Source organism: Chitinophaga sp. 180180018-3 (genome assembly GCF_037893185.1).
Classification (GTDB): domain Bacteria; phylum Bacteroidota; class Bacteroidia; order Chitinophagales; family Chitinophagaceae; genus Chitinophaga.
Window position 1 is genome coordinate 5,650,866 of the sequence record NZ_CP140772.1, and the last position, 461,373, is coordinate 6,112,238.

General features: G+C 47.1%; 356 protein-coding genes, 3 tRNA genes, 1 pseudogene and 1 CRISPR repeat array (1 of these 361 cut by a window edge). Of the genes and pseudogenes, 152 read left to right on the plus strand and 208 right to left on the minus strand.

Annotated elements, in window-relative coordinates; all coding sequences use genetic code 11:
* Positions 1-1,042, plus strand: the 3' portion of a protein-coding gene (locus UNH61_RS21975) for a serine hydrolase (RefSeq protein WP_326994156.1). It extends 8 nt beyond the left edge of the window; 1,042 of the gene's 1,050 nt are visible here — the last part of the coding sequence; the start codon falls outside the window, past its left edge; its stop codon occupies positions 1,040-1,042.
* Between the two features lie 11 nt (positions 1,043-1,053).
* Here UNH61_RS21975 and UNH61_RS21980 read toward each other — a convergent pair whose 3' ends face one another.
* Complete coding sequence (locus UNH61_RS21980) at positions 1,054-1,629, minus strand: hypothetical protein (protein WP_326994157.1); 576 nt, start codon at positions 1,627-1,629, stop codon at positions 1,054-1,056.
* A gap of 159 nt (positions 1,630-1,788) precedes the next feature.
* On the opposite strand from UNH61_RS21980, the gene UNH61_RS21985 reads away from it, so the two are divergent.
* The 3 genes from UNH61_RS21985 to UNH61_RS21995 are packed head-to-tail and all read left to right on the plus strand — an operon-like array spanning position 1,789 to position 5,148.
* Positions 1,789-1,926, plus strand: coding sequence for a hypothetical protein (locus UNH61_RS21985; RefSeq protein WP_326994158.1), 138 nt, complete (start codon positions 1,789-1,791; stop codon positions 1,924-1,926).
* 34 nt (positions 1,927-1,960) lie between these two features.
* Positions 1,961-3,262 carry a glycosyltransferase family 2 protein gene (locus UNH61_RS21990; RefSeq protein WP_326994159.1) on the plus strand — a complete coding sequence of 434 codons (1,302 nt, stop codon included), beginning with the start codon at positions 1,961-1,963 and terminating at the stop codon, positions 3,260-3,262.
* On the plus strand, positions 3,259-5,148 hold the full coding sequence (locus tag UNH61_RS21995) for a hypothetical protein (protein WP_326994160.1): 1,890 nt from the start codon (positions 3,259-3,261) through the stop codon (positions 5,146-5,148). The genes UNH61_RS21990 and UNH61_RS21995 overlap by 4 nt, the downstream gene beginning before the upstream one ends.
* Positions 5,149-5,154: 6 nt before the next feature.
* On the opposite strand, the gene UNH61_RS22000 is transcribed toward UNH61_RS21995, so the two are convergent.
* The 6 genes from UNH61_RS22000 to UNH61_RS22025 form a co-directional block, all read right to left on the minus strand.
* Positions 5,155-6,312 carry a hypothetical protein gene (locus UNH61_RS22000; protein WP_326994161.1) on the minus strand — a complete coding sequence of 386 codons (1,158 nt, stop codon included), beginning with the start codon at positions 6,310-6,312 and terminating at the stop codon, positions 5,155-5,157.
* A gap of 10 nt (positions 6,313-6,322) precedes the next feature.
* Positions 6,323-7,312 carry a FecR domain-containing protein gene (locus UNH61_RS22005; protein ID WP_326994162.1) on the minus strand — a complete coding sequence of 330 codons (990 nt, stop codon included), beginning with the start codon at positions 7,310-7,312 and terminating at the stop codon, positions 6,323-6,325.
* 28 nt (positions 7,313-7,340) lie between these two features.
* Complete coding sequence (locus UNH61_RS22010; RefSeq protein WP_326994163.1) at positions 7,341-7,895, minus strand: RNA polymerase sigma-70 factor; 555 nt, start codon at positions 7,893-7,895, stop codon at positions 7,341-7,343.
* 84 nt (positions 7,896-7,979) lie between these two features.
* Positions 7,980-8,204, minus strand: a complete 225-nt coding sequence (locus UNH61_RS22015; RefSeq protein WP_326994164.1) for a DUF2158 domain-containing protein — start codon at positions 8,202-8,204, stop codon at positions 7,980-7,982.
* 174 nt (positions 8,205-8,378) lie between these two features.
* The gene (locus tag UNH61_RS22020) at positions 8,379-10,433 is read right to left on the minus strand and encodes a TonB-dependent receptor (RefSeq protein WP_326994165.1); all 2,055 of its coding nucleotides are present in this window, start codon (positions 10,431-10,433) and stop codon (positions 8,379-8,381) included.
* A gap of 219 nt (positions 10,434-10,652) precedes the next feature.
* The gene (locus tag UNH61_RS22025; RefSeq protein WP_326994166.1) at positions 10,653-11,405 is read right to left on the minus strand and encodes an SDR family oxidoreductase; all 753 of its coding nucleotides are present in this window, start codon (positions 11,403-11,405) and stop codon (positions 10,653-10,655) included.
* A gap of 174 nt (positions 11,406-11,579) precedes the next feature.
* On the opposite strand from UNH61_RS22025, the gene UNH61_RS22030 reads away from it, so the two are divergent.
* Positions 11,580-13,028: an amino acid permease gene (locus UNH61_RS22030; protein ID WP_326994167.1), complete on the plus strand. Its 1,449-nt coding sequence runs from the start codon at positions 11,580-11,582 to the stop codon at positions 13,026-13,028.
* A gap of 164 nt (positions 13,029-13,192) precedes the next feature.
* Here UNH61_RS22030 and UNH61_RS22035 read toward each other — a convergent pair whose 3' ends face one another.
* Positions 13,193-13,654, minus strand: a complete 462-nt coding sequence (locus UNH61_RS22035) for a hypothetical protein (protein WP_326994168.1) — start codon at positions 13,652-13,654, stop codon at positions 13,193-13,195.
* Between the two features lie 153 nt (positions 13,655-13,807).
* Positions 13,808-16,981 carry a carboxypeptidase regulatory-like domain-containing protein gene (locus UNH61_RS22040; RefSeq protein ID WP_326994169.1) on the minus strand — a complete coding sequence of 1,058 codons (3,174 nt, stop codon included), beginning with the start codon at positions 16,979-16,981 and terminating at the stop codon, positions 13,808-13,810.
* Between the two features lie 434 nt (positions 16,982-17,415).
* Between UNH61_RS22040 and UNH61_RS22045 the strand changes: the two genes are divergently transcribed.
* The 7 genes from UNH61_RS22045 to UNH61_RS22075 all read left to right on the plus strand — a co-directional run bounded on the left by UNH61_RS22045 (position 17,416) and on the right by UNH61_RS22075 (position 25,453).
* Positions 17,416-18,666, plus strand: a complete 1,251-nt coding sequence (locus UNH61_RS22045; protein ID WP_326994170.1) for a TolC family protein — start codon at positions 17,416-17,418, stop codon at positions 18,664-18,666.
* 8 nt (positions 18,667-18,674) lie between these two features.
* Entirely contained in the window at positions 18,675-19,733 is a 1,059-nt protein-coding gene (locus UNH61_RS22050; protein ID WP_326994171.1) for an efflux RND transporter periplasmic adaptor subunit, read from the plus strand.
* 11 nt (positions 19,734-19,744) lie between these two features.
* Positions 19,745-20,050: a DUF190 domain-containing protein gene (locus UNH61_RS22055; RefSeq protein ID WP_326994172.1), complete on the plus strand. Its 306-nt coding sequence runs from the start codon at positions 19,745-19,747 to the stop codon at positions 20,048-20,050.
* Positions 20,047-23,163, plus strand: a complete 3,117-nt coding sequence (locus tag UNH61_RS22060; RefSeq protein ID WP_326994173.1) for a CusA/CzcA family heavy metal efflux RND transporter — start codon at positions 20,047-20,049, stop codon at positions 23,161-23,163. Before UNH61_RS22055 ends, UNH61_RS22060 begins: the two co-directional genes overlap by 4 nt.
* A 2-nt stretch (positions 23,164-23,165) precedes the next feature.
* Positions 23,166-23,783, plus strand: coding sequence for a 2,3-bisphosphoglycerate-dependent phosphoglycerate mutase (locus tag UNH61_RS22065; RefSeq protein ID WP_326994174.1), 618 nt, complete (start codon positions 23,166-23,168; stop codon positions 23,781-23,783).
* A 110-nt stretch (positions 23,784-23,893) separates the two neighbouring features.
* Positions 23,894-24,550, plus strand: a complete 657-nt coding sequence (locus UNH61_RS22070; RefSeq protein ID WP_326994175.1) for an alpha/beta fold hydrolase — start codon at positions 23,894-23,896, stop codon at positions 24,548-24,550.
* Positions 24,551-24,652: 102 nt separating this feature from the next.
* Positions 24,653-25,453 carry a class I SAM-dependent methyltransferase gene (locus UNH61_RS22075; protein ID WP_326994176.1) on the plus strand — a complete coding sequence of 267 codons (801 nt, stop codon included), beginning with the start codon at positions 24,653-24,655 and terminating at the stop codon, positions 25,451-25,453.
* A gap of 68 nt (positions 25,454-25,521) precedes the next feature.
* Here UNH61_RS22075 and UNH61_RS22080 read toward each other — a convergent pair whose 3' ends face one another.
* The 12 genes and pseudogenes from UNH61_RS22080 to UNH61_RS22135 form a co-directional block, all read right to left on the minus strand.
* On the minus strand, positions 25,522-26,061 hold the full coding sequence (locus tag UNH61_RS22080; RefSeq protein WP_326994177.1) for a CHRD domain-containing protein: 540 nt from the start codon (positions 26,059-26,061) through the stop codon (positions 25,522-25,524).
* 51 nt (positions 26,062-26,112) lie between these two features.
* Positions 26,113-26,577 (minus strand): heme-binding domain-containing protein, encoded by a 465-nt coding sequence (locus UNH61_RS22085; RefSeq protein WP_326994178.1) that lies wholly within the window; start codon positions 26,575-26,577, stop codon positions 26,113-26,115.
* A 52-nt stretch (positions 26,578-26,629) separates the two neighbouring features.
* Entirely contained in the window at positions 26,630-27,247 is a 618-nt protein-coding gene (locus tag UNH61_RS22090) for a DUF3347 domain-containing protein (protein ID WP_326994179.1), read from the minus strand.
* Positions 27,248-27,320: 73 nt separating this feature from the next.
* Positions 27,321-28,535: an efflux RND transporter periplasmic adaptor subunit gene (locus tag UNH61_RS22095; protein WP_326994180.1), complete on the minus strand. Its 1,215-nt coding sequence runs from the start codon at positions 28,533-28,535 to the stop codon at positions 27,321-27,323.
* Position 28,536: 1 nt separating this feature from the next.
* The gene (locus UNH61_RS22100; RefSeq protein ID WP_326994181.1) at positions 28,537-29,751 is read right to left on the minus strand and encodes an efflux RND transporter periplasmic adaptor subunit; all 1,215 of its coding nucleotides are present in this window, start codon (positions 29,749-29,751) and stop codon (positions 28,537-28,539) included.
* Complete coding sequence (locus tag UNH61_RS22105) at positions 29,729-30,976, minus strand: TolC family protein (protein ID WP_326994182.1); 1,248 nt, start codon at positions 30,974-30,976, stop codon at positions 29,729-29,731. The genes UNH61_RS22100 and UNH61_RS22105 overlap by 23 nt, the downstream gene beginning before the upstream one ends.
* A pseudogene (locus UNH61_RS22110) lies at positions 30,960-34,190 on the minus strand (CusA/CzcA family heavy metal efflux RND transporter). The gene UNH61_RS22105 and the pseudogene UNH61_RS22110 overlap by 17 nt, the downstream one beginning before the upstream one ends.
* Before the next feature lie 172 nt (positions 34,191-34,362).
* Entirely contained in the window at positions 34,363-34,782 is a 420-nt protein-coding gene (locus UNH61_RS22115) for a hypothetical protein (RefSeq protein WP_326994183.1), read from the minus strand.
* Between the two features lie 163 nt (positions 34,783-34,945).
* Positions 34,946-35,158, minus strand: coding sequence for a heavy-metal-associated domain-containing protein (locus UNH61_RS22120; protein WP_326994184.1), 213 nt, complete (start codon positions 35,156-35,158; stop codon positions 34,946-34,948).
* 123 nt (positions 35,159-35,281) lie between these two features.
* Entirely contained in the window at positions 35,282-36,337 is a 1,056-nt protein-coding gene (locus UNH61_RS22125) for a ferredoxin--NADP reductase (RefSeq protein WP_326994185.1), read from the minus strand.
* A 19-nt stretch (positions 36,338-36,356) separates the two neighbouring features.
* Positions 36,357-36,938, minus strand: coding sequence for an AraC family transcriptional regulator (locus UNH61_RS22130; RefSeq protein WP_326994186.1), 582 nt, complete (start codon positions 36,936-36,938; stop codon positions 36,357-36,359).
* A 136-nt stretch (positions 36,939-37,074) separates the two neighbouring features.
* Positions 37,075-37,788, minus strand: a complete 714-nt coding sequence (locus tag UNH61_RS22135) for a 2OG-Fe(II) oxygenase (protein WP_326994187.1) — start codon at positions 37,786-37,788, stop codon at positions 37,075-37,077.
* Between the two features lie 182 nt (positions 37,789-37,970).
* Here UNH61_RS22135 and UNH61_RS22140 point away from each other — a divergent pair, with 182 nt between their 5' ends.
* Both UNH61_RS22140 and UNH61_RS22145 read left to right on the plus strand, forming a co-directional pair.
* Complete coding sequence (locus UNH61_RS22140; RefSeq protein ID WP_326994188.1) at positions 37,971-38,753, plus strand: hypothetical protein; 783 nt, start codon at positions 37,971-37,973, stop codon at positions 38,751-38,753.
* Between the two features lie 16 nt (positions 38,754-38,769).
* Positions 38,770-39,363 (plus strand): hypothetical protein, encoded by a 594-nt coding sequence (locus UNH61_RS22145; RefSeq protein WP_326994189.1) that lies wholly within the window; start codon positions 38,770-38,772, stop codon positions 39,361-39,363.
* On the opposite strand, the gene UNH61_RS22150 is transcribed toward UNH61_RS22145, so the two are convergent.
* Both UNH61_RS22150 and UNH61_RS22155 read right to left on the minus strand, forming a co-directional pair.
* Positions 39,358-40,203: a methylated-DNA--[protein]-cysteine S-methyltransferase gene (locus tag UNH61_RS22150; RefSeq protein WP_326994190.1), complete on the minus strand. Its 846-nt coding sequence runs from the start codon at positions 40,201-40,203 to the stop codon at positions 39,358-39,360. The two genes, UNH61_RS22145 and UNH61_RS22150, sit on opposite strands and share 6 nt — an antisense overlap.
* 51 nt (positions 40,204-40,254) lie before the next feature.
* Complete coding sequence (locus UNH61_RS22155) at positions 40,255-40,899, minus strand: methylated-DNA--[protein]-cysteine S-methyltransferase (RefSeq protein WP_326994191.1); 645 nt, start codon at positions 40,897-40,899, stop codon at positions 40,255-40,257.
* 197 nt (positions 40,900-41,096) lie between these two features.
* Here UNH61_RS22155 and UNH61_RS22160 point away from each other — a divergent pair, with 197 nt between their 5' ends.
* The 5 genes from UNH61_RS22160 (at position 41,097) to UNH61_RS22180 (ending at position 49,288) form a co-directional block, all read left to right on the plus strand.
* A complete protein-coding gene (locus UNH61_RS22160; RefSeq protein ID WP_326994192.1) occupies positions 41,097-41,687 on the plus strand; it encodes an RNA polymerase sigma-70 factor in 591 nt (196 codons plus the stop codon).
* A 78-nt stretch (positions 41,688-41,765) separates the two neighbouring features.
* Entirely contained in the window at positions 41,766-42,899 is a 1,134-nt protein-coding gene (locus tag UNH61_RS22165) for a FecR domain-containing protein (protein ID WP_326994193.1), read from the plus strand.
* Between the two features lie 120 nt (positions 42,900-43,019).
* Positions 43,020-46,352, plus strand: a complete 3,333-nt coding sequence (locus tag UNH61_RS22170; RefSeq protein WP_326994194.1) for a TonB-dependent receptor — start codon at positions 43,020-43,022, stop codon at positions 46,350-46,352.
* Between the two features lie 12 nt (positions 46,353-46,364).
* Complete coding sequence (locus UNH61_RS22175; protein WP_326994195.1) at positions 46,365-47,798, plus strand: RagB/SusD family nutrient uptake outer membrane protein; 1,434 nt, start codon at positions 46,365-46,367, stop codon at positions 47,796-47,798.
* A 23-nt stretch (positions 47,799-47,821) separates the two neighbouring features.
* Complete coding sequence (locus tag UNH61_RS22180) at positions 47,822-49,288, plus strand: redoxin domain-containing protein (protein ID WP_326994196.1); 1,467 nt, start codon at positions 47,822-47,824, stop codon at positions 49,286-49,288.
* Between the two features lie 51 nt (positions 49,289-49,339).
* On the opposite strand, the gene UNH61_RS22185 is transcribed toward UNH61_RS22180, so the two are convergent.
* The 8 genes from UNH61_RS22185 to UNH61_RS22220 all read right to left on the minus strand — a co-directional run bounded on the left by UNH61_RS22185 (position 49,340) and on the right by UNH61_RS22220 (position 60,813).
* Complete coding sequence (locus UNH61_RS22185) at positions 49,340-50,098, minus strand: LytTR family DNA-binding domain-containing protein (protein WP_326994197.1); 759 nt, start codon at positions 50,096-50,098, stop codon at positions 49,340-49,342.
* Positions 50,099-50,109: 11 nt separating this feature from the next.
* Positions 50,110-51,228: a histidine kinase gene (locus UNH61_RS22190; protein ID WP_326994198.1), complete on the minus strand. Its 1,119-nt coding sequence runs from the start codon at positions 51,226-51,228 to the stop codon at positions 50,110-50,112.
* 44 nt (positions 51,229-51,272) lie between these two features.
* Positions 51,273-52,694 (minus strand): efflux transporter outer membrane subunit, encoded by a 1,422-nt coding sequence (locus UNH61_RS22195; RefSeq protein WP_326994199.1) that lies wholly within the window; start codon positions 52,692-52,694, stop codon positions 51,273-51,275.
* Between the two features lie 24 nt (positions 52,695-52,718).
* The gene (locus tag UNH61_RS22200) at positions 52,719-55,895 is read right to left on the minus strand and encodes an efflux RND transporter permease subunit (protein WP_326994200.1); all 3,177 of its coding nucleotides are present in this window, start codon (positions 55,893-55,895) and stop codon (positions 52,719-52,721) included.
* A gap of 26 nt (positions 55,896-55,921) precedes the next feature.
* The gene (locus UNH61_RS22205) at positions 55,922-57,097 is read right to left on the minus strand and encodes an efflux RND transporter periplasmic adaptor subunit (RefSeq protein ID WP_326994201.1); all 1,176 of its coding nucleotides are present in this window, start codon (positions 57,095-57,097) and stop codon (positions 55,922-55,924) included.
* A 142-nt stretch (positions 57,098-57,239) separates the two neighbouring features.
* Positions 57,240-59,687: an ABC transporter permease gene (locus tag UNH61_RS22210; protein ID WP_326994202.1), complete on the minus strand. Its 2,448-nt coding sequence runs from the start codon at positions 59,685-59,687 to the stop codon at positions 57,240-57,242.
* 211 nt (positions 59,688-59,898) lie between these two features.
* Positions 59,899-60,300 (minus strand): hypothetical protein, encoded by a 402-nt coding sequence (locus tag UNH61_RS22215; protein ID WP_326994203.1) that lies wholly within the window; start codon positions 60,298-60,300, stop codon positions 59,899-59,901.
* A gap of 96 nt (positions 60,301-60,396) precedes the next feature.
* Positions 60,397-60,813 carry a PepSY-like domain-containing protein gene (locus UNH61_RS22220; RefSeq protein ID WP_326994204.1) on the minus strand — a complete coding sequence of 139 codons (417 nt, stop codon included), beginning with the start codon at positions 60,811-60,813 and terminating at the stop codon, positions 60,397-60,399.
* 168 nt (positions 60,814-60,981) lie between these two features.
* Between UNH61_RS22220 and UNH61_RS22225 the strand changes: the two genes are divergently transcribed.
* Positions 60,982-61,386, plus strand: a complete 405-nt coding sequence (locus tag UNH61_RS22225) for a VOC family protein (RefSeq protein ID WP_326994205.1) — start codon at positions 60,982-60,984, stop codon at positions 61,384-61,386.
* Here the strand turns inward: UNH61_RS22225 and UNH61_RS22230 are convergent, their stop codons facing one another.
* Positions 61,387-62,700, minus strand: a complete 1,314-nt coding sequence (locus tag UNH61_RS22230) for a hypothetical protein (RefSeq protein WP_326994206.1) — start codon at positions 62,698-62,700, stop codon at positions 61,387-61,389.
* A 122-nt stretch (positions 62,701-62,822) separates the two neighbouring features.
* On the opposite strand from UNH61_RS22230, the gene UNH61_RS22235 reads away from it, so the two are divergent.
* The 4 genes from UNH61_RS22235 to UNH61_RS22250 all read left to right on the plus strand — a co-directional run bounded on the left by UNH61_RS22235 (position 62,823) and on the right by UNH61_RS22250 (position 66,309).
* Positions 62,823-63,950: a hypothetical protein gene (locus UNH61_RS22235; protein WP_326994207.1), complete on the plus strand. Its 1,128-nt coding sequence runs from the start codon at positions 62,823-62,825 to the stop codon at positions 63,948-63,950.
* A 183-nt stretch (positions 63,951-64,133) separates the two neighbouring features.
* On the plus strand, positions 64,134-64,934 hold the full coding sequence (locus tag UNH61_RS22240) for a hypothetical protein (RefSeq protein WP_326994208.1): 801 nt from the start codon (positions 64,134-64,136) through the stop codon (positions 64,932-64,934).
* 11 nt (positions 64,935-64,945) lie between these two features.
* Positions 64,946-65,845, plus strand: coding sequence for a LysR substrate-binding domain-containing protein (locus UNH61_RS22245; RefSeq protein WP_326994209.1), 900 nt, complete (start codon positions 64,946-64,948; stop codon positions 65,843-65,845).
* A 194-nt stretch (positions 65,846-66,039) separates the two neighbouring features.
* Positions 66,040-66,309 carry a hypothetical protein gene (locus UNH61_RS22250; protein ID WP_326994210.1) on the plus strand — a complete coding sequence of 90 codons (270 nt, stop codon included), beginning with the start codon at positions 66,040-66,042 and terminating at the stop codon, positions 66,307-66,309.
* Positions 66,310-66,471: 162 nt separating this feature from the next.
* Here the strand turns inward: UNH61_RS22250 and UNH61_RS22255 are convergent, their stop codons facing one another.
* From UNH61_RS22255 to UNH61_RS22305, 11 genes are all read right to left on the minus strand, one after another.
* On the minus strand, positions 66,472-68,049 hold the full coding sequence (locus tag UNH61_RS22255; protein ID WP_326994211.1) for a hypothetical protein: 1,578 nt from the start codon (positions 68,047-68,049) through the stop codon (positions 66,472-66,474).
* A 26-nt stretch (positions 68,050-68,075) separates the two neighbouring features.
* On the minus strand, positions 68,076-69,095 hold the full coding sequence (locus UNH61_RS22260; protein ID WP_326994212.1) for a type IX secretion system membrane protein PorP/SprF: 1,020 nt from the start codon (positions 69,093-69,095) through the stop codon (positions 68,076-68,078).
* Between the two features lie 435 nt (positions 69,096-69,530).
* Entirely contained in the window at positions 69,531-70,235 is a 705-nt protein-coding gene (locus tag UNH61_RS22265) for a DUF92 domain-containing protein (RefSeq protein ID WP_326994213.1), read from the minus strand.
* Positions 70,236-70,271: 36 nt separating this feature from the next.
* Positions 70,272-70,763, minus strand: a complete 492-nt coding sequence (locus UNH61_RS22270; RefSeq protein WP_326994214.1) for a DUF5946 family protein — start codon at positions 70,761-70,763, stop codon at positions 70,272-70,274.
* 26 nt (positions 70,764-70,789) lie between these two features.
* Complete coding sequence (locus tag UNH61_RS22275) at positions 70,790-71,542, minus strand: MBL fold metallo-hydrolase (protein WP_326994215.1); 753 nt, start codon at positions 71,540-71,542, stop codon at positions 70,790-70,792.
* 109 nt (positions 71,543-71,651) lie between these two features.
* Positions 71,652-72,989: a sulfatase gene (locus tag UNH61_RS22280; protein ID WP_326994216.1), complete on the minus strand. Its 1,338-nt coding sequence runs from the start codon at positions 72,987-72,989 to the stop codon at positions 71,652-71,654.
* 9 nt (positions 72,990-72,998) lie between these two features.
* Entirely contained in the window at positions 72,999-74,573 is a 1,575-nt protein-coding gene (locus UNH61_RS22285) for a RagB/SusD family nutrient uptake outer membrane protein (protein WP_326994217.1), read from the minus strand.
* Between the two features lie 20 nt (positions 74,574-74,593).
* A complete protein-coding gene (locus tag UNH61_RS22290; protein ID WP_326994218.1) occupies positions 74,594-77,701 on the minus strand; it encodes a TonB-dependent receptor in 3,108 nt (1,035 codons plus the stop codon).
* A 147-nt stretch (positions 77,702-77,848) separates the two neighbouring features.
* Positions 77,849-78,859 carry a FecR domain-containing protein gene (locus UNH61_RS22295; protein WP_326994219.1) on the minus strand — a complete coding sequence of 337 codons (1,011 nt, stop codon included), beginning with the start codon at positions 78,857-78,859 and terminating at the stop codon, positions 77,849-77,851.
* Positions 78,860-78,914: 55 nt separating this feature from the next.
* Positions 78,915-79,451: a sigma-70 family RNA polymerase sigma factor gene (locus UNH61_RS22300; protein WP_326994220.1), complete on the minus strand. Its 537-nt coding sequence runs from the start codon at positions 79,449-79,451 to the stop codon at positions 78,915-78,917.
* A 98-nt stretch (positions 79,452-79,549) separates the two neighbouring features.
* Positions 79,550-80,125 carry a hypothetical protein gene (locus UNH61_RS22305; RefSeq protein WP_326994221.1) on the minus strand — a complete coding sequence of 192 codons (576 nt, stop codon included), beginning with the start codon at positions 80,123-80,125 and terminating at the stop codon, positions 79,550-79,552.
* A gap of 269 nt (positions 80,126-80,394) precedes the next feature.
* On the opposite strand from UNH61_RS22305, the gene UNH61_RS22310 reads away from it, so the two are divergent.
* The 3 genes from UNH61_RS22310 to UNH61_RS22320 all read left to right on the plus strand — a co-directional run bounded on the left by UNH61_RS22310 (position 80,395) and on the right by UNH61_RS22320 (position 85,170).
* Entirely contained in the window at positions 80,395-81,138 is a 744-nt protein-coding gene (locus UNH61_RS22310) for a hypothetical protein (protein ID WP_326994222.1), read from the plus strand.
* A complete protein-coding gene (locus UNH61_RS22315) occupies positions 81,116-81,940 on the plus strand; it encodes an SUMF1/EgtB/PvdO family nonheme iron enzyme (RefSeq protein ID WP_326994223.1) in 825 nt (274 codons plus the stop codon). The genes UNH61_RS22310 and UNH61_RS22315 overlap by 23 nt, the downstream gene beginning before the upstream one ends.
* A gap of 260 nt (positions 81,941-82,200) precedes the next feature.
* Positions 82,201-85,170 carry a glycoside hydrolase family 2 TIM barrel-domain containing protein gene (locus tag UNH61_RS22320; RefSeq protein WP_326994224.1) on the plus strand — a complete coding sequence of 990 codons (2,970 nt, stop codon included), beginning with the start codon at positions 82,201-82,203 and terminating at the stop codon, positions 85,168-85,170.
* A gap of 258 nt (positions 85,171-85,428) precedes the next feature.
* Here the strand turns inward: UNH61_RS22320 and UNH61_RS22325 are convergent, their stop codons facing one another.
* The 10 genes from UNH61_RS22325 to UNH61_RS22370 all read right to left on the minus strand — a co-directional run bounded on the left by UNH61_RS22325 (position 85,429) and on the right by UNH61_RS22370 (position 101,039).
* Positions 85,429-86,646, minus strand: a complete 1,218-nt coding sequence (locus UNH61_RS22325) for an IS4 family transposase (protein ID WP_326992991.1) — start codon at positions 86,644-86,646, stop codon at positions 85,429-85,431.
* Positions 86,647-86,763: 117 nt separating this feature from the next.
* Positions 86,764-87,696 carry a DUF4434 domain-containing protein gene (locus UNH61_RS22330; protein WP_326994225.1) on the minus strand — a complete coding sequence of 311 codons (933 nt, stop codon included), beginning with the start codon at positions 87,694-87,696 and terminating at the stop codon, positions 86,764-86,766.
* A 5-nt stretch (positions 87,697-87,701) separates the two neighbouring features.
* Positions 87,702-89,621, minus strand: coding sequence for a sodium:solute symporter family protein (locus tag UNH61_RS22335; protein ID WP_326994226.1), 1,920 nt, complete (start codon positions 89,619-89,621; stop codon positions 87,702-87,704).
* A 13-nt stretch (positions 89,622-89,634) separates the two neighbouring features.
* A complete protein-coding gene (locus UNH61_RS22340) occupies positions 89,635-90,294 on the minus strand; it encodes a GDSL-type esterase/lipase family protein (RefSeq protein WP_326994227.1) in 660 nt (219 codons plus the stop codon).
* Positions 90,295-90,300: 6 nt separating this feature from the next.
* A complete protein-coding gene (locus tag UNH61_RS22345) occupies positions 90,301-91,683 on the minus strand; it encodes a DUF5009 domain-containing protein (RefSeq protein WP_326994228.1) in 1,383 nt (460 codons plus the stop codon).
* A gap of 19 nt (positions 91,684-91,702) precedes the next feature.
* Positions 91,703-93,100 (minus strand): family 10 glycosylhydrolase, encoded by a 1,398-nt coding sequence (locus UNH61_RS22350; protein ID WP_326994229.1) that lies wholly within the window; start codon positions 93,098-93,100, stop codon positions 91,703-91,705.
* 47 nt (positions 93,101-93,147) lie between these two features.
* Positions 93,148-94,833, minus strand: a complete 1,686-nt coding sequence (locus tag UNH61_RS22355) for a DUF5018 domain-containing protein (RefSeq protein ID WP_326994230.1) — start codon at positions 94,831-94,833, stop codon at positions 93,148-93,150.
* Positions 94,834-94,864: 31 nt separating this feature from the next.
* Positions 94,865-96,562 (minus strand): RagB/SusD family nutrient uptake outer membrane protein, encoded by a 1,698-nt coding sequence (locus UNH61_RS22360; protein WP_326994231.1) that lies wholly within the window; start codon positions 96,560-96,562, stop codon positions 94,865-94,867.
* A gap of 18 nt (positions 96,563-96,580) precedes the next feature.
* Complete coding sequence (locus tag UNH61_RS22365; RefSeq protein WP_326994232.1) at positions 96,581-99,766, minus strand: TonB-dependent receptor; 3,186 nt, start codon at positions 99,764-99,766, stop codon at positions 96,581-96,583.
* A 52-nt stretch (positions 99,767-99,818) separates the two neighbouring features.
* Positions 99,819-101,039, minus strand: a complete 1,221-nt coding sequence (locus tag UNH61_RS22370; RefSeq protein ID WP_326994233.1) for an AGE family epimerase/isomerase — start codon at positions 101,037-101,039, stop codon at positions 99,819-99,821.
* Between the two features lie 158 nt (positions 101,040-101,197).
* On the opposite strand from UNH61_RS22370, the gene UNH61_RS22375 reads away from it, so the two are divergent.
* Positions 101,198-102,433 (plus strand): ROK family transcriptional regulator, encoded by a 1,236-nt coding sequence (locus tag UNH61_RS22375; RefSeq protein ID WP_326994234.1) that lies wholly within the window; start codon positions 101,198-101,200, stop codon positions 102,431-102,433.
* A 90-nt stretch (positions 102,434-102,523) separates the two neighbouring features.
* Complete coding sequence (locus tag UNH61_RS22380; RefSeq protein WP_326994235.1) at positions 102,524-103,714, plus strand: copper amine oxidase; 1,191 nt, start codon at positions 102,524-102,526, stop codon at positions 103,712-103,714.
* 10 nt (positions 103,715-103,724) lie between these two features.
* Here UNH61_RS22380 and UNH61_RS22385 read toward each other — a convergent pair whose 3' ends face one another.
* Both UNH61_RS22385 and UNH61_RS22390 read right to left on the minus strand, forming a co-directional pair.
* On the minus strand, positions 103,725-104,447 hold the full coding sequence (locus UNH61_RS22385; RefSeq protein ID WP_326994236.1) for a LytTR family DNA-binding domain-containing protein: 723 nt from the start codon (positions 104,445-104,447) through the stop codon (positions 103,725-103,727).
* The gene (locus UNH61_RS22390; protein WP_326994237.1) at positions 104,440-105,525 is read right to left on the minus strand and encodes a histidine kinase; all 1,086 of its coding nucleotides are present in this window, start codon (positions 105,523-105,525) and stop codon (positions 104,440-104,442) included. Before UNH61_RS22390 ends, UNH61_RS22385 begins: the two co-directional genes overlap by 8 nt.
* 213 nt (positions 105,526-105,738) lie before the next feature.
* On the opposite strand from UNH61_RS22390, the gene UNH61_RS22395 reads away from it, so the two are divergent.
* On the plus strand, positions 105,739-107,772 hold the full coding sequence (locus UNH61_RS22395) for an outer membrane beta-barrel protein (protein WP_326994238.1): 2,034 nt from the start codon (positions 105,739-105,741) through the stop codon (positions 107,770-107,772).
* On the opposite strand, the gene UNH61_RS22400 is transcribed toward UNH61_RS22395, so the two are convergent.
* On the minus strand, positions 107,756-109,342 hold the full coding sequence (locus UNH61_RS22400) for a sulfatase (RefSeq protein ID WP_326994239.1): 1,587 nt from the start codon (positions 109,340-109,342) through the stop codon (positions 107,756-107,758). The genes UNH61_RS22395 and UNH61_RS22400 overlap by 17 nt on opposite strands.
* A 77-nt stretch (positions 109,343-109,419) precedes the next feature.
* Between UNH61_RS22400 and UNH61_RS22405 the strand changes: the two genes are divergently transcribed.
* The 6 genes from UNH61_RS22405 to UNH61_RS22430 all read left to right on the plus strand — a co-directional run bounded on the left by UNH61_RS22405 (position 109,420) and on the right by UNH61_RS22430 (position 117,681).
* Positions 109,420-110,607, plus strand: a complete 1,188-nt coding sequence (locus UNH61_RS22405) for an MFS transporter (protein WP_326994240.1) — start codon at positions 109,420-109,422, stop codon at positions 110,605-110,607.
* 608 nt (positions 110,608-111,215) lie between these two features.
* A complete protein-coding gene (locus UNH61_RS22410; RefSeq protein WP_326994241.1) occupies positions 111,216-114,350 on the plus strand; it encodes a TonB-dependent receptor in 3,135 nt (1,044 codons plus the stop codon).
* 25 nt (positions 114,351-114,375) lie between these two features.
* Positions 114,376-115,860 carry a RagB/SusD family nutrient uptake outer membrane protein gene (locus tag UNH61_RS22415; protein ID WP_326994242.1) on the plus strand — a complete coding sequence of 495 codons (1,485 nt, stop codon included), beginning with the start codon at positions 114,376-114,378 and terminating at the stop codon, positions 115,858-115,860.
* A gap of 105 nt (positions 115,861-115,965) precedes the next feature.
* Positions 115,966-116,199 (plus strand): hypothetical protein, encoded by a 234-nt coding sequence (locus UNH61_RS22420; RefSeq protein ID WP_326994243.1) that lies wholly within the window; start codon positions 115,966-115,968, stop codon positions 116,197-116,199.
* Positions 116,200-116,202: 3 nt separating this feature from the next.
* A complete protein-coding gene (locus tag UNH61_RS22425) occupies positions 116,203-116,331 on the plus strand; it encodes a hypothetical protein (RefSeq protein WP_326994244.1) in 129 nt (42 codons plus the stop codon).
* A gap of 81 nt (positions 116,332-116,412) precedes the next feature.
* Positions 116,413-117,681 (plus strand): hypothetical protein, encoded by a 1,269-nt coding sequence (locus tag UNH61_RS22430; RefSeq protein WP_326994245.1) that lies wholly within the window; start codon positions 116,413-116,415, stop codon positions 117,679-117,681.
* Here UNH61_RS22430 and UNH61_RS22435 read toward each other — a convergent pair whose 3' ends face one another.
* On the minus strand, positions 117,682-120,351 hold the full coding sequence (locus UNH61_RS22435; RefSeq protein WP_326994246.1) for a TonB-dependent receptor: 2,670 nt from the start codon (positions 120,349-120,351) through the stop codon (positions 117,682-117,684).
* A 1,456-nt stretch (positions 120,352-121,807) separates the two neighbouring features.
* On the opposite strand from UNH61_RS22435, the gene UNH61_RS22440 reads away from it, so the two are divergent.
* The 4 genes from UNH61_RS22440 to UNH61_RS22455 all read left to right on the plus strand — a co-directional run bounded on the left by UNH61_RS22440 (position 121,808) and on the right by UNH61_RS22455 (position 124,671).
* On the plus strand, positions 121,808-122,776 hold the full coding sequence (locus UNH61_RS22440; protein ID WP_339071568.1) for a hypothetical protein: 969 nt from the start codon (positions 121,808-121,810) through the stop codon (positions 122,774-122,776).
* A 17-nt stretch (positions 122,777-122,793) separates the two neighbouring features.
* Positions 122,794-123,333 (plus strand): redoxin family protein, encoded by a 540-nt coding sequence (locus tag UNH61_RS22445; RefSeq protein WP_326994248.1) that lies wholly within the window; start codon positions 122,794-122,796, stop codon positions 123,331-123,333.
* A gap of 130 nt (positions 123,334-123,463) precedes the next feature.
* Positions 123,464-123,754, plus strand: coding sequence for a hypothetical protein (locus UNH61_RS22450; protein WP_326994249.1), 291 nt, complete (start codon positions 123,464-123,466; stop codon positions 123,752-123,754).
* Between the two features lie 626 nt (positions 123,755-124,380).
* Positions 124,381-124,671, plus strand: a complete 291-nt coding sequence (locus tag UNH61_RS22455) for a hypothetical protein (protein ID WP_326994250.1) — start codon at positions 124,381-124,383, stop codon at positions 124,669-124,671.
* A gap of 347 nt (positions 124,672-125,018) precedes the next feature.
* Here the strand turns inward: UNH61_RS22455 and UNH61_RS22460 are convergent, their stop codons facing one another.
* Complete coding sequence (locus tag UNH61_RS22460; protein WP_326994251.1) at positions 125,019-127,709, minus strand: prolyl oligopeptidase family serine peptidase; 2,691 nt, start codon at positions 127,707-127,709, stop codon at positions 125,019-125,021.
* A gap of 297 nt (positions 127,710-128,006) precedes the next feature.
* On the opposite strand from UNH61_RS22460, the gene UNH61_RS22465 reads away from it, so the two are divergent.
* The 5 genes from UNH61_RS22465 (at position 128,007) to UNH61_RS22485 (ending at position 137,850) form a co-directional block, all read left to right on the plus strand.
* Positions 128,007-131,345 carry a SusC/RagA family TonB-linked outer membrane protein gene (locus tag UNH61_RS22465; RefSeq protein ID WP_326994252.1) on the plus strand — a complete coding sequence of 1,113 codons (3,339 nt, stop codon included), beginning with the start codon at positions 128,007-128,009 and terminating at the stop codon, positions 131,343-131,345.
* Between the two features lie 30 nt (positions 131,346-131,375).
* Positions 131,376-132,815: a RagB/SusD family nutrient uptake outer membrane protein gene (locus UNH61_RS22470; RefSeq protein ID WP_326994253.1), complete on the plus strand. Its 1,440-nt coding sequence runs from the start codon at positions 131,376-131,378 to the stop codon at positions 132,813-132,815.
* 28 nt (positions 132,816-132,843) lie between these two features.
* Complete coding sequence (locus UNH61_RS22475) at positions 132,844-135,552, plus strand: sugar-binding domain-containing protein (protein WP_326994254.1); 2,709 nt, start codon at positions 132,844-132,846, stop codon at positions 135,550-135,552.
* Positions 135,553-135,848: 296 nt separating this feature from the next.
* Positions 135,849-136,865 (plus strand): hypothetical protein, encoded by a 1,017-nt coding sequence (locus UNH61_RS22480; RefSeq protein WP_326994255.1) that lies wholly within the window; start codon positions 135,849-135,851, stop codon positions 136,863-136,865.
* Positions 136,866-137,034: 169 nt separating this feature from the next.
* Positions 137,035-137,850: an NAD(P)-dependent oxidoreductase gene (locus tag UNH61_RS22485; protein ID WP_326994256.1), complete on the plus strand. Its 816-nt coding sequence runs from the start codon at positions 137,035-137,037 to the stop codon at positions 137,848-137,850.
* Here UNH61_RS22485 and UNH61_RS22490 read toward each other — a convergent pair.
* The 7 genes from UNH61_RS22490 to UNH61_RS22520 form a co-directional block, all read right to left on the minus strand.
* Complete coding sequence (locus tag UNH61_RS22490; protein WP_326994257.1) at positions 137,839-140,664, minus strand: family 78 glycoside hydrolase catalytic domain; 2,826 nt, start codon at positions 140,662-140,664, stop codon at positions 137,839-137,841. The two genes, UNH61_RS22485 and UNH61_RS22490, sit on opposite strands and share 12 nt — an antisense overlap.
* A 10-nt stretch (positions 140,665-140,674) precedes the next feature.
* Positions 140,675-141,685, minus strand: a complete 1,011-nt coding sequence (locus tag UNH61_RS22495) for a zinc-binding alcohol dehydrogenase family protein (RefSeq protein WP_326994258.1) — start codon at positions 141,683-141,685, stop codon at positions 140,675-140,677.
* Between the two features lie 144 nt (positions 141,686-141,829).
* Complete coding sequence (locus UNH61_RS22500; RefSeq protein WP_326994259.1) at positions 141,830-144,010, minus strand: hypothetical protein; 2,181 nt, start codon at positions 144,008-144,010, stop codon at positions 141,830-141,832.
* A gap of 70 nt (positions 144,011-144,080) precedes the next feature.
* Entirely contained in the window at positions 144,081-144,845 is a 765-nt protein-coding gene (locus tag UNH61_RS22505; protein ID WP_326994260.1) for a DUF3823 domain-containing protein, read from the minus strand.
* 33 nt (positions 144,846-144,878) lie between these two features.
* Positions 144,879-146,822 carry a RagB/SusD family nutrient uptake outer membrane protein gene (locus UNH61_RS22510; protein WP_326994261.1) on the minus strand — a complete coding sequence of 648 codons (1,944 nt, stop codon included), beginning with the start codon at positions 146,820-146,822 and terminating at the stop codon, positions 144,879-144,881.
* A gap of 38 nt (positions 146,823-146,860) precedes the next feature.
* Entirely contained in the window at positions 146,861-150,043 is a 3,183-nt protein-coding gene (locus tag UNH61_RS22515) for a TonB-dependent receptor (RefSeq protein WP_326994262.1), read from the minus strand.
* A 1,189-nt stretch (positions 150,044-151,232) separates the two neighbouring features.
* On the minus strand, positions 151,233-152,006 hold the full coding sequence (locus UNH61_RS22520; protein WP_326994263.1) for a DUF1080 domain-containing protein: 774 nt from the start codon (positions 152,004-152,006) through the stop codon (positions 151,233-151,235).
* A 170-nt stretch (positions 152,007-152,176) separates the two neighbouring features.
* On the opposite strand from UNH61_RS22520, the gene UNH61_RS22525 reads away from it, so the two are divergent.
* The 6 genes from UNH61_RS22525 to UNH61_RS22550 all read left to right on the plus strand — a co-directional run bounded on the left by UNH61_RS22525 (position 152,177) and on the right by UNH61_RS22550 (position 162,547).
* Complete coding sequence (locus tag UNH61_RS22525; protein ID WP_326994264.1) at positions 152,177-153,745, plus strand: tetratricopeptide repeat protein; 1,569 nt, start codon at positions 152,177-152,179, stop codon at positions 153,743-153,745.
* Positions 153,746-153,982: 237 nt separating this feature from the next.
* Positions 153,983-156,739: a TonB-dependent receptor gene (locus UNH61_RS22530; RefSeq protein WP_326994265.1), complete on the plus strand. Its 2,757-nt coding sequence runs from the start codon at positions 153,983-153,985 to the stop codon at positions 156,737-156,739.
* A gap of 20 nt (positions 156,740-156,759) precedes the next feature.
* Entirely contained in the window at positions 156,760-158,028 is a 1,269-nt protein-coding gene (locus UNH61_RS22535) for a right-handed parallel beta-helix repeat-containing protein (RefSeq protein WP_326994266.1), read from the plus strand.
* 14 nt (positions 158,029-158,042) lie between these two features.
* A complete protein-coding gene (locus UNH61_RS22540; protein WP_326994267.1) occupies positions 158,043-159,161 on the plus strand; it encodes a phytase in 1,119 nt (372 codons plus the stop codon).
* Positions 159,162-159,171: 10 nt separating this feature from the next.
* Positions 159,172-160,737 carry a metallophosphoesterase family protein gene (locus UNH61_RS22545; protein WP_326994268.1) on the plus strand — a complete coding sequence of 522 codons (1,566 nt, stop codon included), beginning with the start codon at positions 159,172-159,174 and terminating at the stop codon, positions 160,735-160,737.
* Positions 160,724-162,547 carry a cytochrome c peroxidase gene (locus tag UNH61_RS22550; RefSeq protein WP_326994269.1) on the plus strand — a complete coding sequence of 608 codons (1,824 nt, stop codon included), beginning with the start codon at positions 160,724-160,726 and terminating at the stop codon, positions 162,545-162,547. Before UNH61_RS22545 ends, UNH61_RS22550 begins: the two co-directional genes overlap by 14 nt.
* A 95-nt stretch (positions 162,548-162,642) precedes the next feature.
* Here the strand turns inward: UNH61_RS22550 and UNH61_RS22555 are convergent, their stop codons facing one another.
* Positions 162,643-163,596 (minus strand): hypothetical protein, encoded by a 954-nt coding sequence (locus UNH61_RS22555; protein WP_326994270.1) that lies wholly within the window; start codon positions 163,594-163,596, stop codon positions 162,643-162,645.
* A gap of 150 nt (positions 163,597-163,746) precedes the next feature.
* On the opposite strand from UNH61_RS22555, the gene UNH61_RS22560 reads away from it, so the two are divergent.
* Together UNH61_RS22560 and UNH61_RS22565 are read left to right on the plus strand one after the other, a co-directional pair.
* Positions 163,747-164,544, plus strand: a complete 798-nt coding sequence (locus UNH61_RS22560; protein WP_326994271.1) for a HipA family kinase — start codon at positions 163,747-163,749, stop codon at positions 164,542-164,544.
* The gene (locus UNH61_RS22565; RefSeq protein WP_326994272.1) at positions 164,522-164,908 is read left to right on the plus strand and encodes a DUF3037 domain-containing protein; all 387 of its coding nucleotides are present in this window, start codon (positions 164,522-164,524) and stop codon (positions 164,906-164,908) included. The genes UNH61_RS22560 and UNH61_RS22565 overlap by 23 nt, the downstream gene beginning before the upstream one ends.
* 4 nt (positions 164,909-164,912) lie before the next feature.
* Here UNH61_RS22565 and UNH61_RS22570 read toward each other — a convergent pair whose 3' ends face one another.
* The 11 genes from UNH61_RS22570 to UNH61_RS22620 form a co-directional block, all read right to left on the minus strand.
* Positions 164,913-165,068, minus strand: a complete 156-nt coding sequence (locus UNH61_RS22570; RefSeq protein ID WP_326994273.1) for a hypothetical protein — start codon at positions 165,066-165,068, stop codon at positions 164,913-164,915.
* A gap of 398 nt (positions 165,069-165,466) precedes the next feature.
* Entirely contained in the window at positions 165,467-166,918 is a 1,452-nt protein-coding gene (locus UNH61_RS22575; RefSeq protein WP_326994274.1) for a glycoside hydrolase family 30 beta sandwich domain-containing protein, read from the minus strand.
* Positions 166,919-166,985: 67 nt separating this feature from the next.
* Entirely contained in the window at positions 166,986-168,383 is a 1,398-nt protein-coding gene (locus UNH61_RS22580) for a RagB/SusD family nutrient uptake outer membrane protein (RefSeq protein WP_326994275.1), read from the minus strand.
* A gap of 24 nt (positions 168,384-168,407) precedes the next feature.
* The gene (locus UNH61_RS22585; protein ID WP_326994276.1) at positions 168,408-171,623 is read right to left on the minus strand and encodes a TonB-dependent receptor; all 3,216 of its coding nucleotides are present in this window, start codon (positions 171,621-171,623) and stop codon (positions 168,408-168,410) included.
* A gap of 120 nt (positions 171,624-171,743) precedes the next feature.
* Positions 171,744-172,769, minus strand: coding sequence for a FecR domain-containing protein (locus UNH61_RS22590; RefSeq protein ID WP_326994277.1), 1,026 nt, complete (start codon positions 172,767-172,769; stop codon positions 171,744-171,746).
* Positions 172,770-173,101: 332 nt separating this feature from the next.
* Positions 173,102-175,249: a TIM-barrel domain-containing protein gene (locus UNH61_RS22595; protein ID WP_326994278.1), complete on the minus strand. Its 2,148-nt coding sequence runs from the start codon at positions 175,247-175,249 to the stop codon at positions 173,102-173,104.
* An 11-nt stretch (positions 175,250-175,260) separates the two neighbouring features.
* Positions 175,261-176,943 (minus strand): RagB/SusD family nutrient uptake outer membrane protein, encoded by a 1,683-nt coding sequence (locus tag UNH61_RS22600; protein ID WP_326994279.1) that lies wholly within the window; start codon positions 176,941-176,943, stop codon positions 175,261-175,263.
* An 18-nt stretch (positions 176,944-176,961) separates the two neighbouring features.
* On the minus strand, positions 176,962-180,450 hold the full coding sequence (locus tag UNH61_RS22605; RefSeq protein ID WP_326994280.1) for a TonB-dependent receptor: 3,489 nt from the start codon (positions 180,448-180,450) through the stop codon (positions 176,962-176,964).
* A gap of 269 nt (positions 180,451-180,719) precedes the next feature.
* Positions 180,720-181,949: a FecR domain-containing protein gene (locus UNH61_RS22610; RefSeq protein WP_326994281.1), complete on the minus strand. Its 1,230-nt coding sequence runs from the start codon at positions 181,947-181,949 to the stop codon at positions 180,720-180,722.
* 125 nt (positions 181,950-182,074) lie between these two features.
* Entirely contained in the window at positions 182,075-182,668 is a 594-nt protein-coding gene (locus UNH61_RS22615; RefSeq protein ID WP_326994282.1) for a sigma-70 family RNA polymerase sigma factor, read from the minus strand.
* Positions 182,669-182,817: 149 nt separating this feature from the next.
* Entirely contained in the window at positions 182,818-183,390 is a 573-nt protein-coding gene (locus UNH61_RS22620; RefSeq protein WP_326994283.1) for a sigma-70 family RNA polymerase sigma factor, read from the minus strand.
* A gap of 168 nt (positions 183,391-183,558) precedes the next feature.
* Between UNH61_RS22620 and UNH61_RS22625 the strand changes: the two genes are divergently transcribed.
* Both UNH61_RS22625 and UNH61_RS22630 read left to right on the plus strand, forming a co-directional pair.
* On the plus strand, positions 183,559-184,518 hold the full coding sequence (locus UNH61_RS22625) for a DUF6268 family outer membrane beta-barrel protein (protein WP_326994284.1): 960 nt from the start codon (positions 183,559-183,561) through the stop codon (positions 184,516-184,518).
* A 113-nt stretch (positions 184,519-184,631) separates the two neighbouring features.
* Complete coding sequence (locus UNH61_RS22630; protein WP_326994285.1) at positions 184,632-185,624, plus strand: AraC family transcriptional regulator; 993 nt, start codon at positions 184,632-184,634, stop codon at positions 185,622-185,624.
* Positions 185,625-185,626: 2 nt separating this feature from the next.
* Here the strand turns inward: UNH61_RS22630 and UNH61_RS22635 are convergent, their stop codons facing one another.
* Positions 185,627-186,205 (minus strand): sigma-70 family RNA polymerase sigma factor, encoded by a 579-nt coding sequence (locus UNH61_RS22635; RefSeq protein ID WP_326994286.1) that lies wholly within the window; start codon positions 186,203-186,205, stop codon positions 185,627-185,629.
* Between the two features lie 360 nt (positions 186,206-186,565).
* Here UNH61_RS22635 and UNH61_RS22640 point away from each other — a divergent pair, with 360 nt between their 5' ends.
* The 5 genes from UNH61_RS22640 to UNH61_RS22660 are packed head-to-tail and all read left to right on the plus strand — an operon-like array spanning position 186,566 to position 194,137.
* Positions 186,566-189,925 (plus strand): SusC/RagA family TonB-linked outer membrane protein, encoded by a 3,360-nt coding sequence (locus tag UNH61_RS22640; RefSeq protein ID WP_326994287.1) that lies wholly within the window; start codon positions 186,566-186,568, stop codon positions 189,923-189,925.
* Positions 189,926-189,941: 16 nt separating this feature from the next.
* Complete coding sequence (locus tag UNH61_RS22645) at positions 189,942-191,369, plus strand: RagB/SusD family nutrient uptake outer membrane protein (protein WP_326994288.1); 1,428 nt, start codon at positions 189,942-189,944, stop codon at positions 191,367-191,369.
* A 27-nt stretch (positions 191,370-191,396) separates the two neighbouring features.
* Entirely contained in the window at positions 191,397-192,290 is an 894-nt protein-coding gene (locus UNH61_RS22650) for a substrate import-associated zinc metallohydrolase lipoprotein (RefSeq protein WP_326994289.1), read from the plus strand.
* Positions 192,291-192,313: 23 nt separating this feature from the next.
* Entirely contained in the window at positions 192,314-193,708 is a 1,395-nt protein-coding gene (locus UNH61_RS22655) for a DUF4302 domain-containing protein (RefSeq protein WP_326994290.1), read from the plus strand.
* 30 nt (positions 193,709-193,738) lie between these two features.
* A complete protein-coding gene (locus UNH61_RS22660; protein ID WP_326994291.1) occupies positions 193,739-194,137 on the plus strand; it encodes a hypothetical protein in 399 nt (132 codons plus the stop codon).
* Between the two features lie 10 nt (positions 194,138-194,147).
* Here the strand turns inward: UNH61_RS22660 and UNH61_RS22665 are convergent, their stop codons facing one another.
* Positions 194,148-195,611, minus strand: coding sequence for a PLP-dependent aminotransferase family protein (locus tag UNH61_RS22665; RefSeq protein ID WP_326994292.1), 1,464 nt, complete (start codon positions 195,609-195,611; stop codon positions 194,148-194,150).
* A gap of 82 nt (positions 195,612-195,693) precedes the next feature.
* Here UNH61_RS22665 and UNH61_RS22670 point away from each other — a divergent pair, with 82 nt between their 5' ends.
* Both UNH61_RS22670 and UNH61_RS22675 read left to right on the plus strand, forming a co-directional pair.
* Complete coding sequence (locus UNH61_RS22670; protein WP_326994293.1) at positions 195,694-196,134, plus strand: carboxymuconolactone decarboxylase family protein; 441 nt, start codon at positions 195,694-195,696, stop codon at positions 196,132-196,134.
* A gap of 10 nt (positions 196,135-196,144) precedes the next feature.
* Positions 196,145-196,585: a GNAT family N-acetyltransferase gene (locus UNH61_RS22675; RefSeq protein WP_326994294.1), complete on the plus strand. Its 441-nt coding sequence runs from the start codon at positions 196,145-196,147 to the stop codon at positions 196,583-196,585.
* A gap of 2 nt (positions 196,586-196,587) precedes the next feature.
* Here UNH61_RS22675 and UNH61_RS22680 read toward each other — a convergent pair whose 3' ends face one another.
* The gene (locus UNH61_RS22680; RefSeq protein ID WP_326994295.1) at positions 196,588-197,154 is read right to left on the minus strand and encodes a YceI family protein; all 567 of its coding nucleotides are present in this window, start codon (positions 197,152-197,154) and stop codon (positions 196,588-196,590) included.
* 302 nt (positions 197,155-197,456) lie between these two features.
* Between UNH61_RS22680 and UNH61_RS22685 the strand changes: the two genes are divergently transcribed.
* Complete coding sequence (locus UNH61_RS22685; protein ID WP_326994296.1) at positions 197,457-198,626, plus strand: hypothetical protein; 1,170 nt, start codon at positions 197,457-197,459, stop codon at positions 198,624-198,626.
* A 66-nt stretch (positions 198,627-198,692) separates the two neighbouring features.
* Here the strand turns inward: UNH61_RS22685 and UNH61_RS22690 are convergent, their stop codons facing one another.
* Positions 198,693-199,118 (minus strand): SRPBCC family protein, encoded by a 426-nt coding sequence (locus UNH61_RS22690; protein WP_326994297.1) that lies wholly within the window; start codon positions 199,116-199,118, stop codon positions 198,693-198,695.
* 59 nt (positions 199,119-199,177) lie between these two features.
* Entirely contained in the window at positions 199,178-200,089 is a 912-nt protein-coding gene (locus UNH61_RS22695; RefSeq protein ID WP_326994298.1) for an AraC family transcriptional regulator, read from the minus strand.
* Positions 200,090-200,228: 139 nt separating this feature from the next.
* Between UNH61_RS22695 and UNH61_RS22700 the strand changes: the two genes are divergently transcribed.
* Complete coding sequence (locus tag UNH61_RS22700; RefSeq protein WP_326994299.1) at positions 200,229-201,212, plus strand: aldo/keto reductase; 984 nt, start codon at positions 200,229-200,231, stop codon at positions 201,210-201,212.
* On the opposite strand, the gene UNH61_RS22705 is transcribed toward UNH61_RS22700, so the two are convergent.
* From UNH61_RS22705 to UNH61_RS22715, 3 genes are all read right to left on the minus strand, one after another.
* Positions 201,209-202,633, minus strand: coding sequence for an arylsulfatase (locus UNH61_RS22705; protein ID WP_326994300.1), 1,425 nt, complete (start codon positions 202,631-202,633; stop codon positions 201,209-201,211). The two genes, UNH61_RS22700 and UNH61_RS22705, sit on opposite strands and share 4 nt — an antisense overlap.
* A gap of 219 nt (positions 202,634-202,852) precedes the next feature.
* A complete protein-coding gene (locus UNH61_RS22710) occupies positions 202,853-204,214 on the minus strand; it encodes a Gfo/Idh/MocA family oxidoreductase (protein WP_326994301.1) in 1,362 nt (453 codons plus the stop codon).
* A gap of 21 nt (positions 204,215-204,235) precedes the next feature.
* A complete protein-coding gene (locus tag UNH61_RS22715; protein WP_326994302.1) occupies positions 204,236-205,105 on the minus strand; it encodes a sugar phosphate isomerase/epimerase family protein in 870 nt (289 codons plus the stop codon).
* Positions 205,106-205,346: 241 nt separating this feature from the next.
* Between UNH61_RS22715 and UNH61_RS22720 the strand changes: the two genes are divergently transcribed.
* Both UNH61_RS22720 and UNH61_RS22725 read left to right on the plus strand, forming a co-directional pair.
* Complete coding sequence (locus UNH61_RS22720; protein ID WP_326994303.1) at positions 205,347-205,670, plus strand: hypothetical protein; 324 nt, start codon at positions 205,347-205,349, stop codon at positions 205,668-205,670.
* A 4-nt stretch (positions 205,671-205,674) separates the two neighbouring features.
* A complete protein-coding gene (locus UNH61_RS22725; protein WP_326994304.1) occupies positions 205,675-208,164 on the plus strand; it encodes an Hsp70 family protein in 2,490 nt (829 codons plus the stop codon).
* On the opposite strand, the gene UNH61_RS22730 is transcribed toward UNH61_RS22725, so the two are convergent.
* The 4 genes from UNH61_RS22730 to UNH61_RS22745 form a co-directional block, all read right to left on the minus strand.
* Positions 208,161-209,801, minus strand: a complete 1,641-nt coding sequence (locus UNH61_RS22730) for a hypothetical protein (RefSeq protein WP_326994305.1) — start codon at positions 209,799-209,801, stop codon at positions 208,161-208,163. The two genes, UNH61_RS22725 and UNH61_RS22730, sit on opposite strands and share 4 nt — an antisense overlap.
* An 87-nt stretch (positions 209,802-209,888) precedes the next feature.
* Positions 209,889-211,139, minus strand: coding sequence for a putative sulfate exporter family transporter (locus UNH61_RS22735; RefSeq protein WP_326994306.1), 1,251 nt, complete (start codon positions 211,137-211,139; stop codon positions 209,889-209,891).
* A 26-nt stretch (positions 211,140-211,165) separates the two neighbouring features.
* On the minus strand, positions 211,166-212,584 hold the full coding sequence (locus UNH61_RS22740; protein ID WP_326994307.1) for an NAD(P)/FAD-dependent oxidoreductase: 1,419 nt from the start codon (positions 212,582-212,584) through the stop codon (positions 211,166-211,168).
* 84 nt (positions 212,585-212,668) lie between these two features.
* A complete protein-coding gene (locus UNH61_RS22745) occupies positions 212,669-213,544 on the minus strand; it encodes a carbohydrate kinase (protein WP_326994308.1) in 876 nt (291 codons plus the stop codon).
* 89 nt (positions 213,545-213,633) lie between these two features.
* Here UNH61_RS22745 and UNH61_RS22750 point away from each other — a divergent pair, with 89 nt between their 5' ends.
* The 3 genes from UNH61_RS22750 (at position 213,634) to UNH61_RS22760 (ending at position 219,261) form a co-directional block, all read left to right on the plus strand.
* Positions 213,634-214,326 (plus strand): VIT1/CCC1 transporter family protein, encoded by a 693-nt coding sequence (locus UNH61_RS22750; protein ID WP_326994309.1) that lies wholly within the window; start codon positions 213,634-213,636, stop codon positions 214,324-214,326.
* 48 nt (positions 214,327-214,374) lie between these two features.
* Entirely contained in the window at positions 214,375-216,495 is a 2,121-nt protein-coding gene (locus UNH61_RS22755; protein ID WP_326994310.1) for a DNA topoisomerase 3, read from the plus strand.
* A 72-nt stretch (positions 216,496-216,567) separates the two neighbouring features.
* Positions 216,568-219,261, plus strand: coding sequence for a family 78 glycoside hydrolase catalytic domain (locus UNH61_RS22760; protein WP_326994311.1), 2,694 nt, complete (start codon positions 216,568-216,570; stop codon positions 219,259-219,261).
* Here the strand turns inward: UNH61_RS22760 and rpiA are convergent.
* The 9 genes from rpiA to UNH61_RS22805 form a co-directional block, all read right to left on the minus strand.
* Positions 219,249-219,941: a ribose 5-phosphate isomerase A gene (gene rpiA, locus UNH61_RS22765; RefSeq protein WP_326994312.1), complete on the minus strand. Its 693-nt coding sequence runs from the start codon at positions 219,939-219,941 to the stop codon at positions 219,249-219,251. The genes UNH61_RS22760 and rpiA overlap by 13 nt on opposite strands.
* Positions 219,942-220,020: 79 nt before the next feature.
* On the minus strand, positions 220,021-222,474 hold the full coding sequence (locus tag UNH61_RS22770) for a glycoside hydrolase family 95 protein (protein ID WP_326994313.1): 2,454 nt from the start codon (positions 222,472-222,474) through the stop codon (positions 220,021-220,023).
* 92 nt (positions 222,475-222,566) lie between these two features.
* Positions 222,567-223,499, minus strand: coding sequence for a YihY/virulence factor BrkB family protein (locus UNH61_RS22775; RefSeq protein WP_326994314.1), 933 nt, complete (start codon positions 223,497-223,499; stop codon positions 222,567-222,569).
* A gap of 118 nt (positions 223,500-223,617) precedes the next feature.
* A complete protein-coding gene (locus tag UNH61_RS22780) occupies positions 223,618-224,316 on the minus strand; it encodes a DUF3823 domain-containing protein (protein ID WP_326994315.1) in 699 nt (232 codons plus the stop codon).
* A 12-nt stretch (positions 224,317-224,328) separates the two neighbouring features.
* Positions 224,329-226,206 (minus strand): RagB/SusD family nutrient uptake outer membrane protein, encoded by a 1,878-nt coding sequence (locus UNH61_RS22785; RefSeq protein WP_326994316.1) that lies wholly within the window; start codon positions 226,204-226,206, stop codon positions 224,329-224,331.
* 17 nt (positions 226,207-226,223) lie between these two features.
* Complete coding sequence (locus UNH61_RS22790; protein ID WP_326994317.1) at positions 226,224-229,385, minus strand: TonB-dependent receptor; 3,162 nt, start codon at positions 229,383-229,385, stop codon at positions 226,224-226,226.
* A 98-nt stretch (positions 229,386-229,483) separates the two neighbouring features.
* Positions 229,484-231,532: a beta-L-arabinofuranosidase domain-containing protein gene (locus UNH61_RS22795; RefSeq protein ID WP_326994318.1), complete on the minus strand. Its 2,049-nt coding sequence runs from the start codon at positions 231,530-231,532 to the stop codon at positions 229,484-229,486.
* Positions 231,529-233,364, minus strand: coding sequence for a sugar-binding domain-containing protein (locus tag UNH61_RS22800; protein ID WP_326994319.1), 1,836 nt, complete (start codon positions 233,362-233,364; stop codon positions 231,529-231,531). The genes UNH61_RS22795 and UNH61_RS22800 overlap by 4 nt, the downstream gene beginning before the upstream one ends.
* 18 nt (positions 233,365-233,382) lie before the next feature.
* Positions 233,383-234,402 carry a glycoside hydrolase family 43 protein gene (locus tag UNH61_RS22805; RefSeq protein ID WP_326994320.1) on the minus strand — a complete coding sequence of 340 codons (1,020 nt, stop codon included), beginning with the start codon at positions 234,400-234,402 and terminating at the stop codon, positions 233,383-233,385.
* Positions 234,403-234,606: 204 nt separating this feature from the next.
* Here UNH61_RS22805 and UNH61_RS22810 point away from each other — a divergent pair, with 204 nt between their 5' ends.
* From UNH61_RS22810 to UNH61_RS22820, 3 genes are read left to right on the plus strand one after another with little or no spacing between them, the layout of a single operon-like run.
* On the plus strand, positions 234,607-237,762 hold the full coding sequence (locus UNH61_RS22810; protein ID WP_326994321.1) for a two-component regulator propeller domain-containing protein: 3,156 nt from the start codon (positions 234,607-234,609) through the stop codon (positions 237,760-237,762).
* Positions 237,744-238,514, plus strand: a complete 771-nt coding sequence (locus UNH61_RS22815) for a response regulator (protein WP_326994322.1) — start codon at positions 237,744-237,746, stop codon at positions 238,512-238,514. Before UNH61_RS22810 ends, UNH61_RS22815 begins: the two co-directional genes overlap by 19 nt.
* Before the next feature lie 15 nt (positions 238,515-238,529).
* Positions 238,530-240,770 carry a cation:proton antiporter gene (locus tag UNH61_RS22820; protein ID WP_326994323.1) on the plus strand — a complete coding sequence of 747 codons (2,241 nt, stop codon included), beginning with the start codon at positions 238,530-238,532 and terminating at the stop codon, positions 240,768-240,770.
* Between the two features lie 110 nt (positions 240,771-240,880).
* Here the strand turns inward: UNH61_RS22820 and acnA are convergent, their stop codons facing one another.
* The gene (gene acnA / locus UNH61_RS22825) at positions 240,881-243,613 is read right to left on the minus strand and encodes an aconitate hydratase AcnA (RefSeq protein WP_326994324.1); all 2,733 of its coding nucleotides are present in this window, start codon (positions 243,611-243,613) and stop codon (positions 240,881-240,883) included.
* A 211-nt stretch (positions 243,614-243,824) separates the two neighbouring features.
* On the opposite strand from acnA, the gene UNH61_RS22830 reads away from it, so the two are divergent.
* Complete coding sequence (locus UNH61_RS22830; protein ID WP_326994325.1) at positions 243,825-243,983, plus strand: hypothetical protein; 159 nt, start codon at positions 243,825-243,827, stop codon at positions 243,981-243,983.
* On the opposite strand, the gene UNH61_RS22835 is transcribed toward UNH61_RS22830, so the two are convergent.
* Both UNH61_RS22835 and UNH61_RS22840 read right to left on the minus strand, forming a co-directional pair.
* Entirely contained in the window at positions 243,980-244,981 is a 1,002-nt protein-coding gene (locus tag UNH61_RS22835; RefSeq protein WP_326994326.1) for an MBL fold metallo-hydrolase, read from the minus strand. The two genes, UNH61_RS22830 and UNH61_RS22835, sit on opposite strands and share 4 nt — an antisense overlap.
* 58 nt (positions 244,982-245,039) lie before the next feature.
* Entirely contained in the window at positions 245,040-246,848 is a 1,809-nt protein-coding gene (locus tag UNH61_RS22840; RefSeq protein WP_326994327.1) for a chloride channel protein, read from the minus strand.
* Positions 246,849-246,959: 111 nt separating this feature from the next.
* Here UNH61_RS22840 and UNH61_RS22845 point away from each other — a divergent pair, with 111 nt between their 5' ends.
* Both UNH61_RS22845 and UNH61_RS22850 read left to right on the plus strand, forming a co-directional pair.
* Entirely contained in the window at positions 246,960-247,628 is a 669-nt protein-coding gene (locus UNH61_RS22845; RefSeq protein ID WP_326994328.1) for a Crp/Fnr family transcriptional regulator, read from the plus strand.
* Between the two features lie 112 nt (positions 247,629-247,740).
* Positions 247,741-248,889 carry an MFS transporter gene (locus UNH61_RS22850; protein WP_326994329.1) on the plus strand — a complete coding sequence of 383 codons (1,149 nt, stop codon included), beginning with the start codon at positions 247,741-247,743 and terminating at the stop codon, positions 248,887-248,889.
* Between the two features lie 103 nt (positions 248,890-248,992).
* On the opposite strand, the gene UNH61_RS22855 is transcribed toward UNH61_RS22850, so the two are convergent.
* Both UNH61_RS22855 and UNH61_RS22860 read right to left on the minus strand, forming a co-directional pair.
* Positions 248,993-249,808 carry a tyrosine-protein phosphatase gene (locus UNH61_RS22855; RefSeq protein WP_326994330.1) on the minus strand — a complete coding sequence of 272 codons (816 nt, stop codon included), beginning with the start codon at positions 249,806-249,808 and terminating at the stop codon, positions 248,993-248,995.
* 49 nt (positions 249,809-249,857) lie between these two features.
* Positions 249,858-252,713: a TonB-dependent receptor gene (locus UNH61_RS22860; RefSeq protein ID WP_326994331.1), complete on the minus strand. Its 2,856-nt coding sequence runs from the start codon at positions 252,711-252,713 to the stop codon at positions 249,858-249,860.
* 15 nt (positions 252,714-252,728) lie between these two features.
* Here UNH61_RS22860 and UNH61_RS22865 point away from each other — a divergent pair, with 15 nt between their 5' ends.
* Together UNH61_RS22865 and UNH61_RS22870 are read left to right on the plus strand one after the other, a co-directional pair.
* On the plus strand, positions 252,729-252,851 hold the full coding sequence (locus UNH61_RS22865) for a hypothetical protein (protein WP_326994332.1): 123 nt from the start codon (positions 252,729-252,731) through the stop codon (positions 252,849-252,851).
* A gap of 107 nt (positions 252,852-252,958) precedes the next feature.
* Complete coding sequence (locus UNH61_RS22870) at positions 252,959-254,107, plus strand: helix-turn-helix transcriptional regulator (protein WP_326994333.1); 1,149 nt, start codon at positions 252,959-252,961, stop codon at positions 254,105-254,107.
* A 51-nt stretch (positions 254,108-254,158) separates the two neighbouring features.
* Here UNH61_RS22870 and UNH61_RS22875 read toward each other — a convergent pair whose 3' ends face one another.
* From UNH61_RS22875 to UNH61_RS22960, 18 genes are all read right to left on the minus strand, one after another.
* On the minus strand, positions 254,159-255,691 hold the full coding sequence (locus UNH61_RS22875; RefSeq protein WP_326994334.1) for a right-handed parallel beta-helix repeat-containing protein: 1,533 nt from the start codon (positions 255,689-255,691) through the stop codon (positions 254,159-254,161).
* 68 nt (positions 255,692-255,759) lie between these two features.
* Positions 255,760-257,064, minus strand: a complete 1,305-nt coding sequence (locus UNH61_RS22880) for an SBBP repeat-containing protein (protein WP_326994335.1) — start codon at positions 257,062-257,064, stop codon at positions 255,760-255,762.
* A gap of 28 nt (positions 257,065-257,092) precedes the next feature.
* Complete coding sequence (locus tag UNH61_RS22885) at positions 257,093-258,946, minus strand: RagB/SusD family nutrient uptake outer membrane protein (protein WP_326994336.1); 1,854 nt, start codon at positions 258,944-258,946, stop codon at positions 257,093-257,095.
* A 20-nt stretch (positions 258,947-258,966) separates the two neighbouring features.
* Complete coding sequence (locus UNH61_RS22890) at positions 258,967-262,404, minus strand: TonB-dependent receptor (RefSeq protein WP_326994337.1); 3,438 nt, start codon at positions 262,402-262,404, stop codon at positions 258,967-258,969.
* Positions 262,405-262,720: 316 nt separating this feature from the next.
* Complete coding sequence (locus UNH61_RS22895) at positions 262,721-263,860, minus strand: FecR domain-containing protein (protein ID WP_326994338.1); 1,140 nt, start codon at positions 263,858-263,860, stop codon at positions 262,721-262,723.
* An 18-nt stretch (positions 263,861-263,878) separates the two neighbouring features.
* Entirely contained in the window at positions 263,879-264,421 is a 543-nt protein-coding gene (locus UNH61_RS22900) for a sigma-70 family RNA polymerase sigma factor (RefSeq protein ID WP_326994339.1), read from the minus strand.
* A gap of 280 nt (positions 264,422-264,701) precedes the next feature.
* Entirely contained in the window at positions 264,702-265,811 is a 1,110-nt protein-coding gene (locus UNH61_RS22905; protein ID WP_326994340.1) for a DUF5009 domain-containing protein, read from the minus strand.
* 30 nt (positions 265,812-265,841) lie between these two features.
* The gene (locus UNH61_RS22910) at positions 265,842-266,714 is read right to left on the minus strand and encodes a PKD domain-containing protein (protein ID WP_326994341.1); all 873 of its coding nucleotides are present in this window, start codon (positions 266,712-266,714) and stop codon (positions 265,842-265,844) included.
* Between the two features lie 11 nt (positions 266,715-266,725).
* A complete protein-coding gene (locus UNH61_RS22915; RefSeq protein WP_326994342.1) occupies positions 266,726-268,243 on the minus strand; it encodes a RagB/SusD family nutrient uptake outer membrane protein in 1,518 nt (505 codons plus the stop codon).
* 10 nt (positions 268,244-268,253) lie between these two features.
* Entirely contained in the window at positions 268,254-271,484 is a 3,231-nt protein-coding gene (locus tag UNH61_RS22920; protein WP_326994343.1) for a TonB-dependent receptor, read from the minus strand.
* 203 nt (positions 271,485-271,687) lie between these two features.
* Positions 271,688-272,812 carry a FecR domain-containing protein gene (locus UNH61_RS22925; protein WP_326994344.1) on the minus strand — a complete coding sequence of 375 codons (1,125 nt, stop codon included), beginning with the start codon at positions 272,810-272,812 and terminating at the stop codon, positions 271,688-271,690.
* 54 nt (positions 272,813-272,866) lie between these two features.
* Complete coding sequence (locus UNH61_RS22930) at positions 272,867-273,427, minus strand: sigma-70 family RNA polymerase sigma factor (protein ID WP_326994345.1); 561 nt, start codon at positions 273,425-273,427, stop codon at positions 272,867-272,869.
* 81 nt (positions 273,428-273,508) lie between these two features.
* Entirely contained in the window at positions 273,509-273,892 is a 384-nt protein-coding gene (locus tag UNH61_RS22935) for a DUF1801 domain-containing protein (RefSeq protein ID WP_326994346.1), read from the minus strand.
* 98 nt (positions 273,893-273,990) lie between these two features.
* Complete coding sequence (locus tag UNH61_RS22940; protein ID WP_326994347.1) at positions 273,991-274,704, minus strand: hypothetical protein; 714 nt, start codon at positions 274,702-274,704, stop codon at positions 273,991-273,993.
* Positions 274,705-274,728: 24 nt separating this feature from the next.
* The gene (locus tag UNH61_RS22945) at positions 274,729-275,118 is read right to left on the minus strand and encodes a DUF2750 domain-containing protein (RefSeq protein ID WP_326994348.1); all 390 of its coding nucleotides are present in this window, start codon (positions 275,116-275,118) and stop codon (positions 274,729-274,731) included.
* Positions 275,119-275,139: 21 nt separating this feature from the next.
* A complete protein-coding gene (locus tag UNH61_RS22950; RefSeq protein WP_326994349.1) occupies positions 275,140-275,532 on the minus strand; it encodes a hypothetical protein in 393 nt (130 codons plus the stop codon).
* 18 nt (positions 275,533-275,550) lie between these two features.
* The gene (locus UNH61_RS22955) at positions 275,551-275,772 is read right to left on the minus strand and encodes a hypothetical protein (RefSeq protein WP_326994350.1); all 222 of its coding nucleotides are present in this window, start codon (positions 275,770-275,772) and stop codon (positions 275,551-275,553) included.
* Between the two features lie 125 nt (positions 275,773-275,897).
* Positions 275,898-276,173 carry a hypothetical protein gene (locus UNH61_RS22960; protein WP_326994351.1) on the minus strand — a complete coding sequence of 92 codons (276 nt, stop codon included), beginning with the start codon at positions 276,171-276,173 and terminating at the stop codon, positions 275,898-275,900.
* A 273-nt stretch (positions 276,174-276,446) separates the two neighbouring features.
* Here UNH61_RS22960 and UNH61_RS22965 point away from each other — a divergent pair, with 273 nt between their 5' ends.
* Positions 276,447-276,809 (plus strand): hypothetical protein, encoded by a 363-nt coding sequence (locus UNH61_RS22965; RefSeq protein WP_326994352.1) that lies wholly within the window; start codon positions 276,447-276,449, stop codon positions 276,807-276,809.
* Between the two features lie 114 nt (positions 276,810-276,923).
* Here the strand turns inward: UNH61_RS22965 and UNH61_RS22970 are convergent, their stop codons facing one another.
* Positions 276,924-278,324, minus strand: coding sequence for an RtcB family protein (locus tag UNH61_RS22970; RefSeq protein ID WP_326994353.1), 1,401 nt, complete (start codon positions 278,322-278,324; stop codon positions 276,924-276,926).
* 502 nt (positions 278,325-278,826) lie between these two features.
* Here UNH61_RS22970 and UNH61_RS22975 point away from each other — a divergent pair.
* The 5 genes from UNH61_RS22975 (at position 278,827) to UNH61_RS22995 (ending at position 285,368) form a co-directional block, all read left to right on the plus strand.
* Positions 278,827-279,453, plus strand: coding sequence for a TetR family transcriptional regulator C-terminal domain-containing protein (locus tag UNH61_RS22975; protein WP_326994354.1), 627 nt, complete (start codon positions 278,827-278,829; stop codon positions 279,451-279,453).
* A 5-nt stretch (positions 279,454-279,458) separates the two neighbouring features.
* Positions 279,459-280,757, plus strand: coding sequence for an AarF/ABC1/UbiB kinase family protein (locus tag UNH61_RS22980; protein ID WP_326994355.1), 1,299 nt, complete (start codon positions 279,459-279,461; stop codon positions 280,755-280,757).
* Between the two features lie 178 nt (positions 280,758-280,935).
* Entirely contained in the window at positions 280,936-281,976 is a 1,041-nt protein-coding gene (locus UNH61_RS22985) for a histidine kinase (protein ID WP_326994356.1), read from the plus strand.
* 2 nt (positions 281,977-281,978) lie between these two features.
* On the plus strand, positions 281,979-282,692 hold the full coding sequence (locus tag UNH61_RS22990; RefSeq protein WP_326994357.1) for a LytTR family DNA-binding domain-containing protein: 714 nt from the start codon (positions 281,979-281,981) through the stop codon (positions 282,690-282,692).
* Positions 282,693-282,821: 129 nt separating this feature from the next.
* Positions 282,822-285,368, plus strand: coding sequence for an outer membrane beta-barrel family protein (locus UNH61_RS22995; RefSeq protein WP_326994358.1), 2,547 nt, complete (start codon positions 282,822-282,824; stop codon positions 285,366-285,368).
* Between the two features lie 117 nt (positions 285,369-285,485).
* Here UNH61_RS22995 and UNH61_RS23000 read toward each other — a convergent pair whose 3' ends face one another.
* From UNH61_RS23000 to UNH61_RS23065, 14 genes are all read right to left on the minus strand, one after another.
* A complete protein-coding gene (locus UNH61_RS23000) occupies positions 285,486-286,214 on the minus strand; it encodes a metallophosphoesterase family protein (RefSeq protein ID WP_326994359.1) in 729 nt (242 codons plus the stop codon).
* Positions 286,196-286,519 carry a hypothetical protein gene (locus UNH61_RS23005; protein WP_326994360.1) on the minus strand — a complete coding sequence of 108 codons (324 nt, stop codon included), beginning with the start codon at positions 286,517-286,519 and terminating at the stop codon, positions 286,196-286,198. The genes UNH61_RS23000 and UNH61_RS23005 overlap by 19 nt, the downstream gene beginning before the upstream one ends.
* Positions 286,520-286,522: 3 nt before the next feature.
* The gene (locus UNH61_RS23010; protein ID WP_326994361.1) at positions 286,523-287,212 is read right to left on the minus strand and encodes an NUDIX domain-containing protein; all 690 of its coding nucleotides are present in this window, start codon (positions 287,210-287,212) and stop codon (positions 286,523-286,525) included.
* Between the two features lie 95 nt (positions 287,213-287,307).
* Positions 287,308-289,347: a TonB-dependent receptor plug domain-containing protein gene (locus tag UNH61_RS23015; RefSeq protein ID WP_326994362.1), complete on the minus strand. Its 2,040-nt coding sequence runs from the start codon at positions 289,345-289,347 to the stop codon at positions 287,308-287,310.
* A gap of 2 nt (positions 289,348-289,349) precedes the next feature.
* On the minus strand, positions 289,350-290,222 hold the full coding sequence (locus UNH61_RS23020; protein ID WP_326994363.1) for an urea transporter: 873 nt from the start codon (positions 290,220-290,222) through the stop codon (positions 289,350-289,352).
* A 22-nt stretch (positions 290,223-290,244) separates the two neighbouring features.
* A complete protein-coding gene (locus UNH61_RS23025; RefSeq protein ID WP_326994364.1) occupies positions 290,245-290,946 on the minus strand; it encodes a hypothetical protein in 702 nt (233 codons plus the stop codon).
* Complete coding sequence (locus tag UNH61_RS23030; RefSeq protein WP_326994365.1) at positions 290,943-291,740, minus strand: urease accessory protein UreD; 798 nt, start codon at positions 291,738-291,740, stop codon at positions 290,943-290,945. Before UNH61_RS23030 ends, UNH61_RS23025 begins: the two co-directional genes overlap by 4 nt.
* Positions 291,741-291,750: 10 nt before the next feature.
* A complete protein-coding gene (ureG, locus tag UNH61_RS23035; RefSeq protein ID WP_326994366.1) occupies positions 291,751-292,389 on the minus strand; it encodes an urease accessory protein UreG in 639 nt (212 codons plus the stop codon).
* Positions 292,390-292,404: 15 nt separating this feature from the next.
* Entirely contained in the window at positions 292,405-293,094 is a 690-nt protein-coding gene (locus tag UNH61_RS23040; protein ID WP_326994367.1) for an urease accessory protein UreF, read from the minus strand.
* Between the two features lie 2 nt (positions 293,095-293,096).
* The gene (gene ureE, locus UNH61_RS23045; protein WP_326994368.1) at positions 293,097-293,603 is read right to left on the minus strand and encodes an urease accessory protein UreE; all 507 of its coding nucleotides are present in this window, start codon (positions 293,601-293,603) and stop codon (positions 293,097-293,099) included.
* A 13-nt stretch (positions 293,604-293,616) separates the two neighbouring features.
* The gene (gene ureC, locus UNH61_RS23050) at positions 293,617-295,338 is read right to left on the minus strand and encodes an urease subunit alpha (protein WP_326994369.1); all 1,722 of its coding nucleotides are present in this window, start codon (positions 295,336-295,338) and stop codon (positions 293,617-293,619) included.
* A complete protein-coding gene (locus UNH61_RS23055) occupies positions 295,335-295,709 on the minus strand; it encodes an urease subunit beta (RefSeq protein WP_326994370.1) in 375 nt (124 codons plus the stop codon). Before UNH61_RS23055 ends, ureC begins: the two co-directional genes overlap by 4 nt.
* Before the next feature lie 18 nt (positions 295,710-295,727).
* Positions 295,728-296,030, minus strand: a complete 303-nt coding sequence (gene ureA, locus UNH61_RS23060; RefSeq protein WP_326994371.1) for an urease subunit gamma — start codon at positions 296,028-296,030, stop codon at positions 295,728-295,730.
* Between the two features lie 139 nt (positions 296,031-296,169).
* A complete protein-coding gene (locus UNH61_RS23065) occupies positions 296,170-296,667 on the minus strand; it encodes a hypothetical protein (RefSeq protein ID WP_326994372.1) in 498 nt (165 codons plus the stop codon).
* Between the two features lie 29 nt (positions 296,668-296,696).
* Between UNH61_RS23065 and UNH61_RS23070 the strand changes: the two genes are divergently transcribed.
* The 4 genes from UNH61_RS23070 (at position 296,697) to UNH61_RS23085 (ending at position 301,466) form a co-directional block, all read left to right on the plus strand.
* Complete coding sequence (locus tag UNH61_RS23070) at positions 296,697-297,593, plus strand: helix-turn-helix domain-containing protein (RefSeq protein WP_326994373.1); 897 nt, start codon at positions 296,697-296,699, stop codon at positions 297,591-297,593.
* A gap of 504 nt (positions 297,594-298,097) precedes the next feature.
* Positions 298,098-298,811, plus strand: coding sequence for a pirin family protein (locus tag UNH61_RS23075; protein WP_326994374.1), 714 nt, complete (start codon positions 298,098-298,100; stop codon positions 298,809-298,811).
* 60 nt (positions 298,812-298,871) lie between these two features.
* Positions 298,872-300,404: a PAS domain S-box protein gene (locus UNH61_RS23080; RefSeq protein WP_326994375.1), complete on the plus strand. Its 1,533-nt coding sequence runs from the start codon at positions 298,872-298,874 to the stop codon at positions 300,402-300,404.
* 6 nt (positions 300,405-300,410) lie between these two features.
* The gene (locus UNH61_RS23085; protein ID WP_326994376.1) at positions 300,411-301,466 is read left to right on the plus strand and encodes a response regulator; all 1,056 of its coding nucleotides are present in this window, start codon (positions 300,411-300,413) and stop codon (positions 301,464-301,466) included.
* Between the two features lie 10 nt (positions 301,467-301,476).
* On the opposite strand, the gene UNH61_RS23090 is transcribed toward UNH61_RS23085, so the two are convergent.
* The 3 genes from UNH61_RS23090 to UNH61_RS23100 form a co-directional block, all read right to left on the minus strand.
* Positions 301,477-301,848, minus strand: coding sequence for a hypothetical protein (locus tag UNH61_RS23090; protein ID WP_326994377.1), 372 nt, complete (start codon positions 301,846-301,848; stop codon positions 301,477-301,479).
* 10 nt (positions 301,849-301,858) lie between these two features.
* Positions 301,859-302,545 carry a hypothetical protein gene (locus tag UNH61_RS23095; protein ID WP_326994378.1) on the minus strand — a complete coding sequence of 229 codons (687 nt, stop codon included), beginning with the start codon at positions 302,543-302,545 and terminating at the stop codon, positions 301,859-301,861.
* Positions 302,546-302,747: 202 nt separating this feature from the next.
* Positions 302,748-304,247 (minus strand): glycosyltransferase family 39 protein, encoded by a 1,500-nt coding sequence (locus UNH61_RS23100; RefSeq protein ID WP_326994379.1) that lies wholly within the window; start codon positions 304,245-304,247, stop codon positions 302,748-302,750.
* Positions 304,248-304,696: 449 nt separating this feature from the next.
* Between UNH61_RS23100 and UNH61_RS23105 the strand changes: the two genes are divergently transcribed.
* The 9 genes from UNH61_RS23105 to UNH61_RS23145 are packed head-to-tail and all read left to right on the plus strand — an operon-like array spanning position 304,697 to position 316,364.
* On the plus strand, positions 304,697-305,998 hold the full coding sequence (locus UNH61_RS23105) for a S8 family serine peptidase (protein ID WP_326994380.1): 1,302 nt from the start codon (positions 304,697-304,699) through the stop codon (positions 305,996-305,998).
* Between the two features lie 20 nt (positions 305,999-306,018).
* Positions 306,019-307,947 (plus strand): hypothetical protein, encoded by a 1,929-nt coding sequence (locus UNH61_RS23110; RefSeq protein WP_339071570.1) that lies wholly within the window; start codon positions 306,019-306,021, stop codon positions 307,945-307,947.
* 50 nt (positions 307,948-307,997) lie between these two features.
* Complete coding sequence (locus UNH61_RS23115) at positions 307,998-309,032, plus strand: hypothetical protein (RefSeq protein WP_326994382.1); 1,035 nt, start codon at positions 307,998-308,000, stop codon at positions 309,030-309,032.
* 12 nt (positions 309,033-309,044) lie between these two features.
* Positions 309,045-311,099, plus strand: a complete 2,055-nt coding sequence (locus UNH61_RS23120; protein WP_326994383.1) for a hypothetical protein — start codon at positions 309,045-309,047, stop codon at positions 311,097-311,099.
* A gap of 4 nt (positions 311,100-311,103) precedes the next feature.
* Positions 311,104-311,256 carry a hypothetical protein gene (locus UNH61_RS23125; RefSeq protein WP_326994384.1) on the plus strand — a complete coding sequence of 51 codons (153 nt, stop codon included), beginning with the start codon at positions 311,104-311,106 and terminating at the stop codon, positions 311,254-311,256.
* On the plus strand, positions 311,253-311,528 hold the full coding sequence (locus tag UNH61_RS23130) for a hypothetical protein (RefSeq protein WP_326994385.1): 276 nt from the start codon (positions 311,253-311,255) through the stop codon (positions 311,526-311,528). The genes UNH61_RS23125 and UNH61_RS23130 overlap by 4 nt, the downstream gene beginning before the upstream one ends.
* On the plus strand, positions 311,518-312,255 hold the full coding sequence (locus UNH61_RS23135) for a hypothetical protein (RefSeq protein ID WP_326994386.1): 738 nt from the start codon (positions 311,518-311,520) through the stop codon (positions 312,253-312,255). Before UNH61_RS23130 ends, UNH61_RS23135 begins: the two co-directional genes overlap by 11 nt.
* Before the next feature lie 14 nt (positions 312,256-312,269).
* A complete protein-coding gene (locus UNH61_RS23140) occupies positions 312,270-313,826 on the plus strand; it encodes a M15 family metallopeptidase (protein ID WP_326994387.1) in 1,557 nt (518 codons plus the stop codon).
* Between the two features lie 27 nt (positions 313,827-313,853).
* Positions 313,854-316,364, plus strand: a complete 2,511-nt coding sequence (locus UNH61_RS23145; protein WP_326994388.1) for a glucosaminidase domain-containing protein — start codon at positions 313,854-313,856, stop codon at positions 316,362-316,364.
* A 21-nt stretch (positions 316,365-316,385) separates the two neighbouring features.
* Here UNH61_RS23145 and UNH61_RS23150 read toward each other — a convergent pair whose 3' ends face one another.
* Positions 316,386-318,773, minus strand: coding sequence for an ABC transporter permease (locus tag UNH61_RS23150; protein WP_326994389.1), 2,388 nt, complete (start codon positions 318,771-318,773; stop codon positions 316,386-316,388).
* A 200-nt stretch (positions 318,774-318,973) separates the two neighbouring features.
* On the opposite strand from UNH61_RS23150, the gene UNH61_RS23155 reads away from it, so the two are divergent.
* On the plus strand, positions 318,974-319,948 hold the full coding sequence (locus UNH61_RS23155; protein WP_326994390.1) for a D-glycerate dehydrogenase: 975 nt from the start codon (positions 318,974-318,976) through the stop codon (positions 319,946-319,948).
* A gap of 5 nt (positions 319,949-319,953) precedes the next feature.
* On the opposite strand, the gene UNH61_RS23160 is transcribed toward UNH61_RS23155, so the two are convergent.
* On the minus strand, positions 319,954-322,332 hold the full coding sequence (locus UNH61_RS23160) for an ABC transporter permease (protein WP_326994391.1): 2,379 nt from the start codon (positions 322,330-322,332) through the stop codon (positions 319,954-319,956).
* Between the two features lie 233 nt (positions 322,333-322,565).
* On the opposite strand from UNH61_RS23160, the gene UNH61_RS23165 reads away from it, so the two are divergent.
* Positions 322,566-323,828, plus strand: coding sequence for an acetyl-CoA C-acetyltransferase (locus UNH61_RS23165; protein WP_326994392.1), 1,263 nt, complete (start codon positions 322,566-322,568; stop codon positions 323,826-323,828).
* A gap of 60 nt (positions 323,829-323,888) precedes the next feature.
* Here UNH61_RS23165 and UNH61_RS23170 read toward each other — a convergent pair whose 3' ends face one another.
* The 4 genes from UNH61_RS23170 to lepB all read right to left on the minus strand — a co-directional run bounded on the left by UNH61_RS23170 (position 323,889) and on the right by lepB (position 329,524).
* Positions 323,889-324,446, minus strand: a complete 558-nt coding sequence (locus UNH61_RS23170) for a DUF1543 domain-containing protein (protein ID WP_326994393.1) — start codon at positions 324,444-324,446, stop codon at positions 323,889-323,891.
* Positions 324,447-324,497: 51 nt separating this feature from the next.
* On the minus strand, positions 324,498-327,140 hold the full coding sequence (locus UNH61_RS23175; RefSeq protein WP_326994394.1) for a GH116 family glycosyl-hydrolase: 2,643 nt from the start codon (positions 327,138-327,140) through the stop codon (positions 324,498-324,500).
* Positions 327,141-327,334: 194 nt separating this feature from the next.
* Positions 327,335-328,306: an alpha/beta fold hydrolase gene (locus UNH61_RS23180; protein WP_326994395.1), complete on the minus strand. Its 972-nt coding sequence runs from the start codon at positions 328,304-328,306 to the stop codon at positions 327,335-327,337.
* 36 nt (positions 328,307-328,342) lie between these two features.
* Positions 328,343-329,524 carry a signal peptidase I gene (lepB, locus tag UNH61_RS23185; protein ID WP_326994396.1) on the minus strand — a complete coding sequence of 394 codons (1,182 nt, stop codon included), beginning with the start codon at positions 329,522-329,524 and terminating at the stop codon, positions 328,343-328,345.
* A 274-nt stretch (positions 329,525-329,798) separates the two neighbouring features.
* Between lepB and UNH61_RS23190 the strand changes: the two genes are divergently transcribed.
* Both UNH61_RS23190 and UNH61_RS23195 read left to right on the plus strand, forming a co-directional pair.
* Entirely contained in the window at positions 329,799-330,773 is a 975-nt protein-coding gene (locus tag UNH61_RS23190) for a sugar phosphate isomerase/epimerase (RefSeq protein WP_326994397.1), read from the plus strand.
* A gap of 12 nt (positions 330,774-330,785) precedes the next feature.
* Positions 330,786-332,000, plus strand: a complete 1,215-nt coding sequence (locus UNH61_RS23195) for a tetratricopeptide repeat protein (protein WP_326994398.1) — start codon at positions 330,786-330,788, stop codon at positions 331,998-332,000.
* A gap of 96 nt (positions 332,001-332,096) precedes the next feature.
* Here the strand turns inward: UNH61_RS23195 and UNH61_RS23200 are convergent, their stop codons facing one another.
* The 4 genes from UNH61_RS23200 to UNH61_RS23215 form a co-directional block, all read right to left on the minus strand.
* Positions 332,097-333,698, minus strand: coding sequence for a SusD/RagB family nutrient-binding outer membrane lipoprotein (locus UNH61_RS23200; protein ID WP_326994399.1), 1,602 nt, complete (start codon positions 333,696-333,698; stop codon positions 332,097-332,099).
* Between the two features lie 46 nt (positions 333,699-333,744).
* The gene (locus tag UNH61_RS23205) at positions 333,745-337,479 is read right to left on the minus strand and encodes a SusC/RagA family TonB-linked outer membrane protein (protein WP_326994400.1); all 3,735 of its coding nucleotides are present in this window, start codon (positions 337,477-337,479) and stop codon (positions 333,745-333,747) included.
* Positions 337,480-337,670: 191 nt separating this feature from the next.
* Entirely contained in the window at positions 337,671-338,750 is a 1,080-nt protein-coding gene (locus UNH61_RS23210; protein ID WP_326994401.1) for a FecR domain-containing protein, read from the minus strand.
* Positions 338,751-338,911: 161 nt separating this feature from the next.
* Complete coding sequence (locus UNH61_RS23215) at positions 338,912-339,526, minus strand: sigma-70 family RNA polymerase sigma factor (protein WP_326994402.1); 615 nt, start codon at positions 339,524-339,526, stop codon at positions 338,912-338,914.
* 415 nt (positions 339,527-339,941) lie between these two features.
* Between UNH61_RS23215 and UNH61_RS23220 the strand changes: the two genes are divergently transcribed.
* Positions 339,942-340,835 carry a phytanoyl-CoA dioxygenase family protein gene (locus UNH61_RS23220; protein ID WP_326994403.1) on the plus strand — a complete coding sequence of 298 codons (894 nt, stop codon included), beginning with the start codon at positions 339,942-339,944 and terminating at the stop codon, positions 340,833-340,835.
* 13 nt (positions 340,836-340,848) lie between these two features.
* Complete coding sequence (locus tag UNH61_RS23225) at positions 340,849-341,661, plus strand: SDR family NAD(P)-dependent oxidoreductase (RefSeq protein WP_326994404.1); 813 nt, start codon at positions 340,849-340,851, stop codon at positions 341,659-341,661.
* A 33-nt stretch (positions 341,662-341,694) separates the two neighbouring features.
* On the opposite strand, the gene UNH61_RS23230 is transcribed toward UNH61_RS23225, so the two are convergent.
* The 3 genes from UNH61_RS23230 to UNH61_RS23240 form a co-directional block, all read right to left on the minus strand.
* Positions 341,695-342,474 (minus strand): DNA-formamidopyrimidine glycosylase family protein, encoded by a 780-nt coding sequence (locus UNH61_RS23230; protein WP_326994405.1) that lies wholly within the window; start codon positions 342,472-342,474, stop codon positions 341,695-341,697.
* Between the two features lie 190 nt (positions 342,475-342,664).
* A complete protein-coding gene (locus tag UNH61_RS23235; protein ID WP_326994406.1) occupies positions 342,665-343,486 on the minus strand; it encodes a hypothetical protein in 822 nt (273 codons plus the stop codon).
* A gap of 154 nt (positions 343,487-343,640) precedes the next feature.
* Entirely contained in the window at positions 343,641-344,498 is an 858-nt protein-coding gene (locus UNH61_RS23240; RefSeq protein WP_326994407.1) for a hypothetical protein, read from the minus strand.
* A gap of 481 nt (positions 344,499-344,979) precedes the next feature.
* Here UNH61_RS23240 and UNH61_RS23245 point away from each other — a divergent pair, with 481 nt between their 5' ends.
* Both UNH61_RS23245 and UNH61_RS23250 read left to right on the plus strand, forming a co-directional pair.
* A complete protein-coding gene (locus UNH61_RS23245; protein WP_326994408.1) occupies positions 344,980-345,615 on the plus strand; it encodes a helix-turn-helix domain-containing protein in 636 nt (211 codons plus the stop codon).
* 149 nt (positions 345,616-345,764) lie between these two features.
* Positions 345,765-346,526, plus strand: a complete 762-nt coding sequence (locus UNH61_RS23250) for a murein L,D-transpeptidase catalytic domain family protein (RefSeq protein WP_326994409.1) — start codon at positions 345,765-345,767, stop codon at positions 346,524-346,526.
* Position 346,527: 1 nt separating this feature from the next.
* Here the strand turns inward: UNH61_RS23250 and UNH61_RS23255 are convergent, their stop codons facing one another.
* From UNH61_RS23255 to UNH61_RS23295, 9 genes are all read right to left on the minus strand, one after another.
* Complete coding sequence (locus UNH61_RS23255) at positions 346,528-348,096, minus strand: L,D-transpeptidase family protein (RefSeq protein ID WP_326994410.1); 1,569 nt, start codon at positions 348,094-348,096, stop codon at positions 346,528-346,530.
* A gap of 185 nt (positions 348,097-348,281) precedes the next feature.
* Positions 348,282-348,866, minus strand: a complete 585-nt coding sequence (locus UNH61_RS23260) for a hypothetical protein (protein ID WP_326994411.1) — start codon at positions 348,864-348,866, stop codon at positions 348,282-348,284.
* Positions 348,867-349,096: 230 nt separating this feature from the next.
* Positions 349,097-351,622 (minus strand): phospholipase C, phosphocholine-specific, encoded by a 2,526-nt coding sequence (locus UNH61_RS23265; protein WP_326994412.1) that lies wholly within the window; start codon positions 351,620-351,622, stop codon positions 349,097-349,099.
* Between the two features lie 79 nt (positions 351,623-351,701).
* On the minus strand, positions 351,702-352,385 hold the full coding sequence (locus UNH61_RS23270) for a TMEM175 family protein (protein ID WP_326994413.1): 684 nt from the start codon (positions 352,383-352,385) through the stop codon (positions 351,702-351,704).
* A gap of 90 nt (positions 352,386-352,475) precedes the next feature.
* On the minus strand, positions 352,476-352,907 hold the full coding sequence (locus tag UNH61_RS23275) for a hypothetical protein (RefSeq protein WP_326994414.1): 432 nt from the start codon (positions 352,905-352,907) through the stop codon (positions 352,476-352,478).
* A gap of 84 nt (positions 352,908-352,991) precedes the next feature.
* Positions 352,992-354,125, minus strand: coding sequence for a hypothetical protein (locus UNH61_RS23280; RefSeq protein ID WP_326994415.1), 1,134 nt, complete (start codon positions 354,123-354,125; stop codon positions 352,992-352,994).
* 64 nt (positions 354,126-354,189) lie between these two features.
* Complete coding sequence (locus tag UNH61_RS23285; protein ID WP_326994416.1) at positions 354,190-355,992, minus strand: STN and carboxypeptidase regulatory-like domain-containing protein; 1,803 nt, start codon at positions 355,990-355,992, stop codon at positions 354,190-354,192.
* Positions 355,993-356,007: 15 nt separating this feature from the next.
* Entirely contained in the window at positions 356,008-356,991 is a 984-nt protein-coding gene (locus UNH61_RS23290) for a FecR domain-containing protein (protein ID WP_326994417.1), read from the minus strand.
* Between the two features lie 10 nt (positions 356,992-357,001).
* On the minus strand, positions 357,002-357,577 hold the full coding sequence (locus tag UNH61_RS23295) for an RNA polymerase sigma-70 factor (RefSeq protein WP_326994418.1): 576 nt from the start codon (positions 357,575-357,577) through the stop codon (positions 357,002-357,004).
* 261 nt (positions 357,578-357,838) lie between these two features.
* Here UNH61_RS23295 and UNH61_RS23300 point away from each other — a divergent pair, with 261 nt between their 5' ends.
* Complete coding sequence (locus UNH61_RS23300) at positions 357,839-358,339, plus strand: OmpH family outer membrane protein (RefSeq protein WP_326994419.1); 501 nt, start codon at positions 357,839-357,841, stop codon at positions 358,337-358,339.
* 137 nt (positions 358,340-358,476) lie between these two features.
* Here UNH61_RS23300 and UNH61_RS23305 read toward each other — a convergent pair whose 3' ends face one another.
* A complete protein-coding gene (locus tag UNH61_RS23305; protein ID WP_326994420.1) occupies positions 358,477-358,770 on the minus strand; it encodes an N-acetyltransferase in 294 nt (97 codons plus the stop codon).
* 182 nt (positions 358,771-358,952) lie between these two features.
* Positions 358,953-359,825, minus strand: coding sequence for an SMP-30/gluconolactonase/LRE family protein (locus UNH61_RS23310; protein WP_326994421.1), 873 nt, complete (start codon positions 359,823-359,825; stop codon positions 358,953-358,955).
* A gap of 117 nt (positions 359,826-359,942) precedes the next feature.
* Between UNH61_RS23310 and UNH61_RS23315 the strand changes: the two genes are divergently transcribed.
* Positions 359,943-360,923 (plus strand): DUF2157 domain-containing protein, encoded by a 981-nt coding sequence (locus UNH61_RS23315; RefSeq protein ID WP_326994422.1) that lies wholly within the window; start codon positions 359,943-359,945, stop codon positions 360,921-360,923.
* The gene (locus UNH61_RS23320; protein ID WP_326994423.1) at positions 360,910-362,079 is read left to right on the plus strand and encodes a hypothetical protein; all 1,170 of its coding nucleotides are present in this window, start codon (positions 360,910-360,912) and stop codon (positions 362,077-362,079) included. Before UNH61_RS23315 ends, UNH61_RS23320 begins: the two co-directional genes overlap by 14 nt.
* 172 nt (positions 362,080-362,251) lie before the next feature.
* Here UNH61_RS23320 and UNH61_RS23325 read toward each other — a convergent pair.
* The 5 genes from UNH61_RS23325 to UNH61_RS23345 all read right to left on the minus strand — a co-directional run bounded on the left by UNH61_RS23325 (position 362,252) and on the right by UNH61_RS23345 (position 365,356).
* A tRNA-Gly gene (locus UNH61_RS23325) sits at positions 362,252-362,324 on the minus strand.
* 28 nt (positions 362,325-362,352) lie between these two features.
* A tRNA-Gly gene (locus UNH61_RS23330) sits at positions 362,353-362,425 on the minus strand.
* Between the two features lie 223 nt (positions 362,426-362,648).
* On the minus strand, positions 362,649-363,878 hold the full coding sequence (locus tag UNH61_RS23335; RefSeq protein ID WP_326994424.1) for a PepSY-associated TM helix domain-containing protein: 1,230 nt from the start codon (positions 363,876-363,878) through the stop codon (positions 362,649-362,651).
* A gap of 169 nt (positions 363,879-364,047) precedes the next feature.
* Complete coding sequence (locus tag UNH61_RS23340; protein ID WP_326994425.1) at positions 364,048-364,248, minus strand: hypothetical protein; 201 nt, start codon at positions 364,246-364,248, stop codon at positions 364,048-364,050.
* 88 nt (positions 364,249-364,336) lie between these two features.
* Positions 364,337-365,356, minus strand: a complete 1,020-nt coding sequence (locus UNH61_RS23345; protein ID WP_326994426.1) for a glycosyltransferase family 2 protein — start codon at positions 365,354-365,356, stop codon at positions 364,337-364,339.
* Between the two features lie 115 nt (positions 365,357-365,471).
* Here UNH61_RS23345 and UNH61_RS23350 point away from each other — a divergent pair, with 115 nt between their 5' ends.
* The 3 genes from UNH61_RS23350 to UNH61_RS23360 all read left to right on the plus strand — a co-directional run bounded on the left by UNH61_RS23350 (position 365,472) and on the right by UNH61_RS23360 (position 367,886).
* Complete coding sequence (locus UNH61_RS23350; RefSeq protein ID WP_326994427.1) at positions 365,472-366,620, plus strand: HAMP domain-containing sensor histidine kinase; 1,149 nt, start codon at positions 365,472-365,474, stop codon at positions 366,618-366,620.
* 71 nt (positions 366,621-366,691) lie between these two features.
* Positions 366,692-366,775 (plus strand) — tRNA-Leu (locus tag UNH61_RS23355).
* 346 nt (positions 366,776-367,121) lie between these two features.
* A complete protein-coding gene (locus UNH61_RS23360) occupies positions 367,122-367,886 on the plus strand; it encodes a hypothetical protein (RefSeq protein WP_326994428.1) in 765 nt (254 codons plus the stop codon).
* A gap of 423 nt (positions 367,887-368,309) precedes the next feature.
* Here the strand turns inward: UNH61_RS23360 and UNH61_RS23365 are convergent, their stop codons facing one another.
* The gene (locus UNH61_RS23365; RefSeq protein WP_326994429.1) at positions 368,310-368,771 is read right to left on the minus strand and encodes a helix-turn-helix domain-containing protein; all 462 of its coding nucleotides are present in this window, start codon (positions 368,769-368,771) and stop codon (positions 368,310-368,312) included.
* 286 nt (positions 368,772-369,057) lie between these two features.
* On the opposite strand from UNH61_RS23365, the gene cas6 reads away from it, so the two are divergent.
* From cas6 to UNH61_RS23425, 12 genes are all read left to right on the plus strand, one after another.
* Complete coding sequence (gene cas6, locus UNH61_RS23370; protein WP_326994430.1) at positions 369,058-369,714, plus strand: CRISPR-associated endoribonuclease Cas6; 657 nt, start codon at positions 369,058-369,060, stop codon at positions 369,712-369,714.
* Positions 369,715-369,830: 116 nt separating this feature from the next.
* Positions 369,831-370,409, plus strand: a complete 579-nt coding sequence (locus UNH61_RS23375; protein ID WP_326994431.1) for a hypothetical protein — start codon at positions 369,831-369,833, stop codon at positions 370,407-370,409.
* Positions 370,406-372,544, plus strand: a complete 2,139-nt coding sequence (cas3, locus tag UNH61_RS23380; protein WP_326994432.1) for a CRISPR-associated helicase Cas3' — start codon at positions 370,406-370,408, stop codon at positions 372,542-372,544. The genes UNH61_RS23375 and cas3 overlap by 4 nt, the downstream gene beginning before the upstream one ends.
* Positions 372,545-372,556: 12 nt before the next feature.
* On the plus strand, positions 372,557-373,840 hold the full coding sequence (locus UNH61_RS23385; protein ID WP_326994433.1) for a hypothetical protein: 1,284 nt from the start codon (positions 372,557-372,559) through the stop codon (positions 373,838-373,840).
* An 18-nt stretch (positions 373,841-373,858) separates the two neighbouring features.
* Positions 373,859-374,923: a hypothetical protein gene (locus tag UNH61_RS23390; protein ID WP_326994434.1), complete on the plus strand. Its 1,065-nt coding sequence runs from the start codon at positions 373,859-373,861 to the stop codon at positions 374,921-374,923.
* A gap of 37 nt (positions 374,924-374,960) precedes the next feature.
* On the plus strand, positions 374,961-375,491 hold the full coding sequence (gene cas4, locus UNH61_RS23395; RefSeq protein WP_326994435.1) for a CRISPR-associated protein Cas4: 531 nt from the start codon (positions 374,961-374,963) through the stop codon (positions 375,489-375,491).
* Positions 375,492-375,626: 135 nt separating this feature from the next.
* A complete protein-coding gene (cas1b, locus tag UNH61_RS23400) occupies positions 375,627-376,631 on the plus strand; it encodes a type I-B CRISPR-associated endonuclease Cas1b (protein WP_326994436.1) in 1,005 nt (334 codons plus the stop codon).
* A gap of 10 nt (positions 376,632-376,641) precedes the next feature.
* A complete protein-coding gene (cas2, locus tag UNH61_RS23405) occupies positions 376,642-376,905 on the plus strand; it encodes a CRISPR-associated endonuclease Cas2 (protein WP_326994437.1) in 264 nt (87 codons plus the stop codon).
* Between the two features lie 206 nt (positions 376,906-377,111).
* Positions 377,112-383,276: direct repeats of the CRISPR family, unit length 30 nt; unit sequence CTTGTAATTGGACTATTATAGAATGGAAAG.
* 397 nt (positions 383,277-383,673) lie between these two features.
* A complete protein-coding gene (locus UNH61_RS23410; protein WP_326994438.1) occupies positions 383,674-384,975 on the plus strand; it encodes a DUF2130 domain-containing protein in 1,302 nt (433 codons plus the stop codon).
* Positions 384,976-384,983: 8 nt separating this feature from the next.
* Positions 384,984-385,598 (plus strand): HAD family phosphatase, encoded by a 615-nt coding sequence (locus tag UNH61_RS23415; RefSeq protein WP_326994439.1) that lies wholly within the window; start codon positions 384,984-384,986, stop codon positions 385,596-385,598.
* A 204-nt stretch (positions 385,599-385,802) separates the two neighbouring features.
* The gene (locus UNH61_RS23420; protein ID WP_326994440.1) at positions 385,803-386,441 is read left to right on the plus strand and encodes a DUF4136 domain-containing protein; all 639 of its coding nucleotides are present in this window, start codon (positions 385,803-385,805) and stop codon (positions 386,439-386,441) included.
* 41 nt (positions 386,442-386,482) lie between these two features.
* Positions 386,483-387,103, plus strand: coding sequence for an outer membrane beta-barrel protein (locus tag UNH61_RS23425; RefSeq protein WP_326994441.1), 621 nt, complete (start codon positions 386,483-386,485; stop codon positions 387,101-387,103).
* A gap of 76 nt (positions 387,104-387,179) precedes the next feature.
* Here UNH61_RS23425 and UNH61_RS23430 read toward each other — a convergent pair whose 3' ends face one another.
* Together UNH61_RS23430 and UNH61_RS23435 are read right to left on the minus strand one after the other, a co-directional pair.
* Positions 387,180-388,196 (minus strand): FAD:protein FMN transferase, encoded by a 1,017-nt coding sequence (locus UNH61_RS23430; RefSeq protein WP_326994442.1) that lies wholly within the window; start codon positions 388,194-388,196, stop codon positions 387,180-387,182.
* A 27-nt stretch (positions 388,197-388,223) separates the two neighbouring features.
* Positions 388,224-389,402 carry an acyl-CoA dehydrogenase family protein gene (locus UNH61_RS23435; RefSeq protein WP_326994443.1) on the minus strand — a complete coding sequence of 393 codons (1,179 nt, stop codon included), beginning with the start codon at positions 389,400-389,402 and terminating at the stop codon, positions 388,224-388,226.
* A 162-nt stretch (positions 389,403-389,564) separates the two neighbouring features.
* Between UNH61_RS23435 and UNH61_RS23440 the strand changes: the two genes are divergently transcribed.
* Positions 389,565-390,020: a YciI family protein gene (locus UNH61_RS23440; RefSeq protein ID WP_326994444.1), complete on the plus strand. Its 456-nt coding sequence runs from the start codon at positions 389,565-389,567 to the stop codon at positions 390,018-390,020.
* A gap of 108 nt (positions 390,021-390,128) precedes the next feature.
* Here the strand turns inward: UNH61_RS23440 and pyrF are convergent, their stop codons facing one another.
* Both pyrF and UNH61_RS23450 read right to left on the minus strand, forming a co-directional pair.
* Positions 390,129-390,950, minus strand: a complete 822-nt coding sequence (pyrF, locus tag UNH61_RS23445; RefSeq protein ID WP_326994445.1) for an orotidine-5'-phosphate decarboxylase — start codon at positions 390,948-390,950, stop codon at positions 390,129-390,131.
* A gap of 185 nt (positions 390,951-391,135) precedes the next feature.
* Positions 391,136-392,233: an Mrp/NBP35 family ATP-binding protein gene (locus UNH61_RS23450; protein WP_326994446.1), complete on the minus strand. Its 1,098-nt coding sequence runs from the start codon at positions 392,231-392,233 to the stop codon at positions 391,136-391,138.
* Between the two features lie 189 nt (positions 392,234-392,422).
* Here UNH61_RS23450 and UNH61_RS23455 point away from each other — a divergent pair, with 189 nt between their 5' ends.
* Together UNH61_RS23455 and UNH61_RS23460 are read left to right on the plus strand one after the other, a co-directional pair.
* The gene (locus UNH61_RS23455; RefSeq protein ID WP_326994447.1) at positions 392,423-393,025 is read left to right on the plus strand and encodes a carboxypeptidase-like regulatory domain-containing protein; all 603 of its coding nucleotides are present in this window, start codon (positions 392,423-392,425) and stop codon (positions 393,023-393,025) included.
* Between the two features lie 59 nt (positions 393,026-393,084).
* Complete coding sequence (locus UNH61_RS23460) at positions 393,085-393,969, plus strand: 3-hydroxybutyryl-CoA dehydrogenase (protein WP_326994448.1); 885 nt, start codon at positions 393,085-393,087, stop codon at positions 393,967-393,969.
* A gap of 137 nt (positions 393,970-394,106) precedes the next feature.
* Here the strand turns inward: UNH61_RS23460 and UNH61_RS23465 are convergent, their stop codons facing one another.
* Together UNH61_RS23465 and ribD are read right to left on the minus strand one after the other, a co-directional pair.
* Entirely contained in the window at positions 394,107-394,709 is a 603-nt protein-coding gene (locus tag UNH61_RS23465) for a YigZ family protein (protein ID WP_326994449.1), read from the minus strand.
* An 18-nt stretch (positions 394,710-394,727) separates the two neighbouring features.
* Positions 394,728-395,771 carry a bifunctional diaminohydroxyphosphoribosylaminopyrimidine deaminase/5-amino-6-(5-phosphoribosylamino)uracil reductase RibD gene (gene ribD / locus UNH61_RS23470; RefSeq protein ID WP_326994450.1) on the minus strand — a complete coding sequence of 348 codons (1,044 nt, stop codon included), beginning with the start codon at positions 395,769-395,771 and terminating at the stop codon, positions 394,728-394,730.
* A gap of 106 nt (positions 395,772-395,877) precedes the next feature.
* Between ribD and prmC the strand changes: the two genes are divergently transcribed.
* Positions 395,878-396,741 carry a peptide chain release factor N(5)-glutamine methyltransferase gene (prmC, locus tag UNH61_RS23475; RefSeq protein ID WP_326994451.1) on the plus strand — a complete coding sequence of 288 codons (864 nt, stop codon included), beginning with the start codon at positions 395,878-395,880 and terminating at the stop codon, positions 396,739-396,741.
* On the opposite strand, the gene UNH61_RS23480 is transcribed toward prmC, so the two are convergent.
* The 3 genes from UNH61_RS23480 to pepT form a co-directional block, all read right to left on the minus strand.
* The gene (locus UNH61_RS23480) at positions 396,725-397,120 is read right to left on the minus strand and encodes a biopolymer transporter ExbD (RefSeq protein ID WP_326994452.1); all 396 of its coding nucleotides are present in this window, start codon (positions 397,118-397,120) and stop codon (positions 396,725-396,727) included. The two genes, prmC and UNH61_RS23480, sit on opposite strands and share 17 nt — an antisense overlap.
* An 11-nt stretch (positions 397,121-397,131) precedes the next feature.
* A complete protein-coding gene (locus tag UNH61_RS23485; RefSeq protein ID WP_326994453.1) occupies positions 397,132-397,848 on the minus strand; it encodes a MotA/TolQ/ExbB proton channel family protein in 717 nt (238 codons plus the stop codon).
* A gap of 75 nt (positions 397,849-397,923) precedes the next feature.
* Positions 397,924-399,171 carry a peptidase T gene (gene pepT, locus UNH61_RS23490; RefSeq protein WP_326994454.1) on the minus strand — a complete coding sequence of 416 codons (1,248 nt, stop codon included), beginning with the start codon at positions 399,169-399,171 and terminating at the stop codon, positions 397,924-397,926.
* Positions 399,172-399,366: 195 nt separating this feature from the next.
* On the opposite strand from pepT, the gene metE reads away from it, so the two are divergent.
* The 3 genes from metE to UNH61_RS23505 are packed head-to-tail and all read left to right on the plus strand — an operon-like array spanning position 399,367 to position 402,256.
* Entirely contained in the window at positions 399,367-401,700 is a 2,334-nt protein-coding gene (gene metE, locus UNH61_RS23495) for a 5-methyltetrahydropteroyltriglutamate--homocysteine S-methyltransferase (RefSeq protein ID WP_326994455.1), read from the plus strand.
* Positions 401,651-401,857, plus strand: a complete 207-nt coding sequence (locus tag UNH61_RS23500; protein WP_326994456.1) for a cysteine-rich CWC family protein — start codon at positions 401,651-401,653, stop codon at positions 401,855-401,857. The genes metE and UNH61_RS23500 overlap by 50 nt, the downstream gene beginning before the upstream one ends.
* A 9-nt stretch (positions 401,858-401,866) precedes the next feature.
* Positions 401,867-402,256 (plus strand): acyl-CoA thioesterase, encoded by a 390-nt coding sequence (locus UNH61_RS23505; protein ID WP_326994457.1) that lies wholly within the window; start codon positions 401,867-401,869, stop codon positions 402,254-402,256.
* Positions 402,257-402,308: 52 nt separating this feature from the next.
* Here UNH61_RS23505 and UNH61_RS23510 read toward each other — a convergent pair whose 3' ends face one another.
* Positions 402,309-402,737, minus strand: a complete 429-nt coding sequence (locus UNH61_RS23510) for a peptidylprolyl isomerase (RefSeq protein WP_326994458.1) — start codon at positions 402,735-402,737, stop codon at positions 402,309-402,311.
* Between the two features lie 103 nt (positions 402,738-402,840).
* On the opposite strand from UNH61_RS23510, the gene UNH61_RS23515 reads away from it, so the two are divergent.
* Together UNH61_RS23515 and fmt are read left to right on the plus strand one after the other, a co-directional pair.
* Positions 402,841-404,007 carry a DUF1343 domain-containing protein gene (locus UNH61_RS23515; RefSeq protein WP_326994459.1) on the plus strand — a complete coding sequence of 389 codons (1,167 nt, stop codon included), beginning with the start codon at positions 402,841-402,843 and terminating at the stop codon, positions 404,005-404,007.
* 129 nt (positions 404,008-404,136) lie between these two features.
* A complete protein-coding gene (gene fmt, locus UNH61_RS23520) occupies positions 404,137-405,060 on the plus strand; it encodes a methionyl-tRNA formyltransferase (RefSeq protein ID WP_326994460.1) in 924 nt (307 codons plus the stop codon).
* A gap of 120 nt (positions 405,061-405,180) precedes the next feature.
* Here fmt and UNH61_RS23525 read toward each other — a convergent pair whose 3' ends face one another.
* The 7 genes from UNH61_RS23525 to hemH all read right to left on the minus strand — a co-directional run bounded on the left by UNH61_RS23525 (position 405,181) and on the right by hemH (position 413,339).
* Positions 405,181-406,161 carry a LysM peptidoglycan-binding domain-containing protein gene (locus UNH61_RS23525; protein ID WP_326994461.1) on the minus strand — a complete coding sequence of 327 codons (981 nt, stop codon included), beginning with the start codon at positions 406,159-406,161 and terminating at the stop codon, positions 405,181-405,183.
* Between the two features lie 303 nt (positions 406,162-406,464).
* The gene (locus UNH61_RS23530; protein WP_326994462.1) at positions 406,465-407,865 is read right to left on the minus strand and encodes an RNA methyltransferase; all 1,401 of its coding nucleotides are present in this window, start codon (positions 407,863-407,865) and stop codon (positions 406,465-406,467) included.
* Between the two features lie 54 nt (positions 407,866-407,919).
* A complete protein-coding gene (locus UNH61_RS23535; RefSeq protein ID WP_326994463.1) occupies positions 407,920-409,386 on the minus strand; it encodes an NAD(P)(+) transhydrogenase (Re/Si-specific) subunit beta in 1,467 nt (488 codons plus the stop codon).
* A gap of 32 nt (positions 409,387-409,418) precedes the next feature.
* Complete coding sequence (locus UNH61_RS23540) at positions 409,419-409,727, minus strand: NAD(P) transhydrogenase subunit alpha (RefSeq protein ID WP_326994464.1); 309 nt, start codon at positions 409,725-409,727, stop codon at positions 409,419-409,421.
* 21 nt (positions 409,728-409,748) lie between these two features.
* On the minus strand, positions 409,749-410,879 hold the full coding sequence (locus tag UNH61_RS23545) for a Re/Si-specific NAD(P)(+) transhydrogenase subunit alpha (RefSeq protein ID WP_326994465.1): 1,131 nt from the start codon (positions 410,877-410,879) through the stop codon (positions 409,749-409,751).
* Positions 410,880-410,939: 60 nt separating this feature from the next.
* Positions 410,940-412,286 carry a protoporphyrinogen oxidase gene (hemG, locus tag UNH61_RS23550; RefSeq protein WP_326994466.1) on the minus strand — a complete coding sequence of 449 codons (1,347 nt, stop codon included), beginning with the start codon at positions 412,284-412,286 and terminating at the stop codon, positions 410,940-410,942.
* A gap of 9 nt (positions 412,287-412,295) precedes the next feature.
* The gene (hemH, locus tag UNH61_RS23555) at positions 412,296-413,339 is read right to left on the minus strand and encodes a ferrochelatase (RefSeq protein ID WP_326994467.1); all 1,044 of its coding nucleotides are present in this window, start codon (positions 413,337-413,339) and stop codon (positions 412,296-412,298) included.
* 297 nt (positions 413,340-413,636) lie between these two features.
* On the opposite strand from hemH, the gene hemA reads away from it, so the two are divergent.
* The 11 genes from hemA (at position 413,637) to UNH61_RS23610 (ending at position 427,328) form a co-directional block, all read left to right on the plus strand.
* Positions 413,637-414,890 (plus strand): glutamyl-tRNA reductase, encoded by a 1,254-nt coding sequence (gene hemA / locus UNH61_RS23560; RefSeq protein ID WP_326994468.1) that lies wholly within the window; start codon positions 413,637-413,639, stop codon positions 414,888-414,890.
* Between the two features lie 3 nt (positions 414,891-414,893).
* Complete coding sequence (gene hemC / locus UNH61_RS23565; RefSeq protein WP_326994469.1) at positions 414,894-415,814, plus strand: hydroxymethylbilane synthase; 921 nt, start codon at positions 414,894-414,896, stop codon at positions 415,812-415,814.
* Complete coding sequence (locus UNH61_RS23570) at positions 415,804-416,631, plus strand: uroporphyrinogen-III synthase (RefSeq protein WP_326994470.1); 828 nt, start codon at positions 415,804-415,806, stop codon at positions 416,629-416,631. The genes hemC and UNH61_RS23570 overlap by 11 nt, the downstream gene beginning before the upstream one ends.
* Complete coding sequence (hemE, locus tag UNH61_RS23575) at positions 416,628-417,659, plus strand: uroporphyrinogen decarboxylase (RefSeq protein WP_326994471.1); 1,032 nt, start codon at positions 416,628-416,630, stop codon at positions 417,657-417,659. Before UNH61_RS23570 ends, hemE begins: the two co-directional genes overlap by 4 nt.
* Positions 417,660-417,676: 17 nt before the next feature.
* On the plus strand, positions 417,677-418,591 hold the full coding sequence (hemF, locus tag UNH61_RS23580) for an oxygen-dependent coproporphyrinogen oxidase (RefSeq protein ID WP_326994472.1): 915 nt from the start codon (positions 417,677-417,679) through the stop codon (positions 418,589-418,591).
* Positions 418,592-418,613: 22 nt separating this feature from the next.
* Positions 418,614-419,585 carry a porphobilinogen synthase gene (gene hemB / locus UNH61_RS23585; RefSeq protein ID WP_326994473.1) on the plus strand — a complete coding sequence of 324 codons (972 nt, stop codon included), beginning with the start codon at positions 418,614-418,616 and terminating at the stop codon, positions 419,583-419,585.
* A gap of 38 nt (positions 419,586-419,623) precedes the next feature.
* The gene (gene hemL, locus UNH61_RS23590) at positions 419,624-420,910 is read left to right on the plus strand and encodes a glutamate-1-semialdehyde 2,1-aminomutase (RefSeq protein WP_326994474.1); all 1,287 of its coding nucleotides are present in this window, start codon (positions 419,624-419,626) and stop codon (positions 420,908-420,910) included.
* Between the two features lie 145 nt (positions 420,911-421,055).
* A complete protein-coding gene (locus UNH61_RS23595) occupies positions 421,056-421,496 on the plus strand; it encodes a hypothetical protein (RefSeq protein WP_326994475.1) in 441 nt (146 codons plus the stop codon).
* Positions 421,497-421,609: 113 nt separating this feature from the next.
* Complete coding sequence (locus tag UNH61_RS23600; RefSeq protein WP_326994476.1) at positions 421,610-422,728, plus strand: efflux RND transporter periplasmic adaptor subunit; 1,119 nt, start codon at positions 421,610-421,612, stop codon at positions 422,726-422,728.
* Between the two features lie 30 nt (positions 422,729-422,758).
* Positions 422,759-425,899, plus strand: a complete 3,141-nt coding sequence (locus UNH61_RS23605) for an efflux RND transporter permease subunit (RefSeq protein ID WP_326994477.1) — start codon at positions 422,759-422,761, stop codon at positions 425,897-425,899.
* Entirely contained in the window at positions 425,892-427,328 is a 1,437-nt protein-coding gene (locus tag UNH61_RS23610; RefSeq protein ID WP_326994478.1) for a TolC family protein, read from the plus strand. The genes UNH61_RS23605 and UNH61_RS23610 overlap by 8 nt, the downstream gene beginning before the upstream one ends.
* Positions 427,329-427,419: 91 nt before the next feature.
* On the opposite strand, the gene UNH61_RS23615 is transcribed toward UNH61_RS23610, so the two are convergent.
* From UNH61_RS23615 to UNH61_RS23625, 3 genes are read right to left on the minus strand one after another with little or no spacing between them, the layout of a single operon-like run.
* Complete coding sequence (locus UNH61_RS23615) at positions 427,420-428,214, minus strand: prolyl oligopeptidase family serine peptidase (protein ID WP_326994479.1); 795 nt, start codon at positions 428,212-428,214, stop codon at positions 427,420-427,422.
* A gap of 35 nt (positions 428,215-428,249) precedes the next feature.
* Positions 428,250-429,047, minus strand: a complete 798-nt coding sequence (locus UNH61_RS23620; protein WP_326994480.1) for a class I SAM-dependent methyltransferase — start codon at positions 429,045-429,047, stop codon at positions 428,250-428,252.
* A gap of 11 nt (positions 429,048-429,058) precedes the next feature.
* Positions 429,059-429,796 carry a glycosyltransferase family 2 protein gene (locus UNH61_RS23625; protein WP_326994481.1) on the minus strand — a complete coding sequence of 246 codons (738 nt, stop codon included), beginning with the start codon at positions 429,794-429,796 and terminating at the stop codon, positions 429,059-429,061.
* Between the two features lie 187 nt (positions 429,797-429,983).
* Here UNH61_RS23625 and UNH61_RS23630 point away from each other — a divergent pair, with 187 nt between their 5' ends.
* Both UNH61_RS23630 and UNH61_RS23635 read left to right on the plus strand, forming a co-directional pair.
* On the plus strand, positions 429,984-431,312 hold the full coding sequence (locus UNH61_RS23630) for a hypothetical protein (RefSeq protein WP_326994482.1): 1,329 nt from the start codon (positions 429,984-429,986) through the stop codon (positions 431,310-431,312).
* A gap of 173 nt (positions 431,313-431,485) precedes the next feature.
* Positions 431,486-432,442, plus strand: a complete 957-nt coding sequence (locus UNH61_RS23635; protein WP_326994483.1) for a LysR substrate-binding domain-containing protein — start codon at positions 431,486-431,488, stop codon at positions 432,440-432,442.
* Between the two features lie 80 nt (positions 432,443-432,522).
* Here UNH61_RS23635 and UNH61_RS23640 read toward each other — a convergent pair whose 3' ends face one another.
* The 3 genes from UNH61_RS23640 to prmA all read right to left on the minus strand — a co-directional run bounded on the left by UNH61_RS23640 (position 432,523) and on the right by prmA (position 435,009).
* The gene (locus UNH61_RS23640) at positions 432,523-433,326 is read right to left on the minus strand and encodes a M48 family metallopeptidase (RefSeq protein WP_326994484.1); all 804 of its coding nucleotides are present in this window, start codon (positions 433,324-433,326) and stop codon (positions 432,523-432,525) included.
* Between the two features lie 99 nt (positions 433,327-433,425).
* Positions 433,426-434,067 carry a glycerol-3-phosphate 1-O-acyltransferase PlsY gene (gene plsY, locus UNH61_RS23645; RefSeq protein WP_326994485.1) on the minus strand — a complete coding sequence of 214 codons (642 nt, stop codon included), beginning with the start codon at positions 434,065-434,067 and terminating at the stop codon, positions 433,426-433,428.
* A gap of 117 nt (positions 434,068-434,184) precedes the next feature.
* Positions 434,185-435,009: a 50S ribosomal protein L11 methyltransferase gene (prmA, locus tag UNH61_RS23650; protein ID WP_326994486.1), complete on the minus strand. Its 825-nt coding sequence runs from the start codon at positions 435,007-435,009 to the stop codon at positions 434,185-434,187.
* 101 nt (positions 435,010-435,110) lie between these two features.
* Between prmA and UNH61_RS23655 the strand changes: the two genes are divergently transcribed.
* Positions 435,111-435,686 (plus strand): hypothetical protein, encoded by a 576-nt coding sequence (locus tag UNH61_RS23655; protein ID WP_326994487.1) that lies wholly within the window; start codon positions 435,111-435,113, stop codon positions 435,684-435,686.
* Positions 435,687-435,767: 81 nt separating this feature from the next.
* On the opposite strand, the gene UNH61_RS23660 is transcribed toward UNH61_RS23655, so the two are convergent.
* The 3 genes from UNH61_RS23660 to UNH61_RS23670 form a co-directional block, all read right to left on the minus strand.
* A complete protein-coding gene (locus UNH61_RS23660; protein ID WP_326994488.1) occupies positions 435,768-438,107 on the minus strand; it encodes a polyribonucleotide nucleotidyltransferase in 2,340 nt (779 codons plus the stop codon).
* A 126-nt stretch (positions 438,108-438,233) separates the two neighbouring features.
* The gene (rpsO, locus tag UNH61_RS23665; protein WP_326994489.1) at positions 438,234-438,506 is read right to left on the minus strand and encodes a 30S ribosomal protein S15; all 273 of its coding nucleotides are present in this window, start codon (positions 438,504-438,506) and stop codon (positions 438,234-438,236) included.
* A gap of 146 nt (positions 438,507-438,652) precedes the next feature.
* Positions 438,653-439,348 (minus strand): ATP-binding cassette domain-containing protein, encoded by a 696-nt coding sequence (locus UNH61_RS23670; protein WP_326994490.1) that lies wholly within the window; start codon positions 439,346-439,348, stop codon positions 438,653-438,655.
* Positions 439,349-439,527: 179 nt separating this feature from the next.
* On the opposite strand from UNH61_RS23670, the gene UNH61_RS23675 reads away from it, so the two are divergent.
* Positions 439,528-439,899, plus strand: coding sequence for a BlaI/MecI/CopY family transcriptional regulator (locus tag UNH61_RS23675; RefSeq protein WP_326994491.1), 372 nt, complete (start codon positions 439,528-439,530; stop codon positions 439,897-439,899).
* A complete protein-coding gene (locus UNH61_RS23680) occupies positions 439,896-441,572 on the plus strand; it encodes a M56 family metallopeptidase (RefSeq protein ID WP_326994492.1) in 1,677 nt (558 codons plus the stop codon). Before UNH61_RS23675 ends, UNH61_RS23680 begins: the two co-directional genes overlap by 4 nt.
* A 107-nt stretch (positions 441,573-441,679) precedes the next feature.
* Here UNH61_RS23680 and UNH61_RS23685 read toward each other — a convergent pair whose 3' ends face one another.
* Positions 441,680-442,858, minus strand: a complete 1,179-nt coding sequence (locus UNH61_RS23685) for an AIR synthase related protein (RefSeq protein WP_326994493.1) — start codon at positions 442,856-442,858, stop codon at positions 441,680-441,682.
* 113 nt (positions 442,859-442,971) lie between these two features.
* Between UNH61_RS23685 and UNH61_RS23690 the strand changes: the two genes are divergently transcribed.
* Positions 442,972-443,910 (plus strand): bifunctional riboflavin kinase/FAD synthetase, encoded by a 939-nt coding sequence (locus UNH61_RS23690; RefSeq protein ID WP_326994494.1) that lies wholly within the window; start codon positions 442,972-442,974, stop codon positions 443,908-443,910.
* Here the strand turns inward: UNH61_RS23690 and UNH61_RS23695 are convergent, their stop codons facing one another.
* From UNH61_RS23695 to UNH61_RS23705, 3 genes are read right to left on the minus strand one after another with little or no spacing between them, the layout of a single operon-like run.
* Complete coding sequence (locus UNH61_RS23695; RefSeq protein ID WP_326994495.1) at positions 443,911-444,192, minus strand: hypothetical protein; 282 nt, start codon at positions 444,190-444,192, stop codon at positions 443,911-443,913.
* A gap of 18 nt (positions 444,193-444,210) precedes the next feature.
* Positions 444,211-445,206, minus strand: coding sequence for a DNA polymerase III subunit delta (gene holA / locus UNH61_RS23700; protein WP_326994496.1), 996 nt, complete (start codon positions 445,204-445,206; stop codon positions 444,211-444,213).
* Positions 445,207-445,214: 8 nt separating this feature from the next.
* On the minus strand, positions 445,215-445,943 hold the full coding sequence (locus tag UNH61_RS23705; protein WP_326994497.1) for a ribonuclease H-like domain-containing protein: 729 nt from the start codon (positions 445,941-445,943) through the stop codon (positions 445,215-445,217).
* 104 nt (positions 445,944-446,047) lie between these two features.
* Here UNH61_RS23705 and UNH61_RS23710 point away from each other — a divergent pair, with 104 nt between their 5' ends.
* On the plus strand, positions 446,048-447,010 hold the full coding sequence (locus UNH61_RS23710; protein ID WP_326994498.1) for a hypothetical protein: 963 nt from the start codon (positions 446,048-446,050) through the stop codon (positions 447,008-447,010).
* 462 nt (positions 447,011-447,472) lie between these two features.
* Positions 447,473-447,868, plus strand: a complete 396-nt coding sequence (locus tag UNH61_RS23715; RefSeq protein ID WP_326994499.1) for a response regulator — start codon at positions 447,473-447,475, stop codon at positions 447,866-447,868.
* Positions 447,869-447,978: 110 nt separating this feature from the next.
* Here UNH61_RS23715 and UNH61_RS23720 read toward each other — a convergent pair whose 3' ends face one another.
* Entirely contained in the window at positions 447,979-449,628 is a 1,650-nt protein-coding gene (locus UNH61_RS23720; protein ID WP_326994500.1) for an ATP-binding cassette domain-containing protein, read from the minus strand.
* A 360-nt stretch (positions 449,629-449,988) separates the two neighbouring features.
* On the opposite strand from UNH61_RS23720, the gene UNH61_RS23725 reads away from it, so the two are divergent.
* Both UNH61_RS23725 and murI read left to right on the plus strand, forming a co-directional pair.
* Positions 449,989-450,654 carry a carbonic anhydrase gene (locus tag UNH61_RS23725; protein ID WP_326994501.1) on the plus strand — a complete coding sequence of 222 codons (666 nt, stop codon included), beginning with the start codon at positions 449,989-449,991 and terminating at the stop codon, positions 450,652-450,654.
* Entirely contained in the window at positions 450,651-451,472 is an 822-nt protein-coding gene (gene murI, locus UNH61_RS23730) for a glutamate racemase (protein ID WP_326994502.1), read from the plus strand. Before UNH61_RS23725 ends, murI begins: the two co-directional genes overlap by 4 nt.
* 30 nt (positions 451,473-451,502) lie before the next feature.
* Here the strand turns inward: murI and UNH61_RS23735 are convergent, their stop codons facing one another.
* The 8 genes from UNH61_RS23735 to UNH61_RS23770 all read right to left on the minus strand — a co-directional run bounded on the left by UNH61_RS23735 (position 451,503) and on the right by UNH61_RS23770 (position 461,211).
* Positions 451,503-453,551, minus strand: coding sequence for a S9 family peptidase (locus UNH61_RS23735; protein ID WP_326994503.1), 2,049 nt, complete (start codon positions 453,549-453,551; stop codon positions 451,503-451,505).
* Positions 453,552-453,677: 126 nt separating this feature from the next.
* Positions 453,678-455,063 carry a Gfo/Idh/MocA family oxidoreductase gene (locus tag UNH61_RS23740; RefSeq protein ID WP_326994504.1) on the minus strand — a complete coding sequence of 462 codons (1,386 nt, stop codon included), beginning with the start codon at positions 455,061-455,063 and terminating at the stop codon, positions 453,678-453,680.
* A 168-nt stretch (positions 455,064-455,231) separates the two neighbouring features.
* Entirely contained in the window at positions 455,232-455,996 is a 765-nt protein-coding gene (locus UNH61_RS23745) for a succinate dehydrogenase/fumarate reductase iron-sulfur subunit (protein WP_326994505.1), read from the minus strand.
* 63 nt (positions 455,997-456,059) lie between these two features.
* Positions 456,060-458,033, minus strand: coding sequence for a fumarate reductase/succinate dehydrogenase flavoprotein subunit (locus tag UNH61_RS23750; RefSeq protein ID WP_326994506.1), 1,974 nt, complete (start codon positions 458,031-458,033; stop codon positions 456,060-456,062).
* A 20-nt stretch (positions 458,034-458,053) separates the two neighbouring features.
* Positions 458,054-458,737 (minus strand): succinate dehydrogenase cytochrome b subunit, encoded by a 684-nt coding sequence (locus tag UNH61_RS23755; RefSeq protein WP_326994507.1) that lies wholly within the window; start codon positions 458,735-458,737, stop codon positions 458,054-458,056.
* Between the two features lie 189 nt (positions 458,738-458,926).
* Complete coding sequence (locus UNH61_RS23760; RefSeq protein WP_326994508.1) at positions 458,927-459,490, minus strand: hypothetical protein; 564 nt, start codon at positions 459,488-459,490, stop codon at positions 458,927-458,929.
* A 29-nt stretch (positions 459,491-459,519) separates the two neighbouring features.
* The gene (gene murQ, locus UNH61_RS23765) at positions 459,520-460,338 is read right to left on the minus strand and encodes an N-acetylmuramic acid 6-phosphate etherase (RefSeq protein WP_326994509.1); all 819 of its coding nucleotides are present in this window, start codon (positions 460,336-460,338) and stop codon (positions 459,520-459,522) included.
* A gap of 27 nt (positions 460,339-460,365) precedes the next feature.
* A complete protein-coding gene (locus UNH61_RS23770; protein ID WP_326994510.1) occupies positions 460,366-461,211 on the minus strand; it encodes a BadF/BadG/BcrA/BcrD ATPase family protein in 846 nt (281 codons plus the stop codon).
* Positions 461,212-461,373: the final 162 nt, after the last annotated feature.

The window sequence follows — 461,373 nt, forward strand, 5'->3', positions numbered from 1 at the left end:
GTATGTTTTATTTCTTGCTTTCGTTTTCTCCTGCTTCAGCTCATATGCTCAGGCGCCATTTGATACCGCCACCACGCTGCGTAACAACCCGGGTATTTTCTCCCTTGTAGTGACAATGGACGATAGTACGGTGTATTCCCGCTACTTTAACGGGAAGGGCTCTACGGAGTTATTCAATAACCAGTCGCTGACTAAAAGCATTGAAGCGGTGCTGATCGGCATTGCTATCGATAAAGGTTTTATTCCGTCTCTCTATACAGGGATCGCCAACTATTTTCCTTTATTAAAAAATGATCCTGATAAGCGGAAAACAACTATTACCATTGCCGATGTGATGAACCAGGCGTCAGGACTGTGGCATGAAAATCTCGCACAGCTCGACGCCTACCTCAGGTTAGAGGATCCCTCAGGATATGTGTTGAAGCAGCCTTTGCTCTCCGCGCCCGGCAGTGAGCTGCACTATAACAATGCTGCCTCTCACCTGCTATCGGTGATACTGTCGAAAGCAACGGGTCTGTCGACCTACGACTTTGCGCGTCGCTACCTGCTTGATCCCCTGGATATCCGGCAATCATCCTGGCCCAAAATGAAAGATGGCTATTACGATGGAAGCGGGCTAATGAGCATACACCTGCGTACCTCCGACATAAATAAAATTGGCCGCCTGCTGCTGAATGAAGGCCGCTATAAGGAGCAACAGATCGTATCTGCCAAATGGACGCAGATGTTATTGAATCCTCCTAAAACGTATCCTGCTCCCTGGCACCTTCGCAATACCGCTTATGGTCTTTGCTACTACCATAAAACCTATCGCGGTGAAAAGATGGTTTATGGCATGGGCTGGGGCGGTCAGTTCCTGATCCTGCTGCCCGGCCTTCACACAGTCATATCAGTTAACCAGGATGTAAACGACCGCACCGCCATACAGCAATCTGATTTATTTATGGACAGTATTCTCCCCATGATTTTCGACTGGATCATATACCGGCGTAATGGTAGCGCTATTCATCCTCCAAACGTGGTTATTTCCGATCAGGATTAATTTAAAATCAATTACCCGCGTTTCTTAGACTTCGGTATCACCCGGCAACATTTCCCATTACTATCCAACGGATCTGCCAGGTAAATACCATTTACCTTTTTGTCCGTTGATTCTGTCAACTCCGCATCATATACAATCTTCCCCTTCCTTATCTCGTAAAAGCGTGATGGCAGGTAGTACATAGAATCCGCAGCCGGATAGGGTTTCGGAGCTTCGCTTCCGCCGAATTCCAAATTGCCGTCGTGGTCCATATCCTTTACGTCCGAACTGATAGCATTGGCCACTGAATCGGCCAGGGAGTGATCGATGTTGAATACATACAACCGGTTTTTATCCGGACTGCCATCTACTTCCAGGAAAAGAAAAACTGACTTGCCGTTTTCTATGAGGCGGTTTCTTCTGCTTTTGTAATTGATAATGTCTTTAGGAAATTGAAACGCTTTATTCCCATTCACGAAAATGGTGCCTTTATACACAGTGATGAGTTGCTGCTGGCTACTGGTAAAATGCAGCTCGTTAGTCGGCTTCTGGGCGCGGGAAGATAAACAGGTAAACAATAGCAGGCATAGTCCGTATAGATAACGCATGATAACAATTTTTAGAGACGTTAAGTTATGGAAATACGCCGGAAGTTACAACTAAAGCAGGAACTACCTGGCTATACAAAATTTTAATGTGCTTCGTAAGGGTATATGTCGTGGCTGGTGTTATTAGGAATATATCATTCTATTTAAATCAACATGATCATGCGATTGGAAAGTATGTTCTGCTATGCCATTAATATATGGAAGGCAGTAGTGACCATCATATGCCTGCTATTATCTCCTTTATTGCTATTGGGGTTCCTCATTCTTAAAATAAGCAACAGGAAGCAGATCAGGTAGTATGTTTTTCATCAAACAGTCAGTTCAATTATCAATGTCAGTCAAACAGGGATACAACTCAAAAAAAGTCAGAGAATACCTGGATTTCTTTCAGCAGCCAGATGGATCCAGGCTATACATCCGGTCTGGCAAAAACGGGATAACAGCAAGCAGTGCCAATGGGAAAACAAAAGAAGGCACTACCTGGCATAACCTGAAAACTATACGGCGTACTTTCGACCAGATTGTGCTGGAAAATATGCTCGGTAAAAGTGAAGATATTCAGCTACTCCTCGAGCAACTCAAACCCCTGATACATCCCCACACCCTTATCATCGTCACAGAATACAACATGGTATGGAATGTGGCGATCAGGCTACGCAGATGGCTGTTCAGAGAAAAAGAAGAAGCAGTATCTAACTGGCTCTCACACAGCGATGTAAAGAACATATTCAGCCTCGAAGGAATGGAAGTTTTCCGGCACACCCGTAAAATATTGCTTCCTTTTAACATTCCATTGCTCAGTGCTTTTTCCAACAGGGTGCTGGCTAATATGCCGCTGTTGAATCATCTCTGCCTCAATCATTTTTATTTCGCACGTTTTCTTTCCAATGAGCTGCCGGAAAAGTCAGCTCAATACTCTACCAGCATCGTCATCCCTGCGCGGAACGAGGCCGGTAATATTGAAAATATTCTCAATCGGATTCCTTTGTTTGGTACGAGGCAGGAGATCATTTTTATTGAAGGCAATTCGTCCGACAATACCTGGGAACAGATGCTGCATGTGCAGCAAAAATACCAGCAACGCAATATCATCACCTTACGGCAAACCGGCAAAGGGAAAGGGAATGCAGTACGGGAAGCTTTCAGCCAGGCCAGCGGAGATATCCTCATGATCCTGGATGCCGACATTTCCGTTGAACCTGAAGATCTTCCAAAATTCTATGATGCATTAGCAAAACGAAGAGGGGATTTCATCAATGGCTGCCGCCTCGTTTATAAAATGGAAGAAAACGCCATGAGAGGTTTCAATTTCATTGGTAATAAGGTTTTTTCCCGTTTGTTTTCCTGGTTGCTACACCAGCCTATCAAAGATACCCTGTGTGGCACCAAAGTATTGCTCAGAACCCATTACCTCGCATTGGAAAAGAACCGGTCCTACTTCGGAAATTTCGATCCCTTCGGAGATTTCGATCTGCTGTTCGGCGCTTATAAACTCGGGTTAAAGATCATTGATCTTCCCGTTAGTTATAAAGCAAGAAGATATGGCAGTACCAATATCTCCCGCTGGAAACATGGATGGATACTCCTGAAGATGTGGGCTTTTGCTGTGGTGAAAATAAAATTCAATCCATGAAAAAACTGACGCTCCGCCACCTGCTGATCATAGCCTGTTTAGCAATCTGTTGCCTGATGCTTGTAATGCTCTTTGATGTTAAAATGACGGAAGGTGGTGACGACAGCACCTACGTTCAGGGAGCTTTTTACTTCCTCAAAGAAGGCCGGCTACCGGGCTATCAGGGACCTTTATACCCTATTATGCTCAGTCCTGTTATCTTATTCGCAGGTATTAATCTGGTTATATTGAAGCTCACCTCCGCCTTGTTCCTGCTGCTTTTTCTTTTCATCTTCTACAAACTATACAACAAAGTAGTGAGTGCTGGCGTACTACTGCTTATTATCATCTGGTGTGCTGTTAATTCGCATCTGTTATACTATGGCTACCAGCTTTATTCCGAAGCATTCTTTCTATTGCTGATGGTATCCACTTTATTTTTCTTCAACCGTGCATTCATTGTACCCAACAAATACCCGCCGGTCCGGAAACACCTGTTGCTGGCCCTACTGCTCCTAAGTTGCTTCCTTACCAGAACTGCGGGGATATTCTGCATACCGGGTATTGTACTTTTTTTTCTTGCCTACAAACAATGGAAGGAGCTTCTCTATAACATCGGTGCTATTGGGGTGGTATTTATTGTATATTTTACCGGTAAGAAGGTAATATGGCCCGCTGCCGAAGGGGTATATTTTAAAACACAGCTGCTGTCGCTGATGCAGAAAGATTTCTATGATCAGTCGAAAGGATACGAAAATCTTACTGGTATGCTACAGCGCCTCATAGACAACAGTCATGAGTATTTCTCTTATCACGGTATGAACATATTGGGTTTTCTGCGCGACACTAATTTCCACACCAATGCAATGATCACCCTGCTATGCTGTATATTACTAGGATGGGCGCTCTGGTTCCACTACGGGCGTAATCAGCTGTTGTTCCTGACAGGTGTGATGATATTTTCCGGCTGCATCGTTTCATTTCTCGCATTGCAGGCCAGCTGGAATCAGGAACGTATTATCCTGATCTATGTACCATTTATCCTTGTTGTGCTGGCCGCAGCACTGGAAAAATGGCGCCCGGCAGGCATCAATGCCGGTATGCCTGTAGCCTGCACTGTACTTGCCTTCTCCGCTGTTGTGAACCTGAAAACAACACTGGTAAAAATAGATGAGCACAACTCTGAAAGGATCGAGAACCTGTCGGGCAACCTGCTGTATGGCTACACACCCGATGTCAGAAATTACATAGAAGCGGCAAGATGGTGTGGAAAAAACATCAGCGGCGATTCAGCATTTGCCTGCCGGAAACCTTCTATTGCTTTTATCTTTTCCGGTGTTCCCAATTTCGGTATCTACAATGTTCCTGCTGTTACTGAAAACGCGTTGGCCGACAGCTGCCAGGATCACCAGAAAACCTCCATACTGGCCGACATTTCAGGGATATTATCTAATGTGGCCGCTTTCAGGGATCTGAGTAGCAGCTTCGGCAGGTATATATACGCCGTTGTACCTTTTCGCATCAACACAACCAGCGACAGAGTTGGTGTAATATACAGGGTTCCCAATGAGTTGAAAAATACGCTGGCTGAAAAATTAAAAACCTATGCAATTCCCGGCCAGTCGGGTATACCGGATATACTCGCCGAATTTAAAAAAGAGCATTATGAATACAATATCTATCCGGTGGATATGTTGAAGCAAAACCTGGTGCAGCGTAAGGTTTCTCATATGATATTGGCCAGCCTCCGCCTGGTACCCGGACAAAACACCGGAAACATCATCAGCACTTTGCATCTGTATGCTTTTTATCTGAGCCTGAAATATCCGAATATGTTCGTGCCTGTTAAAACCATAGGAGATGCAGAGCCGGCGATTGTTTATAAAGTCTGCTATCCGGTGGAATAAGGAGGATCACCGGATACGAAAATACAGTCCGGCCCGGATACCGATCCAGATTTTGTTATTAGATGCCGATTGATCGCTGTAAGTATTGCTGATCGTATACACCGGCTTTATCAGGTAGTAGTTGTTTTCTATCCCCTGCCTGGGAAAAATCATATTATCCGGTGCTGTTTTTATTCCGTTCAGATAATAGGTAGTGTGCAGCAGATTTATTACCGGGCCGAAACGCAGGCTCAGCCGGTTATTCAGTACTTTTTCCACCTGAAGCTCCAAACGCGACAGCTGTCCTTTTACGCCAACTTTAATATTCGTCAGGGAATCAGCCACCGCGGGATAATCTTTCGTCAATGATCCGGTAGTAACGTCAACGTACATACGCCATGAACCGGCTATCCGGAATGAAGTGCCCAATCCGTAAGACCAGCCGTTGACATGGAAGTTTGTATTCCACCTGCCAATAGCATAAAGCCATGGAAAACCGGCGTTAATACCCGGACTGAAATAAAAAGCGTCATCTGCTGCGATGCCTGTTGCCATAAAAAAACTGTTATTGCCTTTCGGTGACCTGCTTTTAGCTACGGATCCCGGCATTGGGGAAGGCAGGGCTGCTATAGGTTTAACAGGAATAACGGCGGGAACAGTTAAAAGTGCAGGAGCCGGCTGCGGTAGAACATAATTTTCGTGTATCCTTATACGTTGTATAACCGATGGTGTTGAATCAGTAATTGCCGGCGCTGGTTGCATCACCTCTTTGGTCCGCGGTGTATTATGCGGCTGGGGCCTGGTGGTAGCAGTATGGCTGGCTTTCACGGCTACACGGGTGGCTGGTGGCTGTTTGCGGGGAATAATCAATTGCCGGGGCGATTCATTGCGCAGGATCACATGGTTCCCGGTTACTGCAAACGACAGCTGATATTTGTTATTGAGATAAGCAAGCAGTTCTCTAACGGTAACGGGCATACGCGGCATGGCAAGCTTCTGCGCGGGGTCTATCTTTGTTGCATTGAAGGAAAAAACAATACCGGCTTCCCGGGAAACGCAGGCCGACAAAGAGTCCAATCGCATTTCATGCAGCGGCAAATGCAACGGCTGGTTAATGTTCTTCACCTGCGCATAGCAGCAATACGGCATATACATGAACAGTACATAAAGCAATAATTTCTGCAAAAATCTGGTATTATCTGCACTCATCTCCGGAAAAATACACAATATTACCTGAAGACCTATATTTTATACCAAGCGAAGCGGCGATGACATTCAGCACCTCCTGCAACGGCTGATGATTAAATTCTGTATTAATCCTGCAATTTGCCAGCAGGCTGTTTTCAAATACAATCCTGATATTGTATGTTTTTTCCAATACCTTCTTCACCTCACTCATCGGGGCATTGTAGAAATACATAGCCCCTGTGGCGTAGGCGTAAACGTTAGGATCTGCGGTTGCCAGGAAGCTCAGCTGATCATTGCGTTTGTCGTAAACAGCAGCCCGGCCTGCCGCTACAATCAGGCTGGCCCCGGCTGCGGTCAGCTTCACAGCCCCACTGTTGACCGTTACGGTTACTGTTCCCGTATCCTGCCATATATTGAAGGAAGTGCCAAGTACTTCTATTCTGAGCTTGTCAACATTCACCACGAAAGGAGTCCCCTGCAGCGGCGTCACGGAAAAATAGCCTTCGCCGTTAAGCGATACATTTCTGCTGTTGGTGGCAAATCCGTTGTGAACAGTCAAGCAGCTGTTTGCCGTTAACGTAATTACCGACTTGTCTGCCAGCGTATCAGTACGCATCCCTCCGACCGCACTCAGTAGCTGGTCGCTACCTGCAGGTGGCTGCCTGAGCATGAACCAGGCAAGCAGGGTGGCGCCCACCATTAGTAATACGCCCGCAGCTATTTTCAGGCTCTGGGGCAACCGGCGTTTGGCTGGCTGATTACTTTCTTCCAGTCCTGTTTTTAGCTGCTCCCATTTACGGTTACGGTCTGGCAGCGAATAAGACTGGCCTTCCGCAGCCCCGGCCCATAAGCGGGAGTACTCGTTAAAGGTGCGCTCGTTTTCCACTGTTTGTTCCCGCCACTTATCCACAGCAATAGCCTCTTCCGGCTGGGCTTCTCCCGCCAGGTACCTGCCAATCAGCAGCAGATCTACTTGTATGTGCTCGTGCTCATTCACTTGGTAAAAATATTACATAGTAACCATTTTATAATCGTATATATATTATTATCAAAACAAATACAAGATAGTCGCTCAGCCTGGCTTTGAAGATCTTCAGCGCTTTACTGATCTGTGCTTCCACCGTTTTAACGGAAATATCCAGGTCTTTTGCTATCTCGGCGTATTTTTTTCCATCCATCCTGCTCTTGATAAAAACAGCCCGGCATTGCGGTGGCAGGTCGTCGAGCACCTCCTGAATGCGACGGGTAAGCTCTCCGGCTATTACTTTATCTCTTGCGTTATCGTCTGTTTTGGTTGTATGGATCGTAGCCAGCCTGCTATGCTGCTGACGGATTTTGTTATTACGGATATCATTGAGACAAAGGCTATAGGTGGTTTTGTAGAGATACCCTGCAATGGCTTCTTCCATCACCACATCGTTCCGCTTCTCCCAGAGCTTTTTAAACACCAGCTGCACAATATCACTGGCCGCTTCACTATCTTTCAGTATAGTAAACGCATAGCGATGCAGCTTATCATGATAAACATGAAAAAGCTTTTCAAATACAGCTAGTTGGTCTGTGTGCCGGGCCCTTTCCAATGATGCAGAATATTCTTACAAAAATTACTCTTTATTATAACACTGGAGAAATCATCTACCCTTACGCGAGCCGGATATTTTTTTCTAGTATCCTCCGCTGTACGCCAAAAATGATCCGTCTTTCCTTTTGGGGATGTTTTTTGTCAATAGTACCTGGGGCAGTTCTACCTGTTCAAATTTGGAAGTGGATGAGTTAAACCAGTAAGACACGATGGTTCCGTTATCAGTATTATTGACAGACAATACTGTCATTACAGGGCCGCCGCTTTTTAATATCACTAAATCGCCCGGGTTAAAAGTTTCTGCCATTTTCTATGGTTTTTCAGATGAATACAGCTGTAGAGGGATTGCTGTTCCTCCTGAGTTAACACAGCTGCCAGTAAATATAAAAATAAACCACATTATAACAAACTTCCCGCATAATAATAAAACAGGCGATACAGGTTTGAACCGGTATCGCCTGTTTTATTTAACGAATATTGTCTAGCGATGAATGCGATAAGATATACCTCCTGTTACCGTTGTTGGAGCCCCCGGGAATATACCACCCCAGAAGTCATACCTGTGCGTAAAATAGCGTTCATTCAACAGGTTGTTCACCGTCAGACTTACGCCCCATTTATTCCAGTTATAGTTAACAGAAAGATTCAGCAGATTGTACGATGGAACGGCTCCATTACTACCATCAGCGCTTGGCGCTTCGGTATTCAGCGCATCGTTGTATTGCTTACCCGTGAAAGTATTGTATACATTGGCGATCAGCTCACCCTTCCCAACACCTGTCTGATATTTTGCCCCTACTGTGAACATTTCCTTAGGAGCATACGGGAGTAAGTTTCCTTTGTTAGGCCCATCGTTGAAAGTAGCTTTCTGAATGGCTGCTGTGGTGTACAGGCGCAACCCTTTGGCAGGCAATACACTCAGTTCAAACTCCACACCTCTGTGCAGGGCTTTGCCTGCATTGGTATAAACACCTCCCTCTTCGGTCAGCTTGTGGTTGAAATCCAGTATGTACCCGCTCAGGCTCATATCCAGCCAGTTCACCGGTGTAGTACGGATACCTATTTCATAGTTATTGGAGGTTTCCGCGCCCAAATTGTTTCCATTCTTCACCGTTCCGGGATCCAGGGCTGCATATAACACCGGGGGATTGTAGCCTTTGGAAACAGTACTGTATATCCTGAAGCGCTCTACCGGCTTGTACAATAACCCGAACGAATATATGAGGATATGACTTTCTGTATTGGTTTTCACACCAGTCATATAGTCGTTTTGTCCATAGTTGATAGCGGTATATCGCAACCCGGGTGTGAAGCTGATCTTATCAGAGAAATGAATTTCATTCTGGATATAGCCTTCCATTACGTTCGTGGGAATGGTAGTAGAGAACGTTGTTTTACCTGTATGCTGCAAGGGATTATCTCCCATCACTTTGATGCTGTTGGTCTGGTCGCCGAGGTATTTCAGGCCCACGATCAGCGAGTTATCGAATCCCAGGAGCTTGTTGGTTCTGTTATACTCCAGCACTGCGCCACCGGTGAAGATATCCCGCAGATCGCCGAGAATGGATTTTTTCTCGCGTTTGGTATCGTACCACCAGTTTCGCTTAAAGTAATTGGCGAAAACAGAAAGAGAGATGTTGTTAGTGGCGTCAATGGTCTTTTTGTAGGTAATGGCGGTAGAATAGCGCTGTGCATAAAACTGATCATAGGGATTTACGCTCTGGCGGTAGTTCTCTTTATATTGCTGCTCAGAAAGCCCTCCTGGCGTTTCTGCATCTTCTGTATAAACATTTCCGGAAACAGAAAGCTCATTGGTGGAATCGAGCTTCGCTCCTACTCTGAAAGTAACATCGTTGGTATTAAATGCGGAGCGGCTGGTACGGAATCCATCGCCCTGGCGGCGGTTGTAGTTCAGATAATAATTGAACTTACCATTATCTCCATAGGCAGATGCATTTCCGTTGAAATAGTTGTAGCTACCGTATTCCAGGCTGGCGGATGCATTGGGCGCTCCCTGTCCTTTTTTGGTGATCAGGTTAATAACGCCTCCTATGGAGCCGGCACCATATAATACGGGTGACGCACCTTTGATCACCTCAATACGTTCCAGGGAAGCAATGGGCAACATGTAATAAGCACCCAGCTGACCGTAGCTTTGCCCCAGGGGGATTTTTCCATCTACCAATACCACTACATATCCATTCCTTCCCGGGTCCAGTCCACGTAATCCAATACCAGGCTTCAGGCCGCGGCCGTCTTCATCCTGGTAATTGGCGCCTGGGATCAGGCGGATAGCATCGCCCACCGATTGAATACCCAGTTCTTTGATTTGTTTACTATTGATAATATTGACAGTGCTTGCCAGATTTTTGATCTTATTATTGAGACCGTTGGAAGTAACGGTCACGTCTTGCAGCGATATATTCCATAAACTATCTTCTGTGGCCTTCTTCCGGTCGGGCGCCTGGGCGGCGGCATTGAAAACAGTGGCAGCGGTAAGGCAAACCGGAAGGATGATGCGGTTGATCTTAGACATAATTTGTGTATTAAAAAACGCTGCAAAATTATGGCTAAGAAAAGGGGGTGACTAATCGAAAACGGAAAAACTCACGGGCGGGCGCCGATGCCGGCCTCACAGCAAAACACAATACAGTTAAGCATTTAACGAAAATCCAGCATTTACGGAAACAGGAATATTTTTCTTTCCGGCATGGAAAGCAGCCAGCGGAGATACGCTGTCTCCGCTGGCTGTCATTTATTTTGCATTCGACAATCCGCCGTCCACAAGGATCTCGGCGCCATGGATATAAGAAGCTTCCGCAGATGCAAGGAAAAGCACGGTGGCGGCTATTTCAGCTGGTTCTCCAAAGCGTTTGAACGGCAGGGTGGGTACCACGCCGGCTACCGTTCCGTTGATCTGTTCAGGTGTCAGTCCGGTATTATTGAAAATATTGGTACTGATATATCCGGGGCTGATACCGTTTACACGGATCCCTCTGGCGGTACATTCCATCGAAAACGTTTTGATAAATGATTGTACAGCTGCCTTCGCCGCCGTATACACGGAGAATTGCTGAATACCGAAAGCCGTCACAAAAGAAGTATTCAGGACAACGGAACCTCCTTCCGGCATCAGTGGCAGTATTTGCTGCACAGTAAAAAATGTACCCTTTACCAACATATTAAACAACTCATCGAAGTGCTGTTCATCCGCCATTTCCAGCGGTGCAAACTTTCCATAACCGGCATTGGCAAACAGCACGTCCACATGATCGGCATGCTTTTTTACCTGCTCCTGCAATAAAAACACGTCCGCCATTTTTCCAGCGTCGGATACAATACCCACAGCATTCTCTCCGAGGGCTTCCACAGCTTTATTTACCGTAGCCTGACTTCTTCCCGTAATAATTACTTTCGCTCCTTCATTGACAAACTGTGTTGCCGTTGCGAATCCCATTCCATTGGTACCTCCTGTAATCAGCACCACTTTGTTGTTAAACCGTTTCATCTTTTATAACATTTTTGAGATGCAAAGATGAAAACAGACAGTGCTTCAGAAAACCCGAAACTTGCGAAGTTCAGCCACCCTGTCGCCCGCTGCATCTTATATTCAAAAATTATTACTAGTTTACAGTTTTACTGAAAATAAACTAATCTTGCACCCTTATCCATTCTAACAGCATTGAAATCAACAAATCAACAACCAGCAGAGCAAAAGCTCAAGAGAGGATTACAAAACAGACATATTCAGTTAATTGCCCTGGGTGGCGCCATTGGTACAGGCCTGTTCCTCGGAATAGGTCCGGCGGTAGTGCAGGCAGGACCCTCTGTAATACTGGGCTATGCCCTTGCCGGCGTGATTGCTTTTTTTATCATGCGTCAGTTAGGAGAAATGGTGGTAGAAGAGCCTGTTTCCGGAAGTTTCAGCCATTTTGCCTATAAATATTGGGGGAATTTCCCGGGATTTGCTTCCGGATGGAACTACTGGCTGCTTTATATTCTGGTGAGTATGTCGGAGTTGACAGCGATCGGGGTGTATGTGCAGTTCTGGTGGCCGGAGGTACCTTTATGGGCATCCAGTCTTTTCTTTTATATAGCTATCAATGCCCTGAACCTCAGTTCTGTAAAGGTTTACGGAGAAGCAGAATTCTGGTTTTCCATCATCAAGGTGATTGCTATTGTATCAATGATCATCTTTGGTACTTACCTGTTATTCAGCGGTACCGGCGGTCCGCAGGCTACTATTCAGAATCTCTGGAACGATGGCGGCTTCTTTCCCAAAGGACTGTTTCATAAAACTGCCAATGGCGGATATGAAGGCTTGTTTGCGGCCCTTGCGCTGATCATGTTCTCTTTCGGCGGGTTGGAGCTCATCGGGATTACTGCTGCGGAAGCAGATCAACCGGAAAAAACAATTCCCAAGGCTACCAACCAGGTGATCTACCGTATTCTTATTTTCTATGTAGGTGCATTAATCATCCTGTTCTCTTTATCGCCCTGGAAAAATATTACTACAGACAGTAGTCCTTTCGTGATGGTATTTGAAAGCCTGAAAGGATTCCAGTTTGTATTCTTCGGTAAAACTGTTTACTTCACCAGTCTGATTGCCAATGTGCTGAACCTGATTGTACTCACGGCAGCGCTCTCCGTTTACAACAGCTGTGTATATAGTAATAGCCGTATGTTATACGGACTGGCAGTACAGGGCAATGCTCCCCGTTTTTTATCAGAGCTGAACAAAAACAAAGTTCCGGTAAAAGCCATCGTCGTTTCCGCTTTGTTTGTGGCTATCTGTATCCTTGTCAACAAGCTGATTCCGAAGAAAGCGCTGGAAGTGTTGATGTCGCTGGTGGTATCCACCCTCATCGTGAACTGGCTTATGATCAGCATTGTACATCTCAAGTTCAAGAAGCATAAAAAAGAAGCCGGTGTCGGCACGAGGTTTCCATCTTTTATCTATCCTGTGTCTAATTATATCTGCCTTATTTTCCTTACAGGTATACTGGTACTGATGTGGATCACGGGTATGAGTTTGCATGTGGAAATGATTCCGGTGTGGCTGCTGTTCTTATACATTTGCCACACCATTGCCAACAGAGTAAAAAGTGCGAAAGCAGTAGAAATTGAATAATTACGGGAGATGGGAATCAGGTTGGATTCCTGATAAAACCGGGCACCTTAAAATCTGCTTAAAATTTCATCCTGTCACTTTTTCAGGTAATTTATTGGCCGGCAGGCATAAAAAAACCGGGGAATTACCCCGGTTTTTTTTAAATCCTTTGTCTCGAAAATTGCTTAGTTGCCTGCATCTGCATCATCACCACCTTTGTGCTTTCCACCCTGCGCATTTATTGCTTGCAGCTTAGTCTGCTGATCCGGTGTGAGGATGGTCTGGAACTGCTGTTTACGGTAAGCAGAGATTTCTTTAAAACCCGCTCCACCTTTCTGTCCACCCGCTTTCAGCGCATCTTTGCGGCGAATACATTCCGTATTCACATCCAGCACTTTCTTGTACTGATCGTCGGTAAGTGACAGTTTTTTCTTCAGTTCATTGGAGTAAGCTACTGCTCTCTGTTCGGGAGGAGGCAATTGCTTTTTGGCCTGAGCTGCCGGGGCTTGCTTGGTTGCAGGAGCAGCGGCAGGGGCTTGCTTTGCAGCGGCAGCAGGGGCTTGTTTAGCAGGTGCGGTAGGGGCAGTTTGAGCGAAAGCTGGTGCAGCGGAGATCATAAGTGCAACAGCTATTACGATGTTTTTCATGAGAGTGAAGTTTAGTGTTCTTTGCTAGGCAATTTCGATGCCAGAAAGTAAGTCTGTAGCCTTTAGCTGGTAGCCTTTAGTAAATGCAGCGGAGATGAATAATGATGATCTCCGCTGCATTTACCAAAGGCTAAAAACTAACAACTAAAGACGCTAAAAGCTATACTTCATTCCAAACTGGATGGAGTAATAATTGCTTCCTGCTGTCTTCACTTTGGCGCCAGCATTGGTATTTACCTTATAAGTATACGACTGGGTAGCCTGGTCGAAGCCAGTTACGTTGTAAAGATTTGTATTGACGATCTGTGAATATCCACCCCACTTGTAGCTGAGCAGGTTCAACACGTTATAGATATCGCAGCGGAAGGTCAGCTTGTTGGTGCCTTTCAGTTTTACTTCCTGAATCAGGCTGAGGTTCCACTGGGTACGCCAGGGTTGTACGCCTCCATTGTAAGGAGCGAACTTTCCGTAGTTGCTTTCCAGGAACTTACGGTATTCCGGACTTGTTTTCTGCAGGAGGGTCTGCATATCTGTACGGATATTGGCTGGTGTTTTAGCATCATTCGGATCGAAGATATAGGCGAGGTTAGTACCATCGTTGCCTTCCCCGATTACATCCTTATTAACGTATACACTATAACGTGAGTTCTGGTAGGCCTGGAAGGAAGAGTTGACAGAGAAGCCATGGAAACTGGGGCTCAGCAGCAGGGCAACGATCTTATGCGGCTGGTCGCCATCGCTGTACCAGTTTTTACCGTAGGAGGCGTAATCCCAATAAGAACCGCCCACTGCAAAATTACCATTGCGCGGGTCTCCGGCATCATACGGAGGTGTTCCGGTAGCTTTACCTCTTGCATAGGAAAGGCTAAACGAACCATCTTTCTTCAGCTGTACGGCAGCCTCCACCATGGCGCCGAAGTATTTAGACGCCCAGCTGGTGTTGGTGAAATAACGTACCTGGTTGAAATTGGCAGATACCCTGGAATTAGCCAGCACCGGAAGGTAGCTCGTAGAAGTATTATTCGACAGCGTACTGGCTGGTACATATACTTCACGGCCCTCATTGGTAACAAACTCCGGTTTGCGTTTCAGGTTAAGATCGTAGAGATAAAAGTTATTCCATGTATTGTTGAAATACAGGTTAGCTCCCATACGGAACCAGCTGTTGAAGTAATGGTAGTAGCTAAGATTGGTTTTGAAGGTCATCGGGATCTTCAGGTTCTTATCCATCACCAGTACGGTGGCAGGCTGTTTAGTAGGTAATGAGTTGTAGTAATCCACACCCGGTACCTTGCTAAAGTCTTGCTGATAGGCCTGCCAATCAGGTACAGGTACGTTGCTGCGGATATCTACCTGTCTGTAATCTACCCCATTATCAATATGTGCAAAAGTCAGCGGCTGTGTTGTCAGCTCGGATGCAAACAAGCCGGCGCCCCATTTCACCACATCACCGCCATCATTATTCACATCCCAGATAATGTTCACGCGGGGCTGGAAGTTTTTCCAATCGAAAGGCACCACGTCAGTTCTTACACCCAGGTCGTTATACAACTGCTGATTGAAGGTAGGCTTGTGTGCAATGATGTTTCCATCCCATCTCAAACCTACAGCCAGACTCAGGTTAGGCCGGAGATTTGTTTCCATCTGCGCAAAGAAACCCAGTTCAATCAAGGGTACATTCACCGGAGGGTTATTGCCGTTCAGGGGTATCTTGCGGTTAAAACGATATGGGTTATTGTTGTTCATATCGTCGATGCTCGCATAATAGAATTGTCCCTGCTGATCGTGAGTCAGACGGTCAGTGATAAAGTTGATGTTGTTATCCGTTCCAAAAAGGAAGTTCAGGTTACCTTTCTTATAATGGAAATAATCTATCAGCTGCACTACGTTCGAGGCATCTGTTTCCGGTACCCAGTTCTGGTTACCAAATGCCACTGTGGTGTTACCGGTAGAACCATCGCTGAAGGTAGACGTCACGTTCACAAAGCCTTCCGGCACGCGATTGTACAGGAAGCTCAGGAACTTGCGGTAAGTGCTGTAGTTAACTTTAAGTTCGTTGTAAGACCTTTCGGAGAACTGCGTTCTCAGGCCGAGCATCAGGGCATGATCTTCTTCCACACCGGTATACTGGGTCGACAATAAGCCGCTGCCTTTCAGTTTATTCGGATCGGTGAAGTGCAGGTAATTGTACTTCAGTTCCAGGCGGTTCCGGCTGTTGATGTTCCAGTCGAGTTTTGCGAAGGCGTTCTTCGTTACCTGTTTGATATTGATAGCCCCGTACTCCTGTCCTACCGGAAACCCGAACTTCTTCTCCATGATGGATACGATTTTGTCGAGGTTATCTTTGGTGATACCCAGGTTCTTTTCTGCCTGTGCCTGGGTAGCAGCGCTAAAATTAAAGTCGTATGCCCGGAAAGGAATAGTATTCTGATACTGATCGTAAGATACCAGGAAGTGCAGTTTGTCTTTAATAATCGGCCCGCTGAACAAGGCACCACCCTGGAACATTTCGTACTTTGTAGTGAGTTTGTTACCGCTTATGTCTTTCTTTGCAGCCAGGCCACTGGCGCCATAATAGCCCCAAACGGAACCGGAGAAATTATTGGTACCCGACTTGGTGATGGCCTTTACCACACCGCCGGAACCACGGCCCGACGCTACGTCATAGGAGTTGGTTGATACTTCAAACTCCCTGATTGTTTCAGATGAAATAGAGAAGGCGGCATCAGTTACGCCACCGAAGGTAGCCCTTCTGTTGCTCACCCCGTCCAGCATATAACCGGTACCACCGCCCTTTGCGCCAGCCAGAGAACTTCCGTTGGCCAGTGGCGATAAGCTGGTCAGATCGGTATAGTTACGGGTGGCGAGCGGAATTTTCTGCATCACCTTACCCGTAATAGCAGTACCAGTACCCAACCTGTCGACGCTATTATTAAAGCTATTGGAATTGATCGCTACTTCTTTGAGTGTCTGCGTATTGGCACTGAGATTTATATGATGCAGCACCAGCCTGTCGCCCAGGTTCAGGACGTTGCTTTTCAGCACAGTAGTTTGCAGTCCTATAAAAGAGATGGTAATATCATAAGTACCTACGGGCAGGTCCCGGAAGGTAAAGTACCCTTTTTTATCTGTAGCCGCAGTAGCGGAAAAGCCGGTACCTGTATTCTTCACAAGTATGCTGGCGCCTTCTACCGGAGCTTTAGCGTCGTCATAAACAAATCCGCTGATACCGGAGCCGGACGACTGTGCCTGGGAGGGCGTAATAAAACTAAAAGAACAAAGCAGGAAAATAAGCAGATGATGGAATATCTGTGTGTATTTCTTCATATTCAGCAGGAATTTAAACCGGTTGCAAAGCTAGGAGGATAGATGATGGTTGTTCCTGTATCATGGAAAGTTTACAAAATGTTAAAATTGAATATCAGCGCAGACCCTGCCAGGTGGAATTCTATAATTCGTATTAGATCAGAATTAAAACAAGATTAAAAGATAACCTATCTTTAATTCATAAAAGATTGCTTTTGAAGTTATATTTGCGGTCTTAATTACTCAACGCACTAAAAAGTCAGCCAGGATTACTGGTTTCCCAGGCAGCTCTGCAGGAAGTACAGGTAGTCAGCCAGATTGGCTGTTATACCTTGTTACAAACGCGGAACAGGGTGGTGTTGCCTTTGTTAATCCCCCAAAACATGGTGCACCCGACACCCGTGTTTATCAACAATTAAGTTAAGTATTACCAAGAATAAACTGAACAAACAGGAATGCGAAAAGTTGTGTATCCGATTATTTTACTCATGCTGGGTGTGCCGACGGTTTTGTGTGCGCAGTCCAATATGACCTTACAGGGGGCGCTTCATTCGGCCCGGAGCAACAGCCCGTTTCTGAAGCCGGCGAGCCTGAATGCTTCCATAGCAAAGGCCGACGTGATAACAGCGGGATTGCGGCCCAACCTGGTGCTGAACAACCAAACCCTGCAGCTGCTGGATGCTTCGAAATTTGCACCAGATACAAAGTCCTACAATCCGCATAACCGCCAGGTGTGGTGGCAGCTGACCAAGCAATTCCAGCCACCCCGTCAGCGCAGGCTGAAACAGGAATATGCCACCGGGAATGTCACCATTGCAGAAAAAGGCTATAGTGATACCGAACGGAACGTGCTGGCCGATGCGGGCAATAAATGGCTGGATGTATGGTATAATAAAGTAAACCTGAACCTGATCGAAGAGGCCACTGCCAATATCGATACGCTGGTGAAGACCCAGGAAATCCGTTTGAAAAACCAGGTGATCAGTTCCAGCGAGCTGGCCAGAACCCAGCTGCTGATGGAACAATACCAACTCCAGTACAAGAGCGCGGAACAGACTTATAAAAATGAGCTGCAAAACCTGCGATTGCTGACCGGTGCGCCGGACAACCTTTCCATCGATGATCAGGATCCGGTTATTAGTCTTCAGATGATCCAGGAGCTGGACAGTATGGTCCACCTATCCCTGTCGCAGCGCCCGGATGTACAACAGGCGCAGGCCAGCATTGCTACTGCGAAAAGCAATATCTCACTGCAACGCTCTCTGGCCCGGCCTTCCACAGAAGCCGGTGTAATCTGGAACCCGCAGAACACCGTACCGTACATGGGATTTTTTGGTACCATTGAATTGCCCATCTTCAGCCGCAACCAGGGTGAAATCAGAAAGTCAAGGATATTGCTGCAGCAATCGGAGCAATCACTGGCGGCCCTGCAACAACAAGTAGTAACTGAAGTACAGGCCACCTGGCGCTCTTACCAGGTGAACAGGGAGAATGTAGACAAATACAACAGTATCCTGAAAAAATCTGAGACGGTATTGCAATCTGTCAGGTACGCCTATACGAAAGGAGGCACTACCATCATCGATTTCCTGGAAGCACAGCGGACGTGGTTCGAGACGCAGAAAATGTACTACGATGCCCTGTATGCCTACCGCAAGAGTTATATACAATTATTACAAGTAACCGGATTGATTAATCAACTATAATTTACCAGATGAGAAAATTCGTCTTTGGCTTATTCATTGCTGGCACAGCCTGTACAGTAATATCCTGTGGTTCCCACGAGGAGAAAAAACCGGCAGCGGCGTCCGGCAAAGTTGTTGTGGAAGACAGCGGCCGGGTGATTAAACTGCCGCCCGACAGTATCACTACGCACTACTTTAAGACAGCGCTTATTTCACAGGGCGACCTGAATGCAGAGCTGACAGCTCCTGCACGTGTAGCCGCTACCGTTGTACGGTCGAAGGAAAACGCGGCGCAAAACATCGTATTATTCGACAATCCGGAACTCACCGCCAACTATACTGAGCTGCTGCAACATATTATCAACATCCGGGAAAAAGGTAATATCATCCGTCAGAAGAAAGCTATCACCAGCCAGAAACAAATAGAGCTGGCCCGTTTCCAGGATCTGGCCGAACATGGTGCAGGTACCGGTAAGGATGTATCCGATGCCAAAACAGATCTTATCAGCGCACAAACGGAAGCGGCCATTGCCGAAACTGACCTGGCCAATGAAAGAACTTCCATCATCGAGCACGAAGCCAAACTGAAACTCGCCGGTTTTGATCCGCAGGCACTCGTAAACGCGCCCATGGAGAAAACCTGGATCATCTGCGAGATGCCGGAAAACCAGATCACCAAAGTAAAAGAAGGCAGCACCTGCAAATTGCAGTTCACCTCCTATCCTGGCGAAACATTTACCGGCACCATCGAAAACATCGGTGATGTGGTAGACAATATCACCCGTATGGTGAAATTACGTATAGGCATTTCCGATACACAGCACAAACTGCGGGCGGGTATGTTCGCTACCGTGAAGTTTGGTGTAAGCGAAGGCAACAGCATCTCTGTGCCAAAGGCCGCGTTGGTGACCGTACAGGGCAAGAGCTTTGTGTTTGTCAGGAAAGATGCACAAACATTCCTGCGTACGCCTGTGCTGACAGGCCTGCAGGTCAACGACCAGGTAATCATTTATAACGGACTGCAGCCGGGCCAGGAAGTAGTGGTAGAAGGCGCCATGCAGTTAAAAGGAATTTCATTCGGATACTAAAAACTACCGTTATGTTGCAAGCACAAATTTTTATCGACAAGGATGATTTGCATGGCACTCAGCCATTGTTTGAGTTCATCATGCAATTCCTGTTACTTAACAATGTCCGTGGAGCAACCGCCTACAAAGGCGTAATGGGGTTTGGTGTGAACCAGCAGATGAAGCGGCCGAACGAAATCTTTTCTTTTGATGATCCTCCCATGATGATCACATTTATTGACGACGACGCTAAAGTTACTGACGTACTCCGGCAGCTGAGAGCGGCTTATAAAGGAGGATTTATTATCACCCATCACGTAGATCAATTTGAAGCATGATCCGTAACATTCTTATATTTTCATTACGCAACCGCTGGGCCGTTATTATCGGGGCCATCGTATTATCTGCGATTGGCTACTGGTGCTTTACGCAGCTGAAGATTGAAGCTTACCCCGACATTGCGGATACCAACGTTATCATTGTTGCTCCTTACGACGGACGTGCAGCAGAAGAAGTAGAACAACAGGTGACCATTCCTATTGAACGGGCCCTGAACAATGTGCCCCGGGTACTCGACAGGAGAAGCCGTACCATATTCGGCTTATCTGTAGTGCAACTGACCTTCCAGGACGGAACAGACGATTACTTTGCCCGCCAGCAGGTGATCGAACGTTTATCGTCTGTACAGCTGCCTCCGGGCGTTGCCCCGGAACTGGCGCCACTCACTACAGCAGTAGGGGAAATTTACCGTTATGTAGTAGAAGGGCCGGCTAATTATACACCCATGCAACTCAGGGATCTGCAGGACTGGGTGATACGCCCCGCCATATTGCAGGTGCCTGGTATCGCCGATGTTACCAACTTCGGCGGCCCCATGAAGCAATTCCACATTCTCACATCTCCCGATAAACTCCGCAAATACAATCTGACACTGCAATCTGTTATGGATGCAGTGCAGAAGAATAATCAGAACACCGGAGGAAACGTGATAGAAAGAGGTGGACAGGGCTTCGCCGTACGTGGACTGGGAGCCGTTAAATCAGAAAAAGACCTGCGTGAAATTGTATTGACCGCCGTTAACGGTGTACCGGTATATGTAAAAGATGTGGCCACCGTGGAAACAGCGCCACCGCCTCCATCAGGCGTGCTGGGCTATTCGATACCGGACGAAAGCATCGACAAAATCGGGTCGCCGGAAGGCATTATTCTGCTGCGTCGTGGAGAAAATCCCAGTGAAGTGCTGAAAGCACTGAAGAAAAAAATGGAACTGATCAGCGACACGGAGCTGCCGGAAGGCGTGAAACTCCGCGTGCTATATGATCGCAGCTTCCTGATCGATCACTCGCTCGAAACGGTATCGCATACACTCTTTATGGGTGTGAGCATTGTAGTTATCATACTCGTGTTCTTCCTCGGCAGTGTGCGTTCTGCCCTCGTGGTAACGGCCACCATTCCGTTTTCGTTGCTGTTTGCATTTATACTGATGAGGCTGACCGGCATTCCGGCTAACCTCTTGTCGCTGGGCGCCATCGACTTCGGTATCATCGTAGACGGCGCCTGCGTAATGGCGGAACATCTGATCAGACGTTACCGCAATGCTACCGATCAGGAAAAACAAAACGGCATAGTAGCCATCACACTGGCCGCAGCGCAGGAAGTAGGCAGGGAGATCTTCTTCTCGGTAACCATTATTATACTCGCTTATACTCCCATCCTCATGATGACAAGGGTTGAAGGAAAGCTCTTCTCCCCTATGGCGCTGACGCTGGCCTTCGCCGTAATTGGCGCGATGATCTGCTCACTCACGCTGATTCCGGTGCTGATTTCTTTTGCGTACAAAAAGGCACTGTCGACCGACAAGCCCATGAAAGCGCATAAAAATGTAGTGTTGGATTTCCTGGAACATACCTACAAACAATCACTCAACTTCTTCCTGCGTTTTCACAAGCAAACCGTTATCGGCGCAGCAGTGATGATAGTTGTGCTGGTTGGGTTAGCCGGAAAATTAGGTACAGAATTCCTTCCCGAGCTGGATGAAGGTTCCATCTTCATGCGCTCCTTCCTCCCGGCAGGTGTTACCATACAGGAGAATGCGAAAATTGCTCCGAAGATCCGCGAAGTGATTGCCAAATATCCGCCTGTCAGATATGTGATCACCCAATCCGGCCGCAACGACGATGGTACGGATCCTTTCCCTGCCAACCGTACGGAAATACTGGTGGGCCTGAAAGACTACAAGCTCTGGAGCGATACGATTTCCAAGAAAGACCTGGTACGCCGGATACAACAGGATCTGGAAAGAAATATACCTGGTGCATCCTTTAACTCCGGCCAGCCTATCATCGACCAGGTGATGGAGATTGTGACAGGAAGTGCGGCGGACCTGGCCATATCTGTGGTAGGCGACGATCTGACGATGATGCGTGCCAAAGCCGACAGCATAGCGCTCATCGTAAAGGCAACACAAGGTTCTGCCTCTGTGAATATTGAACAGGAAGGCACACAGGCGCAGCTGGCCATCAATATCAATCGTGAGAATGCCGCCCGCTTTGGTATCAATGTAAGCGACATACAGGCTATGATAGAAGCGGCTATCGGGGGAAAACCAATAGGCACCCTGTATGATGGCACCAAACGATACGACATCGTCATTCGTTACCTGCCTGAGAACAGGGCAACGGTAGAGGCTATACGTAATCTGCAGATTCCTTCTGCTACCGGGGCGTTGATCCCGATGGAACAGCTGGCAGATATACAGTTCATAGACGGGCAAACGAATATCTATCGTATAGATGGAAAGCGAATGGTTACCGTACGCACCAACGTACGCGGAAGAGACCAGGGATCTTTTGTGGCAGAGCTACAGGAGAAAATCGGCAAGCAGGTACATGTGCCCAAGGGATATGATATTATCTACGGCGGACAGTATGAAAACCTGGAGCGCGCCGGCAAACAGCTGTCGCTCACCATTCCGCTCACGATAGTGATTGTATTTGTATTCCTCTTCATGTTATTCAAAAGCATGAAACATACTTTTGTAACGATGAGCTGTATACTGGTAGCCCTTGCAGGCGGTATTACCGCGCTGTTCCTGAGAGGTTATCACTTCAACGTATCGGCGGGTGTTGGTTTTGTATCTATCTTTGGTATATCTGTAATGGCAGGTGTATTGCTGGTATCGGCATTAAACAGGGAAATGTATAAGTCGCCCCTGACGGTGAGAGCCTCTGTACAAAAAGTGGCGGTAGACCAGTTCAAAGCCATCATGATGATGCTGATGGTAGCCATCATAGGACTGGTACCAGCCGCACTCAGCACCGGTATTGGTTCTGACGTACAAAGGCCACTGGCCACTGTAATCATAGGAGGATTAACCTTTACGCTGTTGTTTACACCGGTAGTAATACCGCCATTATATTACTGGGTAGAGAAGAAAAAACAAAACAATTAACTATGAGCGCCAAACTGATCCTGATCCGACACGGACAATCGCAATGGAACCTGGAGAATCGTTTTACCGGCTGGAAAGACATCGACATTACCGACGCCGGTAAGGAAGAAGCCCGCAAAGCTGGCATAGAGCTGAAAGGTGAAAAAATAGATATTGCGTTTACGTCGACCCTGATAAGGGCTCAGCATACTTTAGACATTGTGCTGGTGGAATCAGGATTGCAGTCGGTTCCTGTGATAAAGGATAAGGCATTGAATGAGCGTTCCTATGGTAATCTGGAAGGATTGAACAAAGCTGATACGGCGGCCAAATATGGAGAAGAACAGGTGCATATCTGGCGCCGGTCCTTTGATGTGGCGCCGCCCGGCGGAGAGAGTCTGAAAGATACCTATAACAGGGTAGTACCTTATTTTATGGATATCATCTATCCCTATCTGATACAGGGAAAAAATGTACTGATAGTTGCCCATGGAAACAGTTTACGGGCGCTTGTTATGTTCCTGGACCAGTTGAGTCCTGAGGAAATACTGAAGAAGGAACTGGCCACAGGGGTACCGATCAGTTATACGCTGGATGATTCAACGCTGGTGGCTTTAAAAACGCGCAATTATCATCTTTAAAACGGTAAAATATAGAAACGCCCGGTGCCGGTCTCACGGTACCGGGCGTTTCCATTAACGATTGCTGCAGATAATTCATAACTTGGCAACAGCATAAATGTTCTTTCATTATGAATACACAAGCGCTCAACATAAAGATATCGCCTGAAATTGGCCTCGTTTCTGCGAAGTACATCACCCCCGATAAACCCAGGTGCATCTTTACGCTTGCTCATGGCGCAGGCGCCGGCATGGATCATATCTTTATGGAAACACTCGCCAATGCCCTTGCCCAGACAGGCATTGCCACACTACGGTTTAATTTTCCTTTTGCAGAATACAAGAAAGGCCGGCCGGATTCGCCCGCAGTGGCGCATGCCACCATTGCCGCGGCCATTGCGAAAGCACAGGAGCTGCAACCCAAACTGCCGCTGTTTGCCTCCGGCAAGTCATTTGGCGGCAGGATGAGCTCTCAATACCTTGCCGCGCACCCCGACAGCCCGGCGAAAGGTATCGTCTTTTACGGCTTTCCACTGCATCCCGCAGGCAAACCTTCTATCGAACGTGCCGAGCATCTGAAAGCACTGAAAATACCCATGCTCTTTTTGCAAGGCAGCAAAGATGCCCTCGCTACCTGGGATCTGATAGAATCCGTTTGTGCCTCCCTGAAGAAGGCCACGCTTGTGAGATTGGAAGGCGCGGATCACTCTTTCAAAGCGGGAAAAAATGATGTGATGTCATTGCTGGTAAAAGAAACAGAAACATGGGTGCAGAAGATAATTAAATAGTCATATTCGAACAGATGAGGACGAGGTAAAATAGGCGCTCCCTTTTTTAATGTGCGGCTATTTCCTTATATTCATTGACTATAAAATCCTAAATTCTGATCCATGGTTCATACTTCCTATGAGGGCAGCATTCCTGCTATTTATAATGAGTACCTCACCCCTGTTCTTTTTGACCATTATGCCCAGCATCTGGCAGCTTATGTGAGTGCAATGCGTCCGGAACGTTTGCTGGAAATAGGCTGTGGCACCGGCATTGCCACGAGGCGTGTAGCAGATGCCATTCCGGAGCATACAGAATATGTGGTAACAGATCTTATCCCGGACATGCTCGAATTTGCGAAGGCACATACCCATACCGCCAGGCCACTCAGCTGGCAGCTGGCGGATGTTACCGCCCTGACGTTTAAAGACGGTCGTTTCGACCTGGTAATTTCACAGTTATCGGTCATGTTCTTCGACCGGCCTAAAGCATTCCGTGAGGTATGCAGGGTATTACAACCGGGCGGTAGTTTCATTTTCAGCGCCTGGGACAAACCTGTGCATATTCCCTTGCTGCAGCTGGTACTGGATGCAGTGGAACAGCACCTGCCCCCGGAAACTACGGCATTCTACCGGTTATTGTTTGCCTATAACGACCTGAATCTGATTGAAAGCGAAACGGAACAGGCAGGTTTTTCCGGCCTGCGAATCGAAAAAGTAAAGCGAACAGGCTATAGTCCTACATCGCGGCATATTGCTAAAGGACTGATCTACGGCGGTCCCATGATTACTACCATCAATGAAATTAATCCGGACCTTGCGGAGCCCATTGTGGCATCCATCGATAAGAATATTGCCGGCACATACGGCGAAAAAGACCTGCATTTCCCTTTGCAGGCATTGGTAGTTACTGCAGTGAAATAATTACGTAAACGGGGCTTTAAACAGCCCCGTTTGTTATATTGCAGCGGGTTGTAACCTCAGCTATATTTTCATGGATAAGGATTACCACCACCGGAGCCTGACGGCATAGTTGCGGATACCTGTCCTCTTATTTCTCCGTTTCCATTAGCAACCGTATGGATATTTACATACCATTTTCCGGACAGCAGATCTCCTGCCTGGGCAGCGGTTAACACGGCTGTGGCGCTAACGCTTCCGCTTGCAGCAGCAGGAAACCCTGTGATAGGTAATACTACTGCGGCAGTAGCTCCTGCCATTGCCGGGCCATGAAAGTGCATACCTGTGGGAGCCCCCGTAAGGCCGTTCCACGTTAATGTGAAAGTGAGTTTATAAGTAGACGGATCATAGCTTCCCGTTAATGATCCGGTTCCGGTAGTACTGTTGGCCGGAACTTCTGAAGCGCCGTTAAGAGTGGCGCTGATCGTATAAGTATTGGAGCCGCCGGGAGGCGGGTTACCTCCGCCATACCCGTTACTTTTACTACATGCCGCAGACAACACAGTTAGTCCCATTAAACTGTATGCCAGCAACTGCTTCCTGTAGAGACGGAAAAAAGGCATTGTGTTCATAACAGTTGTTTTTCCTGTTACGAAAAATGATAACAAATCGTTGCCTTTGGGTTAATTATTAACAGTGGTGCTATCGGTAAGCATACTGATCCATTTTGTCAGCGTATTTTTTTGGGAAGATGTGAGCCTGGCACCGGCATGCATCCAGGTATAGGAACTAAGCGGCATATCTCCTTCTGTCACCTCTTTGCCTGTTTTTTTCAGCTTGTTCAGTCTTCTTTTTGCGGAATAGGTACCAAACTCGCTGAAATTCAGTTCTTCTTTACCCTCGTTCACGTGATTTGCCAGCCACCAGGCTACTGGTTGAATGTTGGCGTACCAGGGATAGATGGTGTTGTTGCTATGGCAATCGTAACAGGCATCTTTCAATATCGTTTGCACATCAGCCGGTACGTTATACAGGCGGGTAATGTCGTTCGGGCCGATGGCATCAGACTGGTTACGGGCGGGCCGGAAGAACTGTATTCCGATGAATACGATCAACAGCGCTAAGAATACGATTCTCCTTGTTTTCATAATAAATGAGACAGGCCCGGGGATGTAAACCGGGCCAGCCTTGGTATAAAGATCATTGAATTTCTTCTTCAACTGAGCCGCAGGTCAGCATCTTTGATCCAAAATAAGGATTTTTCACTTCTTTTTCTTCACTGAGCCAGAGAGCGCCTTTATTATCATTGTACATCGGGCAATGTGCATGATAGAGTGCACGGCCGCCGCCAAAGGCTTTCACGAGAGCATATACATCTTCACTCATCTGGGCAAAATGTTCCCGCTGGTGTTCAATATTTCCTTCGTTTTTACCGATATGTTCCGCATGCTCCTTCAGGTCATCTTCGTTATCGTTGTATATCTTCTGTTGCTCCGGAGTCAGGGCTGCTTTATCTACGGCAGCCAGGGCGGTAACCATTGCTTTGCCGGCACTGGCGGCACTTGCAGCGTTATCGCCCGCGAGCCCGTTTTTGATTTGCAAATATTGATCTACTACCGCTTTGAGTGAAGCAGCCACTTTTGCATCCACATTGTTGAATTGCGGTGCCACTTGTTTTGCTGCAGGTTCACCGGTGGTGGCTGCCTGTTGTGTAACAGTGTCGGCGTCGTGGTTTTCATGAGTAGCATTGCCGGTATTATTACAGGCAGCCAGTGTAAGTGCAGCCAGCGCAATTGCGCAGGGAACGATTTTTTTCATCAGTTGTTTTTTAGTGTTATTGAATAGTAATTATTTCAAGGTTTCCTTTACTTCTCCGCAGGCCGGCATCTGCTCACATAGCCATACCTGCCATGGAGTCCGCCCCTTTTTTAAGAATAAATTCAGAATATAGCAGGTAGGCGCCGGTCACGACCACCTTATCCCCGTTTTTCACGCCTTTCCTGATTTCCACCATGTCGAAATTTTCCATCCCGGTTTCCACCATGCGTGGCTCAAATTTGCCACGGGATTTCTCAATCCACACATGCGCACCTTTCCCGTCTCTGATCACTGCATCTACCGGGAGGCTTAATACATCTCCCTTACTTTTCACCGGCAACAGCACGCTGGCCTGCAACCCGGGCTGCCAACGGTTTCCGGGGTTGGGAAGGGTACCTCTCAGTTGCATCAGCTGGCTGCCGTTCTGTAATGCCGGGTTGATAAACTGTATCGTCATCAGCTGCGGCTCCTGCTCCCAGCCGGCCACCATTACTTTTACCTGCTGGCCAATGCTTACTGTCGCCGCTTCTGCCGGATAGATATCGGCCTCCACCCACAGCTGGTTGTAGCCTTCTATCCGCATCACTGCGCCACCTTCTGATACATATTGTCCTTCGGCAGTCAGCAGTTCCGATACGATCCCGCTTTCCGTAGCAGGATAAGTGATGTAGGGATTCACCCGCTGCGATTGTTGCAGCTGACTGATCTGCATTTCTGACTGGTCGTATAGCTGCAACTTACGGCGAGCGGCCTTCTCTATTTCCCTGAAGCGCTCATCATCGGGGAATTGTTTTACCTGGGCGGTTGCCAGCAGAAACTCCTGCTGCAGCGAAGCCAACTGCTCGGAGTAGATCTTATACAATGGTTGCCCTTTGCTTACTTTCACGCCGGTTTCCTTTATGTACAGCACTTCTATACGCCCGGGCACACGGCTGGAAATAACAGCGGTTTTTTCAGGGTCTATTACCAGTCGCCCGTTCAGCTGTTTATAATTTGTAAGCGCACCCGCACCGATCGTTACCGTAGTGATATTAGCCAGTGTGATCTGGCTTTCTCCCAGGTTGATGGTTGCATCTTTGCTGTTCTTATCGAACGGAACGAGGTCCATTCCGCAAATGGGACAGGTACCGGGTTTATCCTGTACTATCTGCGGATGCATAGAGCAGGTGAACGTCTGCTTTGCAGCGGCGGCATGCCTATGATCCTTTTTTCCCTGACAGGCAGCCAGCAGGAGGGCTGGCGCCAATGACGCTATTATTATTGTTCTGAGAAATTTTTTTCTTTCCATATCACTGTCGTTGTGAAGGTTCGCTTATTTTGATAAAGCTTTCGCTATCCACGAGGTAAGCAGCATTAGCTGCTACTTTCCAGTCGTTGATATTAGTCATTACCTGTACCATCTGGCTTACTTTTGCGCCCACCGTTACTTCCTGCGGTACATATCCTTTGCCTGTATTCCTGAATACCACCGCTTTATTCCCCAGCCAGGCCACTGCTTTCTCCGGCAGCCACCAGCCTTCATTGAAGATCAGCGGAATGCTGGCATTCAGTAACTGTCCGGCGTGGAAATTATCGCGGCCCAGGTATACCCTTGCTATGGCGAAGTTCTGGCCGTTGCGGAACACCGGTTCTACCAGTCCGATCTTACCTGCCAGCATCACCTGCTTATCATCCACCCGATAGAACAACAGTTGTTGTCCCTTGACGATCCTGGGAGCCAGTTGCGGGGGAAAAGAAAATTCTGCAACAAGGTCTTTGTTCTGGTAGATAGTAAACAACAGCTGTCCTGCGCTCACATACTGGCCTTCCCTCAGCATCACCGGAGTAGCTGCCGGCGTAGATGCGGGCGTAGATGCAGCCGGTGCACTGCTTTCCCCCATGCTGCTCATGCCATCGCCGGCAACAGCTGAGGCCGGCGATGCCGGAGCCGCAGCGGTGATGGCCTGTGCGGATTTCTCCAGTATGTAGCCATCGCTATTACTGTATACAGGAACACGGTACAGGATATTTCCTGATTTCAGCACCTGTTCAATTTGGGCAGGTTGCATTCCAAGTAGCTGTAAACGCTGCCTGGCACGGGTAAGCAGCTCATTATTACTCTTTGCTACGTATAGTAGTTCCCGTTGGGCAGCAGCCAGATCCGGTGAGTATACTTCCATGATCAGCTGTCCTTTTCTTACAGGCTGATAATTGTATTTTACCAGCAATCTTTCAATGCGGCCTCCTACCCTGCTGGAAATACTCGTTTGATTGCGGGTATCGTACCCTATGACGCCATTAACAGTAGCTGAATAGGTCCTCGTTCCCTGCTGCGGTGTTACATCCGGTATGGTGGCCACTATGCTGGCATTAACGGGACGGGTGAGCGCCACTACGCTGCTGTCTACCCGTTCTTCATGATACCCATGTTTCGGCGTTTTCACCGGGGCATTTCTGCAGGCGGCCAGCACAGCCAGCACGACGAATACGCCCGGGAGTATATTAACGATATAACTGTTTCTCATAATCCACGATCATTTCATAGAGTTTTAATTTTTCATCCAGCACATTTGATTGCATCATGGTCAATGCTTCCCAGGAATCGATCACATTGCTCAGTGCCAGTTTATTTTCCTGATAGTTCAAAAAATTTGCATCGAGGGTTTGCCGCAGTGCCGGTATGATCTTATCTTCCATGGCCTGTACCCGTTGTTCCATCGTGCGTATCTCGTACTGCATTCCATACAGCATACCCTGTGTTTCCTGCAGCATAGCTGCCTTCTCCTTTTCCATTGACTGTACATTATACTGCATGGCTTTGATGCCTGATTTGTACATCTTCGACGACCAGGGCACAATAGGAATACTGATCATGCCCATAGCGCTGAAAGCCTGTGGCATCATACCTCCTAAGGGATACATATGATCGAAACGGATCCTGAAATCCGGCTTTTTATCACGTTTCATGCTTTCGATATTCAGCTGCATGGAATGAATACTTTCGTTCATCTTCCATACATCCTTTCTCACGGCGGCCAGTGAGGCAGTATCGTAAGAAGAAGCCGGTTGAAAAACGGGATGAAAACTGGTATCTATTCCGAAGGGTTGATTGCCGGGTGCGTTCATCAGGCTGTTCAGCCACGCCATGGCCTTTGCGATGGCGCCCTCCTGCATGCGGATCATGTTACGGTTATCTTCTATTTTTGCATTGGCTTTAAACACGCCACTCAGCTGCGATTGATTATAAGGATATCTTATTTCTTCAATCTTCTTCATCATCAGCATGATCTTCTCATTTTCCTGCAGTACCGCAATCCGTTTGCTGGCGATGATCCATCCGTAGTACAAGCGTTTAGCCTGTGCCGTTAGTTCATTCAGTGTTACGTCGCGGCCGGCCAGTTCCACATTGCCCTGGGAAGCGATATAGCGCTTCTTTGCATTGAGTTTGGCAGGATTAGGAATATCCTGTTCCAGCTGCAGCATCAGACTGCCCTTGTCGCGTTCATCCATTACTTTCTGACCGGGATAAGGCGTCATGAAAGTTCCTGCTCCTACCATTGGTGCCATCCAGGCAGTGGCAGCATCGGCGCTGTAGCGGTAGCTTTCCGCCCTCAGTCCGTATGACTGCAGCAGCACATTATTCCGGCTGATACGTTGCAGGATGCTGTCGAGCGACAATACCTGCGTCTGCGCCAGCAATGGCAGGGGCATCCACAACAGCAGCCATATATATTTAATGATGTACTTCATGTATTTCCAGTTTTTTATGCTTACGCAGTTCATATTCTTTCGTCATCAGGAAAATCAGCGGTGTTACCAGCAGGATATGTGTGGAAGAAGTAAGCACTCCGCCGATCATCGGCAGCACGATGGGTTTCATCACATCTGTGCCCACGCCACTGGCCCACAGCACGGGCACCAGGCCGAATAACGATACACATACCGTCATGAGTTTAGGACGGAGTCTTTTTGCAGCTCCGTAAATCACATATTCGCGGATATCGTCGCGGGTAATTGTTTCAGCTGAATTCCCTTTCAGTTTCACCAGTTGCTGCATCGCATCATTGAGATAGATGACCATCACGATTCCTGTTTCCACGGCAATACCGAACAGGGCGATAAAGCCCACCGCTACGGCCACAGAGAGGTTCACGCCCCAGAACCAGATCATATAGGCGCCACCGATAAGTGCAAATGGTACGGTAATCAGGCTGAGGAATGCTTCGCGTATGGAATGAAAAGCAAAATAGAGAGAGAAGAAAATAATAACCAGCACCACCGGCGCAATCCATATCAGTGTTTGCTGTCCACGGATAAGGTTCTCATATTGTCCGCTCCATTCGAGGTAGTAGCCGGAAGGCAGTATTCCCCGGGCTTCATTCATCTTGCTGATGGCTTCTTTCACGGTGCTGCCCAGATCGCGGCCACGTACATTGAATAGCACGGATCCACGGAGCATAGCATTCTCAGAGGTGATCATCGGTGGCCCATCCGTGAACTTCACATCTGCCACTGACGACAATGGTACTTCGCCAAAAGAAGGCGACATTACCGGGATACGCCGTATACGTTCTATGCTGTTGCGGTATTCCTGCGCCAGTCTGACGCTGATGGAGAAACGCTGCCGGCCTTCGATCGTATTGCCGATAGGAGCGCCACCCAGTGCAGTTTCCACAGTCTGGTTCACATCATCTACGTTGAGGCCATAGCGGGCCAGGTCGGCGCGGCGCACTGAAATATCGAGGTATTTGCCGCCTGTTACCGGCTCCACATAAAGGTCCGCGATACCAGGAGTGCCTTCCAGGGCTTTTCTCACCCGTTCGGATACAACGGCAATAGAATCGAGTCGTTGCCCGTATACCTTCACGCCAACGTCGGTGCGGATGCCCGTGGCCAGCATGTTGATACGGTTAATGATAGGCTGTGTCCAGCCGTTTACCACACCTGGTATCTGCAGCTTAGCATCAAGTTCATTGATGATATCTTTCTTGGTTTTCCCCTTTCTCCATTCCGATTTAGGCTTCAGCATGATGATGGTTTCGATCATGCTGATAGGCGAGTTATCCGTAGCGGTATTTGCGCGGCCGGCCTTGCCCAGTACCTTGTCTACTTCCGGCACCGATTTGATGATTTTATCCTGTACCTGCAGCAAACGCTTAGCTTCTCCATTGGAGATATCGGGCAGTGTCACCGGCATAAATAATATGCTTTGCTCGTCGAGCGGCGGCATAAATTCGCTGCCCAAACTCTTCAGCAATGGAATTGTAATCACGAGTGCGATCACGTTGATGGCGATAGTTGTTTTGCGCCATTTCAGCACACCGCGGATAACAGGCTCGTAGATCTTTTCGAGTACACGATTCACCGGATTAGCATTATCCGGCCGGAATTTTCCTTTCATAAAAAACGAGATCAGCACGGGCGCCAATGTAATCACCAGCAGCGCATCCACCAGCATGATGAATGTTTTCGTATAGGCGAGCGGGTGAAACAGCTTGCCTTCCTGGCCAGTGAGCATAAAAACAGGCAGGAAAGAAGTGATGATAATGATAGTAGCGAAAAACACTCCCCGCGACACCTGTTTACTGGACTGTTCGATCACCTTCAGTCGTTCTTCTTCGCTGATCCAGTCGGGAGATTTTTTGAATATATTCTTTAGCCAACTCATGATGCGTTACTTATTTTTTTGTTGTTGCTGCCATGCACTATATCTTTCAGACAAGTGTTTATAGGCATTTTCACTCATAATGATTCCATTGTCGACAATCACCCCTATAGCGAGTGCAATACCGGTGAGCGACATAATGTTGGATGAGATACCGAAGGCGTTGAGGAGTATAAAACTGGCAGCCAGGGTGATGGGGATCTGGATAATGATACTGAGTGCACTGCGCCAGTGGAACAGGAACACGATCACTACAACGGATACCACAATCATCTCTTCTATGAGTGTATCCTTAATAGAGTCTACTGATTCTTTAATGAGTGTACCTCTATCGTATACAATATCGAACTTTACCCCATCCGGGAAACCTTTCGCGACCTCCTTCATGCGGACTTTTACCCGGTCGATTACTGCATCGGCATTTTCGCCGTAGCGCATTACTACGATGCCGCCTACACGCTCACCTTCTCCGTTCTGATCGAAGATGCCGAGGCGGGTTTCGCCGGTCATTTGTACAGCGGCTACATCGGCCATGCGGATCGGGATACTGTTCTGTGTTTTGACAGGGATATTTTCTATTTCTTCGATGGATTTAAGATAGCCGGATGTTTTGATGATATACCCGATATCGCTGAGCTCAAATTTGCGGCCGCCTGATTCGTTGTTATTAGTGCGTATAGCATTGATTACATCTGCCACCGACAACCTGTAATAGAGCAGTTTGCCTGGATCCACCGTCACCTGGTATTGTTTCTGGAAGCCGCCGAAGGAGGCGATTTCGCTGACGCCTTCTACATTTTGCAGGGCAAACTTAACGTACCAGTCCTGCAATGCACGTTGCTCCCCGAGGTCCATGCCTGGTGCGTCGAGTGTATACCAGAGTATATGCCCAACGCCGGTTCCATCGGGCCCGAGCTGGGGAGTTACGCCGGTCGGAAGCGTACGGGATACGGTGCTGAGGCGTTCGAGTACTCTTTCCCTGGCCCAGTAGATATCCACATCATCATTGAAAATAACGTAGATAAAACTCATCCCGAACATAGAGGAACCTCTCACATACTTGATCCGGGGGAGGCCCTGCAGATTAGTCACCAGCGGGTAAGTAATCTGATCCTCTATCAACTGAGGGCCGCGGCCCATCCATTCCGTAAAAACGATCACCTGGTTTTCCGAGAGATCGGGGATTGCATCGATCGGGTTCTTCTTCACTGCGAAGATGCCCCATACGAACAGGCCTGCGGCTAGTACCAGCACAATAAACCGGTTACGCAACGACCATTCAATAATGCGATGTACCATATTTGTTGTTTTCAGTAGCTGGCGCGTAAAAGCGCCTGATATATCAAAAAGGGAAAATGTTTGAGGAAGTATGCCACTTACCTCAGCCGGCCGGATACGCCGGAAATTATTTCATTTGAAAGATGAGTAACAGCGCGAAAGAAATTTAGCGCTGCAGGGGTTGACGGGGTTATCAGATGCGGAAAATACAGTTCAGAATATAGGTATGCACCTTACTGCCGGGCGGTGGTGCATTACTGGCCGGAAAAGCTTCTGCCAATACTTTTACTGGTACACGGGGTAGCTCCATATATGCTACCGGAAGTGTCATCGCAGCCAGCTGCATAACATGCTTGGTATTCTCTGCTATTTTCTGGTCTTTGGTTAGTTTGATGGTTTTATGTTCATCCTTGCAGCATTGCTTTTTGCAGGGTTTACCACAATTCTTTTTCTGATCATGGGTAGTCCCACACTTACCGCACGCCGGTTTACCCTTATCGTGCCCCCAGTTCACATCTACCAGCCTGCCCATGCAATAATGCATATGAACGGTAGCGCCCGTAGATGAGCTGATATAGAGCAGGGCTAATATGAGTGCAAGTATTTTCTGCATTTACTGCGAAGTTAGGCGGATTTGGGGGGAGGAGTGTTATATAATTTCAGGAAGATTTATATTTTTTTGAGGAAGGAATGAAAAATGCCAGCAAAGACAGTAGCGAATTTGACCTTCGCCTTAACCATCTTCGCTGGCACTCTTAATCCTTCATCGTTAATCCTTAATTCCTTTCTTCCGCTTTATACCCAGCCTTTTCTATCGCCTGTTTGATTTCGTCTTTACCAGCCTTATCTACAGCTACTGTAAGTATTTTATCGGGGCTCTGCAGGTCTACTTCCCAGTTATCCTGTCCGGCCAGATTATCCAGTGCGGGTGTAACGGCTGCAACGCAACCTGAACATTTGATATTGGTCTTGAATTGTACTGTTTCCATTGTTTATTTATTTTAAAGTTTATAATTGCCCGTTTATTTATTTGTTTGTTTGATAATGTAAAATTACTTCGGGTTGGATGCTTTGCTGTTACACAATTGGCGTTGTCTTTTACATAATATTGGTTAGTCGATTTCTATGGTCACATCACCGGTGAGTGGATAGCTCTGGCAAAGTAGGATCAGGCCATTGTCGAGATCCATTTTCCGGAGAGCGTAATTGGTTGCCATCGTTACTTTCCCGGAGGTAAGGCGGGCCACGCACGCGCCGCAGGTACCAGTACGGCAGGAAAAGGGTAATGGTATCCTGTCGTTAAGAGCGGCTGCCAGTATACTTTCACCGGGATCTACTTCCAGCAGGTTAGTTTGTTCGTAGAAATGCAGCAGCACTTCCTGTGGCTTGTCCGGAAGCACCGGAGCCATATCATTGCCGGCCTTGTCGGCTTCGAACCATTCGAGATAGATCTGTTCTTCCGGCACCTGCATGGCCAGGAGCATCTCCTGGTGCATCTTCATCAGTTCGGCCGGGCCGCAAATGAAGTAATGCACGGCAGTCGGGGGATCGGGTACAGCCGCTTTGATCAGCTTACGGGCCACCAGCTTGTTTATCCTGCCACGAATGAAAGAAGGAGGTGCATCACCGGCATGCTGCGAAAGGGCGTGGTGTATATTCACTTTCCCCGGTTTGCGGCTGGCCCAGGCGTTCAGCGAATCCCGGAAAATAATATCGTTGCCGGAGCGGCTGGAGTAAAGCAGGGTAACAGCAGCATCGGGGAACCGATGTTGAAACGACCGGGCAATAGCGTACAACGGGGTAATACCGCTGCCTCCGGCCAATAACACCAGGTGATCGGTTGGCCGGATGTTATCGGGCAGTATAAACCTGCCATGAGGACCACTAACCTGCCATTCGCTGATAGCCGCGCCGTTATCTACAATATGACTGCTCATCAATCCACCGGGTACTTTTTTCACGGTGATAGCCGGGCGCCCGCCCTCTTCCATCACGGAGCTCAGGGAGTAGGAGCGCGTTACCGGCTCTCCATTGATCCGCAGGGTGATGTTAATAAACTGCCCGCTGCTGTATTCAAATGCAGCTCCGTGGGTATCAAAAAACACGGTCACTGCATCCGGAGTTTCCCTGTTGATGGCAGCAGTTGTCCATATGTATGTATCTGTCATGCTACAATTATTTGGGCCTTCACGAAGGTTGGTGGCCGGAGAGAGATTTTCTCGACTGGCGGATCTCTTTAAAATGAGAAGTATTTAACCCTGTCCGGGCTTTGAATTGGCGGGAAAGATGTGCCACGCTGCTGAATCCCAGCCTGAATGCGATATCGGACAGGGTATCATCTGAATAAACCAGCAGTTCCTTTATCTTTTCGATACGGTATTCGATCATATATTTCTCCAGCGTTATGCCTTCTACGGAAGAGAACACATTACTGACTACTTTATAGTCCTTGTTAAACCTGTTGACTACCAGGTCAGAAAAACGAAAATCAGCAGGGAAATCATAATCACCGGAATAAACTTCTTCCACCAGTCCTTTCAGTTCCCGGACCAGGGCGGTTTTCCTGTCTTCCAATAAAGTAAAACCCAGGGGTTCTAATTTTTTCTTCAGTGCCTCCATATCAGGCATTGTCAGGGCAGAAACCGTGGTAACTTCCCCCAGGCTCACATGGGTAATGGGTAAATTCAATTCTTTCATCACTTCCCGAATGCTCAGGATACACCTGTCGCATACCATTCCTTTGATATAGATTTTATATTCACTTAGCATAAATCCAGGCCTATTTTGACTGATGCAAAGTTGGGATTAAAGCCAGGAAAGGGAATTATACAATTATCCGAATTTATTATAAAATATGCAGAAATAGCGGCTGGCTAACAGCTCTTACCGATAAGCTGACCACACATCAGGTGAGTGCATCGTGGAAGATGATGCCCAGGCTATGCCGCTGGCCGCTGTGCAACGGACTTACACCATGTTTCATATTCACGCGGTAATATCCCCTGCTGCCTTTTACCGGGCGGAAATTAGTGGTAAATATCACCATATCTCCCCGGCCGGGTGTGAGTACATTTGCTTTCGACTGGGCACGTGGTATTTGCTCGGTAATCACGAATTCACCACCGGTATAATCATCTCCCGGTTCATTCAACATAAAAACCATCTGCATGGGAAAATATACTTCCCCATAAAGATCCTGGTGCAGGGTATTGAAACCGCCGGCTGCGTATTTCAGGATGAGAACGGTAGGTTTCATCTGCTGATGTTCCTGGCAGCGTTGCTTCATTGCTTCGTGCGTAAGCGGGAAACGTGTATCCATATCGAGCACTTCCATCCATTTATTGGCTACGGGGGCAATGTAGGGATAGACGGTTTCCCGGAGGGAAGTGATCACCGGCGGCAATGGATAGCTGTAATATTTATACTCTCCCGCCCCGAAGCGATATCGCTCCATGCTGATCGTTTTCCGGTAAGTATCACTGGCATTGTAATCATTGATCAGGGCCTGGCATTCCGCGGGTGTCAGCACCTGTTTTACGGTCACAAATCCATTTTCCGAAAGCGTGGCGGTAATGCTGTGCCAGTCTTGTTTTTTCAGTCGTTCTGTAATTGATAACATGATTTATAATTTCTCCATACAAAGATAAATAGCGGGTAAAGGGCCAGCAACCCGGTTCTTGCGCAAATGGTCAGGGGTGGTATTTTTTGAAAATAGTTTTACCTTCGCAAAAATTTTGTTGGTTAACCAATCTAATCAATAACCCGAATTTAAATTTTAACTAATACAATTATCATCTATTTATGGAAAAAGGAAAACTCCTGCAGGAATACAAGGCTAGCAAAGCTATGTGGGGCGCATATGGATTCTTAATAGGCCTTTTTGTGTTGTTAGCTATTTGCGGTATTTTATTAACCTTCCTGTTGCCCGGCGCTGAATTTGCCGGCAAATTCATTTTTGTTTTTTGCGTGGTAATCGCCATTCTCTTTTATGTGAGTGCCAAAAAGAAAATGAATAATCCGGAATACCTGTTGTATGAAAACGGCGTGGAACGCCAATACAAATCCCAGTCTTATTTTATGCCGCTGTCGGGTTTGCAGGATCTCTTCCTGTTCACCACCGGCAAATCGATGGTAGCCAATAACCTGGCCTTTAAAAGCACCGGGAGCGACGTTTGGGAGCTGATCAGCATACATCACGGAGGTGACCTTGGCGCGTTGATTGTTGCCAACGCCGATAAAAGAAGTGAGTATTTATTACAGCAGATCCGCGAAGGGCAAACAGCACATTTCAACTATATCACCACGGCTACAGCATTGAAGAATTCCTTCACAGCACTGTCTGCACAAACCTTTCTGAATTCCAACACCAAACAGCTGGGGCTGAACAGTCAATACCTGCTGTTAGATGGCACACAATACCCGTTATCGGACCTGCAACCTATACAGCATGCTGCTATGAAGGGCTACATCATCAAAACCCGGGAAGGTAGGGAGATATTTACATTCCGGGAAACCACTCTTTGGAGCTATGCCGTTTTTATTACATTATTTTCCGAACTTACGAAAGATAACGTAACCGTATAAACTAAAACAGTTATCCATGTTGTTCAGGCAGGAACATCTTGACGGAATTAAGTCGGGCCACGTGTCGCTGGCTTTCCGCAAATGGAATAAACCTGTGGTAAAAGCTGGCAGCCAGATTAAAACCAGTGTAGGCGTTATAGAGATAACTTCCGTAACGCCTTACAAGTTAAAGCTGCTTTCGATGAACGACGCCGTCCAGGCCGGATTCCCTGACATTACCTCCCTGAAGAAGGAGCTGGAGAAAAACAGTGGTGCGCAGCTTTACAAGCTACAGGTCCGCTACCAGGCTGCTGATCCCAGGATTGCCCTGCGGGAAAATACCGCGCTCCTCCCAGCCGGCTGGGAGGCTATCACACAGCAATTGGAACGGTTGGATAAATACAGTCGCTCAGGGCCCTGGACCCAGGAAGTACTTCAGCTGATCCGGCATTATCCGGAACAACGGGCCGCCGATCTGGCTGAAAAAATAAACAGGGAGAAAGAATGGTTGAAGCTGAACATTCGTAAACTGAAGAATATGGGGCTTACGATCAGCCATGAAACAGGATACAGCCTGTCTCCATTAGGAATTGCATACCTGGAACAACAGATGGCGGCCGGCAAATCATAACTCCGCACGGGCTGCCTCCCAGCCTATGATCGCGTTTTTACGGGTGCTTCCCCAATGATACTCTCCTATCTCACCGCTGGCCCGGATCACTCTGTGACAAGGAATCAGGAACGCCACCGGATTATTCCCCACCGCTGTACCCACTGCTCTCGATGCGCCCTTATGGCCGGCTTTATCCGCAAGTGTGGCATAGGTGGTGAGTCCTCCTGCCGGCACGGAAAGCAGGGTTTCCCAAACTTTGATCTGGAAATCTGTTCCCTTCAAATGCAGCCTGATCTCGTTGAGTTTACTCCAGTCCTGGTTGAATACAAACAAAGCGTTCTGCTGCACCCTGTCTACGATCTGGGTGTATTGTGCATTGGGGAACATCGCCCTCAAATCTGCCAGTGCCGCGTCGTTACCTTTATCAGCAAAGGCCATATGGCAGATCCCTTTTTCAGTGGATGCTACGATCAGCGTTCCGAACGGACTATCCGCGAAAGAGTAATTGATATGCAGCGAAGCGCCGCCATTCTTGTACTCACCGGGCGTCATCCCTTCAATTTTAACAAACAGATCATGCAACCGGCCGGTACCGGATAATCCTGTTTCAAATGCCGTATCGAACAGCGAAGCATGGGTAGTTTTCAGTATTTCCTTGGCATGCTCCAGGCTGATGTATTGCAGGAACTGTTTAGGCGTTACGCCTGCCCATTGCTGGAACATCCGCTGAAAGTGAAAAGGGCTCAGGTGTACATGCCCTGCCACTTCTTCAAGACTGGGCTGTGATTTGAAGTTTTCCCTGAAAAAAGTAATGGCTTCTGCCACCCTCTTATAATCTAATTCATGTTGTGCTTCCATCTTGCTACATTATTTAATTCATCACAAAAATACCCCGGCCCCATTGCCCTGTCAACCCGGTTCTTGCTGGCTTTCCCAGGTAATCAATGCGCGTTTCCATTCCGGCCCCCAGAAATACGGGCCGAAAGTGCCGTTAGTTCTCACCGCACGATGGCAGGGAATCAGGAAAAAAATCGGATTATCGCCCACGGCAGTACCAGCTGCCCGGGCGTTCCGGCTCTCGCCCGTCAGTGCCGCATAAGATAGCAGCCCGCCCATTGGTATCTGCAGCAGGGTTTTCCACACAGCCAGCTGAAAGGCTGTCGCTTTCAGATGAAACGGCACCGGTAATTTGTGCCCGTCCGGTTCTTCCAGTGCACGAAGTGCCAACTGGTGATGCGGATGTTCCGCCGGCTCAGGGAAAGCACCGGGAAAGCGCTGCTTCAACTCGTCTTCACCAGCATCGGGCTCATTGCTTACCGGGGCAATGCAACAGATGCCCTTAGGAGTAGTGGCGATCATCATCCGCCCAAACCGGGTAGGGTAATTTGCATAATAAATCCGGAGGCCTGCCTTTCTGAATTCATCCGGCGTCAGTGATTCGATGATAAATCCGTTGTGGGTTTCTTTACCCGCCTCCAGGAATGTTGAAGTAGCTGTCATCCTTTCAAGGATCTGAGCCGGAAGGATGGGGGTATGGCTGTGGGAAAGAAACATATGTAAAGAATTACGAATTGGGAATGAAGAATGAAGAACAAAGCGAAGATAGTGAACGAGGATAATATAGAGGGCCCGTTTGTTGCGGTTTTTGAAAGATGCTATTCTTTTTAAAATGTCCTGTAAACAATTATTTTAAAGGATTTTTCAATGTTATCCTCCGCTTTATTTATTTTAGCGACAGAAAATGCTAGAATTTGATAAGGGATAACTCTTATAGTGACCTGGAACTGATAAGCATGTTGAAGAAGGGTGATGTGAACGCTTTTGATCTGCTCTACTCCCGCCACTGGTCTGGTATGTACCAGGCGGCTTATTTTCTTTTAAGGGACCAGGACGCCAGCATGGATATTGTACAGGACATTTTTGTATGGCTTTGGGAGAAGCGCCAGCAGCTGGATATACACGCTGTGCCCGCTTATTTACGCAGTGCAGTCAGGTTTAAAGTAGCCAATTATATTCAATCCGGGAAAATCCGGGAAGATTTTTATGCGGAACTTGCGGATATCACTTTACCGGCAGCGCCGGGCCCGCAGGACCTGCTGGAACTGAATGACCTGAAGGTGATTATCCAACAGGTGATCAGCCAATTGCCTGAAAAATGCCGGGAGATTTTTCTCCTCAGCAGGGATAACAGGCTTACTAATCAGCAAATCGCCGACTTACTCAACATCTCCATTAAAACCGTGGAAGCGCAGAAAACCATTGCGCTGAAACGGATACGCGCGGCTGTAGATCCTCATCTGCTGGCCATGTTACTACTTCCTGTTGTTGCCCACTGTCATTGACAGATTTTTTTTAAAAAATTTGGATTCCTTTTAAGGGTATCCTCTTTCAGGATTGCCTATGTATAGGACAGTCGCCATATGACGAGGGAAGAAATAACGATACTAACAGAAAAAGTTGTATCCGGAACCGCCACAGACGCGGAATTGATACAATACAACCAGTTATTCAACGCATTCATGCAACAGAATACCTGGGATGAAACGGTATTCGGGGATAAAGCATCAATAGAGGCTACTATCCGTCAGCGGCTCCAGCCGATGCTGGAACGCGGGAAGGTGCGGCCGATGAGGGTATGGTACAAACGAACCGCTGCCGCTGCTGCGCTGGTGCTGTTAATGAGTATTGGTTATTTCTTTTATAAGCACAGCACTACCGAAAAACTATTACCGCAATCCGAGCGATTCCGCAATGATATCAAAGCGCCCACGGGTAATCATGCCATGCTGACCCTCAGCAACGGCAGGCAAATATTGCTGGACAGCGCCGGCAGCGGCACGCTCGCCGTACAGGGCCAGGTAAGCGTTTCGAAAGGCGCCAACGGGCAGATCGTTTACCACGGCGTTGGTAGTACCAGCAGTCTTAATACCATCCAGCTGCCTGCCGGCAGCCAACCACTGTCGATCGTACTGGCCGATGGTACGAAGGTTTGGCTCGATGCGGGTTCGTCTCTTACCTATCCTACAACGTTCAATGGCAACAACCGCACCGTCACCGTAGCAGGACAGGCATATTTCGAAGTAGCTGCCAACAGCAATCAGCCCTTCAGTGTAAAGGCGGGCAACAGCTCGGTGGATGTATTGGGCACGGCTTTCAACCTGCGGATCTTTCAGGACGAAGGTAAGCTGAAAGTTACCCTGGTAGGCGGTGCGGTGAAAGTTAATACACCGGCTGCATCGCAGTTGCTGCGTCCTGGCGAACAGGCCATACTGGAGCACAACGGTAAATTGCAAATAGATACGAATGCAGATCTGGAAGAAGCACTGGCCTGGAAAGAAGGAATGTTTTATTTCGATGGCGCGGATATCAGCACCATTATGTCGGAGTTGCAACGATACTATAATGTAGAAGTGATCTACCAGGCAGATGTTAAAGACCTGTTTATAGCTAAGATCCCGAGAGATGTACCGGTATCTCAGTTATTGAGTTTGCTGGAGATGACCAATCTCGTACACTTTAAAATTGACGGACGGAGAATTACCGTGATCAAATAATTGTGCACCAGACTATATATACATATGTAAGTGCCACCAGACTTACCGGCAGGGAAAGTATTATCTGAATCTAACCGCAATAGAATAGCGGCATTATTATTAATCAAAAATCAACCAAAGATGCTTGTAAAAAAGCTAATGAGCATGCTATGCCTGCCATCATGGGCCGCTGGAAGATCGGGAACCGCCTATATCCGTATATGCCTGCTTTCCGGATGCCTGTTGATGGCCAGCCAGACTTTTGCACAAAAGGTGACCATGCATATGAGAGCCGGTGCCCTCGTAAATGCTTTCAGGGAAATTGAAAAGCAAACTGGCTGTAGTTTTATCTATGGCAAGAGCCACCTGAACAAGGCGGTTCCTGTGAACATCGCTGTAAAAAATCAGGAACTGGACGAGGTATTGAAAGAACTTTTCAATCATCAGCCGCTTACCTTTTCGCGGTCGGGGAAGTTTATTGCTGTGCGATTTAAAAACGAATCTGATGCCGGTGTGAAACAGGTCAACAATGCGGTCATCGTCAGGGGGCTGGTCACCGATGCCAAAGGTACTCCCCTGCCTTCTGTTTCTGTGGTAATACCAGGCACACCGTTCGGGGCGATGACCAACGAAAAGGGAGAATATATGCTTCCGCGCGCGCCTGTTGATGCGGTGTTGTTATTTTCCTATGTTTCGTACGAACAGCAGCGGATACCACTGAATGGCCGTACTATCGTGAACGTTACACTAAACGAACAAACAAAGTCGCTGGATGAAGCGGTGATCATCGGTTACGGCACTACTACCAAACGTATGAATACCGGCTCTGTGAGCAGCATCACCGCACAGGAAATCGGGAAGCAGCCGGTAGCCAACCCGCTGGCAACATTGCCTGGCCGTATTCCTGGTATGCAAATCACCCAGCAAAACGGACTGCCCGGAAGTGCAGCAGTGGTGCAGATCCGCGGTCAGGGTTCCATGAGCTATGGTACACTGCCTCTTTACGTAATTGATGGTGTGCCATTCAGCGCCTACACCGGCGGCTATCCACCTTCCGATAATCTTAACACTTATGGTGCCAGCGGTGCCAATGGCGGTATCAGTCCTTTCAGTATGATCAACCCGGATGATATTGAGCGTATAGATGTATTGAAAGATGCAGACGCAACGGCTATCTATGGCGCAAGGGGCGCCAACGGCGTAATCCTCATTACCACTAAAAAAGGTAAAACCGGAAAAACAAGGATTAACGCTAACGTATATACGGGAACAGGAAAGGTATCACGGTTTATTCCCATGATGAATACACAGCAATACCTGGATCTGAGAAAAGAAGCGTTCAAAAATGACGGCCTTACTCCTACTACAGCCAATGCACCGGAACTCACCGTCTGGGATCAGACAGCGTATACCGACTGGCAACGTTTCCTCGCAGGAGGTACCGCTCACAGCACAGATGCACAGGCTTCCATATCAGGTGGAGATACCCACACTCACTTCCTGCTCAGTGGCGGATATCATAAGGAAACTACGGTGTATCCCGGTAACTTCAACGATCAGCGAATCACCGGACGTCTCTCCGCCGATCACACATCTTCCAACAATAAATTCTATGCGGCTGTTACTGCTAATTATTCAAACGACAAAACCATACTGCCGGTAGCGGACATGATAGCCATGTACAACCTGCCTCCCAATATGCCTTTGTATGATAAAGATGGTAAACTGGTATGGTCGCAGGGATTCAACAATCCCATAGCGTTGCTGCAACGCAAGTATAACGGCAACACCGGTAACTTCATGGCCAACGGCAATTTGCGTTACACCATCATCAAAAACCTGAACTTCAAAGTAAACCTGGGCTTTACGAACACACAGCTGGATCAGAATGCAGGACTGCCGGCATCTACACAGAATCCGGTCAACAACCCCACTACTTCTGCCACCTTCGCCAATGGCAAAACACAGAACTATATTGTGGAACCTACACTGGATTACAGCTATGGTATGAAGAACGGGCGGCTCAATCTGATGGTAGGTGGTACTTACCAGAGAAGCCTGTCGACCAGCATGAGCATCAGCGGTCAGAACTACAGCAACGAAGCACTGATTGGCTCACTGACCGGCGCCGGATTGATTACGCTTAATTCCAGCAATTACTTCGATTATAAATATGCCTCTTTATTCGGCCGCGTGAATTACAGCTATCTGGAAAAATACCTGCTGAATGTTACCTTTCGCAGGGATGCTTCTTCCAGGTTCGGTCCTGATAATATTTTCGGAAACTTCGGCGCTGTAGGCGCTGCCTGGATCTTCAGCCAGGAGCCGTTTATAGAAAACAATTTTCCATGGCTGAACATGGGTAAGCTAAGAGCCAGTTATGGTACCACCGGTAACGACCAGATATCTAACTATATCTATCTCCCATTGCTTTCATCAGCAGGTACCTATCAGGGGCAATCGGCCCTTTACCGCGCCACACTTCCCAATCCCGGGGTGAAGTGGGAAACCACCCGTAAACTGGAATTTGCGCTGGAACTGGCTATACTGAATGGCCGCTTCCAGTTCACAGGTGATTACTACCGTAACCGTTCCGCTGATCAGCTGCTCTCCGCCGCATTGCCCACCCAATCCGGCTACAACAGCTACACCGTTAACATGCCTGCGCTGGTGCAGAACTCGGGTGTGGAACTGGAATTGACCACGGCTAACATCCGTTCCCGGCACTTCTCCTGGAACACTTCCTTCAACATCACCTTTCCCCGGAATAAACTGGTGGAATTCCCGGGCATCGAAAAATCGTTCTATGCCAGCAGTTATCTCGTAGGGCAACCGATAGACCTGGTGAGAAGGTATGTGTATAACGGCTACGATCCGGCAACAGGTATACCGCAGTATGAGGATCTGAACAAGGATGGCGTGATCGACTTTAACAACGACAGGAAAATCATTTCGCCGGGAACACCTTATTTTGGCGGGCTAAACAACACATTCACCTGGCGGAACTGGGATTTTAGTTTCTTCTTCCAGTTCAATCATCGCAAAGGCGTCACTAATAATTTCAGCATACCAATAGGCAGCAGCAGAAGTAATCAGAATACTTCACTGCTCGACAGATGGAGGCAACCGGGCGATGTAGCTGCCTACCCTGCTGCCACCTCCACCTCTGGCACCCCTATCTACAACGGCTATACGCCGTATTACAGTTCTACTGCAATATGGGGCGACGCCAGTTACCTGAAGCTACGGTCGTTGAGCCTGGCGTATACCCTGCCGGCTTCATGGACGGCTAAAATGAAACTCAGCAACCTGAAGTTGTATGCAGAAGGCCAGAACCTGTTCACCTGGGCGAAGAATAAATATATCTACGACCCTGAAACGAGCACGCCCGGCGGCGCACCCGGATTGGGCACCGGGGCTATAGCCATGCCACCGCTGCGGACAATTGTATTTGGTATCAATTGCTCATTCTAAAAACGGATCCTTATGTTACATCTCTCTATAAATAAAAAAATAATAACGGCTTTACTATTAACAGGAAGCATATTTACTTCCTGCAGGAAACTGGTAGAAATAGGCCCTCCTGTTACCCAGGTAGGACTGGATCAGAGCTTCGCATCAGATGCCACTGCCAGCAGTGCCGTGCTGGGTATCTATAACAACAGTTATACCCGTAGTGGGTTATTTCCCATGAGTGAGCTGCCCGGCATTTCTGCGAACGAATTGCAGAATAATGTGCCCGGTCCTTCATATGATGAGTTTAAAAGTAACAGTATTACCGTTACCAATGGCCTTGTAGCCAATACGCTATGGTATGGTAACTATGCAGTACTCGCGCAGGCCAATGCCATGCTGGCCGGCATCACGAAAAGCAATACCCTGTCGGCTTCCGTCAAAAGCCAGCTGACAGGTGAAATCAAAACATGGCGTGCCTTCATGCTCTTTCAGCTGGTCAACTACTTTGGTGATGTGCCCATGCCACTGACGGACGATCCTATTGCCAACGCAACGCTGGCCAGAACACCGGCGGCGCAGGTGTGGCAACAGATCATCAAAGATCTGACCGATGCACAGGGCCTGCTTACAGACAGCTATCCGGCTACACTGCGAACAAGGATCAACCGCCAGGCGGCGAATGCGCTGCTGGCAAGGGCTTACCTGTATACCCAAAACTGGCAGCAGGCGGAAACAACCGCCGGTGCAGTAATAGGATCGGGTGTATACAGCCTGAACCGGGATCTGAATGCAACCTTCACCAACACCAGCAGCGAAGTAATCTGGCAGCTGGCTACCTTAACCGGTCTTTCTATTTATACCACCAATACCGACCCTAATGGAGGCAGCTACGCTGCCGCTACAGGTACAGTGCCGGCAGTAACGTTAACGGATACACTCTATAACAGTCTTGAAGCAGGCGATCTGCGCAAAACTGCCTGGGTGGCTCCCACAGTAATCGGCGGCACTAACTATAAAGTGATCACCAAATACAAGCTGCGGGTGCTGGCAGCCGGTACCACCAACGGTAATGAATACAACGTAATGCTCCGCCTGGCAGAACAGTACCTCATACGTGCAGAAGCCCGCGCACAGCTGGGGAATCTGGGCGGCGCCGTTGCGGATGTAGACAGTATCCGTAAACGGGCAGGCCTGCCCTTGCTGGATAATAATATATCCAAACCGGATCTGTTGCTGGCCGTTGAAAAAGAAAGAGCGGCAGAGTTGTTTGGAGAATGGGGACACCGGTGGTTCGATCTCAAACGTACACCTGGCATCATCAACGCCGGCAAAACCCGCGCAGATGATGTACTGGGAGGCATGCGCCCTGCAACGTGGAAAAGTACGGCTATCCTTTATCCTATTCCGGATGCACAACGGGTAGCTAATCCTGCATTGACACAAAACCCTGGATATACGAATTAATTACCAACGTTAAAAACCAACAAATGAAAAAACTGATCCCCGTATTTCTCGGTTGCGGCCTGCTTGCCAACACCGGGAAAGTTCAAGCCCAGAAAAATATCTCACAAGACTCGCTGATAAAGTATTACGATCGGCTGGTGAAAGGAGATGAAAAAGACCATAGTTTGCTCGAAACAAAAATGTATTCGTTGCTGAAAAGCAAAAAAGAAACCGACTGGCGCACAGCAGGGAGATATTTTTATCAGCTGAAGAAAGGCAATGTATCTGATTCGGTTTTTGCAGCAGCAGCGAAGAAATTCCCTATAGGCATCACCGTTAGAGATAAGCAGGTAGAGCCGATATACAATGAAAAGGATCCTGTTAAAAAGGAAACAATGTATAAAGAATGGGTAAAAAAATTCCCGCCCCGCAAATTCGGCAACGACAGGATTATATATGATTATGCCAGAAATTCTGTTGGCACTGCCTATGCCCAGGCCGATAATGTGGCTAAAGCTGTTGAATATGCTAACAGCATTGAATCCCCTTTCTGGAAAGGACAGGGATGGGCGGGAACTGCAGGTGTACTGATCAGAAAGGGGCATGTGGCTGAAGCGAAACCATTGCTGAGAAAAGCGATAGAAGATGCGTATGAATTCAGGACCACCCGTAAAAACGAAACGGGCGCCGGATTTGCCGCTATCGGCTACCCCGGCTACCTGAGCACTTATGCCCAATGCCTGTACGACAACAAAGAGTATGACTCTGCATTAGTTTATATCCACCGGGCATTGGCTGCAGAAACCCCACCGAACCCGGTCGTAAGCATGATGTACGCCCGGACGTTGATCGCAAAAGGCGATTACCCGGAAGCATTCAACCGCCTGAGCGATGTGGCTGCCCGCGGCATGCTGAACAACGACAGTAAAGCCTTACTGGCCACCGCTTACAGCAAGGTAAGAGGCAATAACGGATTCGACGCTTACGTTGATTCACTGAAAGGTGGCCTGGATGAAAAGGTGCGCGAGGAAATGGCCAAACAAATCATTAACGTACCAGCCTCAGATTTTGTACTGAAAGATGTGGATGGGAAAAGCGTTTCTCTTTCTTCGCTCAAAGGGAAAACGGTAGTACTGGATTTCTGGGCCACCTGGTGCGGCCCCTGCAAGGCCTCTTTCCCTGCGATGAAGAAGGCGCTCGAAAAATACAAATCAGATCCCAACGTAGTATTTCTCTTCATACATACCTGGGAGAAGGATGCCGATGCCGCAGAAAGTGCAAAAAGTTTTGTGACTAAAAACAATTACCCTTTTGAAGTGCTGATGGACCTGAAAGATCCGGCTACCGGCGTAAACAAAGTAGTAGATAGTTACGGCGTGAAAGGAATACCTACCAAGTTTGTGATCGACAAACGCGGTAATATCCGTTTCCGGTTCACCGGTTTCACCGGGGGCGAAGATGCAGCAGTAGCGGAAGTAGCAGCTATGATATCGCTGGCAGAAAAAAATTGATGATGTCTGATATACAATGGCGTTGTTGCAATAGCAACAGCGCCATTATTGTTATTTATCGAGCCACTGTTTGAACAACGGCACTTTCTCTTTACTCACCAGCACTTCCCTTTCCGGATCCCGTTTCAGCTGAATTTTAAGTTTCCCGTTAAAATAATTGTAAATACTGTCGATACTGTTGACGTTGATAATATGCTGACGGTTGGCACGGAAGAATTGATTAGGATGCAGTTGCTCTTCCAGGTCGTCCATCGTGAGGGTAACAGCTACCTGGCTACTATCTCTCAACACCAGGTAAGTGACATTATTAGCGTAGTAAATAAAATCCACATCATCCGCCAGTACGGTTTTGTAACCGTCGCGGAAAGGCAGCATGAAGCGGGTACGGTAGCTGATTTCTTTCTGCTTCAGCAGTTCCAGCATCTGCTGTACCATATCCAGGTTGTCGGGCTTAGCGGTCAGTTCGCAGACCTTGTCCAGCGCCAGGCGCAGATCGTCTTTCTCTACCGGCTTCAACAGGTAATCCAGGCTGTTCACTTTAAAAGCACGGATGGCATATTCGTCGTAAGCCGTGGTGAAGATAACGGGGCAATCCAGTTTCACCTGCTGAAATATATCGAACGACAATCCATCTGCAAGACGTATATCCATTAACGTTACATCTGGGTGCGGATTGGATTTAAACCAGGCAACACTGGCAGTAACAGTATCCAGCACGGCAGCAATATCTATGTCCGGATGTATATCCAGCAGCAGGTTTTTAAGGCGGTTAGCGTTATGTTTTTCATCTTCAATGATCACTACTCTCATACTGTTCTGTTTTAAATATCAAGTAACGGTAACATTACTATAAAATGGTTGTTTTCTTCTTTCACGATGGTAGTAAGTTCCGATAACAGCAGATAACGGTTGCGGATATTTTCCAGTCCCAGCCTGGAAGAAGGCAGGGTATTGGGGATGCGCTGCAGGTTATTACTTACTACCAGTTGTTTATCGCCATCGCTGCAGATGCGGATGTGCAAAGGTTGTTCACCGGACGCCACGTTATGTTTGATCGCATTTTCTATCAGCAATTGCAGGGTGATGGGTGGAATACCACGGGCGGAAATATCGTCTGTTACGTCTATGCTGATATCCACGTTGTCGCCATGTCTTATTTTAATCAGGTAGATGTAGGCTTGTATAAACTTCAGTTCTTCTTTGAGGCTGATGATATCGTTATTGAGGTTCAGTATCATATAGCGATATACGCGGGCAAGGTTTTCCAGGAAGGACATGGCCAGGTCCTTATCTTCCTCAATCAATGCCGATAGTGTACTGAAATTATTGAACATAAAATGTGGATCCAGTTGCAGTTTCAGTGATTGTAACTGGGCCTGCATGGCTACCTGCTTCAGCTCTGCCGCTTTGAGTTTCAGGTCGGCCGCTTCCAGCATGGAAGTTTTCCATCGCTGCAGGAAGAAGTTCCCGGTATGTACAGCGCTGATGAGGATGGAAAGCATGACGCAAACAAACACGAACTGCCATTGATCGAGCTTTTCCAGTGTAGTAGCCGGTTTGTCGGGCGGCGGCCCAAAGATGAGTGTTAGTATGAGATAAAGAATACCCAATAATATGAATACAGAGATGATTTGATAACAGAGCTGTACAATAAAACGCCTGACGGGCCATTTCTCCCAGGGCATTACCGTATCCAGCCAGCGGGCCGATATAAGGCTTGTTTCGGTGATGGCCCAGCACGTGATCATAATGATCAGGTTTTCTGTAAGAATCTTATCCCAGGTAGCGCTCAGGATTTCATTCCAGTAGGAGCTATAGGGATTAACCACGTAGGATAACAGGTAATACAGGATGAATATCATCGGGATAATAAATATCCTGTAGTACCTGTTAAAGATCTTTTGCTGTGACGTTTTGATATTGCTCTTCAGTATCTGCATTTAAAGGAAATGTATATCTGTCCCTAAAAATAACTAAATCGGGCTTATTTCCATCCTCCGCCGAGGCTCCTGTAGAGGTCTACGGCAGCGCCGAGGCGGTCGCGCTGTAAGGTGGCCAGATCCAGTTCAGCTTGTAATACATTTCCCTGTGCAGTGATCACTTCCAGATAAGTGGCCATACCACTTTGAAACAGCAGGCCGGCATCGCGGGTAGCACTTTGCAGCTGTTGCACCCGCTCCAGTGTCAGATCATGCTGGGCTTTCAGCCTGTCTATTTTCACCAGCGCATCAGACACCTCTCCTACGGCGGTAATCACCTGTTTTCTGAATTCGAGTGTTGATTTATCCCTTTCTATTTTCGCGGTTTCCCAATCTGTTTTGAGTCTTCTGCGCTGAAAGATGGGTTGTGTGATGCTGCCGCCTACTGTTTCAAAGAGGCTGCCAGGTATATTGAACCAATTGCCTGCTTTAAATGCGTTAACACCCGCGGTGGCCGTGATATTCAGGGCCGGATACATGGCTGCCTGTGCGGCGCCGGCTTTGGCATTAGCCACCTTCACTGCCAGTTCCGCGGCATGTACATCCGGGCGCTGTGCCAGGATGGAAGCAGGTACACCGGCTGCCAGGGTGGAATCCGGCTGGGTATCAGTTAACCGGGCGTTGCGGATAATAGCGCCGGGCATCTCGCCGGTGAGCAGCTGCAGGGCGTTTTCCTGGGCGCTGATCATCTGTTCTATCTTCGGCACCAATGCGGCTGCCACCTGTCGCTGGGCACGGGTTTGCTCTATTGCCAGGTTGTTGATCTGACCGGAGGTGAATTGCAGCGACATCATTTGCAGGGTGCTGTCGTTGAGCGCGAGGTTCTTCAACGCGATCTCCTTTTGTGCATCCAGCATCAACAGGCTGTAATACCCTTGTGCCACATCATTAACGATCCTCGTTTGCACTGCTTTTGATGCTTCTGTGCTTTGCAGATAGGTTGCCAACGCTGCTTCTTTAAGCCGGCTGATCTTTCCCCAGGCAATCACCTCCCAGGTCAGTCCCAGGTTGGCGTTATAGTCGTCCATGTATTTAGTGCCCATAAACTGTTGAGACAACGAACCATTCAAACTGTTTTTGGAAGGCCAGTTACGGTTTGCCTGTACCTGTAATTGCAGCTCCGGCAGAGCGCCCAGGCGGGCGGCTTTCGCCGCCTGCTCTGCAACGCTCACATTTTTCACAGCCACCTGCAAATCTAAATTCTTTGCAATGGCACTATCAATCAGGGTGCGTAAAACCGGATCAGTGAAAAATGTTCTTACAGACAACATTCCTACGTTACTTGTATCTGCCGCTGGTGTTTTGTCGCCCCTGTACTTTGCAGGTATCGCCACCGACGGCCGGGTAAAATCTTTTCCTACCCTGCAGGCAGTAAATACGCTGAAAAACAGCGCCACTGTCGGAAGAAAAGAGGATATCTTATTCATAATAATCACTTTTGCCTTAAGCTGTTAGCTATGCACTACAGCTGGTTCTTTTTCTGGTGTTGCTAATACGGATATTTTCTTACCGGATATTTTTTCCTGCAGGTATTGGAAGACGACGAACAATACCGGGATGATGAATACACCCAATATTACTCCCGACAACATACCTCCGGCGGTGCTGATGCTGATAGAGTGGTTACCCTGCGCCGACGGGCCCTTTACGGTCATCAGCGGAATGAGCCCTGCCACGAATGCGAGCGAGGTCATGATGATAGGCCTCAACCTCAGCCGGGCTGCTTCCAGGGCGGACGACAACAGGGTTTTACCTGCGCGGCGCCGTTGCACGGCAAATTCCACAATCAGGATGGCGTTTTTCGCCAGCAAACCTATCAGCATCACCAATCCTACCTGCACGTATATATTATTTTCAATACCGGCCAGCGCGATCGCTCCAAACACGCCGAATATACCCGTGGGAATCGACAACAACACAGCCAGTGGCAGTATATAGCTTTCATACTGTGCGGCCAGCAGGAAGTATACGAAGATCAGGGCCAGCGCAAAAATCAGTACCATCTGGTTGCCGGAATTCTTTTCTTCCCGGCTCAGACCTGTCCACTCGAAGCTATACCCCGCAGGCAGTTTCTCTGCTGCCAGCTTTTCAACAGCCTGTATAGCCTGACCAGTACTGATTCCCGGTTTGGGCATGGCATTTACGGTGATGGAGTTGAACAGGTTGTAACGGTTCATCATTTCCGGGCCATATACTTTCTTCAGTGTTATAATGCTGTTAGCCGGTACCATTTCTCCTTTGTCGTTCTTCACAAATACTCCTTCGAGGCTTGTTGGTGTGTTACGTGCTTCCGGTGTAGCCTGCACCATTACACGGTAGTATTTACCAAAGCGGTTGAAGTCGGACGCCTGATTACTTCCATAATACGTTTGTACCGTCATCATCAGGTCGCTCACGCTCACGCCCAGCTGTTTCGCTTTCACTGCATCCACCACGATCCCATATTGCGGGAAATCGGCTTTAAACATCGTAAATGCCACGCCTATCTCCTTCGTTTGCATCATTTCACCGATGAAGCGGTTGGCCGTTTCGCTGAACTTCTCCACAGGGCCACCAGTGCGGTCCTGCAATACCAGCTCCAGACCGTTGAAGGTACCGAAACCGGGTACGGTCGGGAAGGTGAACACGCTGAAAGTTCCTTCGTTAATAGCGCCCAGTTTGGCCGTCATCATTTCCACTACTTCATTGATATTTTCATGACGTTCTTTGATGGGCTTCAGCTTCATAAATCCCATCGCATATGCAGGGCTTGCCCCATTACTCAGGATATTATAACCAGAAATAGTAGTGGCAGACGATACCATCGGCATGCTTTTCAGCATGCTATCTGCTTTTTTCAGCACGTCCGTAGTACGATCCAAACCGGCTCCCGGCGGGAGCGAGAGGGAAAACGCCACGAAGCTGTCGTCTTCGTTGGGAATAAAACCCTTTGGCGTGGATCTCATCAGCCACATGGTAGCAAATAGCACTACTGCCAGTGCACCGAGGCTCAGCCATTTATGTTTCACCAGGAACTGTACCCCACGGCCGTATTTTGTGGTCATGGCATTAAAGCCAGTGTTGAAAGCGGTAAAAAATCTTTTTCCAAAACCACCTGCTTTTTGCTTGTTCTCTCCTCCTTCTCCGGCGTGCGTATTTTTCAGGAACAGCGCACAAAGAGCAGGACTGAGCGTCAGCGCATTCAATGCCGAGATGAGGATGGCTACGGCCAGGGTAAATGCAAACTGGCGGTAGAATACGCCTGTCGGGCCTTCCATGAAGCCCACCGGCAGAAACACCGCTGTCATCACCAGTGTAATAGATATAATGGCGCCGGTGATCTCACTCATGGCCGACACGGTAGCAACCCTTGCAGGCAGATGCGATCGCTCCATTTTACTATGCACGGCTTCCACTACCACAATAGCATCATCTACCACAATACCAATCGCCAGCACCAGTGCAAACAAAGTGAGCATATTGATGGAGAAGCCCAGCATCTGCAGGAAAAAGAACGTTCCCACGAGCGACACTGGTACGGCAATCGCCGGGATCAGGGTGGAACGGAAGTCCTGCAGAAACAGGAACACGATCACAAACACCAGTATAAATGCTTCCACCAGCGTGTGTTTCACCTGATCAATAGAAGCATCCAGCTGCTCCTTGGTGCTCATGGTAACATGGTATTTCACGCCTTTAGGGAAAGATTTAGACGCATGGTCCATCACCTCTTTGATCGTTGTCTGAATAGCATTGGCATTAGAGCCGTTGGTCTGGAAGATGGCCATTGTAACGGCATCCTTCCCATCCAGGTGGTTATCGGTACTATAGCTGGCAGATCCAAGTTCCACCTTCGCCACATCCTTCAGGTACAACACAGTTCCATCGGGCGCCACACGGATCACGATTTTTTCGAACTGCTCCGGAGTATTAAATTTTCCGCTATAGTTGATAACATACGACAATGGTTCCTTAGATCCTTCTCCGAACTTACCAGGCGCAGCTTCCAGGCTCTGGTCGCGGATAGCGTTCATTACCTCTGCAGGCGTGATGCTGAAGGCCGTTAGTTTAGCGGGTTCCAGCCACACACGCATGGAGTAATCCTTCGCGCCGAAAATCTGGGCCTGACCAACGCCCGGGATACGTTTTATTTCGGGGATCACGTTGATCTTCGCATAGTTCTGCAGGAAGGCCTCATCGTATTTGTTCTTATCCTCGCTATAAACATCGAGGATCATGATCATACCACTCTGCTGCTTAGTGGTGGTGATACCAGCCTGCACTACTTCCGCCGGTAGCTGGCTGGTCACCTGTGCCACCCTGTTCTGAACGTTCACAGCTGCCTGATCAGGATTAGTACCGAGTTTAAAGAAAACGGTGATAGATGCACTACCATCGTTACTGGCGTTGGATTGTATGTAGGTCATGTTCTCCACCCCGTTTACCGCTTCTTCTATGGGCGTTACCACAGAACGGAGTACAGTAGCGGCGTTACCACCGGGAAATGAAGCGGATACCACCACACTTGGCGGAGCGATATCCGGGAACTGGGTGATGGGAAGGCGCGAGAGGCCCACCAATCCCAGGATCACCAGGATAATAGAAATTACGGTGGCCAATACCGGCCTTTGTATAATCTTTTTAAGCATAGCTCAATATCTTTTCGGGGAGATTTTTATTTTCCCTGTGAATACAGCGTGTCTTTGGCAGGTTTTATCACACTCCCTTCCACGAGGGTTTCAATGCCCGCAGTTACCACTTTGTCGCCCCGCTGCAAGCCTCTTTTTACAATGAAATTTGTACCGTCGCTGCCGGCCGTTTGTATGATCTGACGGGCTACCACGTTGCTGTCGCCCACCCGGTATACGTATCTTTTATTTTGCATTTCCAGCGTAGCAGCCTGAGGCACCAATACAGCGTTGGTATTGAGTTGTTCTACCCTCACTTTGCCGGTATTTCCGGATCTGAGTGTAGTGGCCGGGTTGGGGAAAGTAGCGCGCAGACTGATAGCGCCGGTGTTCCTGTTAAATTGTCCATCTACCATTTCTATACGTCCCTTATGTTCGTATAGCTCACCATTTGATAACACCAGTGTAACAGGGCGCATATGCTGCAACTGTTGTTGCAGTGTATTTCCTGAAGCACCCTGACTGAAATTCATGAAATCATTTTCACTCATGGAAAAATAAGCATACACCTGGCTGATATCCGATAAAGTAGTTAACGGAGTGGCATCACTTCTTCCTACAAGATTACCCACCCTTTTGGGAATACGGCCTATATAGCCGCTCACAGGGGCATGCACGGTAGTAAAACCCACATTGATCCGCGCCGCTGCGACTGCTGCTTTTGCCTGTTCCACATTGGCTTTGGCTGTTTGCAGGGCCGCATTGGCTGTTTTCAGTTGCATTTCAGCTACCACTTTATTGGCCACCAGTGGCCTGATCTTTTCTACCTCCAGCTCCGCTGTTGTTACCGCTGATTCTGCAGCATGCAAACTGGCTATATCTTTATTCAGCTGTTCAACATAAGGCCGGTCGTTGATCTTGAACAACGGTTGTCCTGCTTTCACCGCACTTCCTTCGTCCACGAAGATCTTTTCGATATACCCATCTACCTGCGGACGTACATCCACATTCTGACGGCCTTCCAGCTGTGCAGCATAATCGCTGGTAGTGACAGCTGTAGCAGTATCCAGTGTAATTACAGGGAGTTCTTTCGGAGCAACTGCCATAACACCCTCTTCAGTGCTGGCGCCGGCTTTGGACCCACAGCTATACAGGGCCACAACTGATAAGCCCGTCAGTAGTAATACAGACCATCTGTTTCTGTGGATTAAAATATTCATCATTGCCATTGGATATTTAGATGGCAAATGTCTGATGAAGCGGGAAGGGAAAGCGGGAGAAAATGGATGAAACGGAAATAAAGACTGATGAAACGGAAAAAGATCGGAATGAAATAAAGACCAACATTGGATCTTTTTTGGGCAGCTATTCTGTTTTTAAACTTTTCACAGGATTGGCAATGGCTGCTTTTACCACCTGTAAACAAATGGTGGCCATAGCAATGATGACAGCCACGAGGGCAGACCAAACAAAAACCCACCAGCTGATGCTGATCCGGTAAGCAAAATCTTCGAGCCATTTATGCATAAAAAACCAGGCAACCGGCACTGCTATTACAGCCGCGATCAGCACCAGTTTTAAGAAATCTGTTGAAAGCATCCACACGATGCCACTGACACTTGCTCCCAATACCTTGCGTATACCAATTTCTTTCACACGCTGCTCCGCCGCATAAATGGTAAGTCCCAACAATCCTAAAGCAGCGATGAAAATTGCAAGCAATGCAACGATGAGAAAAACGGTTTGCCTTATTTTATCTTCCCGATAAAGTAAATCCCATTGTTTATCAAGAAAACGATACTCGAAAACATTATCCGGGTCTACACTGCGCAGAATAGCACTCATTTTCGTTAGGGTGGCACTAACATCACCGCCTGCGAGCTTCACGGTAAAATAGTCGAAATTGTGAACAGGGTTTTTAGGCGCACCCAGCACCATTGGAGCAATCGACTCGTGTAACGATTGAAAATTAAAATCTTTCACGATGCCCACAACAGTGGCGGTAAAAGGCTTCTCAAGACCGGAACGATAATCACTTCCCGATCTTGCCGAGGGAATTGTTATTGTCTGATCCAGGGCATTAGTAATACCAAGCTGTTTCGCCGCGGTTTCATTAATAAGCACTGCAGCTGAATCTCCATTACCCGATGAATAAAAGTTTCTGCCCTTTAATAATTTGATATTATATGTAGAAAGAAATTGATCATCCACACCCAGGAAAAACATGTCTTTCCCATCTGCGGGGTTGCTGCCGTTGGTATTTACTTTTACAGAAGTAATAGTTTTCCAGTCGCCGGGAACCCTCGACGTGGCAGCAGCTGATTTAACGAGTGCCAGCTTTGTAAATTCATCTTTAATGGTGGCAGCAGCATGACGAATATCGCCGCTGTTGATAGCAACAACCACCGATTTTTCTTTATCAAATCCCATATCTTTATTATTTACATATTGCATTTGCTCGTAAATAATAATAGTGGCAGCAATAAGAACAATTGAAATCATAAACTGGAAAACCACCAGTGAGCGCCGCAAAGAAATGTTTCCCCGTCCTAATTTAACTTTGCTTTTCAATAACGATAAGGGATTAAGACCCGACTGAAATAAAGCAGGATAAAGACCCGCCAGTAAAGTAACAATCATTACAATCAACAAAACGCCGGTCCATATCCGGTAATCGGTATGTAAGTTAATGGTGAGGTGTTTTTCTGTAAATGAATTAAAAGCAGGCAGTAAAAGATTTACCAGCATCAACGAAAGAAGCGCGGAAAGCACTGTTACCAGCAGTGCTTCTGCCAAAAATTGTTTTATAAGCATTGCTCTTGAAGCTCCTGAAACTTTGCGCACGGCAATTTCCTTTCCCCTGTTTGTAAACCGCGCAGTAGAAAGGTTCATGTAATTGATGCAGGCAATGAAAATTATAAAGCAGGCAACGATCAGAAAAACATATATGTAAGAAATATTTCCTTTTTTGCCGGAATCACCTTCAATATCGTTCGAATAAAAATGTACATCTTTCAATGCCTGTAATTGCATATGGCTTTGAACACCGGCATCTGCTTTATGATTTGCAGCGATAAGATGATCCAGTTTGTTATTTAAAGCAGGGATATCGGTATTGTTGCTCACCAGGAAATAAGTCGCAAAAGCGCCGGAGGACCAGTCGTTCGAAAAAAACCCTTCTGCACCGGCATCTTTTTGAAAAGTAGCCTCCGATATCATCAGGTTAAATGAAATACTCGAATTGGCGGGAAAGTTTTTCAACACGCCTGTTACCCTGAAAGGCACACTATCCCACATCAATAACAATTTTCCGACTGCATTTGAGGTGCCAAAAAATTTCTTTGCTGATTCTTCGGTAATGATAACAGTATGCGGCGCTGTTAACGCTGTGCTTCGGTCGCCGTATAACAAAGGGAAACTAAAAACGCTCAGGATACCGGCATTGCCTGCTATCAAATCTTCGTAGAAAATATTTGTTCTGTTATCGCTGGGTTTAACATTAGCACGATTATAGGTGGAAATACGTGCCACATCCTTTATTCCGGGAATATCAGTTTTGGCTCTGGCAGAAACCTGGAGGCCTGCGCCAGCTCTATTGGTAGTATTACCTGCTGCATCTGTTTTTCTTTCAACTACCCGGTAAATGTTATCAACATGTTTATGCAGGCGGTCAAAAGTAAGTTCATCAAAAATGAACAATGCAATCAGTATAAAACTTGTTAAGCCAATGGTTAAACCAATGACGTTTATGAAAGAAAAGGTTTTATGCTTCCACAAATTGCGAACAGCCGTTTTGAAATAATTTCTGAACATAGGATTTGTTTTGTCGCGCTTCCAAATCTACCCATTGCTGCTCACAAGTGATTATCTTCTTTCATCTCTTAGTGGCATTCTCCACACTCGACGGCTAATAGTGAGAAACATGCCATTTAATTTTTATTTTGAGGTTCAATATTTTACAAAGAGAAAATAGATAAAAGTGTTCATTTTCGTACAGTGAAGTGACTCAATTTGATACAATGTCTCATTCCTGATCATTATCGCCTGCTTCCGGCCACTGAAAACGGATACTCCCCGGCCTGCCGCCATCTTCCAGATTGCCTAATGTCCGGTGATCGGTGGCGGTAGTAGTAAGCCACAGTGTATTCACCTGCCGCATCACCTGTACATTCAGGCCAAACTGCTCTGCAAAATCGCGTTCTACTTCTGCTGCGGTACGGTTAGGCCCTATATCTATCCATCCGAAGCTGTGAATCATGCGGATTTTTTCGATGGGCATATCAGGCATCACCCGGTCTTCCTTCGGAGAACAGGCTCCCAGCTTATGAGGCCGGTGAAAGAACTCCAGTCGCAGGTGGGGATATAAACGATGGAACGTTTGCTGGATTTCATTTACCAATGCTTCTTCGCTGATATAGATTTTCATGACCGGGGGTATTTGTTACTACAATATTACCGTAACAACTTCCCCCCGCCCATGAGATCTGTCAGCCCGTTATATGATATTAATCATACCAATGCCTTATCCTTTTTCTTCTTTCAGGAAGGTGCCATCACTGTTGAAGATGACATCTTTCCCGTTTACTTCCACTTCATAATTTACTTCCCCGCCAGCCTTTTGTATTTTTGCCGTTTCTTTTATTTTCCCGTTTTTGTAGTGGGAAGATATGTATTCCGCGGCCTGTTTCGGCAGCTCGGTTTTAGGGATAGCAGATTCGGTTTCAAGCCATTTACCGGATGCGTCGAATACCGCTGATACATGCTGGTTGTTTTCTTTGAATCCGGCTTCGTAATTACCTTTTTCCAGTTCCCATTTTACATTGGCAGCAGTTGGGAATTGCTTGGCTAATGCAGCTTTTACAGCGGCAGGCACATTTACTTTTTGTGCAGATGCTGCTATGCTACATAACAGGGATGCTGCGATTAAATAGTGTTTCATGATATAAATTTTCACCGAATTTAAAATGGGATTCTGTTGGCATTCTGTATAAGGGAAGGCAGGAAGCTCTGGCCCAAAATCTTTTTTTTCCTGCTGACATAGGGCTGTCACTTCCCCTCTCTAGTTTTACACCTGTAAACAAACAACACTACTTTAAATCACTTTACTATGAATACACTACGTGGCTTTGCTACTGTTTCTTTCTTCGCTGCCGACCATGAGGCTGCCAAAAAATGGTATACTTCATTCCTGGGCATTCCTCCTTATTTTGAAGTACCGGGATATGCAGAATTCCGCGTCGGGGACTATCAGCACGAACTGGGCCTGATCGATGCCAGCTATAAACCGGCAGGCGCCTCCGGAAATACCGGTGGAGCCATGATCTACTGGCATGTGGATGATGTGAATGCCACGCTCGATACCCTGCTTGGCATGGGCGCTGCACTATTTGAAAAGGTGACTGACCGCGGCCATGGCTTTGTGACAGCCTCCGTGCTGGATCCTTTCGGAAACATACTGGGTATTATGTATAACCCTCATTACCTGGAAATACTGGAAAACAGGAAACAGTGATCAGAATGTTACGAGCCGGTCGCCCTTTCGCAGCCAGGTATCTTTTACTGCACCGGTACCCTCGAAGCGGTACTGCAGGCCTACAATATCCGTAGGCGGATGGGTGGTGTTCACTTCACAGGCAGTAACACCATTGACAAGGAATCGCACATGGCGGTTGTGTGCTTCTATCCTCAGGGTTACCCATTGGTCCAGGTCGCAGCCAAAGCGGGAGAGATCGCTTTTTTTACTGTTAACATAAGTGCCTGCTACCCACATCGTGATATCACCCACACAGCCTTTTGCACAAAGCGGCACCATGAAAACGTCGTTTTTGCATAGCAACAGTACACTCACATGCTGGCAGGCAGCAGCGCCCTGGTGAAAGCCACTTTTCAGCGTGGTTTCGAATGTGAAATCGTCGTTTTTGAAATCGCCCAGATCCTGTACGTTATAAATCCGCAACGCCGGTGGCGCCGGCAGCAGGGGAATGTTGTAATGCGATAGCAACGCTTCACTAACATCCACGAAGCTGTCTTTCAATACCTCGTCGCTTTTAAAATAAACGGGGCTGGTGTTTTTATTCAGTACCATCGCCAGCCATCCGCCGGAACTGATCATCAGGTCGTGCTCTTTAACGATTTGTTTATTAATGATCAGCTTGGCCCTGAAATAACCAGGCTCATAGTAAATAGAAGAATATGTTTTTTCATCACGGGAGACAGGCATTTTGCGGCTTACGTCCCACGACTGGGATATAAACACAGAGTCGTTGCTGCCGGCCGCAGCTGCATCATAATTAAAGATGACGGAATTAGGCACTCCGTTCGTTTTTATCTTGTTGCTGCTGAATTGGAAGGCAGCGATGTTCAATGGTATGCCTGGTTTACCGTTGGATAGTAATACCAGGTAGAAGATGCCCAGTAGCGGGATTAAAGCCAGCAGCCAGTATTTCCATGAACTACGCTTCAGAAGGGCAGGTACGGTGCCCTGACTTTCCGGGGCCGGTTCATGGAATACCGGCGCCTGTATAGTTGTTGCAGCAACAGCCGATAAGGGAGTCTGCTGCAGCTTAAATGTCCGCCAATCGGTATAGCCGGCGAACTGCGCCAACGCATTCAACGTGGTAGTGGCGGGTATGTTGTTATACTTCACCTTTCCCCAGAGGCGTTTCAGGGTGGTTACGCTCAGGGTCACACCTGTTGCTTCTGCTATGGCATCACTCACTTTTTCGAAATCGTAACTGGTCCATTCACTGCCCGGCCCCCGGTTTAACCGGACTTCAGCCAGCGCGAGGCACGTTTGTATATATTTTATTTCTGAATTGTTATCCATTGAATTACATATAAATAACTCCTTGTACAAATTTGAACAGACTTGACACCCGGATGTTCAGTAATCAATTTAGCGATTATTCAGTTTTGCCGTCAGATCCATTAAAATTAAAAATTCTGGTCATGACAAAAACGATTATCACTATTTTCTGCTGCCTTTTTTCGCTAGTATCGGTGGCGCAGAAAAAGCATTCCTCCAACACCGGAAAAGCAGCCGTTATACGGATACCTATGGAGGCTGCCGCCTGGGATTTTCAACCGAACACGGTCAGCTTCCTGGAGTACAAATCTACGCCGGCCCTTGAAGTAAATGGCCCGCGCGATACGGCCATACTAAAGAATTTCGACTTTGAGGATGGTACAATAGAGTACGACGTAGTACCCCGTGACAGGATGTTCACCTTATTTTTCTTCCGGCGTCAGAACCCGATGGAAACAGAATGTTTCTATTTCCGCAGCGGCGAATCGGGCAATGGAGATGCCGTGCAGTATACGCCCTATATTGGCGGCATTAACCTGTGGGATATGATGTACCAGTACCAGAGTGCCGCCTCTTTGTATATGGACCAATGGAATCATGTGAAGCTGGTGGTTTCCGGCAGGCAGTTACGTGTATACGTGAACGATAGCACGCATCCGGTGTTGCAGGTGCCTTACCTGGAGAGTGACAGTAAACATGGCACCCTGGGGTTCAACGGCAGGGCCATCGTTGCCAACCTCGTGGTAAAGCCCGGGCAAACAGAGGGACTCATTCCGCAGGAAGGCGTTGACATTACGGATAACGATCCCCGTTATCTGCGTAAATGGTTCCTCAGCGAACCGATATCGGTACCCGCCGATGTTGATTTCAGCAAGACATACATCCCTGGCAAAACCACCACCTGGAACACCATACAGGCTGAGCGAATGGGCCTCATTAATCTCACCCGGCGATTTGGTAAGAGTGATACCCGGCGGCTGGTGTGGCTGAAAACCAACATCCAAACGGATACCGCGCAGGTAAGGAAAATCAATATGGGTTTCAGCGACGATGTATGGGTATTACTGAATGGCAAGCTGGTGTATGTAGATAAAAATCAATACGGCTCGCCCATTGCAAAGGTCCCCGACGGACGCTGTACTGTTGATAACGCTACCTTTGAGCTACCGTTGAATAAAGGCGATAATGAGCTCCTGGTGGGCGTAGCCAACAATTTCTACGGATGGGGACTTATTATGCGATTCGATAAGAAGGAAAGGCTGAGCTACTAGCTGATAACAATAATTGGAGCGGAATAAAAATTCCGCTCCATTCTCAGATAACCATTAAGTACATCTGTTCATAATCCTCCCCCTCTAATAAGTTTCGTTATACAAGCTACACCATCTGCCTGCAACAGGTTTGACATTCACATGAATGTGGCCGCAGTGGCACATTATGTTGTATATTGAGATATGAAAAAAAATATCCGCGAGGATGAGCTGTCCGGGCCGGTTTACCGGATGAAATACAGCACTTTTGATGAAAAGGGGACTTGTCTGGGCTCACAACAATCGACTTACAACGCCAGGGGCGATCTTATAAAATGGGAAACATGGCTGAGCGACGGGCAGCCTGAAAAGATATTGCTTTATACTTTCGACAACAACGGCGTATTACGGGAAGAAACGCTTTCTCTTGCAAGCGGCAAGCCGGTTTACCACAACAACTATTATGAGAATGGCGCGCTGAGAGAAAGTATTTCCTATTACGAAAGCGGCACCTGGAAAACGCTGTACGACGAAAACGGAGAGGTGTTACAGGAGCTGGAAAACGACAAGCCGGTTTCCCTGGAAACAACAGATCCCTATAACGAACAATGGGACACCACTACCACCGTTGCAGAAGATGGCAGTAAAACGGAAAAAGTGTACTATTCCGCATATGGAGACCTGATGGATATTACAGTGAGAGCCTACAATCCCCGCCAGCAGCTGTTGGAGGAGACTGTATACAAAGGCACTGTTGCGCTCGGACAGGGCACAGCCGACAGCGTTAAAACATTCCGGTATGACGAACATGGCCAGCTAACGGAACAGATCTCCCGCAGAACCTGGAGTGACGGGACTCCTGCCCAAACCATCTTCCGTTATCATCATCAATATGATGAACGGCACAACTGGATTGAGAAAACTGAGATCATGAACAATCACGTGACGGGCTTTCAGGATAAAATACAGTTTATCCGCAGGCGTGAAATTGAATATCATCCGTAAAACCATGCAGCATGTTATCTAACCGACACCTGATTTTTATGGAAGTAGCCCACCAGAAAAGCTTTTCCAAAGCCAGCCAGGCACTGTTCATTTCCCAACCAGCGGTAAGCATGCACATCAAAGAACTGGAAGAACAATATAAAACCAAACTTTTCGAGCGTAAAGGGTTGCAGATCGAGCTGACCGAGGCCGGCCAGCTGCTTTATAACCGCCTGCTCACGGTCAGGCATATACAACAGGAAACTGAATTCGATATTTCCGTCATACACGACCAGCAACAGGCTACCGGTGTGCTGAACCTCGGCGCCAGCACCACCGCAGCACTGTACATCCTGCCCAAAGTAATGTCGGCATTCCACCGGGAATACCCGCTGGTAGATATCACACTGCTGAACCGGAACAGCGAAATCGTGCTACAGGCCCTGCTCGACAAGGAAATAAATATCGGTGTCACGGAAGAAAAAGGGCAACTCAGCAATATCACCTACCAACCATTCCTGAAAGATCATATAGTGGCCGTTTGCAGTAAGGATAACCCGCTGGCGCGCAAAAAAAACTATTCAGTAAAAGATATCCTGCAGATGCCGGTAGCCATCCGCGAGCGGGGCAGCGGTACCCTGGAAGCATTAAAAAAAGGGTTGCTGAAAAGCAGGATACGCCTGAACGATCTGAATATCAAAGTACGCCTGGGTGGTACAGAAGCGCTCAAGAACTTCCTGCTGGAATCTGCATGTGTAGGCTTTCTTTCCACACGCTCCATTGCAAAAGAGCTGCAACATGGAGAGCTTACGATCCTGCATTTCGACGGGCTGAAGATAGATCGCAGTTTCTATTTCATTCAGCGCAAAGGCGAAACCAGCGATCTGAACAAACGGTTTATCAAAATGGCCAGGGCTATTTATGAAACCTGATCTTTTATATTTTCAACCGGAAGCGTTTTTTCTGCTTCAGGAAGCACCAACACAACGCTCCACTCATGAATCCGCCAGCACGGCGGATTGTCTTCCTACCTCATAAGTATAACTTATGGGTTATAAGATTTTCATATAACGAGGATTATAAGGTAAAACATACTTTTGAGTCGTACTAAAACGCCGGTTTCATTATGAACATGCTTTTTTATTATGACGAATTATACAAGGCAGCTGTAGAACGTATCAACAAGCTGGTAGATGTTTCTGTGAATCAGAAAAACATGTTGATAGAGCGGCTAAAGAATCAGGCCCCATTTTTAAGCACTACTACAGAAGACATTGACCGGGTTGCCCAAAAGATGATGAATTCACTGGGTATGATACTCTGCCCTGATGCTGCTGCCGACCTGGCAGGCGGAAGCAAACTCCTGGAAATGGAGATGCAGCTGAATGGAGAGTAGCGTTGTTATATCTTCTTCCGGTAAATAATGGTAGCTGTAAAACCGCCGTGAGCTGCAATTTCTGTCATCAGCTCGCTCAATACTGCAATGGTGACAGGTTGACGGTTAAGTACGGAAATGTGCCTATGGCTATGTTGTAGATGCCGGCAAAGGTAAGGGTTGCTACCTGCATATCTCCTTCCTTAACACCTCTCCTTCTTTCATACCCCGGGTATTAAACTCAATAGTATTCATTCTCCGATCCCCGGAATAAATGCGGATCTCATAATCAGTATCCTTTTCAAGCGTAAGATTAATCTCTCTTCCCGGTTCCCCAACGAAACACCAGCCAATACCACGTTGCTTGTTATAAATATAAATACAGGCCCCGTTGAGAGATGGGCAAACCGTACCCGTGAACGGGATTACCAGTGCAGGAGTCATCTTCTGCAGCGTGTATGCTTCAGGTGTAGTAATACTGTAAATGTCATCGCTGCCCTTACCACCGGGGCGATTGGAAGCAAAATAGGTTCCACCGGGTGTTGTTACGAAATAGAAGTCATCGCCCGGTGAATTAACCGGGTAACGAAGATTTTCCGGAGTGGCCCATTGGCTGCGGCTACCGGTAGTACGGAAGATATCGAATCCTCCCATACCTATCCAGCCTTTGCTCGAAAAATAAAGCGTGCCATCAGGAGCCATTGTGGGAAACTCTTCTTCTTCGCTGGTATTGATGGATGGCCCGCAGTTCACGGGAGCGCCCCATTTGCCATCGGGTTGTTTTTCGCAATACCAGATATCCGTTGCGCCCTGCCCTCCCGGCATATCGGCCGCGAAATAAAGCACGTTACCATCATTGCTCAATGTGGCATGTCCCAGGGAATATTCATCCGGTTTGTTATAGGGAAATGCTGCCGGCTGACTCCATTTCCCGGAACTGTCTTTTTGCGAGGTATAGAGTTCCAGGCGCCGGTAGCCATATTTCACTTTATTGTCTTTCACTGCAGGGATACGTCGGTTGGGATTGGTCATGGTTACATAGGCAGTGCGATATGCTTTATCGAATGCTGCCGGCCCTACGTGGTAGCGCGACGAGTTAAATGCGGGAGAAAAATCGCTGATGAATACATCTCCATAAGCACTGGTATCACCTGTATAAAGATGCTGAAAGTCGCGGCGGGTGCGGCCATACAGATTTTTGTTATAGCGGCTGCCATCATCCAGCTGATGCCGGTAGAGAGAATCTGATACAAACACGATGGCTCCCGGGTAGGGGGTAGCGCCCCAATCAGCCCCGCCGGTGTTCAGTCTTTCTACATTACGGATAAAAACCGGCGTAGGTTGTTGCATCCACTCGGCAGCCATATCGCAGCCAGCTATTCTGTTAGCGGTTTTGGAGCTGTTGTTATAACGGGCATAGGCCGCTTTGGCGGCGGCATATTTGCCCTGTGATTTTAGCATATCGCCATAGTAAAGACTGGTTTCCGGCGGGGCATCTGTTTTATCGAGCAGGCGGGCATACCAGTTGGCCGCTGCTTCATATTGGTTAATATAGCGGTATGAATCGGCCAGGCGTTGCAGGATCAGCGTGGTGGTTTTGCTTTTCTGCTTCGCTGCTATGCGCTCATAAAGTGACGCGGCCCGTGCATAATCGTATTTATCGAATGCAATAGCAGCCTGTTTATCCAGTGATAACTGTTCCTGGGCGTTTGTGTATGTGAGTATGAAGAAGAATAGAATTACACCTGCATATTTTTTCATAGTATCTGTTTAAAATAACACCGCTGTTAGAAATATCTCGGACTAATCACCCTGTCCCTTCGTGTGGGGAAGAGGAAGCCAACGGATATTTCGTGAGATCCACTTTGGAAAGAAGCCATTTTATTGATGGTCAGATCGTAGGCATATCCTATTCTCAGCTGATTGGTGATATTGAACATGGCGATGATGCTGGCCGCATCCAACTGTTCCAGGGCGGGATCCAGGGCAGGTTTGCTCCAGAGTTTCACACCTGTTCTGTAAGAAGCGCCGGCCCATAGCCGGTCGGCAATAAGGAACATAGCGGTCAGGTCTACGTTGGTAGGCCCTTTAAAATCTTCTTTCACCAGTATGGAAGGTTTGAACTTCAGGTTCTCAGAGAAATTGAACACGGCCCCTGCATTCACATACAGGTGCTGGGTTTTCCGAATGGTCCGATACTGATACCCCTGCCAGTAATACCGGGAGGCATCGGTATACAGGGAGAAGAGGTCCATGACGGAGGCGCCGGCATAAAACCTGGAGGTATAGTAGTAAACACCGAAGCGGGCATCCGGTACCCAGGTTGAGGCCCTTCCGAGAGGAATAGCCGGGTCGTTGGCATCATTGTATTTCATGGCCTGGCCATCGAGGGCATACTGTGTTACGCCGGCCCCTACCCCAAGGCATAAACGCTTGTCGCCGTCGGCATTGAGCGGGATCCGGTAGGAATACATTCCATAAATAGAGGTAGCATCCTGGGGGCCGAGTTTATCGTACATGATCTGCATCCCGAGGCCAACCCGGTTATCTTTTGAGGCATTCAGCGCCCCATCTACAGACACGCCCCCTGTTTGAGGGCCGCCGGGAAAATTAACCCATTGTTTGCGGTAAACAGCATTCAGGAACAGGTCTTCCTTATAACCTGCATAGGCGGGATTTACACTCAGCATATTAAACACATACTGGCTGAATTGTAAATTTTGCTGGGCACTGGAAAGAAGCGGTTGTCCTGTTAACCCTGCCAGTATCAGGTACAGCGCCAATTTTGGTTTAAAATTCAAACCCATAGGAGATCTGTTAAAAATCATGAATATTTTTATCGCAGTGGTCAACACTATTCATACAGCTTTCTTTCACGACGTCTGAATATTGTTCTAATGTGCTATAAATGGCACCTGGGTGAGTAGGCCATTTTCATCCGGGATAATTAAGTTAGGAATACAAATCAACCATTGGATCCGGGTTCACGAACACAGTAAATCTGACAATCTTAATATAATGCTACCCCATCTTCTCTCCGATAAAAGCGGGCAGGGATCACGTAATGGGGCTATTCCCCGCCTTCATCAATATCTCAGGGAGATTATTTCAATCAGTAACAATAAATTTGTCTTTCTTGTTCATTTACAACCATAATTATTTGCTATAATCAGGCATCAGTTGTTGTAAAAACAAAAAAGGCAGCTCCGGATAGAAGCTGCCTTTTTATTTATCTGGTAATATTAAAGCAGGTATAATACCATTGCTACGATGGCGCCAATAAGTGTATTCAGGAAATTCACCGTATTGTTGCCTACAATTTTCTTTCGTTCCAGGGTAGCTCCCAGCAGGGAATCGGCTATATTTCCCAGTACTCCGCCTATGAACACCCAGATTACCAGTTCGTCCATTCCATAACAGATTCCGTATACCAGGGCCACTACGGCCGCAGCGCCGGCGCCCCATAAGGTACCTTCCAGGCTGATCACACCATCCAGCCCGCGGGTATCCGGCTTAAAGGTCAGGATATTGTAAGAACGGCGTCCATACAGGATTCCCATTTCCGACGACACCGTATCTGCGGCTGCCGACGCCAGCGCTGCACCCATCATCATCAGATACATACTTTCCAGATCAGGGTTCACGAAGGCCAGAACAGCCATAATGGTAGCTACGCCGCCATTGGCAAATACCTGTGCAGCATTTCTTTTTTCGGCATGTGGTTCTTTCAGATGTTTTTTGTGGGCGGTGGCACTCACGCCCAGCACAAAGAAGGTGGCCAACAGTACTGGTCCGCCGTAACCGGCGCAAAAACAGGCTATAAAAGCCATGAACACTGCCAGCAATGCGGCTGGTACAGTGAGTTTGCGTGTTTTGATGCAGGCAATCGCTACGACACTAAGCGTTACCAGCAACAGCAGCAATTCATAAAAAGAAGATAATTTCATAACAGGGCGCAAAACTATACAAATATCTTATTTGTTCTATTTAATGTATGGAGCTGCCTGCTCTTTCACCCAGGCATGGTGAGCGGCCCAGCTGTCCCATACCGACTGTCCCCATTTTTTCATGGCCGCATATAATCCGTCTTCTGTTGTGGCTTTCAATACTTCCTGCACCGTCACCGTTCCGGCCTGAACGGGCAAAGCGGGCGCTGTCCATGACTGCTTGGCTATAATGCTGTGAATATGCTGCACCTGCTTTCCGGTGTACCCGCATTCAAGCGTCAGATACAACCCTATCAGGGCATAGGCAGTGGTAATGCCGCGCGAAATGCCCCCTGAATGCTGTGCCCCATAAGCGTCGACCGCCAGCTGATGATGAAAATCGGGATCTCGGAAAGAAAAAGTACGACCGGATAACTCATTAAAAAGCTCCTGACATTCGCCGGAAGCATTGTACCGCTCAGAAGGGGCCAGCTGTTGCTCCGGTAAATGCAGCTTACAGCCTGGACAAATGATTTTATTGTCGCTCATAAAGAAAGATTAAACAAGAACAGCTATCAGTACCAATTCCGCAGTCTTACTTCAATATTTTTCTTACCCGCCTCGACAAGACTTTTAAATTTATTCACATCACTGAGCCCGCCTTTACCGCGGTAATGATAGGGATATACAATTTTCGGCTGGAATGCCAGCACGGCATCTGCCGCCTCGGTAACATCCATTGTATAAGGCAGGTTCATACATACAAACGCCACATCAATATTCTTTAGTGCCCTCATTTCAGGAATACCCTGGGTATCTCCTGAAATGTACAGGGTTTTACCGCCTGTTTTTATCACATAACCATTTCCACGGCCTTTGGTATGCATGGCATTTGCACTTTCCGGAAGGTTATACATGGGAATAGCTGTAAACGAAATACCTGATATTTCTTTGGTATCCCCATTCTTCATGATCACCAGCCTGTCCGCAGGTATATCCTTCAGCTTCTCCGCTACCACCGGAGGCACTATCACTATAGTAGCCGCTGTTTTCAGTGCACTGATCTCGGCCGGATCTGCGTGGTCGCCATGAATGTCGGTCACGACAATTATATCCGGGGCCGCCAGCCCTTTATAGCGCTCTTTACCTTCTGCCGTAGGATCTACATAAATTGTTTTGCCTGCAGTTGTCAGCACTAAAGTGGCATGCTCGATCGGTTGTATATTAAGATTTCCCCGGGAAGTTTTGATCACATCAGGTGCAACCCTTTGGGCTTCAGCACTGAACATGCCGAGGACGAGGGTAAGTACAAGAATAGTGTTTTTCATAAAAAAGGATTGAGAATGGAAAGATAAGGAAATAAAGAATTAGGAATTACAGATCAAAGCGAAGGCCTTCGCTTTGATCCGTAATTCCTAATTCCCCATTCGTAATTCTCTAATCCGCACTATTCCCCGAATACTTATCCAATAACTGCTCCAGCGCAGTCACCTTCTCAGGATACTCCTTTGCCAGGTTGGTACGCTCGCGAACATCCCATTCGAGGTTAAATAACTCAACGGTTTTTTCGCCGGTAGCTTTGTTGGCGATACGACGGAACTTCCAGTCGCCCACCCGGATGGCTTCCGGGATGCCGTTATTTACGTAGTAGATGGGCTGGTGCTGAATATGCTCTTTTTTACCGGTAAGCAGGTCGAGTACGGATTCTCCGTCGAGTGTTCTGCCGGCGGGCAGTGGCGCATTTACCCATTGAGCAATGGTGGGCAATACGTCCATACTGGTAAACGCATCGGGGATGGTTTTACCTCTTGGCACATGATTCTTCCAATACACAATAAAGGGTACACGATGGCCCCCTTCATAGGTTTCCCCTTTCTTACCACGGAAAATACCCGTGCTGCCTACATGCCAGGGTTTGGTAACACTGTCGCCTGCCATACGTGGTGGAAAATCGATCCACGGACCGTTATCGCTGCTGAAGAACAAAATGGTATTATCTGCCAGGCCCTGCTTTTCGAGCGCTTTCCAAAGCTCGGCCAGGTTGGTATCTATCTCCTCAATCACATCCCCATATAAACCACCGGGCGACTGCCCCCTGAATTTTTTAGAAGCAGCTACAGGCAGATGTGGCATATTATGCGCCAGGTACAGGAAAAATGGCTGACCTTTTTTCTGTTGCTGTATATACCTGATCGCTTCTTTCGTGTATAACTGCGTCAGCGAAGTATCAGCCGGATGGAAAATTTCCGGCGTTCTGTCGCGGTATATTTTCAATACGGTATCTGTGACTACATACGGATAACGGTAATCATGGCTGTACAGCAAACCAAAGTAATGATCAAAGCCCTGCGCTGTAGGGAAGTTATAAGGCTTGATATCTCCAAGATGCCATTTACCGATCATGCAGGTGTTGTATCCCACCGTTTTCAGCATTTCAGCAATCGTTACATCCTCATCGGGCAACCCTATTTTATAACCGGGAGGTATCGGGAAATTCAGCTGGGAACGGGTAGGATAACGCCCGGTCAACAGGCTGACCCTGGAAGGTGTGCAGGAAGGAGAAGTGACCATGTAGCCGGTCGACTTCACCCCTTCGCTGGCGATATGATCCAGGAATGGGGTGCGGATCTGCGGATTGCCATAGCAACTCAGATCGCTGTAGCCCATATCATCCGTGAGCACAAAGATGATATTGGGCCTTTGCTGTTGCGCCTGTGCGGCGGGAGCTGCACCAATGGCCAGCCCCGCCAGTAAACCAAAGATATATTGCTTCATAACGAGAAATTACCAGTTAGGATTTTGTGACAGATTCGGGTCCAGATCCCGTTCTTTCTGCGGAACCGGCCAGAGATAATGTCTTGATTTATCAAACGCCCGGTTAAATGATACTACCTGCACGGTTGTCAACTGCCCGTTATTGTTCCAGGTAATGCCATACACCGGTCCGTTCATGACATTCTCTGCGGTTTTCCACCGGCGTATATCATACAAATGCAATCCTTCAAAAGCCAGTTCCACGGTACGTTCATAACGAACCGCATCCCGCAGCTGTGCCTGTGTAAGCCCCGGCTGCAATGCCGGCATATTTACATCCGCTCGTTGCCGCACCGTATTGATGGCAGTATACACACTCTGATCCAACTGGTTCAGCTCTATTTTCGCCTCTGCATACGTAAGCAATACTTCTGCATAACGCAACAAAATCATATTGATACCACAGTTGGTTGGATTGGCATAGTCTTCCGGGTTGATGTATTTTTTCAGATTGTATCCGGTGGTAGATGCAATGTAAGTACTACCGATAGCATCTGCCGTACCGCTGTTGGGAGCCGGACGGAATGCAATGCCGGAAGGAAGTATATCACCCTCCACGAAGAGGCTGTAGCGTAGCCGTGGATCACGGTTATCGTAGGGATGATAAGGATCGAAGCCACTGCCCGGAGAATTGATATCCTTACCGTCTTTCGTCTGATACAGATCTGCCAGCGCCTTCGTGGGCACGTAGGTACTGTTGCCGTTCTTCTGGCTGTAAGGCGCCATCATGCTGAATACGTTGTTAGGCAGATTGTCTTTAATGAACTGCCTGTCGAGGATCACCTCCGGATTTCCTTCTGCTGCGTAGGAGAACAACTTCTGGTAGGTGCTGTACAACGTATAGCCAAGGCCGTTAACCTGGGTAGCCGCATCCACCGCCAGTTGATATCTGCCTGCGTAGAGGTCTGCACGGGCTTTCAGTGCCCAGGCTGCGCCTTTGGTTACGCGCCCCTTATCAGCGGCACTGTAACTGGCCGGCAGCAGCGATGCTGCATCTGTCAGCTCCTTATCAATGAAATCATAAATATCCTTTACCGGCGTGCGGGTCAGGACGCGCGACTGCTCCAGCGTAATGGAAGTTGTGACCAATGGTACATCCCCGAACTGCGCGGCCAGTTTGATGTATTGATAAGCCCGCAGCGTTTTGGCTTCTCCCTTAAACTGGTTAATAAGGGTGGTATTGGAAGATGTTACTTTGTCTACATTCTCCAGAAAATAATTACAGGCATGGATACCTTTGTAGGCATTCTTCCATTCGCCATACACTTTGGCACTCGACTGATCATACGTACCCAGTTCAATGTATGCCTGTACATCGAAATTCTGATTCGTATGACCGATGTCTGTTAACGCATCCATAGAGAGGATGTTCGTGGAATCGAGGTCGAGGTAAAGTGCATTGACAGCCAGCCTTGCATCTGCCTCCGATTTCCAGAACAGGTTCACCGACAAACGGTCTGTAGGTACGGTATCCAGCAGATCTTTACTGCAAGACGCCAGCAGCACTAACAGCAAGAGATAAACACTTATATTAATTGCCTTCATATTCATTCGTTTTTCGCACATTAAAACTGCAGATTAAGTCCAACTGTAAACAGGGAGGTTTGTGGATAATACACCGCTCTGCCCGATTCTGCCTCCGGATCGAGGTTCCACTCATTCAGTTTTGAAATAGTGAACAGGTTTGTAGCCGATACATATATCATTGATCTGCTGATGAGTGCTTTTTTACTGATATGTTCCGGCAGGTGGTATCCCAGCTGCACATTCTTCAGCCTTACATAAGAAGCGTCGATCACCAGTCTGTCGGATGTAGCCACATTGCGCAGATCGTACTTGATAGGACGTGGGAAACGGGCGTTGGTATGCTCAGGTGTCCAATAATTGCCGGCATAGATCTGATGTGTAAATCCTTCCTGGTTTCCCATTTCCGCCAGTGCGCCGGCGAGGCGGGTATCTACTTTGGCAGCCCCCTGTATGAGCAGGTTCAGTTCAAATCCCTTGTACTGGAAACCTGCATTCAGTCCGAAAGTATACTTGGGGAACGATATCCCGATATTGGTCATATCGTTGGCATCTATCTTTCCATCATTATTTCTGTCTACATACTTCACATCCCCGGGCTTGCTATTTGCGGCCAGTGTAGGATATTTACTGATTTCATCCTGGGTCTGAAACAGGCCGGCAGTCTGGTATCCCCAGAGGGTATTGATAGGCAGCCCTACTTTGATAATATAACGGGGATCTATATCCGAACCGGTGATATACGGACCGGTACCTTTGAGATCTGTTACTTTGTTTTCATTATAGCTGAAATTAGCGCCGATATTGTAGCGGAATGCGCCGGTGTTTTTGCTATTGTAGTTGATGTTGATCTCTACCCCTTTGTTCTCTACTGAACCGGCGTTCTGCGGAGGTGCGTTCAAACCCACGGTAGCGGGGATATCGAGGTTGAGCAGAATATCGGAGGTCAGTTTGCGATAGTAATCGGCCGTCACACTCAGGCGATGGTCCAGGAAAGCTGCATCCAGTCCCAGATCCAGCTGGGTAGTGCTTTCCCAGCCCAGGTTCGTATTTGCCAGTGTAGTTTGACGGTACCCCTGCACAGGCGCACCGTTGAAGGTATAGCTGGTAGCGGTGAGTGCATCGTAATAGCTGTAGAGGTCTACCGACTGGTTACCTGTTTTTCCGTAGGAGCCGCGAACCTTCAGATCGTTCACTACCGGCAGCAGCGGGCGGAAGAAACCTTCCTGTGAAACGCGCCATCCTGCGGAGAAGGAAGGAAAGAAGCTATATCGTTTGCTGCCGGCGAAGCGGGAAGATCCGTCGTAGCGCCCATTCACTTCCAGCAGGTATTTTTCAGCAAAGGCGTAGTTGATTCTGCCGAAATAAGAGCGCAGGCCATATTCCACATCACTGCCGGAATTGCTTTTAGTACCGTCGTTAGAGCCCTGTCCGATAGAGGTGATATCGTTGTTATAAAAACGCTCGCGGTAAGCGCTGAGAAAACTCTGGCGGTTGTCGATCTGGGAATAACCTGCCAGTGCTTTCAGGTTATGTTTACCGAAGTCGTGTTCGTAGGTAAGCAGGTTGTTCCAGGTATATTCTTTCAGCGAGTTGCGCACTTCCGTTAAACTATTATTTGCCACCGTTTTGGTGATGTTGGTATTTTTATCGGTGTTGGTGAACGAGTTGGTGAAGTTCTTTTGTTGTGTGAACATCAGACGGGCGCCGAACTGAGAAGAAAAGCGCAGTCCTTTCAGCAGTTCCACATCGCCTTTGACGCTACCGGTGAAGTAATCTATATTCTGCTTAGACAGCCCTCCTATTTCATCGAACATCAGTGGATTGTTGCCTTGGGTACTGAGGCCGTAGGTTCCATCGGGATACTTGGGTACTGCCCAGAGCGAGCCGTGGAGCATGGTATTGAAGGGAGCTACCGTAGGCGCCACGCTGTAGTTATTGCGATAGTTAAGATCGCCACCAAAGTGCAGCGTGGTTTTAGCCGGATTATAATCGGAATTCAGCCGCATTTCATTCAGCCTGCTGCTATAGTTTTCCACGATCCCCTGCTGATCCTGGTATCTTACACTCATTCTCGTTTTGATCACTTCATTACCTCCGGCAAGAGAGATGCTGTGATTTTGCTGCGGAGCTGTTTTGAGCATGGTGCTGAACCAGGTGTTGGGCATCGGGTATTTGTACCGGTCGGTGGCGTTCACGTACTGCTGGATAGATGCCTCTGTAAAGCGCGCCGGCACCGCTACACCAGCGTTGGTATAAGCTACCACCTGTTCGCGCATATACGATTCAATATCCATCATCCTGGGTTTGTTGATACTTTTCTGCCAGGCATAGTAGCCATTGTAGTTGACTGTAAGTTTACCGGCTTTGGCTCTTTTGGTGGTGATAAGTATAACCCCGTTGGTAGCGCGGGAACCATAAATAGCCGTAGAGGCAGCATCTTTCAGCACAGAAAGGGATTCGATATCATCGGGATTGATATCCTGCATGCGTTGTTCGATACCGTCTACAATTACCAGCGCGTCATTTTTGCCGAGGTCGTAGCCGCTGGTACTGCTGTTGTTGATATTGAAAGTGGTGATCCCTCTTACGCGGATGGTAGCAGCAGAGGTGCCCGGAGCGCCTCCCCTGTCGAGCACTGTAACACCCGGGGCGAGGCCCTGCAGCGCCTGTTGTATATTCGATACAGGCCGGCGGGCCATATCGGCGCCTTTGATCTGGGCTACTGCATTGGTGAGGTCACTTTTTTTCTGCGTGCCATATCCTACTACTACAATCTCGCTTAGTGCAGCCGTGCTGCTTTTCAGCCTGACCAGAATAGAGGTGGATTCGCCCGGCTTCAGGGTGTATCCCTGCAAGGTTTCCTGCTCATAACCTATGCAGGTGATCACGAAAGAATAAGTGCCGTTTACCGGTAGCCGGGAGAAAACAAATACGCCGGCGGAATCTGTTTGTGCGCCGCTGCTGAGGTTCGTGAGCGAGTTGCGGGCTACCACATTGACGAAAGGAAGTTTTTCTCCGTTTTCATTCCGGACGATTCCTTTAACGCTGCCTGTTTTCTCTTGTGCATAGAGTGGTGAGTAGCACCACAGTAATAGGGCATACAATACATACCCGATCCTGGTTGATAAACTGAATCTGTTTGCCACTGTTGATATTTTAAGATTTAGAGATTAGGGAGCCGGCATAGCATGTCCGGAATTGCTATGCATGCGTATCAATTATTGCTGCTGGTGGAATTCAACAATTATTGCTGGTGGTTTTTGCTAAGCAGCAACCAACGCCAGAACCATTAATCACCGGGCCTGGCGGCTGGTAGCCGGCTGTTTCTTTATGATATAGTGCTTTCCATTGTTTACGACAATCAGATTGTTCAATAATGCGATATCTTTCAAAACATTCCCCAGAGAATCTGTGCGTTCTATTTTGCCTATAAAATTCAGTCCTTTCAGGTCGGTGGGATTATAATATATCGGAACATTCCAGATGGCAGACAGCTGGTCTAAAACCTGAGCCAGTTCCTGGTTGTCGAACATATACCAGTTAGCCACTCCTGCATCTGTAATTTGTGTATTTTGCCGCTTGTTTGTTTTCGGGAGATGATTAACTACTGCAGCTATTCCTTTGAGCTGGTCGTAGCTGAATACATCGCCGGGAACCAGATAGTAATCCTTGTTTAGCTTCACCCGCAGCGGATCTGCCGATTTCACCATCACCTTGCCTTTATACAGGTAAACAGCGGTACTGTTATTCCCGGCTGCCACCATTTTAAAAACGGTGCCCAACACGGTAGTGGTGATCCCATTTCCTGATACCGTAAAGGGACGGCGTGGATCCTGCTTTACATCGAAAAGCGCGGTGCCCTCCAGCTGTATAGCCCGTTGCTGCTCCGGAAACCCTGGCTGGTAGCGAAGTACTGATGCCGGAAACAGGGTCACTGCGGTACTATCGTCTAACAGCACGGCTATTGCTTCGCTGGTACTATTGCTCACCGTTTTCCATTCCGCTATGGCTACTACCGGCGCTTTATGAACCGTATGGCCAGATTGCCACAATTGCCAGCTGCCCGCCACCATTCCTGCCAGCAAAGCAGCTGCAGCAGCCTGTTTTACCCTCCGCACAATAGCGCTCCGCTTCCGCTGCTGCCGGATATTCTCCCAGGTGTCATTCCAGAAATCCCCGCTCTTTTCTGCTGTATCTTCTATGCTATCCCATTCTTCCTGCTCCTGTTGCCGGCTGGGCAAAGGAGTAGCAGGTTCCTGTGGTTTTCCGAAATGCTTTTTTATAAATTTCCCGGGTAGCTTCATTGTATTAAGTAATACGCAGCTAACGGGTAAATTCCTCAGCTAACAGAAAATTTTTTTAGAACAGGAAAAAAGAACGGAATGCAAAGTACTTTTTGAGGTGTTTCACCGCCCGGGCAATGTGGTTATCCACGGCTTTTACGGAGATAGACAGCTGCAGGGCTACTTCCTTATAAGAATATCCTTCCAGACGGTGCAGCGTAAAAGCCTGTTTTCTTTCAGGAGGTAATTGATCCAGCAGTTGATATAACCGCTGCCGGGTATCTTTTTCCTCCGCAGGGTCTTGCAGTTGTATTTCAAGGGGAACTTTTTCGTTCAGCGTATGCCCAATCCGTGTGGCTTTGCGCTGTTTCTTCCATGCATCCACATAAACGGTGTAGGCAATGTTAAACAGGTGCTGATCGAGGGAATATTGCTCATTGAGCGAACCACGGTATTGCCATAGTTTCAGGAAGGTAGTCTGCAACAGGTCGCGGGCATCTTCCTCAGATCTTGTTTTTTTGAGGAAGTAGTAAAATACCTTATCCCGGCAGGTAATATAAGCCTGCTCATAAGACCACTCGTCCCCCTGTTTTATGGCTGATACTAATTCCAAGATGTTACAAATGTAATATTTTTCGGAAATGGTTGGTTCCCTTGTTTAAATGCAAAAATATAGTTTATAGTCTACAAAACCTATAGGATAATAATATTTTAATTCTTCACCGGCATATCCGTAAAATAACTCACCTCTCCTCCCGGTGTAACCTTCAATACAATGGGCCTGCCTTTCTTATCTGCCAGTTCAATAAAATAATTATCTTCATCCTGAAACTGCAGCCCGTAAAGGATCATATCGGTATCATTGTATTCATTATCATCATAGAAAATAACCGGAGCCTTTTCATAGTTAGTATAGTGCTTTATTATTTCCTGTCGGGCTTTTGCAGGCAGGTCGCTGAATTTCCGCGGCGAAAGCGTACCCACCAGCTGTGCGCCATAATCGTAATAAGCTGAGATTTCGTTGCCCTGTGGATCTGTGAATGTGGCTTTATCGAAATAGAGATCGCGCGACCATTGTACATTGCGCGCATTTCCAAAATCTATGTTGAACTGATTTTTTGCTGCCGTGCTGATATCTTTTCCTTCCAATTTCCTCAGGGTGATCTTTTGCTCATGCCGTTCTTTGCGCGCTTCTTTTTTATTCATGGCAAAAACGGGATTATCGGACTGGGCATGCAGGGAGATGGTCGCGATAATAAAAGCTGACGAAATAATTAACTTTTTCATGATTGCATCATTTAAAATTTCACAATGATCAGTAGTTACAGTGCCGGATAAAATGATACTACAGATCTAACAAGGTTTAACACCAGAAGTTCTTACGGCCGTGTTAAATAAGGTTAACTGGCAGTCTCTTCTGCTGTGCCCTGCGTTCCGTGCGGGCAATTTTCCGCTCTTTTTCCGGCTTTAACATAACTTTCGCACAAGGGAAATGTTTGGCAAATACCACTGCCTGCTTTATCTTTCCGTCGATTTTCAATCACCAATTTTAACATATGAAAAAGATCGCTGCGCTGTTTGCGCTCGTAGCTGTTAACACCGTTTGTTTTGCCCAGGAAGAAACCGAATGGAAAGACGCCAGCAAGGAAAGCCAGGCATATCATGAGTACCGTCTTAAACTGAGCCGTCCACCGGATGGATTGGCCAAAGTAACGGCATTGCTGGAGAAAACCCCTGTAGCCGACGACGGCCAGAATGTACTGCCACAGAAGGAGTACATGGCGCTGAGCCTGCGTGAGAAATTCACCTATCACATGATCCACGCGGAATCTTACAGTCAGAACTGCGATGCACGGCCGCCTATACAGGACGAGCAGAAAAAAATATTCGCGGAACTGCCGGATGCCTTTGGAGAGGCCAACTGGAGCCAGCGCCAGCGGAATTTTCTCAGCTCCAACCGCGACTCTGTTATTGCGTTGCTAAGCGCTTCCATTGCCAGAAGCAGCCGGGTAGGCGTGAATTACAAACTGGCCATCAGTGAAACCAACGGCCGGGAACTGATCCCTTTGCTGATCAGCACTTACAAAAAAGAACGCAAAGACCACGACATACTTACCCTCCTGATGTTGCTCATGGTAAAAGGAGAATACGCACCTTTTATGTCGTCGCCATCCTATAAGAAGTTATACACCAGCGAACAAAGCAGCTACGATGCTTACCTGAATTACAACCAGGCAAACGAAGATCTTATCATTCAACGGGCCACTGCCTATTACGATGGACTTCCAAAGAAAGGCTAGCAGCCTGCTATTGCTGATATTGTGTATACACACCTGCCTGGCGCAATCGCCCTGCGGATATGTACTGGTGCCGAAAGGAACATACCATATCGGTAAAAAGGGGCATTTGCTGAATCCTGCCAGGCAGGTGCAGGTCGATAGCTTCTACATCGCTGCCTGCGAAACCACTAACCGGCAATTTGCCGCATTTGTTGCCGCTACCGGGTATGTCACTGATGCTGAAAAAAAGCATGATGCGCTGGTGTTTGTACCCGGACTGGCAGAATTTGAATGGAACAACGACAGCACCGCGTACTGGCGTTATCCCAACGGCGTAAGCCAGGGTGGCATCGACAATAAAATGAATCACCCGGTCACCTGCATCAGTTACAACGATGCAGTAGCCTACTGTAACTGGGCCGATGTACGGCTGCCTACTCTGGAAGAATGGGAAATAGCCTCCCGGGCTGGTGCGGTTACTGATTATTTTTTTGGAGACAGGAAAGCCAACATTAGCCCCTATGCTAATATCTGGCATGGGCCCGATCACCTGAAAGCCGATAGCACCGATGGATATATGTATACATCGCCTGTAGCCAGTTTCAAGCCCAACCCCTGGGGCTTGTATGACGTATATGGTAATGTGTTTGAATTTTGTTCCGGGAAGATAAAGCCCGATGAGAGTACTACGCTGGCGCATGCCCGGGGCGGATCCTGGTGGTGCAGTAAGCGCTCCTGCTCTTTTTTCAACTCCGTGGATATTGGCCGGGTTAATAAACGCGCATCGTTTAGCAATCAGGGGTTCCGGGTAGTGGAGAATTAGCGGCCGCCGCCACCCATTGTAAGGATCACCACTTACCTGTATTGGAAAGCAGATGCGCTTCTTCCTGTATGTTACCAGGAGGAAAAACCAACCCGGCACTGGAAAACACCCGGCGTGCCATCGCTTCCATTCGGGCATTCCTTTCCTCTGCCTGCCACTTGTTACTATCCTGCAGGATCAGATAAAATCCTGAACAACCCTGTAACCTATGCGTTTAAAAAATTAACACAGGAGCAATAATCAGAAAAATTCAGAATGGCATGAACATGAAAAATTCACGAAAGAAATTAATCGGCTATTTGTTGCAGTATCTTTTTCTGCTGATGTTTATATCCGCCGGAAGTAGTGCACAGTCTCGTATTCCGTTAAGACAAACGCTGGACCTGAACAGCAATTGGGCATTTTGCCAGCAGGATGTCCCGGATGCTGCCGCCACAGATTTCGACGACTCCTCCTGGGAAGGTGTCAGCATTCCTCATGTAATGGGGATTACGCCTAAACATAACGGGGGAGGCAAAGTATATCAGGGAACAGGCTGGTATCGCCGCCATTTCACTGCGCCTGTACGTTGGGATGGCCACCGGCTTTACCTTTCGTTTGAAGGCGTTCAGATGGATTGCGAAATATATCTGAACGGAGAAAAACTGGGCGAGCACCACGGAGGATATATGGGATTTGGTCTGGACATCTCCGGCAAAGTACGCTTCGGCAAATCAAATATACTGGCAGTGAAAGTTTCCAACCTCGACAATCCACATACACCGCCGGGCAAGAAAATGCTGACACTGGATTTTAACTACTATGGGGGCATCTATAGAAATGTATCCCTCTCTATTACTCATCCGTTGCACATCTCTGATGAATTGGAAGCTAACAAAATTGCAGGAGGCGGTATATTTATTTTGAGTAAAAATGTATCCCGCGAAAAAGCAGCACTGCTGGTAAATACACAGGTAGTTAACGCCGGCTCACAGGCAACTAAAACCATGCTGCTTACAAAGTTGATCGACAAAAGCGGCCGGGTAGTAGCTTCCGCACAACAAACCATCATCATAAACGGAAAAGCAAACACCACTTTCAGGCAACAACTTAATATTATAAAACCATTTCTCTGGCATCCGGACCATCCTTATTTGTATCAGTTGGAATCAGTTGTATATGACGGTAAAATGCCGATCGATAAACGCATTACTCCAACCGGTATCCGTACTATTTCATTTACATCGCCGGATGGAAAAGCGGACGGCTTTTATATTAACGGAGAAAAGTTATACCTGAGAGGAGCAAACCGGCACCAGGTATACCCCTACGTAGGAGATGCGGCGCCAGCTTCCATGCAATACAGGGATGCCTTGCAGCTCAAAAAAGGCGGGTTCAATGCAGTGCGCGCAGCGCATTATCCATCGTCGCCGGATTTCCTGCGTGCATGCGACGAACTGGGACTGCTTGTTATCGAATGCCAGCCTGGCTGGCAATATTATAGCAATGACAGTACTTTCAAGACACGAACATTCCGTGATATCAGGCAAATGATTCGTCGCGACCGGAATCATCCTTCCGTATTCCTTTGGGAAACATCGCTGAACGAATCGCCTACACCTGCCAGCTGGATGCAGGAAGCCGTACGGATAGCGCATGAAGAAATGCCAGGCGATCAGATGTTTACTGCTGATGACTATAACCAACGCAGCCGTGATCATTATGACGTTTTCTATAAACTCGTCAATCCGGATATGACAGATCCCGCTCCCGGCAAGCCTTCGCTCACCCGCGAATGGGGTGATACCTGGGTGGCCGATGCGGCAAAAGAAAATGGGCTCCGCGCCTCCAGGAAATATACTGCCCGTGGCCTGATCAATCAATGCATACTCCGTCAGCAGGCACTGAACGGCGAAACCAGCGAAGAACACGGCGGATACTGGGATCATGCCCGGCTGGATGCAAACCCTCGCATCGGCGGATACTTCGTATGGAGCTACAACGACTATACCCGCGGCAGCGATCCGGTAACTGCTTTCAGCGGCGTAGTAGATATGGACCGGTACGAAAAGTTCAGTTATTATCAGCTGCAATCCATGCAATCGGCGCGGAACAAAGCTTACGGCCCCATGATATTCATCGCCAGCTACAATAACCTGCCGGATATGGATTCTACCATCGTTGTTTTTTCCAACTGCGACACCGTGATGTTATATCGCAATAACAAACCTGTTGGTATGAAAACGCGCTCCGCTAATGCGGTTACCGCACCATTTGTTGCGGCCAAAGGAGGAAGTCCCCTATATGCGTTCCCGTTAGGCAGCTACGAGCCGGGCATACTACGTGCGGAAGGATGGCTGGATGGAAAGCTGGTTTGCAAACACACCATCAGTACTCCGAAAACAGCGAGGCAATTAGAAATTTCAATACCCGAACCCACACTACAGCCTGTGGCCGACGGATCAGACATGATCCCCGTATATATCAAAGTATGTGATGAAAATAACACTATTGTCACCAATACCGAAGCAGGACAATCCTATGAAATCAAACTCCATGTTACGGGGGCCGGTTATCTTGCAGGCGGTAATATTCCTTCAGCAGAAATTGCTGTACAACATACCGAAGGGGGCATTGGATATGCCCTGATAAAAACCGCTGATATGCCGGGCGATATCAGGATCTCAGCCGAATGTAAAGGTTTGAAAGGCGCCGTAAAAATCATAAAAACCCGGGCCCGCACTACGCAAATAGTACCAGATGCCCCCCATTCGAAATGGGTGCGTGACTATGAACGTACTTATTCCAAATCTACGGCGAAAACCAGCCAGGACAGTATGCAGCAAGAAATCCTGTTGAAAGATGCAACGATCGTTATTAATGATCTGGTTAATCCGCCGGGCGCCGCCAGTTTAACAGACGGTAATAATTTCAGCGGCTGGACTGCGCCCAGTGACGCATTTCCACTGGCGATCACACTTCACCTCGGCAAAACTTATTCGTTAACAGGAAACCAGGTTTTCTGGGGAAAAGACAGCGACTGGTACACTTACAGGGTAGAAACTTCGGCGGATGGAGTAACGTGGACGGTTGTAAGCGCTGATAAATTGTCAAGCGGACAAGATTACAAGCCAGTACCATTTAATCGTCAGCATGTACAACATGTGCGCTATGTTATTACTGGTATTAAACCCGAAAGTAGTCGTGTAGCAGTAAAGGAAATATTACTATTTGGTACGCCGGAACATTGATAGAAACGCCGTGGCTGATCTGACATTGGTGTCCGGGGAAAATAAGAAGTCAATGAATTAAAACGGGGACAATCGTCCCCGTTTTTCGGTATTTTCAAGTTACCACACTTTAAAAAAGTACCATGAGTAAAGGTATATATTTACCGGACACCAGTAATTAGAAATTACTGGTGTCCGGTAAAACTTAGGCTTGATCAAAAAGCCTAGGTTTTACGGGCATAAAAGGTTCAAAAAAGGGATATTTAAAGTTCCAGGCCCCTATGTGGCAAATAGCAAAAGCGGAGAATCTTTAGCTTTATACTGATTGAACCTGTCTAAAAGGCTTTTTTCGGCCGCCGTGATAAAGGCTTTAAGGTTCATATAAGTCATCATATGTAGCCTGACCATACTAACCAGATTAGAAAAGGACCATTTGCATTTGTAGTTAGAGCTGATTACTTTAAGAATAAGATCAGCAATCATTACACACCAGATTTGTATTTTAATAGCATTGGGGCTATCTCCCAGAAAGTATCTAAGGGGATAATTTTGCTTTAGCCGCTTAAATAATAATTCAATCTGCCACCTTTTATGATAACAATCAGCTATAGTAGCAGGTTTGAGATGAAAATCATTAGTTATAAATTCAAAGATATGGCCGCTTTTTTTGTCCTTATAAGTAATAAGTCGGGCCTTTACCTTAGCATTTTTTTTATTATGATTATGTCCTAACTCAATTTCCCGGTCAGCTAAAACCCCCTTGTTTACCTGCGACTCACTGATGGGACGATCTTCGATAATTGTATGAATGGAACTATCGATGTTACGGGTTATCCATGTAATGGCTCCTTCATCCAAAGTGTTATAAGCACTATAGTCTCTGTATCCTTTATCAAATACCAGGATTGACCCGGCAGGTAACACCACTTTTTTAAGAAAGGAAACATCAGCTTTGGCAGCAGCGCTGAATCTAACCATACAGGGTACATCCTGATCGCTTCTCATTAAAGTGTGTACTTTAATACCGCCTTTGCGTCTTCCATCCATATCAGATTTACCTGCCCCTTTTAATATCTGCTGAAACAGGCTGATAGTGGTAGAATCAAACAGATAAAGTTTTGATGCCAGTTTTGCCGGCCGGCTGTCCGGTAAAAATTGTCCATACCGCTTTAATAGTTCCAGGTAGATGGCTTCAAAAACTTTTGTACCTCTACGTATACTGGCATCAGAAATAGTACTCCTTCTGGGCGGATGGGTGATGCCCAGATGGGCTAGTCGGTGCTCCCAGGCCAGCATGCCTGTAGTAACCTCCCGCAAGGAGCTACACTGATTAATTATACTGTAAAGTAGCGTCACCAGATGATCATAGGTCTTGAATCGCTTACAGCAACGATCTGCCTGATAGTGAATGGCTAATTTGTTCACCAGCGGTCTGGGAATAAAAGAAAGTAACTGACTAAATATCGGCTGTCCGGTAAAATATATACCTTTACTCATGGTACTTTTTTTAAGTGTGGTAACTTGAAAATACCAAAAAACGGGGACGATTGTCCCCGTTTTTATTCATTGACTTCTTTTTTTCCCCGGACACCAATGATTAGAAATTCCTAATTCTTAAAACGTTTCCATGTATTCCCGATACCTGTTATAAAGATGCCCCGCCTGCAAATATGCCGATTGTGGGCTCATAAAATGGGAGAACTCAAACGTAATTGCTTTATCATATCCCGCTTTGCGGGCCGCTTCCAACTTAAGCCGCAGCTTTTCGAATTTGATAGGCAGGAATTTAATGGGCATATCCCGGTCAAAGCTTTCCGCATTTGTCCAGCATTGCAATCCATACTTATCAGCCATCGTCTTGTTCACACGGAAGAAATCTTCCAGCTCACTGTAATCGATATGTCCGTCCTGGAATGCCACTGCATCTACGGCTCCGCGGATGCCATCGAATATTTCGCTCCACTCCTTTTCATGTTCCTTCAGTGATACGGCATCTTCTTTGGTAAGTGCGGATGATGCTGCCATCACGGCTTTCTTTCCGTCTATCCACGGCGATATTAATGTGGGCAGGCCATTGCTCACCTGTTTACATTGCAGGCCCAACGTACGGAAAGCCGCAGCTGCTCCTTTCGTTTTACGACTGATCTCCATGCTCAGGTACCATCCTTTAAAACTGCGGTGGTGGCCATATTTCTGCCAAACTTCATCGATCACAAAACGATTACTGTCTATCTCGTGCTGCATATCGCCTGTATCCCAGTACATGCCGCTGTCGTATAATCCGAAATAGAAGTTCATGCCGAATTCATCGGCCAGCTCCAGGAACAACTGCACCAGGTCTACCGGTGGTTTGTAACAGCCATAAGTTTTCATCAGGTAAGCCGATGGCCAGGTGATAAACCTGCGATAACCGCCACGGATCAGTATTACGGTATCGATACCAATAGCCTTCATGTGCTCAAAATCTTTCCGCCACTCGGCGCGGCCCCAGTTCTGATGAGGAATGTCGTGGCTGATCTCATCCAGGAAAGTTCCGGTAATTTTCATTTATACTAATTTTCTGTGTTTATATTTTCGGCAGCAGCCGCGATATGATGTACGCGTGCAGGCGCCGGGCTCTCCCCTGCTGTGATATGCAGCCGGTCGTACCAGGTGAACTTCAGCGTAATCATGCAAACAATCCATACTCCCATCGACAGGAAGCCTTTCCCGAAATAACCGAATACAAAACATATCGGCATAATCACCATACTCATCTGCCAGCAGATACCTGTCAGTATATTGAAGATATCCCATTTCAGCTGTTGGTTAGGCATAAACCCGGGATCTGTTTTCTTTGCCCAGGCAACTACAGGCTTCCACCAGCCCCAGGGACGGGTATCCATATAAAAGGCAGTCAGCGTGTCGCGGCCCGGAGCCGGGGTCAGCAAACATCCGAGGATGCTGCCCGTCATAGAAAATACGAGAATAACGAAGAAGGAGATCAGCGTGCCGATACCACTGCCAAACAGGCCGGCATATTCCGGGAACCAGTTAGTAGCCAGATACGCCATCAGCTGCGGTACAAATGTAGCAGAGATAAGCCCGGTGAGCATACCTGCAAAATAACCGTATCCATTAAAGCGCCACCATATCCACTTCAGTACGTTGGCTGCGGCATAGCCGCCATATAGCGCTGAAGAAATCCACAAGGTGAGTGAGCTCAATGAATTTGCAAACAGGCCAAAAATGCAGCCGGTAACGATTACCGCCACGGAAGTGAAATAGCTCCATTTCACATAATGTCCGGGTGCTTCATTGGGCCTGAAATATTTTTTGTAGAAATCATTCACCAGGTACGCTGGCGCTGCATTTACAAATGCAGAAAAAGTACTCATGAAAGATGCCAGCAAGCCAGCAAGCACAACGCCTCTCACTCCGGCAGGCAGATAACCGCCTACCACTTTGCTGAGTATCACTTCAAAGTCGGGCTGCTGCTGCGCTTTCAATTCAGCCATAAAATAATTGATCCCGATCAGCGTCAATGCACTTACCATCATAAACAACGGAATATACAGTACCAGGTTGGTGAAGCCGGTAAGCATCGCTGCTTCTTTCGGCTTGCGCGCACTGAGGATACGTTGCATATCAAATCCTGGTACAGGGCCAGCCAAACTGGAAAACACGCCTTTTGCAATCATCATCATCACCAGCGCACCAAACCAGGTAAAGCCATCGGCGTTTATTTTCTGATTGGCCTGTGGGAACGAATCGTTCCAGTTCACATCCAGTTTCCAGGTAGGCCAGAAATGGCTCCAGCCTTCAGGCAGCCGCTGATGCAGCGAAACATAATCCACATCGTGCACCGCATAAGCCACCACCAAAACACAACTCACCAGCAGGATGCCATATTGCAACACCTCTGTTGCCACCACGCTGTACATACCACCTTTCACGGTATACAGGGTTGTCAGCGTTACAATGATCACCGCATAGGTTTGCTGGCTGCTCAGCAGCGGATTACTCAGATCCCAGGGCAATATGCTGCCCGCAAATTTTCCGATCCCAACAAACACATATCCTATAAACCCGATTACACTCACGATCGCAAACAACACTACAATAATATGTGCCAGCCTGCCACCACGCTCATCACCGAAACGTTTGATGATCCAATCGGCTCCGGTCATGGCGTTGCTCCGCCGTATCCAGATGGCCAGAAACACCATTACAAAAATCTGATTCCAGATAGGCCATAGCCAGGGCAGCCACGCCGCCTTGAAACCATACACAAATAATAACGCCACATAGAAAGCCGTACCGCTGACATCAAACATGCCGCTGCTGTTACTGAATCCCAGCCAGTACCACTTTATGTTATTATCTCCCAAAAAATAAGACTGTATATTTTTGGAAGCTTTCTTTGAGATCCAGAATCCCAGCCCTACTATGATGGCGAGGTAAAGGAAGATGATAGAGATATCCAGTGACATAGAGAATTACGAATTAAAAATTAGGAGTTAAAGCTTTCACCCATCTCAAATATCCTTTACCCGATAAATGCAACCCGTCGTAAGTATATCCTGCTTCCAGCTGACCGGAGTTATCCAACAGCTGGTGATAGATATCGAGGTAAGTGACTTTCATATCGGCTGCCAGCTGATGCAGCCCTTCATTGAGGAACTGGATTTGTTCGTTGGTGCCGTTATAGTATTGCCTGCCTATCAGATCGTTGTTGATGGGCAGCACGCTTTGTACATATATCTTTGTTGCAGGAGATGCCTTTTTTACGGCGTCAATGATGCGCCGGTAATTATGTACGATCGCGTCGGCCGGCATTTTTTTATTGATGTCGTTAGTGCCAACAAGAATGAATAATTGCTTTGGCTGATGCCGCGTCACTTCATCCACTCTGGCGAGCAACCCATTGGTATTGTCGCCGGCAATGCCGCGGTTCAGGATGTTAGCCTTCCCGAAGAACTCACACCAGTCGCCCCACTGCGTAATACTGTCTCCAAAAAAAACAATTGGTTTACGCGCCACCGGCAGCTGGCGGAAATATGCTGTACGGCTGTCGTACAGGTAATTGTGATAGGTAGAATCCTGTGCCTGCAGTTGTCCTGCGGCCAGTAGCGTACAATACAATATCAGTAATTTCTTTCGCATATACATTTAAGTTTTCCAGTACCATTGTCTGGCGGCCATCCAGGCCGCCAGGCCGGACACCATCCCTGTAAATAAAAATCCCCTTAACACGCCGCTCCAGGGCTGATGAGCCATCGCTTCAAAGACGGACATAGTGCCTGTCAGGTATAGCAGCGGCAGCAATAACAGGTTGCCGCCAACATAGGCTACCATGGGATTCCGGCCGGCGAGCGACAGATAATGGATGATACCCCTGCCGGCATAGCTATGTTGCAGGGCATAAAAAATGATTAGTACAAGGAATGCCAAACCCGCCGAAACAAAGTAGTAGCTAAACGTGGCAGGATCTTTCTTTATTCCCCCTTCAAAGGCTTCAAAGCATAGTCCCAACAGCACAAGATAAGTACCGGACTGCAGGAAAAGCAGTAATAAACGGGGTACCTGTTGTGTATTTTTTTGTAAGATAATAAAACAGCTTATCAGACCCGCCACTGTCACAAAAAAATTGATGGTAGTATGCCGGCTGAACAGCAGACACACATTTGCGATCAGCACCAGGGCAGCACAGCAACCCAGGCCATATAACGGGCGCGTTGCCTGAAGCGGGCCTCTGGTACTGTATTCCAGCATCCAGTCGCCCGCAAGCGTTCCGGGCAACAAAATAAAAAGATACTTTAAATAGGTACTGTTATACAACCAGGGTACGGGCGACCAATGCAATAATTCATAGCACCAGTTACCCGGCTGTGTACCACTGAGATAAATACCAGCCAGTAAAGGCAACAACGCCATGCGCCATAACGGATGCTGCCTTGTAACATACCACCACAAGGTACCTGCAAACGAAACATTCGCCAGTATGAGAATAATGATATCGCTGTTGTATAGAGAAAATCCTTTACCGCTTTCAAAAGGCAACGTACAAATGAGCGTACCCGCCAGCAGCCATGCCCCTGCTTTCAGCACACGCCAGATAATATTACCTGCAGGTGGCTGAAAGAACTGGAGAAATAGCAACACAAATGCCAGCAACGATAACCCGTAGTCTATGCTCCGCGGCTGTTGATGCAGCCCTGCTGCCGTCATCTGCCGGGAAAACAGGGCAAAGAACACCAGCAATACAAAGCGTTTGGCTGCCGCCAGCATAATGACCGGAAAGTTGCTGCCTGCAGCTATTTTCTTTTTCAACGACAGCGGAATGGCGGCTCCCATGCTAAACAGAAAGAAAGGAAACACCAGATCCACCCAGCTGATACCCGGTAACGCAGGATTGAATTCATGCGCAGGAGGCGGCTCCTGCGCATGGTACATCCATGCCGGCAATATGCCGAAAGCAATACTGCCGGCTAATATCATTCCGAAAATGGCGAGGCCTCTCAGGGCATCCAGACTGTGATTACGTTGATTCATTGCGTTCCCCCTTAATTCCTTATTGCGCCAACCCCGCTTTCACTTCGTCCCATAATGGCTGCTGCAGCTTGTTGTATTGTGGCGCGTAGATATGTACCAGGTCAAATATCATCACACCGGAAGTTTTGGAAAGAATCAGCTTAATCGCCTTGCGGATATCTGTTTTATTATTCCAGTCGGTATTCCCCGCGTCAATACCGCCCACCAGCGGCACCCTGCCTTTAGTAACATAACGGCCACCATTCAACGAACCCTCCAGGCTCCACCAGTGATACGTTAATCCTGCTGTGGCCGGATTATCAGCCAGCATAATCTGGGAATAGTAATTACCTGTCATGAGTATGCCCAACTCGTCGGCATAGCCATAGTCTTTTGTTTGCGGATAAGCCCAATCCATGCGCAGGCGCTGATCATTGAACGGATCATACTGATTGCTGGCCCAGTTCACGCCTACCGGGTAATAATCACCATACCAGCCACCTACGTAGGCGCCAAACAAAGCATCGGCCCTTGCAGCCTTTATGGCAGCATGTGCCTTTTTTACAAAGTTGTAGATCACGCTCATCCGGTACGCCAGCCAGCGTTTATAATACTTGCCGGTAACAGCCGGCACAGTTTGCCCGTTTTCGCTTTTCCACAACGATACCACATCTCCCGGGAACATCATATAATTGGCACTCGGATCATTGAAGGTCGATTTCAGGTACTGCACGAACTGTGTTTTACTATAGTCCGAGAAATCAGCATCTATGTTCGCGTAACGGGCATAGTCCAGTATAACACCATCTACCGGATATTTGGTAACGATCTCTTTCAGGATATTGATGATACGGTCCTGCACTTCGGGATAGGCGGGATTCACGAAACCAGGGCGACCGGTAGTTGTGATGGGAACGCGCTTGCCTGTCACATCGCAGACTACCGACTGATACTTATTCTTAAACGTTGCGTCCTCGAATACGGCGCCGGTTTGTGTATCCAGGTCTCCTTCCACGAATGTCATCACGGAAGCATATACTTTCATGTTGCGGGCTTTGGCTGTTTTCAGCATGAAGTCGAGATAATCCACTCCCGGTGGCAGCGTTTTCCCATTGTGGCTGCCCACCTTGCTGGTATAGGCGCTTTGGAAGACAGTATGGCCCGACGATTCTTTCACATCCACCACCAGCGAAGTGATACCGACCGACTGCAACGTATCGATTGTTTTGCGGATGGCAGCGGTATCATTAAAACGGCCATAAGTGCCGAATACATTAGCGTTCAGATCGATCCACACGATCGCTTCTTTTTTGCCGCCAGGCAGCAGCGTATCGGTACCTTCCCCACCGGTATCTACCGGTGGCGCTACATCATTCTTTTTCTTACAGCCAATTGCCAGTAAGAGTAAGAGAGCAGATATTACGGATAAATTTTTCATGACGGTGGTATTAAAGGCATGCAAGCTATGTTGCATGCCTGTTCACATTATTGATAGATGGTCAGTTCGTACCCTACAAATCCAACGTTGGTAAGCAGCATATAGATGTAAGCACTGGTTCTGTCGTCCGAGAAGCTCACACACATATCGCCGGTACCATTGCCGTTATCCGCCGCGCCATTGATTTCTTCTGAGTTGAATACATTGAAGGCAGCATAACCAGGATTAGCAGACGACATACTGATAGCCGATGGATCCGTTACATCAAACAACGAGATGTTTCCTCCATTCAGGCTCCAGGAAGTATATTTCAGGAAACCATAATAGCTGGCGCCATTGAACTGGAAGTATACGCCTGGTGCATGGAAGATGTAGCCGGTTGCATCGGTACCGAATGCAGTAGTGCGGGCATTGGTGGCGCCGTTTACCAACGCTACCTCGCCACCGTAGTTGAGGAAGTAACTACCGGAAAAAGATACTGCAGTAGGGGAAGCATCCGCCAGATAGCCCCAGCTGTCGCCGCTGCCAGACTGATAAGCAGCTACTACCGGTGCAGCACTGATATCCGGCACATTGGAGGCATTCACTACTTTTCCGTTGTGGATACGCCATTTGTAGATATTGAACGACAGCGAAGCAGTGGCATATACTACGGCATCTTTATTCAGATCCCCATAGATCCTTACTCTTCTGCCCAGTCCGCCCGGAGCTACGTTGTTGGTAAACTCCAGCAATTTTTCCGGTGCAGGATCAGTGGCGCTATTCCATTTATAGAGGCGGAACTTATCGCCAGAAGCAGCGAAGGTAGCGCCGAGCAATGCGCCGGTGCTGTCGTTCTGCATCTGGAAGGAATAGTAATCATTTGCCGGCAACGGCATATCAGATACATAATTACCAGTGATGCGATTGAACAGGCGTAACCTGGATGGGTTGGTATTGCTGACAATCACCAGATAGTTGCCACTTACTGCCATGCTGGTTTCGGTATAATTAGTAGAAATCCCGCCACCGCCGGCAGCAGCGCCCAACTTGATGAACAGCTTACGCGTACGACCAATACCGTAGAGCTTCTTCACCGGCGGCATCGCTTTCATGGTGTACTGTTTTACCACACCATCCACTCCCTTTACGGTAAAGGGTACGGCTGCGTTGAGGTTCACCATAGTACCCGGTGCTACCGACACCGTAGAATGGCTGTTTACCTGAACAGTTACTTTTGCTTTGCTGAGATCTGTTCCGGGCAATACGTAAAAGATGAGGTCATTATCTTTTGCAACACCCTCTACTTCTGTATCAGCGCCATCCTGTGTATAAGTCATGGTAGCGGCTTTTATACCAAGATCGCCTACTTTGTTTGCTACCACTACTACCGATCTTTTAAGACCTGTACCACCCTTGATTTCCAGCTTCACCGGTTTCGACAGATCCATCTGAACACCCAGTGCAGGGGTCACCACCGCATCCAGCGGCACGTTAGCGCGAAGGATCAGTTTAGTGATATCCGTTTCGTTATCCGACTCTTCAGGGTAGAAGTAAGGAACATCGATATAGGCGGTGTCTTTTGCCGGGCTGTAAACCGGGTTGAAGCTCACATCCTTTACACCTGGCAGCGCTACCCATATATCCTGCAGGTTATTGTCGTTCTTCGGAAACACCGGTTCCTGCTTATGGCAGGAACTAAGTGCGGTTCCTGTTCCGATGATGATTACAAGTGCTTTAAATATATTTCGCATGTACTTATCATTTATTGTTATGCATCAGCTGTTACCAGCCCTGGATCTGCTTCATAGCGGTATTATTCACCAGTTCTTCCTGGGGAATAGGCATGTAGTAGAAAGATGTGGGGAAGTAGCGGTTTTCTTTGTCGCAGTCTACTTCCGTGTAACTGAAACCGCTGCCGTTAGCCGTTACCTTATGTCCATGGAAGCGCACATTATTCAATACAATATGTGCTTTGCGCCAGCGCCGCAGATCCCAGTACCGATGTCCTTCGAAAGCCAGTTCTACTTTACGTTCATGCTCAATAGCCGCCATCAGTGCATCTGCTGTAACCGCTGCGGTTCCGGGTAAATGCACCCGGGTTCTCACTTTATTGAGAGACGTTTTCGCTTCGTCGAGGCGGTTCAGTTTTGTAAGCGCTTCCGCATGGATCAATAATACTTCGGCGTAACGCATTTCCATCCAGGGTTGCACGCTGTTCAGCACCAGTATGCTGGTATTGGTTTCATCCAGCATTTTGCGGAGGTAGTAACCGGTTACTGTTTTGCGGGGATCGGAGGCTACTTTAAAATCGATGTAGCCTTCTTTTTCATTATCCGGTGTAGTGTTCAGGGTACGGCCTTTCCAGGAGGCGCCATTATAAAGGATGGATGCGTAGAAACGGGGCTCCCGGCCATCATACGGATTAGCTGCCATGGCTGTTTCTGACCAGGAGAACTTACGTCCGTCGGCCATCTCGTATTCATTCACCAGTTCAGCGGTAGGTACACCGGTGGCGCCGCCCCCGTCTACATCTGCAGGTGGACAGAAATAAAAATCAAACTGATGGGTAACGGTAGTACGCTGGTAATAAACGGCGAAAACTGCTTCTTTGCTTGCAGGGTTGGTGAATACCTTTGCGTAGTCATCTTCCAAGGCATATATTCCTTCATTGGCCAGTGCAATCACTGCTGCAGCGGCATCTGCAGCGTGCTGATAGTATTCCGTTTTCTTAGCAGCAGGTACGCCGGTAAGTGCGTCTTTGTTAAACTGCTTGTTATCATAATCTGCAACGGAAGCAGCGTATAGCCATGACCGTGCTAACAGGCCATAGGCCGCTCCCTTGGTTGCGCGGCCTTTTTGGGCAGCCGGCCATTGTTTCGGCAAATGTTCCGCAGCAAAGCTGAGATCCTTTGCAATGAAATTCCACACCTCATCTTCACTGGCACGGGCATTGTTCTTTTCTGTAGTGAGTTTGTCCAGCAGGATCACACTTCCATTGATGCGTGCCAGCCAGAAATAAACATACCCTCGTATGAAACGCGCTTCTGCCTCATACTGCACTTTCTGCTCGTCCGTTACTTTGGCGTATTGCTGCAGGCCGTTGAGAAACTCATTCACCCGGCGGATCCGCTCATAGCCAGCATTCCAGTAAGAAACAGCCGGTGATGCAGCACTCACCTGCCCGGGGTTATAGGCTATTTTGTTCACTGTTCCATTACCTACGGTATTGGAAGTATATTTTTCAATATCCGTAAAGGCGTCCGTTGCATTGCTGTATCCAATGGGAAATTCGCCGAAGGAAAATGTTTTGAACTCATTATACATGCCGTAGATATACAAATCTACATTGGCGGCATTTTTCCAGATAGCGGCATCTGTATACCGGTCGCCGGGCATTCCATCCAGCTTACAGCCCTGTATTCCGGCAATCGACAGGCATATCAGTAAAGGCCATTTTATAGAAGCAAATAATCTTGTCATAAGTAATTGCATTTCCGGTTAGAAAGTAATATTGGCACCAAACGACATCATTTGTTGTTGCGGATAAAAACCGTTGTTGGCATTCGGCATTTCCGGATCCATGTATTTCAGATGATCCAGTGTAAAAAGGTTGGAGCCAGCCAGATAGAAACGGCATTTTTCCACATTCAGGCGTTTGAGGAGTAAGGGAGGCAGATTCACTCCTATTTGCGCAGATTTCAAACGCACATAGGCGCCATTCCTTATCCACTGTGAGTTAGCCCAGCCGTTGTGATTGGGAAAACCTGCCCTGTCGGCCGTCAGGCGGGGATAACGCGCATTAGGATTATCCGGCGTCCACGCCTGTTCAACGAGGTAATAAGGACTATTACCGCCACCGTAGAACGGACGGGTAAAAGGCGTATTGTCGTTCACGCCCCATACACCGGAAGAGCCTTCATATTCTCCGCCGAGCGATACATCCACCAGTGCGGCGCCTTGTATCAGCGCAGAGAAATCGAAGATGCCATAACGCAGTTCCAGGCTCAAACCATACATTAACTGAGGAATGTTGCTTCGCCCTATGTAAGTGATATCATCCGTTGTGATCTTTCCATCTCCATTAATATCCTTATACTTAATAAAGCCGGGAGCCGCACCACCACTGGGAGAAGAAGGCCAGTTGTTCACTTCATCCCAGTTCTGGAATAATCCTTCGGAAATGAAGCCTTTCTTTTCCCCGATACTATGCCCCGGACTTCTTTGCCAGGCGGGCAGGCCGTCGGGGTCGTTCTTTTGCAATATCTTATTACGCGACCAGTTCAGGTTACCGGTGATGCCATAATCCAGTTTTTTATTCACTGATTTACGGTGACTGATCTGCAGGTCGATACCCCTTACATCCGCCATTCCCCTGTTTACTACGGTAGGATAATAGCCTCCCATGGATGGAGGGAAAAGCCCTCCCTGTACATCCAGGATATCTTTAGTGAGTTTGTAGAAATAATCTGCAGCGATGGTGAGCCCGCCGTGGAAGAAAGTAGCATCTACCCCAACGTTAGTGGTGTAGGCATTTTCCCAGGTAAGCCCCGTATTGGGAATATTGTAAGAATAAATAGCAGATGCTGCTTTGTCGCCGATCACCATGATCGGGTTATCTGTCAGCTTAAAAGTTTGCAGGTATAAATAGTTGGCATTTCCCCTGTCGTTACCTGTTTTTCCGTAAGAGGCCCTTAATTTAAGGAAGTCGATCTTATCTTTCAACCCACTGAAAAACTTTTCATCGCTGAGCACCCAGCCTGCGGAAACAGCCGGAAAGAAGCCCCAGCGGTTGTTTACCGGGAAATACAACGATCCGTCGTAACGTGATACCAATTCCAGTAAGTAGCGGTTTTTATAAGCATAATTCAACCTGGTCACCAGGCCCGCACGGGCAGTGGTGCCGCTGTTGCCGGTGGGTTGAATGAAGTATTTATTATCCTGATCGCGGAAATCAATTTCTTTGAGCTCCGTTAGCGGCAGATTACCACCTCCTGCGGAAAAGCCGTTGTTATCGTATTGTGAGTATTCGTACAACGCCAGTGCTTTGATACTGTGTTCACCGATATTGGTGGTGTAGTTGATACTTGGCTGAAAGGTCTGGCGCACATTGTTTGCCTGCGACTGGCGAACAGTATTGATATTGATTCCCGGTGGCAGCGAAGGATTCCAGTACCAGCCGGCATTGCTTTGTTCCCGCACCATCAGGGTATAGGGTTCGGTCCAGCTTTTGAATTCCTGGAACGATTTATCGTAGGCGGTCATCAGCTTCAGGTCCAGGCCCTTTACATAAGGCACGTGTGCAGTAAACGTCAGCGCGCCCTGGAAGGTGCTGGTTACATAACGTTGCCAGCCGGAGTTGTCGATCACGGCCATCGGATTTACCACGCCTGAGTTAGAGCGTGTAGCCGTTGGCGTGCCATCAACAAAAGCGGGGATATTAGGCAGCGCTCTTACCGCCTGATAGAAAGGATTCATATACTCTCCGTCATCGGCTGCTATGCCGGTGCTGTTGCGGGTTTCCTGCCGCGCGCCGATATCAAATGCTACAGAAAATACTTTACTGATTTCAGCATCGATATTGGTTCTTACGTTATATCTTTTGTAATCCGATCCTTTTACAACACCTTCCTGATTCAGATAGCTGGCGTTGGAAAAATAACGGATCTTTTCTGTACCACCGCGAACGCTGACGCTGTGATGCTGCGCCATCGTTTTACGGCCGGTGAGCATGCCGGTCCAGTCGGTGTTACCGAGGAAAGGATCTTTATTGGTACCGTTACGCAGGGCAGCTATCTGTTGTTCGGTGTAGGTATAAGGCACCGGATCACCGCCGGTGGCGGTCAGATAATCGTTATCCATCTGTTCTCCTTTCCGGAACCAGTACATATAATCGGGTCCGTTGAGAAATTTGGGAAAGCGGGTGAAAGCGGTGCGGGTAACTTCTCCGTCGTAGGACACGACGGGCTTTCCGGTTTTACCTCTTTTAGTAGTTACGAGGATAACGCCGTTGGCGCCCTGTACGCCGTAGGTAGCTGCCGCAGCGGCATCTTTCAGCAGGGAGATGCTTTCTACCTCTGAAGGATCGAGGCTGCCGAAAGAACGTTGTACTCCATCCACGATTACCATCGGCGCGTTGCTGTTGAAGGTACTTTGTCCTCTGATGAGCAGCGAGGCATCATCAAATCCGGGGCGACCGGAAGTTTGCGTGGCCACGAGGCCTGGCAGTCGCCCGGCGAGCATATTGGTGAGGTTCATCGCTGGCGTTTTCTTCAGTTCCGCCGCTGAGATCTGCGTGACACTGCCGGTAAGGGAGGCTTTCTTCTGGGTACCATAACCCACTACCATTACTTCGTTCAGGTCTTTCAGATTCTCTTTTAATACAGCAATAACGGGATCGCCGGGAGCAGCGTTTATGGTAAGGGTAGTAAATCCGGTCATGGATACCTGCAAGGTGACCGGTGCATCGCCGGCCGCGATGCTGAAGGTACCATCAACAGTAGTTACCATGCCTTTCTGCGTTCCCTTTACGAGGATGGTGGCGCCCGGGAGCGGGTTCCCCTTTTCATCCTTAACAGTACCTCTGACTGTTTTCTGCTGGGCAGCAGCCGGCAGCAGCTGGATGATCATACATATCATCAGCATAAGACAGCGCCACATAAGCACTTTTAGATTTGGTTTACTCATAACTTTTGATTTACAGGAACAATAAAAGCATTTAAGAAAGTGATAAAATGTATCAGGTCTGGCTGCCTTCAAAAGTGGCGTATACCTGGTATAGGGCGCGGGGTACATGGAAACAGCCTTTCCATTTACCACCTTTGAGCGGAAGCAATACTTCCCCCTGGCGGTTCAGGTAACCAAACCATTCGCCATGTTGATCGTCGCGGAAATGCGACCAGGTATAGTCATGTACTTTTTTAAACCATTCGGCGCAGCGTTTGTCGCCCGTGAACATATAGCCTTTAGCCAATGCTACCAATGCTTCCACGTGTACCCACCACAGTTTCTGGTCCCATTCCAGCTGCTGCGGAGGAAGCCCCAGGATATCCCTGAAATAGAAGATGCCGCCATATTCCTTATCCCAGCCATATTCCAGGGTGTCGAGCATGATATCGCAGGCTTTGCGTAACAGGTCCGGATCTTTCAGCCGTCGTGCGAGGTCCATGATAAACCACATGGCTTCGATGCCGTGGCCCGGATTCACGAGGCGGCCGTCGAAGCTGTTGGAGAAACTGCCATCGGCGCAAACATTTTCAACGATGAGCTTTTTATCGGGTTGATAAAATACATCCATGACTTCATGGATAACGGTAGGGATAAAAGCAGTCACTTTTTCGGCGCCCAGCAGGTGCTCCATTTCCATGGAAAGGTTGCACAGTATCATGGGCAGGCTGAATCCTTTCAGGTTCCGGGTACCGGGATAGGCTTTGCTGTAGACGCCTTTCCAGTTATGCTGGCGACTAAGAATCCGCTCGAAAGTAGTGAGTGCGATTTCCTTGAAACGATCGCTGGGAGCGATTTTGTCGAGTGCAGCAAACCCCATGGCGGCGAAGCAGTCGCTGAATATATTATAGGCCTGCACCAGCGGCTGGCCCTTTTCATTCAGCGAAAAATACCAGTTGCCGTTTTCATCGCGGCCATATTTCTCCATAAAGGCGGCGCCGTGCAGGGCCATATCCAGCCATTGCTGGCGGGGAGCAATGTGATGGAATACATGGCTGAAGCACCATACTTCCCGCCCCTGCAGCCACATGAATTTGTCGGTATCAAATACACTCCCGTCTCTGTTCAGGCAGGTATAGAACCCTCCATGCTTTTCATCTTTGCTGAAATTAACCCAGAAGGGAAGGACATTATCCAGCAGTTCATCTTTATATAAAGCCGCATAATGACTGGTATTAAGTCCGGTCGACATCTGTTCCTGTACTTTTAGCTGATCTTCTACCCGTGATTGCATTATTTTTAAATTATTTTATTTATGAAGACCAAATTATTATTATTTTAATAATAAACAAAGACTTCGTAAATATTTTTATTAATAAAGTAGGTTTCAAGACAACTTGATTAACTTTATTATTAAAACCTTACTTTTAATAAAAATTTCACTCTTATTGCATGACAACCCAGGAAAGCATATTTGAAATCTTTTCAGAAGAAACCCTAGCCGGTGTGGCTTATAAAAACAAATCCCTAAAAAGGTCTATCATAGATCATCTTGACCAGTCGGGCAACAGCACTATTACGGATCTGGCGGCGGCGTTGAATATCAGTGTACCCAAAACCACCAGCCTGGTGAATGAACTGATAGCAGACCGTATTGTGAAGGAATATGGAAAGGATGATTCCAAAGGAGGGCGCAGGGCCAGCATGTATGGACTGGTAGCGGAATCTGGTTTTTTTGTGGGGGTAGATATCAAGAATTTCCATGTGAACCTGGGTCTGCTGAACTTCAAGAAAGAGCTGGTCACCTCTGAGATGCATGTGCCGTACACGCTGGCGAACACGCAGGAGTCGTTTCGTGAGCTGATGGGAATCATTCAGCATTTTATTAATAATGTGCCGGTCGACAGAAAGAAGATCTTCGCAGTTTGCCTGAACCTATCCGGCCGCATCAACAGCGAAAAAGGCTACAGCTACAGTTATTTTCACTTCAATGAAGAGCCGCTCAGTCAGGTGGTGGAAGATGCAATCGGTATCAAAACCTTTGTGGAGAATGATTCACGGGCTATGGCCTATGGGGAGTTCAATCATGGCAACGTGCATGATGAAAAGAATGTATTGTATCTGAACCTGGACTACGGTATTGGCCTGGGCATTATGCTCGATGGAAAGATATACCGTGGTAAATCCGGCTTCAGCGGGGAGTTCGGGCATATTCCGATTTTCTCCAACGAATTGATCTGCCATTGCGGGAAGAAGGGCTGTCTGGAAACGGAAGCATCCGGACAGGCACTGGTGCGGATGTTCCAGGAAAGGATTGCACAGGGCCATACTTCCGGGCTGCTGAAAAATAAGAAGCTGCCGGAAAACCTGCGTGTGGCTGATATTATACAAGCCACGCTGAATGAGGATGTGCTTTGTATAGAACTGATTGCTGAACTGGGAGAAAAGATAGGCCGGGGCATCTCTGTGCTCATCAATCTATTCAACCCCGAGCTGGTGATCATCGGCGGTATACTCGCTGAAACGGGCGATTACATCAGGCTGCCGATACGAAGTGCCCTCAACAAATACTCTCTCAGCCTTGTAAATAACGATACACAGCTGCGGATGTCGAAACTGCAGGAAAAGGCTGGTATTATAGGCGGCTGCCTGATTGCACGCCGTAATTTGCTGGCTTTTAATAAATAATTACACAAACGGATGTTTATTTATAAATATTTTTATTAAGTTTGTTTCGATCAATAATAATATTAACTATTCATCGCAACAAATTCCCGCATGTTAAACATCCCGATTCCGAAAGCAGTGCTGTTATCAGGCTGCATCGCTATCAGTGCAGGTTGGGTGCAAGCCCAGGAACTCACTCCTGCTTTGAACAACGTCATAAGAACAACGCCACAGGGTCATACCATGCAGGTACCCGGCCTGCTCAGTGAACAGCTACCGGCCCTCGCTTATCAGAAAATTGTGCTTCCTGGTCCGCAGTTCATTATATCAGACGATCCTGAGTACATCCGTGTACCAGAGGGGGTTGCTTTGCGTGAACCGGTGGAACCGGGTTCCGTGAGACTGTATTTGTACAACGTAAACGGCGTGCAGGAGCCGGCAAAAATGGAACGCAAAATTGCAGCTGTTATCCGGAATACCGGGAGCCAGCCAATGCATATCCGGATGCTGAAATACTCGTCGCAGCAGCCTACTACTAATTATTTCTTCGCAGGCAAACAGGGACTGGCCGACTTCTTCCTGTCCAAACCGGAAACGGTAGCCCGCGAAGTAAAGCCCGGCGCCTCCATCTGCCTGGATCCCAAACAGGATAAAGCAGTGGTGAAATATGATGAGCTGGTACATGGTTTCTACGAATTTGTGATCGACCAACCCGGAGAAGTCAGCATAGTGCAAACGGATATGAAAACGCCTGCTACCGTGGCGGCAGCCAGAACCAAAACTGCGCTCGCGACCAAACAATACGCCGGCGCCGGAAGGGGCACTTACGGTATCAGCAACTATCGCATCATCGTAAAAGACACACTCGACACCAAACAGGGTATGACGCAAATCCTTGTTGCCGACGGAGAAAAGGATCCCTGGGTAATTGGCAGGGAAGCCACCACGGGTGAATTGAAAAGCCTGGATGGTAACTACGGTATCCTGTACAACATCGAGCTTTCCTGGAAGAGCAGCAATGGCAAAGCCTTAGCGCTCGTTACCTGGAACCCGCGCGGCGATAACAGCCAGTGGTGCGGCGGTATGGCCAACACCATGATCGTCAGCGGTGGCAAATTCAAAGAAGGCGTTATTCAGCTGCCCAATAACCAGCTTGTTACCACCAAAGCACCAGAGGCTGTGCTGATACAGGTATTCACTCCTTCCGCCAATGGGGAAGTGCAGAAAATACATATTACGTATTCTCCGCCGGGCGCATCCTGCCTGCCTACGCCGTTGATTCTTATACCGGTGGATCTCTAAGAGAGCATTCCTAATTCGTAATTCTCTTCATCACTTCTTCTTTATACAACCTCCCTACCGGAAGTTCTTCACCGCCTACTTCTATCAGAGAGGCGGTGAAGGCCTTAATCTTGTCGATCGCAATGATATAGGAACGATGAATACGGAGGAATTTTTCGTCAGGTAATTTTTCTTCGAGATAGGTGATGCGTTGATAAGTGATGATGTCCTGTGTAATGGTTTTTACCTTGACGTAGTCTTTCAGGCTTTCTATATAGAGTATTTCATGATGAAATACTTTGATCATCTTTTTGTCGGCTTTCAGGTAAATGAAATTATCACCGGGAGATGGAGATGCGGGTGGTATTGACAATGATGCAAGCGGGGCCGCAATTCCCTGTTGTGCATGATACTTGCCTATAGCCGCCAGAAAGCGTTCGAATGGTATGGGTTTAACAAGATAGTCCAGCACATTCAGATCAAAGCCTTCCACTGCATAGTCGCGGTAAGCCGTAGTGAATACCACCGCCGGACGCCGTGGAAGCGCTTTCAGGAAGTCGATGCCTGAAAGCCTGGGCATCCTGATATCCAGGAACAGGAGATCCACTTTATGCTGCTGCAGGAAAACCATTGCTTCCAGGGCGTTGTGGCAAATGCCAGCCAGCGACAAATGATCCACCAGCCCGATGTAAGTTTGCAGTACTTCGGCAGCTAATGGTTCGTCATCAACGATCAGGCATTGTATCTTATTCATGTTGATGTAGGGTATTTATTAAAACGGGGGCGCCGTCCAGTTTCAATTTTAAATCTACAATATAGCGATCCGGTTCTTCCCTGCGCATTAGTTCATGCGAACCCGGATACAACAATGCCAATCTTCTGCTCACATTATTCCAGCCAATACCACTACGGCCTTCCTCCAGGCGGGGCTGGTGGCCACTAAAACTGTTTTCTACCTTTACCCCCAGCCAGCCATTCTTTACCTTGATATCGATCGTCACCCACACTTCGTCGGTTTCATTGCTTACACCATGCTTAAACGCATTCTCTATAAATGGTATCAACAACAAGGGAGGCACCTGCTGATGCATCACATCTCCCGAAATATTTAATGACACTTCCAATCGCTCGCCATACCGCAATTGCTCCAACTGAATATAATTTCGTATATGCGTTATTTCTTTCTCCAGTGAAATACTGGAAGAACGGGCATCATAGAGCATGTAGCTCATCAGCTCCGATAACTTTAGCACTACCACCGGCGCTGAGGGAGAGGCTTTCAGCGTTAGCGCATATAAATTATTCAGTGTATTAAACAGGAAATGTGGATGCACCTGCCCTTTCAGATAATTCAACTCTGCTCCCAGTTTCTCCTTCGTCAACTCCTGTTGTAATTGTTGTTGTATAAACCAGTTTCGCAAAATACAGATCACCAGTGTCAGCAACAGTACAGGGCTGAGGAACCACAGCATGCCTTTCAGCAACATATACCATACAAAAATGGGATCTACATGCGTGGTATCCGGCATCAGTAAAGGTTCCATTACCCATTCGCTCAACATCCGGTTCATCAGTGAAGCAACGAACAGCAATAGTACCGCGCTGGCTATATATTGCAGGTACTTTTCTTTTACAAAGAAACGGGGAAACAGCATATACATATTGATGTAAGCCACCAGCATGGCTCCTGGCAACCCCGCTACTTCTATCTCGAAATAATGCAACATACCATCTTCTCCGTCGGAGTGTACCCCAGTGTATACCAGCAGATATCCCACCCAAAACAGGATATGCGTGAGCAGACGGCTATGTGCGATATAATATTGTTTCATGTACCAACACGGTTGGATGTATTGCAAAAATAACGGCTGCCCGTTTTCTGCGCTGTTATTTCGACGAACAACCATTTTCGGGCAGGATTCTACCAATTTCATTCCCTGGCAGCTACTACTGCTATATCCCGGGTGCAACCTGCCGATGGTCGAAATTCTAAAAAAGTACGCAGGGTTCTCTTGTTCTTTGTCCCATAAAACCGGGCTAAACACATGTTCACGAACCATAACAATTTAGCGAAAATACTATTGTGTTACCTGATAATTTCTCCAGCACAACTGTACGGGCAACAACCGGCACCCCGGCAATTACAGGGAGTTACCGTCACTGCCGGGAAACCACTTATCGAGCGGAAACCCGGCGTTATTATCATGCACGTCAGCACTATGTTGACGGCAGCCGGCGCCAATGCACTCGAAGTATTGGAACAGGCCCCGGGCGTGCAGGTAGCCGGCGACCAGCTTTATTTGAAAGGGAAACCTGGTGTCAACATCTTCATCGACGGCAAACCCATATCGCTGCAGGGCAGTGAACTGAGCGCTTATCTCCAGTCTATTTCCGGTGCAATGATCGATAGAATTGAGATCATGCCTCAACCACCTGCCGGATACGATGCAGCGGGCAATGCAGGCATTATCAACATCATCCTGAAAAAGGAGAAATTGAGTGGCTTCAATGCGCAACTGATGTCTGAAAATATTCAGGGACGTTATGCAAGAATCACACAAAACGGCAGCTTCAATTACAAAACCAGCCGCATTAACTTTTATGGCAATGTGGATAACTATAACGGCACCGGCTATAACAACATCCTTAAAGAACGAAGCTATCCGGGAACAACCGGTCTGACAGGCATTCTACAGCATGGATTTTATACCTCCACTATGCACCGGCTGCTGGCAAAGAGCGGTGTGGATTGGAAGTTGTCTTCTTCTACCCATCTATCCGCCAGCTTATCTGATCTTTACACCGACCTTCACAGCCGGAATAGCAGTGATGCGCTGGAAAATTATGCCAAGCCCCAGGGCGATAGTCTACATCAGTCCACCTTATTCCGGCAACGGTACACTAATAACCTCGACGCCTATACGGAAATAAAGCATCAGTTCGATACCAGTGGTCACGAACTCAGTGTGGCATTTTCCTATCTCAGATACACGCGCGGGCAACGATGGCGCTTTGCCGACAGCCTGCCGGCTGCCATGCCTGCTACTGTAAATACCTATTCCGTAAAGGCAGATTACCAGCGCCCTTTTTCCAAATTCCACAAAATAGCTGTCGGGTATAAGTCGGGGTTCATGAATTGCACTGCCAACGACGGCTTCCGATACAACGACGCTATCCATGCATTTTACACCAGCTATAGCTGGGAGGCAGGCCGTTTCTCCGGACAGGCAGGCCTGAGGATGGAACATACCAACATCAGCACTCACCAAACCGGTCTTTCATTCACTAACCGTTATACCCAGCTTTTTCCTTCATTGCAGCTCACGCTGAAAAAGAAGGATCATCAATTTAATCTTTCCTATAGCCGCCGGATAGACCGGCCGGATTATAACAACCTCAATCCGGCCATTATGCCCATGGACAGCTATAACTATGAACAGGGAAATCCCCTGTTACGCCCTCAGCTGGCGGATAATGCAGAAGTGGACTGGCTCTATAAAAATATATTCAGCATCAGTGTATCGTATAGTCATTTACGTGATAACATGGAAGAAATTACAACAGTGAAGGATTACATCTTTTACAGCTCCTTCAGCAATACCGGCAACAAAGATATTGGCAGCATCGCCCTGGAAGGAACACTGGCACCTGCGCCCTGGTGGAAGCTTTCTCCCAATCTGCAATTCACGTATACCCAATACCGTAGTCAGTTGTTTAATGAACCGATGTACCGTAACGGTCCGGGATGCCTGCTCACTGTTAATCAGCAATTTATTTTCCGGGATAACTGGAGCGCTGAAATATTTACTACCTATTCTTCCTCCATGATCTTCCTCCAATATATACAGGCGCCCAATTGGTACATGCATGCCGGCATCAGGAAGAAAGTACTGAAAGATAAGGGCAGTCTGTTGTTGAACATGCGCGATGTTTTTCACAGCAGAAGAGATAAACAATATTTTGATCGCATACACGGCGCCGGTGGTTTCGACAGCCGTATATGGGATACGAGGAGTGTGACAATAGCGTTCAGCTATCGGATAAGCAGGGGAACGAGAATTACTAATCAGGAATTCTAATTTCCCCCGGGTACTTCACCTCCTTGCCTGTAGCCCTGTAGTGCGGCATTTGCGCTTTGCGCGCCTTCAGTTCTTTCGTGAGAAGATCGGCGAGTTCTTTGGCTTTTTTAGGATTGGTGGCAATGAGATTATTGGATTCATAAATGTCGTTCGAAAGGTTGTATAGTTCGAGGCGCTGTTCTTTTTCAAAATAGATCAGTTTCCAGTTGTCTTGCCGGATGGCAGTAAGCCAGGCATTATCATTTCCAAGCTGACCACCGGTCCAGTCGTTGGGATAATTCCAGATTAATGCCCTGCTGTGATTACGCAGAGATGGTTGTTTCAGGTAAGGTATAATGCTTTGCCCATCTGTTGTTTGAACGGTTTTATAATTCCTGATCCCGGCCCATTCGAGAATAGTGGGGTAAAAGTCTTCCATGATCACATACTGATCATTCACACTTCCAGGCGCTGTAACGCCATTCCAGCGCACCATCATGGGTTCTCTTACACCACCTTCGTACAGAGAGCCCTTGCCACCTCTGAGGGGGTAATTCTGCGTATTAGGATTACCCTGCCGGGGTGGATGTGAAAATCCACCATTATCAGACATGAATACAATGATGGTATTTTCTGTAAGATGATGCTGATCGAGGTAGTCCATCAGTTCACCCAGACTTTGATCCATCCCTTCCACGAGGGCAGCGTAGGCTGCTTCGGGTTTGGGAAGCCCCAAATCCAGGTAGCGTTGAATAAAGCGATCGTCGGGGTTATAAGGCAGATGTACCGCATAATGCGCCATATAAAGAAAGAAAGGTTGTTTCCTGAGCTGCGCGGTATCCATTGCCAGCACTGCTTCCTGGGTGAGGTCTTCCGTGAGGAAAGAATGTTTTTTGCGGTATTTATCCAGTCCTGGCATTTCTGCCTGAAGAATAAATTTGCCTGGTTGCCGGCCGAAATCATCTTCTGCCAGGTAAGAGGCCGGATGGCCGGCTGCGCTTCCGCCGATATTTTTTACAAAGCCCAGATTCAGCGGATCAGCGCCAATGGTGCCATAGGCGCCGAAGTGTGCCTTGCCGCATTGGATGGTGTAGTAGCCATGGTCTTTCAGGAGCTGTGGTAACGGGGTCGCATATACGCTTTTTTCCTGATCAGGAACCGGGGAGATGCCGTTGACGTTCCAGTCGGGGATATCGAGCAAACTATCCTTTCCATCGACCGCCGTATTTTTCGTCGACGTCCAGTTGCTGACACGATGCCTGGCCACGTTCATGCCGGTGAGGAGGCTGACGCGGGAAGGCGTGCAAACCGAGGCGGCGTAGGCGTTGGTAAATTTAGTGCCCGACTTGCAGAGGCGTTCCATGTTAGGTGTGCGAAATTTGCGGTTAGCGGGCGTGATGCTGTCCCAGAAAGGAACAGAAGTATCCTGCCATCCCATATCATCGACCAGGAAGAAAATGATATTGGGAGATTTAATCGCGGGGGATTGTGCTTTTACAGCGGTACACGCCAGCAGACCAGCGAGCAGCAGTAGTTTTTTCAATTGTGTCACCATATCTACTAAAATAATATTTTCACACGAAGTTTTCATCGATCGGTTTTACCAATGATATCGATAAGATAATACTGTTTCGTTAATTGATGACTTAGACAGATCTTTGCCGGCAAATGGCAGTAACGGCAGAAAAAGCAGGCAGGCATAGTATTTTATTCCGACGGATCAAATCGGCTATTTTTCTTTCAGGGCTTTCAGTATTTGCTCAGTTATATGTGTTTCAGCCGTTACTGCCTTTATTATGTAAGCATTTCCGGATCACTCCTGCACAAAGCAGTTATGCCGTATCAGCATCTACGCTGGGGATGGCGACAGGATTGATTTTCTTTTCTTTCAAAGCGGATACGATTTCCCGAAAGCGGTTGATGAGTGGATCGTTGCTGGTTTCTTCTGCTCTCACCTTATTATCGGCGGTGATGCCGCAGTTTGAATGGCTGATAGCATTATGCTTTCTGAAAGGTGCAGTATTATCGGGAGTGTCGGCGGTAGCGCTGGCGTACCTGTCGGAAGAAGTTAGTCCTGAAGCATTGGGACTGGCTATTAGTCTTTATCTGAGCGGCAATGCCATTGGAGGTATGGCAGGTCGTATCGTAGCTATATTGATATCCGGCTGGTTGAACTGGCAATGGGCAGTAGGCACTATAGGTGCAACCAGTTTTGTTTTTGGCCTGCTATTCATGCGGCAGCTGCCGCCATCGGCACATTTTGTGCCACAGCTGGTGCCAGCAGCGTTGAAGGTAAGGCAAATGTGGCAATTCGTAAGGAATCCGTTTACCGTGCGGATTTATTGTGTAGCCTTTCTGCTGATGGGCAGTTTTGTAGCCGTATACAATTATCTTGGTTTCCGTCTTGAAGCGCCGCCGTTTTCATTACCACACTATATTATAGCGGGTATCTTCCTGATGTATACTGCTGGAGTTACCGGTTCGATGATGGCCAGCAGGTGGTCTGAACGGGTAGCGCCTATTCGTTTGGTGAAGCGGTTTATAGTATTAATGCTGGGAGGATTATCGCTATTACTGGCTCCGGTGTTGGCTGGTATTATCATCGGGCTTGGATTATTTACGTTCAGTTTTTTCGGCGCTAATACTATTGTCAGCAGGCTGCTATCGGAATATGTAAGTGAAGGAAAAAGTACTGCCACGTCGTTGTATTGGTTGTTTTATTATGCAGGAGCATCGGTAATAGGCAGCAGTACCGGCGTAGTGCTGGCTCATAGTACCTGGGGCCTGTTCGTTATGCTGCTGATGCTATTAACCCTTATTTCTCTTTGTTTGTTTTGGGCAGACAGGAAACGCTAATTACTTCTTTATATCAGCCTTATTGTAACTACTCAAAAAATAAATCTTTGTTTTTAAATAAAAAGGCTCTATTTTTATCGTGCTAATGAGAAAAGTCGATCACAGTAACAACTACTGTAGCTTGTACCACTAATAGAAAAGTTTTAGAAAATATTCTTTACAGCATTGGTTTTGCTTATTGAAAAAGAGAGAAAATAATCACTAAAATCTAATCATGTGCCATAGAGGGCTGCGGGGAATTCTCCGTTGTCTTTTCATAGAAAAAGGTGGGAATATACTGTTGCAAACCAGGCTACCAGCCAGGATGAGAGCCATTTTGCCAGGAATCTAAATCTAATGGTGGGTATTAAAATTGATGTCAGTAGCATACAATTTTCAGGCAATAGAATCAACAGCACATTTGTAACAACAACCAGAATTTGAGCTGACTAAATCCAGCTTTTACAGTTAAATTATTTAAACCAAAATCGATGAAATGATGAAGTGACCGTGCCTGCACACGTGTTTACACAACACCAGCTATAGTTCAACAGACAACAAAATCTGACTGCGCACAGGCATGGTCTGCTAGCTTTTTATTCTTATATATCAAAACCCAATTGAACCGTATGAAAAAAGGTTTACTACTATGGCTATTGCTAGCCATCGGTGTGGTGCATTCTTTTGCCCAGACACGAACGATTACAGGTAAAATTACGGACGCACAGGATGGTGCACCGTTGCCTGGTGTATCCGTAGTTATCAAAGGCACCAAGTCGGGATCTATCACAGGTGCGGATGGTAAGTATACCATCCAGGCAGATCCTGCGACCACGCTGGTTTTTTCTTTTGTTGGTTATGAAACAAAAGAAGAGAGACCAGGTAACCGTTCCACTATCAACGTTGCTTTAGGCAGCAGCAATAAAATGCTGAGTGAAGTATTGGTAACGGGATATGGTGAATTGAAAAGAAAAGATGTTACTTCTTCTGTTGCAGCTGTGAAGGCGGATGTACTCAACAACCGTCCGGTAACCAGCTTCGATCAGGCATTGAGTGGTCGTGCTGCCGGCGTAAGCATCAGCACTGCTTCCGGTGTACTGGGAGATGCGGTAAACATTCGCATCAGGGGTGTCAACTCTATCAGTAACAGCAGCCAGCCGCTGATTATTGTGGATGGTATTCCGATGAACAATAACACCAATCTGAACGTCTTCAACAGCGGTAACGGTACCCGTTATAACCCGCTGGCAGATATCAATCCGAATGATATTGAATCTGTTGACGTACTGAAAGATGCTGCTGCATCCGCATTGTACGGCTCCAGGGCTGCATCCGGCGTTATTGTGATTACTACCAAAAGAGGTAAAACAGGTACAGTAGCGGTAAACTATAATGGTTATGTTGGCGTGGCAAAAGCCGCCCGGCTGCCGAAGCTGCTGAACGGCGACGACTTCAATGTGATTCAGAACGAAAAATCAGCCAACGCTGGTGGTGGTGTTATTGCGAAAGACATTGATGTAAACGGCGATGGTAAACCCGACAGAACAGACTGGTTAAAACAAGTATTCCGCACCGGGGTTATCCACAGCCATCAGGTTTCCCTTTCCGGCGGTACCGAAAAAGCAAAATTTTATGCTTCCGGTGAATATTCTGATCAGCAGGGTACCATACTGGTTAACCGTCTTCGTAGAGGAGGCATGCGTGTAAACCTGGACGTAACACCAAAAAAATGGCTGAAATCAGGCGTATCCCTGTACTCTTCCAAATCATTGAACAATGGCGTATTATCTGATGGATATCTCGCTGGTTCTACCCTTTCTTCTTATGCGGCTATGCCTAACGTACCAGTGTACAACAAAGATGGCAGCCTCTATCTGAAATTACCGGGTAACGGCGATCTGGCAGATGGTAATAACACCACGACTGCCAAAGCTAACCGTTTCTTCCACCCATTGGCGAATCTTCAGATGGGAAGAAACGATAACACTTCTACCCGTGTGCTCTCCAATGTATATGTAGAAGTAGAGCCGATTTCCGGATTAAAGGTGACTTCCCGTTTTGGAGTGGACTTCATCCAGAACTTCGAAGATCAATACAGCGGTCCACAGCAGGCTGGCCTGGGTCTTGGTAATAATGGACTGGTGCAGGAAAATCTCTATAGAAAAGCACTTTGGAACTGGTCTAACTTTGCCACCTATACGAAAACCATCGCTAACAAGCACTTCATCAATGCCATGGTGGGTATAGAATCCCAGTATGCACAAACTAAACAGCTGTATACCGGTCAGGGTAACCTTGCCGATTCCTACTTCAAAGAAATATATGATGGTTTGTTTGCAGGCTCTGACAACACTTACTCCGGTGGTGATAACATTGCCAACGCATTTGATTCTTACTTCGGTAAAATCGGGTATAGCTATGGATCCAAATACTATTTCGATGCAACCTTAAGAGCTGATGCCTACTCTGACTTTGGTATTAACAACCGCCGTGGTTATTTCCCAGGAGCATCTATTGGCTGGCGTATTTCTGAGGAAGATTTCTTCAAGGACAACATCTCTGTAATCAGCGATTTTAAACTTCGTGCCAGCTATGGTACCGTAGGAAACTCCAACATCAGGTCCTATGCTTACCGTACACTTTACGGAGGTGGTCAATATGCCGACCTGAACGGGTTCTCTGTTTACCAGATCGGCGACCCCAACCTCAAATGGGAAACATCTAAAAAACTGGATATCGGTGTGGATGTTACCCTGCTAAGAAACAGGATCACGCTGACAGCAGATTATTTCAAAAACAACATCAATAACCTGATCCTGGATGCTCCGATCCTGGCTACCGTAGGCACCCCATGGGATCCTATTACAGGTAACCCCGGTCCTATTCTGACCACCAACATTGGCAGCATGTGGAATAAAGGTCTGGAGTTAACACTGAATACACGTAACATCGAAACTAAAGACTTCTCCTGGACCAGTAACTTCAACATCACCTTCATCAAGAACAGGGTGACCAATACCGCGGATGGTACTGATATCATCAAAGGTATTAACAGGGCCAGCGTAGGCAGAACCCTGGGCGTATTCAGGCTGATTCAATGGGCAGGCGTAAATCCTGAAACAGGTTACGCAATGTTCTACAATGCCGCAGGAGAAAAAGTAATGTACAATCCGGGTGTGCCTGCCTCACAGAGATGGACAACACCGGATGGCAGCAAAGTGGTGAACCCGGTAACATCCAACGATGCCCAGTACCTGGATAAATCAGGCTACCCTACTTTCTATGGTGGTTTCAACAACACATTCAGCTATAAAGGCATCGATCTGAGCATCTTCCTGCAGTACAGCGGTGGTAACTATGTGTATAACTCTACCAGGGCTGCCCTGCTGACCAACTCTTTCAGCAACAACGCTGAAGAGATCAAGAACAGATGGACACCCAACAACAAAAACACAGATATTCCGAAATTATTCCTGTCTGACGCCACATCCAACCAGGCATCTACCAAATGGCTGGAAAAAGGAGACTTTATACGTGCACGTGAAATCAGCTTAGGCTATAATTTCCCATCTGTAAAACAATCACTGGGCCTCACCAGTCTGCGTTTATATGCCCTGGTACAAAACGCCTTTATCATCACCAAGTATAAAGGAGCTGATCCTGAAATAAACACCAACCGTGATAGTAACATTAACTATGGTACTGATTCCAGAGGTGCGCCGTTACCAAGAATATTCATGCTCGGTTTAAATGTTGGTTTCTAATTGTTGTTGACAAAAAAAAAGAATTATGCATTTCATCAATAAATCAATCTTCAGGAAAAAGATCAGCACGCGATTATCTGTTGCGGCTGTAGCCGTGGCATCCACGATGATGTTTTCCTGTTCCAAAGTAAACGATCAGCAGCCTTTTGCTAAAATAGATCCGAAAGATGCTTTCAGCAATCCGGACAGGATCGAGAAATCAGCCATCGGTATGTACGATGCGTTGCAAAACAGGGAATACCTCGGCGGACGTGTACTGATATATGTAGATCAGCGTGGTAACGATGCGAACGTAGCCTCTTATTTCGGTAACGTGCCTACCTTCGATATGCTCTCCAACAATAGCTTCGCATTTGGCTGCTGGTCTGGCGCGTACAGAACAATTTTTGAGAGTAATTTCTTTACCACCAACCTGAAACAGAACGAAAGCGTGATTGGCGCAGCAGCAGCCGCTCATTACTATGGAGAAGCAAAATTCATCCGGGCGCTGGCATACTTCTACATCATCAATCTCTACGCACAAACATATACCTTCCAGGCAGATGCCAAACAGCCGGGAGTACCGCTGGTATTAACAGCCGCCACCAATGGTTCCGAAGCGATGGATCCTAAAAACAAGATCAAGCGCAATACCGTAAAAGAGGTATACGACCAGATGATCCAGGATCTGAATGATGCCGCATCCTTATTACCGGTAAGCAGTGGCGATGCCTATGCAGACCGTGCAAGGGCTACCAAAGGAGCAGCACATGCGTTACTGTCACGCATTTACCTGTTCCAGGGTAACTATGCAAAGGCGAGGGATTATGCAGACAGTGTGTTATTATCTTCCTATAACTACACGCTGGATGCCACTCCCGCAGCGGTATTTGCTTCCAGTAACTACCAGGCATCGAAAGAGCGCATCTTCTCCGTGGCCATGAGCCAGAGCGACAACCCTAACACCAACAATGCTTTGGGTCAGCACTACGGCAGCAGCGGAAGGGGCGATATCACCATTAACAAAACAGCCTATTTCAGGTTGCCCAACTTTGATCCTAATACGGATCTGAGGGCAAAACCGCTGTATACTTTTACTACCAACGCAGCTAAAACAGATACTACTTTCTATACCAAAAAATTCTTTGGTACCAGTACAGTAGATGCCTGGGTGCCTGTACTGCGCCTGGCGGAAGTAATGCTGAATAAAGCAGAAGCATTGGCACAGCTTAGCCCGGGCATTCCGGACCCTCAGGCAATATTGCTGCTGAACAAGATCAGGGCGAGAGCGAAAGCAGCAGATCTGCATCCGCTTACACAAGCCGAGCTGCTCACCAATATCCTCACCGAACGCAGAATTGAGCTGGCGTTTGAAGGATTCGGGATGTTCGACTACGTAAGAACGCACCGGACGATCCCTGCCCGCGGCAACGTGAGCGCCCAGGATTGGAATGGTAAATATACCATTTTCCCGATTCCGTTCTCCGAAACAGAACGTAATCCTAATCTTCAACAAAACGACGGTTACTAAGCACCATTTTTTCATAAGCAAAAATGAAACAGGCCATCCCATTACTGGGAAGGCCTTTTCTTTTTTATGCAACCTGCTCGCAGGGAAACGAAGTAAATTCAGTGCATGAAAAGAGCAAGCGTGTTACTGGCACTGATAATTTTCTGCGTAGGCGGCGTATTGGCATTCCGCCCCAAAGAATACTATCAGCCCGCCTATGAAGGCGGCAAATGTGTAGTTCCCACGGTTATTTATTATAGCGTGACACCGGATACAGGCATGAATTACCTGCTTGGCAGGCGGGCTAAACTGGCGGAAACGCCGGGTGACTGCCGGAGCTTTGTTATTATTGGAGAGTAAACTATGAAAACGCTGAGGATAGTAATAGGAATTATTGCTATCGCTACGATAGCAGCCGTACTGCTGAGCTGGGCCGGCAGGAAGGATATTCCTGTGGACCGGGTTACCTGCCGCTCTACCCTGATGGGTTGACACCTATTTTTAATTCCCACTTATTTCCCTATATTGTTCCTCATACATTCCACGTTTTTCTCAAACATATACAGATCCATCATGTCTTTACGCAACATCAGCTTCGTTCTGCTAATATTCTCCTGTTTTCATGTGAGTGCCCAGGACTTCCGCCAATCCAATACCGACGAATCCAAAGTTCCGCCATACACCTTACCGGATGTACTGAAGATGCCCAATGGCAAGCAGGTTCAGACTGCCGCAGCGTGGCAGAAAATACAGCGGCCTTACATATACCACCTTTTTGAAGAAAATGTATACGGAAAGTTTCCCAGGGTACCGGTTCGGCTTAGTTCGAAACTGGTATCAACTGATAAACACGCCCTGAATGGCAAAGCTATCCGCAAACTGGTGGATATTTACTTCAACAACGATACCTCCGCAGTGATACATTTGCTGATGTACCTGCCCCACAATGCCCGACCTGTACCGGTATTCCTGGGTATGAATTTTCACGGCAACCAGAGTGTTTACAATGATCCTGCGGTACCTGTTACCAGCAAGTATTCGATAAACGGCGCGGGGATTGTTAACGATCATGCCACAGCCGCATCCAGAGGTAGTCAGTCGCAGCAGTGGCAGGTAGATACCCTGCTGGCACATGGTTTTGGCCTGGTCACCTTCTTTTATGGCGATGTGGAGGAAGACTATCCCGAAGGATGGCAACATGGATTCAGGAGCAAGCTGGCTACCGCGTTGAAAACGGCGCCGGAAGAATGGAGCGCCATTGGCGCCTGGGCCTGGGCGCTCAGCAAAGTGATGGATTATCTGCAACAGGAGCCATTGATTAATACGAAACAGGTATGCGTGATCGGGCATTCGCGGCTGGGCAAAACGGCGCTATGGGCAGGTGCTTCAGATCCGCGGTTTGCTATAGTGTATTCCAACGAATCAGGAGAAGGAGGCGCCGCGCTGGCCAGACGTTGGTATGGGGAGACGTTGCCGCTTATCAACGACCGGTTTCCACATTGGTTTTGCGCCAAATACAAGCAGTATAATGAGCATGTGAGTGATTTACCGGTAGACCAGCATATGCTGCTGGCGATGATGGCGCCGAGGCCGTTGTATGTAGCCAGTGCGGAAGCGGATAAGTGGTCGGATCCGAGGGGAGAATTTTTGAGCGCGTGGAATGCGGGAGTGGTGTATAGGTTGTTTGGGAAGAAGGGGATTGGGAGTGAGCAGTATCCGGCTGTGCATGAGCCGGTGGGGGAATGGGTGAGGTATCATGTGAGAGCGGGGAAGCATGATGTGACGGAGTATGATTGGAGGGAGTTTTTGTGGTTTGCGGAGAGGGTTTATAAGATAAGATAGTTACTTCTTTTTTCCGAGAAAATAGGAAAACTTGACTAATATAACCCGGCCCAGAACGTTACTTCTGACATCTTCAACGAAGCCTTCACCAACAGTTCGGGTAACACTGGCGTTTTGATTCAGGAGATCGAAGCCCTGGAGGCTGAGAACACCTTGTTTTTTGCTGAAGAAGTTACGGGAGAGAGAGGCGTTGAGGATCCAGGAGTTTATATTGAACCCGGCGGCCTGGCCGGCGCTGCCGGAGTAGGACGTGTTGGTGTTCAGGGAGAGGTTGAATGGTAGTTTTAGGTTGCCATCGAAGTAGAAGCGGTAGCTGAGAAAGTTAGTGGATACAACTGATTGGTGAGGGTATACAACGTCATTATAACTTGCACTTGCAGAAATAATGAAATCAAAATTATTACCCCGTGACAAGTTATAACTTATAAACGGGGTCACCGACTTTTCTATACTAAAAAGATTTACCTCGTTGATAGAAGCTATCATTTTTCTATACGCTAAATCAGCTCCAATTCTAAGTTGATCTTTTGTTTTCTTAAACATCCAACCCTGATTAATATTAAGATTAAAAGTGTATCCACCTCTTAAATTAATGGGTTTCATAATTTGCCGGCCGGAAGAGTCAAAGTTGGAACTGTTGATAATTTGATTTCCCAAAAAATTGGCGCTACCACTAAGGAAAAAACTATGAAACAATCCCGGATCTATTGATGTATAAGTAAAACTCATGAAACTACTTTTAGCAGGGCTTAATAATGGATTTCCCACTTTTATCTGAAGTGGATCGGCGTAATCTTTAATTGGCATTAATTGAATAAGCTCAGGAATTTGCAGACCATTTCCATATTGGAAAGTAAGCTTTTTATTCTTACCAACTAAATAAGTGAAATACATAAGTGGGTAGAAATCCATGGAATTTATGGAAAAGTCCGTATTACGAAAAATATCATGGGCCAACATTTTAAATGAAAAAAAACCCGCAGACAAGGAATACATAAACTTCTCCGTGCTACCGCTCCATGTTATTTTGCCATAATCTTTCTTAATATAACCGTTCAATAGGATATTGAGACTATCCACCGACCTATCGAACAGTGCATTCTTAAAATTATAATCAAGTACAGCGCGGTCGGATCGCAAAATAGTATGTTCATGGGTAAAATCAACGCTAAGTGAGCTTTTTAGTGTGATTGGCTCAGTATAAGCTATTCCACTTAATAGTGACTGTCTATTTGTTATTCGGGTATTTTTCTGGGCAATTGTATCTATGCTTATATTATTGCCTGACATATACTGTGTGAACGATCGGTTCAACAATCTATTCATTTCTCTTCCATTAGCATAAGACAACCACAGCTCCGCTTTCCGTCCTTTTTTCTGAAAATTAACTTCATATCTTCCTGAGCCGGACCAAGTTAGCGTACTCTGTTCATTCTTATTCTCCACGTTACCATTGTTACTACTCTCCCTATTGCCAATAGACGATTGATAATTACTTAGTAAGGAGCCATTTAATCCTACATTAGAGATGTGCGACGTGATTGTCAATTTCTGAAATGAATCAACTTTGATAGCCGCTCTAATAGAAAAGTCATGATTGTATATTGTTTGCTTATTGACTGAGTTCCTTGTATAAAGTATAGCAGAATCACCAATATTCGTTCTCCTCTGACTATTCTGCCAGTTTTCACTATATACCACATTGGTTGAAAAAGCGGTGGCGAACGCCACCCTTTCACTTAATTTATCTGCATAGTTAATGCGGGTATCCCAAGTTGTCTGTAACTGAGGCCCGGAAGTACTCTTGGATTCCAAGAGGCCGTTAAAATTATTAGCTTCTCCCAGCATAAGGAGTTGTTGCTGCTCCTTAAAGCGGTTTAAATTCACTTTTGCTCCCATTTTAGTACCTAACCCAATACCGCCAGTAAGATCTCCCGAAAAAACTCCTTCCTTTTCCTTCCTTATGGTAAGATTAATAACTTTCTCCGACTTGGTATTAAGATCTTTTTTTGTATCATCATCTCCATCATTCTTATCTATAATCTGTAGCTTATCAACTAGATCTGCCTGCAGGTTCCGAAGGAAAGTTTTCGGATCTGAATTACCTAAAAGTTTCTGTCCATTAATCATTATGTTGTCAATGACTACACCGTTAAATCGTATAACACCCTCTCTATCCACATCAAACCCAGGAATTTTCTTCAATACGTCAACAATTTGGTCATTTCCCTTCTTTCTAAGTGATGCCATGCTAAATTCCAGTGTATCCCTGGTTAATCTAACTAACTTCTTAACACCGACTACCTCAAAGGTTGTCAAGTGATATTCTTTTCTTTTTATTTCTACTTTCCCAAACTTTTTAGATAATTGCTTATCCAATACAAATTGCAAAGTATAGGATTCATAACCAACAGATGAAATCTGCAGTGAATACTTTCCAGGTACCAAATTATCAAACTCAAAAAAGCCACTTTCGTCTGTCACGGCAGTGTAGGTAACCAAAGTGTCTCTCGCAGATACGCACAGAACTGTAGCCGATGGCAATGGCCGTGCGGTTCCCTGATCCACTAATTGTCCGCCTACTTTGATTGGATCTAACTTCTGCGATAGCGCCTGATCTATTTGTAGAAACAATAAAGATAGCAGCAATAAAAAAAAAAATCTCTTCATAACAGGCAGTTCGTAATCCCTGCTAAATTCTAGTTTTATCGTGCGACAGTCCCGCAGTTTTCCAATATTTAAACCGAATCATTGAAAAATATGTCCACCGATATCTGATTGCAGCCAGGAAACATACCTTTGTTACAGAAGCATTAGAAACTAATTCACCTAAAGATTTCATGATATTTACCTGAACATAAGTCATCCGGTTTAGCTATTGCCAATAAGTACTATCATAAGTAGTTTTCCTCAACAACTGTATTTTTAATACCATTTCTACACTCAATTCTATCACTAGTAAAACTCAATAATTATGAAAAAGGCAAAAATAGCACTAGTAGTAATTCTCCTTTCATCCTTGTTAGGTGCATCCTCTGCATACAAATCTGCGAGAACTCTATATCCATTCTACGCTTACGGCACAACTCTTTCAAATGGGCTACTTTATACCGGTTGCGTAAACCTCAAATGGCTGTCATATACGTCAAACCCTGACGCATCACTAATAATCACCTATTCGAGCGACTACAATACGGCAGTAAGGGATGCATCGTTATGCACCTGTAGAGTAATCCCAGTTCCCTGAAAACAACAACTGCAGTAATTAACAACAGATAAAAATATCAGAAAGTGGTGTAGGCAGGTTGCAGTAGATAGTCCTACCTTAGAGATGATTTAATAACAACGAACCGACTTTAGATTATAGAACAAAATAGAGCTCTCGTTAAATTTCTGAAACGTCGTGGTTCGCTAACAAAAAATAATCATTAAACGGTCAATCATATTATTAATGGATTCCTTAAGCCATTTATTAAAAAACACCCTACATTTATTTAAGCAACCCCACTTAAATGAAGAAAAGCCAATGGAAGAATTACCTTCAAATTCTTCGTATCTTCCTATTCACCCGATCAGTCTAAAGGATTACGTACTCAAAAATCCCACCAATAAGAGGTATTTGATAATTGGCCTAATTACAATTTTTCTACAATTTACAATCTTTAAATATTTCTACCCTTTCGCAGGTTATATAAATGGAGATTCATATGTTTACCTCGAAACGGCTTATCATAATTTCAGTGTCAATACCTATCCGGTTGGTTATTCAAATTTCCTACGGCTTATTAGCGTATTTACGAAATCTGACATAATAGTTGTTGCTATTCAATATCTATTACTACAGTTCAGCGCTCTATCTTTATTATTTACGCTATTCTACTTTTATTCGCCGGCCAAACTGACTAGAATAATTCTATTCCTATTTATAACAATTAATCCTGCTTCGTTATACCTTTCAAACTATATATCCAGCGATTGCTTTTTTCTTTCATTGAGTATCGCCTGGTTTACCTTGTTACTCTGGACAATAAGTTACCCTTCAAAAAAACTGATATTAATAACCTCCCTGCTTCTTTTCATTGCATTTACAGTAAGGTATAATGCTTTGTTTTATCCAATAATTAGTGTGATTGCATTAGTACTAAGTAGGAAAAAAATACTTTTAAGCATTGGAGGATTCGCTGTGAGTCTTATTCTAATAGGAATATTCATCATTCATACAAGTAAAACGTACTATAAGCTCAGCGGGTACAAACAATTCAGCCCTTTCACGGGTTGGCAACTAGCCAACAATGGAATGTATGCTTACAAATTCGTAGCTCCTAAAAACAGGAAACAGCCCCCCAAAAGATTGCAGGAACTTGACCAAATGGTTCGAAACTATATTGACTCCACACAGAATTTACAAAAATACCCTTATGAGAAAATAATAGCTGGCACCATTTACATGTGGTCTCCAAATTCACCTCTCTCAATATACATGAATAAGCAATTCATTAAGGATTCGACTGCCACGGCGTTAACGAAATGGTCCGCCACGGCTCCTATAATGAAAGAGTATGGGATTTTTTTAATAAAATCTTACCCTAAGGAGTTTTTAAGATACTATTTAATACCTAACGCTGTAAAATACTATGCACCGCCGGTCGAGTTTTTGGCAGCCTATAGTACCGGAGTAGATAGTGTATCTCCAATTGCAACTGCCTGGTTTGCGTACAAGAGCAACAAAATTAGTTGCCGCTTTAAAGACTTTAATGTAAACAACTTAAACTATTATCCAATATTAAGTGGCACCGTTAATGTTCTATTTATCTTTTCATTGTTAAGCTTCATCATGCTCAAAGGATATAAAGAGCAAATACAATTAACTAAAGGGCTTGGATTAGTAATTGGGCTCTGGATAGTGAACTTTTCATTTAGCGTATTTGCTTCTCCTATTGCGCTGAGGTTCCAACTCTTTCCGATACTTACCACGGCTTGCTTTTCTCTGCTGCTTCTAGAGTACCTGATTAAACTTGCCAAAAGCTCGAATCCTGCTACAAGCAATATTTTAAACACTTCAACAGAACCGCCGAATATACAGGCGATCAGTTGACAACTTCAAAATAAAAAATGAAAGGAAAAATAACAGTAGTATCAATACTTGCTATCTTATTAGCAATTCTCTTCTACGAAGGAACAATGGTATTTCAACAAAAAAAAAGCCATGCTAACTATATAAAGCCCATAGTATCAACTCATATAGGGGAACCAGTCCCTAACATAGAACTTTTATCACCAGAAAGCTCAGTAAACATCAACATAAAAAAAATCACCAATCAACTGCCAACTGTACTATTCTATTTCAGTCCTTATTGCCCCTATTGTCAGGCAGAGATAGAAGAAATAGTAAAAAACATCAAACATTTAAAGGAAATACAATTTTTTTTGATAACACCTTATTCACTTAATGAGCTAAAGATTTTTTATACAAAGAACAATTTGTCTAAATACAAAAACATCGTCGCCGGTGTGGACTATAATAGTTCTTTTCAGAAATACTTTGATGCTCAGATCGTACCATATCTTGCGATATATAAGCACGATAAGCTAAAAGGCGCATTTATCGGAAATATGCCATACAGGCAAATCGCCGAGGAGACTGAAAAATAACTTGTTGCGCAACATAAAAGTGAACTCGAACCTACGATTTCACACATGGAGAAGCTGAAAACCATTATAAAAGAGTAAGCAATTCACAAACCCTAAAGTTTAGCTTTTTGACTAAAAAGCAAAATTCACCATGAAAAAAGCAAAATTTGCATTAACAGCGATAGCTGTTCTGGCTGTAATTGGCGGTGCTATGGCATTCAAAGCTAGCAGGCAACTTAACCCCTTCTTTGCTTATGGTTCTACCAACACAACCACAGCTCCGGGCGGTCCGATAGTGCCAGTTACAGGTTGCGTACTTCCTACCCAACTGAGCTATACAACTGCTCCTGGATCAGGCCTTACAATAGCATACTCCAGTACTTTCAATTCTGCAGTTAGAAATTCAGCTCTCTGCACAGCTGAAGTAATAGCAGTTCCTTGATTAAGGTAAAATTAAAGTGCAGGTAACAAATATCTGTATTTATATAATCCTTAACAAGAGAAAAAACCGGCTTATTGGCAATCGATAAGCCGGTTGTTATGCTCTTAAGCTTAAAGTATGGGAAGATCTTTTTACAAGCATGATTATTTTAGATACTCCACGGTTATCGAATAATCCTTTCAGATTTTTAAACGGTAATTCACCAATAAGGTGGTTCCTCTTTTTTACAATGCTCTGTATCTGAAGTAATCTGTCACAACATTTCAATAGAATCATACATATTGAACTCTACAATGCAAAAAGCCCCATTGTCTGACAACGAGGTTGAATTAATTTCATCCATTTCTGCCTCTTCCAATCATTCATTCCAGGGTTCATTACATAGATATTTTGATGCTCAGATCGTACCATATTTTGTTATATAACTGCGATAAGCTAGATGGTATACCTATCGAAAATATGCGAATCAATACATTTCCGAGAAAGCTGAAAATAAATTATGTGCAACATAATGTGAACTCGTACATACGATTTCACAAATGGGGAAGCTGAAAACCATTATAAAAGAGTAAGCAATTCACAAAAATCCTAAAGTTTAGCTTTTTTACTAAAAAGCAAAATTCACCATGAAAAAAGCAAAACTTACGTTGACGGTGATAGCTATTCTTGCAATAATTGGAGCCGCCGCGGCATTCAACGCTAACAGGCAACTTAACACTTTCTATGCTTATGGCTCCACTAATACAACTACATCTCCGGGAGGCCCAATAATTCCAGTTACCGGTTGTGTAATTCCCTCTCAAATAAGCTCTACAACTTCTCCTGGATCGGGTATTACAATACCCTACTCCAGTGCTTTCAATTCAGCTGTTAGACATCCTGCTCTCTGCATAGCTGAAGTAGTGCAAACTCCCTGATTAAGGTAAAATCAAAGAGAAGGAAGTAAATACCTGTATCTTATAACCATTAACAGAAAACAACCGGCCTATTCACAGTCAATAAGCCGGTTGTAATATTTTTAAGTATATAAAGAGTTTTTTGCAGATGGTCATTAAATGTATGCTTTATATTTAGATCGCGCCTGATTATTCTTGGCATTTAACTGTTATCGAATAATTCTTTCAAATTCTTTAAAGATAATTTACAAATAAGGTAACTCATCTTTTCTCAACTAACTTTCCTTATCTATAGATAAAGTAATCTGTCACAGTATTTCAATACAATTATATACCTATAGGCTTCGAACATTCCAATGTAATAACAGTTATTGGGCTAACAATGATGTTGAATCTACCTCAAATCCGTTACTATCTCTTTTTAATTGTTCTTTCCTGCTTTGAGTCATCCAAATTGGCGCTGGAAGTCCTTTCAGGTAGTGATCAAAAAATTGTCTGATCCGAATCGACAAATCAACGGCAGATTCTCCCTGAACTCCATGGCTTCCGTCTGTATACTCTAACAACCACACCTTCTTTCTTAATCTACGCAAAGAAATAAAAAACTCAACAGCTTGAGAAAAACTACAGAGCCCATCATTTGTGGTATGCATCAAAAGGAGTGGTGTTGTAACATTTTTAACTGAAAAGATTGCGGAATTTTCAATGTATTTACTTGGATTTTTTGCTAGGCTCTCTCCGATACGCATTACTCCAAATTCGAGCAACCCTTGCGTATTAGCACTCTGATTATCCGGAATACTCCCATATGCGCTAACTAAATCCGACAAGGAAGATGCGGAATAAGCAGCAGCAAATAAGTTGCTATGAGTTACAATATAATTGGTTTCAATCCCTCCCAAGCTACATCCGCCAATTCCCATTCTACTTTTGTCTATAAATGAAAAATGAGACATATAATTTGCTGCAGACGTCACCGCTTCCAAAGCCCCGCGCATGGGGAAACCAATCTCATAGTCAATATCCGGAGTAAACACGAGATAACCATTACTAACAAACGTCGGGATATTAATTTCACAGCCGCTAGTTATTATCTCAGGTAAAATATATTCATTTAATGAATAAGATAATTTTTCATAATACTGAAAAATTATCGGGTATTTTTTATTTGGATCAAAATTTTCAGGCTTATATAATACTCCTTGACCAACGCTACCGTCGCCTCTGGTCCAGGTATGCAGTTCAGTAGTATACCAGTTATAATTCTGTTCAGGATATACATTGCTCAATTGCCTGAATTTCTTAAAATCAGAGGTATAATAATAATTAGGGCTTTCATTTGCCTTCATTCTTGTCACTAAATATTTCTCGCAACCAGTTGCACGAATTGGGTAGATTCCTTTATTTACAGTATACTTGTTGTTTATCAGTTGATAGATGTAATCTCCCATAGTTAACAAAACAGGATCTCCCAGTTCTGAAATCCTTTTTCTAAAATAACCATTCTTCTTGTCCGATAAATTTAATGCGTTTAATATAAGCGATTCGTTTTCAGAAACTACATACCTTCCCCTGCTTCGAAGCCCGAGGTAAAATACAATATCATTTTTCGATCCAAAACCGTTTGTAATATTAACCGGATGATTTAGCCCTTTCAAATCTACTCGCCATATATCAAATTTATCATATAACAAAACAAAATCATCATCATCTTGCCAAGCCGCCACTCCTCTCGGGGCTGCATTAAAATCTTCCCAGCAATAATCCGCCCAATTAGTCTTCACTCCTTCCGTAATATAATGATATTGTCTGGTAGCAATCTCATAACTTATATAACCTTTCAATTTCCTATTAAAAAAAACAACATATCTTCCCGTTCTAGACATCACCGGCAGGACAATATCTTTCAGATAACCCAGTGTCACCTCATTGCCTTTCTTCATAAATTTCAGGACATAGTATATCCTAGCAGAATCATTCCATCCTTCTTCACACACGTCCCCGTCACCGCTTCTTCTCTCAAGTAAAAGTACATCATTGTTGTAGTCCTCGCCAATTATCCGTTCTCTTTCTCCATTCACCTTTACTATAGTACTATCTTCTATATCAAGCAAATTAATATCCATCGAAAATATATCATTATGTTTTACTGGTAATTCTTTTAGCCGCTCATCGAGATAACTCCATAGATTCATAGTCGATTTTACACGTTTAAACGATGTTTCCTCTTTTCTTCGAGTATTAAAAGAAAAATATCTATTTTCATCCCCAATTGGAAACAGTGAGAAAATTTCAGCTGTATTGCCTATTCTATTGTCTCCTTCAGCAATAACCATAAATAGGCCTCGTTTTTCGTTATAGCACCAAATAGAATTCCAATTATCAGACTTATTTGAAATCAAGAGTAGAATTCTTGAGCACGTTGCATTATAATTTACTTCCTTCAGTCCGTTTCCCTTCCAAATAATTGTCTCCTTGATATCTGCCAGGTTCACTAAATCTATCATTTCACCTTTTTCTGTCGCATTATACTCGACTTTCAAAATAAGTTTTTTCTTATCCTCACTAAATTGAAATTCTTCAACACCCAAATAACTCTTATGAAGACCCGACTTAATATTTAACAGTACAACTTCATTTCTTCGGTTTCTATAAGCAATCCAGCTAGCATCTTTAGAAGCATTTAACTTAAACTCCGTAACATCTGGGATCGTGGTCTCGTGATGGCCTCCTAACTTAAGAATTACTAAAGAGTCCCCAGGTTTTAACAACACAATTGATTTACTGTCACCAGTAAAGATCCCCAATCCACAAGGAGTTACCTTTTTCTCCCACTTCCCCTCGCATTGTTTAATGACTAGTGTACATTGATGCAAAGGTTCATTGTTAACAACATAGCTCATATACATTCCATTATCAGATATAGATGCGTCACCAACGGATGCCCATTTATCATGAGACAAAGAATTAATAACCGGCTTTGTCTGCTGCCCCTGAGCGTTTATGCTCATTAACAAAACAAAAAGTAGGATTATTCTAAAAATATTACACACTTTCATTTCTAAACAGTTTGGAATTTCTTAACTCTGTATTACTAGCAGATAATTTATGTAAAACAACTGCATCTATTCCGCAATCAACCACATTTATTCTCGATCGTTGCCCCAAAATCATTATCCAGGATTATCTCCAATACGTCAAGCATTAATACAAGTCACCTTTCTAAAAAGTACCATGCAACAGATATAAAAAATCGCTGAGACCTAAAATAAATACGATCTATAGTACTGACGATACACTTAGAGTGTAGAATAATATATAACAGTCTTCTTCCTGTTTCGCATAAAATAGTTCTTATGAGAAAAAAAATAAAACCTACGACACTTATGATAAAACATATAGTAATATATATTCTAGTCAATTTACACGCATTTACACAAATCAAAGCCGAAGTAACACGACAGGCACCCAGGATTACCATTGCAGGCAATAACATGCCAATAGAAGTTATATTCAATAAAATCAAGGAGCAAACGGGATTTACTGTCATTAATAATTTATCAGAGACACAACTAGATAAAGAAAAAAAAATAACTATCAACTTCCATAATGCAGAAATATCAGAAGTCATGAAGGTACTTCTCGGCGAACAAAAAAATCTAACCTTCACATTAATAGATTCGCAAATCATTATTCATAAAAACAAACATCTCCCATCGGAATTTGCTACACCTTCAGATACAATTCCCAACGCGGAAAAACTCTATGGAAAGATAACTGACATTGATGGTATGCCCATCCCTGGCGCTTCTATTAAATTAAAAAACACCAAGTCAGGCGCTATATCAAATGTTGATGGAAGATTTGCATTATCTGGTTTTACCAGTGGATCGATGATATCCGTTACTTGCATTGGATATGAATCCAAAGAAGTAACGGTCAAAGAGAAGAATATTTTCATTCAACTGAAAAATCACACCAATCTTCTAGATGAACGGGTAATTATTGCATACGGCAGTACTACCAAGCGATTCAATACCGGAAATATCAACGGGTTAAAAGCTTCTGATATTGAAAAACAACCAGTAAGCAATCCCCTGGCTGCTTTACAAGGACGCCTCCCAGGTGTATATATTAGTCCGGCAAGTGGGTTGGCGGGATCTGGCATGACTATACGAATACAGGGTATAAATAGTTTTTATAATGGTAGTGACCCTTACTTCGTGATTGACGGAGTTCCGTATGTTTCCCAGCTTCTTCCCACAAAGAATACAATAACCGGAACATCTGGAGTTTCGGGAGTCTCCGGTAATCCTCTCAATTATATAAATCCCGCTGATATCGAAAGTATAGAAGTGCTGAAAGATGCAGATGCAACAGCAATTTATGGCTCCCGGGCTGCAAATGGGGCTGTACTTATTACAACCAAAAAAGGGAAACCTGGTCCCCTTGCAATATTCGCTCAGTTTGAGCAAGGATGGTCAAAAGTACCTCGCAAAATGAGCGTTCTTAACAACAAACAATACCTAGAAATGCGTAAAGAGGCACTTAGAAATGACGGCAAAACTCCGGGGTCTTTTGATTGGGACTTAAATGGCACCTGGGATACTACACGTAATATTGATTGGCAAAAAGAGCTAATCGGAGGAACTGCAGGATATACAAATGCCCAGGTAAATATCTCTGGAGGAAGTCCGTTAATTCAATTTCAGGCAGGTGGAGGATATCGTAAAGAAACGAATGTATTTCCGGGCTCTTATTCTGATACCAAAGGCAGCGCTCATATTTCAGTTAACAGCAACTCGGGAGACAATAAGCTAAAAGCCCAGGTTACCGGGTCATTTACATTTGATAACAATGGGCTTCCACAAGTTGATTTTACCAGCGCGGCACTCACATTATCACCGGTAGCCCCCCCCCTCTATACATCCAATGGGCTAGTCAACTGGGCACCCAATCCGACCAGATCAAGTACTTTCTTTTCAAATCCAGTTGGCAAGCTTGGAGTAAAAACCGTAAATAAAACAAGTAATCTACTAAGTAATATGATGCTTAGCTATGAATTTCTTCCCGGACTGCTCGTTAAAACCAGTCTTGGCTATAATAGCTTGTACACAACTGAAACCGCCTTAAATCCCACAAGTGCAATGCCTCCTGAGTACGCCAGGTATTTCTCTAATAGCAGCAATTTTATATTTAATCGTATCAATTCATGGATAGTCGAGCCCCAAATGGAATACAATCATCATATTCTTGATGGTAGTCTTAAGGCATTAATCGGTTATACTATCTCGCAACAAAATAGTGATCAGCAGAATATTTTCGCCGTCGGCTTCCCCAATGAGCTGGTTATGCAAAATCTTGGCGCAGCTACCAAACTAACGGGATCAAACCTTAACTCCATATACAAATACAATGCTATATATGCCCGAATTACCTACAATTGGTTAAACAAATACATTATAAATTTAACTTCCCGAAGAGATGGCAGTTCTCGTTTCGGATCTCAAAATAGTTTCCACAATTTTGGAGCTATCGGACTTGCATGGATTTTTACTGAAGAACCATTTATTCATTCCCTTATTCCTATTCTTAGCTATGGTAAACTAAGAGGAAGTTATGGTACTACAGGAAATGACCAAATAGGAGATTATAACTACATGGATACTTATGTTCCTGTTATTGTACAGGGTCCTCCCTATCAAAATTCCTTAGGTTTAACTCCCAACCAACTAACCAATCCATATCTTCAATGGGAGTCTACAAAAAAACTCCAATTTGGAATAGAGTTAGGATTTTTAAAAGATGCTATCCTGTTTACAGTAAACTACAATCAAAATAGATCCTCTAATCAATTAATGGGTTTCAACCTACCTTCAATCACCGGTTTCGGCAATATTACGAGGAATATTCCCGCTACAATCCAAAATAGCGGATGGGAGTTTACTATTACTTCCAATAATATCAAATCTAAAGCATTCTCCTGGTCAACTAATCTGAACTTAACCATTCCTAAAAGTGTCGTAGCTTCTTACAATGGAGATGACAAAAACAGAACTTTTTTTGTTGGAAAGCCATTATTGTCCAGCCTTTATCTTGACTTTGCCGGTGTGGACGAAAAAACCGGGCTATATCAATTCAGAGATGCCAAGGGTAACCTAACCAGCAATCCTTCTATTCCTGATGATTATATCATACTAAGAAACACTGACACGAAGTTCTATGGAGGGCTTCAAAACACATTCACTTATAGGAATTTTTCACTGGATATATTCCTGCAATTCACCAAGAAACCTGGCAGAGATTTCTATAGTTATGGATTCAATCCAACAAATCCAGGATTATTCAATGCCGGACTAAGTAACCAGCCAACTTACATTTTAGATAGATGGCAGCATCCTGGGGATAAAGCCGCTACTCAAGAATATACCAGCAACTACGTAAATATGTTAAACCTGTCAAACAGCACTGCTGTTCTAACCGATGCGTCTTTTATAAAACTAAAAAATATCTCTCTTTCATGGAGGTTACCTGATTCTTGGAATAAAAGAATCCACACACAAGAAATAAGAATCTTCTCCAATGCACAAAATATATTAACACTAACGAAATATAAAGGATTAGATCCCGAAATCCAATCCATGTCGCTTCCACCACTTCGAACAATTGTATTCGGATGTCGTGTGACTTTATAAACGGTAGACAATATTGTTAAAACTGATCATATGAATTTCCAAGCTATCATAAAAAAAAGGGCTCGCCTTAGTATATTTTTAATGCTAATTACATTTGCTTTTACTGATATAAACTGCAAAAAAGCAATTGATGTAAATACTCCAACCACCAGCATTGACAGTAAAAATGTTTATACCAACAATAAAACAGCAGCAGCAGTTCTTACAGGTATTTATGCAGGAATTAGCACCAATACACCCCTCTCTCAGGATTTGGTTTCCATCGGTCTTAGAACAGGTCTTTCCAGCGATGAATTGGTCCTTTATAGCGGATCAGATGATCAATCATTAAGAACGTACTATCAAAATAATTTAAGCCCATCGGAGATGGTATCTCTTTGGCAAATATTGTATAACAAACTATATGTAATCAATGCTGCAATAGAGGGTCTAAATAATTCAACAGGTCTCGATCCATCGTTAAAAAAGCAATTGCAAGGGGAAGCCAAATTTATGAGAGCATTCGTTTTGTTTTACCTGACTAATTTATATGGGGATATTCCTCTTGTAACCAGTATTGACTATACGGTCAACTATGTTCTGTCAAGAAGCTCCCAACAACAAGTATTTGTACAAATCATATCCGATCTCAAAGAATCTCAAAATCTATTATCATCCGATTACTTAGATGGAACAATACTATCCAATACTAAAGAAAGGGTAAGACCGACCAAATGGGCTGCCATCGCTTTACTAGCCAGATGCTATCTATATACGCATGATTGGGAAAATGCAGAATCTCAGGCCAATTTTGTCATAAACAATACCGCACTTTATAATTTAGAGTCCCTGGATAGAACCTTCTTGATGAATAATAGAGAAGCAATCTGGCAGCTACAACCAGTTAACCAAGGGGCGAATACTGAAGATGCAAAAACATACATTATCCCACCAGAAGGCCTGGGCTTCCTAAATCCTGTATACTTAAGTGACCACCTGCTCAATAGTTTTGAGCTTGGGGATCAACGAAAATCAAAATGGATTGATACAATTACATCCGGAGGAACGCTTTACTATTTTGTATATAAGTATAAATCTGCAGTATTCAATGCCCCCGTTACAGAATATCACACAATATTCCGATTAGCGGAACAATATCTGATTCGGGCAGAAGCGAGAGCGCAACAAAACAATATCAACGGTGCATTGGAGGATGTAAATACCATTCGAAAAAGGGCGCAGCTAAATCCACTAAATATCAGTAACAAGGATGATCTGTTAACGGCCATTTACCACGAACGACAAGTTGAGTTATTTACTGAATGGGGGCATCGGTGGTTCGATCTGAAAAGAACTCAAACAGTCAATGGAATCATGTCGAAAGTCACTCCTGAAAAGGGAGGAACATGGAGTCCTAACTGGCAGTTTTATCCAATACCGGCTAATGACATCAAAATTGATGGTAACCTAATTCAAAATCCGGGATATTAATTAAAAAAATTGAAAAGAAATAATATATATGAAGGGAAAATACGATTTAACCATTATGAAAAAAAAATCACTATTACTAGTATCCAGCTTAATGACGTTAGCCTGTTATAGCCAGACAACTGCAACAATGCACAACAGCAATATTCTCAACATTCCATTACAATCCAGGTGGGTCAAAGAGGTCAATCAGGATCATCCACTTAACAGTTACCCACGGCCTCAATTGCAACGTTCCAACTGGCAGAATCTGAATGGTCTTTGGGAATATGCAATCACAGACTCTATCGTTAACTATCCTGAAAACTACAACGGAAAAATCTCAGTTCCATTTCCGATTGAATCAGCGCTCTCGGGCGTACAAAAAACTCTGAAACCAGAAAATCGTCTATGGTATAAAACAAACTTTCTAAAACCCTCTTTAACTGTAGGTGAAAGAATTGTGCTGAATTTCGGTGCCGTAGATTGGCAGGCCACTGTTTTTATTAATGGCAAACAGGTAGGCGTACATTCCGGAGGGTATCAAAGTTTTTCATTTGACATTACCGATTATCTAAAAAACGGTGATAACGAACTTCTCGTAAAAGTATATGATCCAACTGATCAAGGCATTAATCCCCATGGCAAGCAAACACTCAGTCCTGCTAATATTTACTACACTCCGTCCAGTGGAATATGGCAAACTGTATGGCTAGAAAAAGTTCCTGAAAATCATGTCAATCTCTTGAAAGTAGTACCGGATATCGACAAAGGCACTCTTAACGTCAATCTCAATTCAGTTGGGAAAGGAGAAGCTATCATAGTTGAAGTGGAAGCACTGGAAAATGGTAAAAAAGTAAGCACTGCAAGCTCAACTCTCTATCATAATAAAAGTGAATCAATAAGTTTGCAATTAAAAATACCAAATGCCCGATTATGGTCTCCAGATGATCCATTTCTTTATGATCTGAATGTTAAGCTTATAAAAAGTGGTCATATAGTGGATAATGTAAAGAGTTATTTTGGGATGCGGAAAATAGATATACAAAAGGATAGAAATGGGTTTGACAGGATATTTCTGAACAATAAGTACACTTATAACCTTGGTACACTAGATCAGGGTTTTTGGCCAGAAGGTTTATATACCGCTCCTACCGATGAGGCACTGGCATTTGACATCAAAACTATTAAATCCCTCGGATTCAATACAATCAGAAAACATATAAAAATTGAACCAGATCGATGGTATTACTATGCAGATAAAATCGGAGTATTGGTATGGCAGGATTTTGTTAATCCACCTCATAATCTGCCTGATGGCTCTAAAGTCATATTTGAGAAAGAAGTGAAGGAAACAATGAACCAGCTATATAATCACCCGAGTATAGTAACCTGGGTACTATTTAATGAACGTTGGGGTGCTTATGATCAAGAGCGGTTAACCAAATGGGTAAAATCTCAGGATCCATCCAGACTAGTTAATGGCCATTCGGGAGAACTCTTGTACGTAAATGACCAATTAAGGTTCCCTTCAGATCACCCCTGGATTAGCAGTGATATGACAGATGTACACTCCTACCCAGATCCCCGTGATGTACCAACCCTGCCGGGAAAGGTCAAAGTCATTGGCGAATACGGAGGCATTGGCGTTCCCGTTCCAGGACACGAATGGGATGATGTGCAAGGATGGGGCTACGTGCAGGGAACTGCCAGCGAATTGAAAAATAAGTATACCCAAATGGTAGGAGAGCTCAAGAACCTCGAAACGAAAGGATTAAGTGCCTCTATCTATACCCAGCCATTTGATGTAGAAGGAGAAGAAAATGGACTACTTACTTATGACAGAGAAATCATAAAAATTCCGGTCAATGAAATACGAGCTATTAACCAACAATTGGTGCCCTATACTCCTGGCTTCTCCCTGGATCCAAGATTTAATATTGCTACAAATATCGATATAAATGATAACGATGGAAGATACCAGGAATTTCTTGGAGAATATCGGAATGGGAAGCGAGACTCTGCGTTCCTGAGACGACTAGTTTTAATCAGTTTACGCAAAAAAAATCAGGAGATGTTAACCCAAGCAGGTAACGACTATATCAGCATGCTAAAAGCTCCATTTTCAAAAAACAATCTTGAATTCATAAGTGGTATTACCATGACAAGTAAGGATAAAGGATTCGAAATGTTTCTGAAGAACCCCGATAAAGTTGATGTAGCGCTTTACACAAACGCAGCTCGAAGGAAGGTATGGACCATCATTGACAAAGAAGAAGTAGCTCCTTTTACTAAAGGCACGCCTGATTGGAACACCATTCAGCAAAGGGTTATTAATAAATTTGGAAATATAGGGGAAGAACTGGTGCTCGGAAGACGCATGTTTTACTATGGCAATGTGACTAAGGATTGGGATAACTATGGAAAATACTATAAACAATACTTTGAAAAGGCCATGACACATTCTGAATATCATATCAATAACGCAACCTGGCCCCTTTTCGAAAACGTCACAGATACCAATATCCTTAAATTCGCTGCCCAGGTCATGAAATACGATCTTGACCACTTCGATCAGGAGAACACAGAAGCATACGACACATACGCCAATCTTCTCTACAAGCTCAACCAAACCAGTGAAGCCATAAAATGGGAAGAAAAGGCCCTGGAACGCAAAAAAGGCGCACCAGATGAAAAAATATACGCCGACGTCCTCCAAAAAATGAAATCCGGCCAGCCAACCTGGCCCACCAAAAACTAATTACGCGGTACAAGCTGATGATTGGTTTACATCACTTGTGCACTCATGCAAGTCGCTGGGATTCTTCCCAGCGACGATTTTCTAAAAAACTTTCACACTCTATAGTACCCAACCTTTTTAAACGTGTATTATATATAGTAGCAAAGAATATTTCAACTTCCTATAGTACCTAACCTATTAAAAGTGTACTATATATAGTAACAAACGAATTTGATAAGCCCTGATTGATTGAGATTAATTTGTTACTATCCTATAAAACCTTTTTTTATTCCTATAAAGAATAACAAATTAAATTTATGTTTAAACCCAAACTAAGTCTGTTACCGAAAATCGTGCTGAGAATAGAAAGCGATGACACCAATTTCACCCCAAATGAAAACATCCCGGTTGAATTTCATCACCTCTTTATCGCAGCAGCAGGCGCCTTCTTTACCCAGGATGATCACGCCACCATTCTTTGCCAAACCCTCAAATTAAACGAGTTCTCCCTCTGGACACATGAAATATTTGCTCTGGATCCCATCATGCTCATATCCAAACCATGCCGCGATATATTCGCGCTGCATTTCATGGCCAGCAGCAGTATCCGGGCCGAAACAAAAAAGAAAAATAAAGGCCCCTTCATGATGAACGGAAGAGAAGTAAACCTCTTCAAATTAAAGGGTATTACACATAAAACACCCCTCTACGATATAGAACACCTTTTTAGCTTTCACATCAACATTACACCCGAAGGGCTGGCGAAATTGGCGGAAAAACACCCTGAACTACAAATACTGGCAGGCAAGAAAATAGAACCAGGGAGTGGCCCCGTCAATGCTCAGCCTTATAAAATGAATCCTATCTGCCAGGATATCATCAACCGGATCTGTCAATGTAAACACGTGGAACAAGCCGGCATCGTCTACCTCAACAGATGCTGCCTTAACCTGTACATTAACTTCGCTAACCAGGACAAACAGGGCGTGCAGCCAATGAGAGTGTATTCAAAGGAAATCGAGACAGCATTGCCCGCAGCATTGGAATATCTCAGCACCAACCTGTCTGAAACATACTCCCTGGCTAAAATGGCGTATCTGCTCGATGTAAATGCCCAGGCACTGGAAGCTGCCTTCGAAAGTACCTATTTCATTACACCGGAAACATATCGGTGGTATTGTAAAATGGAATTTGCCTTTTTGAGCGCCGTAACATCAAATACCCCACCCGAAGATATTGCACAACAAATAGGTATGTCCGATCTAAACGAATTTATTGGTGCATTTAATGATTACTATAACTACTCTTTTTTTTCCCTTCGCAATGCCCAATGAAGGGATTTGATTGCACATAGGTTATAGATATGTTTGCTACGGAAGTATCAGACCCTTGGTGATTTCTTAGGTTGATACCCCGCGGGACCAATCCTGGTCCCGCTCCTTTTTTTCTTCTTTTTGCAGTCAGGGAAAGATTCCTTAAATTCCTTTGACAAAAGCAAGGATTATGGCATTCCAGCAACGCACCATCTTTATCACCGGCGCCAGCCGCGGCATCGGTAAAGCCATTGCTCTCCACCTGGCCGGCAAAGGCGCTAATATCATCATCGCCGCTAAAAGTGTTGAAGAAGATCCCCGCCTCGGCGGCACCATTTATTCCGCCGCCCGGGAAGTAGAAGCTGCCGGCGGTAAAGCCTTCCCCGTTCAGGTAGATATACGCGATGAAGAACAGATAGCCCGCGCCGTAGGAGAAGGAGCGGAAAAATTCGGCGGTATCGATGTGGTGATCAACAACGCCTCTGCCATCCAGCTCACCAACACCGAACAAACACCCGCCAAACGGTTCGATCTGATGCACGATATCAACGTACGTGGTACCTTCCTCGTTACCCAACACTGCATCCCCTGGCTGAAGAAAGGCCATAATCCACATATCCTCACCCTCTCCCCTCCCATCAATCTCGATGCTAAATGGCTCGGCCCCCACGTGGCCTACACCATCAGCAAATACAATATGAGCATGCTGGCTATCGGCTGGGCGGCCGAACTGGCCCCCTACCAGATCGCCTCCAACGCTCTCTGGCCTGCTACTACCATCGCCACTGCAGCTGTGAAAAACCTGCTGGGCGGAGATGCACTCATTAACCGGAGCCGCACTCCCGAAATCCTCGCTGATGCAGTGGAATATATCCTTCAGCAACCCGCTGCCTATTCAGGTCAGACCCTGATAGATGAAACGGTATTGCAGGCTGCCGGGATTACCAATTTCGATAAATACGCGGTGGTTCCGGGAGGCAAACTTCAAAAAGATCTATTTCTGTGATGAAATATCGCGTATACATCTCCCTATATGAAGGGCATAAGAGCCAGCAGTAGGCTGAGAAGGCTGCCGGTTCACGACACGAAATGAATACCTGCCCGATCCTGCGGTCATGATATAACGGCCATCCTTATAATTGTTGTCGATCGCCACCGGCTGCGCGTTTACGCTAACATCGGAAGTAGACTCGGCCGGGATATAGAAAGTAACATGTGTATTGGCAGGAATGGTTACTTCCATGGAAAAGATGTTGTCTTCTTTTTTCCAACTGGTACTGATCTCACCGTAGGGCGATAAATAACTGGCACGCGCCCACGTAATTTCTCCCACCACCTCCGGACGGATCACGATGTCGTGGAAAGCAGTACTGCCGGGCGCCTGCCTGATGCCTGCCAGCACGCTGTAAAACCATTCCATCAGGTGCCCCATCGCGAAGTGATTGTTGGAAGCATTATGGTATGCCTGCCAGGATTCCGTCAGTGCGGTGGCTCCCTTAGCCAATTGCATGCTGTACCCCGGCACCTCATCACTACTGTTCATATCGTATATTACATCCGAACGCCCTTCTTCGCTGAGTACGCGCAGCAGGTAACGATGACCAATATCGCCGGCCGTAAAGCTGTTGTTATGTTTGCGGATATCGGCCACTATATTTTCCACCACATCGGCTTTGCAGGATGGCTCCACCAGCTCCATGAATACCGACATGGCATTCGCAGTCTGACTACCAGTGGCGTATTGCCGGGTACTGTCGTTGAAGAATGCTTTGTTGTATGCCTGCTTCACTTCGGCTCCCAAAGACTGATACTGCTGCTCATCGTTTTTCCTGCCAAGTATGCCGGCTATTTTTGAGAGGATGCTGAGATCATAAAAGTACATAGCCGTTGCCGTTATACCCTTAGGTGTAAGCTGCGATTCTCCGGGGGAAGCGGCGCCTATATCATACCAATCGCCCAGCCCATAGAGCAGCAGGTGATGATCTGATTTTTTAGCAAGATAGTTAACATAGCGGGCCATCATCTCATAGCTCTCTTCCAGTACTGCCTTGTCGCCAAACCATTGGTACATATACCAGGGCAGTATAACGCTGCAGCTGCCCCATTCGGGAGAGTCGCGGAAGCCGTCTTCAAAGGGTACATATTCCGGTGCTATATCCGGTACGAGTCCTTCCGAAGTTTGTGCCGTGATCATATCCCTGACCACTTTCCGGCAAAGCGATGCTATATCGTAGTTATAGCGGATAGCGCTGCCCATCAGGTGGATTTGCTCCAGCCAGCCCAGTTTTTCGCGGTGCGGGCAGTCCGTGAACACGCTGGCGGTATTACTTCTTATGGCCCAGTCGATCAGTTTGAAGGTTCTATTGAACAATTCACTGGAGCAGCTGAACTGCCCCGTGGCCGGTGCGGCACTACGGGTATGCAAACCGTTGATCTGTTGTATCACCGGCAATCCGCCGGGGTTGGGCATTCCTGCCGGTACGGCGCCTTCCACCTGTATATAACGGAAACCATAGTACATAAACTGTGGCTGCCAGGATGCTTCGCTGCTATCTTTCAGTGTATAATTGAAATATACCGGAGTGCCTACGGCAGATTGATCTGCAAGGCCGTTTTCTTTGAGTAGTTCTGCGGGCATCAGCTTCACGGTGGCACCTTTTGTGCCTTTCAGGGTGATGGCCGGGATACCGGAGGCATTCTGGCCCATATCGTATACCCATACACCTGGCGTGGGTTGCGATACTTTCACCGGACTAAATGTGTCGAATATACGAAGCGGATAGGTGGTCTGTGCCAATAGCTGTGGTGGCCCATCAGTGACCAACGCATTTCTCCATGCTGAGTCGGAAAATCGGGGGCCGTCCCAGCCGCTTTGTTCCAGGTTGGCATTGTAGTCTTCCCCACCGTAAATACTGGAGAAGGTAACAGGCCCCGGGGCCGTTCTCCAGGAGGTATCGCTGACGATATTTTCGCTGCTGCCATCCTGGTATTGCAGGTACAGCCGGCAAATCATTTTCGGATAGCCATAGGCGGTAGTAAGCTTGCGGTATCGTTCGCCCGGTATGTAGTAGAAACCATTGCCCAGCATTACGCCCAGGGCATTGGCGCCTGGCTGCAGCTGCGGTGTTACATCAAATGTCACGTAAAGTGCATGCTGATCGTATTGAGTCCAGCCGGGATCCAGGAAATGATCGCCTGTTTTTTTACCGTTTATATGGAGATCAAACTGGCCCAGGCCGCAGATATACATCATCGCCTTCCGCAGTGGCTTGTTGATGCTGAATGATTTTCTCATCAATGGCAGCACATCTTTCCTGCCCCGGTATTTAGGATCGCTGTCGTTGGTGAGAGCCGGAACGATGCGCTCTTTCGCCGGCAGCTGCTCGTAGCCGATCCATTGTGCGTTTTGCCAGTCGCCCTGCGTAAAAAGTCCCGTTTCCCACTGTGCCGGCGCGCTCCATGCCGAAGGCCTGTTCTGCTGATCCCAGATCATCACCTTCCAGTAATAAACGGTAGCCGGGTGTAGGGCTTTTCCTTCGTACCTCACCTGTATCGACTGATCCGTGGCTACTTTCCGTGAATCCCAGATATTGCCTCTATTCTTCCGCAGCAGCGCCGGATCATCCGATACGATGATACGGTAGGCATTCTGCCTGATATTGGTTCCATTGCTGTTCAATTGCCAGCTGAGTGCAGGGGCCGTTGAATCGGTACCAACAGGGTTTTCCTGGTAGCCGCAACGCAGATGATGCAGTGTAAGCTGCGCTATAGCAGGAACAGACAGAACAAGCTGGAGTAACAATAACAGGGACTTCGCCATTATAAGTTGTTTACAATTCAACTATCGCTTTGATTACTTCGTTACGCGGATCGAGCCAGGAGCTAAAAACATTTTTCACATCCCCGAACCTTACGCGATGAGTAATATATCGTTCTGGTTTAACGAGACCATTCTTTATACAATGTACTACCTGTTCAAAATCGGCCCGGGTAGCGTTTCTGCTGCTCATCAGCGTGGTTTCTCTTTTGTGAAATTCCGGATGGGGGAACATCAGCAATTCCTTCTGCAGGCCTATCAGCACATATCTTCCGCCGTGCGCCAGGTAGAAGACGCCACTATTGATAGCTTTCTGGTTGCCGGTAGCATCTATTACCACCGTAGGCATATCGCCTCCGGTGATATGTTGCAGCTGTTCCTCTATATCAGTGCTCACTTTCACTATATGCGGAATTCCCAATACATTCCGTGCAAATTGCAGCCGTTGCTCATTCACATCGGCAGCAATCACTTCAGCACCGGCTATGCGGGCAAACTCCATCGCTGCCAGGCCTATAGGGCCGGCGCCCATTACCAGCACATATTCTCCCGGTTCCACACCTGCCCGGCTAACGCAATGAGCGCTTATCGCCAATGGCTCTACCAATGCCAGCTGGTCGGCAGTGAGCCCGTCGCCGTGTACCAGCAGCCGTTCCGGCACCTGCAGAAACTCTACCATGCCACCGTCTTTATGAACACCCAGCACCGCCACCCGTTCGCAGCAATTGGGTTTTCCCCGCCTGCAGGCAATACAGCTACCGCAGTTTTCATAGGGAATCACTGTCACCAGCTCTCCCGGCTGAAACCCGGCCACAGCATTTGCATCCACAATTTCCCCCGCCAGTTCGTGCCCTAATATCCGCGGATAGGTGAAGTAGGGTTGGGTGCCTTCAAAGGCATGAAGATCCGTGCCACAGATCCCGATCCTTCTTATCCTGATCAGCGCATAACCCGGCTCCGGCGAAGGCATCGCTGTTAGTCCGTATTCAAATGTGCCCGGTGTTGTGCAGATGAGCGTTTTCATTGTACTTAAATTTAAAAAAGAATTGCGAAATAGAACGAAGACCTTAGCGAAAGATAGTATCATCCTTCACTAAGGTCTTCAAGTTATTTCACAATTTCTGATCGCTATTTCTCTCCTTTTCAATCTCTCCGCTATTTCTTCTCTCTACCAACTCAACCTCACCTCCGTTCCTTCCGGGCTGTTTTCAAAACTCAGGTAGCAGGTATGCGATAAGGCATCCCAGGATGATTTTACATCAGCAATGCGGTTTCCCTGATGATCGGTAAGCTCGATGCGGGTAGGTTCTTTGGGTAGATATATCCGAACACTGTTGGTGGTATTCAATGGGCTTTTCGACAGGAACGCATATCCCCCCGGGCTTATCTTTTCGTTGTAGATACGGGAGGCGGAAGCTAGTACCTGCGGCTGTTTTCCAGGCATACGGCTCAGGTTGTAGAGCAGTGCCTGGTGCCCTGGTTCAACGGACTTTTCCGTCAGCACGGGTAACTCCGGATCAAACAGATCTATCACCGGCCCTTTGATAACATAAGGCGCGGCATCTGTATTTTCATCTATCACGGACACAATATCATAAGGCCCTCTTTTCACATACAGGGAGTTTTTAAATATCAGTTTGCCGGCCTTTGCATCCTGCTCGTATGCACGCTGCAGGGTGCCGGTGAATTCATTATCACCGTTGGCCTGCATCACAAATTCTTTAGGATCTCTGCGGATAATGTATACGGCTCCCTTTCCTACGCTGAACCTGTTGCTGGTTCCGGGCGTGATCTGCAATAGTTTGAACAAATGCCCGGATGGTGTGGCAAAATGGTTTCCCTTGGTATTCCACCACTCCATCACAGATTGATAGGGATCATCGTCTTTACCGCAGTAGATCAGCACGCCGCCTTTCTTTACCCAGTCGGCGATGTATTGATGCCCTTCAGCGGATAACGGTTTCATATTGGAATAACTCATCACCAGCACTTTTATATCTTTTAAAGTGGCCGGGTACGACAGGTTTTCCATATGCACCGTTTCTACCGGAACACCACGTTTTACAAGCGGCAGCGTTTGTCCGTAGAAGTTAGAGAACTGCGGATCTTCATAACCGTTATGAGTAGGGAAGCGCTGAAACATAAGAGAATTCCCCATCAGCACGCCAATTCCACCGGACCCTGATACTTTGTCTTTAGTAGCAGGCATATTATTCAGGGTATTTACCATTATCTGCATCTGCGTGGAATAAGTGCGTGGAATCAACACTTTCTCCCCGCTGTTAGCCAGTTTGTACGGATGTGTATAAATCCTTTCGGGCCAGGGCATTACCTCGTAATCCGCTACCGTCGGGTACAACAGCTTTGCAGTAAAGGTAGCCTGGTAATTCTGTTTGTAGTCGGCCCAGTCTCTTGGCCAGTCTTCGATCGGATCCGTGAGGAAATACATTTTTCGTTTAGTCGGCGCCGTCATAGATACCATGGAACCATATTCCAGGAAAGCGTTTTCAAACACGCGTTCTTTCTGCACACCGTTGAAAAAGGTGGCGGTTCTGGAGGTACCTGTCCACACCTGTGCGATGTAACCATCAATTCCCGGCAGCGAAGCCAGGCTGGCTTCCGGACTTACTATTTGCCAGGAAGAATAATTCACCAGCGAATGCGTGGCTATCAGCACTTTGATATCCTTCCCTTTGCTTTTGCCATATGCTTTGGCATATTCGGATACCTCTTTGATGGCATTGTAATACAGGTGGTACTTCAGCTTGCTGGAGAGATAGGTATTCTCAGGGCTTTCGTGCTGCGGACGCCAGGGGAAGCCATAATATTTCTGCCATTCTTTTTTAAATCCTTCGCTGTAACCCGCGCGGGCCCAGAATTCCGGCTCTTCAAAAAACAGGGTGGTAATACCGGCATCTATCACTTTTTTGGTAATAGCGGTTTTCATGTATTCCACGAAAGAAGCGCTGGGTACAATATAAGGCGTATTATGGTCATGCCAGATCGTATCGCCCTTCCGCTCTACCTGCCCGTCGCCAAGATGATTCTGCCCATCCCATTTGCCCAGGAAATAGTCCTGGTAGCCACCCCAGGCAATGCCCGTCATAAACTGCACATTATATCCGCGATCGCGCCAGCTTTGTATACGCTGTTCAAATGTCATTCCCGGGCGGTCGCCTGCACCATATACGATAGCTACATCAGACCTTACATCAATCTGCGGTATCCAGGGGCTACCGGTCTGGAAGGCGGTTTTCTCTTTCAATTCCTTTACCGGCGGATGCTCCTGTGCCTGAACTGTTGTAATAGCTGCTGCCAACAGCCATCCTGCTAAAATCCTTTTTTGCATAACGCGGAAATTATATTTAACGTGGAATAAATTACCTGTTCCCTTTCGGGAACAGGTAAACATACAACATTTATTTTGCAGGTACATTGACACTTTTCACTTCGTTATAATTGTACTGCTTCTGACCGAAATCCGTACGTGCACCTACGCGCAGGAAGTAAGTATAACCAGCCGGCAGTTTACCGGTGGTTTTTATAGTGACAGGCTGGCCCAGCTGCGCATTGGCGGCATTACCATTGTAGGTAATTCTTGTTGAATACCTGTTATCATAATTGTTATTACCGGTATACTGATTGGAATTCACAAAGAGGAACAGGTCGGTGATATTGTTCTGGAATGCCGGGTTCACCGTTCCGCGGGAGAACTTCACGGTAACGCTGACGGTGCTGTCGGCGTTCAGTACCGGATCGCCCACCCATTCTACTTTCAGTATCGGTGCTACCCAAAAGGTGGCGGTGGTCACACCCTGGATCTGCATGGTTTGCCTTCTGTCTACCAGAATATTACCGCTGTTATCTTTCTGCAGCAGCGGAACAAAGGGACCATCAACGGACACCCGGAAGTTTCCTTTGAAGATCTTGGTATTATTGAAGGTACCATCCTGCATGCCGTAAAAGTAAAAAGGCGTAGGGTTATCGCTCCAGCTGAGATCATCGAGCTGAATACGTATGCCCCCGCTGCCTACTTCGCATTGCATGGGCTTACCGGTAGTGGAATCGATCACGCTTCCCTTGAAGGTTTCGGAAGGGCCGTCGTAGTTATCCAGGTTCTTCTTACAAGCCTGACCAGCTGCCAGTGTCAACCCGGTGGCTATATACAAGAGTATCTTTTTCATGTGTTACTTATTTTATCGGTCAAACCGGATGTTTTAGTACCCTGGGTTCTGTACCAGGCTTGGACTCTTGGCGATGGCGCCATTAGGGATCTGCAGGTAATACCACCTTACATCGAACGAGAATGTTTTATTGCGTTCGTCGAGGCGGGTGTCTACGTAATACTTGTTGGCTTTGGCCACGTAAAACGGCATAGCTGCCCGGTAGATCGTCTGATTCTGTTCCAGGTCTGATATCCGCCATCTTCTTAAATCCCACCAGGTCTGGTTCTCAAACGCCAGTTCTTTACGTCTTTCCCGGCGCACAATGTTTACATTGTTCAGCTCTCCGGCACCATTGAGCTTCACTGCTCCGGCACGTTCCCTTACCTGGTTGATGCAGGTGTAGGCATCGTTCAGATACTGACTACCCTGGCCGGCGGAAGCCAGTTCGTATCCTGCTTCGGCACGGTTCAGCAGCACTTCGGCGTAACGCAGCTCTATCCAGGTTTGTGCAGAGTGGTTTTCCAGTACTTCTGATTTCGGCATTTTCTCGTTCAGATATTTACGGATAGAAAAGCCGGTCATAGCACAGGTATTATCGGAGGTATTAAACGGACCGCTTAACCCGGAGGCATTCATCTTGGTACCATTGGGCAGCGTATATACGATCTGGTTATTACCGCTGGGGCTCAGAAGCAGGCGCTTCAACTGAGGATTGGCATTCATATCCGCAGGCGATGCATTATACGCCAGCTTGGAACCCGGCGGCAAAAGCGGGGATATGCCACTGCCTATATCAGCGGTATCTATCCCGCGTCTTATCTCTATATTTTCTCCTTTAAACACATCTCCCGGCAGTATTACGGTAGCCCGCAGGCGAGGTTCTGCGTTGGCGTACAAATCCATGGTAGTATTGTAAAGAATATATTTTCCGGTGTTCGGGTCAATGGTCTGTAACCTGCCATTGGCATCTTTCGGAATACCATCAAACATTTCCACAAACTCTAATGTAGGATTGATTTCTGCGGAATATCCGTTAGCACCCATCGACTGGCGGGGTACGTTGTAGGAATCAAAACCATGCACCGATTCCGGATAGTGATATTGTTTTACCAGGATGTTTTCCGGGCTGGCGGCATCAAAAAACAGGTTCACGTAGTTGGTGTACTGTGCCTGGCGATCGGTGGCAGACCAGCTGTTTTTATACAGGCTGTATTTCCCATCCAGCAACATCGCGGCATCATAGGCTGCTTTGAAATAATCATTTGCCTTCGCAGCCGGAATACCACACAACTGGTTTTTGTTGTTATCGAACAACATGGTTTTGTTGTATTTGGCGATAGATCCTGCAAACAACATGGCTCTTGATTTGAAACCTGCAGCGGCATAACGGTTAGCACGGCCTACCTGGTTGGTTTCCGGCAGATATTTATACGCCAGATCCAGATCGCTGGCAATGGAGTCATATACCGCCTGCTCGGAGTAACGCGGTACCATCAGGCTATCCAGGCTGCGGGTGGGATCCAGCACAGTATTCACCACCGGCACACCGCCGTAACGTTTTACCAGTGCAAAGTAGGCAACGGCACGAACGAAACGCGCTTCGCCCATCCAGCCCTTGATTTGCGCATCGGTGAAATTGGCGGAGTATTTCGGTAATGTTTGCAGAAAATAATCTGTTTCACGGATCAGCGAATAGGCGGCAGACCAATAGTTGTTGGTCTCGCTGTTGTTGCCGATATCGCGACTGATACCTTCACCGGTGATGCAACTGAAGGGGCTGATGATCCAGAAAAAATTGAATCCTCTGGTAGGAGAAAAACGAAAATCTTCAATCGGCATTTCGCTGTAAATCCTGGCCATATAAGCCTGCACTCCGTTCGGAGATGCGAATATATCCTTGTCCTGCACGATATTCACCGGGGGCACATCCAGCTTCCGGCATCCTGCCATACAGCTGATCACGATCAGGAGTGTACTAAGTATTTTAAGTTTCATCTGTTTATATTTAATTGTTCAGAATGGTCAGATGGCGCTTAGAACCTGACATTTAAACCAACGGCATACTTCTTCATCAGCGGATACAGATAACCGTAAGTAGTACCATTACCATCCGTTTTCTGACCGGAAGGATGTTCCGGATCCACGAACTTCAACCCTGAAAAAGTCAGCAGGTCATAGCCGTTTGCAAATACCCGCAGGTTTTTGATGCCTACACGTGAATACAGGCGGGCCGGGATACTGTAGCCGATGTCAATCGATTTCAATCGCAGGTAAGACGCATCTTTCACATTGAACATAGAATTCTGATAAGGCAGCGTACCGGTGTAGGCATAGCTACCCTGCACCCATTTTACAGAAGGATCATAAGGATTGGCTTTAGGATCAACAGGATGCCATCTGTCGAGGAACTGACTGAGTGCATTGGCATTCGGATCGCCCCACATAGGTTCGTACAATTGTTCCATATAAGCAGTATTGCACAAGGTAGCACCCTGCCAGAGCATGTTCAGATCGATTCCTTTCCACGCTACATTCAGGTTGAGGCCGAAAGTGACCAACGGTACGTTGCTATCGGGGTTCCAGCCGTAAGCCACGGGATGTTTGTCGTTATCAGTGATCTGCCCGTCACCGTCCCAGTCCTGGTACATATAATCGCCCGGAAGTGTACCTCTGTCAACATACACCGGCGAATGCTGTATCTGATCCCAGGAGGTATAGCGGCCGGCAGCGCCGTAGCCAAAGAGGATATTGTTCCATCTGTTGTTTGGGTTATTCCTCCAGTCATCCCAGGGGTTACCGGCGCGGGCGCGCACTACGTTAATATTTTTCGTACGGGTGTAACCGAAAGTTCCTTTCACACCATAGGTAAATTCACCAACATGGTTGCGGTGGCTGATTTCCAGATCGATGCCCTGTGTGCGGTCGCTGTTGAGGTTTTCCTGTGGGAAGCCAACGCCCACTACATCCGGTACAGCGCCGGCGCGGGTGGCCAGCAGGCCGCTGCGATCACGGCGGAACACGTCCACAGTGAGCCCCAATAAACCCTGCCATGCTTCTATATCAATACCAAAGTCGAGGGATTTGGAAGTATACCAGGTGAAGTTGGAATTAACCAATCCTTTATTCTGTACACCGCCTACGAAAGTGCCATCGAATACGGAACCACCGGGGAGTGTATTGTTGTTGCCGCCGGCAGGATAAAAGTAGCCCTGGGTGAAGTTATTGGGCCAGCTGTCGCGGTCGTCTCCCAGTTTACCATAAGAGGCTCTTACTTTCAGGTTATTGATGAATTTTAAGGAAGATGAATTCTTCCAGAAGTTTTCATCTGAAATACGCCACCCGATGGAAGCGCCCGGGAAGAAGCCAAAGCGGTTACTGGGAGCGTTTTTGGAACTACCATCATAGCGGAAGCTGAACTCGGCGAGATACTTTCCTTCGAAAGCATAATTGAATTTACCTACCAACGCCTGGTAAGTGTATTTTCCGAGGTTGTTGTTACCGAGGTCCTGGCCCGCCTGCGTATTGAGGCTGTTACCTGCAAACAGCTGATCCAGCTGGAGGTTGAGATCCCTGGAGGCCCAGAAGTTATCGTTGTTGATATAGCTTTGTTCTCCCAGTATCAGGGCATTTACGGCGTGTTTACCGTCGAATACCTTGTCGTAGTTAGCAGATACCTGCATCAGCTGTATAGGCTTTTCATAGAATTCGCGCCGGATATTGTTGGCGGAATTCACGGTGTAGGCCTTATAGCTGGAAGAAGCTGCATCGTAAGTATACTGGTTATATTGCTGCACATATATTTTGTTGGAAGACGTGTTGTAGTCGTAGCTGAACATACCATTCAGTTTCAGGCCGTCGACCCCTGGTACCTGGTAATGCAGTGCGAGCGACGACTGCAGCCAGTTATTTTTATTGATCCTTCCGCCAGAAACATTGGAGTTGGAATAAGCAATAGGATTGGTACCATCCACTACGGTTTGGGCTAGATAGTTAGGATCATTATTGGCGTAGATAGGCTGAAGTGCCGATTGCCTCCATACGGAGCGGACGATCCAGATAGCGTCTGTTACAGGCTTGTTGGTTTGTCCTACAATATAGCTGGCATTCAGATCCATGGTGAGGTTCCTGGTGATCTTTGCACTCACGTTGCTGCGCAGGTTGTACCGGTTGTAGAACAGGTCGTTGCTGCGATACATACCGCCCTGGTACAGATATCCGAGACTGGCGTAGTAAGTGATCCTGTCTGTTCCCCCGCTAACGCCGATGTTATGCTGTGTTTGCGGTACTGAATTACTGATGGTGGCCTTGTACCAGTCGCTGCTGCTTTTGGTACCATCGATATAAGGCTTCATATCCGCATCTGAGAACGTCAGCGTTCCCCCGTTAGGGTTATGCATGGTCCGTTCGTTCCGCAGCATCATGTAATCGAGTGCGCTGGTAGATTTGGGCATATTGCTGGGCACCTGCCAGCCAACATCGCCGGTGTAGTTGATTTCAGCAGTGCCGGATTTTCCTTTTTTGGTAGTGATCAGTAATACGCCGTTGGCAGCGCGTACACCATAAACGGCAGCGGAAGCATCTTTCAGTACAGAAATGCTTTCTACATCCTGCGGATCTATTGCCGACATATTATCCCGTGGTACTCCGTCGATAATGATCAGGGGGCTTCCCAGGCCGCGGATATCGAAGGTGTTACTGAAGGCACCGGGTTCGCTGCTGTTCTGTATTACCCTTACGCCGGCCAGTTTACCCGTCAGCATATTCTGCAGGTTTTCGTTTCTTGTAGTAACGATTTCTTTTGAAGTAACCGCTGCTACAGCTCCGGTGAGTGTAGCTTTTTTCTGTGTACCGTAACCTACTACCACTACATCGGAGAGCGTGGAAAAGTCGGCCGGTAGTTTAATGGTAATGCTGGCCTGACCGGCGCCCACCATGTAAGATTGTGTTTTGAAACCGATAGAGCTGAATTTAAGCTCTTCCCCGTTATCGGCGGGGATAGTAAAATATCCGTTGACATCGGTGAAGGTGCCACCACTTTTTCCCTTGATGGTAACGTTGATGTTCGGCAGTGGTTTGCCGGCATCATCCACCACCCTTCCGGATACTTTTCTGGCCTGCGCCAGCGAAGTCATTGTACAGTAAAGCAATAAGGCCAGTGATAAGCATAGCCTTATCCCCCAATTCCGGGTAAGATGAGCGTTTAGATTTAAATTCATAGTTCGTGAAATTTTGTTTTACCAAATCGGAAAGCAAACTGCCTTCCCAACAAAAGCAAGAGGAGTTGACCGGGAGCTAAGCCCCGTCAACCGGATAATAACCATCTGTTCATCTGAGCATATTTAAATGTTATGGTGATATTGATTAAAGTGATAAAATCGTTATAGCAAAGCAGTACAAACATTCCAGTTGTCCATAAGTAACCTATAGCTGATAAAAACCAGGTGATGATATGACGGGGCGACAGCAGAACAATCATTTCGTGGAATGCCTGAAAGTAATGCGAATACACTGCCGTTCACCGTCTTTGCAGATGTGTCAATTCAGTAGAATAATGATATAGTTATCCTTGCGGCAACAATACTTATTGTATTGCCCGCAGGACATTCTTTATACAGGACACCTATCTTTTTCCTGTTACCACAGCCTTATACCTGCTTACTGCATTTTTTAAAGAAATAGTTTTTCAAATTGAATCATGCTCCTTATCTGTCTCCTGTAATATAAACGACAACGAACTGGTCTGAGGGGGATGACGACCACTTCTGTTGTTTTCTTGTCTTGTTCTTTTTCCGTGCTACTACCAGCTTTGCCCTTCCTTAATATTGACTACAAACCGGCTACATGGGGCAATGCCACTTTCCTTACTAATTTTTGGGGTGGAGTTAATTTATACGGTTGATAACTCCGGGGCCCTGATACTGCTATTGCCAATACTGGTTATTCCATTGTTCTTCCTGCGCAGGATGCAATTCACGTGAATCTGCTTTCATTCAATTCGGCACCATGGGAAAATCTGAACTGGAAGCGGGGGAAACAGTCCATTCCAGGCTTTTTGCAGGAAAACGGTTAAGCTGCTATGATGGTGTATTTCGGGCGACGCCATTACTAATCAACCGGCGCCAAACATGGATGAGCGTTACAGCCGCTTACGTGGAATTCCTTTATTTGTTTTGGTCGACAGCAATGTTATTTGTTTTCATACGCAATTGTTTCAATAAGTTGCTTTATCGATTTAGCTACTTAGAACAAATGTATTAATCTTTTTCTAAAAAACAGCTGTTTTCTAAAAAATTAAGAATAGGGAATAAAGAATGAAGAATGCCAGCGGAGATAGTAAACGCGAAGATCAACTTCGCTACTATCTCCGCTGGCATTCTTCATTCTTTATTCCCTATTCTTAATTCTCTACAGTTCTCTTATCCAGATATTTCTGAAGCTCAGAGGTTCGCTCTTATCACCGTGAGCCTGCAGTTTAATAGGGCAGGCGCCATGAGCCTGGCGGTACGCCGGGGCTCCGATATATTGCGTAGGTCCTTTCAGCTCTACATCGTTTTGTACAAGTACTCCGTTGAAGAATACGGTTACTTTAGCAGGCTTCGTCAGGGAACCATCGGCAGCGAATACGGGAGCAGTCCAAACTACATCGTAGGTCTGCCATTCTCCGGGTTTCAGCGTTGGGTTTGCCAGTGGCACAAATTGTTTGTAGATACTACCTGCCTGTCCGTTTGTATAGGTTTTATTTTTATAGGAATCCAGGATCTGCAGTTCATAGCCGGCATCTCCTTTTCCGGTGGAAGCCAGGAACAAACCACTGTTGCCACGGCCCTGGCCAGTTCCGGTAATATCAGATGGTACTCTCCATTCCAGGTGAAGCTGGTAATTGGTGAAGGTTCGTTTGGTTTCAATGTTGCCGGTATGTTTATTCACCGTAAGAATACCACTGCCAACAGTCCACTCCGCCGGCTTGTTCCGGTCATCAGCCATTACCCACTCTTCCAGGTTGTGGCCATCAAACAGGATAATTGCATCGGAAGGCGCATCCCCGCATTTCTTACCGGGCTGTACTTCCGGCGGTACCGGGCTGTATACCTCGGTATCTTCCGGTTTAGGTTTGTCCTGTGCCTGAGCAGCGCAAAAGCCTCCTGCCAGCAACATGGTAAATAAGAATTTTCTTTTCATTATCGATAGTTTTATGAGTATAAAATGTAACCGTTCTCACAATAATATACAAAATTGTATACTAGTGCAAGCATTTTTCCGTCAGCGGTTGTTAAGCTGGTAACATACAGTTAACACAAAAAACGATTCTTTGCGATTATTTTCTTTTACCAGACCATGCCTTCGTTTATATGAAATGGTTTTTTCTGTTGCTGTTACTGATCTGCACTATCAATACCTTCGCTACGCGCGACTCATTACAATTACAGCTGCGGGCAGCGGCCAAACTCAGCCAGCAGTCGCCCGATGCGGCTTTCCTCGCCCTTCGGAAACTACACGATCAGGCGGTGGCCGCCGGTAACGACCCTGGCGCCGGCAAATGCCTGCAGGAAATGGGCCGCGTTTGTTATACACTCGGTCACTACGCCAAATCACTCGAATATTACCATCAGGCTGCTAATATCTTCATCGCTGCTAAAGATAAAAACGCTGAAGCTGCCGTATTGAATGATATCGGTCAGCTGCAATACCGGAACATCAACCGGAAAGCAGCCAAACAGCAATACGACAAAGCCCTGCTGCTGTACCGCCAAACCGGCAACCAGGCCGGCATGGCCGCTACCTATGGCTATATCGGGCATCACTACGAAAAACAGCAGCAATACGACAGCGCTTACTTCTTCCAACAACTCGCCCTGACACATTATCAAAGCGTACATGATACCTTCGGCATGGCAGGGATATACGAAAATCTGGGGACTATTCACGAAGACCTCGAAAAATACGACACTGCCCTGGCCTGCTTCCGCAATGCCCTGCAATTGTACGACCTGCACCACGATCATATTGCCGGCATTGAAGTGATTAACAACATCGGGGATGTACTCCGGAAAACGGGCGACTACAAAAACAGCATGCCCTATTCGAAAGAGGCACTGACGCTGGCACAACGAACCAATAACAAATACCAGGAAGCGGCCGCCTGTAAAGATGTAGCCAAAACATTCAGCCTCATGGGTCGTCACGACAGTGCCTATTATTATATGGAACAAAGCCGCAAATGCCTGCTGGAAATATACTCAGCGCAAAATAGCCAGCAGATGAACTTCCTGCAGGCTCTCTACGATACCGGTAAAAAAAATGATGAGATCCTGCAGCTGGAAAACAGTCATAAAATAAACCTTATCATATATATAGCCACCGGCATTGTACTGGTGCTCCTGATTATACTTGCCCTGGTTACCATCTCCCGGCAAAAATTAAAAATCAGTCAGACGCAAACAGTCTCCGAGAGAAATGCAGAGATCAATCGCGTACAAAAAGCCCAGCTGGAGCTGAAAAGCCGGCAGCTCGCCACCCATACCCTCGACGTGATACAGCGCAACCAGTTCCTCGATGAACTGCGTACGACCCTTTCTCTTATGGTAAAAGACGACAAAAGGGATCAAAAAAAACAACTGCAGCAACTGGTGATGAAAATAAGCCAGAATGTCAATCACGAACAACAATGGAAAGAATTCACGGGCATCTTCGAACAGGTGCACCAGGTTTTCTTCGACAAGCTCAATACGCTGTATACGGATCTGACCAATAACGATATCCGCCTGCTTGCCCTCCATAAAATGAATATGGACTCCAAAGATATGGCCACCATTCTCGGTATTTCACCCGATAGTTTACGTGTAGCCAGGTACCGGCTGAGGAAGAAATTAAACATCCCCGAAGGAGATACATTAGGCGCCTTCGTACAGGGGTTGTAACCACATAACATTACGGTAATGTTCCGGTAACATTATGGTAATGGCGGATGGTGTAACAAACAAATTTCTAATTATCAATCACTTACAATCTGTTTGTATACGCTGATTACGCTTTGTTTACGGCCCTGTTAACGCTGTATACGTTTTGCTTACGCTTGTTTCTTGTAATTTTTTTGATGGAAAATCACATTTGCGATGCCATTCATCCAGAACATGAACTGCATCAAATTCATCAAAATGAAAACAATTCTACAAACATGGCTATGCCTGCTGCTGAGTGTGACCATCGCACAGGCTGCCAGCCTGAAAGGGCATGTGTACGATCAGAAAACCGGGGAGCCGCTGGTAGGCGTTACCATCCTCCTGCAACCTGCCAATATAGTGGCAGTAACCGGACTTGACGGATCATTTGAGTTTAAAAAAATTGAAACAGGGAAGTTTTCCCTCGTAATTTCCCATCTTACCTACAAGACATTAACACAACAGGTAACAGTTACGGAGAAAGATAACCCCCTCCTGAATGTTTACCTCAGTGAACGCAGTAGCAAAAATCTCAGTGAAGTGATAGTGGCCGCCAACCAGAAGGCTTCTTCCGAGAAAACTGCCAGGAAGCTGGAACAGCAATCGATCCAGGTGATGAACGTAGTATCCGGCCAGGCCATAGAAGTATCGCCCGACCTCACCGTTGCCAATGTGATACAAAGGGTTTCCGGCATTTCCATTGAACGCAGCAGCAACGGCGACGGCCAGTATGCGATCCTGCGGGGGATGGATAAACGTTACAACTATACGCTGATTAATGGGGTGAAGATCCCCAGTCCGGATAACAAATACCGCTACGTGCCACTGGATATCTTCCCTTCCGAACTGCTCGACCGGCTGGAAGTATACAAATCGCTCACGCCCAACATGGAAGGTGATGCCGTAGGTGGTGTAGTAAATATGGTCATGAAAGATGCGCCCGCCCGGTTTCAGCTTAACGCCAATCTCGCCACAGGTTACAGCCAGGGCGTACTGGATAAGGGCTTCACGGGCTTTGATGCCGGCGGTATTCGCAGCAAGTCGCCCTATGAAGCACATGGCCCACTTTATAACGCCACGCCTGCCGACTTTGCGTCCGGGACACTGAACTATCAGTCAAAAAACTTCGTGCCCAACGTAGTAGCCGGATTATCTATAGGCCAGCGTTTCTTCAACAACAAACTCGGTGTCATACTGGCAGGAAGCTTTCAGAATAACTACCGCTCTACCACCAGCACCTTATACAGCGCCTCTTCCGCAGAAACAGATAAAATATTTGTAGTTACCGACCAGCAGGAACGCCAGTACAGTGAGCGCCAGCAGCGCAGCGGTTTTCATGGCAAGGCAGATTATGCTTTCAATGAAAACAACAAGCTCTCCCTCTACAGCGCTTACATGAACCTGCTCAGCTTCCAGACCCGGGAAAGCGTATCCACCAGCTTTTCCAGCGATTATAAACCGGAAACCGGCGATGCAAAACTCAGCTATTCCAGCCGTTCCCGGAAAACCAATCAGCAGATCTACAACGCTACCCTGACAGGCGATCACAAGCTCGTTCCCGGCAAACTGAAACTGCATTGGGCAGCGGTGTTCTCTTCTGCAAGGAATGAAATACCGGACAATACTACGATTACACTGAATGGTGTGCGCAAGGCTAACGTCGACAGCCGTACGACAGTCGATAAAAACAACCGTCGCTGGGAACGCAATACCGATGATGATCTGGCCGGTTATCTCGATTTGACCTATAGTACACGGATTGCCGGCGCCAGGGTGGATTTCTCTGCGGGAGGCCTCTACCGCGATAAACAGCGCAGCGCCTTTTACAACAACTATGTGTTCAAACCACAAAATACCGGCGCGCTATACGGAAAGGACTTTACTGCCTATACTGATGTACAATGGGATATTCAGAACCCTAACGGCTCAGTAGCCAATGCACTCACTTACGATGCCTCCGAGAAAACAGCCGCCGGATACGGCATGTTCCGGCTGAAAACATCCGGCTGGGAAGTTACCGGAGGGGTGCGGGTAGAACATACCAACCAGGGCTATCATATGCTTTTTCCCCAGGGAGAAGACCGGCCCACCGGCAGCCAGGTATATACAGATGTATTGCCCAGCCTGAACCTGAAGTATGAGCTCACTCATCATCAGAACCTGCGTGGCTCTTACTTCCGCTCTCTCAACCGCCCCGGCTTTTTTGAAATTGTTCCGGGAAAAATTGTACAGGAAGAATATGTGGAACGCGGTAACCCTGATCTGAAGCGCGCTATCGCCGACAATCTCGATCTCCGATATGAACTCTTTCCCAATCATACCGATCAGTTGCTGGCAGGCATTTTCTACAAGCGGATACAAAACCCGATTGAAAATACCATCCAGGCAGATGCCGTTCGCGGACAGGACCAGTTCTACGCTCCCGGTAACTTTGGTAACGCCAACAACTACGGACTGGAAATAGACTATATCAAATTCTTTCATAAAATAGGGTTCAAAGCCAATTATACCTATACCCATTCCAGTATCACCACCTCCAAAAGTAAACGGATCAGGGACAACGACGGTAACCTGAAACTCATCTCCGTGGAACAGACCAGACCACTGTACGGCCAGTCCGAACATATCGGTAACCTGTCGTTCCTGTACAAAGACACCCGCAACGGCTGGGATGCCCAGTTGGCCGGCGCGTACACCGGCCCAAGGATCAATACCGTTTCCCAGTTCGCAGACAACGATTTCTGGCAGAAAGGCTTCATCCAAATGGATGTATCCGTGGAAAAAACTTTCAGAAACCGTATCAGTGTATATGCCAAAGCCGGTAACCTGCTGAACACGCCGGCGGTTATCTTCATCAAAGGAGCGAATACCAAAAACGCAGATATACCAGGACAGGGTAAAGTCAATGAAACACTGATCAGAAAAGATTATTACAAACAGACTTACCTCGTTGGTGTGCGTTACAAATTATAAACCTGATTAAAATATTCATCATGATAAACTATCAAAAATTATTACTGGCTTCGTTACTCGCCGTTGTTGTTTTCGCTGGTTGTAAGAAAGCCAACAGCGATGTGGTGATTACTCCCGAAGTAGTAGGCTCCGGTACTGTAAAAGGGGAAGTATCTGGTATATGGACAAGAGGAAGCGTTAAAAGGGTTTCCGGTGATATCATTATTCCGGAAGGGAAATCACTCACGATCGAAGAAGGCGTGCTGGTAATCATGGATACGCTTGCAAAACCTGAAGTGATCGTTAAAGGAAATCTTTATGTAACCGGCACTACCGATAACCCGGTACGGTTCACTATTGAAGAAAATCTCCGTACCGACAGCCGCAAATTCGGCAAGCTGTGGGGCGGTATACTTGCCGCACAATCCTGCTCAGAACTGCTGTTGGAAAATGCTATCGTGGAATATGGCGGTGGTACCACCACGGAGTCGTCCACCTCTGTAAAAATGGGGCTGTACAAGGCTACCAGCGGGGAAAACCTGCCTGCTTTATGGTATAGCAATGTAAACGGAAAACTGGTAGTGACCAACTGCATTTTCCGGAACTTCTTCGAAGATTGTACCTATATAGAAGGTGGCAAAATCATCTTCTCGAATAATAAATTTTATACTACCGGCCTTACCGGCGGGGAAGGTATCAATATCAAATCCGGTTGCATTGCCGACGTAGCTTATAACCTCTTCTACTCCAACAATACCAATGCACTGAAACTCTCTAACTCCGGCGACCGTACGCCGCAGGCTCACGTGATCGCTTATAACAATACCCTGCTGAATACAGGCTGGAGAAGGCCTACCGTTAAGGGCGGATCTGTATGGCTGGAAGCAACAGTATTTGCAGAACTTTATAATAACCTGTTTGCGAATACCAGGTTTGGAATTAAGAGAGATACCAAAAAGCCGGAAGATACCCGCTCCGTCATCAGCAACAACCTTTACTATGGCTACGATCAGCTGACAGTAGATCAGTTTCAGCCATCTAAGGATGTAGTGGCAGGAAAGAAAGATGTGATAGGTACAAAGGCCGGTGAAAACGATCCTAAGTTTGTCAGCTATCCGCTGAACACAGCTGTTTCCAGCCCGGATTTCAATACCGGCTGGGACTTTCACCTGCAGGCAGGCTCTCCTGCCCTCGGTGCAGGCATTACCACATTCACCCGTAACTTCGCCAATGGTGTACAGATAAACGGCACCACTTATACTTCTCCCGCTCCTTCTTCTTTCATCGGTGCATTTGGTACCCGTAATTAACAGATCTAACAGTAATGAGTAAACGTAATATCATATTATCCACAGCAGTTCCCGGACTGCTGTGGATATTCTCCTGCGCCACACCTACCGGTACATTAACAGCCGGGATACCAGCAAATATAACAGATACGACTACACGTAATGCTATTTACGATACCGTTACCCCTATCCGGCCGGTAGTGATCACCGAACCGGTGAAATTTGACTCGGATGATCCGGCTATCTGGGTGAACCCGAAAGATCCTTCTCAAAGCCTCATCATTGGTACCGACAAAGCCGCTGAAGGCGCCCTTTATGTATTCGATCTGCAGGGTAAGATCAGGCAGATCGTACCTCATCTGCAGCGCCCGAACAACGTGGATGTAGCGTATGGCCTTGTGCTGAACGGACGGCCTGTCGATTATGCCGTTACCACCGAGCGGTACACCCACAAGCTCCGTTTCTTTTCCCTGCCGGATATGCAGCCCATCGACGATGGCGGCATTCCTATATTTGAAGGCGAGCAGGGCAAACAATACCGCGATGGCATGGGCATTGCCATTTATACCAGCAAAACAGGACAACATTACGCCATCGTAGGCCGCAAAGACGGGCCACAGAATGGCAGTTACCTCTGGCAATACCTGCTCAGCGACAATGGCGCCGGGAAGATAAAAGCTACCCTCGTACGAAAATTCGGTTACTACAGCGGTAAAAAAGAAATAGAATCCATCGCAGTTGATAACGAGAACGGCTATATTTACTATTCTGATGAACAACATGGGGTGCGGCAATACTATGCCGACCCGGAAAAAGGTAACAAAGAATTAGCATTGTTTGCTACTACCGGGTTTACGGAAGATCACGAGGGAATATCCATTTATAAAACTACTCCTGATAAAGGATACCTCCTTGTTTCCGACCAGGGGGCCAATAAGTTTCATATCTTTAGCCGTTCCGGCACCAGCCACGCCCTGCTGAAAGTGATCAGGGTAAGCGCCGGTCATAGTGATGGTTCCGATATGGTAAACGTACCGTTGAATGAAACATTCCGCCACGGCCTTTTCGTAGTAATGAGCGACGACCGCACTTTTCATTACTACCGCTGGGAAGATATCAGCAAAGGCCTGGAACAAACGTCCGTAAAAAAATAGCTTTCTATATATGAAAACGCTCTTCATTGCATCCCTTTGCCTCAGCTGCATCTTCAGCGGTGTACAAGCACAGGAAGCCGCAAAGAAAAAAAATGTGCAACCCGCACTGATCCGCGGACCCTATCTGCAGGCAGCCGCCAGCAACAGCATCGTTATCCGCTGGCGCACCGACGTTTCCGCCCGCAGCCGCGTAAGGTTCGGCACCACGCCCGATAAACTGGATCAGCAGTCCGACGACGCCACCCTGGTGACAGAGCACAAAGTAAAACTCAACGGCCTGCAGCCCGGCACCCGCTACTACTATGCCATCGGCGGATTCAAAGATGTGCTGCAGGGCGACAGCAGCAACTACTTCATGACGCTGCCGGAAGCAGGTAAAACCGGCCTATACAGGATAGCCGCCCTCGGCGACTGTGGCGACAACTCCGTTAACCAGCGCCAGGTAAAAGAACAACTGCTCAAATACCTCGGCAATAACTACCTGCAGGCCTGGATACTCCTGGGCGATAATGCTTATCCCGACGGCACCGATGCAGAGTTCCAGACGAAGTTCTTCAACGTTTATAAAGACGACCTGCTGAAAAAATTCCCGCTGTTCCCGGCGCCGGGCAATCATGATTATCATGATACCGACCTGTCGGCCAAATACGCACAGGAAACGCATCAGACGTCTTATTACCAAAACTTCACCATGCCTGCTGAAGGCGAATCAGGCGGCCTGCCTTCACATACCCAGGCGTTCTATTCGTTCGACATCGGCAATGTGCATTTCCTGTCACTCGACAGCTACGGCAAAGAAGACAGTGCCTACCGTCTTTACGATACCCTGGGGCCGCAGGTAAGATGGATCAGGGAAGACCTGGCCGCCAACAAAAACAAAGGCTGGGTGATTGCTTACTGGCACCATCCGCCCTATACCATGGGATCGCACAACTCCGACGAAGAAGATGAGCTGATAAAGATTCGTGAGAACTTCATACAGGTACTTGAGCGCAACGGAGTAGACCTCGTATTGAATGGCCACAGTCATAACTATGAAAGATCCAGGCTGATGAAAGGCCACTATGGCATGTCGGCTACTTTTGATCCGGCCCGCCACAATCTCAGTAATTCCTCCGGCCGCTACGATGGCAGCCAGAATGCTGCACCCTATGTAAAAGACAGTATCCGCAATGCGGGAACGGTATATGTGGTAAGCGGCTCCGCCGGTAAACTGGGTGGTAAGCAAACACCATACCCGCATAAGGCCATGTATTTTGCAGATGCAGACCACGGCGGATCCAGCCTGCTGGAGATACAGGACAACCGCCTCGACCTGAAATGGATCTGCGCCGATGGTACTATCCGCGATCAGTTTACTATGATGAAGAATGTGGGCAAACAGCACGACATCCATATTAAAAAGGGCGAATCGGCCACGCTTACGGCTTCTTATGTTGGCAGTTATAAATGGAACAACAGCCGGGAAACCTCCCGCAGCATTGAGGTGAAACCCACTGCTGCTGTTACAAAATACACCGTAACTGATCCTTACAATCAGGTAAAAGATACCTTCACCGTGCATGTATCGAAATAAGCTGCTATGGTGCCTGTTTGTGCTTGCCGCCGTTGCTGCTGCATGGGGATTTAAACAGGCAGGGCAAAATATTGGTGTGGAAAACACACTGGCCATTTTCAGGGAAGGCGCAGCTGATTTTGCCAGCGCCTCCCTGGAACTGGAAAAATGTGTACGGGGTATAGACAGCCGGCAGCCAGCCACCATCGATAGTGCCAAAGCAGCGTTGCGGAGATGCCGCCTTCAATACAAACGAATCGAATTTTTCCTCGACTATTTTTTCTACAGCTCTTCCCTTGCTTTCAACCGGCCGGCAAAAACGGAAATTGAAGAACCGTATATGGAATACGATGCCCCGGTAGGTTTGCAGCAAATCGCGGTATTGTTGTTTGACGAAGAGCCCTTCTCTCAAAAGCAGGCATTGCTGGAACAGGCAACAGTGGTCAGTTCCACGGCCACCGATCTGGCCTCGCTGCTATATGGCTTCAATACGACCGATAAAGCTATCCTGGAAAGCGTGCGACTGGAACTGGTACGGCTATACGCTAAAGGTATTACAGGATTCGACGCTCCTGAGTTAAAAAGCAGTATTCCTGAAACGGCGCAGTCGCTCCAAACGCTCCGGGATGTGCTACAGCCCTGGCTGCGCATCTCATCTCCCGAAAGCAAAATGGTAAGCAACTACCTGAACCAGTGTATTGTATACCTGCGGCAGCACCCCGATTTCGATAGCTTCGACCGCCTCACCTTCCTCTCCGAGTATGCGTTACCGTTACAAACCGGTTTGGGGCAATTAATCCGTACGCTACATCTCGAACAACATACCCGGAGCGCGCTGAACTACGATGCACCGCACCTTTTCAGTAACAACGCTTTAAACCCCGCCGCTTTCGCTGACGGTGTTGTTGTTACCCCGGCCCTGAAAAAACTGGGCAAACGGCTCTTCTTTGAAAATGCGCTTTCGGGTAATAATAACCGTAACTGCGCTACCTGCCACCAGCCAGAAAAATATTTCAGCGACGGCCTTCGTACCAGTCTTGCCCTGGATGAAAAGCATTATGTGCGCAGAAACGCGCCCAGCCTGTATTACGCCGGCTTTCAATACGCGCAGTTCTGGGATGGCCGCGCCGGCAACCTGCACAAACAGATACTGGAGGTGATCAGTAATCCGGAAGAAATGAACGGCATACACGCCGTTGTTATCCGCCGGCTTAAAGACAGCAGTACTTACCAGCTGGCCTTCCGGGAAGCTTTTCCGGAAGATACCAACGCCATCAGCATGCCCCACCTCGCCACCGCCATAGCTGCCTGGCTCCGGACACTGGCCCCTATGAACAGCCCGCTGGACGCCTATTTCGCAGGTAACAAAAACGCCCTGACGCCTGCGCAAAAACGAGGCTTCAATCTCTTCATGGGTAAGGCACAATGCGCCACCTGCCATTTTGCACCTTTATTCAATGGTCTTACACCTCCGCTATACCAGTTCACTGAATTCGAAAACCTTGGTGTTCCCCTGCACAACAATCTTCAGGCCCCTGTATCCGACACGGATCACGGCCGGTTCGGATTCTTCCCTGTCAAATACTATCAGCGGGCATTTAAAACGCCCACAGTACGGAATGCAGCTGTTACCGCCCCTTACATGCACAACGGCATTTTTCCTGATCTGGAAACAGTCATGAAATTCTACAATGAAGGCGGAGGAAATGGTCTGGGCCTGAAAGACCCGTATCAGACGTTGTCGCCGGCGAAGCTGCATCTGACGGATGAGGAGATCAGGGAGGTGGTTGATTTTATGCGGGGACTAACGGATAAGAGAATTACGAATTAAGAATTACGAATTACGGATCAGAGCGAAGACCTAAGCGGATAATAGCATTTAAGTTATTCGCTTAGGTCTTCGCTCTGATCCGTAATTCGTAATTCTTAATTCGTAATTCTAACCTCCTTCAGTTCATACCCCTTCCCCGCTCTGTACACATATCTTTCTTCAGCAACAAAAGCAGCAGTTTTCCGGCCTTTCAGCACAGCTTTGATCTGGCTGGGCAGGGCGTCGGTATCAGCTGCATTGATGGTACCTTTCAGGGTAATGATGATGTCTCTGAAGTACGTTTTATTGGAGGGATCTACGCGGTATTCGCTGGTCCACGACGATTCCTGTTCTTCAGGATCTACCTGGGTTTTCGCAACGCCGTAGGCGGCCATGATCTGTTGATATCCGCCGTTGATACCGGCAACGAGGTAGTAGTCTTTCGTAAAGGGCCCGCCACCCGGACCATTCGAATGAGGAAGTACAAAGGCGTATTGATCTTTACCAATCAGCAATGGCCGGGGAGTAGGGCATTGCGCGAAGGCGCCGTATGAGGCGATGGCAGGTTGATACATACGCAGTTTCCAGCCCTGGTCGGTCAGCACAAATTTGGCGAGGCCCAGGAGGCCGCCGGTAAAGCGGGATACCTGGAGGCCTTCGGCATCAAATACAGAGTGGTTAAACGCCACTACTTTGTATTGCATACCGGAGGAATCTTTAAAATCCATCACGTTGATGACACGGGTAGCTACTCCATCCCGGAAGGGGAAGGCCTCTACTTCTTCCTGGTTTGCATCGGGATAAACTTTGGATTGGCAGGTTTTGCATTCCCAGTTCACCAGCTCATCTTTTCCTTCCTTTCCATAGGAGCGGCTGTAATACTTGCCGGGAAACAGCTGCAGCATGGCCTTCTGAGCATCGAAGGTACCCGCCAGCAGCAGGGTGCGGTTTTGAAGAATGGTGTCGCTGACATTCTTTTTTACCATATCCACACCGCCTCCGGTTTGGGCGGCAACATCAACAACCAGCCCACAAAATAAAGTGGCTGTAACAAACAATCGTCTGATCATAGTTATATCGTATTTAAATAGCTGTCTGCTGATAGCAACTAAAGGCTAAAGGCTAACAGCTTTCAAAGGTACGTATCCGTGTTAAAAAACCGGCAGTAACCTTACCTTTGTCCGGTTAATTGGTTAATTTGATCACAGGAGGATACCCAGATGATAGAAGATATACAATTACAGCTGCGGACGGTGAACGTAACCCGATATGTAACTCCTTTGCGGGAAGGTGGATCGCTGCCGGCTATCGCGGAAGCTGACGACGACTTCCTTTATGCCCTGAAGTTCCGGGGGGCCGGGCAGGGCGTAAAAGCGCTGATTGCGGAACTGATAGGTGGAGAAATTGCCCGGTTGCTGGGCCTGAAAGTACCGGAAATTGTATTTGCCAATCTCGATTCCGCGTTTGGACGTACAGAACCGGATGAGGAAATTCAGGATCTGCTGAAGAAAAGCGTAGGGCTGAACCTGGCGATACACTACCTTTCGGGCGCCGTTACTTACGACCCTACCGTGAACAAAATACCTTCTCCCCTCGCCTCTCAGATTGTGTGGCTGGACTGTTTGCTTACCAACGTAGACCGTACACCGCGCAACACCAATATGCTGATGTGGCGGAATGAGCTGTGGCTGATCGATCACGGCGCTTCTCTCTATTTCCATCACTCCTGGCAGAACTGGCAGGAACAATCTGTACGGCCCTTTGTGCAGGTGAAAGATCACGTATTACTGCCACAGGCCGGCGACCTGGAAAAAACAGATGCCGCCTTCCGGCTGCTGCTCACGCCGGAGCGTATACGTAACGTTGTACATCTTATTCCCGACGAATGGCTGACCGCCGATAATACCGACACAGCGGAAGAAAGAAGGGAAGTATACTATAACTTTTTAATCAACCGGATCCAACACTCCGGAATTTTTGTAAAAGAAGCACTGCATGCAAGAACAACACTTATATGAATACGCCGTCATACGCATAGTACCCAGCGTAGAACGCGAAGAATTTTTGAATGTTGGTGTGATCCTTTATTGCAAACAGCAAAAATTCCTGCAGGCCGTTTATACCCTGAATGAAGAGAAACTGGCTATTTTTTCTCCGAAGACAGATATCAATATGATCCGCCCTTACCTCGATGCCTTCGTAGAGATTGCCAAAGGCGGACCTTCCGGCGGGCCTATCGGCCGGCTGGATCTTGCTTCCCGCTTTCGCTGGCTCACGGCCACACGTAGCAGCGTAGTACAAACCTCCCGTGTACACCCCGGGTTTTGCCATGAAAATGCAGCAGATACTTTGAAGAAATTGCTGGAGCAGTTGGTATTGTAGAGAATTACTTCCTCTTCTTCCTCAACAGGGCTACCATCGCCAGTAATACCAGCACACCGGTAAGCACTGCTATAGCCAGCAGCCAGTCACTGTCGATCGTAACAGGAGCCGGGCTATCCAGCAGGGAATAGCATAGATGAGAGTTATGGAGTTTAGTCATTAACAGCTTTGCTTAAATATTGTCCTACTACCGGGCAGCAAAATATATTGCAATTTTATGGCGGCCACCATAAAATCAAAAGTAACAGGAATAAAATTGATTCCAAAACCGCTTAAAATATTTTAAGCGATTTAATGGTAATCCGGCTCACAGCAAAGCTTAAAAATAGTAAAAAGACAGGCTACTCTGTTCGCATACTTTTTACAGGGTTGGTTAATGCTGATTTCACAGATTGGAAACTGACCGTGCACATAGCTATAAACAGCGCAATAACGCCGGCCAGAATCCATACCCGTATTTCGAAATCAGTAATAAGCAAATAAAGAAAATAGTAATATGTCCGCTTTTAATATGGGGCTGTCCGGATGCGGACATAAATAGCTGCTGACGGCTTGTAGCTAGAAAACGATCGTCATTGCTCCACCGCCCGGAACAGTCAGCGGCAGCTGTTTGCCCTGGTAACGGAGGTTAAAGGAACCGGCGTTGCTGCTATCGTTTAATACAATCAATACTTTTTTTCCATCGGGCCTTTTAAAAGCCACGCTGCTGAATACTCCGCCATTATTACTACCGATCCTTACCGAACCCGCCGGCACGAATTTAGACGCCTGTGCCACGATGTAATAGGCCGGATTCCTGGTAATAGTGTTCCCTGCAATGGTTAATGCGCCTTTACATTCTGTGCAGCCACCCGGAGTATGTGGTCCGTAAGCAGGATCATTGGCCAGGTTCCACTGCAGCGCAATCCGACTATAATTCCGCATAGATCCAATGATCACATTCTTCATATGCCATTTAAAATCATCTGCAAATGAGCTCTTTGAGCCGGTCCATTGCTCCGTGAAATAAAGCGCCTTGTCAGGTGCGGCAGCATGTACGGTACTTAAAGCGCTGATATCGCCGGAGTACAGGTGAAAAGCACTGCCATTCACGTATTTAGCCGCAGCCGGATCAGCCAGGATGGTAAGCGGATAATCGGGATGATCACAGTTATGATCATATACGATGATCTTTGTTGCCAATCCGTTTTTTTCAAATGCCGGTCCGAGATTATTCTTTATAAAATCCCGTTGCTCGGTGGCTATCATTTTCAGGCTGGGATTATTATCGGGATTCAGCGGTTCATTTTGTACGGTAATAGCGTCTACCGTTACACCGGCAGCTTTCATTTCCTGTATATACTTTACAAAATATTGTGCGTATGCATCGTAGTATTTCGGCAACAGCTTTCCTCCTTTGGTAGCGCCATTGTCTTTCATCCAGGCGGGTGGGCTCCAGGGAGATGCCAGTATCTTCAGCGCCGGGTTCATGGCGAGTATTTCTTTTAACAGCGGGATCAGCCCTGTACCACCGTCCATATCAGGCTTCAGGGAAAATGAATCCAGTGCCAGGTCTGTTTGCCCGGGGGGCATATCATCATAGGAAAAAACAGCTGTATTCAGATCGGATGCTCCCAGGCTGATACGCAGGTAGCTTACGCCTATGCTGTTAGCGTTATTACCAAACAGCTCCTGCAGCAACTGCTTTTTGGCGTTTGCCTCCATTGCATTAATCACCTGTGCGCTTCCGCCTGTCAGCGTATAGCCGAAACCGTCTATCTCCTGGAAAGTCTGCGTGGTATCTACCTCTATTATCGTATACCCGTTGGCGGTAGTATCCGAAAAACGGAGCGAATGGTTTTGTTCTTTCAGTAGTTGTTGCTGATCGGCCGTACTGATCCAGTAGCTGATACCTCCACCCGAGGTATCAGACAGGTGCGCCGGGCTGTTATTCCCCTGTCTGCCGGTACAGGAGAGCAGGAATAATGCAATACCACCGGCAAGCAGGGTGCTGAGCATGTATTTTTTCATATCTCGTTATTTTAAGCGAAAGGCCCGGATTGTCCAGGCCTCTGCACTTTCATTTTTCAATTTCAGGTTATTTATTAATGTTAGGATTACTATCTATTTCATCCTGCGAGATAGGGAAATAAAGTTTATCCGCAGTAACGTTGTAATTCAGTGAATTGCCGTTTCCGTCTTTCACGGCATTCATCACCTGGATGGCCCTGTTGGTGCGCATCAGGTCGTACCAGCGCTGGCCTTCGAATGCCAGTTCCATCTGCCGTTCCTTCTCCACGGCCAGTCGCAGCTCAGCCTGTGTGCTGGCTGGCGTATCGCCCAGTTTGGCACGGTGGCGGACCTTATTGATATAGAATTGTGCACCGGAAGCATTATCCAGTTTATTCAGCTCTGTCAGTGCTTCTGCTTTCAGCAGTAATATGTCTGCATAACGCAGGCGATAGGTATTGCTTTTCCCATCCGGATCATTGTATTTGCAGATCACCGGAACAGGCTGCTGCCAGTAGTCATCTTTCCAGCTGGTATTTACAAGTCTAACGCTACCTGCTTTACGTACCGCATCGCCTTCTGCATCCCATACCGCAATGAGCGCATGAGCGGGTATATTGAATTTTTTCCAATCTCCCCACATAAACGGTGTATTCATACCCGTTACCCAGTTCTGATGCAGAATACCATCGAACTGTGTTTCCCAGATGGATTCCACATTGTTTTTATTGGAGACAGCAAACAGGCTGGTAAAATCTGCTACCAGGTCGTAACCACCGGCTGTTACGGCATCACAATAGCTGACTACTTTATTCCAATCCGGCTTTGGCTGCTGGGCATATGCCTTTGCCAGCAGTGCATTTACGCAGCCTTTGGTAACAATGCCTTTGTTATTGGAGGGAGGCGTTTCACGTACACGGCTCAATGCGAACTCCAGGTCTTTAATGATCAGTGCGTACACGGAATCAGCCGGTTTTTTGGGTACGTACATGGCGGACAAATCCGCGGGAATGCCGGTAATAATGGGTACTTCTTTCCAGGACCTGATCAGATTAAAATAATGCCAGGCACGCAGGAAAGATGCCTCTCCCAGGATCTGCTGGCGGCGTGTATCTGTCAGCCCCTGGTCCTGCAACGTTGGTACCAGCGCCAGTACGAGGTTACAATTCTTGATATCTGTATAAAGATAGTTCCAGTCTCTTTTGATGTTACCGTTCACGGAGTTGACAGCAAATTTATCTATCCCGAAATTGGCCGGGTTATCACCGCCTGCATAACAGTTATCCGAACTCACATCTCCATTTACCAAAAAATCGGATGTGTAGTATTCATCATACAGGTTATCGTAAGCCCCTGTCAACAAGGTTTCTGCCGTTGCTGTTTCTGAACTGGAGATAGGTTTCTTATCCAGGAAGTCTTTTGTACAGGAAGCCATTGTTGCCATACTAAGAACGCCGGACGCTATATATTTAGTCAGTTGTTTCATAATCGGAATAATTAATTTTTAAGATCAAAACTCAGCATTCAAACCAAAAATAAAGGCGCGCGCCTGTGGGTAAGTACCGTAGTCAACTCCCATAGAAGGCCCGTTTGAGGCATCCCGGCTCACTTCCGGATCTATTCCCTTATACTTTGTAATGGTGAAGAGGTTCTGCGCTGTTACATACACATTCAGGCGACCGATACCGGCATGTTTCAATAATCCGTTGGCAAACTTGTAGCTCAGCGTGGCTGATTTAAGGCGCAGGTAGGCGCCGTTTTCCACGAACCGTGACGATACAAGGCTGTTGTTGGTATTGTCTTTCTGCGCTCTGGGAATATCTGTGATATCGCCTGCCTGTTTCCATCTTCTCAATACTGCAGTGCTTTGATTCTTTGAATCGTACAGGCCTTCCAGCTCTATGCGGGAAGCGTTGAAGATGTCGTTGCCATGTACACCCTGGAAGAATACGTTCAGCTCGAAATTCTTATAGCTAACGGTATTCGTTAACGCATATACGAAATCGGGCTGCGCGTTGCCGATCCAGGTGCGGTCGCCGTCGGATATGCTCTTGCTGCCGTCCAGATCTTTGTACTTCATATCGCCGGTAGCGGGGTCTACTCCTTCTGCGATATAGCCATAGAAGGCGCCCAGCGGATGACCTGGTTCTACGCGGATAGCGTTTCCTCTTTCGTAAACACCGCCGTACGACAGTGAAGGTGTGGTGCTGCCGAGACTAAGCACTTTGTTCCGGTTAAAGGAAATATTACCATTGATATTCCACCTTACAGCCTTATCGATGGCCAGTGCGCCAATGCTCAGTTCCACGCCTTTATTCTCGATGCTGCCAACGTTGTAACGCTGCGAGCCATACCCGCTGCTGGGAGGTGTTTGTACAAACACCAGCAGGTCAGTTGTTTTCTTGATATAGGCATCCAGGTTAACGGTGAGCCGGTTGTTGAGCATACTGGCGTCGATACCCACGTTGCTCTGCGCCGTTTTTTCCCAGGTCAGCCCGTCTTTGGGAAGATTGCTCTGTGTTAAACCTCCGGTGGTGGTAGGCGCAAAAAGCAGGCGCCAGTCGTAATCACCGATGGCATCATTACCTGTTTTACCCCAGCCGGCACGCAATTTCAGATCTGATACAAATCCTTTGTTGAAGAAATGTTCATTGGAAATGCGCCATGCACCGGCCACTGAAGGGAACCAGCCATAACGGCCTTCCGGTGTGAAACGGGAAGATCCATCGTAGCGGAGTGTGGCCGTGAGCAGGTACCTGTCGTCGTAACCATAGTTTACACGTCCGAGGTAAGAACGTTTTGCCCACTGCGACTTCGTAGTACTCTGTGTTTCCCGGATGGTAGATCCACCCAGTGTGGGGATCTTATCGCTGCTGTATCCTTTGGCGGCATCATCCGTGAGGTTGTAGTTAGATTCCTGCATGGTATGCCCGATCATGGCATTCAGGTTATGTTTGCCGAACAGTTTGGTATAATTGAGGGTATTTTCCCATAACCACACGAAACGCTCTACCGACTGCGACTTACCATACCCTTTCTTTTCATTTCTTCCGAAATCAGTAGAAAAAGGATCCAGGAAATAATCGTAGCGGTATCCTTCAGATTCCACGCCCAGGTTAGAACGGAAATGCAGTTCGGGGATAATGGTAAAATCTGCGCTAACGTTACCCAGGAAGCGGTTGTTGATAGCTTTTTGTTTAGGTGCAAAAGCATAGGCAATTGGGTTCTGCCAGCTCTTCTGGTTAGGGTTGGCGGTATAGCTGCCATCTGGATTGTAGATGCCGATGGTAGGTGGGGAAGTCAGTGCTGCGAGAATGGTTCCGCCTTTAGCCACACCATTGTTATCAGGCACATCCACATAAACCGAGCGGTTGAACGAAAGGTTCGAAGCCAGTGTGAGCCAGTCTTTCACCCGGTTGTCGATATTAGCCCGTACAGAATAACGATCGTAATCAGCCGGCGCCACCACACCTTTCTGTTTCTGGTAGCCACCGGATACATAATAGTGTCCTTTATCCGTTCCACCAGATACGCCTACCTGGATGTTCTGTTCCCTTCCGGTTTTGAAAGTTTCTTTCTGCCAGTCGGTGTTTGCAGTACCATCGGCCGTAAAGCCCATCTCTTTCATCAGGTCTTTGTACTGATCTACATTCAGCACATTTATCTTCTTTGCAAAATCAGACATACCGGTATAGGCATTCACAAATACTTTCGACTGGTTAGTACCTTTCTTAGTAGTGACCAGCACCACACCATTCGCACCACTTGCCCCGTAAATGGCAGCAGAGGAAGCATCCTTCAGTACGGAATAGCTTTCTATATCAGCAGGGTTCAGGAAATCGATATTCTGTACAATCACACCATCTACCACATACAGCGGATCATTGCTGGCGTTCAGCGAGGTATTACCGCGGATGCTTACAGACATGGCAGCGCCGGGTTTACCGCTCGGTGCTGTTACGACCACGCCGGCAGCCTGGCCCTGTAAGCCGGCAGCAGCGCTCACGATAGGCCTGTTTTCGAAAGCATCGGATCTTACGACGGACACTGCGCCGGTAATATCTTTCTTACGCTGGGTACCATATCCCACCACCACTACTTCATTCAGCCGGCTATTTTCGGCAGCCAGCTTTATGCTGATATTCACCTGGTCTCCTACCGATACTTCCTGTTGCTGATAACCGATAAAAGAAATCACCAGTACCGCCTGTTTATCCGGCACAGACATGGTAAAGCGGCCATCCACACCGGTAGTAGTTCCCACACTACTCCCCTTGATGCGAACGGTAGCGCCGGGAACCGGATCGCCGTTTTCGGCCAGTACCCGGCCGGTGATGACAATATCTTTACGGCTCTGATCCGCAGGCGCCTGGTACAGCAGTATCTGCTGGTTATCGATCACCTTAAAATCGATACCCATCGGCTTCAGTACATCATTGAAGAACTCTTTCAGCTGCCTGGCTTCGAGCTGACAGGATATTTTCTGGTTTACATCCACCATATCGCTGCTATAGGTAAAGCTCACGCCTGTCTGCACCCTGATCTGGTTCAGCAGTTTCCGCACGGACATTTGTTCCGCGGAAAGGGAAATCGGTTTTTCCAGCACCGATTGCGAGTTAACCTTGTTAGCATACAGCGAGAGTGAAAAAGCAGCAGCTAGCATTAGTTGGATGGCTGTTAATCTCATAACGTAGTAGATTGCGGCAGCAAATCGCTTTTTTTTCATAACTTGTGTGGCTTTGTTTTCGTTAATGTTAGATTACGGACATAGGGCACCTTAACCGCTGCAAACGGTTATTTTCAAAAACTGGTAATGCGCTATCATTACCAGTTTTTTAGCTACAGGCTAGTAGCTGTTCTTTATATATATTGTTGTTCCCTTCACTTCGTAGGAGGCCTGAATAGACTGACAAATAATATCCAGCTTCCCGTATAGATTTTGTTTGGTTATATCTCCTGTAAAATGACGTTTTCTGAGTTGTTCATTATCCGTTTCAATGGTAATGGCATATGTTTCTTCCAATGCGTGCAGTACATCTTCCAGTGGTGCTTCTTCGTAAGCAAATGAAACTGTTCTGGCGACTTCCACCGGCTTTGGATCATCGACCAGTGAAGTAGTAAACTGATTATTCTCTGTTTTATAGGTCACCTTTTGATTAGGTGTAATAATAATGCCTCCGGCAGATGGGATAAAGGCGGCGGTGTCTTTCTTCCTGTGCTCATACACCGACACCTTTCCTGTAACCACCGCTACTTCTACCTTATGATGCTCTTTATCATGACTCACCTGAAAGCTGGTACCCAGCACTTCTGCCAGCACGCCCTCGCTGGTGTGGACGATAAAGTGCCGGCTGGCATCCGGCGCCACCTCGAAAAACGCATTGCCAGACAGGAATACATCCCGGGTATTTTTCCTGAAAACGGGCGGATAATACACCTGGCTTCCTGGTTCCAGCGTCACAATAGAGCCATCGGCCAACGCCACATGCTGGTTTTTATCGCTTTCATTGTATTCGTATACATATTCTGCCGGTACCTGCTCTTCGGTAAACATCTCCTTCCGGGGTGCTGCTCCGCGGCGTACCAGCCAGTAGGCCCCCAAAGCCGCCACCACGGCCAGGCATCCTGCCAGCGCGAGGCGATAAATACGTACTGGCCGCATTTTCACCACGGGCGCCTCTTCCTGTGCCGCCGTAGCTGCCACATTTGCCCAGATCCGGCTTTCTATCTGCTGCTTCTCCTCATCGGAAATGCTGATCTCACTCTCCTCTATGAAAGACCTGTACCAGGCCAATACCAGCTTTTCTTCCTGTGGTGTACATCGACCCAAAAGGTATTTCTCCAGCAGGTCGTCGAATTCATATTGGCTCATGGAATCAGTTTATCTGATTATATTGACGCAGAGATGGAAGGAACCCCTAAAGGGATTTTAACTTTTTTTTAGAAAAAAATTGGGTATATGAGTATGGCAGCCAACTCACGCTTAATATGCATTCGGTTCTGCCATTGATGATAATGTTCTTTTGCAAAAATGCAGGGCCAGCAGGGGTATACAAATTATTCGCCGCAAATTTGCGGCGAATAATTTCTCTTTTTGCCGCAGAAACAATACGTAACCATTGAAAGACCATCGTTTGCCTGTCAAAAAAAACGCCGTCTCAAAGGTACTTTGAGACGGCGTTTATAAGATGACCCTGCCAGTTCTTATCTCCCCATAAATTTCCACGCCATATTCTTATACTGTACTTTCAACCCATACTTATTGTCGGTGGTCACCTTTCCAATCCATTTGCCCTTCGCATCTTTCTTCGCAGCAAACTGGTAAGTCATATACTTTCCCTGCTGATATGCATAGGTTTCCCCATCATCGTCATACACCTGCGAGTTGCTTTCTGCGTCCCCGTAATGGCGAAGTTCCAGTGGCAGGGTTTCGCTCTGTACGGGTGTATGCAACACAGGCGGCACCATAGGTATAATACCACCATCCTTTACATATAAAGGGATGTGATCCAGGCCTGGCGTGATTTCTATCACTTCGCCATTACCCACATACTGGCCGGTGTAAAAATCGTACCATTTGCCGCGGGGCAACACTACTTTTCTTTTCGTTTCCCCGGCAAACATAGGCGCCACCAACAGATAATCGCCCAGCATGAACTGGTCTTTGATGTCTTTACGAAGCGCTGTCCGGTACGGGTTTTCAGTGGCATCCAGCTTGCCTTCTTCCGTGGTATACTGAAAAGTAAAACCCTCTTCCAGGTTCATAGCTCTCACAGGAGGCTTACCTTCCAGGTAGTACTGCGAAAAAGTGGTATAGATATAAGGGAACAGTTGCATTCTCAGCAGCGCAACATCCTTTACCTGTTTTTCAACTTCCGGAAAGCTCCAGGGTTTGGTGCCATCGGCCCAGGCATTGAGCATTGCCATGGGAGAAAAACAGGCCGACTGCATACGCCGCAGCCATTCTTCTGCAGTTTTGGAAGCTCTTACCTCCGGCGTCCACAACACGCCAATAAAGCTACTGTTACACAAAGCTGTGATAAAATCCCGGTGATTATAGTAGTCATTGTATATGACATACGGGAACGAGGATGCACCGGCATTGGAAGCGCGCACCAGACCATAAGTTCGCTGGCCTTTCTCCCGGAACCATTCCGTGGTCATCCGTTGCATCAGCAGTCCATATACCTGACGCATCTGCTCAGCATCCGCGCCTGATGGAAAGGTAGCAACATCCGGCCATAGCCAGTTATCAACGCCATCCACTTCATCAATTTTGTAGCCGGAGACACCAATATCGAGATGCTGCGTACGGAAAAGATTTTTAAACAGCTGTCTTGCCTGTGGCAGCGTGAAGTCGGGCACCAGGCCGTTCCATACGGTATGTGAACCCGACAGGAGCTTTACACTGTCATAAAGTGCTGAAGCAGGCGAGAGGTAAGGGTTCAGCCAGAGGTTGAGGTGAATACCTTTCTCCCGCATCTCTTTCACGAAACCAGCCGGATCGGGAAATCTGGATTTATCCCATTCGAAGGTGCAGGGATACGCTTTGCTCTGCCAGCCAGGTTCCAGGCCAATGAAGTCGAGCGGGAAACCATGTTCTCTGAATGCAACTGCTTCTGCTTTTACCTGTTCGGCCGTATATAACGTAGGTGTGCGTTGCGTAAAGCCTAATCCCCATTTCGGAGGTAACACGCCGCCACCATTGAACAGATTATAGCGCTGTACTACTTCCATCGGGGTTTTGCCGGCAAAAACATACACTTCCGTGCCTGCTGCAGGCACCAGCATTTCCACGGCGTCTGAATAAGGTTGTGCGCTCCATCCCGGATCTGTATTGCGGTCATATACCTTCGGAGGATGCTGACTGTCTTTACGTACAGCCGTTCCCGTATACACATCGATGTAACGTGCGCTGTTAATCAGTACACCATATCCTTTGCTGGAAATATAGAAGGGAACCGGCGCATGCGTCCGGCCGTTGTCTGTTCCACCATAGTGATCCATATGCAGATGCAGTACCTGTCCTCTCCGGTTGACGGTTTTAAATTGAAGACCTAACCCGTATATCTGCTCATCCTCCTGTAAAGGAAACCGGAGATGAACCTTTCCTGCTGCGGACGCCGCAAAACAATCAGCCGGGGAGAACGGGAAGTCCCGTTCTCCTAATTGTTGCAATGCTTCTTTCCGTGGCTGGATGCCGGCAGTTCCCAGCAGGTCTATCTTCTCCGGATTCCCTACAACGGCTTTCCATACTCCGGGTGCCACCGGTTCCCAATGTAACGCTAACTGTTGCGCCTGTACGAAATATCCTGCCAGGAGGATATAGATGAAACATATCACTGATCTCATTATCAAGAATTTTATTGCAATGGGTCAAAAGCGCCCCCTTCCCATCCCAGGGTCTGTTGCAAGTGGCTGTTTAGCTCCAGGTGAGTAGTGGGGATAGCGTAAAAGTAATAATTGCTTTTAAAGTTAATAGGAAACACTTTGTCTACCGCTACCAGCGAGTCTTTGAAGTAAATGCTGTAACGCTGGTCGAGGTTCACGGTATCCCGTATTTTATTAAAGTCCTCCTGTGGTATTTTGAGGGAGATCACCAGCCCGTGCCGCACAGTCCCGTTCAGCGTTCCTTCGAACAGTTTTCTCCTTCTCAGATCCCAGTAGCGTTTTCCTTCGTAGGCAAATTCTATCTTCCTTTCCAGCATAATGGCGTCCCGCATTTCAGCGGTGCTCATGGCTGCTTTCAGGCCATACATATTACTGCTGCCGGCTATTATACCGGCCCTGTTCCTGATTGCTTTCAGGATATCATATGCCTCATTCGTTTTGCCGGTTTCATTGGCGCATTCAGCGAGGTTCATCAATACTTCAGCAAAGCGTATCTCAATCCAGTCGGTGCTGCTGTTTTCTGTATAGAAAGGCGTATAACTCACGTCCACTGCTTTTTTGCAATAGAAACCTGTTTGCGTAAGGCCCTGTGATTCTGCGCCTACATAGTTCCATTGCCTGCGTCCGGATTTTCCGCTCAGCTCCCAGAGGCAGCCATTGTAGGCAATAGTAGCATTAAAGCGAGGGTCTCTGTTCAGCCAGTAATAAGTGGCATCGTAACCGGCTGCCGGGTCGGTAATGGGCAACCCGTTTTTCATAGGAAAGGCCTGTACCATTTCCAATGTAGGATGATTGGCGCCGGTGGCGTTCTGGGCTTCGCTCAGCGGGCGGGTAGCCGCATTCCAGTTATTCACCCGGTCGGGGTACGCATAACGGCTTACAAACACTACTTCCTTATTCATTTCATTGAACCACATGGTGGCGAAATTATCATACAGCCCAAACCCATCCGCTTCCAGCGTTTCCCTGGCCGCTTTGTTGGCGTCATATGCCGTTTGCCATCTTGCCTGGTCATTGGAAGGGTTGAACTGCGGGCTGGCATAATACAACAATACCCTTCCTTTTAAAGCCATAGCAGCTCCTTTCGTGATTCTGCCGGCGTCGTTACCGGTCCAGTTATGCGGCAACAGACCAGTGGCTTTATCCAGGTCGGCTACGATCTGGCTGATGCATTCGGAGGTTTTATTTCTCGATACCAGCAGGTTATCGGTACGCTGCTGCGGCTCCAGCACCAGGGGTACACCTCCGTAAAGTCTTACCAGTTGAAAGTAACGCCAGGCCCTTAAAAACAAGGCCTGTCCTTTTAGCGGGTCCTTTATTTCCGTACTTAAGGTGCCGCCATCTATCTCCTTCAACAGGATGTTAATATTTCTGATGGCGTCATAAGGCCATGAATCAATGGAATTGATCGTTAACTGACCATACATGATAGCATCGCCTCCGGGCGCTTCGTCTGAATTGGCGGCAATATCATTATCCCATCCGGGAAGGTTATCTGCATACAATTTATTTACAAAAGCGGTGGCCAGCCGGGTATCATTCCATACGTCGGACTGGTTAACAGCGCTCAGATCTTTTTTCTCCAGTATCTTGCTGCATCCGGTAAAACCAATGAGGAGGATTAGTGTGTATATAGCTGTGTATCTGTATTTCATAACAATTATCATTTCAGGTTATAAAGTGATATTCACGCCCAGGGAATAATTTTTCATCAGCGGGTAAGACCGCATGCTTGCCGCTTCCGGGTCACGGAATTTCACGTGATCTTCCAGCAGGAATAAATTGGTACCAATAAAGAACAGCCTCAGGGAGCTGATGCCTGCCCTGTTCATTATCTGTTTAGGCAGTTCATAGGAAAGGTTAATATTTTTCAACCGCAAAAAGGAGCCATTGCGCAACCAGAAAGTAGATGGGTTGTCTCCTGTATTTCTGTTGGCTCTTGGAAAAGCTGCATTCGTGTTCTCCGGCGTCCAGTGATCATTCCAGAAAGCAAAGTTGGTTTCTTCTGCCCTTGCCTGTACATACCTGGCATCGATCATGACCTGATGCCCGGCCAGGCCCTGGAAAAGCAGATCAAGGCTAAGCCCCTTCCAGGCTGCACCCAAAGCAATCCCATAATTAACAGGAGGCGTACTGTGTTTGCCAATGTACTGCGCGTCGTTGTCGTCGATCTTGCCATCCGGCTTATCATCCACTGCTCCGCGGATATCGCGGTAATTCATCATACCCAGTTCCGGCTTCTGACCAAAAATAGTGTACCCGGCAGGCAGCGCGTCAAGGTCGGCCTGGGTACGAAGTATACCAGTGGCCTCCATTCCCCAGATACGATCGGTGCTATACCCTATAACGGACTTGTATGCACGCTGATTTTCAGGTTGGTCCTGCATAATCACTTTGTTGGTAGCATAGCCCATGTTGGCGGCAATGGTATAGCGGAAATCCTTGCCAATGGTATTGTTATATCCTGCAGAAAGCTCAAATCCTTTTGAGTCGATGATCCCGTAGTTCTCGGCAGGCAGCGTTGCGCCAAAGGTAGAAGGAACGCTTTGCTGGCGCGCCCCCAGGATATCGTAGGTATGCCGGCGAAATACTTCCGCAGAAAAATTGAGTTTACTATCCAGCAGCACGGCGTCTAATCCGCCGTTCCAGGACAGTGATTTTTCCCAGGTAATATCCGGGTTGGGAAGTCCTACCGGCGCAATACCGGCAGTGGTATTGCCAAAAACAGCACCCGTGTAAATATTGTACCGTTGCATCCATTGCCAGCCACCCACGGCATCATTACCTAACATCGCTACTGAGCCTCGCAACTTCAGGTCATTGATAAATTTTACGTTATTCTTAAAGAAAGACTCTTCGGAAATACGCCATGCGGCGGCCAACGAAGGGAAAAAGCCCCAGCGTCTGCCGGGAGCAAATTTTACGGAGCCATCGTACCGGAATGCTCCTTCTACAATATATTTATCTGCATAGTTATAATTTACCCTGCCTACATAGGATAAACGACCATCTTCCCATCCGCTTCCGTTCGCAAACTGACTGGAAAGGCTGCCCGCAAACAGCTGGTCTACCAAAGGCGAAGTAAAGTTGTTACGCTTTGCATTGAACGTGTTGTCATTACCTTCTGCCTGTTCATAAACAAACAGTGCATTAATTTTATGCAGCCCAAACGACCGGTTATAAGTAACATAACCATTCAACTGGTAAGACTCCGGGTTATCATAAGATTCATACAGGAATTCGCCATCATCCCGCACTTTTACGCTTTCCGGCTTATCTGTTACAATATGGTTGTGCTGTCCTGAACGGGCGAATACAGTGAGCTCATATGGCAAACTGAATTGTTTGATAAAGGTATGCCGGGAGTATTTATTGAACATGATCTTTACATCCAGTCCTGGTACAAATGGTATCTTATACTGCAGTGCAGCAATGGCGTTATAATCTGAATATTTCTTTTTATTATAACCGGTTTTCCCTTGTACTATGGCCAACGGCGACCATTCCACAAAAGTGCCGTTCAACTTGCCGTTGATATAGGGAGGCACCATATGTGTTCTGAACAGAAATGCCTTGTACAGGTCTTCCATGTCGTCATTGTCGCCATCCCATCTCCAGTAAGGTTTCTGATCATTCCGGATGTCGGTGCTTACATTCAGCGAAGCGGTCAGGTCTTTCGTGATATCTGCCTCTATATTTGCCCGCAATGTATATTTTTTGAAATCCAGCCTGTTGAAGGATCCGCTGCCATAGTAATAAGCGCCGTTCATGAAATAGCGGACCTTTGATGTACCGCCGCTTACAGACAGCGCATGACGCGTAGTAACAGGATTTTTCCATGCTTCATTGATCCAGTTCCAGTCGTGGGTTTTAAAATAATCCAGTTCATCTGGTGTATAAAACCTGGAATCAGACGAAGGAACATTATCCACACGCAGGGCATCGTTAATAGTGAGCGCCTGGTTGTAGGCATTTTGTGTAGCCGGGATGCGTATGGCCTGATCTACTCCTACAGTACCGGTATAGGAGATAGTTGTTTTTCCTTCCTTGCCTTTTTTCGTAGTTACCAGTATGACGCCATTGGCAGCGCGCGACCCATATACAGATGCAGAAGCGCCGTCTTTGAGCACCGACAGGTTCTCTACTTCACTCGGATCCAATGCATCAAAAGCAAACTTATCACGCACTACGCCATCAATTACGTACAAAGGATCTGTATTATTCCATGTACCTACTGCTCTTATGCTGATAGAAGAAGGTTTGCCCGGTTTTCCTCCTGTTTGGGTAATCGATACGCCTGGCAGCCGCCCGGCGAGCGCGTTGGAGAGATTAGCTACCGGTGCGTCTTTTATTTCTTTCCCCGAAATAGCCGCCACCGCACCGGTGAGCGTGGCTTTCTTTTCTGTACCATATCCTACTACTATCACCTGGTTCAATGCGGAGATCTGCTCCTTCAATATTACGTTGATCTCATTCTGATTATTTACGGTTACTTCCTGCGCCAGATATCCAATGCTGGAGATGAGTATGACGGCATTTTCGGGTACATCAGTCAGGGAGAATTTACCACTGGCGTCGGTCATTGCGCTTTTCTGCGTGCCCCTGACCACCACGGTAGCCCCGATCACAGGCTCTCCATCTTTATTTGTTACGCGTCCTTTCACGCTGATGAAAGCAGCAGCGTTAGTAGCTGTTGCTTTTGACGGGGATGCCTGCCCTGGTTTTACAATGATCACTTTTTCAACAATGTTGTAAGTCAGTGGCTGATCTTTAAAACATTTTTTCAGCACCTCCTCCAGTACCATATTCCGGCATTGAATACTTACTGCCCGGGCATCCCGGATGTGTGCATCTTCATAAAAAAAGAGATAATCTGTTTGCTGCTCTATCTCTTTCAGGACCTTTGTCAATGGTGCGTTCTTTTCAGAAAGCGTTATTGACTGTGAAACTCCTTTTGCGCTCACCTGCAGGAAAAAGATGAGCAATAAAATAGTCAATTTCATTATCCTTTCAATTTGGTTAATGGGCAAAGCCTTCCATTCCTTTCTACCGGATCTGAAAAAATAATGGGAGTTGGTGATGTTGTTTGTTTGTTCATCATAGATAAGTGCAGGGCACACCTTGTCCCTGGCAAAGGCATTGCCATGAGTAAATTTTTTCATAACTTGGTACTGTTGGGTGTTAGTTAATTAGCATTACAAATCATTAATAAAATACCTGACGTACAGCCGGAAGCACGTCACTGCTTACCGGCTTTTGTTTGTATATACCAGTTTGCCGTTTCAGCGAAAAAGCAAATCCGGGAAAAGTTAATGGGGTTGATAAATGGATATAAAAAGGCCACCTCACTGATATAGTGAGCAGATGATGCTGGTATCTCCCTTTTGGCAATATTTTTTTACATGTACTTTTGCGGCTGTCTGTATCTGTGTTATTCTTCCACTATGATCTTTCCTCCATTTGCATCTATGCGGAAGTTTACGCCAACGCTTTTCAGTATTTCCAGTACTTTTGATGCAGTCATATTACGGGGAATTTTACCGGAAAATGACCGCTTTGGAATTTGTCCTTCATATACAACTTCTACATTATACCATCTGGCCAATTGCCGCATAACGGCTTGCAGATCATCGCCCGAAAACCGGAACAGGCCATTTTTCCAGGCTATCACCTGATCTGTATCTACCCTGCTTAACTGCATGCCGGTGTGCTGTTTATCGGATGCCTGCACCTGCTCTCCGGGGTTTAAAGTAACCTGCTGCCCGGAGCTTTTATTGGTTACCGCCACCCGGCCGGATAACAGCGTGGTGCTGATCACCGGTTCATCCTTATATGCATTGATATTAAACTCGGTTCCCAGCACGGCTACTTCCATTCCGCGAACGTTTACCTTAAACGGCCGCTGCATGTTTGGCTTAATTTCAAAGTACACTTCACCGCTCACTTCTACTGCCCGTTCTTTATCAGAGAAGGCTACCGGAAAGCGGATAGCCGATGCAGCATTCAGCCATACCCTGCTGCCATCGGGCAGCACTACCTGGTATTGCCCTCCGGGTGGTGTTGTAACTGTATTATACTGAATGGCGTGCTCTCCGCCGGCGCCGGAGGTATAAGCCAGCTGGCCGTTAGCGGCAATAGAGATACTGGTAGCGCCCTGGCGCAGCTGCTGCCCGATGGCGCTGCTGTCCAGCACCACCGTTTCTCCGCCCGACAGCGTCAGGGTGGCTTTATTTTTTCCCGGGGCCAGGTCCTGCAAGTCTGCCTTTTGATTGATAGCTATGCGGGAAAGATCTTTCCTGCCGGTACCTGTATGACGTACCCAATACGTGCCGCCTGCAGCCAACATCAATAAAACGGCAGCAGCGGCATATCTCCATATTCTAAACTTCCGTGTGATAGCAGGCTTGTCGTTTGCCCAGCTTTTTCCATCGGCCCGGGCCCTTGTCAGCAACTTCTCCCAGGCCTTCTCCTCGCTGATCTCTTTACTGGCAAACTCCTGCAGTTCGTGGCGTAGCTGTTCTGCCGAGGTGATCTCTTCGAAAAATTGCCTGTTCCCGGGTTTTTCGTTTAGCCATTCCCGTAGCTCAGCCTCTTCCGGCGGGGTTAATTCCCCCCGGATAAACTTGCTGATAAGCAGCCATTTTTCCTGTTGATCCTCCATGTTGAATAAATTTCACCTCCCGTTGTTGTGGGGATTTAATGCTACTGATAACGGCTGGTTTTAATTATAACGGAGCCAAATAGCAAAACCTAAAAAAAAAAAGCAAAATAATTATCAGATTGTTTTCAGGACCGCAGACGGTGGAGCACCCCGAGAATGGAGATTAAGCTTAGCAGGTACATAGGGGATCTGTCAATTAACCGGAGACGGAGCATTTTCATGGCATTTTTCTGGTGATTATATACGTTTTCCACGCTGATCCCCAGCTCATTTGCCACCTCCACCGGTTTTAGTCCATCCTTATATAGTTTAAAGAATACTGTCCGGCATTTTACAGGAAGATGTCCGGCTGCCTGGAATATTTCAGCAAGCAGTTCACCGCGCATTTGCTCGTACGCCAGATTATCGTCTGCCGCCAGTTCGAAGAAAGCCTGGTTTCTGGCCTCATAACTTTTTCTTGATCGCAGGGCGTCTATACCGGCATTGCGTACTGCAACATATAAAAAGGATCTGATGGCAGGCAGTGTCTGGAATTGCGCGCACCGGTCGAACAGCTGATAAAATGCATCCATCACTACGTCTTCCGCCTCCGCAGAGTTATCTGTCAGCTTCCTGGCAAAGTATATCAATTGACGGTAGTATGTGTCGAAGACATGACTGAATGCCACACGATCACCTTTCTGAAATGCCTGCAAAATTGCCCCGGTATTGTTGTTCATTGCTCCGATAAGTATTTTCGTACCATACCTCTTAAAAGTCTGAGATCTATTGAACAGGGAGGTCGTCTAATATAGGATACCTGTTGGAGTATTCCAAGTTATTATGTATTTTTTTAATTAATGTAGATAGACAACAGGTCAGCTATTTTTCAGAGAAAAGCGGTAAGATAGCCACGCAGGCGTTGCCGCAGGAGTTTAATGGCTTTGGTGATATGATATTCCACGGCTTTCTCGGTGAGCTCAAGATTGCCGGCTATTTCCCGGACCGATTTATTTTCAAAACGGCTAAGACGAAAAACCAGCTGGGTTTTCTCCGGCAGTTCCCGCAGGGTTTTATCAATGGCTTTCAGCAACAACTCCCGGTTCACATCTTCCTCTGTGGTATTAACAAGAGGAGTGGTGTCTAAGGTTCGCATATATTTTTCAGCGGTCATTTTCCGGCGCAGCTGGTCGTTCAGGCTATTCCGGAGTGAAACGGCCAGGTATGCCCCGATGTTGCTGATCACGGCCTTATGCCGGCTTGCCCAGAGCCTGGTGAAGATCGTCTGGATCAGCTCCTCTGCCTCTTCCCTCGACGCGGTCCGTTTTACGGCAGCACTGTACAGCGGGAACCAGAAACGTTTGTAGATCTCCTCAAACGCCCGCATATCCGCACGCTCCCTCATGGCCATCACCAGGTCGTCATCATCATACAGGGAATAATTGCTGCTGTCTTCTTTCATGTTGCGCTACCAAAGCTGACCGACAAAATAAGTGTATTTATCCCGGATACCCAAACAGGGCGCCGGGTGGTTGCGAACGGAATAATCCGGATCATGCAAATTAATATCCGTCTGGCACAAAGCATTGGCGCCGGATTGAAGTTGCTTTGCCGGTAAATGCTCAACTATATGAAAAAAACAAACGACCGCACATATATCCGTTGGATGAAAGGGATAGCGTTATTGGTTGTACTAAACAACTGCTATCTGTACACAGCAGCCCAGTTTAAGATAACCGAAGTAACGGTAGGTACCAGCTTCATTCCATCTTCCCGCTACATCAGGCCGGAAGATTCCGTGAAAACACATGCCTCCACTATCCAGTACCGCTTCAATGCCGGGCTTGCTTTTCAGCTGGCATCGCATATCGATACTGCTACCGGCAAGGTGCGTACCTGGTCCGGTTCCCTGAACGGTATATTCACCCGGCAGCAAAACCAGGATTACCAAAAACAGATTTTTCCGGACGATCTCTTCGCGGCCGATATCAGCATACAACATTACCGCAGCCTGCACAACAGGTGGGCCTTTCTCGGATTGGTATCCGTGGGCCTGTACTCCGACCTCAGGCAGGTAGATGGCAACGACATCTTCGTAAATGCAGGCGGTATTTTCATCAAACAATTCGCCCGCAACTTTTCCCTGGGGTTCGGAGGTTTTGTCAACAACAACTTTGGTGCACCTATGCTCTGGCCGGCGTTATTTGTGCAGTGGCGGCTGGATGGCAAGTACAGGCTGGATATCAGTGTACCCGACAAAGGCCCCGGGCTGGCTTATAATATCAGCATCACCCGGAAATTTAATCCGCAGTATGAGCTTTCACTCGGCTTTAAACCCCGGCTGATGACCTATGATGTAGAGAACCGCAGTAATCCCGATAAGCGGTTGATGGGTTGCTGGGAGCTGCCCATAGGGCTGGAAAACCACTGGCATATGGGCCGGGTCGAAATTTTCGGAGGAGGGGGTATTATGCCCCTGAGATCAACATCGTTCGGAGAGAAGAAAATATCAGATATATTTTCGAAGAAACCTGCGCATAAACTGGCCACTAACTTCTATCTGAACGCAGGCGCGAGGATCCGCTTCTGATGTCATCTCCCGATATAAAAAAACAAATACGCTCTTTTTTCACCTGCTGAGATAGGGGTACCCGAAAGGATGATTGTCTTAATACAATCAATCATCTTTTATACAGCAGGTATATGAACTGGGTGTTCACAAACAATGTGGGGGAAGTTATTTATACAGAGAAAGAAAATCCGGATATGGCGGGTGCTGTTGGTACGGAATTGACAGATATTTCGGGTACGGTTAGTAACCCCGTCTGGCAGGTTAGCAGCAGGCAGCTGCAACTACCGGGCATCCAGATTGGGGATTACCAGATCAATGTACGGGAAGATGTCAACATCCATACATATGGCCTTACTCCCAGGCCAGGCCTGTTTTTCCTGCAGCAAGGCACTATTACGTCGAAGCTGCACGAGCAGGAAAGCACTTGTCATTTTTCGGGCGGGCAACATGCCATATTGTACAACCCCTTTGCAGCGGAGCGTTCCCTGTTGAAGCAGCAACAGCATCTCCATGTATTTGTGGTTACCTTCGACCCGGAATATTTTCTCCGGCTGGCGGAAGACAGCGGCCCGGTTATGTACCAAATGGCAGCGGGCATCTCGGGGCAGCGGGCCACGCACCTTCACCGCTATGGCCTTGCTATTACCCCCAGGATGAATGAGATCATTGCCGACATTAAATCGTGCCCTTACCGCGACGGGCTCAGGAAACTGTTCATCCAGGCGAAGATCACGGAATTGCTGACACTGCAGTGCGCTCAGATTGGCGCCGACGAGCGTACTGCTGTCAGTAAGTTCCGGTTGTCTGCCGGGGATTTATCCAGGATCTATATGGCAAGGGACATCATTGTGGAAGACATCCAGCATCCGCCTTCACTCACTACGTTAACAAGAATGAGCGGACTCAATGAATTCAAGCTAAAAGCCGGTTTCAAATCGGTTTTTTCTACCACGGTTTTTGGATATCTGAATGATCACCGTTTGCTGCTGGCGAAGAAATGGATCGCCCGGGGCGACAAAGCGCTCTCTGAAATAGCCTATGATTGCGGCTACTCCTCGCTGGCTCATTTCAGTAATGCTTTTAAGAAAAAATTCGGGGCTAGTCCTATTAAATTCAGGGGGTAACCTCAACGCTTCAACGCATAAAGGATCAACAGCAAAGTAAAATCACGCAGCTGGCCACGCAGGCATTCGAGCGCATGATAGATAAACCTATGCATGCTATGCCTGTTCATGTGCATAATCTCCGCTACTTCTTCATTGGAAAGCTCTTCATAATACCGGAGAAAAACGGCTTCCCGCTGCCGGTTGGTGAGTGCGGTCTGCAACACATCCAGCCGGGTATGCAGCTCATCCATCCGCTCCTGCCTGATCGTCGGATGCGGATACCCCAGCGCGAGGTTGAAAGGAATATGTTCTCCAGACAGCTCATCTTCATGTCTCGCAGGGCCGTATTCGAGTTTGCGTAACAGTATCCGGCGGAATGAATGATAGAGGAACTGCTTTACAACCGCCGGCCGGCCTATCTGTTCCCGGTTCTGCCATAGTCTCAGGAAAAGATCCTGCAAACTCTCTTCTATACAGGAATCATCTGCCGTAAACCTACATCCGTAATTGGTGAGCGGGGTATAATATTGCTCATACAGTCCTTCCAGAGCTTTCACGTCCCCTCCTTTATAGGAGTACCATAATTCATTATCATGCATGACGGTGGAATAATGGGATTATTAGGTCCATAGAAAGATATCAAAATACGCCAAAAAAACTACATGGCAAAATGAGATAAAATACCTGTCCAACCATCCCAGCCTCTTCATTTTATGATGCCTGTATTGGTTTTTTAACTAAATTAGTACTAACACTATAATAGTTTTGATGCGGCCCTGATCCCCTATTGTTTTTTGCTTTATGTCTTTCTGTTCTGGGGGTGCATAGTGATCGACCAAAATATAACAGTTAAAGCCCAATGTGCCTGAATATGCGGCCAATAGCAATTGTTGAAATATCCGGTAAACCGCTGTCACTAACGGCACATATCATCCCGTTCAACCAAATCGCTTATATTTATGAAGCTACTATCACTCGCCTTGATTGGTCTTACCCTGCAGCTAAGCGCAAGAGACCCTATTGAAAAGTTGCCCCCGGAAGTTTACCGGCAGAATATAAAAACGGGCCCCATACATGGCGTTGTCCGGAATGCTAAAGGAGAAGCGGTATCCGGCGCTTCTGTGAAAGTAAGAGGCAGTGCCAAAGGAGCTATTACAGCTACTTCCGGCGCCTTTGAACTGGATGTGCAGGCAGGCACCGCGCTGACGGTATCCGCCATCGGATACAAATCCCGGGAAGTACCGGCAGCCGATAATATGATCATCGTACTCACAGAAGAGGTGAAGGAGCTGGAAGGTGTGGTGGTAACCGGGTTCCAGAGCATCGACCGTAACAAATTTGCCGGTTCGGCAGTTACGCTCAAAGCAGAGAACGTAAAGATCGCCGGTGTCACAGACGTCAGCCGTATGCTGGAAGGCCGGGCTGCCGGAGTGAGCGTACAGAATGTATCGGGGTCATTTGGCGCAGCTCCCAAATTGCGTATCCGTGGCGCCACTTCTATCTCCGGCGAAAACAAACCACTGTGGGTGGTAGATGGCGTGGTACTGGAAGATATCGTTAACGTATCCAACGAACAACTCACCAGCGGTAATATCCAGACGCTGCTCGGATCGGCAGTGGCCGGCCTCAATGCAGACGATATCGAAACCATCGATATCCTGAAAGATGCGGCTGCTACCGCGTTGTATGGCGCCAGGGCCATGAACGGCGTAGTAGTTATCACTACCAAGAAAGGGAAAAGCGGTAAACCAATCGTGTCCTATACCGGCAATTTCGGCGTACAGCTGAAACCCTCTTACCGCAATTACGATATCATGAACTCGGCCGATCAGATGTCTGTTTACGCCGAACTGGAACGGAAAGAATTACTACAGTATTCCCAGCTGATCAACCAGGCTACCTCCGGTATCTATGGTAAACTGGGCCGCCTCCTGCAAACCCCTGACGCCGACGGCAAATTTGCCGTACTCAATACCCGGGAAGGCCGGCAGGAATGGCTGATGAGATACGCCAACGCCAATACCGACTGGTTCGATGTCCTGTTCCGCAACTCGCTTACACAGGAACATTCTATCAGCATTTCTTCCGGATCGGACAAATCCCAACTCTATCTATCTACCAGCTTTTATAATGATCAGGGCTGGACTATCGCCGACAAAGTAAAACGGTACACCGTAAACATAAGGGCTAACTATACTCCCAACAGCAAACTCTCCTACGGCGTACTGGTAAATGGCAACGTAAGGCAGCAGCGGGCGCCCGGAACGGAAGACCGGCAAACAGACGATAAAACGGGGATGTATAAACGGGATTTTGATATCAACCCGTTCTTCTATGCACTCAATACCAGCAGGGCCCTGACCGCCTACGATCAGAAAGGCCAGCTGGAATACTTTACCCGCAACTACGCCCCCTTTAATATCCTCGACGAAACGCGGAACAACTATACCGACGTTAGTGTAATGGATCTCAAACTACAGGGCAACCTGGGCTACCGGTTTAATTCACACTTCAACTATGAATTCATCGGGGCGATCCGTTATGCCAAAACTACTTCCGAACATAACGTTAACGAAAACTCCAATGAAGCCAATGCGTACCGTGCAAATGGTACGGCTATCATCAATGGCAACAATCCGTTCCTGTATAAGAATCCCGACCTTCCCAATGATCCGGCAGTGGTAGTGCTCCCCTATGGAGGCTTCTACAAACGCAGCGATGTGGAACTGAAAAACTATACCTTCCGCAACCAGTTTAACTATAACCAGGTGTTTAACGACGAACGGCACCAGGTTACTGCACTGGTAGGACAGGAAGTGAAGTACGCCGACAGGCAAACAGCCGCCAATACCGGCGTTGGTTATCAGTATAATACCGGTGGTACGCCGTTTATCGATTACCTGTTCATTAAAAAAATGACAGAGAATAATAACGCTTATTACGGCATGAGCAGGGAATACGATCGCTTCACCGCCTTCTATGCGAGCGGCAGCTATACCTACCAAAAGAAATATACCCTGAATGCTACAGGCAGGGTGGATGGTTCCAACCGCCTGGGTAGTTCCTCGAAAGCCCGCTGGCTGCCCACCTGGACAGTAGCCGGCAACTGGAATGTGGCGGAAGAAAGCTTCCTGAAAGATGCCAACGCCGTTAGTCATATGTATCTCAAAGCCAGCTACGGCCTGAATGCCAGCACCGGAAGCGCTACCAACACTACCCCTATATTAAGATCCTTTATCACCAACCGCCCCTATCTGGTAGATCAGCAAACAGCTATACTGTTGCAGGCACTGGAAAATGCAGACCTGACCTGGGAAAAGAAGTATGAACTGGACCTGGGCACAGATATGGGATTCTTTAACGAACGGCTTGGATTTACGTTCGACTACTACCGCCGCCGAAGCTTTGACCTGATAGGCCTGATCAAAACCTCCGGTGTAGGCGGACAGGTGAACCAGTTTGCCAATTACGCGAATATGAAATCCAACGGGGTGGATGTGATGCTGACCGGTAAGCTGATTGCCCATAAGAATATGGACCTGACCAGTACCCTTGTCTTCAGTTACAATAATACACTTATTACCAATGCCAGGAATAATCCCATCCTTACGGATCTGATTGGCGAAGGCGGCGGATCATTGCAGGGCTATCCTGTAAGAGGGCTTTTCTCTCTGCAGAATGCCGGCCTGAATCCTGCCAACGGCGTTGCTCAATTTATCAATGATACCGGTACCGTGTCTTCAGCAGTATATCTGAAAAGTCATAATGTACAATACCTGAGATACGAAGGCCCCTCCGATCCTACTATCACGGGCGGATGGAGTAACAGCTTCCGTTACAAAAACTTTACGCTGATGGCGCTGGTGACTTATCAGGCAGGTAATAAAATAAGGCTTACACCGGTTTATAGTACTGATTATTCAGATTTCAATTCCCTTCCGAATGAGTTTAAGGGGAGATGGAGTTTACCGGGAGATGAGAAGAAAACAAATATCCCCTCCATTGCGGATATCTATACCCAGACTAATCTGACCAACAATACGGCGTTCCCGTACAGCAATTACAACTTCTCCCATGACCGGGTGGCAGATGGCAGTTTTGTACGGCTAAAATCCGTTGCCCTCACCTACCAGCTTCCCGGCGCCATGGCTACCCGTTTTGGGCTGAAAGGGGCTTCGCTGACAGCTACCGGTAATAATCTCTGGTTGATTTATTCCGCAGAAAGACTGCACGGCCAGGATCCTGAATTCTATAATACAGGTGGTGTAGCCCTGCCCGTGAATAAGCAGGTTACTTTTTCACTGAGGGTTAGTCTTTAATTCAAAAAGCATGATCATGAAAAAACTATTGCTATATATAAGCATCATAACGGTCCTGACCGGAACGGGCAGTTGTAAGAAATTCCTCGAAACCCTGCCTGACAACCGCACGGTTATCACCAATCCCACACAGGTAACGCAGCTGCTCACCACGGCATATCCGCATGCTACGTATATGCTTTTCTGTGAGGCCCTGAGCGACAATGTGGAAGATAAAGGCAACTCCGGAACAGGCATAGATCCGCAGACGTTCCTTGTCAATACCCAATCTTTCAAATACCAGGATCCTCAGGATATCTCCGCGGATTCTCCCATCGCCTACTGGGATTCCTGCTATGCAGCCATAGCGGTGGCTAATCAGGCACTTACCTATTGCAACGGGCCTGATTCAGCGAATTACTCCGCACAGAAAGGCGAGGCGTTGCTTTGCCGCGCTTACGCACATTTTATGCTGGTAACGCTTTACGCAAAAGCCTACGACCCGGCAACGGCAGGCAGCGATCCCGGTGTGCCTTATATGACTGCAGTAAATAAATCCGTGTTCGGCAAATTCGACCGGAGCACCGTAGCAGCTGCGTATGCGCATATTGAAAGCGACCTGCTGACAGGCTTGCCGCTTCTGCAGGATAAAGTGTACGGCGACGCACCTAAGTTCCATTTCACCCTACAGGCGGCACATGCTTTTGCCGCCAGGTTTTACCTGTTCAAAAGAGACTTCGCCAAAGTGGTGGAACATAGCACCGCAGTTTTTGGCAGCGCCAATCCGGCAGGACTGATCCGCAACCAGGTAAAATTTTATGCGATGTCGTACGACGATATGACCGTTTACTACAACAACTCCTCCAACCCCGCCAACATCCTGTTGCAGGAAGCCCCGGGCAGCAAATATCCGAACAACTATTACAGCTATCGCTATGGCATCGGCTCCCAGCTGAACGCTGCGTTATTCTTTTCTCAGAACGTAACGGGCGGCAGCTACGCCATGAACGTCTATGGCGCCGGACCTCAGTATTTCAACTTTCCGAAATTCAGAAGAGACGTGAACATCATGTCGCTGTTCAGTATGGATGAAGTACTGCTCAACAGAGCGGAGGCCAATATCCGTTTGAAGAACTACGACGCAGCGATCGCTGATCTGAATACCTGGGTAGGCAACAATGTCAGCAACTACGATCCGGCAAGGCATAATGTAACAGCGGACAAGATGACGAACTTTTACGGCGCCACCCTGGACATCTCCATGCTGCTGACGACCCTCGATTTCAAAAGGGCCACCTATATGCAGGAAGGACTCAGATGGCTGGATATCTTGCGGCTTAACATCCCGGTTACACATACAGGATCTCCCAATTTCAGTACTACCCTGGTGGCCGGAGATAAAAGACGATTGCTGCAACTGCCTCCTGAAGCCGTGAACGACGGCATGACGCTCAATCCCAGATAAGGGTTTGTTCAAACAAAAAAACGAAACATGAAAACACAAATATTTCCAACGCTACTGTTGTTACTGGGACTGGTGATATGCGGCGCCTGTAAAAAGGAAAAGGTCAGCCTGACCACTCCCCCGCCCGGTTTGGGGGGCGACTCTACCGGCACCACGCCCACAGATGTTTTTATCCACGACAGCCTGACCATACCCTATAACATAGCGGTATACTATAAGTGGACACCCGGACAGCTCGACTTTCCATACGACATGGTGCCTCCCATCGCCAGTAAAGTAACGCCTTCTCTGAAAGCCCTGCTGGCGGTAGTTTTCCGCCCATATAACGATCAGACCGGTAGTACCGGCTTCATGAGAGGCTACTTCCCTAAAACAATCAAACTGGCGGGCTCCGCTGAATTTCAGAGCAACGGCTCCATCATACTCGGGCAGGCAGAAGGCGGCACAGAAATGCTGCTTTACATGCTCAATTACTTCACGGCTGCCGCAAAGGATTCCGCTATACTGAAACAGATGGGCCATACCATGCACCACGAATTCGGCCACATACTCAATCAGAATATACTGGTGCCTCCCACCTTCAAGCAGATAACTCCGCACTACACCGGCAACTGGTACAATGTGGCTGATCAGGATGCCCGGCAGAACGGGTTTATCACCGCCTATGCGGAATCTGATCCTAAAGAAGATTTCGTGGAGATGGTAGCTACCATGCTGATAGGAGCGCAAAACGGCCTATCGGGTTTCGACGACTATGAAAAGATCATGGCCGAACAAACCGGCGGGCCTGGCTCTGCATCTTACATTGCCCTGCGCGCAAAAGAAGCGGCTGTTGTTGATTATTATGCCAGGTCATGGCATATTGACTTTTATGCCTTGCAGGCCAGATGCCGCCGGGCGCTGACAGCCTTTTATCAATAATTGTTTCACCTGAACTTTTCTTTATGAAAAATATACGGATATATCTTTTGTGCGTCAGTATCGTTCTTGCTGCCTGCAGCAGGAAATCTGATCTGAACATCGATGGCCAGCCTACCGATGTCAGGATAGCTAACGCATTGGCGGCCTATCAGCAAAAGCTGACAGATGCACCTTATGGCTGGATACTGACAGAGTATACCAACGGTATCGCCGTCAACGGAGGCGTTACACGCCCGGGGCCTAAGTCGATATTTACCTTTTATATGACTTTCGGTAAAGACGAACAGGTATCCATGATATCAGACTTCAACAATACCACCACCAATACTTTCGGCAAATCGGGCTACCGCGTCAAAGCAGTACAGCGCCCCACACTGATCTTCGATACCTACAGTTATGTGCACTATCCCTGTGATCCTGATGCATCCATTTCCGGTTCACCATATGGCGATGGCTTCGGCTGGGGTACTGATTTTGAATTTTCTTTTGCCGATAGCGTCGGCGCCTCCCAGCTGGGAGATACGATCCGCCTGACAGGCAATTTGAATAATTGCACAGCCACACTGGTAAAAGCTACGCAGGCGCAGCAGCAGTCTTTCACTACCAGTGGATTCAGCTCGCTCAACGCGCTTAAAAAGATACTCACCTATTTCAAGCGCGTAACTGCGGGCGGTGTTACATTTGAAATAACACCCGGAATAGGCAACAGAACCTTTAATATCGCTTACCAGGGGCAAACAGCGCCGGTGAATGTTCCTGTGCAGTTCCTGGGGCAGGATCTCGTATTCGGTACTCCGCTTAACATAGGCGGCCAAACCGTGAAAAGCCTGAACGCCCTCATCTGGAATGATGCTGCGGGGAATATATCCGCGACGCTTAATGGCAGTGCAGCTGCCACCATTTCTCCGGCTATTGCACCACTGGTGTTCGACAGAACCATTGCAGCCAGCTTCTACCAGGAAGGATTCAATAATCCCTGGATTTCTCCAAAAGGTTTTCTCGTGAACGGTGTTGATGATGCCTATGATATACGTCATCTGCCCTACCCCGGTGAAACATTCTATGCTTTCGTGTTTTTCCCCGGAAGAGTTTCCGGCGGTGGAGGAAGATACTATGACATTCTGTCTCCGTTCTTCATCGGTGGCAATAATAACTATCCCTACATATTCGCTGGAGGCGTATCATTCACCAGGGTGATACAAGGCAGGCTGGTGCCCAGAATGTTGTTCGGCGGTGACCCTATACAAAACCCACCCGGATTGCTGGCCACCAATCAAATATTCGCCACCGGCCAAACGGATCCTTCCTACAGTGGCCTCACCTATGGTTTCTATATTATTAAAAAAGAAATCAACGGCGTCTATGATATGGTCACCGCCGGCGATGCCACAGGTTGGATGACGTGGCAACATCAATAGTGGGTAGTTAATTATTAAAAAGACGAAAACATGAAAAAGATATTTCTCATCACCATTCTTTGCCTGGGCATGCATCAGTTATTGATGGCGCAGAACAATACTCCGTCCATGGCAGAAGCGATCAAAGCCGGCGTGAAAACAACAATGGCCCGCGCCGATCTCACCAGAACTTTTATGCAACCGGTAGGTATCACCGATGCGCAGAAACCTACTGTGAATAAACTAATCCTCGATTATATGGAAGCCAAAAGGGCCCTGGCGCTGGCGAACAGGAACAACACCGCTGCCTATCAGTCGCAGCAAACAACCCTGTTCAACACCTTCCGCGACAACCTGGCAAATATTCTCAGCAAGGAACAAATGACACGCTTCCTGGCTTCCAAACCAGCGCCGGATGAAATCAGTTTTCTCAATGCGCTGTTTTATTAACTATCAGCAGCTAACTACCGGTAGTTAGCTGCTCTAATATATTTACCACTGCATGTATCTCTCTGGCGTTAAGCGAGGCGAACCCGAAACGCAGCCCATTCTGAGCAGCACTACCGTAACAGTATTGCGCTCCGTTGCTCATGTGCAATCCCATACTTTGAGCTTTCGCAGCGATTTTCGCCAGGGGATACTTCTTTGCAAAGCGCAGCCATAACGCCATGCCTCCTGAAGGTATAGTGAACTGCACCGCCTTCCCGAGGCGCGTTGTTAATTGGGTACAAAGCAAATCACGTCTCTCTTTATATACCTTATTCGATTTTTTAAGATGCCGTTCAATAGTACCATCCGCCAGCAGATTAGCCAGGGCCAGCTCTGAAAGATTATCACCCCGGATATCCATTAATTTACGCAGCCCGGTGGCCTGTTCTATGAAATCAGGTGTTGCCACCATGAATCCGATACGCACCGAAAGCCCCAGCGATTTGGTAAAAGAGCCTATATAGATAACATTCCCCCCATGATCTGCACTGGCCAGCGGTAATATGGGCGCCGAGTTGTAGTGAAAATCATAGTCGTAGTCATCTTCTATCACCGGCAGTTTGTGCCGGCGAATAATCTCCAGCAGCTTCATTCTGCGCGCTGCACTGAGGGTAACGGTGGTAGGATGATGATGATGCGGAATAAGATAGAGCATCTTTATTTTGCGGGTACTGCATAGCTGTTCAACGGCATCTACATCAATCCCTTCTTCATCTACCGGCACACGCTGCAACCTGGCCCCCAATTGCTCAAAACAAAGGTCCGCCAAAAAATAATCAGGACTCCCAACAATTACTTCATCACCAGGTTTAATGATCAGTGAAGCGGCAAGGTATATAGCCATCTGCGCTCCGCGGGTGATCATCAGGTTGCTGACACTTATCCGCAGCCCCCGGGTATCCGACAGGTAACGCTGCATTTCCCGGCGCAGCGTTTCCGTTCCTGTACCCGAACCGTACATCAGTGAGCGGTGATAGCGCGGGCTGTCGATCACCGCCCTGCATTCCCTCACCCAGGCGTTCAGAGGCGCAATCCTCGCATCAGGAAAGCCGTCGTTGATGACCAGCGTTCCCGCAGCAGCTGCGGGCGTCTGAACAGATGATACGGCCCGGAATGAAAACGCTGCCGACGTATTATACGGCGAAGCCCCTGCACTGAACGACCGCGGCTTGATATCAGGCAGGTTAACGGCTACCATCACCCCTTTCCGGGGAACAGCCACCAGCCAGTCCTGGCTGATGAGTTCATCGTAGGCCGCAATCACCGTTTTGCGATGCAACATCAGCTGTTCGGCCAGCACCCGGCTGCCCGGTAAATACAGTCCGGGCTTCAATAATCCCTCCTGGATCAGCCCTACCAGCCGGTTAGCAACCTGCTGGTATACCGGCAGCTTACCGTTTTTATCGATTTGTATCAGGGTTTTGAATGGCAGCATCTGGACTACTTAACGATTATAAAGTGGACTACTAAGATACTCCAGTTAATTCTAATTTTGAACATCAAAAATTCAACAAAAGATGAAGAATAGATTCCTGATGAACGAAGTAGACACGAACGCTTATTCCGCTATGCTTGGCTTAGAGAAATACCTGGCGCAAACCGGCATTGCATTCCTGCATAAGGAACTGATAAAAATCAGGGCTTCCCAACTCAATGGCTGCGCGTACTGCATCGACAAACATATTAAAGATGCACGTGCGCACGGCGAAACAGAACAACGGGTTTACCTGCTAAATGCCTGGCGCGAATCACCTCAGTTCAGCGAAGAAGAAAGAATCATCCTTCAAATGACGGAAGAAATCACTTTCATACACCGAGAAGGACTCACCGATACCACTTACGACAGAGCAGTACAGCAGTTCGGGTTGAAAGGAACCGCAGAACTGATCATGGCTATTAATATTATTAACGCCTGGAACCGGATCGGGATCAGCTCCCGCCGCATACCAGGGCAATAACACCCAACTTATGCCATCTATTCAATACGCCCTTACAAAGGAGGCATTCATGGCCTGCACCGAAGTGATACAATACCTCCGTCCTTCTCTCCGGTCGGAGCAAATGATGGAACTACTGAAACAAATGCAGGAGGAAAAATACGAGCTGATATATGTGACTGCGGAAGAAGATCCTTCCAGGGTTGCAGCATTCGCGGGCTTCCGGCACAGGACCATGCTGGTTTCCGGTACAACTATTTACATCGACGATCTGGCCTGCCTGCCTGAATTCCAGGGCCGGGGCTATGCGACCCTGCTATTGAACCACATCCGTGGAATAGCGGAAAAAGAAGGACTGCGCTCTGTACGATTGGATTCCGGCCCCGACAGGCTCGATGCCCATAAGCTGTATCACCGGCGGGGTTACTATATATCAGCATTCCACTTTACGCAACCACTGGCGGGAAAGTAAAGTTATTGTTTCTTAGTAAGTACATTCAGTGCGACTGTCAGTTTATCGTCGATCGCGTTATCAGGCCCCACGTTAAAATCGCGGCGGTTGATCGTGAATTTGCCGGTGAACTGGCAGCCATTGGCAGATACCACTGCTGTAAACGGGAAAGTAACCGTGCGGGTAACTCCTTTTATAGTAAGTGCTGCAGTGAGATGATAGGTACCCTGCTTGTCTGTACCTGTAATGGAAGACGACAACAGCCGCATCACAGGATATTTGTCTGCATTGAAATATTTCTCCTCCATCAGATCCCTGTCGCGTTTACCAATGCCGGTGCTGATCGTTTTCACCTCCACACTGGCTTCTATCCTGGCAGATTTCAGATCCTGCGGATCAAATGTTATGTTGCCCTTCAGGCCTTTGAAATATCCGTTGACGGTAGTCGAGAAAATAAGATGGTTAACAATGGTAAACTGTACTTTAGACCCTTCATCAACAGGAACATATTTCTGTGCCTGCAATACAGTGCTACTGCAAATCAGCAAACATAACAGCCACAAGCGGCGAAAAGCAACAAATTTTCCCATAATTGCTAAGTTGACACTTAATTACGGTATTGCCAAATCCTTTTGCCACTCCTCTCCCCGAAAAATAACCCAAAGTTCATATGCCTCATTTGCATCCATTGTTCCCCATCCTGCCAGCCGATGGAAACCAGCGCTGGTAACCACAGCTACATCGTGCAATCGTTCTATCGCTCACCCGTCGCCTTTAACATCTCCCGAAGGCCTGCAAAAAACAGAAAATGGGATTCCTGAAAACGGAATTTTTAAAAAAAGAGATAACTTGAATTTAAACTGTACCAGAAAAATTAAACCAGACGGCAACGTTGGCCATCGATCACGGAAAAGACTATATGAAGTTTCACTATATCATTTTAATTGGAGCGATAACGACCATTGTTACTTATACCAGTTGTAATCAGCAAAAGAGCGGTGCTGCCAGCACCATTCATACTGACAGTATCAAACCTGATAAAAAACTATATACCCGGAATGCGGCGGCTATAAAAAAACAAAACGATTTGCAAATGACGATGGAGCTGGACAATCCTAAGCTCAGGTACCGTTATACAGCAGCTGATGTAAACATTGCGCTGCCAGTTATTGCCGATGGTTTGGCCGAAAAACATTTCGTTACTTTATCTGATGCAGCCTTTCAGGAAAAAATGAAATCGCTCTTCGGCGACATTTATGATGCTGAAAAATGTAAGACCAAAGATCACGAACAATTCGTCACTTTACTTGTGGATAACAAAGAACGGAATCGCGAATACGACTATACCGTCGACAATATATTCCTGTCAAAAAAGTATAAATTCATTACCCCGGTGCCTCTCATCGGTGACTATGTTAATTTTACGGATAGCTTGCATTACACAATCAGTATGCGTCCGGTGGATGTTTCCAGGAATAAATATCTTTTAAACGACAGCAAAGCTGATCTGTCCGTTCTTTTAAACGACGATTCCCTTTTTCTCAAAACACTGGTAAAATCGTTCGGTTACACGAAAGAACCCAGGATTAACGACCTGGTCATGAATGATTACCTGAGAATGCAGGAAGATAAAATGCCCCTTGCAGGAGAAATCATTTTTGTAAAAGACTGTAACGGAAAACTGATCATAAAAGAAGAACTCCTGGACTGGATCAAATCCCATACTACGGAAACGGATATACGCTTTCTTGAAGCACTGGATGCCTATACTTTTGATCTGTATGAAAAGCGTAGTGATATAGATGGCAGAGGCTATGTAAACCATCCATTCGATTACTTTACACTGGATGAAAAGCGAAAGATCGTAGCATATATTGCTAATATCTACGTGCCGTTATATCATGAGCTGAAACCCAAACACCCGGAGCTGTGGCCGGAAGAGGAACTATTGAAGAACCATCTGTTCACGAAAGATCCCGGATTAAGAGAGTACCTGAGCCAACAAAAATATTTCTCGCTCCCTGCACTGAGGCAGGAGCTTGATATAGCTGTTATCAAATAAATTAAGCATAAAAAGCGTAGATCCAGGCGAATAATCTTAAATCGTCCGGATCTATGCTTTTTATGCTTAATTCCTTTCTGCAATCTTCTTCAATCCCGCCAACACCGCTTTCCAGTTCTCCACAGAATGTTCATAAGCTTCCGAACTGAGAAAGTTTTCCTGGGTAACGGTAAAGTGAATATCCTTGCCGGACGGTTCGAGGAGGTAGTGAATGATGGCATAGTTTTCCGGCTTATCTTCCTTGCCGGAGCTGAGGTAATTATATACCAGGCGTTTGTTTTCTTCTACTTCCAGTACCTTCCCTGTTTCCTCATAGTATTTTCCTTCCCATTCGCCGGACCATATAATAGCGCTGCCTTTTTTCCAGTCTGATTTTACATCGGTGCCAAAGAAGTATTCTTTAATAGTGGCTTTATCGGTAAGCGCATGCCATACACTGGCAGCCGGAGCATGAATGGTAATAGATTCCGTCAGTTTCAATTGCTTGTCCATAATATGGTGTTTTTATATTTTCACAATATTAAGCTGCCTCCGGGGGAGTGGATTGCATTTTACGGATTAATTCTAATCGAATTAGGAGTAACGCCGAACATTTTCTTGAAGGCATTGTTGAAATGCTGCGGGGTGGAGTAACCCAGCTCATACGCTATTTCAGCAGAGGTTTTAGTGGTATTCAACAGGTACTGGTTGGCCATTTGCAGGCGCTGACCCGAAAGATATCCGAACACGGTTGTATTAAAGGTTTCCTTAAAGCCACGCTTTAGCTTGTATTCGTTGAGCCCTACCATTTGGGCAATCTCACTCAATCCCGGTGGATCATTCAGCCGGTCGTTGATCAGATCCCGTACAGCAATGAGTTTTTCCTTATCGGATTTACTCCTGATAAAGAGCTCTTTCTTAGCCGCCACATAATTATATGCTTCCGCAGACAGTACTAATAACTCAATGCTCTTCGACAAGAGGAATAATTTCCTCATCTGTCCGGAATAGCGGCAATGCAGCACCTGGCTGATTACCTGCTGAATATTGGTATCAATCGGGCCCCAGTATTCGGAGAGCAGCACCGGCTTTCCATTCAAAACATCTTCACAAAAACACTTCAGTGGCTCATTTCCATTGGTAGTAAATGCAATGAATTGTTCTTTGGGAAAATCTACACCGAATGTTTCTATGACAGTCGCTTTCGGAGTCACCGCTATCTCAAGCCCTTTGGAATACATGATATTATGATGCCCGCCAATCAGATCGAAGCGGCGGTTCAGCTGTTTATAATCAAAAGCATAATCCCCTTTCAGCCCGAAATGCAGGCGTACCACGTCCAGATCGTTGCTGGCATTCATGGTGTCTTTCATATCGAAACTGCTGTGGGTATAGGTAAGCCGTATATCGTCACAATACCAGTCTGTAATGTTGGTGATACTATGTGGTGTAACTAATTTCCGGATGTTGGTGGTTGCCTCCATAACACGCCAAAATTACGAATAATAACTACCTTTAGCTGACGTCATTTCTTTGAATTCTACAATTATTCCTGTTATAACTACAATTCCCCGGATGTTGTGCCGGGTATCTTTGTAAAGCATTTAATTAAACGGAAAACTTATGAATTACAGAAAACTTGGAACAACAGATATCATGCTCTCTGCCATTGGGCTGGGGTGTATGGGTATGAGCCATGCGTATGGTGTACCGGATGATACAGAATCAATTGCCACCCTTGAAAAGGCGCTCGAACTGGGCATCAATTTCTGGGATACTGCGGATGTATACGGCGCCGGCAAAAATGAAGAACTGATCTCAAAAGTATTGAAGCCCAATCGGGACAAGATCGTTATTGCCACTAAATTTGGCTTCACCACAGCTTCCGATGGCACTATGAATTTTAACGGGTCGCCTGCCTATATGAAGAAAGCAGTTGAAGCCAGCCTGAAAAGACTGCAAACGGATGTGATCGATTTGTATTATGCCCACCGTATCGATCCCAATGTTCCTGTAGAAGAAATGGTAGGTGCCATGGCTGCACTGGTAAAAGAAGGTAAGGTTCGCTACCTGGGTCTTTCTGAAGCGTCCGCCAATACCTTACGCAAAGCCCATGCTATATATCCTATCAGCGCATTACAAAGTGAATATTCCCTGCTGACGCGCGATGTAGAAAAAGATATACTTCCTACCTGTAAAGAGCTGGGAATTACTTTTGTGCCTTTTAGTCCACTTGTTCGCGGCCTCGTTACTCCCGAGCTGGACGTAACCAAACTCGAAGAGGGCGATTTCCGTAAATCCCTGCCCCGCTACCAGGGCGATCACGTAGAAAACAACCGCCAGCTGACGGCCGGTTTCGCCGCGCTCGCTGCCGCCAAAAACTGTACGCCGGCACAACTCGCCCTCGCATGGGTACTGGCCCAGGGCGATAACATCGTTCCCATTCCAGGCACTAAGAGAAGAAAGTACCTGCAAGACAATGCAGGTGCTATCGATGTACAACTAACTGCCGCGGATATGCAGGACCTGGAAACGCTGCTGCAGAAATTCCCTAATACCGGCGCGAGGTATGGAGAATCGATGAACAGGCTGGTAGATAAGAATTAAAAAAACGGAAACAACTCATTCTCCACATGAGCTTCCTTCATATACTTTTCCATACGGCGAACAATATCAGGATGCGCAGCCGCTATGTTGTGGGATTCTGAAGGATCGGTAGAAAGATCATATAATTCAATAGGAGCATCAGGATGATGCATCGCATGTTGACGCACTGCCTTCCATTTGCCCTGACGTACTGCCTGCCGGCCTCCGTCTTCATGAAATTCCCAATACAGGTAAGGATGTTGCTGCTGACCTTTGCTACCGGTGAGGGTAAGCAGCAGGGAAACACCATCTGTATAAGCCACCGCCGGGGCATGGGTCAGGGCTGCAAGGGTGGGCATAATATCCCAGAATGCTCCCTGGAAATCATTGGTGCTACCTGCCTTGATCCGACCCGGCCAGCGGGCAATAAATGGTTCGCGGATACCCCCTTCGTACAGATCGCGCTTTGCACCTTTCAGGCCGCCACTGCTGTTGAAGAATACAGGGTCTGCCCCACCTTCTTTATGTGGACCATTATCGCTCGTAAATATTACAAGGGTGTTCTTGTCGAGCCCCAGTTGCTGCAATCGTTCCATCACCTCTCCTACGTAATTATCCAGGCGGATTACCATGGTCGCAAAAGTGGCATGAGGATATTCCTGAGACGCATAACCAGGTACCTTTGCGCCCGGGCCATAGTCATTCCCTTTATAAGGCTTTTCTGCAAACCGGCCTTTAAAATGCCTGAAGAGGCTATCATCCGGCACCTGCAACTCGGCATGGGGCAGCGTGTAAGTAAGATAAAGGAAAAACGGCTTATTCCTGTTCTCGTCGAGGAAACGAAGCGCCTGCGCCTGTATCATATCCGGCGCATAGGTTTTCATCTGTTCCAGTTGACCGTTCGCATCGAGCGTCACCCTGGTTTCATTATCCCACAGATGAGTCGGGAAGTAGCGATGCGACTGCCGCTGGCAATTGTAGCCGTAAAATTTATCGGTACCGTGGCGCAGCGGATCGCCGGATGAGCCCACAGGCCCCAGTCCCCATTTACCGAAAATCCCGGAAGTATAACCGGCTTTTTTCAGTATATCCATGATCGTTATAACGGTATCGGCTATAGGCTGTTGTCCTTCCGGATTAACTTCCTTATTGCCTCTGATAAAGGTATGCCCTGTATGTAATCCGGTGATAAGGGAAGCCCGGGATGGAGCACAAACAGAAGTGCCTGCATAAAACTGTGTAAAGCGCATGCCCTGCTTCGCCAACTGATCAATATGAGGTGTGCTGAATTGCTGCTGACCGTATGCACTCAGATCTCCATAGCCAAGATCATCTGCAAGAATAAAAACAATGTTTGGGGTAGTTGCTTTCTTTTGCTGTGCGGATGCAGCACCTGCCAGTGATGCCAGTATAACCATACCGGCAAAAATTTTCATGTCCATAGTCCTGATATTAACTTGTATCCGTCAGCCTGCAATCATTGGCATAATCACACTATCACTTTCTAAAGACTAACCATTGAGGCTGACAACAGCTCAAAATACAAAGTATTTTCTGTTTTTTTCAGGCATCCGGCAGCGCTATTAACCTTTAGCTTTTTAGTCTTTAGAAAGATTTACTGTGTTTCTTTCTAAAGACTAAAAGCTAAAAAAAGGACTTCCTTACAAAGTAAATACTTTACCACCCACCATTACTTCCTGCGTTTGCTCATCAAAGGTAGCCTTCATTCCGGAGCGGTATGCGGCGTTTCCCATGATCAGAGCAATGGAGTGGGAATAGGCAGCTTCAATGGGGGCATTGGGCTGCTTACGGTCACGCACACACGACATCCAGTTACGGACATGCGCGTTCGTCAATGAATCACCGCCTGTATTGGCGCTGGTATTTACAGCTTCAGCATTGCTGAGAGTGAGGCTCGGCAGCAGGTTCGCATGCAGGCCCATTTCTTTGGCTTCTTTTTCAGTAAGGCCGCCGGTAGGACTGATAGTGTTGGTAGACATATCGATGGTGCCGCCATTGGAATAATATATTTCCTTAGTACCGCCGGCAGAGTTATGAAAGCGGCTGCTATACATTACCTGGAAACCGGTGTTGGGATCATTTTCCGGACCGTAGTCGAAAACGGCGGTGAGGGTATCCGCATTTTTACGACCGTCTTTCCACATGTATATGCCACCGTTAGCCACTGCGCTGCGAGGATGTTTCAGGCCGCTAAACCAGTGTACGGTATCGATCTGGTGTGTCATCCACTGACCGAAGATGCCGGAGGAATAAGGCCAGAAAAGACGGAACTCCAGGTATTTACGGGGATCCCAGGTATCCTGGGGCCGCCCTGCCAGGAAGCGTTTCCAGTCGGTATCTGACTCCCGTATGCTTTTCACCAGATCCGGCCGGCGCCAGCGCCCCGGCTGGTTTACGTTCCAGGTCATTTCCACCATCGTAATCGGACCAAACTTCCCCTGCTGAATAAAATCGGCCGCTGCATGATAGCTGGGGCCACTACGGCGTTGTGTACCTACCTGCATAATACGACCGGATTCCTTTACTGCTTTGAGTGCATTTCTGGCTTCCAGCATCGTTTCTGCAAAAGGCTTTTCGCTATATACATCACAGTTATGTTTCACTGCCTCAATGGTATGATAGGCATGCTGGAAATCGGCCGACGCAATGAATACCGCATCCAGATGTTTGATCTTATACAACTCATCGTTGTTCACGCAGGCCTGTACATCATGCCCGGTTTTCTGCTGCAGGAAAGCCTTTCCTTCTTCCCTCCTGCGGTTCCAGATATCGGATACAGCTATCAGGTCGAAATTGAGTTCCTTATTGTTGTTGAAGAATGCCGGCATCAGGGCCTGGCGTGCACGATCGGAGAAACCTACCAGGCCAACGTTCACCCGGTCATTGGCCCCCATGATACGGGCATAGCTGCTGGCTGGCATGCCCATGGCGCTCAGGGTGATACCTGCTCCCGCCAGTAAAGATTGTTGCAGGAATTCCCGCCTTGTTTTTGATTCAGACATATAGAAGGAGTTTTTCTTTTATTAATGAACATCAGTTTTCCATGCTTCTTTCAACTGGCCCTGCAGATAATCGAGCGCAGGCTTGTAATCCCTGGCCGGGTTATCCCATCTGCATTCCATCATAATATGACCAGTGAAACCAATCTTATGCAGCGCTGCGAAGTAAGGCCTGAAATCATCACCTGCCACCCCGGGTGCCGTACGTTTGTCTCGTTCCGCAATATGGCAGTGCACCAGGATACCTTTTGCTTTCTCAATATTGGCGGCCGGTTCATGCTCTTTCAGCATGTGATAGATATCGGCCGTAAGCCTGAAATTAGGATGATGTATGGCCTTTACAATTCTGATTGCCTCATCCAGTGTGTTGATAAAATTCGTTTCTGTACTGTTCAGATTTTCCATGGCAATGATAATGCGATACTTCGCCGCCACTTCAGCCATCTTGCGCCCCAACGCAATGAACTGCGTGGTTGCTTTCTCTTTGTCGGCCCCCTCCGGCAGCCGGCGGGCATCGCCGCTTCCCAGCACTATCAGCTGTATCCCGGCCACCCTGGCCCGCTGCATCACTGAATCAACATAGCCCAGCACCCTGGCCTCGTTCACACCATCGCCCGCGATGCTGATATGCCCCGGAATAAAACCATTACAGCTGACCACTTTACAACGTGCCTGACGCAGCGCTGCTACTTCTTCTGCAAACTGAGTTTCCCCCATGGAAGGCGCCAGTATTTTCCTGACCGATTCTTCCAGGAATGCAAACCCATTCGCCGCAGCAAGACTATCATTCGAAAAAGAGGAACAAATTCCAATAGCAGGTAATGACGTTTGTGCATTCGATTGCAAAAACGTGGATAAAATGAGGACTGATAATAATAACAACCTGGTCTTCATAACGTTAGAACTATTTATGTAAAAGTGGAACAACTTTAAGATAGTATCTAATTCCGGAAAAACAAAATCCGGTGGACGAGTGGTATTATTTCTTCCGGTTGATAATTTCCTGCCGGTCAGCCGTTAGTACGGCCACATATTCTTCAGGGGTTTGTGCGGACAACATGGGAATAGTTTTTAGTACCCGGCTATACCACGATAAGTAAAATTCCTTAACAGATATAACTATTATCTTTGTTGAATGGACCCGTTATTAACCCTTCATATCAGGATCATCAACCAGGTTTTTGAACTGGATAAAAAAACTGCCGACCGGCCGGAGCTGTCATCTTTACAGCGAAATATAGATCGTATTAAACAACATTTTGAGGAAGCAGGTTATACCATCCTGAATCCGCTGGGAGAGCCTTATCACGAAACCAGGCTGGATTATGAAGCCAGCATTTCCGGTGATATCGGAGCTGAAATGGAAATCGTAAATGTGATCAAACCAATTGTGTATTTAAGCAACGACGGACAAAAATCCATCTTACAAAAAGGAGTTGTGATAGCAGCTGCAAAATGAACTTATGAGTAACCAGATAAATTTCGGCATCGACCTTGGCACCACCAATTCGCTGATAGCCAGGTTTGGCAATGGTACTGTGGAAATATTCAGGAACCCGCTGGGCCAGAAAGAAACACTGCCTTCGGTAATCGCTTTCAGGAAAGACCGGATCATTGTGGGCGATAAGGCACGGGAGCTGATTGAAAAAGATCCGGAAAATGTTTTCTCTGCCTTCAAAAGAAAAATGGGCACCTCCGAATCGTTTTTTGTACCTAACATCAACGATTTCAAAACGCCGGTGGAGCTGTCGGCCATGGTGTTGCGGGAACTCAGAAACTTCATATACAGCGGTGAAAAACCAACAGCGGTGGTAATCACTATTCCTGCATCTTTCGATACCATTCAATCCAACGCTACCAAAAAAGCCGGTTACGACGCGGGTTTCGGGGAGGTGTTGCTGTTACAGGAACCTATTGCTGCCAGTCTTGCTTTTGCGAACAAACAGGCCAATCCCGTTGGCCTGGAGGGGCAATGGCTGGTATATGACCTCGGCGGAGGTACCTTCGATGTGGCACTGGTGAAGATTGTTGAAGGAGAAATGCGGGTAACAGATCATGAGGGAGATAACTACCTCGGCGGTATTGACTTCGATATCGCGATCATTGAGCAGCTGGTACTGCCTGCCGTGCAGCAGCAATACAACATTCCGGAACTGCTGACGGAGATGCGCAGTGCCAGAGGTAAATACAATACCCTATACCACATCCTGCTGAAAAAAGCAGAAGAGGCTAAAATGCAACTTTCTTCCAGCCTCACAGCTGAAATAGAATTTGAAATAACCGATGTTAACGGAGATGAACAGGAAATATATATCACCATTACCCGCGAACAATTTGAAAATATTGTACAGCCGCGCATCGGATATTCCATTGGCCTGGTGAAAAAGATATTGGAGCGCAATCAGTTGACAGCGGCCGATTTGCAGGAAATAGTGATGATAGGTGGCAGCACTTATATCCCGTTTGTAAAACAGGAAGTAGCGGCACAACTTGGTATTGTCGTCAACTGCAGCGTTGATCCTACTTCTGCAGTAGCAACAGGCGCCGCATGGTATGCAGGCAGCAAAAGTACCTCTGCTCCTCCATCTCCCGAAAAGAAAACTAACACCCGCAGTGATATTCAATTCAGAACTGCATATCAGAAGAACACGGCCGACAAAGAAGAATATTTTACAGCTATTGTTAGCGGTGCGATAGATGGACTAAGCTACCGTATCATCAGAAGCGACGGTGGATACGACAGTGGTATCAAAATACTACGGGAACGCATATCCGAAATGTTGTTGCTGATGGAAAATACCAACAATGTTTTTCAACTGCTGGTGTATGATGCCGCGCACAACGAAGTGCCTGTTGATGCGCCCGTGATCAGCATTTCCCAGGGCAAATTCAATATCCACGGACAACCTTTGCCCAACGACATCTGTATAGAAATTGATGATCCGGAAAACAATACAACCAGGCTGGAGCTCATTTTCGAAAAGAATGCCATACTGCCGCTGCGGAAAACGATTGTGAAAGAAGTAACGAGAAGCATCATGCGTAGTGGGAGCGACAGCCTCATCATCAATGTGCTGGAAGGAAGCCGCTATGCTATTCCCGGCAGTTGTGTGCCACTGGGTACCATCGAAATAAAAGGCAGCGATATGATCACCGATCTTGTAAAAGGCTCTGATGTGGAAATCAGTTTACAGATCAGCGAAAGCCGCGACCTGTCTGTCGAAGCCATCTTGCTGATGAATGAACAAACATTCTCGGAAGTGTTCAGCCCGTTGGAAAGAAAGATCAATACCACGAAGCTGAAAGATGATATCCGTGAGTTAAGGCGACAGGCAGCCGATAAACTGAAAACATTTTCCAGGACCCAGCAATTTGAACTGGCTGCTACCGTTAGCCAGATCCAGGCGGAGTTGGATCATATCTCTACCCGCCTGCACCTGCTCAGCGCCGACGATGTAACAGATGAAAAATACCAGCTGGAAGAAAAGAAGCGTAAGCTTGCCCAACAACTCGATATGACCGGTAAAGATCAGCTGATCGTGGAGATCACTGAAAAGTATTTCGAGTGGAAAGAGTACTGTCTTGACGTGATTCAGCACGCGGACGATAAAGCCCGGCTGGCGAGGTATGAAAAGATCATTGCAGATGAACCCCGGTTCCTTTCCTTTCAAAACTACTATACCATCAAAGCAAAACGAGCGGAACTGATAGACCTGGCCTGGGAAATACGGCAACATCTGCCTGACACCTGGATCAGCCAGTACTATTATTACGCCGCCATTCCAACAGATGACTATACCGATCCAAACAATGCAACACGATTAAAAGACGCCGGAGAACGGGCATTGGAGCGAAAAAATTATGAAGAGCTGAAAGTGATCGTGAACCAGCTGTATCGTCTGACACCTGACGCGAAAAAGCCATCAGAGCTGAAAGGCACTGGTATCGGCTAAAGGCCAACACTCAGTTCTACCCCATCTGCATTATTATCCAGCAGATTAAGTGCCAGCGCCCCATTATGTTGCATTATTTCCAGCGGAATATAACGCTGCGACTTTTTCCAATACGATGGGTCGAGTACAAATGTCAGTATACCATCCAGTAAAAAATCCCTGGAGGTCAGGTAGGGTTTCCTGAAGAAGCCCTGTAACCGGTAGGTACTATCGCCCGCCGGAGCAGATGTAGCCTTCAGATTTCTATCCCAACCATCTCCCACATAGGTAATCAACCGGTTTGCTGCCAGCTGTAAAGGCATGAAAATACTATCGTGTGGTGCAATATAGCAGGAATAAAAAGTATCAGGTGTTTGTATCATGGCCACAGCAGGCACTGTCAGCCGATTGTATAAAAGTATGTTCTGCCGGTGCAGGGGATCTGTAAAGTCCGACGCAGCCGTATCGGACACCTGTAGTGCCGCTTCCGGCGTGGCTTTATGCGGAGTGGTATCAGGCCAGTGTGCATGCAATGCTGCCATCATGCCGGGGCCGTACACATCTTCTCCGGTATGTACAGCATCTGGTTTGATCAGGTCGCCTGCGTAATAATTCATGGTATCCTGCAATTGCACCAGCATGTACTTCACCAGCTCATTTGTTCTGGCGCCGGGGGTAATGTCTGTATTCTTTGCAACGACAGGCTTTGGGAATAGCGGGCGTTCATGTCTATTAACTGTCCAGGTCAGGAACAAAGTAAGAAGAGCCACCGCTAGTATAGAAAACGTACGGTCATTGGCCCAGCCGGGCGGGTCGCCCTTCCAGAGCTTATGCATGAATGCATCGAACTTCGACAGCTGTGGCAACCTGTTCTTATCCCACGCTATTAATTCATTCCGGCGCACTTCTGCCCGCTCCTGCACATAGTCGGTGGTGTGCAGTTCCCTTACCAGTAAAATGGTATCCATGGCAAAGTCGCGGTGCTTCCCGTATGCGGCCAGCGCCAGGTTGATCATGGCAATGCCATAATCGCTACGCCAGCTGCGGAATTCCTCCGGCAGCAGATTTAACTGAGCTATGAGTGTTTTATTAGCCAGCTCCCATAATACATGCATATGAACATAGCCGCCGTCATTCAGTTCCTCATTATACAGCTTCAATTGTTCTTCCAGCACTGCGCCATAGCGGAATATGCGCCGGTAACATTTTGTCAGGTATTCACCATTCATCAGCAGTCTGCCGCCAAACAGCCACTTCATCTCCTGCAAATTCTTTTTCTTAAAACTTTCCAGGACTGCCGCAGTGAATACTGGTTCAAAATAAGGGGAAATAAATGTCAGGAAGTTGTCGTCACTATATCGTACCTCTGCTGCAATAAAACCGGTGATCTGCCCGGTTTCCAGGAAATGCAGCAACACCGGATCCCGGCTGATCAGCTGATGGAAGGCCAGCTGACCGGGTGTCTGCAGCTGATCGAAAAAAAGTAACAGCTCATGCCTGCTGAAAGTGATGTTGTTTACATGCAACATCTTATCTTCCGACAGTTCCAATTCTGCCATCATTTTTTTACGGAGACGGGATAACGCAACGGCATCTTCGGGGTTAACCGGTCCATCGCTCATTTTCTCCAGGAATGTCAATGGATTGAAGTAGAGCATGGTGTAAGTTACAGAAAGTCTTTAGTTTTTAGTAAATGCAGCGGAGATCATATTATGGTCTTCGCTGCATTTACTAAAAACTAAAGACTAGAAAAGCAGAAACGCAATAACCAGCGTAATCAATACATTGAACGTTTGTGCTATCAAAAAGGCGTACACCGGTTTTCTGCTTTCGGCGCCTATCAGATCCTTGAAGTTGGTTTCCAGGCCGATGCTGGTGAACGCCAGTGCAAACCATAGTCCCTGCAGGCTTTTCAGCGGCGCCTTTACCGGCTCGATAGTGGCAGGCGACAGCAGAAAGGAAAATACCAATGAGGCAATGATAAAGCCGATAACAAATTTGGGGAATCTTTCCCAGATCACTTTCAGCGTGGGTTTCGTTTCACTATCGCTGGCATTGGGATGTTTGGTATAAGTCCAGTATACGGAGATCGCAAAAGCAGCTACTCCCAATAATACATTCTGTGAAAACTTAACGATAGTGCTGATCTTCAGTGCCGTTTCACCCACCAGTGAACCGGATGCCACTACAGCACCGGTAGTGTCTATACTGCCTCCAAGCCAGGCTCCCGTTACTTCCTGGGAGAAATTAAAATAGTGGGCAATCATCGGCATAAAGATCATCATGGGAATGGCAGTGATCAGTACGAGGGAGATTACCAGCGAAAGCTTTTTCGCATCTCCCTTAATAGCTCCCGAAGTAGCAATGGCAGCAGATACACCACAAATAGAAACCGCGCTCGATAGCATCATGGTCAGTTCATTATCTATCTTCAGCCGTTTACATACCCAATAGGAGAAATACCATACAGAAAATACCACTATCAGTGCCTGTATCAGTCCGAGCGAACCTGCTTTCAGAACATCTGAAAAAATAACGGTAGTACCCAGCAATACCAATCCTATTTTCACAAAAAATTCAGAGGTCAGTGATTCCCTGAACCAGTCGGGCAGGCGGAAAATATTTCCTATCAGCAGTCCGATGATAAGGCTGAAAATAACGGCTTCCAGGCCCAGATCGTTCAGCGCTGCATTACCGGCTACAATTAATGCGAGGGTAGTTAACAGAAATACTGCCGGGAATACCAGCAATGTATTCTTCACTGATCTGCCGGTAAGCAAGGCACCCAGTGCTGCGATCAATACCACTATCAAAAATTGCCCGCCGATCTTTGCCAGATTAGCACCGGTAAGCACTTTGCCGGTCAGATCGGCGGCTGTGCTCCATTTATACACAGGTAATGGTACAGGTACTCCCAACAGGGCAACGATGATGATAAGGAAGCCCAGGGCAACGATGGCCCAGTCTTCCTGTAAATAAGACTTAACTGCAGACATATCTATAAGTTCAATATAGTGACGGTTTAAAACAAATCTTTCAGTACAGTATTTGCCGCATGAAATCCGCACATGCCATGCACTCCTCCGCCCGGTGGGGTGGCAGAGGAACAGATATAGATCCCTTTGGCCGGTGTACGGTAAGGCGTTATTCGTATAGCCGGCCGCGTATACAATTGCCTTAGATCAATGATTCCTCCGTTGATATCTCCGCCAACATAGTTGGGGTTATATACTTCCATTTGCTGCGCATTCATGGTATGCTTTGCCAGGATCAGTTTCCGGAACCCGGGTGCAAAGCGTTCGATCTGCTGTTCAATGGCGGCAGTCATATCCGTTGCAGAGCCATTTGGTACGTGGCAGTAAGCCCAGGCAGTATGTTTGCCGGCAGGCGCTCTTTCATCAAACAAACTTTGCTGTGTAAGCAATACAAACGGCGCCTGACTGTGGATACCGCTGTACGCCTGTTGCTCCGACAAGGCTACCTCCTCAAACGTGCCTCCGATATGTACTGTTCCTGCCTGGCGGCATTCCGGCGCTGTAAATGGAATGGGGCCATCCAGTGCCCAGTCGACTTTGAATACCCCCGGACCATAGCGGTATTGCTCCAGCTGCCGCCTGTAGCCCGGCGTAAAGCGCGAGCCGGCAATCGTCAGCAGTTGCTTCGGGGTCAGATCAAATAGTACGGCCCTGTGAGCCGGCAACTGTTCCAGGTTACTAACGCGAACGCCTGTCTGAATTTCACCACCCAGCGAAATAAAATACTTCGCCAGCGCATCGCCAATGGCCCGGGAGCCACCTTTGGGAATAGGCCATCCAAAGCGGTGCCCTGCTGCCGACAATACGATACCGATAGCTGAGGACGCAGCATTGGTGAGTGGCTGTATGGAATGCGCCGTCATGCCTGCCCATAAGCCCCTGGCCTTAGTGGTGGCAAAGCGTTTGGCGATGGCTGCTGCGGAACGCAGCGCATCCAGGCCGAAACGTGCCATAATAAACGGATGCTCCGGGATCGTTAATGGCCCCAGTATGCCGGCTGCCAACGCTTCCCATTGATCTGCCACCGGCTGAACAAGCCGGCGATAAACAGTTTCATCTTTCCCCAATGCCTGGGCTGTTTCATCGATAGAACGGCTCAGGAAAGCAGCCGTACCATCGTCGAATGGATGAGCCGCTGCAAGCGCCGGCTGAATCATCTCCAGGCCGAAATCGGCTAAGGGCAATGTGGATAAGAACGGAGATCCCATTGCCATAGGATGCACGGCAGAACAGACATCGTGATAAAAACCGGGCAGTGTCAGCTGCTCAGTACGCATACCACCTCCGATGGTGTCTTTTGCTTCCAGTATCAGTACAGATAACCCTGCCTGTTTTAAACGAACAGCGGCGGCTAAGCCGTTAGGGCCTGAACCCACTATGATCGCATCGTAATCTTTCTTTTCCATTCGGTGGTTGGTGATCGAGCTATTAGTCTACAAACTTAATATACTATTAATGGGAATGCAAATTTTTTTATGAACGGCGGATATTTATCCTGCTATCTCTGCTGCATCATACACCGGTGCACCTCCTTCCCTTCCGGCTACCAGCGCACCCAGCCTGTTGGCAAATGCCAGGCATGCTGCGGCCGGTTGCTGTTGTATTAAGCTATGCAGGAAACCCGCCAGGAATGCGTCTCCACTACCGATAGTATCTACCACCTGTACCGGTATTCCCGGCTCGTTATAAAAAGTATTATTCATCCAGAGCAATGCACCATCTGCTCCTTTGGTAACCACTATCACCGGTATCCTGAACCTGGCACTCAGCTCTTTCACGGCTGTTTCCATATCTGCATAGCGTGTATGCCAGGCCGTGATCAGCTCCAGCTCCTGGTTATTCAGTTTCAGCACATGGCATTCCTGCAACAGCCATTCGATATGTGCCTGTGTATAATGCGGCTCCCGGAGGTTTACATCCAGCACCTTCGTAAGATCTGCTTTCAGCAACTCCGTCAGGGTGCACTTCGTTACCTCATGCCGGGAACAGAGGCTCCCAAACACTACATACCGGCTGTCGGACCGCTTAACCCGCGCTTCCAGGGCCGGCGTCCATTCGATAAAGTCCCAGGCCGAGGGGAATACAATATCATAGCGAACATCGCGTGGATTACTCATATCGGCAAATACCCGCCCCGTTTCATGTAAGGGATCGGTTTGTATCAGAGAAATATCTATTCCCATGACAGACAGCATATCCGTCAGCAGCCTGCCCCGCTTGTCGTTGCCTATCTTTGATACCAGCGCTACCTGTTCGCCCAGCCGCTTCAGATGGTATGCTACATTCATCACTGCTCCTCCGGGCACTTCTTTCTCAGGCAGGATATCCCATAACATCTCTCCAAAACATACGATACTGTCTGTCATAATTTTTCCTGTTTTGATACGCAGGTAACAATGAGTATTTACCTTTGCTTTGTCTCTACAAAATACGATAAAGCCCTTATATTTATCATATGAACACACCACATCAGGAACAGCACTTAAAAAGCTCGGATTTTATTACGGATATGGTCATCGGTATGAGCGACGGTCTTACCGTGCCGTTTGCGCTGGCTGCGGGCCTTAGCGGCGCTGTAAGCAGCAATAGCATTATCCTCACCGCCGGCATCGCGGAAATTGTGGCAGGTTGTATTGCGATGGGCCTGGGTGGATACCTGGCCGGCAAAACGGAACTGGAACATTACGATAGCGAATTAAAACGCGAATACGATGAAGTGCAGCATGTACCGGAAAAGGAAATAGAGGAAGTGAAAGAAATATTTGCAGAATACGGACTCAGTGCAGAGGCACAACAGTTGATTGCAACGGAGTTGTCGAAAGACAAGGACAAATGGGTGAATTTCATGATGAAATTTGAGCTGGGGCTTGAAGCACCTGATCCGAACCGGGCCAGGAAAAGCGCGCTCACAATAGGTGCTTCCTATTTTGTGGGAGGGTTGCTGCCATTATCAGCTTATATCTTCACCGCAACCCCGCAACAGGGGCTGATTGGTTCCACTATACTCACAGTGATCTGCCTGTTTGTATTCGGTTATTTTAAAAGCAAGGTAACGGGTCAGCCACCGCTGTCCGGTGCGCTGAAAGTAACTATGATCGGCATTCTGGCTGCAGCTGCGGCTTTCGCCATTGCCAAACTGGTTGCCTGATTTGTTTACAACTATTTATCCGAAATTTGTTACCCAATTTAAAAGAGTATGAAAGTTTGCATTGCTGAAAAACCCAGCGTGGCAAGGGATATTGCAGAAGTGATCGGGGCAGCACAGCGTAAAGACGGTTATTATGAGGGGAATGGCTACCAGGTAACCTGGACCTTCGGACATTTCTGTACCCTTAAGGAACCGCACGACTACTACGAGCAATGGAAGTTCTGGCGACTGGAAGATCTGCCGATGATACCTCCCAGCTTCGGCATTAAACTCATTGAAAATTCAGGCGTACAAAAGCAGTTCAAAATAATCGAAAACCTGGTGCAGCAATGCGACGAAGTAATTAACTGCGGGGATGCCGGGCAGGAAGGAGAACTCATACAACGCTGGGTGCTGCTTAAAGCCCGGTGTGCGGCGCCTGTAAAACGGCTGTGGATATCTTCCCTAACGGAACAGGCTATACGCGATGGCTTCAGCCACCTGAAAGAAGCAGACCAGTACAACAACCTCTATGCTGCCGGCAGCGCCCGGGCAATAGGCGATTGGCTGCTGGGTATGAATGCCACACGCCTGTTCACTAAAAAATTTGCGCAGGGCAAAACGGTGCTTTCCATAGGACGGGTGCAAACGCCTACCCTTGCCATGATTGTACAACGGCAGAAAGAAATCAACGCCTTTGTTTCGGAAGACTACTGGGAGCTCAAAACCATTTACCGGGAAACGGAATTCACCGCTACCATCGACCGGCTCAAGAGTCCGGATAAAGCTGCCAAAGGGCTTGCCTATCTGAAAGAGCATCCGTTCGAGGTCACATCTTTCGAAAAAAAAGACGGCAAAGAAGGCAATCCGCGCCTGTTCGACCTCACCGCCCTGCAGGTGGAAGCCAATAAAAAATTCGCGTATACTGCAGATGATACGCTGAAACATATCCAGAACCTTTACGAAAAAAAACTGGTCACCTACCCCAGGGTAGATACCACGTATCTCTCTGAAGATCTGCATCCCAAGATTGCGGGCATCCTGCAGGATCTGACGCCATATGCTGCGCTGACCGCGCCGCTGCTGGCTAATCCTATCCCCAAGCTGAAAACCGTTTTTGACGACAAAAAAGTAACGGATCACCACGCCATCATTCCTACCGGTGTATATCCCAGCAGTCTTCCGCTCGAAGAAAAGAAGATATACGACCTCGTGGCACGCCGCTTCATCGCCGCATTTTATCCGGAATGTAAAATCTCCAATACCACCGTGCTGGGAAAAGTAGGCCAGGTACCATTTAAAGTAACCGGTAAGCAAATCCTGGAACCCGGCTGGAAAGAAGTATATGCCAATGATGTGAAGGAAAAAAAGGAAGGTGAGGAAGAAGAAAAAATACTGCCACATTTCGAAGCAGGTGAAAGCGGTCCGCATACACCCCGCATTCACCAGGGAAAAACTTCTCCCCCCAAAGCCTTTACAGAAGCCTCTTTACTGAGAGCCATGGAAACAGCAGGCAAGCAGGTAGATGATGAAGAAATGAGGGAGCTACTGAAAGACAACGGTATTGGCAGGCCTTCCACACGCGCCAATATCATTGAAACTTTGTTCCGCAGGAAGTACATAGAAAAGAAAAAGAAGAACATCTATGCCACTCAAACCGGCATGGATCTTATCGATACCATACAATCTGAATTACTGAAAAGTGCCGAGCTTACAGGCCAGTGGGAACGCAAACTACGCCTCATTGAAAAAGGCGAATATGCCATGGAAACCTTTAAGGACGAGCTGATACAGATGGTAGTGGATCTTACCAAAGAAGTAAAAACCGCCAGCTATAAGTTCATTACCGTTGCCCCCGATCCTCCACCGGAACCAGTGGAAAAGGAAAAGCCAAAGAAAGAGCCCAAGCCGAAAAAGGCGGTGGTATTGGAAGAAATACAATGCCCCAAATGCAAGACCCATCTGCTTCGCAAGGGCAACACAGCCTATGGCTGCGCCAATTTCAGGGAATGCGGCTTCAAGCTGCCTTTTGAAATATTCGGCAAAAAACTGAACGACAAACAACTCGCTGATCTGCTCACCAAAGGCAAAACTTCCAGATTAAAAGGCTTCAAACTGCCGGGCAGTACTGATGAAACAGAAGGTAAACTGGTGATGGGTGAGGATTTCAGCCCCCGGTTGGAACAATAACCGTTCGTATAAAATAATGAGAAAAGCAAAACGCATCTGTTATCTTGTTGGTGAATTATCAACCAGGTATACATGCTTTCTACGTTTAAAACTCAGGTACTGTTATTTATTCTCTTTTGTTCATCGGGCTTTAGCAGCCTTGCGCAGCAGGCTACGCCCTGCGCTCCTGCCACCCTTCAATGCGAGCACCTGCCTACTCCACTTGGTGTGGATGCCCAACATCCCCGCCTCAGCTGGCAACTGGCCGACCAGCGCGACAATGCCCGGCAAACCGCTTATCTTGTTCGTGTAGGTACTGATTCCCTTTCCCTGGAATCCAACCCGGTATGGACTTCCGGCCGGGTGAACACCTCCAGCATATTAGTGCCCTACCAGGGTAAGCCCCTGCAACCATTTACCCGCTATTACTGGAGCGTGGAAGTATGGGATAAAGACGGGCATAAATCCGCCCCCGTTCGCTCCTGGTTTGAAACCGGTATGATGCAGCAAAGCAACTGGAAAGGCGCCTGGATTAGCGATGGTACGGATGTGCAGCTTAAACCCGCCGCCAGTTTCAGGAAAGTATTCTCTACCACTAAAACGATTAAAACAGCCCGTGCATACATTGCCGTAGCCGGACTATACGAACTGTATATCAATGGCCGCAAAGCCGGCACACACCGCCTCGATCCCATGTATACACGATTCGACCGGCGCACCCTTTACGTTACCTACGATGTGACACCGCTGTTGCAGCAAGGCCAAAACGCCATTGGCGTGCTGCTCGGCAATGGCTGGTACAATCACCAGTCCACCGCCGTATGGAACTTCCACGAAGCCCCCTGGCGCGGCCGCCCCGCATTTTGTATGGATCTTCGTATAACCTATACCGATGGCAGCACAGCAACCATCAGTACAGGCAAAGACTGGAAAACAGCGCTGGGACCAGTTGTATTCAATAGCATTTATACCGCTGAACATTACGATGCCCGCCTGGAACAGCCCGGATGGAACACCACCAGCTTCGACGATAGCAAATGGCATGATGTTATATTCCGCGCGGCGCCATCGCCGCATATCGTTTCCCAGCTGCTTTATCCCGTGGAGAACGTAGAAGAGATCCCCGCTGTGGCGATGCGCCGGGTAAATGACACTACCTGTATATACGACCTCGGCAGAAATATTGCCGGTGTTAGCCGGATCAGGGTAAGCGGTGCCGCCGGCACCGTAATACGCCTCAAACACGGCGAACAACTCGATAAACAGGGGCGCGTAGACCTTTCCAATATCATAGTGCATTACCGCCCTAAAGACGACAGCGATCCTTTCCAGACGGATATATTTACACTAAGTGGCAAGGGCGAAGAAACCTTCATGCCCCACTTCAACTACAAAGGCTTTCAATACGTGGAAGTGAGCAGCAGCCAACCGGTTCAGCTGACGCAGCAAAGCCTGACCGGCTATTTTATGCACAGCAATGTACCTCCTGCCGGGCATATCAGTTGCTCCGATACGATGATCAATAAACTGTGGTCGGCCACGAATAATGCGTATCTGTCGAACCTGTTCGGATACCCGACCGACTGCCCGCAACGTGAAAAGAACGGCTGGACGGGCGATGCGCAGATTGCCATCGAAACAGGGCTGTATAATTTTGACGGCATCACGGTATATGAAAAATGGCTCGCCGATCATCGCGATGAGCAGCAGCCCAACGGCGTGCTGCCGTCTATTATTCCAACCGGCGGCTGGGGCTATGAATGGGGTAACGGGCCCGACTGGACCAGCACCATTGCCATTATTCCCTGGAATATTTATTTGTTTTACGGAGATACCACCCTGCTCGCTGCCTCTTATGAAAACATACGCCGCTATGTAGATCGCATCACGGCTATAAGTCCATCTGGTTTAACTACCTGGGGCCTGGGCGACTGGGTACCGGTGAAATCGCAATCGCCGGTAGAATTCACCTCTACTGCTTACTACTATGCAGACGCGCTCATCCTCTCCAAAGCCGCGCGACTATTCGGCAAAACCGCCGACTACCAGCAATACAGTGCGCTGGCAGAAAAGATTAAAAATGCATTCAACACCAAATACCTGAACAGTGCTAACGGCATTTACGATAAAGGACTGCAAACAGAACAGAGCGTGGCATTATACTGGGGCCTTGTTCCCGAAGCCATGAAAAGCAAAGCAGCAGCGGCGTTGGCGCAGCGGGTAGCTGCAGACAATTATCATCTCGACGTAGGATTACTTGGCACTAAAAGCATACTCAATGCACTCAGTGAAAATGGTTATGCCGATATCGCCTACCGGCTGGCAGCCCAGCGCAGCTTCCCTTCCTGGGGTTACTGGATCATGAATGGCGCTACTACCCTGTACGAAAACTGGGATATCAATCGTGCTACGGACCTTTCGAGGAATCATATTATGTTTGGGGAAATCGGCGCCTGGATGTATAAAGGGATAGCCGGCATCAGGCCGGATGAAAATGCACCGGGCTTCAGAAATATCCTGCTGCATCCGTTTTTCCCGGCGGAGCTGGAGCATTTCGAAGCCAGTCATTACAGTCCGTATGGCGCTATTACCACCTCCTGGAAACGCGAAGGCGCCGCTATCCGATACAGTGTCAGCGTACCCGCCAATGCTACAGCCGACATCTATTTTCCTGTCTCTCTGCAACAAAAAATATACATGAACAATCATCCTCTGGCGCTTCAGGCGGATGCTAAAGGATTACGTTATCATATTACTGCCGGAACAAAGGAATTTCAGATCCGGTAAGCCGGATCCCTGGGGATAATTTCCACTCCTTTCTTTCCCGCTATGACCGCAACGTGCGCCATATTGTAAAAAAGAGAAGTTTCCAGTATACCGGGAATTCCCTTCAGGCGGGCATTCAGACTGTCTAATGGCGGGAAAGAACGGAACCAGATATCGATCAGCATATTGCCATTTTCCGTGATCACCGCGCCATCTTTTTTGTTGCTGAGCCGGATTTCAGGCCGGGCCAGCGAAAACAGGCTGCTGAGCCTTTTCAGCACAAATGCCATTGCTTCAGGCAACACTTCAATCACCACCGGAAAAGTAGTATACAATTGCGCCACATATTTGGAGCCATCCCCCACGAGGATAAATTTTTCTGCCATAGCGGCCAGCAGCTTTTCATGCGTGTGAATACCACCGCCGCTTTTCAGGGCATTCAGCTGATGATCCAGCTGATCGCAGCCGTCGAAGTACAGATCCAGTGCAGCGGTATCGCTTACTGCCTGTGTCCGGAAGCCGTGTTCTTTCAGTAATTGTAAAGTATTGTAGGAAGATGTAACCGTGGTAATGCTTTCGTGCAATGCTGCGCGCTCTTTCAGAAAATTCACCATCAGGGCGATGGTAGAGCCTGCGCCAAAACCAACGACGTGCCCGGGTTGTATAAAATTCAGTGCTGCAAGTGCTGCTTCTTCCTTCATAATGATATTTTTGATGATCCTGGTGAAACAAAGATATAGCCATTCGGGTTATCCTGCATCACCAGGATCATCAGAAAAATCATCCTTTGAGCACGTAGCTCATCCCTTTCTTTGTGTTGAAGGTTAGTATACCGTTATGGTACTGATGCGGAATAACGGCGCCGTTGAGGTCTTTCACCACGGTGCTTCCCGGCAGTTGTATGCGGCAGGGCAGTCCACTGTTGGAGCGGATACTGATATCTTTTGCCTGTTTATTTTTCCAGGAGAAGCTTACCACAAAGCCATTCACAGCGCAGAGTCCTTTTACTTTTCCTTCGCTGAACGATTCATTATCCGGCAATGCGGGCAGCAGGCGGATAATATTTTCCGCGCCGTGGCTTTGCAGGAGCATTTCCGCGATACCCGCTACGGCGCCCAGGTTTCCGTCGATCTGGAACGGAGGATGTGCGCAGAACAGGTTGGCGTAGGTACCTGCTCCTGAATTCATTTGAATTTCACTGCCAGCAGCAGCTGGCGTCCAGAGAGCATGGAGCATTTTGTAAGCGTGGTTGCCATCACCTAGGCGCGCCCAGAAGGCGATCTTCCAGGCACGTGACCAGCCGGTGCCGGCGTCGCCCCGCCGAAGCAGCGTTTTCTCCGCAGCTGCCGCCAGATCAGGCGTATCCCAGGGTGTAATTTCATCGTAAGGATACAGGCCATACAAGGGGGAAACATGGCGGTGATGCGGATCTGCTTCTTTATAGTCGACCAGCCATTCCTGTATACCACCGGTAGAAGCACTGATCTGATTGGGTGCAAGGCGGCCCAGCACCAGTTTAAGGCTATCGGCCCAGGCCTTATCTGTTTTCAGGATCTGTGCTGCTTCCAGGTTTGCGTGCAACAACTCGCGGCCTATCTGCATATCCATCGTGGGGCCCATGCAGGTTTGCCCCTCCCGGCCATCGGGCAGCACGTACGCATTCTCCGGCGAATTGGAAGGCGCCGTTACCAGCCACTGGTGCGATGGTTCGGTGATAAGAATATCTTTATAAAACAGCGCGGCACCTTTCAGCACCGGGTATATTTCCTTCAGGAATTGCTGATCGTTTGTATACTGGTAATGTTTCCAGAGATGACTAACTACCCAGGCACCTCCTGTGAGTGCAGATCCCCAGCTGGCCCCTTCTCCGGGGGAAGTAAAACCCCATGGATTGGTGATCACATGCGCCACCCAGCCACGGGCTTTGTAATAGGTTTCTGCAGTATGCCGGCCGTACTTCGACATCTGTTTCGCCAATGTAAACAGCGGCTGATGGCAGTCGGACAGGTTGGTGACTTCTGCCAGCCAGTAGTTCATCTCCACATTAATATCCAGGTGATAATCGCCATTCCAGGGCGTCTGGTATTCCTCTGCCCACAGGCCCTGCAGGTTAGCAGGCATTCCGTTCTTACGGGAAGAGCTGATCAGCAGATAACGGCCGAAATTAAAATACAGTGCCGCCAGCGAAGCATCCTGCCCGTTTTTCTGCAGGCGTTCCAAACGCTGTAACGTAGAGATATCTTTTACGGCGTCCTGTGCTTTATCTGTAAACGACAACCTGCAACGATCAAAGAAAGAAGTGTAGTCCGCCACGTGGTGGCGCAGCAGCTCCGGCCATTTTACGGCCACCGCTTTCGCAATATCCGTCTTTACCTGAGGCATCGGATCCGGCCCCGGTTTCTCAACATTGGGCCAGTTCATATTTGTATGAGCTGCCACCAGCAATAAACATTCGTCGGCGCCGCTTACCACTACCTGATCCTGTTGTTGCGTTTTAGTGCCTCCTTTCGTCAGTACTTTCAGCACAGCAGCGTATTTCACACCCGCGTCCCCATTACCGCCATCCAGCATTCCGTTCATTTCCACGGCATCCCCAGCTACGCGGATGCCGGCCCTTTCCCGGCGATACAGGCCGGTACTGAAGGAAAGTCCGCCAGGTTTGTTACTCGTTAACCTGATCACCGCCACCTGTTGCGGAGCGGATACCAGTACCTCTTCTTTAAAGGCAATGCCATTCCTCTCCCAGCTCACTGTGCCTATAGCGCTATCGAGCCTTAACACGCGTTGGTAATTACGTATATCCGATACCGTATCTTTCCATTGTATAAAAAGATCTCCCAGGGTCTGGTAACATCCGAATTTCACTTTAGCCCCATTACCGCTACCGGAGCCGGGGCCCTGGCAGATAAAATATTGCTGCAGCACCTGCTGTGCTTCGATATTCTTTCCCTCCAGCAGCAGCTGCCTTATCTGCGGCAGGTATTTCACCGCTTCGCGGCTGTCGGCGTCCTGAACACCGCCCGCCCACATGGAAATTTCATTCAGTACAATTCGTTCCCGGTTGGTATTCCCGAACACCATGGCTCCTATCCGGCCGTTGCCTAAGGGAGCAGATGCCGTAAAATGTTTCGCCGGTTCATCGAAACGTACCGTTACATCGGATTGCGCAGCAGTGGCTAAGGTAGCCAGTAAAAGTGCAGTAGATAGCGTGGAATATTTGTAGCGTTTCATCATTCTATCAAGATAGAGAAAATAGGTGTCCGCAGGGAGCAGATGTTAAATAACGATCATAAAAAGCTAAACGCTCACCAGTCGGGATAACTGCCTCACCCGCCAGCGTCGGTAATTTCGTAACGGGTAGCATTGGCGAGCGGTTCCACTGGCCGGCTGGTTTGTATGCCCCAATCGTAAGTAAAGCAGGCGCCAAAGTAAAAGATGAGTGAAGAATAGAACATAAACAGCAACAGCAGCACCATAGAGGCGGAAGCGCCGTAAATACTATTGATATTGCCATAGGAGAGCATCACCTTCAGGATCATCTTCCCGATATTAAACAGGATGCTGGTCACCAGTGCACCGGTTACTCCTACTTTCCAGCGGGGCCTGCCATCGGGCAGGAAGTGGAACACGAGGAAAAACCAGATCGTCACCACAATCACAGAGATGACATAATTCAATGCGCTGTTGTAGTAGATAGCCAGCGCCGGCAGATATTCGCCGATATACCTGCCGAGGAACATACGTGCCGTATCCGCCACCAGGTCCACGATAAACAATATCCCGGCAAAAACAATCACCAGTGCCCCCTTGAAGCGGGATACCATGATATGCCGGAAATTCTGCCGGCTGGCGGGCCGTACCTTCCACAGCTCATTCAGCGAGCCCTTGATGATTTTAAATAGTGTGGTAGCTACAAACAACAGGAAAATAAATCCTGCAATCGCCACGATCCAGTTCTGGGGAATGCTGCGGAAAGCCCTCAATGTATCCAGTATAGCATTGGTGGTTTCAACACCGAACATGCCTTCCAATTGTGTTCGTAACCTCCGTCCCGGATGATCGATACGGAAAATAATACGCAATAACTGGATCATGATAATGAGGATGGCCGGGAGTGCAAACGTGGTAAAGAAGGCGGTAGCACCCGCCATACGCAGCGGATCATTTGCCTGCAACCGCTTGAATGCTTCCTTGAAAGAAAGCAGAAATAATTGCCAGCGGGGCAGATGATGCTTTGTAACAGTTGGGACGCCTCTCATTGGTGGCCAAGTTAGCGATTTTGGAAGAATTAAGAATAAAGAAAGAAGAATTAAGAAGGAAAGCGCGATTCGCTACTATCTCCGCTTTCCTTCTTAATTCTTCTTTCTTTATTCTTAATTACTTCAACGCTACTTTCTGCACCGGACTGAACACCATATCTTCCACGCCCTGTATCTTCACGCCAATCCTTGCAAAAACGTAATCCTGGGCAGGAACGATGGTGGGGATATCTGTTTGAAGAGAGATGTGCGACGGGTCGGTGATGCTGCCACCGCTGAGATCGGCCCACTTCATTTTGAGGTTGCCATCGGTGAGCTGTACCCTGTTTACGTATAGTGATACCCGTTCGATAGGGCGCGCATCAGCGCCCTGGATAATCTGTTCGATCTGGCAGGTAGCCTGAATCCTGCCATTACCGGCGGTAAACTGTGGCTGCCGTATCATGTAATAGGGCATCACTTCGATGTCGAGTTTGGTATTGCCATGTAGTTTCAGCAACATGGTATCTGTATGAGTGGCTGCATCTTTGATGGTTTTGAACGGCCCCTGATTAGCGGGGATGATCAGCTGATAATCTGCATCAAAGAGCAGGGCTGAAAATGAACCATCCTGTGCTATGGCAACGTTGATGGGCGTTTTCTTACCCCAGCCCGATTCCCATAGTTCGAAGTACACATCCTGCTGACTAACATTGATTGCTTCTCCTTTATATACGATCCTTCCTGTGAAAGAAGCGCCCGGCGCCGGGTAATTATCTTTTTTACAGGAGGCAAATACCAGGCCTGCAAAGAGTATATACAGCATATTCCATTTCATAACGGGTATCTTTTATTGGTTAGGATTTTTTATGATAAGCGGGTTATTGTTACGGATCTCATCGCTGATCCAGGAATAGTAGTTTCCAAGCCGGAAGCGATGCGCTTCTGTAACCGGTGCTGGCAGCACTTTCCGGAAAACCCATTTACCGTTATTGGCGTTGCCGGGGTTATACACTTTATAAGGTACCAGGCCAAATACACGCGTGCCGGGCTCCGTGGCTTTTTCGGGATGCGTAGTAAGGTCGGTGGCATTACCATTCCAAACGATGTGTGCAAGGCGCCAGCGTTTCATATCCCAGAGCTCATGTCCTTCGAAAGCCAGTTCTACTTTTCTTTCATGTACTACACGATCGAATGTAATGTCGGCAGCATTGAGCGGGGTAGTGAATCCGGCTCTTGCCCTGACCTGGTTTATATAATTGGCGGCATCCTGTAACTGTCCCAGTTCAAATGCAGCTTCCGCTGCATTCAGCAGTACTTCGGCATAACGGTAACGGATCCACCATACTTCGCTCTGCGTACCGATGCGACCGGAAGCGGTGGCGGGGTCCATGAATTTGCGCACGAAGAATCCGGTTTGTGTACCCATTTCCAGGTCGCCCGCCGGGCCGTCGAATCCGGCAGCCACTACTTTTACTCCCGGAGAAATTTCGTACTGTCCTCCGAAAGTAGTAGCGGTTACAATGCTACCATCGGGTTTCAGCAGGCCTCCCCAGATATCTGTTTTCTTGCTTTTAAATTCGCTGCCCGGAAGTATAACGGTGCCGGCTAAACGCGCATCACGACCAGTGAATATATCCCCCGGATTGGTGAAGTAAATGTAGCTGCCGTCGGCGTTGGCAGTAACGAACGGCGCGAAGCTATTATCCAGCTTTTCGAAGGATTGCACGAGGTTCAGCGAAGGATTTAACCGGCCACCCTGTGCTTCTTCTGCGGAGCTGCGGGGAGAGTTTGCCAACGTCCAGCCCTGTACCTTACCGCTTTGCAGCTTGAAGTCTTTCGCGAAAATTACTTCAGGATTCCCTTTCTTATCGTAGAACAATGCAGCGAAGTTAGCAGACAGGTTGTCTGTTACTTTACTGTAGAGTGAGTATCCGCCTCCGGCGATCAATTCTTTCGCGGCCTGCAACGCAATACCATAGTATTCATTTGCCCTTGCAACCGGAATGCCTACTTCTCCTCCCGGCAAAGATACTTCAGGTGTGCTCACTCCATGCTTCGCGATGGAACCGGCATACAGTGCCGCCCTTGCTTTCATGGCCAGCGCCAGACCTTTGGTAGCCCTCGATTTCAGCGCCGGATCATCGGGCAGCAACGTTTTGATTTCATCCATCTCCTTAATAATAAAATCATAGATCTCCGCTTCTTTCGCCCTCGGGTGGCGCAGATAGCCGGGATCACCTTTATAGTCATATACCATCGGCTCCAGTATCAGCGGCACACCGCCCATTTTCTTCACCAATTCAAAATATGCTGATGCACGCAGGAAACGGGCTTCGCCCAAAAACTGGTTACGTACCGGTGCATCCAGCTTATCGGCCTTTGCACATTTGTCGATAAACAGGTTCAATTCACGCAGGTAACCATAGTTCCAGTCGCCCCAGTTACCAAAGTCGTAGTTTTGAAATTTATGGCGCCAGTACTGGCCGTATTCAGAGGCAAAGCCTTCGTCGAACGCAGTAAACTCAGACCAGTTTTCTATGGTCTGATAATCCGGATAACGATCATACAAATCTGCAACAACGGATAATACCAGTACCGGATCTTTCCACACCTGCTCATTCAGCAGGATATTGGTAGGCGGACGGTCCAGGTAATCGTTGTCCTTATTACAGGCCGCGCCACCGACAATCAGCAGCAACAATATATAGAGGAAACGCTGTTTCATAATACTTCATTTAATACTTAGAAAGTGAGATTAAAGCCTACATTCACAAGTTTGTTCTGTGGATATTGCAATCCGTTAGGATCAATAATTTCCGGTTCCACGCCCAGGTTATGCACATTATCAATGGAGAACAGGTTGTAGGTATTCACATACATGCGGATCTTTTTGATCTTAACCCTGTCGAGCCATTGCTGTGGTAAAGTATATCCCAGTTCCATTGTTCTCATACGCAGATAGGAAACATTGGTCACCCAGAAAGAGGAAGGCTTGTTATAATTGCTGTGTCCACCGTCATTAAAGCGCAGCGCCGGATATTTACCTGGTATCCATTTGCTGTTCAGGTCAAAAGGATCTTCCCGGTGCCATCTGTCGTCGTAGAACTGTTTGAGGAGGTTACCGCCATTCTGGAAAGGCCACTTCATTTCCCAATCCTGTGCATAGGTATACATGGAGCCACCGGAGAAATCGGCGGAGAAATCGATGCCGTTCCAGCGTACAGAAAGGTTCAGGCCATAGTTAACAGTAGGGTTATCGGAAGTCTGGTAACCGATGGGGCGTACATCGTAGTCGTTGATAATACCGTCGCCGTTTACATCTTTGTAAATAAAATCACCCGGGAGTAAGGTAGTGTTGCCTCTTCCATCAACATTTACTTTGTAGTTGTTGATCTCATCCTGCGACTTGAATTGCCCAATCACTTCGTAGCCCCAGTAAATGCCGTCCCAGCGTTGTTCGGCGGAAGTGCGGTAGTGATCCCAGGAGTTACCCCAGAGCGGTTTATAGGAAGCAAGCAGTTTTTTACGGGAATAAGAAAAGTTACCACCTACACTGAAATCAACCTTACCTGCTTTGCCGTTATAGGCTACTGATATTTCACCACCCATCTGAGCATCGCTTCTCACGTTTTCCTGCGGAAGCGTGTAGCCGATCTCGTTAGGAACGAGCACATCTTTCTTATCGCCTTTCAGACCGGTACGTTTACGGTAGAAGTAATCTACTGCACCGGAGATTTTTCCATTAAGCAGGGAGTAATCGATACCGATATCTGTGATACGGCTGACAAACCAGGAGAGGCGGTCGCTCGGAACGCCCTTATCCCTTGAGCCTCTGATCACATCTCCATCTTTTCCCAGTATTACGGTGGAGCTGCCATAAGTGTAGCCTGGTATGTAATCATATGCGCCGATACCGATATCGTCGTCACCCAGCTCACCATAGGAAGCGCGGAGCTTCAGATCGCTCAGCACGCTGCGCTGACCGATCAGGTTCCGGAAGAAATTCTCTTCTGTAATCCGCCAGCCGCCGGATATAGACGGGAAGAAACCCCATCTTTTGGAAGGCGAAAATTTCCAGGAACCATCGTATCTGCCGGCTATTTCCAGGTAATATTTATTGGCATAGCCATAGTTCAACCGGCCGATGTAGCCTATCCTGGCCTCCTGCCAGTCTGCATCGTTATAGGTATCCATATCTGCAAACTGTATCAGCGGCAGTGTATTATTTTTGGGTACCGCATGTACCCATACATCCAGCTCACGCCTGTTGATGCGTTCCGATACGAAAGTAGCGCCAATGTTATGTTTGCCGAATGTATTGTTATAGTTGATCTGTCCCTGCAGTACATTTTCCAGCACTTTGTGGTTACCGCGCTCCCTCCAGGGATTGGAGCTGCCCCCACGTTTGATATAGCTGCTGTCTTCCGGGCGGAAGTAGTAAGTATCGTACGTATATTCGTGCCCGTTCATCAGCTTATCTGCAAAATAATAGGAGTACATTCCTTTCACGGTGAGCCCTTTGACCGGAGTCTGATACTCGCCGTTGAAGTTGGTTTGCAGCACGCGCCAGTCTTCCGTCCAGTAGCCGGAAAGGGCTTTCGTTTGCAGTGCCCAGTTTTCGGTGTTGTGGCCTATATCGTTCGGATAGGCCGGATTGTCGTTGGCATAGGGCCGGTCGATAGGCCGGTTACGGAACAGGGCAAAGCGCGGCGCCCAGTAGTCATCGGCTCCCGGTACACCAGGGTTATCCCTTTCTTCAATACGACCGTTGATCTGCACGCCTACTTTCAGGCGTTTGGTGATCTTCGCATCTACATTCGACTGTATATTGGTACGATTGAAATCGAATTCCCTGCCCAGCACCGCTTTCTGATCGAGCCTGGTAACGGAAAGGTAGTAGTTGATATTCTCGGAACCGCCGGTGGCGTTTACATTGATGGAGTGCTGCGGCGCATTCTTCTTGATAATAAAATCATACCAGTCGAAGCTCTGGTAGCCTTTCTCGGTTCCTGCTTTCCACTTTTCCAGTTCCGCCTTTGTAATATCGGTATGCTTGTTAACATTCATTTCAGCATCGGCTTTACCCAGCATCCATTCGTAGGCATTCACTGTTTTAGGGAACCTCGACCAGTTTTGCCATCCCGTATATGCGTCAACGTTAATGGCGTTGCCGCTGCCGGTTTTACCGCGCTTGGTAGTTACCACCACTACGCCGTTTGCCGCTCTCACACCATAAATAGCGGCAGAAGCATCTTTCAGCACCGTAATGGATTCGATGTCGTTGGGTGAAATATTATTAAATTGTCCGGCATCTTTCTGTATCCCGTCGATCACATACAGGGGATTACCCATATTACGGATCTGGATGTTGGCACTGGCGCCGGGTCTGCCATCGGGCATACGGAAAGTAACGCCGGGGATTTTACCAGCCAGGGTAGAGCTGACGGTAGTGCCATGCACTCTTTCCAGATCCCTGGCAGTGACACCGGAAATGGCGCCGGTAACACTTTCTTTCTTCTGGGTACCATATCCCACTACTATCACTTCTCCCAAACCTTTGCTGTCGGTTTTCAGCTGTACATTGATCACCTGTTTACCGGCAACCGTTATTTCCTGTTTGAGGAAACCTATGAAAGTAAATATCAGCACTGCATTGTTATCTGGTACAGAGATGGAATAATTGCCTTTTCCGTCGGTGGAAGTGCCTTTATTGGAGCCTTTCAGGCTGATGGTTACCCCGGTGAGCGGGGTGCCTGTATCGTCGGTTACCTTACCGGTAACAACAATATCCGCCGGGGCTGCCTGTACAAAAAGGGCAGTGGAGAGCAGTAATGCCATGAGTAGCAGACATAGGCTACCCGGCATTACTTTCCACATAGAGTGGATACGTAATCGCATAATCATAACATGTTTTTTAGGAGTAATTGTTGGAGACTCAGTGTTACATAACTGTTATTATTCGGTTGTTCCTTGGTTGATATTACTACAGAAACCTATCGTTGCTACTTTACTACAGGAAATGCTACAATCCTTACTTTGGTGCACCCGTAAGGTACCAGGGTTATTTCTTCTTCCCTGTTGTCTACTTTGCCTTTATATACACCGTTCCTGTCGGTAACGGGTTGTTGTGCTACATCATCTGTGATTTTCCATTCAGGAATCTTTTTACCGGTGGCGGTGATAGCAATCGGGGCATGTTCCAGGTTCCACACAAAATCGTCGCCTACCGGCCGGAGTGTCTTTACTTTCAGGTGTTTGGCAGGATCCTGTACGATCCGCTCTACCAGCGCATAGTTCCAGGGATCCTTCGGGAATACGCTGAAATAGTCGCCTTCTGCTTCATCGTGGCCTTTCTCCCATTGCTCGGATAACTTCAACGCATATACGACCGGGCCCTTCTCCACTGCTCTTGAATTACGGCCCCAGTTCGACGTTTTCAGCGGCATGGGCAGCTGCAGCGTTAGCTGGTCGTTGTTATTCCAGGTACGCTGAATAGTGATTACCTGCCCGCCTTTTTCTGTGCGTAATTTTTCACCATTGAGCAATACTACGGCTTCATTACACCAGGCGGGGATATGCAGTTGCAGCGGAAAGCTCACTGCCTGCGCAGTCTGCAATACAAACTGTACCTGTTCTTCAAAAGGATACACTGTTTTTTCTGTGATGGTAACTGGTGTATTGTTTTTGCCAACTTTGGCAGTTACTTCATTAGGACTATAGGTAAGCGCTGCCAGTCCGTTCCCGGCAGTGCTGTACCACAGGTGGGACGCGAATTTGGTCCAGCCCTGGTGCATATTCGCAAGGCAGCAGGTATAACCACTGCGCATGCCCAGCACGTTATTCATTTCCCGGTCGAATGGTAATGAAAAGTTGAATACGCCGCGTTTGATATTTACCTGGTTGGCTACCTGGAAATATTGTTTGGCATTATAATCATCTGTGGTCTGTGTTGGCAGCGCGTTGAATGTCATGCGCTCCAGGGCATCCATATACTGTGGGTCTCCGGTGATGCCGATAATTTCCTCCAGAGAATACATGGCTTCCACCACGGCACACAACTCGGTTCCCTGTACGGGAGAGTTACCGTGGAGGTCTTCATCTGCCGAAAAAATCCCCATAGGCAACCCATGCAGGTGCATCAGATCTGCAAACCCCACCTGTAATTGCTGCAGGTATTGCTTATCGCCGGTACGCTGATATTTCACCACCGGGTCTTTCAGTCCCATAGCTACGTTTACACCATGGCGTGTTTGCCATTGCTCATCGTTTTGTTGTGCGGCTGCATTAATCACCCAGGTACGGTTACCCATCCACTCACTCCACGTAAAGGCCTGCGACTGCAGCAATGCCGATAGCTGCAGTAATTGCGGATCTTTGGTAATGCCGTACAACCATTGCGCTACCATCATATTTTCCGTTCCGCGGGCAGCGGCCCAGTCTGTCCATTTACCCAGCTGGCAGCTCTTCAGCGCCTGCAGCTGGTAATGAAAATACTTTGTCATAAATGGCAGCACGCGGGCATCGCCGGTAGCGGTATAGTACTGTTGCAGCACTTTCAGCATCACCATTTTCGGCCACCAGTCGTCCCCATCTGCTGCATTGCTCAGGCTGATGGTTTTATTCCCTTCCCGCTCCACTTTGGTGAGCGGTCCGAAATAACCGGAAGGTCGCTGGTGATCGAGCGTCCAGTTGATATAACGCAGCACTTTATCTTTCAGCTCCTTATCGTCCAGCAGGTAAGCCAATGGCACTGCTCCATCCAGCCAATAGGGTGTTTCTTCCCATCCGTCGCCTTTTCCGCCCAGCCAGCCATTGTCGTTCTTTACTTTGCCATATACCTCATCCAGATGTCCGGTGGTACCATTGCGCATGATCTGTAACTGGTGCCGGAGCCAACCCTGTGGCTTTACAGCTCCCAAAGGAAGAGGGGTGTATAACGGCTTCACGTAAGCGCCGGTAACCGGCGAATGCTGGGCATCCGCCGGCGTACCGCCCGCCAATAAAGAAGAAAGCAACAATAGATAACAAACCTTTCGCTTTATCATCATCATGGTTTTATGTTTACCAGGGCCGGGTTGTATAATTTTTCGTGTATGCGTTTCAGTTGTTCCACCGGCATTTTCTGCACTTTACGGTCGTAGGTCATCAGGCCGTTTATCTCTACTTCCACGTCGGTGGTTTGTGTATATACAGCAGCAGACAAGCCTGTTTTGATCAGTGTTTCCAGCCTGTCTACAAATCCGCTGTAACGTTTAAAAAGATCATCCGGAGTTTTAAAGCTCTGGTATCCCCAGTTGTTTTTTTGCTGCCATACATGGCCATCCACCGGCAAACCAAGACCGCCGAATTCGCCGAGTACGATGGCGCGTTTATCGCCGTATACTGCCGGATCAGGCATGGCAGGCTCCGGATAGTTGTGCAGATCTATGATATGGCCGATTGGGTAGAAATTACCACCACTGGCGGTGTTCACCAGCCTGGACGGATCTTTCTCCATGGTCCATTTTGCGATATCCATTGTCTTAAACTGGCCCCATGCCTCATTGAATGGCGTCCATACTACAATGGAAGGATAGTTATACAGGTGATCGATGATGGCATTCCATTCCTTACGGTAGTAGCCCTCTGATTCAGCAGAGCGGTCTTTATCCGTTGCATGATCTATCACGCCCGGGCGTTGCTCCCAGCCATTGCCCAGATCGCCGCTGGGCATATCCTGCCAAACCATAATGCCGAGCAGATCGCAGTAATAATACCAACGGGCCGGCTCTACTTTAATATGTTTCCTGATCATATTAAAGCCCATCGCTTTGGTTTGAACGATGTCAAATTTCAGTGCTTCATCTGTTGGCGCCGTATATAGTCCGTCGGGCCACCAGCCCTGATCCAGCGGGCCAAACTGGAATACGAAACGGTTGTTCAGCAACATGCGTTCAACGCCGTTGGTATCTTTTCCGATGGAAGATTTGCGCATGGCAAAGTAACTCTTCACTTCGTCGATCACTTTTCCTTTTCGTGTAACCGTTAACTTTAGATCATACAGGAAAGGCGCATCGGGCGACCACAATTTAGCGGAAGGTATTTTCAGCACTGCGTTTTCTCCGTCCACGCGGCCTTCTGCTACTTTTGTATTACCATCAAAAGCGGCTACATTGATCACATCACCAGCCTGTAGATTTTCTACACGGGGCGTAATGGTAATGCTCTGCTGATCTACATCCGGAGTTTGCTTAGTAGAAGCGATGTAAGTATCATTTACCGCTTCTGCCCAAACGGTTTGCCAGATACCGGTAACAGGTGTATACCAGATTCCTTCAGGTTTCTTTACCTGTTTTCCGCGTGGCTGAGGACCTTCATCTGTTGGATCCCAGACTCTCACGGTGATATCCTGCTTTCCTTTTTTCAGCAAAGAAGTAATATCCAGCGTAAACGGATCGAAACCACCTTCATGAGAACCGACTTCCTTCCCATTCACGTATACGGTAGTACGCCAGTCGGATGCGCCGAAATGCAACAGCAGCTTCTTTCCGGCGGGTAATGCTACGGTAGTGTTGTACCACAGCTCATTATCCTTCCCTACCATTTTGCCTACACCGGATAATGCTGATTCCACGGCAAATGGCACCAGTATTTTTCCATCCCAGGTAGCAGGCTTGTTTTCATTTTTCGGCCTGATGGCATAGTCCCACAGTCCATTCAGATTTTTCCAATTGCCGCGCACCAGCTGTGGACGGGGATACTCAGGTAATACAGCAGCAGGAGTTACTTTTTCACTCCACTGTGTAGTAATCTTACCACTTACAATTTTCCAATCCTGCTGTGCGCAGACGGTGTTCCATCCCAATCCCAGGGCCAGTACAAAAAACAGGTACTTTTTTCTCATATGTATACTATAGTGATGTTATTCTCCTGATGGCTTTTTCATCGGTGTATTGATCTTTACCGGATCACCGAAAGAAGGCCGTCCGTCGCTTTGCCAGCTAACAGGCTGTATACGCGGGTTTCTCGCATTTCCACAGCCCTGGCCGGCTTTCGAGTTAGCATGATAAATGATCCAGTCTTCCTTACCATCTGCTGATTTGAAAAAGCCATTATGTCCGGGTGCATAAGCGCCGTTCTCCGGCTTACCCTGCAATACAGGCTCGGGTGCTTTGGTCCAGCTGCCTGGATCCAACGGATTAGCATTCTTCTTTAATGTCATGATGCCCAGTGCATAGTGCTCTGTCCAGCAGCCGCTGGCAGAAAATATCAGAAATACTTCTCCTTTTGCATTCTTCAGGATTTCCGGCCCTTCGTTTACGCCGTTGTGCTCCCAGCTATATTGTGGTGCGGCAATTTCCACCCGTGGTGAAATGAGTGTCCAGGGGTCCTTCATGCGGGCAATATATAATCGCTGAATATTATCTTTCCCATTGTGACCACTCCAGATAAAATAATTCCTGCCTTTATGCTGAAATACAGTACCATCTATCGCAAAATAATCTGCTGCCGTATCACGGATGCGGCCCTTGTCGGTCCAGCTGCCGGTAGTAGGATCTTCCGCGGTATTTTCCATTACGAATGTATGCTGCGGATGCACGCTGTCCGACGATCCTGCCGTATAATACAGGTACCAGCGGCCATCGAGGCGATGTAACTCCGGCGCCCAGATATCCCTGGCATTGGGCCCTTTGCGGGGTGGCGTCCAGATCACCGTTTCAGGCGCTTTGCCCAGCTCCGACATAGCCCTGGTTTTACGCATCACCAGATTGTGCCCGGTGGTATGCATATAATAATACATTCCCTTATATTGGATGACCCAGGGATCGGGACCACTCCCCAGCAATGGATTTGTGAAGGTACCCGGGCTGCCCTCCTGTTGGGCAAAACAACTGCCAGCAAGTATAAAAAAGCTAAAACAAAGTAGCAGCCAACTTTTCATAACATGGATTTGCGGTTGATTAATTTAAGCGTAATTTAAACGCTTAAATAAGTGACTAAGTTAGTAGTTAGTTTTTTAGCAGGGTTACCGTTTTATCTCAATTTTTCGCTTATTTGTATCAAACATCTCATTTAAGATAAAAAGAATGCAACACAAACAAAAGAAACATTCCAGGCATCATCAATTCTTAATTCGCAATTCTTTATGAGATATGTGTGCCTATTGATACTGCTGCTTTGTAACACGCTCTGTGCCCAGGTTCCGGACTTCGTCCATTACCAGGTAGAAAACGGGTTGTCTAACAATGCGGTGATCTGCACCATGCAGGATAAACGTGGCTTTATGTGGATGGGAACACGATACGGACTGAACCGGTTTGATGGCTATACTTTTCGTGTGTTCCTCAGAACAGAGCAAGCCGGCAGCCTGGGCGGAAATTTCGTGATCAGTTTATATGAAGATGAAAATGGACAGATATACGCTGGCACCGACAATGGACTATATATTTATAATCCGCTGAATGAACAGTTCCGCCAGGTTAACAGCAAAAACGCAGGAGAGGTACGGACTATCACCGGCGATGGCAAAGGTAATATCTGGTGTTCCTGGGGCTGGCGTGTTTACCGCTACCAGCCTCGTACCGGCAGTATTGAAGAGATCTCCGGCTTTCAAAATGTTACCGCTGTTTGTATAGATGATCAGCAAAATGTATGGGCATCATCTGTTGACGGTAAAATTGCGAAGTATGATCCTGCAGCGAAAGTCTTTACATCATATCCTTTGAAAGACCAGTCCCGTTCAACGAAGTCAACCTGGGTGGAAAAAATAATACCCGCGGGTAAAGACAGTATCTGGGTTTGTACTACAAAACAAGGTGTGAAGCTGATCAATACACGTACACATACCAGTGAAAACTTTTTCCCTGCCGGCAACGACCAACAGGAAATATATGCGCGGGATATCGTGCGTCGTGGCAGCAACGAATATTGGATTGCCACGGAATCCGGCCTGTATATTTATCATCCGCAAAGCGGCGAGGTCGTTAACCTGAAGAAAAAATACGATGATCCCTATTCTATATCGGATAATGCCATCTATTGCCTCTTCAGGGATAAGGAAGGTGGCATGTGGGCAGGCACTTACTTCGGCGGTATTAATTATTACGCGCAGCCTTATACATCTTTCGAAAAATTTTTCCCGAAATCAGGCACTCCCAGCCTCAGTGGAAACGCCGTACGGGAAATACATCCCGACAGCCACGGGCACCTCTGGATTGGTACCGAGGATGGCGGCCTTACCAGGTTTACGCCTGCTACCAACGCCTTTACCAATTTCAAACCAGTACCGCCACCGGGTATCGGGCTCGCCTATACGAACCTGCACGGCCTGGAGGTAATGGGCGATTCGCTATGGATTGGCACCTTCGAACACGGGCTCGACGTGATGAACCTCCGCACTGAAAAATTTGTAGCACATTATGAAGATGGCAGTGAGCAGCATCAGCTGCACTCCAATTTCATTCACTATCTGCTGCGAACGAAAGCCGGAAAACTGATACTCTGCACTACACAGGGCATGTACGACTATGATCCATCCATCAACGGATTCAACCAGGTGAAAGATGTTCCGACAGGCATGTTCTATATCACGGCATACGAAGACCATGAAGGCACTATCTGGCTGGGAACTGTCAGAGACGGGCTCTATTATTATAACCCGCATAACGGAAAAAAAGGGAAATACCTGCACCAGCCGGATAATAAGCTAAGCCTGAGTAATAACCGGGTGAATGGTATTTATGAAGACAGCCGGCAGCAGTTATGGCTGGCTACCGACGATGGATTATGTATGCTGAACCGGCAAACCGGTACCTTCACTACATACGGTACCCATAATGGTTTCCTCAGCAACATGATGTTCAGCATACTGGAAGATAGCCGCCAGCAACTGTGGGTTACTACGTCGAAAGGGCTGGCCTGCTTCACTCCTGCTACCGGTAACGTGTTCGTATATACGAAAGCACATGGACTGCTGAACGATCAGTTCAATTACAGCTCCGCTTATAAAGACAGCAGCGGCAACATGTACTTCGGCAGTGTGAAAGGCATGATCCGTTTTAACCCGGCAACATTTGTCAATAATAATTACCAGCCTTCCATATATATCACCGGCTTCCAGGTATTGAACAAAGAAGCAGCAGTGGGCGACATCCTGAAGAAATCCATTTCGCTGACAGATACGATTACACTGGCGCATGATCAGTCGTCGTTCAGCATCGACTTTGCCGCGCTAAGCTACACCTCACCGGAGATGACTGCCTACGCTTATAAAATGGAAGGGCTCGACAAAGACTGGACCTATCTGAAAACCAATCGTAAGGCCTTCTTCACAAAACTATCTCCAGGCCATTACCGCTTTCTCGTTAAATCGGCCAATAGCGCCAACAACTGGAACCTGCAGCCACGGGAACTGTATATCACCATACTGCCGCCTTTCTGGGCCAGCTACCCGGCCTACGCCGTATATGCGATACTGTTATGCACCATTGTATTTCTGGCGCTGCGATGGTATCACCAGCGCGCGGAGCAAAAACAGAAACGGCAACTGGAAATACTGGAGCATGAAAAGGAAAAGGAAATATACCAGGCGAAGATCGAATTCTTCACGCACCTTGCACACGAAATACGTACGCCGCTAACCCTGATCAAAGGCCCGATGGAAAAGGTAATCCGCAAATCGGAAGAAGTGCCGCTGATCCAGAAAAACCTCCGCATCATGGAGCGTAATACCGACCGGCTGCTGGAGTTGACTAACCAACTGCTGGATTTTCGTAAAACAGAAATCAATGGCTTTAGCCTGAACTTCGTACATACTGACATTTCTGAACTGCTGAAGCTGAATCACCTGCGATTCACACCGGCAGCGGAACAGCAGCATATACGTTTTAAAATAGAATTGTCGTCCCTCCATTTTTTTGCGTATGTAGATGCTGAGGCAATGAACAAGATAATAGGCAACCTGATCAACAATGCCATCCGGTACGCCGCCACCAGGGCGTCTGTGCATTTGTTGCCTGTGAATGCACACGACAACACCTTTACCATTCTCGTAAAAAATGATGGAGAGCTGATTCCGATGGAAATGAAAGAGAAGATATTTGAGCCCTTTTTCAGGGCCAGGAGCACGCCCGATAAACCGGGAACAGGCATAGGACTGTCACTCTCGCGATCATTGACTATATTGCACAAGGGTAGTCTGGAACTGATAAACGGAGAAGCCGATATGAATGTATTTTCCCTAACCCTTCCTGTTCACCAGGATATAGAATTCAATCTGAGTAAATGGAAAACAAACCACTGATATTGCTGGTAGACGATAATGAAGAGATACTTTCATTTATTGCCGATGATCTGGAAGATAAGTACACGGTGATTACCGCGCAGAATGGGGCTGAAGCCTTGGAGTTGCTGCGGGACCAACCGGTACAACTCGTGATCAGTGATGTAATGATGCCTGTAATGGATGGTTTTGAGCTATGCCATATTATTAAATCCGGCTTTGAATCGAGCCATGTTCCTGTCATTTTGCTGACGGCCCGCAATACCCTTCAGTCAAAAATAGAAGGACTGGAACTCGGTGCAGATGCTTATGTGGAAAAACCATTCTCACCTGAATTCCTGCAGGCGCAGATCGCCAGTTTACTCAATAACCGTCATAAGGTAAAATCTTACTACGCCAACTCTCCGTTGGTACATCTCCGTAGTATTGCCCACACCAGTGCAGATGAACAGTTCCTGGAGAAACTACAGGAGCTGATCCATCAGCATCTTACCAATATAGATCTGGATGTGGAACAGCTCGCAGACCTGATGAATATGAGCAGGCCCACCTTCTACCGGAAAATAAAAGCCATATCAGATCTGACGCCTCATGAGCTGATCAACCTGGCGCGACTTAAGAAAGCAGCTACGTTGCTATCCACCGGCTCCTACAAAATCAACGAAGTAGCCGATATGTGCGGCTTTGCATCCCTGACTAATTTTGGAAAGAACTTTCAGAAACAATTCGGCATGCTGCCTTCCCGGTATGTAGCGCAAATTCAAAAACATTAAACTGATATTGACTGTATGCATCTACCATCATTGATCATTGACCTGGCATTAATTTTAGGAGCGGCGGGAATCATTACGTTATTATTCAAGCGGCTGAAACAGCCTATGGTGCTTGGTTATATCATAGCGGGCTTCCTCGTGGGTCCTAACTTCCATCTATTTCCCACTATCGGTGACTCGGAGGGCATAAAAACCTGGTCTGAGATCGGTGTTATTTTTCTATTATTTTCCCTGGGGCTGGAATTCAGCTTCAAGAAGCTGATGCGTGTAGGAGGTACTGCCGTTATCACGGCTTTTGTGGAGATCTCGTTTATTACCATTGCCAGTTATTTTACCGGACAGCTGATGGGCTGGGGCTTTATGGACAGTCTTTTCCTGGGTGGGCTGCTGGCCAGTTCTTCCACCACTATTATCATCCGTGCGTTTGAAGAATTGGGCATCAAGAAAAAACCATTTACAAAAATTGTATTTGGTGTATTGGTAATAGAAGACATCGTGGTGATCCTCATGATGGTGTTACTATCTACTATGGCCGTCAGCCGGGAGTTTGAAGGTACCGAAATGTTATTCACCATCGGCAAACTGATGTTCTTCCTTGCGGTATGGTTTCTGGCAGGCATCTTCCTGCTGCCCACCTTCCTTCGTAAAATAGAGCGGTACATGAATGGAGAAACCCTGTTGATACTGAGTATTGCGCTTTGCCTTGGTATGGTGATACTGGCCACAAAAGTGGGTTTCTCAGCAGAGTTAGGCGCTTTCATTATGGGTTCCATTATTGCCGAAACCACTTCTTCAGAAAAAGTGGAACATTTGATCCAGCCTGTAAAAGATCTTTTCGGAGCCATCTTCTTTGTGTCCGTTGGTATGCTGATCAATCCCGAGATGATCATCGAATATCGCTGGCCGGTGTTATGGATTACGTTGCTGACGCTCGGAGGCAAATTCTTCAGCACTACCGTTGGTGCACTGATATCCGGTCAGCCGTTGAAACAATCGGTACAGGTGGGTATGAGTATGGCGCAGGTAGGTGAGTTTGCCTTTATTATTGCCACGCTGGGGTTATCGCTTGGTGTTACCAGCAGCTTCCTTTTCCCGGTAGCCGTGGGAGTTTCCGCCGTTACTACTTTCACCACGCCGTATATGATTAAATTTTCCGTGCCGTTGTACAACCGGCTGGAAAAGCTCATCCCTGCATCTTTAATGAACACCCTGAACCGCTACAGTGCCAGTTCTCAGACCCTGCAGGCGGAAAGCGACTGGCGCAATGTATTACGCAGCTATGTAAAGGTAATTGTATTGAATGCGGTGATTATGTTGGCCATTATCCTGTTAGACACGTACTACATAGGGCCTTTTATATTGAAATACATCAGTAGTCCATTCCTTGCGCGTGTCTTGTGTGTGATAGCAGGGATTGCGCTGATGTCGCCCTTTATCTGGGCGTTGATGGTGCAGAAAATCTCCAGCAACTCTTACAAGGCATTATGGCTCGATTCCAAATATAACCACGGCCCGCTGGTGGTAGTGGAAGTGGCGCGCAACGTGGTAGCCGTGCTGCTGGTGGGTTTCCTCGTAAAACAGTATTTCCCGTTCTGGCAGGCATTATTGGGTACAGCTATCATCCTGGGCTGCGTGCTGCTGGTGCTTCGCTCGCAGTTGCAAAAATATTATCAGCGTATAGAAAGCCGTTTTCTCACCAACCTGAATGCCCGGGAAGTAGCAGATGCAGCGTCCCGTAAAGCAGCAGCAGCGGACCTCGTGCCCTGGGATGCACAGGTATCGGAAATAGAAATAGATCCGTGGTCCAGCCTCGTCGACAAGCCCCTGATCGATTTGCAGCTGCGTGAAAAATATGGTATCAACGTCGGCGCCATCAGGCGTGGCAATGTGACTATTTACGCTCCTACCCGCGATGAAAAGCTCTATCCGCACGATATTCTTACTGCCATTGGTACAGAAGAGCAACTGGAAGAATTCAACCGCGTTGTCAATACCCTGAAAATCGAAAGGAGCGATGATGTAGCGGATGAAAATGTAGGTCTTACCAGCATCGTAGTAGATGAGCACAACGGACTCAAAGGCCAGACCATACGCCAGTCGGGCATCCGCGAAAAAACCCAGGCGCTGGTGGTAGGCATTGCACGTGGTGGCGAAAAAATATTAAACCCTGCTTCAGACACTATATTCGAGTGGGAAGATGTGGTTTGGCTGGTAGGGAACAGGAAGAAGATAGTGGAGTTTTCAGCGAATAAATAAAGAATTACGAATTAAGAATTACGAATTACGGATCAGAGCGAAGAGCATAGCGGATAACTTAAATGCTATTATCCGCTATGCTCTTCGCTCTGATCCGTAATTCGTAATTCTTAATTCGTAATTTTAAGGAATGCTCTCAGCACATACTGCAATATCCCTCCATTTCTGTAATACTCTATTTCAATCGCTGAGTCCAGTCTGCACTTTACCTGGAATGTTTTGGAAGCGCCGCCATCTGATATAGCCGTTACCGTTAGCAGCTTACCGGGCGTCATATCGCTGGCGATATCGCTGACAGAATAGGACTCTGTGCCGGAAAGGCCCAGGGATGCTGCGTTTTCACCGCCTACATATTGCAATGGTAACACGCCCATTCCAACAAGGTTGCTGCGGTGTATACGTTCATAGCTTTCGGCAATAACAGCTTTTACACCCAGCAGATTGGTGCCTTTGGCGGCCCAGTCGCGCGATGAACCACTGCCGTATTCCTTGCCAGCCAGAATAATCAGCAGCACTTTGTTGGCGGCATATTGCTGTGCAGCATCATAGATGGGCAATACGGTGCCGGTGGGAATGATGGTGGTAAAACCACCTTCCTTGGGCGACAGCTCATTTTTGATGCGTACGTTGGCGAAGGTACCACGGATCATTACTTCGTGGTTGCCCCGGCGGGAACCATATGAGTTGAACAAGCGGGGATCAATACCTCTGTCGAGCAGATATTTGCCCGCCGGCGTATCCGCTTTGAAAGAGCCGGCCGGAGAAATATGATCGGTAGTAACAGAGTCGCCCAGTTTCAACAATACCCGTGCATTTTTTATATCCTGCATGGCCTCCGGCGCATCAGGCAATCCTTTAAAGAAAGGCGCTTCGCGTATGTAGGTCGACTCCTGGCTCCAATGGTAATCTTTTCCGGTTGGCGCCAGCAATCCACGCCACTGATCATCGCCATCAAAAATCACTTTGTAGGTTTTCTCAAAATCAGCCTGTTTTACGGCAGCCGACACTGCTTCAGTGATTTCTTCCTGGGTAGGCCAGATATCGCGCAGGTACACGGGTTCTCCGTTCGGATCATAACCCAGCGGCGCTGTGAGCATATCTACATCGATACGGCCGGCAATAGCGTATGCTACCACCAGCATGGGCGAAGCAAGGAAGTTCATTTTCACCTGTGGATGCACCCTTGCTTCAAAGTTGCGGTTACCCGATAATACGGATGCCACAATAAGATTGCCTTTATCTACCGCTTCTGCAATGGCCGGAGGCAGCGGGCCACTGTTACCAATACAGGAAGTGCAGCCGTAGCCCACAATATGGAAACGCAGTGCTTCCAGTTCCGTCAGCAATCCGGAACGTTTCAGATATTCCGTTACTACGCGGGAACCCGGAGCCAGACTGGTTTTCACCCAGGGCTTGACGGTCAGGCCACGACTGATTGCTTTCTTCGCCACCAGTCCGGCCCCTATCATTACGCTGGGATTGGATGTATTGGTACAACTGGTGATGGCAGCTATCGTAATAGCACCATCGCTCAGCACATATTCTTCATTCTTTAATTTAATTCTGACAGATTTCAGATAGTCCAGTTCCACCGCCGCTACATCATCTCCATGTTTCTGTATTTCGTAAGTAAATGCCGTACCTGATCCTCCTTCGGAAAGCCAGGCAGTATCACGGCGCTTACCTTCCGGTGTATACATGCGCTTGAATTCCTTGTTCAGCAACGTTTCAAATTCATTGTGCAGATCCCGCACCAGGATGCGGTCCTGCGGACGCTTAGGTCCGGCCACAGCAGGCAGTATCGTATTCAGATCCAGCTCCAGTATATCGGAATAGGTGATTTCTTCCGTTCCATGACGCCAAAGCATATTTTCCCTACAATACGATTCTACCCGGGCAATGTCGGCGGCAGAGCGATTGGTACGATGCATGTATTGCAGGGTCTGACTGTCGATCGGGAAATAAGTAACCGTACAGCCAAATTCGGGCGACATATTCGAGATCGTTGCCCTGTCGGGAACAGAGAGATGATCCAATCCATCACCGAATACTTCTACAAATTTGTCGACCACCCCGTATTTACGCAACAGCTGCGTAATGGCGAGCACCATATCCGTAGCGGTAACGCCTTCTCCCAGTTTGCCGCTGAGTTTAAGACCAATCACCTGTGGACAGGTAAAGTAAATCGGTTGCCCGAGTATAGCGGCTTCCGCTTCTATACCTCCTACCCCCCATCCCAATACACCTATACCATTCACCATTGGCGTATGCGAATCCGTTCCTACAAGGGTATCCGGAAACTCCCATCCGTCACGGGTAATCACGCCCTGAGCCAGGTATTCCAGGTTTACCTGGTGGCAGATGCCCATTCCCGGCGGCACTACGGTGAAATTATCAAATGCCTGCTGGGCCCATTTCAGCAGCTGATAACGCTCTTTGTTGCGTTCATATTCGTAAGCCACGTTTTTGGTGTAAGAATAATCCGTACCAAAAAAATCCACCTGTACGGAGTGGTCTACCACCAGATCCACGGGGATAGCGGGATTGATCTTAGCACCATCCCTTCCCTTGCGGATGACCTCCGCACGAATCGAAGCAATATCCACTACTGCAGCTACACCTGTAAAATCCTGCATCAGCACACGGGCTGGCTTAAAAGGAATCTCCTTATCCGTTCCTGCGGGGTTCCAGTTAATCAGTGTGTTGAGATGTTCGTCGGTAATTGCGAAATTGTCGTGGTTCCTTAATACATTTTCCAGTAGAATCCTGATGGAAAAAGGCAACCGGGAGATCTGTTTTCCTTCCTTTTCCAGTTTGGCGAGTGAAGCTATACGTGGCTGCATAATCTGAGTTTATTAATAGTTTTTAAAAACAATGATGCTACCAATTTGTTTATAAAGATACCTTATTATAACCCGCTGCAAACCACCTGTATTAAATAATCCTGCAAATCCTTTGCAGACCTGCACATCGGAAATACGGGCGCATCATCTGCCCGGATATCATGCGTTGATGAATATCATGTAAGCCTGTTTACAAATGCCGCTCAAATCAATGACCAGAGCGGAATTACAACACTTCATCCGGCAGGCGGGAGCCACAGCCGCAACACATGTTGCTCCCTGCTTAATAGAAAAAATGCTGACAGACCGTTATCAGGCTTTTCAAATGCCCGGAGAGGGCATCCTGGAAGTGGTTCATTTCAGACTTTAGATCCACCAGATTTCCTTAGGATAAAATTCGTTTACCCGTACAGGTTCTCCTATCTTCGGCGTAGTAACTGTGAGGCCTTTTTCCACTGCTGCAGCTACTACCCGTTGTATAGATTCGTTCCAGGGATGGGTAGCCAGTGCAAACTTGGCCCAGTGTACCGGGAGCAACACTTTCCCCTGCAGATCAATGGCGGCCTGGGCCGTTTGCTCCGGCATCATGTGGATGAATGGCCAGTTGGGGTTATATTGTCCACATTCGAGTATAACCAGATCGAAAGATCCGAATTTGTCGCCGATCGCCTTAAAATGGGTATCGTATCCGGAGTCGCCCCCGATGTAGATCCTGTAGCCGTATATATCCAACACAAACGACGACCAGAGGCTGCCACCCCGTTTAAGACCGCGACCTGAAAAATGGCGTGCAGGCGTAGCCGTTAGCGTAACCTGCTCGTTTACTTTCGCCGTATCCCACCAGTCCATTTCTGTGATATTGCCTCCATCTGTCAGGCAGCTGAGATCCTTGCCCACTCCCAGAGAGGTGTAAATGGAGCGGGTATGCGGTTTTAATAGTGCTAATGTTTTTTTATCAAGATGATCATAGTGATTGTGGGTAATGACCATCATATCGATCTCCGGCATATCTGCCGGGGTATAGGCGTCGGCTCCGGGAAAAGCCTTTACCATAAAAGACATGGGAGAAGCGCTGCCGCTGAACACTGGATCCACGAGGATGTTGAATCCTTTTACATGGATGAGATAGGAAGAATGCCCGAACCATACCACTACCGGCTTTTCCGAATGGAGTGCCTTCAGGTCTGTTTTCACAGAAGGCAGCGGAGCCGGCGGCCTGACATTGGAAGGCCGGTTCAGGGCATCTTTCAACATCTGGTAATACGTAACGTCATCGGGTTTCATTGGGGTCAGCGACAGATTCTGAAAAGCACCATCACGGAAGTTCTGTGAGTGCTGTATCCTTGTTTTTATGGAAGATGATTGCATATATTAAACTGTTTCCTAACAAGAAGACGAACATCCCACAGAAATATTGTATGAGCTGTTAGCGGTTGGTACCCAGTATCCTTTTCCCTCTTGCCATCAGGCGCAGCAGGCGGGTATTCCCGTAGAAAGCGGAATGGTAGCGGGCATCAGCCTTCCTGCGTTCTCCGTAGGCCTGGATGATGGCATCAGTAGTAACAATTCCCAGCATTTTCCTGTCGGCATCGAGTACAGCCAGTATATCGGGCTGGAAAGTATCGAACAGTTCTGTCACCAGACTGATATCATCGGTCGCATAGGCGTAAGGCGCCTGTTTATCGAGGTGTTCCTGCACGTATGCGCTGCCGGGCTGCGTTGTCAGGGTTTCCCTGTTAAGGTATCCCTGGAAAATACCGTTGGCGTCCGCTACCGGCAGGTATCTATGAAACCATCCCTGTTGTTGCAGCAACAGTTCCTGTACCTTAGCAAGTTGCATACCGGGCTGGATAACCGGCTCCGGCTTTACAGCCACCGCGGCTACACGTATGAGTTGTAAGATATCAGGGGTATACTCATCCGGAGCAGATACACCACGGCGGCGGATTTTCTCCGTCATGATACTGCCCTTCATCAGGAAGAAGGAAACGAAATAGGCAGTGGTGCAGGCCCCTACCAATGGCAACAGCCCATGTGTCTGACCTGTAGTTTCGAGCGAAAAAATGATGGCTGTAAGCAATGCGCGGGAAGCGCCGGCAAACATAGCAGCCATGCCTATCAACGCTGCAGTGGCGATGTTGATGCCGCTGCCCGGGAACCAGTGCAGCACCAGTATGCCAAGTAACGCACCCAATGCGCCGCCGATGGTGAATAACGGCGCCAGTGTACCACCGGAAGTGCCGCTGCCCAGTGAAATCACCCATGACAGGTACTTGAGCACACAAAGCGATACAATCAGCATCAGCGGCGCCTGGCCGGTGAGCAGGGTTTTAATATTATCGTATCCTACCCCCATCGTATGAGGCGCATAATAACCGATCACCCCTACCACAATAGCGCCCAGTGCCGGCCACCACATCCAGTGGATGGGCAGCTTTTCGAACATATCTTCCACAAAATATACAGAACGGGAAACCCAGGCTGCCACCACTCCAATCAGTGCTCCCATGAGTACATAGGTAATCAGGGCACTGTCGGTCACTGAGGGAATATCAGGCATTGCAAATACCGGCTGACTGCCAAACAGCAGGATATGCATCCCGGCGCCGGTGATACATGCCACTGCCACGGGAATCACGGAGCGGGGCGAAAATTCAAAAAGTAACAGTTCAATCGCCAGTAATATCGCTGCGAGCGGGCTCCCAAAGATAGCCGACATACCGGCGCAGGCCCCTGCAGCCAGCAATACCTTTCTTTCTGCAGCAGAAATATGAATCACCTGCCCGGTAAAAGAACCAACAGCGCCACCAGTGGCGATGATCGGGCCTTCGGCGCCAAACGGGCCACCCGTACCGATCGAAATAGCGGCAGATATAGGTTTTAGCAAAGTGATCACCGGCGGGATCTTACTTTCATTCAGGATAATATTTTCCATCGCCTCCGGAATGCCATGTCCGCGTATGGCCTTACTGCCGAAACGGGCCATTACCCCCACGATCAGGCTACCTATCACAGGTACCAATACTACCAGCCAACCCAGCTGATTGCCCGCTGGCCCGGCTTCACTGAAAGAAAACCTGCCGTAAAACGACAGGTTAGTAATCAGGCTGATCAGCATCACCAGTGCTTTTGCGATAAAACCAATCACCAATGCGTTTAAAATAGCCTGCAAACTGAGATACAGCACTCTCCTGGACATGTTCCCGGCAAATTTCTTCTCTTTTTTATGACTCATACTATATAAAATGAACTAAAATATTTATAAACACACGCAAAATTATGATTCAAATCATATTTACAAGCATTTTTCCTGTTAAAAACGCGAAAAAATATTACTATTGCATCTATGAAAAAAGCCGGAACCTGCGATCTAAAAACCTGCTTCCTTTGCCAGTTCAGCATTCCAGAGTGGATTGCGGCGGTATCAGACCACAAGCAACACCTGTTTTTTAAAAAGAACGAGATCATTTTCCGGGAGGGCGAACCCGTAGAGGGGATTTATTTCCTGTACAGTGGCGGGGTAAAAGTCCATAAGCAATGGGGAGATGGCAAAGATCTGATCGTGAGGTTTGCACGACGGGGCGATCTGTTCGGCCACAGGGGCCTTGGCAGCGGGGAGCGATTGTATACAGTAACGGCCACTGCCCAGGAAGACACCACCGTTTGTTACACCAACCTGTCTTTTTTCGAAGCCTCTCTGAAAGTTAATCCCGAACTGACCCTGAAGCTGATGCAGTTTTATGCAGATGAATTGCAGGAAGCGGAGCGGAAAATGCGGAACCTGGTACATATGGATGTCAAAGGCCGCCTGGCAGATGCCCTGCTGGAGCTCAGCCGCCTTCATAAAGCCCCGCAGTTTTCTATCAGCCGCCAGGATCTGGCTTCATTTGCGGGCACTACCTACGAAACGATCTATCGCAACCTGCAGGAATTCATCCAGGAAAAACTGATAGCGGTAGACGGCCGATCCATCACTATTCTGCACGATAAAAAGCTGAGGAAATATATCCATTGATACACCAGTAATTACTGTCTGAAACACATTTATTCCTGCTTCCGGGGCAATTTCCCTCAGAATTGTCTAATTTTGCCACTTTCAGACCGGAAACCGGCCTGTACCTCAGCACATGTTAGCAGAAATTCACAACGGAACCGATGCACGGCAGTACCGGATAGCGACTTCGGTGTTCTTCTTTATTTCCGGTTTAGGTTATTCGTCCTGGGCATCCAGGATTCCCTCCATACAGCAACAGCTGCATTTAAATGAAGCACAACTGGGAGCTGTTTTGTTTGCGCTTCCGATAGGACTGATGCTGACCATGCCCGTCACCGGTAAGTTGCTGGGCGCCTTCAGCAGCCGTAAGATCATGATGTTTGGTGCAATGTTATTCAATGTAGTACTGAGTTTGCCAGGGTTTACCACCAATGTATGGCAGCTGGCATTATTACTGTTCTGCTTCGGATCTGCGAGAAACCTGCTGAACCTGTCTATGAACGCACAGGCGGTACAGGTGCAACACCTGTTTCCACAGTCGATCATGACCACCTTTCACGGCATTTGGAGTGTTGCAGGATTTACCGGCGCCGCCATCGGCTACCTGATGGTGAGTATGAATATAGCCCCTTCCTATCACCTGTTGCTGGTAAGCGTATTACTGCTTGGGTTTACGGTATACTACTACCCGAAAACCTTCCCGGACCAGCCGGTTGTAGAAACGACTAAACGTGCAGTATTTGCCCTTCCTGATAAATCACTCCTGAAATATTCGCTCATCTGCTTTGCCTGCATGGCAACGGAAAATACGATGTACGACTGGAGCGGCCTTTATTTCGAAAAAGTGATTGGAGCCAGCAAATCTACTGCCGTAGCTGCTTTCGTAATATATATGATAGCCATGACCACCGGCCGTTTTTCGGGCGACCGCCTGGTAAAAAAACTCGGTATCCAGCCCATCCTCCACTACAGTGGATGGCTGATACTCACCGGCCTTTTACTGGCCATCCTGCTGCCCTATCCTGTTACCGCAGGCATAGGCTTCATCTTTGCCGGCCTGGGCGTATCCTGCGTGGTACCGCTGGTATTCAGTCTGGCTGGCAAATCTAAAGGCGCTAACAGCGGCCAGACCCTGGCTTCGATATCCACCATCGGTTATCTTGGTTTCCTTGTAGTTCCCCCACTGATAGGCTTCGTAGCCCAGGCCACCAGCCTGCGTATATCATTTGCCGTTATTGCGATATGCGGAATGGGAATTGTGGGAATGACGAGGAAGAATTAGGAATATAGAATGAAGAATTAAGAAACTGAGCGAAGATATTAGCGGTTGGTGGTACTACTCGCTAATATCTTCGCTCAGTTTCTTAATTCTTCATTCTATATTCTTAATTCCTCTCTGTGTATTTCTCTCTCAAAACAGCCACTTCTTTCTCTCCAACTCCCAGTTCCTGCTCGAAGAAACGCTCTATGGTGCCGTATTTGCTCCTGATAGCGCCAAAGAAGGCCTGCAACAATTCCGGCCTCAGCTCCATCGATTTGAGAATAGCCGCTTCACTCATGCCGGTAGCCTGCGTTAATCCTTTGAACATTTGTTTGTTCATAGGTTGGAGGTAAACATTGCTGGCGGTGAAATCGGCTTCGATGGTTGTTTGTGGTACGCCCAGGATGTAAAGGAATAATGCGGTAGCCATACCGGTGCGGTCGCGGCCCCCGGTGCAATGATACATGATGGATTCATTTGCCGGTAATACCAGTAACTTCTGGAACAGCGGTTTATAGCGCGCTCCCAGATAGCGGGTTTCACTATAAAATTGGTCGAGGAAACCACCTTTTTTAATCAACTCAACCATTTGCGCGGCGCCAGGAAGACTGTCGCTGCCTGCCGGGCAAAGCTGGTAATCTGTGTTGGGAAGCAGTTTATCAGGCGCAGCAGCAGCTTCTTTCACCCCGCGGAAATCAACGACCGCGTGGATATGTTTATCTTCCAATACCAGCAAATCCTGAGGGGTCAGGTGGCTCACATCAGCGGAGCGGTATACTTTACCCCAGGCCACTTTTTTGCCATCAGTAGTTTTATAACCGCCCGCATCGCGGAAATTCACGGCCCCCTGCATACGTACTACACGCTGCGCACTGTCTGCCAGCTGCGCAAAAGATACTCCGGGTAAGGCGATCGCCAGTAACAGCATTATTCTTTTCATATAATTCCAATTATGATTGTTGATAGATAGATGGATGGTGTATAAAGATTTATTTGATAATATCCCAGCGGATGCCGGCCTGGCCACGACTGCCGTACCACTCGGTGGAAGCAATCCGGCGCTTATCGCCCATATAGGTTCTCAGCGGCTCGTTGGTGATATTGTTCAGCTCTGCAAACAGTTTCACTTTCGGCGTGATGCTCACTGTAGCAGATGCATCAACTGTAAAGTTTTTGTCGGTCCAGATGTAGAAATCCTTGCCCAGCTGCTGATTCAGGGTTTCCACTGAAGCGCCGCGGTAATTACCGGCAATACGTATCATCAGGCCCTTACGCTCGTAAAACAGGATACTGTTAAACAGGTGTTTCGATTGGTTAGGCAAACTGGTTTTATCACTCACCCGACTGGCACCCGTTCTGGGCACATTCACTTCGGAGTTGATAAATGTATAGTTCAGCTCTGCTCCCAGTCCGCCGAGGAATCCCGGAAGAAAATCGAAACGCCTGCTGATACCGGCTTCTATGCCAAAAAGAGAAGCATTGTTCAGGTTCTTCGATTGCGATACGATGTAATTGGTACCATTCTCTGTATAATAATTTTTGTCAGAAAAGATGACATTCTTTATCTGCTTATAAAAAACGCCGCCGGACAGTAAGCCGATATTATTGAAATAATACTCTGCCATCAGGTCGAAGTTGTTGGAGAAAGTTGGCTTCAGATCAGGATTACCTTTGGTGATGACGATGTTGGCACCGCTGTTATCTACTGATTCGCCGGGAGTCAGATCCGTGAAATTGGGGCGGATAAAAGTGCGTGTATACGCCGCTCTTACATTTGCCTGCTCATTGATACTGTACTTCAGGTGTAACATGGGCAACAGCGCATTGTAGTTATTGCTGACAGTTACAGGTGTGATGGTGGTGGCTTTCGGAGTCCCTTGTGTAGTAGCTTTGGAACCATGCAGGGCAAAGGAAGTATATTCATTCCTGACACCGGCCGTTAACCGCAGTTTTTCTGTAAGATCTATTTCTGCCATCGCATAGCCGGCTGCTACATCTTCCGAGCCTTTATAAATATTGGTAGCATTGGAAGCCGGTGTATAGTTACCAAAACCATTCTTTCGCAGGGTAGCGGTGTCGTACAAATCGAAGAGCTGTTGCTTGGTGATAGGATCTATCATGAACTGATCGTAGTTGCCACTCATTCCCCTGAAGAAACCTCCACGTACCGGAAAATCGGTACGCTGCAACTGGTTCAGCGACAGCAAGGCTGGCGAATTGGGGATTCCCAGTGCCGCACCGGGCAGATAAACGATATTGGATCCAAAAGTACTTTCCCGGTCTTTATGCCGGTATTTTCCACCAAATTTCAGATTTACCTTCGACGATGCATTTATTTTAAAATTCAGCTGTCCCGTTTTATCTTCTTCCTTTGTATCCAATTGCGCAATTACCAATTGCTGCAGGGTCAGTTTTGCAGGATCCATTACTTCTGTGCTGTTCTTCAGTCCTGCATCAAAATGCATGGCATCGCCTCCTATCCCATTCGGAGAATCAAACCCCCAATATCTTTTACCATCAGTGGAAAGATTATTAAACCCACCGGTGATCTTCTGCCGGAAGGTGGCAATAGGCAGTCCTTTGTTGTTGTTCGTAGGCGGAGTTTCGAGGAAATATTTGGTGTAGTAATCGCTGACTGTCCAGTCCATTTTCACTTTAGGCGACAGCTGATGCTCGCCTCCCAGTTCAGCACCATTCAACACTGTCTGATAATAGGAGTAACGATAATTGTATTGATAGCGGCTGTTGGTATAATCCACATAGGATTCATATACCGGGCGGATATCATTGAATTTGTCCATCAGTCCGCGCAGGAATATTTTATTGGCAGCGTTGAATTTATATTCCAGTCCAGCGTTCACACCATAGGTCTGCCTTTTCCCCATGTAACGTTTCAGCATTACGGTGTTGATGGATTTCTGCTGCACCGGGTCAGCGAGACCGGTATTATAGCTTACTTCAAATGCATCTGTTCCCCACTGGCGGTCCCAGATAGCGCCGGCCACCATTACGCCCAGCTTATCTTTAAAGAACCGGTCGCCGTACACGACGGAAGCATTATAAGTAGCGTCCTTCGAAAAGGTGTTATACCCGCCGGCGGCGCTCATATTTAATGTTCGTTTAGCCGGGGCCGTGCGGGTAACAAAATTGATGGAACCTCCGATGGCATCGCCTTCCATATCAGGAGTGATGGCTTTGGCCACCTGCACATACTGGATCATTTCAGAAGGCACAGCATCCAGTACAGAGTTGCGGTTACCGAGTACGTTAGCACTGGGCAGGCGATTGCCGTTGAACAGGGTGGAAGTCCACGCGAAAGGCGTTCCTCTCACTGTAGCAGCATCTGCTTCACCATGATAGCGCGCTACTGCCACGCCCTGTACCCTTTGCACCGCTTCCGCCGCATTACGATCGGGCAGCTTACCGATGGCATCCGCGGCAATTACTTCCATAATAGCCGTTGCATTCTTCTTGATGCTGAGTGCCTTGGCCTGCGAGGGCGCCATGGTGCCTTTTACCAACACCTCACCCAGTTTTCCACCCGTTGGTTCCAGCATAATCACACCGGCATCATTGATACCGGATTTTACATCCAGCTGAAACGACCGGGTTTCGTGACCTATATAAGATATGAGTAAAGTGATTTTTCCGGTAGTATGTACATTCAGGGTAAATGCACCATTCAGATCGGTGGCGGTACCCTGCTTTCCGGTTGCCGCCTGCACGGATGCACCAGGCAGGTGACCTTCTTTTCCATCAATTACGCCTTTGATCGTTTGTGCCTGCAGCCATGTTGCCGGTAACAACAACAGCAACAGGCCGCAACAGGAACGGGATAATTTCATAAAACTACAATTCATATGACGAGGTATTTTCCTGCAAAATTGATCCTCCGATGTCAGGAGCGCGACCGCATCGAACCAGTGGTACACGTGGGCGTATTTATGGGCTTAAACGTACTTACTTATTTTGATAATCAATGAATTAGAATGTATTACGAAATCATTACCAAATTTGCAGGAAGGGGTAAAAAGTGGCGTTTAACATTCCGGTAATATTGGTTGTCTACTTTAGGGGCATATCCGAACAAATGATTTATGTAATTGCAATCGGGGCATTTCAGGCGCTTACCGCCGTTGCATTATTGCAGAGCAGTAAAACACGCAGTAAGGCTGACCTGTTACTGATCCTGTTATTATGCAGCATTGCTGCACACCTGGCCATCAAATTTTTTATCTATTCATTTGTAGAAGATCATCAGGTGCGAACACAGATGAATACGTTTATCGGTTTCTGTTATGGACCGTTGTTATACCTCTATGCCTGCCGGCAGCGGGATCCGGATTTTATTCCGGCTTCGCGCTGGTATGTCTTTCTTCCATTTATCGGCGGCGCTGTCGGGTACCTGACCGTGGTATCGGTGTTGCAATGGTCGGCCGATGCGGGCTATGCGGTGTTGAAAGTGTACAACGATACAACCACCTGGGCAATGACTGCGTTCAGTTTCCTATTCCCGGTTCTGGCGCTTCGTATTGCACGCGATCTGGCTGATAAGCCGCAGGAGAAAAAACTGATCACGGGTATTAGCTATCTGTTTATGGGCATCGGGGTATTGTCGTTGCTGTTTACTGCTGCGAAGCAATTTGGCCTGGTAGCAGTTCCGCCTGTGATCTGCCGCGATATGGTATATTCCCTGCTGGTGATCATCTGCCTGGTGATCATCCGTTATAAATATGTAGGCATTATGGGAGGCCAGCCTGTGAAAGCGACCATTCCCGCCTCCGAAACAGTAACTCCGGTTGCTGAGCAGGAACCGCCTGTTGCTGCAGCCAGAAAGAATCAGTTATCGGCCAACGAACATCAACAACTCCTTCAATCCCTTGAAACTTATCTGCAGCAAACAAAGATCTTTACCGATGCAGAGTTAAGTCTGGATAAGCTCGCCAGAGGGTCAGGCCTTAACAAACACCACATCTCTGAAACGCTTAACAGTTATGCGGGCAAGTCGTTCTATCAGTTTATCAGCGAATGGCGAATCAGGAGAGCGATGGAGCAGATGCGTTTTATGACGGAGAAAGCGTTGCCGGTGAATGTGTTAACCCTGGCTTATGATTGCGGGTTCAAGGCTAAATCTTCTTTTAACCAGTATTTTAAAAAGATTGCGGGGGTTACGCCAACGGAGTATATAAAGGAATTGCGAATAGGGAATGTAGAATTAAGAATGAAAGCGGAGATCTAAGCGATTATTTGCTGTTGCCTGCTTTCATCCTTAATTCCACATTCTATATTCTTAATTCCCCTGCACCGCTCCCATCCCAATCCGTCCATTCACTACTCTTGGATTACCATCTATATCCAGTGTGCCGTTGACGTCGGTGGAAATAAGCTGGCCGGCATTCCTGGCAGGCGAACCTGACAGGATGTGCAGGTCGGGCAGCGTGATGCTGGTTAGCTGGGGGTCAAGTCCATAAAGAGAGGTAGCGTCCGCGCCTGAGGCAGATTTCCAGGCGTCGAAAGTGGTGATGATGTTGCTATTAGTACTGCCCCATATCCATTGGGGAGTGCCTGTTGTGTAGTACAGGTTGTTATCGATGATATTGTTTGATCCTGTGTTGGTGTACTTATGCACGAAGATATCTACCGGTCGTGCATATACGATATTATTTTTGATGACATTATCAAAACATTGTTCCGTGAGGCGGATCTCGCCTTCTATTTCTCCGTAAGCGCCCGGTTCCCTGTTGTTAAAGAAGAGTGTATTGTTTACTACGTAGCAATTGCGGGTACCGCCTGACGTGTAGCCCAGATAGCCACCGAGGTAAATACCTGTACGCCAGCAGTTGTACACAAAATTGTTCCTTACAATACAATTGCTTGTCGGGAAAGCGTCGTTTTCACTGACGATACCAATACCACGGTCGGCTTCATGTATTTTGTTCCTTTCAACGATAATATTACGCGCGCCATCTACATAAATGCCAATAGCTCCATGACCATGTACTCCCCCGATAGGGCCACGGGTCATGTCGATGTTATAAAGCTCATTTTCACTTATAACGCCATTACGAACGTAATTGAACGCCGGGTTGGAATTAGCGGCATATCCACCGGCTGCATCGATACCTATATTTTCCGTATTGTAGATAGTATTTCTGCGAATGGTAAATCCGTCTACATAACCATTGATGGTAAGGTTTTCACTGTACCCGGTTTTAGTGTCGTGGATGATATTATCTTCCACCAGTACATTTTTCATCACATCAGGGGTATTACCGGTTATTTCTATACCATGACCGCTTCTGCCCTGCCCCGGGTCTACATTGTGTTCAATATTGTAGATCTTGTTTTTCCTGATAATGATATTTCCAGATCCTGCTTCGGCAATAATACCATTAACAACAGCCCCGGCTGTGGTGCTTTTGAAATTGCAGATATCAAAGCCTTCCAACACTACGTAACTGGCATTATGAATGGTCACCAGCGCCTCTCTCCCGGTAACAGCCATCCCGCTGCCATCGATCACGGCTTTTTCACCGGGATAAGCTTTCAGGGTGATCATTTTATTGAGGAGGCCAGCGTGAGGAAACGTTACTTTCTCCGGATAGTTGCCGGCTCTTACCATCACTGTATCTCCGGGAATCGCTTTATCCAATGCGGCGTTGATACTTTTCAGCGGAGCATTGATGGTTCCGGCTGCGTTGTTGCTTCCGTCTGCTGCTACATACCAGGTTTTGCTGCCTGCTCCGACGGTATTACCGGCAGGCGCCACATTAGCTCCCTTAGAGCAGGCTGCTGCCAACAGGGCGATTAGAATAAAATGCATATTGGACTTAAACATACATAAAATAAAAGGGCAGCAACGTTGTTGTTGCTGCCCTGGTTTTAGAGGGGTTATTCAGAGACTATCTTCCGTACACGATTATTATTCTTATCGATCACATATACCACTCCATTTTTATCAACTGTAACACCACCCGGGCCGGCGAATGCAGCAGCTTCTCCCTTACCATCTGCATATCCTGAAGTACCGCTACCAGCATAGGTGCTAACATTCCAGGTACCGGCGCTGATCATGCGTATGCTCTGATCCGGATTAGAAGCGCCACCATCCCAGGTACCATTGCCGGCTACATAGATATTGCCATCACTGTCCAATGCAAGGCCCCAGGGATAAGCAAATTTCGCCACTGATCCGGCGCCGTTAACATATCCGCTGTTGTTCAATTGTCCGGCTATATTGGTGCGTGTCCAGCTGCCGGCTTTGAACTGTGAAATAACATGCTCACCATTTCCGGATACATAAAGATTGCCTGCTTTGTCGAATCCAATACCTGCAGGATATACATACCCTGATACTATCGCCTGCTGATCTTTCAGGCGATATACCGAACCATTAACATCACATACGCCATAATACACATCACCTGTAGTTTTATCAACGGCAATGCTCCAGGGAGATCCCTTTCCAAATCCTATAGTGGTAGCAGTTCCATCAGGTGTGATCTTCCGGATATCATAATTAATAGGATCAGCGGTATAAACATTGCCTGCATCGTCAGTTGCTAATCCGTATGGCGCGGCAAACCTGGCCGCAGCTCCTTTCCCGTCGGCATACCCATAGTTACCCGGGCTACCGGCTAATACGGAAACGTTACCAGCGGGATCAATTTTCCGTACGCAGGAATTACCCGGATCTGCCACATATACGTTACCGTTATTGTCGGTAGCGATGCCCATAGAGCGGTACCAGGCCTGACTATTAAAGCTAAATGCAGCGTCAGTGCCTTTTCCGTCGGCATATCCTGCCTTTCCGTTTCCTGCGAATGTAGTAACTGTTCTGGTGAATATATAGTTGAAGGGAGTGCTGCTTTTCACACTGTCTTTTCCTATCGCCACCGTTAATGTTCCTGAGCCGCAGCGCTTAGGCACTACTACCATTATCTGTTTGGTGTTCGCTCCTATTACGGTGCAGCGTTTACCATTCACTGTTACCCGGATGTTTGCCGTATCAGGCGAAAAATTATCGCCGGTGATCAGTATTTCCGTTTGTGCGCCACCGGTAGTGGGCGTAAAATCTGCTATGGTAACCGGTTGCCCGTCGGCATGCCCGAGATCTTTATCTTTTTTACAGCCGGCCATTGCTGCCGTCAGTAAGATACAACCAGTGAGTATATATGAATTCAGAGACCTGTTCATTGCAATAAATTAAAGTGTAAGAAAGAAATTACCATCCCGGGTTTTGCACCAATGCACGATCCCTTTCAATGTCTTTCTGTTGTATCGGGAACAGGTACATTCTGTTATCCCAGAATCTTTTCTGGAATAATGTCTTTTTATAAAAATCAGTAAATGAGAAGCCCAGGCCATTGTCGTTCGTATTCACGTTCATGCCGTAGATCGTCTGAATTTCCGGATTGTTCATCATCAGGCGGCGGATCAGCGTAAAATAGCGATCGCCTTCAAAGCAAAGCTCCAGCTCTCTTTCCTTCAGGATCAACTTTCTCATTTCCGTCTGATTGCCGACTGCGTTAGGGAATACAGTTTCGATACCAGGCAGGCCGGCGCGGGTTCTCACCATGTTCAGGTAAGTAATGATATCGCCATTGCCCGGATCATACTCATTCAATGCTTCTACATAATCCAATAGTATCTCGGAATAACGGATAAGTATATACGGAGATCTGTATGCACCCGCGCCCATTGAACGCAGGTTATCGTTCGGGCTCACCAGCTTAATCGGCAAATAGCCGGTGGTCACATTACTTCCCTGGGAAACCATCCCTGCTTTTCCGTTATAGTAGAACTCAATTCTGCCGTTGCCATCTTTGTTATTGTCTGACGAAAAATAATTCCGGTCATCTACAGTGGTGGCAGGTAGCACTGGCCGGCCATTATAGGCGATATAGGCATAAAACCGGGGCTCACGGTTGGCATACATGTTCCAGTCGCCCGTTTTTTGTTCCCAGTAATTCTGACCGGATTTTGCAGCAAAGCCGGTTTCTACATAACCAGAGGTAGGATCGGTAATCGGCTTACCATTACTCATATAAAATGCATCTACAATATTCTGTGTAGCATTGTAGAGGTTATAACCGGCAGGCCCGGGGGAAACGCAGATCGTCCATCCCCAGCGGTTCCAGTTCATGGTAGCCATGATAATTTCATTGTTCCAGTTAGTCAGGAACAGATCTCTTACAGAGAGGTACGGATCGAAAGAGGAGCCTCCGTTGTCGAGATTGGTAAACAGCCGGTAGTAGCCGGAATCAATGACAGCTTTAGCTGCACTGGCAGCTATTTTCCATTTGTTCTGATCGTAGCCTGCCGGCGCTAATGGTGTACCATCCTGGTTTTTAAAGGTGGTAAAGCTGGAATTGCCGTTCCAAAGCGGACTGGCGGCCCATTGTGCTACTTTCGCCTTTATAGCAAGACAAGCACCTTTGGTAACCCGGCCATTATTGGAGGAAGAGCTCCATACGAAAGGCAGTCCGGTAGCTGCCTGGTCCATCAGTTCATTGATATAGGCGATACAGGTATCGAATGGTGCACGCGGAAATTTGTTGAAGTCGGTATACTGACTTTCTACTTTGGTGAGCTTCACGAAAGGCCCATACTGCCTCAACAACATCCAGTAGAAGTAACCGCGCAGAAAACGGTTCTCCGCTTTGTATTGTTTTTTCAGATCATCACTCAGCTGATCGGAGGGTACCTTATCTATATTATCTTCAAAAGTAAATGACTTGCGGATGCCAACATAATAGCCGCCCCAGTTGTAATAAGACCAATCAGACGCATTCCAGTTGCCGGACACCATTTGCCGGATAACCGTACTGGGGATAGTGATGGAAGATTCATCACTGAGGCCTGCATTGGCGTATAGCCCAACATCAGCGTCGGTTCCATATCCAACACAGTAATTGTAAATATTATACAGATAGGATTCCGCATTGGCCCTGGTTTTCCATATCTGTTCATCAGTCAACAGGTTGTCCGGTTTTTTATCAAGATACTTACTGCACGATGTCAGTAGCACGACCCCCATACTGATCATCAAAAGAAACGGAAATTTATATCTGGTCATAATGTGTTTTTTTGAATTGATTAAAACTGCGCTCTGATACCCAGGGTAACCGTTTTTGGATACGGATATTTTGCAGCATTATTTCCCAGTTCGGGATCCCATAATTTGAACTTCGAAAATGTGAGCAGGTTGGTAGCCGAGAAGTACGCCTGCAGGCTGCTGATCCCTTTCCGTTTCATTTCGGGCGTGATAAAAGAGTAGCTGAAAGTAGCCTGTTTGAGGCGCATGAAGCTACCGTCGCGGAGCCACCAGGAGCTGTTAACGTAGTTGTTATCACTGGTGCTGGCAATAGTTAACCGGGGATAATGTACATTCTGGCTGGGATTATCAGGCGTCCAGCGATTCATGATGTCTGAGATAACGCTGGCGGTGTATTGGCCCATACCTGCGAAAGGCACGATACCAACACCTGGGGCCCCGGCTCCCGGCATCTGCACATCTGAACCGTTGGCCATAATGCCCACATCTGCTACACCTGCAAATACAGCGGATAGTTCAAATTTTTTATATCCCAGATTGAAACCGTAGCCGTAAGACCAGGTAGGAAAACTGCCTTTGCCCAGATAAGTCTGATCGTTACCATCAACCCTGCCATCTCCGTTCAGGTCAGCATATTTTACATCTCCGGGATAAACCACCCGCATTTGCGTGGGACTTTTAGCTACATCATCCGCACTGGTAAAAAGTCCCAGACTCTTATAACCATAGAACTCAGAGGCAGCGTGCCCTTCCTGTTGTTGATAAGGATATATGGCAATAGGATTATCTGCATATATAATCTTATTACGGGCATAAGTAACGTTACCGAATAAACGAAGCGAGAGATTTCTACCAATGCGACTGGTATACTCCAGGCTTCCATCGATACCCTTGTTTTCCATTTCTCCAACATTACCATATAAATTCACGGAAGAATAACCGCCTATCGGAGATATAGATCTGCGTCCTACCAGTATGGAGCTACGGTGATCCCTGAACGCATCTATTACCAGATTCAACTTATTCCATAATCCTACTTCAAGGCCTACGTCTGTTTTAGCAGATTTTTCCCAGGTAAGATTTTCAGTGCCCAGTACATTGGCAGAGATGCCACCATACCACGTAGGAGTTCCGGTACTGCCAAAAGAAACACCGCGGCTACCAGAATAATAAGTGAGATACCCAAACCTGTCACCACTCAGCTGATCATTACCGGTAGTTCCATAAGAACCTCTTATTTTCAACAGATTGATAGTATGTACCAATGATTCAAAGAAACGTTCTTTAGAGATCACCCAACCTGCTGAAAACGCTGGGAAATATCCCCATCTTTTTCCTTTCTCAAAGTTCTCTGAGCCCGTTGCCCCCATATTCACTTCCGCAAGGTACTTGTCCATGTAGGAATAGGTGATCCTGGCAGCAGCATTCTGGCTTCTGAAGGGAATGGCGCCCTTGAGATCACCGGCGGATCCAACAAGTCGATTACGGATACTACCTACCACCAATCCACCAATATTATGTTTACCGAAACTACGATCGTAAGTGAGATTGCCTTCCAGGTACATCATACGCTCCCCAGAAGAAGAAGAACCATATCCGAGATAGGTATCTCCTATGCGGGTTTGTGTTAATGCCAGGCTGCCGTCTTCATTCCTGCTGCCAGCGTACCACAGGTCGTTATTGCCTTTGCGGCTGTTGTCAAATTCTCCGTAGGTATCAAAGGAAAAACGCACATTTGCGCTCAGGCCTTCTGTGAGCGCATCCAGTTTCTGGTTAACGGATAAAACAGATTGAATGGATGGTTTGAATTCAGTACTATAACCTGCGTTCTGTACAATATTAAAAGGATTGGCGCCACCATTATTGATGGGACCCGCCCATTTACCGCCGGGATAAGACACCGGGAATGAGATAGGATTGGTGCCGTAAGTGCTGTACCAGATAGTAGCAGCGGAGTTGCCGGGATAACGGCTGTTTACCAGCATAGAAGCCAGGTTCAGAGAGAGAACAGTAGTTTTGGTAACATTCAGGTCTACATTACTCCTGAAGTCATACCGCTTGAAATTAAGGTTGGGATTGTAGTTAATATTCTTCACATTATACTGGCCATCCTGGTTATAGAACGACATGGATACATAGTAACGCATAGCCTCACCACCACCGCTTACATTCACGTTCGCATTGGTCATGGAAGCCCAGTCTTTATAAATAGTTTTGATCCAGTTTACATTCGGATAAAGGTACGGATCAAGGCCACTGGCGGTTTTACGGATAGTTTCATCGGTATACAAAGGCTGATCGCCCTGGTTCACCCGGGCTTCATTGAACAGCTTCATATAGTTCACGCCATCCAGCATTTCCGGCAGCCGGGTAAGCCCACTGAAACCTGTTTCTGCTTTGGCAGATACTCTGGGTTTACCGGCGATACCCCTTCTGGTAGTGATAATCAGTACACCGTTAGCGCCTTTTGCACCGTATACAGCGGTAGCGGAAGCATCTTTCAGCAGGGAAATACTCTGGATATCCTCCGGATCGATGTTGTTGAACGCGCCACCATAGGTGCTGTTCACATCTTCTCTCTGTACACCATCCACAATAATCAGGGGCGATACACTTCCTGTAAACGTGCCTAAACCACGGATGGTGAAATTGGGATTGTCGTACCCGGGTTCACCACCTGCGCTCTGCATAGAGATCACGCCAGCTACTTTTCCTACCAACGCATTAGTCAGCGAACGTACCGGTGTTTTCATATCTGCCATATTAACGGTAGATACCGCACCTGTTACAGTTACTTTTTTCTGGTTACCGAAACCTACTACCACCACTTCATTCAGCTTGTCTACCTTTTCAGTAAGACTCACTTTAATTGTACGCTGACTAAGTACTTTCACTTCCTCAGGATTCATACCCATCATGGCTATACGCAGTACATCATCCTTGTTGGCATTGATAGAAAAAACGCCCATGACATCGGTCACCGTACCTTTCTGGTTATTGTCTTTAATGGTGACGGTGGCGCCTGGTAACGGGTTACCGTTTACATCCATAACAAGGCCGCGGATCAGCCATCCTTCGGGCTTTTCCTGGGGCGCTGCTGAAGAAGCCGGTTCCGATACTGCTTCCTTTTTATCCAACACGATCCTGTTCCGCTGCAACACATAATGGATGTTTCTGCTTTTGAAAATATAACTCAGCACATCTTCCAGCTTTGCCTGCTGAAAATTGAGCGAGATCTTTTCTCCATCATTCAGTAACTGGTTGCTGTAAACGAGGGTAAGGCCCGTCTGTTTCTTGATGGCCCTGAAAACCTGCAGCAGCGGTACATTATTACCGGTAAGTGTGACGATGGATTGCAGCGAAGGCGAAGGTGTTTGTGCTTTCACTGTAAAAGCCGTGGTGCATAGCAGTATACATAGTACCAGCATAGGCACAGCGTTTCGCATAGCCACCTGGATGTGGCATACACTTTTTCTCATTCGGGAATTATTTACAAGTTAATCGATAATACAGCCATTGACAGGCTCTAAATGCATTCGGAACAGTTTGTTTAAACAGATGTTGGCCTGCTATTCCTTCCGCAGGAAAAGCAAATAAATACGACAATTATTTCATGTTCATACTGTTTTAGCCGGCACGCAGACTTAGCGGACCAGGATTTTGGTTAATATTAAGATATGTGCCGAACGGTAACGTGCCTACGCATCGCTCCATATTCAATATAACTACTCCGGTTTCATAAAACCGGGTGACAAGTGTCAGAAAATTTTTTTTCAGGAAAAAAAACGACAGCGATTATTTCAATGTGATCACATTGCCTGAAGCCTCATAATGAATATGGGCAGTAGTTTTCAGATCAGACAGGAAGTCTTCCAGCCGGTTGCGATCCATAAGGCCAGTGACGGTTTTTCCATCGAGGCTCGATTTATCAGCTATAAATCGTACACCGTAAAAACGGGAAGCCTCCTCTATAAGTCTGGGAATTGGCATATTATAATAGTAGTAGATCCCGTTCCGCCAGGCCAATACCTCTTCTTCATCAAAATGGCTGCTGCTGAAGCCTTTGCCATTGCCATACCTCGATTCCATTCCCGGCAGCAGGGTCACCTGCTCATTCTCTTTATTACGGGTGATCACCTTTCCATCCACCAACGCGGTTTTCACCACTCCGGCCTGGTAAGTGTTGACATTGAAAGAGGTACCCATTACCTGTACGCTGGTAAGTGGCGTACGCACAATAAAAGGATGACCGGCATTTTTTGCGACCTTGAAAAATGCCTCGCCTTCTACGAATACTTCCCGGGCAGCTGTGCCGAAATGAAATGGAAAACGCAGCCTGGTAGCCGCATTCAGCCATACCTCCGTACCGTCAGAAAGGGTTAGCCGGTAACTGGAGCCAGCCGGTACATCCAGCATATTCATGGTAGTATCCGTAGAAGTATATTTCAGACTACCGTTACCGTTATTAAGTGTAGTACTATTTAGAGAGATGGTTTGCGAAGTGCTGTCGTGGTTCAGCTCTACTGTTTGCCCCTGCCCTACTGTCAGGCGGATCGCCTTATGGGGCGGCTTTACCAATCCGGCAGTGGTGGCAGCTTTACGGCCCGGATTCAATATAAAAAACAGGTAACCGCCGGCTCCCAGCAATAGCAGCAGGCTGGCAGCTGCCAGTACTCTCTTTAGTGCAAACACCTTCCGTCCGGTGCCAGGGGTTCTGACCTCCCTGATGGTTTCCAACACTTCGGCAGAGTCGATACGCTGCAGGAAATTATTTGCGTCCAGTTCTGTGCCTGTTCTTTCCAATTGCTCCCACTGTGTCCGGAATGCAACATCCTCCTGCAGTTGTTGTTGTACATACTGCTCCTCATCTGCCGTGAGCGTGCCGGACAAGCGTTGTATATATAATTCAAATATTTTTTCCTGTATCTCTTCCATAATTAACAACACCGCGGGTTACGAGCCCTTATTAACAATAGCATGACGCAAAACCTTCAGCCCCCGCTTCAGATGTGTTTTGAACGAGTTAATACTGATCCCCATCTCATCTGCTGCCTCCTGGTAACGTTTTCCCTGTATATATACCATTTGAATGGCCGACCGCTTCTGCGTGGCCATATCATTAATAACAGTCAATACCTGTTTATAATAATCCGGAGAGTTTTCCTGTCCGGGTACCACCATATCATCCTGTAACTGCGTAAATGCCTGCTGACGTTCCTTCTCCGTTTTCTGTTTCTTAAGATGGGTAAGGCAACGGTTTTTGACCGCCTGATGCAGATACCCACGGATATCGCCATTGAATTGCAGATATAGTTTCTTATCCCAGATATCCAGGAAGAAGGTTTGTACCAGGTCGTTTGCTTCTGCTTCATTCCGCAGGAACCAATACGCATTCAGGCAAAGCATCTTGTGATACTTCATAAATAAAGCATCATAGGCGGAGTTATCTCCTTCCTTTAACCGTTGCACCAATTCTATGTCTGACGGATGATCCATGTAATAAGAAAGCCCTACTATGGTTGCTGGTTGATAAATTATACTCCGGGAGCGTGCCATCCCGTTCTTTCATTGTTCGTCTGATATATACAGAGATTTTGGTCTGCTGTTTCCCCTGAAAGTAAAGTCAAGGTAAAAAAATTAATTATAAAAAAGTGTACCGGCTATAAAAAAACGTGAATAGTATACATAATGGTCCGTCATACGCGGTTATTCCGCCGCGTAGATTACTTTCGGTACCTTAAAACAAAAAGAGCAGCTGTAATCAGCTGCTCTTTTCTTATAACTTAAAGAAGATCTTCTTCTTATAAAGCCAATAACATAATCCCCATTCAAGCGTCCATACTGCCAGTGCAGAAAGCAACTCCCTTACGCCTTCCGGTATGCCTGCGAGGCCGGTAAACCCTTTTACAAAGATTCCCACCGTGGGATTTACCCATTGGCCGCCAACAGTTTCGAAGAAGATATATATAAAAATTGCGTTCATTCCCACTACGGTCGCTATCCAGGCATATCGCTTATTATTCTTTACATCTACCAGCCAGTATAAAAATGCCAGTACTAACATCACCCAGCCACCGGAAGCCAGCGTAAAGGAACTGGTAGCAATCCGTTTAATGATGGGGGTAATACCTGCCCAATCCAGCCCAAAACCGCTGATCAATCCTACGGCGCCCGCAATAAGCAGAATGCTGATCTTTTTCTGCGATGACAGATCGCTGATCAGCAATTTGCCCGCCAATACCCCCCAGATCGTATGCGCAGCCGTTGGCAGAATATTAATAGCTACCCATCCGCCCGAATTGATCTTGCCCATCAGTACAGTATCCATCCATGCACCGAAGTTATGGCCCTGCACAAAAGGCTGGTCGAAACCAGGCATCAATACAAAACGGTACAGCAACTCTGTAAGCAACAACAGTAGCAGGCTTATCGCCAGCTGAAAGCCCCAGGATCTGCGGATGATCAGGTACGCAATGATAGTGGTAACAGACAACTGCGTAAGTACATTCCACAATTCCCATACTAACCTGCCCGCATACACGCAATGCAACGCTGTACCAAACAGAAACAGCTTGAAGCAGCGAATAGCAATATGCCGGAAGTTCTGTGACCAGGAAACGCCCTTCAGCGTTTTGTAATAGTAAGAAATGAACATAGCAGATCCGGCCATGGTCATAAAGGATGGCTGTACCAGATCCCACGCCCGGAGGCCGTTCCATGGGTGGTGAAAAAACTGCTGAACAATAGCGTCCGCAAAGCCGGATAGATGCAGATGTTTGAGGGAACTATAGACTTCCGCACTTTCTCCCGCCAATAGGATCATGATCAGACCCCGCATTACATCCAGTGAAATCAGCCGTTGATTGACATTAGTTGTGGTGTTCATTGTTCCTGATTATTCGCTTAAAATAATATATTATTCTGGCATATTCAACTGGAATGCCGCGCTACCCTCATCCGGAATTGTGCCCAATTGTGCACTCCAATCCTGACTGGTGGCCACTATACCCAGCTTTATGGCCGTTCCGGTCAACCGTTTGATCTTTGACCGGTCCAACTTTCCTTCAAAGCGAATTACGCCGTTTCCTTCCACTACTGTCCCCAATGTGTAAAAGTCGGTTCCCGATTGCTGATCAAAGCTGAAACTGGTTTGTGCGCCGGAATGATAATACATGGCAAATGGAATAGGCGCTGTGGCCGGTTTGAGCAATGTTTGCCCTTCCAGCAACACATCATAACCACCACCGGTGAACAGGGATGTGAGCAACCCGGTACCAGCATCGTTATCACTGTCTATATAAAAGTCGAAGATGTAATTATCCGATACCTTACCACTGATTTCCACATAGAAATAAACACTCTGGCCATCGTAGTCAAACTTGGCTTTCTTAAATACCCCGCCCTTAGGGCCTGCCGTAATTACATTTTGACTGATGGTATCCCAATCGGCCACGCTGTTATCGTTCAACTTTACCGGCGAGGTTTTAGAAATCCGGATCACAGTAGATCCTTCTGCAGTGACGCCGGAGGTAGAAGTAGCGTAAAGTGTTGGTACATACTTGCCTTTTCCATTGTAGATATGAACCGGACTTTTTTCGGTAGATGTGGTGCCGTCCCCGAAATCCCATTTCCAGGTAGCGGCGCCGGTAGTGGTGTTATTGAAGGTTACCTGATTCCCATCTACCGCTATCGTATATACGACAAGCGGAGCAGGCTCGTTGTTATCCTTCTTGCAGGATGCTGTTAAAAAAAGCAGGAGGAGGATGATATTGCGCAGTTGCTTTTGCATGATGAGCGGTTTTAAGGGTTCTGTACACACAGTTTGTTGGTTTCAATTTCATCGATCGGGATGTAATAAATGATCTTAGGATTATCAGGTGCTATGATCATCCCGGGATATCCGGAAGGATTGGCAGCAGGATTGATATCCGATTGTTTAAGTCCCGGAAGATGATACCCCCAGTAGGTTCTGTTGAGCGACAGTTTATTACGGTAGACATCGAATGAGCGATGTCCCTCAAATGCCAGTTCCAGTCGCCGTTCTTTCAATACTACATCCAGCGCGGTTTTCCCGGAAGGCAGCTGTTGTTTATATAAAGCGGCGGACAGCCCGCGGTTGCTGCGGATCGCATCCACATCATCCAATGCAGCAGCAACGTTACCTGATTTTGCTTCCGCCTCTGCCTTGTTAAGATACATTTCTGCCAAACGGAACAGGATGGGCGAGCTCAATGTAGGGCTGCCACCCTGACCGGAGAATTTGGAAATGTAATAGATGTCGATACCATTTTTTTGCTGCACTCCTCCGTTATCATCTTTCAGTGGTACAATATACTTCCAGCGCACATCCGCAGGATTTGCACTCATTGTATCTCTCAATGATGCAGAAGCAAACTCCTCTCCCCAGCCGGAGTTACCGTTGGAATAGATCATAGAGGCGATAGAGCCGAACTTGCCGTAGTCATCTACCGGAGTAAATGCCACACAAAGTATGGTTTCAGATGATGCAACAGCATTGGCAAACAGATTGGGGAAAGTAGCGGTGGTGGCAAGAGAAAAGCGGCCCGACTGTATCACTTTATTGGAGAAGTAAATAGTACTATCGTTTTTCCCTTCATACAGGTAAGCCCTTGAAAGCAGGGCCCATGCTGCTTCCCTGGAAGCATACTGCACACCACGGTTCTGCGTCATCAGGTCGGCAGCACGCCTGGCGTCTGCAATCACCTGTGCATATACCTCTCCTACTGAAGCCCTGGCTTTCTGCCCAGGATCGCTGGTGCTGGTATGTATGATTACGCCAGGTGCCGCCGGATTCTGTGTATAGGGCATCGCGAATAACTTCACCAGGTTAAAGTGACTCAGGGCACGCAGGAAGTAACATTCGCCTAACATCTGCTGCGTTTGTACGTCGGCGTTAGCCTGCTTCTCAACGGCTTCTATTACTGTGTTGGCGCCGTTGATAATTTTGTAAGAAATATACCAGAAATAACGTGTATTCGTTTGCGTGGGAGAATGGCCGAGGGAGAAGCTATAGAATAACGGATCCTCTGTTGTTTGGCCACATACAATATCATCACTGGCAAAATCAGACAGCTGAAAATACTGCCGGAGATACATGTTATTATCATCTTTGGTACCGTTGAACTGCACGTGGTCTTTCATCAGGGAATAAGCGCCATTCACCGCATTCCTCAGCCCTTCAGGAGTAGTGGTAATGGTTTCCGTAGTGAGTGCATCACTTGGATTCACATCTTTCATACATCCTGTTTGCCACAACAACAAAGGCAGTAATATCAATATTAAAAAAGTTGATCTCATGACTGGCAGTTTAGAATCTGAAATTAATGTTGAACAGGTACTGACGGTTATTCGGATATTTGAAATCCGATACACCGGGCATCACCTGCGATCCGGGTGTGATAGTGGTTTGCGGATCCTGGCCCAGGAAATTGGTGAACGTGCGCACATTATCAGCAGTGAAGCCAACAGAAACACCCTGCATTCCCCACCGGCTCACCAGCGCATGTGGTAACTCATAGCTCAGGCTGATATTACGTAATGCCAGGAAACTACCATCTTTCAAAAAGCGTGTAGACGTTTGCGTGCTATTGGCGGAATTCTGCGGACTCGGCTCCGTTGCGTCATCGCCCGGATGGCTCCAGGTATGGCTTCCCCCCGGTAGATTCACCTGGTTATAGTAAGGCTCGTTGCCGTCGTTTTCTACAAAACGCAGGTTATTGCTGTATACTTTGTTGCCCGACAGAAAATAAATATTTACACCTAATGAAATGCCGTTGTAGGTAAACGTATTGGTCATGCCTCCCTGGAACTTAGGCAGCGCCGACCCTACTTCTTCATAAGTAGCGGCAGCATAATCGGAAGTAGCACTCCTTGAACCATCTTTATTGATCACCTCCCACTGTGGTGCTCCGGTTTGCTTATCCACACCCAGCCATTTAGGCATATAGAATTCATACAGGTTTCCACCGTTGCGATAGATCTGCGATATGCTCCAGGTAGATTGTGTATTGATGATATTAGCCGGGAACTTTTGCAGTTTATTCGTGTTGAAGTTGATATTAAAATCAGTACTCCATCTGAATTTACGGCTGCTGATATTCACACTGCTGATACCCAGTTCCACCCCATTATTCACGAGCTCTCCCACGTTTTCCCAACGGGTTTCAAATCCAACCGACAAAGGCTGTGATACCTGCAGCAAAAGATTTTTTGTGATGTTATTATAGACATCTAATGTCAGGTCGATCCGTTTAAACAAACTGAGGTCGATCCCTCCATTCCACTGATACTTGCTTTCCCAGGTAAGATCCGGGCTTGGCAGCTGTGAAGGCGTAGCAGCCGTTTGCGAATTGTACTGACCATTCAGTGAAAACAACGCCAGGTAACGCGATGAGCCAATATCCTGCGTACCGGTAACACCATAGCTGGCTCGCAGCTTTACATTCGTGAAGATATTGTTGTCTTTCAAAAAATCTTCATTACTCAACAACCATGCTGCAGAAACAGCAGGAAAGGGGGCATAACGGTTACCCGACGGGAAATTGGAAGAACCATCCACACGGAACGAGCCGGTGAGGAAATATTTATCGAGGTAACTGTAATTGACCTGAGAGATAAAAGACTGTATGATGGCTTCATTAAGACTACCATTCACCAGCTGATTATTAGCCACTACATTCAGTACCTTCAATCCAACCGGAAGCCCTTTACCGGAAGCGCCCATTGTTTCTACATTATTGCCTTCAAAGGCAACACCAGCAAGACCGCTGATACGATGATCTCCCATACGGAAATCTACCTTCAACAGGTTGTTGGAAATATAACCATAGTTGAGTGTACTCAGCTCATTCAGATAACCGGTACCATGATACTGACCGGCAACTTCCGGTGAATACCAGGTTTTGTTTTTGTTATATCCCAGTGAAAGCCGGTTGGTACTGGTGAAAGTAAGCCAGCGGGTAATGCCGATATTCAATCCCATATCGTAATTGACATCGAAATTTTTATAGGGATGTTCGGAGTGCTGAATGGTATGAATAGGATTCACTTTATCGCGCGACCACCACTTGAAAGCAGAATTCCCATCTACATACAAAGCTTTACCGGTGCTGTCGTACGGGTTATCCCAGGGCATATTCAGGAAGGCATAGTACATATCGTTATAGTCGTACGTTTTGCCGAAAGCGCCACTGAGATTGATATTATTGGTAAGACTGATATTTTTTGTAAAGTGGTAGGTAGAATTGGCCCTGAGATTTACCCGCTGGTAGTTGGTATTCATAAACGTTCCTTTCTCATTGTAATAAGAAAGGCCGAGGTAATAGTCAGCTTTTTCTGTTTTACCACTGGCCGACAGGTAAACATTCTGCATCGGCGCACGGCGGAACATATCAGTGAGCCAGTTGTAGTTCTGATTCAGCAGGGAAAGCGGACGTTCGTTATAAAATTTAAGCAGGTCGATCTTATAAGAATTATTTGTATTTCCGGGAATATAATCGCGATAATATTCTTTCTGATGTTCGTACAACTGACGACCGTTCATCATATCCATTGTTCCGAAATCGGGCGTGCGGAAACCCGTTGTGATCTTTGCCTGGAACTGGGTTTTTCCTGAACCGGCTCTTTTGGTAGTAATGATGATCACTCCTGCGTTGGCCTGCGATCCGTACATAGCCGTAGCGCCGGCATCTTTCAAAACAGTTACATTCTCAATATCATTCGGGTCGTAATTACCGCCAATAATTCCATCCACCACCACCAATGGGCTTTGGGAAGCATTCACGGAAGATATGCCACGCATACGGATCTCTGCAGCTGCTCCGGGCACGCCGGAACTGCTTACTACCTGAAGACCGGCCACCTTACCCTGTAACATAGTACCCACATCATTGGTAGTAACGTCTTTTAATTTGGCCGCATCAACTACCGTAACAGAGCTGGTAAGTTCGCTTTTCTTTTTATCGGAATAGCCTACCACTACTACCTGATCGAGCTGGCTGTTGGCAGTGTGCAGGGTCACCTGCATGCCGTTATGGGCGGGCAGTTCCTGTCGTTCGAAACCGGTAAAAGTAAATACCAGTATTTCGCCGGGCCTGGCAGGTATGGTAAACTGTCCACCTGCATTAGTGGCAGTTCCCCGCGTGCTGCCTTTGACGATCACCGTAGCCCCCGGAAGCAGTGTACCATCGGCGCCTCTGACTACACCCGCTATTTTCCCCACCGTATCGGCGGGTGCTGCCGGCGCAAGCTTCGGCCGGATCACGAATACGCCGTCGTTCACGGCAAGCGTCAGCGGCTGATGCAGCAGGCATTCTTCCAGTACCGATTGCACGGAAGCCTTATCCACATGGAGCGTAACGGGAGTAGTGTTCTTCAGCGAAGATTCGTTGTAGATAATCGTTGCGCCCGACTGGATGATAATTTCTGCAAATACTTTCTGCAGTGGCATATTCTTCACAGACAGGGATACCTGTTGAGAGAAGCTCCTGGCGCTTACATGGAGGCAGGCGATCAGGATAAGCCAGGTGGTCATTTTCATAACCCTCAAAATTTTGGTTAATAAAAGTCCCTTGGGGAGAAATCGTTTCTCCTTAAATTTTAAATCCATACTTTTAATAAGGTTTAGAATTCTTAAATGATCTTGGTGATCTTACAGGATGCTGGACTTTTGCCGGGGGTGTTGTCACCACCTCCGGTTTTTCCATTGTTCAATAACTCAGTTCATACGTTTTTTTACAAGATTTATGGTGTTACTATTACTTTGTTTCCCTCAATTTTAAAGTGATTACTTCCGTTTTCTTCCAGCACATGCAGTACTGCGGAGAGGTTCAGGCGCCTGCTGATACCGCCTCCGTATAATTCTTTTCCGGGCTTCGCCTGGTATACAATTTCTACATCATACCAGCGGGCTACCTCCCGGAGAATAGTAGCCAGATCAGTGTTATTAAACACAAAGAGGCCGTTTTTCCAGGCCATGATCCTGTTTACATCTACATTTCTTACAGACAGCTCATGATTGCTCAACGCCAGCACAGCCTGCTGACCGGGCTGCAGTATTTTATCTTCTACCCTGATTCTGCCTTCAGCGAGGGTAGCACTAATCGTTGGTTCGTCGGGATAAGCCATCAGATCGAACCGTGTGCCCAGCACGGTTACTTCCATGGCGCCGGTTTGTACCCGGAAGGGGTGTGCCGCATCAGCCGCTGTTTCAAAGTAAGCCTGACCCTGCAGCGTTACTTTCCTTTCTGCGCCGTTGAAAGCAGTAGGATAGCGCAGGGATGAAGAAGAGTTCAGCCATACCCGGGTGCCATCCGGAAGTACCAGCTGATACATCCCTCCTCTCGGCACCGATAGGGTGTTATACACTATTTCAGCTCCCGGCGAAGTGCCCTGATAAGAAAGCTCTCCTTTGTTTTTCTTAACTACATTCGCGCCACCCTGCCGGCTCAGAGGGCCGTTGGCGACATCATCGAGGGCGATTGTGGATCCGTCGGCGAGGGTGAGTACAGCTTTTTGGGAGGCCGGAGATTTATCTGTGCCTGCTTTAGCAACAGTTATACTAGTTTGTGCCGGCGCCGTATGTTGGTGTTGCCAGCCAAACCAGCCTGCAACCCCAATCAGCGCTGCAATGCTGGCAGCTATGGCATATGGCCGGTAGCGGGGCTTCCGGGAGGGAGTTTCCTGTAACAGGGGCGTTAATTTACCCAATAGCCGCTGCTCCAGCATTTGCCGGTCTTCCCCCGGCTCCAGCGGGAGCGGTACTTCAGTATCGTCGAAACTATTGTACCAGTCGTGAAGCGCGTTGGTTTCTTCCCTACTGGCATTGCCTTTCAGATAACGTTGGATCAGGTCTTTCAGGTACTGCATAATAACAGAGTACAAAAAAGTGCCGGCAACCCTTAGTCGTTTTCAGATTTTTTTTCAGAAGAAGAAAGAAAGATAGGGATACACATCGCGGAGGCGAAGCCGGAGGTGTTTCAAAGCCTTGGTGAGATGGGCTTCCACTGTTTTTTCAGATAGCTGCAGTGTAGCGGCGATTTCTTTATTAGAGAGCTGATCGCGGCGGCTGTAGAGGAAAACCAGGCGGCATTTTTCGGGCAATCCGTCGATCGCCTGATTCAGTCGCTGCTGCAGGCTATAATAATCCAGCAGGTCCATAGCGGGGTCTTCTGCCGGTTGTAATACGGCGTCGGTAGCTTCAATAGGCTGATCGGGCAACAAGCGGCTGATCTGACGGAATACGGCATAGCGGGTGGCGGTAGCGAGGTAACCGGGAAGATGTTGGATATTCAGTTCGTTCCGGCGCTGCCAGAGGCTGGCGAGGACTTCCTGTACCACATCTTCAGCAGCAGTGCGGATACGGAGACGGTTATATGCGATGGCATATAACTTTTCCCAGTAGCGGCGAAATATCTCAGTAAAGGCCGCTTCATCGGCCTGGTATAGTCGTTGCAAAAGCGCTATGTCACTCAGTTCCTCCACGTATAATAATTGGTTGATATCCGACGTTGGCTATAAAAATAACTAAAAACGGCCGGATTTACGTGAATATCGGATGAGTGGTCAGGCTTTCTTCTTTGGCTTTACAGCTTTTTTCAATGTTTCCTCCACACGGTATTTCACGATTTTGGTAATGAGTGCCAGCGGCATGGGTTTATCGAGAGGAAACTGAACGGAGCCTTTTCCTGTCTGGTAAGCGGACAGGTCTTTTTCGAAGGCTTTGAGTCCGGTGGGTGCGGGATAAAAACCGATATGGTTTTTAAAGGCGGCAAAGTGTACCAGGTTGGAGTTTTTCAGGCGGAAAGTAGGAATGCCGTAGCGGATGGCTTCCTCGCCGTCTGGAACGGATTTGCGGATGGTAGCGCGGACCTGCTCGAGGATGGTCTGAACTTCCGGGGGAAATCCGGCGATGTATGCTTCGGTGGTTTCGACGGTGGTAGCTTTCATGGTTTGAGTGTTTAGGGCAAAGTTAGGGGGTGAGGATGGAATGGAGGGGGTGAGGAGGCGACAAATGGAGGGGTGAAGTGCGACAGGGTTTAATACATCTACTTCCCAACAATAATATCATTCAGCAAATCAGGCTTAATTTCAGAAAGATCCTTCGCGTTCAGGATTGTCAAATACGCCGCATTACCCCGCTTCAAAAACAACAGGTTCATCGGAACGCTCCTTACAGCACCAAAACCCATTGGGATATTCTCTCCTGACACCACAATATCCTTCTGGCCATTCTCTTCATACTTTATTGAAAAGCTCTTACAGATAAGCGAGTAACTAATAATACTGTCATTCTGTATTACCCGCTGTATCGCCTTCCCGGAAATGGTAAGAAATATTTTGGCAACAGGATTAACATGATCTCCCCGGCACATAAATTCATACTCAAGGCCCTTGCTAAGTCCATGATACCCCGTCAGGCCAGGTATTTCTATACCCTTTTCTTTCACAGTCAGCAACTGATTCCACGGGATATCTTCCCGTAAATCTATTTTGTAAGACACCAGGCGATAGTTGCTGTCGATGCTTACTACCACTACCGGGTTTCTCTGTTTAAATTGAAGGATTAGTCCGTTACCCAGCTTACCAGTGTATTTTGAAGAGACCAGATTATTTTCATCGCGTGAGGTTGTTGGGATAATAGTAGATTCGTCTATGGCCGACGCAACAAAGATGATTGCACGACCTATCAACATTGCCATAATTATGGCGCCTGCAATAATAGCCAATGTTTTGAGAGAAAACCGATTGTTTCTTTTCATGATACTCTAATTGGAATATTGATATCATCCGTATTTACCTAACTCGTCATCCAGATCCTTCATAAACTCTTTTATATCAACTATAAATCCGGATTTATCGCCGACAGAAAAGATATTCAGCAGGTAGCCTTCACTGTCGATCAGATCGATGATTTCCGTAGCAAATCTATCGATACTGATCGCCATCACCTCATATCCTTCCCATTCACCTGTAGCTGATAACTGCGCATATTCGGCGGCGCTCCACAGGGATAGCATTTTCTTGTCACCTATTTCTGCGATGGCCAGATTGTTATTTTCGGCTAATGAGTACATCATTTCTCCGTCTGCTATCCATTTGATGGTGTATTGATAGCGTTCGAAGGGGGAAAGTTTTATGACGTTGTCTATTTCTTTTTGAGATATTTTTTTCATGCGTGGTGTTATGTATAGATGCTATTCCTGTACTTTATCCAATCGTTTCTGTAAACGTCCTGTAATAGATTTAATATTTATAACCACAAATAAAATAAAAACCAGCAATGAGAATGATTGTATTTCAAATTCTATTCCCTTTCCATTTAAGCCGCATCTTAAAAAATACACCTCCATCGTCGGAGTAAAAGTTACCAGATTCAACATTCCAACAAATAAAGTAAAAAGGGTAAACCATCTTCCTGCCCTGGGTTTCAGGCGGGTTATTATCAGACTGATTAACACGAGGAAAATACCAGGGTAAAATTTATCAACCAATATTATATTGGTAGTTGAAACAGTGTAAATGCTATAGGCTAATGCTACAGCCAATACACCAATCGGAACATATTGTAATGCAGCTTTGAAATTCATAGGCCGTTTTATTTATTATTACAGCAGATACCCTTCTTCCACAGCCGTCTCCAGCCGCCCAACTGTCAGGGCATTTCTTTCACGCCTTCTGAAGAAAAAAGAGCCTGCCTCTGATTCAAAATAATCATCAATATTAAACCTGTCAAGGCCAACTTTAAAAACTTCAAAAAAGCTCTCTATAGCTGTAAGTATCCCAACTTTCGCCTTCGCCTTTAGGGCAAAAATCAAATCTCTCTCCATCAAGATATATTATTATACCCGTACTAAATTCAAACTGACCAACACGTCTGAAAGGAATTATTTCATACATATGTTACCATTTATCGAAATGATTACACGTAAAGTTGTAATAAAAACGAAGCCTTTTATGATTCTGCCGTCTTTATCACATTGACCATAAAAAAACCAGGTTTTATTCTTAAAGAAAAATACCAAACATTCTCAACTTCCCTCACCTCAGTTGGGCTTTCATTATCAAGCTTCACTTGTAATTCTATCTTCCCTTTATCTCCCAGAAACTTTATCTGTGTCAGGTCTAAACTTTTACCCCACAAAATCATCGCGCTATTTACATCAGTCGCCCTAATCTGACTAATATATGTACCCCCTCTAAATTCCGCAACAAATGTATATATAGTCATATTAGTTATTTTACTTTTCGATAGTATCGCTACGGCATGTTCCAAATAGCTAACAGTATCAGGCCACACTGAAAACATCCGGGGTCTACTTACTATGTTGGCAGTTCTATACTAAAAACAGTACGGCTAACAAGAAGTTATTTCATTTACAATATAATTAGTATTAACAATAAAAAGCGAATTTTTTATGCGATCCAATCCCCCGCCTTCCCATCGCAGCCACCCCACTTACTTTTACCCCCAAACCCAATTCCCTCATCAAAAACGATCTTTATGAAAACACTTATTTTAGCTGCCACCCTCATTCTCCCATCATTCACCAGTAGCAACTCCTTTGCCACCACCCAAACTGAACATGCAACTCCTGCTGCACGTGTAACCGTAAGAATACGCGTATCACAAACCATCGCGGGGATTGAAACCATACTCCCCATTCTGAGCTACACTGCTACCAACATGAACACAGGTTTAACAGCTACTGCTGACGCGCTTGATCCTATCTATGAATGTGATCTGGCTGTACAGGAGGGTGATATCATTCGCCTGAATACACTAAATTCTCCATTGGCAAAATTTCATACTGTAACCGCTGATGATATCGCCAACGGATACATCAAGATCGATATTCTATCTTAAAATTAAACTTTGAAATAAGAGAAAAAGGGCTGTATACAAAAGTGAAATGTACACAGCCCTTTTCATTTGTTATTCAAGGAACACCGCCCTGTAACGTCCAAAGTTGATCGTCATCTAATCTTTATTCATTCTCATAATCGCCGGCACAAACCGACCCTGTATCTCAATCAACTCTTCCTGCGCACGAATCACACTTTCTATATCTTTGTACGCAAGCGGATTCTCTTCCACGCTGCCACCAATCAGCGTTACGCCCGCTGCCGATAACATTTTTTTCATCCCAGAAACGGTCATATTTTCTTTTGCCCGCGCACGGCTCATAGCACGGCCCGCGCCATGAGAGGCGGAGTAAAGCGATTGCGACACGCCTTTACCCATTACGAGGTAAGCGGCACTGCACATGCTACCCGGAATAATTCCCATCTCTCCGGCATGCGCCGGCGTAGCACCTTTGCGGTGAATAATCACTTCCCGTCCATCTGCCAGGGTATCTTTCCAGGCAAAATTGTGATGATTCTCCACTGTGGCCAGCGCCTGCAAACCCAGCGCCTTCAACAAATTGATATGTATACGGTCGTGGCACGCCCTGGCATAATCGCCTGCGAGGTTCATCGCCAGCCAGTACTCCTGCCCTGCCTCACTGTTCATATCCAGCCAGGCCAGTTGCTGCGCCGATTTCGGCAGCTTGCAGCTATTCATCGCTATCTGCGTATAATGCTGCGCAATGTTGGCGCCCAACCCGCGACTGCCGGAATGCGACAATAAAGCCAGGTATTGTTTAGCGGGCAGCTGAAGAGCATTATCCTCCTTCAACGTTATCAGCCCGAACTCCACGAAGTGATTGCCGCTGCCGGAAGAACCCAGCTGCCTGGCGGCTTTGATCTGCAAACGACGCAGCATTTCCGTCGACTGAAACGCCGGACTATCCAGTACTTCATGCTCCTGCTGAAAATCCAGTCCGCCTTCCATACCGAAATGTGTGAAGTCTTTCAGCGCCACTTTTACCTGGTAACCGTAACGCTTCAGGAAACTTTCTCCTTCATCCAATATGCTCAGCGCCATACGGCAACCAATGTCTACGCCTACTGCGAAAGGAATCACCGCATTACTGGCCGCCAGTACTCCTCCGATGGGTAGGCCATAGCCGGTATGTGCATCCGGCATCAGTGCTCCCTGCACGGTTACCGGCAGTGCCATCGCTACTTCCATCTGCTGTTTGGCGGAACGTTCTATTTCTTTGCCGCCGTATACTTTCAGCTGGCCGGTTTGCTCCAACAGGTCGTACGACTTGAAACGGCATTCCGCCGGTTCATCGAGGAAAGTGGCTGCAATGCGGCCTAACACTTCGTCCGACTGGTACTTCGCAGGATCTGCCTTGATATCTTCCAGCAAACTAATGATCTCCTGCCTGGTATGATGCTTGAAATGACGGGAGATAATATTGATAACCAGACTCCTCGCCTGATCATTGGTATAACCTATTTTACTTAATTCTTTTGTTTTTAAACTGCCCATATAATGGAGTTGTTATAACGACCGGGCATACCACGGTCATGCACAAACGAAAATCATTTGCACGATTATAAAAAAATGAAAAACTGATCTCAGGTGAGATAATCGATATTGCAACAGTCAGGCAAACAAAAAGTATAACGTACAGGTGCACACGAATAAACAAGGGTAATAGTCCGTCTTATACAAATGTAAAACGTTGCGTTTGCCTGATCAGGCAATAAACGAAAGAGGCGATATGTGGGTATGTTCTGTCATGATTCCTTACGTTTTAGTAGTCAATAATGTAGGAATGCGGGTGCAAAGGTATGTTTATTTTTTTGATTACCAACAAATAGATTTCCGGGAAACTACTCTCCTCTTTTTTTCCCGCGGATTTTAACATTTCATACCATACTAAAAAAGGGAATATCCCTCTTCCTGATGTAAATTTGTAGACGCCCGCCATTAACCTCCGGCAACTCAGGCCGGGCGGGTAAATCAATAAACAACTAAAATATTTCTTATGAACAAACAGCTCATTCGCAATGCCTATAAAGTATACTGGCTCGAGAATGGTAATGCGCCTGTCTCTGTATACGCTCTCTGTAAACAGATAGAAATCACCGAGGCCGCGTTTTACGAGGAATACAGTTCGCTCGAAGCTGTGGAAAAGGATATCTGGCTCGCTATATTCCAGAACACACTGGATCAATTGCAGGCAGATGAAACCTATCAGCAGTATAACGCGCAGGAAAAACTACTTGCCTTTTACTTCCTGTGGGTACAGAAATTGAAAGAAGACCGCAGCTATCTGCTGTTGCAACGCAAACACTTCCGGTTGCCCGACCTCTACCGGAATAAGCTGGAAACCTTCCGCCACGCATTCAATGCGTATGTAACCAATCTTGTGAAAGAAGGCTACCAGTCCAGCGAAATAAAAGAGAGAAAATACATCTCCGACCAATATGTACATGGCTTCTGGTTGCAGGCGCTGTTCGTACTCAAATACTGGCTGGATGATACCAGTTCTCAGTTTGAAATGACGGATGCCGCTATCGAAAAAGCGGTGAACCTGAGCTTCCAGCTTATCAAGTCTAATACCCTTGACAGCCTGCTGGATTTCGGGAAATTTATTTTTACGCGCAAATAAGCGACATGAAAGAACAATCCAATATTCCCACCTCCAGGGTGGAACGGGCAGGCAAATTCGTTACGACAGGACTTAAAGTTGGTACTAACTATATCAAACACTACACCCGCAAGCTGATGGATCCTTCTATCACCAAGGAGGAACTTCATCTCGACAATGCGGCCGATATTTACAATACCCTGAGTAACCTGAAAGGCAGCGCCCTGAAGGTTGCCCAGATGCTCAGTATGGACAAGGGCATGCTGCCCAAAGCTTACACGGAGAAATTTGCGATGTCGCAATACAGTGCCCCGCCATTGAGTGGACCGCTGGTGGTAAATACTTTTATGAAGACATTGGGCAAATCGCCAGCGCAGTTGTACGACCAGTTCGACATGCATGCTGCCAACGCAGCCTCTATCGGACAGGTACATCAGGCGGTGAAAGACGGAAAAAAACTGGCCGTTAAGATACAATACCCGGGCGTTGCCAACAGCGTCAAATCCGACCTCCGTATCGTGAAACCCTTTGCTATACGCATTGTAGGGATGAACGAAGTAGATATGGATAAATATTTTGACGAAATCGAAAGCAAGCTGCTGGAAGAAACCGATTATAAACTGGAACTGCGCCGGTCTATGGAGCTCTCCCGCCAATGCGCACATATTCCCAATCTGAAATTCCCGGTGTATTACCCCGAGCTGTCGTCCGAACGCATCATCACCATGGATTGGCTGGACGGCCTTCATCTGAAGGAATTCCTGCTCACCAATCCCTCCCAGGAAGCCCGCGATAAAATCGGCCAGGCCCTGTGGGATTTCTACCAGTTCCAGGTACACCACCTGCGCCAGGTACATGCCGATCCTCATCCCGGCAACTTCCTCATGCGCCCCGATGGCACCGTCGGAATATTCGATTTTGGCTGTGTTAAGGAAATTCCGGAGGATTTCTATACCAATTACTTCCTGCTGGTGGATAAAGAGGTGTTGAAAGATGATAAACGCCGCATGGAAATATACTACAACCTGGAAATGATCCACCCTACAGACACACCGAAGGAAGTGGAATTCTTTTCCGGCCTTTTCCAGCACATGATCAATCTCATGACGCTTCCCTTTACCCTGGAATCCTTTGACTTCGGCAATGAAGCCTATTTCAATGAAATATACGCTTACATGGACGAACTGTACAACATGAAAGAGGTCCGCGATTCCAAAGTAGCCCGCGGCTCCCGGCATAGTCTGTACATCAATAGAACATATTTCGGTCTGTATTCCATTCTGAGTGACCTTAAAGCGAAAGTCAGAACAGCGTTTAAGAATTAAGAATATGGAATGAAGAATTAAGAATGACAGCGGAGATAGTAAACGCGAATATCAACTCAGCTGCTATCTCCGCTGTCATTCTTAATTCTTCATTCCATATTCTTAATTCACCGCAGGATTCGTTCCTTTCGTCGCAACTCCCCCTCCGCATTTTCCCCAAAATCTCTATTTTGCCGCCATGAAACAGGAATGGTTCCAGAAAAAATGGGCAATACCGGGCACTCATCTTATCGCATGGCTGATCTTTTTCTCCCTGCCTTATCTGCTGCGTCCCACTTCCGACGCGCACGCACAGGAAAGAATGAATGAAAAAGATGCCTGGACCATTTTCATGTATATCACCTATGTTAACATGATTCTCCTGTTTTATATCAATGCCTGGATATTGGTGCCCAGATTGATATATAAAAAGAAAACATTTGAATATATCCTATATATACTGGGTGCCCTGGTGTACCAGTGTGTACTCCGCTATATTTTCGAAAAGGAATTCCTGAAGCCACATGTCATCGACATAAAACCTGCTATATTATTTACTGTTTTCGTAAACATCTTCATTCTTTCTACCAGCACTACTTTCCAGATGATAGTGGATAAAATGCGCCAGGAACGGCTAAGCAGTGCCCGTGAGAATGAAAACCTGAAAACGGAGCTGACCCTGCTCCGCTCACAGGTAAGCCCACACTTTATGTTCAATGTGCTGAACAACATGGTGTCGCTGGCCAGGAAGAAATCGGACTTGCTGGAACCCTCGCTGATCAAGCTGTCGTCGCTGATGCGGTATATGCTCTACGAGGCCGATGAAGAAAAAGTGCCGCTGCAAAAAGAAACGGAGTACCTCCAGAGCTATATCGACCTTCAGCAGCAACGGTTCGGCAAAATCGTAAAGATCAATGTATCCCTGGAACCGGTAGATGGCAGCTACGAAATTGAGCCTATGCTGCTGATACCGTTCGTGGAAAATGCCTTCAAACACGGCACCGGTATGATACTCGACGCCACGATCGATATACAGTTGTATACCAGGCCAGGCCGCCTGTTCTTTTATGTACGAAATAAATATGATGCTGCTTCCTCTGAAATAAAAGATAAAACCAGCGGTATCGGTCTCGCTAACGTAAAACGACGCCTGAATCTGCTGTACGGCGACCAATATCTTTTACAAACGGATGCAAAAGATGGCTGGTTTGTAGTATCCTTGCAGTTAAATCTTCATTGACCATGACGATGAAATGTATTGCCATAGATGATGAGCCACTGGCTTTGGACCTGCTGGAAGATAATATCAGCATGGTGCCCTATCTGCAGCTTATCGGCAAATGTAACAACGCATTTGAGGCAATGGAGATCCTGCGGCACCAGGAGATAGACCTGATATTTCTGGATATCCAGATGCCTGGACTTACCGGCCTGCAGTTCATAGAATCTCTGCCCAATAAACCGCTGGTGATTCTTATTACTGCTTACGAAAAATACGCACTGCAGGGCTTCAACCTGTCGGTTACCGATTATCTTGTAAAACCGGTATCCCTGGAACGCTTCATCAAAGCCTGCAATAAGGCCCAGGAACTGTTCCAGCTGCGAACTTCCGCCAAAGCAAACAAAGAACAGCCCGACTTCTTCTTTGTAAACGTGGATTACAGCCTCCTGAAAGTGGTTTTTGCAGACATCGCCTGGATCGAAGGCCTGAAAGATTATGTAAAAATCCATCTCAACAGCAGTTCAAAACATGTTATAACACGCGTTAGTATCAAAAGTCTCGAAGAACAATTGCCGCCTGCCAGGTTCATCCGCATTCACAAGTCGTATATCGTATCTGTTGACGCCATTACATCTATCCGCAAAAACAGTATTTTCATGGATACCCTGGAGCTCCCTATCGGCGATACTTACCGGGATACCGTATATGCTATCGCCGGAAAAGCCGGACAGTAATCATTTTTATCTTGTAGGAAACCGGCAACTATATCCCGGGTTTCGTAGCAATTTTTCCCCCGCTCATCTCATTTCATTTAATTAATACAATATCTCGATATAATTTTGCCCCTCTCAATTCAACTTACAATGCAAAAGATTTATTTGTTTATCACCCTGTTTTTGCTTTCAATGAGTACCCGGGCACAAGCCCCCGGCGGGAAAATGCCTATGGGAATGGGCATGCCCGGCCGTGTTTATGGAAAAATTGTTGACCCGGATGGAAAACCTGTTGCCTATGCTTCTGTCATCATTCTCCAGAACAGAATGGATTCGGCCACAAAAAAACTACAGGAAAAATTACTGAAAGGCGCCCTCACTAAGGGTAATGGCGAGTTTACCATCGAAGACCTGCCAGCCAGAGGCCCTTTGAAAATGAAGATTACTGCCACTGGTTATAAAACCGTTGAAAAACCTGTGACATTTCCTCCTTTCGATAAAGACCTCGGCAATATCAGGCTGGAATCCAGTACCACTCAGCTTCAGGGCGTAACGGTAACTGGCAGCAAACCGCTGATGCAGATGGATGTGGACAAAAAAGTGTTTAACGTAGAAAAGAATATCGTTAGTACCGGCGGAACTGCCCTCGATGTCATGAAAAATGTTCCTTCCGTGAATGTGGATATCGACGGAAATGTAACTGTCAGGAATTCTTCTCCCCAGCTCTACATCGACGGCCGCCCCACAACCCTCACGCTGGAACAGATCCCGGCAGACGCTATTGAGAGCGTGGAAGTGATCACCAACCCTTCTGCTAAATACGATGCCTCCGGCGGCGCCGCAGGCATCCTTAATATCGTGCTGAAGAAGAACCGTAAAACAGGCTACAACGGAAATCTGAGAGCCGGTGTTGATAAACGCGGTGCGCTGAATGGCGGCGCCGATTTCAACCTCCGCCAGAACAAAGTTAACTTCTCGGCCAGCGCTATGGGCAGCCAGATGAAAAACCGGACTAACGGTACCACCGATCGCAACAACTTCGCGGAAACGCCGGCTACTTTTATCCACCAGAACAATTCCAACAGAACAGATGGTGGATTTCTTTTCGGAAAAGTAGGTCTCGATTGGTTCGCTACCAACCGTACTACCCTCTCTATCGCGGGAATCAAGGTGCATGGAGAAATGAAGCCAGGCGAAATAATCGATATCCATACGGACAGTCTCAACAACGCCAAGCTCAGCTCCTACAGCCAGCGTAACTCCGACTCTAAAATGAAGTTCAACGCCAACGGGATTGTGCTGGGCATGAAACACCTCTTCCCGCAGGAAGGTGAAGAGCTGACAGCCGATTTCAACTACTTCGGCGGTAAAAGCAACAACAACGGTAATTACAGAACTGATTACTATGGCAGCAACAACAATATCTTCGGCAGCGACCTGCAGCGGATACTTGGCTCCGGCTCCGTAAGCTTCACGACCATACAAACAGATTTTGTAAAACCATTTAAAAACAAACTGAAGCTGGAAACCGGTCTGCGCGCAGCAATCCGCACTACGAAGAGTAATTTCAATAACTACATCTTCGATCACGACAAACAGGATTATATCCTGATTCCTGCGGCTTCCAACAACTATAAAAACAGCGATAATGTATATGCGGCCTATGCCAGTGTATCCAATACCGTTGGTAATTTCGGCTATAAGGTAGGATTACGCGCTGAAAGCTCCAGCTATTCCGGCGACCTGCTCAATAACGGACAGCATTTCTCCAACAGCTACCCCGTGAGCCTCTTCCCTTCGCTATTCCTCAGCCAGAAACTGAAGAACCAGCAGGAACTGCAGCTGAGCTATACCCGCAGGATCAACAGGCCTAACTTCTTCCAGCTGATCCCCTTTACTGATTCAACTGACAAGCTGAATATCACCAAAGGAAACCCGGGCCTGGTACCGGAATTCACACAGTCAATGGAAATGTCGTACCTGAAAACGTTCAAAGGCAACAACACTTTCCTGGCGTCTGTCTACTACCGCTATACTAACAACCTGATCACCCGCTTCCTGACCAAAGAAGCCGATCCGGTAACCGGACAGGAACTGCTGGTGAACACTTATATCAATGCCAATTCCAGCTATTCGGCCGGTGCGGAACTGACTACCATGAACAGCCTTACCAAATGGTGGACGCTTACCGCAAACGTGAATATCTATAACTCGAAAATCAATACCAGCAATGTGGCTAAGTCGCAGGATGCTCTCTGGAGCTGGTTTGGTAAACTGAACAACACGTTCAGACTACCTTACAACTTCGAGGTACAGCTAACGGGTACTTACCAGTCTAAGACCAATTTGCCGGTAAATGACAACAAGAATGTACAGGCAGGTCCACCCATGCAGCAGGCACAAAACGCCTCACAGGGTTATATCGCCTCCTTCTGGGGTGTGGATGCTGCTATCAAGAAGAGCTTCCTGAAGAACAACGCGGCTTCCGCCACACTTGCCTTCAGCGATATCTTCCGCAGCCGCTGGTCTGATCAGTACTCTGAAAGTGCTTACTTCACACAATACTACAGCCGTCTCCGCGATCCGCAGATGATCCGCCTGACCCTGGCTTACAGATTCGGTAAGGTAGATGCCTCCCTGTTCAAGAGAAAGAATATGGGTGCCGGCATGCAGGGAATGCAGGAAGTAATACAGTAGCAATTAAGAATGGAGAATGAAGAAATAGCGGGGAGATAGTAAACGCGAAGATCAACTTCGTTACTATCTCCCCGCTATTTCTTCATTCTTCATTCTCCATTCTTAATTCTTTACTGTTCAACCATTCCGTCCTTTTTCCCCAGGATACATCCATTGCACTACATCGCTTTGCCACACTTCCTTTGTATCGATATTCAGAGCGGAGATACGGCCGGTAAATGCAGCACCGGTATCTAAGTTATATACATTCGCGGCACGCATAGGCGCGTCCTCACCATAGTTCAGCGTGGGAGTATGCCCTATGTAAATCTCTTTGAATTTCTTAAGCCGGCGCGGATAGAACAATGATTCGGGCGAGAGCCTTGAATCCAGCGCCAGGGCCAATTCCCACAAACTTCTGTCCCAATACAGCATATGCTCAAACCGCTCATGTTCAGGGCCATGCAAAGAAGTAAAACCGGCATGCACGAATAAACGCTGCTGGTCGTCGATGAAAAACAAACGCATCCTGCTGATAAACTCCCGGTGCAGGGCACGCACGTCGTCCGGCAAATTTTCATAACTGCTGATGGTAGCAGCTCCTCCGCTGCGCACCCAGATGGGTTCCGGCATAATGCCGTTCAGCCAGGATTCGCACCAGGCATCGTGATTCCCCTTAATAAAAACACAGTGATAACGATGCTGCAACTCCATCAGCCAGGCGATGACTCCGGCCGATTCAGACCATCCGTCTACACAATCTCCTAAAAATATCAATGTGTCTTCTTCCTTCGGATTTATCTTTTCTATCAGTTGTTGCAGCGCTTTCAGGGCGCCATGTATATCCCCTATGACGTAGGTTGCCATGTGTTTATCTGTTTGTACATAATATCCGTTCTCAGCACATACTTCACCCCGGCCGCCAGTAATGCTCCTTCATGCCGCCCCCCCTTCAGCCGTTCCCAGATAAAGGTAGCATATGCCTGGTCTTTATGCAATACCCGCTCATTATTACGCACGCCTTTCACCATACGCTGCACGCCATTCCCTACATCCACCATCGCTTCTTCATAGCCCAGGGCTTCACTTTGCTCAATCAGCGCAATACATTCTTCCGGGGATAAAAAATTCCGGAGCACAAAAATATCAGGGGTATACAATTGCTTTTCCATAAATCAGGTTTCTGATGGTATATTAATATGAAAGCTGTTCTTCTTCAGCTGCTTGTTAAACTTGTACAGCTCAGGATGCCGGTTCTTCAGGCCCTCCCGCTTCAGTCCTGTGTTGATCACGTAAGCAGCATCGAGAATTTTGCGCCGGAAATTGCGCCGGTCTATAGTAGTCTGAAGGATGCACTCGTACAGTTCGTGCAGTTCTGTGATAGTGAAAAGTTCGTCCAGCAGCTCGAAACCAACGGGGTAATACTGGATCTTGGATTTCAGCCGCTGCAGGGCTGCTTTGAAAATATGCTTGTGATCGAAACCCAGCGCTGGTATTTTCCGCACATTGAACCACTTCACATCGTTTGCCATGCTACCGGCCACGATGTTGAATTTGGACGGGTTGATGAGTGCATAATACCCCACCGCAATTACCCGGCCACGGGGATCACGGGCCGGATCGTCGAACGAATACAGCTGTTCCAGGAATACTTCGTCCATGCCGAGCTTCGTGCGCAGAATACGGGAGCAGGTATCCAGGAATGTTTCCTCCATTTGCAGGAAACCTCCGGGAAGCGTCCAGCAGTCCTTGAAAGGTTCTTCCTTACGGTTCAGCAACAACACCGACAAGGTATCGCTGTGATACCCGAAAACCACCAGGTCTACCGCCAGCGACGGATTCTGATATTCATGGAATTGCTTCATGTTTTGTTTGCGTCATTTTAACATGAAGTAACAAATTTTCCGGGAGATAACCTAAAAAACTTACCTCCCGGAAAAAGGCTAAAAAAGGGAAAGTGCTAGAATTTCACAGCCAGACCGGCTTTCAGGTAGAAGAGTGTTCCCGGAGTAAAGCAAAGCTCCGTTACCGGTGCCTGTTCGTTCTTCAGACGGGTTTCTGTTTCAAACTGGGCTTCGTTCCAGTTGGTATTGAATACATTCTGTGCCTGTATCGTGAATTCCCAATGCCGGCGGCTATAGGCGAGCGACAGGTCATTTACAAAATATCCTTTCGCTATCACCGAGTTGTCTTCATTAGCCGGGCGTGCTCTCATATAACGGTAACGCATATTGGCAGAAAAGCCACCGGGGATTTTTACGGAGATGCCACCCGTGCTGGTCAGTTCCGGTGCCAGCGGTATATAATTGGCGCCTTTCGGCTCGTCAACGAAACGTCCGTGTGCATAGTTTACATCTGCATCGAGGTACAGCCAGTTAAACGGCTGATAGCGTACGCTCAGGTCGGCTCCCAGCCGTTTCGTTTTCCCCGAAGGCTCTACCACGGCCTCATCTCCCACATATACAAACTCCTGCTGCAGATACAGGTACCACAACGCAGGTTGTATGATCAGGTTCCTGGCCGGCTTCAATACTACGCCCAGATCCACTCCTGCCGAAAATGGCAGAATGCTTTTCCCCTTTTGCATCATCACCACCCGCACATCGTTGGAATGAAAACCCATGCCCGATTTCAGATACAGCTGCGCCATGCGGCTGGCAGTGTACACGATGTTCAGCTTGGGGCTTACACGGGTTGCCTCCTGGTTTTGACCGGCTGGCAGGGAATTCAGCTTATCGTGGTAGTTGAAAATAAAATGATCTGCTCTCACTGCCGGTGTGATCGCCCATTTCCGTTTACGCCATTCTATTTCCGTATAGGCATGCAGGTTAGTTTCAGTAGCCGTGCCATACGACAAACGGTTCAATAATGAATCCCGGTGGTATACATGATTCAGCTCCAGATCGCCGATATCGTCGAGGCGCAGGCCGGCACTGCTTTTCCAGGTGAGATAGCTACCGGGTAACAGGAAGCGCTTCGTGAACGTGTGATCAAACCCATACATGCTGCGATCATCTTTCTGTTCTATTTCATCTCCAAACACCGGATCTTTCAGAAAAAAGGTAAAGTCGGAATACAGGTTGAATTTGTAACGGGAGTAATAGAAGAAGCTTTGCCAATCGGTACGTTCATCTATCATATGCCGGTAGGTGAGTGCCAGGTTGGTACGGGAAGTGCTCCCGCCTTCTGTAGGATCTATAGAGCCCCAGCGGCTGATGATTCCTTCCCTCACGGCGCGTTCGGGGATCTGCCCGGAGGCGTTCCAGCCGGAGTTGAAGGTGGAGGCCTGTATGGAAAGATAGTCGCGCGGATTGAACTGCGTGCTGAATTTCCCCATGATATTAAACCGGTTGAAGTTTTGTTTTATATCAAACGGTCCGTTGGTATAATTGTACTCGGAGGCAATCCAGGCATGGCTCTTGGCGTCATCTGTATCCGGCAGCAGCCTCAACATCCCCATGGCCCTCATTGTATTAAAAGAGCCGCCTTCCAGCTTGAACATATTATCCGGCAACTGTTCGTAAGTGCTGAAGTTCACATAGCCGGCAGTGTTCAGATCACCTTTGTCGGCGTAGTAAGCGCCCTTCCCGAAATCAATCCCTTCTATGGTTTCGGGGATAAGAAAATGTAAATCGGCATATCCCTGCCCATGTGCATGCGATACCATGTTCACTGGTATCCCATCGGCATTGATATTAACATCTGTTCCGTGGTCGCAGTCAAATCCGCGCAGGAAGATCTGTTCAGCTTTTCCTCCACCGGCATGCTGTGCGATAAATAGTCCTGGTACTTTACGAAGCAGATCCTGCGCCGTATTCACCGGTATCATTTTAAGATCCACTTTCATCATCTCCCTTTCAATACGGGGAGCACTCACCACCACCTGCGACAATTGAGTATGCAGGGTATCTTTCGTTCCTTTGCCGTGTTGTGCGCGGGCATGATATTCCGCCAGCAACAACACCGCTGTAGTAGTAACAAAATATAGTCTTTTCATCATCTTCAGGTTAATTTCCGGGCAGCATTCTTATTCACCTCATTCTTAACATTCACAGTTATAAAAGAAGCCACCACAAACGGAAAAGTCAGTACAGAAAGGTGTTGCGATAACATCGCTATATCGAGGAATACGGATATCAGTACTGCCAGCAGTACATACACACCATCGTACCACTTATCTCCTGCAAAAGCAATTGCACAAAGCACGGCATTAAAACTCAACAGGCCCATATGAATATCGCCAAGCGGTTCTGCAAACCGGGCGGAAATAAAAGCAGCCAGCAAAGAAGCGGCCACACCGTATAATGCCGCTATCGGTGAGCTGATGAACACGCCCAGAAAAAAGATAATGCCGGCAATCAGGCTACCCTGAAAGATCACTTCTCCGAATCCATAGGTAGCCATGGCAAAGTCGTCGCTCAGGGGTACTGCCGCCGCACTTTCTGCAGATAATGGTACCGGATATACGTGATGGAAGAGATAGAGGAATGCCCAGGTAACCAGAATGAATGGCAGTGTGAACCCGGCTATCTTACGCCTGATCAGGAAATGTTGCAAAACAGTAGCTGCAGCGGATCCCAGCATTACGGCTATCCACACCACAGCAGTAGGTTCAAAGTAAAAAGTAAGCGCTACGCCCACCAGTGCCGCACTGAATCCATACAGGCCGGCATCAGTTTCTCCTTTATCGTACTTCAGCAACTTCGCAGTAAGCGTGCCCGTTAACACCGCCAACACAGCGCCCACTCCCATAATAACGGAATCATAAAATATACCCGCCAGGAAAAACAGGCCTGTCCATGCGTTCTGTTGCAGCATAATCTGCCCCACTCCCCTCAGATACGGGGCAGCAGGAAATAGTTTTTGTTCGTTCATGATTGTTTCTTTTGATAAGGATCTACCACCCGAGGAATACCATGCCTATCCCGCACATCGTTACCACAGCTCCTCCTATGGCATGTACATACCTTTCCAGCTTATCTGTTTTAATAATGGAATATCCGTAACAACCTATCAATACCATCACCAGCATAGTGAGGGTAGTGGCTACGGCAAAAACACTGATTAGTAATATCACTTCCAGCGACGAGCGATGCGCACCGGAGTAAAACAGTAATGGTACCAGTGGTTCGCTGGGCCCCATTACGAATATGGCAAACAATATCCAGGGAGTCACCTTCACCCGGTTCTGCGGATATACCACTTCTCCGTGCTTGTGCTCATACACATAGATCTCTCCTCCTTCATATACGTCAAAATGCTTGTGCGCCTTGTTCACCCACGCGGCCCGTATTCCCCACAGCAGGTATATAATCCCGAATCCCAGCAGGCACCAGCCGGAGAGGTTTCCCCGCACATCCTGAAACCAGGTAAGCTTCGAGAGCTGCCATCCCAGTAAAACACCCACCAGCCCTATCAATACCGAACTGAAGATATGCCCGAACCCGCAGAGTATCGTCCACATAATGGTTTTAGACATACTCCACTTTTTGGAACGCGACAGTACGATAAAAGGCAGGTAGTGATCCGGTCCTGTGGCTGTATGCAAACAGGCTATGGTAACGGCCGACAGCAATAACGTAGTTAATCCGATATTCATAGTACCTCTTTTTCTGTTTTGACCCACAAATGCTGTTGTATTTTACGGAGACAATTAAATAATTGTTCGCCTCCGTTGCCAAGTATGCGTAACACGGTACTGTTCGGCCCCGCCGCTGATACACCTGTTACGATTCCTTTTTCTTCTTCCAGCAGTGCGTACCATTCCGCAGTCAGGTCTGTTGCTGCGCCAGGATGTGTGTTCACATAGAGCAGCGTAGCCTGGTGCGTATATCCTTCCATTTGTCCGATGGCCTGCATGGGCATCAATTGTGGCTGCATGAGTATATTATCTTTCAGCAGCAATCGTTCCTTATGATATACTTCCGTCACATTCTGAAAATGCTGGAAGCGGAACACTTCACCGGAATGCTTACGGCCACAGGTGATGATTTCTCCAAAGGTCAGCTCACAGTTATCTTCCATCTGTATAATCGTGCGTCCTTTGAAGATGGCCCGCTCATGCGGCACCACCGGGTGCTGCACATAGCTGAAAGTACTATCTGCGTGTAGTCGTATCCGTTGATGCTGCTGTGCTCCATGCTGCATGTTGAACAACCGCTGATACGATTGCGACTGCAACTGCAAACGGCTTTTACTTTCTGTAGTAATATCTATTTCGTAATGATCTCCATCCAGTATGCCCGGAGAAGAGCTCATCACCATCAGGTACAACGACGGGTCTGTCTTATACTCTCCTACGTTCGCCACCCGGAAAGGGCGCGTGAAATAGGTATCTTTCAGATAAGATCTGCCATTCTTGTACCCGCTTGTTATATTCAGCCTGTTGATCATGCTTTCCTGATTATCTCACCAGTGCAGGTTCTGCCACCTCTTCCAGTAATGCGTATTTTTGAATCCATCCGATCACGGTATCCAATCCCTGCAGCGACATCAGGTTAGTGAACACGAAAGGCTTGCCTCCGCGCATTTTGCGGGCATCCCTTTCCATCACACCGAGGTCGGCATGCACATATGGCGCCAGGTCAATTTTGTTGATCACCAACAGGTCGGATCTGGTAATACCGGGGCCTCCTTTACGGGGTATCTTATCCCCTTCCGCCACATCAATCACGAAGATGGTTACATCGGCCAGGTCGGGGCTGAAGGTAGCGCTGAGGTTATCTCCACCGCTTTCGATCAGGATCAGTTCTACATCGGGGAAACGTGCAGCCATTTCATCTACTGCTTCGAGGTTCATGCTGGCATCCTCACGGATGGCGGTATGAGGGCAACCGCCTGTTTCCACACCGATAATACGTTCCTTCGGCAACAGGCTGTTTTTGGTCAGAAACTCAGCATCTTCCTTCGTATAAATATCATTGGTAATTACGCCTATGCTATAGGTATTCATCAGTGTGCGCGACAGCCGCTCTATCAGGGCTGTTTTACCGGAGCCTACCGGCCCGGCCACACCAATTTTCACATATTTTCTATCGCTCATTTGTTTATTTTTTTATTAAGACATATATAACCGGGAGTATAATTTCTCGTGCTGCATGCAACGTATGTCGAATCCGATATTGCATACTCCCACCAGGTCCCGGTCTATCTGCATCGTTGATTGTACGAGCCCGTTCATCATTGGCTGCAGATCAAATAAAATATCCTGTCCCTCCAGTTGTCCCAGGGGTACCAGTTTCACAGCATTGGTCACCATCCCCACGGCTGCATTGTAGTAAAACGCCAGCAGTGCTTCTTCCAGCGGAATATTCATAACAGCGGCGTACATGCCGTATGCCAGGCTGTAATGTCCTTCTGCCTTTTTATCGGCGATCGCCGCTGCGTAGGCTGCGGTAAATGAATTGCTGTGCCTTCTGTCGAAGATTTTCATGAGCCTTACTCCGAGTTTCTGACTGGCCTGCCTGATCTCTTTCGGCAGCTTCAGTGCGCCGGCTTCCTCATCCAACCGGAGCATCTCCTGCTGGTCGTTCGCGACCGTTGCCCTGTAAGCCAGGCATACAAAGGCTCCGTCGTTGTACTGCAGGTTGCTGGTAAGCATCTGCTGTACAAACGCATGCGCAGTGGCGGCGTTATGAACAATGCCCTGTTGCACATAGGTTTCCAGGCCATTGGAATGAACATATCCGCCAATGGGCAATGTGGGATCGCTAAGGTGCAGCAGGCTGCTTAAAAACGGGTGCATCATGATCAACGTTCTTTAGAGGCCATGCCCAGTATTTTTGAAAACAGGGAACTGCTGCCGCCATGGCTATGCGGTTGCACATTTGCATTCAGGAGGTTCGTTAGCCTGGTATGCTGCTTTTCAGTGGTGTAGCCGCTGGCTATCAGCCACCGGAATATCGGTTCCTCAAATGGCATCAATACCTGGTTGCCTTGTATAAAAAGCGGCAGGTGCTTGTTGCCGATCTCATAACAAACGCTTCCCATTTCCAGCATCGACCGTGGGGTAACCACGATAGCGTCGCAGGGAATGATATCTACCACTACCACCCGGGTATCATCTGCAAAAAGGATATCTCCCTCACGCAGGCGCTGTCCTTCTTTCAGGAATTTAATAGCGATCTCCATGCCCTGTTGGGTATGTTTGCGTTGTATACGTTTGGTGGTTTCATACCACTCCAGCTGCAACAGGTCCACCTCGCGGTTGCCTGTTGCAGTGGTAGCAATATTGCCTATTATCTTCTCAATAATCATTTGTCAACTTTTATCAGAACAGGAAATAACGCTGTGCTAATGGTACTTTATCAACCGGTTCGCAGGTAATAACGGCGCCGTCTACACGAACTTCGTAGTTTTCCGGATTTACGGTAATCTCCGGTGTTTTATCGTTATGAATCAGGTGTTTCTTGGTAATCGTACGGCAACCGGAAACAGGCAGCACCATTTTTTCCAGGCCATATTTTTCCACGATGCCTTTTTCAAGGGATATCTTGGAAACAAAGGTGGCGCAGGTTTTACGCATGGCTTTACCATATGCACCGAACATGGTACGCATGATCACCGGCTGAGGGGTGGGAATGGAAGCATTCGGATCCCCCATTTTGCTGGCGATGATCATTCCGCCTTTGATGATCATCTCAGGCTTCGCACCAAACAGTGCCGGTTTCCACAGCACGATATCTGCTATCTTACCAGGTTCAACGGAACCAACGTAATCGGATATACCCTGTGCAATAGCCGGGTTGATGGTGTATTTGGATACATAACGTTTCACGCGGAAGTTGTCGTTGCCTTTACCTTCATCTTCCGTCAGGGCGCCCCGCTGCAGCTTCATTTTGTCGGCCGTCTGCCAGGTACGGGTAACTACCTCGCCTACACGTCCCATGGCCTGGGAATCGGAGCTCATCATACTGAATACGCCCATATCGTGCAGGATATCTTCTGCCGCGATGGTTTCAGGACGGATACGTGAATCGGCGAAGGATACATCTTCCGGAATTTGTTTGCTTAGGTGATGGCATACCATCAGCATATCCAGGTGCTCATCGATGGTGTTCACCGTATAAGGCCGGGTAGGATTGGTAGATGCCGGGAGCACGTTGGGATACATGGCCGCCTTGATAATATCGGGGGCATGGCCACCGCCAGCGCCTTCTGTATGGAAGGTATGGATAACACGACCGTTGATGGCATTCATGGTATCTTCCAGGAAGCCTGCTTCGTTCAATGTATCCGTATGGATAGCCACCTGTACATCGTAATGGTCAGCCACTTTAAGGGCGGCATCGATTACGGCGGGAGTAGCGCCCCAGTCTTCGTGGATTTTCACGCCCAGTGCACCTGCTTCTACCTGTTCAGCAATCGGGCCTTCGGTGGAGCAGTTCCCTTTTCCGAAGAAGCCGAGGTTCATCGGGAAGGAATCAGCTGCCTGCAGCATTCTTTCCATATACCATTTGCCCGGAGTCACGGTGGTGGCATTGGTGCCATCAGCCGGACCGGTACCGCCGCCGATCATGGTGGTAACGCCGCTGAAAAGGGCGGTTTCGATTTGCTGGGGGCTGATGAAATGTATATGCGTATCGATACCGCCGGCAGTGGCGATGAGTCCATCACCTCCATGCACTTCGGTACCTGCGCCAATGATCATGTCCGGATGTACACCGTCCATCGTATCCGGGTTACCAGCCTGACCAAAAGCAACGATTTTTCCGTTTTTAATCCCCAAATCCCCTTTTACAATGCCCCAGTGGTCGATCAGGATCACGTTGGTGATCACGAAATCCAGCACACCCTGGTCGCTGGTGGCGGTACTGGACTGCGCCATGCCATCACGAACGGTTTTGCCACCGCCGAATTTGCTCTCATCTCCATACTCATTAAAATCTTTTTCAATTTCAATGATCAGGTTAGTATCTCCCAGCCGTACCTTATCGCCCACAGTGGGGCTGTACATATTGGCGTATTTAACTTTATTTATCTTCAGGCTCATAATGTTTCATTTTTAAAGTTTCCGGCCTGCAGTTTTGCCACGGCCCTGTCTTTGCTGGCTTCGAGGGTAGTATCGCCATTCACCAGGTTATTGATACCGAATACCCGGCGGGCGCCTCCCAGGGCTACCAGGGTCACTTCTTTTTCTTCGCCCGGCTCAAACCTTACAGCGGTACCAGCGGCGATATTCAGGCGCATACCAAAGGCTTTGGCCCGGTCGAAGCTCATCTTCCTGTTTACTTCAAAAAAATGACAGTGAGAGCCAATCTGCACGGGGCGGTCGGCGGTGTTCACCACTTTCACCGTAACCGTTTTACGGCCTACATTGCATTCAATCTCTCCATCTGCTATAAAATATTCACCAGGGATCATGTTGCTGAGTTTTAAATGTTAACGAATCGGATCGTGTACGGTTACTAATTTGGTACCGTCGGGGAAAGTAGCTTCAATCTGCACGTCGTGGATCATTTCCGGGATCCCTTCCATTACATCATCGCGGGTCAGGATGGTGGCGCCGTACTGCATCAGCTCGGCAACCGTTCGCCCGTCCCTTGCGGCCTCCAGCAGGTGACTGCTGATATAGGCGATAGCTTCCGGGTAATTGAGTTTCAGGCCTCTGGCCTTTCGTTTGGCCGCCAGCTCGCCGGCCAGGTGCAGGAGCAATTTCTCCGTTTCTCGGGGAGTTAAATGCATATAGTGATTTTGAAAAATGACGATAAACGCAGCCAAGCCTGAAGGGAAAAGCCCTGGGCTATTGCCGCAAATATTCCAGCGCTGTTACTAAAGATAACAGCAAAATTCAATAGCTGATAGCGGGCGCTGAGCTATTTCATTAAACAATTGAGTCGGGAATAATAATAGTGTGGAATAAAATATAGTACGGAACAGGCCGGATTGTTTCCGGAACAAAGTCCAGGCGATCCTTATCGCGCACCGTTTCAGGTGCTGCCGGCAGCAGGGAATGATAAAATGAAAGGAGGGTACCTAATGTTTGTATGGGCAGATAACGCGTGGCGGAAACCAACGTATCGTCATCAATACCTTCACCGTCGGACAGGAGGCAGAAACCGGCATGGCGCTGGTGCTTACCCGCAGCCAGCCTGTCTTTTCCCGTATCTGTATGTACTGCGGAAACATGATGGTGATGAAGCGGGTAAAAAGAAGATGCCCTTAACTTCCCGAAAAAACAGATGCCGAGAAAAAGGAATACGACTAAAATATGGAAACGAAATAATCTCATTAGTGCTTCACGTTCACCATAGGAGGTTAGGGCTGCAAAATAAAGCTTAATCAATACTACAAATAGCACAAAACGTGAATTTATTGTCATAAATTACGCATTGGCAATCCGTTGCAATTATGAAGGCATCTGTCAAAACCATTACCAATTACGAGTACAAAAAGCTATTCTTACCCGGGCTTTCCCGGCAAATCATGCAAAATAACTCCCGGCTGCAGATTTACAGGATAGAACATTACCTGAGGAATATCGTGATACCGGTTGTTCCCTACCGGACTTCCTTCAACTTTCTCATCTTCCTGAAAAAAGGCCGGATTGTGCAGCTGCTGGAAACTACCGTTCAACACCTGGAGGTCAATTCCATCCTGTTGATCAAACAGGGAAGTATTACTGCCACCCTCGAAATCTCACCGGATGCCACCGGCTATTTTATGGTATATGAGAATGAGATCATCCAGAGCATTTCGCTGAGAAAAAACCTGCTGAACTTCTTCTTTACCGCCCCCCTTGTGCAGCTTCCACCGCTGGCCGACAAGTGGCTCAGTACCCTGTTCCAGCTGATTGAAGAGGAACTCGACAGTGAAAACGATACGATGGATATCTGTATCTCCCTTTTCCAGTCGGCGCTGACGAAGGTGATCCGGCACGGAAAGAAAACGAAAATGGCGCTGAGCAGGAGCCTGGAGATCACCTTTCTTTTCCGGGAGCTGGTACAGAAACACCACCTCAGCAACAGAGACGTACGGTTTTACGCCCGGAAACTGAATATCTCGGAGAACTACCTTAATAAATGTGTGAAAGAAGCCACCGGTAAGCCCCCCAAACAGTGGATCAATGAGATGAATATCCTGCACAGCCAGATCCTGCTGCAGGATTTTACAAGAGATGTGGCAGGCATCGCCTTTGAACTGAATTTCCAGTCGGCCAACTATTTCACCCGATTATTCCGGAAAGTCACCGGCCAGACGCCGTCGGAGTTCCGGCGGCAGATGGGAAGCAAACAGGTATCCAGATAAAAAGGCGGTGCATGCAGCACCGCCTTTTTATCTGGATCCGGAACAGGATTATTCGAACCACTATATAACCTACAACTGTTACACTGTTAAGTAACGGCTGCAAAGATACACTTCAGATCCCGAATATCCCGCACTGCTAACCCGAAGGATAGCAGTAAAATTTAAAAAACCGCCGCCAGAAATGGCTGCGGTGCTTTTCTTATCCACTCGTTTATCGTTGTAAACTCAACTCATTTAATTGTTAACGTATATACGTTTGCGTTATACACCTATTTCAATGGCAAATGTAAAACCGCGTTACAAAAGTAACCGGTAAAAAAGACAGCACTTTACGAGTTCGGGAAAGTTATTTGCGAGAAGCGGAAATTCATTCGTTGCTGTAGCAGTTAACCAACAGGTACCCGTAGAAGCAGTAGCGCGGAAATTACCGGAACAGATAAATTAAAGAAATGTTATTTTAATGGCGCCGGCAAACATTTCCGGTTATTTCATGTTGGATTATTTATGAAAACACACTACTTCCCTGCGAACGAAAGAGGTACTAAAGACATAGGCTGGCTGAAAAGCAATTTCTTCTTCAGCTTCAGTGATTATTCCAATCCCATGCGCAGCGCCTTTGGCACGCTGGTGGCGTTCAACGATGATTTCGTGGAATCCGGGAAAGGTTTCGGGATACACCCGCACGTGAATATGGAAATCATTTCCATCCTGCTGAAAGGAAAGATGAACCATAAAGACACCATGGGCTACAGTACTGAAATAGAAGCGCCCGCCGTACAGATCATGAGTGCCGGCAGCGGGTTACGCCATGAGGAATATAATATTGGCAGCGATACCGTCAATTTCCTGCAGATATGGATACAGCCCAAGCAACAGAATATCATGCCCCGCTACCAGCAGCGCAGCTTCCCTAAAGAAAGCAGGAAAAACAAACTGGTAACCGTAGTGTCCGGCGAAGAAGGGTTGCAGCATTGCTGGATCAACCAGAACGCCCGGATTTCCCTCGGCTGTTACGAGCAGCCCGGCAGCCTGGTATATACCCTGAACCCGGCCAACAAATGCCTCTTCATTTTCTCCATCAGTGGCGGCCTGAGGGTACAGGACCAGGTATTGCAGGAAAGAGACGCCATCGGGTTATGGGAAACGGCGGAAGTGACATTGCAATGTGCGGAAAAATCTGAATTCCTGATCATTGAAACACCGGTTAACCAGAAGTAAAAACCACCTGTTTTTTTTAACATTCCCCCTGACATATATTCCGGGGGAATCGTTAAATTTATGGTAGACCAGCGCCAATTGTCGTTTACCTGTATGATTAACACTTCCCAAAATAATTACATAGGTTTCGATGAACTCTTCCATCATGCTACCATAGGCATATTGGTGGCCGACAGTCAGCAGCGTATCCTCATGGCAAACCCATTCCTGCTTAACCTGTTCGGCTACACGAAGGAAGAGGTGATCGGACAAGAGACAGGCCACCTCCTGCCGGAAGGCGAGGAACGTTATGCACTGCGGAAAGACGGCACCCGGTTCCCTGTAACTGTCAGCCAGGGCCTGCACACAACGCCGGAAGGTACCTGTACCCTCATTTATGTAATGGAGATGCCTGGCCGTAAAAACCCGGCGCAAATATCTGAGCAGCGTAAGGACCTGCCTTTCCGCGATAGCGCGCTGCAGCGGATGAGCAACTCGCTCAACAGTTTGTGGAGCAATGCCGGCGCCATGATCATCGTGGTCAATCCCGAGGGGTATATCAAATGGTTTAACCCGGCGGCCGAAAGGATACTGGGCTACAAGGCAAGCGAGGTGGTAAACATCCATACGCCGATGATGCTGCACGATAAGGAAGAAGTAGCACTCCGGGCGGAGGAATTTTCGCGGCAGCTGCAGCAGCCTGTATCGCCGGGCATGGAAACCCTCATCATCAAGGCGAAGCTGAATCTTATCAATGAATACGAATGGATATATGTGCGGAAAGACGGCACCACACTGCCCGTTTCGCTCACCGTTTCGGCCATGCGCGATGGTAATGAAATCACCGGCTATATCGGTGTGGCCATAGATCTGACCACCATCAAGCAGGCAGAATCGGAACTCAGGATCTCCCTTGAAAAAGAACGGGAACTGAATGAACTGAAATCCCGATTCGTAGCACTGGCCTCCCATGAATTCAGAACCCCGCTCAGCGCTATTTTGTCGTCCGTATACCTGGTGTCTAAATACGAAAACACAGCCGATATACCGAAGCGCAACAAGCACATTCAGCGTATTATATCTTCCGTAAACATGCTGACAGATATACTCAATGATTTCCTTTCCGTTGGCAGGATAGAAGAGGGCAAGATACAGGTACGGAACAGCACTTTCGATCCAGGCAAACACATCAGCACCATCCTCAGTGAAATGGACGGGCTCAAAAAGCCACAGCAGCAGATCTACTATGCACACCACGGTGCAGCACAGGCATATCTCGACCCAACCCTGCTCAAACATATTGTTATGAACCTATTGTCCAACGCGATCAAGTTTTCCCCCGAAGGCGCCATTATTTCGGTGCGCTCCCAATGCAACGAAAAAGGTTTTCAGTTGTCTGTAAAAGACAAGGGGATTGGTATTTCCGAGGAAGACAGGCAGCATCTGTTCGAGCGGTTCTTCCGCAGCCAGCAGGTAGCCAACATCCAGGGTACTGGCCTGGGCCTCCACATCGTAGCCAAGTACACCGAGCTGATGAATGGCACTGTTTCCTGCAACAGTGTTCCGGAAAACGGTACTGAATTTATTATTACGCTTCCCTTTCCCCAAAAATGACACAACATGCAAAAGATATTGCTGATAGAAGATAATCCGGCTATCTGCGAAAATGTGGCCGAAATACTGGAACTGGCCAACTACCAGGTGATTACGGCCTCCGATGGAAAAGAGGGCGTATCCAAAGCACTGGAGCACCTGCCCGATCTGATCGTGTGCGATATCATGATGCCGGTGCTCGACGGATACGGCGTATTACATATGCTGCACAAAAATCAGGCACTGCAAACCACTCCGTTCATTTTTCTCACTGCCAAAGCGGAGCGGGCGGATGTCAGGAAGGGAATGGAAATGGGGGCAGATGACTATATCGCCAAGCCGTTCGAAGGCACCGAACTATTGAGCGCTATTGAAAGCAGGCTGAAAAGATGCGCAGAAATAAAGCAGGATGTCACCAACGGCCTGCAGGGAGTAAACGCGCTGCTATCTGCTGCCGGCAGAGACCAGCTCGATCTGCTGAAGGAAGACCGCAACACACATCTCTATAAAAAGAAACAGAATATCTACGCTGAAGGCAATCGCCCTGAGTATCTCTACTACCTGATCAGTGGAAAGGTGAAAACTTATAAAAGGAATGACGACGGCAAAGAACTGATCGTGGGCCTTTACAACAGCGGCGATTTTCTGGGCTACAATGCGCTGCTGGAGGGTGGCAACTACCAGGAACATGCCGAAGCCATGGAAGACAGTCTGCTGGCATTGATCCCTCACCAGGATTTTGAACACCTTATTGGCAGCAATCCGGAGGTACTGGGGAAATTCATTCGTATGCTGTCGAAAGAAATGGCTGAAAAGGAACAACAACTGATAGGCCTGGCGTATAACTCCCTGCGTAAAAAAGTAGCGGAAGCATTACTGATGCTGGATAAGAAATATAATATTTCGGGAGATAAACATTTTACGATAGATATCAGCCGCGAAAACCTGGCAGCCGTGGCAGGCGTTGCCAAGGAGTCGCTGATCCGCACGCTGGGCGACTTTCGCGACGAGCGGCTGATATCAGTCAAAGAAGGACAGATCGCCGTCCTTTCAACAAAAAAACTGGCGGATATGGTAAACTGATTGATCCCTTTCAGGATGCAATAAACTGTAGAAACGACGATTTCAGATGATCATATTCCCTGATCATCTGTTCAATGGCTGTTTTAAGTCTGGCATATGAATACGGCGCGGGTATGCCGGCCGGTTGTTTCTCCAGCCACTCCAGCTGCTCTTTAATCTCATGACGCAACAGCACTAACAAATCTTCCCGCTCCAACATGGCAAGCTGAAACTCTTCCGCTTCTTCAATAAACGACCGGCGCGCCGATTCCTTCAACGCTGTAGCCAAACGATGAATCATGGAGGCGTTGTCCTCCCGCAAGGTTTTCACGTCGCTGATCCACATCCTGCAAATTTCCGTATAAGCGGGATGTTCGGGATCTCGCAATAGTTCCTCTGGCATATTTAAACAGCTAATTATAATAAGTTTGCAGCCCGTGCAAATCCTGCTCCTCTTTCCATCTTTTCAACAGGCTGCTTATTTTTTGCTGATGCATGTACATTTCGCGGATGTCGGTTTGCAACGCGGCCAGCTGTACTGCAGGATAACCCGCCGCCTGGATACTGTTTTCCTCCACAAAATCATCGATCAACGCCAGTATCGTCTTCGTCTGTAGCATAAACTCCTTTACCAGGCGGGTTACCTTACTTATATGCTCATGCCCCGGGGCCTGACCGCTGTCTCCTTTACCGGGCTTCAGCACCTGCTTCAGCTCTTCTTTCAGGTTGTGCAACACTACATTATTATAAATGCTTACTTCCCGGTAGAAATGTATGATCAGCTCATTAAAATCGTGGTGTATAGCAGGCATGTTTCCTGTTGCAGTGGTAACGCGGGCGTAAAAATCCTCTGTCCGATCCAGCACTTTCGTCGCCTGAGACATCGCCTTATCAGTAATACAGCGGTGTATTTCTTCTGCATACATGGTATTATAATCCAGCAGCCCCATTTTCATTTCCAGTAACACCTTTATTCCCGCTTTCCTTCCGTACTGCCGGTAAATAAAATTGCCATACTTCTGCAAATTCCGGATGGGAAAGAAAAGAAAACCTTCACAAAACTTACGTTGCCGGGAACCGGGCGTCAATCCGCTAAACATGATCTGCATTTTTTGAAAAAAGGAATAAAAGTATCACCGTCCAGTGTAACGGTGATACTTCTCCAACCGCACATCTCCGTTATTATTCTAATTTGCACTCTTTCGTTGAATACTGATGTAAAACTACCGTTGTTCACTATGCTGAACAATGACTGGCATTACCCGGGTAGATGATATTCGTCATCGCCGGTGATGACGCAGGTCAGTCAGGATGGGAAGATGGCCGATAATCAAGGCAGCGGAAAACAAGGAACTTCCGTACCACGCGCCCATGGCGGGTTACAACAATGGGAGGCAGCGGACTTACCGACCGGAAGTAGGGTTGCAGCTCCGCTACGGATGCCTGCTCATCTTTATCGTCGTTCACATCGGTCAGTGAGTTAATGAAGATGGCGTTTTTTCCTTTCAACGTTTGAAAATCCGTTCCTATGAAATCGAACTGCAGTGCATGCTGCCCGATGACGTTCCGGGAATATACCATCCGGCCTAGGTAGAGGTTAAGCATCGCGCTGGTTTTATAATCATCTGCAGAAAAAATAAAATCATCCGGGTACTGCGCTGCCAATGCAGTGGCACCCTCGCCAAGGCCATCCCATCCGATCATGGTATCGTCTGAATGGATCGGCACCGGGTAAAACAACACTTCCACCGCCAGCGCCAGATGTACCACCACCGAGCAGATCCACTGCCAGTATATATAGCGCCGGGTTAACCAGATACTTACCCAGATGATACCGGTAATATAAGCAGGCATCATCCAGTTGATCTTTACCCAATACACCGGGGAAATAATAAAGAAGAGCAGGAATAGCGGTGCAAAAAAACAAAGCAGGAACAATTGCTGCACAGGAATGCGCGTCCAGTGCCAACGATACTTGCGAACCAGTTTGTAACCGTAATACAACAACGCAAAAAATAACACCGGTAACAGGATCGCCGTCTGATGGCCTATCACGCCGAAGAAATCGAGCGGATGCAGTTCTGCTCCACCTACCCTTTCCGACGACTGGAACCGGAACGATGCAAAACCATTATTCACATTCCAGATCACCACTGGCAAAATGGTGATAACAAATGCCAGTATACTTAAAAAGAACCAGGGCGAATATAAATACCGGCGGTATTTGGGAGATAACAACAGGAACAGTACTGCGCCCGCAGGCAGAAACAGCGCTGTATACTTGCTATCGAACGCAAGCCCCATCGCAATTCCGGACCATATCCACCATACTTTTCGCTCTTCAAATACGGCCTTGTACATGGCTATGAGCGACAATGTCCAGCACAGCATCAGCGGCACATCGGGTGTAGATACCAGCGACAGTATCGTCACCATCAGCGTGGCATACAACAACTGCAGCCCGTTCCAGGCTTTTTCACGCGGCAGGAAATACCTGGCAAGACGGTAAAACGCCAGCAATGCCGCCACTGTAATCAGCGTATCGGCCAACTTGATGACGTATACATGTCGCCCTAACAAATCGGTAGCTCCACGCAGCAGCAGGGCAATAGCCGGTGGATGATCGAAATAGGAAAGTGCCAGGTGCTGGCCGTAGAAGTAATAGTAGGCATCCTGGGGCATCGCCCCCATCAGCCATATGAAAGAAAAACGCAGTAGTACAATAAAAGCGATGGCGGCTGCCATCCATTTATTTGCTGTGATATAGGCTAAAAAATGTTTACGCCCGGCCCGGTCATCCATATAAAGCTCCCCGTTAAGTGACAGAAAAAGTGTGATAAAGCCAACCCGCAATGTTTATGCCCCTTGCAGACATTTTTACATTGATTAACCAAAGTTCATTTTTTTTTTGCGGATTCCTTAATATTTCCTAGCTTCATGTCCCAGACCCCAAAGTATAAGTCCGAACCCCTTTGCAACAGTTTTTGGAGATGTAACCTCAAGTATCCGATTGAAAAATTTATAGCGTATGCTTTCGGACTATACGGGATCTGCACTTAATTAAAATTTCAACACTTTGTAAAACACTAACAGCAAATCCGGTCATTTTGTACTGGCATTACGTAGCCAGGGCTGTGTTATTGAGCATTTATGTGTACACCCCAGAATTCACCGAATAACGGTGTGGCTAGCTATTGTCCTGTGACTGAACGGCTGTTTATCATCCTACAACACGGATCATCATTGCTTTTATGAAAGAGCATATCATTATTAAAGTGGCAGCAAACGTGCAGGAACAACTTCCCGCCAGCATTCCCTACTGGATTGATTTTATCAATGATAAGACAACCGTGGTGGAAAGGTTCCTTCCTGACGTGGACCGCATCTTTAATGAGGTGAACCGTAAATTCTGGACCACCCGGGAATATAAACCACATACTAATGATTGGAGTGCAGACGAAATGAACGCCAGCCTGCACCTCACCTTCCGTATCATTCTGCAGCAAGATGGGAAGTTACCCGATGAAGCCATACAACGGATCGGGCAGCTTCCTTTCATTTTGCAGGTACGTACACTGCTACTGGGCACCACGGAGCTGCCCGGTGAAACAGTTGGTGCACTCTCGATGGCAGTTACAGACCCGGGGGAAATGATCTATCTCCCCTACGCCAAAGAATGGACCCATGGTGTGAAAGATGTGCGCGTAGCAGTACTCGACACCGGCGCCAATTTCACTCATCCTGAACTGGAAAATAAAATTGTGCTCAGAAAAAATTTCGTTGACCTGCAGGGACTTGATACCTCCGCATTCATTGGAGATGTGTTAAATATAGATGCGTTACCGGAAGACCAGGTAGGGCACGGTACGCATGTATCCGGTATACTGGCCGCCAGGGGATTGAAGATGAATGAAGGTGTTTGTCCTTCCTGCAGCCTGATGGTAGTACGGGTACTCGCCGCCATGAAAAGCGGCAACCGTATAGTGGGTGCAGGCATCGTAGACAATATCAACAATGGCATCAAATGGGCAGTGGATCATGGCGCCGACGTAATTAATATGAGCCTCGGTATAAAACATTCCGGTGGCGGTTTACCGCATGAAGACATTGTAAAATATGCGCTGAGTAAAAACGTAACAATTGTGGCCGCCAGTGGCAACGACGGCACCGACGAAAAATATTATCCCGGCGCACTGGACGGCGTTTTTGCAGTAGGTGCAGTGGATAGCTCCGGCCAGGTAACAGGCTTCACCTCCTATGGCGCCAACATCACCGTGGTAGCGCCAGGCGCCAACATCTACAGCTCTTACCTCAACAACGGCTATGCTCTTTCTTCCGGCACCTCGCAGGCATCACCGTTTGTAAGCGGAGCAGTAGCACTTATGAAATCGCTGGCTTATGAAAAAGGCCGCAAACTCACCAATGCTGACATCAATTATATCCTGAGAAATACATCCGACAGGCTCACCAGCAAAGTAAGGGATCAGAAGGCCGGATATGGCCTGCTCAACCTGGCAGATTCATTCAAACTGTTAAACGCTATTTTATCATAAATTCTTTAAACAAAAAGTCAATGGCAACGCTCAATTTTTTCCCTACAAACGGCGTTAAAATACGCAGAACAAATGTCACAACAAATGGCGTCACTGCTGATATTGATGCCAATGTGAAAGAGCAGCTGGTGTATCTGAATGATCTCCTGAGTAAACCCATCTATATGAAAGATGCGAACGGAGATTGGACCGGGCCGGAAGGCACACCTATCCAGGAATTTGTAACTGCCTCGCTGACAACCAGGCGCTACGGCAGCAGATATAAAGATGATCAGCAATGGGAAGACGGTAGCCTCCTGAATGGTATCTACCGGGCCATCAATGCCAACAGCTATATCAATAATGGCAGCACTACTCACTATAGCCTCGAAGAATACATCGATGCAGAAGATAAACTCTCCCTGCTGAAGTTTGATTTCTCCGACAGGCTGATGAACAACTGGAATAACCTCGACATTAATCCACGCAGCATACTCAACTATTCCGGTATCGTCAACTACCTGCTGGCAATGGGCTATAATGCCGGATACCAGGAAATAAATGGCCTTACCAATTTCATTTTTGGCAACAGGTCTGGTAACCGCAATATTATCAGCTATGCACAGGTAAGCGCCGCCCGCGAATATATCCACGCAGAGAAAGTGGATGTGGAATATAATACCGACAATAGTCAGGTTATCCAGGATATCCTCAAAGGCAATCCTTCTTTCTCCTCACAATCCTTCTACTCCTTCATACAAAAGATAGTAGAAAACCATGTGAGCAATAGCAAAGAACTGGATCTCCTGAAATACTCAAAATATTACAATGACATACCGGTTTTGATGATCCCCCGGCTCATAAAAATGATCAAAGCCTCTGTGCTGCCGGTGACCAAAACCAATATCGATACCCTGCTGCCCATTTTCATGAACGATATTGAGAATACACCCGGATGGCAGGACGATACGTCAGATTCCGATACAACCACCGACCAGAGCGCCCCGGACTTCAGCGTTACCTTCCTCGATGAAGACAATGCCGTAGTGCAGATCCTCTCCGATAATATCCGCTGCGCTGCCCAGATGTTCTACTCCATGACCCTGGGCGACGAACTGGATGTATTCAATGTGGTAAACTTCTTCACACACAAATATATGGTCAGAGGAAATATACAGATCTCTGACCTGCAACTCCGGGAAGACCTGCAGCTGTACGTTTTCTCCAATAAATTCACCAACCCCAGAACCGGTAAGATCGTAGACAGAACCCGCCCGGCTGAACGCCTTATGTTCTACAAGCAGGTGTTCAACTATGGTAATGCTCCTGTTACAGAAGATGTGGTAGTGAATAAAGAATTCCCGAAATACTGGCGCATACTCATTATGGAAGTAGCGAAGTATATTCAGAAAGCACAGGAAAGTCCTAACCCCGACAGCTATGTATCACGTCAGACAGTTATGCAGGCAGTGGAAGATCTGCAATACAACCTGTCGACTCACTGCGCCGGCATGGCAAATGTGATTTCGCCAATCATCTATGATGGGTTGTATTTTGTCATCAAACGCATACTCAGCCATCCTGAAATAGTGAAACAACTGGTGCCCGCCGGCGGTAACTGGTGGAAGGTGGTGGAACTGCTCTATGAAGGCATGAAACATCAGCGCCCGAAGACTACTATCCTTTACAATAAAGCCAAACTGGGTTATGCGATCCTTAACTCCATTGCAGATTACAACCCGGCAACATTTGAAGATGATACCCGCTACTCCACCTTTATCAGTAATGTGGATGCATTCATCATCAGCCAGGCACAGCTGCAAAACAGAGATGACGACGACGACAGCAAAGACGACACCGATCAGAAACGTATCAAAGGCCGTGATAAAGACCACGATACCGATAAAGACGACGATAAAGTGCCTGAAAAAACAACTGCGCCTGCCGGCAAGGATGAATGGGACTTTTAACAGACCAGGAATTTATTCGATTAATCACTTATTCAAAAGCATAACCAGCTATGGACATCAATGTAATACCTTCCAAAGGTCAGATAAGGGAATTTGCCAGGGCGCAGGCAAGAGAAGTATTGGGCAGCAGCGAAGTGTTCAGGAATATGCCACTGGAAGATCAGAAAAGTATCTACCTGTCGCTGATAGATGATTATACCGCCAAACAGATGAAAAAACACGGTATAGAAGAAAGTATGGCTACCGACAGCGGAAAAGATATGGGTTATAAAGGCTATGATCCCGGCTTCCAGGGAGATACTAAATCTTTCAAGGAACTGGTTGATTCGGTAGACTTCCCCAAATTTGTGGCAGACCTGCTGAAAGCAGTGTTCGACGCCAATCTTAAAGTAATGAAAACACAAACAGACAGCTATATAAAACTGATGAAAGAAGCCACCAAATCTACCGCCGACTTCATCAAAAAAGTAAAAGACGATGATACTTTTGCAAGGCTGGCTGAATCAAGAAGTGATAAATACAACGTCATCACAGAAAAGCAACCCGATGGCAGCTCCAAACTGGCGCTCACCAATCCTGAAGGAGAAAAACACGATCTCGAAGATGCCGAAGTAAAAAAACATATCCTCGAGGCAAAAATAAATATGGCTAAAGAACACCGTGCCGCATTGCGGGAAGTACTGCTCATGGGTGTAACCCGCCTCGTGGTGGAAAAAGGTGAAATAGACGCACAGGTAGAATTCAGCATCAAGGCTACACGCGCCAGCACCGCGCACCACGACGATCAGAACATCAATACCGTGAACACACATGTCGAAGCAGACGGAGGGATACTCGGTTCTATATTCGGAGGACCAAGCATGACCACCGATATCACCAACACCAATATACAGGTAAACACTTCCGACAAAAAGGCTACAGACGATCTCACCGCTAACCTCAAGGGACATGTAAATATCAAGTTCAAAACAGATTATTTCAAACTGGACAACTTCGCCAACATGTATGCAGATGGTGGCGTAGCAGCCCTGAAACCAGCTGGCGCAGCACCCGCTATTGCAGCTCCCGCCGCAGCACCCCGTTAATAATCTTTCATTATGAGCCTGGCTATTTTACATTGGGAATCGGCAGACAACCATAGCTATCATTTTAAGATAGATATAGGTACCAACAATTACTACCGGTTCAAGATAGGCAAGCAGATTATCACCAGGGCGGGAATCAGATGGGTGGATGATATTTCGAAAGTGACACCTTTCCAGCAAAAAAGGAAGCTCACCTTCCTGGGAGATAGTGAAGAAGAAGTAGCACTGCCCAAAAAGTATTTTGACCGCGAAAACTGCTTCGTACAGCTGTATAGTGCGAAAGACAACAACGGCAAATCGCCGGCAGTTTCCAAAGTGATCAGAGTACCTGTTGCCATGCAGCAGATCAATACAATGCACTTTAACCTCTCATCATCAGCAAGTACTATGATGGATACCATAGATTTCAACCCCGTAAGAAATATATCAGCCGAACAACAATTGCTGTCGCAGCAAACCTCCATAGAAGATATCCTCGGAGGCCTTGTAAGAGCAGTATTGCCCGCGGCCATCAGTTACCTGAACCCACAGGGAACGGGCACTGCTACACCTACGCCCGGTAATGGCGCTACCAACAGCAGCACCAGCATGCTTACCAGTTTACTTGGTGCTGTACTGCGTGCCGTAGCGCCATCTATACCTGGGTTCAGCGGACAACAGTCTGTAAGCTATGCTGCCGAAAGCGATAACCGCTTCGGCAATTACAGCGACGCCGGGCCTGATAACAACCAGTTCTCAAAACCCTTTGTATTCGGCATCGACGACGCGCTACTCGCCAGCATGGCCGGACCTATCATCCAGCAGGGTTTACAGCTGCTGCCACAACTCGTGAATGCAGCCAATCAGCACAAACTACAAACGCTGCAGGCCAACAACCAGTTAATGAGCACACTGGCAGGCGATGTACAACGCAGGATGATGATGCAGCAACTGATGCAGAACCAGCCCGCCGCAGGAGGAGGAGCGCCCAATATCGATCCTGCAGTACTGGCGCAATTATTGGCCCAGTTGCAGAACACACAGCCCCAGCCTGCTCCTGCCCCCGCTGCCGCACAATCGCTGTCACTGGACAATGCCGCCTACTCACTCAGCAATGGAGTCATACTTACTTTCGAATCGCTGAAACTAACGCCGCATAATGGCAAAGACGTATTGCTGCTGCAACCGGCTGATAAGATCCTCTTTAAAATAAAACTGAATGTTAGTTCATCTCCCAAAAAACCTTTACCACGGGCGATCTATACATTTTATTTCAAAGATCCTGCTACCAAACAACTCCTGCTGGAAAAAACATTCCGGAAAAAAGATATAATGGCCAATATCATTATGGAGTTTGAATTCCTGAAGAATGAAATAAGCAGTATCCCACTGAACAAGAACATCGAAATATTCGCAGAAATGCGGTGGAAAACATCCGGGGAAAAAATATATAAGGCGATCGGCAACACCAGCGCCGTTTTTGTTCAGCAATACTTTGTGCAAAGCCAGGGAGAAGCCGTTTCCGGTGAAAAAGAACTGACCGACATGAAGGTATACCGCTCTTTCTGGAATAAGGTATGGCAGTCGCCCTCACTGGGAAAATCAAAATCACTCTGGGAACTGAATGTAGATGCCAGGTATACGGTTTCTCTGTCTGCCGATCACACATCTAACGGTGTCACCCCTACGAAGTTATCAATAGATGAAAAAGATAAAGAAAGTCTTACCGACACTACCTCCGGCAGAATGAAAGCCGGGATAGAGCTCAGCATCACAGAGCTTAACAAACTGCTCGGCGGCTGGGACGGTAATTCCCCGCTGCCGGATGAACAGCTCAGTGCCATCAGGAATACCGGGTTTGCAAGATCCAATACAGCAGAAATGATCTATAACATCAAATTGAGAGGCAGAACGTATGAACAGGGCATGGTATGGATAGTGCCTGTGTTCAGGCTTTTTGAGATTACGCTGGGAAAAGTGGAATCACTTAGTCCGGAAGGATATGTAAACCAGGCAACGAGTACTAAAGTAAAATTCCCCTTGCCCGTAAGTGTCAGAATATTGGGTATCAAATCAAATAATCAATAAGCATATGGACTATCCTTATATATATAGCTTGTCTGACGACGACAACAGCGAAACAAAGCACGACGATGATGCGGAGGCCTACAAATTTGAAGGCTTTGAGATTGAAGTAAATGTGAAGGTGGTATTGAATCCCGTCACAAAAATCAAAGCATCATGATGGACGAAGCATTTATCTCCTTCGGAGAAATCGTAGATAAGTTGCTGAGCATCCCCGGCGATTTTACAGACGAAGAAAATGGTGTTCATTCCTACATCTATGAAATAGAAATAGGCACGCCGGTGGAACTGGATATCAGTGTAGACGACAACGGCAAAGTAACAATAGGCAGCGTGCCTCCGATGTACCGGGTAAGTACCAGTTTTTTACCGTCTTACCACAGTATTACCATCAAAGCTGAAAAATATATCGCACCGGAAAATGGCGAATGAAAACAAATACTGGAACCTTGAAGACTTTGTAGACTCGCTGGTAGTGGAGCTGGATAAAACCCGCGAAACACTGGCCATCAAAGCGATCAATAAACCGCTAACATACACGGTGAAGGATCTGGCTATTGATCTCAACATCTTCCCAACTTTCGATGGCGACACCATCAGGTTCATCACCGCACAGCCAGGCCAGCAGGGAGCTTCGAAAGTGAATATACAGCTGGGATCTATTACCGATCAGCAGGTGAGGGCTACTACGAAAATTTCAGGATTGAAGAACGATACTAATATAGAAGATATAGGAGTAGATCAGAAAACACTCAGTAAATTACGCAAGATGGGCGTCAATTCAGTGGATGACCTGCAGCAGATAGAAAAAAAACAGGTGGATATACAACGGGCATCCGATAATGAAATTGATTACAAAACACTCGCTAACCAGATCCAGAAATCCAGGCGGAACATGACCCCTCCGAAAGTAAAGGGAGTAAGCCTTTCACTGGATGAAGACAAGCGCCCCTACCTGCACGTAAAAGGTGAAAACTTCACGCTTGATCCTAAATATCCTCCGGTAACGGTGATCAACAACCAACTGGCGGAAGTAATGGAATTCAATGCCAATGAAGTAAAGATATTTCTGAATAAACAACATATCACACAAAATGAATCAGAGCTGATCATGACATTTGATCCTTATACTTTGGTAAAAATGAATATCCGGATCTAAAATGCTAACAGTATATGAAGAAGAAACAAACACCTTACACCTGCTACGATGACATGCTGAGTGATTACTACGGCTGTCATCGCCCACCCAGGAAGAAAAGGAAGACACTGACGATGAGTTTTGACAATGGTGAAATAATACCGGGGAAAGACAGCGAGCCTTTCCGGGAATATATTGTAGCAACCTCTCAGGACAAGGACGGGGATGCTTTTGATGAATACGTTGTACAGTCATATTCCGTTGCAGAAGATAAAAACGACGAAGAATATGTAGTACAATCATTTTCGTATAGTAATGATAGTTATGAATCTCCCTACCAGGGAACCGACTTCATATCTACCTCCTCTACCGTCAGCAAGAACCAGGATCTGCAAACCGATGTGCTGGACCCGCTATCCACCGAAAAGGCCGCGGACCTGCCTTCACCCGATAAACCAGATACAGATGCACTGATCAACGATATTAAAAATATACAACAACAAAGCCCTGCAACCAGCAGCGTTCCTGCTGATAACAGTGGCTCATTATCCTCCAGTGAGGAAGAAATAGTGAACGATCTGCAGGCTATACTTTCCGGAAAAAAAGTATACGACCCTGCTTCAAAGAAAACCGTGAATCGCGACGAGCTTGGCAAACAACAATCTATTGACGACAGCAAAGCGGCGCCAGCCAACGATCCTGGCTTCAAGAATGAGCATGCCATTTTTGACCGCATCGCGCAGAACATGAAGTATGCCAACGCCTACGACCTCGGTACTATACAGGTGAATACAGAAGAATTGAACAATCGTTTCAATGAATTCGATAAAGTGCCGGATGCACCGCCCAGGCGTCCCACACCTCCGGCAGCACCTGCACCTACTCCTGTGAGCCAGCAGGAAGACTTTGACCCCTCCGAATTCATACGCGACCTCGATGAAATGCGCAAACAAGGTCAAAGCCAACCCGTAGCTACGGTGGAAGCGCAACCGGCGCCCAGTACACAGATGAGCCCTCCGGGCGCCACTACGCCGGAATTCCCTCCCAGGCCCACTAACTTACGCCCGATAACCACACAGGAACGCGCCGCTGAATTTGGCACCTTTGCGTATGTGGCGGACCCAACTACTTTCAATGGCGATGGTATCCGTGTAACGGATAATTGGGTACACGATAATATAACGAGTGTTAACATACCACAACTAAATGGCAAGCTGGCGAACGGACGGCCCATACAACATGGCGCCATCCTCTTTCACCGGGCGGGGGCCGACAGGCTGCAACGCCTCTGGGCAGCGTGGGAAGCCGCGGGGCTGCTGGACAGGATACTTTCCTTTGAAGGCGGATACGCAGCGCGCTTCATACGGCACACCGAAGGCCGCAGTCCAAGACCACTGAGCAATCACTCATGGGGCACTGCCTTCGACATCAATGCAGCAGAAAACCCATTTGGCCAGGAACCTGCACAGATGGGCCATACAGGCTGCGTAAGAGAGCTGGTGGCCATCGCTAATCAAAATGGGTTCTTCTGGGGAGGTCATTTCAGCGGACATAAAGATGGGATGCATTTTGAACTAGGCAAAGCAATTTAATTTTTTCAGCTATACAATCCGTTTAAAATGGAAAACCGCTTCATCGAAATAGACAGCCAGCTTGGCGCAAAGCGCAGGCGCAATGGTTATGCCCGTGCTGCCTCTATTGTAGATAGATTTGCTAATTCATTTGATGCCGTAGACTACACCATACCTGGTGTTATCACCCCGCTACGACAGCCTACCGGCATGGTATGCTGGGCTACTGTTGCCACCATGATGATCAGCTGGCGGAGGCAGATGGCTTTCTCGATTGAAACTGCCATGGGTAACATTGGACCTATTTATCTTACAAAATTCAGGAACAACCAGGGCCTCAGCGCTGCTGAAAAAATACCATTTCTGCAGGCTGCCGGAATGCAGTTCGAATACCCGCAAAGCCTCAATGTTACCGGCTGGGAACATTTGCTGCGCACTTACGGGCCGCTGTGGGTGACTACCGCCGAAGGCTCCGATGCCAACTTTGGCATACATGCGCGTATCGTAACAGCTATCAGGGGCAATGGCAACGCCCAGGATACACAACTCACCATCATTGACCCTGCAAGAGGAAACTCTTACCAGGAAAGATTTTCCGAATTCCTTACAAAATTTGAAAGAGAAGTACGCGTAAGCCAGGCATGGGATGGCAGAATACAGATCGTACACTTCGCTGCAGGAACAGCTACTGCTCATTCTTTAACAGATGATACCTATACGGAAACAATGTCCGTTGTTTCATCGAGGGGCGTAGATCTCATTAAAAGACTGGAAGGGTTCAGGGCACAGCGGTACAACGACCAGGCCGGCCACTGCACCATCGGTTACGGTACATTGATTCATAAAGGTAATTGCAATGGCAGTGATGCTTCCGAACAGCCCTATCTCAACGGCGTCGATGAAGCAAGAGCTACAGAGTTGCTAACAGCGCGCCTTAACAACTTTCAGCAGGCCGTTAACCAACAGGTAACGGTAACGCTCAACCAGAACCAGTTCGATGCCCTCGTAAGTTTTGTATACAACATTGGTGTCGATAACTTCAGGCGATCCACCTTACTCAGGTTACTCAATCAGGGCAATTACAGCGCCGTTCCTACCGAAATGCGCAAGTGGGTAAAAATAAGGCAACACGGAGCACTGACAGACTCGCAGGGGCTTATCAACCGCCGCAATGCTGAAATAGAGCTGTACAATGCACCTGTGGCAAGTGGAGCACAATCGTTCTCCTTGGATTATAATGGTTATATGGATGAAGCTGCGACACTCGCGGAAGACTTCTCCGTACAATCAGATTTTATTCAGCAATATGGCCAGAATGCAGCAGACAGTATGCGTCAAACACGTGTACCCGCGTCCGTTACCCTGGCACAGGCGGCACTGGAATCCGGCTGGGGCAGGCATGCACCCGGCTTCAACTTCTTTGGCATTAAAGCTGGTTCCAGCTGGACAGGTGCAACGCAGCTGCTAACCACCACAGAAGTACACAGCGATAACGATCGCAGCAGGCATCCTTATCCGGAAGTCATCTCCATAGAACAATTCACCGACAGTAATGGTAATGTAAAATACAGATGGAGAGTAAAAGATAACTTCAGGTCATATGCGAACGCGGCAGAGAGCTTCACCGATCACGGCAACTTCCTTGTCAATAACAGCAGGTACCGGGCAGCATTCAGTCATACAGATGACGGGCGGCAGTTCGCCAGAGAAATCGCACGTGCAGGATACGCCACCGATCCGAATTATGGCAACACCCTTGTTCAGCTCATCGATCGTAACAACCTTACCCGTTTTGATGTGCAACAGGCAACGCCGGCCGCTCCGGCACCAGCCGTATCAGGAGCCAACAGCAGTACTATACAGGAATTCGCAGGCGACATTCTTTCCGGACCCGGCAGGGCACTTATTCCGCAACCAGTACGGCAACAGCTGCAGTACATCAGGGAGCATGGAAATTATACACTGAATGGCAATACCTTCACGCCCTCACTCCCATTGCTGCAAAGCATCACCCAGATCATGTACTTCTCGCTGGATCATAACACAACCGCCAATCCGGCCTTCAGTATCCTCAGTTATATACGACCGGCATCATCCCACCATTCCAATGGTACCGCTGTTGATATCAGTCATATTGATGGAAAACGCATAGATGTGCGTAACCAGCAGCAATGCCTGGATGCCGTAATCGTGGCCATCAACAACCTGGCCCCGGGCAGCTATGCATTAGGATTGCCCAGGCCGCCGTACGCCGACGGAGCAGGTGCTGACCACGACTTCACCACTTACAACAGGCATATCACCGTATATAACGACACACATCCTCCTACCCTGATGACACAATACCAGGATCTGCCCACCACAGGCAATTTCTTCCTCCCTAACCGCTGGAACGAACATTCGCCTACCGGCAGCACCGCTACCGACTTGAATCATATCACCAATGAAACATCGCGCAACGCTATACGCACTGCTATCAATAATGCCCAGGGAAGAGGCGTAAACATCCGCTATTTGTTTGCGGATGCCCTGGATCACCTGCATATACAGGCGTTGTAATAGATTGATGCAGGAAATAAATCAGTCCATCTTCAGGCTGGCGACAGGATTGGCGCCAGCCGCTTTCAGCGACTGTAAGCCCACTGTGGCAAAGGCGATCAGAAGAGTACCGGCGCCTGCCATTGCAAACAGGTACCAGCTCACATCCGTGCGGTAAGCAAAGTCGCGCAGCCAATATTCCAGCAGATACCAGGCTATCGGGCTGGCAATGGAAATGGAAATGATGACCAGTATAAGAAAATCTTTCGATAATAAACCTACAATACTACTCACACTCGCTCCCAATACTTTACGGATACCAATTTCCTTCACCCGCTGCTCGGTCATATACACCGTCAGCGCCAGTAACCCCATGATGGAAATAAGTATGGAAACAAGCGTAAATACATGTACAATATGCTGCAAGCGGTTGTAGTCATTAAACAGGCGCTGGAAGTTGTCGTCCAGAAACGAGTACCGGAGCGGAATACCCGGTTCCACGGTTTCCCATAAACGGCCAATGGCCGCTATTGTTTTTTCCAGGTTCGCTGTTCTTACTTTCAGTAACAGCGAGCCTCCCGACATATACGTACAATGTGCATTGGAAATACTGTACAATGTTGGAGCAATATAACTGTCGAAGCCCACCACCTGGAAGTCTTTCACTACCCCCACAATCTGGTAAGGCACACTGTCGCACGCCGCAAAACGGATCAGCGAACCTACCGGATCTTTTATGCCCAGCCGCTTTGCGGCAGTTTCGTTGATGATAGCGGTATTGTCCAGATCTTCCGGATGACTATCCATAAATGTCCGCCCTTTCAATACCAGTATGCTCAGCGTCCGGAAGAAATCGGTGCTCACCCTCACCGAAGTAAGTGAGAGGGAATTTCCTTCATAATGAAATCCCACATGCGAGGTATCCATCACACTGCCCGGCACTGATGTTGTTTTCGACACCAGCTCTACACCGGGAATGTCCAATAACTTTACTCTGGTTCCTTCAAAGTTTTCTTCCCGGGTACGTTGCCCCGCTTCCACCTGTATCACCTGCTGAGGATTGAAGCCAATATCCCGGTGTTTCATAAAGTCCATCTGGTGAGCCATTACCTGTACACTAACGATGAAGAAAACAGATACAGTGAACTGCAATACAATCAGGGAATGGCTAAAGCGCTTCCCACCCGCACCAGGTTTGAACGCACCTTTCAGCATGGCTGCAGCCTGCTGACGGGCAAACATCAGCGCAGGATATAAACCGGAGATCAGTATAATGGCCAGCAACGCCGCCCCGCATTGCAGCAACATGTTGTAGGAAAATAACCGGAAGAGTGACAACGACAAGTCGAACATACGGTTAAATGCAGGCAGCAACGCCAGGCACAGTAACAACGCCAGCGCCAGACTGAGTAAACACTGGAAGGCTACTTCCAGCAGGAACTGCGTCACTACCTGGTGACGCGCGGATCCCATTATTTTTCGTACACCCACCTCCCTGGCCCTTCTCAGAGTTTTCACCAGCATCAGGTTTCCTGAGTTGAGCGCACCACTCAACAGCAACAAGCCCGCAAGCGATAGCAGTATCATGGTTGTTTTAAATGGACTTTTACCGAACCTGGGGAAATTGTGTATATCGGCAATGGGTTCCGCCATCAGGGATGGATGATGGCCGCTCTTCAGATAGGCCTCATAAGACTGACTACCGGTTTTCAGATGATGATCATAAAAAGCAGTATTGATCTTGCTTTCCAGTGCGGATACTGCAGCCGGCTTACGTAAACGCACATACGTAGTATAAGATATATTTCCCCAGCCAGTTACCTGACCCATAAAGGGATCACGTAATATAAGTGCTGTATGAAGATGGGAAGGAATATCGGGCACCTCCAAAACGCCGGTCACCGTGAACGGCACCTTGTTGTACACCATGATCATTTTCCCGATAGGATCAGTATTACCAAATAGCTTACGGCCAAGTGCCGGGGTTATCAGGGCGGAATTAGGCTGATTAAAAGCGGTAGTCCTGTTGCCTGCCAGTAATTTGTAGGGGAATACCTGGAGAAAGCTACTATCGGCCATTACCACATCTTTCTGATACACTTTATTATCCCCGGCGCCTATCAGTACTTCGTAGTTGCCGGAAGGTTGTACATGGGTATAAACTGCTATGTCGGTCACATGTTCCTGCAGCAGCTGTGCTGTAAGAACCGGCACATTTTTATTATCGTAGCTCCCCTCCTCCTGCGAGGAAATTCTGTAAACACTTTGCAGGTTTGGATCCCAGCGATCGTAACTCAACTCATGGTTAACGTATAACAGGATAATGATGAAACCAGCAAGACTGATAGCCAATCCACCTATATTGATGGAAGATGTGAACTTACTTTTTATCAGATTTCGGAAGGCAATCTTGCAATAGTTCCTGAACATTTCATACGATTTTGCCCAATAAAAATAAAAAGGATGCCGGAAGTTTTTATAACTGACTATCAGGAAATTACACAAACTATATTCCGCCTATAACGTTCGCTTTCAGACAGGTGTGTCCGCTAATGGACAGCTGTTTCCCGGAAGCGCTTATGTACTGCCTGATTATTTGTAAATTTAAAGGCCAGCATTAAAATTCTATTATGAGAGTATTTACAACGAGGATTATTCCGGAAGAAGGACTGATGTTGATGCAGCGTGCAGGCATCAACGTTACCCAATGGACAAATGAAAGAGAAATGACCCTGGAAGAGCGGATAGCGCATTGCCGCGAGAGTGATGCGTTATTGTTTGCCGGCGGGAAGAACATAGACCGTGCCTTTATGCAACAGTGCAGGCATTTGAAAGTGATTAGCCTGCTTTCTGTAGGTTATGACAATGTAGATCTGAAAGCTGCTACAGAACTGGGGTTGCAGATCACGAACACACCGGGTGTATTAAGCAATGCTACTGCCGACACAGCTTTTTTGCTGATGCTGGCATCTGCCAGGAAAGCCATTTACCAGCATAAGCGCATATTGCGGGGCGACTGGAAATTTTCCAGCCCAACCGCTAATCTGGGAATTGACATAGAAGGTAAAACGCTGGGCATCTGGGGCCTCGGCCATATTGGTTATGTGATGGCAAAGCGTTGTAAGGCGGCTTTCGGTATGAAGATCATCTATTGTAACCGTAACCGGAATGAGGCCGCAGAAAAAGAGCTGGGTGCCACATACGTTTCGTTCGACGAACTGCTGGCGCAGAGCGATGTGTTAAGTGTGCATACTTCACTCACTGCGGAAACAGCTAATAAGTTCAACAAAGAAGTATTCAGTAAAATGAAGCCCACCGCCATTTTCGTGAATGCGGCAAGAGGCGGTATCCATAACGAAGCCGACCTGATTACTGCACTGGAAACCGGGCAGATATGGGGCGCCGGCCTGGATGTGACCAACCCGGAACCTATGCAACCGGACAATCCATTGCTGCAAATGCCTACAGTAGCCGTGTTACCGCATATAGGCTCTGCTACTGTAGAAACCAGGAATGCGATGTCGCGCATTGCGGCTGAAAATATTATTGCCGCGTTGAATGGGCTGCCGGTACCTAATCCGGTGAATCATATCTATTCCCTGTAAAGCAATTATTCATCATTTCTTAAACTCCGTACCGGGTTGGCCAGTGCCGCCCGCACGGAGTTTATGCCTATGGTAACCAGCACCATTGCGAACGTCAACGCTACCGGTAACAGGAAAGTTCCGCCATTAATAGGAAGGCGATAAGCAAAGTCCTGCAGCCAATGATGCATCACATACCAGGCAGCCGGAATGCCGATTACCATTGCAATCAGCACCAGCCAGGCGAATTCCCGCGTAAACAACCACCATACATTCATCACACTGGCTCCCAGTACTTTCCTGATACTGATCTCCTTCCTTCGTTGTATGGCCAGGAACGATGCCAGTCCTAATAAACCTATACAACCCACCAATACCGCCAATATGGAGAAAAGCTGTGTTACAGAAAATAATAATACCTCTGCATGATACAGGTTACGGATGGAATCATCGAGAAAATAATAATCCCAGGTTTGATCAGGATAAGTGTTCTTCCATACCTGTTCCAGTGTAGCTATTGCTTTTTTCATATCACGTACATCGAGGTTTACCGCACAGGAGGTATAGCTGCCCATATCGCTGAAAAGACAAACCGGTACTATCTCACTATGGAAATTACTGGTATGAAAATCCTTCACAACACCGAGGATGGTGGCTTCCAGATCACCCACCTGTATTTTTTTACCGATCAGTGCATCTGCTTTCCCGGCGTTTACCTTTTTAACAAAGGTTTCATTAACAAGACAGCCATTCAGCGTATCGCCTCCGTAGAGATTATGCCCTGCCAGTAATTTCAGGTCGAATACAGATAGGTAGCCGGTATCCACGGCCTTTAGATTTAGTTGAAAAGATTCACCGCCGGCGCGGCTGTCGAAACGAAAGTCATTCGTCTGATACATGGCGGATAACGGCGGAGAAAAACAGAAACTCACATTACGCACTCCTGTTTGTGCCAATAGCCGGTTACGCAACGCATCCACCTGTTTCCCATTTTTGATTGATGGCAGATTGAGCATAACGATGCCCGACTTCCTTGATCCGATATCTGTTTCAGTAGAGGAACGCAGTTGCCTGCCAATGATCAGCGTGCAGCTGATCATAAACAGTACAATGGCAAACTGAACAACCACCAGTATCTTCCGCAGTGATACGCCTGAGGTACGGCTTTGAATAAGTTTTCCCCTGATGGTTTCCACCGGCTTCAACCGGGCCAGTATACTGCCGGGATAGTAGCCTACCAGCAACGTCACCGTTGCCACCAAACCTGCAATAAATAAAAGAAAGTAGGGCTGATACAAATCATCGGCACTAATGCCCGCGTCGAATGTGCGCCCGAACCAGGGCAGCGCGCTATATACTACCAACACAGAAAGTACAACTGCTACCACCACCATCAATCCTGTTTCAAGAATAAACTGCCAGCGGATTTGTCCGGCGGAACTCCCCAACACCTTACGCACACCTGCTTCCCTTGACCTGAAAAACAAACGGGCAGTGGTGAGATTCACAAAATTGATACCTGCCATCATTACCAGAAAAAGTCCCAGCAACCCCAATCCCCATAGCTGCCTCCGCGCAATCACTCCATCGTAGGCTCTGTTGAAATGAATATCCCGCAACGACTGCAGATGTAAGGTTAAACCACCACCATTTGTAAGTGCATACTTCTTCAGCAATTCCGGCATTCCTTTTTCTACCGCTGCGGCTGAAATACCTGGCCGCAGCTTAACAAAACATTGTATGCCTCCGCTCAGACTACTCCAGCTGCTATCACCCGCCATCCATGGACTCACAACAGCAAAGTTGGCGTACGACAAATACACCTGCTTTTGAAAACTACTGTTCTCAGGAATATCTTTCAGCACACCGGCAACGGTATACAGGTATTTATTATCAACCAGGAATTGTTTCCCCATGGCAGCTGTCCCCGGAAAAAACCGCTTTGCTTCCTTCTCGGTAATAACAGCCGTATATGGCTCTTTTAAAGCACTGGCATTTCCCTCCAAAAAAGGGAAAGAAAAAACATCAAAGTACGAGGGCTCTGCATACACACAGTCCGGGTTGAACAGCTGCCGCTTATCACCCGTGCCCACCACTACCTGCGGCGCTCCCCATTGTGCCACCATCGCCACCGATTCGGCGTAGGTATAGTTATTCCTTATTGTTTTCCCTACCGGCTGAGGCGCACCGGAAGAATGCGCATCCCGCAGCCACGAGCCCTCAGATACGATACGGTAAATGCGGTCATTATCCTGATGAAAACTATCGAAACTCAGGTGGTAATGCAACAGGCAACATATCAGCATTGCCCCGGCGAAACCGGCAGTCAGTCCCACCAGATTGATCAGGGAAAAAGAAAGATTATTGCGGATGTTCCGCCACGCTATTTTGTACCATAGAAGCATAGAAACAGGATTTAGAAAGCAACCAGCGACCAGCTGCCGACAGCAGGTTATTCACAAACCACGCCAACATAAAAAACCTCTACTGGCTTGATCTCCGGATTTAATCACTGTCCGTTAGCGGACATGCTGATTCGTCTCCGGACAAGATAACCTTCCCCACTGCCATCTCTGTAAGATAAACAAACACGATGCTGCTAACCACCTAAAAGCTTATCTTTATTTAAAGTCTTCCTATGAAAAAAGTGGCAATCATTGGCGGGCAACGTATCCCCTTCGTAAAATCATTCAAAGAGTATAATCACATCAGCAACCAGGAAATGCTGACTGCCTGCCTGAGCGCGCTGATAGCCCGCTACGGGCTGGCAGGTAAGCGACTGGGAGAAGTGGCGCTGGGCGCACTACTCAACCGGTCGACCGACTGGAATTTTGCGAGGGAATGTGTACTCGGCACCTCCCTGGATCCACACACGCCTGCCTATAATGTGCAACGCGCCTGTGGTACCAGCCTGGATACTACTCTGCAACTCGGGCTGCGTATCGCCGGTGGCCAAATAGACGTAGGCATCAGCGGAGGCAGTGATACCAACAGCGACCTCCCCCTTCAGTTCCGGCAACAGCTGGTATGGAAACTCACTGATCTCCGGGCAGCACGTTCTTTCGGTGAACGGCTGAAAATAGTCTCTTCCATACGTTTCAGCGATCTTAAACCTGTATATCCTTCCATCGTTGAACCCAGAACAGGCTTATCGATGGGGCAACATACCGAGAAGATGGTAAAGGAATGGGGCATTGGCCGGGAAGAACAGGATGCCCTCGCCTACCACAGCCACATGAATGCCGCCAAAGCGTGGGACGAAGGTTTCTTTAGCGACCTCGTTTTCAACTTCAAAGGAGTCAGCAAAGATACCATCATCCGCCCGGATACTACGCCTGCACGCCTCGCCAACCTGAAGCCCGCATTCGACTTCAGCGGCCAGGGTACACTTACCGCTGGCAACAGCACCATCTATACCGACGGCGCATCTGCGCTCCTGCTGGCTTCCGAAGAATATGCCCAGCAACAGAACTGGCCGGTAATGGCGCATCTGATAGACGCAGAAACTGCTGCCGTGGATTATGTGAATGGAGAGGGCCTGCTGATGGCGCCCACGTACGCCGTGGCACGTATGCTGAAACGCAATCATATGCAGCTGCAAGACTTCGACATTTATGAAATACATGAAGCTTTTAGTGGTCAGGTATTGTGTACGCTCAAAGCCTGGGAAAATGCGGACTATTGCAGGAAACTCGGATGGGATAAGCCTCTCGGCAGTATCGACCGAACCAGGCTCAATATAAAAGGCGGCAGCGTGGCCATCGGCCATCCATTCGCAGCAACGGGCACACGTATCGTAGCCCAGGCAGCCAAAATATTGCAACAGCGCGGAAGCGGCCGCGCGCTGGTATCTATCTGCACTGCCGGCGGTATGGGTGTAGTGGCTATACTGGAAAGGTAGCGGAAAATATAAACCCGCCCCGGAGCTTACCGGAGCGGGTTGTTACGGCCGTTATCCAGCCTATATCTTACTCAGCTGAAAATATCCCAGGTATAACTGATCGGATGTGGCTTCCCCCGCGGGACTGATCTCCAGGGTGTATTTTTCCTTGAGATGCGCAGGCAAAATATCTTTCACAGCATAAATATCATCCACATCTACACCGTATTTATCATCCACATGTGAGGTAGCATCCTCAAAGGTGGTATGCTTAAAAAACGTAGTTTCCTTGGCAGCACGGATAGCTTCTCCGATATCTTTCTTCACACTAACAATCTTGTAGTGAAACTCTTCCATCTCGCCTGGCTTATACCCGCCAAGGTTCAGGAAGAACAACTGCGCTGCTTCCCTCGCTGCTGCCTGCTTTTCCACCACTTTCACCTGGTACTGATCCACGTAATTAACTTCCCTCCAGCCATCGATATGTAACTTCCCGTTTGCCTCCGGCCAGAATGCCAGCATATCAGGGATCAGGTCCCTCAGCTCACTGCCAATGCCAAAGAATATATCATGCTGTTCAGTATGCCGCCCTTCCGGTTTGCATCCGATCAATACCATAAACAATTTTAACTGCGCCATTCGTTTATATTTTCAGAGCAGGAAGGTACAGTATTTTTATGTTCCCGGATATTAAACAATGGTGATATAAAAAGTTTGGCCGGCTTCCACCCGCACGGGCTTTGCCAATTGAATCACCACCTCACTGTTTGTTTCGCTGAACGGCACCGGCGTTTTCTTATCTCCCAACAATACCTGCTTTGCTCCCTTATGCGGGAAGCATAAGGTTTGCAGCTGCAACACACCATATTTCAGTTGCAGGCTGTGCCGCCCTTTTTCCTGACTATACGTACCCCAGCCTTCCGCCGTTACAAAAGGAGCTTTAAATTGCTGCGCATTCATGGCAGGTGCAAAGGCAATATATCCTTTAGGCCCATGATAACGGAAACCACAGGCAGTGATAAATGTGCCGTAGCTGGCCATTGCACGTGCATAGTGGTCGCTGCACTCTATTTCATTGAAGGGGTTGCGTTTGGCCGCATGATAGCGATCATGCACGGCACGGGTAAGCGTCAACGCTTCTTCCGTCATGCCCTCCGCCATCATATGCGATGCTACCTGGTGCTCGAATCCTGTCATGCATTCGTTAAAGTATCCCAGCTGCCAGGCATCTTTAATACCAAACGGAAACTCTTCTTTGCGGGGATTAGTATTCATCACCATCCCTGCCTCTCCGGCGAGCGCATATGGCCGGCCTCCGGGATGAGCAGCAATGTAAGGCCCTACATCTTTCATAAAATTATAGCGATACAGCGCTTTCAAAGCCGATAAGGTTTTATCCTGACTGATAACGCGGTCCATACCCACCTGGAAAGCCCAGCTCTGGCCATATACCTGGTCGATATGACAGGTATTATAAGAACCTATTACAGAACGGCCTTTGACTTTATCCGGCTGATGGATGAAGTACTCTCCATTGAATAACTGCGTTTCCATATTCCGCCTGCCTTTCTCCGTATAGTCGTTACAGATAGTTTCAAAAGCGGTATCCTTCATTTCTGCAGCCATCAGTCCGGCTGCCTTCACCGCTGCAATGCACAGCCCCACTATCCAGGCAATTTCCCCGTCCCATACAGCATCCAGTGTATTTTCCATGGGAACATCTTCCATACCATCGCCATTGCGGTCCTGGTTGATGATGAACTGCACGGCCTTTTTGATATTAGGCCAGTTTTGTTGCAGGAAAGCATGATCCCTGCTCATCTGGTGCTCACGGTAAATACGCAGTACTGTGCCGGCCTGCCCGTCGATAGCCGGTCTTTTCTCAGCTTCGCCTCTGAACAGGATGCCGCCGTCCGGCATCTGGGCAATGCCCAGGTCTACCCGGCTGCGGGTATCCCGCTCCAGCGCAGGGAAGATGCGGCCCACTGCCTGCGCGTACTGCCACACATGCGTACAGGTGCCCTCGCAGGCGCCAACGCCTTCCCAGGCATAGAAACGGCCCGAGCGGAAACGATGCGCGGTGGTAGTAGCCAGGGTAGAAATATTCATGAACGTACGCTCCATAAACCACCACGGCAAGGTGGCGTTGTACCAGGTTTCTTTCCACAGGCGGCTTTCCCGGCCCAACCTTTCCCGGTTGTCCTGCACATACTGCATCACCGCTACTGCATCCGGAAATTTATTAGCATAATACCTGCCTTCGCCCTGTATGTCTTTGAAATGTAAATTGGGCGTATGCCACGAAATAACATAGTTAGTTCGTATAGCCTTACCCGGTAGTATGCTGCGCCGGGTGGCAACAGATGCTACCAGTTTGGTATGCGTATCTTTTACGGAGGGTTGTGTATAAGCCTGTGTAAAATATGCACCTGCCAGTTGTCCATCCGGCATAGCTGTATTGAGAACGGCATCATGCTCACCTGCAATACACATATCACCATAATCGTACTGACGGCGGAATGCAGCATCATCGCCCTCTTTGGTGCGCACAGTTGCCTGTACACCTTTCCAGCGTTGTCCGCCAACGATGGTATTTACTCTTTCCTGCGCATCGCCTGCGGAGTAGATAGCTGTTTTATTTTCCAGCCATCCCAGCAAGGTAGCCGTAACAGGAACTTTGCCGGTATTCTTTATCTCAAATGAAAGGATGGTAACCGGCAAACCGGAATCGTCTTCATTCAGCGGAATAAACGGGGAATAGGCTGTCAGGCTGAGTTGCACCGGCAATGCAGGATCGATATACCTGATCACCGCCATGGGATAGGTGGCCTCAAAACTAATTTCCGGCCAGCTTTCTTCATCGAGCTTACGTATCACAGTGTGTTCGCCGTAGGTGAGCTGCAATGCAAATCCCTGATCAAGCGGACGGATATTCTTCGAGGGAGCGATGTAACAGGCGCCATCCCTGGAACGCACTTTCTTTCCACCTCCCAGCACATCTGCGTTATAGTCGACCACCTTAGGTTCTATCCCTTCCTGATTTTTGTTGAATACATCCCAGAGCCATAGCCTGCCATCGCCGCCCAGGTAGAGCGTACCGCACATGATGCCTCCTACCGGCATCCCGATGTATTGCAGCTCATTTTTGCTTTTCAGATAAGTGGTAACGTTTCCTCTTTCATACAGGGAAGCGATCCAGGCTGCATCCGGAGCCTTGGAGAGCAGCAACGCTCCATTAGCGATAGAACGGCCCAGCACCGGCAGGCGGGCGGATAATGCGCCAGCCATCGTCAGTGTAACATTTCTTAAAAATTTCCTTCTTTCAATACCCATAAAAATTTATTTATTCCCGGGCATTGATGTGCGCCGTAAAACGGTACACGTCGGCCTGATAAGCACCAGATACCAATTCATTGTTCACTGTTCTTCCAGCGTATCATAACGGGAGATAACAATATAAACAACCTTTCGTATCCATTCAAACGGGCGTTAAGTGACTGTCATGAAATGAGAAAAAATCATCAGGGTCAGGATAATTTTTCCTCCTGAAGAAAAGCCAACGCTCTTTTTTCTGACCAGTAACTATCATCGCCGAAACGGACGAAGCCCACATGGCCACCCTGTTGCGGGGTTTCGAGGAAAAAATACGGGCTGTCCGCCGCCATATTGTAGGGGAAACAATCGCGGCCGAGGAATGGATCGTCTTTCGCATTGATGAGTAATGCCGGTACCCGGATGTGTTCCAGGAAACGGCGGGAACTGCACGCTTCCCAATATTGCAGGGCATCTCTGAAACCATGCATGGGAGCGGTATAGCGGTCATCGAACTGGCGGAAAGAACGGATGGAGGTATAATTATCAAGATTGATATTATCAGGATATAGAGCCTGCTTCAATTTCAGCTTATACCCCAGATCCCGGATGAAGCGCTGCATGTAAACGATATTGTGTTTCTTCTCGAGCTCTGCAGAGCTGCCCTTCAGATCGCAGGGCACAGAAATGGCCACGGCTGAGCGAATCACGCCCACTGCCCCTTTCCCCTGTTCCCCCAGATATTTCAGCAACACATTTCCCCCCAACGAAAAACCAACGAGGTGAATGGCCTTATATTTCTTCAACGACACCAGGTATTGCACTACGGTGTGCAGATCGCCGGTTTCCCCACTGTGATAAAAACGCAGCTGTTTATTAGGTTCTCCACTGCAACCGCGGAAGTTCATAGACACGGTATCGAATCCTGCATTGTTGAAAATATGTACCATGCCCAGAACATACTTGCGGCGGGAGTCGCCTTCCAGTCCATGCAGGATAAGTACCACCCGGTCGTTCCCGTTGCTGCTGAAATCCAGGTCCAGGAAGTCATCATCAGGCGTAGTGATCCGCTCCCGCCTATAGGCAACGGGGTTCACCCTTCGGAACAGCGAAGGATAAATGGTAAGCATATGGCGGTTCTGCAGTAGAAAAGGCGCCTGGTAATCTGAATGATGAAGCACGGGCATGGAGCGAAATTACGAATTCCTGATTCGTAATTCTTATTACCGGATAGAAGAAAATAATCTCCTCCACCGGACACCATGCTCTCCGAAGCTCATCCAAATCACCCATGCCTTCCCTACCACATGGTCTTCCGGTACAAATCCCCAGAAGCGCGAATCTGTGGATTCATTACGGTTATCCCCCATCATCCAGTAGTAATTCATTTTGAAAGTATAGCTGTTGGTAGCAACGCCGTTGATGAAGATCTTATCTCCGTCTATGGTAAGCCGGTTGTGTTCATAGGTTTCAATGATACGCCTGTAAAGTGGCAGTGTAAGCGAATCCAGGATTACAGTACCGCCTTTTGCCGGTACATAAATGGGGCCTAAACAATCTTCATTCCATTCGAAGCGTTTTGTATCGAACGGAAAGATCCTGGCATCAGGGTAGGTATTGAGCTGCCGTTCCGCTTTTCCGCCCATCGTCCGCAGTGTATCTGCATCCGCGGCAGTCAGGTAGTACATATACGTTCCCGGGAATCTGGTTCTTCTCAATTTCTTATCTATCTTCATTTTCTCCAGCAGCCGGTCGTTTAATGGCAGGGTATCCTTCATAGTCACCAGGTAACGGGCTTTCGCATAGCGCGGCAGTTCCTGTGCCTGGCCATTGATATACACCACGCCATCCATGATCTGCAGCGTATCGCCTGCAACAGCAATGCAGCGCTTGATCCAGTTCTCTCTTTTATCCACAGGCCGGGTAATGGGAGGTTCGTAATTCTTGCGCACATAATCCGGTCCCAGTTTCATCATGCTGTAGTAGTCTTCTTCATGCCCGTTTTTGTCTTTCAACACAGTATCCCCGCAGGGATAATTGAATACGATTACATCATTCCGCTTAATACTGCTGAATCCCGGCAGGCGCCGGTAAGGCCACTGTACCGCTGTAGAATAGGGCTTCACGCTGCGGGTGAAGGGCAGTGTATGATGGGTAAAAGGTATCGCCAGTGGCGTCATGGGAATACGCGGGCCATAGCTGATCTTACTCACAAATATATAATCGTTGATCAGCAGGGTTCTTTCCATGGAAGAACTGGGGATAACAAAAGCCTCAAAAATAAAGGTACGGATCAGCGTGGCTGCTACTACTGCAAAGAGAACAGCTTCCGCCCAATCCCTGATTTTTGACTTCTTCCCGACGCCTTCTTTCGCCTGTCTTATGTTGCTGAAAGAAAAGTTCATTTTTGTTGTGGTTTGGGATAAGTAACCTTCAACAATTTAACCATTTTACCCCACATCTCTCTAAAAAAACGCAAGAATAAAATCCGCTGCAATATAATAGCAGCAAGTATTTCAAAGGATATAAAAACTACGTATATTCATTACTGTTATAAACCTGTACTTTATTACCTGTTTAAGCAATAAAGTATTACTTCCCAAAAAAACAGCACAAGATAAATATCGATTTATTAAATTGCCGTGTATACTTATTACCCACGTTACAAATTTTACTGCCATGTACACGTCAAGACGTTCTTTCATCCAACAAACAGGCCTGATGGCTGCCGGTATGATGTTGCCGGGCGCGCTTTCTGCAATGACACGTAACAGCGCACTTCCAAAGAAAATAGGATTGCAGCTATACACCTTGCGCGATCAGCTGAGCCAGGATTCTAAAGGCACACTCGCCAAAGTGGCGGCAATCGGCTATAATGAAGTGGAAACCTTTTATGGTTATGAAGCTTCCGGCGACAAAGGACTTTTCTGGGGTATGACGCCTAAAGAACTGATGGCGGTACTGAAACAACATAAACTAACAACGCCCAGCGGCCATTACCAGCTGAATGAATACCTGACCAAAGGCGATGGTAAAGCGGATGCATTGCAACCGCAGATAGACCTTGCGGCAGCACTCGGACAGCAATATTTCATCGTTCCGGTACTGCCCCTCTCTCTGTGGGACAAAAAGCTGGGCGCCGATGATTACAAATTCATGGCCGAACAGCTGAATAAAGCCGGAGAAATCTGCAAAAAATCGAAGCTGAAAATCGGCTATCATAACCACTATTGGGAATTCAAACCGCTGGCCGATTCTAAAGGAACCGGGTACGATGTACTGTTGAAAGAAACCGATCCTTCCCTCGTTGCCTTCGAGCTGGATCTTTTCTGGGCAGTAAAATCAGGCCGCGATCCTATTTCCCTGTTCCGGGAAGCACCCGGCCGCTTTGTAGCCTGGCATGTGAAAGACATGGATAAGAACAACACCACCAGCCTCACTGCTGCCGGTACTGAAAATAAAACATCGATGGAACTCCTCTCCGGCGTTAGTTTCGCCGAAGTAGGAACCGGTGCTATCAACTTCCGCAAAATCTTCGCCCAGGCCAAACTCGCCGGCGTAAAACACCTCTTCGTTGAGCAGGACAAAATTACCATTGACCCGTTTGAGAGCGTGAAGAAGAGCTATCAGTATGTGAAGAAAATTACGAATTAGGAAAATATGTCAATGCACGAAGTCGAATCACTGGTGGAGCTTTCGGTTCACTGCCTGGATAAAAGCCAGGAAGAAAGCCAGGTGCTCAGAAGTTACTTTTATAATTTGTATCATTTACAACAGCAGTTTGATACCGGGTTTACCCACTTCAGGGTGATGGATATCCTGATCAAACATCGCTTTGTATATACCTTTCCGATAACCGCACACCCGGATTATCGCAGCTATCAATCATGGTTCGATAACCTGGCTGCAGCCGGAAAATTCAGTTTTATTTATAAAGATCCGCTGAGTCCGTGGGATGGCGAAAGTAATCCCGTAGCGGGTTATGCTAATTACGACCATGATTCCCGGACCTACCTGTTGTATGCAGATGCCGGCTCCCTATTATGGGAAGCGCTGGTGGCCCATGGCACGTTAAAGGGAAATGATGCACAACCGCCAGAGGGGATGGAAACATTCCGCATGGCCTATGAAATAGCCGAAATGGCCGCTGAGCAGCAGAACAAGGATCTCCTGGCATACTGGTACCTGTTGCTTCCATACATGGTGATGCAAGCCGAGCAGGAAGGACAGCCTGTCAATTACAAAGCGCTGGAAGCAACACTGGAGCTGATTGTCATCAATGATGCCATACAGGAAGAAGGACTTCCTCCGGCCGACGAGCTGCCCGTTGGCGGCGAGCTGGGTAAATTCTGCCAGTGGTGGTATGCACCGGCAGCAGGCAAGATGAAAGCCACCGCTGATCCCGAACCGGAAATCGATCTCGATGGTGTACCGTTCACACAGGAGGTAACGAAAACCGCCGGCTGGTACGAACAACAGGTAGTGCAGATCCTTCAGCAGGCCAATGCTTCGATCATTTACATGGAAGATCATGGCGCTGACGAAGCCACGCAAAAGAGCGTACTGGCGCGCCTGATGCAGGGTCTCGAATATGCAGACAAAGGCCTGGAACTTTCCCCTCACGAGCCGGGGCTGCTGATGAACAAAGGCTCCATACTGATGCTGCTGGAGCAATACAATAAAGCACTCGCTGTTTATGATGAGGCAATGACAATCGCCCCGGATAACCCATACGTGCATTTGAACAGAGCCATACTCTTTTATCATCTCGAACAGATTCCGCAGGCCATCGCCTCCTTCGAGCGCCTGTTACAGCTGGATCCCGGAAATGAATTTGCGCAGCAGTGGTTGGAAAATCTCAGGGGAAATAATCCTTCCTGATTTTTTGTTATAGGAAGATAGATAACGCAACAGATATTATGAAAATAGAAACGGCTCCAGGAATTCACCCGGAGCCGTTCTCTTTCAACAGATCTGCTACTTCATCCACCACACCTTTACAGAAGTGGAATTTCCACCCATTTTATCAGCCTGGGCTTTGTAATTGGCTGCATTGTCTATCGCTTCCTGCTGAGGATACTGCAGGCGGTTAAAATTGACGTAAGCGGCAGGATTACCATCACGTGGCGTACGGCCGGTTCTTCTCCATAAGTTAAACGCCAGCCACGGTTCCCTGAAAAACGACAGCCATTCCTGTGCGTATATCTTGTTCAGCTTCTGATCATCAGTACCGGTAAACGCTACTTTCGGGTTGGTCAACAACGCTGTCATCTGAGCATCAGTCGGATTTGGCGGCGCTACCGCTGCCCAGTTATCATTGGTCACCTTGGTATTATGTGCGATATAATACCAGAAATTTACCGACGACGTGATCCCCGCTTTATACTCTGTTTCAGCAGCCGTCATGTCTTTTGTTACGCCCAATCCACGTGCATATGCTTCTGCCTTGAGGAAATGCACCTCTGCGGCCGTGAAGAACAATTCCGGTTGGTAATAAATATCCCTTACGATCAGGTAATTGAAGGGCGAAAACGCACAGTTGTCTTTGTTGGTAAAATCATTATCCCGCTTATCCTGGTAAGGATTCGTATTGTCATTGGCCACACTGCCGGGCTGTAACGGCGCCCATTTGCCCGCCTGATTAGTTTCAAAGAAAAGATATACGCGCGGATCAAAAATCTGCGACGGATCGGTTCCATCTGCCATCTGGTTCCAGCAGGTTGTACTGAGCCGCACAAACTTATGAGAAGTGAACGACCAGAAACGGCTGTCGCTCAGCACGTAGTTGTTCAGTTTCGCCGGCCACATGCCTGCATCTTCCCCTTCTCCCAACAACGGTACGCCACTCATCGCATACTGCAGATATGGCGTTGCTGTAGCTGGATCTTTTTCCACGATCTGCATGGCATATCGTAACAATAACGAATTACAAAACTTCTTCCACATGTTGAAATCGCTGTTGAACAGGGTTTCGGATGCCCCCAGCACTGCGTATGGTTTTCCTCCGGGTGTATTGGCTGCTGTAGTCAGGTGTTCAGACGACCACTTTAACGATGCCAGCACGCTGGTATAAATACTCTGCTGAGATTCATATGCCGGGCGAAAATCAGCCGGGTTCTTGCTGTAAGCCTTCCCTGCCGCGGTGTAGGGCATATCTCCAAACTGATCAGTCATCCTCAGCGTCTTATAAGCCCTTAATATATTTGTTACCGACTGCACATTGTCCATCTCAGCTTTGTCGCCGGTATAAGCATTGATCATATCCTGCACCAGGTTCAGATTCTGCAATGCGGAATAATAATCCTTCCAGATGTCCAGGGCACCGTTCTGTACCAGGTAGCCCGAGCTACCACTGATAGTAGCCAGCTGGGTCACCGGATAGTAATACTCATTGTGGATGGCTGCCTGCTCCTGCCCCTTCAGGAATAACGTACTCACCACCCCGTTTATCAACGGCGGTATGGAGGTGGTCACCGGTAATCCAGGCGTGGTGTTAATGTCCTGGAAATCCTTGGTACATGCACCGAACATCAGGGCAAGACCGGATATATAGAGGAATATTTTCTTTGACTTGTTCATGTTTTGCACATTTTAATCGATGAAAAAGATCTGCCGGCTGCTTTCATCAGAAAGAAACCCTTACCTGGAAACCGAGTGAACGGAAACTTGGAAGCGACATAAACTCCAGCCCCTGCGCGTTGCCCGCTCCGTTTACACCTTCCGGATTGATGTGATCCGGCAGGGATGTGTAGAGGTAGAAAAGATCCCTTCCTACGAGCGACAATGAAGCCGCCTGGAATATCCTCGTCTTTTTAATGAAGCTTTGAGGCAACTGGTAATTCACAGATATCTCCCTCATCTTCACCCAGGTATTCTCCAGCACTGCATTCCGGTCGATCCAGTCGCTGCCTTTCACACCATTTCCCAGATCTGTGCTGCTCCACACACCATAAGGCATATACTTGTAATAATAATGCACCACATTGTTGTTCACTTTTCCATCGGGGAACACACCCGGCAATATCACGCCCCAGTTGGTTTTGGTACCATCAGGCGTAGTGTAGGGCAATCCGCCGCCGTTCCTTTCTCTCAGCGTTTCTCTTGCCTGTCCCTGCTGCATGATAGTGGCATAGGTACCAGACCAGATATCCCCGCCGATCTTGGCATCTATCAGCGTACTCACAGAAAAGCCTCCCTTGAAGGTAAACGTGTTGGTGATCCCTCCTGTTAACTTCGGAGTGGCATTCCCCAACGGTACAAGTCCGTCGGTTGCCTGATACAACGTACCGTTCATCTCCGACTTACCATATGGATCCTGTACCATCAATGGCAGATGCGTTTTCGAATCATACACATAATCATATCCGTATATGGTGCCGAACTGATCTCCTACTTTCGCTGCTACCAGTGGCCCGTGCGCTCCGCCGTCGCCCCAGGCACTTCCCATATCTACACGTTCTGCTCCTTCCGACAACGACAATAACTTATTATTGTTATGCGCCAGGTTCAGGGCTACATCCCATCCGAAATTTTTCTGTGCAATTACTTTAGCGCGCAGTATCAGCTCTAATCCTGAATTCTCCAGTACCCCGCTGTTCACTACGAAACTGGTCATACCGGAACTGATAGGCAACGGAGAACTAAGTATCTGGTTACGGGATTTCCCTTTATAATAACGGAGATCCAGATTGAAGCGGTTCTCCATGAATCCCAGCACCAGGCCGAAATCTGCGGTGGTATTGATGGCGGGTTTGAAATTCACTGCAGGCAAAGTGTTGGGCAACATGGTGGCTGCCTGCCCACCGAATGTGATGGCGGAATAAGTACCGTTGATCTGGTAAGGAGCAGGATCTACTGCTGCCTGAGCCCAGGCTACCCGCAACTTACCGAAGCTGAGTATGGAAGGATCTGTTTTCAACAGATCAGTAAACACAAAACTACCTGCAAAAGAAGGGAAGAAATACGACCACTGTCCTTTCGGCAAACTGGATGACCAGTCGTTGCGGCCGGTCACATCCAGGTAGAGGAAATCTTTGTAAGACAGGTTCAGGAAGCTGTATAAAGAGTTCATACGTTTACGCAACTGGCTTTCCACCACCGGATGCGGATTACCCAGGTAAGATCCTGAATTGAGGGAATATACATTTGGCATCGCCCAATTATCGTTGTAATTGAACATCCCGTAAACATCCCTGCGGTACACCGTTCCTCCCACAGAAAACTTCGCGTTCAGCACCCCGTTCATCATCTTGTCTTTATGCAACGTACCAATGAAATCCATATTGGAAGCATTGTCACGCTCTACACCATGACCATAATATCCCTTCAGGCCAATCACATCAGTAGGTGTGTTTTTGATAGTCATTTCATTGGTGTTATTGTCTATACCACCTCTGAAAATAAAGTCAAGGAAATCTGTGGCTTCATAATTCAGCTGTACACCTCCCAGCAGTTTACGCCTGTTCTGATCGGTATTATTCTCGTATATGTTCCACACGGTGGCACCTCCGTTACCTACCCAGGGAAAGGGAGTCAGCGGGTTCTGGCTGCCATCGGCGTTTTTGTAGATAGGAATATCCTCTCCGTAATAATTTCTACCTGCATTATATACCAGGCGCTTCTGCCAGGAATTAGCATCATTATTACCCAACTGTGGAGGATTATGATACTGGTTGATGATATACGATGTGGTAATTTGTGCACTCACTCTTTTGGTGAGCTTCATGTTAGCACCCAGGTTGAATGTATTGCGGTAGTAGTTGGTGTTTGGTAAAACCGCTGAGTTATCGAGCCGGGAGAAAGAACCACGTATAGATCCCCATTCATTACCACCGGAGAAAGATACGTTGTGCGTAGATTGCATACCGTTCCGGTACAACAGCTTGATGTTATCCGGATGCGGCACATCTGCACGCTGTGTACCATCCCACCAGGTGATCATTTTACCGTCCATCTTCGGGCCCCAGGAAACACCGGAACCGGGCCAGCCTACCTGGTTGTAGGTATTTACCCCATAAGGGCCGGAGCCTGTTTTGGGATCTACATACATTCCTTCCCAGGAACTGGTTAATTTTGGATTACCGCTGGCATCCCGTAAATAATCAGGTGCATTCAGCGATACCATTCCCCCTGCACCATATTCGTTCTGCAACTGCAGATAACGATAAGGCTGTATCACTTTGTAGCCATAGGTATAGTCTACCCCCAGACCTTCCCCTTTTTTTCCTTTCTTGGTGGTAATCAATATAACACCATTCGCTCCCTTTCCTCCATACAATGCTGCAGCAGTAGGGCCTTTCAGCACACTGATAGATTCAATGTCCTCCGGGTTGATCATATTGATAGGGCTACCGAAATCCCTCGGAGAACTGGTGTTGGACGCATCTGCGCTGTTACCACTATACAAGGCACTTCCGGTGGGGGAATTCCGCACATCATAAGGCTTGGCCAGATCGTTCGCCATAGGCATTCCATCCACGATGATCAGGGGCTGGTTATCGCCCTGTATGGTATTGTTTCCTCCTATCACAATACGGGTAGTACCACCATCTACGCCATTCGGATTGGTGATATTCACACCCGCCATCTTACCACCCAGTGCGTTGATAACGTTGGGGGCATTAGACCGGGCAATTTCTCCGCCTTTCACTTCTTCCTGCGAGTAGCCCAGCGATCTTACATTCCTCTTGATACCCAATGCAGTTACCGCCACGGCATTGAGCGAAGTAGCGGATGCTTCCAGCACTACATCCATCACAGTTCCCGCACTTACGGTTACCCGTTTCTGGGTATAGCCAACAAAAGAAAATACCAGCACATCACCTGGATTAGCATCCAGTTCAAAATGGCCATTCGCATCGGTAACGGTACCTTTGCTGGTACCGGCTACCACCACGCTTACGCCCGGTAATGCGCCGCCATCGCTGGCTTTCACCACTCCCTTCACCCGCTGTGCCAGCATACTGATATCGTCTATACTCAGGGCGGCTTCCTCGTTTTTCTCTTTCTTCAGGATGATCTGTTCGTTGATCACCTCAAAGGTGATACGGAACGGATGCAGCAAGCGGTACAACACATCCCCCAGCTGCTCATCACGCGCAGTCAGCGCCACGCGCTGCTTTCCGGGCAACGTGTTGTTGCTGTACGTAAAATTGACTGACGTTTTTTCTGTAATAATCTTTAAAATATTACGCAGGTCGCTGGGCGGCAGGCTCAGCGACACCTTTCTGCTAAGGATCTCCTGTGCATGCACATCTTTGGCAAAAACACAGGTGATCAGGCAAAACAATAACAGCGATTGTAACAAGGCAACCCTCATAAAAAATATGACAGTCCGGTTGGAGTTTGCAAAAATGTGCATAACTTCAAAGTGTTTTGTTGTGATCAATAAGATGAATACGGCAAATCGTTTCCTGCAGCAGTTGTCCAGACGTTACAGGAAAAAATTACAGGGTGGCGGTGTTAGCGCATCGCCACTTTTCTTTGGTTGATAGCATTACGTAAACATAGGTAGCGTTTTAGTGGAATAACAAGTGAACAATACAATATTTTCTAGCTACAGGGCTTCCCGGTGATATAAACCTGTCCCCCGCTTATTCTATAACTGGCGTTGATAGCCGAGCAAATAATCTTCAATTTATTTTCTAACGATTCATTCGTCAACGTGGTAGTTACCAGGCATTTGCTGAATGCCGTTTCATTGATGTTGATCTTAATGCTGTAAGCTGCTTCCATCGCCCTGAATATTTCTGTCACAGGTACATTATCGAAGGCAAATGGTTTGAGGAGGGCGTCTGGTTGTAATGCAGCAATATCAGCACCTGCAGCAGAATCAGCCAGAAATGCAGCCGTCCGGGTATCGAAACTGATTTTATGATTCGGGGTAACTATATAATTCTTCCGGGATTTGTCTGCCAGCCCGAACACTGCAATCTTACCGGTTTTTACAGTTACGGTAAGATGACCATTCTTCCCGGATACACTAAAACTCGTGCCCAGCACACGTATCCCAACTTCCGGCGTATACACCACAAATGGCCTGGCCGCATCACTGGCCACTTCAAAAAAGGCATCTCCCTTCAATACAATCTTCCGCTCAGGATTAGCCAGGAAAGCATCGTGCTGTATAGAAGCGCCGGCCTCTAATATCACCATAGAACCATCGGCCAGGTAAGCTACCTGGTTACGGTCGGATGTATTGGTACGGGTAAGCTGCTCGTTTTCGGTACGGATACTGAGCGCCGACGCAAGCGCCGGCTTGTTGTCCCTCCTGAGATAAATAAACGTCAGCACTATTCCTGCCAGCACTGCAGCGGCGCTGGCCCACCAGCCCCAACGGGAACGGCGCTCCAAAGGCAACAGCAGCGGCGAAATTGCCCGGTGATTACCGGCCAGTGTTAACTCCAGCTGAGTATACACATCTTCCGGTAACGCTGCATCCACCTCCTGGTGGCCTGCCCGGTGAAGCTCCAGTACCATTTGCCTGGCCTTCTCCATAACAGGCACTTTCTCCGCATGGCTGGCCTGCCATTGCTCCCACCATGCACTGTTAGCAGCATCGGGATATAGCACCCACTGGATAAAACGGTCGTCCCGGAGAAATTCCCAGGTGCCCTCACCAAAATGATTCATGCAGGTATGTTTTAAAAAGCCCTTCCTGGCCCTTTACTACATAAGTGACAAAAACAGTTTGGTTATACTCAAAAAAAATAAAGTTTTTTTAACTTTTTTTTGGAAGACGGGTAACGAATGGTACCTGGTATACATCCGCGCCTGCCACAGCACTGCGGTACTCAGCACAGGAACAGGTAAAATGTTTCCAGTAAACGCCTGGCCAGCGGGGATGTTTCGAGCGTTTCCTTAATACGGCCCAGGGCATTATATAAAAGATTGCTGACCGATTGCGACTTCATCTGCATCAATTCCGCAATTTGTGCATTGCTGAACCCCATATAAAACCGAAGCATGATAATTTCCTGCTGGCGGCGGGTAAGCTTTTGTATGGCAGTTCCCAGCATAATACTCCTCGACTGATGTATCTCCGCATCAATAATACGATCCTCAACAGTGGATTCTACTTCGTCATTGTCATGCAGATACTTATTCTGCCGGCCGGTATTATGCCGGTATTGATAGTTGGCTCTTAACAGTTTGTATTTCAGGCTCCGACACAAATAAAATCTCACTGATACCACATCGCCGACAGTTTCACGGCTATTCCATAACTCCATGAACAGGTCGTGCACCATATCCTTCAGCTTCTCCCGGTCGTCGCAAAACCGGAAGCCATATTGGAAAAGATAAACCGTGTACTCCCGGTAAATCAGCGCAAACGCCGCCCTGTCACCGGATTTGAACCGCTTCCACAAGGTAGATTCCTCAAAATTTCCCTCTTTTAATGCAGACATTTGTGGATCATTTACAGCAACGTGATTTTGGTTTCATGACAATGTCGGCGGAAATACTTCGTCTGTCTTATACATGGTAATGTAATTACTTTTTGCCAATCATTCAAATATCATTCAGATACAATAAACCTAAAACAACATAATATCAGTAAATTTTATTACTCCCCTACCAGAAATTTTTTTATTCAAATGTTATGATTATATTTGTCCACAAAACCAGTAGACTAATAAATTTATCTGTTATGAACACTCGCTATCATCCCGCAGGGAAGCATTTGTTTTTCATACTCCGCACTAATCATGCGGCCTGTTGTTGTTGTTAACTCCTCCCTTCTTGCGGCATCTCCACCAACGCCGCAACAGCATATTTATTTAAGCAACTGATTTATCACTGTTCACCAAACCATTCATCGTCATGAAAACGAATAACCAACCCGTTTTCCACCTCAATGAGGGGATCACTACTGCACACCTTAATTATTTCAGCCAGCATGGCATCATCCAGTTCAAAGGATTTTTCAACAGTCACGCCCTGGCCACCATCCACCAGGAAATCCGCCAGGTGCAGAACGTACTGCTTCGCAACAACGTGCAGAAAATAAATGGCATTCCGCTCAAATTCGGCGCCGACTCTGATGGCAGCCCGCTCATACAACGTATCGCATTTGCATCCCACTACAGCAACGTATTGCGTGATCTGTTGAAAGACGAACGGCTGCAGGCGCTGACCAGTCTCCTCGGCCCTTACGAAGGCAGGATCGGAGAAAATGAAAAAGACGGCCTCGTGATAAATCACTACGTAAATACTGCGGAGAGCCAGTTCAGGCAGCTAGGATGGCATACTGATAGCCCCCGCGATCTGTTCCTGGGCTCCCGCATACTTCCCATGCTCAATGTAGGCATTCATCTCGACGATTGCCCTTACGACAACGGCGGGTTAAGAGTACTGCCGGGCACCCACAGGCAAGGCCTGTTGCAACTGCTGTTCCGGAAAAAATATTTCATTGACAACCATCCGGACAAACGGGAAGTTGGTTTCGATATCGCTGCCGGCGATCTCACAGTACACGACGGCCGCCTCTGGCACCGTGTGCAGCAGTCGCCACATACCGGCGAAAAAAGCCGGCGCCGGGTAATGTACATTCCGGTGATCACCGGGGCCTATCAGCCGAAAACTGCTAACAGCCCCACACCGTTCTATCACAAACTCGCGCAGCTGAAGCAATATCTATACGGCGGTCAGCCACAGTGGGCTCCTGCCAAAGCTCCCGGCGGCAAACTAGCCGAAGCCAATACTACATCTATCTAAAAAAATAACAGTTATGTCTTACGCATTAATAACCGGCGCCGCTAAAGGAATCGGAAAAGCCATCGCCGCCGAACTCGCAGCCCGCAACTATCATCTGCTGCTGGTCGATATCGACGACGTTGCCCTCGCCGGCACCGCCGCCGCGCTTTCCGCACAGTATCACGTAAACGCACATACGTTGCATCAGGATCTCTCAGCTCCTGATGCAATACAACACGTAACCACCTGGAGCAGCCCTTATCACAACGAGCTGACGGTAGTCGTGAGCAACGCCGGCTACGGTATCAACGGCGCCTTCGAAGAACTGACCATCACCGAACAATTCAATATCATCGATGTGAATATCAAAGCCCAGGTGGGCCTGTCATACGCCTACATCCCCGTATTGCGCAGATTCCCTAAAGCGTATCTGCTCAATCTCGCCAGCACTACCGCCTATCAGACAGTACCATATCTTAACATATACGCGGCTACGAAAGCTTTTGCGCTTTCTTTTACACGCGGGCTCCGTTACGAGTTGAGAAATTCCGGTATATCCGTCAGTGCACTCAGTCCGGGCAGTACGGATACCGATTTTGTTAACAGGGCCCGCATGAATGAGCATACCAGAAGCATTGCACAACGGTTTAACATGACTGCTGAAAGTGTAGCTAAAATTGCCATAGCAGGACTTTTCAAAGGCAAGGCAGAAATTGTTCCGGGCTTCACCAACAAGCTGAATGCATGGTTGCCTAAATTTTTTCCGAAAGCATTCGTGGAAAAAATTGCAGCAGGTATCTATGAACCTCAGAAAGAGAAAGCAGACAGTGTAGTACTCCCCGCCTGAATGCTGCTGTGGCGTTGCATCACAGCGCCACAGCTAAGCATACAATGTTTGCTCATCCGTATAATAGGTTTTCCGGCCACCTCCGGTATCGGTCTTTATTTCAGCGCCACCCGGACTTTGCTTCAACTTAGCGTTATGTATCAGCATGAAACTCCTTACTTCGCCATTGATGATATCCGGATCATGCTGTAATATTTTTTTCTCCGCCCCTGCGAGGATGGTTTTAATAGTTTTCAACAGTTCGCCAACTTTCTCCGCAGGGATTTTATTACACACAGAAAACGGAGATATCCCCGAAGCCCACAATATATCATCGGCATAAGCATTGCCTATCCCCAATACATTGTGCTGATCGAGCAGGTATTTCTTGATGGTTATTTTCTTCTTATGCAGCTGATCTTTGAGATAAGTTGCATTGAATTCCTCCGACATAGCATCCGGTGCTGTTTTAGGCTCCGGATCCGGGAATACATGGGCAGCCCCCTGAAAGTCGGTCAGCGCAAGCCCTTTGCCCCCTTCAAAAAGCAACTCCACGATGGTATATTTCTCTGTATTCTTCTTATCAAAAAAATACAATTTACCATGCAGCATCAGGTGCATCCCCAACACATGACCATTGCCAAATTCAAAATGTAATTCTTTTCCAACTCTGCGTATATGCGTCAACGTTTGTCCGTCGAACGCAGTCTTCAATGCTTCAGGTGTAACCGTCAGTTTTTTGGCATTCTTTACGGTAATGGAAACAAGCTTTTTGTGTAACAGGGCTTTCTCAAGATTATGCCGGAAAGCTTGCAGATCAGGTAACTCAGGCATGACTATTTTCTTTGAATATACGCAATAATATTGGGCGAAATAAAAAAGGCCGGCAGCAAGAACCGGCCCTACCTTTTATGGCAGTTTTTCTTTTACGAAACTATAATTTAAAGATACGCTAACGGAGTCTGCCAGGTTGTATCAATATTGTCCACCTGTTAACGAAAATTAACCAGCTTAATTAGCTCCGCTAATTGCAGGAGTACAGGTAAGTTCGTTTCGCATTTCCCAATGCACCCGATCCCGAAATGGTGAGGCTTGATACCTTCCCCTGCTCATCATACGTATAATCGATGTTCAGTATAGCTGTTCCGTCTGTTGTTGATTTCAACAGATTTTTATTCTTATAAGGACTTATCCCCTTGTCTAAAAACATCGATATCTGTAAATGATCTCCTTTTTGCACGGTCTTATCCATGTAATATTCGAACGTGAGCGACTGACCGGTTGAAAGCACCGTCTTTACCATATTACCATTTGCCCAGGTGTAGGTATTGGTATTTACTTTATTTAAAGCAGGTTTCTTAGGATAAGTGATTTCTTCTTTACTGCTCTGAAGTTCTCCATTTGCATTATACACATAAGTATTATCATAAATATTGTAAATCGCCGGCAGCGTGCCGGCCGGAGGAGCGGGCTTAGTAGGATCTACATCGTAATAGGTGACAACAATACGATCTGGTAAAGCCTGACTATTGAGTGTGGTTTCCTGATGACTAACGATTCTGCCATCCCAGTGATCGTAATAAGTATCCAGGGTAAATTTACCAGATACATAATTGAATTGCATTCTACGCTTGTAGAAATCAGTCACATTAATTGTACTTACTTTACCTTCACTGTTGTAGGCCATCGTATAGACCTCTGTATTACTCCCGGAACTGGCAGACAGCGTTACAATGCTGCAATTTTGATCGGGTGGGCGATTATTATTGGGTCCATCATTACTGCTTTTACGGCAGGCAAAGACTAAAATGGCAAGTACACATAACATTCCTATACGCTGTATCATGCTTGATGATATAAATTTTTCTTTCATAATCCGGTGATGTTAATAGTTTATGTAGTGATTTATAAAAAAGCGGAAGTGCTACAGATGGCAACTCTCATGGGGTGGATAATAATGCTACCCGTTTTTTTTACCAAAAGGATTATCTCAACCGGCGCTATTGCTTTACAATACGGGGGCACGAACCTGCTCCTGCCGGACCTGACGTAGGATACCTGGCATAATCAGAACTGGAAGAAGCCAGCATTTCATTCCCGGAAGGAAGGAGTATTCCAATGTAACCAACAATTCTATTCGATTCTTCATTATAACCACTCATATAAACCCGTGCACCTTTTTGTACATAAAGTACTTCCACAATTTCATCTGCGTTAAGGTAATGTGCGTACTTTCCGTTCCTTCCATAAACAGTAACGTTAGCAGCAGTTCCTTTTTGCGTAGTGCTCCTGAATTCGATCGTGCTCAGATCGGCGACAACATACCCTTGTTTGGCCTTCCATGTCGTACCTGAAACGGGGAATTCCCGGGCAGGAAACAATTCCATATTGGCGTATAACAGGGCATTAGTTTGGTTAACATCGGTAGTAGCACTTTGCAGTGTTTTTTGTTGGTAGACATTTATATTTTGAATATCTCCGGTTTCTGCATACCGGATCTGTATCTTAAAATTGCTGGATCCCGGATCATAGGTGTCCATCTTTTCTATCTTTCCGGTCAGGCTATCGCGGTACAAGAATCCATTCCGATCTTTATTCAGAAAAATAAAATTGCTATAAAGCATTACCGTATCATCTGTTCTGAACTGAAGACAGCAGGGATGGTCGTATTGCGTACCCGGGTTGGTTTGATGGTAGGTCCCTACCCATTGCGTATTAGCCAGGAACGCAGGTACAAAAGAGCTATTCCCCGGAGGCGGAGGAGGAGGAACCGGTACTGCTCCACCGCCCCGGCTACATGCAGCGAAGAAGGCAACAAAAAAAACAGTACTAAGGTATAATACAACGGAATTTTTCATAAACAAATATTTTCGGGAGTGATTTTTCCTTTGCAACTACTTTTCTGGGGGGCAAAAATTCAGGGTTGTTTTCTGCGAACTATTAACTATTGAATTTTCAGGCAATTAGGTTATCTCACTATGTCATCACATTTTCAGATCTGAAATACGATTCAAAGCTAGCGCTTCCCTTATGCTTTGTATTGTAAAAAAGCGAAATTTTAAAGCCGGATTGTTCTACCTTGCAAGGGTAATACCATGCACAACTCCCAATCTTCTTCCTATGTGGTCCGTTATTATAAAACCGTCCCACCCGCTTCTCAGGCCCTACATATTGGAATACTCATTGCGTAGCATAAGCATTCCCGACGGACAAACCCAGACCATGGTTATGCCCCTGTGGTGTTTAAGCACCATTGATTTTTTCTTGAGCGGATATTGTGGAACTGCGGACCTCAACACCGGACACGAACAACCTTTTTGTCGCTCCGTTATCAGGGGTATGCGCACATCATGCAGTAGCTATCTTTGCTTACGCGGACAGGTAGTTGTATTTAATGTAAAACTGACACCCAATGGTTTACATAGCCTGTTTGCTATACCGGCTTATAAGTTTACCGACAGGGTGATTGATACCGGCTTAATGTGCTCCCCGGTATCATTTACGGCCATCAGCCGGCAACTGGCCGACTGCCATAACATCGACGATTGTGTGGCTGTCATAGAACCTCACCTGTTAAAATTATTACGGAATACAGAAGGGCATGTGCAGTTATCCGGCTCTTCCACACAGATGCTGCACCTGATCAACAGTTCCAAAGTACCTCAAAGGATTTCCAGCTTAAAGAAAGACGTATATATCAGTCAGCGACAACTACAAAACCTGTTTCTGGAAGAAATAGGCACCACACCTAAGCGATATAGCCGGATGGTACGTTTTACCAATATGGTGTATCAGAAAGTGCTCCTGCCCGGGCAGAGCTGGGCCTCATTAGCCTATGAATTTGGTTACTGTGATCAGCGGCACCTGATAGGCGATTTCAGATATTTCCTGGGAATAACTCCCGGACAATTTGTGAGCGATGATTTTCATTGTATTGTGGAAAGCATGCCCGCAAGTTTTTTTCCTTCCCGTTAACAGCTGACAGCTATTTCTTATATGTGAAAATGTTGTTAAAACGATTTTACAAGCGGGCTCATACAGGTTAATTCAGGTCTTTTTCCGCCTGTGATTCAATATCTTCGTGGACTATGCCTTTTCCCTGACTTTAATATAAAAAATGCGGCGTGAATAAGTTCCTGAAGCAAGTGATCAGACCGTTGATATTTGGCACCACAATTGGCCTTTTTGCCTTTTCGATATCGTCTCTGACCGTTGCAGATAAAAGTAAATCAGCTATAGTACCACAGGTTGCCGGAGCGCTTCCATCAGACTCCGTTGAGGAGCCAACCTTATACGAAATATTGCGGCTCGATACCTCCGGCCTTAGCAGAGAGGCTTTCGATGATGCCATGACGGGATATGAATTCCTGCAGAGTAAAGGCAGAATTAAAAATCCCGATGTATTGTCTATTATCGATTACTCATTGCCCAGTAATAAAAAACGTCTTTTTGTAATAGACCTGAAAAACAGGTTGTTGCTATTCAATACACTGGTATCTCATGGCCGTAATTCAGGCAGAGATATTCCCAATACTTTTTCCAACAAGATGAATAGCTTCAAGAGCAGCCTCGGTTTCTATGTTACCGGCGACACTTACAACGGGGAACATGGTTACTCACTGCGACTGGAAGGGGAAGAAGCGGGTATCAACGACAATGCCCTCAGCAGGGGTATCGTGATGCACAGTGCGGAATACGTAAACGAAAATCTGGGTAAAGCACAGGGCTATATTGGCCGCAGCCTGGGTTGCCCCGCCATCCCGGAAAAAATGCATCGCAAAGTGATCGAATGCATCCGGAATGGCTCCTGCCTGTTCTTATACAGTCCGGATAAATATTATTCCCTGCATACCAGGATCCTCACAAAAGATGGACCTGATTCCTGATCTATCTGAACAGCTTTTTCATAAAGGCAGTATCATGGCCGTACACGTCGTTGGCGAAATGGATATTCCCCTGGTCCGCCCACGCCGTGAAGTAAGTAATAATCACCGGTACCGGATACTTCACCGTCACAAACTTTTCTTTGCCACTGTTCATGGCAGTGTCGATCCGTTCAGTTGTCCAGCGGGGCATTCCGTCCAGTACAAAGGTGGCCATCTCTAACGGATCCTTCAGCCGGATGCAACCATGGCTGTAAGCACGGTTATCACGGTCAAACAGGCGTTTCTCCGGCGTATCATGAAAGTAGATATTGTAGCTGTTGGGGAAAAGAAACTTCACCCGGCCTAGGGCATTACGCGGGCCCGGACGCTGCCGGATCACTGGCATTCCATTCCGCTCTCCGCGGATCTCCATATTCTTCGACGACAGATAGTTCTTGTTGCGGCTCATAGCCGGCAATATTTCCCTTTTAATGATACTACGGGGTATATTCCAATGCGGACTAAAAACCACCTGATTCAACATCCCTGAAAACATAGTGGTGCTATGCCCTTCCTTTCCAACCACCACCCGCATGTCGAAAACCCGCTTGTTATTGTCGTTGGCATGCAACATAAAAGCAGGAATATTCACGGTAATCAGCCTGCCTGATGTGGCTGCCGGCATCCATTTCATGCGCTCGGTGTTCAGCAACAGCTTCTTCAGGCGCTCATCTGCCGGTACATTCAATACGTTAACAATACTATCGTTCAACGTGCCATTCTGCGTATACCCGTTATTGTTACGTACAAGATTAACCGCTGTTTCCAGCTCATCAGTGAATAATTCGCTGCTATCACTGTCGTTATACTCATTCGTTATCCTCAGTCTTTCTTTAATAGCCGGTATTGCGGAAGATGACTGCCCTTTCTTCAACACCCTCTTCAACGGAGGTACTGATTCCCATCCTCCCTGTTGCACATATTCCCTGTACTTCTTCAGTGGTTCCTTCATCGCGGCTACTGCCGGGTACAGCTGATTACTGGCAGCCAGCAGGGAATCTGTCAGTACCATCACCGGATAACGATGCGTAGGTACTATATGCTCCAGCTGCCAGATACTCCGGCCGGTTTCTTTAAAAAAATTGATCAACCGGCAGGTAAGCAACAACTCCATACGAATCATCTCCGGATTTTTCGCAGAAATACGCAGACTGTCGTTGTTCATCATCGCATCCAAACGTATATCCACTCCCCTTACCGTAATCGTATCCCTGCCGTAGTTATACAAACTCCTGAACGCCGATGCCTGCTCTGCCGGCCCGTTGCTGCCAAGCCAGGCAAACTCATAGTTCCGGACATTGTAAAAACTCCGTAACCGGTCGGCAATGGTATCATCTATCTGCTGCGCAGTAATGAATTTCTCCATAGCCATACTGTCGAGGAACAAATCATTGTAGGCGATATCTTTGGTAATCCCCTTGTTACGTGGACTGATTTCTCTCCGGTAGGTACTGCCGGGAATAGGCGTGGGCGAATGACAAGCACTGAGAATAAGGCTGATCAGTAATACGGTATAAAGCTGTTGTTTCATGTCCTATAGCTGCAAAGCAAAAGCCGGATATTATAGCGACTTCTGCAATCCGGCAGCTCCGGTTTTTTGTTGCGCTGGCGTAACAAATTGTGCATATTGATCAACAATAGAAAAGAACCTGCGACAGTACTGCGTAATATGTCGACAGGCTCTTTCCGGATATCTTTCTTTGGGGTTCCGACCCGCTAATCGTTCAGTCCCAGGTATTTCCTGACCGACTGGTAGTCTTTCCAGTTAACACTGCTACTGCTGCCGCGGGCTGCTACTCCACCCGGAACCAGCACATAACGGTACTGCCAGATTTTGGCTCCCGCTGAAGTGGTTCCCGTACTGGCGTCCAGGTTAGAAGCCAGATAAATCTTACCGGCTGCCGATACAAAGTTAATAAACACCTGCGCATCTACATAGGGCAATGGCGTAATTGCTGGTTGCGCTGCAGTATTCAGGTTGAAATATACGTTTACAATACCATTGCTGAGTATTGTACTCGTCAACTTGGGCGCACTGATAACCGCCTCAAAACCGATAGGACGGTTAGCTGTATCCCTCGTAGTATCATACTTCACATCCAGCCAGGCAGAGTAGATAACATTGGCGGCGCCTGTATCGCCTTTGGGACCGGCCGGACCAGCGGGACCAGCGGCGCCTGCAGCCCCGGCCGGACCAGTAGGACCAGCAGGGCCCTGGGCTCCATTCTTGGAGCAGGCAATAGTAAATACAATAAATGCTAATACGAGAAAACTCGAGAGGTGACGGGAGATGACTTTCATAAATAAGGATTTTGGATGATTTAATATTTAAAGATTTGAGGTATTAGTTCAAGGTTGTCTGGAGCACTATATCAATATACAAAATCTTTGGGGGAAAGGTTCAACTTTTGGAATTAAGAATGGAGAATAGGGAATTAAGAAACAGCGCGAAGAACTTAGCGATTTATCACTATTCGCTAAGTTCTTCGCGCTGTTTCTTAATTCCCTATTCTCTATTCTTAATTCTTCCCCTACGCCATCGCCGGATCACTCACTCCATCCATCCCGGTTTCTACCCTGCCGGCATAACGTTGTTCAAATTGTTTACTACCATTTATTTTTAGGGAGAAGTCGTACCAATGGTGGCTCTTCGACAAGTCTATCACCAGGGTAGCCGTTGTTCCGGGTGCTACGGTCTTTTGTATAGCGCCTTTCCCATAGGCTTTGTCAGTGATGGTGAAGGCAGCAGCACCAGCTCCCCGGTTAATCAGTTTCAGCGCTATATTACCGGTTAATTTCCTGCCGGTATTGCGCTGATAGGTGCACTGTACTTCGACCTGTGGATCATTGGTATCTCCCGCAAACTCCCGGTAAAAACCATTAGGTCCGTATACCCGGAGGTGATAGTGTTCGTTTTCGAAAGATGACAAAGGCCAGGTATCTTTCAGCTGGTCGTTCGCCTTCACCGCGTACGACCAGGTGCGCACCGGTTCCATCGTATTGGTATCCTGCTGCAGGTATTTCCCCGGCGCATATACGTTGAACGGCGCCCCCAATGCCTTTTTCCCAAAGACGCTGTTGGCCGCTTCGAAACTGATTTCGAACGTTTTTTTATCTGCCGCCAGCTTACCGGATACATACAGTTCATAGGGCAGCGCATTCGACAGTCTCGTTCCTTTTTCCTGACGCGGCATCCACTCTGCCTGTACAGGGTTGGCATTAATCTTTGCTATTTCCTCCGCCGTCAGCAGTTTGAATTCATCCGGAAGCTTCTTAAACTGTGCATTGTAGATATTTTCGATCACCTCATTACGCTCCAGGAAAGGCATTGCTACTTTTTCCCCATTGAATGGCCGGAAAACAGAACTCAGATCACCGGATACCGTTCTGCGCCAGGATGAGATATTCGTTTCTTTGATTGCTTTGCCGGTTTTATGTTGAAGGAAATGCTCCATGAACTGCAATATCGATGTGTGATCGAATACCTGCGAATTAACATATCCTCCCCGGCTCCAGGGCGATGCAATCACCAATGGTACCCTGAATCCCAGCCCGATAGGGCTCTCCCGGATATCGTCAGGCGTGAGGTATTTCTTTTTCTGTTCCTCTTCGCGGGTCACATACTCCAGCCCTGTATCTATCCCTTCAGAAACTTTACCTGTGCCCGGTTTATGAGGTGCTGTAAACGGTGGTACGTGATCAAAGTATCCGTCATTTTCATCGTAACAGAGGATGAAAATGGTTTTCTTCCATACTTCCGTCTGTTTTGTCAGGATGTCCAATACCTCGGATACATACCAGGCTCCATACCACGGCGACCCGGGGTGATCCGAGAACTCTCCCGGCGCTACCAGCCAGGAAACGGTGGGGAGCTTTCCTTCATTCACATCTTTACGGAACTGATAAAGGATATCGCCTTTAGGCACCTGTACGGTTCTTTCGGTACCACCATCTTTATAGGTCAGCGTTTCCAGTTCATGATAACCTGGGTCGCTGATGTTAGTGGTAAATGCTTTGTTATGCAGTTGTTGCTCCCGCTGCGATAGCTTCACGAAGTTGGCCGCTGTAAATTTCTCTGCATCTGATGTTATCCGTTCCAGTTCTGCTTTCTGCTGAGCCAGTTTCTTTTTCAGTTTTTCGGTATCGGCTGTTCCTGCTGCTGTAATTTTGCTTTCCAGTTCCCTGATTTCATCAGGGAGTTGTTTCAGCCTGCGCTGCAGGTACTTGATATGCCCTGTGGCAAAACGTACATTAAATGCAGCAAACCACTCGATCGGGTTATCCGTGAAATTAGCCAGCATGCCGTCTTTCTCTCCTTCAAGACCGGCGGCGCTGATCTCATTCTGATATATTTTCCAGGAAATACCATTGTCTTCCAGGCGCTCGGGAAAGGTTGTCCAATGTGCTTCTGCCCCATAATCCACATCTTCATTATAAACATTCGCTTTGGAATCCGCCTTTTGCTCATCTCTCAATGTGCCCGTCCACAGGTAAAGCCGGTTAGGTGTAGTGCCTGTCAGGGAAGAACAAAAGTTCTGATCACATACTGTAAAGGCATCTGCCAGGTCATAATAAAAAGGAATATCCTGCCGGTTGTAATATCCCAGTGTGAGCGGCATAGGCGCCCATTCTTTGTTGCCGGATTTCTTCACCAGCAACCATTTGTCGTAGCGGCCATTATTGCGCGCATCTACCTGGTTACCCCACGAATGCGGCAGGCTGCTCATCCAGGTGGCTTTGGTATCTTTTATATTCAAACGGAAAGGTGCAAAAGTTTCATTTTTTTCATTGCTCTGCAGCCATACCAGGTTCCTGTTGGGCAGCTGGATGGCCCGGGGATCATTATATCCTCTCACACCTCTCAGGGTTCCATAACAGTGATCAAACGAACGATTCTCCTGCATCAGGATCACGATATGCTCTGCATCCAGGAAAGTACTGCCAGGCTTGGGATCTATGGCCATTGCCCGCTGAATGGAAGCTGGCAGCGCACTAAACACACCCGCAGCCCCCGATAGCAGGGCTGCTTTCTTGATAAAATCTCTTCTGTTATCCATTATTATTTGAAATTTTCATGTACACTGTAAGGGATATTCATGAAGCGGGAAAATAATAAAAAATAACAGGTATGCATAACTAACTGTGAGGAGTGGAGGTTATATTATCATTATGCTTCCCCCCAAACAATTTGCGGATAAGCATTGTCAGGCCAAGTGCATAATTCAGTTGTATCAGGAAAATAAAACCGACTCCCGCCAGCGGATATATCACTCCTGCTACAGCACCACTGGCATATAGCAACTGCGCGGTCACAATACGGCGCAATATCGCCTTATTCAGGTGCGCACCCTCTTCTCCCGTCACCGTCACAAACCCGCTGCCATAAGCACATACCCAGTGGATATATAACAATGTCCCCAATACCAGGATGTTCAGCCAGTACAATACAATAGCCACCCATGAATTTATATGCTCACTCAGGAACGCAGTTGTAAACGGTACCAACGACACAAAAGCCAGAAAGAAAATCGATACCCAGGTTAATCTCCGTTCAGATTTCTCAATAAAAGCCAATTGCGACGACTGTCCCACCCAAAAGATCCCCATGGTCATAAAACCAATGAAATAGGTCAGGATCTTAGGGCCCATAGCTGCCAGCGCCTGCAATAATTCTTTATCCGAATGCAACGCGTCGCTCACCGGAACTTTCAGATCAAGTACCAGCAACGTCATCGCAATGGCAAATACGCCGTCGCTCAATGCCTCTGTACGTTGTATACGCTGACCAGCCACCTGGTTGTATTCTATTTTTTTGCTCATACGGGGGGTTTTATTACAAACATAACAAAAAAGGCTTCCGTTTGCACAGAAGCCCTTTGATATATATGTTGAGAAATGGTAAAGTGTGAATTACCTTTGTACAGAAGGAGTGATAACGATTTTCACCCTGACTCTGGTAGCTGGCTTTGCCGATCTGTTCCCATCAACACCCTTTATATCCACTTCTACTGCCGCGTCATTGTGAATAATAAAATATGATTGTCCTCCATATACCTGCGGCAAAAGTTCAAATGAAAACGGGTTGGGTTCCTGAGTAGAATTGGCAGGGAATCTGGCTATTGATACTACCACCGCATCCGTCTGGTAAATTCCCTTCAATTCGGGCGTCGCGATGGAATAAAAGTACAGATCGTTTGTTGCATCGTATCCCCAGTCTCCAGGATTAATATCATACAGGATCGTGGTGCTGGGGATTACTGTTTCCGTATATTTCTTGGTACATCCCGGTAAAATAAAACCTGCTACCAGGAATAACAGCGGTAAGTAGATCCATCTTTTCATATAAATAACCTTTTTTGTTATTATTTTTTTACCAAATACGATGCCAGAAAAAGCCGCCTGCTACCAACTGTCAGCGGATAGCAGCTAGAAACTAAACGCGACTCCCGCTTCTCCCCCAATATAACCAGCTCTGAAGCGGTCGTGATCCGCGTTCCTCGTCCAGATATAATTCTTCCTCAGGTCTTCGCCTAACCCACCTTTCGTTTGCAGATAATTAAAGGTTGGTCCGGCATATACTTCCATCCGGTGAGCAAAACGCCAGGCGGGAAAAATTCCCAACGTCTGACGGTGATAGTCGGCGGTTTTAAAATCAGTCAACATGGTGCTCGTGGCCTCTGCATTGATCCTGAATTGCGGGAGCAGCTGCAGGTGCCAGCCTATACCCGCCTTCGCGGCGTACAGCGGCGAAAAGTCGCTGTTCTTTAAATTGTAGCCAAATCCGATAATACCGTACAATGCGCGTCCTCCCGACTTGAAAGCCGCAATCATCGTAGCCGTTTCGTCGATGCTCACACTAACCTGTTTTTCTCCTCCTTTTATAATATTGATTATCCCGATAGGATATTCGCTGCTGTCCGCGATATTGATAAAACCAGCCACCTGAGCTCCTTTCACTTTCTTCGCAATGTTGATAAAACCTCCTACCTGTGTACCTGCGTCTGTTGCCTTATTCATAAAACCTGCTACCTGTACCCCGGCACTCTTTTCTACCATGTTGCCAAAACCTGCCAGCTGCAGTTTGTCATTGCTCCGCGCGATATTCAGGAACCCTGCCAACTGAGCGCCTTCTACATGCTGGCTCACCATATTGCCAAAGCCTGCCACCTGGCATCCTCTGAAGCTTTCATCCATATTGAGAAAACCCGCTATCTGCGCGCCTTCTCCGCGTTTCCGCACCTTATTCATGAAACCCGCTATGGTAGCACTTTTCTGCGTGCTTCCAATATGATTCGAGAAAGAAGCTACCTGCACACCGGTCGCATTTTCTTTTATAATATTCGATATACCGGAAACGGCTACACCGGTTTCTGCTTTAGAAACACCGGCTATTACGTGAAGAGAGAAATGATTAGTATAGGCTGCTGCATTCTTTCCATTACTGCTCAACGGGTAAACCAACCCGATGTGCGCCGGGCTTGTTTGCGCAAAAGACGCCACACGGGCCATAAACAAACAAACTAAAACAAAGACCAGACGGGTAATAAAATGTGTTCTCATGTGTTGATGATTAAGTACAGTATATCGACACGTTGAGAAGATACTACCCCTATGGGAATGAAAATTAAAAAAGACTGATACCCACCTGCCAGCCCAACCAGGACCTGGAATCATCACTCCGCCAGAACGACGGATAGTGTGCCCCGAGGTCGGGCGAACGGTAACCCGGCAATGCTGTTATACTGTTATTGGAAGAAAATGCCAGCGAAGGCCCTGCAAATACCCGGATCCATTTCGCGACCTGCACCTGCAGGGAAGGCTGCAACCGGAATACCTGTACATCGCGGTCCCATTTGCCCAGGAAAACATTCTCTACGGTGAATTCCCCTGTTAAAGAAAGCCTTTTATTGAAAGTGATTTCTTTTCCTATACCATAGCCGAGCGACCATGATTTATTATCCGCATCCGGACTGATTCCTCCCGTTACAATGCTGTACAGTTCCTTGCGGCCTGCTTTCCAGGCAAGATTGAATGGCATCACATCTGTACTGAACAACACCACTTTTTTATATCCTCTGCGCACAATATTGATGATGCCGATGCTGTAGCCGGTCACGGTGTCGGCCACATTAATAAGTCCAATCTGTATACCATCTACCCGTTTTGCATAGTTAAAGAGAGTGGCTACCTGTACTCCTTTCATCGTTCCCCCGTTCACGTTAGCAACACCGGCTGCCTGTAATCCGCGCAGGGTGTTTTTGTTGACATTCAACGCCCCGCTCAGCTGTGCCCCGTCAGTATTTCCACCGGTCCACGTCAGCACACCTCCTACCTGCCAGCCATCCACATTACCGCGAACGATATCTACCGCACCGGACACCTGTACACCTTCCAGGTTTTTATAAACCTGCCCCACCGCTCCGGTGACCTGTACTCCTTCCAGGCTGCCTTCGGTAATATTGCTGAAACCCGCCACCTGCACTCCTTTCATGGAGTCGATCACATTGTTATGAAAACCCGCCAGCTGTACGCCTCTCGTTTTTCCTCCCACAATGTTAAAAACTCCTGCCACCTGTACATACTGAACATCACCTTTCACGATATTGAAGACATGTCCTATTTCCAAACCATCCACTCCTCCTGCATAGCCACCTACCACGTTGTACGAAAACTTGTTCACCACCTGTCCGCTCATCCGGCCATGCGATCCCAAACCTGGTGTCAGGGATATCTGGTATGGTTTGTCTGCAAAGAAACCTCCGATGTTCATACTGGTGAGCTTTTGCCGCGATGAAAGGAACATCTTTCCAAACCATCTCTTTTCCACCCCTGCTGTAATATCCACCGTTTTCAGCTGATAAGTGGCGGGAGAAATACTGATGTCAATCTCCTGATCCTTCCCCGTAGTCAGCATCACTGATGTATCAGCATACAGGTCTTTACTAACGCTGATGGCTGCGGCGGGATATTTATCCCTCAACCGCAGCCTGAAATAGCCATCGCTGTTTGTTAATGTGGAAATGAGTTGCGTTCGTTCATACACGCTGGCATTGGCCAACCGCTGCCCGGTATGCTTGTCCGTGACGACCCCGCTGATCTGGTAATAACTCTGTACATTCGATCGCCGCAGGATGATAATGTAATTTCCGGATTCTTTATACACATAATCAGATGTGAACAACATATCCAGTACCTGTTTTACCGTTTTATTTTTTACCGAGATGCTCACAATACTGTCCTGCGGAATTACCGTACTGAGATAAGAGAAATAAAAATTGCCCTGTTTACTGATGCTGTTCAACACCTGCGACAATGGCTGCCGCCTTGCATCCAGGCTAACTGTTTTATTTAACAGATTTTGTGCAGTAGCTGGTAACGTTAAAGAGCATACGAAAATAAAAATAAGCAATGGCCTGGGCAGTAACATACAGAGCAGTAACTATTATTTCAAAATTATTTGTGATCCGTTTTTTTCTATCGTCACCTCATAAGTGAGCGCTATAACTTTCAGGGTACTGTCGAGCGATCCCCTGGTAAAAGTGGCATTCAGCTGTACATTCCTTTTCTCAGGATTGGCGATCGTGATATTCACGCCATATGCTTCATTCAGGATATCGACCAGCTGCCAGAGTGGTGTATTGGTGCAAACGAACGATTGTGTACGGTAGTAGTTATACAGCTCATCGGTATTGCTTTGTTTAACAGGCGCCGACTGATCATCCGCCACTACTGCTTTTTCATGCTGCTTCAGCTGTACGCTGTTATTGTTCTTTGAAACCTCTACGGCGCCTGATTCCACGATTACTTCCGTTTTTCCTTTACTGTTCTTCACATTAAAGGATGTACCCAGTACGGTTACGCTAACATCATTGATCTTTATTACAAAAGGCTTTCCCGGATCGCTGGCCACATTGAAAAAGGCTTCCCCTGCGAGCTTTACGTTCCTTTGTTTACCCGTTCCGGAATACTCCAGGCTCGATTGTTTATTCAGCACCACCATAGATCCGTCTGGCAATGTATCCTGCCTGATCTGTGCACCGGTGCTAACAATCATAGGCGGCGTATGGGATTGCCGGCTCAGCATATACCAGGCTCCGGTAATGCCCAGTGCTATTATCAATACTGCAGCGATACGTTTTATCCCCAGCCAGGGCGAACGGGTATCCAGCTTTACTACCCGCGCCGTTTGCCGGTCGTTGCCTACCCGCTGTTGAAAACGCGCCCAGGCTTCATTTTCATCCACTGTGCTTACAGCTTCGAGCTTCTTGCTCTCTTCCCAGATCAGGCGAAAATGTTCAAAATAACGCCGGTGATCTTCCTGCCCGGCCAGCCATTCTTCCACTGCCACCTGCTCTTCGGGTGTGGTAATATGCAGCAGATGCTTCACCAGTAAATCGTCGTTTATATGATCGGATTGTTTTTTCACTTATGCATATTTACAGGTGGAGCAAAATTAATAACAAGGGCAGAAAATCGACCAGATTGAGCCTTAGCAGCCGCAATGCTTTGCCCATCTGGTTTTCCACAGTTTTTACAGAGATATTCAGCCGGTCGGCTATTTCCTGATATTTTAATTCTTCAAAGCGGCTTAATTGAAACACGGTACGGCATTTCTCCGGCAATGCCATCAAAGCCGCTGCCAGCTTCTCTTCCAGCTCTCGTAGCATTACTTTCCCGGAAGTATTCCCTGAACCGGGATCGCTCCCCATCTGGTATTTCGTGTGGGCCTGGTGGGCAGCCTTCACCTTCTGATGTCTGAGGTAATTAATACATTCGTGATAAACGGCCCGGTAGAGGTAACCGGACACTGACTGCCTGATCTTTATATCCCCGGATTTTTCCCACAATTTGCAAAACACGTTCTGCACCATTTCTTCCGCCATTATTTCATCTTTTAACAACGTACATGCATAGGCATGCAAGCCCTTAAACTGAGTTTTAAAAACTTGTTCAAATGTTAAAGAGTTTTCCAATTCCGGTACTGCAGTGTTACCCGGATTTATAAATTCCATGCTCAGGGTTTGATATCTAACGTCAAATATAATTCCTTCTGCCAATTGAACTGATTTATTATAACGACACCATACGCTCATCTTACCCCTATGCCCGGGAAAAAAAAGCGTCTTAGCCAAATACAGCGAAGGTTGTCACATATTAAATAATTACCTTCTATATATTATAATTATCTAGCAACCACAGCTTTTAACATTCTCTTATAGATGTCTTAAAGAATATTTCACAATCAGACTATTATTATTGTGGAAATTATCCCAATGAAATCTATCTGTACACTTTGTATTTTATTATTCGGCAGCACTGCCATTTTCGCTCAGTCAAAAACTGGTTATATCAATTTTCAGCAATTAATCGCTGCCATGCCTGAAAGCAAACAAGCGGGTGATACACTAAACATTTTACAGGAAAGATTAAGTAAAGATGGTCAGCAACTGGTTACCGAATATACCAGGAAGGTGAATGAATTTGATAGTCTGCAGAAGAAGTTAAATCCGGCTATGCTGGAAGTGAAGGTATCGGAACTTAAGAGCCTGCAGGCCAATCTGCAGAAATACAAAGAAATGTCGGAACAGACCATTTCCGAAAAAGAACAACAATTGCTTGCTCCTATCTTAGATAAAGCTAAAAAGGTTTTAAAGGCGGTAGCTAACGAGAAAGGCTACACGCTTGTGATTGATAACTCCAGAGATGCGGTACTTGTGTCCGCAGAAACCGACGATCTGATGCCGGCAGTGAAAGCGAAGATGGGTATCAGGTAGAAAAGGCATTTGCATATTTAGTTATTTAGTTATCATGCTGAAACGGGTATCTGATGCGTTCTTCCGCCATTCTTACTGCTGACGATACCTGCGACAGCTGATAATTAAATAACTAAATATCAAATGCAAATAAAGAACTAGATATGTAAACCATGTGCCAGCAAGGTTTTCCACTTGGGATTGCTGCGAACATAATCCGCCACCTTCTTGCTGGATGGCACCAAACGGATATTCTGTGCGGAAATTTCCTCCATCACTTTACCCAACATCACAGGTAATACGCCCTGTTTTTCCAGCACCGGTGGCACTTCTGCCCCAGTCAGGAAAATGCGGGTTCCGTTTCTCTCATAAATTACTTTAGCCATCTGTCCGGCAATATGTGCTTCAAACTGCCTGGCTTCTTTGTTGTCGATGATTTTAAAATCCTTCATGATCATAGTTATTTTTACATCACGTTTCTCTGCGGTAGCATACTAAGGGAAAGTGTCTTATGCTAAGGGAAGTGTAATAAGATAGTATAACTGGTATTAAAATACCCTATAAAAGTCTAATCCGGCTGCAAATATACGAAGAATATAGCAGAAAACCGTGGAACAGTGATATGTTAGGATAATTAATACTTAAAATAATTGACTGGCAGCCCTTTAACAGGCAATTTAACGTGAAACACACTGCCACTCGCAGGATACAACTGCAGGTCAGTTTCACTCATGTGCTCCCTTGCTGTGGTAATCAGCAGCTCATCCATATCGGGCCCTCCGAAAGCACAGGAAGATACGTGCCCTGCCGGCATATCTATCATCGCCTGCAACTGACCACTGACCGGATCCCAGCAATAAACCCCGAAACCTCCCCAATGGGCGATCCACAACATACCATTCACATCAGCAGCCATACCATCCGGACAGCCCAGTTCGGGCGGTATCCGTATGGCCACCCGGGTAAAGGAGATATTCCCCGTGGCAGCATCATAACTAAACTCCTGCACAGTACCCGTATGCGTGTCATTATAGTACATTTTGTTGCCAAGCCAAACGAGCCCATTTGAAATGGTTACTCCCGGCAATTTGGCCACTGGCGCCTCTTCCCCCGTTATACAGTATAAAGTGCCGGTTCCTTCTTCGGCAGGCATCTGCATAGTGCCTATCCACAACCTGCCGGCGGGATCACATTTGCCATCATTACAACGTACATCCGCACGCTGGTTCAGCATAGCGATACGTGGCCCCATGCCTTCTTCGGGTGTAAAAAAAGCTATCCCGTCCTGCAAACCTGCCACCAGTGCCCTGCCCCCCTCAACCGGTACCAGCGTAGACACATAAGATCCTGCATCAAACTGTTGCTGGTGCCCATTCAGATCGCGCATATAAATAGTGTGGCCCAATATATCCACCCAGCACCAGCTGTTGCGCTCCTTCCACCACAGAGCGCCCTCTCCCAGCTCGCATTCCAGTCCGCTTAATAATTCCGGTCGGTAAAATTGCATAATCAGATAATTGTTACTACAGCTGCTTCATTGCAGTAGCACAATATATACTTTTGCCGGCTGATATCGTATATTGCGGGTTATTAGGATTGTAAATTTCTGTTCTTAACTCCATCTATGAACAAAGGGATATTTGAGAAACTCCATGCTGAAGGACTCATGGACGAAAAAGAATTGTTAGCCGTACGATCAACTGCTGAACAGCAACTGTTCTCTGTGCACTGGGAAATAAAAACAATGCTATATCTGGGTGTGCTGCTCCTCAGCGGAGGTTTGGGCATCCTGATATATAAGAACATTGATACCATCGGCCACCAGGTGATCCTCCTGCTCATCGGTGTTATCTGCGCGGGCTGCTTTGCCTACTGTATCCGGCAAAAAGCGCCTTTTTCCTGGCAGAAAGTGGAATCGCCGAATGCTTTCGCCGATTATGCGTTGCTGTTAGGTTGCCTTACCTTCGTTACGTTTATCGGCTACCTGCAATTTCAGTATACTGCATTCGGAACTGCGTATGGACTGGCCACCTTTATTCCCCTGACTGCGCTCACACTCAGCGCTTATTATTTCGATCACCTGGGGGTGTTATCGATGGCCATTACCAACCTCGCTGCCTGGCTGGGTATTTCTCTTACACCGTTGCAAATTCTCTCTGCCAATCATTTCGGCGACGACCACGTCATTTACACCGGCCTGCTGCTCGGCGTATTTCTGCTGGCCGTGGCAGCTATATCTAATCGCACGAATCTGAAAAAACACTTTGCATTTACTTACCAGAACTTCGGTACACATATCCTTTTCATCGCGCTTACCGCTGCCATGTGGTCTATGGATGATACCTGGTTTGTATGGTTCCTGCTGATGATGATAGCCGGGGCCTGGGTATTCTCACAGGCTTTCAAAGAACATTCTTTCTACTTTGTGATGATCACGGTGCTTTACTGTTATGTTGGTATAAGTACTGCCGTAGTTCGTCTGCTTTCGATGTCGCACAACGACGACGGCATCTACGTTGGCCTGCTGTACCTGATAGGATCCGCTGTGGGCGTTATTTTACTATTGATTAACCTCAACAAAAAAATCAAAAATGCTGGCATATAACTCGCAAACACTGGACAATCTTGAGATCAGGGAAGAAGCGGAAAAAGCGTTGCGGAAAAACTGTATCAGCGTGGATACCTACAAGGCCATCACTACTGCGCATCCGGTGAATTTGTATACGCCTAATCCAATGATCAGGGTAGGATTGTTTATACTAACGTGCATCATTGTATGTTTTTCTCTTGGCCTGCTTACATTGATGATGTTAGGCATGGTGAAGAATGAGCGTAATATCTCCGGGATCGGCATTTTCGCTGGTTTGCTTTGCTATGGGGCATTAGAGCTGTTTGTAAGAGCGAAGAACCTGTTTCGTGCCGGCGTGGATGATGCCCTTCTCTGGTCGGCTCTTTTATTGCTTTGTGTCAGTATAGGCTTCGCAGGATTGAATGACAACAAGGTTTATCCGCTCGTTGTCTTCCTTATCACGCTAACGGCTACACTCCGTTTTGCTGATATGATGGTGGCAGGCGTATCCTATCTTGCACTCCTTTCTGCTATCTTCTATCAGACCGTTCTCCTCGGCAACGGGGGCAAAATAGTAGTCCCGTTTATCATGATCAGCATATCTCTGGGTATTTATGTACTTGTAAGAAGATGGATGAAAAACAAGGTTTTCCGACACTATCAAAACTGCCTGACGGTTGTATCTGTGCTGTCTTTGGCAACACTATACCTGGCAGGCAACTACTATGTTGTAAGAGAATTAAGTAACATGCTGTTCGACCTGGAACATGTTGAGGATCCGGGTATCCCCGGAGGCTGGTTCTTCTGGATATGGACCACTGTTGTTCCGCTGATATATATAGCACTCGGCATCCGCAGTAAAGACGCTATATTGTTGCGCACCGGCATGATACTAATTGCCGCGATCGTATTCACGGTTCGTTACTATCATCATATCATGCCGCTGGAAACCGCTATGGTAGTGGGCGGGCTTCTGCTCACTGCAGGTGCCTGGGCATTGATACGTTACCTGAAAACACCACGCAACGGTTTTACTTATGCTGCTCCCGAAGATCCTTCACTGGCAGATAAACTGAAAATAGAATCACTGGTCATTGCCCAAACCTATACCCCTGGCTCTACGGGCCCTGTTACAAATACTCAGTTCGGCGGTGGTAGCGGAGGAGGCGGTGGTGCGAGTGGAGAATATTGAGAAAGAATTACGAATTAGGAATTACGAATTACGAAATGCATAGGAGATGTAAGCGAGTAGGTGTATAATTCGCTTACATCTCCTATGCATTTCGTAATTCCTAATTCGTAATTCTTTTCTACAGTCATTTCCGGAAACAAAAAAGCCTGACCGTTAAACGATCAGGCTTGTGAGCGGAAGACCGGGCTCGAACCGGCCACCCCGACCTTGGCAAGGTCGTGCTCTACCAAATGAGCTACTTCCGCAGGTGTTAAGAACTTATAATAAAATTAGAGCGGAAGACCGGGCTCGAACCGGCCACCCCGACCTTGGCAAGGTCGTGCTCTACCAAATGAGCTACTTCCGCGGGTGTTAAGAACTTCTTATTTAAGAACTTTTCCCTTGATAACTGCACCAGCTTGTTTCTTTGCCCCGTGCCGTTTTCGTTGGGATTGCAAAGATAGGAAACGGACTGATAACACAAAATTTTTTTTCGATTTTCCCAGGATTTTTTTTCTTGGTGGAGGCAGCAACAACTGGCTGAGACACAATACGGTAGTTCATTTCAACAAGAAAATAAGTAATATTTTTTATTTACAATGTTCCGGTTGCACCGTTTCCCGAATCATTACGGGCTTTCTGGAAGGCTTATTCCGTTTATTCCACCATACATAGAATCCCGTTACCGGAAGAGATGCACAGATCAAACCTGCGAAAAATACCAGGATCTTCCCGGCTAATCCGCCAATGGCCCCCACATGGATATCGTAGTTCATCTCCAACAACTTCTCTCCCCTGTTCTTATGCGTGTCGTTACGGCGCCCCAGCAATTTGGCTGAATATTGGTCGAATTGCAGCTCATCCGCTCCGTAATAGGTTTCCGCTCCTTTATATCCACCAATACGATGGACTCCGTTCTCTGTTGCAGCCGGATAAATGAAGATCCGTTTAGCGCCTTTCAGCAGCACTCTTGCCTGCTCAAACGACTTATCCAGCGGATCGCCGGTTAGTAGTACCTGCTGCTTAACAGACTCCTGCTGATCGCGCGCAGGCGGTGTTACGCTACCGGAAGCGACCACATATACAGTGGCCTGAAACCATTTAAATGCCCATACCATTCCGGTAAGTGCAATCACGAGGGCTATCATCATAGCGTAAAAGCCCAGTACATTGTGGAGATCGTAGTTCACCCGTTTGCCTCCGGCCTTCCATTTGATCTTAAAGCTCTTTTCCCGGGTGCTTTTATTCCATTTCTTAGGCCACCACATAATCAGCCCGGTAATCAGCAGGATAACGAATATAAAGGTGGCCCATCCTACGATTGGCTGTCCGTATGGGGTATTCAGCAACAGGCTCCAGTGGAGGGATTTTACGATGAGGAAGAAATTATGTTTATAGTCAATCACGCCCGTCACGTTGCCGGTGTAAGGGTTGATCACAACCGTCTCATAGTATTCTACGGCTCCAAAATAGGTCAGCGCGGTATCATTGCCTTTATAGGCCATAAACTCCCAGGCCCGGTCCGGAGCAGTATAGGTGGTAATATTTCTGATGTGTTTAGCAGGTCCCAGTACCGCTTCTGCTTTCTTCTTCAGTTCGCTCACCGGCAATAGCGGTGTTGTGGCAGGGGTTATGAACAGGGTCTTTCGGTAGTAATAGTCGTTCACTTCTTTCTGGAATACAAACAGGCACCCTGTAATGCTGACGATCAGCACAATGGCGCCCGCCCCCAGCCCAAGCCAGAGGTGCAGTTTTGCTACAACAGTCTTGAAGAGCGACTGATGCCGCTTCTTTTTTAGCTTATCCGTTCTTTTAAACATATTTCCGCTGCTACCGGCCATTGTTTACCGGTATGACAAAAGTCAGGGCAAAAAGGAAAACATACCAATCGGATCGGGAATTTTATTTACGCAACAGGGAAAAAGCGGGCAAAAAAAAACCTTCACCGGTTTTACGGTGAAGGCTGGATAATTATGTAAAAGCTATTGCTTACTTATATTTCGGATTATACAGTGTGCTTTCCTGGATTTTTACATCCGGCTTACCAGCGTATCTGTGCTGGAAAAGATTGTAACAACCACCCAGTGAAGATGCCACTATGCAGAATAACGCCACGTAAAACGTCCAGCGGGAACGTGAAACCTTATCTAAGGTAATATCATTCTTATTTTCTACTGTATTATGTTCCATATTCAGTTTATTTCCGGTGCAAACCTACACAATATTTTGAAATTTTCGAATTCCGGCAAGAGAAATTTAATAACCCGTTCCTCCCGGCTCAGATCAGCTCTGAGAATTTTTTATGTCTTAAAAAATAATATCTCCAGATCATAATGCCATGGAACACCCCTCTCATTTTCATCAGTTTCATCTCCGGGAGGTTATCTTTCTTCACATAATTCCTCCTCCAGCGATAGTAGTCTTTATACGCGCGGTAGATGGCCGCCATATCCTTAGGTTTCCCTGCCACCAGGCTTTTTACGCCTGCCAGTATATCCAGGAAGAAACGTTGCACCAGTACGATCCAGCGGTCGTCGCTGTCCAGGTTCTTCCATAACATCATCAGGTTGTTCCTGAAATTCAGGTATAGTTTCCGTGGATTTCCCTGGGGCAGGCTGCCGCCTCCCACATGAAAAACCTTTGATTCAGGGCAGTAACAGATACGGTAGCCTGCCCGCTGTAAACGCCAGCAAAGGTCTACTTCTTCCATATGTGCAAAAAAATCACGGTCAAATCCTCCTACCTCGTGAAAGCAATGCGAACGGATGAATAAAGCAGCACCTGTGGCCCAGAACACATCCTGTACATCGTCGTACTGCCCCAGATCTTTCTCGAGCGTATACAGGATACGGCCACGGCAGAAGGTATATCCGAGGATATCCATCCAGCCGCCTGCAGCGCCTGCATATTCAAATTCTTCCGGCTGCTTGTAGGCCCTCATTTTAGGCTGACATGCAGCAATGGCTGGATCCTGCTCCATCAGCGCCACTACCGGCTCAATCCAGCCTGGCTCCACTTCCACATCCTGATTCAGGAGTACATAAATATCGGCCTCCACCTGTTGCAGTGCATCGTTATAACCGCCAGCAAATCCATCGTTCCGCGCATTCTGTATGATCCTGATCCGGGGATAATGCTGCTGCACAAAAGCCACACTGTCGTCTGTAGACGCATTGTCTGCCAGCACCACCTGCATATTCGCATAAGTAGAACGGCAAACCGAGGGAAGGAACTTCTCCAGGAAAGATCTTCCATTCCAATTTAAAATAACAACTGCTACTGATGGCAATACCGGCAACTGATCTTACGTTTATGCGTGAACAATTATTTTTGAGATGCAAATATGCAACAATCAGTGCTAATATTTGCCATTTATGAAGATCCGGAAGCGGAATTAGAGTTATATTAGAAGTATGTTTAAACAATTCATTGGGTGGAAGTTCGTACTGGCCGCCATAGCAGTGCTGATCATTGGTACTACTATCTGGTTTGTCAGCAACCTGTCCAGGAATATCCGGGAAGAAGAAAGAAAAAAAGTGGCAACCTGGGTAGAAGCAAATCGGGAAGTACTACAGGCCGATACCGATGCCAATCTCAACCTGGCGGTGGATATCATGACCAACAATACCACCATCCCGCTCATATTAACAGATGAGGAAGGACATATACTCGACAGCCGGAACCTTGATACAATGCTTATCAGGCAGGATCCTGCCTATCTTCCCGCCCAACTGAAAGCATTTCAGCGGCAGCATCCACCGTTTATCATGGAAGTAGATGCCAGGCAGAAAAAATACAACTATGTCTATTACGGCGATTCGCTCATTCTGCGACAGATCAGGTACTATCCGTACATCCAGCTCACTGTGGTAACCCTGTTCATTGGCCTGGCATTGTTTGCGCTTTCCAGCACCAACCGGGCCACTCAGAACCAGGTTTGGGTAGGCCTTGCCAAAGAAACGGCCCACCAGCTTGGCACCCCTCTTTCGTCGATGGAAGCCTGGCTGGAAATCCTCCGCGAAAATGAGGCCAACCGGACTATCGTTACTGAGCTATCCAAAGATGTAGACCGGCTCAAACTGATCACCGACCGTTTCTCCAAGATAGGCAGCGTGCCCAAACTGGAGGAAACCGATATCGTTACCCAGCTGGAGAACATGGTGGCTTATATCCGCAAACGAGCGCCCCAGAAAGTGCAGATTAATATACATACAGCAGAGGATGAATTGCCATCGATGATCTCTCCCCCTTTATTCGACTGGGTGGTCGAGAACCTGCTGAAAAACGCGCTGGATGCGATGGAGGGCAAGGGTAATATCGATATCACCATAGAAAATCATCCTACATTTATTACGATAGATATTGCCGATACGGGAAAGGGGATTTCTAAAATAAACTTTGAGAAAGTTTTCAAACCCGGATTCAGTACGAAAAAAAGAGGCTGGGGCCTTGGGTTGTCATTGGCGAGAAGGATTATTGAAGAATACCACCGGGGACGGCTGTACGTTAAATCGTCGGAAGTTAATAAGGGCACGGTTTTCCGGATATTGCTCAGGAAATAATCTAGTTTTTCAGGAAATAAATTTGGTTTTTTTAAAAAAGCAGTTATTTTTGCACCCCATTCATACCAAATGCGAAGGTGGCGAAATTGGTAGACGCGCTACTTTGAGGTGGTAGTGCCTGAAAGGGCTTGAGAGTTCGAATCTCTTCCTTCGCACAGAAAACGTCATAATGAGATAGTTCATTGTGACGTTTTTTTATTTTGAGCTAAATGGGCATTAAGTACGGCAATTGTTCTTTTAACATCGCTCATATTAACAACTCATATTGATTTTTTGTGAGATCAAGTTAAAATCCTGGTGACTGGTGACCTGTAATAGTTTGCCATCCAACTTTTCGAAATCTTCTAATACCCGTGTAATCAGTACTGAACAATTCCCTCTTCCGGGGTACCACCCGTTGAATATACGCTAACACCCAGGCCAGACACATTTGATAGTTGCTAAAGAAGTCTCGGGAGCTGATCCCCCGGTTGTCATAACTTTAAGAAAAACGTAGTTAATATGGCAACGCAAACAGGCCCATTCCTCTTTACCGGCAAGCTGAATAACGTGATTGGCTACGAACGCAATGGAGTTCACTTCCTGCGTAGTATGCCTGCCCGGGTAAAACAAACAACGGCCACCCGGCAGGCTGCCCGCAATTTTGGTATTGCCAGCCGTAAAGGCCGCCTCATACGCAAAGCATTCGCCCCGCACCTGGATCTTCGTTGCGACGGCGCTTTCGTAAACCGGCTGAACAAAGTGCTGATACAATCCGGCGTACAGGGCATAAAAGGATACCGGTTCAACCGGCACACCGGCCTGGAAAAATTCTTCTCTCACTCCCCCATATTCACACCCGATGACATACTGCTGATTCCTGCACAGGAATTATCACGATTGTCCGGATTCACCCATTTTGAGATAAAAGCCATCGCTGTGCGGGCTCATTTTGCCCACCGGCGGGTTACAGGCGCAGTCTCCATCACAAAGAGGATTGATCTCAGTAAACCGTTCGAAGGCATGGAACTGAACATGACCGTTCCGGGAAAAGGAACAGGGATGGTCGTATTACAGGTACGCGCTTTCCAGGGGAGTCTGGTTACCGACAACAGCAAATACATGACTGCAGAGCTGATCGCTGTAACTACAGCAGCATCTTCAATCCCACAAGCCGGTAAAAAACACAGCAAGCCACTATTGAAACGATGGCCATTGTACCAGGACGTACTGTCACTTAAGGGTTCTGCTATTGGCTACTCTTCATTAGCCTTACAACGGGAATGAACAGGTATGGCTTTTTGCCGACCGGAGATTGTTATCAGCTGTTCTTATATTATTTCCAGGAAATTGGTTCATGGATACCTATGTCCGGATGTATGAATACCGGCCTTTTTTACAGGCATATGCCTGATTGTTGCTTAGAAATACCCGATACCTCACTGCATTTTTGTCCTGCGCTATTATACCCCAGGTAAAACTTCATTCACCACATCATCCATCCATCTTCAGATCAACTCCACCTTACCTGCATCATTCTCCCATTAATCCTCCCGCTTTCTCCTATCACTCCTTCATGCTGCCGCACTGGCTTGTATGGATGTAAGCGAGAAATCCACCTCTGCCAGTCGAAGTAAAAAATCACGTAAAGGCACTGGATATAGAACATTTGCATCAAGTACAGCAATCATACTTTTAATATCGCTCATATCAATAGCCCATATTAAGTGCTTGTGCCTGTGCAGCCAACAAGTCTAATTTATCGGCCCGGTTCTTTTTCATTTTTTTATCGAATGCAATCAGGTCGCTTAAATGAATTCTACGGTGAGTACCAACTTTGAAATGAGGTATCTCTCCTCTTTCCAGTAGATGCACAATATGCGGGCGTGAAACCCCCAGCAGGTCTGCGGCCTGCTGGGTACTGATGTCATCCTTTTTCCCTGAGAGTATTAAGGCAATAGGATTCCCCTCCGCCATGTTATCCAGGATGGTAAAGAAAAGTTGAAATGCAGATTTGGGTACATCCAAATCTTCCTCTATATCGTCAATTCTCAGGGTTATTGTTCCTTTTGTATTTTTTGTCAATTCAGCTAACGCCTCTGACACTTTCTTTCGGAGCCTTTTAGCGATTTTTTGTTCGCTCCTGGTCGGTTTCTCCAGTATAGCTTCCATGATGATGTATTTGTGTATAAAAAAATGATTTCAAACGAAATAAATAATCATATATTAATACTACACACACATATCATTATCAACAAATCAAGTACAAAATACGTTAGAGTCACGAAAAACTGCAAGTCGTCAAAAAACAAAAACTTATTTATTAATTAGTACGATTGATCCCATTTAGGTGTATTAGAAAGCGGGGGCCTTTTTCAAATTATATTCATAAACAAGGGGAAAAATCCCGTTGTTTCATTAGGCGTAAAATTTTCACATTTGTTGAATAACTATAATTATGCGACTGTACTTAGCCCTTTCCCGAAATAGACAACTGGTTCCCTACAACTATCAACCCCAGCTCACGGGTGCAATTCACAAATGGTTGGGCCAGAATAGTTGGCACGGTACTACAGCTTTATTTTCTTTTTCCTGGTTGCAACGGGGTGAATCAACCGGAAAAGGTTTATCATTTCCCCATGGTGCGAGACTAGAGATATCCGCGTATGAATCAGATTTTATTAAACGGCTTATAAAAGGCGTTCAGCAAGATCCCTATCTCGCTTTTGGTTTGAAAGCCACAGACATTACAATCCAGGAAGCTCCAATATTTTCCGAAAAAGAAACGCTATTTGTAACCAGCCCAATTTTGATCAAACGAACAATAGACAACAGGGATATTCATTATACCTATGATGACCCGTTATGTGGGGCCCTGTTGACCGAAACATTGCAAAGAAAACTGCGGATAGCTGGAATTGCACCAGATGGTGTAAAAGTGGATTTTTTAAAGGATTACCCTGGCGCTCAAACTAAAATCATTTACTATAACAAAATTGGGAACAGAGTTAATATATGCCCGGTAATAATAGAAGGTACACCTGAGCAGATCTCATTTGCATGGAAAACCGGCTTGGGCAACAGTACTGGCATTGGCTTCGGTGCGTTAAAATAAAAAACAGATCGCAGATTCAACTACACGATTTTGACATAGCAACTGGTGATACCCGAATATTCTTTAAGGTTGAATAGTGTTCCAAGATGAATGAATGCAGCAAAAAATATAGAGAAATGGCTTCATTATATGTCGCAAAATACTCCGGTCCATTTGGTTTTATAAAACCCTGGACGGCAGTTCGGGATAGCAAAACCTTTAGTCAGCAGTTCCTGACCGCTTCATCCCTGGAAGGGATCGAGAAAAAATTATTTCCGGAAACACTATCCCAAAAAGGGATACAAAAAATAGTGCGCTACAAGCTCACATATGCCGCCATCAGCTTACAACAGGAAGTAACCCAAACGAGAGGATGGGAATATAAAAAGCAGCAGGCGTTGATGATACGCAATCGCTCCATTCTGGAAAGAGGCATTATGATCGACCCTGTGTTGCTCCTCGCTTTCGGAAATATTGCGGATGCAAACATTGCAGCCAGACAGCACATATGCCTCTGCCGCAATGAAGATATCCTTTTTCCAGATCCGGATATTACTACCCTGGATGAAGATGCATTCAATGAATTGGATGGATTTGAACTGCGCTTTGGCGAGGTAGACGGCGCATTTATTACTGGCTTCCATCGTTTCGATAACGCAGCGCCTATGTATGGTCAACTCGAAGTAACCGGCAACCCTGTAAAAAACAGTCAATGACCCGATTCGATCATCTGTTAGCCAAAAGCGAACAACACGGAAAAATGACACTGATACAGCATCTGTACGATGTGGCATGTATTGCCGTGCGGATAGCTAAAAGCATGGGACTGGATGAGCATATTGCTTATAAGGGGGCAATTTTGCACGATATTGGCAAAGCTAGCGGGCAATTTCAAAAGACATTGAACAAGAACTTCCAACGCCCGCCAGGCTTTGTTTTCCGTCACGAAATAGCTTCCCTTTTCTTCCTTTCATTAATAGACGAACAAGACAGGCCTGCTGTGATAGACATGGTGGTGGCTCATCATAAATCTATTTACAAAGATGCAGGAGGCATGGGGTTGCTTGATCTAATGGACAACCTGGACGATTGCTTCGAACAACATGCTATCGGGTTCGACTCCTGGGTATCAGATGCGTTAGGCATCCTGGCATATTTTGGCTTCAATATCAGCCCCATAACGACAACTAAAGCCAAACAAAACTTTGAAACCGTAGTAGCTTGCTGCGAGGCTAAGAAGTATGGTTACTCCAAATGGAAAGGATTATTGATCGCAGCAGACCATCTGGCCTCCGCTATGGATAGCGAAGTGTCCAAAATTGTGTCCCGGCTTTTTATCAAACCCAACCTGATTTTCTATAACCGACGGGGTGAATTATATCCCTTATCGGTTATTCCCGGTGACGATCTCCGACGCCATACACTGGTAACAGCCCCTACCGGCGCTGGCAAAACCGATTTCCTGTTGAAACGCTGCAAAGGAAGAGTATTTTATACGCTACCCTTTCAGGCTTCCATCAACGCCATGTATGAGAGAATTAAACAGGATTTGAAAAATACCAATGCGCAGGTGCATTTTTTACACGCATCATCAGCCCTTAGGATGGAAGGAAAAAGTCTGGAAGAAAAAATACTGCAACGGCATATTGGTGCTTCTGTTAAGGTCCTTACACCGCATCAAATGGCATCACTTGTTTTCGGAACCAAAGGATATGAAGCTCTGATCGCCGACCTAACAGGCTGCGATATCATCCTGGACGAGATACATACTTATTCAGAAACCATGCAGGCTATTGTACTGAAGATAGTGGAAATACTGTGTGCATTGGATTGCAGGGTACATATCGGAACGGCTACAATGCCTGCTATTTTGTATAACCGTCTTTTACAGATCATGGGTGGAAAGGATCAGGTTTATGAAGTGACGTTACCTGACAATATACTGGATACGTTCAATCGGCACATCATTCATAAAGTAGAACGCTTCGATGAACTGAAACAAATCATAGAAGATGCCATTGCATCAAAAAAGAAGATCTTAATTGTCGCCAACAAAGTAGCCCGATCACAGGACCTCTACAACAAGTTGCGCGACCAATATCCACAGGTAAACAAGATGCTTATCCATAGCCGATTTAAAAGAACCAGGAGAGCAGCATTGGAAACGAAATTGAAAGAAGAATTTAATGATAACACCGAAGCCTGCATCGTCGTAGCTACCCAAGTGGTAGAAGTGAGCCTGGATATCAGCTTTGACCTGATGATTACGGATGCTGCCCCAATTGACGCCTTGATCCAAAGATTCGGAAGAATTAACAGGAAAAGATCGCTGGAGACCATCGGGCATTACAAACCTATATACGTCATAGCTCCGCCAGATAATGACAATGATGCAAAACCCTATCGGCTTGAAGTATTAAAGAGAAGTTATGAAGCATTGCCCAACGGAGAGGTATTGCAGGAAAAAAAATTGCAGCAACAGATTGATACGGTATATCCCGAGATCGAGTTTGTCAACATCGATTTAGATGCAGTTTTTGTAGAAGGTAAATGGCGCATAAAGGAGCTATGGCATCATCCCAAATCAGCCCTACTGGAAGTACTCGATATCGATTCCATTGCTTGTATTGAAGAATCAGAGCGGGCATTATATGAGTCGGCAGACTATGCTGTTCAGGCTGGTATGGAAATTCCCGTTTCTTACCGATCTATCGGTTTCAACCAGTTAGATCAGCTAAAAACTGGTAGCAGGCCCTTTGTTATTCCATCTAAAGCATACGATATTGATGAAGGGTTCAGGTCTCAATTCGCTAAACCGGAATTTTACGATGCAACACTCAGATTTCTATAATCATATAAAATTATGATAGCAGTTAATATTGGTAAAACATTTTTAAAAGTCTATAACGAAAAATACAACAGCGCTTATGGCGCCAAAGATTTCTTTGTAGAGAAATACTTTCCTTTGTTTTTTGATGAGGAGAAATATATGCAATGGGTCACCAACTCTCCATTTGTGCAAGGCATCAAAAAAGGAGCTCCCCCATCAGCTGTAGAAAGAAAGCAGAAGTTATCTGTACTGGTAGATAAAATTGCGAACAGTGCGGCCGATGCCAGTATTGCTATAGGTTTTCCTTCCCTGGACATGACTGCTACTACCTCCGGACAACTCACCAGCCTGGAGCTTCCTTTAAAAGAAGAGGACGCGTATTTGTCCTGGATCGGCAGCGGGCTTGGCATTGGCATACAGGGAGGACTGTCTATCTTCTTTAACAAACCGCAATTACTTTTAGACATTTTTGATGGATGGATGATTTACCGGAACTACCTCAATAAAACACCGCAATTAAGAGGTAATCAAATCAATACCTGGAACGGGCAATGGATAGCACATCGTTACGATTCTCGTCTTTATGACACACAGGATCCCACAGCCCAGTTTAATGGAATAAGTGCGACTAAAGACGGCGGATTAGAAGTAAACACGCAATCCTGGACCTCCATCCTGATTGGCATATGCCGTACTTTTCCCGATACACAGCTGACAGGCTATATATACAATCTGGGCCAGACTAATACAACAATTGGTTTTATTCCCTTCCGCTTACCGCAAATAATAAGACCGGTGGATCTTTACGAGAAATATTTTGGCACATCGAAAAAAGCAGAAGTCGAGCAATTATTCGGTACCGCATTTGGTTTCACCAAAGCCTGCCAGATGGGCTCTATCGGGATCAATGCCATGGAGCCAAAAGGCCTCCGGGATTTTATAGAAAAAGGGAAAATTCCGGTATACAATGAACAGGACGAAGAGAAGAAACTCAATTTCCATACATATCAAATCTGGTTATTAGCTATGCTTAACAATGAACAACTTTGGGAAAGCGCGCAACAGTTTGCTGCGTCCCTGAATCAGTACGCCCTCAGCAGCGAGAAAGGGAAAAAGGACAAAACCAATCATGTAAAGGCTGTATTATCTTCCACAAGTCAGAAACAATTCCTGGATAACCTGACCATCGTTGTAGAAGACAATGGAGCGAATACTAATTATGAGGAAATGGCCAAGCTCATCCACATGATGCCCAAAGACAATGTTCCTTATTTCCTTACACTCATACGCTTCCATTTTGCCATCATCAGTAAATAATCATAAAAAAATAAAAAGATGAATCCTTACATTTATTTAAGAGCATTAAAACACGCAGAGCATACGGTATTCGGCGTACAGGAAGGACAAAAAACATATTACGATGCACAGTTCGGACAATATTGTGCTTACTCCAGCGGTCAGCAGGTAAAACGCTCCGTTCTGGAAGACCTTACTGCCAACCTGAATGTCCCAATGGCGCCGGTAACATTTAACTACAATGTTACTAAAGATAAGCAACTGGAAAATAAAGAACCCTGGTCGCCCTGTGATCCAAACTATATCGATCAGTTAATCGGAGGCTGGATGCGAGCTGGAGATGGCATTACCGTTAAAAGACGTAGTCCTTTATCAATATCCGCCATGCGGCCTTTGCATCCGTTGTTATCAGGAACGGTGAAAGAAAATCTCACCTTCGATAGAAGTAATCGGCCGGATAATAATCCCGTGAATGTACGGATGGCAGGTAGCGATAAGCTGCTAACCGAAGAAGAAATTGAAGCTTATCTTACCACCAATAACCGTACCCTACCCCGTCGCAACTGGATCCCGGATAATAGAAGAGCACAAGGCCTTTTTGTATATGATATAGCCATTGATTTAAGAACACTCTTTTCGGTATCGACTAACCAGCATGAACCGGAATTAAGCAAAGAAAAGATCCAGGAACTAAAAACCAAAGGTTGGATAGAAGGCGAGAATACATTTGGTAAATGCCTGATCATGCCCAAAGCCGAAAGGGAAAAAGTAATCCCGGCATTAGCCAATGCTCTGCTAAACTGGCGTATCACCTCTAATCAGGCACGTACATTCAGTTTAATGGAAACACTTGCCGTAGCCATCAGCGATAATGCCAGTACGCTTACCGGTGCCATACGTGCTAAGCTAATTGACGATGGTGACAGACCGAAAGCCAAACCAATCATCGATGAGACTGCCGGTGCAGATTTGTTCATAACACTACCTTGTTCTGGTTACATAGCCACCGTTAATGAAAGCGCTGATGCACTCGTTAAAGCCGGGGAAAAGTTGGCTTCAATGATGAATGCTTTCGATTACGAGAATCAAATATTGAAAGCCTGATATTTCTCCAACTATTCGAAACGCTGATATGTAAATTATGCAACTCACCGCCACCCACATCAACTACTATCATGTATGCCATCGAAAGTTATGGTTATTTTCCAATGGGATCAACATGGAACATACTTCTGATATAGTATATGATGGCAAACTGCTGCATGAGACAAGTTATCCGCAAAGAGCAGAGAAATATACGGAAATCGATATATCAGCCATGGTTGCTGATGACATTCAGCTTACCGGCAAGATTGACTTTTACGACGCAAAAGAAAGGACCATCCATGAAACCAAGCGTAGTGACAAGATAGAAGAAGCCCATGAATGGCAGGCGAAATACTATATATGGTTATTGGAACTAAACAGTGTAACCGGCGTACATGCCATTCTGGAATACCCCCGGCTCCGGCAAACTGATGAAGTCTGGCTATCTGAAACCGATAAAATTCATTTACAAGAAGTAATTAATAAAATTACTTCCTTACAAAAAAATGAAGTGTGCCCGCCAAAAATCAATAGTAAGATATGTAAAAGCTGCAGTTACTATGATCTGTGTTATGTGGAAGAATAAGCAAACGCTTAAACAGAAAATCATCATGCTAAAAAAAACGAATAAATATTATTGAAAAGTAATATTAACAATACGCATCAATCTATATTTAATACGGAACATTAGTAAATATGTTCAACCAGGATATAATAAGACATGAAAAGATCCTACTACCTTTTTAACCCCGGCCGCATGAGCCGTAAAGACAACACCCTCAAGTTCACACCACTGGATGAAGTAGGCAATGAAGGTACACCGAAGTACATCCCAGTAGAAAGTGTGGACAATCTGTACACCTTTGGCGCGCTGGACGCCAACAGCGCTTTATATAACTTTTTGGGCAAAGAACAAATCAGTGTACACTTCTTTGATTACTACGAACACTATACCGGTAGCTTTATGCCCAAGGATTATTTGCTGAGTGGGAAAGTACTAATTGCCCAAACAGAGATATATTCCAAACCAAAGAAGCGAATCCTTATAGCACAAAAATTTATCGAGGGAGCAGCTTTCAATATGGTCAAAAACCTTCGCTACTATAACAATCGCGCAAGAGCTACTGTTGCACAAATTGATAAGATAGAAGTGCTGGCTGCACAAATCGCTTTAGTGCCCGATATAGAAACCCTGATGGGTGTAGAAGGCAATATCCGCATGACCTATTATGAAGCTTTTGATCTGATCATCAACGATTATGAAATGGGGAATCGCACCAAACAACCGCCCAATAACGAAGTTAATGCGATGGTATCTTTTGTTAACAGCATGTGTTACACGCTCTGCTTGGATATGATCTATCATACACAACTGAATCCGACCATCAGCTTTTTACACCAGCCTGGCTACCGTCGTTACTCACTGGCTTTAGATCTGGCGGAGGTATTCAAACCAATATTGGCCGATCGACTGATCTTTGCCTTGTTGAATAAAAAGATGATTCAGAAAAACGATTTCGATCATAACCTGAACAGCTGCCTGCTCAAAGATAGTGGCCGGAAAAAAGTAGTAAAAGCCTGGGATGAAAAATTGAGCGAAACCATCAGGCATCGCTCACTTGGGAGAAATGTAAGCTACAGACACCTGGTAAAACTGGAATGCTACAAATTAGTGAAACATGTGCTGGGTATAGAATCATACAAGCCATTTAAAGCATGGTGGTAAATCCTGGACGATGTATATAATATTGGTGTATGATATAGAAGAAAAGCGGGTAGGTAAAATGCTGAAATTATGCCGGCAATACCTGAATTGGATACAGAACAGCGTATTTGAAGGCGAGCTGACAGAAGTAAAATTAAAAGAGTTACTACAAAAAGCTAAAGGCATCATGGATACGGATGCAGATAGCATTATTGTATTCAAAAGCAGGCAGGAGAAGTGGTTGGAAAAGCAGGTATTAGGTAAAGAAAAAAACGAGATCGACAACATTTTGTAGTTGTCGAAGAGGTTTTCTGAAGATTTACCGAAGCCAGAAGGTTCTTTGACATAGTGGGAAAGTATTGAAAACAGGGGATAAATCCGTGTTGTCGATGCACGGGGGAAATCTTATGATTGTGCATTGACGACTTTTTTTGATAAAAATAGTGAGTTTTATCTTCGTATAGCCTTAATAACAGGCTTTTTTTGTCGTCAGTCCGACGGCTTGTAATTGGACTATTATAGAATGGAAAGTCCCAGCAGCCGAAGTGGACTGGTCGGAAGAATGGGCTTGTAATTGGACTATTATAGAATGGAAAGTTAACTCCAACCGCTGTTACTAAGTAAGTGGCAGTTCTTGTAATTGGACTATTATAGAATGGAAAGAAAAAGGAATGAATCAAGTAAGATTATTCTCGCACGCTTGTAATTGGACTATTATAGAATGGAAAGGGCAAAAGTAACTCCATGTGTGTTTATTGGTAAGGCTTGTAATTGGACTATTATAGAATGGAAAGCCAACAGAATCCGGTAGGGAGGCGGCAGGGAATGTACTTGTAATTGGACTATTATAGAATGGAAAGAAGTCTCGTAAATAATTTAACATCATATCCAGACTGCTTGTAATTGGACTATTATAGAATGGAAAGATATGGATAATGGGTTTTATACGTACCGTGTCACTGCTTGTAATTGGACTATTATAGAATGGAAAGCTGGTAGCCTTTCTTTTCATTTGTCTGTTCGTATCCTTGTAATTGGACTATTATAGAATGGAAAGCTAACTATTCAGCCAACAGAGCCCATAGGCTTCTCGTCTTGTAATTGGACTATTATAGAATGGAAAGATGAAAACAATAACAGAATTAAAAGCAGAATTAAAGCTTGTAATTGGACTATTATAGAATGGAAAGGAATAGACAATGTTGATCGTATCCAGCTGCTAATGGCTTGTAATTGGACTATTATAGAATGGAAAGATAACTATGCCCAACCGGATTTCAAATTTGTGGCAGCTTGTAATTGGACTATTATAGAATGGAAAGGATAGAGGTGGAGCGCAAGTGGACAGAACACGGCGCTTGTAATTGGACTATTATAGAATGGAAAGTTTTGCAGATGAGGGTATATTCATTGCATCTGAAATTACTTGTAATTGGACTATTATAGAATGGAAAGCCGGTAACTCCGCGCACGCTTCAACCACCGGGGACTCCTTGTAATTGGACTATTATAGAATGGAAAGCAGAAGATCCGGGATAAGATAGAGGGATTGCGCTGGCTTGTAATTGGACTATTATAGAATGGAAAGATATAATGTTAATCATTATCCTGGGTACCGTAATAGCTTGTAATTGGACTATTATAGAATGGAAAGGCACTAGGAGCAATTGCAGCAGCGGCGGCTATTGTTCTTGTAATTGGACTATTATAGAATGGAAAGGAAAGTAATGGAAGTGGGAATTGGTAAACATTACACCTTGTAATTGGACTATTATAGAATGGAAAGTAATTTTCCATTTGGTACCACATCGGGAATTGATCACTTGTAATTGGACTATTATAGAATGGAAAGCCGATTTAATGGCTGTTTCAATCTCCTGCGAGGCATTCTTGTAATTGGACTATTATAGAATGGAAAGTGGCAGGCCCTAATCAAATAGTTGCTACGTCCGACCTTGTAATTGGACTATTATAGAATGGAAAGCGATCTACATTGTCGAAGGCGGCAATCGCTATTTTCCTTGTAATTGGACTATTATAGAATGGAAAGCCGGTTACTACGCGCACGCTTCAACCACCGGTAACTACTTGTAATTGGACTATTATAGAATGGAAAGACCCCTTGCCACCAGCAGACACGAAAGCAGTATATACTTGTAATTGGACTATTATAGAATGGAAAGTGAGCAGACAACCGATACCGTGCGTATGCGCGTAGACTTGTAATTGGACTATTATAGAATGGAAAGCTGCATTTGGTGGCATGATATCCTAAACATGAATCGCTTGTAATTGGACTATTATAGAATGGAAAGGCGTTAAAACGATCAACATCCACCAATCCGGAAGGACTTGTAATTGGACTATTATAGAATGGAAAGCCGGTTACTCCGCGAACGCTTCAACCACCGGGGAACTTGTAATTGGACTATTATAGAATGGAAAGTGTTTCGATCCCTGGGTATCTTCCTGCCAGTTTCTGCTTGTAATTGGACTATTATAGAATGGAAAGCTATTTTGTATCTTTTATATCTATTTCTGTAAATGTCTTGTAATTGGACTATTATAGAATGGAAAGGTAGTTTCAATTACCAGTGTGCAATTCAAACCCTGCTTGTAATTGGACTATTATAGAATGGAAAGAGATTTATGGCGATATTCAAACGGCAAAATCGATCACTTGTAATTGGACTATTATAGAATGGAAAGTGAATACTCAATCACTATATAATATTCGTCAAGATCCTTGTAATTGGACTATTATAGAATGGAAAGTCCATCAGTACTGTTATTGTGAACAAGGCTACTACCTTGTAATTGGACTATTATAGAATGGAAAGCCGGTTACTCCGCGCACGCTTCAACCACCGGGGAATCCTTGTAATTGGACTATTATAGAATGGAAAGATAAGGATGAATCGGAAACACATCATCATCCATTAACTTGTAATTGGACTATTATAGAATGGAAAGATAAAAAGAGGATTGGGGAGGCATTGAAAGCTGGTGCTTGTAATTGGACTATTATAGAATGGAAAGGAAACTCGCGTTTCCAATACTATAGCGCCACCCGACTTGTAATTGGACTATTATAGAATGGAAAGCGAGTAAATAGTTTATATCTCCCTTTATATGATAATCTTGTAATTGGACTATTATAGAATGGAAAGCTGATTGTATCTTTTGCCCTGTGCCTTACACCATTCCTTGTAATTGGACTATTATAGAATGGAAAGCAGGTTTTGATGGCCTGAAGGATATCTTCAGTAGTTCTTGTAATTGGACTATTATAGAATGGAAAGCCGTTACATGTGATCCATGAGCACACAACCGATACCTTGTAATTGGACTATTATAGAATGGAAAGCGTTCGTAGACGGTAAGATCGCTGAACACCTCCTTCTTGTAATTGGACTATTATAGAATGGAAAGTCGCAAAACTTATCAAACAATAGTTATTGTAAAATACTTGTAATTGGACTATTATAGAATGGAAAGCAAACAAAAGCTGTTATTCTTTCTTTCATTTCCCTTCTTGTAATTGGACTATTATAGAATGGAAAGGTACTATTATTAATGATGCCTTTGGCAACTATTGCACTTGTAATTGGACTATTATAGAATGGAAAGTATTTTACAATCGCGTTTGATGGATCCGGCACCCTCTTGTAATTGGACTATTATAGAATGGAAAGTGGACATCACCCGCACAATAACAAACCGCCTACTAACTTGTAATTGGACTATTATAGAATGGAAAGAAGTCTAATGTGTTCGATCTTTCGCATGATGTTAAACTTGTAATTGGACTATTATAGAATGGAAAGGAAAATAGTATTTATTGTCAGGTGTTGAACAAAGTACTTGTAATTGGACTATTATAGAATGGAAAGCTCGGTGATGTTCGTTTGAAGCAACCCGGTGCTTATCTTGTAATTGGACTATTATAGAATGGAAAGCTGGCAAAATGAATCGTAAGACGCGTGAATGGAATGACTTGTAATTGGACTATTATAGAATGGAAAGTTTATGTTTCCCCTACTGAAAAGTATAAAGAGAAAGACTTGTAATTGGACTATTATAGAATGGAAAGCAATGGATGTTTTGAATACTATTCCATGGGCGAATACTTGTAATTGGACTATTATAGAATGGAAAGATCACTTTCCAGGCCTGCCTGGGCTAACGTGAATAACTTGTAATTGGACTATTATAGAATGGAAAGTCGAAAGAGAGCCGCTAATCTGTAATGTTGAATTGGCTTGTAATTGGACTATTATAGAATGGAAAGCTGATTACACGCTTGTAGGCAATGAGTTTATAAGGGCTTGTAATTGGACTATTATAGAATGGAAAGCTAAGTATAGAAATGTAATAGCTTCTATTTTCTACCTTGTAATTGGACTATTATAGAATGGAAAGAATTAACGTCGGACGGAATTACAGATCTTGCATGGGCTTGTAATTGGACTATTATAGAATGGAAAGTCCTGTCTGTGAGCGGGGATGACAGAAAGAAACCTGCTTGTAATTGGACTATTATAGAATGGAAAGCAGAATCGATGATAGCAATATTGGGCCTCCCGTCACCTTGTAATTGGACTATTATAGAATGGAAAGGTAATGAAGCTATCGCGTCCTTTCATCGCCAAGTCACTTGTAATTGGACTATTATAGAATGGAAAGCCAATCAGGAGATATAATTCCTTGTGACAATGGATTCTTGTAATTGGACTATTATAGAATGGAAAGGAGTATGAGGCTCCAGGTAAGGCGTACTTTACTATAGCTTGTAATTGGACTATTATAGAATGGAAAGACGCGTACATATGGGTCACATCCACGCGAATGAATCCTTGTAATTGGACTATTATAGAATGGAAAGGGATTACCGCAAAGGCGGTGGCCGGATTCTTATACTCTTGTAATTGGACTATTATAGAATGGAAAGTGTCAACATAATTCTCTTCCGCTTTATCGGCAGTTTACTTGTAATTGGACTATTATAGAATGGAAAGAGTGGTCCGCAGAGGCATCACATTTTTCTGGTTCACTTGTAATTGGACTATTATAGAATGGAAAGAAATTAAGGGCTGAGGCTCTAAAGAATGCGGCCAAGCTTGTAATTGGACTATTATAGAATGGAAAGCGATAAACCAATTCTCCTAATGCGTACATCGTTTGCTTGTAATTGGACTATTATAGAATGGAAAGAGAATCGGCGCCGTTGATGTTCTTCCAGAGGGAGGCTTGTAATTGGACTATTATAGAATGGAAAGAGACCTGCGGTTACATTAGTGAGCAGCTGCTCTTCTTCTTGTAATTGGACTATTATAGAATGGAAAGGAAGTTATCTGGTACCGTTGCGGGCAAGGCTTATCTACTTGTAATTGGACTATTATAGAATGGAAAGCAATATAATGACGTAGTAAGATTTCAGGCTTATTATCTTGTAATTGGACTATTATAGAATGGAAAGCATAGTAGGACGGTAGTAGATAGTGATGGTCTCGGCTTGTAATTGGACTATTATAGAATGGAAAGTCAGCACGGAGGGCAAAAGCCAACATCCACGGAATGCTTGTAATTGGACTATTATAGAATGGAAAGCATGCTGAACAAAAGGTGATATGAAGCATATGAATCCCTTGTAATTGGACTATTATAGAATGGAAAGACAATAATTGTCTCTGCGTTTCCCGGATCTCTTGAACTTGTAATTGGACTATTATAGAATGGAAAGAACATCCAGATGTAAGAATAAATAAGACGATATCTTCTTGTAATTGGGCTATTATAGAATGGAAAGAATCCAATGCCGCAATCAGTGACGGACAGATGTACCTTGTAATTGGACTATTATAGAATGGAAAGCTGGATAGCAGTCTATCATACCCGGTTCTTTATCGGCTTGTAATTGGACTATTATAGAATGGAAAGTTACCTCTACATGCTTACTTATCATCATATGCCGACTTGTAATTGGACTATTATAGAATGGAAAGCGCATAAAAGCAGTTCTGTGTATTCCTGGCAATCCTGCTTGTAATTGGACTATTATAGAATGGAAAGGGTAGATAAAACTATAGCTCTCTGTTCCTTTGGCCTTCTTGTAATTGGACTATTATAGAATGGAAAGGTATCTGCTCTGTGCCTGAAACTACATGTACTGTCCTTGTAATTGGACTATTATAGAATGGAAAGTCTGAGGTTACGCCAACATCGGTAATCCCGAAGGACTTGTAATTGGACTATTATAGAATGGAAAGTCTTCGCCGGCTTTCCGGTAACGCCCTGAAAACTGCTTGTAATTGGACTATTATAGAATGGAAACCTAGAATGGTAAGAGGAAACTGTTTACGTTTAGTAACTTGTAATTGGACTATTATAGAATGGAAACGAAGATGTTGAAATGTTGATAGCTAACCCATTTGTACTTGTAATTGGACTATCATAGAATGGAAATTTTATCCCCTCACAGGTGAAGCTGCATTTCCCAATTGCCTGTAATTGGACTACCATAGAATGGAAATACTAGAAAAATCGCGACATGATTAACATTCACTGCTGCTTGTAATTGGACTACCATAGAATGGAAAATTTTGCAGCATTGGCTGAGCCAATGACCGCAGCTCACTCGCAATTGGACTATCATGGAATGGAAATCCGATATAGATAGTTGGCAGCTCGTCGAAGATCAGGCCTCGTAATTGAACCACAATGGAATATTTCTGTAATCTGCAACCCACTCTTAGCAATTTAATTACCCACCCACATTTAGGTAAATTATATCAACTATTTTATTTATAGCATTTTACATTTATTAAAAATATCCAAATAACGCCCTAATTCACCTCAAAAAAATTGTCTCACTCCCCGCTACAACCTTTTATTCCAGCTTCCACTCTTAACAACAACCTAACACATCCCTAACATCCCCCAACAACAATCCCTCATCTTGCAATCAACTACCATCCTCCTCTATTGTTTGTCCCCCAACAATGCCCCCTTTTATTCCACCCTCAATCCCGTACCTTTACGTAATTTTTTACATCAATATACTATGGGAACATCAATCACCTGCCCAAGTTGCAGGCACCAATTTGTCATGGAAGACGCCTTCGCCGCAAACATCGAGAAAGAAATGCGCGGCAAGATGGAAGACGAATGGAAACGCCGCCTGAAATCACTCCAGGATGAAAAAGATACGCTCCTCTCCGAAAAAAGTAAAATGGCCCAGGAACGCCGCCAGATAGAGTCATTGAAACAACAACAAGAGGACGAAATAAAACGGCGCGTTGACGAGCAGAAAAAACAACTGCACGATAACCTCGAACTGGAACTGCGTAAATCCATCACCGCGGATATGGATAATCAGCTCGCTGTGCTCAGGGAAACCAACCAGGAACAGGAAGAAAAACTGAAAGAGGCCCGCCGGCTGGAACTCGAATATCTTCGCAAAGAACAGGACCTGAAAAGCAGAGAAGAAGAACTGGAAATTGACCTGCAGAAAAAACTGCTCGAAGCCCGCTCAGAACTGGCCGACAAAATCCGTAAAGAAGAAGCAGAACGCAATCAGCTAAGAGAAACGGAGCATCACATGCGGCTGAAAGAACTGGAAAAACAACTGGAAGATCAACGCAGGCTCGCGGAAGAAATGAAACGCCGAGCCGAACAGGGTTCCACCCAGCTGCAGGGAGAAGTACAGGAACTGGTACTGGAAGAAATGCTGCGCGTTCACTTCCCCTTCGATGAAGTAACACCCGTAGGCAAAGGCATCCGCGGCGCCGATTGCGTGCAGCTGATCCGTAATCAATACGGGCAGGAATGCGGCCGGATTATTTACGAAAGCAAGCGTACCAAGGAATTCATCAAAGACTGGGTGGAAAAGCTGAAAGCCGATATGCGCAGCCAGGGCGTTGATGTGGCTATCCTGGTGACGCAAACCATGCCGAAAGACATGGAACGCTTCGGTGAAAAAGAAGGCATATGGATCTGCACCTTCACTGAAGTAAAAGCACTGGCATATGTGCTGCGCGATGGTATCATCAAAGTTGCTACCAAACTGCGCTCTCAGGAAAACAAAGGCGATAAGATGCATATGCTCTATGAATACCTCACCGGCGGCGAATTTGCAGAGCAATGGAAAGCCATCCGCGAAGGCTTCATGGCCATGCGCTTATCCATTCAACGCGAACGCGACGCCATGGAAAAACTCTGGAAAGCCCGCGAAAAACAACTGGAAAAGGTACTGCTGAACGCTGCACATATCAAAGGCTCCATCGAAGGCATCGCCGGTAACGACTCCGTAGACCTTCACCTGTTGGAAGATGCTGCAGACGAACTGCTCGATTCATCACTATAAACGATAGCATGCAACAACCTGAAAACATTATTTTCGACCTGGGCGCTGTACTGATAGACTGGAACCCAAGACATCTCTACCGCAAAATATTTTCTTCCGAAACAGCGATGGAAAATTTTCTCGACACCATATGTACATCCGATTGGAATGAAGTACAGGACGAAGGCAGAACGCTGGCCGAAGGTACCAGTATCCTTGTAGAACGCTTCCCGGAACAGGAAGCCAATATCCGCGCCTACTACGGCAGATGGACGGAAATGCTCGCCGGCGAAATTGAAGGCACTAAAGATATTCTGAAGCACCTGAAAGATAGCGGGCAATACAAACTGTATGCACTCACCAACTGGTCCGACGAAACATTTCCACTCGCCTGGGAAATATATCCGTCCCTCCATTGGTTCGATGGCATCGTCGTATCAGGCCGCGAGAAAATGCGCAAACCTTCTCCTGCTTTCTTTCAATTGCTATTAGACCGTTATAACATCAATGCATCTACATCGTTGTTCATCGACGACAACTTCCGTAATATAAAAGCGGCCCGTGAGTTTGGTATCGACAGCATACATTTTGAACATCCGGAGCAGTTAAAAACAGAATTAGAAAAGAGAGATATAAAAATTTAGGTTATTATATTAACCGCTATGTTTGTTAACCTTTCTTCTACTTTAGGATTTCATTAACACCCGAAACCTAAACCTTCTGTAACAATCAGTTGTCTAATCCGTTCAATGAACAGGAATACGGAATAAACATGTTTGTAAGGACACCAATCTGAAAGGTGCTCACCGTTAACCTTAATATCTATTTGTTAATTAATACGCTAGGATATGAAAAGAATTTTGATTTTACTGAGTGCCGCTGCTGCAGTGGTAGCGATGGTTTCATTCAGCAGCTGTAAGAAAGATCCCTTGAAAGACATGACTGATGAGGAATCACGGATTTACATTACCAACCACGATAAAACTGCTGATTTTACTTCTTATTCTACTTTTAGTATAGTTGATTCGGTGGTAGTATTAACGCGTACAGACAGTGCTAAAAAAGCGCTGACTGATTACGACCAGAAGCTCATTGCATCTGTTACGGCTGCTATGCAGCAACGTGGTTACACGCTGGTACCCAGGGCTGCAAAGCCTGATCTGGCGGTTAACCTGACCCGTATCGACAATTCCTACACCAACATTTCCTGGAACCCCGGATGGTGGGGCGGCTGGGGCTACTGGGATCCAGGTTACTGGGGATTCCCCGGTGGTGGCTGGTACTGGCCTGATTACTACACTATTTACCGTGTAAATGAAAAACAGGTGGCCGTCGATGTTTTCGATTTAAGAAATCCTAAAAACGGAAAATTCACCGCTGTGTGGAATGCACTTTGGCGCGGCTCTGGCGTATGGAATATCAACAATGTTGATACTATGGTACAGGCCTCTTTTGCACAGTCTCCTTACCTGAGCAAAACCAGGTAAGCAGGAATAATGTGATTTAGAACTTTTAAACTGACAGGAAGATGAAAAAGATATTAAACTGGATATTGATTTTTGCAGGATGTTTTACTGCTCAGGCAGTATCCGCACAGGTTCGTCCACCTTTATCTGTGGATATCAATTACTCCATTGCCCAACCCCTCGGTTCCCTGAAAGACTATGCTGATAAAACCAGCTTCCGTGGCTGGAGTGCAGGCCTGCAATATCAACTGAACAATCAACTGGCTGTTGGCTTACGCTCCGGATTCCAGGATTTTTACCAACGTGTGCCGCGTGCTGTGTATCCGGATAAACAAGGTGATGTATCTGCTGTACAAACACGTACGCTGCAGGTTATTCCAATTCAGGCAACAGTGAGCTATGCCTTTACCAAACCGGAATCGCCGGTTATTCCTTACGCAACTGTAGGTGTGGGTGTAGCCAATATGAATTATGAAAAATACTGGGGCGAATTTGTGGAAAAAGACAACAGCTGGCGCTTTATGGTCAGCCCCGAATTTGGTATCAACGTACCTTTCGGAAAAGCTTCCCCGGTTATGTTCAATGCCAATGTGCGCTACAATTATGCGCCGTATAATATGAACGAAATCACCAGCTTCAACAGCGTCCAGGGAAACATTGGTTTGAAATTTCACCTGAACTAAGCTTATTATCCATATTCAAGGAAGAACAAGTGATGGCAGGAGTCCCGTTCGCATACCGGCGGACGGGACATTTTTTTTAGAACTCCATGTATTGTTTAAATCCTTTACTAAAAGCCTCCTTAATAGTACCGTCTTTATCCTTATATATGAAGATGGCCTCCAGGTCATATTCTCTATGCTTTTCAATAAATGCAAGGCCCTTGCCGACCCCCATCAGTATAAGCGGATTATCAAACGCATCCGCTGTAAAACAATCTTTCGCGATCACCGTTACACTGATGATATTGTTATGCAATGCAATCCCTGTAAGCGGATTGATCGTATGCGCAAAACGTGTTTTTCCCTGATCAAAAAAACGGCGGTAGTTACCACTGGTAGCAATACCTTTATCCATCAGGCGTACAATACCCTGTACCGGTTCGTAAGTGGTATCGCCCGGTGAAGGCCGCTCTATACCCACGCTCCAGGTTTTGTGCTGGTGATTATGCCCGCTCGCACACAGCTCCCCGCCTACATCCACGAGGTAGTTATGAATGCCCTTTGATGCCAGAAAACGCCCCAGTACATCTACTGTATATCCCTGGGCAATGCCATTGCAATCGATCTGTACCCCTTTTTTTGTTGTATACAGGCGATTCCCTTTCACACGCAGATAACGGGAACCTATATACGTCATCGTAGCTGCAATACTGTCTTTCGGAGGAATTCCCCTGAAGGTAGGCTTCGAAACCCCAAAGCCCCAGAGATATACCAGCGGCTTTACGGTGATATCAAATAATCCGCTGGTGGCTTTGTTAGTGAACAAGGCTTTCTCCACCACCGCCTTCATATGTTCATCCATCTCTACATCACCGGTTTCATTGAACCGGTTGATCAGTGAACCGGGCTTATACAGGGAAAGCGACTGATCGATTACTGCAAATACGGAGTCAATACCTTGCTGCAAAGAAGTTGTGTCGGCCGACAGGTATTTCACGATATAGTAGGTGCCTTGCGCCTTGCCCTCGCAGGCCATCAGTTTCATAGCAGGCACCTGTTGCGCCACGGCAGCTGCGCTCCATAACAATGCAGTCGCCAGAAATAATTTCTTCATTCAAAAATCAATATAAAAAACTAACAGCTATCTGAATCCATCTAATCCTGTTACATCCATTCCTGTTATCAGCAAATGTACTTCATGCGTTCCTTCATAAGTCATCACACTTTCCAGGTTCATCATATGCCTCATCACCGGAAACTCGCCGGTGATACCCATTCCACCTAAAATGGTCCTTGCATTACGGGCAATATTCGCGGCTACTTCACAGGAGTTGCGCTTCGCCATGGATATCTGGGCAGGCGTTGCTTTACCTTCATTCTTCAGTACGCCAAGACGCCAGTTGAGCAACTGCGCTTTCGTGATCTCGGTGATCATTTCCGCCAGCTTTTTCTGTGTCAGCTGAAAACCTCCAATCGGCCTGCCGAACTGAATACGCTCTTTGGAATAGCGCAACGCAGTATCATAGCAGTCCATCGCAGCTCCTATCACTCCCCATGCAATCCCGTACCGGGCGGAAGAAAGACAGGTAAGCGGCCCTTTCAGCCCTTTTACACCAGGAAGTATATTTGCTTTGGGAACCTTTACATTATCAAATACCAGCTCACCGGTAGCACTCGCTCTCAGGCTCCATTTGCCCTTAGTTTCGGGCGTAGTGAACCCTTGCATACCTCTTTCCACTATCAGCCCTCTAATGGTACCTGACTCATCTTTTGCCCAAACAACGGCAATATCAGCAAAGGGTGCATTGGAGATCCACATCTTTGCTCCGTTCAGGATCACATGGTCTCCATCCTCCTTAAAGTTGGTGATCATTCCTCCCGGATCTGAGCCATGATCCGGCTCTGTAAGCCCGAAGCAGCCCATCAGCTCTCCGGTAGCCAGCTTTGGCAAATACTTCCGTTTCTGCTCCTCACTGCCGAATGTATAGATAGGGAACATCACCAATGAGCCCTGTACCGAGGCGGTAGAGCGGATGCCACTGTCGCCCCGTTCCAACTCCTGCATCATCAGCCCGTAAGCAATGTAATCCATTCCTCCACCTCCGTATTCCACCGGAATCGTAGGGCCGAAACACCCCAATTCTCCCAGCTTGTCAAGGATCTGCGTGGGAAACGTTGCCCGCTGGCAGTAGTCCTCTATAATAGGCGATACTTCCTTCTTTACCCATTGCCGCACGGCATTGCGTATAAGAAGATGTTCTTCTTTCAGCAATTCGTCTACAGCAAAATAATCAGGCGACTGAAACTGATCTTGTTGCATTTGCTTTTACAGGTTTAGTTCTAAATATAGTGAATTACGAACGAATGAAGAATTACGAATTACGATGAGCAGGCACTCAGGGTGAATTATACTAAAATTACGATGTTGCAGTTGTGTTTTAATTCGGCGTAAGTTTGTACCTTCCCGTCAAATTCGGACTTTATGGCAAGCAAAGTCATGCCTGCGCTTTTGCTGTTGGGATTTTTGGTTGTTATGATGCTCTCATTTCATCCTACACCATCACAATCAGTGTCGCCATATGTGGTGGTTCCTCAAACTCAATCAGCTCAGTCAACACAATCAGATACTAATCAGTCACTAAAACGTTACTGGATGGTTTTTCTCAAAAAAGGACCATTACGTAATCAGGATTCTATTACTGCTGCCAGGATACAACATGCTCATCTGGCTGGCATCAATCACCTGGTGGCTGCCGGCAAACTGGTAGTTGCAGGACCATTCGAAAATGACAACGATTTTCTGGGAATTTTTATCATGGACTGCCCGGACAGCCTCGAAGCAGCAGGCCTCGTAAGTAAAGATCCCGCCGTAGCAGCAGGAAGGTTGATCTTTGAGATCAGACCCTGGTGGACGAAGAAGAACTGCATCTTTAAATAATTAAGAATTACGAATTAAGAATTAAGAATTAGAGCGAAGACCTTAGCGATTAATAATATAACATCATTAATCGCTAAGGTCTTCGCTCTAATTCTTAATTCTTAATTCTTAATTCGTAATTTTCTCACTGAGCAGATATCCAGCCATTTCCAACTGATACTTCTGCGCCACTTTTCTCGCATCTGCAGCAAAGTCTTCGCCATTACCTGCGTAAATAACAGCGCGACTGGCATTCACCAACAGGCCGCAATCCTTATTCATAGCCTGTGTGGAAATCTCTTCCAGGCTGCCTCCCTGCGCACCAACACCAGGTACAAGGAAGAAATGATCCGGCACCAGCTTACGGATATTGGCCAGCTGTTCGGATTGAGTGGCGCCTACCACAAACATCAGGTTATCTGGTGTACCCCACTCCATACCGGCTTTCAGCACTTTCTCGTATAAGTACTCATCACCGATTTGTTGCAGCTGAAAATCCTGGCTGCCTTCATTGGAAGTAAGTCCGAGCATGATGGCCCATTTCTCAGAAAACTGCAAAAAAGGCTCCACACTGTCCTTACCCATGTAAGGCGCCACGGTTACAGCATCAAAATGATAAGTTTCAAAAAATGTTTTTGCGTACTGTGTAGAGGTGTTGCCTATATCCCCGCGCTTTGCATCTGCAATAGTAAAAATGCCGGAGGGAATATATTCTACTGTACGTTGTAAGCTTTCCCAGCCCCGAATACCCATGCATTCGTAAAAGGCCGTATTGATCTTATAAGCTACGCAAAGATCCTTTGTAGCGTCGATAATCGCCTTGTTAAAGGCAAACACCGGATCTGCATGAGAAAGCAGGTGCTTAGGGATCTTCTGCAGGTCTGTATCCAGCCCTATGCAGAGATACGACTGCTTTTCCCTGATCAGATTCACCAATTCCTGTCGATTCATAGTTGGTTAATTTGGGGCGCAAAGTTAAGTAAAACTTAAGCATAGATGCGCGGCTTTGAACATATTATGGTCAGTAAATTACGAATTAAGAATTACGAATTACGGATTAACGCGAAGATTTTAGCGAATAGTCATACAATCGCTAAAATCTTCGCGTTAATCCGTAATTCGTAATTCGTAATTCTCTAAACAATGATATCCACAATCTTCGTTGGCGCTATATTCGCATTGCGCATCGCGATACTTCTTGCAGCGGCTCCGGCTATATCCAGGAATGCCTTACGGGTAACTTTGTCGTCGCCAATCATGGCTGGCAATCCGCTATCGCCGCCTTCGCGTATACCCTGTACCAGCGGAATCTGTCCGAGGAAAGGTATTTCCATCTCTTCTGCAAGCCGACGGCCACCATCTTTACCAAAAATGTAATATTTATTTTCCGGAAGCTCAGCAGGTGTGAAATAAGCCATATTTTCCACCAAACCCAGAATCGGTACATTGATCTGCTGTCCCTGGAACATGGCAATTCCTTTCCGGGCATCAGCCAGCGCCACATCCTGTGGCGTAGTCACAATTACTGCCCCTGTTACCGGCACAGTCTGCACTAATGTCAGGTGAATATCACCGGTTCCCGGAGGCATATCGATGATCAGGTAATCCAACTCATCCCAGTACACATCCGTGATAAACTGGCGTAATGCACTGCTCGCCATCGGTCCGCGCCAAACTACTGCCTGCCGCTCATCAATCAGCAATCCGATCGACATCACCTTAATACCGAACTTTTCAATAGGCTGTATCATGCCCTTTCCATCTACATTTACCATCAACGGGCGCTCTCCCCTGATACCGAACATAATGGGAGCCGACGGGCCGTAAATATCAGCATCCATCAGACCAACCCGGGCACCATCCCGGCCCAATGCCAGCGCCAGATTAGCTGCTATGGTCGATTTTCCTACCCCTCCCTTACCGGAGGCTACCACGATGATATTCTTTACTTTCGACAGTATTCCCTGCGCTCCTGCTCTTTTGGTATTCACATTGGCGGTCATGATTACTTCCACCTCTGCCTCTTTGCTCACTATCATGTGAATGGCATTCACACAGGCATTCCGGATCAGGTCCTTCAGCGGACAAGCCGGTGTGGTAAGTATTACGGTAAATTTTACTTTGTTGCCGTCGATCTCTATATCTTTTACCATGTTCAACGTCACCAGATCCTTCCCCAGATCCGGCTCTTCTACGTTGCTCAGGGCCTTTAAAACCTGCTCTTTCGTGATCATAAATTGTTGTTAATTTTGAATCCAGGGAACAAAGTTAACCCAATTGGGATTTAATTTACAATTTCTCTGGGCAGGATATGAACTGCATTGGAACACGTAATTTATTTTTTATATCTTAGGACCGGCATGCATCAGAAAAGATCCTACATACTGTCACTTTTAATCGCTTTCCTTTTATCACCTTTCCTTTTGAAAGCTCAGATCTCAGAGTTCAGGGACAGTGTAATACAAATTTCAGGTATCACCATGACGGCCGACAGCCTGAGAGCCGTGCCGGGCGTAAGTATCATCGTAAAAGGTCAGGGCCGCGGTACTATTTCCAACAGGTCAGGTATATTCTCCATCGTTGTATTCAAAGGCGATACCCTTTCATTTACTGCCATCGGCTTTAAACATAAAAATTATCGCGTACCACCGAATATCAAGGGAAATACTTTTTCCATGGTGCAGCTGATGGTGGAAGATACCACCTACCTGCCGGTGACGATCATTAAACCATACCTGACAAGAGAACAATTCGAACGCGCCTTCGCGGCTATGGACATCCCGGATGATGCCTTTGAGGTAGCGCGGAAAAATACCAACAATGCGCATCTCCGTGCCCTTGCCAGGGTTACACCTATCGACGGCAGGGAAGGCGTGAACATGTACCTGAACAAACAGGCGCAGAACCTGTACTATGCCGGACAACCGCCTCCACAGAATATCTTCAACCCGCTCGCATGGGCCCAGTTTATACAGGCCTGGAAGCGAGGCGACTTTAAACGCAAAGACGACTCTTACGGTGAGTAGTTCGTAAGCGGTTATTCTTTAAATTAGTGCCTTATTCATTTCAGACCAATCACTACACCATGCAAAAAATTGCGGTAATTGGTGCCGGTACCATGGGAAATGGTATAGCGCACGTATTTGCACAACACGGCTACGCCGTTACACTGATCGATGTATCAGCCCAGGCGCTGGAAAAAGCCCTGCAAACCATCAGCAAAAACCTGGAGCGGCAGGAAGCCAAAGGCACTATCACTGCAGCCGTAAAGGAACAAACGCTCCGCAACATTGCTACCCAAACTGATCTGGCTGCCGGTGTGAAAGATGTTTCGCTGGTAGTGGAAGCAGCTACGGAAAATGTGGCGCTTAAACTGAAAATATTCCAGGAGCTCGACCAGCATGCCCCTGCGGATGCCATACTGGCTACCAACACCTCTTCTATTTCCATCACCAAAATTGCTGCTGCCACCAAACGGCCGGATAAAGTGATTGGCATGCACTTTATGAATCCTGTACCAGTGATGAAGCTGGTAGAGATCATCAATGGATATGCTACCGATCAGGAAGTGACGGCACACATTGTAACGCTCTCCCAGGCACTGGAAAAAGTTCCCTGTGTAGTGAACGATTACCCGGGCTTTATCGCCAACAGGATACTGATGCCGATGATCAACGAAGCGATCTGTTCTCTGTTTGAAGGAGTGGCCGGCGTATCGGAAATCGATACGGTGATGAAACTGGGCATGGCACATCCCATGGGGCCCTTACAGCTGGCCGATTTCATCGGACTGGATGTTTGCTTATCGATTTTACAGGTACTGCACGACGGCTTCGGCAATCCGAAATATGCTCCCTGTCCGTTGCTGGTAAATATGGTTACTGCCGGCTATCTGGGCGTGAAAAGTGGCGAAGGTTTTTATAAGTATACGCCAGGCAGTAAAGAGTTGGTAGTAAGTAGCAGATTTTAATATTACTGGCCCGGAGCGTTGACGGCGCTCCGGGTTACTGAACTTTCAGGCAATTTCCTGTTAGTGTTTTTTTTCGGAAGATGACACCGCGGTTATATATCTCCCTAAACAACATACTACAAACAGGTTGTTGTTAATCAGGCCGGCTGTTTCTTTATCTCCAGCCCATATATATCCTTCAGCCGCAACAGGCAAAGCTCTTCGGCCGATTTCGGAATACCTATTTTCATTTCACAGAATAACTGCAATTCCTGCGATAATACCGTGCAATTATGTTGTTTTACCACTATCATCACGTCGTTCATGATGGTATAGTCGAAACTCAGATGATAGGTAGATTCTATATTCTTCTGTATAACCGGTATTAGCTGCAATACCATGGAAGCACTCACTTTGTAGGCATTGATCAGCCCCGGTACTCCCAGTAAACTGCCGCCAAAATACCTCACCACCACTATCAGTACATCCGTTAGCTGCTTACTGTCGATCTGCCCCAGGATAGGCTTTCCGGCCGTACCGGAAGGCTCTCCGTCGTCGTTTGCCCGGAACAGGTTACCGCCGGTACCCAGCCGGTATGCATAGCAATGATGCGTAGCTTTAGGATGCTCTTTCTTTACTTCTCCCAAACACTCTTTTACCTCTTCGGCAGTCTTCACCGGGAAAGCATAGGCCAGAAACTTGCTTCCTCTGTCTTTGAACTCTGCTACAGCTGTTTTATCAATTGTAAAGTATACCTCCATCAAAGTAATTTAATTGCGTTATGCCTGATAATAAAAATCTATACGATCGTCATTCACCGCTATCGTATCTTTCAGGGCAACGTTGTTAAGTAATGGTGCCGGTAATCCTTCGGGTAATGTACCCGCTCCGGTAATCACCCTCGCTTCATCCCACAGGCCTGTTTGTATCAGCTGCTGCAGTACATAACTACCTCCTTCTACCAGTACGCTCTGTATCTGACGCTCATACAGGTGCAGCATCAGCTGCGGAAACAGCGGCTCTCTGAAATCGAGCTGCATGGTTTCGGTTAGCCCGTGCGTATCCGTTGCCGCAGCAGTAATAAAGATAGTAGGCATGCTGCCATCCCAAACATGATGAGAGCGTGGCACTTTCAGTTCCCGGTCAATGATCAGTCGTACCGGATCTTTTCCGGTCCACAACCGGTTATTTAGTCGGGGATTATCTATCATAGCGGTACGGGTTCCTACCATAATACTCACTTCCTCGCTGCGCCATTTATGTACCAGCCGGTCGCTGTACCGGTTGGAAATCCGCACGGGTGCGCCATCTGCACCAGCCATAAACCCGTTGCGGGTCTGCGCCCATTTCAGTACAATATAAGGCCGTTTCTTCTCATGAAACGTAAAAAATCGCCGGTTGATGTACCGGCAGGCGGCTTCCAGCACGCCAGTGTGCACTTTTATACCTGCTTTTTCCAGCTTCGCGATGCCTTTGCCGGCTACGGCTGAAAATGTATCCACACAGCCGATCACTACCTCGGGTATTCCCCGGGAAACGATAAGATCCGCACAGGGAGGCGTTTTCCCGTGATGCGCGCAAGGCTCCAGGCTCACGTACATGGTAGCTCTGCTAATCAGCGGCTGGTCTGCTTCTGCAACGCTGTTCACACAATTCACTTCCGCATGCGCCTGGCCGTACTGCTGGTGGTAGCCCTCTCCTATGATACGCCCCTGATGTACCAGCACGGCGCCTACCATCGGGTTGGGCGCAACGCGGCCCGCCCCCATGGCCGCCAGCTCCAGGCAGCGCTGCATAAAAAATTCATTGGATGTACTATTCATAATCGCCGGCGAAGTAATATTTTTGCAAATGTATCGTTTTTAGCCAATGGGATATGCGCCTTCCCTGTGTTTGCTTTTTCCCTGTTATTCTTTAAACTGTGATTAATTGACTATACAAACTGCCTTTACCTATATTACAGGTACCATCAGCGAGCTGTATGATGAGCGGGAAGCCGCCGGCATAGCGCATATCGTCATGGAATACCTGACCGGCATGAACAAACTGGACCGGCTTGTACACAAAACCCGGCTGCTCAGCCCCGATCAGAATGAACGGCTGAAACTAGCCATAGAAGCGCTTCAACGTCATGAGCCGGTGCAGTATATCACCGGTACCAGCTGGTTTTACGGCATGGAGCTACTCGTCAATAAACAGGTGCTGATTCCACGTCCCGAAACCGAAGAGCTGGTGGAATGGATGGTACAGGACGCCCGGCACCGGCATCACCTGCACCTGCTGGATGTTGGCACTGGCAGTGGATGTATACCACTGGCCCTGAAAAAATCGCTCCCCGATGCTGCAGTTACCGGGGTGGATGTCAGCGAAGGAGCCCTGGAAGTAGCGCGCAGCAACAGTTCCCGGCAGCGGCTGGAGGTAGACTTCCTTCAAATAGACGCCTTAAACCCGCAACAGCTGGCCACCCTGCCTGAATTCGACATGATTGTCAGCAATCCGCCTTATATCCGGCAAAGCGAGCAAGCCGCCATGCAACAATCCGTATGGGGCTATGAGCCTTCCCTGGCGCTTTTTGTACCCGATAATGATCCGCTTCTTTTCTATCGCCATATATCCCATATGGCCCTTACCAAACTAAATCCCAACGGTGCCCTATACTTCGAAATCAACGAAGCACTGGGCAATGAAGTAATCGCCATGATGAAAGACACCGGTTTCAGCGACCTTACGCTGAAGCAGGATATGTTCGGGAAAGACAGGATGGTGAGAGGAAGAATTACTTATGCGCCGTAGCCAGTACCACCTTCGCTCCCATTTCCCTCGCTACTTCCATAACATTCACCACATCCTCTACGGGAACGGATTTTTCGGCGTTGATGACAATGGTAGGATCGATCTTTTCATTGGCAACAGATGGCGCCAATGCCTGTTTCAGGTGATCAAACGATACTTTGTTAGTACCAACAAAGAATTCGCGTTTATCATTGATACTGACTACCACCGTTTGTTTGGCTTTGGTGTTGCTCTTTGCCTTGGGCAACATCAGCTTGATTACATTCGGATTAGCCAATGTGGAAACAATAAGGAAGAACAACAGCAGAATGAACAGGATATCATTCAGTGCAGAGTTGTGCATTTCCACCTGTCTCTTATTTCGTCTGCTTAGATTCATGTCCTGCTGTTTTACTTGGTTGGTTCCTGCAATATGTCGATAAACTCTGCAGAAGCGCCTTCCATCTTATTTACCACCTTATCGATCTGCGCATTCAGATAGCTGTATCCGATAAATGCCACAATACCGATAATTAACCCGGATGCAGAGGTAATCATTTTCACATAGATACCACCGGCAATGGTGCCCAGTGTAATATCTGAGGTGATGGAGATGTTAAAAAACGTCTGAATCATACCTGCAATCGTACCCAGGAACCCGAACATAGGCGCTATACCTGCGATAATGGAAAGGATCACCAGGTTCTTTTCCATGCCATAGATCTCCAGCTTGCCTACATTCTCCATGGATTTCTCAATATTCTCAATCGGCTTTCCGATACGCTGGATCCCCTTTTCGATCATACGGGCAATAGGCCCGGCTGTATTCTTTGCAAGAGAGCGTGCTGCCTGCATATTACCACCAGTAATCTGATCACGGATCATGGGCATAAAGTTATCAGGCAGTTTGCCGGCTTTGCCAATAGTGATAGCTCTCTCCACAAATACATAAACAGCTACCAGTGAAAGGATACCCAATGGGATCATCAGCACACCGCCCTTCATGAGCATATCAATCAGGTGGATCTGCGGCGTGGCAGCCGTTCCGGCGGCTACGCCCTGAGCCACTGTATCTGCCTTAGGGCGCAATAAAGAATCCTGTAATAACGTAATTAAACCTAACAACATGAACTATATTTTAACGGGTGCGTAAGTAGATGACACTACTATAAACGGTTAAAGTAATAAAATATTTGAGAAATTTCATGCCTTTTCCTCCCAAACCTGTGCCAGATATACGATCGTTTGCACGGCTTTCTGCATATCCTGTATGCTCACGTATTCATGTTTGCTGTGAAGCGCCATTTCCCCGGTAAAAATATTCGGGCAGGGCAATCCCATAAAAGAAAGACGCGACCCGTCTGTACCACCCCGGATGCTCATCCGCAGCGGCTGCACACCGGCGCGACGAATAGCTTCTGCTGCGTTCGCCGTCACCTCCGGATGTTTCACCAGCACTTCTTTCATATTCCGGTATTGCTCCGTTACTTTAAGCGTGGCACGCGCGCCTGAATGACGGGCCAGTACTTTATCCATCAGCCGGCGCAGGTAACTTTCATGCGACTCCAGGTTAGCGGTCTCGAAATCACGGATGATAAAATCTATTTCTGTTTTTTCCACAGTGCCCTGTATGCGTATAGGATGGATGAAGCCGTCCTTGTCTTCCGTAGTTTCGGGCGACAATCCATCTTTCGGCAATGCATCCACTATTTCACTGGCAATCTTAACGGCACTCACCAGCTTATTCTTTGCGGCACCCGGATGCGCGCTGATACCATATACGGTGATCCTGGCCCCGTCTGCCGAAAAATTCTCATCTTCCAGAGATCCCAGCTCACCTCCATCCATGGTATAACCAAAGTCGGCGGCCAGCTTCTTCATATCCACTTTCTCCACACCACGGCCCACTTCTTCATCCGGTGTGAAAAGTATACGGATAGCGCCATGCTTTATTTCCGGATGAGCCATCAAATAATGCGCCGCATCCATAATCTCCGCTACTCCGGCCTTATCATCCGCACCCAGCAACGTAGTACCACTGGCGGTAATAATATCATCCCCTTTCTTGCTGGCCAGGTAGGGATGCTCCTTTGCTACAATCACCACGTTTTCATCATCCGGCAGGGCAATATCGCCTCCGTCGTACTGATGATGTATAATTGGTTTTACACCGGTGCCACTGCTGTCGGATGAAGTATCCACATGCGAACAAAAGCAGATCACCGGTACTTTCTTCTCGGTATTCGAAGGAATAGTAGCATATACATAACCATGCTCATCCAGTTCCGCATCAGTAATGCCAATTTCGTGCAATTCCTTCACCAGCAGGCGTGAGAGATCCTTTTGCTTTTCAGTGGTCGGAAACGAATTGCTCATTGGATCCGACTGCGTATCTATCTGTACGTAACGCATGAAGCGTTCCACAACTGTATATGAGTATTTTGTAAACATATTGCAAACGTAAGGAAAAACACCTATACAGTCCTTGCCGTAGATTATTCTGTTTTACCATCTCTCACAATACACAAAACAGTAATATTTTCTATTTATCTATAAAAAAATAAGACAAAATTCTAAAATAATATAAGTTCTTCGAACAAACATTTAATAATAATAGGTTTGCAAAGAACAAAATACATCCTACATATGCTTACCAATATTCCAGGTTACCCCAGGATAGGTAGCCAGCGAGAACTGAAAAAAGCGTGCGAAAACTACTGGGCCGGTAAAATTTCCCTGGAGCGGCTGGAACTAACGTCCAGGCAGCTACGAAAAGCAAACTGGCAACTGCTGCAGGAAGCCGGCATAGACCTGATCCCCTCCAACGATTTCTCCTGGTACGACCAGATTCTTGATATGAGCCTGACATTAGGCGTGATACCATCACGGTTCAAGGCCTTACAGCAAACCTTTGCCAATCCTACTTGTCCGGAGTTATACTTTGCAATGGCCCGGGGCTACCAGAAAAATAATTTCGATATCACCGCCCTGGAAATGACCAAATGGTTTGACACCAACTATCATTACCTGGTACCGGAATTCGAGGCGGAACAAACTTATAGTCTGCACCAGCCAAAATGTGTGGAAGAATTCAAAGAAGCGCTCAGCCTGGGTATCAATACCAAACCCGCACTCCCCGGCCCTGTCACTTTCCTTTTATGCGGAAAAATCAGGAGCGCCGGTATTACAAAGGCGCAATTGCTGAATAAGCTGCTACCTGTGTATATCGAGCTATTGCAGGCTTTACAACACGCAGGCGCCACCTGGGTGCAGCTGGACGAGCCATTCCTCGTCACCGATCTGGAACCTGCGGATCTGGCCTTGTACCAAACTACCTACACCGCTATCCGTAAAGCGCTGCCCGATCTGAAAATTCTGCTCACTACTTATTTCGGCGCGCTGGAAGATAATACCAGCCTGACTTTGCAACTACCGGTCGATGCGCTGCATATCGATTTGGTAAGAGTGCCGGAGCAACTGGATGATATACTCACTCAATTACCGGAAGATAAGATGCTATCGCTCGGCGTAGTAGATGGCCGCAATATCTGGAAGAATGACTATAGCGCTTCCCGGCAGCTGATCGAAAAAGCAGTACAACAAATTGGCGCGAACCGCCTGATGCTGGGCACTTCCTGCTCCCTGTTGCATGTACCTTACGACCTCAGTCTGGAAACCTCCCTTGCTCCGGAGATCAGGCAATGGATGGCATTTGCCAGGCAGAAGGTTTTCGAAGTACTGGACCTGCAACAGATTGCCAATGGCAACACCACTGCGCTTGCAGAAAACAGCCGTATTATGAACAGCCGTAAAACCGCTGCCAGCATACACAATCCGGCTGTAAAAGTACGGATGAACAACATCACCTCCGCCGACAGCCAGCGGCACAGCATTTTTCCGCATCGCCAAAAGCTGCAGCAGACGGTATTACAGCTGCCGTTATTTCCCACTACTACCATCGGTTCTTTCCCGCAAACAACAGCAATCCGTCAGCTGCGTGCGGATCTGAAGAAAGGGAACATCTCACCCGAAACCTATGACGCGGAAATCAGGGAAGCCATTACGGAAACTATTTACAAACAGGAAAACCTGGGGCTGGATGTGCTGGTGCATGGAGAGTTTGAGCGGAATGACATGGTGGAATATTTCGGAGAACAACTCGATGGATTCGTATTCACTGCTCACGGATGGGTACAGAGTTATGGTACGCGCTGTGTGAAACCACCCGTTATTTTTGGAGATGTGCAACGTCCCCGGCCGATGACAGTTGCCTGGAGCAGTTACGCACAATCGCTCACCCGCAAGCCGGTAAAAGGTATGCTCACAGGGCCTGTTACCATTCTGCAGTGGTCGTTTGTACGAAACGATCAACCCCGCATGGATACTGCGTTTCAGATTGCGCTGGCTATACGTGATGAGGTAAAGGATTTGGAAGATGCGGGCATCTCAGTAATCCAGGTCGATGAACCGGCACTGCGCGAAGGCCTTCCCCTTCGTAAGGCGCAGAGAGGTCCGTGGCTGGAGCAGGCGGTGAAAGCCTTCCGCCTGGCTGTATGCGCGGTGGATGATGCTACGCAGATCCACACGCATATGTGCTATGCGGAGTTCAATGATATCATCGAACATATTGCAGCCATGGATGCAGATGTGATCACTATTGAAACATCCCGCTCGCAGATGGAACTGCTGGAAGCCTTCGCAGATTTTCAATATCCGAACGAAACCGGTCCGGGTGTATACGACATCCACTCTCCCCGCGTGCCCACGGTAGCAGAAATGGAGGCCCTGCTTCACAAGGCGGCACAGCTGCTGCCGGTGCGTAACATATGGGTAAATCCTGATTGCGGGCTTAAAACACGCAACTGGGCAGAAACAGAGATGGCATTACGCAATATGGTGACGGCGGCCAAAAATCTTCGTAACTTTACGAATGGCCTCTCACGAAACAGTAACTTGTCCGCGTTGCCAGCGCAACTTTGAATGCCGCGTAGGTAGCATTCTTCGTTGCCAGTGCCAGGACGTGGTATTGACGGAAGAAGAACGTTACTTCATCCATCAGCAGTATAGTGGCTGCCTCTGCGCAGATTGTTTACGCGAAATGAAAGCAGCCTTTCAGCTGCCCGACGCTTCATCATAAAATAGCTGTATGTCTTACGATCAAAGAATTGAAGATTCAATAACCAGGATCTTTAAAGCGGTATTTCCCAACACCGTCAATCACTATGATACCCTATTCGGCGGTACTGCCATGGCATTGATGGACGAAGTAGCCTTCATTACTGCTACCCGTTTCACCAGAATGCGTACGGTGACGGTTTCTTCCGACAGGATAGATTTCAAAAAACCGATTCAGCACGGCACGATCATAGAGTTGATAGGTAAAGTGGTACAGGTGGGTACTACCAGTCTGAAAGTGGAAGTGGAAGTATATATGGAGCACATGTATGACAGCCATAGGGAGAAGGCCATCAGCGGCACTTTTACCTTTGTGGCGATCGATGAGCACAAGAAACCGGCGAAAATTAATCTCCAATAAAAAAAGGATCCGGGTATTCCGGATCCTTTTTTATTCAATAAATTCAGGATGATTACGCGATCTCCACGAGTTCCAGGTCAAAAACCAGGTCTTCCCCAGCCAGTGCATGGTTCGCATCAAGGGTGATAGTATTTTCATCTATAGCAACAACTTTCACCGGGAATACATGACCCTGCGGATTGCTCATCTGCAGTTCCATACCTACTTCCGGATTCAGTTCCGCTGGTATATTTTCCTTTGGAAATTGTATGATCATTTCTTCGTTTTTGGGGCCATATGCCTGATCAACAGGGATATGAATGGTTTTCTTATCACCCACTTTCATATCCAGCACACCATTCTCAAAGCCCTTGATAACCATACCGGCGCCTACTGTAAATTCCAGCGGGGCTCTCCCTTCAGAGGAATCAAAAGTAGTTCCATTTGTCAAACGGCCATGGTAATGCACCTTCACTGTATCCCCGTTTTTAACAGTTTGCATAACTTTTATTGTTTAATGTTAAGAATTATCCGCAAGATACAAAAAGGAGTCATATTACCCGCTTTTTCGTGCGTCAATAAAAGGTTTGCTGTATCTTAACGGTATGAACCGTATATTCCTTTTATGCCTCCTTCTTGCAGGATGGCTGTCTGAAACTTCCGCTCAATATGCGGAGCATGTTATGCCCGGAGCCACGCAAACCGCCCGCTATCTGCCACTGCTGAAAAACAAACGGGTGGCCATGATGGTGAATCAGACCGCTACAATAGATAAAACCCATCTGGTAGATTCATTGCTGAAGCTACATATCAGGATACAAAAGATATTCAGCCCTGAGCACGGATTCCGCGGCCTGGCCGGCGCCGGCGAAAAAGTGGGCAACAGTGTCGACTCTGCCACCGGTATCCCTATCGTATCGCTGTATGGTCAGCATCGTAAGGCCACTGCAGCGGATTTGAAAGATGTGGATATCCTGCTCTTCGATATACAGGATGTAGGTACCAGGTTCTTCACTTACATTTCCTCGCTGCAGGAACTGATGGAATCAGCAGCTGAAAACAAAAAAACACTCGTTATCCTGGATCGCCCTAATCCCAATGGGGATTATGTAGACGGCCCCGTGCTCGATACCGCTTTCCGTTCTTTTATAGGCATGCAGCCCATTCCTATTGTACATGGCATGACGGTAGGCGAATACGCCCGCATGCTTAATGGAGAAGGATGGCTGAAAAAAGGTCTGAAATGCGACCTTAAAGTGATTCCCTGCGAAAACTATAGCCATCAGATCTATTATAAACTGCCGGTAAGGCCTTCTCCGAACCTTCCGAACATGGCAGCCGTAAATCTCTATCCTTCCATCTGCTTTTTTGAAGGCACCGCGCTCAGCCTCGGACGTGGCACCGACAAACCCTTCCAGGTATACGGGTCACCTGCTTTTCCGAAGCAATCCTTCACATTCACGCCCCGGGCCAGTACCAGCAATCCTTCCCCGGTATTGAAAGATCAGCTTTGCTACGGCTTCGATCTGAGCAATGCCCCGGAAACTATACCACACAAGGGCCGCCACATTGAGCTCAAATGGCTGCTGGATGCCTATCGCCTGTTCCCCGACAAAGAAAAATTCTTTACGCCCTTCTTCAGCAAACTGGCCGGCTCCAAACAGCTGCAACAGCAAATTACAGAAGGCGTATCAGAAGCTGATATCCGCAAAAGCTGGGAACCCGGACTGGCGAAGTTCAAAGCGATAAGGGGGAAATACCTGTTGTATTGAATGAAGAATATTGAATGAAGAATTAAGAAACAGCGTGAAGATATTAGCGGATATATCTATCAATCGCTAATATCTTCACGCTGTTTCTTAATTCTTCATTCAATATTCTTAATTCCTTTTCTTTGCATTATGAAAGACCTTCGCATCATCTTCATGGGTACCCCGGATTTCGCGGTAGCCTCATTGGATATACTTGTTCAAAACGGGTTTAATGTAGTGGGCGTGATTACTGCCCCCGATAAGCCCGCCGGACGGGGATTACAAATGCAGGAAAGTGCTGTTAAGCAATATGCCGTCAGCAAGGGCCTGCATGTATTACAACCGGAAAAATTAAAGAATCCTGAATTTATCAGTGCATTGCGCGAATTGAAAGCGGACTTACAGGTAGTGGTAGCATTCCGTATGTTGCCGGAAATGGTGTGGAATATGCCTCCGGAAGGCACTATCAATGTACATGCGTCGCTGCTGCCTAACTACCGGGGAGCCGCCCCCATCAACTGGGCTGTTATCAACGGGGAGAAAGCATCCGGTGTTACTACCTTCAAATTGCAGCATGAGATCGACACAGGTGATATACTTTTCAGCGAAACAGTGCCCATCCGGGAAGATGAAACTGCCGGAGAACTGCATGACGCCCTGATGCACTCAGGCGCTACCCTGCTGCTTAAAACAGTACAGGCCATCGCTTCAGGCGACGTACATGGCACACCACAGGCGCATATTCCGGCCAGTGAAATAAAGCATGCCCCTAAGATCTTCAAGGATACCTGCCAGATCAACTGGGAACTGCCCCTCGATGATATTTATAACCTGGTGCGTGGTCTCAGTCCTTACCCCGCCGCATGGACGCTCTTAAACGACAAAAGCATTAAAATCTACAAAGCTCACAAAGCACATACTACCCCCTCCATCGCTCCGGGTGAATTCGACACCGATCAGAAATCCTACATAAGGGTGGCTGCGCCTGATGGCTATCTTTATCTTGATGAGATACAACTGGAAGGAAAGAAACGCATGGAGGTAGAGGCGTTTCTGCGAGGCTACAGATTTTAGAAAAGAATTACGAATTAGGAATTACGAATTACGAAATAGAGCGAAGACTTCAGCGGATAACAAGTATATAAATACTATCTGCTAAAGTCTTCGCTCTATTTCGTAATTCGTAATTCTCCTCTAATTCTCGTAGCTCAGTTCGCAATAGAACCTTGCTTCATTGCTGCCCAGCGCCTGCATGGCACTGTCGCTCAGCTTGATGATGAGGCCCGCGTTGGGCTTCATCTGAGGGATTACATCCAGGACTTTTGCATAAACGGATTTACCATTCAGCGGATTGGTTACTTTAATGATGGTACCTCTCGGAGCACTGTTGTGCAGTGCATAGTATTTGCCTACAGCATTGCTCTTAAACCAGGTACCAGGGCCTTTTTCGGTGGCAACCTTCTTGCCGCTGGTCTGTTGTTCATACAGCTGTTCAAAGTCGGTGCTGCTGGCTACCGGAGTAGTAGTGACTGCTGGCTTTGCCGGCGCCACTGGTTGTTCGGTATTATCAGCAACAGGGTGGGCTTCCGCTTTCTTCGCATTCTCTTTCTCTTTCGCCTTTTCTTTTGCAGGAGGTGGGGGCGGAGGAGGCAGTTGCTCGACAGCTACTTCTGTGGCTGGTTTGCTCTTGGTTTTTTCTTCCTTCGGGGGAGCCGCTTCAGCAGTTGCACCACCACCAGCGGTCAGGTAGCCAATGATCAGGTAACTGTCTTTCTTCAATCCATCGCCGGAAAAGCTATTCCATTGACGGATATTATTCAGCGGAACCTTGTTGTAATTCACACTTACACGGTACAAGGTTTCTTTCTCTGTTACCTTGTGATACACCGGTTTGCCACTGGCTTCTGCTTTCTGCGAAAAGTTTGCAGCCGTAAGTGGTATATGCAGCTTGTGCCCCAGCTGCAAACCCTGGTCCATCGTTATCTTGTTGGCGGCCGCTATTTCTTTCGGAGAGATGCTATAGGCACGGCCAATGCTATAGAAGTTTTCTCCTTTCTTAATTACATGGGATATGTAAAGTGCGGGCGAAGTACCCTGTACTTCCAGCGTATCCTGCGCTTGTACCGCCCCTGCACTTAAACCAAACAAGGCGATTGATAGAATCGATTTTATCATACTAACTCTGTTTATGATGATGCTCCGATAACTGTCCTGCCGATCTGCTGCTGTAAACTATACTTCCCGTATAAGCAATTCACCATGACAGTATCAAAATATCTGAATTTTAGTCTACTGTTTCGGGCAACGAATATATGCGTTAAAATTGACAAATTTACTTAATAAACCAAACGGAGAAATCGGATTTTTGTTGTGGTTTCCGGTATGAACGGCATACCATTTTCCATCCGGCAAATACACGTTGGCACAGTATTTCAAAGCTGGTATGATCCGGGATAAACAGTCGGCCTTTGTGGCCTGCTACCCTGCAATTTCCTTCAGGATGCGCAGTTCTTTAGGGTAATAATTATTCATACGGTTAGGCAGAAATTTTGCCCAGCCCAGGCTCATGTTCTCATACTTTACCAGCGCCCAGCCTCTTACATCCGTACCAATACCCGGATCTTCCTTGCGCAGGTATTGCAAGGCCTGTTTCAGATCCAGGGATACTGCAGCCAGACTTGGGTTGCAGAGCATACTGGCTGCCAGCTGATGATCGGGAATCAGTTCCTTAGGCCCTATCTGCCCTGCTTTGACACCTGCCTTGCGAATATACAATTGTTGTTGCAACAATGGCATTTCTGCTGCCACCATCGGTGATAAAATTAACACTTCATCCTGATGTGGGTAATAACGATACCCCTCCGGCAGGTTCACCCAGGGCTTTATTACATCCTGTTGCTTCGCGTTCAGCCCGGCCTGTTTCTGCTCCTTAGGACGACGGAAATGCCCGCTGCCATGCTTACGGAAGGCAGCAATAAAAAAGCCTTCTCCCTTCAGCCGGTCCGGGTAAAACCGGTAGCCCGTACAATTTCGTTTATTCGTCACCGTTGTAACGATATCCCATGCATCATCCAGTGGAATCGGAATATTTGTTAGCTCAAAATGCGTAGCCAGCCAGTCGAGTATCTCCTCATCCTCAGCTGCTGAAAAAGAGCAGGTAGAGTAAATGACAACGCCACCATCTTTTACAGCCGGCAAAATATCTGCCAAAATCCGCTGCTGGCGTTGACTACATAACACTACATTTTCGGGCGACCATTCAGGGATCAGCTCCGGATCGCGGCGGAACAAGCCGGAACCCGAACAGGGCGCATCTACTACTACGAGGTCGAAATACCCATTGAGGGCCGAAAAGTCTCTCGGATCATTATTGGTTACCACCACATTGGCAGCCCCCCATTTAGTAAGGTTATCAGCCAGTAACGATGCCCGCGGCTTTATCACTTCGTTGGCTACCAGCAAACTGTTTTCACTGATCAACGACTGTAACAGGGTAGATTTACCACCGGGTGCGGCACAAAGATCCAGTATCTTCAACGGCTCATTAAGATCCACGGCAGCACGTACTGCCTGTTTCAGGAACATGGAAGATGCCTCCTGCACATAATAAGCACCTGCATGAAAAAAAGGATCGAATGTAAAAGATGGTCGCGCCGGAAGATAATAACCAGTGCTGCTCCAGGGCACCCGCGTTGTTCCCGCCGGCGACAATGCAGTCAGTATTTTCTGCGACTGGTCAGTTGTCCCGGCTTTGATGGGGTTCAAACGTAATGAAGTAATTTTATCTGCAGCGGCATGCACCTGCTCAAATGTTTCCCGGTTGTATCCCGGAAGACCTGTTAACGAATCGAGCAGCGCTGCTGGTAATTGACTGGACAAAGGAATTTTTTCCGCAAAAATAATGAAATCGTAGATTCCGTTTTCCGGATGCGGTCAAACTTCCTTAACGGCGCCTATCAGCTGCTGCAGTACGCCTTTGGCATCTCCAAACAACATGGAAGTTTTAGGCTGAAAGAAAAGATCGTTTTCTATACCCGCGTACCCGGGTTTCATACTGCGTTTGTTTACGATCACCACTTTGGCGTTCTCCACTTCCAGGATAGGCATGCCATATATGGGGCTGGACGGATCATTTTTGGCGGCGGGGTTTACCACATCGTTAGCACCCAATATCAGTACTGCATCTGTAGTAGGAAATTCTGCGTTGGCATCTTCCATCTCCAACAATTTTTCATAAGGTACATCTGCTTCCGCCAGCAGTACATTCATATGCCCTGGCATACGCCCTGCCACGGGATGTATGGCATATTTCACTTCCACGCCTTTTTCTTCCAGCAACTTCTCTAACTCATGACAGGCATGTTGCGCCTGGGCCACTGCCAGTCCATATCCCGGCACAATGATCACTTTGCCTGCATAGGCCAGCACTACTGCTGCATCATTCAGACTGATCTCTTTATAGCTGCCCTGCTCCTTCGCTCCCGCTCCCGCAACAGCAGCACCGCCACCAAAAGAGCCGATCAGCACATTTTTCAGCGAACGATTCATGGCCTTACACATGAGAATGGTAAGGATGGTTCCCGCAGAACCTACCAGAATACCGCCGGTGAGCATTACCGGGTTGTTATACAGAAACCCGCCGCAGGCCGCTGCCACACCGGTAAATGAATTCAGTAAAGAGATCACCACAGGCATATCCGCGCCGCCGATGGGCATAACAAACAACACGCCGTAGAACAATGCCAGCAACAGGATGGTATAAAAAATAACCAGGCTGCTACCTCCGGAAGTATAAATACCAATCAGCCAGGCAGCCAATCCTACGATCAATATCAGCACTCCCAGGTTAAGAAGATGTTGCCCGCCAAAAGAAAAGTCCCGCACCTTCCCTGCCAGCTTGCCCCAGGCCACTACGCTTCCGGCACAGGAAACGGCGCCAATGATCAACCCCAGCAGGATAATGACCACCGTACCCACCGAATCATTCGATTCGAGGAGTTTCAGCACCAGGCCTGGATTTAATGTCCCGGCCGTGAGATTGTGTATCATGTCGTGCAGGTGACTATACTCTACGATGGAGATCAGCGCTGCACAGGCACCACCCATCCCGTTAAACATGCTCACCATTTCAGGCATGGCCGTCATTTTCACTTTCCGGGCAGCCATCACTCCTATTACGCCACCAATCAACAAACCGGCAAAGATCCAACCGTAATTATGCAATGGCTGCAGCTCCTCGGTACGATACAGGAAAATGGTACCGAAAATAGCGAAGCTCATCCCCACAGCGGCTACCATATTACCTTTGCGGGCGGTATCCGGTTTACTCAGCATTTTTAATCCAAGAATAAATGTAACAGAGCCGATCAGGTAGATGATTGATAAGATGCTTGCACCCATTGAAATAGATTTTAGCTGTGAGCCATTCGCTGTTAGCGTTTCTTTTTGAACATTTCAAGCATCCGGTCGGTTACCACGAAACCACCTACTACGTTGATAGTTCCCAGTATTACCGCCAGGAAACCGATGCCGAGTGCCAGGTAATTATCCGGCTCCGCTTTGCCCATCACGATGATGGCGCCGATGATAACAACGCCATGTATGGCATTGGCGCCGCTCATCAGAGGCGTATGCAGCACGGAGGGGACTCTGGATATCACTTCTATTCCAAGGAAAACAGAAAGGATAACAATATAGATCAGTTCATTGTGGCGCTCTAAAAAATCCAGAACAGTTTCCATGATAAACTTTTTTACAATCTTTTATGCAGGCTGCATCATGCTTTTCACACGGTCGTTCACTATTTCCCTGTTATGTGTGATGCAGGCTCCCTTCACGATATCATCATTAAAATCGAGATGCAGGGCTCCTTCTTTGGTAAGTATGAGCTTCAGAAAATTGAAAACATTCTTCGCATATAACTTGCTGGCGTCTGCCGGCATCGTAGCCGCCAGGTTGGAGTTGCCGATGATGGTCACTCCTTTCCGGGTCACGGTTTCATTGTTCCTCGTAGCGCTGGTGTTGCCGCCGGTGGCTGCGGCAAGGTCTACTATTACGGAGCCGGGTTTCATCTGGTCCAGCATTTCATCAGTCACGAGTACCGGCGCTGGTTTCCCTGGTATCTGCGCAGTGGTGATCACAATATCTGCCTTCGCGATACTTTCGCTTATTCGTTGTTGTTGTAATTGTTTATAACTCTCAGTTTGCTCAACGGCATAACCTCCTCCTGTTGAAGCATCTGCTGCGCCGGCCACTTCAACGAACCTGGCGCCAAGGCTCATTACTTCTTCCTTAACTGCAGGACGGGTATCAAATACTTCCACTACCGCCCCCAGCCGGCGGGCAGTGGCTATTGCCTGCAGGCCGGCTACACCGGCCCCCAATATAAGCACCTTGGCAGGCGCTATGCTGCCTGCTGCCGTCATAAACATCGGGAAGTAACGGGAATAAGTATACGCTGCCAGCAGTACTGCTTTGTAGCCAGCTATATTGGCCTGAGAACTGAGCACATCCATTACCTGGGCACGGGTGGTACGGGGAATGGCATCAAGACTGAAAGTAGTAATCCCTCCCGATGCCCATTGCTCTGCTTCCTGCAGGTGGTAAAGCGGTTGTAAGATACCGGTAACAATCCGGCCGGGAGGCACCTGTGTGAGCTGCTCCCGGGAAAGCGGTTGCATGGAAAAAATGAGGTCGGCATTTACGAGGATATCAGTTTCACTTTTTATCAGAGCGCCGGCCTGCATATAGGCGTCGTCGTTATAGAAAGCGTTGTCGCCGGCCCCCTGCTCCACCCACACGGTTACCGACATTTGCTGCAGCTGCTTTACAATTTCTGGAACAAGGGAAACCCTCGTTTCGCCGTTCTTTTCTTTTAAAATTCCTGCAATCATCTGGTGGAAATTTATATTGGAATTTAAAGAAAAAACGGCAACAAAGCGCTTTTTTTTCGCTTAATTTTTCTTCATGGAAAGCGCGAATGCAGCGGCATGCTGCAATAACGCAGGGATGGCAACACCCTGCATATAATTTCCGCCGATATGTATACCCGGATATTGTTGCTCAAAGGCAGCAATAGCCTGCCGTAATCCGGCGTAACCTCTGTTCAGCTGCGGAATGGCTTTATCCCAGCTGCTGAAACGCTGCATCACTGGCGGGGCGGATAAATGCAGTAGCTGCGTGATTTCCCGGATCACTTCCTGCTGTAACGCCTCCGCACTCATTTGGCTAAACAACTGCTCCTGACGTGCGCCGCCCAGGAATACAGTGAACAGCACTTTCCCCTCCGGTGCTTTTTCCGGGAAAATAGCGGAGTTGCAGATAGCCCCCAGGAAATGTTTGTTTTCCGCATTCGGTACCAGGAAACCAAAGCCTTCCAACGGCTGAGGCAGGGCCGTTGCATCGAAGCCCAGGTGCAGCACCCCCATGCGCGGATAATGTATCTGTTTCAGTAAAGCGGCAGTCTGCGCATCCAGCGATGCGATAATATCCGCTGTACGGTAAGCCGGTGTGGTCAGCACTACCTGCGATACGTGAAACGCAGCAGGTGCACCATTCTCCACAGCATTTACCATATAACCACCGTCGACCGGCTGAATATCTTTCAGAACAGTATTAAATCGTATGGGTGTATGAAGTTGTTGCTCGAGGCAGTCGGTCAGCGTCTGATTTCCTTTGCGGAAACTGATGATCTTACGGCCTCCCATCGCGGCTTTGTCTTTCATCAACCCTTTGGTAATACTCCCGTATTCCTTTTCCCAGCGCGGTAACGCGGGCATTACTTCGGAGATACTCATAAGATCAGGATTACCTGCGTAGATGCCCGATAATACAGGATCAAACACATAGTCTGCTATCTCCCGGTTAAACCTCCTCGTTACAAATTCAGTGACAGTTTCTTCTTCCGGGCCTTGCGCAGGTTTCCTGAAACGTTCCGTAAATAGTTTCCATTTACTGGCCCGGCTCAGATAAGGCGATGAAAGTATTTTGAAAGGATGTGGCGATACTCCGTGTAACTGGTTATTCCTTACCAGGAAACGATGCTTGCTGGCTGCGCTGGCTTGCAGGATCTCGCCTTCCAGCCCAAGCGTTTTAAAATACTGCAGTACTTCCGGCGTGGCGGCAATGGTGTTGGCACCTGCATCCAGCGTGAAACCATCTGCCTGCATGGATTTCATCACTCCTCCGGAATGATCCGATGCTTCCAGTAATAAGAAGGGTATGCCCTGCTGCTGGAGCTCATAAGCAATACTCAGCCCGGATAAACCGGCGCCTGCTATCAATACGGGTTTTTCAGACATAAGGAAAGTTTAAACAGCTTCTGTTGCTATGACCTTATTGCAATAATTTACTACCGCTTTCACCCATAACGGGTGTATATTCAGACAAGGAATCATTGTGAATGTTTCTCCTCCGTTATTGAGGAAAGTATGCTTTCCTTCCACCGCTATCTCCTCGAGGGTTTCCAGGCAGTCGGATACAAATGCCGGGCATGCTACCAGCAACCTGCGCTTTCCTTCTCCCGGCAAGGATTCCAGCCTGTTCACGGTGTATGGCTTCATCCACTCTTCGCGCCCCAGCCTCGACTGGAACGATACTCCCCACTTATCTTTTGGCAGGCCCAGCTTTGCTGCTACCAATTCAGAAGTGATCGTTACCTGATGTCGGTAACAATAGTCGTGGGCCGCTGATTTAACATGACAGCAGTCATTTACCTTCATACAATGCGCCTTCGTAGGATCGCCTTTGTAAATATGTCTTTCCGGTAAACCATGATAGCTGAATAATACATAATCATACTCCTGTTGCAGGTACGGCCGCATACTCTCTGCCAGGGCATTGATGTATTCCGGCTCGTCGTAGTACGGAGGTATAACAGACAATTCAAATTTATACTTCTTCTTACGGTAAACCTCCTTTGCATGTTCCACTGCTGTTTCGTAAGACGACATCGCATAGTGCGGATACAACGGCAACAGGATCACCTGCTTCAAACCAGGGTTTTGCTTCAGCAGATTATCATAAGCTTCTTCCTGGCCCGGATTACCATAACGCATGGCTACTTCCACCGGGATCTGCATATCGTTCTGCACCGCCTTCTGTAATTGCTTCGTTAATACGATCAGCGGCGATCCTTCCTCCCACCAGATGGAAGCGTAAGCCTCGGCTGATTTAGCAGCACGCTTCGGCACAATCATCCCTTCAATTAATATTTTCCGGAACAACCACGGATAATCAATCACACGCTTATCCATCAGAAACTCGATCAGATAACGCTTTACATCCGGTACTGCCGTGGAATCAGGCGATCCAAGGTTCATCAATACAATCCCAACATCAGATTTAGATACCATTTTCTTCGAATTGGTGCAAAAGTAAATAAAAAGCCCGAAGCAGAAAACGTACAATCACAACAACATCATACCCGCTCCCTGCGGCCTCTCCGGGTACTTGCGATTTGTAATTTTCAGCTGTAATTTTATCACCGGAAAAACGGAAAACTGTCATCCTTTTGTAAAGACAAAAACTGATAAAAATCATTTTTTCGTCGATATGATTACCAGTAGGAGAAATGACACACTAATGACAGCGAAACCCGTTTGTTTGAAGCGTATGAAAGTACTTTTGCAACCGGAAGCTTATACTAGAACATGCAGGTCAGTCATTCAAAAGAAATAGCAAATTTTCATATTGTTGGGATCAACTATAAGAAAACAGACGCTGCTATCAGGGGGTTATACGCCATCAACCAGGCACAGTATCACACACTCCTGGAGCAGGCGAAACAGGAACAATTAGACGATCTTTTTGTACTATCTACCTGTAACAGAACTGAATTGTACGGATTTGCTGCTAATCCCGGGCAGCTACTGGATTTGCTATGTAAAGAATCTAACGGAGAAAGAAGTCAGCTGGAAGAATTAGCGTATGTCAAATCAGGAGAAGACGCTGTCAGACACCTGTACCAGGTTGGCACAGGCCTGGATTCACAGATCCTGGGCGACTACGAGATCGTAGGCCAGATACGCAATGCTACCCGGTTCGCGAAAGAACAACAGCGTCTTGGTAGTTTCCTGGAACGACTGGTGAACAGCGTTTTCCAGGTTTCCAAATTAATCAAAACAGAAACAGGCCTCAGTAAAGGCACCGTATCAGTGGCTTTTGCTACTGTACGTATGCTGGAACGGATATGCCCTGATATAAAAGATAAAAAGATCGTGCTCATTGGTGTTGGCAAAATAGGCCGTAATACCTGCAAGAACATGATCGGGTACCTGGGAGTGAAAGAGATCACACTCATCAATCGCACCACGAAAGTAGCTGCTGATTTTGCCGGCGAGCATGGGCTCAGATATGCGCCTTACGAGAATATGGTAAGCGAAATGCAGCAGGCAGATGTGATACTGGTGGCGTCCAATGCACCACAGCCTACTGTACTTGCGGAGCATCTTCGCAATACTTCTCCCAAACTGGTAGTGGACCTTTCCATCCCTTTCAATGTGGAAGCTGCCGTGGGCGAACTACCCGGTATTACACTGGTAAACGTGGATGAACTCTCCAAAGTACAGGATGAAACATTGCAGAACAGGCTGGGTGAAGTACCCAAAGCCCTCGCTATCATCGAAGAGCATATGGAGGAGTTCCTTTACTGGTACAAAATGCGCAAACACGCTGTAGTGTTGAAAGCGGTGAAAGACAAACTGCAGGAGATACACACGCGTGAAATACAACTTCAAAAAAACGGAGGCCATTACAAACTGGAAGATGTGGAATTGGTATCCTCCCGTATTATACAGAAAATGATTAATCTCATGGCAGGCAAAGTGCGTAAGGAAACCGACAAGAGTGATCTCTATATTGCCATGATCAACGATATTTTTGAGACAGGGGCTAACCAGGCATAAGTAATGGATAAAGTTATCAGGATAGGTACCAGAGAAAGTCAACTGGCATTGTGGCAGGCCAATCAGGTGAATAGTCTGCTCACCGCACAGGGTTACCGCACCGAACTGGTGCCCATCAAAAGTGAAGGCGATATTGATCTTGTAACCCCGTTGTATGAAATCGGTGTTCAGGGTATTTTCACCAAAAGCCTCGACCTTGCACTACTCAATAACCGTATCGACGTTGCGGTGCATTCTTTTAAAGACGTTCCTACCCAATTACCAACAGGCATCACACAGGCAGCCGTATTAAAACGCGGGCCGGTAAAGGATCTGCTGGTATATAAAAACAACACCGCATTCCTGGATCAATCCGGCTATATCGCCAATATCGCTACCAGCAGCGTACGCCGCAAAGCGCAATGGCTTCGCCGCTATCCGCAGCATCAGTTACACAATCTTCGTGGGAACGTAAATACCCGGCTGAAGAAACTCGCGGAAGAAAACTGGGATGGTGCTATTTTCGCCGTTGCAGGACTGGAAAGAATCAATGTCCGCCCCGCTAATTCCATTGATCTCGACTGGATGCTGCCAGCCCCTGCACAGGGCGCAGTAGTGGCGGTATGCAGGGAAAATGACAGCTTCTGCCTCGAAGCATGCGCAGCATTCAATGACCAGGAAACAGCGCTGGCAACACAGATAGAAAGAGAATTTTTACGTACCCTGATGGGCGGATGTACTACTCCCATCAGCGCATACGCCCATATACAACACAATACCGTACATTTCAGTGGAGAGCTCTGCAGCCTCGACGGAACGCAGTTCTTCAGCGTTTCCAGAGAACTCCCGCTGTCAGCAGCAGCAGATCTCGGAAAAGCAGCCGCAGAGGAAATTATGGCGCAGGGTGGCGCTGAAATTGTAGCTCAGATCAGAAATGCCAGATGATAAAAAATACCGTGTACTTTGCACCAGGCCGCTGCCTGAGACCCTTCTGGCTGTAGCCCGGGAGAAAGGTATTGATATTGACATCCGGGAGTTTATACAGATCAAACCATTGACCAATACGGCCCTCAGAGGCACAACTCCGGCTCAATGGGGGATGGCTGCACCAGGCAGTTCCACCGCTACAGCTACCGGCTTTGTATCGGATATATTCCAGGCTCCCAATATTTCTGTTTTTACAAGCGCCAATGCGTTAAAAGTATTGGAACAACATTACTTTCTCCCCTCCCGGTTCCGGCCCGGCAGCAATGAACTTAATACCTGCTTTAACACGGATAAGGCACTGATATGCTGTATATCCGGCAATACGCTGAAAAAAGCAGGCGAAGTTTTCAGAGAAGCTACCATACTGGCATCAGCACCGTATGGCAGTGAACTGGCGGCTGCCATCATCGCCAGAGGTGATATCAACACCGTGAATTTTTATTGCGGTAACCAACGCCGCGATGAACTCCCTGGTTTGCTGCGTGCCGCTGGTATTACCGTGAACGAATATGTGATATATGAAAATGCGGCAACACCGCAGGTGGTAGCGGACGACTATGATGGTATACTATTCTTCAGCCCCAGTGCGGTGAAGAGTTACCTGTCTGCCAACAGACTGCACCACAAAACCGTTTGCTTCGCAATCGGCAGAACTACTGCCACCACACTGCAGGAGCATACCGATAACAGGATCATCGTCAGCACCAGCACCTCCGATGAGAGCATGGTGCAAACAGCTATATTTTATTTTAACAACATTAACTGCTACGAATGAGCGCATTAAAGAACGATTTACTGCTGAAGGCCCTTAGAGGCGAAACAGTTTCCCGCACGCCCGTATGGATGATGCGCCAGGCTGGCCGCTATCTTCCCGATTATATTAAACTGCGCGATAAATATTCTTTTTTTGAACGTTGCGAAAACCCGGAGCTGGCTACGGAAATCACCGTAATGCCGGTAGACCAGGTAGGTGTGGATGCTGCTATTATTTTCTCCGATATACTGGTAGTTCCCCAGGCAATGGGCCTGGAAGTACAACTGGTAGAAAAAGTTGGGCCACTGCTGCCTGATCCGATTAAATCTGCAGCAGATCTCAGCCGTATATGCGTTCCCGATGTACACGAGCGGCTGCACTACGTTTTTGATGCACTGAAACTTACTAAAAAAACACTCGATGGCCGTGTGCCGCTGATAGGCTTCGGTGGCGCGCCCTGGACCCTGCTCTGCTATATGGTACAGGGTAAAGGCTCTAAAACCTTTGATGAGGCAAAAGCCTTCTGCTATCAGCAACCGGCAGTAGCCCACCAGCTGTTGCAGATGATCACCGATACCACTATCGCCTACCTGAAAGGCCAGGTGGCCGCAGGCGCCGATACCGTACAGATCTTCGATTCATGGGGTGGCTTACTCAGTCCGCAGGATTTTGAGAATTTCTCCCTGCAATATATCCGCCAGATAGTGGCAGCAATGAAAGATATCTGCCCTACTATCGTATTTGCCAAAGGAGCCTGGTTTGCTTTGGAAGATATGGCCGCCACAGGCGCCCATGGCCTCGGTATCGACTGGTGCATTAAACCCGAGCTGGCCCGCCAGTTCGCCGGCAACAACACTACCCTTCAGGGTAATTTCGATCCGGCTAAACTGATGGCTCCCATCCCTGAGATAGAAAAATCAGTGAAGGAAATGCTGAAACGCTTCGGCACTCAACGCTATATCGCAAATCTCGGACATGGTATCTTACCCAATGTTCCAGTAGATCACGCAAAAGCTTTCGTTGAAACAGTAAAAGCAGCGAGCTGTTAAATGCTAAATCCTGATTTATGTCGTCTGTAAAAACTGAATTCATATCGTTTATACATCACCTGCAAGACAGCATCTGCACTGCATTCGAACAAACCGATGGCAAAGCTGTTTTCCGGGAAGACCGCTGGGAACGCCCTGGCGGCGGTGGGGGCAAATCGCGCGTGATCGTTGACGGTAATGTGTTTGAGAAAGGAGGAGTAAATACATCAATAGTACACGGAGATTTACCAGAGGTAATGGCGCAACAGTTCGGTGTCAATAACAGCCGTTTCATGGCCTGCGGTATTTCGCTGGTAATACATCCGCTGAATCCTTTTGTACCGACAGTGCATGCGAATTTCCGCTATTTCGAACTGTACGAACAGGACGGTACACTGAAAGACAGCTGGTTCGGCGGCGGCGCCGACCTGACTCCGTACTACCTGGACGAGCAGGACGGGATACATTTTCACCAGACTTTCAAAAACGCCTGTGATGCGTTCGGGAAAGAATTGTATCCGAAATACAAGCAGCACTGCGATGAATACTTTATCAACAAACACCGCAACAACGAAGCTCGCGGTATAGGCGGAATATTCTATGACTATCTCCGCCCGGGGCCCGACAGGAGCGCAGAAGAGCTGCTCAGCTTTTCGAAAGCCAATGGCAATGCCTTCCTCGAGGCTTATCTTCCGATTGTCGAAAAAACAAAACATATACCCTATACAGATGCCCACAGAAGCTGGCAGGCGTATAGGCGCGGACGTTATGTGGAGTTCAATCTTATTCACGACAGGGGAACACTGTTCGGGCTGAAAACAAATGGCCGCACGGAATCTATTCTGATGAGCCTGCCACCGGTAGCCCGCTGGGAATACGACTTTCACACTACTCCAGGTAGCCCCGAAGCGCAGCTGGAAGAATACCTGAAACCAAGGGAATGGGCAAAATAAAACAATAAAAAATTTTATAAAGATGATCAGAAGAAACAGAATTTTAAGAGTATCTCCCGCCATTCGCGCAATGGTAGCGGAAACAATTTTAACACCCAGCGATTTCATCGCCCCGTTATTTGTAACCGAAGGAGAAAATGTGAAGGAAGAGATCAGCTCTATGCCAGGCTATTTCAGGTACTCACTGGACCTTACCATTCAGGAAGCCAGAGAACTGTGGAGCCTCGGAATTAAAAGTGTATTGCTTTTTGTGAAAGCACCGGATAGTGTGAAAGATAACAAAGGAACAGAAGCCGTAAATCCCAATGGCCTGATGCAGCGTGCCATCCGTGGTATCAAGAATGCTATTCCGGAAATGGTGGTAATGACGGATGTTGCCCTGGATCCTTATTCCTCCTATGGCCACGACGGAATTGTGGAAGGTACGGAAATCGTCAACGATCCTACCGTGGAAGTACTTGCCCGCATGAGCCTCAGCCACGCACAGGCCGGCGCCGATTTCGTAGCACCGAGCGACATGATGGACGGCCGTATACTTGCGATACGCAACATACTGGAACAAAATGGTTTCGATAAAACCGGTATCATGGCCTACAGCGCCAAATATGCTTCCTGTTTTTACGGACCCTTCAGAGATGCCCTGGACTCCGCTCCCGGCTTCGGAGATAAGAAAACCTACCAGATGGATTTCGCCAACTCCCGCGAAGCTATCAAAGAAACACTGATGGACATTGAAGAAGGCGCCGATATCGTAATGGTGAAACCCGCAATGGCTTATATGGATATCATCCGTATCATTAAAGATCGTACTACCGTTCCCGTTAGTGCATACCATGTCAGCGGAGAATATGCCATGATCAAAGCTGCTGCTGAACGTGGCTGGCTCAACGAAAACAAGGCAATTATTGAAAGTCTTACCAGCCTCAAACGCGCTGGAGCCGACCTGATTGCTACCTATTTTGCAAAAGATGCCGTAAAACTGCTGAACGCATAATTCAGTATCTTGCGGAACACCATAAATCACCCAAACAGATGTACAGCAAAAGTGAAATATTATTCGGGAAGGCCAAACAGGTAATTCCCGGCGGTGTCAACTCTCCCGTTCGTGCCTTCAAAAGCGTGGGCGGTACGCCTGTGTTCATGGAACGGGCAAAGGGCGCTTATATGTATGATGTAGACGGGAACCGTTACATCGACTATATCAACTCCTGGGGCCCAATGATCCTCGGACATGCGTATGAACCCGTTGTAAAAGCCATACAGGAATATGCCACCTATTCCACATCTTTTGGGGCGCCTACTGAACTGGAAATAAAAATCGCAGAACTGATAGTGAGCATGGTACCTAATATAGAGATGGTACGCATGGTTAACTCAGGCACTGAAGCCTGCATGACCGCTATCAGACTGGCCCGGGGATATACCGGCCGGAATAAATTCATCAAATTCGAAGGCTGCTACCATGGGCATGCAGATGCTTTTCTCGTAAGTGCAGGCAGCGGCGTAGCTACGCTGGGCATCCAGTCCGTTCCGGGCGTTACCGCTACTGTAGCAGACGATACGCTGACAGCACCCTACAATAACCTGCCCGCGGTTGAACAACTGATCGCAGCCAATCCTGAACAGATTGCCGCTATTATTGTAGAACCGGTAGCCGGTAACATGGGCTGTATCCTGCCACAGGCAGGATTCCTGGAAGGACTGCGTAAGCTCTGCGATGAAAATAATATACTCCTCATTTTCGATGAAGTGATGACCGGCTTCCGCCTCGCACGTGGCGGCGCACAGGAACTACTGGGTATCCGGGCCGACCTCGTCACTTTCGGTAAGATCATTGGCGCCGGTATGCCGGTAGGTGCAGTAGCCGGACCAAAAGAAATCATGGAGTTCCTCGCACCCGCCGGTAAAGTATACCAGGCCGGCACACTGAGCGGTAATCCTATTGCCATGATAGCCGGTTATACCCTGCTGGAAACACTCAACAACAACCCGGTGATATATCAGCAGCTGGAAGAAAAAGCCGCTTATCTTGTAAACGGACTGAAAGAAGCCTTCGGGGCTGCCGGTGTGGTACACAGTGTTAACCAGCTGGGATCCATGCTGAGTGCACATTTTACCGAATATCCCATCATTGACTTTTCCTCAGCTTCCGCAGCAAATAATGAACTGTTTAAACGCTTTTTCCACGCTATGCTGGAACGTGGCATCTACCTGCCGCCTTCTGCATTTGAAAGCTGGTTTATGTGTAATGCCCTCACTACTGAAGATCTCGATGCCACCATCGCAGCTGCAAAATCAGCTATGCAGGTGATCAAATAGTTAACAAATCAATCCTGTGCTGAGTGGAAAAGGCTGGCTCCTATAGAGCCAGCCTTTTATTTTCCGTTACCAGTCATCCCGCCAAATTCCCATTACAATAATCTAACGAACAGAAAAATTAAAATCTCATTAAATTTGCACTTCAATGTACAATGGCGGGCCCATATCAAAACGCTGGACAACTGTCATCTTACTGCTGTGCTTACAGCTGGTAAGTGGCCTCCTGCCTGTATCTGGCGCCCACAGACACCAGATCGTCTATGAAATACAGGAGATAAAATTCCAGATGGCCCAGCAGGATCACCTGCTGCGCCTGCTAAACAAGCTTCCGGTTCACCTGGAAGCAGACGACGATGACAATGGCGCCTGCGATCTATGGCATGTTACCCGGCACCGGCATAAAACCCGCTGGTATATTTCCGCAACAGCTCCGCAGGTTAGCATGGCTACCCGCATTGTATACCTGGATACCGATAGCTCCAACCAATGTATCTATCTCCCGGAAAATAAAACCGGGGAATATACCTACCAGAAATCTTTTCTACCAGCGTACTATTCATTTCTCTTCCGGTTTACCCCGTTCTGATCAGCACACGCTCTTATTATCATCATTCTTGAATAATGTCCGGACTCCGCTCTGACATTGTGTTGTGTTGTATTCACCTATTCCGGTATTTCCGGAATCAATATTTTATTGTTATGCGTCAATATACAGGGATCCTGACATCGCTGATCGCTCTTTTCATGGCTGGTTGCGCCACCAGGGGGGAAAGTACCAACAAAGAGGAATTGAAAACACTACCTGTTACTACTCTGGTAACAAAAGACACCTTACTGCACCGCTCTTACGTAACAGATATACAGGCAGTGCAGAACGTGGAAATACGTGCCCGCGTAAACGGTTTTCTGGATAAGATATATATCGATGAAGGCCAGGAAGTTAAGAAAGGTCAGCTGCTCTTCGGCATCAGTGATGCGGAATACAGGGCCGAATTAACGAAAGCCAAAGCAGTGCTCAGCAGTATGATCGCAGAAAGCAAATCAGCTGCACTCGAAACAGACCGCGTAAAATTACTGGTCGATAAAAAAGTAGTGGCCGCCTCTGAACTGGAAGTAGCCAATGCCCGGCTCGACGCCGCACAGGCTAAAATAGAAGAAGCCCGTTCCGCCGTTGCCAATGCCGAAATGCATCTTTCTTTCACCAGTATCCGCGCCCCTTTCGATGGTATCATCGACCGGATTCCGCTGAAAAAAGGTAGTCTGATCAGCGAAGGTACCCTGATGACAACGGTATCGGATACACGCGAAATATATGCTTACTTCAACGTATCTGAAACAGAGTACCTGCAATACAATAAAGCCATTGCCAAAGGCGACAACAGCTATCGCCAGGTGTCGCTGGTGCTGGCAGATGGAGCCGACTATAACCACCCCGGTAAAATAGAAACCATTGAAGGCGAGTTTGAAGAAAATACCGGCTCCATTGCATTCCGGGCCCGGTTCCCTAATCCATCCAAACTGCTCAAACATGGCGCCAGTGGTACTGTGAAGCTCACCTCTGAAATGGACAGCGTCATCATCATACCACAGAAAGCCGTCTTTGAAATGCAGGACAAAAACTACGTTTTTGTGGTAGATGCCGGCAATAAGGTAAAGATGAGAAACTTCATTCCGCAAGCCCGCTTCTCTCATTTCTATATCGTTCAATCCGGCCTGCGCGCTGGTGAACGTATTGTATGCGAGGGTGTGCGGAATATACGCGACGGCGCGGGCATCGTTCCGCACCAGGTGCCCATGGACAGTTTATTGAGTTTATAATCACAGCTATCCGGCTGAAATCAGCATGTAATGTTTGATACTTTCATAAAACGACCAGTGTTATCACTGGTCATATCGCTTATTATCACACTGGTAGGCCTGCTTGCCTTATTCACGCTGCCAGTAACACAATTCCCCGATATCGTACCTCCTTCGGTAACGGTAACTGCGAAATATACCGGCGCCAATGCTGAAGTATCCGCCAAAGCCGTATCTACTCCGCTGGAACGCGCTATCAACGGGGTTCCCGGCATGACGTATATGTCGTCTGTTTCCAGTAATGACGGCATCACCGTTATCCAGGTCTTTTTCCAGGTAGGCACAGATCCTGATCAGGCGGCCGTAAACGTACAAAACCGCGTAGCCACTATTATTGATGAACTTCCGGAAGAAGTGATCAAAGCCGGTGTGACCACGGAAAAGGAGGTGAACAGTATGTTGCTCTACCTCAACGTGATGAGTGAAGACACTACCCTGAACGAACAGTTTATTTACAACTTTGCCGACATCAACGTGCTCCAGGAGCTGAAGCGTATCGATGGCGTGGGCCGCGCAGAAATCATGGGAGCAAAGGAATATGCCATGCGCGTGTGGCTGAAACCCGACAGGATGCTGGCCTACAACGTTTCGGCGGCTGAAGTGATTGCGGCCATCCGTAAACAGAATATTGAAGCAGCACCAGGAAAAACCGGAGAAAGTTCCGATAAGCACCCGCTGATGCTACAGTATGTATTGCGCTACACCGGGAAATTCTTCGAACCGGAGCAATACCGCCAGATCGTGCTCCGCGCCGGCCAGGATGGGTCCGTACTGCACCTCAAAGATGTGGCAGATGTGGAATTCGGTTCGCTGACCTACAGCATGGTATCTAAAACAGATGGCAAACCTTCCGCCTCCATCATGCTCAAACAGCGCCCGGGATCCAATGCCCGCGAGGTGATCAATAATGTAAAGCTGAAAATGGAAGAAATGAAAAATACTTCGTTTCCTCCCGGCATGACCTATAACTTTAACTACGACGTATCCCGCTTCCTCGACGCATCTATACACGAAGTAGTACGTACGCTCTTCGAAGCGTTTCTGCTGGTGTTCATAGTGGTATTTATTTTCCTCCAGGATTTCCGCTCCACCCTTATTCCGGCCCTCGCTGTTCCGGTGGCGCTGATAGGTACCCTGGCTTTTATGCAGATGATGGGCTTCTCCATCAACCTCCTCACTTTGTTCGCATTGGTATTGGCCATCGGGATTGTAGTAGATAACGCTATTGTAGTGGTGGAGGCGGTGCATGTAAAAATGAGCGAAGAACATCTCCCTCCTATGGAAGCCACGCTGGCGGCCATGCGGGAAATCAGCGGTGCACTGGTTGCTATCACGCTGGTGATGTCGGCGGTATTTATCCCGGTGGCGTTCCTCTCCGGTCCGGTGGGCGTTTTCTATCGTCAGTTCTCACTCACACTCGCCATCTCCATTGTGATATCTGGTATCAATGCAGTAACGTTAACGCCTGCACTCTGTGCCATTATGTTGAAACATAACACCGGCCGGCAGCCTGAAAAGAATCTGTTGCAGCGTTTCTTTAACGCTTTCAACAAGGGTTACAGTGCCACAGAAAATAAATACGCCAGACTGGTCAGCTTTATCGCAGGCCGGCGACTGGTTACCCTCGCTTGTCTTATTTTCTTTTTTGCTGCCACCTGGGGAATCAGTGCTATCCTTCCTTCCGGTTTCATTCCTACGGAAGATCAGGGTATGATCTACGTCAACGTAACCACTCCGCCCGGCGCCACCGTAGAGCGTACAGAAGAAGTACTGGATCAGGTGCAGGAAGTAGCTGCTGCGATGAAGGAAACGGAATCCGTATCTACATTGGCAGGGTACAGTCTTGTTAACGAAGTGGCCGGCGCCTCCTATGGTATGGGGATGGTGAATCTCAAGCCCTGGGATGAACGCAAAGCTTCTGTTCAGCATATCATCACCGAACTTCAAAGACGAACGGCTCATATCGCCGATGCTAAAATAGAATTCTTCCCTCCTCCTACCGTTCCTGGCTTCGGAAACTCCAGCGGATTTGAACTCAGGCTCCTCGATCGCAGCGGCAGCGGCGACCTGCGACAAACGGCCCAGGTAACCAACCAGTTCATCGATGCGCTGAAGAAACGGCCGGAAATAGGCAGCGCCTTCACCAGCTTCGACGCCGAGTTTCCGCAATACCTCATCCATGTAGACCAGGCCATGGCGGCCAAGAAAGGCGTGAGCATTGAAAATGCGATGGACAATCTGCAGACCCTGATGGGTAGCTTTTATGCGTCCAACTTCATCCGCTTCGGTCAGATGTATAAAGTGATGGTACAGGCTGGCCCAACCTATCGTGCCAAACCAGACGACCTGCTGCGGCTCTACGTCAAGAACGACCGGGGAGAAATGGTTTCCTATTCCGATTTCGTAAAACTCGAACGCGTATACGGTCCGGAACAACTCACACGCTACAACATGTACACAGCTGCCATGATCAATGGAGATGCCGCCGCTGGCTACAGCAGCAGCCAGGCCATTGCAGCCGTGCAGGAAATAGCTGCCAGAGAGCTTCCCAGAGGCTATAGTTACGAGTGGAGCGGTATGACCCGCGAACAGATCCTCTCCGGGAACCAGGCCGTGTACATTTTCATCATCGTGCTGGTATTCGTATATCTGCTGCTCGCCGCTCAATACGAGAGTTTCCTGCTTCCACTGCCGGTGCTGCTTTCACTGCCGGCGGGGATCTTCGGTGCATTCCTTTCACTGAAGCTGCTGGGACTGGAAAACAATATCTACGCACAGGTGGCACTGGTAATGCTGATAGGCCTGCTGGGTAAGAACGCGATTCTGATAGTGGAATTTGCTATCCTGAGAAATAAACACGGTGCATCCGTTCCGGATGCAGCCAAAGAAGGAGCCGTATCCAGGTTACGTCCTATACTCATGACCTCCTTTGCATTCATCGCCGGCCTGATCCCACTATGTATTGCCACGGGTGCGGGCGCAATGGGTAACCGCTCTATCGGTACAGCCGCTGCGGGAGGAATGCTGATAGGTACCATTTTCGGCGTACTGATCATACCCGGATTATACGTGCTGTTCGCCTCCATGATCAGAAAAAAGACTACAGAACTAAAAGCTTACACTAATGAATAAACGAATATACCAGTACCTTGTTTATGCCGGTATCGTTACAGCCACGGCGGCCTGCAGCACTCAAAAAGCGCTGCAGCTGCCGGAGCGTGTGTCCGTTCCCGTTGTATCCGGCGAATCGGCCGACACCTTATCGCTGGCCAGCTTCAAACAGGTATTTGCAGATCCGCATCTCCGCAACCTGATCGATACCGCGCTACAAAACAACTTCGACCTGCTGTCGGCAGCAAAAAGGGTTTCAGTGGCTCAGGCCAACCTGATGATGGCAAAAAACGCCTGGTTGCCCTCATTGAATCTGTCGCTTTCCGCCGGTGTAGATAAGTATGCCGACTATACCATGAACGACGTTGGTAATTTCGATACTAACCTTTCGCCCAATATCGGCAAGGATCAGCGCATCCCGGATCCTACGCCGGAATATTTCGCCGGCTTACGGAGCAGTTGGGAAATTGATCTGTGGGGCAAACTGAAAAGCCAGCGTCAGGCCACCTACGCCCGTTTTCTGGCCAGTACACAGGGACGCCGGCTGTTGGCTACACAGGTGGTAGCAGGCGTAACAGGACTATATTACGAATTGCTGGCAATGGATAACGAACTGGCTATTATACAACGCAACATTAAACTGCAGGAAGCAGCAGCAGCTACTGTTCACATACAAAAGGAAGGAGGCAGGGCCACTGAGCTGGCCGTCCAGCAATTCACAGCACAGCTGCTAAGTACACAGGCACTGGAATATGGCGTAAAACAGGAAATCGCATCACTGGAAAACCAGCTGAATGCGATCATGGGAAAACTTCCCCAACCGGTGCTGCGCAGCTCCGTAAAAGATTCACTGTCATTGCCCGATGCCGTAAAGAAAGGCATCCCTGCCAGTCTGCTCCTGCAGCGGCCCGACGTTCAACGCGCAGAGCTGGAACTTACGGCCGCCAAAGCAGATGTTAAGGCTGCCCGGGCCGCCTTCCTGCCTTCGTTCACCATCACGCCCTATGCAGGCTTCAATGCCTTCAAAGCAGGCCTGCTGTTTCAATCGCCTGCTTCTATTGCCTGGGGCGCAGCCGGTAACCTCGTGGCACCCATCTTCAATAAAAAACAATTGAAAGCGCAATACAACATTAGCACCGCCAATGCCTACAGCGCTTTCTATGATTATCAGCAGGCAATCGTAAATGGCTATCAGGAAGTAGCATCTGCTCTGAACAAAGTAGACAACCAGCAATCCACCTACACCCTGAAAAATAAGGAAGTACTGGTATTGCAGCAGGCCGTATCCACTGCCAACATCCTCTTTTCTACAGGCTATGCTAACTACCTGGAAGTGATTACCGCTCAAAAAAATGTACTGGAAGCAGAACTGGCACTCGTCAATACCAGGCGGAATATTTACCAGGGAATGGTTTCGTTGTACAGAGCGCTCGGAGGAATTACGAATTGAGAATATAGCATGAAGAATGAAGAGCGACGATCTTAGCGAGTAGTAAAATACTATATTACTCGCTAAGATCGTCGCTCTTCATGCTATATTCCTAATTCTTAATTTTACCAAACAGCCACCCCATAAATCCCGGCTCTACAAACATATTATCCCAGCTATTATGTCCAACACCCGGATATTCCGTGTATTTTTCATCGGCGCCCAGGGTTTTAAGCCGGGCATCATAAGCGCGGGAAGCTTCAACAGGCACTACGGGATCAGCGCCACCGTGAAAGATCCAGATAGCTACTTTTTTAGCGAAGCGGTCGGCAGATGCAACATCTCCTGCACCGCAGATAGGGAAAGCGGCGGCGAAAAGCTCAGGGCGTTTGGTGATCATGTAAAATGTTCCCATACCTCCAAGCGATAACCCGCCTATATAAACTTTTCGTTTATCTACTTTTCCACTTGCCAGCAGGCTGTCGAGCAGCTGATTCAGCAATGCAGTAGGCGGAGTGGAAGGTTCATCCATAGGAAAATCGGCCCGGATGATCTTACCGGAGGTATCGCGCTGCAGCTTCATAGCAGCCCATGATTGCCCATCCGGGCATTGGGGAAATAATACAAATGCCGGGTAATGCTCCCTGATGCTGTCTCTCAGGAACATATCGCCACCATGCAGCAGCTGGGCGTTGTTGTCGGTACCCCTTTCACCTGATCCGTGCAGGAAAATAATGAGTGGATATTTCTTATGCTTATTATAATTCAATGGCTTCAGCAACCGGTACCGGAGTACATTGCCATGGCGACTGAATGATCCGTAGCTGTATTGGGAGAGATCCTGTGCAGTGGCAGCCAGGCCACTGATCAGCAGGCAGCAAAAAAGAAAGGCTTTCAGGTAATTCATAACGGGGAATTTTACCCGAATATACTACCTGTGAATCAGTATTTCAGCGTAAAATGCTGTTTCACCCTGAAATCTTTACGGAAAAATACCAGTCCGATGAAAAAGAGATCAATGGTCATGGTCACCTGCGGGTGTTCCTGAATGGTATGCCAGGCGGCCTCCATATCAGGGGTCCAGTGAATGTCGTCAAATATAAAAACAGAATATTCGTCTGCAAACTGCAGGCATTGCCTGAAGTACGCCAGCGTCGGATCTTTACGGTGATTTCCATCTATATACACCAAATCCGGCAACTGCATTTGTTTTAATACTTCCGGCAGCACATCATCGAAGTTACCGGTCACCTGGGAAATATTACGGAGCTGCAGGGCTTCAAAGTTTTTGGCAGCACGGGCAGCAATATTCGGGCAGCCTTCTATGGTATAGACCTTTGCCTGGGGCACTGCCTTTGCCATATATGCTGTAGAAAGCCCCATAGAAGTCCCTAATTCAAGTATCCGCTTTGGTTGAAGGTATTGTATCAGCCGGTAGAAGAACTGCCCGAATTTGGGCTGTTTTGCGGCATAACGGGTAATATCTCTTACTCTCCGCTCATTACCGGCCGATATCAGGGAGCCTGCTCCCAGGTCGGTTACCACCAACGTTTCATTACTATGCAACAGTTGTTTGCGCAATGCTTCTATGTCCCTGAAGGCCGGATATTGTTTCTTATCTCTCAACACATCCTCTATCAATGAAAATACAAACGGAGAATGTACATCATGACGGTTATCAGATGTGAAATAATACTTCAGGTACTTTCCGGCTAAATTATATTGTTGCGCTAAACTCACTGACTGTTTTTTTAATAGATCCTTCCTTTCATCAATCCCCACATATGCAGCCTGTGCTGCAAAGACACCCTCAGTACCCCCATTCCGTATATAGCACTACGTTTGAAATTGATACTGGAAGCTTCATCAAAGTATTTGGTCGGACAGGTAACTTCTGCAATATCGTAGCCTTTCATGAAAATCTGCGATACCATTTCGTTATCAAATACAAAATCATCACTATTAGCCATATAGTTGATATTCCGCAATACTTCTGCAGAGAAAACACGGTATCCTGTATGATATTCACTCAGCTTCTGCCCTATCAGGATGTTCTGGCTTAATGTTAAGAAACGATTAAATATATACTTATAGGCCGGCATTCCTCCTTTCAATGCTCCCTTGCCCAATATCCTTGATCCAAACACCACCGGATACACGTCGTTTGCAATGATACTGCACATAGCCAGGATCAGTTTGGGCGTGTACTGATAGTCGGGGTGCAACATCACTACAATGTCGGCACCAAGCTCCAGCGCTTTATTATAACAGGATTTCTGATTCCCGCCATATCCTTTGTTATTATCATGACGAATCAGGTGCTTGATCCCCAGCTTGCGGCCCACCTCCAGGGTTTCATCTTTACTGGCATCATCCACCAATACTACGTCATCAACTATTTCAAAAGGGATCTCCTGGAAAGTTCTTTCCAGTGTAAGCGCTGCATTGTAGGCTGGCAGTACAACTACAATCTTTTTGTTATTAAGCATGAAATTTGGATCAAATTTGGCTGCAAAGGTAAGTCACCTGCTGATAATACAAAATATATCGCTGAAAAGCCTTATTTCGCCACCCATCATGATTTAATTTTAACTGTTATTAATTATTTATCTTTGCCTGATGATGTTTTTGGCATCATATTTTCTTAATTTTTTGTTAACAAAAAGCAAAAACAACATGTTAAGACACCTACCAACGGAAATGAAGCATGATAAACTGTCGACTGTTAAGTCCGATGAGTCATTACCGTTAGTAAAACCGGCCCGGAAATATTTCACTGCAGGATGGGTAAAAGTAATACCAGCTCCGCTCGCCTTACTTCTCAGCTTCCACGCAGCCCAAGCCCAGGATCCGGAATTGAAAGGCACTACCGCCCCGGTGATCAAGACCCAGGACACCACTATCCGCAAACTGATTGAAGAAGTACAACGTATTACTGATAATGATAAACAGAATTCCAATGCTATACAGGCACTCTTACAGGGAAAGGAAATCGACAATATCACCAAGTACGAATTAATCAAAAATAATATCATTAACGCCAGTGAAACCTATTATTTACTCAATAAAAAAATCATAGATCTAAAATCACGTACTACTACCAACAACCTCGATGTATTTATCACCTCGCTGAACAACCCGGAAAGTAAGGCACTTGGATTTTCACTGAGCGATCGCATCGTGGAGCTGGTAGAAAAGATTATCCTGAAGAATAAAGGGGATAAAGGCGAGAAGAATTCTAAAATAGTAGAATCTACCAAGTCTATCATCAACAGCCCGATATTCCAGAGTTTCACCTCACTCACGCCTCCACTGGCTATTGCCAATTCAGTGATGAACTTCCTGCATAGCGTGAGCGTGAACAACAAACAGATCAATCAGAAATCCCTGCAGGAATTCGAGAAAGAGCTGAATAAGTACGTAGTATATTACACCGCGCTCAACGATGCGAATCAGAAGTTCGAATATGGTTTGAACTTCAATAAAGATCAGTTAAGCCTGTTACAGGATAACCTGTTCGACCATCTGTCATTCACCGCCACTTCACTGAAATTTCCCGCTCCGCAAAAAGGAAACAAACCGCTGAGCCAGACGATGAACGACTATTTCTTCGATTTCAAAAAGGAGAAAGTAGTGGATTATTTTAATAAGCTGGAAGAAAAATACACTAAGGGAAAAAGAGTGGATTATGAATCCCTGCTGCGTGAAAACTCTTCCCTGAAAGAAGTGAATAACCAGCTGGAAGACCTGGTACTACAGACTAAGCGCTTCGAGAACCTTTACAACGAATACTTTACGCTGCTGGACTCTTACTACGCCAAAGTGAATAACTCACTGAAGATCGCCCAGGACAATGGACTGGCCGATAAAAGTATCATCGATAACAAACAAGGCGAGTTCAGAAACCTGAAAACAGAAGCTGTAAACGAAATACAGGCATCTATTAATATCAGGGAGTTGTATACTAATACCGAAAAAATTAAGTACAGATACAGAATCTTCTAACGAAGTATTACGAATATTAAGGAATAACAAGAAGACCTTAGCGACTAATTATCAATCGCTAAGGTCTTCTTGTTATTTCTTAATTCTTCTCTCCTGATTCGTAATTTCACTCATGATTAGAATCAACTTTCTATAGATTTTATTGATATCTTTGCCTTTACAATCATAAGGTAATGACGACAGTTCAATTGGAATACATTGTTGCGGTAGACACCTATAGAAGTTTTGTGGTGGCAGCGGAAAAATGTTTTGTGACACAGCCGACGTTGAGTATGCAGATACAGAAACTGGAAGATGAATTGGGTATTAAGCTGTTTGATCGCAGCAAACTGCCGGTGGTACCTACTGAAATCGGTGTTTCTGTGATAGCCCAGGCGAGGATCATTATCAAGGAAAATGCCCGGATCCGTGAAATAATTGCCGACCAGAAAAAGGAAGTCCAGGGGAACCTGAAAGTAGGTATTATTCCTACCCTGGCGCCATACCTGCTACCGCGTATCCTGACGGGTTTCATGAAGAAATACCCCCGGGTAAAGCTGGAGATATGGGAATATCCTACCGAGCAGATCATGCAACAACTGAAGCAGGAACTGCTGGACTGCGGACTGCTGGCTACTCCCCTTCACAATCCGCACCTGGAGGAAACGCCGCTCTTCTATGAAACATTTGTAGTATATACTTCCAAAACGCATCCGCTGTTCGAAAAAAAGATCGTCAGGTCAGAAGATCTCGACATCAAGGATGTATGGTTGCTCAACGAGGGCCATTGTATGCGTAACCAGGTATTAAATATCTGCAAAGATAAGTTCACCATGGGCGACAATAAAAACCTCGAATACAATACCGGCAGTGTGGAAACATTGAAAAGAATGGTGGATCTGAACGAAGGATACACCATCCTGCCGGAGCTCTCCTTACAGGATCTCTCTTCCCGTCAATTGAACATGGTCCGCTTTTTCAAAGCCCCGGAGCCGGTGCGTGAGATCAGCCTTGTAACACATCGTCACTTTATCAAACAGGCGCTGATAGAAGCGTTCAGGAAAGAAATCCTGATTCACATTCCCGATAAGATGAAAGCGCAGAAGAATCGGAAAGTAGTGGAAATTCTTACAGAGAAAATTACGAATTAGAATGAAGAAATAACAGGAAGACCTTAGCGATTGATCATATCATCACTAAGGTCTTCCTGTTATTTTTTCATTCCTGTTTCTTAACTCCTCCCTGGAGTATAATACTTCATCGCTTCCGGCATCAGCTGCTGCAGCTTCTGCACACGGGTTGCATCGCTGGGGTGCGTGCTGAGGAATTCAGGAGGTTTCTGGCCATTGCTCATGTTAGCCATGCGCTGCCAGAAGGGAATGGCTTCCTGTGGGTTATAACCAGCCATTGCCATGAATATTACACCAAGGTGATCAGCTTCCAGTTCGTTAGCACGGGAAAAAGCCAGCATTCCAAGATTACCACCTACACCGAAAGCCTGGTTGAAGAGATTTACAGCAGTCGGGTTTTTGTTCAGCGCTACCGCGCCTGCTACTTCGATACCCTGCATCACAAGGCCCTTACTCATACGCTCGTTACCATGACGGGCAATAGCGTGCGCAATTTCGTGCCCCATCACACAAGCCAGGGCAGTTTCATTCTGCGTAACCGGCAACAAACCAGTGTATACTACTACTTTACCACCCGGCATACACCAGGCATTCACTTCTTTACTGTCTACCAGATTGAACTCCCATTTATAGCTGGAAATCTCGGCGGCCATATTATTCTGGGTCATATAACGGGTAACAGCATTGGCAATGCGCTGCCCAACCCTTCTTACCATTTCGGCATCCCGGCTGGTAGACTGCGCTACCACTTTGTTCTCGCTCAGAAAGCTCTGATATTGCTGCAATGCCATCGACTGCATTGTGCTTTCAGGAAGCAGGGTTAGCTGACTACGACCTGTAATGGGAACACGGGTACAGGCAGCCAGTGAAAGTCCTGCAGTAAAGAATAAGACATACTTTTTCATGGGAGCATTAATTTTAGTCTGCGTAAAACGCAAAAAGCAAAAAGCATGCACATTTAATGCCATTGCTTTCTGCTTTATACTTTTTGTTATAATTTATAACTAGTTTTTGTCTTTTTTGTTCCGGAATAACGGTACTTTATTTTCCACTCCTTTCAATAAACGCGTGATATTTTTCTGATGGGTCAATACCACCATCAACGCTACAGCAATGGCAAAGATGCGGTAAAATATCTCCGGCTCGTTAAAAATATATAGTATCAATATCGGAAACGCGATACTCGCAATGATAGAACTCAGTGAAACATACCTGGTCAGAAAAAGTATCATAAGAAATACACCCACACAACACAGCGCTACCAGCGGTTGAATAGCCAGCACCAGCCCGAACAGTGTAGCGATACCCTTACCGCCCTTGAAATTAGCCCAGATAGGGAAAATATGTCCTACCACAGCTGCCAATCCTAACCCGATCTGAAGATTTACAAGTTGAGTAAGATGCTCAGGATCATGATAATAGGGAGCCAGGTAAGCTAACCGTACTGCTAAAACACCCTTCAGCATATCCACCACCATCACAAATGTTCCGGCTTTTGGTCCAAGTACCCTGAAAGTATTGGTAGCACCGGCATTGCCACTGCCATACTCCCGGATATCCATACCAAAAACACCTCTACTTACCCAGACAGCGGTAGGGACAGATCCTATCAGATAAGCACAAATAAGCAATATAATTTCTATCATCACTACAAGTTAGGAATGCTAAGATAACAAATTCTATGTTAAAATAGAGAGAATATTAGAAAAGATTGTAACACAAAAGTTGGATTATCAACACGTTTCATATATGATTTTAATCCATTACGCTACAGGTGTTACAAACTCCAATGCCAGCCAGTTGTCTTTTTCCACTCGTTTTTCTTTCACAAAGCCCTGAGAAACAGCCGCTTCTGTGATATTTTCCTCATCTGTTGGAAGTATGCCGCTTAATAAAAGCTTCCCGCCGGGTTGTACCAGCTTCCGCATATCTCCCATAAACCGGAGCAGAATGTTGTAATTAATATTCGCCAGCAAGATATCGTATTTTCCGGTAATAGCATCAAGATTATCCGCCTGCCAGACTTTTACCTTATTCATTGCATTGGCAGCCACATTCTCCAGCGTGTTATTCACCGCCCATTCATCATTATCGATCGCTTCTACTTCGGCAGCTCCCATCATTTCCGCAAGGATGGCCAGGATACCGGTTCCGGTGCCAAAATCAAATACCCGTTTGCCTTCAATAGCGAGGTCTTTCATCAGCCTGATCATGGAAGAAGTGGTGGCATGATGCCCGGTACCAAACGCCATCTTGGGCGTGATCACAATCTCATACACAGGCGCCGGATCAAACGGAGCATGGAACGCCGCCCTGATTCCGCAGAAATCATCTACCCGCACCGGCTGAAAATTACTTTCCCACACCTCATTCCAGTTCACTGGTTGAATAGTTTCTTTCGTATAGGCAACACCGTAAGGCTGCAATGTTTCCTGCAGCACGGTTTCATCAAAATCTGTTTCGGGAATGTAAGCGATCAGTGCGTCTGTCTGCTCCTCGAAGCCTTCATAACCTAACTCCGACAAATGTGCAATCAACAACTCAGCCTGCCCTGCGTCAGCTTTTATAGTAATGGCAATGTGTGACATAGGCGGCAAAGATAGGCAATTGATGGGTTAAACGTTATGGTAGTTTGACTCGTAATTATTTTAATATTATTATATTTGATTAAAATATTATATCATATCCTATGAAAACACTACTTATGCTGGCAACAGGCATACTGTTGTCTGTTACAGGCTGGTCGCAGGTTATCAAAACCAAACAGCCCCCGGATCCAGTTACCGATTCCATCATCTATCAGACCGAAAATGTAACCATGATATTCGACCGGCAGGTGCTGTATGAATATATGTTATCGAAAGATACGGCCCTGCGCAATAGTCAATATAACAACCGGGTATTTAACAGCGTAACATTCGCAAGACTGAATGCCGTAGACATGGGTAACCATTTCCGTAAGGCTTTTTGTTATCTGGAAGATAGCACCAACAAAGACTTTGCCTATAGTACAGGCAGAATGAATATGTTATGGGCAGAAGATGGTGGTATCATGGCTCCCTATGTAGAAGAACTGCTGCCCGACCTGCTGGCGGCAGGTACTGTAAGAGTGATCGACAGAAGCAGCAAAGCGCTGCAGCCATCTTACAAAATGATTGCAGAACCTATACAAGGCAATAATTACCGGGTGTTCCGTCTGAACAGTGGTAAGGAAATTTTCAGGGAAAGTACTTTCCGGGTAGAACAACTTACAAAAAGGTACTAGCATTCAGCTATCAGCAAAAACAGCGAAGACTATACGATATCGTATAGTCTTCGCTGTTTTTATTTTAACAGTAGTTGTTTCTTATTCGTCGAACATTGGCTCCTGTGGCTTTTCAGGACCGGCGTTCTGAGAAGAATTATCTCCACCGCTGCGTCTGTCGCCTCTGTCGCCACGATTGAAATCGCGCCTGTCGCCACCACCGCGTCTGTCGTCACGATGACCACCGCGTCTGTCGCCACGATCTCCGCGATCACGGAAATCGCCTCTGTCGCCACGCTCTCCACGGTCTTCGCGTTCTACGTATCCTTCGGGTTTAGGCATCAGCACTTTGCGGCTAAGTTTGAACTTACCGGTTTTAGGATCTGTACCGGTGAGTTTCACTTTTACTTTTTCACCTTCGCTGAGTACACCTTCCATTGTTTCCAGGCGTTTCCAGGAAACTTCAGAGATGTGAAGCAGGCCTTGTTTACCAGGCATGAACTCTACGAAAGCACCATAAGGCATGATTGATTTTACTACGGAGTCGTACACCTCGCCTACTTCAGGCACGGCAATAATTCCTTTAACCCAGGCAACAGCTCTGTCCAGACCATCTTTCTGTGCAGAGAAGATGCTCACTTCGCCGGTTTCGCCTACTTCTTCGATATTGATAGTAGTACCGGTTTCGCGTTGGATTTCCTGTATCACCTTTCCACCGGGTCCAATCACTGCACCAATAAATTCGCGATCGATGATGATCTTCTCCATGCGTGGAGCATGTGGTTTAGGTTCAGGACGGGCAGCAGGTACGGCTTCGTACATGGCCTCAATGATATGCAGGCGGCCTTTGCGGGCTTGAGCCAGCGCAGAGCGCATTACATCCATACTCAGACCATCTACTTTAATATCCATCTGGATACCTACGATACCATCACGGGTACCTGTTACTTTAAAGTCCATATCACCGAGGTGATCCTCATCTCCCAGGATGTCAGTTAACACCGCCCATTTTCCATCAGCAGCACGGGAAATCAGGCCCATTGCCACACCGGAAACGTGCTTAGGAATAGGAACACCAGCATCCATCAGGGCGAGGGAGCCGGCGCAAACGGTAGCCATAGAGGAAGAACCGTTTGATTCGAGGATATCGGATACCACCCTTACCGTATAGGCGTAATCGCTACCCGGCATCATCTGCTTCAGGGAACGCATCGCCAGGTTACCGTGACCAACTTCACGACGGCCGGGGCCGCGCATCATTTTCACTTCACCGGTAGAGAACGGAGGGAAGTTATAGTGAAGGATAAATTTAGAATAATTAGAAACAGCAGCACTCTCGATCAGCAGTTCATCTTCCGGAGTACCGAGTGTAACAGTGGTCAGTGACTGTGTTTCACCACGGGTGAACAGTGCAGATCCATGCGGGGAAGGCAGTATATCTGTTTCCATTGCCAGCGGACGTACCTGCTCGAGGCTACGACCATCGAGGCGAACAGATTCGTCGAGGATCATGTTGCGTATTACCTCTTTCTCCAGTGCATGGAAGTATTCTCCTACCAGTGGCTGGTCTTCTTCCGGCAATTCGCCCAGGTGCTCTTTCAGTTCTTCTGAAATCTTCGCAAAAGCTTCAGCACGATCGTGCTTGGCAGAGGCAGATTTAGCAACCTGGTAAATTTTATCTTTCGCGAAAGCAGCTACTTTCGCCTCTAATTCTTCGTTGTGGTGAGGTAAAGCAAATTCACGTTTGCCCTTCACACCTTTCAGATCACGCAGTTCTTCCTGTGCTTTTACCTGCACCTTGATAGCAGCATGTGCCGCTTCAATAGCCTGGATCAGGTCTTCTTCCTGGCACTCTTTACTTTCGCCTTCCACCATCATGATGTTCTTGTCGGTAGCACCAATGATGAAATCCATATCGGCTTTGGCGAGGTCAGAGCGGTTAGGGTTAATCACATACTTGCCTTCGATGCGGGCAACACGAACCTCAGAAATAATTTCCTGGATAGGTACATCGGATACTGCCAGTGCAGCGGATGCTGCCAGGCAGGCTAAAGCATCAGGCATTACCTCCGGATCAGAAGAGATCAGGGTAACCAGCACCTGTACTTCGCATAAATAGTTATCGGGGAACAGCGGACGCAGCGCACGATCAATCAGGCGGGAGATCAGCACTTCGTAGTCAGATAACCGGCCCTCGCGTTTGAAGAAGGAGCCTGGAATACGTCCGGCAGAAGCAAATTTTTCCTGGTAGTCAACTGTAAGGGGGAAGAAAGACTGGCCTGGTTTGGGTTCTTTATTTGCTACCACGGTGGCCAGCAAAATCGCATTCCCTAAACGCACCGTAACAGCACCATCGGCCTGGCGGGCCAATTTGCCTGTTTCGATGGTCACCATCCGACCGTCTCCTATATCGAACTTCACTGAAATAGGTGTCAGATTCATAATAAAGTGAGGATTAAAAAAATAAAGTTATTCTTTTTTAGTCTCTAAAGAACAACAAAAGGTATACATACAAAAAAACTATTCCCAACCTTAAAAGTTGGGAATAGCGCTATAATGAAGTCATGGTTACTTTCTGATACCTAATTTCTCGATCAGGGCACGATAGCCGGAGAGATTAGTTTTAGATAAGTAAGAAAGCAGGCGCTTCCTCTGACCAACCATTTTCATCAGACCACGGTGGGTAGAAAAATCTTTCTTGTTTTCTTTCAGGTGACTGGAAATGCTGTTGATACGCTCAGTCAGCAGTGCGATTTGTGCTTCCACAGAGCCGGTATTTTTTTCACTTCCGCCAAATTCTTTAAAAATATTGGCTTTCTTTTCAACAGTTAAGTAAGACATCTTAAAAAATAATAAATAATGATAATGTTTGTTGTCGCTATTTTTCCGGTGCAAAGGTAACTTAAAAAAAAGGATTTACCAATTAACCGAAAATTAATAATAAATGAGAGACAATCACCATCTATATACCTTTCTTCAGCAACTCTTTAAGAAGAAAAATTCACAGCGGCGTTATCTGTTACCCGTCCGTTTTCGGTACGAAGGACCCTGGACGGGAATTTCTGTAGTACAATATAATCGTGGGTAGCCATTACTATAGCGGTACCTTCGCGGCAGATACGGAACAGGAGCTGCATGATGCCGTCTGACGTTTCAGGATCAAGGTTACCGGTTGGCTCATCTGCCAGAATTAATTTGGGAGAGTTGAGCATCGCCCGGGCAATATCCACACGCTGCTGCTCACCGCCTGATAATTCATATGGCATTTTAAAACCTTTGGTACCCAGCCCTACTTTCTCCAGCACATCTGTTATCTTACTCTCCATTTCCTTGGGGTCCTGCCAGCCGGTAGCACGAAGCGCGAATTTCAGGTTATCGTGCACATTGCGGTCGGTCAATAACTGGAAATCCTGGAACACTACCCCCAGATTCCGGCGAAGGTAAGGTACTTTTTTCCAATCCATCTTTTTTAAATCAAACCCCACAACCTGACCAGTACCATCTTTCAACGGCAGATCTCCGTATAAAGTCTTCAGCAAACTGGATTTACCGGTTCCGGTTCTGCCAATGAGGTACACAAATTCTCCTTTATTCACCGTGATATTCACATCAGATAATATCAGCGAACTCCCCTGGTATATACTGGCATTGGTTAATTGGATGATTGGTTGTTCAGACGTCATTTCCTTGCTGTTTTTTATGAAATTACGAAGAACAATTACGAATTCGTAATTCGTAATTGTTTTCCTATTCCGACAAAAATAACCAAATTAAGTACAATTCTGTGTCCCGTATAACTAAAAAAGCAGTTCGTAAACTAACAAATTAGTTTTAACTTGTAACGGAAAACAGTAATCAGATTATGAAGCAGCTCACCAAAGCAGAAGAGCAGATCATGCAGGCACTCTGGGAAACCGGACCTGCCTTCGTGAAAGAGATCATTGAAGTGATGCCGGAGCCCAAACCACATTACAACACTGTTTCTACCCTGATCAAAATCCTGATGGAAAAAGGATTTGTAGATTATAAAGCATATGGCAAATCGCACCAGTATTTTGCCCTCGTCAGTAAAGACGCCTATAGCCATAAAACGGTGAACAATATCGTAAAAGGCTATTTTGGCGGGTCTTTCAGTAACATGGTGTCTTTCTTTGTAAAGGAAAAAGAACTCAGTATTACTGAGCTGGAGAAGCTGGTACAGAAAATCAAAGATTCCCAAAAACACAAGCCATGACCACACTGCTCTTATATCTGGCGAAAGTGACGATCTGTTCCGCGGTATTGTACGGGTACTATTTCATTGCGCTCCGCAATCACCGTTTTCATCAGTGGAACCGGTATTATCTGCTGCTTATCACCATTGTATCATTGCTTACTCCCCTGCTGCAGATACCTTTATCGTGGCATGCCAGGGAAAGCTCCAGAATGCTGGCTTATACCGGCCGGATCGTTAGCATACGGGAAGCCGTTATCCCGCCTGCACCACAGGGCATCAGCTCCGGCACAACCATCAACCTGGTGTATGCCGGCATCATTGCGTTGCTGTTACTGCGTATACTTATAAACCTGGTGCGTATCCTCAACCTGGTTCGCCGCAGCAGCGTACAACATATTCCACCCTACCAGTTCGTACAGCATCCGGGTATACAGGCACCTTTTTCCTTTTTCAGCTATATTTTCTGGGATCAGCAAACTTCCCTGCAAAGCCGGGAGGGGCAACAGATTCTCCGGCACGAGCTGGTGCATCTGCAGGAAAAACACAGCATGGACAAGCTTTTCATGGAACTGGTGACAGCAGTTTGCTGGATCAATCCTTTCTTTCTGCTGATCAGACGGGAGCTTTCGCTTGTACATGAATTCCTGGCGGATAAGAAAGCTGCCGGCGAAGAAGTGGCGGGCTACGCGCAAACCATCCTCCAGATGGCATTTCAAAGCAAACAATTCAGCATCACGAACGACTTTTTCCATCCGCCCATCAAACGGAGAATACTGATGCTGACCCGTCTTCATACACCACGGTTCAGCTACCTGCGCCGGTTACTGGTACTGCCGCTGGCAATTTTTATCTTTTGCTCACTTGCATTTGTGGCCGAAAAGCGCCCACCCGCCATTCGGGCGCTTACTGCCACTCTTGCCGATCATAGTATTATAACGGCGCCGCCTGCACGTAGTAAAGAGGTATTTACCTTTGTAGAACAACCACCTGTATTTAAGGGTGGAGAAACAGCGCTCGCAGCTTATCTTTCCAAACATATCCATTATCCGAAAGCTGCCCTGGAAAAGGGGATCAGCGGAATTGTATATGTACAGTTCCAGATCGATGAAAACGGATTACCGCGGGAGATAAAAACAGTAGGCAAAACGCCCGGCTATGGCCTCGATCAGGAAGCCGTCCGCGTTGTCAGGCAGATGCCTGCGTGGATACCCGGCCGGCATAACAATGAAAACGTTCCCGTACAGTTTAACCTGCCGGTTCGCTTTGTACTCAATGAAAGCAATACAACGCCGCCCTCTGAAACAATACATACTCCTGACGTTGCGGAAACGCCTGATGTTAATTTTACATCGCCAGAGGATCACAGGGAAATATTCACTTTCGTGGAAACCCCGCCCACGTTTAAAGGTGGTGAAGAAGCCCTGGCAAAGTATCTCTCAAAAAACATTCATTATCCCAGGCTCGCTCAGGAAATGGGTGCCAGCGGTACCTTGTTTGTCCGTTTCCTGATAGAACAGGATGGCAGCATCAGTGACATCGCCACAGTAGGTACAAAAGTATTGGGATACGGACTGGAAGAAGAAGCTATGCGGGTCGTAAAAGCAATGCCCAAATGGAACCCGGGCCTGCAAAACGGACGGACCGTGACTGTGCAGTTTAACCTGCCGATACGGTTCACATTGCAGGAATAAGAATTAAGAAATAGCCCGAAGAATCTTAGCGTATAATGTTATTATCAATCGCTACGATTCTTCGGGCTATTTCTTAATTCTATATTCTCAATTCTTAACACTCTCCACTATTCGTACTCAAAAACACCTGCCGGCGCTTTCACAGTAACTTTCTTTTTCTCTGCAGCTTCTACACGTCCGATGATTTGAGCATCGATGTTATAGCTTTTGGAAATGTTGATGATATCGGCAGCGATGGCCTCGGGCACATACAATTCCATGCGGTGGCCCATGTTGAATACCTGGTACATTTCTTTCCAGGGGGTACCTGATTGTTCCTGGATCAGACTGAACAAAGGCGGTATGGGGAACAGGTTATCCTTGATAACGTGCAGCTGCTCGATGAAGTGCAGGACTTTCGTTTGAGCGCCACCACTGCAATGCACCATGCCGTGGATCTGCGGCCGGAACTGTTCCAGCACTTTCCTGATCACTGGCGCATAGGTACGCGTGGGAGATAATACCAGCCTGCCGGCATCAATATCACCAAACCCAGGTACTGCTACTTTATCGGTCAACGCTTTCTTTCCACTGAATACCAGTTCAAAAGGAATGTTCGGGTCGAAACTCTCAGGATATTTGGTAGCGATGGTTTTATTGAACACATCATGACGGGCACTGGTCAGTCCGTTACTTCCCATGCCGCCATTATACTCACTTTCGTAGGAAGCCTGTCCGTAAGAGGCGAGTCCGACTACCACATCGCCGGCCTGAATACGGTCGTTGGAGATCACATCGGCGCGTTTCATTCGGCAGGTTACAGTAGAATCCACGATGATAGTGCGCACCAGGTCGCCCACGTCGGCGGTTTCGCCGCCGGTAGACCAGATGCTGATGCCGTGGCTGCGCAGTTCTGCAAGGATATCTTCTGTACCGTTGATGATGGCGGCAATCACTTCCCCGGGCAACAGCTGTTTGTTGCGCCCGATGGTAGACGACAACAGGATATTGTCCGTAGCACCCACGCAAAGCAGGTCGTCCATGTTCATGATGATGGCATCCTGCGCAATTCCTTTCCAGACACTGAGGTCGCCGGTTTCTTTCCAGTAAATGTAAGCCAGTGACGACTTGGTACCCGCTCCATCGGCGTGCATGATATTGCAATAAGCATCATCGCCACCCAGGATATCGGGCACTATTTTGCAAAATGCTTTAGGGAAAAGTCCCTTGTCAATATTTTTAATGGCATTATGCACATCTTCCTTGCCTGCTGAAACACCGCGTTTGGCGTAAATGTTATTATCCACCGGAACTAAATATGTATGTAAATAAAAAATAAACTGATTAAAGACATTCTTCAGGCTGCAAAAGTAACAAATGTGTTAGATTTGCACGGCGTTTTTGATAGTTATTGAATTATATGCAGGTTCACAGGGATTTAGACCACTTACCGGAGATCCGTAATGCTGTTATTACGATAGGCACTTTTGATGGCGTTCATGCCGGTCATCGCTTCATTTTGCAACAGCTGAAAGAGGCTGCCGCCAGTTGTAACGGGGAAACCGTGATCATTACTTTCGACCCGCATCCGCGGGAAGTACTGGCTCCCAGACCCAATAACATCCGCTTACTGACCACGCTGTCAGAAAAGATAGTGCTATTGGAAAGAGCCGGTATCGATCACCTGGTGGTGGTGCCTTTTACGAAGGCATTCTCAGAAATGAGCGCCCGCAGCTACCTGGAAGACTTCCTGATAGCGCGGTTCAAGCCGCATACGATTATTATTGGCTACGACCACCGTTTTGGTCATAACCGCGAAGGTGGACTGGAACTGCTGGAAGCCGAGCAGCAGCAATATGGTTTCAAACTGATAGAGATCCCGCAACAGGTAGTACACGAACTGACCGTCAGCTCCACCAAGATCCGCAAGAGCCTGCAGGAAGGAGATATCAGCCTGGCCAACGAATTACTGGGTTATACCTATTTTCTCAGCGGTACGGTGGTGCATGGAGATAAAATGGGCCGGCAGCTGGGATATCCTACAGCCAATCTGCATCTGACTGATGAAAGAAAGCTGATACCAGCCGAAGGTATTTATGCTGTATGGGCGCAGCTGAGTGGCGCACCTGCCCCGGTTCCGGCGGTGATGAGCATCGGGTTCAGGCCTACCTTTAACGGAACGGACCTGCGCCTGGAAGTGCATATTTTTGATTTCAACGAAGATATATATGGGCAGGTACTGACTGTTTTCTTCGTGGAATACATTCGTTCGAACCAGAAGTTCGACAATATAGATGCCCTGATCGTGCAGATGGACAAGGATTCGGTTCAGGCGCGGGCTACCCTGCAGTTGCAGTGATCAGAATTTTTCTCCGAGGAATTCTATGACCGCCTGCCGTTTCTTAGCACCCCTGCTCAGTCTGATGGCCCCGAAGACGCACAGTACAGTAAGTCCAACCAGTAATAATATTACCAGAATAGAGGCAATTGTATAGGTGGTAGCAAATTCTGCACCTTTATCGATACCCTCTAATAATTCCCCCGAAAAGAAGAGATACAGGTAAAAAACATCTACGATCGCCAGCAGCGACGCAATAATCCACAACAGTACTGACAGTGTTTTGCGGATATAATATTTCATAGGTCGTGTTTCCGGGATTTAGTTGATGACCTTATACATGAGTTCCTTCATCAGTTCACCATCTTCCACTCCACTATCGTTAATGCCTATACTCCGCAGGTTATACTGATGCAGCAGCAGGATGGCTTTTTCAGTGCCTTCCGGTCCGTACTGCCGGGCAGCATTCAGGTAGTCTTTCACGAAAAACGGATGTACGCCCAGGGCCGCTGCTATTTCTTTTTCTCCGCCTTTTACGCTGAAGACCAGGTTGACCTTTGCAAAAAAATTGTACAGCGCAGGCAGGGTCATTTGAATGGGCGCTGCTTTGGGATTAGCAGCGAAATAAGCAATGATCCGGAACACTTTTCCGGTATCCTTCTGGCCCAGGGCATTCTGCAGTTCAAATACGTTGTATTCCTTACTGATGCCCACATATTTCTCAATATCGCTTTCGTCAATTTTTTTCTGGGCAGGCAGGTTCACCAGCAGTTTATCGATCTCATTGGCGATACGCGAGAGGTCATTTCCGATATGATCTACCAGCAGAATAGCGGCTTTCTGGGTGATGGCCAGCCCCTGGCTGCTGACATATGACTCTACCCAGGCAGGTAGTTGGTTGTCGTATAATTTTTTGGTAGACAGCATCACGCCCCGTTCCTTTATCAGCTTCGCCATTTTACTGCGCCCGTCTATTTTGCCTTGTTTATGTGCTACAACAAATATGGTGGAGGTCAGGGGATTATCTATATAGGCTTCCAGTTTCAACAGATCGCGCATGGCCTGTGCTTCCTTCAGCAAAACCACCTGCCGTTCTGCAAACATCGGATACCTGCGACAGGCATTAATCACTGCAGCCCAGTCAGTGTCCTTACCATATAGCACTGTCAGGTTAAAGCCTCTTTCGGATTCAGGCAGCAACTGATGTTCCGCATAGCTGGTTACCTGATCAATAAAAAAATCTTCCTCTCCTTCCAGCCAGTATAATGATTTAAATTTCTGCTGTTTCCAATCCCTGATAATATCCTGGTAATCCATTGAACTAGTTATTTAACAATCACAATGTCTGTCTCCGGATTTAACGAAGGCAGACGTTTGAATTTCAGCAGCAGTTGTGCTACAGCGAGTACATCCTTCTGGCAATAGGTAACGATGCGTTCCAGATCTCTCTCCTGCCAGTACACTTTAGCGACCATGCTGCCGTCGATATCGTCTTTGGGAGTTTCGATCCCCATTACAGCCGTGAGCAGTTTCAGGGAAATATAATGTTTGAAATCGCCAAAGCGCCACAGTTGCAGGGTATCGAGCATAGGAACTTCCCAGGGTTTGAAGCCATGCAACTGTAAAGGCTGGGGCAAAGATAACTGATGGATAACAGACCTCCTGCAAATAAATGGAATATCAAATTCTTTGATATTATGTCCGGCGAACTGGAAGCGGGGGTATTTCGCATAGAATTTATTTATCAATTCAAGGAAACCTGTTAGTACAATTGCTTCATCATCATTATAAAACGACTTCAGCCGGAGCTTATAGCGATTATCTTCCAGGTTGAAAAAACCCACGGAAATACAGATGATTTTCCCGAATTCAGCGTAAATGCCTGCCCTGTCGGCGTATGCTGCATCCTCTTCTCCCGAAACTGGCGCAGTTTTTGCAATTTTTTCCCGCCAGAGCTCCTGTATGTTTTCAGGTACCTGTTCCAGAGCGGGAGCAGCCGGAGTGGTTTCTATGTCCAGCAGTAGTAACTGATCTAATGCAATATTTGGAAGCACGATTGAAAAACTGTTTTATAAGCGATTATAAAATAATATTATTAATAATTACTTTTGAATAAAGAATTTTAACCATATAACTATTAAACATAAAACTCACAACTATGACGGAGAACACTTTTAACTCACCTACTCCAGGCCCGTCCGGGTCGGAGAAACCGAAGAGCCGCAATGGTCTAATTTACGGTATTTTAATAGCAGCTCTTGCCGGTACCTGGATATATATGTTATATGACAAAAATAAATCCAGTGAGCAAATCGCACAGAAAAGCGTTCAAGTAGATTCCCTGTCCTCTTCCCGCGATGCCTTACAGCAGGAATATAACGCGGCTAATGCGCGACTGGATGATCTGATTTCTCAGAACACGCGGATGGATAGTCTTGTTAAAACAAAAGATAAGGAAATACAGGACATGAAGGCAAGGATCTCCAGCATCCTGAGCAACAAGAATGCTACTCAGGCCCAGTTGGCAGAGGCCCGTCGCCTCATTGAACAGTTGAAATCCAATATAGAAGGTTACCAGCAAACTATCGAACGTCTGCAGGGAGAAAAGATAGTCATCGCCGGTGAAAGAGATGTAGCGCGTAAAGAGCGTGATTCAGTATCTGTTGTAAAAGACAGTCTGAATAAGAAAGTGGACCTGGGTTCAGTGCTGCACGCTTCTAACATTCATCTGCAACCGATCCGTGTAAAACACAACGGTAAAGAAGTAGAAACCACTAAGGCAAAACGTGCCGACATGATGCGTGTTTCCTTCGACCTGGATGATAACCGCATTGCTCCTACCGGCAATAAAGATATATATGTTGCGATCACTGCTCCTGATGGTTCGCCACTGGCAGTAGAAGCACTGGGTTCCGGACGGTTCACACTGGAAGATGGTACTGAAAAACTGTACACTACCAAGAAAACTGTAGCATATGTTACAGGCCAGAAACAAAGCGTTTCCATGGATTGGAAACAGAATTCTGATTTCAAACCAGGCGACTATGCTGTAGAGATCTACCATAACGGTTACAAGATCGGTCAGGGCAAAGTAACGCTGAGAAAAGGTGGTCTGTTTTAAATAATTGAAACGAATTATCAGCGAAGCAGCTGAGCAAATAACCGGAGCGGAGGGTAATACTCTCCGCTCTTTTTATCTCCCTAAACCAAGGTCACACTGTTTATTCCGCTGTTTTGATATTTTTTTCACTTATCTAATTTGTTAATGATTAGTTATTGCCAAAAACATATATATAAAAATAAAATTAAATTAACGTTCTTTGCTTCCGCGTTACATCCTAACCGGAGGCCACTGTGGACCCAGACCAATGCTTGAGAAGAATGTAACAGGCAGGTAAAGCCCTGACTACCCCGTTTACAATTAAAGTGAATGATCGATTCCAGCTGCTTGTAGTGCCCTGAAGTTGAAATCATTGCCCTTAATTTTTGTGAACGGCAAATAAAGCGATTCTTTCTTCGCAACGCGATTAGCGCATCTTTTGTAGCAGACTAAGTAAGATAAGAAGCCCATTAAAACCGAAGCATGGCAGACATGAACAAAATAGTGTACGTTGTTGATGATGATGAAATATTTCATTTCATTATCAAAAAAATGTTAGGGCAGCAAAGCAATGACTTGACAGTAACTTCTTTTCTGTGTGCCGAAGAGGCACTGGAACAGCTTTCCAGCAGCCCTCAGCCTCCATTGCCCTCCCTTATTATTCTGGACATGAATATGCAACGTATGAATGGCTGGGATTTCATCGAAGCATACAGGGGCCTGAAAACAACGCTTAAGAATACCATCCCTATTATTATGTGCTCTTCTTCTGTGGATGTACGGGATATACAGAAAGTACAACACACGCCGGAACTGATGGGCTATATTACAAAGCCGCTGGATAAGAATAAACTGAAAGTGATAGAAGAATATTTGTAGAATTAAGAATATAGAAAGAAGAATTAAGAAATAAAGCGAAGACCTTAGCGTATAATAATAATCGCTAAGGTCTTCGCTTTATTTCTTAATTCTTCTTTCTATATTCTTAATTAACTCGCAACTCCTACCAGATCTCCGTACATCTCTTCGCGGAGTACTTTCACGCGGTCGTCGGCGAGATATTCATCGAAGGTCATCATGCGGTCGATGATGCCTTTAGGCGTGAGCTCGATGATGCGGTTCGCTACGGATTGCATGAAGGTATGGTCATGCGTGGTGAAGAGCACAATTCCTTTGTAGTTGATCATGCTTTCGTTGAACGACTGGATGGATTCCAAATCGAGGTGGTTGGTAGGTTCGTCGAGGGTAAGGACGTTCGGATCCTGCAACATCATACGGCTAATCATGCAACGCACTTTCTCACCACCACTCAGCACAGAAGTTTTCTTCATGATCTCATCTCCACCAAACAACATTTTACCCAGGAAACCACGCAGGAAAGGCTCATCCACATCTGTTACATGAGGCGGCACATACTGACGCAGCCAGTCCATCAGGTTGAGGTTTTTATCTGTGAAGAACGCAGCGTTATCGTTTGGCAGATAAGCATTCGTCACTGTGGTACCCCACTCCAGTTTACCGCTGTCGGCCTGCGCTTCATTATTGATCACTTCAAAGAAAGTAGTAACGGCCAGGTGATCTTTAGAGAGGAAAGCGACTTTATCGTTCTTGTTTACTGAGAAAGTTACATCAGTGAACAGTTTGCGGCCATCTAGCAGTTTTTCCAGTTTCTCTACGTTCAGGATCTGGTTACCCACTTCACGCTGTTGTTTGAAGATGATACCAGGATATTTACGGTTAGAAGGTTGTATATCTTCAATAACCAGTTTCTCCAATGCTTTTTTACGGGAAGTAGCCTGCTTGCTCTTGGAAGCGTTCGCACTGAATCGGGCGATGAAGTCGAGGAGGTCTTTACGCTTCTCTTCCATCTTCTTGTTCTTATCCGCGATCTGGCGGGCCATCAGCTGGGATGATTCGTACCAGAATGTATAGTTACCGCTAAAGATCTGGATCTTGGCGCGATCAACATCCGCTACATGCGTACAAACAGCATCCAGGAAGTGACGATCGTGGGATACTACGATCACTATGTTTTCGTAGTCGGCCAGGAAGTTTTCCAACCAGCCGATTGTTTCCACGTCGAGGTCATTCGTAGGCTCATCCAACAACAGGATATCAGGATTGCCAAACAGCGCCTGTGCCAGCAGCACACGCACTTTCAGGCTACCTGTAATATCTTTCATCAACACACTATGCATGTCTTCCTTTACACCCAGATCGCCCAGGAGTACACCCGCATCGCTTTCAGCGGTGTAACCACCCATTTCACCATATTCTGCCTCGAGCTCACCTGCACGAATCCCATCTTCTTCTGTAAAGTCTTCCTTGGCATAAATAGCATCTTTTTCATTTGCTATCTCCCATAACTTCTTATTCCCCATCAATACTGTATTCAATACAGTAATGTCATCAAATTCGAAGTGGTTCTGCTTCAGGACGCTCATACGCTCTCCCGGAGTGATCTCCACAGTACCTTTGTTAGGTTCTATTTCACCTGATAATATCTTCAGAAATGTGGACTTACCTGCTCCATTGGCCCCAATCACACCATAACAATTTCCTTTAGTGAAATTGAGGTTTACTTCGTCAAACAATACTCTCTTACCGAAAGAGAGCGTTACATTTTTAACACTGATCATGCTGGCTGTGTAAATTTTGAAGCTGCAAAGGTACTTATTTTATACGGGGTTTCCAAGAAGGAATAACTACTAATATAATAATAAAATGATATTCATAATATATTTATAATTATATTTTTACAGTATTATCCGGGAAGGGAAGTCATCCGCAACGAATCAGGCCCGCCGGCAATTGGCAACAGTGGCTCACCGGAGTACTTGTCCGGGCCTGCTAACCGGTCAAAAGAACTGTTATTTTTTTATTAATAATGTTGATGAAAAAGGCCTGCCTGTTGTCTGTTATCCGATAATTGATTGTAATACATGACAGGTACATATGCTTTCTGTACGTATCTTTAGCGCGTAATAAATTGATACGGCATGACAGCATACAACCAGATATTTGAGAATAACCGGCGTTGGGTGGCCTCTAAAATGGCCACGGATAAGGAGTTCTTTGAAAAGATGGCCACCTCTCAGTCACCGGATTACCTGTATATCGGGTGCAGCGACAGCCGCGTACCTACCAACGATATTATGGGCCTGGATGCCGGGGAAGTGTTTGTTCACCGCAACATTGCCAATCTGGTTCCGAATACGGATCTTAATGTCATGGGTGTGATCAACTACGCCGTAGTACACCTGGAAGTCAAACATATCATTGTTTGCGGCCACTATAACTGTGGCGGTGTTAAATCGGCCATGCAGGCGAAAGATCTGGGCATACTGAATCCCTGGCTGCGGAATATCCGTGATGTATACCGTCTGCACATGGATGAGCTCAACGCTATTACTGATGAGCATGAACGCTACAACCGCCTCGTGGAGCTGAATACACAGGAACAGTGCATCAACGTAATCAAAACTGCCGCCGTGCAGAAGTCGTTCCTCGCCAAAGGCTATCCTACGGTACATGGCTGGGTATATGATGTAAAAACCGGCGAACTGATAGACCTACAGATCGACTTTGAGGGCGTGCTCCATGAGATACAGAAAATCTATGATTTAACCGGCTCCGGCCTGATGCAAAAAGACACTGAACCATGAAGGGACCAATCGGGGTATTCGACTCCGGATACGGAGGCTTGACTGTGCTAAAGGAAATAGAAGCGGAATTGCCGCAATACGACTATATCTACCTCGGCGATAATGCCCGTGCACCATACGGCAACCGTGGATTCGACACGATTCATGCTTACACACTGGAGTGTGTGCAAAAGCTGTTTGATATGGGATGTCCGCTGGTGATTGTTGCCTGTAATACTGCTTCGGCTAAAGCATTGCGCACCATCCAGCAGAAAGACCTGCCGCGTATAGCTCCCAACAACCGCGTGCTGGGTGTGATACGGCCCACTACTGAAATGGTAGGTACTATTACCCAAACCGGTGAAGTAGGCATACTGGCCACTAACGGCACGGTATCCTCAGCATCGTATCCGATAGAAATACGGAAGTTTTTCCCGAATGTAAAAACCTATCAGCTGGCCTGCCCTATGTGGGTTCCGCTGATAGAAAATAATGAACATGAAAGTGAAGGCGCTGATTATTTTGTAAAAGAGTATCTGGACAAAATATTGTCGCAATCATCGGAAATAGACACACTGGTACTGGGCTGCACCCATTATCCGCTGCTGATGAAAAAGATCCGGCAGTTTCTGCCCGGAGGCATTACGGTGCTGTCGCAGGGAAAGATCGTGGCCCACAGCCTGAAAGACTATCTCCTTCGTCATCCGGAAATGGAAACAAGGCTCAGCAAAACACAACACCGCAGCTTTTATACGACGGACGATCCCAGTATTTTTGATAAGATGGCCGAGATCTTCTACGAGAAAAAAGTATCCTCTGCGAAAATGTATACGAGTTAAAAAAGCCGCGGTTACAAAACCGCGGCTTTTTTATTTTCCTTCCAGTTTCAGCAAAAATGCATACTCCAGTGCTACTTCTTCCAGCGATTTGAATCGCCCGGAAGCCCCGCCATGTCCGGCTTCCATGTTGGTGTGCAACAGCAGCAGATGGTGATCTGTTTTCAGCTCCCGCAGCTTGGCCACCCATTTGGCCGGTTCCCAGTATTGCACCTGTGAGTCGTGTAAACCGGTAGTGACGAGCAGATTTGGATATGCTTTACTGGTTACGTTATCGTAAGGGGAATAGGATTTCATGTAATCGTACGCATCCTTGTTCTTGGGATTTCCCCACTCGTCAAATTCTCCAGTAGTCAGCGGAATGCTTTCATCCAGCATGGTAGTTACTACATCTACGAATGGCACGCGGGCAATTACGCCATGAAACAGTTCGGGGTGCATGTTCACTACAGCGCCCATCAGCAGGCCGCCGGCACTGCCTCCCATTGCATAGAGATGAGCCGTATCGGTATACTTCTGCCTGATCAGATATTCTGCACAGGCAATGAAATCGGTGAAAGTGTTTTTCTTTTTAAACATCTTTCCATCTTCATACCATTGGCGGCCCATTTCCTGCCCTCCGCGTATATGCGCAATGGCGTAAGCAAAACCGCGATCCAGCAGGCTAATCAGGTCCGAATCGAATGAAGATTCCATGCTGTTGCCATAGGAGCCATAGCCGTAAAGCAAGAGCGGACTTTTTCCGTTCTTTTCAAATGTTTTCTTATAAACAACAGACACAGGCACCTTTGTACCATCGCTGGCCGTGGCAAACAACCATTCAGTAGCATAGTCCTTAGGATCATATCCACCTAATACCTCCTGCTGCCGTTTCAACTCACTCTTACCGGTTTCCATGTTGTAGTCGAACACGGAATTAGGGGTAATGAGAGAAGTATAATGATAGCGGAACTCCTTACTGTCGAGCTCAGGATTGTTGCCGGCGTATACGTTGTAAGTTCTCTCGGGAAGTGGAATCGACTTTTCAGTATGTGTTCTTTCGTTGATTACGCGGATATGTGTAAGCCCACCCTTTCTTTCTTCCAATACTGTAAAATCCCTGAACAGATCGAAGCCTTCCAGTAATACATCGTTCCGGTTGGGGATGATCTCCTTCCAGTTCTGGCGGGATGTTTTATCCACAGAAGTTTCCATCAGCCGGAAGTTAAGCGCATTCCAATTGGTGCGGATGTAGAATTTATTATCCCGGTGCCCGATATCATAGAGCATGTCTTTGGTGCGCGGCTGAAATACCCGGAAAGCATCGTTGGGCCGGGAAGCGTCCAGGATGCGGCATTCGGACGACAGGGTACTTTCGCTGCTGATAACGATATACTTGCCCGACTTGGTTTTAGAAACGCTTACATCGAAAGTTTCGTCCGTTTCGTTGAATACTTCTTTATCGGCCGTATTCCCCAGTTCATGACGCATGACACGATCGGCCCGGAGGGTCACCGTATCCTTATGCACGTAGAAAAGGGTTTTGTTATCGCTGGCCCAGGCGCCACCCGGATCGGTATCGGGAATCTCATCGGGCAGCAGTTCGTTGGTATCCAGGTTTTTGATACGGATGGTATAACGGCGACGGCTAACCGTATCGATGGCATAAGCCAGCAGGTGGGCATCCGGGCTTACGCTTAATCCGCCTACATGGCAATAAGCGTGGCCCTGCGCGAGTTGATTCACATCCAGTATTACCTGTTCTGATGCTTCGAGACTACCCTTCTTGCGGCAGTACACGGGATATTCTTTTCCGTGCTCAAAGCGGGTATAATAGTAGTAACCATTTTTGAGATACGGCACTGTCACGTCTGTTTCCTTAATGCGGGATTTCATCTCGCTGAAGAGTTTTTCCCGTAGTTTTTTTTCGGGAGACATGACAGTGTCGAGGTATGCGTTTTCGGCGTTCAGCCAGGCGCGTACATCAGGATTCTCCCGGTCGTTCATCCAGTAATAATTATCGATTCGCTTATCACCGTGGATATTGAGTTCTTTTGCTATTTTCTTTGCCACTGGCGGCTGGATAGTCGTCTGCTCATTCATAGTATTCTTCTTTTCATTACAGGACAAAAGCAAAGTTCCCAAAAGCAACAATAAATTACCCTGGAAGTGTTTAAACATAGGAGATAGATTTAAATAGTACTGTAAACGTAAAAACAGTGTTACAAATTACACTATTTTCATGTTCACAGGATCCCATTTAATGACATTCCTGCTGAAATAGCTTTTGTTGGTCACCAGTGCGGGTCCGGCAGCTCTGAGACCAAACACTGCGTCTTCCACCACCGGTTTACCGGAGCGCATAGATTCGAAAAAGTTGGTGAAGTGATCTAACCGGTCGTCGTATCCATGTGGAGCTGCGTAGCTGTCGCCCGATTCGATGGGCTTACGGGCGCTTTCCGGATATTTCGCATCGTATTGTTTTACGAATAGTTTTTTCTCTGCGTCTGTGAAAGTGTTATAAGTATCCCATCCGCCATAGCCGGGGGCTTCGGGAAGTTTTTGTTTCTTTATTTTAAAGTCGTTCCATCCCATTTCCATCACACCTTCGGTACCGATAAGGCGGGTATATTCGCCACCGCCGCTGCCATCGGCAAAGTTTACGCGGAGCGTCATCTGGAAGGCGGGATGTTCTTTGGTTTCAGGGTAGTTAAAAATGGCCACCATTACGTCGGGCACATCCCGGCCATCTTTCCATTGCACCAGGTTGCCGCTGGCGTAAACAGATTCGGGCCCGAGGGAGCCGGTAATAAAATGCAGACCGGAAATGAGATGTACAAACAGATCGCCGGGCACGCCTGTACCGTAGGCCTGGTAGTTGCGCCAGCGGAAGAAGCGAATAGGATCGAAAGGTACTTTGGCGGTATCCTTCAGGAAAGTATCAAAATCCATGGTAGCCGGCGATGCATCGGTTGGAATAGAATATTGCCAGGCGCCCAATGCGCTGTGGCGGTCGATCCGGGCATCTACGAGGTTGAGTTTTCCGATATCTCCGGCGAGGTAACGTTTACGGGCTTCTGCCATGGCGATGCTGCTCACGCGCTGACTACCTACCTGAAATACCGCTTTGGTGCGTTTCTGGGCAGCTATTACTTTGTGTCCTTCTTCGATCTGCTGTACCATTGGCTTCTCGCAATAAACTGCTTTACCGGCTTCCATAGCGGCAATGGCAATTGTATCGTGCCAATGATCGGGCGTAGCAATAATAACGGCATCTATATCCTTTCTTTTCAGTATTTCGCGATAATCGCGGGTGGTAGCCACCTGGGCGCCAAATACTTCCTTAACGCGGGTCAGATGACCGTCGTACAGGTCGGCCGCCGCCACCAGCTCCACGCCTGGCACCTGAAGCGCTGTATGCACATCACCAAAGCCCATGATCCCCATTCCTATACCGGCAATACGGATCTTATCATTGGGAGATATTCTTTTCTGCGGCTGAAGCAGATGTATATTTTCTGGTTCTTTACCGAGGGCTGCCAGATGGCCGATGCCCAACAGGGCTGCAGTACTGCTGATGTGTTTGATAAACTTTCTGCGAGATTGATCAGACATATAATGTGGGTTTATAAAGGGAACCACATAATAATAAAAAAAATCATGAATTACGAATTATGAATTACGAAATAACCCGAAGACCTTAGCTGATAATTAAATAATTTAATTACTCACTAAGGTCTTCGGGTTATTTCGTAATTCGTAATTTTTAATTCGTAATTCTTTCTACTTCTCTGATCCAAATCCTGCTCCGATGAACTCTCTGTTCAGTCGGGCGATATTGGTCAATGAAATTTCTTTAGGACATTCTGCTTCGCAGGCGCCGGTGTTGGTACAGCTACCGAATCCTTCCTTGTCCATCTGAGCAATCATATTGAGAACGCGGGTTTGGCTTTCAGGTTGTCCCTGAGGCAGGAGCGCCAGCTGAGAAACCTTCGCGGATACGAACAACATAGCCGAAGAGTTCTTACAGGCGGCAACGCAGGCTCCGCAACCGATACAGGCGGCAGCAGCAAATGCCAGATCTGCCTTGTGTTTGTCGACCGGCAGGTTGTTGGCATCCTGGGCATTACCTGTGTTTACGGAAATATAACCACCTGCTTCAATGATACGGTCAAATGCAGATCTGTCTACTGTCAGGTCTTTCAGCACCGGGAAAGCACCAGCTCTCCAGGGTTCAACGGTGATGGTATCACCGTCTTTGAAAGCGCGCATGTGCAGCTGACAGGTAGTAGTACCAGCCCAGGGGCCGTGAGCGCGGCCGTTAATATGCATAGAGCACATACCGCAGATACCTTCGCGGCAGTCGTGGTCGAAAGCGATGGGTTCTTTTCCTTCTTTGATCAGGTCCTCGTTCACTACATCAAACATCTCCAGGAACGACATTTCAGAAGAAATGTTCTTAGCCTGGTAAGTTTCGAATCTGCCCTGATCGTTTTTGTTTTTCTGCCTCCACACTTTTAATGTGAGGTTCATGTTATAATGTTCCATATACCTTGGACAATTATTTGATTTATAATCCTGGCCGGCTGTTATGCAGCGAGCCAATAACCATTATTTATAGCTACGCTGAGTAGGTTTACATTCGTCGAATACCAGGTCTTCCTTGTGCAGTTCGAACTGGCTTTCACCTTTGTATTCCCATGCTGCCACGTAAGAGAAGTTTGCATCGTCGCGTTGTGCTTCCCCATCCGGAGTTTGTGATTCTTCGCGGAAGTGGCCACCACAGGATTCGCGGCGGTGCAGCGCATCCACGCACATCAGTTCTCCCAGTTCCAGGAAGTCGGCCACGCGACCGGCTTTCTCCAGTTCAGGGTTGAACTCATTGGCTTCACCAGGGATACGTACATCTTTCCAGAATTCGGCCCTCAGCGCCTTGATTTCCTCAATCGCTTCTTTCAGACCTTTTTCGTTACGGGCCATACCGCATTTATCCCACATGATCTTACCGAGTTTCTTGTGGAAGGAGTCAACGGATCTGCTACCCTTGATGTTCATCAGTTTATTGATGTTATCTCTTACCTTCTGTTCAGCTTCCACAAAAGCAGGATGATCTGTAGGCAGTGCTTTGTTGCGGATCTCATCGGCGAGGTAGTTACCAATGGTATATGGAATCACGAAGTAACCATCGGCGAGGCCCTGCATCAGTGCAGAAGCACCGAGGCGGTTAGCGCCGTGATCAGAGAAGTTCGCTTCCCCGAGGGAATAGAGGCCTGGTACGGTTGTACCCAGCTCATAATCGACCCAGAGGCCACCCATGGTGTAGTGCACCGCAGGGTAGATGCGCATCGGCGTTTCGTAAGGGTTTTCGCCGGTGATTTTAGCGTACATGTCGAACAGGTTACCATATTTCTCCGCTACTACTTCTTTACCCAGTTTGATCACTTCTTCGGAAGAAACGTTGTTCAGCTGGCGTTTACCCACTTCGATTTTACCATAACGCTCAATAGCGGCGGCAAAGTCGAGGTATACGGCCTGTTTGGAGGTACCAACGCCGTAGCCGGCATCGCATCTTTCTTTTGCTGCACGGGAAGCCACGTCGCGGGGTACGAGGTTACCAAATGCAGGGTATCTTCTTTCCAGGTAATAATCCCTTTCATCTTCAGGGATGTCGCTGGCTTTGCGGGTATCGTTTTGTTTCTTAGGCACCCAGATACGGCCGTCGTTACGCAGCGATTCAGACATCAGTGTCAGTTTCGACTGGTGATCGCCGGATACGGGGATACAGGTAGGGTGTATCTGTGTAAAGCAGGGATTGGCAAAGTAAGCACCCTGTTTGGTGGCTTTCCAGGCTGCTGTTACGTTAGAACCCATTGCGTTGGTGGAGAGGAAGAAAACGTTGCCATAACCACCGCTGCAGATCAGTACAGCATGGCCAAAGTGGCGTTCCAGTTCACCTGACACCAGGTTCCTGGCAATGATACCACGGGCTTTACCATCTATCTTCACAATATCCAGCATTTCATGACGGCTGTACATCTTTACATTTCCCAGGGCTACCTGGCGCTCCAGGGCCGAATAGGCACCCAACAGCAACTGCTGACCAGTCTGACCGGCAGCATAGAAAGTACGTTGTACCTGCGTACCACCGAAAGAACGGTTGCTTAACAGTCCGCCATATTCACGTGCAAAAGGCACACCCTGTGCCACGCACTGATCAATAATATTACCACTCACTTCTGCCAGGCGGTGAACATTGGCCTCACGGGCGCGATAGTCACCTCCTTTAACAGTATCGTAGAACAGACGGAAAACAGAGTCGCCATCGTTCTGATAATTCTTTGCAGCGTTAATACCACCCTGTGCAGCAATACTGTGTGCGCGACGGGGGCTATCCTGAAAGCAGAATGCTTTTACTTTATATCCTAACTCACCTAATGAAGCCGCTGCTGAAGCGCCGGCTAAACCTGTACCAATAACGATCACTTCCAGATTACGCTTATTGGCAGGATTCACCAGTTTACAATGTCCTTTATAGTCTTCCCATTTGGAATTTAAAGGTCCGGCAGGAATTTTTGCGTTCAACATATATCCTTGACTTTACAGAATTATTTGAAATAGATTACAACGGGAATAATGGCAAAACCAACAGGGATAGCAATTCCAAACAGCCACACGCCGAGGAAGTTGATCAGGCCGTTGTATTTCTTGTGGTTTAAACCGAAGGTCTGACAAGCACTTTTAAAACCGTGAACGAGGTGGAAAGATAAACCGATCATTCCGATTACATAAAGTACAACCAACCAACCTTGTTTAAAAGTTTCCTGTGTCACCAGGTAAAGATCTTTCAGTGGTTCTTCCATTCCGGGGTAGGTGTGGAGCGGCATTTCGCCGTAGTGGAATTTTGCCCAGAAGTTAACCAGGTGGATAACGATGAAGATAAAGAGTATGCTTCCCATGATAGCCATCTGCCGGCTGAACCAGGAGGAAGTCTGGTTACCCGGACTTACCGCATACTTAACAGGGCGGGCTGCTCTGTTCCTGAATGTGAGCTGTAACGCAATGAAGGCGTGTAGCAGAATCACAATTTTCAGCCCCCAGGCAATAAACTGAATCAGGCTGTTATGCCCCATGAACGCAGCATATGCGTTAAAAGCCTTGCCTTCATCATTGTACAACAGCTGAACATTTCCCGCGAGGTGAACTATCACGAAACTGCAGAGAAACAAGCCGGTAGCGCCTACCAATAACTTCTTACCGATAGAGGTATTAAAGAACTGTGACCACTTCATAAGTAAAAATCTAAGCTTCCTTGTATAAAAAAGATGTTTGAAATGTCGGGCAAATTTAAAGCAGGAAAAATAAAAACCAAATGATATTTATCAGGTTTTAGCATGAATAATTATTGATTATCAATTATTAATGATTGAAAATCAAATATTCACGCATAATATCTTTCATTTTGTAATGAAAATTAAACTTTATTCCAGGCGTTTCAGCATGATGTTATCCACCATGTTAAACAGGTGTAAAGGCTGGTAGGTTCTCCATTTATCATCGTCCAGCAGGTGGACGTAGTGGTGCAGGCGGGCCCGCTCAAACTCTTCACGGGTGGCCTTTGGCATGTTAAGGCTAACGATCCATCCACCATCATCGCGGATATCTTCCCACCATTCTTCATAATAACAATCATCTGAAGAATGGAAATTCAGCACATTTTCAGTGATCAGTATAAATTTTGTAATTCCCTGTGCAATCAGCGTATCGATGATATTCCGCTTGAGCGTCATGATATCATTATCTATTGCATCATTCCATTCTCCCAGTAATTCTATGACAACAAAATTGAACTGGTAGTCGGTGTACAGGATCTTCATGTACAGGTTCCGTGAGCCAAATTCATCCCATTGCGGGTGTATATAATAGTTATATACCGCATTGGAATATTCAAACTCACTATACTCTCTTCCATAGAAGGGAGAGTACTCATCTTCTTCGGCGGTGTAAAGATGCCGCCAGTTATAATAGGGCTCTATGTTGTGCATAACCGGCCTGTGGGTTAAAGTCTTTTAAATTATTGTTGCTTAAATTCTTCTACTGCTTTCTTAACGCTACCGGCTTTCAGCAGCAGTGTATGTGCCTGTTCATAATCCGTAAGCGAAAGCTGTTCCATGAGCATCTTCACGCCACGATCTACCAGCTTTTCGTTACTGAGCTGCATATTTACCATTTTATTGTCTTCTACCCTTCCCAGCTGTATCATCACCGCTGTAGAGATCATGTTCAGCACCAGCTTCTGTGCCGTACCACTTTTCATACGGGTGCTGCCGGTCACAAATTCAGGACCTACCACTACTTCTACCGGGAAATCGGCAGCAGCAGATACGGGAGCACCCGGATTGCAGCTGATACTTCCTGTAACAATCCCATTACGGCGGCATGTTTCGAGGGCCGCAATCACGTATGGAGTAGTACCGCTGGCGGCAATTCCTACTACCACATCGCCAGAGGTAATGTTATAAGCCTGCAGGTCTTCCCAGCCCTGGGTACGGCTATCTTCTGCAAACTCCACTGCTTTACGGATAGCGTTGTCGCCTCCCGCAATGAGCCCCACTACCAGGCCCTGTGGCACTCCGAAAGTGGGTGGGCATTCAGAAGCATCCACTACTCCGAGACGGCCACTGGTACCAGCTCCGATATAGAACAGGCGGCCACCTGCCAGCATTTTATCTGCAATGGCAGCTACCAGTTTTTCAATCTGCGGGATAGCCTTTTCCACAGCCAACGGAACGGTCTGATCTTCCTTGTTGATATTTACCAGCAGCTCCTGCACGCTCATCTTCTCTAAATGGCGGTAATGAGAAGCCTGTTCCGTTACTTTTATAAATGACATAGACAATTTTATAATTGTTGATAATAATTAGCGATGATATTCCAGGAGTCCTTCCATAGGGGTACGAAGTACCTTGCCCAGCGGCAGCTCGTACAGCTCACATAGTTCACTGAGGATGTCGCGGAAGTTCCAGGCAATTCCACCGGTGAAATGCAGGGCGGTAGTCCAGCTTTCCCGGTACTTATAAATATGATTAAAGAAGAAATCATTGAGGCCGTCTTCCAGGATATTTTCAATCATGAAATGCCCCCTGTTTTCGGAGATGAACTCAGTAAAGCTGGCCAGGTAACGATTAGCCAGTGGCTTCCTGTACACGTTTTCCAGGATCTCATCTTTAGTGGTCTTGTATTTATATTCGAAACGGGCGTACAGGTCGTCGTCGAAGCTTTTATACAGATAGTATTGTAATACCTTGCGGCCGAGATAAGCACCGCTGCCTTCATCTCCCAGAATAAATCCCAGCCCGGGATTGTTCTTTACAATTTCCTTTCCATCGTAATACCCGGAATTGGAGCCTGTTCCCAGGATGCTTACCACGCCTTCACTATGGCCGCAGAGCGAACGGGCGGCCCCCATCAGGTCGTGCTGCACTTCGGTTATCGCATCCGGCCAAACTGCCTTAATAGCATCCGATACCAGTTGTATATTCTTTGCCTGTGCCAGGCCTGTTCCGTAAAAATGTACTGCCGCTATATGGCCCGCCGGGAGCTGTGGCCCCAGTTCATTGGTCAGGATTGCCCTGATCTGGTCGCTGGTCTGAAAATACGGGCTGACACCCTGTGTTTTCAATATCACTGGCGTTCCTGTGCCCAACACCCCCCATTCTGTTTTTGTAGATCCGCTGTCTGCTACCAGCTTTAGTCCTACGCTCATATCCGGTTAGTTATGAAATTAAAGAATCCTCAAGGTTTGCACCTGATTTATGCTATTTTTGTCACAATTTAAACAAAAGGGGGTCATAAAAACAAATAGCCACTTTAAGTTTAAATGACGATGTTCCATGCGGCTTCAACTGCATGAATGTAAAGATTGGTC

What these genes read in the sequence shown, in the direction of transcription:
- UNH61_RS22830 (WP_326994325.1), top strand. Translation starts at nt 243,825, where the DNA reads ATGACCAGAGCGGAATTACAACACTTCATCCGGCAGGCGGGAGCCACA.
- UNH61_RS23625 (WP_326994481.1), bottom strand. Translation starts at nt 429,796, where the DNA reads ATGCTTAATAACAAAAAGATTGTAGTTGTACTGCCAGCCTACAATGCA.
- UNH61_RS23525 (WP_326994461.1), bottom strand. Translation starts at nt 406,161, where the DNA reads ATGATAAAATCGATTCTATCAATCGCCTTGTTTGGTTTAAGTGCAGGG.
- UNH61_RS23315 (WP_326994422.1), top strand. Translation starts at nt 359,943, where the DNA reads ATGAACAAAGGGATATTTGAGAAACTCCATGCTGAAGGACTCATGGAC.
- UNH61_RS23350 (WP_326994427.1), top strand. Translation starts at nt 365,472, where the DNA reads ATGTTTAAACAATTCATTGGGTGGAAGTTCGTACTGGCCGCCATAGCA.
- UNH61_RS23000 (WP_326994359.1), bottom strand. Translation starts at nt 286,214, where the DNA reads ATGGCAACCTACGTCATAGGGGATATACATGGCGCCCTGAAAGCGCTG.
- UNH61_RS22090 (WP_326994179.1), bottom strand. Translation starts at nt 27,247, where the DNA reads ATGAAAAAAATCGTTCCCTGCGCAATTGCGCTGGCTGCACTTACACTG.
- UNH61_RS22535 (WP_326994266.1), top strand. Translation starts at nt 156,760, where the DNA reads ATGATAAACTATCAAAAATTATTACTGGCTTCGTTACTCGCCGTTGTT.
- UNH61_RS23275 (WP_326994414.1), bottom strand. Translation starts at nt 352,907, where the DNA reads ATGAAAAGATGGATCTACTTACCGCTGTTATTCCTGGTAGCAGGTTTT.
- UNH61_RS22675 (WP_326994294.1), top strand. Translation starts at nt 196,145, where the DNA reads ATGCCATCTATTCAATACGCCCTTACAAAGGAGGCATTCATGGCCTGC.
- UNH61_RS22445 (WP_326994248.1), top strand. Translation starts at nt 122,794, where the DNA reads ATGAAAGGAAAAATAACAGTAGTATCAATACTTGCTATCTTATTAGCA.
- UNH61_RS22235 (WP_326994207.1), top strand. Translation starts at nt 62,823, where the DNA reads ATGACAAAAACGATTATCACTATTTTCTGCTGCCTTTTTTCGCTAGTA.
- UNH61_RS23435 (WP_326994443.1), bottom strand. Translation starts at nt 389,402, where the DNA reads ATGCAACAAGATCAGTTTCAGTCGCCTGATTATTTTGCTGTAGACGAA.
- UNH61_RS22595 (WP_326994278.1), bottom strand. Translation starts at nt 175,249, where the DNA reads ATGAGATCAGTGATATGTTTCATCTATATCCTCCTGGCAGGATATTTC.
- UNH61_RS22995 (WP_326994358.1), top strand. Translation starts at nt 282,822, where the DNA reads ATGCAAAAGATTTATTTGTTTATCACCCTGTTTTTGCTTTCAATGAGT.
- hemL (WP_326994474.1), top strand. Translation starts at nt 419,624, where the DNA reads ATGTACAGCAAAAGTGAAATATTATTCGGGAAGGCCAAACAGGTAATT.
- UNH61_RS22630 (WP_326994285.1), top strand. Translation starts at nt 184,632, where the DNA reads ATGAACTGGGTGTTCACAAACAATGTGGGGGAAGTTATTTATACAGAG.
- UNH61_RS22560 (WP_326994271.1), top strand. Translation starts at nt 163,747, where the DNA reads ATGATAGAAGATATACAATTACAGCTGCGGACGGTGAACGTAACCCGA.
- UNH61_RS22475 (WP_326994254.1), top strand. Translation starts at nt 132,844, where the DNA reads ATGAAGGGAAAATACGATTTAACCATTATGAAAAAAAAATCACTATTA.
- UNH61_RS22410 (WP_326994241.1), top strand. Translation starts at nt 111,216, where the DNA reads ATGAAAAAAGGTTTACTACTATGGCTATTGCTAGCCATCGGTGTGGTG.
- UNH61_RS21990 (WP_326994159.1), top strand. Translation starts at nt 1,961, where the DNA reads ATGTCAGTCAAACAGGGATACAACTCAAAAAAAGTCAGAGAATACCTG.
- UNH61_RS23155 (WP_326994390.1), top strand. Translation starts at nt 318,974, where the DNA reads ATGAGAGTATTTACAACGAGGATTATTCCGGAAGAAGGACTGATGTTG.
- pepT (WP_326994454.1), bottom strand. Translation starts at nt 399,171, where the DNA reads ATGTTTACAAAATACTCATATACAGTTGTGGAACGCTTCATGCGTTAC.
- UNH61_RS22435 (WP_326994246.1), bottom strand. Translation starts at nt 120,351, where the DNA reads ATGAAGAGATTTTTTTTTTTATTGCTGCTATCTTTATTGTTTCTACAA.
- UNH61_RS22915 (WP_326994342.1), bottom strand. Translation starts at nt 268,243, where the DNA reads ATGAGATCAACTTTTTTAATATTGATATTACTGCCTTTGTTGTTGTGG.
- UNH61_RS23480 (WP_326994452.1), bottom strand. Translation starts at nt 397,120, where the DNA reads ATGAATCTAAGCAGACGAAATAAGAGACAGGTGGAAATGCACAACTCT.
- UNH61_RS23260 (WP_326994411.1), bottom strand. Translation starts at nt 348,866, where the DNA reads ATGAAAGTCATCTCCCGTCACCTCTCGAGTTTTCTCGTATTAGCATTT.
- UNH61_RS22460 (WP_326994251.1), bottom strand. Translation starts at nt 127,709, where the DNA reads ATGAAAGTGTGTAATATTTTTAGAATAATCCTACTTTTTGTTTTGTTA.
- UNH61_RS23015 (WP_326994362.1), bottom strand. Translation starts at nt 289,347, where the DNA reads ATGATGAAAAGACTATATTTTGTTACTACTACAGCGGTGTTGTTGCTG.
- UNH61_RS23025 (WP_326994364.1), bottom strand. Translation starts at nt 290,946, where the DNA reads ATGAATATCGGATTAACTACGTTATTGCTGTCGGCCGTTACCATAGCC.
- UNH61_RS22365 (WP_326994232.1), bottom strand. Translation starts at nt 99,766, where the DNA reads ATGAGTAAACCAAATCTAAAAGTGCTTATGTGGCGCTGTCTTATGCTG.
- UNH61_RS23305 (WP_326994420.1), bottom strand. Translation starts at nt 358,770, where the DNA reads ATGAAGGATTTTAAAATCATCGACAACAAAGAAGCCAGGCAGTTTGAA.
- UNH61_RS23755 (WP_326994507.1), bottom strand. Translation starts at nt 458,737, where the DNA reads ATGAAGTGGTCACAGTTCTTTAATACCTCTATCGGTAAGAAGTTATTG.
- UNH61_RS22015 (WP_326994164.1), bottom strand. Translation starts at nt 8,204, where the DNA reads ATGGCAGAAACTTTTAACCCGGGCGATTTAGTGATATTAAAAAGCGGC.
- UNH61_RS22095 (WP_326994180.1), bottom strand. Translation starts at nt 28,535, where the DNA reads ATGGAAAGAAAAAAATTTCTCAGAACAATAATAATAGCGTCATTGGCG.
- UNH61_RS22920 (WP_326994343.1), bottom strand. Translation starts at nt 271,484, where the DNA reads ATGAAAATGACCACCTGGCTTATCCTGATCGCCTGCCTCCATGTAAGC.
- UNH61_RS23100 (WP_326994379.1), bottom strand. Translation starts at nt 304,247, where the DNA reads ATGGATGACCGGGCCGGGCGTAAACATTTTTTAGCCTATATCACAGCA.
- UNH61_RS22550 (WP_326994269.1), top strand. Translation starts at nt 160,724, where the DNA reads ATGTATCGAAATAAGCTGCTATGGTGCCTGTTTGTGCTTGCCGCCGTT.
- hemH (WP_326994467.1), bottom strand. Translation starts at nt 413,339, where the DNA reads ATGGTATCTAAATCTGATGTTGGGATTGTATTGATGAACCTTGGATCG.
- UNH61_RS22755 (WP_326994310.1), top strand. Translation starts at nt 214,375, where the DNA reads ATGAAAGTTTGCATTGCTGAAAAACCCAGCGTGGCAAGGGATATTGCA.
- UNH61_RS23600 (WP_326994476.1), top strand. Translation starts at nt 421,610, where the DNA reads ATGCGTCAATATACAGGGATCCTGACATCGCTGATCGCTCTTTTCATG.
- UNH61_RS22805 (WP_326994320.1), bottom strand. Translation starts at nt 234,402, where the DNA reads ATGAAAAGTTGGCTGCTACTTTGTTTTAGCTTTTTTATACTTGCTGGC.
- UNH61_RS22485 (WP_326994256.1), top strand. Translation starts at nt 137,035, where the DNA reads ATGGCATTCCAGCAACGCACCATCTTTATCACCGGCGCCAGCCGCGGC.
- UNH61_RS23770 (WP_326994510.1), bottom strand. Translation starts at nt 461,211, where the DNA reads ATGAGCGTAGGACTAAAGCTGGTAGCAGACAGCGGATCTACAAAAACA.
- UNH61_RS23065 (WP_326994372.1), bottom strand. Translation starts at nt 296,667, where the DNA reads ATGACAATAAATTCACGTTTTGTGCTATTTGTAGTATTGATTAAGCTT.
- UNH61_RS22615 (WP_326994282.1), bottom strand. Translation starts at nt 182,668, where the DNA reads ATGAACAACAATACCGGGGCAATTTTGCAGGCATTTCAGAAAGGTGAT.
- UNH61_RS22085 (WP_326994178.1), bottom strand. Translation starts at nt 26,577, where the DNA reads ATGAAAACAAGGAGAATCGTATTCTTAGCGCTGTTGATCGTATTCATC.
- hemB (WP_326994473.1), top strand. Translation starts at nt 418,614, where the DNA reads ATGATCAGAAGAAACAGAATTTTAAGAGTATCTCCCGCCATTCGCGCA.
- UNH61_RS22060 (WP_326994173.1), top strand. Translation starts at nt 20,047, where the DNA reads ATGATCCGTAACATTCTTATATTTTCATTACGCAACCGCTGGGCCGTT.
- UNH61_RS22175 (WP_326994195.1), top strand. Translation starts at nt 46,365, where the DNA reads ATGTTACATCTCTCTATAAATAAAAAAATAATAACGGCTTTACTATTA.
- UNH61_RS22040 (WP_326994169.1), bottom strand. Translation starts at nt 16,981, where the DNA reads ATGAAGAAATACACACAGATATTCCATCATCTGCTTATTTTCCTGCTT.
- UNH61_RS22065 (WP_326994174.1), top strand. Translation starts at nt 23,166, where the DNA reads ATGAGCGCCAAACTGATCCTGATCCGACACGGACAATCGCAATGGAAC.
- UNH61_RS22520 (WP_326994263.1), bottom strand. Translation starts at nt 152,006, where the DNA reads ATGAAAAGAAAATTCTTATTTACCATGTTGCTGGCAGGAGGCTTTTGC.
- UNH61_RS23450 (WP_326994446.1), bottom strand. Translation starts at nt 392,233, where the DNA reads ATGATCACGAAAGAGCAGGTTTTAAAGGCCCTGAGCAACGTAGAAGAG.
- UNH61_RS23220 (WP_326994403.1), top strand. Translation starts at nt 339,942, where the DNA reads ATGAAAACGAATAACCAACCCGTTTTCCACCTCAATGAGGGGATCACT.
- UNH61_RS23245 (WP_326994408.1), top strand. Translation starts at nt 344,980, where the DNA reads ATGCGCACATCATGCAGTAGCTATCTTTGCTTACGCGGACAGGTAGTT.
- UNH61_RS22725 (WP_326994304.1), top strand. Translation starts at nt 205,675, where the DNA reads ATGAGTAACCAGATAAATTTCGGCATCGACCTTGGCACCACCAATTCG.
- UNH61_RS22715 (WP_326994302.1), bottom strand. Translation starts at nt 205,105, where the DNA reads ATGAAGACCAGGTTGTTATTATTATCAGTCCTCATTTTATCCACGTTT.
- UNH61_RS22070 (WP_326994175.1), top strand. Translation starts at nt 23,894, where the DNA reads ATGAATACACAAGCGCTCAACATAAAGATATCGCCTGAAATTGGCCTC.
- UNH61_RS22690 (WP_326994297.1), bottom strand. Translation starts at nt 199,118, where the DNA reads ATGGACAAGCAATTGAAACTGACGGAATCTATTACCATTCATGCTCCG.
- UNH61_RS23655 (WP_326994487.1), top strand. Translation starts at nt 435,111, where the DNA reads ATGAAAACACTACTTATGCTGGCAACAGGCATACTGTTGTCTGTTACA.
- UNH61_RS23750 (WP_326994506.1), bottom strand. Translation starts at nt 458,033, where the DNA reads ATGTTGAACGCAAAAATTCCTGCCGGACCTTTAAATTCCAAATGGGAA.
- UNH61_RS22420 (WP_326994243.1), top strand. Translation starts at nt 115,966, where the DNA reads ATGAAAAGAGCAAGCGTGTTACTGGCACTGATAATTTTCTGCGTAGGC.
- UNH61_RS23460 (WP_326994448.1), top strand. Translation starts at nt 393,085, where the DNA reads ATGCAAAAAATTGCGGTAATTGGTGCCGGTACCATGGGAAATGGTATA.
- UNH61_RS22115 (WP_326994183.1), bottom strand. Translation starts at nt 34,782, where the DNA reads ATGCAGAAAATACTTGCACTCATATTAGCCCTGCTCTATATCAGCTCA.
- UNH61_RS23140 (WP_326994387.1), top strand. Translation starts at nt 312,270, where the DNA reads ATGAAGAAGAAACAAACACCTTACACCTGCTACGATGACATGCTGAGT.
- fmt (WP_326994460.1), top strand. Translation starts at nt 404,137, where the DNA reads ATGAAAGACCTTCGCATCATCTTCATGGGTACCCCGGATTTCGCGGTA.
- UNH61_RS22610 (WP_326994281.1), bottom strand. Translation starts at nt 181,949, where the DNA reads ATGGAGGATCAACAGGAAAAATGGCTGCTTATCAGCAAGTTTATCCGG.
- UNH61_RS23030 (WP_326994365.1), bottom strand. Translation starts at nt 291,740, where the DNA reads ATGATCAACAGGCTGAATATAACAAGCGGGTACAAGAATGGCAGATCT.
- UNH61_RS23180 (WP_326994395.1), bottom strand. Translation starts at nt 328,306, where the DNA reads ATGCCCGTGCTTCATCATTCAGATTACCAGGCGCCTTTTCTACTGCAG.
- UNH61_RS22315 (WP_326994223.1), top strand. Translation starts at nt 81,116, where the DNA reads ATGGACTTCCAAAGAAAGGCTAGCAGCCTGCTATTGCTGATATTGTGT.
- UNH61_RS22325 (WP_326992991.1), bottom strand. Translation starts at nt 86,646, where the DNA reads ATGAGTAAAGGTATATATTTTACCGGACAGCCGATATTTAGTCAGTTA.
- UNH61_RS23640 (WP_326994484.1), bottom strand. Translation starts at nt 433,326, where the DNA reads ATGAAAAAGTATGTCTTATTCTTTACTGCAGGACTTTCACTGGCTGCC.
- hemA (WP_326994468.1), top strand. Translation starts at nt 413,637, where the DNA reads ATGCAGGTCAGTCATTCAAAAGAAATAGCAAATTTTCATATTGTTGGG.
- UNH61_RS23095 (WP_326994378.1), bottom strand. Translation starts at nt 302,545, where the DNA reads ATGTTTAGCGGATTGACGCCCGGTTCCCGGCAACGTAAGTTTTGTGAA.
- UNH61_RS23310 (WP_326994421.1), bottom strand. Translation starts at nt 359,825, where the DNA reads ATGCAATTTTACCGACCGGAATTATTAAGCGGACTGGAATGCGAGCTG.
- UNH61_RS23420 (WP_326994440.1), top strand. Translation starts at nt 385,803, where the DNA reads ATGAAAAGAATTTTGATTTTACTGAGTGCCGCTGCTGCAGTGGTAGCG.
- holA (WP_326994496.1), bottom strand. Translation starts at nt 445,206, where the DNA reads ATGGATTACCAGGATATTATCAGGGATTGGAAACAGCAGAAATTTAAA.
- hemE (WP_326994471.1), top strand. Translation starts at nt 416,628, where the DNA reads ATGAGCGCATTAAAGAACGATTTACTGCTGAAGGCCCTTAGAGGCGAA.
- UNH61_RS23695 (WP_326994495.1), bottom strand. Translation starts at nt 444,192, where the DNA reads ATGAAATATTATATCCGCAAAACACTGTCAGTACTGTTGTGGATTATT.
- UNH61_RS23300 (WP_326994419.1), top strand. Translation starts at nt 357,839, where the DNA reads ATGAAATCTATCTGTACACTTTGTATTTTATTATTCGGCAGCACTGCC.
- hemG (WP_326994466.1), bottom strand. Translation starts at nt 412,286, where the DNA reads ATGTCTGAAAAACCCGTATTGATAGCAGGCGCCGGTTTATCCGGGCTG.
- UNH61_RS22100 (WP_326994181.1), bottom strand. Translation starts at nt 29,751, where the DNA reads ATGAGAAACAGTTATATCGTTAATATACTCCCGGGCGTATTCGTCGTG.
- UNH61_RS22950 (WP_326994349.1), bottom strand. Translation starts at nt 275,532, where the DNA reads ATGAATTTCAAAGCTGCATTACAATATGTTCCGATTGGTGTATTGGCT.
- UNH61_RS22045 (WP_326994170.1), top strand. Translation starts at nt 17,416, where the DNA reads ATGCGAAAAGTTGTGTATCCGATTATTTTACTCATGCTGGGTGTGCCG.
- UNH61_RS22105 (WP_326994182.1), bottom strand. Translation starts at nt 30,976, where the DNA reads ATGAAGTACATCATTAAATATATATGGCTGCTGTTGTGGATGCCCCTG.
- UNH61_RS22820 (WP_326994323.1), top strand. Translation starts at nt 238,530, where the DNA reads ATGCATCTACCATCATTGATCATTGACCTGGCATTAATTTTAGGAGCG.
- UNH61_RS22730 (WP_326994305.1), bottom strand. Translation starts at nt 209,801, where the DNA reads ATGCTCTACTTCAATCCATTGACATTCCTGGAGAAAATGAGCGATGGA.
- UNH61_RS23725 (WP_326994501.1), top strand. Translation starts at nt 449,989, where the DNA reads ATGACAGCATACAACCAGATATTTGAGAATAACCGGCGTTGGGTGGCC.
- murQ (WP_326994509.1), bottom strand. Translation starts at nt 460,338, where the DNA reads ATGTCATTTATAAAAGTAACGGAACAGGCTTCTCATTACCGCCATTTA.
- UNH61_RS22515 (WP_326994262.1), bottom strand. Translation starts at nt 150,043, where the DNA reads ATGAATTTAAATCTAAACGCTCATCTTACCCGGAATTGGGGGATAAGG.
- UNH61_RS22340 (WP_326994227.1), bottom strand. Translation starts at nt 90,294, where the DNA reads ATGCGAAAGAAATTACTGATATTGTATTGTACGCTACTGGCCGCAGGA.
- UNH61_RS23165 (WP_326994392.1), top strand. Translation starts at nt 322,566, where the DNA reads ATGAAAAAAGTGGCAATCATTGGCGGGCAACGTATCCCCTTCGTAAAA.
- UNH61_RS23160 (WP_326994391.1), bottom strand. Translation starts at nt 322,332, where the DNA reads ATGCTTCTATGGTACAAAATAGCGTGGCGGAACATCCGCAATAATCTT.
- UNH61_RS21995 (WP_326994160.1), top strand. Translation starts at nt 3,259, where the DNA reads ATGAAAAAACTGACGCTCCGCCACCTGCTGATCATAGCCTGTTTAGCA.
- UNH61_RS23125 (WP_326994384.1), top strand. Translation starts at nt 311,104, where the DNA reads ATGGACTATCCTTATATATATAGCTTGTCTGACGACGACAACAGCGAA.
- UNH61_RS22055 (WP_326994172.1), top strand. Translation starts at nt 19,745, where the DNA reads ATGTTGCAAGCACAAATTTTTATCGACAAGGATGATTTGCATGGCACT.
- UNH61_RS23075 (WP_326994374.1), top strand. Translation starts at nt 298,098, where the DNA reads ATGAAAACACACTACTTCCCTGCGAACGAAAGAGGTACTAAAGACATA.
- UNH61_RS23055 (WP_326994370.1), bottom strand. Translation starts at nt 295,709, where the DNA reads ATGATCCCTGGTGAATATTTTATAGCAGATGGAGAGATTGAATGCAAT.
- UNH61_RS22800 (WP_326994319.1), bottom strand. Translation starts at nt 233,364, where the DNA reads ATGAGAAAAAAGTACCTGTTTTTTGTACTGGCCCTGGGATTGGGATGG.
- UNH61_RS22770 (WP_326994313.1), bottom strand. Translation starts at nt 222,474, where the DNA reads ATGATGAAACGCTACAAATATTCCACGCTATCTACTGCACTTTTACTG.
- UNH61_RS22465 (WP_326994252.1), top strand. Translation starts at nt 128,007, where the DNA reads ATGAGAAAAAAAATAAAACCTACGACACTTATGATAAAACATATAGTA.
- UNH61_RS22870 (WP_326994333.1), top strand. Translation starts at nt 252,959, where the DNA reads ATGATTTATGTAATTGCAATCGGGGCATTTCAGGCGCTTACCGCCGTT.
- UNH61_RS22255 (WP_326994211.1), bottom strand. Translation starts at nt 68,049, where the DNA reads ATGAAAAAATATGCAGGTGTAATTCTATTCTTCTTCATACTCACATAC.
- murI (WP_326994502.1), top strand. Translation starts at nt 450,651, where the DNA reads ATGAAGGGACCAATCGGGGTATTCGACTCCGGATACGGAGGCTTGACT.
- UNH61_RS23340 (WP_326994425.1), bottom strand. Translation starts at nt 364,248, where the DNA reads ATGGAACATAATACAGTAGAAAATAAGAATGATATTACCTTAGATAAG.
- UNH61_RS22600 (WP_326994279.1), bottom strand. Translation starts at nt 176,943, where the DNA reads ATGAAATACAGATACACAGCTATATACACACTAATCCTCCTCATTGGT.
- UNH61_RS23535 (WP_326994463.1), bottom strand. Translation starts at nt 409,386, where the DNA reads ATGGGTGCAAGCATCTTATCAATCATCTACCTGATCGGCTCTGTTACA.
- lepB (WP_326994396.1), bottom strand. Translation starts at nt 329,524, where the DNA reads ATGAACTTTTCTTTCAGCAACATAAGACAGGCGAAAGAAGGCGTCGGG.
- cas4 (WP_326994435.1), top strand. Translation starts at nt 374,961, where the DNA reads ATGCAACTCACCGCCACCCACATCAACTACTATCATGTATGCCATCGA.
- UNH61_RS22575 (WP_326994274.1), bottom strand. Translation starts at nt 166,918, where the DNA reads ATGAAAAAATACATGCTCAGCACCCTGCTTGCCGGTGGTATTGCATTA.
- UNH61_RS22895 (WP_326994338.1), bottom strand. Translation starts at nt 263,860, where the DNA reads ATGGAAGAGATACAGGAAAAAATATTTGAATTATATATACAACGCTTG.
- UNH61_RS23635 (WP_326994483.1), top strand. Translation starts at nt 431,486, where the DNA reads ATGACGACAGTTCAATTGGAATACATTGTTGCGGTAGACACCTATAGA.
- UNH61_RS22720 (WP_326994303.1), top strand. Translation starts at nt 205,347, where the DNA reads ATGGACCCGTTATTAACCCTTCATATCAGGATCATCAACCAGGTTTTT.
- UNH61_RS22590 (WP_326994277.1), bottom strand. Translation starts at nt 172,769, where the DNA reads ATGAGCCAATATGAATTCGACGACCTGCTGGAGAAATACCTTTTGGGT.
- UNH61_RS22605 (WP_326994280.1), bottom strand. Translation starts at nt 180,450, where the DNA reads ATGAAAAAATTTACTCATGGCAATGCCTTTGCCAGGGACAAGGTGTGC.
- UNH61_RS23200 (WP_326994399.1), bottom strand. Translation starts at nt 333,698, where the DNA reads ATGAACAAGTCAAAGAAAATATTCCTCTATATATCCGGTCTTGCCCTG.
- UNH61_RS22330 (WP_326994225.1), bottom strand. Translation starts at nt 87,696, where the DNA reads ATGAAAATTACCGGAACTTTCCTGGATGAGATCAGCCACGACATTCCT.
- UNH61_RS22225 (WP_326994205.1), top strand. Translation starts at nt 60,982, where the DNA reads ATGAATACACTACGTGGCTTTGCTACTGTTTCTTTCTTCGCTGCCGAC.
- UNH61_RS23295 (WP_326994418.1), bottom strand. Translation starts at nt 357,577, where the DNA reads ATGGAATTTATAAATCCGGGTAACACTGCAGTACCGGAATTGGAAAAC.
- UNH61_RS22310 (WP_326994222.1), top strand. Translation starts at nt 80,395, where the DNA reads ATGAAAAAGATCGCTGCGCTGTTTGCGCTCGTAGCTGTTAACACCGTT.
- UNH61_RS22665 (WP_326994292.1), bottom strand. Translation starts at nt 195,611, where the DNA reads ATGCTGCCATTCAAAACCCTGATACAAATCGATAAAAACGGTAAGCTG.
- UNH61_RS23135 (WP_326994386.1), top strand. Translation starts at nt 311,518, where the DNA reads ATGGCGAATGAAAACAAATACTGGAACCTTGAAGACTTTGTAGACTCG.
- UNH61_RS22680 (WP_326994295.1), bottom strand. Translation starts at nt 197,154, where the DNA reads ATGGGAAAATTTGTTGCTTTTCGCCGCTTGTGGCTGTTATGTTTGCTG.
- UNH61_RS22180 (WP_326994196.1), top strand. Translation starts at nt 47,822, where the DNA reads ATGAAAAAACTGATCCCCGTATTTCTCGGTTGCGGCCTGCTTGCCAAC.
- UNH61_RS22505 (WP_326994260.1), bottom strand. Translation starts at nt 144,845, where the DNA reads ATGAAAAAGATACTCTTGTATATAGCCACCGGGTTGACACTGGCAGCT.
- UNH61_RS22650 (WP_326994289.1), top strand. Translation starts at nt 191,397, where the DNA reads ATGAAAACACAAATATTTCCAACGCTACTGTTGTTACTGGGACTGGTG.
- UNH61_RS22890 (WP_326994337.1), bottom strand. Translation starts at nt 262,404, where the DNA reads ATGAGAAAAAGTGTATGCCACATCCAGGTGGCTATGCGAAACGCTGTG.
- UNH61_RS22705 (WP_326994300.1), bottom strand. Translation starts at nt 202,633, where the DNA reads ATGGACATGAAAATTTTTGCCGGTATGGTTATACTGGCATCACTGGCA.
- cas2 (WP_326994437.1), top strand. Translation starts at nt 376,642, where the DNA reads ATGTATATAATATTGGTGTATGATATAGAAGAAAAGCGGGTAGGTAAA.
- UNH61_RS23720 (WP_326994500.1), bottom strand. Translation starts at nt 449,628, where the DNA reads ATGATCAGTGTTAAAAATGTAACGCTCTCTTTCGGTAAGAGAGTATTG.
- UNH61_RS23120 (WP_326994383.1), top strand. Translation starts at nt 309,045, where the DNA reads ATGAGCCTGGCTATTTTACATTGGGAATCGGCAGACAACCATAGCTAT.
- UNH61_RS22775 (WP_326994314.1), bottom strand. Translation starts at nt 223,499, where the DNA reads ATGAGAGGCGTCCCAACTGTTACAAAGCATCATCTGCCCCGCTGGCAA.
- UNH61_RS22810 (WP_326994321.1), top strand. Translation starts at nt 234,607, where the DNA reads ATGAGATATGTGTGCCTATTGATACTGCTGCTTTGTAACACGCTCTGT.
- UNH61_RS23540 (WP_326994464.1), bottom strand. Translation starts at nt 409,727, where the DNA reads ATGGAAACTGTTCTGGATTTTTTAGAGCGCCACAATGAACTGATCTAT.
- UNH61_RS22350 (WP_326994229.1), bottom strand. Translation starts at nt 93,100, where the DNA reads ATGAAAAATTTATCCGTAATATCTGCTCTCTTACTCTTACTGGCAATT.
- UNH61_RS22850 (WP_326994329.1), top strand. Translation starts at nt 247,741, where the DNA reads ATGTTAGCAGAAATTCACAACGGAACCGATGCACGGCAGTACCGGATA.
- UNH61_RS23240 (WP_326994407.1), bottom strand. Translation starts at nt 344,498, where the DNA reads ATGAAAAATTCCGTTGTATTATACCTTAGTACTGTTTTTTTTGTTGCC.
- UNH61_RS23205 (WP_326994400.1), bottom strand. Translation starts at nt 337,479, where the DNA reads ATGCACATTTTTGCAAACTCCAACCGGACTGTCATATTTTTTATGAGG.
- UNH61_RS22150 (WP_326994190.1), bottom strand. Translation starts at nt 40,203, where the DNA reads ATGGAAGCACAACATGAATTAGATTATAAGAGGGTGGCAGAAGCCATT.
- UNH61_RS23040 (WP_326994367.1), bottom strand. Translation starts at nt 293,094, where the DNA reads ATGATGCACCCGTTTTTAAGCAGCCTGCTGCACCTTAGCGATCCCACA.
- UNH61_RS22480 (WP_326994255.1), top strand. Translation starts at nt 135,849, where the DNA reads ATGTTTAAACCCAAACTAAGTCTGTTACCGAAAATCGTGCTGAGAATA.
- UNH61_RS23385 (WP_326994433.1), top strand. Translation starts at nt 372,557, where the DNA reads ATGATAGCAGTTAATATTGGTAAAACATTTTTAAAAGTCTATAACGAA.
- UNH61_RS23615 (WP_326994479.1), bottom strand. Translation starts at nt 428,214, where the DNA reads ATGAATTACCTGAAAGCCTTTCTTTTTTGCTGCCTGCTGATCAGTGGC.
- UNH61_RS23365 (WP_326994429.1), bottom strand. Translation starts at nt 368,771, where the DNA reads ATGGAAGCTATACTGGAGAAACCGACCAGGAGCGAACAAAAAATCGCT.
- UNH61_RS22450 (WP_326994249.1), top strand. Translation starts at nt 123,464, where the DNA reads ATGAAAAAAGCAAAATTTGCATTAACAGCGATAGCTGTTCTGGCTGTA.
- UNH61_RS23175 (WP_326994394.1), bottom strand. Translation starts at nt 327,140, where the DNA reads ATGGGTATTGAAAGAAGGAAATTTTTAAGAAATGTTACACTGACGATG.
- UNH61_RS22205 (WP_326994201.1), bottom strand. Translation starts at nt 57,097, where the DNA reads ATGATGAATATTTTAATCCACAGAAACAGATGGTCTGTATTACTACTG.
- UNH61_RS22750 (WP_326994309.1), top strand. Translation starts at nt 213,634, where the DNA reads ATGAACACACCACATCAGGAACAGCACTTAAAAAGCTCGGATTTTATT.
- UNH61_RS22295 (WP_326994219.1), bottom strand. Translation starts at nt 78,859, where the DNA reads ATGAAGCTACCCGGGAAATTTATAAAAAAGCATTTCGGAAAACCACAG.
- ureC (WP_326994369.1), bottom strand. Translation starts at nt 295,338, where the DNA reads ATGAGCCTGAAGATAAATAAAGTTAAATACGCCAATATGTACAGCCCC.
- UNH61_RS23570 (WP_326994470.1), top strand. Translation starts at nt 415,804, where the DNA reads ATGCCAGATGATAAAAAATACCGTGTACTTTGCACCAGGCCGCTGCCT.
- UNH61_RS22230 (WP_326994206.1), bottom strand. Translation starts at nt 62,700, where the DNA reads ATGGATAACAATTCAGAAATAAAATATATACAAACGTGCCTCGCGCTG.
- UNH61_RS22860 (WP_326994331.1), bottom strand. Translation starts at nt 252,713, where the DNA reads ATGAAATTATCCCGTTCCTGTTGCGGCCTGTTGCTGTTGTTGTTACCG.
- UNH61_RS22250 (WP_326994210.1), top strand. Translation starts at nt 66,040, where the DNA reads ATGAACATGCTTTTTTATTATGACGAATTATACAAGGCAGCTGTAGAA.
- UNH61_RS23740 (WP_326994504.1), bottom strand. Translation starts at nt 455,063, where the DNA reads ATGTCTGATCAATCTCGCAGAAAGTTTATCAAACACATCAGCAGTACT.
- UNH61_RS22495 (WP_326994258.1), bottom strand. Translation starts at nt 141,685, where the DNA reads ATGAAAACGCTCATCTGCACAACACCGGGCACATTTGAATACGGACTA.
- UNH61_RS22845 (WP_326994328.1), top strand. Translation starts at nt 246,960, where the DNA reads ATGAAAAAAGCCGGAACCTGCGATCTAAAAACCTGCTTCCTTTGCCAG.
- UNH61_RS22275 (WP_326994215.1), bottom strand. Translation starts at nt 71,542, where the DNA reads ATGAAAAACACTATTCTTGTACTTACCCTCGTCCTCGGCATGTTCAGT.
- UNH61_RS23130 (WP_326994385.1), top strand. Translation starts at nt 311,253, where the DNA reads ATGATGGACGAAGCATTTATCTCCTTCGGAGAAATCGTAGATAAGTTG.
- UNH61_RS23545 (WP_326994465.1), bottom strand. Translation starts at nt 410,879, where the DNA reads ATGATTGCAGGAATTTTAAAAGAAAAGAACGGCGAAACGAGGGTTTCC.
- UNH61_RS21985 (WP_326994158.1), top strand. Translation starts at nt 1,789, where the DNA reads ATGCGATTGGAAAGTATGTTCTGCTATGCCATTAATATATGGAAGGCA.
- UNH61_RS23415 (WP_326994439.1), top strand. Translation starts at nt 384,984, where the DNA reads ATGCAACAACCTGAAAACATTATTTTCGACCTGGGCGCTGTACTGATA.
- UNH61_RS22525 (WP_326994264.1), top strand. Translation starts at nt 152,177, where the DNA reads ATGAAATGGTTTTTTCTGTTGCTGTTACTGATCTGCACTATCAATACC.
- pyrF (WP_326994445.1), bottom strand. Translation starts at nt 390,950, where the DNA reads ATGAATCGACAGGAATTGGTGAATCTGATCAGGGAAAAGCAGTCGTAT.
- UNH61_RS23255 (WP_326994410.1), bottom strand. Translation starts at nt 348,096, where the DNA reads ATGAAACAACAGCTTTATACCGTATTACTGATCAGCCTTATTCTCAGT.
- UNH61_RS23440 (WP_326994444.1), top strand. Translation starts at nt 389,565, where the DNA reads ATGGCAAGCAAAGTCATGCCTGCGCTTTTGCTGTTGGGATTTTTGGTT.
- UNH61_RS22285 (WP_326994217.1), bottom strand. Translation starts at nt 74,573, where the DNA reads ATGAAGGCAATTAATATAAGTGTTTATCTCTTGCTGTTAGTGCTGCTG.
- UNH61_RS23360 (WP_326994428.1), top strand. Translation starts at nt 367,122, where the DNA reads ATGGCAACGCAAACAGGCCCATTCCTCTTTACCGGCAAGCTGAATAAC.
- UNH61_RS23690 (WP_326994494.1), top strand. Translation starts at nt 442,972, where the DNA reads ATGCAGGTTCACAGGGATTTAGACCACTTACCGGAGATCCGTAATGCT.
- UNH61_RS23080 (WP_326994375.1), top strand. Translation starts at nt 298,872, where the DNA reads ATGGTAGACCAGCGCCAATTGTCGTTTACCTGTATGATTAACACTTCC.
- UNH61_RS23215 (WP_326994402.1), bottom strand. Translation starts at nt 339,526, where the DNA reads ATGTCTGCATTAAAAGAGGGAAATTTTGAGGAATCTACCTTGTGGAAG.
- UNH61_RS22640 (WP_326994287.1), top strand. Translation starts at nt 186,566, where the DNA reads ATGAAGCTACTATCACTCGCCTTGATTGGTCTTACCCTGCAGCTAAGC.
- UNH61_RS23425 (WP_326994441.1), top strand. Translation starts at nt 386,483, where the DNA reads ATGAAAAAGATATTAAACTGGATATTGATTTTTGCAGGATGTTTTACT.
- UNH61_RS23500 (WP_326994456.1), top strand. Translation starts at nt 401,651, where the DNA reads ATGGCCTCTCACGAAACAGTAACTTGTCCGCGTTGCCAGCGCAACTTT.
- UNH61_RS23320 (WP_326994423.1), top strand. Translation starts at nt 360,910, where the DNA reads ATGCTGGCATATAACTCGCAAACACTGGACAATCTTGAGATCAGGGAA.
- plsY (WP_326994485.1), bottom strand. Translation starts at nt 434,067, where the DNA reads ATGATAGAAATTATATTGCTTATTTGTGCTTATCTGATAGGATCTGTC.
- UNH61_RS22200 (WP_326994200.1), bottom strand. Translation starts at nt 55,895, where the DNA reads ATGCTTAAAAAGATTATACAAAGGCCGGTATTGGCCACCGTAATTTCT.
- UNH61_RS22215 (WP_326994203.1), bottom strand. Translation starts at nt 60,300, where the DNA reads ATGAAAATCTATATCAGCGAAGAAGCATTGGTAAATGAAATCCAGCAA.
- UNH61_RS22760 (WP_326994311.1), top strand. Translation starts at nt 216,568, where the DNA reads ATGCTTTCTACGTTTAAAACTCAGGTACTGTTATTTATTCTCTTTTGT.
- UNH61_RS22345 (WP_326994228.1), bottom strand. Translation starts at nt 91,683, where the DNA reads ATGAATCAACGTAATCACAGTCTGGATGCCCTGAGAGGCCTCGCCATT.
- UNH61_RS23430 (WP_326994442.1), bottom strand. Translation starts at nt 388,196, where the DNA reads ATGAAGAAATTATTTCTGGCGACTGCATTGTTATGGAGCGCAGCTGCC.
- UNH61_RS22490 (WP_326994257.1), bottom strand. Translation starts at nt 140,664, where the DNA reads ATGGCGAAGTCCCTGTTATTGTTACTCCAGCTTGTTCTGTCTGTTCCT.
- UNH61_RS22570 (WP_326994273.1), bottom strand. Translation starts at nt 165,068, where the DNA reads ATGACTAAACTCCATAACTCTCATCTATGCTATTCCCTGCTGGATAGC.
- UNH61_RS23335 (WP_326994424.1), bottom strand. Translation starts at nt 363,878, where the DNA reads ATGTTTAAAAGAACGGATAAGCTAAAAAAGAAGCGGCATCAGTCGCTC.
- UNH61_RS22120 (WP_326994184.1), bottom strand. Translation starts at nt 35,158, where the DNA reads ATGGAAACAGTACAATTCAAGACCAATATCAAATGTTCAGGTTGCGTT.
- UNH61_RS23745 (WP_326994505.1), bottom strand. Translation starts at nt 455,996, where the DNA reads ATGGAACATTATAACATGAACCTCACATTAAAAGTGTGGAGGCAGAAA.
- UNH61_RS23265 (WP_326994412.1), bottom strand. Translation starts at nt 351,622, where the DNA reads ATGGATAACAGAAGAGATTTTATCAAGAAAGCAGCCCTGCTATCGGGG.
- UNH61_RS22430 (WP_326994245.1), top strand. Translation starts at nt 116,413, where the DNA reads ATGTCTTTACGCAACATCAGCTTCGTTCTGCTAATATTCTCCTGTTTT.
- UNH61_RS22245 (WP_326994209.1), top strand. Translation starts at nt 64,946, where the DNA reads ATGTTATCTAACCGACACCTGATTTTTATGGAAGTAGCCCACCAGAAA.
- UNH61_RS22840 (WP_326994327.1), bottom strand. Translation starts at nt 246,848, where the DNA reads ATGAGTCATAAAAAAGAGAAGAAATTTGCCGGGAACATGTCCAGGAGA.
- UNH61_RS22260 (WP_326994212.1), bottom strand. Translation starts at nt 69,095, where the DNA reads ATGGGTTTGAATTTTAAACCAAAATTGGCGCTGTACCTGATACTGGCA.
- UNH61_RS22865 (WP_326994332.1), top strand. Translation starts at nt 252,729, where the DNA reads ATGACGAGGTATTTTCCTGCAAAATTGATCCTCCGATGTCAGGAGCGC.
- UNH61_RS22565 (WP_326994272.1), top strand. Translation starts at nt 164,522, where the DNA reads ATGCAAGAACAACACTTATATGAATACGCCGTCATACGCATAGTACCC.
- UNH61_RS22555 (WP_326994270.1), bottom strand. Translation starts at nt 163,596, where the DNA reads ATGATCAGACGATTGTTTGTTACAGCCACTTTATTTTGTGGGCTGGTT.
- UNH61_RS22220 (WP_326994204.1), bottom strand. Translation starts at nt 60,813, where the DNA reads ATGAAACACTATTTAATCGCAGCATCCCTGTTATGTAGCATAGCAGCA.
- UNH61_RS22425 (WP_326994244.1), top strand. Translation starts at nt 116,203, where the DNA reads ATGAAAACGCTGAGGATAGTAATAGGAATTATTGCTATCGCTACGATA.
- ureE (WP_326994368.1), bottom strand. Translation starts at nt 293,603, where the DNA reads ATGATTATTGAGAAGATAATAGGCAATATTGCTACCACTGCAACAGGC.
- UNH61_RS22990 (WP_326994357.1), top strand. Translation starts at nt 281,979, where the DNA reads ATGACGATGAAATGTATTGCCATAGATGATGAGCCACTGGCTTTGGAC.
- UNH61_RS23505 (WP_326994457.1), top strand. Translation starts at nt 401,867, where the DNA reads ATGTCTTACGATCAAAGAATTGAAGATTCAATAACCAGGATCTTTAAA.
- UNH61_RS23005 (WP_326994360.1), bottom strand. Translation starts at nt 286,519, where the DNA reads ATGGAAAAGCAATTGTATACCCCTGATATTTTTGTGCTCCGGAATTTT.
- UNH61_RS22400 (WP_326994239.1), bottom strand. Translation starts at nt 109,342, where the DNA reads ATGAAAACTTCGTGTGAAAATATTATTTTAGTAGATATGGTGACACAA.
- UNH61_RS22385 (WP_326994236.1), bottom strand. Translation starts at nt 104,447, where the DNA reads ATGAATAAGATACAATGCCTGATCGTTGATGACGAACCATTAGCTGCC.
- UNH61_RS22320 (WP_326994224.1), top strand. Translation starts at nt 82,201, where the DNA reads ATGAACATGAAAAATTCACGAAAGAAATTAATCGGCTATTTGTTGCAG.
- UNH61_RS23630 (WP_326994482.1), top strand. Translation starts at nt 429,984, where the DNA reads ATGTTAAGACACCTACCAACGGAAATGAAGCATGATAAACTGTCGACT.
- UNH61_RS22985 (WP_326994356.1), top strand. Translation starts at nt 280,936, where the DNA reads ATGAAACAGGAATGGTTCCAGAAAAAATGGGCAATACCGGGCACTCAT.
- UNH61_RS22880 (WP_326994335.1), bottom strand. Translation starts at nt 257,064, where the DNA reads ATGAACAGGTCTCTGAATTCATATATACTCACTGGTTGTATCTTACTG.
- UNH61_RS22510 (WP_326994261.1), bottom strand. Translation starts at nt 146,822, where the DNA reads ATGAAACTTAAAATACTTAGTACACTCCTGATCGTGATCAGCTGTATG.
- UNH61_RS23225 (WP_326994404.1), top strand. Translation starts at nt 340,849, where the DNA reads ATGTCTTACGCATTAATAACCGGCGCCGCTAAAGGAATCGGAAAAGCC.
- rpsO (WP_326994489.1), bottom strand. Translation starts at nt 438,506, where the DNA reads ATGTCTTACTTAACTGTTGAAAAGAAAGCCAATATTTTTAAAGAATTT.
- cas3 (WP_326994432.1), top strand. Translation starts at nt 370,406, where the DNA reads ATGACCCGATTCGATCATCTGTTAGCCAAAAGCGAACAACACGGAAAA.
- UNH61_RS22885 (WP_326994336.1), bottom strand. Translation starts at nt 258,946, where the DNA reads ATGACCAGATATAAATTTCCGTTTCTTTTGATGATCAGTATGGGGGTC.
- UNH61_RS22815 (WP_326994322.1), top strand. Translation starts at nt 237,744, where the DNA reads ATGGAAAACAAACCACTGATATTGCTGGTAGACGATAATGAAGAGATA.
- UNH61_RS22925 (WP_326994344.1), bottom strand. Translation starts at nt 272,812, where the DNA reads ATGCAGTACCTGAAAGACCTGATCCAACGTTATCTGAAAGGCAATGCC.
- UNH61_RS23210 (WP_326994401.1), bottom strand. Translation starts at nt 338,750, where the DNA reads ATGAATCATTTTGGTGAGGGCACCTGGGAATTTCTCCGGGACGACCGT.
- UNH61_RS22145 (WP_326994189.1), top strand. Translation starts at nt 38,770, where the DNA reads ATGTTGTTCAGGCAGGAACATCTTGACGGAATTAAGTCGGGCCACGTG.
- UNH61_RS23235 (WP_326994406.1), bottom strand. Translation starts at nt 343,486, where the DNA reads ATGATACAGCGTATAGGAATGTTATGTGTACTTGCCATTTTAGTCTTT.
- hemF (WP_326994472.1), top strand. Translation starts at nt 417,677, where the DNA reads ATGTCGTCTGTAAAAACTGAATTCATATCGTTTATACATCACCTGCAA.
- UNH61_RS23270 (WP_326994413.1), bottom strand. Translation starts at nt 352,385, where the DNA reads ATGAGCAAAAAAATAGAATACAACCAGGTGGCTGGTCAGCGTATACAA.
- UNH61_RS22975 (WP_326994354.1), top strand. Translation starts at nt 278,827, where the DNA reads ATGAACAAACAGCTCATTCGCAATGCCTATAAAGTATACTGGCTCGAG.
- UNH61_RS22655 (WP_326994290.1), top strand. Translation starts at nt 192,314, where the DNA reads ATGAAAAATATACGGATATATCTTTTGTGCGTCAGTATCGTTCTTGCT.
- UNH61_RS22740 (WP_326994307.1), bottom strand. Translation starts at nt 212,584, where the DNA reads ATGGAAAAGAAAGATTACGATGCGATCATAGTGGGTTCAGGCCCTAAC.
- UNH61_RS22530 (WP_326994265.1), top strand. Translation starts at nt 153,983, where the DNA reads ATGAAAACAATTCTACAAACATGGCTATGCCTGCTGCTGAGTGTGACC.
- UNH61_RS22305 (WP_326994221.1), bottom strand. Translation starts at nt 80,125, where the DNA reads ATGAAAAAGTTAATTATTTCGTCAGCTTTTATTATCGCGACCATCTCC.
- UNH61_RS23285 (WP_326994416.1), bottom strand. Translation starts at nt 355,992, where the DNA reads ATGTTACTGCCCAGGCCATTGCTTATTTTTATTTTCGTATGCTCTTTA.
- cas6 (WP_326994430.1), top strand. Translation starts at nt 369,058, where the DNA reads ATGCGACTGTACTTAGCCCTTTCCCGAAATAGACAACTGGTTCCCTAC.
- UNH61_RS22745 (WP_326994308.1), bottom strand. Translation starts at nt 213,544, where the DNA reads ATGACAGACAGTATCGTATGTTTTGGAGAGATGTTATGGGATATCCTG.
- UNH61_RS22905 (WP_326994340.1), bottom strand. Translation starts at nt 265,811, where the DNA reads ATGAACACCACAACTAATGTCAATCAACGGCTGATTTCACTGGATGTA.
- UNH61_RS23465 (WP_326994449.1), bottom strand. Translation starts at nt 394,709, where the DNA reads ATGGAGGTATACTTTACAATTGATAAAACAGCTGTAGCAGAGTTCAAA.
- UNH61_RS22370 (WP_326994233.1), bottom strand. Translation starts at nt 101,039, where the DNA reads ATGCAATCACGGGTAGAAGATCAGCTAAAAGTACAGGAACAGATGTCG.
- UNH61_RS22670 (WP_326994293.1), top strand. Translation starts at nt 195,694, where the DNA reads ATGAAGAATAGATTCCTGATGAACGAAGTAGACACGAACGCTTATTCC.
- UNH61_RS22455 (WP_326994250.1), top strand. Translation starts at nt 124,381, where the DNA reads ATGAAAAAAGCAAAACTTACGTTGACGGTGATAGCTATTCTTGCAATA.
- UNH61_RS22265 (WP_326994213.1), bottom strand. Translation starts at nt 70,235, where the DNA reads ATGAAATTATCTTCTTTTTATGAATTGCTGCTGTTGCTGGTAACGCTT.
- UNH61_RS22080 (WP_326994177.1), bottom strand. Translation starts at nt 26,061, where the DNA reads ATGAACACAATGCCTTTTTTCCGTCTCTACAGGAAGCAGTTGCTGGCA.
- UNH61_RS22955 (WP_326994350.1), bottom strand. Translation starts at nt 275,772, where the DNA reads ATGGAGAGAGATTTGATTTTTGCCCTAAAGGCGAAGGCGAAAGTTGGG.
- UNH61_RS22360 (WP_326994231.1), bottom strand. Translation starts at nt 96,562, where the DNA reads ATGACAAGATTATTTGCTTCTATAAAATGGCCTTTACTGATATGCCTG.
- UNH61_RS23510 (WP_326994458.1), bottom strand. Translation starts at nt 402,737, where the DNA reads ATGCAAACTGTTAAAAACGGGGATACAGTGAAGGTGCATTACCATGGC.
- ribD (WP_326994450.1), bottom strand. Translation starts at nt 395,771, where the DNA reads ATGAATAGTACATCCAATGAATTTTTTATGCAGCGCTGCCTGGAGCTG.
- UNH61_RS23410 (WP_326994438.1), top strand. Translation starts at nt 383,674, where the DNA reads ATGGGAACATCAATCACCTGCCCAAGTTGCAGGCACCAATTTGTCATG.
- UNH61_RS22900 (WP_326994339.1), bottom strand. Translation starts at nt 264,421, where the DNA reads ATGGATCATCCGTCAGACATAGAATTGGTGCAACGGTTAAAGGAAGGA.
- UNH61_RS22395 (WP_326994238.1), top strand. Translation starts at nt 105,739, where the DNA reads ATGTTCACGAACCATAACAATTTAGCGAAAATACTATTGTGTTACCTG.
- UNH61_RS23115 (WP_326994382.1), top strand. Translation starts at nt 307,998, where the DNA reads ATGGACATCAATGTAATACCTTCCAAAGGTCAGATAAGGGAATTTGCC.
- UNH61_RS22980 (WP_326994355.1), top strand. Translation starts at nt 279,459, where the DNA reads ATGAAAGAACAATCCAATATTCCCACCTCCAGGGTGGAACGGGCAGGC.
- UNH61_RS21980 (WP_326994157.1), bottom strand. Translation starts at nt 1,629, where the DNA reads ATGCGTTATCTATACGGACTATGCCTGCTATTGTTTACCTGTTTATCT.
- UNH61_RS22970 (WP_326994353.1), bottom strand. Translation starts at nt 278,324, where the DNA reads ATGGGCAGTTTAAAAACAAAAGAATTAAGTAAAATAGGTTATACCAAT.
- UNH61_RS22380 (WP_326994235.1), top strand. Translation starts at nt 102,524, where the DNA reads ATGTTAAACATCCCGATTCCGAAAGCAGTGCTGTTATCAGGCTGCATC.
- UNH61_RS22035 (WP_326994168.1), bottom strand. Translation starts at nt 13,654, where the DNA reads ATGAAAAACATCGTAATAGCTGTTGCACTTATGATCTCCGCTGCACCA.
- UNH61_RS22695 (WP_326994298.1), bottom strand. Translation starts at nt 200,089, where the DNA reads ATGGAGGCAACCACCAACATCCGGAAATTAGTTACACCACATAGTATC.
- UNH61_RS22945 (WP_326994348.1), bottom strand. Translation starts at nt 275,118, where the DNA reads ATGAAAAAAATATCTCAAAAAGAAATAGACAACGTCATAAAACTTTCC.
- UNH61_RS23670 (WP_326994490.1), bottom strand. Translation starts at nt 439,348, where the DNA reads ATGACGTCTGAACAACCAATCATCCAATTAACCAATGCCAGTATATAC.
- hemC (WP_326994469.1), top strand. Translation starts at nt 414,894, where the DNA reads ATGGATAAAGTTATCAGGATAGGTACCAGAGAAAGTCAACTGGCATTG.
- UNH61_RS23680 (WP_326994492.1), top strand. Translation starts at nt 439,896, where the DNA reads ATGACCACACTGCTCTTATATCTGGCGAAAGTGACGATCTGTTCCGCG.
- UNH61_RS23145 (WP_326994388.1), top strand. Translation starts at nt 313,854, where the DNA reads ATGGAAAACCGCTTCATCGAAATAGACAGCCAGCTTGGCGCAAAGCGC.
- UNH61_RS22210 (WP_326994202.1), bottom strand. Translation starts at nt 59,687, where the DNA reads ATGTTCAGAAATTATTTCAAAACGGCTGTTCGCAATTTGTGGAAGCAT.
- UNH61_RS22190 (WP_326994198.1), bottom strand. Translation starts at nt 51,228, where the DNA reads ATGCAGATACTGAAGAGCAATATCAAAACGTCACAGCAAAAGATCTTT.
- UNH61_RS23675 (WP_326994491.1), top strand. Translation starts at nt 439,528, where the DNA reads ATGAAGCAGCTCACCAAAGCAGAAGAGCAGATCATGCAGGCACTCTGG.
- UNH61_RS23515 (WP_326994459.1), top strand. Translation starts at nt 402,841, where the DNA reads ATGAACCGTATATTCCTTTTATGCCTCCTTCTTGCAGGATGGCTGTCT.
- UNH61_RS22135 (WP_326994187.1), bottom strand. Translation starts at nt 37,788, where the DNA reads ATGTTATCAATTACAGAACGACTGAAAAAACAAGACTGGCACAGCATT.
- UNH61_RS22185 (WP_326994197.1), bottom strand. Translation starts at nt 50,098, where the DNA reads ATGAGAGTAGTGATCATTGAAGATGAAAAACATAACGCTAACCGCCTT.
- UNH61_RS22785 (WP_326994316.1), bottom strand. Translation starts at nt 226,206, where the DNA reads ATGAAACAGCGTTTCCTCTATATATTGTTGCTGCTGATTGTCGGTGGC.
- UNH61_RS22625 (WP_326994284.1), top strand. Translation starts at nt 183,559, where the DNA reads ATGAAAAAAACAAACGACCGCACATATATCCGTTGGATGAAAGGGATA.
- UNH61_RS22165 (WP_326994193.1), top strand. Translation starts at nt 41,766, where the DNA reads ATGACGAGGGAAGAAATAACGATACTAACAGAAAAAGTTGTATCCGGA.
- UNH61_RS23170 (WP_326994393.1), bottom strand. Translation starts at nt 324,446, where the DNA reads ATGGCGCAGTTAAAATTGTTTATGGTATTGATCGGATGCAAACCGGAA.
- UNH61_RS22795 (WP_326994318.1), bottom strand. Translation starts at nt 231,532, where the DNA reads ATGATGATGATAAAGCGAAAGGTTTGTTATCTATTGTTGCTTTCTTCT.
- UNH61_RS23715 (WP_326994499.1), top strand. Translation starts at nt 447,473, where the DNA reads ATGGCAGACATGAACAAAATAGTGTACGTTGTTGATGATGATGAAATA.
- UNH61_RS23390 (WP_326994434.1), top strand. Translation starts at nt 373,859, where the DNA reads ATGAATCCTTACATTTATTTAAGAGCATTAAAACACGCAGAGCATACG.
- UNH61_RS22855 (WP_326994330.1), bottom strand. Translation starts at nt 249,808, where the DNA reads ATGAAAAGAATAATGCTGTTACTGGCGATCGCCTTACCCGGAGTATCT.
- UNH61_RS22390 (WP_326994237.1), bottom strand. Translation starts at nt 105,525, where the DNA reads ATGAAACAATATTATATCGCACATAGCCGTCTGCTCACGCATATCCTG.
- cas1b (WP_326994436.1), top strand. Translation starts at nt 375,627, where the DNA reads ATGAAAAGATCCTACTACCTTTTTAACCCCGGCCGCATGAGCCGTAAA.
- UNH61_RS22140 (WP_326994188.1), top strand. Translation starts at nt 37,971, where the DNA reads ATGGAAAAAGGAAAACTCCTGCAGGAATACAAGGCTAGCAAAGCTATG.
- UNH61_RS22935 (WP_326994346.1), bottom strand. Translation starts at nt 273,892, where the DNA reads ATGAAAGCTACCACCGTCGAAACCACCGAAGCATACATCGCCGGATTT.
- UNH61_RS22620 (WP_326994283.1), bottom strand. Translation starts at nt 183,390, where the DNA reads ATGAAAGAAGACAGCAGCAATTATTCCCTGTATGATGATGACGACCTG.
- UNH61_RS22375 (WP_326994234.1), top strand. Translation starts at nt 101,198, where the DNA reads ATGACAACCCAGGAAAGCATATTTGAAATCTTTTCAGAAGAAACCCTA.
- UNH61_RS22960 (WP_326994351.1), bottom strand. Translation starts at nt 276,173, where the DNA reads ATGACTATATATACATTTGTTGCGGAATTTAGAGGGGGTACATATATT.
- UNH61_RS22125 (WP_326994185.1), bottom strand. Translation starts at nt 36,337, where the DNA reads ATGACAGATACATACATATGGACAACTGCTGCCATCAACAGGGAAACT.
- UNH61_RS22335 (WP_326994226.1), bottom strand. Translation starts at nt 89,621, where the DNA reads ATGTCACTGGATATCTCTATCATCTTCCTTTACCTCGCCATCATAGTA.
- UNH61_RS22780 (WP_326994315.1), bottom strand. Translation starts at nt 224,316, where the DNA reads ATGAAATGGAATATGCTGTATATACTCTTTGCAGGCCTGGTATTTGCC.
- UNH61_RS22580 (WP_326994275.1), bottom strand. Translation starts at nt 168,383, where the DNA reads ATGAAACAACTGACTAAATATATAGCGTCCGGCGTTCTTAGTATGGCA.
- UNH61_RS22635 (WP_326994286.1), bottom strand. Translation starts at nt 186,205, where the DNA reads ATGCATGATAATGAATTATGGTACTCCTATAAAGGAGGGGACGTGAAA.
- UNH61_RS22965 (WP_326994352.1), top strand. Translation starts at nt 276,447, where the DNA reads ATGAAAACACTTATTTTAGCTGCCACCCTCATTCTCCCATCATTCACC.
- metE (WP_326994455.1), top strand. Translation starts at nt 399,367, where the DNA reads ATGCTTACCAATATTCCAGGTTACCCCAGGATAGGTAGCCAGCGAGAA.
- UNH61_RS23735 (WP_326994503.1), bottom strand. Translation starts at nt 453,551, where the DNA reads ATGAATGAGCAGACGACTATCCAGCCGCCAGTGGCAAAGAAAATAGCA.
- UNH61_RS22660 (WP_326994291.1), top strand. Translation starts at nt 193,739, where the DNA reads ATGAAAAAGATATTTCTCATCACCATTCTTTGCCTGGGCATGCATCAG.
- UNH61_RS22645 (WP_326994288.1), top strand. Translation starts at nt 189,942, where the DNA reads ATGAAAAAACTATTGCTATATATAAGCATCATAACGGTCCTGACCGGA.
- UNH61_RS23230 (WP_326994405.1), bottom strand. Translation starts at nt 342,474, where the DNA reads ATGCCTGAGTTACCTGATCTGCAAGCTTTCCGGCATAATCTTGAGAAA.
- UNH61_RS23595 (WP_326994475.1), top strand. Translation starts at nt 421,056, where the DNA reads ATGTACAATGGCGGGCCCATATCAAAACGCTGGACAACTGTCATCTTA.
- UNH61_RS22020 (WP_326994165.1), bottom strand. Translation starts at nt 10,433, where the DNA reads ATGTCTAAGATCAACCGCATCATCCTTCCGGTTTGCCTTACCGCTGCC.
- UNH61_RS22470 (WP_326994253.1), top strand. Translation starts at nt 131,376, where the DNA reads ATGAATTTCCAAGCTATCATAAAAAAAAGGGCTCGCCTTAGTATATTT.
- UNH61_RS22050 (WP_326994171.1), top strand. Translation starts at nt 18,675, where the DNA reads ATGAGAAAATTCGTCTTTGGCTTATTCATTGCTGGCACAGCCTGTACA.
- UNH61_RS22025 (WP_326994166.1), bottom strand. Translation starts at nt 11,405, where the DNA reads ATGAAACGGTTTAACAACAAAGTGGTGCTGATTACAGGAGGTACCAAT.
- UNH61_RS23020 (WP_326994363.1), bottom strand. Translation starts at nt 290,222, where the DNA reads ATGAACGAACAAAAACTATTTCCTGCTGCCCCGTATCTGAGGGGAGTG.
- UNH61_RS22790 (WP_326994317.1), bottom strand. Translation starts at nt 229,385, where the DNA reads ATGATTATGCGATTACGTATCCACTCTATGTGGAAAGTAATGCCGGGT.
- UNH61_RS23485 (WP_326994453.1), bottom strand. Translation starts at nt 397,848, where the DNA reads ATGTTGTTAGGTTTAATTACGTTATTACAGGATTCTTTATTGCGCCCT.
- UNH61_RS22130 (WP_326994186.1), bottom strand. Translation starts at nt 36,938, where the DNA reads ATGCTAAGTGAATATAAAATCTATATCAAAGGAATGGTATGCGACAGG.
- UNH61_RS22710 (WP_326994301.1), bottom strand. Translation starts at nt 204,214, where the DNA reads ATGTCTGAATCAAAAACAAGGCGGGAATTCCTGCAACAATCTTTACTG.
- UNH61_RS23760 (WP_326994508.1), bottom strand. Translation starts at nt 459,490, where the DNA reads ATGCACAACATAGAGCCCTATTATAACTGGCGGCATCTTTACACCGCC.
- UNH61_RS22540 (WP_326994267.1), top strand. Translation starts at nt 158,043, where the DNA reads ATGAGTAAACGTAATATCATATTATCCACAGCAGTTCCCGGACTGCTG.
- UNH61_RS22195 (WP_326994199.1), bottom strand. Translation starts at nt 52,694, where the DNA reads ATGAATAAGATATCCTCTTTTCTTCCGACAGTGGCGCTGTTTTTCAGC.
- UNH61_RS22280 (WP_326994216.1), bottom strand. Translation starts at nt 72,989, where the DNA reads ATGAAGCAATATATCTTTGGTTTACTGGCGGGGCTGGCCATTGGTGCA.
- UNH61_RS23660 (WP_326994488.1), bottom strand. Translation starts at nt 438,107, where the DNA reads ATGAATCTGACACCTATTTCAGTGAAGTTCGATATAGGAGACGGTCGG.
- acnA (WP_326994324.1), bottom strand. Translation starts at nt 243,613, where the DNA reads ATGCAGCCACGTATAGCTTCACTCGCCAAACTGGAAAAGGAAGGAAAA.
- UNH61_RS23010 (WP_326994361.1), bottom strand. Translation starts at nt 287,212, where the DNA reads ATGAAGCAATTCCATGAATATCAGAATCCGTCGCTGGCGGTAGACCTG.
- UNH61_RS23280 (WP_326994415.1), bottom strand. Translation starts at nt 354,125, where the DNA reads ATGAGAACACATTTTATTACCCGTCTGGTCTTTGTTTTAGTTTGTTTG.
- UNH61_RS23110 (WP_339071570.1), top strand. Translation starts at nt 306,019, where the DNA reads ATGGCAACGCTCAATTTTTTCCCTACAAACGGCGTTAAAATACGCAGA.
- UNH61_RS22585 (WP_326994276.1), bottom strand. Translation starts at nt 171,623, where the DNA reads ATGAAAAAAAAGCGATTTGCTGCCGCAATCTACTACGTTATGAGATTA.
- UNH61_RS23105 (WP_326994380.1), top strand. Translation starts at nt 304,697, where the DNA reads ATGAAAGAGCATATCATTATTAAAGTGGCAGCAAACGTGCAGGAACAA.
- UNH61_RS23610 (WP_326994478.1), top strand. Translation starts at nt 425,892, where the DNA reads ATGAATAAACGAATATACCAGTACCTTGTTTATGCCGGTATCGTTACA.
- rpiA (WP_326994312.1), bottom strand. Translation starts at nt 219,941, where the DNA reads ATGAAGGAAGAAGCAGCACTTGCAGCACTGAATTTTATACAACCCGGG.
- UNH61_RS23070 (WP_326994373.1), top strand. Translation starts at nt 296,697, where the DNA reads ATGAAGGCATCTGTCAAAACCATTACCAATTACGAGTACAAAAAGCTA.
- UNH61_RS23150 (WP_326994389.1), bottom strand. Translation starts at nt 318,773, where the DNA reads ATGTTCAGGAACTATTGCAAGATTGCCTTCCGAAATCTGATAAAAAGT.
- UNH61_RS22405 (WP_326994240.1), top strand. Translation starts at nt 109,420, where the DNA reads ATGGCAGTAACGGCAGAAAAAGCAGGCAGGCATAGTATTTTATTCCGA.
- ureG (WP_326994366.1), bottom strand. Translation starts at nt 292,389, where the DNA reads ATGAGCGATAGAAAATATGTGAAAATTGGTGTGGCCGGGCCGGTAGGC.
- UNH61_RS22910 (WP_326994341.1), bottom strand. Translation starts at nt 266,714, where the DNA reads ATGCAAAAGCAACTGCGCAATATCATCCTCCTCCTGCTTTTTTTAACA.
- UNH61_RS22700 (WP_326994299.1), top strand. Translation starts at nt 200,229, where the DNA reads ATGAATTACAGAAAACTTGGAACAACAGATATCATGCTCTCTGCCATT.
- UNH61_RS22075 (WP_326994176.1), top strand. Translation starts at nt 24,653, where the DNA reads ATGGTTCATACTTCCTATGAGGGCAGCATTCCTGCTATTTATAATGAG.
- UNH61_RS23375 (WP_326994431.1), top strand. Translation starts at nt 369,831, where the DNA reads ATGGCTTCATTATATGTCGCAAAATACTCCGGTCCATTTGGTTTTATA.
- UNH61_RS22545 (WP_326994268.1), top strand. Translation starts at nt 159,172, where the DNA reads ATGAAAACGCTCTTCATTGCATCCCTTTGCCTCAGCTGCATCTTCAGC.
- UNH61_RS22170 (WP_326994194.1), top strand. Translation starts at nt 43,020, where the DNA reads ATGCTTGTAAAAAAGCTAATGAGCATGCTATGCCTGCCATCATGGGCC.
- UNH61_RS22415 (WP_326994242.1), top strand. Translation starts at nt 114,376, where the DNA reads ATGCATTTCATCAATAAATCAATCTTCAGGAAAAAGATCAGCACGCGA.
- UNH61_RS22155 (WP_326994191.1), bottom strand. Translation starts at nt 40,899, where the DNA reads ATGTTTCTTTCCCACAGCCATACCCCCATCCTTCCGGCTCAGATCCTT.
- UNH61_RS22240 (WP_326994208.1), top strand. Translation starts at nt 64,134, where the DNA reads ATGAAAAAAAATATCCGCGAGGATGAGCTGTCCGGGCCGGTTTACCGG.
- UNH61_RS22270 (WP_326994214.1), bottom strand. Translation starts at nt 70,763, where the DNA reads ATGAGCGACAATAAAATCATTTGTCCAGGCTGTAAGCTGCATTTACCG.
- UNH61_RS22835 (WP_326994326.1), bottom strand. Translation starts at nt 244,981, where the DNA reads ATGCAATCATCTTCCATAAAAACAAGGATACAGCACTCACAGAACTTC.
- UNH61_RS22875 (WP_326994334.1), bottom strand. Translation starts at nt 255,691, where the DNA reads ATGCATTTTATTCTAATCGCCCTGTTGGCAGCAGCCTGCTCTAAGGGA.
- UNH61_RS23090 (WP_326994377.1), bottom strand. Translation starts at nt 301,848, where the DNA reads ATGCCAGAGGAACTATTGCGAGATCCCGAACATCCCGCTTATACGGAA.
- prmA (WP_326994486.1), bottom strand. Translation starts at nt 435,009, where the DNA reads ATGTCACACATTGCCATTACTATAAAAGCTGACGCAGGGCAGGCTGAG.
- UNH61_RS22355 (WP_326994230.1), bottom strand. Translation starts at nt 94,833, where the DNA reads ATGCGAAATATATTTAAAGCACTTGTAATCATCATCGGAACAGGAACC.
- UNH61_RS22500 (WP_326994259.1), bottom strand. Translation starts at nt 144,010, where the DNA reads ATGCAAAAAAGGATTTTAGCAGGATGGCTGTTGGCAGCAGCTATTACA.
- UNH61_RS23605 (WP_326994477.1), top strand. Translation starts at nt 422,759, where the DNA reads ATGTTTGATACTTTCATAAAACGACCAGTGTTATCACTGGTCATATCG.
- UNH61_RS22735 (WP_326994306.1), bottom strand. Translation starts at nt 211,139, where the DNA reads ATGTCTGCAGTTAAGTCTTATTTACAGGAAGACTGGGCCATCGTTGCC.
- ureA (WP_326994371.1), bottom strand. Translation starts at nt 296,030, where the DNA reads ATGCATTTAACTCCCCGAGAAACGGAGAAATTGCTCCTGCACCTGGCC.
- UNH61_RS23710 (WP_326994498.1), top strand. Translation starts at nt 446,048, where the DNA reads ATGACGGAGAACACTTTTAACTCACCTACTCCAGGCCCGTCCGGGTCG.
- UNH61_RS23190 (WP_326994397.1), top strand. Translation starts at nt 329,799, where the DNA reads ATGTACACGTCAAGACGTTCTTTCATCCAACAAACAGGCCTGATGGCT.
- UNH61_RS23195 (WP_326994398.1), top strand. Translation starts at nt 330,786, where the DNA reads ATGCACGAAGTCGAATCACTGGTGGAGCTTTCGGTTCACTGCCTGGAT.
- UNH61_RS22940 (WP_326994347.1), bottom strand. Translation starts at nt 274,704, where the DNA reads ATGAAAAGAAACAATCGGTTTTCTCTCAAAACATTGGCTATTATTGCA.
- UNH61_RS23085 (WP_326994376.1), top strand. Translation starts at nt 300,411, where the DNA reads ATGCAAAAGATATTGCTGATAGAAGATAATCCGGCTATCTGCGAAAAT.